This is a genomic window from Leucobacter chromiiresistens (genome assembly GCF_900102345.1).
In the GTDB taxonomy this organism is placed as follows: domain Bacteria; phylum Actinomycetota; class Actinomycetes; order Actinomycetales; family Microbacteriaceae; genus Leucobacter; species Leucobacter chromiiresistens.
This window is the reverse complement of sequence record NZ_FNKB01000001.1, coordinates 1,866,813-2,324,384: the sequence shown is the minus strand read 5'-3', so window position 1 is coordinate 2,324,384 and position 457,572 is coordinate 1,866,813. Positions and strand designations below refer to the sequence as shown.

General features: G+C 70.5%; 393 protein-coding genes, 13 tRNA genes, 3 rRNA genes, 1 other RNA gene and 3 pseudogenes (2 of these 413 running past the window's edge). 166 read left to right on the top strand and 247 right to left on the bottom strand.

Translation table 11 applies throughout. From position 1 onward, the window contains the following. From BLT44_RS10600 to rnpB, 5 genes are all read left to right on the top strand, one after another. Positions 1-700, top strand: partial view of a methionine ABC transporter ATP-binding protein gene (locus BLT44_RS10600; RefSeq protein WP_010157114.1) — the 3' portion only. It extends 329 nt beyond the left edge of the window; the window shows 700 of its 1,029 coding nt (coding positions 330-1,029); the start codon falls outside the window, past its left edge; it ends in the stop codon at positions 698-700. Continuing rightward, a complete protein-coding gene (locus BLT44_RS10595) occupies positions 700-1,365 on the top strand; it encodes a methionine ABC transporter permease (protein WP_010157115.1) in 666 nt (221 codons plus the stop codon). The genes BLT44_RS10600 and BLT44_RS10595 overlap by 1 nt, the downstream gene beginning before the upstream one ends. 3 nt (positions 1,366-1,368) lie before the next feature. Continuing rightward, entirely contained in the window at positions 1,369-2,214 is an 846-nt protein-coding gene (locus tag BLT44_RS10590; protein WP_010157117.1) for a Nif3-like dinuclear metal center hexameric protein, read from the top strand. Positions 2,215-2,251: 37 nt separating this feature from the next. Further along, positions 2,252-2,998, top strand: coding sequence for a zinc ribbon domain-containing protein (locus tag BLT44_RS10585; protein WP_010157118.1), 747 nt, complete (start codon positions 2,252-2,254; stop codon positions 2,996-2,998). A gap of 9 nt (positions 2,999-3,007) precedes the next feature. Continuing rightward, positions 3,008-3,391, top strand: an RNA gene (rnpB, locus tag BLT44_RS10580) — RNase P RNA component class A. 93 nt (positions 3,392-3,484) lie between these two features. On the opposite strand, the gene map is transcribed toward rnpB, so the two are convergent. Next, positions 3,485-4,378 (bottom strand): type I methionyl aminopeptidase, encoded by an 894-nt coding sequence (map, locus tag BLT44_RS10575; RefSeq protein ID WP_010157119.1) that lies wholly within the window; start codon positions 4,376-4,378, stop codon positions 3,485-3,487. 79 nt (positions 4,379-4,457) lie between these two features. Here map and BLT44_RS10570 point away from each other — a divergent pair, with 79 nt between their 5' ends. The 4 genes from BLT44_RS10570 to BLT44_RS15635 all read left to right on the top strand — a co-directional run bounded on the left by BLT44_RS10570 (position 4,458) and on the right by BLT44_RS15635 (position 9,383). Then, on the top strand, positions 4,458-4,661 hold the full coding sequence (locus BLT44_RS10570) for a hypothetical protein (protein ID WP_040505449.1): 204 nt from the start codon (positions 4,458-4,460) through the stop codon (positions 4,659-4,661). Between the two features lie 114 nt (positions 4,662-4,775). Then, the gene (glnA, locus tag BLT44_RS10565; protein ID WP_010157121.1) at positions 4,776-6,113 is read left to right on the top strand and encodes a type I glutamate--ammonia ligase; all 1,338 of its coding nucleotides are present in this window, start codon (positions 4,776-4,778) and stop codon (positions 6,111-6,113) included. Between the two features lie 18 nt (positions 6,114-6,131). Then, a complete protein-coding gene (locus BLT44_RS10560; RefSeq protein WP_010157122.1) occupies positions 6,132-9,191 on the top strand; it encodes a bifunctional [glutamine synthetase] adenylyltransferase/[glutamine synthetase]-adenylyl-L-tyrosine phosphorylase in 3,060 nt (1,019 codons plus the stop codon). 36 nt (positions 9,192-9,227) lie between these two features. Continuing rightward, positions 9,228-9,383, top strand: a complete 156-nt coding sequence (locus tag BLT44_RS15635; RefSeq protein ID WP_155819094.1) for a hypothetical protein — start codon at positions 9,228-9,230, stop codon at positions 9,381-9,383. A 96-nt stretch (positions 9,384-9,479) separates the two neighbouring features. On the opposite strand, the gene BLT44_RS10555 is transcribed toward BLT44_RS15635, so the two are convergent. Continuing rightward, complete coding sequence (locus BLT44_RS10555; RefSeq protein ID WP_029608321.1) at positions 9,480-9,920, bottom strand: hypothetical protein; 441 nt, start codon at positions 9,918-9,920, stop codon at positions 9,480-9,482. 434 nt (positions 9,921-10,354) lie between these two features. Here BLT44_RS10555 and BLT44_RS10550 point away from each other — a divergent pair, with 434 nt between their 5' ends. Then, positions 10,355-11,809: an InlB B-repeat-containing protein gene (locus tag BLT44_RS10550; protein ID WP_010157124.1), complete on the top strand. Its 1,455-nt coding sequence runs from the start codon at positions 10,355-10,357 to the stop codon at positions 11,807-11,809. A gap of 189 nt (positions 11,810-11,998) precedes the next feature. Continuing rightward, entirely contained in the window at positions 11,999-12,496 is a 498-nt protein-coding gene (locus BLT44_RS10545) for a hypothetical protein (protein ID WP_010157125.1), read from the top strand. A 177-nt stretch (positions 12,497-12,673) separates the two neighbouring features. Here the strand turns inward: BLT44_RS10545 and glnA (BLT44_RS10540) are convergent, their stop codons facing one another. The 3 genes from glnA (BLT44_RS10540) to BLT44_RS10530 all read right to left on the bottom strand — a co-directional run bounded on the left by glnA (BLT44_RS10540) (position 12,674) and on the right by BLT44_RS10530 (position 15,375). After that, the gene (gene glnA, locus BLT44_RS10540; RefSeq protein ID WP_010157126.1) at positions 12,674-14,098 is read right to left on the bottom strand and encodes a type I glutamate--ammonia ligase; all 1,425 of its coding nucleotides are present in this window, start codon (positions 14,096-14,098) and stop codon (positions 12,674-12,676) included. Between the two features lie 155 nt (positions 14,099-14,253). Beyond that, on the bottom strand, positions 14,254-14,682 hold the full coding sequence (locus tag BLT44_RS10535) for an RDD family protein (protein ID WP_010157127.1): 429 nt from the start codon (positions 14,680-14,682) through the stop codon (positions 14,254-14,256). Between the two features lie 3 nt (positions 14,683-14,685). Beyond that, complete coding sequence (locus tag BLT44_RS10530) at positions 14,686-15,375, bottom strand: DUF4191 domain-containing protein (RefSeq protein ID WP_010157128.1); 690 nt, start codon at positions 15,373-15,375, stop codon at positions 14,686-14,688. Positions 15,376-15,588: 213 nt separating this feature from the next. On the opposite strand from BLT44_RS10530, the gene BLT44_RS10525 reads away from it, so the two are divergent. Then, on the top strand, positions 15,589-16,038 hold the full coding sequence (locus BLT44_RS10525; RefSeq protein ID WP_010157129.1) for a hypothetical protein: 450 nt from the start codon (positions 15,589-15,591) through the stop codon (positions 16,036-16,038). 27 nt (positions 16,039-16,065) lie between these two features. On the opposite strand, the gene sucB is transcribed toward BLT44_RS10525, so the two are convergent. Both sucB and lpdA read right to left on the bottom strand, forming a co-directional pair. After that, positions 16,066-17,919, bottom strand: a complete 1,854-nt coding sequence (gene sucB / locus BLT44_RS10520) for a 2-oxoglutarate dehydrogenase, E2 component, dihydrolipoamide succinyltransferase (protein ID WP_010157131.1) — start codon at positions 17,917-17,919, stop codon at positions 16,066-16,068. A 40-nt stretch (positions 17,920-17,959) separates the two neighbouring features. Then, positions 17,960-19,333, bottom strand: coding sequence for a dihydrolipoyl dehydrogenase (gene lpdA / locus BLT44_RS10515; RefSeq protein WP_010157132.1), 1,374 nt, complete (start codon positions 19,331-19,333; stop codon positions 17,960-17,962). A gap of 164 nt (positions 19,334-19,497) precedes the next feature. Here lpdA and BLT44_RS10510 point away from each other — a divergent pair, with 164 nt between their 5' ends. Continuing rightward, a complete protein-coding gene (locus tag BLT44_RS10510; protein WP_010157133.1) occupies positions 19,498-20,430 on the top strand; it encodes a proteasome assembly chaperone family protein in 933 nt (310 codons plus the stop codon). Positions 20,431-20,647: 217 nt separating this feature from the next. Next, positions 20,648-21,946 carry an RNA polymerase sigma factor gene (locus tag BLT44_RS10505; protein ID WP_029608322.1) on the top strand — a complete coding sequence of 433 codons (1,299 nt, stop codon included), beginning with the start codon at positions 20,648-20,650 and terminating at the stop codon, positions 21,944-21,946. A gap of 64 nt (positions 21,947-22,010) precedes the next feature. On the opposite strand, the gene BLT44_RS10500 is transcribed toward BLT44_RS10505, so the two are convergent. After that, positions 22,011-22,232: a DUF7455 domain-containing protein gene (locus tag BLT44_RS10500; RefSeq protein ID WP_010157135.1), complete on the bottom strand. Its 222-nt coding sequence runs from the start codon at positions 22,230-22,232 to the stop codon at positions 22,011-22,013. 195 nt (positions 22,233-22,427) lie between these two features. On the opposite strand from BLT44_RS10500, the gene BLT44_RS10495 reads away from it, so the two are divergent. After that, positions 22,428-24,521 (top strand): DNA gyrase/topoisomerase IV subunit B, encoded by a 2,094-nt coding sequence (locus BLT44_RS10495; RefSeq protein WP_010157136.1) that lies wholly within the window; start codon positions 22,428-22,430, stop codon positions 24,519-24,521. A gap of 198 nt (positions 24,522-24,719) precedes the next feature. Here BLT44_RS10495 and BLT44_RS10490 read toward each other — a convergent pair whose 3' ends face one another. Then, entirely contained in the window at positions 24,720-27,191 is a 2,472-nt protein-coding gene (locus tag BLT44_RS10490; RefSeq protein ID WP_010157137.1) for a DNA gyrase/topoisomerase IV subunit A, read from the bottom strand. 10 nt (positions 27,192-27,201) lie between these two features. On the opposite strand from BLT44_RS10490, the gene BLT44_RS10485 reads away from it, so the two are divergent. Next, complete coding sequence (locus BLT44_RS10485; protein WP_010157138.1) at positions 27,202-28,398, top strand: alkaline phosphatase family protein; 1,197 nt, start codon at positions 27,202-27,204, stop codon at positions 28,396-28,398. 103 nt (positions 28,399-28,501) lie between these two features. Here BLT44_RS10485 and sepH read toward each other — a convergent pair whose 3' ends face one another. Next, positions 28,502-29,740 (bottom strand): septation protein SepH, encoded by a 1,239-nt coding sequence (gene sepH / locus BLT44_RS10480; protein ID WP_074690191.1) that lies wholly within the window; start codon positions 29,738-29,740, stop codon positions 28,502-28,504. A gap of 212 nt (positions 29,741-29,952) precedes the next feature. Between sepH and BLT44_RS10475 the strand changes: the two genes are divergently transcribed. After that, a complete protein-coding gene (locus tag BLT44_RS10475; RefSeq protein ID WP_010157140.1) occupies positions 29,953-30,243 on the top strand; it encodes a DUF4193 domain-containing protein in 291 nt (96 codons plus the stop codon). A 265-nt stretch (positions 30,244-30,508) separates the two neighbouring features. Here the strand turns inward: BLT44_RS10475 and BLT44_RS10470 are convergent, their stop codons facing one another. Further along, positions 30,509-30,985, bottom strand: coding sequence for a DUF3093 domain-containing protein (locus tag BLT44_RS10470; RefSeq protein ID WP_040505452.1), 477 nt, complete (start codon positions 30,983-30,985; stop codon positions 30,509-30,511). An 87-nt stretch (positions 30,986-31,072) separates the two neighbouring features. Between BLT44_RS10470 and dut the strand changes: the two genes are divergently transcribed. The 5 genes from dut to dxs all read left to right on the top strand — a co-directional run bounded on the left by dut (position 31,073) and on the right by dxs (position 37,943). Beyond that, the gene (gene dut, locus BLT44_RS10465) at positions 31,073-31,510 is read left to right on the top strand and encodes a dUTP diphosphatase (RefSeq protein ID WP_029608324.1); all 438 of its coding nucleotides are present in this window, start codon (positions 31,073-31,075) and stop codon (positions 31,508-31,510) included. A gap of 70 nt (positions 31,511-31,580) precedes the next feature. Then, positions 31,581-32,255, top strand: a complete 675-nt coding sequence (locus BLT44_RS10460; RefSeq protein WP_010157143.1) for a DUF3710 domain-containing protein — start codon at positions 31,581-31,583, stop codon at positions 32,253-32,255. Further along, positions 32,252-33,115 carry a DUF3159 domain-containing protein gene (locus tag BLT44_RS10455; protein WP_010157145.1) on the top strand — a complete coding sequence of 288 codons (864 nt, stop codon included), beginning with the start codon at positions 32,252-32,254 and terminating at the stop codon, positions 33,113-33,115. The genes BLT44_RS10460 and BLT44_RS10455 overlap by 4 nt, the downstream gene beginning before the upstream one ends. A 63-nt stretch (positions 33,116-33,178) precedes the next feature. Further along, positions 33,179-35,866 (top strand): aconitate hydratase AcnA, encoded by a 2,688-nt coding sequence (acnA, locus tag BLT44_RS10450; RefSeq protein ID WP_010157146.1) that lies wholly within the window; start codon positions 33,179-33,181, stop codon positions 35,864-35,866. A gap of 145 nt (positions 35,867-36,011) precedes the next feature. Continuing rightward, entirely contained in the window at positions 36,012-37,943 is a 1,932-nt protein-coding gene (gene dxs, locus BLT44_RS10445; RefSeq protein ID WP_231291611.1) for a 1-deoxy-D-xylulose-5-phosphate synthase, read from the top strand. A gap of 121 nt (positions 37,944-38,064) precedes the next feature. Here the strand turns inward: dxs and BLT44_RS10440 are convergent, their stop codons facing one another. The 4 genes from BLT44_RS10440 to BLT44_RS10425 all read right to left on the bottom strand — a co-directional run bounded on the left by BLT44_RS10440 (position 38,065) and on the right by BLT44_RS10425 (position 43,332). Continuing rightward, positions 38,065-40,197, bottom strand: coding sequence for a 3-hydroxyacyl-CoA dehydrogenase NAD-binding domain-containing protein (locus BLT44_RS10440; RefSeq protein WP_010157148.1), 2,133 nt, complete (start codon positions 40,195-40,197; stop codon positions 38,065-38,067). A gap of 3 nt (positions 40,198-40,200) precedes the next feature. Then, a complete protein-coding gene (locus BLT44_RS10435; RefSeq protein WP_414531140.1) occupies positions 40,201-41,394 on the bottom strand; it encodes a thiolase family protein in 1,194 nt (397 codons plus the stop codon). 123 nt (positions 41,395-41,517) lie between these two features. After that, positions 41,518-42,708, bottom strand: coding sequence for a ribonuclease D (locus BLT44_RS10430; protein ID WP_010157150.1), 1,191 nt, complete (start codon positions 42,706-42,708; stop codon positions 41,518-41,520). A gap of 6 nt (positions 42,709-42,714) precedes the next feature. Continuing rightward, on the bottom strand, positions 42,715-43,332 hold the full coding sequence (locus tag BLT44_RS10425; RefSeq protein ID WP_010157151.1) for a DUF3000 domain-containing protein: 618 nt from the start codon (positions 43,330-43,332) through the stop codon (positions 42,715-42,717). An 80-nt stretch (positions 43,333-43,412) separates the two neighbouring features. On the opposite strand from BLT44_RS10425, the gene BLT44_RS10420 reads away from it, so the two are divergent. From BLT44_RS10420 to BLT44_RS10410, 3 genes are read left to right on the top strand one after another with little or no spacing between them, the layout of a single operon-like run. Next, entirely contained in the window at positions 43,413-44,603 is a 1,191-nt protein-coding gene (locus tag BLT44_RS10420) for an alpha/beta hydrolase family protein (RefSeq protein ID WP_010157152.1), read from the top strand. A 28-nt stretch (positions 44,604-44,631) separates the two neighbouring features. Next, positions 44,632-45,690: a cell division protein ZapE gene (gene zapE, locus BLT44_RS10415; protein WP_010157153.1), complete on the top strand. Its 1,059-nt coding sequence runs from the start codon at positions 44,632-44,634 to the stop codon at positions 45,688-45,690. Between the two features lie 5 nt (positions 45,691-45,695). Further along, positions 45,696-46,232, top strand: a complete 537-nt coding sequence (locus BLT44_RS10410; protein WP_010157154.1) for a type II toxin-antitoxin system PemK/MazF family toxin — start codon at positions 45,696-45,698, stop codon at positions 46,230-46,232. A gap of 105 nt (positions 46,233-46,337) precedes the next feature. On the opposite strand, the gene BLT44_RS10405 is transcribed toward BLT44_RS10410, so the two are convergent. The 5 genes from BLT44_RS10405 to BLT44_RS10385 form a co-directional block, all read right to left on the bottom strand. Next, positions 46,338-46,694, bottom strand: a complete 357-nt coding sequence (locus BLT44_RS10405; protein WP_010157155.1) for a VOC family protein — start codon at positions 46,692-46,694, stop codon at positions 46,338-46,340. Between the two features lie 79 nt (positions 46,695-46,773). Next, positions 46,774-47,388, bottom strand: a complete 615-nt coding sequence (locus tag BLT44_RS10400) for a class I SAM-dependent DNA methyltransferase (protein ID WP_010157156.1) — start codon at positions 47,386-47,388, stop codon at positions 46,774-46,776. A gap of 303 nt (positions 47,389-47,691) precedes the next feature. Beyond that, positions 47,692-47,763: transfer RNA gene (locus tag BLT44_RS10395), tRNA-Val, on the bottom strand. Between the two features lie 27 nt (positions 47,764-47,790). Next, positions 47,791-47,861 (bottom strand) — tRNA-Cys (locus tag BLT44_RS10390). A 42-nt stretch (positions 47,862-47,903) separates the two neighbouring features. Then, positions 47,904-47,976 (bottom strand) — tRNA-Gly (locus tag BLT44_RS10385). 160 nt (positions 47,977-48,136) lie between these two features. Between BLT44_RS10385 and BLT44_RS10380 the strand changes: the two genes are divergently transcribed. Both BLT44_RS10380 and BLT44_RS10375 read left to right on the top strand, forming a co-directional pair. Beyond that, positions 48,137-49,156 carry a hypothetical protein gene (locus tag BLT44_RS10380; protein ID WP_010157157.1) on the top strand — a complete coding sequence of 340 codons (1,020 nt, stop codon included), beginning with the start codon at positions 48,137-48,139 and terminating at the stop codon, positions 49,154-49,156. A gap of 119 nt (positions 49,157-49,275) precedes the next feature. Continuing rightward, positions 49,276-49,348 (top strand) — tRNA-Val (locus BLT44_RS10375). A gap of 141 nt (positions 49,349-49,489) precedes the next feature. On the opposite strand, the gene BLT44_RS10370 is transcribed toward BLT44_RS10375, so the two are convergent. From BLT44_RS10370 to BLT44_RS15625, 4 genes are all read right to left on the bottom strand, one after another. Then, the gene (locus BLT44_RS10370; protein WP_010157158.1) at positions 49,490-50,674 is read right to left on the bottom strand and encodes an ABC transporter permease; all 1,185 of its coding nucleotides are present in this window, start codon (positions 50,672-50,674) and stop codon (positions 49,490-49,492) included. Further along, positions 50,671-51,357 carry an ABC transporter ATP-binding protein gene (locus BLT44_RS10365; protein WP_010157159.1) on the bottom strand — a complete coding sequence of 229 codons (687 nt, stop codon included), beginning with the start codon at positions 51,355-51,357 and terminating at the stop codon, positions 50,671-50,673. The genes BLT44_RS10370 and BLT44_RS10365 overlap by 4 nt, the downstream gene beginning before the upstream one ends. After that, the gene (locus tag BLT44_RS15630) at positions 51,354-52,352 is read right to left on the bottom strand and encodes a peptidoglycan-binding protein (protein WP_176783279.1); all 999 of its coding nucleotides are present in this window, start codon (positions 52,350-52,352) and stop codon (positions 51,354-51,356) included. Before BLT44_RS15630 ends, BLT44_RS10365 begins: the two co-directional genes overlap by 4 nt. Positions 52,353-52,423: 71 nt before the next feature. Further along, positions 52,424-52,942: a hypothetical protein gene (locus BLT44_RS15625; RefSeq protein ID WP_010157161.1), complete on the bottom strand. Its 519-nt coding sequence runs from the start codon at positions 52,940-52,942 to the stop codon at positions 52,424-52,426. A 120-nt stretch (positions 52,943-53,062) separates the two neighbouring features. Between BLT44_RS15625 and BLT44_RS10350 the strand changes: the two genes are divergently transcribed. The 7 genes from BLT44_RS10350 (at position 53,063) to ruvC (ending at position 59,279) form a co-directional block, all read left to right on the top strand. After that, positions 53,063-53,731: a response regulator transcription factor gene (locus tag BLT44_RS10350; protein WP_010157162.1), complete on the top strand. Its 669-nt coding sequence runs from the start codon at positions 53,063-53,065 to the stop codon at positions 53,729-53,731. Between the two features lie 19 nt (positions 53,732-53,750). Continuing rightward, positions 53,751-54,845 (top strand): sensor histidine kinase, encoded by a 1,095-nt coding sequence (locus BLT44_RS10345; RefSeq protein WP_010157163.1) that lies wholly within the window; start codon positions 53,751-53,753, stop codon positions 54,843-54,845. A 90-nt stretch (positions 54,846-54,935) separates the two neighbouring features. After that, positions 54,936-55,205 (top strand): hypothetical protein, encoded by a 270-nt coding sequence (locus BLT44_RS10340; RefSeq protein WP_010157164.1) that lies wholly within the window; start codon positions 54,936-54,938, stop codon positions 55,203-55,205. Between the two features lie 88 nt (positions 55,206-55,293). Next, entirely contained in the window at positions 55,294-57,261 is a 1,968-nt protein-coding gene (gene thrS / locus BLT44_RS10335) for a threonine--tRNA ligase (protein WP_010157165.1), read from the top strand. Then, positions 57,249-57,836 (top strand): HIT family protein, encoded by a 588-nt coding sequence (locus tag BLT44_RS10330; RefSeq protein ID WP_010157166.1) that lies wholly within the window; start codon positions 57,249-57,251, stop codon positions 57,834-57,836. Before thrS ends, BLT44_RS10330 begins: the two co-directional genes overlap by 13 nt. A gap of 68 nt (positions 57,837-57,904) precedes the next feature. Further along, positions 57,905-58,669, top strand: coding sequence for a YebC/PmpR family DNA-binding transcriptional regulator (locus tag BLT44_RS10325; protein ID WP_010157167.1), 765 nt, complete (start codon positions 57,905-57,907; stop codon positions 58,667-58,669). A gap of 13 nt (positions 58,670-58,682) precedes the next feature. Beyond that, a complete protein-coding gene (gene ruvC, locus BLT44_RS10320) occupies positions 58,683-59,279 on the top strand; it encodes a crossover junction endodeoxyribonuclease RuvC (protein WP_074690189.1) in 597 nt (198 codons plus the stop codon). 26 nt (positions 59,280-59,305) lie between these two features. Here the strand turns inward: ruvC and BLT44_RS10315 are convergent, their stop codons facing one another. Next, positions 59,306-60,109 (bottom strand): trimeric intracellular cation channel family protein, encoded by an 804-nt coding sequence (locus tag BLT44_RS10315; protein ID WP_010157169.1) that lies wholly within the window; start codon positions 60,107-60,109, stop codon positions 59,306-59,308. A gap of 108 nt (positions 60,110-60,217) precedes the next feature. Here BLT44_RS10315 and recO point away from each other — a divergent pair, with 108 nt between their 5' ends. The 14 genes from recO (at position 60,218) to clpX (ending at position 72,793) form a co-directional block, all read left to right on the top strand. Further along, entirely contained in the window at positions 60,218-60,940 is a 723-nt protein-coding gene (gene recO / locus BLT44_RS10310) for a DNA repair protein RecO (RefSeq protein WP_010157171.1), read from the top strand. A 46-nt stretch (positions 60,941-60,986) separates the two neighbouring features. After that, on the top strand, positions 60,987-61,772 hold the full coding sequence (locus BLT44_RS10305; protein WP_010157172.1) for an isoprenyl transferase: 786 nt from the start codon (positions 60,987-60,989) through the stop codon (positions 61,770-61,772). Between the two features lie 20 nt (positions 61,773-61,792). Further along, positions 61,793-62,980: a tRNA dihydrouridine synthase DusB gene (gene dusB / locus BLT44_RS10300; RefSeq protein WP_010157173.1), complete on the top strand. Its 1,188-nt coding sequence runs from the start codon at positions 61,793-61,795 to the stop codon at positions 62,978-62,980. After that, a complete protein-coding gene (locus tag BLT44_RS10295) occupies positions 62,973-64,232 on the top strand; it encodes a deoxyguanosinetriphosphate triphosphohydrolase (RefSeq protein ID WP_010157174.1) in 1,260 nt (419 codons plus the stop codon). The genes dusB and BLT44_RS10295 overlap by 8 nt, the downstream gene beginning before the upstream one ends. Before the next feature lie 139 nt (positions 64,233-64,371). Then, positions 64,372-66,279, top strand: a complete 1,908-nt coding sequence (dnaG, locus tag BLT44_RS10290; RefSeq protein WP_010157175.1) for a DNA primase — start codon at positions 64,372-64,374, stop codon at positions 66,277-66,279. A 94-nt stretch (positions 66,280-66,373) separates the two neighbouring features. Beyond that, the gene (locus BLT44_RS10285; RefSeq protein WP_010157176.1) at positions 66,374-67,222 is read left to right on the top strand and encodes an ABC transporter ATP-binding protein; all 849 of its coding nucleotides are present in this window, start codon (positions 66,374-66,376) and stop codon (positions 67,220-67,222) included. Between the two features lie 89 nt (positions 67,223-67,311). Continuing rightward, a tRNA-Asn gene (locus BLT44_RS10280) sits at positions 67,312-67,384 on the top strand. 67 nt (positions 67,385-67,451) lie between these two features. Further along, a complete protein-coding gene (locus BLT44_RS10275) occupies positions 67,452-68,009 on the top strand; it encodes a gamma carbonic anhydrase family protein (protein WP_010157177.1) in 558 nt (185 codons plus the stop codon). 75 nt (positions 68,010-68,084) lie between these two features. Continuing rightward, positions 68,085-68,155: transfer RNA gene (locus BLT44_RS10270), tRNA-Gly, on the top strand. Between the two features lie 170 nt (positions 68,156-68,325). Beyond that, a tRNA-Pro gene (locus BLT44_RS10265) sits at positions 68,326-68,403 on the top strand. 56 nt (positions 68,404-68,459) lie between these two features. Beyond that, entirely contained in the window at positions 68,460-69,977 is a 1,518-nt protein-coding gene (tig, locus tag BLT44_RS10260; protein ID WP_010157178.1) for a trigger factor, read from the top strand. Between the two features lie 47 nt (positions 69,978-70,024). Then, the gene (locus BLT44_RS10255; protein WP_269208772.1) at positions 70,025-70,708 is read left to right on the top strand and encodes an ATP-dependent Clp protease proteolytic subunit; all 684 of its coding nucleotides are present in this window, start codon (positions 70,025-70,027) and stop codon (positions 70,706-70,708) included. Positions 70,709-70,735: 27 nt separating this feature from the next. After that, positions 70,736-71,407 (top strand): ATP-dependent Clp protease proteolytic subunit, encoded by a 672-nt coding sequence (locus BLT44_RS10250; RefSeq protein ID WP_010157181.1) that lies wholly within the window; start codon positions 70,736-70,738, stop codon positions 71,405-71,407. 114 nt (positions 71,408-71,521) lie between these two features. Then, positions 71,522-72,793 carry an ATP-dependent Clp protease ATP-binding subunit ClpX gene (clpX, locus tag BLT44_RS10245; RefSeq protein WP_010157182.1) on the top strand — a complete coding sequence of 424 codons (1,272 nt, stop codon included), beginning with the start codon at positions 71,522-71,524 and terminating at the stop codon, positions 72,791-72,793. A 4-nt stretch (positions 72,794-72,797) separates the two neighbouring features. Here the strand turns inward: clpX and BLT44_RS15620 are convergent, their stop codons facing one another. From BLT44_RS15620 to BLT44_RS10205, 8 genes are all read right to left on the bottom strand, one after another. After that, positions 72,798-73,418, bottom strand: a complete 621-nt coding sequence (locus BLT44_RS15620; protein ID WP_010157183.1) for a histidine phosphatase family protein — start codon at positions 73,416-73,418, stop codon at positions 72,798-72,800. Further along, a complete protein-coding gene (locus tag BLT44_RS15615) occupies positions 73,415-73,987 on the bottom strand; it encodes a hypothetical protein (protein ID WP_010157184.1) in 573 nt (190 codons plus the stop codon). Before BLT44_RS15615 ends, BLT44_RS15620 begins: the two co-directional genes overlap by 4 nt. An 8-nt stretch (positions 73,988-73,995) precedes the next feature. Beyond that, positions 73,996-74,340: a hypothetical protein gene (locus tag BLT44_RS15935; RefSeq protein WP_010157185.1), complete on the bottom strand. Its 345-nt coding sequence runs from the start codon at positions 74,338-74,340 to the stop codon at positions 73,996-73,998. Positions 74,341-74,342: 2 nt separating this feature from the next. Then, entirely contained in the window at positions 74,343-76,937 is a 2,595-nt protein-coding gene (gene valS, locus BLT44_RS10225) for a valine--tRNA ligase (protein WP_010157186.1), read from the bottom strand. 130 nt (positions 76,938-77,067) lie between these two features. After that, positions 77,068-77,550 carry a GyrI-like domain-containing protein gene (locus BLT44_RS10220; RefSeq protein ID WP_010157187.1) on the bottom strand — a complete coding sequence of 161 codons (483 nt, stop codon included), beginning with the start codon at positions 77,548-77,550 and terminating at the stop codon, positions 77,068-77,070. Positions 77,551-77,743: 193 nt separating this feature from the next. Further along, a complete protein-coding gene (locus tag BLT44_RS10215) occupies positions 77,744-78,649 on the bottom strand; it encodes a glycine betaine ABC transporter substrate-binding protein (protein WP_010157188.1) in 906 nt (301 codons plus the stop codon). A gap of 71 nt (positions 78,650-78,720) precedes the next feature. Beyond that, on the bottom strand, positions 78,721-79,626 hold the full coding sequence (locus BLT44_RS10210; RefSeq protein WP_010157189.1) for an ABC transporter permease: 906 nt from the start codon (positions 79,624-79,626) through the stop codon (positions 78,721-78,723). Beyond that, positions 79,626-81,017, bottom strand: a complete 1,392-nt coding sequence (locus BLT44_RS10205; RefSeq protein WP_010157190.1) for a quaternary amine ABC transporter ATP-binding protein — start codon at positions 81,015-81,017, stop codon at positions 79,626-79,628. Before BLT44_RS10205 ends, BLT44_RS10210 begins: the two co-directional genes overlap by 1 nt. A gap of 674 nt (positions 81,018-81,691) precedes the next feature. On the opposite strand from BLT44_RS10205, the gene ileS reads away from it, so the two are divergent. From ileS to BLT44_RS10170, 7 genes are all read left to right on the top strand, one after another. Further along, a complete protein-coding gene (gene ileS, locus BLT44_RS10200) occupies positions 81,692-85,081 on the top strand; it encodes an isoleucine--tRNA ligase (protein WP_010157191.1) in 3,390 nt (1,129 codons plus the stop codon). Next, a complete protein-coding gene (locus BLT44_RS10195) occupies positions 85,078-86,418 on the top strand; it encodes a bifunctional folylpolyglutamate synthase/dihydrofolate synthase (protein WP_010157192.1) in 1,341 nt (446 codons plus the stop codon). Before ileS ends, BLT44_RS10195 begins: the two co-directional genes overlap by 4 nt. Next, entirely contained in the window at positions 86,415-86,918 is a 504-nt protein-coding gene (locus BLT44_RS10190; RefSeq protein ID WP_074690187.1) for a DUF4233 domain-containing protein, read from the top strand. The genes BLT44_RS10195 and BLT44_RS10190 overlap by 4 nt, the downstream gene beginning before the upstream one ends. 85 nt (positions 86,919-87,003) lie before the next feature. Beyond that, positions 87,004-87,420 carry a nucleoside-diphosphate kinase gene (gene ndk, locus BLT44_RS10185; protein ID WP_074690185.1) on the top strand — a complete coding sequence of 139 codons (417 nt, stop codon included), beginning with the start codon at positions 87,004-87,006 and terminating at the stop codon, positions 87,418-87,420. Positions 87,421-87,467: 47 nt separating this feature from the next. Continuing rightward, complete coding sequence (locus BLT44_RS10180) at positions 87,468-88,664, top strand: winged helix-turn-helix domain-containing protein (protein ID WP_074690183.1); 1,197 nt, start codon at positions 87,468-87,470, stop codon at positions 88,662-88,664. Between the two features lie 68 nt (positions 88,665-88,732). Continuing rightward, positions 88,733-90,823: an excinuclease ABC subunit UvrB gene (gene uvrB, locus BLT44_RS10175; RefSeq protein WP_010157195.1), complete on the top strand. Its 2,091-nt coding sequence runs from the start codon at positions 88,733-88,735 to the stop codon at positions 90,821-90,823. A gap of 5 nt (positions 90,824-90,828) precedes the next feature. After that, positions 90,829-91,680 (top strand): helix-turn-helix domain-containing protein, encoded by an 852-nt coding sequence (locus BLT44_RS10170; protein WP_074690181.1) that lies wholly within the window; start codon positions 90,829-90,831, stop codon positions 91,678-91,680. Here the strand turns inward: BLT44_RS10170 and BLT44_RS10165 are convergent. From BLT44_RS10165 to BLT44_RS10155, 3 genes are all read right to left on the bottom strand, one after another. Further along, positions 91,632-92,069: a VOC family protein gene (locus BLT44_RS10165; RefSeq protein ID WP_010157198.1), complete on the bottom strand. Its 438-nt coding sequence runs from the start codon at positions 92,067-92,069 to the stop codon at positions 91,632-91,634. The two genes, BLT44_RS10170 and BLT44_RS10165, sit on opposite strands and share 49 nt — an antisense overlap. A 103-nt stretch (positions 92,070-92,172) precedes the next feature. After that, complete coding sequence (locus BLT44_RS10160; RefSeq protein WP_010157199.1) at positions 92,173-92,847, bottom strand: RES family NAD+ phosphorylase; 675 nt, start codon at positions 92,845-92,847, stop codon at positions 92,173-92,175. Then, positions 92,844-93,479: a MerR family transcriptional regulator gene (locus tag BLT44_RS10155; protein WP_010157200.1), complete on the bottom strand. Its 636-nt coding sequence runs from the start codon at positions 93,477-93,479 to the stop codon at positions 92,844-92,846. Before BLT44_RS10155 ends, BLT44_RS10160 begins: the two co-directional genes overlap by 4 nt. Positions 93,480-93,601: 122 nt before the next feature. Here BLT44_RS10155 and uvrA point away from each other — a divergent pair, with 122 nt between their 5' ends. The 9 genes from uvrA to BLT44_RS10110 all read left to right on the top strand — a co-directional run bounded on the left by uvrA (position 93,602) and on the right by BLT44_RS10110 (position 103,873). Then, positions 93,602-96,508, top strand: coding sequence for an excinuclease ABC subunit UvrA (gene uvrA / locus BLT44_RS10150; protein ID WP_010157201.1), 2,907 nt, complete (start codon positions 93,602-93,604; stop codon positions 96,506-96,508). Further along, positions 96,505-98,433 carry an excinuclease ABC subunit UvrC gene (gene uvrC / locus BLT44_RS10145; RefSeq protein WP_040504983.1) on the top strand — a complete coding sequence of 643 codons (1,929 nt, stop codon included), beginning with the start codon at positions 96,505-96,507 and terminating at the stop codon, positions 98,431-98,433. Before uvrA ends, uvrC begins: the two co-directional genes overlap by 4 nt. Then, positions 98,430-99,308, top strand: coding sequence for an RNase adapter RapZ (gene rapZ, locus BLT44_RS10140; RefSeq protein ID WP_010157203.1), 879 nt, complete (start codon positions 98,430-98,432; stop codon positions 99,306-99,308). The genes uvrC and rapZ overlap by 4 nt, the downstream gene beginning before the upstream one ends. A gap of 57 nt (positions 99,309-99,365) precedes the next feature. After that, the gene (whiA, locus tag BLT44_RS10135) at positions 99,366-100,346 is read left to right on the top strand and encodes a DNA-binding protein WhiA (RefSeq protein ID WP_010157204.1); all 981 of its coding nucleotides are present in this window, start codon (positions 99,366-99,368) and stop codon (positions 100,344-100,346) included. A gap of 116 nt (positions 100,347-100,462) precedes the next feature. Beyond that, the gene (locus tag BLT44_RS10130) at positions 100,463-101,080 is read left to right on the top strand and encodes a superoxide dismutase (protein WP_010157205.1); all 618 of its coding nucleotides are present in this window, start codon (positions 100,463-100,465) and stop codon (positions 101,078-101,080) included. A 28-nt stretch (positions 101,081-101,108) separates the two neighbouring features. After that, positions 101,109-102,311 carry a phosphoglycerate kinase gene (locus BLT44_RS10125; protein ID WP_010157206.1) on the top strand — a complete coding sequence of 401 codons (1,203 nt, stop codon included), beginning with the start codon at positions 101,109-101,111 and terminating at the stop codon, positions 102,309-102,311. After that, positions 102,308-103,162, top strand: a complete 855-nt coding sequence (gene tpiA / locus BLT44_RS10120) for a triose-phosphate isomerase (protein WP_010157208.1) — start codon at positions 102,308-102,310, stop codon at positions 103,160-103,162. The genes BLT44_RS10125 and tpiA overlap by 4 nt, the downstream gene beginning before the upstream one ends. 62 nt (positions 103,163-103,224) lie before the next feature. Then, positions 103,225-103,473: a preprotein translocase subunit SecG gene (gene secG / locus BLT44_RS10115; RefSeq protein ID WP_010157209.1), complete on the top strand. Its 249-nt coding sequence runs from the start codon at positions 103,225-103,227 to the stop codon at positions 103,471-103,473. Positions 103,474-103,507: 34 nt separating this feature from the next. Next, positions 103,508-103,873 (top strand): RNA polymerase-binding protein RbpA, encoded by a 366-nt coding sequence (locus tag BLT44_RS10110; protein WP_040504984.1) that lies wholly within the window; start codon positions 103,508-103,510, stop codon positions 103,871-103,873. Between the two features lie 66 nt (positions 103,874-103,939). Here the strand turns inward: BLT44_RS10110 and BLT44_RS10105 are convergent, their stop codons facing one another. Genes BLT44_RS10105 through tkt form a run of 3 tightly spaced genes read right to left on the bottom strand, consistent with a single transcriptional unit; the run spans position 103,940 to position 108,824 of the window. Then, positions 103,940-105,595 carry a hypothetical protein gene (locus tag BLT44_RS10105; protein ID WP_010157211.1) on the bottom strand — a complete coding sequence of 552 codons (1,656 nt, stop codon included), beginning with the start codon at positions 105,593-105,595 and terminating at the stop codon, positions 103,940-103,942. A 2-nt stretch (positions 105,596-105,597) separates the two neighbouring features. Beyond that, positions 105,598-106,707, bottom strand: coding sequence for a transaldolase (gene tal, locus BLT44_RS10100; protein ID WP_010157212.1), 1,110 nt, complete (start codon positions 106,705-106,707; stop codon positions 105,598-105,600). A 29-nt stretch (positions 106,708-106,736) separates the two neighbouring features. Then, the gene (gene tkt / locus BLT44_RS10095) at positions 106,737-108,824 is read right to left on the bottom strand and encodes a transketolase (protein WP_010157213.1); all 2,088 of its coding nucleotides are present in this window, start codon (positions 108,822-108,824) and stop codon (positions 106,737-106,739) included. Positions 108,825-108,912: 88 nt separating this feature from the next. On the opposite strand from tkt, the gene BLT44_RS10090 reads away from it, so the two are divergent. Together BLT44_RS10090 and BLT44_RS10085 are read left to right on the top strand one after the other, a co-directional pair. Further along, positions 108,913-109,845 carry a heme o synthase gene (locus tag BLT44_RS10090; protein WP_010157214.1) on the top strand — a complete coding sequence of 311 codons (933 nt, stop codon included), beginning with the start codon at positions 108,913-108,915 and terminating at the stop codon, positions 109,843-109,845. Positions 109,846-110,400: 555 nt separating this feature from the next. Continuing rightward, positions 110,401-111,579: a hypothetical protein gene (locus BLT44_RS10085; protein ID WP_143026039.1), complete on the top strand. Its 1,179-nt coding sequence runs from the start codon at positions 110,401-110,403 to the stop codon at positions 111,577-111,579. Positions 111,580-111,835: 256 nt separating this feature from the next. On the opposite strand, the gene BLT44_RS10080 is transcribed toward BLT44_RS10085, so the two are convergent. Beyond that, on the bottom strand, positions 111,836-112,780 hold the full coding sequence (locus BLT44_RS10080; RefSeq protein ID WP_029608333.1) for a COX15/CtaA family protein: 945 nt from the start codon (positions 112,778-112,780) through the stop codon (positions 111,836-111,838). A gap of 283 nt (positions 112,781-113,063) precedes the next feature. Here BLT44_RS10080 and sufB point away from each other — a divergent pair, with 283 nt between their 5' ends. From sufB to BLT44_RS10025, 11 genes are all read left to right on the top strand, one after another. Further along, a complete protein-coding gene (gene sufB, locus BLT44_RS10075; RefSeq protein ID WP_010157218.1) occupies positions 113,064-114,482 on the top strand; it encodes a Fe-S cluster assembly protein SufB in 1,419 nt (472 codons plus the stop codon). Next, positions 114,482-115,669 carry a Fe-S cluster assembly protein SufD gene (sufD, locus tag BLT44_RS10070; RefSeq protein WP_029608334.1) on the top strand — a complete coding sequence of 396 codons (1,188 nt, stop codon included), beginning with the start codon at positions 114,482-114,484 and terminating at the stop codon, positions 115,667-115,669. The genes sufB and sufD overlap by 1 nt, the downstream gene beginning before the upstream one ends. Further along, positions 115,669-115,995, top strand: a complete 327-nt coding sequence (locus BLT44_RS10065) for a non-heme iron oxygenase ferredoxin subunit (protein ID WP_010157220.1) — start codon at positions 115,669-115,671, stop codon at positions 115,993-115,995. Before sufD ends, BLT44_RS10065 begins: the two co-directional genes overlap by 1 nt. A gap of 3 nt (positions 115,996-115,998) precedes the next feature. Beyond that, entirely contained in the window at positions 115,999-116,757 is a 759-nt protein-coding gene (gene sufC, locus BLT44_RS10060) for a Fe-S cluster assembly ATPase SufC (protein ID WP_010157221.1), read from the top strand. Between the two features lie 17 nt (positions 116,758-116,774). Then, a complete protein-coding gene (locus tag BLT44_RS10055; protein ID WP_010157222.1) occupies positions 116,775-117,125 on the top strand; it encodes a metal-sulfur cluster assembly factor in 351 nt (116 codons plus the stop codon). 99 nt (positions 117,126-117,224) lie between these two features. Then, positions 117,225-118,760 (top strand): glucose-6-phosphate dehydrogenase, encoded by a 1,536-nt coding sequence (gene zwf, locus BLT44_RS10050; RefSeq protein ID WP_010157223.1) that lies wholly within the window; start codon positions 117,225-117,227, stop codon positions 118,758-118,760. Beyond that, a complete protein-coding gene (locus BLT44_RS10045) occupies positions 118,757-119,695 on the top strand; it encodes a glucose-6-phosphate dehydrogenase assembly protein OpcA (RefSeq protein ID WP_010157224.1) in 939 nt (312 codons plus the stop codon). The genes zwf and BLT44_RS10045 overlap by 4 nt, the downstream gene beginning before the upstream one ends. Beyond that, positions 119,692-121,146 carry an NADP-dependent phosphogluconate dehydrogenase gene (gndA, locus tag BLT44_RS10040; protein WP_040504985.1) on the top strand — a complete coding sequence of 485 codons (1,455 nt, stop codon included), beginning with the start codon at positions 119,692-119,694 and terminating at the stop codon, positions 121,144-121,146. Before BLT44_RS10045 ends, gndA begins: the two co-directional genes overlap by 4 nt. Positions 121,147-121,159: 13 nt before the next feature. Beyond that, positions 121,160-121,879 carry a 6-phosphogluconolactonase gene (gene pgl, locus BLT44_RS10035; RefSeq protein ID WP_074690179.1) on the top strand — a complete coding sequence of 240 codons (720 nt, stop codon included), beginning with the start codon at positions 121,160-121,162 and terminating at the stop codon, positions 121,877-121,879. Between the two features lie 620 nt (positions 121,880-122,499). After that, the gene (locus BLT44_RS10030) at positions 122,500-122,835 is read left to right on the top strand and encodes a hypothetical protein (protein ID WP_143026038.1); all 336 of its coding nucleotides are present in this window, start codon (positions 122,500-122,502) and stop codon (positions 122,833-122,835) included. Between the two features lie 156 nt (positions 122,836-122,991). Continuing rightward, positions 122,992-124,590 carry an ABC-F family ATP-binding cassette domain-containing protein gene (locus BLT44_RS10025; RefSeq protein WP_010157228.1) on the top strand — a complete coding sequence of 533 codons (1,599 nt, stop codon included), beginning with the start codon at positions 122,992-122,994 and terminating at the stop codon, positions 124,588-124,590. Between the two features lie 66 nt (positions 124,591-124,656). On the opposite strand, the gene BLT44_RS10020 is transcribed toward BLT44_RS10025, so the two are convergent. The 4 genes from BLT44_RS10020 to BLT44_RS10005 are packed head-to-tail and all read right to left on the bottom strand — an operon-like array spanning position 124,657 to position 127,123. Further along, on the bottom strand, positions 124,657-125,589 hold the full coding sequence (locus BLT44_RS10020; protein WP_010157229.1) for a cutinase family protein: 933 nt from the start codon (positions 125,587-125,589) through the stop codon (positions 124,657-124,659). Then, positions 125,582-126,514 (bottom strand): SURF1 family cytochrome oxidase biogenesis protein, encoded by a 933-nt coding sequence (locus BLT44_RS10015; RefSeq protein ID WP_010157230.1) that lies wholly within the window; start codon positions 126,512-126,514, stop codon positions 125,582-125,584. Before BLT44_RS10015 ends, BLT44_RS10020 begins: the two co-directional genes overlap by 8 nt. After that, positions 126,507-126,752 carry a hypothetical protein gene (locus BLT44_RS10010; protein WP_010157231.1) on the bottom strand — a complete coding sequence of 82 codons (246 nt, stop codon included), beginning with the start codon at positions 126,750-126,752 and terminating at the stop codon, positions 126,507-126,509. The genes BLT44_RS10015 and BLT44_RS10010 overlap by 8 nt, the downstream gene beginning before the upstream one ends. Next, positions 126,749-127,123: a DUF3099 domain-containing protein gene (locus tag BLT44_RS10005; protein WP_010157232.1), complete on the bottom strand. Its 375-nt coding sequence runs from the start codon at positions 127,121-127,123 to the stop codon at positions 126,749-126,751. The genes BLT44_RS10010 and BLT44_RS10005 overlap by 4 nt, the downstream gene beginning before the upstream one ends. Positions 127,124-127,256: 133 nt before the next feature. Here BLT44_RS10005 and fabG point away from each other — a divergent pair, with 133 nt between their 5' ends. Then, entirely contained in the window at positions 127,257-127,967 is a 711-nt protein-coding gene (fabG, locus tag BLT44_RS10000) for a 3-oxoacyl-ACP reductase FabG (protein WP_010157233.1), read from the top strand. Between the two features lie 79 nt (positions 127,968-128,046). Next, complete coding sequence (locus BLT44_RS09995; RefSeq protein ID WP_010157234.1) at positions 128,047-128,856, top strand: isocitrate lyase/PEP mutase family protein; 810 nt, start codon at positions 128,047-128,049, stop codon at positions 128,854-128,856. A 15-nt stretch (positions 128,857-128,871) separates the two neighbouring features. Here BLT44_RS09995 and serB read toward each other — a convergent pair whose 3' ends face one another. Next, positions 128,872-129,522, bottom strand: coding sequence for a phosphoserine phosphatase SerB (gene serB / locus BLT44_RS09990; protein WP_010157235.1), 651 nt, complete (start codon positions 129,520-129,522; stop codon positions 128,872-128,874). Positions 129,523-129,546: 24 nt separating this feature from the next. Here serB and BLT44_RS09985 point away from each other — a divergent pair, with 24 nt between their 5' ends. Both BLT44_RS09985 and BLT44_RS09980 read left to right on the top strand, forming a co-directional pair. Beyond that, positions 129,547-130,338: an ABC transporter ATP-binding protein gene (locus tag BLT44_RS09985; protein ID WP_010157236.1), complete on the top strand. Its 792-nt coding sequence runs from the start codon at positions 129,547-129,549 to the stop codon at positions 130,336-130,338. 121 nt (positions 130,339-130,459) lie between these two features. After that, on the top strand, positions 130,460-130,708 hold the full coding sequence (locus tag BLT44_RS09980) for a type B 50S ribosomal protein L31 (RefSeq protein WP_010157237.1): 249 nt from the start codon (positions 130,460-130,462) through the stop codon (positions 130,706-130,708). A 75-nt stretch (positions 130,709-130,783) separates the two neighbouring features. Here the strand turns inward: BLT44_RS09980 and BLT44_RS09975 are convergent, their stop codons facing one another. After that, positions 130,784-131,482 (bottom strand): exonuclease domain-containing protein, encoded by a 699-nt coding sequence (locus tag BLT44_RS09975; RefSeq protein WP_010157238.1) that lies wholly within the window; start codon positions 131,480-131,482, stop codon positions 130,784-130,786. A gap of 142 nt (positions 131,483-131,624) precedes the next feature. Between BLT44_RS09975 and BLT44_RS09970 the strand changes: the two genes are divergently transcribed. Genes BLT44_RS09970 through BLT44_RS09960 form a run of 3 tightly spaced genes read left to right on the top strand, consistent with a single transcriptional unit; the run spans position 131,625 to position 134,187 of the window. Further along, entirely contained in the window at positions 131,625-132,545 is a 921-nt protein-coding gene (locus BLT44_RS09970) for an alpha/beta fold hydrolase (protein WP_010157239.1), read from the top strand. Continuing rightward, entirely contained in the window at positions 132,542-133,396 is an 855-nt protein-coding gene (locus tag BLT44_RS09965; protein WP_040504986.1) for a TrmH family RNA methyltransferase, read from the top strand. The genes BLT44_RS09970 and BLT44_RS09965 overlap by 4 nt, the downstream gene beginning before the upstream one ends. After that, a complete protein-coding gene (locus tag BLT44_RS09960) occupies positions 133,393-134,187 on the top strand; it encodes a phosphatase PAP2 family protein (RefSeq protein WP_010157241.1) in 795 nt (264 codons plus the stop codon). The genes BLT44_RS09965 and BLT44_RS09960 overlap by 4 nt, the downstream gene beginning before the upstream one ends. Before the next feature lie 427 nt (positions 134,188-134,614). Here the strand turns inward: BLT44_RS09960 and chrA are convergent, their stop codons facing one another. After that, positions 134,615-135,844, bottom strand: a complete 1,230-nt coding sequence (gene chrA / locus BLT44_RS09955; RefSeq protein ID WP_010157242.1) for a chromate efflux transporter — start codon at positions 135,842-135,844, stop codon at positions 134,615-134,617. Positions 135,845-136,042: 198 nt separating this feature from the next. Here chrA and BLT44_RS09950 point away from each other — a divergent pair, with 198 nt between their 5' ends. From BLT44_RS09950 to BLT44_RS09930, 5 genes are all read left to right on the top strand, one after another. After that, on the top strand, positions 136,043-136,699 hold the full coding sequence (locus BLT44_RS09950; RefSeq protein WP_010157243.1) for a phosphoribosylanthranilate isomerase: 657 nt from the start codon (positions 136,043-136,045) through the stop codon (positions 136,697-136,699). Continuing rightward, the gene (locus BLT44_RS09945) at positions 136,696-138,663 is read left to right on the top strand and encodes a BCCT family transporter (RefSeq protein ID WP_010157244.1); all 1,968 of its coding nucleotides are present in this window, start codon (positions 136,696-136,698) and stop codon (positions 138,661-138,663) included. The genes BLT44_RS09950 and BLT44_RS09945 overlap by 4 nt, the downstream gene beginning before the upstream one ends. A gap of 207 nt (positions 138,664-138,870) precedes the next feature. After that, positions 138,871-141,873, top strand: a complete 3,003-nt coding sequence (locus BLT44_RS09940) for a glycosyl hydrolase (protein WP_010157245.1) — start codon at positions 138,871-138,873, stop codon at positions 141,871-141,873. A gap of 38 nt (positions 141,874-141,911) precedes the next feature. Further along, on the top strand, positions 141,912-143,243 hold the full coding sequence (locus tag BLT44_RS09935; RefSeq protein WP_176783277.1) for a carboxypeptidase-like regulatory domain-containing protein: 1,332 nt from the start codon (positions 141,912-141,914) through the stop codon (positions 143,241-143,243). 61 nt (positions 143,244-143,304) lie between these two features. After that, positions 143,305-144,234 carry a M23 family metallopeptidase gene (locus tag BLT44_RS09930; RefSeq protein ID WP_010157248.1) on the top strand — a complete coding sequence of 310 codons (930 nt, stop codon included), beginning with the start codon at positions 143,305-143,307 and terminating at the stop codon, positions 144,232-144,234. A 36-nt stretch (positions 144,235-144,270) separates the two neighbouring features. Here BLT44_RS09930 and trpD read toward each other — a convergent pair whose 3' ends face one another. Further along, entirely contained in the window at positions 144,271-145,341 is a 1,071-nt protein-coding gene (trpD, locus tag BLT44_RS09925) for an anthranilate phosphoribosyltransferase (RefSeq protein ID WP_010157249.1), read from the bottom strand. Positions 145,342-145,536: 195 nt separating this feature from the next. Between trpD and ctaE the strand changes: the two genes are divergently transcribed. Genes ctaE through qcrB form a run of 4 tightly spaced genes read left to right on the top strand, consistent with a single transcriptional unit; the run spans position 145,537 to position 149,768 of the window. Next, positions 145,537-146,151 (top strand): aa3-type cytochrome oxidase subunit III, encoded by a 615-nt coding sequence (gene ctaE / locus BLT44_RS09920; RefSeq protein WP_010157250.1) that lies wholly within the window; start codon positions 145,537-145,539, stop codon positions 146,149-146,151. Positions 146,152-146,171: 20 nt separating this feature from the next. Then, positions 146,172-146,981: a cytochrome bc1 complex diheme cytochrome c subunit gene (gene qcrC / locus BLT44_RS09915; protein ID WP_010157251.1), complete on the top strand. Its 810-nt coding sequence runs from the start codon at positions 146,172-146,174 to the stop codon at positions 146,979-146,981. Between the two features lie 46 nt (positions 146,982-147,027). Then, positions 147,028-148,143: a cytochrome bc1 complex Rieske iron-sulfur subunit gene (gene qcrA, locus BLT44_RS09910; RefSeq protein WP_010157252.1), complete on the top strand. Its 1,116-nt coding sequence runs from the start codon at positions 147,028-147,030 to the stop codon at positions 148,141-148,143. After that, entirely contained in the window at positions 148,140-149,768 is a 1,629-nt protein-coding gene (qcrB, locus tag BLT44_RS09905; protein WP_010157253.1) for a cytochrome bc1 complex cytochrome b subunit, read from the top strand. Before qcrA ends, qcrB begins: the two co-directional genes overlap by 4 nt. Before the next feature lie 984 nt (positions 149,769-150,752). Here qcrB and BLT44_RS15930 read toward each other — a convergent pair. The 7 genes and pseudogenes from BLT44_RS15930 to BLT44_RS09875 all read right to left on the bottom strand — a co-directional run bounded on the left by BLT44_RS15930 (position 150,753) and on the right by BLT44_RS09875 (position 155,171). After that, positions 150,753-150,893, bottom strand: coding sequence for a hypothetical protein (locus tag BLT44_RS15930; protein ID WP_244887475.1), 141 nt, complete (start codon positions 150,891-150,893; stop codon positions 150,753-150,755). 159 nt (positions 150,894-151,052) lie between these two features. After that, positions 151,053-151,226, bottom strand: a pseudogene (locus BLT44_RS16165) (TetR family transcriptional regulator); the annotation flags it as partial. Positions 151,227-151,228: 2 nt separating this feature from the next. Then, positions 151,229-151,672 carry a GNAT family N-acetyltransferase gene (locus BLT44_RS09895; protein WP_010157256.1) on the bottom strand — a complete coding sequence of 148 codons (444 nt, stop codon included), beginning with the start codon at positions 151,670-151,672 and terminating at the stop codon, positions 151,229-151,231. A gap of 12 nt (positions 151,673-151,684) precedes the next feature. Continuing rightward, positions 151,685-152,107 carry an aa3-type cytochrome oxidase subunit IV gene (gene ctaF, locus BLT44_RS09890; RefSeq protein WP_010157257.1) on the bottom strand — a complete coding sequence of 141 codons (423 nt, stop codon included), beginning with the start codon at positions 152,105-152,107 and terminating at the stop codon, positions 151,685-151,687. An 18-nt stretch (positions 152,108-152,125) separates the two neighbouring features. Continuing rightward, positions 152,126-153,769, bottom strand: a complete 1,644-nt coding sequence (ctaD, locus tag BLT44_RS09885) for an aa3-type cytochrome oxidase subunit I (protein WP_010157258.1) — start codon at positions 153,767-153,769, stop codon at positions 152,126-152,128. A gap of 17 nt (positions 153,770-153,786) precedes the next feature. Next, on the bottom strand, positions 153,787-154,635 hold the full coding sequence (gene ctaC / locus BLT44_RS09880; RefSeq protein ID WP_010157259.1) for an aa3-type cytochrome oxidase subunit II: 849 nt from the start codon (positions 154,633-154,635) through the stop codon (positions 153,787-153,789). A 161-nt stretch (positions 154,636-154,796) separates the two neighbouring features. Further along, the gene (locus BLT44_RS09875; RefSeq protein ID WP_010157260.1) at positions 154,797-155,171 is read right to left on the bottom strand and encodes a HesB/IscA family protein; all 375 of its coding nucleotides are present in this window, start codon (positions 155,169-155,171) and stop codon (positions 154,797-154,799) included. 149 nt (positions 155,172-155,320) lie between these two features. Here BLT44_RS09875 and BLT44_RS09870 point away from each other — a divergent pair, with 149 nt between their 5' ends. Continuing rightward, complete coding sequence (locus BLT44_RS09870) at positions 155,321-155,890, top strand: DUF3043 domain-containing protein (RefSeq protein ID WP_010157261.1); 570 nt, start codon at positions 155,321-155,323, stop codon at positions 155,888-155,890. Here BLT44_RS09870 and BLT44_RS09865 read toward each other — a convergent pair. The 7 genes from BLT44_RS09865 to BLT44_RS09835 all read right to left on the bottom strand — a co-directional run bounded on the left by BLT44_RS09865 (position 155,887) and on the right by BLT44_RS09835 (position 167,666). After that, entirely contained in the window at positions 155,887-156,948 is a 1,062-nt protein-coding gene (locus tag BLT44_RS09865) for a quinone-dependent dihydroorotate dehydrogenase (protein ID WP_029608339.1), read from the bottom strand. The two genes, BLT44_RS09870 and BLT44_RS09865, sit on opposite strands and share 4 nt — an antisense overlap. A gap of 5 nt (positions 156,949-156,953) precedes the next feature. Then, positions 156,954-157,448, bottom strand: a complete 495-nt coding sequence (gene nrdR, locus BLT44_RS09860; RefSeq protein ID WP_010157263.1) for a transcriptional regulator NrdR — start codon at positions 157,446-157,448, stop codon at positions 156,954-156,956. Next, the gene (gene hisD / locus BLT44_RS09855; RefSeq protein ID WP_010157265.1) at positions 157,448-158,767 is read right to left on the bottom strand and encodes a histidinol dehydrogenase; all 1,320 of its coding nucleotides are present in this window, start codon (positions 158,765-158,767) and stop codon (positions 157,448-157,450) included. Before hisD ends, nrdR begins: the two co-directional genes overlap by 1 nt. A gap of 81 nt (positions 158,768-158,848) precedes the next feature. Next, entirely contained in the window at positions 158,849-160,396 is a 1,548-nt protein-coding gene (locus BLT44_RS09850) for a class I SAM-dependent methyltransferase (RefSeq protein WP_010157266.1), read from the bottom strand. A gap of 54 nt (positions 160,397-160,450) precedes the next feature. Beyond that, positions 160,451-161,902, bottom strand: a complete 1,452-nt coding sequence (locus BLT44_RS09845; RefSeq protein WP_010157267.1) for a glutamate synthase subunit beta — start codon at positions 161,900-161,902, stop codon at positions 160,451-160,453. After that, entirely contained in the window at positions 161,895-166,547 is a 4,653-nt protein-coding gene (gene gltB / locus BLT44_RS09840; RefSeq protein WP_010157268.1) for a glutamate synthase large subunit, read from the bottom strand. Before gltB ends, BLT44_RS09845 begins: the two co-directional genes overlap by 8 nt. Before the next feature lie 351 nt (positions 166,548-166,898). Continuing rightward, positions 166,899-167,666 carry an SDR family oxidoreductase gene (locus tag BLT44_RS09835; protein WP_010157269.1) on the bottom strand — a complete coding sequence of 256 codons (768 nt, stop codon included), beginning with the start codon at positions 167,664-167,666 and terminating at the stop codon, positions 166,899-166,901. Positions 167,667-167,825: 159 nt separating this feature from the next. Here BLT44_RS09835 and BLT44_RS09830 point away from each other — a divergent pair, with 159 nt between their 5' ends. Next, the gene (locus BLT44_RS09830; RefSeq protein WP_010157270.1) at positions 167,826-168,182 is read left to right on the top strand and encodes an RNA polymerase-binding protein RbpA; all 357 of its coding nucleotides are present in this window, start codon (positions 167,826-167,828) and stop codon (positions 168,180-168,182) included. Positions 168,183-168,246: 64 nt separating this feature from the next. Here BLT44_RS09830 and lnt read toward each other — a convergent pair whose 3' ends face one another. The 8 genes and pseudogenes from lnt to BLT44_RS15920 all read right to left on the bottom strand — a co-directional run. Continuing rightward, positions 168,247-169,956 (bottom strand): apolipoprotein N-acyltransferase, encoded by a 1,710-nt coding sequence (gene lnt, locus BLT44_RS09825; protein ID WP_010157271.1) that lies wholly within the window; start codon positions 169,954-169,956, stop codon positions 168,247-168,249. Further along, entirely contained in the window at positions 169,953-172,253 is a 2,301-nt protein-coding gene (locus BLT44_RS09820) for a DEAD/DEAH box helicase (RefSeq protein WP_074690175.1), read from the bottom strand. Before BLT44_RS09820 ends, lnt begins: the two co-directional genes overlap by 4 nt. After that, on the bottom strand, positions 172,250-173,101 hold the full coding sequence (gene tatC, locus BLT44_RS09815; protein ID WP_010157275.1) for a twin-arginine translocase subunit TatC: 852 nt from the start codon (positions 173,099-173,101) through the stop codon (positions 172,250-172,252). Before tatC ends, BLT44_RS09820 begins: the two co-directional genes overlap by 4 nt. Positions 173,102-173,145: 44 nt before the next feature. Continuing rightward, positions 173,146-174,135, bottom strand: coding sequence for a helix-turn-helix transcriptional regulator (locus BLT44_RS09810; RefSeq protein WP_010157276.1), 990 nt, complete (start codon positions 174,133-174,135; stop codon positions 173,146-173,148). Further along, positions 174,128-175,282 (bottom strand): helix-turn-helix transcriptional regulator, encoded by a 1,155-nt coding sequence (locus BLT44_RS09805; protein ID WP_010157277.1) that lies wholly within the window; start codon positions 175,280-175,282, stop codon positions 174,128-174,130. Before BLT44_RS09805 ends, BLT44_RS09810 begins: the two co-directional genes overlap by 8 nt. A gap of 8 nt (positions 175,283-175,290) precedes the next feature. Then, positions 175,291-176,217, bottom strand: coding sequence for a hypothetical protein (locus BLT44_RS09800; RefSeq protein ID WP_010157278.1), 927 nt, complete (start codon positions 176,215-176,217; stop codon positions 175,291-175,293). A 115-nt stretch (positions 176,218-176,332) separates the two neighbouring features. Further along, positions 176,333-177,490 carry a tRNA (adenine-N1)-methyltransferase gene (locus BLT44_RS15925; RefSeq protein WP_425311209.1) on the bottom strand — a complete coding sequence of 386 codons (1,158 nt, stop codon included), beginning with the start codon at positions 177,488-177,490 and terminating at the stop codon, positions 176,333-176,335. A 111-nt stretch (positions 177,491-177,601) separates the two neighbouring features. Then, a pseudogene (locus BLT44_RS15920) lies at positions 177,602-178,171 on the bottom strand (HAD family hydrolase); the annotation flags it as partial. A gap of 41 nt (positions 178,172-178,212) precedes the next feature. Between BLT44_RS15920 and BLT44_RS09780 the strand changes: the two are divergent. Beyond that, a complete protein-coding gene (locus BLT44_RS09780) occupies positions 178,213-179,343 on the top strand; it encodes a PAC2 family protein (protein WP_010157280.1) in 1,131 nt (376 codons plus the stop codon). Positions 179,344-179,371: 28 nt separating this feature from the next. Here BLT44_RS09780 and mshC read toward each other — a convergent pair whose 3' ends face one another. The 5 genes from mshC to BLT44_RS09755 all read right to left on the bottom strand — a co-directional run bounded on the left by mshC (position 179,372) and on the right by BLT44_RS09755 (position 185,181). Further along, complete coding sequence (gene mshC, locus BLT44_RS09775) at positions 179,372-180,619, bottom strand: cysteine--1-D-myo-inosityl 2-amino-2-deoxy-alpha-D-glucopyranoside ligase (protein ID WP_010157283.1); 1,248 nt, start codon at positions 180,617-180,619, stop codon at positions 179,372-179,374. Next, complete coding sequence (locus BLT44_RS09770) at positions 180,616-181,512, bottom strand: undecaprenyl-diphosphate phosphatase (protein WP_010157285.1); 897 nt, start codon at positions 181,510-181,512, stop codon at positions 180,616-180,618. Before BLT44_RS09770 ends, mshC begins: the two co-directional genes overlap by 4 nt. A 123-nt stretch (positions 181,513-181,635) precedes the next feature. Continuing rightward, positions 181,636-182,949: a M20/M25/M40 family metallo-hydrolase gene (locus BLT44_RS09765; protein WP_029608340.1), complete on the bottom strand. Its 1,314-nt coding sequence runs from the start codon at positions 182,947-182,949 to the stop codon at positions 181,636-181,638. Positions 182,950-183,100: 151 nt separating this feature from the next. After that, positions 183,101-183,185, bottom strand: a tRNA-Leu gene (locus tag BLT44_RS09760). A gap of 184 nt (positions 183,186-183,369) precedes the next feature. Then, complete coding sequence (locus tag BLT44_RS09755) at positions 183,370-185,181, bottom strand: DEAD/DEAH box helicase (protein WP_010157287.1); 1,812 nt, start codon at positions 185,179-185,181, stop codon at positions 183,370-183,372. 93 nt (positions 185,182-185,274) lie between these two features. On the opposite strand from BLT44_RS09755, the gene BLT44_RS09750 reads away from it, so the two are divergent. Together BLT44_RS09750 and BLT44_RS09745 are read left to right on the top strand one after the other, a co-directional pair. Beyond that, positions 185,275-186,102 carry an SGNH/GDSL hydrolase family protein gene (locus BLT44_RS09750; RefSeq protein WP_010157288.1) on the top strand — a complete coding sequence of 276 codons (828 nt, stop codon included), beginning with the start codon at positions 185,275-185,277 and terminating at the stop codon, positions 186,100-186,102. A gap of 23 nt (positions 186,103-186,125) precedes the next feature. After that, positions 186,126-186,470 (top strand): spore germination protein GerW family protein, encoded by a 345-nt coding sequence (locus tag BLT44_RS09745; RefSeq protein WP_010157289.1) that lies wholly within the window; start codon positions 186,126-186,128, stop codon positions 186,468-186,470. An 8-nt stretch (positions 186,471-186,478) separates the two neighbouring features. Here BLT44_RS09745 and gluQRS read toward each other — a convergent pair whose 3' ends face one another. After that, complete coding sequence (gene gluQRS / locus BLT44_RS09740) at positions 186,479-187,426, bottom strand: tRNA glutamyl-Q(34) synthetase GluQRS (protein ID WP_010157290.1); 948 nt, start codon at positions 187,424-187,426, stop codon at positions 186,479-186,481. Between the two features lie 68 nt (positions 187,427-187,494). Here gluQRS and BLT44_RS09735 point away from each other — a divergent pair, with 68 nt between their 5' ends. The 3 genes from BLT44_RS09735 (at position 187,495) to pdxY (ending at position 190,875) form a co-directional block, all read left to right on the top strand. Beyond that, positions 187,495-188,865, top strand: coding sequence for an FAD-binding oxidoreductase (locus tag BLT44_RS09735; protein ID WP_010157291.1), 1,371 nt, complete (start codon positions 187,495-187,497; stop codon positions 188,863-188,865). Between the two features lie 596 nt (positions 188,866-189,461). Then, on the top strand, positions 189,462-189,947 hold the full coding sequence (locus BLT44_RS09730; protein WP_010157292.1) for a pyridoxamine 5'-phosphate oxidase family protein: 486 nt from the start codon (positions 189,462-189,464) through the stop codon (positions 189,945-189,947). A 76-nt stretch (positions 189,948-190,023) separates the two neighbouring features. After that, a complete protein-coding gene (gene pdxY, locus BLT44_RS09725) occupies positions 190,024-190,875 on the top strand; it encodes a pyridoxal kinase PdxY (protein ID WP_010157293.1) in 852 nt (283 codons plus the stop codon). Between the two features lie 66 nt (positions 190,876-190,941). On the opposite strand, the gene BLT44_RS09720 is transcribed toward pdxY, so the two are convergent. Beyond that, complete coding sequence (locus BLT44_RS09720) at positions 190,942-191,313, bottom strand: fluoride efflux transporter FluC (RefSeq protein WP_010157294.1); 372 nt, start codon at positions 191,311-191,313, stop codon at positions 190,942-190,944. Continuing rightward, the gene (locus BLT44_RS09715) at positions 191,310-191,753 is read right to left on the bottom strand and encodes a CrcB family protein (RefSeq protein ID WP_010157295.1); all 444 of its coding nucleotides are present in this window, start codon (positions 191,751-191,753) and stop codon (positions 191,310-191,312) included. The genes BLT44_RS09720 and BLT44_RS09715 overlap by 4 nt, the downstream gene beginning before the upstream one ends. Positions 191,754-191,866: 113 nt before the next feature. Here BLT44_RS09715 and BLT44_RS09710 point away from each other — a divergent pair, with 113 nt between their 5' ends. Genes BLT44_RS09710 through BLT44_RS09700 form a run of 3 tightly spaced genes read left to right on the top strand, consistent with a single transcriptional unit; the run spans position 191,867 to position 194,552 of the window. Then, on the top strand, positions 191,867-192,874 hold the full coding sequence (locus BLT44_RS09710; RefSeq protein WP_010157296.1) for a metal ABC transporter substrate-binding protein: 1,008 nt from the start codon (positions 191,867-191,869) through the stop codon (positions 192,872-192,874). Continuing rightward, on the top strand, positions 192,871-193,668 hold the full coding sequence (locus BLT44_RS09705; protein WP_010157297.1) for a metal ABC transporter ATP-binding protein: 798 nt from the start codon (positions 192,871-192,873) through the stop codon (positions 193,666-193,668). The genes BLT44_RS09710 and BLT44_RS09705 overlap by 4 nt, the downstream gene beginning before the upstream one ends. After that, on the top strand, positions 193,665-194,552 hold the full coding sequence (locus tag BLT44_RS09700; protein ID WP_010157299.1) for a metal ABC transporter permease: 888 nt from the start codon (positions 193,665-193,667) through the stop codon (positions 194,550-194,552). The genes BLT44_RS09705 and BLT44_RS09700 overlap by 4 nt, the downstream gene beginning before the upstream one ends. A 90-nt stretch (positions 194,553-194,642) precedes the next feature. On the opposite strand, the gene BLT44_RS09695 is transcribed toward BLT44_RS09700, so the two are convergent. From BLT44_RS09695 to BLT44_RS09645, 11 genes are all read right to left on the bottom strand, one after another. Further along, a tRNA-Ala gene (locus BLT44_RS09695) sits at positions 194,643-194,718 on the bottom strand. A gap of 94 nt (positions 194,719-194,812) precedes the next feature. Further along, positions 194,813-195,187: a ribosome silencing factor gene (gene rsfS / locus BLT44_RS09690; RefSeq protein WP_010157300.1), complete on the bottom strand. Its 375-nt coding sequence runs from the start codon at positions 195,185-195,187 to the stop codon at positions 194,813-194,815. A gap of 63 nt (positions 195,188-195,250) precedes the next feature. Then, entirely contained in the window at positions 195,251-197,107 is a 1,857-nt protein-coding gene (locus tag BLT44_RS09685; protein ID WP_029608343.1) for a hypothetical protein, read from the bottom strand. Further along, positions 197,107-197,703 carry a nicotinate-nucleotide adenylyltransferase gene (gene nadD / locus BLT44_RS09680; protein WP_029608344.1) on the bottom strand — a complete coding sequence of 199 codons (597 nt, stop codon included), beginning with the start codon at positions 197,701-197,703 and terminating at the stop codon, positions 197,107-197,109. Before nadD ends, BLT44_RS09685 begins: the two co-directional genes overlap by 1 nt. 12 nt (positions 197,704-197,715) lie before the next feature. Continuing rightward, positions 197,716-197,931 carry a hypothetical protein gene (locus BLT44_RS09675; RefSeq protein ID WP_010157303.1) on the bottom strand — a complete coding sequence of 72 codons (216 nt, stop codon included), beginning with the start codon at positions 197,929-197,931 and terminating at the stop codon, positions 197,716-197,718. Between the two features lie 57 nt (positions 197,932-197,988). Then, complete coding sequence (locus BLT44_RS09670) at positions 197,989-199,242, bottom strand: glutamate-5-semialdehyde dehydrogenase (protein WP_010157304.1); 1,254 nt, start codon at positions 199,240-199,242, stop codon at positions 197,989-197,991. A gap of 64 nt (positions 199,243-199,306) precedes the next feature. Beyond that, entirely contained in the window at positions 199,307-200,083 is a 777-nt protein-coding gene (proB, locus tag BLT44_RS09665; RefSeq protein WP_010157305.1) for a glutamate 5-kinase, read from the bottom strand. Then, a complete protein-coding gene (gene obgE / locus BLT44_RS09660; protein WP_010157306.1) occupies positions 200,080-201,585 on the bottom strand; it encodes a GTPase ObgE in 1,506 nt (501 codons plus the stop codon). Before obgE ends, proB begins: the two co-directional genes overlap by 4 nt. A gap of 70 nt (positions 201,586-201,655) precedes the next feature. Beyond that, positions 201,656-201,910, bottom strand: a complete 255-nt coding sequence (rpmA, locus tag BLT44_RS09655) for a 50S ribosomal protein L27 (RefSeq protein WP_010157307.1) — start codon at positions 201,908-201,910, stop codon at positions 201,656-201,658. A 33-nt stretch (positions 201,911-201,943) separates the two neighbouring features. Continuing rightward, the gene (gene rplU / locus BLT44_RS09650) at positions 201,944-202,252 is read right to left on the bottom strand and encodes a 50S ribosomal protein L21 (protein WP_010157308.1); all 309 of its coding nucleotides are present in this window, start codon (positions 202,250-202,252) and stop codon (positions 201,944-201,946) included. 146 nt (positions 202,253-202,398) lie between these two features. Next, complete coding sequence (locus BLT44_RS09645) at positions 202,399-204,921, bottom strand: Rne/Rng family ribonuclease (protein ID WP_010157309.1); 2,523 nt, start codon at positions 204,919-204,921, stop codon at positions 202,399-202,401. 259 nt (positions 204,922-205,180) lie between these two features. Here BLT44_RS09645 and BLT44_RS09640 point away from each other — a divergent pair, with 259 nt between their 5' ends. Next, positions 205,181-205,792: a vitamin K epoxide reductase family protein gene (locus BLT44_RS09640; RefSeq protein WP_010157310.1), complete on the top strand. Its 612-nt coding sequence runs from the start codon at positions 205,181-205,183 to the stop codon at positions 205,790-205,792. On the opposite strand, the gene coaE is transcribed toward BLT44_RS09640, so the two are convergent. Beyond that, entirely contained in the window at positions 205,779-206,384 is a 606-nt protein-coding gene (gene coaE / locus BLT44_RS09635) for a dephospho-CoA kinase (protein ID WP_010157311.1), read from the bottom strand. The two genes, BLT44_RS09640 and coaE, sit on opposite strands and share 14 nt — an antisense overlap. Positions 206,385-206,432: 48 nt before the next feature. Here coaE and BLT44_RS09630 point away from each other — a divergent pair, with 48 nt between their 5' ends. After that, entirely contained in the window at positions 206,433-207,047 is a 615-nt protein-coding gene (locus BLT44_RS09630; RefSeq protein ID WP_010157313.1) for a DUF4126 domain-containing protein, read from the top strand. A gap of 118 nt (positions 207,048-207,165) precedes the next feature. Here the strand turns inward: BLT44_RS09630 and rpsA are convergent, their stop codons facing one another. Beyond that, on the bottom strand, positions 207,166-208,611 hold the full coding sequence (rpsA, locus tag BLT44_RS09625) for a 30S ribosomal protein S1 (RefSeq protein ID WP_010157314.1): 1,446 nt from the start codon (positions 208,609-208,611) through the stop codon (positions 207,166-207,168). A 235-nt stretch (positions 208,612-208,846) separates the two neighbouring features. Then, positions 208,847-211,474, bottom strand: coding sequence for a DNA polymerase I (polA, locus tag BLT44_RS09620; protein WP_010157315.1), 2,628 nt, complete (start codon positions 211,472-211,474; stop codon positions 208,847-208,849). 114 nt (positions 211,475-211,588) lie between these two features. Between polA and BLT44_RS09615 the strand changes: the two genes are divergently transcribed. Beyond that, positions 211,589-212,047: a hotdog fold thioesterase gene (locus BLT44_RS09615; protein ID WP_010157316.1), complete on the top strand. Its 459-nt coding sequence runs from the start codon at positions 211,589-211,591 to the stop codon at positions 212,045-212,047. A 61-nt stretch (positions 212,048-212,108) separates the two neighbouring features. Here the strand turns inward: BLT44_RS09615 and BLT44_RS09610 are convergent, their stop codons facing one another. From BLT44_RS09610 to BLT44_RS09505, 23 genes are all read right to left on the bottom strand, one after another. Continuing rightward, positions 212,109-212,720 (bottom strand): ANTAR domain-containing response regulator, encoded by a 612-nt coding sequence (locus BLT44_RS09610; protein ID WP_010157317.1) that lies wholly within the window; start codon positions 212,718-212,720, stop codon positions 212,109-212,111. A gap of 36 nt (positions 212,721-212,756) precedes the next feature. Next, positions 212,757-212,918: a hypothetical protein gene (locus BLT44_RS15605; RefSeq protein WP_155819106.1), complete on the bottom strand. Its 162-nt coding sequence runs from the start codon at positions 212,916-212,918 to the stop codon at positions 212,757-212,759. 184 nt (positions 212,919-213,102) lie between these two features. Then, a tRNA-Leu gene (locus tag BLT44_RS09605) sits at positions 213,103-213,184 on the bottom strand. A gap of 81 nt (positions 213,185-213,265) precedes the next feature. Next, the gene (pyk, locus tag BLT44_RS09600) at positions 213,266-214,741 is read right to left on the bottom strand and encodes a pyruvate kinase (RefSeq protein ID WP_010157318.1); all 1,476 of its coding nucleotides are present in this window, start codon (positions 214,739-214,741) and stop codon (positions 213,266-213,268) included. A 17-nt stretch (positions 214,742-214,758) separates the two neighbouring features. Then, complete coding sequence (lgt, locus tag BLT44_RS09595) at positions 214,759-215,763, bottom strand: prolipoprotein diacylglyceryl transferase (RefSeq protein ID WP_010157319.1); 1,005 nt, start codon at positions 215,761-215,763, stop codon at positions 214,759-214,761. Between the two features lie 84 nt (positions 215,764-215,847). Continuing rightward, on the bottom strand, positions 215,848-216,642 hold the full coding sequence (gene trpA, locus BLT44_RS09590; protein WP_010157320.1) for a tryptophan synthase subunit alpha: 795 nt from the start codon (positions 216,640-216,642) through the stop codon (positions 215,848-215,850). After that, entirely contained in the window at positions 216,639-217,880 is a 1,242-nt protein-coding gene (trpB, locus tag BLT44_RS09585) for a tryptophan synthase subunit beta (protein WP_010157321.1), read from the bottom strand. The genes trpA and trpB overlap by 4 nt, the downstream gene beginning before the upstream one ends. Positions 217,881-217,905: 25 nt before the next feature. Then, positions 217,906-218,676: an indole-3-glycerol phosphate synthase TrpC gene (gene trpC, locus BLT44_RS09580; protein ID WP_010157322.1), complete on the bottom strand. Its 771-nt coding sequence runs from the start codon at positions 218,674-218,676 to the stop codon at positions 217,906-217,908. Position 218,677: 1 nt separating this feature from the next. Next, entirely contained in the window at positions 218,678-218,911 is a 234-nt protein-coding gene (locus tag BLT44_RS09575; RefSeq protein WP_010157323.1) for a DUF6704 family protein, read from the bottom strand. A gap of 102 nt (positions 218,912-219,013) precedes the next feature. Next, positions 219,014-219,667 (bottom strand): Trp biosynthesis-associated membrane protein, encoded by a 654-nt coding sequence (locus tag BLT44_RS09570; RefSeq protein WP_010157324.1) that lies wholly within the window; start codon positions 219,665-219,667, stop codon positions 219,014-219,016. Continuing rightward, complete coding sequence (locus tag BLT44_RS09565) at positions 219,657-221,291, bottom strand: anthranilate synthase component I (RefSeq protein ID WP_010157325.1); 1,635 nt, start codon at positions 221,289-221,291, stop codon at positions 219,657-219,659. Before BLT44_RS09565 ends, BLT44_RS09570 begins: the two co-directional genes overlap by 11 nt. Positions 221,292-221,342: 51 nt before the next feature. Continuing rightward, positions 221,343-221,741: a phosphoribosyl-AMP cyclohydrolase gene (gene hisI, locus BLT44_RS09560; RefSeq protein ID WP_010157326.1), complete on the bottom strand. Its 399-nt coding sequence runs from the start codon at positions 221,739-221,741 to the stop codon at positions 221,343-221,345. Beyond that, positions 221,738-222,523, bottom strand: coding sequence for an imidazole glycerol phosphate synthase subunit HisF (gene hisF, locus BLT44_RS09555; protein WP_010157327.1), 786 nt, complete (start codon positions 222,521-222,523; stop codon positions 221,738-221,740). The genes hisI and hisF overlap by 4 nt, the downstream gene beginning before the upstream one ends. 11 nt (positions 222,524-222,534) lie before the next feature. After that, a complete protein-coding gene (gene hisG, locus BLT44_RS09550; RefSeq protein WP_010157328.1) occupies positions 222,535-223,377 on the bottom strand; it encodes an ATP phosphoribosyltransferase in 843 nt (280 codons plus the stop codon). Positions 223,378-223,469: 92 nt separating this feature from the next. Further along, positions 223,470-223,733 (bottom strand): phosphoribosyl-ATP diphosphatase, encoded by a 264-nt coding sequence (locus BLT44_RS09545; protein WP_010157329.1) that lies wholly within the window; start codon positions 223,731-223,733, stop codon positions 223,470-223,472. 55 nt (positions 223,734-223,788) lie between these two features. Further along, the gene (rpe, locus tag BLT44_RS09540) at positions 223,789-224,484 is read right to left on the bottom strand and encodes a ribulose-phosphate 3-epimerase (protein ID WP_050803131.1); all 696 of its coding nucleotides are present in this window, start codon (positions 224,482-224,484) and stop codon (positions 223,789-223,791) included. Next, positions 224,462-225,832 (bottom strand): MFS transporter, encoded by a 1,371-nt coding sequence (locus BLT44_RS09535; protein WP_010157331.1) that lies wholly within the window; start codon positions 225,830-225,832, stop codon positions 224,462-224,464. The genes rpe and BLT44_RS09535 overlap by 23 nt, the downstream gene beginning before the upstream one ends. A 103-nt stretch (positions 225,833-225,935) precedes the next feature. Next, on the bottom strand, positions 225,936-227,438 hold the full coding sequence (locus BLT44_RS09530; protein WP_083351990.1) for an RsmB/NOP family class I SAM-dependent RNA methyltransferase: 1,503 nt from the start codon (positions 227,436-227,438) through the stop codon (positions 225,936-225,938). Further along, on the bottom strand, positions 227,435-228,370 hold the full coding sequence (locus BLT44_RS09525; protein WP_010157333.1) for a methionyl-tRNA formyltransferase: 936 nt from the start codon (positions 228,368-228,370) through the stop codon (positions 227,435-227,437). The genes BLT44_RS09530 and BLT44_RS09525 overlap by 4 nt, the downstream gene beginning before the upstream one ends. Positions 228,371-228,450: 80 nt before the next feature. Then, on the bottom strand, positions 228,451-230,583 hold the full coding sequence (locus tag BLT44_RS09520; protein WP_074690169.1) for a primosomal protein N' family DNA-binding protein: 2,133 nt from the start codon (positions 230,581-230,583) through the stop codon (positions 228,451-228,453). Positions 230,584-230,592: 9 nt separating this feature from the next. Then, positions 230,593-231,786: a methionine adenosyltransferase gene (gene metK, locus BLT44_RS09515; protein ID WP_010157335.1), complete on the bottom strand. Its 1,194-nt coding sequence runs from the start codon at positions 231,784-231,786 to the stop codon at positions 230,593-230,595. 116 nt (positions 231,787-231,902) lie between these two features. Further along, entirely contained in the window at positions 231,903-232,190 is a 288-nt protein-coding gene (gene rpoZ / locus BLT44_RS09510; RefSeq protein WP_010157336.1) for a DNA-directed RNA polymerase subunit omega, read from the bottom strand. 66 nt (positions 232,191-232,256) lie between these two features. Next, on the bottom strand, positions 232,257-232,904 hold the full coding sequence (locus tag BLT44_RS09505) for a DUF8185 domain-containing protein (protein WP_010157338.1): 648 nt from the start codon (positions 232,902-232,904) through the stop codon (positions 232,257-232,259). Positions 232,905-233,038: 134 nt separating this feature from the next. Between BLT44_RS09505 and BLT44_RS09500 the strand changes: the two genes are divergently transcribed. After that, positions 233,039-233,920 carry an acyl-CoA thioesterase gene (locus BLT44_RS09500; protein ID WP_010157339.1) on the top strand — a complete coding sequence of 294 codons (882 nt, stop codon included), beginning with the start codon at positions 233,039-233,041 and terminating at the stop codon, positions 233,918-233,920. A gap of 24 nt (positions 233,921-233,944) precedes the next feature. On the opposite strand, the gene BLT44_RS09495 is transcribed toward BLT44_RS09500, so the two are convergent. From BLT44_RS09495 to BLT44_RS09485, 3 genes are all read right to left on the bottom strand, one after another. Continuing rightward, positions 233,945-234,412, bottom strand: a complete 468-nt coding sequence (locus BLT44_RS09495) for an acyl-CoA thioesterase (protein ID WP_010157340.1) — start codon at positions 234,410-234,412, stop codon at positions 233,945-233,947. Between the two features lie 85 nt (positions 234,413-234,497). Next, the gene (ettA, locus tag BLT44_RS09490; protein ID WP_010157341.1) at positions 234,498-236,180 is read right to left on the bottom strand and encodes an energy-dependent translational throttle protein EttA; all 1,683 of its coding nucleotides are present in this window, start codon (positions 236,178-236,180) and stop codon (positions 234,498-234,500) included. A gap of 89 nt (positions 236,181-236,269) precedes the next feature. Beyond that, positions 236,270-236,758 carry a DUF6993 domain-containing protein gene (locus BLT44_RS09485; protein ID WP_010157342.1) on the bottom strand — a complete coding sequence of 163 codons (489 nt, stop codon included), beginning with the start codon at positions 236,756-236,758 and terminating at the stop codon, positions 236,270-236,272. A 218-nt stretch (positions 236,759-236,976) separates the two neighbouring features. On the opposite strand from BLT44_RS09485, the gene ssb reads away from it, so the two are divergent. After that, positions 236,977-237,555 (top strand): single-stranded DNA-binding protein, encoded by a 579-nt coding sequence (gene ssb / locus BLT44_RS15785; protein ID WP_010157343.1) that lies wholly within the window; start codon positions 236,977-236,979, stop codon positions 237,553-237,555. Here ssb and msrA read toward each other — a convergent pair. From msrA to BLT44_RS09460, 4 genes are all read right to left on the bottom strand, one after another. Next, positions 237,552-238,076, bottom strand: coding sequence for a peptide-methionine (S)-S-oxide reductase MsrA (gene msrA / locus BLT44_RS09475; RefSeq protein ID WP_029608348.1), 525 nt, complete (start codon positions 238,074-238,076; stop codon positions 237,552-237,554). The genes ssb and msrA overlap by 4 nt on opposite strands. Next, complete coding sequence (gene nadE / locus BLT44_RS09470; protein ID WP_010157345.1) at positions 238,073-238,912, bottom strand: ammonia-dependent NAD(+) synthetase; 840 nt, start codon at positions 238,910-238,912, stop codon at positions 238,073-238,075. Before nadE ends, msrA begins: the two co-directional genes overlap by 4 nt. 34 nt (positions 238,913-238,946) lie before the next feature. Further along, positions 238,947-242,453, bottom strand: coding sequence for a DNA polymerase III subunit alpha (gene dnaE / locus BLT44_RS09465; RefSeq protein ID WP_050803193.1), 3,507 nt, complete (start codon positions 242,451-242,453; stop codon positions 238,947-238,949). Between the two features lie 107 nt (positions 242,454-242,560). Beyond that, positions 242,561-243,640, bottom strand: a complete 1,080-nt coding sequence (locus BLT44_RS09460; protein WP_010157347.1) for an acyltransferase — start codon at positions 243,638-243,640, stop codon at positions 242,561-242,563. Positions 243,641-243,811: 171 nt separating this feature from the next. Here BLT44_RS09460 and BLT44_RS09455 point away from each other — a divergent pair, with 171 nt between their 5' ends. Further along, positions 243,812-245,338: a glycosyltransferase family 2 protein gene (locus BLT44_RS09455; protein ID WP_010157348.1), complete on the top strand. Its 1,527-nt coding sequence runs from the start codon at positions 243,812-243,814 to the stop codon at positions 245,336-245,338. 19 nt (positions 245,339-245,357) lie between these two features. Here BLT44_RS09455 and BLT44_RS09450 read toward each other — a convergent pair whose 3' ends face one another. The 20 genes from BLT44_RS09450 to BLT44_RS09355 all read right to left on the bottom strand — a co-directional run bounded on the left by BLT44_RS09450 (position 245,358) and on the right by BLT44_RS09355 (position 265,619). Then, positions 245,358-246,275, bottom strand: coding sequence for an RluA family pseudouridine synthase (locus BLT44_RS09450; protein WP_010157349.1), 918 nt, complete (start codon positions 246,273-246,275; stop codon positions 245,358-245,360). Then, entirely contained in the window at positions 246,262-246,873 is a 612-nt protein-coding gene (lspA, locus tag BLT44_RS09445; RefSeq protein ID WP_244887474.1) for a signal peptidase II, read from the bottom strand. Before lspA ends, BLT44_RS09450 begins: the two co-directional genes overlap by 14 nt. 8 nt (positions 246,874-246,881) lie before the next feature. Next, a complete protein-coding gene (locus BLT44_RS09440; RefSeq protein WP_010157352.1) occupies positions 246,882-247,574 on the bottom strand; it encodes a DivIVA domain-containing protein in 693 nt (230 codons plus the stop codon). A 90-nt stretch (positions 247,575-247,664) separates the two neighbouring features. After that, the gene (locus BLT44_RS09435) at positions 247,665-247,958 is read right to left on the bottom strand and encodes a YggT family protein (protein WP_010157353.1); all 294 of its coding nucleotides are present in this window, start codon (positions 247,956-247,958) and stop codon (positions 247,665-247,667) included. 2 nt (positions 247,959-247,960) lie between these two features. After that, positions 247,961-248,458 (bottom strand): cell division protein SepF, encoded by a 498-nt coding sequence (locus BLT44_RS09430; RefSeq protein ID WP_010157354.1) that lies wholly within the window; start codon positions 248,456-248,458, stop codon positions 247,961-247,963. 30 nt (positions 248,459-248,488) lie between these two features. Beyond that, entirely contained in the window at positions 248,489-249,184 is a 696-nt protein-coding gene (locus BLT44_RS09425; RefSeq protein ID WP_010157355.1) for a YggS family pyridoxal phosphate-dependent enzyme, read from the bottom strand. Positions 249,185-249,189: 5 nt separating this feature from the next. After that, positions 249,190-250,416 carry a cell division protein FtsZ gene (ftsZ, locus tag BLT44_RS09420; protein ID WP_010157356.1) on the bottom strand — a complete coding sequence of 409 codons (1,227 nt, stop codon included), beginning with the start codon at positions 250,414-250,416 and terminating at the stop codon, positions 249,190-249,192. 145 nt (positions 250,417-250,561) lie between these two features. Continuing rightward, on the bottom strand, positions 250,562-251,608 hold the full coding sequence (locus BLT44_RS09415) for a cell division protein FtsQ/DivIB (protein ID WP_143026035.1): 1,047 nt from the start codon (positions 251,606-251,608) through the stop codon (positions 250,562-250,564). A gap of 71 nt (positions 251,609-251,679) precedes the next feature. Then, positions 251,680-253,101: a UDP-N-acetylmuramate--L-alanine ligase gene (murC, locus tag BLT44_RS09410; RefSeq protein WP_010157360.1), complete on the bottom strand. Its 1,422-nt coding sequence runs from the start codon at positions 253,099-253,101 to the stop codon at positions 251,680-251,682. Positions 253,102-253,187: 86 nt separating this feature from the next. Further along, a complete protein-coding gene (locus BLT44_RS09405; RefSeq protein ID WP_010157361.1) occupies positions 253,188-254,270 on the bottom strand; it encodes a UDP-N-acetylglucosamine--N-acetylmuramyl-(pentapeptide) pyrophosphoryl-undecaprenol N-acetylglucosamine transferase in 1,083 nt (360 codons plus the stop codon). Continuing rightward, positions 254,267-255,463, bottom strand: a complete 1,197-nt coding sequence (gene ftsW, locus BLT44_RS09400) for a putative lipid II flippase FtsW (protein ID WP_010157362.1) — start codon at positions 255,461-255,463, stop codon at positions 254,267-254,269. The genes BLT44_RS09405 and ftsW overlap by 4 nt, the downstream gene beginning before the upstream one ends. Next, positions 255,463-256,983 (bottom strand): UDP-N-acetylmuramoyl-L-alanine--D-glutamate ligase, encoded by a 1,521-nt coding sequence (murD, locus tag BLT44_RS09395; protein ID WP_010157363.1) that lies wholly within the window; start codon positions 256,981-256,983, stop codon positions 255,463-255,465. Before murD ends, ftsW begins: the two co-directional genes overlap by 1 nt. Next, a complete protein-coding gene (mraY, locus tag BLT44_RS09390; protein WP_010157364.1) occupies positions 256,983-258,071 on the bottom strand; it encodes a phospho-N-acetylmuramoyl-pentapeptide-transferase in 1,089 nt (362 codons plus the stop codon). Before mraY ends, murD begins: the two co-directional genes overlap by 1 nt. Beyond that, the gene (locus BLT44_RS09385; protein ID WP_010157365.1) at positions 258,068-259,477 is read right to left on the bottom strand and encodes a UDP-N-acetylmuramoyl-tripeptide--D-alanyl-D-alanine ligase; all 1,410 of its coding nucleotides are present in this window, start codon (positions 259,475-259,477) and stop codon (positions 258,068-258,070) included. Before BLT44_RS09385 ends, mraY begins: the two co-directional genes overlap by 4 nt. Continuing rightward, the gene (locus tag BLT44_RS09380; protein ID WP_010157366.1) at positions 259,474-261,012 is read right to left on the bottom strand and encodes a Mur ligase family protein; all 1,539 of its coding nucleotides are present in this window, start codon (positions 261,010-261,012) and stop codon (positions 259,474-259,476) included. The genes BLT44_RS09385 and BLT44_RS09380 overlap by 4 nt, the downstream gene beginning before the upstream one ends. 41 nt (positions 261,013-261,053) lie before the next feature. Then, the gene (locus BLT44_RS09375) at positions 261,054-262,850 is read right to left on the bottom strand and encodes a peptidoglycan D,D-transpeptidase FtsI family protein (protein ID WP_010157367.1); all 1,797 of its coding nucleotides are present in this window, start codon (positions 262,848-262,850) and stop codon (positions 261,054-261,056) included. Between the two features lie 28 nt (positions 262,851-262,878). Next, the gene (gene ftsL / locus BLT44_RS09370) at positions 262,879-263,466 is read right to left on the bottom strand and encodes a cell division protein FtsL (RefSeq protein ID WP_231291578.1); all 588 of its coding nucleotides are present in this window, start codon (positions 263,464-263,466) and stop codon (positions 262,879-262,881) included. Positions 263,467-263,480: 14 nt separating this feature from the next. Next, on the bottom strand, positions 263,481-264,464 hold the full coding sequence (gene rsmH, locus BLT44_RS09365; RefSeq protein WP_010157369.1) for a 16S rRNA (cytosine(1402)-N(4))-methyltransferase RsmH: 984 nt from the start codon (positions 264,462-264,464) through the stop codon (positions 263,481-263,483). Between the two features lie 12 nt (positions 264,465-264,476). Further along, on the bottom strand, positions 264,477-264,908 hold the full coding sequence (mraZ, locus tag BLT44_RS09360; RefSeq protein WP_010157370.1) for a division/cell wall cluster transcriptional repressor MraZ: 432 nt from the start codon (positions 264,906-264,908) through the stop codon (positions 264,477-264,479). 333 nt (positions 264,909-265,241) lie between these two features. Beyond that, on the bottom strand, positions 265,242-265,619 hold the full coding sequence (locus BLT44_RS09355) for a DUF3040 domain-containing protein (protein ID WP_010157371.1): 378 nt from the start codon (positions 265,617-265,619) through the stop codon (positions 265,242-265,244). Positions 265,620-265,692: 73 nt separating this feature from the next. Here BLT44_RS09355 and BLT44_RS09350 point away from each other — a divergent pair, with 73 nt between their 5' ends. Continuing rightward, the gene (locus BLT44_RS09350; RefSeq protein ID WP_010157372.1) at positions 265,693-266,793 is read left to right on the top strand and encodes a polyprenyl synthetase family protein; all 1,101 of its coding nucleotides are present in this window, start codon (positions 265,693-265,695) and stop codon (positions 266,791-266,793) included. A 71-nt stretch (positions 266,794-266,864) separates the two neighbouring features. Here the strand turns inward: BLT44_RS09350 and BLT44_RS09345 are convergent, their stop codons facing one another. After that, the gene (locus BLT44_RS09345; protein WP_331270919.1) at positions 266,865-267,230 is read right to left on the bottom strand and encodes an Rv2175c family DNA-binding protein; all 366 of its coding nucleotides are present in this window, start codon (positions 267,228-267,230) and stop codon (positions 266,865-266,867) included. Between the two features lie 94 nt (positions 267,231-267,324). On the opposite strand from BLT44_RS09345, the gene pknB reads away from it, so the two are divergent. Then, positions 267,325-269,280: a Stk1 family PASTA domain-containing Ser/Thr kinase gene (gene pknB / locus BLT44_RS09340; RefSeq protein WP_074690165.1), complete on the top strand. Its 1,956-nt coding sequence runs from the start codon at positions 267,325-267,327 to the stop codon at positions 269,278-269,280. A 115-nt stretch (positions 269,281-269,395) separates the two neighbouring features. Here the strand turns inward: pknB and BLT44_RS09335 are convergent, their stop codons facing one another. Next, complete coding sequence (locus tag BLT44_RS09335) at positions 269,396-270,763, bottom strand: class II 3-deoxy-7-phosphoheptulonate synthase (RefSeq protein WP_010157376.1); 1,368 nt, start codon at positions 270,761-270,763, stop codon at positions 269,396-269,398. Positions 270,764-270,889: 126 nt separating this feature from the next. Then, a complete protein-coding gene (locus BLT44_RS09330) occupies positions 270,890-271,561 on the bottom strand; it encodes a lysophospholipid acyltransferase family protein (RefSeq protein WP_010157377.1) in 672 nt (223 codons plus the stop codon). A 141-nt stretch (positions 271,562-271,702) separates the two neighbouring features. On the opposite strand from BLT44_RS09330, the gene BLT44_RS09325 reads away from it, so the two are divergent. Next, complete coding sequence (locus tag BLT44_RS09325) at positions 271,703-273,532, top strand: AMP-dependent synthetase/ligase (RefSeq protein WP_029608352.1); 1,830 nt, start codon at positions 271,703-271,705, stop codon at positions 273,530-273,532. Positions 273,533-273,579: 47 nt separating this feature from the next. Here the strand turns inward: BLT44_RS09325 and def are convergent, their stop codons facing one another. Beyond that, entirely contained in the window at positions 273,580-274,071 is a 492-nt protein-coding gene (gene def / locus BLT44_RS09320) for a peptide deformylase (protein ID WP_010157379.1), read from the bottom strand. Positions 274,072-274,125: 54 nt separating this feature from the next. Beyond that, a complete protein-coding gene (locus tag BLT44_RS09315; protein WP_010157380.1) occupies positions 274,126-277,536 on the bottom strand; it encodes a pyruvate carboxylase in 3,411 nt (1,136 codons plus the stop codon). A 195-nt stretch (positions 277,537-277,731) separates the two neighbouring features. Here BLT44_RS09315 and BLT44_RS09310 point away from each other — a divergent pair, with 195 nt between their 5' ends. Next, complete coding sequence (locus tag BLT44_RS09310) at positions 277,732-278,574, top strand: ParA family protein (RefSeq protein WP_029608353.1); 843 nt, start codon at positions 277,732-277,734, stop codon at positions 278,572-278,574. Positions 278,575-278,720: 146 nt separating this feature from the next. On the opposite strand, the gene BLT44_RS09305 is transcribed toward BLT44_RS09310, so the two are convergent. The 4 genes from BLT44_RS09305 to BLT44_RS09290 form a co-directional block, all read right to left on the bottom strand. After that, positions 278,721-279,356, bottom strand: coding sequence for a MerR family transcriptional regulator (locus BLT44_RS09305; protein WP_010157382.1), 636 nt, complete (start codon positions 279,354-279,356; stop codon positions 278,721-278,723). A gap of 156 nt (positions 279,357-279,512) precedes the next feature. Next, on the bottom strand, positions 279,513-280,190 hold the full coding sequence (gene ftsR / locus BLT44_RS09300) for a transcriptional regulator FtsR (RefSeq protein WP_010157383.1): 678 nt from the start codon (positions 280,188-280,190) through the stop codon (positions 279,513-279,515). Position 280,191: 1 nt separating this feature from the next. Beyond that, the gene (locus BLT44_RS09295) at positions 280,192-280,656 is read right to left on the bottom strand and encodes an FHA domain-containing protein (RefSeq protein WP_010157384.1); all 465 of its coding nucleotides are present in this window, start codon (positions 280,654-280,656) and stop codon (positions 280,192-280,194) included. 139 nt (positions 280,657-280,795) lie between these two features. Then, complete coding sequence (locus BLT44_RS09290; RefSeq protein ID WP_029608354.1) at positions 280,796-282,271, bottom strand: helix-turn-helix transcriptional regulator; 1,476 nt, start codon at positions 282,269-282,271, stop codon at positions 280,796-280,798. 148 nt (positions 282,272-282,419) lie between these two features. Between BLT44_RS09290 and aceA the strand changes: the two genes are divergently transcribed. Together aceA and aceB are read left to right on the top strand one after the other, a co-directional pair. After that, positions 282,420-283,724: an isocitrate lyase gene (gene aceA / locus BLT44_RS09285; RefSeq protein ID WP_010157386.1), complete on the top strand. Its 1,305-nt coding sequence runs from the start codon at positions 282,420-282,422 to the stop codon at positions 283,722-283,724. Positions 283,725-283,899: 175 nt separating this feature from the next. After that, positions 283,900-285,579: a malate synthase A gene (gene aceB / locus BLT44_RS09280; protein WP_010157387.1), complete on the top strand. Its 1,680-nt coding sequence runs from the start codon at positions 283,900-283,902 to the stop codon at positions 285,577-285,579. Positions 285,580-285,703: 124 nt separating this feature from the next. On the opposite strand, the gene mnhG is transcribed toward aceB, so the two are convergent. From mnhG to BLT44_RS09250, 6 genes are read right to left on the bottom strand one after another with little or no spacing between them, the layout of a single operon-like run. Further along, entirely contained in the window at positions 285,704-286,213 is a 510-nt protein-coding gene (gene mnhG / locus BLT44_RS09275) for a monovalent cation/H(+) antiporter subunit G (protein WP_010157388.1), read from the bottom strand. Further along, the gene (locus tag BLT44_RS09270; protein ID WP_010157389.1) at positions 286,206-286,517 is read right to left on the bottom strand and encodes an MrpF/PhaF family protein; all 312 of its coding nucleotides are present in this window, start codon (positions 286,515-286,517) and stop codon (positions 286,206-286,208) included. The genes mnhG and BLT44_RS09270 overlap by 8 nt, the downstream gene beginning before the upstream one ends. Beyond that, positions 286,514-287,092, bottom strand: coding sequence for a Na+/H+ antiporter subunit E (locus tag BLT44_RS09265; RefSeq protein WP_050803134.1), 579 nt, complete (start codon positions 287,090-287,092; stop codon positions 286,514-286,516). The genes BLT44_RS09270 and BLT44_RS09265 overlap by 4 nt, the downstream gene beginning before the upstream one ends. Further along, positions 287,085-288,761, bottom strand: coding sequence for a Na+/H+ antiporter subunit D (locus tag BLT44_RS09260; RefSeq protein ID WP_010157391.1), 1,677 nt, complete (start codon positions 288,759-288,761; stop codon positions 287,085-287,087). The genes BLT44_RS09265 and BLT44_RS09260 overlap by 8 nt, the downstream gene beginning before the upstream one ends. Next, positions 288,758-289,267: a Na(+)/H(+) antiporter subunit C gene (locus BLT44_RS09255; RefSeq protein ID WP_010157392.1), complete on the bottom strand. Its 510-nt coding sequence runs from the start codon at positions 289,265-289,267 to the stop codon at positions 288,758-288,760. The genes BLT44_RS09260 and BLT44_RS09255 overlap by 4 nt, the downstream gene beginning before the upstream one ends. Beyond that, positions 289,264-292,164, bottom strand: coding sequence for a Na+/H+ antiporter subunit A (locus BLT44_RS09250; protein WP_029608356.1), 2,901 nt, complete (start codon positions 292,162-292,164; stop codon positions 289,264-289,266). The genes BLT44_RS09255 and BLT44_RS09250 overlap by 4 nt, the downstream gene beginning before the upstream one ends. Positions 292,165-292,424: 260 nt before the next feature. On the opposite strand from BLT44_RS09250, the gene BLT44_RS09245 reads away from it, so the two are divergent. Next, positions 292,425-292,802 (top strand): hypothetical protein, encoded by a 378-nt coding sequence (locus BLT44_RS09245; protein ID WP_074689931.1) that lies wholly within the window; start codon positions 292,425-292,427, stop codon positions 292,800-292,802. Positions 292,803-292,812: 10 nt separating this feature from the next. On the opposite strand, the gene BLT44_RS09240 is transcribed toward BLT44_RS09245, so the two are convergent. The 4 genes from BLT44_RS09240 to BLT44_RS09225 all read right to left on the bottom strand — a co-directional run bounded on the left by BLT44_RS09240 (position 292,813) and on the right by BLT44_RS09225 (position 298,575). After that, positions 292,813-293,085, bottom strand: a complete 273-nt coding sequence (locus BLT44_RS09240) for a helix-turn-helix domain-containing protein (RefSeq protein WP_074689929.1) — start codon at positions 293,083-293,085, stop codon at positions 292,813-292,815. Between the two features lie 149 nt (positions 293,086-293,234). After that, positions 293,235-293,351 (bottom strand): 5S ribosomal RNA (gene rrf / locus BLT44_RS09235). A gap of 125 nt (positions 293,352-293,476) precedes the next feature. Further along, positions 293,477-296,583 (bottom strand): 23S ribosomal RNA (locus BLT44_RS09230). Positions 296,584-297,049: 466 nt separating this feature from the next. Beyond that, a 16S ribosomal RNA gene (locus BLT44_RS09225) occupies positions 297,050-298,575 on the bottom strand. Together the 16S, 23S and 5S rRNA genes form the textbook arrangement of a ribosomal RNA operon. 540 nt (positions 298,576-299,115) lie before the next feature. Here BLT44_RS09225 and tgt point away from each other — a divergent pair. Next, positions 299,116-300,462 carry a tRNA guanosine(34) transglycosylase Tgt gene (gene tgt / locus BLT44_RS09220; protein WP_010157394.1) on the top strand — a complete coding sequence of 449 codons (1,347 nt, stop codon included), beginning with the start codon at positions 299,116-299,118 and terminating at the stop codon, positions 300,460-300,462. Between the two features lie 6 nt (positions 300,463-300,468). On the opposite strand, the gene BLT44_RS09215 is transcribed toward tgt, so the two are convergent. Genes BLT44_RS09215 through BLT44_RS09200 form a run of 4 tightly spaced genes read right to left on the bottom strand, consistent with a single transcriptional unit; the run spans position 300,469 to position 305,296 of the window. Further along, the gene (locus BLT44_RS09215) at positions 300,469-301,455 is read right to left on the bottom strand and encodes an NAD(P)/FAD-dependent oxidoreductase (protein WP_010157395.1); all 987 of its coding nucleotides are present in this window, start codon (positions 301,453-301,455) and stop codon (positions 300,469-300,471) included. A 23-nt stretch (positions 301,456-301,478) separates the two neighbouring features. Next, complete coding sequence (gltX, locus tag BLT44_RS09210) at positions 301,479-302,999, bottom strand: glutamate--tRNA ligase (protein WP_010157397.1); 1,521 nt, start codon at positions 302,997-302,999, stop codon at positions 301,479-301,481. 10 nt (positions 303,000-303,009) lie between these two features. Continuing rightward, positions 303,010-304,332: an MFS transporter gene (locus BLT44_RS09205; RefSeq protein ID WP_010157398.1), complete on the bottom strand. Its 1,323-nt coding sequence runs from the start codon at positions 304,330-304,332 to the stop codon at positions 303,010-303,012. A 4-nt stretch (positions 304,333-304,336) separates the two neighbouring features. After that, a complete protein-coding gene (locus BLT44_RS09200; RefSeq protein ID WP_010157399.1) occupies positions 304,337-305,296 on the bottom strand; it encodes a LysR family transcriptional regulator in 960 nt (319 codons plus the stop codon). A gap of 93 nt (positions 305,297-305,389) precedes the next feature. Between BLT44_RS09200 and BLT44_RS09195 the strand changes: the two genes are divergently transcribed. Beyond that, positions 305,390-306,478 carry an aminotransferase class V-fold PLP-dependent enzyme gene (locus BLT44_RS09195; protein ID WP_010157400.1) on the top strand — a complete coding sequence of 363 codons (1,089 nt, stop codon included), beginning with the start codon at positions 305,390-305,392 and terminating at the stop codon, positions 306,476-306,478. Here the strand turns inward: BLT44_RS09195 and rlmN are convergent. The 12 genes from rlmN to guaB1 all read right to left on the bottom strand — a co-directional run bounded on the left by rlmN (position 306,467) and on the right by guaB1 (position 320,286). After that, positions 306,467-307,774, bottom strand: coding sequence for a dual-specificity RNA methyltransferase RlmN (rlmN, locus tag BLT44_RS09190; RefSeq protein WP_010157401.1), 1,308 nt, complete (start codon positions 307,772-307,774; stop codon positions 306,467-306,469). The two genes, BLT44_RS09195 and rlmN, sit on opposite strands and share 12 nt — an antisense overlap. A 48-nt stretch (positions 307,775-307,822) precedes the next feature. Then, on the bottom strand, positions 307,823-308,260 hold the full coding sequence (locus tag BLT44_RS09185; protein WP_010157402.1) for a DUF779 domain-containing protein: 438 nt from the start codon (positions 308,258-308,260) through the stop codon (positions 307,823-307,825). A 58-nt stretch (positions 308,261-308,318) separates the two neighbouring features. Next, on the bottom strand, positions 308,319-309,842 hold the full coding sequence (gene exaC, locus BLT44_RS09180) for an acetaldehyde dehydrogenase ExaC (protein WP_010157403.1): 1,524 nt from the start codon (positions 309,840-309,842) through the stop codon (positions 308,319-308,321). A gap of 200 nt (positions 309,843-310,042) precedes the next feature. After that, positions 310,043-311,440, bottom strand: coding sequence for a sigma-54-dependent transcriptional regulator family protein (locus BLT44_RS09175; RefSeq protein ID WP_074690163.1), 1,398 nt, complete (start codon positions 311,438-311,440; stop codon positions 310,043-310,045). Between the two features lie 66 nt (positions 311,441-311,506). Continuing rightward, the gene (locus BLT44_RS09170) at positions 311,507-312,604 is read right to left on the bottom strand and encodes a carboxylate-amine ligase (protein WP_010157408.1); all 1,098 of its coding nucleotides are present in this window, start codon (positions 312,602-312,604) and stop codon (positions 311,507-311,509) included. A 57-nt stretch (positions 312,605-312,661) separates the two neighbouring features. Further along, positions 312,662-313,456 carry a fumarylacetoacetate hydrolase family protein gene (locus BLT44_RS09165; RefSeq protein ID WP_010157410.1) on the bottom strand — a complete coding sequence of 265 codons (795 nt, stop codon included), beginning with the start codon at positions 313,454-313,456 and terminating at the stop codon, positions 312,662-312,664. Beyond that, positions 313,453-314,562 carry a branched-chain amino acid aminotransferase gene (locus BLT44_RS09160; protein ID WP_010157411.1) on the bottom strand — a complete coding sequence of 370 codons (1,110 nt, stop codon included), beginning with the start codon at positions 314,560-314,562 and terminating at the stop codon, positions 313,453-313,455. The genes BLT44_RS09165 and BLT44_RS09160 overlap by 4 nt, the downstream gene beginning before the upstream one ends. 32 nt (positions 314,563-314,594) lie before the next feature. After that, entirely contained in the window at positions 314,595-315,659 is a 1,065-nt protein-coding gene (locus BLT44_RS09155; RefSeq protein ID WP_010157412.1) for a 3-isopropylmalate dehydrogenase, read from the bottom strand. A gap of 154 nt (positions 315,660-315,813) precedes the next feature. After that, positions 315,814-315,886 (bottom strand) — tRNA-Glu (locus BLT44_RS09150). A 158-nt stretch (positions 315,887-316,044) separates the two neighbouring features. Then, positions 316,045-317,163 carry an AI-2E family transporter gene (locus BLT44_RS09145; RefSeq protein ID WP_231291616.1) on the bottom strand — a complete coding sequence of 373 codons (1,119 nt, stop codon included), beginning with the start codon at positions 317,161-317,163 and terminating at the stop codon, positions 316,045-316,047. A 68-nt stretch (positions 317,164-317,231) separates the two neighbouring features. Further along, positions 317,232-318,686 (bottom strand): threonine synthase, encoded by a 1,455-nt coding sequence (thrC, locus tag BLT44_RS09140; RefSeq protein WP_010157414.1) that lies wholly within the window; start codon positions 318,684-318,686, stop codon positions 317,232-317,234. Positions 318,687-318,792: 106 nt separating this feature from the next. Further along, entirely contained in the window at positions 318,793-320,286 is a 1,494-nt protein-coding gene (guaB1, locus tag BLT44_RS09135) for a GMP reductase (RefSeq protein ID WP_074690161.1), read from the bottom strand. 198 nt (positions 320,287-320,484) lie between these two features. On the opposite strand from guaB1, the gene BLT44_RS09130 reads away from it, so the two are divergent. Then, entirely contained in the window at positions 320,485-321,498 is a 1,014-nt protein-coding gene (locus tag BLT44_RS09130) for a DUF4190 domain-containing protein (protein WP_010157418.1), read from the top strand. 107 nt (positions 321,499-321,605) lie between these two features. Beyond that, positions 321,606-322,103: a large conductance mechanosensitive channel protein MscL gene (mscL, locus tag BLT44_RS09125; RefSeq protein WP_010157419.1), complete on the top strand. Its 498-nt coding sequence runs from the start codon at positions 321,606-321,608 to the stop codon at positions 322,101-322,103. A gap of 44 nt (positions 322,104-322,147) precedes the next feature. Here the strand turns inward: mscL and BLT44_RS09120 are convergent, their stop codons facing one another. The 6 genes from BLT44_RS09120 to BLT44_RS09095 form a co-directional block, all read right to left on the bottom strand. Next, positions 322,148-323,554 (bottom strand): dipeptidase, encoded by a 1,407-nt coding sequence (locus BLT44_RS09120; RefSeq protein ID WP_010157420.1) that lies wholly within the window; start codon positions 323,552-323,554, stop codon positions 322,148-322,150. A gap of 64 nt (positions 323,555-323,618) precedes the next feature. After that, on the bottom strand, positions 323,619-324,689 hold the full coding sequence (locus BLT44_RS09115) for a YihY/virulence factor BrkB family protein (RefSeq protein WP_010157421.1): 1,071 nt from the start codon (positions 324,687-324,689) through the stop codon (positions 323,619-323,621). A gap of 77 nt (positions 324,690-324,766) precedes the next feature. Continuing rightward, positions 324,767-325,279: a mycothiol transferase gene (locus BLT44_RS09110; protein ID WP_010157422.1), complete on the bottom strand. Its 513-nt coding sequence runs from the start codon at positions 325,277-325,279 to the stop codon at positions 324,767-324,769. A gap of 4 nt (positions 325,280-325,283) precedes the next feature. Next, positions 325,284-325,604 (bottom strand): hypothetical protein, encoded by a 321-nt coding sequence (locus tag BLT44_RS09105; protein WP_029608359.1) that lies wholly within the window; start codon positions 325,602-325,604, stop codon positions 325,284-325,286. A 130-nt stretch (positions 325,605-325,734) separates the two neighbouring features. Next, a complete protein-coding gene (locus tag BLT44_RS09100; RefSeq protein ID WP_010157424.1) occupies positions 325,735-326,277 on the bottom strand; it encodes a hypothetical protein in 543 nt (180 codons plus the stop codon). Positions 326,278-326,292: 15 nt separating this feature from the next. After that, entirely contained in the window at positions 326,293-326,709 is a 417-nt protein-coding gene (locus BLT44_RS09095) for a DUF4383 domain-containing protein (protein WP_010157425.1), read from the bottom strand. A 215-nt stretch (positions 326,710-326,924) separates the two neighbouring features. Between BLT44_RS09095 and BLT44_RS09090 the strand changes: the two genes are divergently transcribed. From BLT44_RS09090 to BLT44_RS09080, 3 genes are read left to right on the top strand one after another with little or no spacing between them, the layout of a single operon-like run. Continuing rightward, complete coding sequence (locus BLT44_RS09090) at positions 326,925-328,160, top strand: type III polyketide synthase (RefSeq protein WP_010157426.1); 1,236 nt, start codon at positions 326,925-326,927, stop codon at positions 328,158-328,160. 34 nt (positions 328,161-328,194) lie between these two features. Then, the gene (locus BLT44_RS09085) at positions 328,195-328,935 is read left to right on the top strand and encodes a methyltransferase domain-containing protein (RefSeq protein ID WP_040505497.1); all 741 of its coding nucleotides are present in this window, start codon (positions 328,195-328,197) and stop codon (positions 328,933-328,935) included. Next, positions 328,932-330,146, top strand: a complete 1,215-nt coding sequence (locus BLT44_RS09080) for an FAD-dependent oxidoreductase (protein WP_010157428.1) — start codon at positions 328,932-328,934, stop codon at positions 330,144-330,146. The genes BLT44_RS09085 and BLT44_RS09080 overlap by 4 nt, the downstream gene beginning before the upstream one ends. A 21-nt stretch (positions 330,147-330,167) precedes the next feature. Here the strand turns inward: BLT44_RS09080 and BLT44_RS09075 are convergent, their stop codons facing one another. From BLT44_RS09075 to BLT44_RS09065, 3 genes are read right to left on the bottom strand one after another with little or no spacing between them, the layout of a single operon-like run. Then, complete coding sequence (locus BLT44_RS09075) at positions 330,168-330,923, bottom strand: ABC transporter ATP-binding protein (protein WP_010157429.1); 756 nt, start codon at positions 330,921-330,923, stop codon at positions 330,168-330,170. Next, positions 330,920-331,768: an ABC transporter permease gene (locus BLT44_RS09070; protein ID WP_010157430.1), complete on the bottom strand. Its 849-nt coding sequence runs from the start codon at positions 331,766-331,768 to the stop codon at positions 330,920-330,922. The genes BLT44_RS09075 and BLT44_RS09070 overlap by 4 nt, the downstream gene beginning before the upstream one ends. Beyond that, positions 331,765-332,781 (bottom strand): ABC transporter substrate-binding protein, encoded by a 1,017-nt coding sequence (locus BLT44_RS09065; RefSeq protein ID WP_010157431.1) that lies wholly within the window; start codon positions 332,779-332,781, stop codon positions 331,765-331,767. Before BLT44_RS09065 ends, BLT44_RS09070 begins: the two co-directional genes overlap by 4 nt. 238 nt (positions 332,782-333,019) lie before the next feature. Between BLT44_RS09065 and BLT44_RS09060 the strand changes: the two genes are divergently transcribed. Continuing rightward, positions 333,020-333,823, top strand: a complete 804-nt coding sequence (locus BLT44_RS09060) for a YkoF family thiamine/hydroxymethylpyrimidine-binding protein (RefSeq protein WP_010157432.1) — start codon at positions 333,020-333,022, stop codon at positions 333,821-333,823. Next, positions 333,820-335,136, top strand: a complete 1,317-nt coding sequence (locus BLT44_RS09055; protein ID WP_010157434.1) for an NtaA/DmoA family FMN-dependent monooxygenase — start codon at positions 333,820-333,822, stop codon at positions 335,134-335,136. Before BLT44_RS09060 ends, BLT44_RS09055 begins: the two co-directional genes overlap by 4 nt. Before the next feature lie 201 nt (positions 335,137-335,337). Here BLT44_RS09055 and BLT44_RS15280 read toward each other — a convergent pair whose 3' ends face one another. The 9 genes from BLT44_RS15280 to BLT44_RS09010 form a co-directional block, all read right to left on the bottom strand. Next, positions 335,338-336,321, bottom strand: a complete 984-nt coding sequence (locus BLT44_RS15280) for a MurR/RpiR family transcriptional regulator (protein WP_010157435.1) — start codon at positions 336,319-336,321, stop codon at positions 335,338-335,340. Then, entirely contained in the window at positions 336,318-337,163 is an 846-nt protein-coding gene (gene phnE / locus BLT44_RS09045; RefSeq protein ID WP_010157436.1) for a phosphonate ABC transporter, permease protein PhnE, read from the bottom strand. Before phnE (BLT44_RS09045) ends, BLT44_RS15280 begins: the two co-directional genes overlap by 4 nt. Then, entirely contained in the window at positions 337,160-338,017 is an 858-nt protein-coding gene (gene phnE / locus BLT44_RS09040) for a phosphonate ABC transporter, permease protein PhnE (protein WP_010157437.1), read from the bottom strand. Before phnE (BLT44_RS09040) ends, phnE (BLT44_RS09045) begins: the two co-directional genes overlap by 4 nt. Then, positions 338,014-338,850 (bottom strand): phosphonate ABC transporter ATP-binding protein, encoded by an 837-nt coding sequence (gene phnC, locus BLT44_RS09035; protein ID WP_010157438.1) that lies wholly within the window; start codon positions 338,848-338,850, stop codon positions 338,014-338,016. Before phnC ends, phnE (BLT44_RS09040) begins: the two co-directional genes overlap by 4 nt. 14 nt (positions 338,851-338,864) lie before the next feature. Further along, a complete protein-coding gene (gene phnD / locus BLT44_RS09030; protein ID WP_010157439.1) occupies positions 338,865-339,878 on the bottom strand; it encodes a phosphate/phosphite/phosphonate ABC transporter substrate-binding protein in 1,014 nt (337 codons plus the stop codon). Positions 339,879-339,886: 8 nt separating this feature from the next. Beyond that, positions 339,887-340,594, bottom strand: coding sequence for an HAD family hydrolase (locus BLT44_RS09025; protein WP_010157440.1), 708 nt, complete (start codon positions 340,592-340,594; stop codon positions 339,887-339,889). An 83-nt stretch (positions 340,595-340,677) separates the two neighbouring features. After that, the gene (locus BLT44_RS09020) at positions 340,678-341,352 is read right to left on the bottom strand and encodes a hypothetical protein (protein WP_010157441.1); all 675 of its coding nucleotides are present in this window, start codon (positions 341,350-341,352) and stop codon (positions 340,678-340,680) included. Between the two features lie 43 nt (positions 341,353-341,395). After that, a complete protein-coding gene (locus BLT44_RS09015; protein WP_074690159.1) occupies positions 341,396-342,193 on the bottom strand; it encodes a glycerophosphodiester phosphodiesterase family protein in 798 nt (265 codons plus the stop codon). Positions 342,194-342,271: 78 nt separating this feature from the next. Further along, a complete protein-coding gene (locus tag BLT44_RS09010; RefSeq protein ID WP_010157445.1) occupies positions 342,272-343,642 on the bottom strand; it encodes a cytochrome P450 in 1,371 nt (456 codons plus the stop codon). A gap of 141 nt (positions 343,643-343,783) precedes the next feature. On the opposite strand from BLT44_RS09010, the gene BLT44_RS09005 reads away from it, so the two are divergent. Then, on the top strand, positions 343,784-344,794 hold the full coding sequence (locus BLT44_RS09005) for a DUF4031 domain-containing protein (RefSeq protein WP_010157447.1): 1,011 nt from the start codon (positions 343,784-343,786) through the stop codon (positions 344,792-344,794). Positions 344,795-344,848: 54 nt separating this feature from the next. Here BLT44_RS09005 and BLT44_RS09000 read toward each other — a convergent pair. The 6 genes from BLT44_RS09000 to BLT44_RS08980 all read right to left on the bottom strand — a co-directional run bounded on the left by BLT44_RS09000 (position 344,849) and on the right by BLT44_RS08980 (position 350,503). Then, positions 344,849-344,923: transfer RNA gene (locus tag BLT44_RS09000), tRNA-Gln, on the bottom strand. A gap of 139 nt (positions 344,924-345,062) precedes the next feature. Then, positions 345,063-346,430: a diaminopimelate decarboxylase gene (gene lysA / locus BLT44_RS08995; RefSeq protein ID WP_010157448.1), complete on the bottom strand. Its 1,368-nt coding sequence runs from the start codon at positions 346,428-346,430 to the stop codon at positions 345,063-345,065. 85 nt (positions 346,431-346,515) lie between these two features. Next, on the bottom strand, positions 346,516-346,692 hold the full coding sequence (locus BLT44_RS15600; protein WP_155819112.1) for a hypothetical protein: 177 nt from the start codon (positions 346,690-346,692) through the stop codon (positions 346,516-346,518). Next, positions 346,689-347,168: a hypothetical protein gene (locus BLT44_RS08990; protein ID WP_010157449.1), complete on the bottom strand. Its 480-nt coding sequence runs from the start codon at positions 347,166-347,168 to the stop codon at positions 346,689-346,691. The genes BLT44_RS15600 and BLT44_RS08990 overlap by 4 nt, the downstream gene beginning before the upstream one ends. 98 nt (positions 347,169-347,266) lie before the next feature. Next, positions 347,267-348,787 carry an APC family permease gene (locus tag BLT44_RS08985; RefSeq protein WP_010157450.1) on the bottom strand — a complete coding sequence of 507 codons (1,521 nt, stop codon included), beginning with the start codon at positions 348,785-348,787 and terminating at the stop codon, positions 347,267-347,269. Positions 348,788-348,952: 165 nt separating this feature from the next. Beyond that, a complete protein-coding gene (locus BLT44_RS08980; RefSeq protein WP_010157451.1) occupies positions 348,953-350,503 on the bottom strand; it encodes an aminotransferase class I/II-fold pyridoxal phosphate-dependent enzyme in 1,551 nt (516 codons plus the stop codon). A gap of 122 nt (positions 350,504-350,625) precedes the next feature. On the opposite strand from BLT44_RS08980, the gene BLT44_RS08975 reads away from it, so the two are divergent. Continuing rightward, complete coding sequence (locus tag BLT44_RS08975) at positions 350,626-351,561, top strand: LysR family transcriptional regulator (RefSeq protein ID WP_074690157.1); 936 nt, start codon at positions 350,626-350,628, stop codon at positions 351,559-351,561. Positions 351,562-351,602: 41 nt separating this feature from the next. Here BLT44_RS08975 and BLT44_RS08970 read toward each other — a convergent pair whose 3' ends face one another. The 8 genes and pseudogenes from BLT44_RS08970 to BLT44_RS16070 form a co-directional block, all read right to left on the bottom strand. Continuing rightward, positions 351,603-353,336: an alkaline phosphatase gene (locus tag BLT44_RS08970; protein ID WP_074690155.1), complete on the bottom strand. Its 1,734-nt coding sequence runs from the start codon at positions 353,334-353,336 to the stop codon at positions 351,603-351,605. Positions 353,337-353,583: 247 nt separating this feature from the next. Then, positions 353,584-354,666, bottom strand: coding sequence for a TerC family protein (locus BLT44_RS08965; RefSeq protein ID WP_010157454.1), 1,083 nt, complete (start codon positions 354,664-354,666; stop codon positions 353,584-353,586). Between the two features lie 236 nt (positions 354,667-354,902). After that, a complete protein-coding gene (locus BLT44_RS08960; protein ID WP_143026033.1) occupies positions 354,903-356,537 on the bottom strand; it encodes a hypothetical protein in 1,635 nt (544 codons plus the stop codon). Continuing rightward, positions 356,534-357,175 (bottom strand): ABC transporter ATP-binding protein, encoded by a 642-nt coding sequence (locus BLT44_RS08955; RefSeq protein WP_010157456.1) that lies wholly within the window; start codon positions 357,173-357,175, stop codon positions 356,534-356,536. Before BLT44_RS08955 ends, BLT44_RS08960 begins: the two co-directional genes overlap by 4 nt. A gap of 68 nt (positions 357,176-357,243) precedes the next feature. After that, positions 357,244-358,215 carry a Ppx/GppA phosphatase family protein gene (locus tag BLT44_RS08950; protein ID WP_029608364.1) on the bottom strand — a complete coding sequence of 324 codons (972 nt, stop codon included), beginning with the start codon at positions 358,213-358,215 and terminating at the stop codon, positions 357,244-357,246. Positions 358,216-358,237: 22 nt separating this feature from the next. Continuing rightward, on the bottom strand, positions 358,238-358,444 hold the full coding sequence (locus BLT44_RS08945) for a hypothetical protein (protein ID WP_010157458.1): 207 nt from the start codon (positions 358,442-358,444) through the stop codon (positions 358,238-358,240). After that, positions 358,444-359,097: a glycosyltransferase family 2 protein gene (locus BLT44_RS16075; RefSeq protein WP_074690151.1), complete on the bottom strand. Its 654-nt coding sequence runs from the start codon at positions 359,095-359,097 to the stop codon at positions 358,444-358,446. Before BLT44_RS16075 ends, BLT44_RS08945 begins: the two co-directional genes overlap by 1 nt. 131 nt (positions 359,098-359,228) lie before the next feature. Then, positions 359,229-359,579, bottom strand: a pseudogene (locus BLT44_RS16070) (glycosyltransferase); the annotation flags it as partial. A gap of 230 nt (positions 359,580-359,809) precedes the next feature. On the opposite strand from BLT44_RS16070, the gene BLT44_RS08930 reads away from it, so the two are divergent. Next, positions 359,810-360,193 (top strand): GntR family transcriptional regulator, encoded by a 384-nt coding sequence (locus tag BLT44_RS08930; protein WP_010157459.1) that lies wholly within the window; start codon positions 359,810-359,812, stop codon positions 360,191-360,193. 232 nt (positions 360,194-360,425) lie between these two features. Here the strand turns inward: BLT44_RS08930 and BLT44_RS08925 are convergent, their stop codons facing one another. Further along, complete coding sequence (locus tag BLT44_RS08925) at positions 360,426-362,795, bottom strand: glycosyltransferase family 2 protein (RefSeq protein WP_143026115.1); 2,370 nt, start codon at positions 362,793-362,795, stop codon at positions 360,426-360,428. A 298-nt stretch (positions 362,796-363,093) separates the two neighbouring features. On the opposite strand from BLT44_RS08925, the gene BLT44_RS08920 reads away from it, so the two are divergent. Further along, a complete protein-coding gene (locus BLT44_RS08920) occupies positions 363,094-364,752 on the top strand; it encodes a chitinase (RefSeq protein ID WP_010157461.1) in 1,659 nt (552 codons plus the stop codon). 85 nt (positions 364,753-364,837) lie between these two features. Here the strand turns inward: BLT44_RS08920 and BLT44_RS08915 are convergent, their stop codons facing one another. The 3 genes from BLT44_RS08915 to BLT44_RS08905 all read right to left on the bottom strand — a co-directional run bounded on the left by BLT44_RS08915 (position 364,838) and on the right by BLT44_RS08905 (position 370,848). After that, entirely contained in the window at positions 364,838-367,429 is a 2,592-nt protein-coding gene (locus tag BLT44_RS08915) for a DEAD/DEAH box helicase (RefSeq protein ID WP_010157462.1), read from the bottom strand. After that, entirely contained in the window at positions 367,426-368,859 is a 1,434-nt protein-coding gene (locus BLT44_RS08910; protein ID WP_010157463.1) for a DUF2130 domain-containing protein, read from the bottom strand. The genes BLT44_RS08915 and BLT44_RS08910 overlap by 4 nt, the downstream gene beginning before the upstream one ends. Positions 368,860-369,006: 147 nt before the next feature. After that, positions 369,007-370,848, bottom strand: a complete 1,842-nt coding sequence (locus BLT44_RS08905) for an ABC transporter ATP-binding protein (protein WP_029608366.1) — start codon at positions 370,846-370,848, stop codon at positions 369,007-369,009. Positions 370,849-371,119: 271 nt separating this feature from the next. Here BLT44_RS08905 and BLT44_RS08900 point away from each other — a divergent pair, with 271 nt between their 5' ends. Then, complete coding sequence (locus BLT44_RS08900; RefSeq protein ID WP_074690149.1) at positions 371,120-372,205, top strand: NADH:flavin oxidoreductase/NADH oxidase; 1,086 nt, start codon at positions 371,120-371,122, stop codon at positions 372,203-372,205. A 174-nt stretch (positions 372,206-372,379) separates the two neighbouring features. Here the strand turns inward: BLT44_RS08900 and BLT44_RS08895 are convergent, their stop codons facing one another. From BLT44_RS08895 to BLT44_RS08865, 7 genes are all read right to left on the bottom strand, one after another. Then, positions 372,380-373,219 (bottom strand): SDR family NAD(P)-dependent oxidoreductase, encoded by an 840-nt coding sequence (locus BLT44_RS08895; RefSeq protein ID WP_010157466.1) that lies wholly within the window; start codon positions 373,217-373,219, stop codon positions 372,380-372,382. Between the two features lie 101 nt (positions 373,220-373,320). Then, on the bottom strand, positions 373,321-374,178 hold the full coding sequence (locus BLT44_RS08890) for an ABC transporter substrate-binding protein (protein ID WP_010157468.1): 858 nt from the start codon (positions 374,176-374,178) through the stop codon (positions 373,321-373,323). Positions 374,179-374,254: 76 nt separating this feature from the next. Then, positions 374,255-375,007, bottom strand: coding sequence for an amino acid ABC transporter permease (locus BLT44_RS08885; RefSeq protein WP_010157469.1), 753 nt, complete (start codon positions 375,005-375,007; stop codon positions 374,255-374,257). Continuing rightward, entirely contained in the window at positions 375,004-375,648 is a 645-nt protein-coding gene (locus tag BLT44_RS08880; protein ID WP_010157470.1) for an amino acid ABC transporter permease, read from the bottom strand. The genes BLT44_RS08885 and BLT44_RS08880 overlap by 4 nt, the downstream gene beginning before the upstream one ends. Before the next feature lies 1 nt (position 375,649). Then, positions 375,650-376,450: an amino acid ABC transporter ATP-binding protein gene (locus BLT44_RS08875; RefSeq protein WP_010157471.1), complete on the bottom strand. Its 801-nt coding sequence runs from the start codon at positions 376,448-376,450 to the stop codon at positions 375,650-375,652. Positions 376,451-376,469: 19 nt separating this feature from the next. Continuing rightward, complete coding sequence (locus BLT44_RS08870; RefSeq protein WP_010157472.1) at positions 376,470-377,456, bottom strand: dipeptidase; 987 nt, start codon at positions 377,454-377,456, stop codon at positions 376,470-376,472. 9 nt (positions 377,457-377,465) lie between these two features. Further along, positions 377,466-379,997: a hypothetical protein gene (locus tag BLT44_RS08865; RefSeq protein ID WP_010157473.1), complete on the bottom strand. Its 2,532-nt coding sequence runs from the start codon at positions 379,995-379,997 to the stop codon at positions 377,466-377,468. Between the two features lie 199 nt (positions 379,998-380,196). On the opposite strand from BLT44_RS08865, the gene BLT44_RS08860 reads away from it, so the two are divergent. The 3 genes from BLT44_RS08860 (at position 380,197) to BLT44_RS08850 (ending at position 383,948) form a co-directional block, all read left to right on the top strand. Beyond that, positions 380,197-380,907 carry an IclR family transcriptional regulator gene (locus BLT44_RS08860; protein WP_010157474.1) on the top strand — a complete coding sequence of 237 codons (711 nt, stop codon included), beginning with the start codon at positions 380,197-380,199 and terminating at the stop codon, positions 380,905-380,907. Between the two features lie 19 nt (positions 380,908-380,926). Beyond that, positions 380,927-382,120: a winged helix DNA-binding domain-containing protein gene (locus BLT44_RS08855; RefSeq protein ID WP_010157475.1), complete on the top strand. Its 1,194-nt coding sequence runs from the start codon at positions 380,927-380,929 to the stop codon at positions 382,118-382,120. A 97-nt stretch (positions 382,121-382,217) separates the two neighbouring features. After that, positions 382,218-383,948, top strand: a complete 1,731-nt coding sequence (locus BLT44_RS08850) for a cation:proton antiporter (protein ID WP_010157476.1) — start codon at positions 382,218-382,220, stop codon at positions 383,946-383,948. Positions 383,949-383,958: 10 nt separating this feature from the next. On the opposite strand, the gene BLT44_RS08845 is transcribed toward BLT44_RS08850, so the two are convergent. Further along, the gene (locus BLT44_RS08845) at positions 383,959-384,450 is read right to left on the bottom strand and encodes an Lrp/AsnC family transcriptional regulator (protein WP_010157477.1); all 492 of its coding nucleotides are present in this window, start codon (positions 384,448-384,450) and stop codon (positions 383,959-383,961) included. A 187-nt stretch (positions 384,451-384,637) separates the two neighbouring features. Between BLT44_RS08845 and ald the strand changes: the two genes are divergently transcribed. Continuing rightward, on the top strand, positions 384,638-385,762 hold the full coding sequence (gene ald, locus BLT44_RS08840) for an alanine dehydrogenase (RefSeq protein ID WP_010157478.1): 1,125 nt from the start codon (positions 384,638-384,640) through the stop codon (positions 385,760-385,762). A 71-nt stretch (positions 385,763-385,833) separates the two neighbouring features. Continuing rightward, a complete protein-coding gene (locus tag BLT44_RS08835; protein WP_074690147.1) occupies positions 385,834-386,289 on the top strand; it encodes a hypothetical protein in 456 nt (151 codons plus the stop codon). A 100-nt stretch (positions 386,290-386,389) separates the two neighbouring features. Here the strand turns inward: BLT44_RS08835 and BLT44_RS08830 are convergent, their stop codons facing one another. The 3 genes from BLT44_RS08830 to BLT44_RS08820 form a co-directional block, all read right to left on the bottom strand. Then, entirely contained in the window at positions 386,390-387,682 is a 1,293-nt protein-coding gene (locus tag BLT44_RS08830) for a pyridoxal phosphate-dependent aminotransferase (RefSeq protein WP_010157481.1), read from the bottom strand. Further along, complete coding sequence (locus BLT44_RS08825; RefSeq protein ID WP_010157482.1) at positions 387,676-391,365, bottom strand: TM0106 family RecB-like putative nuclease; 3,690 nt, start codon at positions 391,363-391,365, stop codon at positions 387,676-387,678. The genes BLT44_RS08830 and BLT44_RS08825 overlap by 7 nt, the downstream gene beginning before the upstream one ends. Positions 391,366-391,489: 124 nt before the next feature. Beyond that, a complete protein-coding gene (locus tag BLT44_RS08820; protein WP_010157483.1) occupies positions 391,490-392,791 on the bottom strand; it encodes an ATP-binding protein in 1,302 nt (433 codons plus the stop codon). A gap of 340 nt (positions 392,792-393,131) precedes the next feature. Between BLT44_RS08820 and BLT44_RS08815 the strand changes: the two genes are divergently transcribed. Beyond that, positions 393,132-394,772: a DEAD/DEAH box helicase gene (locus BLT44_RS08815; protein WP_074690145.1), complete on the top strand. Its 1,641-nt coding sequence runs from the start codon at positions 393,132-393,134 to the stop codon at positions 394,770-394,772. Between the two features lie 357 nt (positions 394,773-395,129). Continuing rightward, complete coding sequence (locus BLT44_RS08810) at positions 395,130-396,353, top strand: MFS transporter (RefSeq protein ID WP_029608367.1); 1,224 nt, start codon at positions 395,130-395,132, stop codon at positions 396,351-396,353. 77 nt (positions 396,354-396,430) lie between these two features. Here the strand turns inward: BLT44_RS08810 and BLT44_RS08805 are convergent, their stop codons facing one another. The 3 genes from BLT44_RS08805 to BLT44_RS08795 form a co-directional block, all read right to left on the bottom strand. Next, positions 396,431-397,795 (bottom strand): flavin monoamine oxidase family protein, encoded by a 1,365-nt coding sequence (locus BLT44_RS08805; protein ID WP_010157487.1) that lies wholly within the window; start codon positions 397,793-397,795, stop codon positions 396,431-396,433. Beyond that, positions 397,747-398,247, bottom strand: coding sequence for a putative antibiotic biosynthesis monooxygenase (locus tag BLT44_RS08800; RefSeq protein ID WP_010157488.1), 501 nt, complete (start codon positions 398,245-398,247; stop codon positions 397,747-397,749). The genes BLT44_RS08805 and BLT44_RS08800 overlap by 49 nt, the downstream gene beginning before the upstream one ends. 82 nt (positions 398,248-398,329) lie before the next feature. After that, positions 398,330-399,850 (bottom strand): APC family permease, encoded by a 1,521-nt coding sequence (locus BLT44_RS08795; protein WP_010157489.1) that lies wholly within the window; start codon positions 399,848-399,850, stop codon positions 398,330-398,332. A 265-nt stretch (positions 399,851-400,115) separates the two neighbouring features. Here BLT44_RS08795 and BLT44_RS08790 point away from each other — a divergent pair, with 265 nt between their 5' ends. After that, on the top strand, positions 400,116-401,474 hold the full coding sequence (locus tag BLT44_RS08790; RefSeq protein ID WP_010157490.1) for an NAD-dependent succinate-semialdehyde dehydrogenase: 1,359 nt from the start codon (positions 400,116-400,118) through the stop codon (positions 401,472-401,474). Between the two features lie 226 nt (positions 401,475-401,700). Then, positions 401,701-403,155: an APC family permease gene (locus BLT44_RS08785; protein WP_010157491.1), complete on the top strand. Its 1,455-nt coding sequence runs from the start codon at positions 401,701-401,703 to the stop codon at positions 403,153-403,155. Here the strand turns inward: BLT44_RS08785 and BLT44_RS08780 are convergent. Further along, entirely contained in the window at positions 403,146-405,053 is a 1,908-nt protein-coding gene (locus tag BLT44_RS08780; RefSeq protein ID WP_010157492.1) for an FAD-dependent monooxygenase, read from the bottom strand. The genes BLT44_RS08785 and BLT44_RS08780 overlap by 10 nt on opposite strands. 143 nt (positions 405,054-405,196) lie before the next feature. Here BLT44_RS08780 and BLT44_RS08775 point away from each other — a divergent pair, with 143 nt between their 5' ends. Beyond that, the gene (locus BLT44_RS08775; protein ID WP_010157493.1) at positions 405,197-405,913 is read left to right on the top strand and encodes an IclR family transcriptional regulator; all 717 of its coding nucleotides are present in this window, start codon (positions 405,197-405,199) and stop codon (positions 405,911-405,913) included. Between the two features lie 242 nt (positions 405,914-406,155). Beyond that, a complete protein-coding gene (locus BLT44_RS08770; protein WP_010157494.1) occupies positions 406,156-408,024 on the top strand; it encodes a thiamine pyrophosphate-binding protein in 1,869 nt (622 codons plus the stop codon). 126 nt (positions 408,025-408,150) lie between these two features. Here the strand turns inward: BLT44_RS08770 and BLT44_RS08765 are convergent, their stop codons facing one another. From BLT44_RS08765 to BLT44_RS08725, 9 genes are all read right to left on the bottom strand, one after another. After that, positions 408,151-409,218 (bottom strand): hypothetical protein, encoded by a 1,068-nt coding sequence (locus tag BLT44_RS08765; RefSeq protein ID WP_010157495.1) that lies wholly within the window; start codon positions 409,216-409,218, stop codon positions 408,151-408,153. Between the two features lie 486 nt (positions 409,219-409,704). Further along, positions 409,705-411,459: an amidohydrolase gene (locus BLT44_RS08760; protein ID WP_010157497.1), complete on the bottom strand. Its 1,755-nt coding sequence runs from the start codon at positions 411,457-411,459 to the stop codon at positions 409,705-409,707. 148 nt (positions 411,460-411,607) lie between these two features. Continuing rightward, entirely contained in the window at positions 411,608-412,090 is a 483-nt protein-coding gene (locus BLT44_RS08755) for a DUF3237 domain-containing protein (protein WP_010157498.1), read from the bottom strand. Next, positions 412,087-413,838 (bottom strand): ABC transporter ATP-binding protein, encoded by a 1,752-nt coding sequence (locus BLT44_RS08750; RefSeq protein ID WP_010157499.1) that lies wholly within the window; start codon positions 413,836-413,838, stop codon positions 412,087-412,089. The genes BLT44_RS08755 and BLT44_RS08750 overlap by 4 nt, the downstream gene beginning before the upstream one ends. After that, positions 413,835-414,698 carry an ABC transporter permease gene (locus BLT44_RS08745; RefSeq protein ID WP_010157500.1) on the bottom strand — a complete coding sequence of 288 codons (864 nt, stop codon included), beginning with the start codon at positions 414,696-414,698 and terminating at the stop codon, positions 413,835-413,837. The genes BLT44_RS08750 and BLT44_RS08745 overlap by 4 nt, the downstream gene beginning before the upstream one ends. Next, entirely contained in the window at positions 414,695-415,654 is a 960-nt protein-coding gene (locus BLT44_RS08740; protein WP_010157501.1) for an ABC transporter permease, read from the bottom strand. Before BLT44_RS08740 ends, BLT44_RS08745 begins: the two co-directional genes overlap by 4 nt. A 28-nt stretch (positions 415,655-415,682) precedes the next feature. Continuing rightward, on the bottom strand, positions 415,683-417,326 hold the full coding sequence (locus BLT44_RS08735) for an ABC transporter substrate-binding protein (protein WP_010157502.1): 1,644 nt from the start codon (positions 417,324-417,326) through the stop codon (positions 415,683-415,685). A gap of 129 nt (positions 417,327-417,455) precedes the next feature. Then, on the bottom strand, positions 417,456-417,971 hold the full coding sequence (locus tag BLT44_RS08730) for a DUF3237 domain-containing protein (protein WP_010157503.1): 516 nt from the start codon (positions 417,969-417,971) through the stop codon (positions 417,456-417,458). Beyond that, positions 417,968-419,650, bottom strand: a complete 1,683-nt coding sequence (locus BLT44_RS08725; protein ID WP_010157504.1) for a CocE/NonD family hydrolase — start codon at positions 419,648-419,650, stop codon at positions 417,968-417,970. Before BLT44_RS08725 ends, BLT44_RS08730 begins: the two co-directional genes overlap by 4 nt. 224 nt (positions 419,651-419,874) lie before the next feature. Between BLT44_RS08725 and BLT44_RS08720 the strand changes: the two genes are divergently transcribed. Further along, positions 419,875-420,432: a TetR/AcrR family transcriptional regulator gene (locus tag BLT44_RS08720; RefSeq protein ID WP_010157505.1), complete on the top strand. Its 558-nt coding sequence runs from the start codon at positions 419,875-419,877 to the stop codon at positions 420,430-420,432. A gap of 232 nt (positions 420,433-420,664) precedes the next feature. Here BLT44_RS08720 and BLT44_RS08715 read toward each other — a convergent pair whose 3' ends face one another. Next, positions 420,665-421,300 carry a TetR/AcrR family transcriptional regulator gene (locus tag BLT44_RS08715; RefSeq protein ID WP_010157506.1) on the bottom strand — a complete coding sequence of 212 codons (636 nt, stop codon included), beginning with the start codon at positions 421,298-421,300 and terminating at the stop codon, positions 420,665-420,667. A gap of 112 nt (positions 421,301-421,412) precedes the next feature. Here BLT44_RS08715 and BLT44_RS08710 point away from each other — a divergent pair, with 112 nt between their 5' ends. The 9 genes from BLT44_RS08710 to BLT44_RS08675 all read left to right on the top strand — a co-directional run bounded on the left by BLT44_RS08710 (position 421,413) and on the right by BLT44_RS08675 (position 430,629). Beyond that, the gene (locus BLT44_RS08710; RefSeq protein WP_010157507.1) at positions 421,413-422,414 is read left to right on the top strand and encodes a phosphotransferase enzyme family protein; all 1,002 of its coding nucleotides are present in this window, start codon (positions 421,413-421,415) and stop codon (positions 422,412-422,414) included. An 85-nt stretch (positions 422,415-422,499) separates the two neighbouring features. Further along, positions 422,500-423,774 (top strand): aspartate aminotransferase family protein, encoded by a 1,275-nt coding sequence (locus BLT44_RS08705; protein ID WP_010157508.1) that lies wholly within the window; start codon positions 422,500-422,502, stop codon positions 423,772-423,774. A 115-nt stretch (positions 423,775-423,889) separates the two neighbouring features. Beyond that, a complete protein-coding gene (locus BLT44_RS08700) occupies positions 423,890-424,852 on the top strand; it encodes an AraC-like ligand-binding domain-containing protein (RefSeq protein ID WP_010157509.1) in 963 nt (320 codons plus the stop codon). Positions 424,853-425,047: 195 nt separating this feature from the next. Then, a complete protein-coding gene (locus BLT44_RS08695) occupies positions 425,048-425,884 on the top strand; it encodes a MoaF C-terminal domain-containing protein (protein ID WP_010157510.1) in 837 nt (278 codons plus the stop codon). A gap of 98 nt (positions 425,885-425,982) precedes the next feature. Beyond that, positions 425,983-426,864: an ABC transporter substrate-binding protein gene (locus BLT44_RS08690; protein WP_231291580.1), complete on the top strand. Its 882-nt coding sequence runs from the start codon at positions 425,983-425,985 to the stop codon at positions 426,862-426,864. Positions 426,865-426,873: 9 nt separating this feature from the next. Then, the gene (locus BLT44_RS15915) at positions 426,874-427,161 is read left to right on the top strand and encodes a hypothetical protein (RefSeq protein ID WP_231291582.1); all 288 of its coding nucleotides are present in this window, start codon (positions 426,874-426,876) and stop codon (positions 427,159-427,161) included. A 153-nt stretch (positions 427,162-427,314) separates the two neighbouring features. Then, complete coding sequence (locus BLT44_RS08685; protein ID WP_010157511.1) at positions 427,315-428,190, top strand: branched-chain amino acid ABC transporter permease; 876 nt, start codon at positions 427,315-427,317, stop codon at positions 428,188-428,190. Next, positions 428,177-429,937, top strand: a complete 1,761-nt coding sequence (locus BLT44_RS08680) for a branched-chain amino acid ABC transporter ATP-binding protein/permease (RefSeq protein WP_010157512.1) — start codon at positions 428,177-428,179, stop codon at positions 429,935-429,937. Before BLT44_RS08685 ends, BLT44_RS08680 begins: the two co-directional genes overlap by 14 nt. Further along, positions 429,934-430,629 carry an ABC transporter ATP-binding protein gene (locus BLT44_RS08675; RefSeq protein ID WP_010157513.1) on the top strand — a complete coding sequence of 232 codons (696 nt, stop codon included), beginning with the start codon at positions 429,934-429,936 and terminating at the stop codon, positions 430,627-430,629. The genes BLT44_RS08680 and BLT44_RS08675 overlap by 4 nt, the downstream gene beginning before the upstream one ends. A 61-nt stretch (positions 430,630-430,690) precedes the next feature. Here BLT44_RS08675 and BLT44_RS08670 read toward each other — a convergent pair whose 3' ends face one another. After that, positions 430,691-431,542: an SDR family NAD(P)-dependent oxidoreductase gene (locus BLT44_RS08670; RefSeq protein ID WP_231291584.1), complete on the bottom strand. Its 852-nt coding sequence runs from the start codon at positions 431,540-431,542 to the stop codon at positions 430,691-430,693. 217 nt (positions 431,543-431,759) lie between these two features. Between BLT44_RS08670 and BLT44_RS08665 the strand changes: the two genes are divergently transcribed. Together BLT44_RS08665 and BLT44_RS08660 are read left to right on the top strand one after the other, a co-directional pair. Then, a complete protein-coding gene (locus BLT44_RS08665) occupies positions 431,760-433,415 on the top strand; it encodes an amidohydrolase (RefSeq protein ID WP_010157515.1) in 1,656 nt (551 codons plus the stop codon). A gap of 19 nt (positions 433,416-433,434) precedes the next feature. Further along, entirely contained in the window at positions 433,435-433,740 is a 306-nt protein-coding gene (locus tag BLT44_RS08660) for an EthD family reductase (RefSeq protein ID WP_010157516.1), read from the top strand. A 78-nt stretch (positions 433,741-433,818) separates the two neighbouring features. On the opposite strand, the gene BLT44_RS08655 is transcribed toward BLT44_RS08660, so the two are convergent. After that, positions 433,819-435,387 (bottom strand): GMC family oxidoreductase, encoded by a 1,569-nt coding sequence (locus tag BLT44_RS08655; protein ID WP_050803138.1) that lies wholly within the window; start codon positions 435,385-435,387, stop codon positions 433,819-433,821. A gap of 189 nt (positions 435,388-435,576) precedes the next feature. Here BLT44_RS08655 and BLT44_RS08650 point away from each other — a divergent pair, with 189 nt between their 5' ends. Then, a complete protein-coding gene (locus BLT44_RS08650; RefSeq protein WP_010157518.1) occupies positions 435,577-436,989 on the top strand; it encodes an aldehyde dehydrogenase family protein in 1,413 nt (470 codons plus the stop codon). Between the two features lie 235 nt (positions 436,990-437,224). Here the strand turns inward: BLT44_RS08650 and BLT44_RS08645 are convergent, their stop codons facing one another. Beyond that, a complete protein-coding gene (locus tag BLT44_RS08645; RefSeq protein WP_074690143.1) occupies positions 437,225-439,351 on the bottom strand; it encodes a DEAD/DEAH box helicase in 2,127 nt (708 codons plus the stop codon). A gap of 181 nt (positions 439,352-439,532) precedes the next feature. Here BLT44_RS08645 and BLT44_RS08640 point away from each other — a divergent pair, with 181 nt between their 5' ends. The 7 genes from BLT44_RS08640 to BLT44_RS08610 all read left to right on the top strand — a co-directional run bounded on the left by BLT44_RS08640 (position 439,533) and on the right by BLT44_RS08610 (position 447,955). Then, the gene (locus BLT44_RS08640) at positions 439,533-440,318 is read left to right on the top strand and encodes a fumarylacetoacetate hydrolase family protein (protein WP_010157520.1); all 786 of its coding nucleotides are present in this window, start codon (positions 439,533-439,535) and stop codon (positions 440,316-440,318) included. Further along, positions 440,303-441,118: an HpcH/HpaI aldolase family protein gene (locus BLT44_RS08635; RefSeq protein ID WP_029608371.1), complete on the top strand. Its 816-nt coding sequence runs from the start codon at positions 440,303-440,305 to the stop codon at positions 441,116-441,118. Before BLT44_RS08640 ends, BLT44_RS08635 begins: the two co-directional genes overlap by 16 nt. Before the next feature lie 102 nt (positions 441,119-441,220). Continuing rightward, the gene (locus tag BLT44_RS08630; RefSeq protein ID WP_074690141.1) at positions 441,221-442,777 is read left to right on the top strand and encodes a fumarylacetoacetate hydrolase family protein; all 1,557 of its coding nucleotides are present in this window, start codon (positions 441,221-441,223) and stop codon (positions 442,775-442,777) included. Beyond that, a complete protein-coding gene (locus tag BLT44_RS08625; RefSeq protein WP_010157525.1) occupies positions 442,777-443,451 on the top strand; it encodes a GntR family transcriptional regulator in 675 nt (224 codons plus the stop codon). Before BLT44_RS08630 ends, BLT44_RS08625 begins: the two co-directional genes overlap by 1 nt. A 34-nt stretch (positions 443,452-443,485) precedes the next feature. Then, on the top strand, positions 443,486-444,985 hold the full coding sequence (gene hpaE, locus BLT44_RS08620) for a 5-carboxymethyl-2-hydroxymuconate semialdehyde dehydrogenase (protein WP_010157526.1): 1,500 nt from the start codon (positions 443,486-443,488) through the stop codon (positions 444,983-444,985). Between the two features lie 37 nt (positions 444,986-445,022). Continuing rightward, positions 445,023-446,165: a 3,4-dihydroxyphenylacetate 2,3-dioxygenase gene (gene hpaD, locus BLT44_RS08615; protein ID WP_010157527.1), complete on the top strand. Its 1,143-nt coding sequence runs from the start codon at positions 445,023-445,025 to the stop codon at positions 446,163-446,165. 245 nt (positions 446,166-446,410) lie between these two features. Beyond that, positions 446,411-447,955: an APC family permease gene (locus BLT44_RS08610; RefSeq protein ID WP_010157528.1), complete on the top strand. Its 1,545-nt coding sequence runs from the start codon at positions 446,411-446,413 to the stop codon at positions 447,953-447,955. Positions 447,956-448,188: 233 nt separating this feature from the next. Here BLT44_RS08610 and BLT44_RS08605 read toward each other — a convergent pair whose 3' ends face one another. The 4 genes from BLT44_RS08605 to BLT44_RS08590 all read right to left on the bottom strand — a co-directional run bounded on the left by BLT44_RS08605 (position 448,189) and on the right by BLT44_RS08590 (position 451,648). Continuing rightward, positions 448,189-448,530 (bottom strand): YciI family protein, encoded by a 342-nt coding sequence (locus BLT44_RS08605; RefSeq protein ID WP_010157529.1) that lies wholly within the window; start codon positions 448,528-448,530, stop codon positions 448,189-448,191. A gap of 326 nt (positions 448,531-448,856) precedes the next feature. Further along, positions 448,857-449,834, bottom strand: a complete 978-nt coding sequence (locus BLT44_RS08600; RefSeq protein ID WP_010157530.1) for a ribose-phosphate diphosphokinase — start codon at positions 449,832-449,834, stop codon at positions 448,857-448,859. A gap of 42 nt (positions 449,835-449,876) precedes the next feature. Next, positions 449,877-451,310: a bifunctional UDP-N-acetylglucosamine diphosphorylase/glucosamine-1-phosphate N-acetyltransferase GlmU gene (gene glmU / locus BLT44_RS08595; protein WP_010157532.1), complete on the bottom strand. Its 1,434-nt coding sequence runs from the start codon at positions 451,308-451,310 to the stop codon at positions 449,877-449,879. Positions 451,311-451,576: 266 nt separating this feature from the next. After that, positions 451,577-451,648, bottom strand: a tRNA-Gln gene (locus BLT44_RS08590). A gap of 100 nt (positions 451,649-451,748) precedes the next feature. Here BLT44_RS08590 and BLT44_RS08585 point away from each other — a divergent pair. Then, positions 451,749-452,297, top strand: coding sequence for a MarR family winged helix-turn-helix transcriptional regulator (locus tag BLT44_RS08585; RefSeq protein WP_010157533.1), 549 nt, complete (start codon positions 451,749-451,751; stop codon positions 452,295-452,297). Between the two features lie 113 nt (positions 452,298-452,410). Here the strand turns inward: BLT44_RS08585 and BLT44_RS08580 are convergent, their stop codons facing one another. Continuing rightward, the gene (locus tag BLT44_RS08580; RefSeq protein ID WP_010157534.1) at positions 452,411-454,108 is read right to left on the bottom strand and encodes an amidase; all 1,698 of its coding nucleotides are present in this window, start codon (positions 454,106-454,108) and stop codon (positions 452,411-452,413) included. 131 nt (positions 454,109-454,239) lie between these two features. On the opposite strand from BLT44_RS08580, the gene BLT44_RS08575 reads away from it, so the two are divergent. After that, positions 454,240-454,803, top strand: coding sequence for a TetR/AcrR family transcriptional regulator (locus BLT44_RS08575; RefSeq protein WP_010157535.1), 564 nt, complete (start codon positions 454,240-454,242; stop codon positions 454,801-454,803). A gap of 9 nt (positions 454,804-454,812) precedes the next feature. On the opposite strand, the gene BLT44_RS08570 is transcribed toward BLT44_RS08575, so the two are convergent. Continuing rightward, positions 454,813-455,709 (bottom strand): LysR family transcriptional regulator, encoded by an 897-nt coding sequence (locus BLT44_RS08570; protein WP_010157536.1) that lies wholly within the window; start codon positions 455,707-455,709, stop codon positions 454,813-454,815. A 76-nt stretch (positions 455,710-455,785) separates the two neighbouring features. On the opposite strand from BLT44_RS08570, the gene BLT44_RS16065 reads away from it, so the two are divergent. Next, the gene (locus BLT44_RS16065; protein ID WP_010157537.1) at positions 455,786-457,315 is read left to right on the top strand and encodes an aminotransferase class I/II-fold pyridoxal phosphate-dependent enzyme; all 1,530 of its coding nucleotides are present in this window, start codon (positions 455,786-455,788) and stop codon (positions 457,313-457,315) included. A gap of 67 nt (positions 457,316-457,382) precedes the next feature. Next, positions 457,383-457,572: the beginning of an amino acid permease gene (locus tag BLT44_RS08560; RefSeq protein ID WP_010157538.1), read on the top strand. 1,289 nt of this gene lie beyond the right edge of the window; the window shows 190 of its 1,479 coding nt (coding positions 1-190); its start codon is at positions 457,383-457,385; its stop codon lies beyond the right edge, outside the window.

The following is a 457,572-nucleotide window of genomic DNA, read 5'->3' as shown; positions in this document are numbered from 1 at the left end:
CCCCCTCGTCGTCGCCGGCATGCCGGCAGCCGAGCGCCGGCGCCGCGTCGCCGAGCTGCTCGAGTTCGTCGGCCTGTCTGAGAAGAGCGGCGCCTACACGGATCAGCTCTCGGGCGGCCAGAAGCAGCGAGTCGGCATCGCCCGCGCCCTCGCGACGAACCCGGGCGTGCTGCTCGCCGACGAGGCGACGAGCGCCCTCGACCCCCAGACGTCGCGCGAGGTGCTCGCGCTGCTGAAGCGGGTGAACGCCGAGTTCGGCATCACCATCATCCTCATCACGCACGAGATGGAGGTGGTGCGCGAGATCGCCGACCGCGTCACCGTCATGGACTCGGGGCGCGCGGTGGAGCAGGGCGACGTCTTCGACGTGTTCTCGGATCCCCAGTCGCAGACGACGAAGCGGTTCGTGGCGACGGCGCTGCCCACCGAGCCGCGCGCCGAACGGCTCGACGGCCTGCGCGAGCGGCATCGCGGCAGGCTGGTGTCGCTCACCTTCCGCGACGGGGACGTGGACCAGCCGGTCGTATTCCGCACGCTCGCCGAGCGCGGCGTGGGCGTCAGCATCGTCCACGGCGGCATCACCGACGTCGGCGGCCGGAGCTTCGGCAAACTCACACTGGAACTGATCGGCGACGATCTCAAGGTCGAGCACGCCATCGCGGCGCTCGCGCAGGAGACGGCCCTGGAGGTGCTCGCCTGATGGACAACCTCATCGAACTGCTGTCGAACGGCAAATTCCTCGAAGCGACGGTGCAGACCCTCACCTACGTCGTCATCGCGATGGGGCTCGGCGGAGCCCTCGGGCTCGTGCTCGGCGTGCTGCTCACCGTCACGCGTCAGGGCGGGGTGCTGCAGAGCCGCGGCGTGTACGTGGTGCTCAACTTCCTCGTCAACTTCTTCCGGCCGATTCCGTTCGTGATCCTCATCGCCGCGATCCAGCCCCTGGCGCGCGTCGTCGTCGGCACCGGCATCGGGGATCGGGCGCTCATCTTCGTGCTCACCTTCGCGGCGACGTTCGGCATCGCCCGCCTCGTCGAGCAGAATCTGCTGACGGTGCCCCCCGGGGTGATCGAGGCGTCGCGCGCGATGGGAGCCGGGCCGCTGCGCACCATCCTCACGGTGCTCATCCCCGAGGGGCTCGGACCCGTGGTGCTCGGCTACACGTTCGCCTTCATCGCGGTCGTCGACATGACCGCGATGGCCGGCGTCATCGGCGGCGGCGGGCTCGGCAACCTGGCCCTCCAGTACGGCTACCGGCAGTTCAACCCCTGGGTGACCTGGGCGGCGGTGCTGCTCATCATCGTCATCGTGCAGCTCGTGCAGCTGCTCGGCAACGTGATCGCCCGCAGGCTGCTGAGGAGGTAGACGGTGGACCGCTCCCGAGAGGCGTACGCACTCGCAGATCTGCGCGAGGCAGCGGAGGCGCTCTGGCCCGGCGCGATCGCGGAGTCGTGGGATCGCGTCGGGCTCGTCGCGGGCGCCGACTCCGCGCCGCTGCGCCGCGTGCTGCTCGCCGTCGACGCGGTGGGGGAGACGGTGGCGGAGGCGCTCGAGTGGGGCGCCGACGCACTGCTCACGCACCATCCGCTGCTGCTGCGCGGCGTGCACACGGTGGCGGAGGATACGGCGAAGGGCGCGCTGCTCGCGCGGTTGATCCGCGGCGGGTGCGCCCTGCTCGCGGCGCACACCAACGCGGATCAGCCCGCCGGCGGCGTCTCCGACGTGATCGCCGAGCGCCTGGGCCTCATCGGCGCCGCTCCCATCGTGCCCCACGCCTCCGATCCGGTGATCGGCATCGGGCGCGTCGGGCGGCTCCCGGCCCCCGAGTCGCTCCGGGCGTTCGCGAAGCGGGTCGCCGCCGAGATGCCGGCGACGGTCTCGGGAGTGCGGGTCGCCGGTGATCCGGAGCGGCTGGTGCAGCGCATCGCCCTCCTCGGCGGCGCGGGCGACAGCCTGCTCGATCACGCGTCGGTGCGCGGCGCCGACGTGTATCTCACCTCCGATCTGCGGCATCACCCCGCCCAGGAGGCGCTCGAGTCGTCCGCGGTCGCGGGTGGGCCGGCTTTGGTCGACGTCGCGCACTGGGCGAGCGAATCGCTCTGGCTCGCGGGCGCGGCCGACCGGCTCTGGGCGCGCCTGCCCGGCGTCGAGTTCCGGGTGAGCGCGCGCCGCACCGATCCGTGGACGTTCTCCGTCGGCGCGCTGCCGGCGTGAGGCCGGGCGAGCGGGCGGTGGCGGTAGGCTGGCGTCCATGAAGGCCAGCCCCCGGCAGCAGCGACTGCTGCTCGATCTCCAAGACCTCGACAACACGATCGCGCGGCTCCGCCGGCGTCGCGCGACGCTTCCCGAGCGCGCGGAGCTCACCGGACTGAGCGGCGACGCCGCCGAGGCGCGGACGAAGTTCATGGCGGCGCAGCGCGAGCTCGACACGCAGAATGCCGACCTCGAGCGCATCGAGGCGGACGTCGCGCTCGTGCAGCAGCGCCGCGACCGCGACGAGCAGCTGCTCTCGGCGAGCACCTCGAGCAAGGAGGCGCAGGCGCTGCAGGCCGAACTCGAGACCCTGACGCGGCGCCAGTCGGAGCTCGAGGATCGCGAGCTCGAACTGATGGAGGCCCAGGAGCGGGCGCTGCAGGCCTTCTCGACCGCCGAAGAGCTGTTCGCCGGAGTCGACGCCCGCCGCGCCGAGATCGACGCCCGCATCGCCGAGGCCGAGCAGCGCATCGACCGCGAGCTGGCCTCCAACGCCGAAGAGCGCGCCGGCGTCGCGGCCGAACTGCAGCGCGACGTGCTCGGACTCTACGAGGAGATCCGCGCTCGGATCGGCATCGGCGCCGCACGACTGCGCGGCAATGTCTCGGAGGCGAGCAACATGGCGCTCGCACCGGCCGAGCTCAGCGACATCCGGGCCGCCGCGCCCGATGAGATCGTGTTCTGCCCGGGTACGGGGGCGATTCTCGTGCGCGTCGAGGAGGACGAGGCGCGTCCAGTAAGCTGATTCCCGGAATGGGTCGGTAAGACGATCGCGTCGGTTCCGCTGCTCCGGCGGCGGGATCGCCGAGGAACGTCCGGGCTCCGCAGGGGAGAACGGTGGGTAACGCCCACCCGGGGCAACCCGCGAGAAAGTGCAACAGAGAGTAGACCGCCTGGCGTGGTTCGCCGCGCCCGGTAAGGCTGAAAGGGTGGTGTAAGAGACCACCGGCGTCCGTGGTGACACGGGCGGCCAGGTAAACCTCGTTCGGAGCAAGGCCAGACAGAGGATGACGACGCGCCCCGCCGAGTCCTCGGGTAGGCCGCTGGAGGGTGCCGGCAACGGTACTCCGAGAGAGATGGTCGTCGCCGGCCGGTTCGCCGGCCGGAACAGAACCCGGCGTATGATCCGGCCCATTCCACTTCCGTAGGCCCCGGCCCCGCGGAGAGCCGGGAGTGGCGGCCGCGGCGCGATCCGCCGGCACTCCGCTCCTCGAGCGTGCGCGCGCTGCGCCTACGCGGAGTCGGACACCGTGAGCAGCTCGAAGCCGTCCTCGCGGATGAGCACCGTGTGCTCGAACTGCGCGGTGACGCTGCGGTCGCGGGTGACCACGGTCCAGTCGTCGTCCCACTGCTCCCACTCGTGCGTGCCGAGCGTGAGCATCGGCTCCACCGTGAAGACCATGCCCGGCTTGATCACGTCGTCGTACGCCGGGTCGGAGTCGTAGTGCGGGATGATGAGCCCCGTGTGGAACGACGCGCCGACCCCGTGGCCGGTGAAGTCGCGCACCACGCCGTAGCCGAAGCGCTTGGCGTACGTCTCGATGACGCGGCCGATCACGTTGACCACCCGGCCCGGCTTCGCCGCCCGGATGCCGCGCATCATCGCCTCGCGGGTCCGCTCGACGAGCAGGTCGACCTCCTCCGACACGCGCCCGACTCGATAGGTGCGGTTCGTGTCGCCGTGGAACCCGTCGAGGTACGCGGTGACGTCGACGTTCACGATGTCGCCCTCGCGCAGCACGGTGTCGTCGGGGATGCCGTGGCAGATCACCTCGTTCACCGAGGTGCACGAGGATGCGGGGAAGCCGCGATAGCCGAGCGTCGACGGGTAGGCGCCCCGCGCGATCACGTACTCGTGCGCCACGCGATCCAGCTCCGCCGTCGTGACCCCGGGGCGCACCGCCGCACCGACGGCGTCCAGCGCACCGGAGGCGATGCGGCCCGCGGCCCGGATGCGATCGACCTCCGCCGGCGTGTAGGTGTTGTCGCCCGTGTACGCCGGCGGCTTCGCCAGGCCGACGTAGGGCGGCCGATCGATCGCCGCGGGCACCGCGCGGGGCGCGGGCACCGCGCGGGGCGCGGGCCGGGTACCGGGAATCAGGTGTCCGTGTGCGTCGAGGGGCATGCCTCTAGTGTAGAAGCGCGTGCGGAAGCGCCGGGCGCGGAAGTCAACGAGGGCGCGCGAGCGCCGAGTGGAGGCCGACATGAGCAAGCAGGAGTGGGGCATCGAGGATCCCGCCGAGACGTACTGGTTCAACTCGCGCACGGGGCAGGTCGAGGAGGGCCCCCAGTCGCTGTCCGTGGATCGCATCGGCCCGTTCGCGACGCGCGAGGAGGCCGCACGGGCCGAGGACATCGTCGCGGAGCGCGCCCGGAAATGGCGCGAGGAGGAGGCAGCCGAGGACTGACTCCGACGTAACACGATTGTCACGGTCAGGAGATAGTCTGAGCCCACCGGCGGAGGCGGTGCGCGCGTGCGGCGCGTGCCGTGTCCGCATGCAGCAACGACGAACGGAGTAGGCGTGAGCAAGCAACGCGATTTTGTTCTGCGCACCATCGAGGAGCGCGGTGTCAGGTTCGTCCGACTCTGGTTCAGCGATGTCTCGGGCACGCTGAAGTCGGTCGCGCTCGCGCCCGCCGAGGTCGAGGGCGCCTTCAGCGAGGGCATCGGATTCGACGGCTCCGCCATCGAAGGCCTGACGCGCGCGTACGAGTCCGACCTGCTCGCCGTGCCCGATCCGTCGACATTCCAGCTGCTGCCCTGGCGCAGTCAGACCTCTCCGACGGCGCGAATGTTCTGCGACATCACGACCCCGAACGGCGAGCCGGCCGTGGCCGACCCGCGCAACGTGCTCAAGCGCACGCTCGCCACCGCCGCCGAGCAGGGGTTCAGCTTCTACACGCACCCCGAGATCGAGTTCTACCTGCTGAAGTCGAAGGACTTCGACGGCCGCGGCCCCGTTCCGGTCGACCGCGCCGGGTACTTCGACAACGTTCCGGGCGGAACCGCGCACGACTTCCGCCGCGAGAGCGTCAACATGCTCGAGGAGCTCGGCATCTCCGTGGAGTTCAGCCATCACGAGGCCGGCCCCGGGCAGAACGAGATCGACCTCCGGTACGCGGATGCGCTCACGACGGCCGACAACATCATGACCTTCCGCACCGTCGTGAAGGAGGTCGCGATCGCGCAGGGCGTGCACGCGACCTTCATGCCGAAGCCGCTCGCCGGCCAGCCGGGGTCGGGCATGCACACGCACCTCTCGCTGCTCGAGGGCGACACGAACGCCTTCTACGATGCCGGTGCGCGGTACCAGATCTCGCAGACCGGTCGGCGGTTCATCGCCGGCCTGCTGCGGCACGCGCCGGAGATCACCGCCGTCACGAATCAGTACATCAACTCGTACAAGCGCCTCTGGGGCGGTGACGAGGCGCCCTCGTTCGTGAGCTGGGGGCACAACAACCGCTCGGCGCTCGTGCGCGTGCCGATGTACAAGCCGGGCAAGGGCGACGCCGCGCGAGTCGAGTACCGCGGTATGGACAGCGCCGTGAACCCGTACCTCGGCTTCTCGATGCTGCTCGCCGCGGGCCTGAAGGGCATCCGCGAGGAGTACGAGCTCCCGCCCGAGGCCGAGAACAACGTGTGGGCGCTGAGCGACGGCGAGCGTCGCGCGATGGGCTTCGATCCGCTGCCCGCAAGCCTTGACCACGCACTCGCGGTGATGGAGCGCTCCGAGCTCGTCGCCGAGACGCTGGGGGAGCAGGTCTTCGCCTACTTCATCCGCGACAAGCGTCGGGAGGTCGCCGAGTACCACAGTCAGGTGACGCCGTACGAGCTCTCCTCGATGCTCGACACCATCTGATCCGATTACGCTGGTCGAATGGCGCGCGAGCATTCCACGGTCACCCTCTCCGAGATCGCACGAGCCGGGTTCCAGGACCTGGCCGACGCCCGAGAGTCCCTGACGGAGCTCGCGGACCGGCTGGAGCAGCCCATCGGCCCGCTGCTCGGCGGTCTCGCGATGGCGGCCGATCCGGATGCGGCGCTCCACCGCGTGCGCCAGCTCTCCGAGCAGCATCGCGACGTGCTCGCGGCCATCGACTTCGACGACTTCGAGCGATTGTGCGTGCTCGTGGGCGCCTCGCCCGCGCTGGGCGACTTCTTCACCCGCCACCCGGCCCGGCTCCCCGAGATTCTGCGTCAGGGGGGAGCCGTGGTGCCCGCCGAGGAGGCGCGGAGCGAGCTGCTCCGCGCAGTCGTCGACGCGTCGGGTGAGACGCTCGTCGCCGAAGCCGGGTGGATCGCGCTGCGCACGCGCTACCGCGAGCTGCTGGCGCAGCTCATGCTCTTCGACCTCTTCCAGGGTCGAGCAGGCAACGCGGAGGACGTATTCGAAGACGTCGCCGAGTCGCTCTCCGGGCTCGCCGCCGCGGCGATCGACGCATCGCTGCGGGTGGCGCGGGCGACGCTCGCAGCGGGCACCTCCGGGCCGCCCATCGCGGCCGAGCGGCTGGAGGCGGTGCGGCTCGGGATCGTCGCGATGGGCAAGTGCGGCGCCGAAGAGCTCAACGTGGTCTCCGACGTGGACGTCATCTTCGCGGTGGAGAGCGCCGACGCCGAGGCGCTCGACGACGATCGGCTGATCCGCGTCGGCACTCGACTCGCGAGCGAGGTGATGCGCGGCATCCACGACCCCGCCCTCGAACCGCCGCTCTGGCAGCTCGACGCGAATCTCAGACCCGAGGGCCGCCACGGCCCGCTCGTGCGCACGCTCGGATCCATGCGCAGCTACTACGAGCGGTGGGCCAAGGCGTGGGAGTTCCAAGCGCTGCTCAAGGCGCGCCCGCTCGCCGGCGACCTGGAGCTGGCCGCGGAGTTCGTCGCCGCAACGCGCGACTCGGTGTGGGCGTCGTCGTCGCGCGAAGACTTCGTCGGCTCCGTGCAGCGGATGCGCGAGCGCGTCACCGAGCACATCGCCGACGACGAGCTCGAGGTGCAGCTGAAACTCGGGCCGGGCGGGCTGCGCGACATCGAGTTCAGCGTGCAACTGCTGCAGCTCGTGCACGGGCAGTACGACGAGTCCCTGCATCGCGCGGGCACGCTGCCGGCCCTCCGCGCCCTCGTCGACGGCGGGTACATCGCCCGGAGCGACGGCGAGTGCCTCGCCTCCGACTACCGCTTCCTGCGCGTGCTCGAGCATCGTCTGCAGCTCCGCGACCTGCGCCGCACGGCCATCATGCCCACGGAGGAGCAGGAGCTGCGCGTGCTCGCCCGCGCGACCGGTCTCGCGACCTCAGCCGCGCAGCTGTACGACCGATGGACCGCGCGGAAGCGCGAGGTGCGGCAGCTGCACCTGAAGATCTTCTACGCCCCGCTGCTCAGCGCCGTCGCCGCCCTGCCCGAGGAGGAGCTGGTGCTCGGGAGCGACGCCGCGAGAGCGCGTCTCGCGAGCGTCGGATTCCGGGATCCGGACGGGGCCATGCGGCACATGGCCGCCCTCACTCGCGGCACCTCGCGGCGCGCCATGATCCAGCGCAACCTCATGCCGGTTCTGCTGCAGTGGCTCTCCGACGGCACCGACCCCGACTTCGGTCTCCTCGCATTCCGTCGGGTGAGCGAGGCCAACCGGGAGACGCCGTGGTATCTGCGCCTGCTGCGCGACGGCACCGAGGCCGCGGAGCGTCTGACGCGGGTGCTCGCGAACTCCCGCTATGCCGCCGAACTGCTCGAATCGATTCCCGAGGCCGTCGCCTGGCTCGAACGCGACGCCTCCCTGCAGCCCATGCATTTGCAGGTGCTGTTCGACGAAATGCGGGCGATCGCCTCGCGCCGCGCTGGCATCGACTCGGCCGCCGTGGCCCTCCGCGCCGTGCACCGGCGCGAGGTGCTGCGGCTCGCGATGGGGAGGCTGGTCGGAGTGATCGACGACGACGCGGTGTCTGCGGGGCTCGACGCGGCCCACACCGCGCTGCTCGACGCACTCCTGCTCGCCGTGCGCGGAGGGACGGCGCCGTACGGCGCCACCACGGGATCACAGGCTTCGGGCGGAGCGCACGTGCCCATCGAACTCGCGCTCATCGGCATGGGCCGGTACGGCGGCCGGGAGCTGGGATTCGCCTCGGACATCGACCTCATCGCCGTGTTCCGCGCCCCGGCGCACATCGCGAGCGACCGCGCCGCCCGTGAGGCGACGCGGCTCGTCTCGGAACTGCGCCGCGCCGTCGCCGATCCCCGATTCCCCGTGGACCTGGACTTCGATCTGCGCCCCGAGGGCAAGAACGGACCGCTCGTGCGCAGCCTCGACGCGTACCGCGCCTACTACGACCGCTGGTCGGTGACGTGGGAGGCGCAGGCGCTGCTCCGCGCCCGCCCCGTCGCCGGCGACGCGCAGCTCGGCGCCGACTTCGCCGCACTCGCCGACGAGATCCGCTACCCCGAGCAGTTCGACGAGGAGCGCGTCAGAGAGGTGCGGCGTATCAAGGCCCGCGTCGAGTCGGAGCGCCTGCCGCGCGGGGCCGATCCGAAGCGGCACCTGAAGCTCGGCCCGGGCGGCATCAGCGATGTCGAGTGGCTCGTGCAGCTTCTGCAACTGCGATCCGGCGCCGAGCACGACTCGCTGCGGACGGTGTCGACGGTCGCGGCGCTCGAAGCCGCCCGCGATGGGCAACTGCTCGCCCCGGAGGACGTCGACCACTTGCTCGACTCGTGGCGCTTCGCGAGCAGCGTGCGCTCGGCGCTCAAACTGTGGACCGGACGATCCTCCGACTCCCTGCCGGCGGGGTGGAGCGATCTCGCTGGCATCGCGGGCGTGCTGGGCCTCTCGAGAGCGCACACCTCGGAGCTCGAAGAGCGCTGGTTCGCGGTGTCGCGTCGGGCCCGAGCCGTGTTCGAGCGCGAGTTCTTCGGGTACGCGGAGGATACGAGGTTCCCGCTCCGGTGATTCCGGTCTGCATCACCCGGCACACCGGTCGTCCGCGTGCGCGACACCCGCGGTTTTGCAGGTGTTCATGGAAAACGCTCGCAGAAAACGCTCAGCAAGCGTAATCTGATTGTTATGCAGTATTTGCAGAGGTTCCTCGAAGCGCTCCTCACCGAAGAGGGCGCCGACTACGAGGACGAACTCGAGTCCTAGTCCCTTCGACGCGGTGCGACGAAGCCGTCGCATCGCAGCTCCGTGCCGTTCTCGGCGATGCCGCCGCGGTCGGAGCGCAGCAGTTCGGGTGGCGTTTCAGCAGTGCGCGTCGAGGTACTCGCGCACTGCGGAGGCGGGCGCATCCAGCTCCTCGACGATCTCGAAGATGCGAGGATCGGAGACCACGCCGCCCGCAGGAGCCGCCTCGGCGAGGCCGAGCGCCTCGTCGTAGAGGTCGCGAAGATCGGCCCACGGCGCCGCGATGTCTTCGGGAGGGGTCGCCGCGTCGAGCACTCGCATGCGCTCCGCGAGATCGGCGGCAGTCGTCTCCGCCGGCATGCCGACCTGGAACAGCCCGGGCGTCGCGAGCGTGCCGCCGGCCGCATCGTACTCGTCGCAGAAGCTCCCCGCCGCTCCGCCGCTGCTCGCGGTGAGGGTGAGGGGCGCGGCGGTGAAGAGGGCTCCGAGGGCGGTGAGACGGGCGCGCTGCATGGGGACGATCTCCTTCGTGATGCGGCCCCGACGTTCTCGGGGCACGCCCTTATGCTTCCATACCGCGCGCACGTGCGTGCGGACAGTGCCACTCGCGCGCGACTCGTGCTGAAACGAGCCTCGCGACTACTGAGCATGCACGAACGAGTGCGTACAAATCGGCGTGGAAGTGCGTAGAAGTCGGCGTGGAGATACCTAAAAGTCGGCGTGGAGGTGCGTAAAAGTGCTGCGTGAGGATCGAGCCTCGTCGGGAGGTGGGAGAGTGTCAGAGCTGGTTGCCGGGCACGCGCGCGCCAAATGCGATCTTCCGAAATGAGAGACGGCGGGGTATGTTGAGAGCGAATTCGGTCTGGCCGCGGCCAGAAGTCGAGGGGGACGAAGCGGCTTCGGGGGCGACGCAGAGTGGAGCGATCGAGCTGAGGATCGGTGCGCAGCCGAGTTTCGGCACCGCGCACCGTCGTACCCGAAGGAGCAGCGACATGCAGTGGAGAACTCTCGTGACAGGAGTCGCGGCGGCGATCGTCGCCGCGACCGGGATCGCTTTCACCGGTTCCGCGGCGCAGGCGGCGCCCGACCCGGAGCTCTTTCCGACCGTCATCGAAGTGCCTTCGGTGCCGGCGACCTGGACCGCGCCCGGAACTGCGAGCAGCGCCGGGAGCAGCAACATCACCCTCCCGGTCGGAGCGCTCCCCGAAGGCACCGCGAAGGTGCTGAACGGCGAGGTGGTCAACGGCTCGGGCACCGATCTCTGCGTCTTCGCCTCGTCCCGCTCACCGCTGTTGACCTCGTCGCCCACGACGATCGGCGCGAACGCCACGATCCTCGAGTCGGCGGGCCTGCCCGAAGTCGTCGACACGCTCCTGCCAGCGCCCGCGTACCCGTCGATTCGGCGCGTCGATCAGGTGGTGACGACCTCCACGACGACCGCAGACGGGTGGGTCTGCGACTTCGGCACGCTCGTGGCACCGGGCGAGAGCTTCGACTACAGCGTCACCATCGGCGTTCCCCTCGGTGGAACGCCGATCACGAACGAGAACTATCTCATTCGGCTGGTGCTCGAGGCGGCAGCTCCGGTGGAGGGGGAGTGGGATGACTCCCGGTTCTACACGGGCGCGCTCCTCAACACCCCGGAGGAGCCGCTGGTCATCAACGCCTCGTCGCCGACGACCGACTGGGGCTTCACGGAGGGCCTCGGCGCAGGCATCGCGTACCCCGGTCGGGCGCTCGGCGCCTACGGGCAGATCGTGAACGACACCGACCAGCCCGTGACACTGACCTATGCCGGCTTCGCATCCGAGGGGTCGCTCACGAGATTCCTCCTCTCCGATGTCGACGACTGGGCAGAGCCCGTCACGCTGCAGCCGGGTGCATCGACCGACACGTTCTTCATGAAGCTCGGCTCTCCCGACAGCGTCGGCAACGAATCGCAGCAGACGACCGCCTCGATCCGGTTCGGCTGGAACGCGGCAGCGGTCGCCGTCGAGCACACCGTCACGTTCGACCCCAATGCGGGCGAAGGGACGATGGACCCCCAGACGGCTGCAGAACCGACGGGCCTCACCCCGAACGCGTTCACCCGGGAGGGGTACGAGTTCGTCGGGTGGAACACCGAGGCCGACGGAACCGGCACGGCCTTCGCCGACGGAGCGACCTTCGCCTTCGATCGTTCGCTCACCCTGTATGCGCAGTGGGAGGCCGTCGCGGAGCCCGGTCCGGGGCCGACGCCTGATCCGACCCCGGATCCCACTCCGAGCCCGACCCCGCCGCCGAGCGCCGGGCCGACGCAGCCCCCCGCCGCCGGGCAGACGCAGCACCCAGGGCTCGCCTCGACGGGCAGCGGCGCACCCTTCGGCTTCGCCGGGGCTGCCTCTCTCGCACTGCTGCTCGCCGGAGGCGCACTGCTCGCACTGCGCAGGCGCCGGGGCACGGCCTAGGCGGCGCCTCGCGCGAGTACGGGCGGCTCCGATTGACGAAAGACGGGCCGAGCTTTCCCTTGATGCGCCGCCGTCGTTGCAACGGGAAGCACATCAGTGCGTTGCACCCCTCCACCTTCAGTGCCCGTTGCGTATTCTGGTCACGACCGATCACGCAGTAGTGATCTCGATGAGCGAGGAGGCTCGACGATGGAGGATCATCTCTGGGTACTGAAGGACAGGGAGCGCGACCTCATCCGCGAACTCGAACCCGATCGGATGCATGCGCTTGACGAAGACGACCTGCTCGCGCTGCACCGCCGGATTCGACGAGCGCGGAACAAGCACACCATGAACTACCGCAGGAAGGCAGCCGCCGACGTCGTCGAGGTCGGGGCGCGCGGAGCCGCCCACCCGAAAGGCAGCAAGTCGCGGCTGCGGGCCGAGGTGTTCGAGGAGGCGCTGTCGCTGGTCTCCGCCCGGCTCGCTTCGGTGGCGCATGAGCAGGCGGAGGAGCTGAAGCGCGAGCGTTTGGAACGTGCTCGGAGCGGCAAGAGTACCGGGCCGGAGCCTCACGGACCGGACTCGGAGGGGAAGGTGCCCGATCCGGGGCGGCTGCGAGAGCATTCGAAGCACAGCGGGCAGCTCAAGCGCGACGCGTCGAGCATCGCGCAGGGAGCTCGGCGGCAGGCGAAACGCGACTCGTAAGACGCGCTCCTCCTGCGTGCGATCTCCTGTCGAGGCGACTGCAGCGAGCCGGATCCGTCAGAGGACGCTGCCCGGAGACAGCGAAGTGCCCCTCTCCGCGCTGCGGGGAGGGGCACTTCACGGGAGGAGCTCGGCCGTCATTCGGACGTCACGGGGCCGCCGAAGGACGCGCGTGCGTCATACGCCGTAGTACAGCTCGAACTCGAAGGGGTGCGGGCGCAGGGCCATCGGCGCGATCTCGGCCTCGCGCTTGAACGCGATCCAGGTCTCGACGAGCTCCTCCGTGAACACATCGCCCTCGAGGAGGAACTGGTGATCGGCTTCGAGAGCGTCGAGCGCCTCCTCGAGCGAGCCGGGCACCTGAGGGATGTTCTTCGCCTCCTCCGGGGGCAGCTCGTACAGGTCCTTGTCGATGGGGTCCATCGGCTCGATGCGGTTGCGGATGCCGTCCAGCCCCGCCATCATCTGAGCCGCGAATGCGAGGTAGGGGTTGCCCGAGGCGTCGGGTGCGCGGAACTCGATGCGCTTCGCCTTCGGATTCGAACCGGTGAGCGGAATGCGCACGGCCGCCGAGCGGTTGCCCGCCGAGTAGGCGAGGTTCACCGGCGCTTCGTAGCCCTTCACGAGGCGGCGGTAGCTGTTGATCGTGGGGTTCGTGAACGCCAGCAGTGCGGGGGCGTGGTGCAGGATGCCGCCGATGTACCAGCGGGCGATGTCGGAGAGCTGCGCGTAGCCGTTCTCGTCGTAGAACAGCGGCTCGCCGCCCTTCCAGAGCGACATGTGCGTGTGCATGCCCGACCCGTTGTCGCCGAAGACGGGCTTCGGCATGAAGGTCGCCGTCTTGCCCCACAGCTCAGCGGTGTTCTTCACCACGTACTTGAACTTCAGCACGTCGTCGGCGGCCTTTACCAGCGTGTCGAAGCGGTAGTTGATCTCCGCCTGGCCGGGTGCGCCGACCTCGTGGTGCGAGCGCTCGAGCTGCAGCCCGGCCTCGATGAGTCGCAGCGAGATGTCGTCGCGCAGATCCGCCTGCTTGTCGACGGGGGAGACGGGGAAGTAGCCGCCCTTCTCGCGGGTGGTGTTGCCGAGGTTGCCGCCCTCGATCTCACGAGCGGAGTTCCAGCTCGCCTCTTCCGAGTCGATCTCGAACATCGTGCGGCGGGGTGTCGTCTCGTAGCGGACGGAGTCGAGGATGTAGAACTCCGCCTCGGGGGCGAAGAACGCGGTGTCGGCGACGCCCGTCGACGCGAGGTACTGCTCGGCCTTCTTCGCCACCTGACGCGGATCCTTCGAGTAGATCTCGCCCGTGCGCGGGTTGAAGATGTCGCAGATGACGATCAGCGTGCGCTCGGCGCGGAACTGATCGAGATACGCCGTCGTCACGTCGGGGATGAGCTGCATGTCGGACTCCGCGATGCCAGCGAACCCGCGGATCGACGAACCGTCGAACATCTGCCCGATCTCGAAGAAGTCCTCGTCCACCGTCGCCGCGGGGATGTTGAAGTGCTGCTGCACCCCGGGGAGATCGGTGAAGCGGATGTCGACGAACTTCACATCGGTTTCCTTGATGAAGTCCATGACTTCCTGCGGGGTGGTGAACATTCTGCTCCTCGGGTTGATTCCGGCCGCGGATATCGGATCTTCACCGCGCCGATCGTGTGCCTCCACCTTACGCGAGCATGGTTTCAAAACCGTGAGTCGCGTGTTTCGCGAGTGTTACGCGGCGTTCACGGGCGCAACCTGCGACTGCGGCGCGGTCAGCCCCGGATGAGCACGGTGCCGGCGATCTTGTCGTGGAAGGCCCGCTGATCCGAATCCCACACGAGCACCGGAATGACGAGGCAGAGCAGCACCGTGCGCACGATCGGCCGCCACGGACCGACCCACCCTCCGGAGATCGGCACGACCCTGAGCCCCATGATGCGGTGGCCGAGCGAGCCGCCGATGGTCGGGATGAAGACGATCTGCAGCAGAGCGAAGATCAGGACGTTCCAGAGCTCCGGGTGGAGCCCCCCGATGAGCAGGTACGCGGGGAGGGCGGCGAGCCCCCAGTCGATGAGGATCGCGACGACGCGGCGCCCGACGCGCGCCACCGAGCGCGGACCCTCGTCGGGGAGGCCGAGTCGCTCGCCGGGCCACTGACTCGGTTCGAGCTCGCCGAAGCGCTGCGGAGCTGGGGCGGGCATGGGTCAGCGCGGGCGCTGCGAGCGAACGCGGTTCGGGTCCATGCCCTTGGGGATGCCCACGGGCGAGCTCTGCAGCGACGACAGCCGCGTGTAGACCGCACCGACCTCGGCGCGACTCATGACGGGCTTCAGCTTGATGAGGGTGCGCGACAGCTTGGCGAGCGGAATGCCGTCGCCGTCCGGGCCGACGTAGAGGTGCACGACCTCGACGTTGCGCAGCGCGCGCTTCACCTTGCGCTCCTCGTCGGCCGCCATGCGCTGTGTGCGCTGACGCGACCCCTCGGAGATGAGCACGACCCCGCCCCGCCCCACGACGCGGTACACCGCGTCCTGGTTGCGGTTGATGGCGATCGGCGTCTCCGACCCGCGCCAGGAGCGGCGCAGCGCGCTCTGCACGACGGCTCCGACCGCCCCGGGACGGCCTTCGATCTGCTCGTACGCGGTGCGTTCGGCGCGGCGGCCGAGCACGATCATGACGAGCAGGATGCCGACGAGCACGCCGGTGATGGGCCAGAGCACCCATGACAGCCAGCTCCCCGGGAGCAGCCAGGCGAGGAGCACGGCGACGACGACGGGCGCGATGAAGCAGAGGAGCAGGATCCACGGCAGATTCGTATCGTGCACCTTGGTGGTGCGATAGATCTCGAACATCTGCCGAATACGTCCGTTGCGCTTCGCCTTCTCTGCTGCCATGCCTCCAGGATACCGTGGCACGCGCGCGAAGAATGACGCTGCGCGGGCATCCCGCTGGGCGTGTTCGCTCACAGCCGCGTGATCCACGAGCGAAGATGCATCGCTCCACAGGTCGCGACCTCTAGCCGCGCAGCGCGGCGACGCGTGCCAGACTCGCTCCAATCGTTCCCGTCTGCTCTCCGGCAGAGGGGCGTCGACGGGAGGGAGCAGTGGATGACCGGCGGATCGCAGCTCGTGCATCACCGGGCGGGAGCCGCGGCTCGGCTCGCTCGCCGCGCGCTCGAATGGACCGAGCAGGGCCTCGAGCGCCGATGGAGGGGCCGCTGCGGCGTACCCGACGGCGCGGAACGGCGCCACCGGAAGCACGGGCACGACGCGGGGTGCGCAGCCCTCGGCCTTCCTCGGCACGAGCTCACCCGTATGATCGCTCGGGCCGACGCGGTGGGAGCAGCACCGCTGATCGAAGCCGCGCTGGGTGAGGCGATCGACGAGTTGTGCCATCGCGGTGCGTCCTGGTGCCTGCACGCCGCCCGCGAGGCGGTGTACGAGGCGGTGGAGCGCCGCATCACGCCCGCGGTCGCTGCGACGCGGGAGTCCGCCACCGACGGGAGGCGGTGGCAGGGGTCCCCCGAAAACGGGAAGAGCCGCGGGCATCACGAATGATGGCCGCGGCTCTGCGCCGACGACCGACTAGATGCCGAGGTTCGCCTCGAACTGGCCGCCCTCCAGGCGCTCGCGCACCTGGGTCAGGAACCGGGCCGCATCCGCGCCGTCGACGATCCGGTGATCGTACGAGAGCGCCAGGTACACCGTCGAGCGGACGGCGATGGAGTCGCCCTCCGGTCCCGAGATGACGACCGGCTTCTTCACGACCGCGCCGGTCCCCAGGATCGCGACCTGCGGCAGGAAGACGAGCGGCGTATCGAAGAGCGCGCCGCGCGAACCGGTGTTCGTGAGCGTGAACGTGCCTCCGCTGAGCTCGTCGGGGGTCAATTTGTTGTCGCGCGTGCGAGCGGCGAGGTCCGCAATCTCGCCCGAGATCTCGCTGAGGTTCTTCGTACCCGCATCGCGCAGCACGGGAGTGAGCAGACCGCGCTCCGTATCGACGGCGATGCTGATGTTCTCGGTCGAGGGGTAGGTGATGGAATCCCCGTCGACCGTCGCGTTGATGATCGGGTACGTGCGGAGCGCCTCCGCGGCGGCGAGCGCGAAGAAGGGCAGGAACGAGAGCTTCGAACCCGTCTTCTCCAGGAACTCGTCCTTCTTCGCCTGACGCAGCTGCGCGATGCGCGTGACATCGACCTCGACGACGGTGGTCAGCTGAGCCGTGCTCTGCAGCGACGCGACCGCGCGCTCGGCGATGACCTTGCGCAGGCGGCTCATCTTCTGCGAGGTGCCGCGGAGCTCCGAGACCTCCGGCGCCGGAGCGGACTGCGCGGCGGGCACGCTCGCGGTGGGCTGAGCGGACGAGGCGCGCTCTGCGGCCGCCAGCACGTCCTCCTTGCGGATGCGCCCGCCGACCCCCGAACCGGTCAGGGAGGAGAGGTCCACCCCGCGCTCATGGGCGAGCTTGCGGACGATGGGCGTGACGTACCCGGCGTTCGACTCGGCGCTCGGCGCGGTCGACGCTGCAGGCGCCTCGGCGGCGGGTGCCTGCGCGGCGGGCTGAGCCGGCGCACCGGCCTGCTCGTCGGCAGGTGCCGGCTGCTCGTAGCCCGCTGCCCCACTCGTCGCCGGGGCTGCGGGCTGCTGCTCCTGCTGCGCCGGCGCCTCGCTCGGAGCCGCCGCCTCCTGCTGCGGTGCCTCGGTCGACTCGGCCTGCTCCTGCTCGGGCTCCGCCTGCTGAGGCTCGGCGGGAGCGCTCTCGCCGCTGGAAGCGGGTGCGCCGCTGCCGATGCGGGCGAGTTCGCCGCCGACCTCGACGGTGTCGTCCTCCTGCACGAGAATCTCCTGCAGCACGCCCGCGAACGGCGACGGAACCTCGGTGTCGACCTTATCCGTCGACACCTCGAGCAGCGGCTCGTCGACCTCGACCGAATCTCCCACGCTCTTCAACCAGCGCGTCACCGTGCCCTCGGTGATGCTCTCACCGAGCGAGGGGAGCTTGACGCTCTGGGAATCGCCGCCGGCTGATCCCGCGTCGTCTCCACCGGACTGCGCGGCGGGCTGCGCCTGCGGTTCGGGCGCGGACTGCGCCTCGGGTTGCTGGGCCGGTGCGGGCTGCTGAGCCGGCTCGGCCTGCGCAGCAGCGGGCTCGGCCTCCGCCGTGGCGGGCTCATCGGCGGGGGCGGAGTCGGTCGAGCCGCTGCCGTCGCCGACCTTGGCGAGCACCGCGCCGACCTCCGCCGTCTCGTCCTCCTGCACGAGGATCTCCTCGACGACGCCGGCGACCGGCGACGGAATCTCGGTATCGACCTTGTCGGTCGATACCTCGAGGAGGGGCTCGTCGACCTCGACGGAGTCGCCGACGTTCTTGAGCCAGCGCGTCACCGTCCCTTCGGTCACACTCTCGCCCAGTGCGGGGAGGACCACCGATTCACTCATCGTGCATTTCTCCGTTCGTTGTTCAGTCTGTGTGCCGCGCTCAGATGGCGTGCAGCGGCTTGCCGGCGAGCTTCAGCATGGTCTCGCCGATGGTTTCGTTCTGGGTCGGGTGCGCGTGCACGAGCGGCGCCACATCCTCCGGGTAGGCCTCCCAGTTGACGATGAGCTGAGCCTCGCCGACGAGTTCGCCGACGCGGGCGCCGATCATGTGAACGCCCACGACGGGGCCGTCGTTGACACGAACCGCCTTGACGCTGCCCGCGGTGCCGAGGATGGAGCTCTTCGCGTTGCCCGCGAGGTTGTACTCGTAGGTCGAGACCTGATCCTCGCCGTACTGCTCCTTCGCCTTGGCCTCCGTGAGACCGACCGAAGCGACCTCGGGGTCGCAGTAGGTGATCTTCGGGATGTTGGCGTCCTGCACCGTCACCGGGTTGAGGCCCGCGATCTGCTCGGCGACGAAGATACCCTGCTGGTAGCTGCGGTGCGCGAGCTGCAGTCCGGGAACGATGTCGCCGATCGCGTACACGCCGGGAACGTTCGTCTCGAGACGCTCGTTCGCGAGCACGAAGCCGCGATCCATCTGCACGCCGACCTCCTCGAAACCGAGCCCCTGCGTCGCGGGGCCGCGGCCCACGGCGACGAGCAGGTAGTCGGCCTCGACCGTGGCGCCGTCCTCGAGCGTGATCGTGACGCCGTCAGCAGTCTGCGAGACCTCCTTGAACCGCACCCCGAGCTTGAAGTCGATGCCGCGCTTGCGGAAGGCGCGCTCGAGCTGCTTCGAGATCGACTCCTCCTCGTTGGGCACCAGGTGGGGGAGACCCTCGATGATGGTCACCTCCGCGCCGAACGACTTCCACACGCTCGCGAACTCGACGCCGATGACGCCGCCGCCGAGGATGGCGACGCGCTTCGGGATCTCCTGGAGCTCGAGCGCCTGCTCGCTGGTGATGACGCGCCCCTCGATGTCGAGGCCGGGGAGCGACCGCGAGAAGGAGCCGGTCGCGAGCACGATGTGCTTGCCGACGATGCGGTCCGAGCCCACCTGCACGGCATCTGCGGCGACGAGCTTGCCCTCGCCCTCGATGACGGTGATCTTGTTCGCCTTGAGCAGGCCCTGCAGACCCTTGTACTTGCTCGCGACGAGCTTCTCGCGGAACCGCGTGACGCCCGCGATGTCGATGCCCGCGACGCTCGAGTTCACGCCGTACGCCTCGCCCTCTCGCGCGACATCCGCGATCTCCGCGGAGTGCAGGAGCGCCTTCGTCGGCACGCAGCCGCGATGCAGGCAGGTGCCGCCGAGCTTGTCCTTCTCGATGACGGCGGCGCTGTATCCCAACTGCGTCGCGCGGATCGCTGCCGCATAGCCGGCGCTGCCGCCGCCGAGTACTACGATGTCAAACTGCTGATCGGCCAAGTGGGGTCTCCCTCGGAAAGCTCGCAATGTGAAGCGCGGCCATGAGATGCCGGCAGCGCTTCGACCAGACTACACCTGCGGGTGCGGGGGAGGACGTGGCGCGTTTTCGCTCTGGGCGTGACCGAATCCGGCGATGAGCCGCGCGGCGTTCGTAGGATGGAGGTGTGACCGATTCGATCTTCTCCGCAGACTACGCCGAGCGCCGCGCACGGGTGCCGCGTGGGCTTCCGCTCGTCGTCGCGATGCAGGGTCTGACCGATGCCGGCGGCGCGATATCTCAGCTGGAGGAGTACCTCTGGAAGCACGGATCGCCCGAGGAGCTCGTGCGGTTCAACGCCGATCTGCTGCTCGACTACCGCGCCCGCCGCCCGGTGATCACGTTCGACGAGGATCACTTCGTCGACTACGCGCCCGAGGAGCTGACGCTCTCCGTGCTCCACGACGAGCTCGGCGCTCCCTTCCTCCTGCTCAGCGGTTACGAGCCCGACTTCCGCTGGGAGCAGTTCATCGACACGGTGCTGCTGCTCGTGCACGAGTTCGAGGTGTCGATCACGGTGTGGTCGCACGCGATCCCGATGCCCGTGCCCCACACCCGACCCATCTCGACGACGGTGAGCGGCACGCGCGACGACCTGATCGAGGCCCGGTCGGTGTGGAAGCCCACGACGAAGCTGTCGGCGTCGGCCTCCCATGTGTTGGAGTACCGGCTGCACAGTCTGGGCGAGGAGGTCGCGGGCTTCGCGCTCCTGATTCCCCACTATCTCGCGAACACCGAGTACCCGGATGCGCTCTTCGCCGCGCTCGACGGCATCATGGCGGCGACCGGGCTCATCCTGCCGACGGACGAGGTGCGGCTGCAGGCTCGCCAGTTCAACGCGCAGGTCGATTCGCAGATCGCGGAGAACGAGGAGTCCGCCGAGATGGTGCGCACGCTCGAGCAGCGGTACGACGCTTACATGGAGGATCAGAGCCCGCGTTCGCCGCTCGTCTCCGAGGACGGCTCCATTCCGACCGCGGATCAGTTGGCGAGCGAACTGGAGCGCTATCTGGCCGAGCACCGGCGACGCGGCAACGGCGACGAGGCCGATCGGGGCTGAGGGCGGCGAATCGCGGGGAAAAATAGCATCTCGCGCGTCCGCTGGCAAGAAGTGCCGCGCAGACGTGCAATAATTGAGGTGCTGCCCATGCAATCCGGTCGCGCTTTCCGTTCCGCGGGAATACGCCGGGCTTGACATGGGTTTTCATGCTGTGAGCACTCGTCGGCGAACGCTGTCGGCGGCACAGGCCGAAATCTGAAACGAGAGAGGCGGCTGCGTGGCAACTGCAACCACCACCACAACTCGCGCATCTTCTGCAGATGCCAAGAAGAAGGCTGTCGAGACCGAGGAGGCCGGTGAGATGACCGAGACCGCGGCGACTCCGCGCAAGAAGGCGGCCGCGAAGAAGACGACGGCGAAGAAGCCGACGGCGACCAAGCAGGCCGCGGCGGCCAAGAAGCCTGCGGCGGCGAAGACGAAGCGCGGGGCCAAGAAGAGCGCGGAGGACGAGATCGATCTCGACGCCCCCGAGGTCGATGAGGAGGCGGAGGCTCCCGAGGAGGAGAAGCCGGCTCCCGCGGTGGTCGAGCCGCTGCCGACGGGCGCCATCGTGCTGAAGGCCCGCGACGAGGAAGACGTCCCGACGATCACGACGGCGATTCCCGGTGCGACCGCCGACCCGGTGAAGGACTACCTCAAGCAGATCGGCAAGGTCGCTCTGCTGAACGCTGCCGAGGAGGTCGAGCTCGCCATGCGCATCGAGGCGGGGCTCTTCGCCGAGGAGAAGCTCTCCACGGAGAAGGGTCTCCCGAAGAAGCTCGAGCGCGAGCTGAAGTGGGTCGCCCGCGACGGTCAGCGCGCGAAGAGCCACCTGCTCGGCGCGAACCTGCGTCTCGTCGTGTCGCTCGCCAAGCGCTACACGGGCCGCGGAATGCAGTTCCTGGATCTCATCCAGGAGGGCAACCTCGGCCTCATCCGCGCGGTGGAGAAGTTCGACTACACCAAGGGCTTCAAGTTCTCGACGTACGCGACGTGGTGGATTCGTCAGGCGATCACCCGTGCGATGGCGGATCAGGCGCGCACCATCCGCATCCCCGTCCACATGGTCGAAGTGATCAACAAGCTCGCTCGTGTGCAGCGCCAGATGCTGCAGGACCTCGGTCGCGAGCCGACGCCCGAGGAGCTCAGCCGCGAACTCGACATGACCCCCGAGAAGGTCGTCGAGGTGCAGAAGTACGGGCGCGAGCCCATCTCGCTGCACACGCCGCTCGGCGAGGACGGCGACAGCGAGTTCGGCGACCTGATCGAGGACACCGAGGCGGTCGTGCCGGCCGATGCCGTGGGCTTCACGATGCTCCAGCAGCAGCTCGAGCAGCTGCTGGACTCGCTGTCGGAGCGCGAAGCCGGAGTGATCCGCATGCGCTTCGGCCTCGGAGACGGCATGCCGAAGACGCTCGATCAGATCGGCGACACCTTCGGAGTGACCCGCGAGCGCATCCGCCAGATCGAGTCGAAGACGATGGCGAAGCTGCGCCACCCGTCGCGCAGTCAGCAGTTGCGGGATTACCTCGACTGATCGGCACAACGAAAGGCCCCCGGCGATGATGATCATCGCCGGGGGCCTTCTCGTGTAACGCGCGCTACGCGTTGAGCTTGTGGGTCTCGTCGTGCCAGGCCTCCGCCATCGGACGGAGCTTCGACTCGTGCTTGTTCGCGTGGTGCGCGCAGAACAGCAGCTCGCTTCCGCCCAGCAGCACTCGGACGTATGCCTGCGCGCCGCAGCTGTCGCAGCGATCCAGCGCGCTCAGGGGACGATCCGCGGATTCGACCTCATCGGTCCGTTCCTGCTCGAGTGTCGTCATGGCAACCTCCTCTTCATCTTCATTCACTACGCACCCATCCAAGCACGGTCTCCTCCGAATGCCATCATCGAGGATCCGCGGTTCGCTGACCGCGTATCGCCGCTCGCGGCTCGGCCACTCGCCGGGCCCCTTCCGCTCCAGTGTCAGCGGCGTGCCCTAGTGTGGATCCGTCATCAACCTGAGGAGATCTGAGCAGTGGCAGATTCCACCTATTCCGCGCGGCACCTCACGGTGCTCGAGGGGCTCGAGGCCGTTCGCAAGCGTCCTGGAATGTACATCGGCACGACCGATTCGCGCGGGCTCATGCACTGCCTCTGGGAGATCATCGACAACTCCGTCGACGAGGCCCTCGGCGGCCACGGCGATCACATCGGGATCACCCTGCACGACGACGGCAGCGTCACGGTCACGGACAACGGGCGCGGGGTGCCGGTCGACATCGAGCCGAAGAGCGGGCTGAGCGGCGTCGAGCTCGTCTACACGAAGCTGCACGCGGGCGGCAAGTTCGGCGGCGGCGGCTACGCCTCGTCGGGCGGCCTGCACGGCGTCGGCGCCTCGGTCGTCAACGCCCTGTCGTCGCGCCTCGACGTCGAGGTCGATCGCGACGGGAAGACCTGGGCGATGTCGTTCCGCCACGGCGAGCCCGGCGTGTTCGCGGGGGACGGCCCCGACAGCGCGTTCACCCCCTTCGAGGAGTCGTCGGAGCTGCGCGTCGTGGGCAAGGTCAAGCGGGGCGTCACCGGCACGCGAGTGCGGTACTGGGCGGACCCGCAGATCTTCCTCTCGACGGCGCGGTTCGAACCCGATGCGCTGGTCGCACGCGCGCGGCAGACCGCCTTTCTGGTGCCCGGTCTCGCGATCGAGATCACGGACGAGCGCGCGGAGTCGCTGAGCGAGGACGGCGTCGCGCCGGTGCATCGGTTCGCGTACGAGGGCGGCATCTCGGAGTTCGTCGACTTCCTCGCCGTCGACCCGCCGCTGACCGATACCTGGCGCATCACGGATTCGGGTTCGTTCACCGAGACGGTTCCCGTGATGGACGAGCAGAGCGGGCACCTGGTGTCGCGCGAGGTCGAACGGACGTGCGAAGTCGACATCGCGCTGCGCTGGGGCACGGGATACGAGACCGAGATCCAGAGCTTCGTCAACATCATCGCGACGCCGAAGGGCGGCACGCACCTTACCGGCTTCGAGCAGGGGCTGACGCGGTTCTTCCGGAAGCAGATCGAGCTGAACGCTCGGAAGCTCAAGGTGGGGAGCGACAAGCCCGACAAGGACGACATTCTCACCGGTCTCACCGCCGTCGTCACCGTGCGCGTACCGGAGCCGCAGTTCGAGGGCCAGACGAAGGAGGTGCTCGGAACGGCCGCCGTGCGGGCGATCGTCGCGAAGGCGATCGTCCAGGGCATGACGGAGCGCTACGAGTCGACGAAGAAGCCCGACAAGGTGCAGACGGGCGCGCTGCTCGAGAAGATGGTCTCCGAGATGAAGGCGCGTATCGCGCTGCGTGCGCAGCGCGATACGGCTCGTCGGAAGAGCTCGCTCGAGAGCTCGTCGCTGCCCGCGAAGCTCATCGACTGCCGCTCCAAGACGGTCGCCGAGACGGAACTGTTCATCGTGGAGGGCGACAGCGCGCTCGGCACTGCCCGCCCCGCGCGCGACAGCGAGTTCCAGGCGCTCCTCCCGATCCGCGGCAAGATCTTGAATGTGCAGAAGGCCTCGGTGGCCGAGATGCTCAACAACGCCGAGTGCGGTGCGATCATCAAGGTGATCGGAGCCGGATCGGGGCGCGACTTCGAGCTGGGGTCGGCCCGGTACGGCAAGGTGATTCTGATGAGCGACGCCGACGTGGACGGCGCGCACATTCGCACGCTGCTGCTGACGCTGTTCTTCCGCTACATGCGGCCGATGCTCGAGGCGGGGCGGGTGTACGCCGCGGTACCGCCGCTGCACCGGGTGATCGTGCAGAACGCGGGGCGCAAGGCGAACGACGTCGTGTACACGTACAGCGAGCGGGAGCTGAACGCTCTGCTGGCCGACCTGAAGAAGCGCGGCAAGCGGTATCTCGAGCCGATCCAGCGGTACAAGGGCCTCGGCGAGATGGATGCGGACCAGCTCGCGGAGACGACGATGGATCGCGAGCACCGCACGCTGCGGCGTGTGAGGGTCGAGGACGCGCACGCCGCCTCGCAGGTCTTCGAACTGCTGATGGGCAATGAGGTCGCCCCGCGCAAGGAGTTCATCATCGAGAACGCGGACGACCTCGATCCGGAGCGCATCGACGCGTAGCGCCGCGGATCATGGACGCGTAGCGCCGAGGATCATCGTCGCGTAGCGCAGCGGATCATCGTCGCGTAGCGCCGAGGATCGCCGTCGCGTAACGCCGAGGATCGCCGTCGCGTAGCGCACCGGATCGTGCCCATCGCGGCGATGAGCCCTCCCCGCCATCCGGGCGGGGAGGGCTCATCTCGTGGGGGCGCGCCTCCGTCAGGGGGCGACGCCGACGAACGCCGCGGAGCCGTCGATGGGCTGCCCGGATCCGTCGCGCTTGCCGAGTTCGCTCGGGAGCTTGCGCGCAGCGCCGTCGGATGCCAGAGCGCGCGGCTCACCCGTGCCGACCCAGGCGCAGGCGATCTGATCCTCCCACTTCAGGAACCGCTGGGCGCGAACGCCTCCCGTGCCGCGGCCCTTCGCGGGGAACTCGCTCCAGGCGGAGACCTTCGCGGTCGCCACGTCGGTGCCTGGCAGCGTGATGGAGCTGTCGGCGACGGTCACCACGCGAGCGTCTGCTCCCTCGGGCACGGCCCCCGCGAAGACGATCCGGGCCTCGGCGGAGAGCCGCATGCCCGCCATGCCCGCAGCCGGGCGCCCCTGGGGGCGCACTGCCGAGGCGGGGAAGCGCAGCAGCTGCGCATCGCTCGAGACGGCGGCGATCTCGTGCCCGTCGGGCGCCGCGAACGCTGCGACGAGCGCATCGCCGCTCTTCAGTCCGATCACCTCGAACGACGGCTTCGCCGGAAGATCGGTGAGCAGTACGCGCTTCACGATGCCCTGCTGTGTGAAGAGCCCCACGGGGGTGTCGGTGTCGAGGGGGAGCACGCCCACGATGCGCAGTCGCTTATCGGTGACGCCGATGTAGTCGAGCAGTTTCGCGCCCGCCGAGAACGCGATGCTCGCGGCGGGAACGAGTGGGAGGTCGACCGGGGTGAACCGGTGCAGGGTGCCGTCTGAGAGGACGGCGCCCATCTCGCCGCGCACCGTGCCCTCGACGGTCGCGAGCACCGCGCCGTGCTTCGTCGCTCGCGGGGCCGGCCGAGTACTGGTCGGCGCCTCCGGATCCCGATCGATGCGCAGCGCGCGCCCGGTGACCGACAGCAGAACGGAGCACGGGGAATCGGCGACCTCGAGGGACGCCGCCGCCGACGCCGACCGGGCGGGCCTCAGCACAGCACCGGTCAGCACGGTGCGTCGAGGCGTGCCGAACGCCTCGGCTGCGTCGTCCATCTCCTGGGCGACGACCTCGCGAAGCCGGTGCTCGTCGCCGAGAATGGCGAGCAGGCGATCGATCTCCGCCTGCAGCTCGTCGCGCTCGGCCTCGAGCTCGACCCGCGAGAACTTCGTGAGGCGGCGCAGCCGCAGCTCGAGGATGTACTCGGCCTGGGCCTCCGACAGGTCGAAGACCTGCATCAGTCGGCTGCGCGCGGTCTCCGCATCGTCGCTCGTGCGGATCAGCTGGATGACCTCATCGATGTCGAGGATCGCGATGAGCATGCCTTCGACCAGGTGCAGGCGCTCGCGCCGCTTCGCCAGCCTGAACTCGGATCTGCGGGTGACGACCGAGATGCGGTGGTCGAGGAAGACGCGCAGCATCTCGCGCAAGCCGAGCGTCTGCGGCTGCCCCTGCACGAGGGCGACCGAGTTGATGCTGAACGAATCCTCGAGCGGGGTGTACCGGTACAGCTGTTCGAGCACCGCCTCCGGCGAGAACCCGGTCTTCAGAGTGATAACGAGGCGGAGCCCGTTCTTGCGGTCGGTGAGGTCGGCGACATCCGAGATGCCGGAGAGCTTCTTCGCCTCCACGCCCTGCTTGATCTTCTCGATCACGCGTTCGGGGCCGACCAGGTACGGCAGCTCGGTGACCACGAGGCCGGTGCGCCGCGGCCCGAGCTGCTCTACGGCCACCTTCGCGCGGGTGCGGAACGCCCCGCGGCCGGTCCGGTACGCGTCTTTCACACCGTCGAGCCCGACGATGGTGCCGCCGCCCGGCAGGTCGGGGCCGGGGATGAACTCCATGAGCTCGTCGACCGTGGCCCCCGGGTTGCGCAGCAGATGCTTCGCGCCGTCGACCACCTCGATGAGGTTGTGCGGCGCCAGGTTGGTGGCCATGCCGACGGCGATGCCGCTCGCTCCGTTGACGAGCAGGTTCGGCACGGCGGAGGGGAGCACCTCGGGCTGCAGCAGCTGGCTGTCGTAGTTCGGGACGAAGTCGACCACGTTCTCGTCGAGCGACTCGGTCATGGCGAGCGCCGCGCCGGCGAGGCGGGCCTCGGTGTAGCGCGAGGCGGCGGGGCCGTCGTCGAGCGAGCCGAAGTTGCCGTGGCCGTCCACGAGCGGCAGCCGCATGGCGAACCCCTGCGCCAGTCTCACGAGCGCGTCGTAGATCGACGAGTCGCCGTGCGGGTGCAGCTTGCCCATCACCTCGCCGACGACGCGCGCGGACTTGACGTGCCCCTTCTCGGGGCGCAGTCCCATGTCTTGCATCATGTACAGGATGCGCCGCTGCACGGGCTTCAACCCGTCGCGGGCGTCGGGAAGCGCGCGCGAGTAGATCACGGAGTAGGCGTACTCGAGGAACGAGCCCTCCATCTCCTGCAGAATGTCGATGTCTTCGATGCGCTCGCCGGCGAGTTCGTGGGGGGCGTCCGGTGCTGCTTCGGACGCACTGCGAGGGTCGGTCATAATGGATTTCATGCTACCGACGACCGCCGACAACGGCGCGAGGCTTGCCGCGATTCTGCCGAGCGGCATCGCGGCGGTCGCGCGGGGCCTCGGCACTCCGCCTCCCGACGAGCTGGCCTTCGCCGACTCGGACTCCCTTCCGCCGCTGCGGTCCTTCGTCATGATCGTGGTGGACGGGCTCGGGAGCGCGAACCTCTCGGCGCGCGCGGGGCACGCCCCGGCGCTCACCCGCCTCCCGCGGAAGCGGATCGAGACCGTCGCGCCGTCGACGACCGGCGCGGCGCTCACCACGCTGCTCACCGGCCGCCTCCCCGGATCGCACGGACTGATCGGGTACCGCATCCGCCACCCCGAGCTCGGGCTCGTGACGACGCTCCGCGACTGGGACGGCATCGGGGATCAGCGCACCTGGCAGCGCGCGACACCGCTGCTCACTCGGGTCTCCTCGATCGGCGCACGAGCCGTCGCGATCGGCCGCCCCGCGCACGCAGCCGGCGGACTGACCGAGGCGATCCTCTCGGGCGCCGAGTATCTGGGCGGCCAGCGGATCGAGGATCGGTTCGCCCTGGCCTCCCGGGTGGTGCGCGAGCCGACGCCCGCCGTCGTCTACCTCTACATCGACGAACTCGACAAGGCGGGGCACGAGCACGGGTGGCAGAGCGAGCACTGGGCGCGTCGTCTCGAGCAGTTCGACGCGTCGCTCGACGGGTTCCTGCGGGGGCTGCCCGGAGGCGTGGGAGTGGTGATCACCGCGGACCATGGAATGGTCGACATCGCGCCGCATCAGCGGGTCATGCTCGAATCGCACGCGGGCCTGCTCGACGACGTCGCCGAGATCGGCGGCGAACCGCGCCTCCGCTCGCTGTATCTGCGCGACGGCGCCGATGCGGCGGCGGTCGCCGCAGCGTGGGAGCGCGCGGAGGGCGCACGCGCCTGGGTCGGCACGCGCGAGGCGGCCCTGGCCCAGGGGAGTTTCGGTCGGGTGCGGCCGGAGGTCGCGGAGCGCCTCGGCGACGTGCTGATCGCCGCCCGCAAGCAGATCGCCTACTTCACGAACACCGAAGACCCGCGAGTGCTCGAGATGGTCGGCCAGCACGGGTCGTTCACCGACGAGGAGCGGGGAGTGCCGCTGGTGCTCGGCGGGGCCCTCGACGGCTCCTCGTTCGCGGCCGCAGTGCAGGCCGCAGCGCGCCGCATCCCCGATTAGCGGAGCGGCGGCAGCGGCATCGGCGCAGCAGCCGGAGCGCGCGGCGCCCCCGGCTCCGCGCGGGCGCCGCAGCTTCACCCGACCACGGCACGGATCGCCGAGGTCAGTTCGCGGGGTCCTCGTCGCTCCGCGTACCGAAGAGGATGTCGTCCCAACTCGGAATCGAGGCGCGCCCCTTCTTGGGTGCGCGCTCGCTCGCGTCGGGCGCTGCGGCGGGCGGCTGCGCGGGCCCCTCGGCGCGTTCGGGCGACGGGTCGGGGCCGCTCTTCGGCGCCCCCGTCACACCGGCGCTGCTCCAGATGCTCCGCGGCGCGGCGGGCGCATCGGCCGGCGGCTCGCGGCGGAGCGACGGGTGCGGGCTGTCGGAACGCGGCGCGTCGACGACGTCTCGCGATCCTGCAGGCGTGTCGGAGTCCGTCTCGGCGAGCGCCGCGAGGTCGAGCTCCTGGGGCTGCAGCTCTGCACCGGCATCGCTCTGGCGCTTGCCCTGATCGCGTTCTCCGCGGCGCTTGCGGAGCGCGTCGAGCAGGTCGGCGGTCTGGCTGAGATCCGCCGGCGCGTCGGCGTCCGAGGAGATGGCGCGCTGGTCGATCTCGCGGCGGCGCGCGAACTCGGCGTTGGGATCCGACGACGACGTGGGCGCCTCCTGCGCAGGTTCATCGACCGTCGCGCTCGGCGCCTCGGCCCCGGTCTCCTCCACCGCGCCGCCCTCGGCGTCGAACGCGCCCGAGTCGAAGCGGCCCGAGCGCTCGGCGGAGTCGACCGCGCGCAGCTTCGGGATCAGCCGCTCGCCGACATCGCCCTGCTTCGAGAGGTTCACGGCGTCGGGGTTGATGGGGGAGAGCATCGACTTGCGGTGGTCGAACGTCCACACGGCGCGGTGGCCGACATCGTGCGACGCGAACTCGAGGCTGATCATCCAGCCGCGCTCCTCGTCCCTCCAGGCCGCCCACTCGCTCGTCTCCGCTCCGAGCCCGGCGAGGCGCTCCGAGATGACGGCGCCGAAACGCTGGTCGCCGTCGTCGTGCGCCTCCGTGCGCACCGGAACCGCGTGCGCTCGCTCGAGAATGTAGCGGCGCTCCGCGAGCACGGGCTCCTCGTACCGCTCGATATCGGCGTCGTCCAGGCCCGTCTCGGAGGCCACCTGAGCGCGAGACTTTCCCGCGCGGATGAGCGCCTGGATCTCACGCGGACCCGGCTTCCCCGGCTGGCGCTCGCGCCGCGACAAATGGCGCAGCTCGCTGAGCGCGGCCTCGTCGACGACGAAGCGGAACTCGTCGCCGGCGTCGTTCGCGACGATCAGCGACCGGTCATCTCGGCGCACAAAGCGCAGTTCGTCCATCGGCGCATCCCTTCGTGAGTCGCGACCCAGAGTGTCACACGCACCCCGGGACGCTCCGCATTGAAGCGGCGCGTGGCGAAACCCGGGGGAGTCGCGCTTCGCGCTCAGAGAACTTTCGGCGGGAGGGTTTGCGCGCGGGCCGCCTCGTACGTCAGACTATGGCCGCTCGAAGGATAAGGTGCCGGCATACCGGCCCGGGAACGCAGGAGAGAATGGCCACGGATTACGACGCCCCGCGCAAGACTGAAGAAGACGCCGAGTCGATCGAGGCGCTGAAGGAGCGCGGGCCGGCAAAGGGCGCGTCGGGGCTCGACTCCGACGATGCCGACAACCCGAGTTTCGATCTCGGCGGCAACGATCTCTCCGATGTCGAGCTCGATGTCATCGTGCTTCCGCAGCAGGACGACGAGTTCACCTGCGTGAGCTGCTTCCTGGTGCGCCACCGCTCGCAGGTCGATCACGAGACGGAGCTCGGGCCGGTGTGCCGCGAATGCTCCAACTGACTCGCGCAGCGAGGCAGGCATTCGCGGCTGGCGCCACTGCGTCAGAATGCTCCAACTGACTCGCGCAGCGAGGCAGGCATTCGCGGCTGGCGCCACTGCGTCAGAATGCTCGAACTGACTCGCGCAGCGAGGCAGGCATTCGCGGCTGACGCCACTGCGTCAGAATGCTCCAACTGACTCGCGTCCGCTCGCGAGGCGCATGAGAACGGCCGCTCCCAAGGGAGCGGCCGTTCTCATGCGCGGGGGCTTCAGAAGCCCGAGCGGGTCACGCGGCGACGCGCGCCGCTGCGATGGCCTCGGCGAGCTTCTTCGGGTGACGCGTCGTCAGAATCCACTGCGGTGCCGGATCGGCCGGGTCGACGTTCGCGATCCTCACCCCGCGGTGAATCCATCCCCGCAGCAGCAGATAGTTGCGGGCGTCGCAGCCGGGCCCGATCGCCGCCTTCAGCCCCTCCGCACCGAGCAGCTCGACGTCTCCGAGCAGTGACACGGGGATCTCGGCGCGACCCGCCGTCAGCCGGCCGTCGGCGACCTCGATCGACGGGCTGCTGAGCAGGAAGGTCGCCGCCAGAATGGCGTACACGATGACCCCGGTCGGGATGGCCCACTGCGCGTTGATCGGCGTGAGCACGAGCGCGACCGCGGGGATGACCAGCACGAGGGCGACGAACAGGCTCGCCCCCGGGAGGAGTCGTTCCCGATACGTCGAGTGCGGAGGGGCGGAACTGGCGATTCGGGTCATGCCGACCATTATCCCGCGGCTCACTCGGAGGTCGCCGTGCGGCACCCCTCTCTGCAGGTGCACGGCCGAATCCGCTAGCCTGAGCGGGTGACTGATGTCGTGGAGATTCCGATCGTGGCCGAGCATCCTCCCCAGTACGCCCATGCGGGGGATGCGGGAGCCGACCTGCGCGCTGCCGAGGCGGTCGAGCTCGGGCCGGGGGAGCGCGCCCTCATCGGCACCGGGGTCGCCATCGCGCTGCCCGACGGGTACGCGGCGTTCGTGGTGCCCCGCAGCGGGCTCGCGGCGAAGCACGGCATCACCGTCGTCAACGCTCCCGGCACCGTCGACGCCGGGTACCGCGGCGAGATCAAGGTGACGCTGCTCAACACGGATCGATCCGAGAGCTTCGCGGTCGCTGCGGGCGACCGGATCGCCCAGCTCATCGTGATGCCCGTGACCCGTGCGGTCTTCGTACCGGTGCCCGAGTTGCCCGACAGCGCGCGCGGCGCCGGCGGCTTCGGTTCGACCGGTGTGAGCAGTTGACGGCATCGCCCGGGTCGGCGGGCGATCGAGCGAGTTCGACCCTCTGGGTCAAGACGAAGGAGTAGCGAAGATGAGCGAAGATCAGAAGCCGGGCCAGCCCGGGGCCGACGCCGTCGAACTGAGCGACGGCGCGCCCGCCGCGATCGACGACGCGAAGTCGGCGCCGGAGGACCGGGCGACGTCGGGGCCGTTCGACGCGTCGGAGGTGCCCTCGATGCGGCCCTACGTCGATCTCGGCGGCATCAAGGTGGCCCCCCGGGAGGGGCTGCAGCTGCGGCTCGAGGTCGACGAGCGCGCGAACCGGGTGATCGCCGTGTCGCTCGAGTACGCCGAATCGCTGCTGCAGGTGCAGGCCTTCGCCGCTCCGAAGACGACGGGCCTCTGGGGCCCGGTGCGGGCCAAGCTGACGCAGCAGATGACCGCTCAGGGCGGCACCGTCGCCGAGGAGCCGGGCGTGCTCGGCCCCGAGCTGCTCGTCGAGACGCCTGCTCCGGGCGACCAGGGCGGAACGCGCGTGGCCCGCTTCATCGCGGTCGACGGGCCGCGTTGGATGCTCCGCGGCGTGATCATGGGCAAAGCCGCACGTGACGCCGAGGCTCGCGACCGGGTGATCGAGCTCTTCCGCGAGCTGGTGGTGGTGCGCGGCGAGCAGCCGATGCCGCCGAGCGAGCTGCTGCAGCTCAAGGTGCCCGCCGGCGTGCAGGGGCAGCGGCAAGCGCCTCCCGCCGGAACGCTGCCGGTGTGATCGAAGTGGACGACGGCTCGGCGCGCGACCCGCGCGACTCGCGCGATCCGCGCGATGGGGAGGCGGCTCGCCGGACGCCGCTCACCCCTCCGGCGCCCCAGGCGGCCCCGGAGAGCGGCGCAGCCGACGGGGCGCGGCCCTTCGGGGGCGCGATCGGGCGCACGGTGCGCGCCGGGATGTCGGGGGAGGCGATCTCCGGTCGCGGCGTGCTCGACGCGATCGGCGGATGGCGCGGCGTCGCCGAGACGCTCGTTCCCGGGCTCCTCTTCCTCGTCATCTTCACGTTCACGCGCGACGCGCGGGTGTCGGCGATCGCCCCCGCAGCGCTCGCGATCCTCGCCGTGATCGTCCGGCTGGTGCGGCGCGAGCCGCTGGTCTCGGTGTTCTCGGGCGCCGCGGGCGTCGCAGTCGCGGTCATCGCGACGCTGTTCACCGGGCGCGGCGCGGACTACTACGTGCCGGGCTTCATCACGAACATCGTCTGGTCGGCGGGTCTGCTGATCTCCGTCGCGGTCGGGTGGCCGCTCGTCGGCGTCGCTCTCGGTGCACTGCGCGGCGACCTCACGGGGTGGCGCCGCGACCGATCGCTGAAGCGGGTGGCGACCTGGCTGACGCTGCTCTGGAGCGGCCTCTTCATCGCCCGACTCGCCGTGCAGGTTCCGCTCTACTTCGCGGCCCGCGAGCCGGATGGGATCGCGGCGACCGATGCCCTCGGCATCGCCCGTCTGGTGATGGGCGTTCCCCTCTTCGCCCTCGTCGTGGTCTTCACGTGGATGGTGCTCAGCAGGCTGTCCGGATCATCAGATGATTCGGCGGGGGAATCCCTTACGGATACTGGGCACAACACCCCATCGACGTGACACCCGAGCGAGCCTGCTCGGGTGTAGAATTATCTCGACATCGAGACACATTGGAGGAGCTCAATGGGAGCCGTCAACAGCTTCGAAGCGAAGAGCACCCTCGCCGTCGGCGAGAAGGAATACGGGATCTACCGAATCGACCGCGTCCCCGGTCATGAGCGGCTGCCCTACAGCCTCAAGGTGCTGCTGGAGAACCTGCTCCGCACCGAGGACGGCGCCAACGTCACCCGCGCGCACATCGAGGCGCTCGGCAACTGGGATCCCTCCGCCCAGCCCGACACCGAGATCCAGTTCTCGCCGGCCCGCGTGATCATGCAGGACTTCACCGGCGTGCCCTGCGTCGTCGACCTCGCCACGATGCGCGAGGCCGTCGTCGAGCTCGGCGGCACGCCCGACAAGATCAACCCGCTCGCCCCCGCCGAGATGGTGATCGACCACTCCGTCATCTCCGATGTGTACGGCTCGCCCGATGCGGCGGCTCGCAACGTCGAGATCGAGTACCAGCGCAACGGAGAGCGCTACCAGTTCCTGCGGTGGGGCCAGGGCGCCTTCGACGAGTTCAAGGTCGTGCCCCCGGGCACCGGCATCGTGCACCAGGTCAACATCGAGTACCTCGCGCGCGTCACCTTCACCCGTGAGATCGACGGCCAGCTGTTCGCGTACCCCGACACCTGCGTCGGCACCGACTCGCACACCACGATGGAGAACGGACTCGGCGTGCTCGGCTGGGGCGTCGGCGGCATCGAGGCCGAGGCCGCCATGCTCGGCCAGCCGATCTCGATGCTCATCCCCCGCGTGGTCGGGTTCAAGCTCTCGGGCGAGATCCCGGCGGGCGTCACCGCGACCGACGTCGTACTCACCATCACCCAGATGCTGCGCAAGCACGGCGTCGTCGGCAAGTTCGTGGAGTTCTACGGCGAGGGAGTGGGCTCCGTGCCGCTCGCGAACCGCGCGACCATCGGCAACATGAGCCCCGAGTTCGGCTCGACCGCCGCGATGTTCCCGGTCGACGACGTCACGCTCGACTACATGCGCCTCACCGGGCGGCCGGAGGAGCAGATCGAGCTCGTCAAGGCGTACACGCAGGCGCAGGGCATGTGGCACGATCCGTCGCGCGAGCCGGAGTTCAGCGAGTACCTGGAGCTCGACCTCGGCACGGTGGTCTCGTCCATCGCCGGCCCGAAGCGCCCGCAGGATCGCATCGAGCTTTCGCGGTCGAAGTCGCAGTTCGAGACCGACCTGAAGAACTACGCGCAGGCGGCCAACCCCGCGAAGGTCGAGGACGAGCAGGGGCGCGAGTTCGAGATCGATCACGGCGCCGTCACGCTCGCGTCCATCACCTCGTGCACGAACACCTCCAACCCGTCGGTGATGCTCGCCGCCGGCGTGCTCGCCCGCAACGCGGCGGCGCGGGGGCTGCGCGCGAAGCCGTGGGTCAAGACCACGCTGGCCCCGGGCTCGAAGGTCGTCACCGACTACTACGAGAAGTCGGGTCTCAACCGCGATCTCGAGAAGCTCGGCTTCTACACCGTCGGCTACGGTTGCGTCACGTGCATCGGCAACTCGGGGCCCCTCAACCAGGAGATCTCCGACGCCGTCAATGAGCACGATCTCGCCGTGACCGCGGTGCTCTCGGGCAACCGCAACTTCGAGGGCCGCATCAACCCCGACATCAAGATGAACTACCTCGCGAGCCCGCCGCTCGTCATCGCGTACTCGCTCGCGGGCACGATGGACTTCGACTTCGACACCGACGCGCTCGGCCAGGACGAAGCGGGCAACGACGTGTTCCTCCGCGACATCTGGCCCGACCCCGTCGAGGTGCAGAAGATCGCGGATGCGTCGATCGACTCCGACATGTTCACCCAGAAGTACGCGACGGTGTTCGACGGCGATGAGCACTGGACCTCGCTGCCGACACCCGACGGCGACACCTTCGCGTGGGACGAGCAGTCGACGTACGTGCGCAAGGCGCCCTACTTCGACGGGATGCAGCTGGAGCCCACCCCGGTCACCGACATCTCGGGCGCGCGCGTGCTCGCGAAGCTCGGCGACTCGGTGACGACCGACCACATCAGCCCCGCGGGCAGCTTCCGCGCCGAGACCCCGGCCGGCCAGTACCTCGTCGCCAACGGCATCTCGCCGCGAGACTTCAACACGTACGGCTCGCGTCGCGGCAACCACGAGGTGATGATCCGCGGCACCTTCGCCAACATCCGTCTGCGCAACCAGCTGCTCGCCGACGAGAACGACGGCGCCGGTGTCGAGGGCGGCTTCACGCGCGACTTCACGCAGAAGGGCGCGCCGAAGTCGTACATCTACGACGCATCGCAGAACTACCAGGCGGCAGGCATCCCCCTCGTCGTGCTGGGCGGCAAGGAGTACGGGTCGGGATCGTCGCGCGACTGGGCCGCGAAGGGCACCAGGCTGCTGGGCGTGAAGGCGGTCATCACCGAGAGCTTCGAGCGCATCCACCGTTCGAACCTCATCGGCATGGGCGTGCTGCCGCTCCAGTTCCCCGAGGGCGAGAACGCGGAGAGCCTGAGCCTCGACGGCACGGAGACCTTCGACATCTCGGGCATCACGGCGCTCAACGACGGGGTGACCCCGCGCACGGTATCCGTGACGGCGACCCGCGGCGACGGCTCCACGGTCGAGTTCGACGCGGTCGTGCGCATCGACACCCCGGGCGAGGCGGACTACTACCGCAACGGCGGCATCCTGCAGTACGTGCTGCGCTCGCTCGTCTGAGTCGACGCGATACGGGTGGGCCCGGGCGCGCTGCGCCCGGGCCCACCCGTCTGTTCGCGCGCCGGCGGGGGAGCGGCCCCGAGTAGACTGTGGGGATGCTCGCACCCTCCCGGTCGGGCGGAACGGAGGTCGGCGGGTGGCGATCCTGGATCGAATCCGAGAACCACGTGATCTCGATGCGCTGACGATCGCGGAGTGCGAGCAGCTCGCCGCGGAGATTCGCGAGTTCTTGATCGCAGCGGTGTCGCGCACCGGCGGTCATCTCGGCCCGAACCTCGGCGTCGTCGAGCTGACGATCGCCCTGCACCGCGTGTTCCAATCGCCGCGCGATCCGATCGTCTTCGACACCGGGCACCAGAGCTATGTGCACAAACTGCTCACCGGTCGGCGAGACTTCTCGGCGCTCCGAAGCCGCGGCGGCCTCGCCGGCTACCCGCAGCGCTCGGAGTCGGAGCACGACATCGTCGAGAGTTCGCACGCGTCGAGCTCGCTGAGCTGGGCCGACGGCATCTCGCGCGCCTTCGCGCGGCGCGCGCAGAGCGACCCGTCCCAGCAGCACCGGCACGTGGTGGCGGTCGTCGGGGACGGCGCGCTCACCGGAGGCATGACCTGGGAGGCGCTCAACAACATCACCGACGACAACGACCGCAACCTCGTGCTCGTCGTGAACGACAACGGCAGATCGTACGCTCCCACTATCGGCGGCATGGCCCGGTTCCTGAACTCGGTGCGGTCGAAGGACGCGTACCGCGATCTGCAGGAGGGCAGCGAGAAGCTGTTCTCGCGCCTCGGCACGCCGGGCCGCACCGTGTACCGCGCGGCGCGCGGAGCGATGCGCGGTCTCGCGAGTCGCGCATCCGACAACCAGGATCTCTACTCGAACCTCGACATCAAGTATCTGGGCCCCGTCGACGGCCATGATCTGCACGCGGTCGAGGAGGTGCTGCGGCAGGCGAAGGGATACGGGCGCCCGACGCTCGTTCACGTCATCACGGAGAAGGGCCGCGGGTACGCACCCGCGGAGAACGACGTCGCCGACCAGTTCCACGCCATCGGGCAGATCGATCCGGGCAGCGGCGAGCCGGTGGAGGCTGTGGCGGGGCGCAGCTGGACCTCGGTGTTCCGGGAGCGCATCGTCGAGCTCGCCGACGCCGACGAGCGCATCATCGGCATCACCGCCGCCATGCTCGTGCCGACCGGCCTCGACGCCCTCGCGGCCCGGCATCCGGGTCGCGTCATCGACGTCGGGATCGCCGAGCAGCACGCGGTGACGAGTGCCGCCGGACTCGCCTACGGCGGGCTGCACCCGGTGGTGGCCGTGTACGCGACGTTCATGAATCGCGCCTTCGATCAGCTCCTCATGGATGTCGCCCTGCACCGCGCCGGTGTCACCTTCGTGCTCGATCGCGCCGGAATCACGGGCCCCGACGGCGCGAGTCACAACGGCGTCTGGGATCTGGCCACACTGCAGGTGGTCCCCGGGATCCGGATCGCCGCGCCGCGCGACGCCGCAACGCTGTCTGAAGCGCTCGGGGAGGCCGTGGCGATCGACGATGCTCCGACGGTGCTGCGCTATCCCAAGGGCGCGGTCGGGGCCGACATCGCCGCGCTCCGCCGCTCGGACGACGGAGTCGACGTGCTGCACGAATCGGAGGCCGACGGGGGCGGGCAGCGCGATGTGCTGTTCGTCGCCGTGGGTCCTATGGCGGTCGTCGCCATCGACGCCGCGCAGCGTCTGGAGGCCGCGGGCATCACGTCGACGGTGATCGACCCGCGCTGGGTCGTGCCGGTCGCCGATTCCGTGGTCGCGGCGGCGGAGCGCCATCGCCTCGTCATCACGATCGAGGACGGGATCCGGGTCGGCGGCGTCGGCACGCGCATCCGCCAGGCGCTTCGGGATGCCGGAGTCGACACGGCGGTCAGCGAACTCGGCACGCCCGACGAGTTCCCTGATCACGCCTCCCGCGGCCAGCTCCTCGCCGATGCCGGCCTCACCGCCGATCGCATCGCGGCCTCCGTGAGCGAGCAGGTGCGCGGGACGCGGGTCCCGGTCGCACGGCCGCACGAGCGCCCCTGAGGGCTGCGAGCATCGACGCGGGAGCGGACAATGCGGCGGGCCGCGACGCAGCTCTGCGCAGCGCAGCGGGGCGGCCGGGGAGTACCCCGGGCCGCCCCGCTGCGCTCTGTCGGACGCCCGATCAGGCCCCGGCGATGCGGGGCTCGTGGAACGCGCCGCCGAACGCCCGCTCGCTCGCGCCCGAGCGATCGAGGTACGGGGTCGCGCCGCCCGCCTGGAACGGCCAGCCCGCGCCCAGGATCAGGCACAGATCGATGTCCTCCGCAGCGGCGACGACGTGCTCATCGAGCATGATCTTGATTTCTCGGGCGAGCTCGTCTTCGACGCGATGCAGAATCTCCTCCTCGCCGACCGCGGTCTTGCCGAGCGTCACCGCCTTCTTCCCGGCCTTCGAGAGGTCTTCGACCTTGCCGTGCTTCGTCTTGACGAGGGGTTCGTCGACGTCGGCGAGCCGGTGCAGGTTCTCCGACGCGTAGAAGCGGCCGGGGAAGGCGGCGACCATCGTGTCCTGCACGTGCGCGGCGACCTTCCAGCCCACGAGGTCGATGAGCTCGAACGGCCCCATCGGCAGCCCGATCGGTGCGAACGCCCGTTCCACGACCGGCAGCGGGGTGCCGGCGTCGAGGGCGCGCGCGGCCTCGCCCATCACCTTCGCCAGCAGGCGGTTGACGACGAAGCCGGGGCGGTCGGCCGTGATGACCGCGCTCTTGCCGAGCTTCTTCGCGACCACCATGGCCGTGGCCAGCGTTTCGTCATCGGTCGTCGGGGTGCGCACCACCTCGATGAGCGGCATCACGGCGACGGGGTTGAAGAAGTGGAAGCCCACGAGCCGCTCGGGGTGCTCGAGCCGTTCGCCGATCTCCTCCACCGACAGCGAGGACGTGTTCGTCGCGAGCACCGCGGTCTCGGAGACGATCGCTTCGATCTCGGCGAACACCTGCTGCTTCACGCCGAGTTCCTCGAACACGGCCTCGATCACCCAGTCGCAGTCGGCGTACCGGGTCTTGTCGGTGGTGCCCTGCACGAGCGCCGTGATCTGGTTCGCGTCGTCGGCGGAGAGCCGGCCCTTCTCGAGCATCTTGTCGATCTCGCCGCGGATGTAGGCGAGGCCCTTGTCGACCCGCGACTGGTCGAGGTCAGTGATGAGCACGGGCACGCGCAGCTTCCGGGCGAAGAGCAGCGCGAACTGGCTCGCCATGAGCCCGGCGCCGATCACGCCGACCTTGCGCACCGGCTTCGCGAGCTGCTTGTCGGGGGCGCCCGCAGGGCGTTTCGCACGTTTCTGCACGAGGTCGAAGGCGTAGACGGACGCTGCGAACTGGTCACCCGAGATCAGCTCTGCGAGCGCCTCGTCCTCCCGCTCGAATCCGCGCGCGAGGTCGTTGTCCTTCGCTGCGCTGAGCAGGTCGAGCGCGACGTAGGGGGCGCGAGCGGCCGTGCCGATGCGCGCCTTGAGGGTCTCGCGGGCGATCTTGATGGCGGCGGGCCACTTCGTGAGCCGCTCGAGCTTGCCCGGTGCGTGCTTGCGCTCCACCTTCTCCGAGCCCGCGATGACGGCATCGGCCCACGCGATCGATCGCTCGAGGAAGCTGGCGGAGCCGAACATCGCGTCGAAGAGGCCCATCTCGAACGCCTGCTTCGGCTTCAGCATGCGGTTGTTCTTCAGCGGATTCGTGACGATGATCTCGAGGGCCTGCTCGATGCCGATGAGGTTCGGCACGATCGTCGCGCCGCCCCATCCCGGGATGATGCCGAGGAAGACCTCGGGGAAGGCGAGGGCGGCGGTCGACGAATCGAGCGTGCGGTAGTCGCAGTGCAGCGCGATCTCCATGGCGCCGCCGAGTGCGAGGCCGTTGACGAAGGCGAACGACGGCACGCCCAGCTCGCCGAGCTTGCCGAGCACGAAGTGGCCGAACTGCGCCATCAGCCGCGCGTTCTGCTCGGTGGCGAGCGTGGAGACCTTGGAGAGGTCGGCACCCGCGGCGAAGATGAACGGCTTGCCCGTCACCGCGACGGCCTGGATGTCGCCGGAGGCGGCCCGCGCTCTGAGCGCATCGAGCACGTCGCCGAGCTCCTGCAGGGTGCGCGGGCCCAGCGTGTTGGGGCGGGTGTGGTCGCGGCCGTTGTCGAGGGTGATGAGTGCGAGCGTGCCGCCCGAGGGGAGCGCTACGTCGCGGACGAGCGATCGGGTGACGACCTCGTCCTCGGACGCGGCGATCAGGGGCGAGAAGTCGATGCTGCGGTAGTCGGTCATGGCTTACTTGCCCTTCTTTCCATCGAAATGCGGGTTCTCCCAGATGGCCGTGCCGCCCTGCCCGAGGCCGACGCACATGGCGGTGACGCCGTAGCGCACGTCGGGCCGCTGAGCGAACTGGCGGGCGAGCTGCGTCATGAGGCGCACGCCCGACGCGGCGAGCGGATGGCCGAACGCGATGGAGCCGCCCCACGGGTTCACCCGCGGATCGTCGTCGGCGATCCCGAAGTGGTCGGTGAAGGAGAGCACCTGCACAGCGAAGGCCTCATTCAACTCGAAGAGTCCGATGTCGTCGACGCTGAGCCCCGCTCGTCTGAGCGCCTTCTCGGTCGACGGAACCGGCCCGAGGCCCATGACCTCGGGTTCGACGCCCGCGAACGCGAAGCCGACCAGTCGCATCTTCGCGGTGAGCCCGAGCTCTTTCGCGGTGTCGGCGCCGGCGAGCAGCGAGACGGTCGCCCCGTCGGTCAGCGGTGATGCGTTGCCGGCGGTCACGCGGCCGTGCGGCCGGAACGGGGTCTTCAGCGTGGCGAGCCCCTCCATGGTGGTCTCGGGGCGACGCCCCTGATCCTCCGTGGCGAGTCCCCAGCCGGTCTCGGAGCGGGTTGCGACCGGGATCAGATCGGCCTGGATGTCGCCGCGGTCGTACGCAGCTTGCACCTTCTGCTGGCTCAGCATGCCGAAGCGGTCGGCGCGCTCCTTGGTGAGCTCCGGGAACCGGTCGTGCAGGCGCTCCGCCGTGATGCCCATGTTCAGCGCATCGGGGCTCACCAGCTTCTCGGCGACGAATCGCGGGTTCGGATCGGCGTCGAGCCCGATCGGGTGCCGGCCCATGTGCTCGACGCCGCCCGCGACCGCGAGGTCGTACTGGCCCGAGCCGATCGCGGCACCCATGAACGAGGCCACGGTGAGCGCACCGGCGCACATGCGGTCGAGCGCGAAGCCCGGCACGGTCACCGGGATGCCCGCGAGCATCGACACCGTGCGACCGAGTGTCAGACCCTGGTCGCCCTGTTGCGTCGTCGCCGCGATGCCCACGTCGTCGATTCGCTCGAGGGGCAGCTGCGGGTTGCGCTCCAGGAGCCCCTGCAGCGCCTTCACAGCCAGGTCGTCGGCACGCGTCCCCGCGTATATCCCCTTGTCGCCCGCTCGACCGAACGGGGTGCGGACACCGTCCACGAACACGACTTCTCTCATTGCGGCCACTTCGCCTCCATCAGCATTGGTGATCTGCGTCCTTCCCATACTAGAGAGACGCAGTGTCACGGGGAACCGGACCCGCTCCGGCCACTGATCCAACGCCGCGACGATGCGCCTGAGTTATGGGAGGTCTACAAATGCGGACGCGATGATTGGTGCAGTGATACCAACCTGCCAGTCCCGCGCGCCGAGCTCGGACAACCGCCGCGCCACGTTCTCCGCGGTCGGGTCGGCCGGCGGGCGCCAGACGAGTCGGCGCAGCGTGTCCGGGGTGAGCAGGTTCTCGACCGGGATGCGTCGGGCCGCGGCCTCCGCGTCGATCGCCGACCGCACGGCCTCGAGCCGCGCAGCCGCCGCCGGGTCGCGCTGCGCCCAGAATCGATGATGCGGAATCGAATCGGGGTCCCGCGGCTTCTGCCCGGGAAGATCCTCGGTCGTCTTCGCCCGCAGGATCGCCGCCCACCAGCGCTTCAGCTCCGAGCGGCTCGCCCGCCCCTTGAAGTCGCGCAGGCGCGCGAGGTCGCCGGGAGAGCGCGGGTTCGCGATCGAGGCTGCGACGATCGAGGAGTCCGGGATCAGCCGCCCCGGCGCGGTGTCGCGCTCACGGGCCAGTGCATCCCGGGCCTCCCAGAGCTCCCGCGCGAGCGCCAGCGCGCGCGGAGTCTTGAGGGCGTGGCTGCCGGAGAGCTTGCGCCACGGCTCCTCCGGCCGCGGCTTCTCGGGGCGCAGTCGGACCGCCTCGAACTCCTGGGCGGCGAATTCCGTCTTGCCCTGCTCGTCCAGCTGCTCGGCGATCACCGACCGCAGCTCGGGCAGGAGCACGACGTCGAGCGCCGCGTACTCCAGCCACTCGGCGGGAAGCGGGCGCTGCGACCAGTCCGCGGCCGAGTGCGCCTTTTCGAGAGCGATTCCGAGGAGCATCTCGACGATCGCGCCGAGGCCGACCCGCTCGAAGCCGAGCAGGCGCGCCGCGAGCTCGGTGTCGAAGATGCGCGAGGGCACGAGGCCGATCGATGCGAGGCAGGGGAGATCCTGCGACGCCGCGTGGAAGATCCACTCCGCATCGCCGATCGCGCGCTGCAGCGGCGAGAAGTCGGGAATGCCGATGGGATCGATGAGGAACGTGCCGGCCTCGGCGCGATGCACCTGCACGAGGTACGCCTCACCGCCGTACCGGAAGCCGGAGGCGCGCTCGGCGTCGACCGCGACGGGCCCCGATCCCGCTGCGAGCGCGGCGGCCGCGGCCGCCAGACCCTCGTCGTCGACGACCATCGTCCAATCGATGTCGAGCTCCGACTGAGAGACCGTCATACCTGTTCACCCACCTTCCGCGGCCTGGCGGGATCGCCGTGCCGCGATGGAGTCTATGCCCTCCGCGTGCGGGAGGCCGGCCAGCAGGCACAGCAGCTCCGACCAGGCCTCCGCGTGCACGCCGAATTCCGAGCCCGTCGGAGACCACGAGGCGCGCAGTTCGATCTGCGCGGAATCGCCGCGGGCCTCGAGCGCGCCGAAGCTGCTCGAGAGCGTCTTCGTGGCGGTGCCCGAGAGGTAGACGTACTGCGCCCCGCGCGAGTCGAGCGCATCGACGAGCCACGACCACGCCACGTCGGAGATGAACGGGTCCACGCCGATCTCCAACTCGAGGGGCGCCTGCGCGAAGCAGACGATGCGGAACGGGCCGCCCCACTCGTCGACCGCCGAGGCGTCGTGCATGAGCACGATGCGACCCGCGCCGTACGGGGAGTCGAGCGCGTCATCGGCGGCGTCGACGGAGCGGCCGCCCCGAGTGACACCCGCGGCGAAGGCGATGGACTGGGGCGCGATGCGCTCCGGGGCGGGAATCTCCTGCGACACCAGCTCGTCGCGCAGCCGCGCGCCGCGAAGCTGCTCGGCCGCCGTGCCGAAGTCGACCGGGGTCCCATTGATGCGTGCCATCACAGTGGCGACACTAGAGTTTGCTGTGAACAACGCGCCGGTGCCACGCCGGGATGCGATGAACAGGGGGAGGAGCCGCGATGCAGGCACCGGGATGGACCCGCGGGCTCGTGCTCGGAGCAGTGAGTGCGGTCGGGGGAGCGGCGCTCATCGGCGGCATCGGATCGCTGCTCGGCGGGGTCGCCCTGGCGCGGCGCGCCGTCACCCCGGCCGCGGTTCCCGAGTCGCCGGTGACCGTGACGCACGTCGTCGATCGCCCGAACGGCGGCGTGCTCGTGCGGCTTCGCGGCGTCGACGCCGATCTCCCCGGGCGGTACTCGTTCATCTTCGACGGCGGCCGCGGGCACGCGCGTTTCGGAGAGGTCGTCGAAGCATCGGGAAACGAGGTGCTGCGGGAGCTCGTCTCGGTCGACCGGGGCACCCTCGCCCCGGAGACGCGCGGGCGGGTGACCGGCTGGTGGTACACCGATCCCGAGCAGCTCGGCTATCGCGTCGAGCGCACCGCGTACGCCACCGAGCTCGGCGACGCCGAGGCCTGGATCATCCGCCCCCGCATTCCGCGGAAGCGCCGCTGGGCGGTGCACGTGCACGGGCGGGGCGCGCTCCCGGAGGAGACGCTGCGAGGCGTTCGCTCGCTCGCTCGCTGCGGCATCACGAGTCTCGTGATCTCGTACCGCAACGACCCCGGCGCCCCTCCGGGGCTGCGGGGGAGATACGGGGTCGGGTTCTCGGAGAGCCGCGACGTCGACGCCGCGATCGCCGCTGCCCGACGCCTGGGCGCCGAGCGGGTGACGCTCTTCGGCTGGTCGATGGGCGGCACCGCCTGCCTCGTCGCGGCGACCCGCGGCGAGTACCGGCACCTCGTCGACGGGCTCATCCTCGATTCCCCCGCCGTCGACTGGAACGCGCTGCTGCGGTATCACGCCGCAGCCCAGTCGGCTCCCGCCGCGATCGCCGGTCTCGGCATCGAGCTGCTGGCGCGCGGCGTCGTCGCGGGAGGCGAGGCCGGCGGCATCCCCATCGACGACCTCCACCCCGAGACGTTCGCCCGCGCGCTCGCCGTGCCAGTGCTCATCCACGCGAGCCCCGACGACACGTTCGTGCCCCCGGCGGGCGCCGAACGGCTCGCGCAGCTGCGCCCCGACCTCGTGCAGCTGCGCCTGCAGCCCGGTGCCGAGCACGTGAAGCTGTGGAACGTCGATCAGCGCGGCTGGGAGGCCGTCACCCGGGCGTTCGCCCGAGCGCTTCCGCGACCGCCCTGGCGCGGGTGACCGGCTGCTCGACGGTAGGATGGCGGCGATGGTCTCCGACTCACAGCACAGCACAGCCAGTCTCGTCGATCGGCGCCCCACGATCAGTGGGAGCGAGCTCGTCGCGACTCTGGTTCCCCCGCCCCAGTTCGACCACGCGTCGTTCGACTCGTATCGGCCCGATCCCGACTACCCGTCGCAGGAGGAGGCGCGCGAGCTGCTGCGCGCGTTCGCGGCTCCGGCACCCGCCGTCTCGCGGGGCGGCTTCTTCGGATTCGGGCGGAAGAAGGCGGAGCCCGTCGCCAACGCCCCCACCAAGCCGGGCATCTACCTCGACGGCGGATTCGGCGTAGGAAAGACCCACCTGCTCGCCGCGACGTGGCACGCGACCACGGGGCGGAAGTACTTCGGCACCTTCATCGAGTACACGGCGCTCGTCGGCGCGCTCGGCTACAACGGCGCCGTGTCGGTGCTGCAGGGCGCGCGTCTCATCTGCATCGACGAGTTCGAGCTCGACGATCCCGGCGACACCATGCTCATGACGCGACTCATCGGCGACCTGACCTCGACGGGCACTCGGTTCGTGGCGACCTCGAACACGCCGCCGAACGCACTCGGCGAGGGTCGGTTCGCCGCCGCCGACTTCATGCGCGAGATCCAGGCGATGTCGGCCCGCTTCACGACCATCCGCATCGACGGCGTCGACTACCGCCAGCGCGATCTCGAAGGAGACGCGGTGCCGCTCTCCGACGAGGAGTACCGGTTCGCCCTCGCCGACGTCGCCGCGGCGCACGAGCGGATGACCGACGACGACTTCTCCGCGCTCATCGAGCACCTCTCCACGGTCCATCCGTCGAGCTACAGCGGGTTGCTCACCGGCGTGCAGTGCATCGGACTGCGCGATGTGCAGGTGCTCACCGATCAGTCCTCCGCACTGCGCTTCGTCGCCTTCATCGACCGTGTGTACGACGCGCAGATTCCGATCCGCGCGACCGGAGCGCCGATCACCACGATCTTCGGCGGCGGCATGCTCGACGGCGGCTACCGCAAGAAGTACCTCCGGTGCATGTCGCGGCTCAACGCGCTCTCCGCGAGCGAGATCGTCTAACGCCCATGGCGCGCCGCACGGTCTCGCAGGCGGTCGTCGGTCTGCTGCGCTCGCTCGCCGCATCCGTTGCGCCGCCGCAGCGCCGCAGCGGCCCCGTCGCTCCGCGCACCACGAGCAGCCGCAGTGATCTCGGCGTGCAAGACGGAATCATCGACCTCACGAACGCCGAGATCCGCGCACTCGAACCGGGGTACGAACCCGACCCCGACGGCAGCCCGGACCCGGGCGAGATCGTCTGGGCCTGGGTGCCGTACGCCGAGCACGACGGCCGGGGAAAGGACCGCCCGGTGCTCATCATCGCGCGCATCGACGCGCGCACCACCGCCGGCTGCGCCCTCAGCACCAAGCAGCACCGCGGCTTCGTCTCGGTCGGTTCGGGCGGCTGGGACGCCGAGGGGCGCGAGAGCTTCCTGGCGACGGATCGCGTGCTGCGCGTGCCGGAGGACGCCATGCGCCGCGAGGGGCACGTGCTCCCGAGAGACAGGTTCGTCGACGCCCTCGCTGCGGTGATGCGCGCCCACGGCGTCCGCCGTCAGATCTAGCCCCCCCTTCGCAGTCGACCGTCGCGCCGCAGGCGTTCGTCGGCTCCGTCTCGCGCACGTCCACCGCATCGGCACGGGCCGCACGGGCGTTCGGCGATCCCGCGCCTATGCGACGGTGCAGAACGGATGGCCGACGGGGTCGAGATACACCCGGAATGAGTCGTGCGACTCGAGATGCCGAGCGCCGAGCGCGAGCACGTCATCGTGCGCCGCAGCCAGGCTCGCGACGCGGATGTCGAGGTGCGCCTGCTGATCGCCGTCGTCGCTCGGCCAGGTGGGCGCGACGTACCCGGGCGACTGCTGGAACGCCAGCTTCGCCCCCTGCCCGTCGATCACGAGATCGACCCAGTCCTCGTCGTCCTCCTGGATCTCGCCGCCGAGCAGCCCGCGGTAGAACTCGGCGAGCGCCCGCGGATCGGGACAGTCGAGGACGTAGCTGTGCAGGGTGCCGCTGTGTGCCATGTGCTGTTCCCATCTCGACGCTGATGCTTCGGGTCTCCTCCAGTGTGCGACCCGCCGCGCCTCATCGCAACGGTTCGCCTCATCGCAGCGGTGCGTCGGTGCGGCGGGCCTCGAGCGTGCACTGCGGTCTCGCGTGCTCGGGCGTGCGCTCGCGGACCCGCAGCACCTCGAACCCCGCCCCCTCCAGGCGCTGTGCGAGCGCGTGCGGCGGCCATCGATACGCGGTGACCACCGCATGGGGGAACGCCTCCAGCGTCGGCCAGGAGAACGCACCGAGCAGCAGCCGGCCGCCGGGCGCCGCGCAGCGCGCGAATTCGGCGAGCACGGCGTCGAGCTCCTGCGGCGGGGTGTGGATGATCGAGAACCACGAGAGGATGCCGCCGGCCGACGCGGTCGGGAGGCCGCTGCGAGCGAGCTCGGCGACCCGATACCGGGTACGCGGAAATCGTTCGCGCGCGATGGCGATGCTCGCGGGGGAGAGGTCGAACCCGGAGATCTCGGAGCCGCGCCTCCGCAGATCGTCCGTCCAGTGGCCGGGTCCGCAGCCGGCGTCGACGATTGCCCCCGAGCAGCAGGCAGCCCAGGCGCGAATCTCCGCGACGTCGGCCGGCGGCGCCGCCGCGATGGAGGCGAACCGATCAGCGTATTCCGCCGCTCGAGCGTCGTACGAGGTGCGGATCGCGTGCAGCGGCATGGCTCCACCCTAGACGCGCCCCGTCGGCTCGTGCTGCCGCCGCAGCGGCGGTCTCGGGACGGCGAGGATCTCGGGCCGACGAGATCGCGGGGCGAACGCACCGCGTTCGCGATCCCCGCGAGGTCACTGGTGGGCGGGGGCGCACAAAAAAAGACCCGGCCGAAGCCGGGTCTGTCCGTGCGCGATACTGGGATCGAACCAGCGCGGGGATCGCGGGGCGAACGCACCGCGTTCGCGATCCCCGCGAGGTCACTGGTGCGCGGGGGCGCACAAAAAAGACCCGGCCGAAGCCGGGTCTGTCCGTGCGCGATACTGGGATCGAACCAGTGACCTCTTCCGTGTCAGGGAAGCGCGCTACCGCTGCGCCAATCGCGCCTGTTCAGGCTATTCAGTTGTGAAGCGAGGTGGCGACGGGATTCGAACCCGTGTATACGGCTTTGCAGGCCGCTGCCTCGCCTCTCGGCCACGCCACCGTAGTTTTGTTACCATAAGTTACCGGGCGGGCCCGGTACCAGAGCGGATGACGAGACTCGAACTCGCGACCCTCACCTTGGCAAGGTGATGCGCTACCAACTGCGCTACATCCGCATTCCGCCGCATTGCCGCGACCTGAATAACTATAGGGAAGCCTTGCCGGGGGTGCAAATCGGGGCGTTACTCCCGGGCGCGCCGCCCTCTGCAGCCGCGTATCGAAGCGGATCTCGTAACTTTTCTCCCCGGCGCAGACGGGCGCGGATACTGTTGTCCCATGGCTGAAGGGGCGGCGGCGGTCGCGAAGCGATGGATCGGCTTCACCGTGTTCCTCGCCGTGGTCGCCGTCGCCGTCGCCGCCGTCATGTTCCGGCAGGAGATCAGCGACCATCTTGCGGGGGCGAACTACGAGATGACGCCTCGGGTGAGCGCACTGGCCGACGATCTCGACCTGACCGATGCGGGTCGGCGCATCTTCCTCGCGACGCACCCCACGGTCGACGGCAGTCAGCACTTCAACGAGCAGTGCGCGGAGGTCGATCACTCCGAGCAGGGTCACGTGCTCGGCTGCTACACGGCCGACCGCATCCACCTCTTCGACGTCACGGACGAGCGGGTGAGCGGGGTGGTCGAGATCACCGCCGCGCACGAGCTCCTGCACGCCGCCTTCCATCGCATGGGGGAGGGCGACCGCTCGCTGCTCGCCTCGCGCCTGCGCGGCGTGTACGAGGATCTCGCGCCGTCGCACCCCGACCTCGAGGAGCGGATGAGCGTGTACGAGCACCTCCCGGAGACCTCATTCGCCAACGAGCTCCACTCCGTGCTCGGCACCGAGATGCGCGATCTGCCGCCCTGGCTGGAGGAGCACTACAGGCAGTGGTTCGCCGACCGAGCGGCCGTCGTCGACGACTTCGAGCGGTACGTCACCGTGTTCAACGACCTGCAGAGCCAGGTCGATGCGCTGCAGCAGGAGATGGCCGAGTTGCGCGACGACGTGGAGGAGCGGAAGTCGACATACGTCGGTGCGGTGGAGGCCTTCAACGCCGATGCCAGCTCGTACAAGGCCCGCATCGAGCGCGACGAGTATCGCGACGATCCGGATCGCCTGCAGCGCGACTCGGACGGCCTGCAGCAGCGGCGCGCGGCCATCGACGCGGAGCTCGCGGCGCTGCAGGCGGACATCGATCAGTACAACGAGCTGCGCAGCGAGCTCGAAGCGCTCGGCGAATTGAGCGCGGAGCTCGACGAGCATCTCGACAGCGATCTCGCCCCGATCACGACACGCCCGGACGAGTGACCGACGATCGGCGAAAACCCGCCGCTGCTCGCCGGAGGTGCGCGAGGGGGTGCGCGATCCGTGTATGATCATTCAGGTTGGCACGGACGCGGAACTCTCGGGTTCGCGGGCGTGCAGACGGGCGATTGGCGCAGTTGGTAGCGCGCTTCCTTCACACGGAAGAGGTCATCAGTTCGAGTCTGGTATCGCCCACTTCATCTCCTCCGATCCTCCCATCCGCTGCGCAGCGGGCGCGGATCGCCGCCTCCGGCTTTCGGGGTCGTCCGCGCTCTCCCGCCGGGAGCCGACGACGGCGTGCGACGGCGACTCGGGTCGCCGCCGCACGCCGTGCACTCACACGGCCGTCAGTGCGGCCGTGGGGGAGAGGAGCGATGCACGAATGGCGGGGTAGAGCCCCGCGATCGCTCCGATGAGTGCGGTGCCGCCGATGGCCGCGGCGAACAGCGCGGGCGGCACGGACATGGGCCAGTCGTTCGACCATGCGACGATCCACGTCACGACGCCCCCGATGACGGCTCCCGCCGCCCCTCCGAGCGATGACAGGATCAGCGCCTCCAGAAGGAACTGCACCCGGATGTGCGTGCGCGTCGCTCCGAGCGCGCGCCGCAGCCCGATCTCGTGGCGGCGCTCGATGACCGAGATGATCATCGTGTTCGCGACGCCGATTCCGCCCACGAGCAGCGCGATCGAGCCGAGGCCCACCAGGAGACCGGTGAAGGTCTGATCGGCGGCGTAGCGGGCGGCGAGCGAGTCGGAGGGGCGGCTCACCGCGACGCCGGCCGGGTTCTCGGGGTTCACGGCAGACGGCAGCAGCTCGCGCAGGCGCGGCACTTCCGCATCCGTCGAGCGCTCGTAGAGCGCCGTCGGGGATCCCTGCCACCCGAGTTCGGCCGACGCCTGGTGCCCGCCCATCAGGGCGAGCGAATCGATGTCGGGAACGAGCGGGACCGGATCGAGCACGCCGACGACCGTGTAGGAGCTTCCGCCGATGTGCACCTGCAAGCCGACGGATACGATGCCGAGGCGCTCCGCGGCGACGGCACCCAGCACGACGGCTGGGAAGCGCGCGGTCGCCTCGTTCAGCCAGCGCCCCTTCCGCACCTCCCCTCCGACCGCGGAGAGCAGCCCGAGGTCGGCCGCCGCCACGCCGAGCCCCTTCGACTCGGCGGCGTCGACGAGGGCGTTGCGGTAGACCGTCACTCCGGTCAGCCGCGCCAGCGCCGACACGTCGGTGACCCCGGGCAGGCGCTCGACGGCCTCGACTGCGCTCCCCGGGAGCTCGGTCTCGGCCCCGAAGAGGTCCTCCCCGGCGGTGACCGTCAGCAGGTTCGTGCCGAGGCGGTCGAACTCCGCGTTCAGGCGCGCCTGGCTCGACGACGATATGCCGACGACCGCGACCATCGCCGCGATGCCGATCGCAATGCCGAGCGCCGAGAGCACCGCTCGCAGCGGTCGGGCCCGCAGCCCCGTGCCGCCCAGCCGCAGCGCGTCGGCCGAGCGCAGCCGCGAGGCGATCACGAGACGTCTCCGGTCTCGTCGCTCACGATCTCGCCGTCGACGATGCGGATGCGGCGCGGAAAACGCCGTGCCAGCTCCGCATCGTGCGTGATGATGATCACCGTGGTGCCCGCGTCGTTGAGCTCGCGGAGCAATGCGACGATGCCCGCGCCCGAGCGCGAATCGAGGGCGCCGGTCGGCTCGTCGGCGAGGAACACCGTCGGGTTCCCGACGATCGCGCGCGCGATGGCCACGCGCTGCCGTTCGCCGCCCGACAGCTGGTGGGGCATGTTCGCCTGGCGGTGCCCGAGGCCGACGGAGGCGAGGGCGCCGGCGGCGCGGCGCAGCCGTTCGCCGCGTGCGACCCCCTGGTAGAGCAGGCCGTCCGACACGTTCTCGACGGCCGTGCGCCCCGGGGAGAGGTGGAACTGCTGGAAGACGAAGCCGAGCTCGTAGGCCCGCATCGCCGCCAGCTGGTCGTCGCTCAGCGCCGCGATGTCGACGCTGCCGATCACCGCGCTTCCCGTGGTCGGGCGGTCGAGCGATCCGAGGATGTTGAGCAGCGTCGACTTGCCGGAACCGCTCGGGCCCACGATCGCGATCAGCTCGCCTCGGGAGACGCGCAGAGACACGCCGCGGAGAGCCTGCACGGGCGGCGAACCGTACGTGCGCGTCACGTCTGCGAGTTCGATCACGGTGCTCATTCGGCGATCACCACTTCGTCGCCCTCGTGGAGGTCGCCGCCCACGATCTCGACCTTGCCGTCGGCGAACCGGCCGAGTTCGACGGGAACGGAGCGCACGCCGTCATCACCCGCGACCTCGACCGCGTACGCTCCCGCATCGACGGCGAGCAGCGCCGAGACGGGCACCTGCAGCACGGACTCCTCGGTGCTGCGCGAGAACGTGACCTGCGCCGGCAGCGAGGCGTGCGGCAGTGCGGCGCTCTGGTCGACCGGCGTGACGACCACCGGCACCACGATGTGCGACTTGCCCGACGAGTCCTCCTCGCTGCGCGGTTCTCCGACCGAGGCGACCCTCCCCGTCACGGACTCCCCGCCGGGGAGCACGACGGCGACCTCCGAGCCGACGACCACCGCCTCCCGGTCGGCGACGGGAACCGTCGTGGAGACCACGACGGTGTCGCGACTCGCCGCGTAGACGACCGTGCCGGGGGCGAGATCAGCGCCGAGCCCCACCTTCCGGTCGCCGACGCGCACGGCGTGCGGCAGGAACACGATCCGGCCCCGCGGCACGACGGCATCCTGCGCGAGGCCCACGCTCTTCTGCCAGGCCATCACCGCCTGCTGCGCGTGCCATGAGTAGGTGCCATCGATGTCGCCGTCGAAGAAGCCGAGATCCGCGAGATTGCGCTTGAGCTGCTCGACGTCGGCGCCGTCGGTCATGCCGGGTGCGAAGTCCCTCCACATCGGCAGGTCGCCGAGCAGCAGCACCACGGGGCGATCGGCGACGCGGAAGAGCTGCTGGCCCTGCTCCACGATCTCCCCGGTATCGGGAATGCCGTTGAGCACCCCGGCGAGCTCCGAGCGCACCTCGCGCGGGTCGGCGAACTCGACCTTGCCGTTGGAACGCGTGGTGAACGTCAGCGGCCCGGAGACGACGGGCGCGGTCGCCGCGCTCGACGCCTGCGCCGGTGTCTCGGCGGACACCGGCGCGGACGACAGTGCTTTCGCAGCCACCAGCCCTCCGGCCAGAACCGCGAGGAACGACAGACCGATGGCTGCGGATCGCAGGCGGGGCTTCCGGGGCATCACGCGGCCCCCGCCTCGGCGAAGCACTTCTCGAGCAGCTCGCCGGGAGCCGACTCCGGGATCTGCACGGGCTCGCCGACCGCCGGATCGTCGACGCGCACGCCGTTCTCCCTCAGGCAGGCCACCAGGGCGACGTCGCGCTCGTGCACCTCCTTCGGATCCTGACCGGTGGCCGACGGGGGTGCGCCGAGATCGCCGATGCACCGCTCGGACGCGGCTTCGTAGGCGTCGAGATCGTCGGGGATGGACAGCGATTCGCTCGACGAGCCGCTGGGGTCGGGGACGTCGAACCCCTGCTCGCGCATGCACGACGCGTACTGCAGCTGCCACTCGACGAATGCGCGCTCCGCGTGCTCGGCGGTGCGGCCCTCGGGCGCTGTCTCGGATGCGGATCGGGATGCCGCGGCGTCGGTTTCGGGGTCGGCTGCGGAGCAGCCGGGGAGCAGCCAGGCGCCGGCCACCGTCATCACCGCGGCGAGCGCCGCGATCCGTCGACTGGGCGTGGATTTCGTGAACATGGATTCCTCCTTCGTGAACGGGTGACTCCATTCCGCCGCACGCCGCATTGCCAGAGCGTAAGTTTCACTTTTACCCTCCCTTTAACCGCCGTCTGGTTGACTCGGGTCAGGAGGTATGGAATGCGGGTACTGCTGGTGGAGGACGACGCCGCGCTGGGCCGGGTGCTGCGCCAGGGGCTCTCGCTCGAGGGCTTCGTCGTCGATCTCGTCACCGACGGCATCGACGCGGTGCACGCGACCGAGGTCACCGAGTACGACGCGCTCGTGCTCGACCGAGACCTTCCGGGAATGCACGGCGACGACGTGTGCGCGCGCCTCGTCGACCGCACCCCGACCCCGGGCATTCTCATGCTGACGGCCTCGGACACGCTGGCGGATCGCATCACGGGGTTCGAGAAGGGCGCCGACGACTACCTCCCGAAGCCCTTCGAGTTCGGCGAGCTCGTCGCCCGCCTGCGCGCGCTCGGCCGTCGCCGCGCCGATGCGGTGCCGCCGACGCTGACCGCCGGCGATGTGGAGCTCGACATCTTCCGCCGCACGGTGCGGCGCCGCGGCGTTCCGATCCGCGTCACGCCGAAGGAGTTCGCCGTGCTCGAGGTGCTTATGAAATCGCGCGGCGGCGTGATCAGCGCCGAGAGGCTGCTGGAGAAGGCGTGGGACGAGAACGCGAACCCATTCACGAATTCGGTGCGTGTGACGGTCTCCACGCTGCGGAGGAAGCTCGGGTCGCCCGACGCGATCGTGACGGTGCTGGGAGGCGGATACCGGATGCGTGATGCCGAGGAGTGAGCGGCGGAGTGCGCCGCGCTTGCCGTTCCGCGCCCGGCTCACGGTCGCGTTCGGAGCGATCGGGTTCGGCTCGGGCGCACTGATGCTGGCGCTCATCTGGCTGTTCATGACCTACGTGCCGTATTACGACATCCCGATCCCGGACGGCGCCGACACGAGCCTCCCCGCCGATGAGCAGAGCATGCTGTTCGTGATCGCGAGCCCCGCCGATGTCACCGAGTTCATTCTGCGCGTCGGACTCCTGGCCCTCGTCGCGCTCACCGCGATCGCCGCGTGGGCCGGATGGATGATCTCGGGGCGGATGCTGCAACCGCTGAGCCGCATCAACGAGGCCGCGCGTCGCGCGGGGGAGGGCGATCTCGGGTACCGCATCCGGTTGCAGGGCCCGCGCGACGAGGTGTCGGATCTGGCGCAGACCTTCGACCTGACCCTCGACCGCCTGCAGCGCGTCTTCGAGGCCCACACCCGGTTCACCGCGAACGCCGCGCACGAGCTCCGCACCCCGCTGACGGCGACGAAGACGATGCTGGAGATCGCGGATGCGCACCCGGCTGCGATCTCGGAGGCCGAGCTGATCGCGGGCGTCCGCAGCAACAACGATCGGAGCATCGAGCTCGTGCAGGCGCTCCTCACGCTCACGGCGCTGGAGACGGCGACGGCGAAGCTCGGCGCCGTCGATCTGGCGCAGCTCGCCGGCGAGGCGATCGCGCGGCGGTCGGCAGCGGGAGCAGGGTTCGCTCCCGTCACCGAGCTCCTCCCCGCGCCCGCGCTGGCCGAGGCCCCGCTGATGGCTCTCCTGCTCGACAATCTGCTGCAGAACGCGCACCGCCACAACGACTCGCGCGGGTACATCCGAGTGCGCACCGGGGAGGACGCGGACGGGTCGTGGGTGGAGGTCGAGAATTCCGGGGGCCGGATCGACGAGTCGGATCTGGCGAAGCTGACCGAACCGCTCTTCCGTCCGCGGCGCACGTCGGCCGAGGGCCACGGGCTCGGCCTCGCGATCGTGAAATCCATCGTCGATCGCCACGGCGCCGAGTTGCGCGTCGCCCAGCGCGACGCGGGCGGCCTCGCGGTCACGGTCGTGCTCCCGCAGCGCCGTGACCAGCGATGAGGGAGGCGCCGCACCGCGCGCAGAGGCACCGGGCGCGGGTGCTCGGCGCCCGATCGGATCGCGTCCCACCACTGCGGTAGTCTGGCCCGCATGCACGATCCGGCCGCCATCGCACTCGCCGTCCTGCCGGGTCTTCTCGCCCTCGCCCACGCCGTGCTCGGGCTCTGCGCGATCCTCTCCCTCGCGAAGGTCGGGCCGCAGCTCAGCTGGCCGAAGATGATCGCCTGGATCTTCTTCATCGCTGCGGTTCCCCTCGTCGGCTCGACGGTGTGGTTCGCAGCGGGGCGCCGCCGATTCGCCCGCGCCGCCGGCGACGCGCGCCCGGGCGCCGCGCAGCCGCACTCCGCGGGAACGCAGTAGGATCGTACGGTGGTCGGCACCCGCGCCGGCCGAGCGCGTGCGCACCCGCACCCGCCGTTTCCGACCTCCACAGCGAAGGAGTTCACCCGTGGCCGATGGCTTCTCCCGTTTCACCGACCGTTCGATCGTCGCGATGCGCGTCAACGGAGAACTCCGCGACCTCGCAGCTGAGATCACGGATGCGGACACGGTGGAGCCGGTCGCGATCGACTCGGAGGACGGGCTCGGCATTCTGCGGCACTCCGCTGCGCATGTGCTCGCCCAGGCGGTGCAGCGCATCAACCCCGAGGCGCGCCTCGGCATCGGCCCGCCCATCACCGACGGGTTCTACTACGACTTCGATCCGGCCGAGCCCTTCACCCCCGAAGACCTCAAGGCCATCTCCGCGGAGATGCAGAAGATCGTGAAGCAGGGCCAGCGCTTCGTGCGCCGCGTGGTGACCGAGGACGAGGCGCGCGCTGAGCTCGCGGACGAGCCCTACAAGCTCGAGCTCATCGGACTCAAGGGCGGGTCGGCCGGCGACGAGAACGGCGAGAGCGTCGAGGTCGGCGGCTCCGAGCTCACCATCTACGACAACGTCGATCCGAAGACGGGCGAGCTCTGCTGGAAGGATCTCTGCCGCGGCCCGCACGTGCCGAGCACGCGCATGCTCGGCAACGGCTGGGCGCTGATGCGCTCGGCGGGCGCATACTGGCGCGGCAGCGAGAAGAATCCGATGCTGCAGCGCATCTACGGCACCGCCTGGCCGTCGAAGGACGAGCTGCGGGCGTACCAGACGCGCCTCGAGGAGGCCGCGAAGCGCGACCACCGCAAGCTGGGCGTCGAACTCGACCTCTTCAGCTTCCCCGACGAGATCGGATCGGGTCTCGCGGTGTTCCACCCGAAGGGCGGCATCATCCGCCACGAGATCGAGAACTTCATGCGGTCGGAGCTGCTGAAGAACGGCTACGAGGTCGTCAACAGCCCGCATATCACCAAGGGCACGCTGTTCGAGACCAGCCAGCACCTGAACTGGTACAAGGACGGCATGTTCCCGGCCATGCACCTCGACGAGCAGACCGACGCCGACGGCAATGTGGTGAAGCCCGGGCAGGACTACTACCTCAAGCCGATGAACTGCCCGTTCCACAACCTCATCTTCCGCGCCCGCGCCCGCAGCTACCGCGAGCTGCCGCTGCGACTCGCCGAGTTCGGCACCGTCTACCGCTACGAGAAGAGCGGCACGCTCTCGGGCCTCACCCGCGTGCGCGGCCTGACGCAGGACGATGCGCACATCTACGTCACCGACGAGCAGGTCAAGGACGAGATCAAGCGGCAGCTCGAGTTCGTCTTCGCGACGCTGCGCGCGTACGGCCTCGACGACTTCTACCTGGAGCTCTCGACGCGGGATCCCGAGAAGTCGGTCGGCTCCGACGAGCAGTGGAAGATCGCCACCGAAACGCTGCGCGAGGTCGGCGAGGAGTCGGGCCTCGAGCTCGTCGCGGATCCCGGCGGCGCTGCGTTCTACGGGCCCAAGATCTCGGTGCAGGCGCGCGACGCGATCGGCCGCACCTGGCAGCTCTCCACCGTGCAGCTCGACTTCAACCAGCCCGAGCTCTTCGAGCTCGAGTACGCGGCCGCCGACGGCACGCGCAAGCAGCCGATCATGATCCACCGGGCGCTGCTCGGTTCGGTGGAGCGGTTCTTCGCGATCCTGCTCGAGCACTACGCCGGTGCGTTCCCGGTGTGGCTGTCGCCGACGCAGGTCGTGGGCATCCCGGTCGCCGACCAGTACGGCGAGTACCTCGACGGCGTGATCGCCCGGCTGCGGGAGCACGGCGTGCGCGCCGAGGTCGACCACAGCGACGACCGCATGCCGAAGAAGATCCGCACCCACACCAAGGCGAAGATCCCGTTCCAGCTCATCGCCGGCGAGGAGGATCGGGCCGCGGGCGCGGTGAGCTTCCGCTTCCGCGACGGCACGCAGCTGAACGGCGTTCCCGTCGATGAGGCGATCGAGCGGATCACCGCGGCGATCCGCTCACACGAACAGGTCGACACGGCATGGTCGGAGTAGCGGGGGGCGACGGCACCGACCTCCCGCCGGCCCACGAACGAACGGAGTCGCTCGACGAGAGCGGCGCCGTGGGAGTCGCGGACGACCTGCGACGCCTCTGGGTGCCGCATCGCATGGTCTACGTGTCGGATCATCACCAGCCGACGCAGCACGACTGCCCGTTCTGCGCCGCTCCCGAGCGATCCGACGCGGACGCGCTGATCGTCGCCCGCGGCGAGCACGCCTATGTGCTGTTGAACCTGTTCCCGTACAACAGCGGGCACCTGCTCGTGTGCCCCTACCGGCACATATCGAGCTACGACGAGGCCTCTGCGGCCGAGACCGCTGAGATCGCCGCGCTCACGCAGACGGCCATGCGCGTGGCTCGCGCGACGCTCTCCTGCGACGGGTTCAACATCGGCATGAACCAGGGCGAGATCGCGGGGGCGGGCATCGCGGCGCACCTGCACCAGCACGTGGTGCCGCGCTGGGCGTCCGACGCGAACTTCTTCCCGATCATCGCGAAGACGAAGGCGATGCCGCAGCTGCTCGGCGAGGTGCGCGAGCTCTTCGCCGACGCCTGGCCGCGTCCGTGAGCGTCGGCCCCGGCCCCATAGACTGAATGCAGACCACCCCACCACCTAACGATCGAAGAGGAGCCCCCGTGTCCGGACACTCCAAGTGGGCGACGACCAAGCACAAGAAGGCGATCATCGATTCGCGCCGTGCGAAGGCGTTCGCCAAGTACATCAAGAACATCGAGGTCGCCGCCCGCATCGGCGGAGCCGACCTCTCGGGCAACCCGACGCTCGTCGACGCCGTGCAGAAGGCCAAGAAGAACTCGGTGCCCGGCGACAACATCGATCGCGCGATCAAGCGCGGGGCGGGCCTCGACGGCGATGCCGTCGAGTACATGACGATCGTGTACGAAGGCTACGGCCCGAACGGCGTCGCCCTCATGATCGAGTGCCTGACGGACAACAAGAACCGTGCAGCGGCCGAGGTGCGCACCGCGCTCAGCCGCAACGGGGGCACGCTCGCCGACCCGGGGAGCGTCGCCTACAACTTCGGACGCAAGGGCGTCATCGTGGTGCCCGCGGAGGGCACGACGGAGGACGACGTGCTCACCGCCGTGCTCGAGGCCGGCGCGGAAGAGGTCAACGCGGCTCCCCACGGCGAGTCCTTCGACGTCATCACCGACGCGTCGCAGCTCGTCGCCGCGCGCACCGCCCTCGTCGACTCCGGCATCGATTACGACTCGGCCGATGTCGAGTTCGTGCCGAACCTGAAGGTGGAGGTGGACGCCGACACCGCTCGCAAGGTGTTCCGGCTGATCGACGCGCTCGAAGACAGCGACGATGTGCAGAACGTCTTCTCGAATGTCGACCTGACGCCCGAGGTGCAGGCCGAGCTCGCCGACGACGAGTGAGTCGCCGGCCGCGATGACCCGCATCATCGGCATCGACCCTGGCCTCACCCGCTGCGGCATCGGCGTGGTGACGGCCGGGGCGGGTCGGCGCGTGACGTTCGAGCATGTCGAGGTGCTGGGTTCGCCTGCGACGGCGGAGCTTCCCGCCCGCCTCCATCAGCTGGGTTCGGCGATCGAGCGCCTGCTCGACGGCGAGAAGCCGGCCGCGATCGCGCTCGAGCGCGTGTTCGCGCAGCAGAACCTGCCGAGCGTGATGGGAGTCGCCCAGATCAGCGGCGTCGTGATGTTCCTCGCCGAGCGGCGCGGGATCCCGGTCGCGCTCTACACCCCCAACGAGGTGAAGGCGCAGGTGACGGGGTACGGCAGCGCCGACAAGACCCAGGTGACCACCATGGTGACGCGTCTGCTGCGCCTCGGCGCGCCTCCGAAGCCGGCGGACGCGGCGGACGCTCTCGCGCTCGCCATCACGCATGCGTGGCACCTGTCGCGCGGCGGATCGGCGGATCGCTCCGCCCGCGGCCGGGCTCCAGCGGGCGAAACGCCGGCGCAGCGGGCCTGGCGCGAGGCCGAGGCGCGCGCCGGTCGGCGCCGCAGCGGGCCCCGCGCCTGACAGCGGGAGAGGCGAGCGCGAGGGGTTCAGCGCCCGTCGCGGGGCGGCTCGGGATCGGCGCCGCGATCCGGCGCATCGGGGCCACGCAGCGGGCCGTCGCCGTCCTCGGCACCGGGAATCGTCGTCGGGAGCGTGATCGCGCCAGTGTGCAGCGCCTCTTCGATGGCCTGCTCCACTTGGCGTTGGCGCCGCAGGCGGATGCGGCTGAGGGCGCGCTGCTCGGGCAGGCTCCAGCCGAAGCGCACGGCGAGGAGCCGCACGAGGGCGGTGACCACGACGCAGACGATGCTCGCGGGGATCACGGCGACGCCGAGCGCGAGGAGCGCGAGCAGCACGGTGACGCCGACGAGGCTCGCGACCGCGTACAGGGAGCCGACGTGCATGAGCGCGATCGGGATGTTGAGCATGAGGTCGCGGAGCACGCCGCCGCCCACGGCCGAGACGGTGCCGATGAAGAGGGCGGGCACCACCGGCATGCCGAACGCGAGCGCCTTCGTCGCGCCGATGGCGCCGAACATGCCGATGCTGATGGCGTCGAGCACGGTGATGACGGGGTCGACCTTCTCGAGGAGCCGCTGCAGCAGCATGCCGATGAACGCGGCGCCGGTCGCGACCACCAGATACCAGTTGTCGGCGAACGCGGCGGGCGTGGTGCCGAGGAAGACATCGCGGAGGAAGCCGCCGCCCACGCCGGAGAAGATGCCGATGATCGCCACGCCGAGCAGGTCGAGTCGTTTGAAGCCGGCCGCGAAGAGCGCGCCCTGCAGACTGCCCACGCCGACCGCGGCGAGGTCGGCGTAGAGCGGGATGCGGAAGGTCTCGTCGAGCACGGATCCATTGTCGCGCACCCGCCCGCATCGGCCCGAGCACTGCCGGGGGCGTTGCGCCGCGGGCGGAATCCTGGCAGGGCTCTCGCCCGGGTGGAGGATACTGGAGCGGTGCCCCTGTACCGCGAACAAGGCGTCGTGCTCCGCACCCACAAGCTGGGCGAGGCCGACCGCATCGTCACGATGCTCGCCCGCGAGCGCGGGCTGCTGCGGGCGGTGGCGAAGGGAGTGCGCCGCACGTCGTCGAAGTTCGGCGCACGGCTCGAGCCGTTCATGGTCGCCGACGTGCAGTGCTTCGAGGGCCGGTCGCTCGACACGATCACCCAGGCGGAGACGCTCGGCGCGTACGGGCCGTCGATCAGCGCCGACTACGACCGGTATCGGGCGGGCAGCGTGATCGTGGAGACGGCGGAGCGGCTCGCCGAGGGGGATCCGTCGCGCCGCTTGTACGAGCTGCTCGTCGGAGCGCTCCGCACGCTCGCGGCGGCGCGCATCCCGCCGGATCTCGTCAGGGACGGCTACCTGCTGCGCGCGCTCTCCATCGCGGGCTGGACGCCCGGGTTCGTCGACTGCGTGCGGTGCGGCGCACCGGGGCCGCACACCGCGGTCGTCGTGCAGCTCGGGGGAGTGGTGTGCGAGGACTGCCGCACGCCCGGCTCGCCGCGCCTCGATCCGGGCAGCATCGGTCTGCTCGGCTCGCTGCTCTCGGGAGACTGGGAGTCGGCGCTCGCTGCGTCGGATCGCGAGCGCGGGCAGGCGGCCGGGATCGCCGCCGCGTACACGCAGTGGCACCTGGAGCGCGGGCTGCGGTCGTTCAGCGCGCCGCGCCGCTGACCCCGGCTGCAGCCGACGGTTCGGCGCCGCCTCTACACTGGCAGGCATGCATCGCGCCCCGTCCTCGCTCGTGCCGGTCGACTGGACCGGCGAGCACCCCCCGGTATTCGCCGGCCAGCCCCCGCAGCACGTCGCGATCGTGATGGACGGCAACGGGCGCTGGGCGAACCGACGGGGGCTGCCGCGCGTGGAGGGGCACCGCATGGGCGAGCAGGCCCTGCTCGATGTCGTCGCGGGCGCGATCCAGGCCGGCGTCTCGCACCTGAGCGTATACGCCTTCTCGACCGAGAACTGGCGCCGCTCGCCCGACGAGGTGCGGTTTCTCATGGGGTTCAATCGCGATGTGCTGCGCCGCCGCCGCGCGCAGCTCGACGCATGGAACGTGCGGATGCGCTGGGCGGGCCGGCGCCCGAAGCTCTGGGGGTCGGTGATCAACGAGTTGCAGGCCTCCGAGCGCGCGACCCGGCACAACACGGGGCTCACGCTCACCATGTGCGTGAACTACGGCGGCCGCAACGAGATCACCGATGCGGTGCGCGCCATCGCATCGGAGGTGCGCGCGGGCCGCCTCTCGCCGAACGGCATCACGGAGCGCACGATCGAGCGCCACCTGTACGTTCCCGAGCTGCCGAACGTCGATCTCTTCCTCCGCAGCTCCGGCGAGCAGCGCACGAGCAACTTCATGCTCTGGCAGTCGGCGTACGCGGAGATGGTCTTCCTCGACACGCTGTGGCCCGACTTCGGCCGGCAGCAGTTGTGGGAGGCGATCGGCATCTACCACGAGCGCGATCGCCGCTTCGGCGGTGCGGTCGACACGCCCACGCGATCCTGATCTGCGAGAATGGACGCGATATGACTTCCCAGACTCTCGACGACACCCGTCTGCGCATCGGGCCGCTCGCGCTCGACGTGCCCGTCGTGCTCGCCCCCATGGCCGGCATCACGAACACCGCGTTCCGGCGTCTCTGCCGCGAGTACGGCGCAGGGCTCTACGTGAGCGAGATGATCACGAGTCGCGCCCTCGTCGAGCGCACCCCTGCGTCGCTCCGCCTCATCAAGCATCACGAGAGCGAGACTCCGCGCTCGATCCAGCTCTACGGCGTCGACCCGAAGACCGTCTCGGAGGCCGTACGGTTCCTGGTGGATCAGGATCTCGCCGACCACATCGACTTGAACTTCGGCTGCCCCGTGCCGAAGGTCACGCGCAAGGGCGGCGGCTCGGCGCTGCCGTGGAAGAGCGACCTCTTCCGCGCGATCGTCGAGGGCGCGGTGCGCGCAGCCGGCGACATTCCGCTGACGGTGAAGATGCGCAAGGGCATCGATGAGGATCACCTGACGTACCTCGACGCGGCGCGTGCCGCGGAGGGAGCCGGGGTGGCGGCGATCGCGCTGCACGGGCGCACGGCGAACCAGTTCTACTCGGGGCACGCCGACTGGAGCTCGATCGCGACCCTCAAGGAGACGGTGACGAGTGTGCCGGTGCTGGGCAACGGCGACATCTGGTCTGCGGAGGACGCGATCCGCATGGTGCGCGAGACCGGCTGCGACGGCGTCGTCGTGGGTCGCGGCTGCCTGGGCCGCCCATGGCTCTTCGGCGATCTCGCCGCGGCGTTCCGCGCGGAGGCCGGCGAGATCTCGGCGGAGGAGGCCGCCGCCGCGATCGCGAAGCCGGCGCTCGGCTTCGTCATGGAGGCGATGCGGCGTCATACCGAGCTGCTGGTCGAGTTCTACGACGACGATGAGGCGCACGCCTGCCGCGACATCAGGAAGCACGTCGCCTGGTACTTCAAGGGCTACGGCGTCGGCGGCGATACGCGCCGGGCGCTGGCGGCGGTCGAGTCGATCGAGCAGATGGACGAGATCTTCGCCACGATGGATGGTTCGCTGCCGTACCCGGGCGAGGGCGCCGAGGGCCAGCGCGGGCGCGCAGGCAGCCCGAAGCGGGTCGTGCTCCCGGATCGCTGGCTCGAGAGCCGCACGAGCGAGAGCATCGACTACGCCGATCTGGCGCAGGCCGAGCGAGACGACTCGGGTGGCTGAGGCCGGGCTCCCCGCCGGGTACGGGCCGGAGGACGCCGAGCGCTTCGTCGCCGAGTCGCACTCGGGTTCGCGCAGCGATTTCGCGCGCGACCGCGCCCGTGTGCTGCACTCGAGCGGCTGGCGGCGCCTCGCCGCCAAGACCCAGGTGCTCAGCCCCACGGCGGGCATCGACTTCGCGCGCAATCGGCTCACACACTCCCTCGAGGTGGCGCAGATCGGCCGGGAACTCGCAGTCTCGCTGCGGCTCGCGCAGGATGTCGTCGATACGGCGTGCCTGGCCCACGACCTCGGGCACCCGCCGTTCGGGCACAACGGCGAGAAGGCGCTCAACGAGTGGGCGGCCGACGCCGGCGGCTTCGAGGGGAACGCGCAGACGCTGCGAGTGCTCGCCAGACTCGAGCCGAAGCGCTTCACGCCCGACGGCACGAGCGTCGGCCTGAACCTCACGCGCGCCACGCTCGATGCGAGCTGCAAGTACCCGTGGAGCCTGGACGAGGCCGAGCCGGGCAGCATGAAGTTCGGCTACTTCGCCGATGACGCACCCGTGTTCGCCTGGTTGCGCGCCGGAGCGCCGGAGCGCCGGAAGTGCGCCGAGGCGCAGGTGATGGATCTCTCCGACGACATCGCCTACTCGGTGCACGACTTCGAGGACGCGGTGGTCAGCGGCTTCATCGATCCCGAGATTCTGACGTCGCGCTCGGGCCACGACTCCCTGATCCGCGCGGTGTCGGAGTGGGCGGGGGGTTCGTTCTCGAGCGACGAGCTCGGCGCCGCGTACGATCGCATCGCCGAGTCCGAGACGTGGCTGACGCGCTGGGACGAGAGCCGTGCGCACCAGGCGCAGCTCAAGAACTTCACCAGCGAGATGATCGGTCGCTTCGCCCGCGCGTCGATCGGCGCGACGCTGGAGGCCGCAGATGGCGCGCCGCTGGCCCGCTACGGTGCATCGATCATCGTGCCGCGCGGCATTCGCGCCGAGATCGCCGTGCTGAAGGGGATCGTGGCGGCGTTCGTCATGGCGAGCGGCCGACGGCAGCCCACGTACCGCAGGCAGCGCGAGCTGCTCGCCGAACTGCTCGAGGTGCTCTGGGATTCGGGCGAGCGCGAGCTCGAGCCCGCGTTCGCCGCCGACTTCCGCGCCGCGAGCAGCGATGCCGACCGTCGCCGGGCGGTCGTCGACCAGGTCGCCTCGCTCACCGATCAGTCGGCGATCGCGTGGCACAAGCGGCTCTGCGATGTGCCGCTGGTGTAGGCGAAACGCATCGCGTTTCGCGCCAGCGGCAGCGACGCCACCGCGTCGCCTGGTTTAGGCGAAACGCATCGCGTTTCGCGCCAGCGGCAGCGGCGCCACCGCGTCGCTCGACCGACGGGGGTCGGTAGACTGTGCAGCTATGGCAGGTCGAATTCGTGCGAGCGACATCGAGGAGGTGAAGCGTCGCACGAACCTCGCCGACCTCGTGGGCGATTACGTCACGCTCAAGAACGCCGGGATCGACTCGATGAAGGGGCTGTGCCCGTTCCACGACGAGCGGAGCCCGAGCTTCCACGTGCGGCCGGCGCTCGGCTACTACCACTGCTTCGGGTGCGGGGAGTCGGGCGACGCGTTCACCTTCCTGCAGCGCATGGACCATCTCACCTTCGCGGAGTCGGTGGAGCGCCTCGCGGCCCGGATCCACTACGCCCTCACCTACGAGGAGGGGAGCTTCTCGCGCGAGGAGGGGCCGAATCGAGCGCGCCTGCTCGCGGCGAACACCGCGGCGGCCGAGTTCTTCGTCGCGCAACTCGCGGGAGCGGAGGCGGCCCCCGCTCGCGAGTTCCTCACGCAGCGCGGCTTCGACGAGGCCGCCTGCGAGCGCTTCGGCGTGGGCTACGCGCCGCGCGGGTGGGATGGGATGACGGGTCACCTGCGCGGCCTGGGGTACACGCCGCAGGAGCTGGTGCAGTCGGGGCTCGCGTCCGAGGGCCAGCGGGGCGCCTACGATCGCTTCCGCGGCCGCATCGTCTGGCCGATCCGCGATACGAGCGGGCAGACGCTGGGCTTCGGCGCGCGCAAGCTGTACGACGACGACAACGGGCCCAAGTACCTGAACACGCCCGAGTCGCCCGTCTATCACAAGTCGCAGGTGCTCTACGGTCTCGATCTCGCGAAGCGCGCGATCTCGCGGGGCAAGCGCGCCGTGGTGGTGGAGGGCTACACCGATGTGATGGCGTGCCACCTGGCAGGGGTGGAGGCGGCGGTCGCGACCTGCGGCACCGCGTTCGGCAAGGACCACATCGCGGTGCTGCGGCGCGTGATGGGCGACGACTCCGCGGCGGAGGTCGTCTTCACGTTCGACCCCGATGAGGCGGGCCAGAAGGCGGCGCTGCGGGCCTTCAGCGAGGAGAAGCGCTTCACGGCGCAGACGTACGTCGCGATCGCGCCCGAGGGGTTCGACCCCTCCGACCTCCGCCAGCATCGGGGCGATGAGGCGGTGCGGGAGCTCTTCACTCGCAAGGTGCCGCTCTTCGAGTTCGCTCTGCGGCAGTCGATCGCGCGGTTCGACCTCAACAGCGTGGAGGGGCGGGTCGCGGCACTGCGGGAGGCGGCGCCGATCATCGCCCAGATCAAGGATCCGTCGCTGCGCCCGGGCTACACGCGTGAACTGGCGCGCATGCTCGGGTCGGAGCTCGCGGAGGTGCAGCAGGCGGTGCGAGCGGCCGAACGCGCTCCGCGCGGCGAGCAGCGCGGGGGGCGCCAGGCACCCGGCCAGCCGAGCGAACCGACGCGCTCGCCCGAGGTCGGCCGTGGCCACCCGGGCCCCTCGGGGGAGCCGTCGCCGGCCCGCCGCATCGGGTTGTCGACGCTGCGCAACACCCCGACGACCTGGCTGGAGCGCGACGCGCTCATGGCCATGCTGCAGCAGGGAGCGTCGGTGGGCGCGGAACTGCTGGAGCAGGCCGTGACGGCGCAGGTGATGGATCCCGATCTCCGCGTCGTGCGCGATGCGATCGGCGCGGCCCTGCCGACGCTCGGCGCGCCGACGTGGTGGGATGCGGTGCTGGGGGCTGCGCCGGAGACGCACCACGGGCTCATCCGCGAGCTCGGGATGGCGCCCATGCCGCAGCGCAATCCCGATCAGCTCGCCGCGTACGCGCGCGACGTGGTGGTCTCCCTGCTCGACCGCGATCTCGTGGAGCTCAAGCGCGAGCTGCTCGCCCGGCATCAGCGCATCGGCGACTCCGCCGACCCCCGCGCGCGCCAGATTCAGCAGCAGCTCGTCGCGCTCGAGTCTGCCCGACGCAGTCTGCGCACCGAATGAGCGCCGTGCCGGGCGCGCTCCTTCGGCGGCGATGCCGATGCCCTAGGCTGCTGGTCAGCCGGAGCGCCCCACGAGCCACCGAGGAGTTTTCAGGATGCCCCACCCCGTAGTCGACGCCGATCCCATGATCCGCGTCTCCGATCTCTCGCTCTCGTATCCGGCGCACGCGGGCGGGCGCGAGTTCGAAGCGGTGGAGGGGCTCTCCTTCGAGGTGGCGCGCGGCGACGTCTTCGCCCTGCTGGGCGAGAGCGGCTCGGGCAAGTCGACACTGGCGAAGTTCCTCGCCGGGCGCGGCCCGGACGCGACGGAGAAGTCGAGCCGGATCCGCCTCACCGGGGGCGAGGCGACGGTGATGGATGTTCCGATGCGGCGCCTGTGGCGGCGCAGTCGTGCGCGCCTGACCGCGTACGTCGGGCACCTCGCGCAGGACGCCGGGGCGACCCTCACCCCCGAGCTCAACGTCGGCGACATCCTGTTCGAGCCGATCGTGGAGCGGAGCAAGCACTTCGATCGCGACGAGCTCGGCGAGCGCATCGCCGAGATGATGGACATCGTCGCCCTGCCGCTCGCGAAGCTGCAGGAGTATCCGTACGAGCTGTCGAAGGGGCAGCGCCAGCGGGTCGCGGTGATGCGCTCGTTGATGCTCGATCCCCGGCTGCTCATCGCCGACGAGCCCACCCTGGGCGTCGACGCGAACAATCGGCCGAAGATCGTAGAGCTGCTGCGCTGGTACCGGGAGCGCAGCGGGGCGACGATGCTGCTCATCAGCCACGACATCGGCATGCTCGAGGCGCTCGTGGAGGAGGTGCTCGTCATGCAGCAGGGTCGACTGGTCGGCCGGGGCGACATCAATGAGATCTTCCGCAACGCGGATCACGGGTACGTGCAGCGTCTGGCGCAGGCGCTGCGGGCCACGGCGTACGACGAAATCGCGGAGGAATAGTCGCGCGCGGGTGGAGAATCACCGGAATCGCGCCGATTTGCACACGCCCTTCGGAGCTTGCTAACCTAAGTGCGTTGCAATCGCAATGATCCCCTGTAGCTCAGTTGGCAGAGCGCTTGACTGTTAATCAGGATGTCGCTGGTTCGAGCCCAGCCGGGGGAGCGAGTGAAGCCCTTACCCTTGCGGTAGGGGCTTTTTCGTTTCCCCGCCCACGATCGCAGGAGGCGCTATGACGACGAATGACGTACCGTACTTCGAGGGAGCGCGCGTGATCGACGTGCCGCCGTACGGCGCCCCGCAGATCGACGCCAGCGCGTGGATCGCCCCCGGCGCCGTCGTGGCCGGCGATGTGCGCATCGGGGCGCAGTCGAGCGTCTGGTACAACGCGGTGCTGCGCGGCGACTCCGACTCCGTCAGGGTGGGGGAGCGCAGCAACATTCAGGACGGCGCGGTCGTGCACACTCAGCGGGGCGACGCCGCGGTGATCGGGGACGACGTGTCGGTGGGCCACCTCGCGATGATCCATGGCGCGACGATCGAGCGCGGCTGCCTGATCGGCATGCACGCCACCGTGCTCACCGGCGCTGTCGTAGGGGCGGGGAGCCTCGTCGCGGCGGGTGCCGTGGTTCCGCAGGGCATGGTCGTGCCCCCGCATTCGCTCGTCGTCGGCGTACCGGGGCGGGTGGTCAGGGAACTGCGCGACGAGGATCGGGAAGCCGTGCGCATGAACTCCGCGCGCTACCTCGAGACCACTGCGCGTCATCGTGAGGCGACACGCGCCGAATGACCGCCGGTTCGTACGGCCGCGGTCGATGCAGTATGATCGACGAGGTGCTTCGGCACCGCGCGCTGCACGCAGTTCGGGGATGTAGCTCAATGGTAGAGCCTCAGTCTTCCAAACTGATTACGCGGGTTCGATTCCCGTCATCCCCTCCGAATACAGGCCCCGCTCCGGCGGGGCCTGTTGCGTTGTCGGCGGTCGCCGCGGCGGTCGACACGGTTTCGCGCCTCCGCCGAGTCTGCAGCGCGGCGGTGCGCACATCGGCTAGACTTGCTCGGGTTGTGCGCGTGCTCGCGCCACCGTGACGGAATTCCCGGTCTTCCGGGGCGTAGCTCAGCTTGGCTAGAGCGCCCGCTTTGGGAGCGGGAGGTCGCAGGTTCGAATCCTGTCGCCCCGACCAGGGTCCGCCGGCCCGAAACCGGCATCCGAACGACATCCAGATGATGAGAGGCCAAATTGCCGAAGACGACAGCTGAGAAGCTCACTCCGACCCGCGCCAAGCTGAGCGTGGAAGTCACGCTCGACGAGCTGGAGCCCTACCTCAAGCGGGCGTACCAGACCATCTCCGAGCAGGTGTCGGTGCCCGGCTTCCGCAAGGGCAAGGTTCCGGCCCCGATCATCGATCAGCGCGTCGGCCGCGAGGCCGTCATCCAGGAAGCGGTCAACAGCTCGCTCGACGACTTCTACCAGGCGGCTCTCGCCGAAGCGGACGAGCGCCCGATGGGCCGCCCCACCGCCGACGTCGAGCAGTGGCCCGAGGCGAAGGATCCGAAGAGCACGCTCGTGCTCGCGTTCGAGGTCGAGGTGCGCCCCGAGTTCACGCTGCCCAAGTACGCGGGCCTCAAGCTGACCGTCGACAACGTCGACGTCGACGATGACGCCGTCGAGGCCGAGCTGACGAAGCTGCGCGAGCGCTTCGGCACCCTCGTGACCGTCGACCGCCCCGCCAAGACCGGCGATTTCGTCGAGCTCGACCTGACCGCGACGATCGACGGCGCCGAGGTCGACCAGGCGAGCGGCGTCTCCTACGAGGTGGGCGCGGGCAACCTGCTCGCGGGCACCGATGAGGCGGTCGAGACGCTCACCGCGGGCGAGACGACGACCTTCACGTCGCAGCTGCTCGGCGGCGAGCACGAGGGCCGCGACGCCGAGGTCGAGCTGACGCTCACCGCGGTCAAGGAGCGCGAGCTGCCCGAGGCCGACGACGAGTTCGCCCAGCTGGCCAGCGAGTTCGACACGATCGCCGAGCTCCGCGAGAGCCTCAAGGATCAGGCCGCGAAGGCCGCGGTCTTCGCACAGGGCCAGCAGGCGCGCGATCTCTTCACCGCCACGCTCATCGAGCAGGCCGGCATCCCCGTCTCCGAGGAGCTCGTCGAGGAGGAGGTGCACCGTCACCTCGAGAGCGAGGGCCGCCTGGAGGACGACGAGCACCGCGCAGAGGTGCGCAAGTCGTCGGAGGAGCAGATCCAGCTGCAGCTGCTGCTCGACGCGATCGTCGAGGCAGAGGGCGTCACCCCGACGCAGAACGAGCTCTCGCAGTACATCTTCCAGTCGGCGCAGCAGTACGGTATGGAGCCCACCCAGTTCCTCCAGGCGATCAGCCAGGGCAACCAGATGGGCATCATCCTCGGTGAGGTCACGCGCAACAAGGCGCTCGCAGTCGCGCTGTCGCAGGCCGAGGTCGTCGATCAGGACGGGAACGCGGTCGATCTGACCGAGTTCACCGCGGTCGACTCCGATGAGGACGCCGAGGGCGCTGATGAGGCCGAGGCCGAGTCCGCAGCGGATGCGCAGCAGGCCGAGGCGCCCGCGGCGAAGAAGTCGTCGGCGAAGAAGTCGGAGGCGCCGAGCGACTCGGCGGCTGACGACGACGCGGACGCCAAGAAGGCCGCGCGCTCGGCAGCCGCGAAGAAGGCTGCCGCGACGCGCGCCGCGAAGAAGGCTGCCGCTGAGGCAGAGGAGGCGGGCAAGTAAGTCCGCTCGCTCCGCGCAGATCCCCCGTCTCGGTTTCGAGGCGGGGGATCTTCGCTTTCGGCGCCCATGCGCCCACGGCGAACACGGCTCCCGACGCGGCACCGACTCGGTACGCTCGAACCAAGCAACAACGAATGGAGCGCCGCATGGCTGAACAGACGCCACCGAACAGCGTGTTCGAACGACTGCTGAAGGACCGTATCATCTGGCTCGGTTCCGAGGTCCGTGACGACAACGCGAATGAGATCTGCGCCAAGATCCTGCTGCTCGCCGCAGAGGATCCCGAGGCCGACATCTACCTGTACATCAACTCGCCCGGCGGCTCGATCACCGCGGGTATGGCGATCTACGACACGATGTCGTTCGTGCCCAACGACATCGTCACGGTGGGCATCGGAATGGCCGCCTCCATGGGCCAGTTCCTGCTCACGGCCGGCACCAAGGGCAAGCGCTACATCACCCCGAACGCCCGCGTGCTGCTCCATCAGCCGCACGGCGGCTTCGGCGGCACGGCGAGCGACATCCAGACCCAGGCGCAGCTCATCACCTCCATGAAGAACCGCCTCGCCGAGATCACTGCGGCGCAGACGGGGAAGACGGTGGAGCAGATCAACGAAGACGGCGACCGCGACCGCTGGTTCACCGCAGATGAGGCGCTCGAGTACGGCTTCATCGACTTCATCCGCGATTCGGCTGCCGATGTCGTCGGCGGCGGCGGTACCAGCAACTAATCCGACGAACAGGAAGCAACTGATTCGATGAATACTCCTCTCATCCCTCAGGCCGGCGGGTCGGGCCTCCAGATGCCCGACGCCCGTTACGTGCTGCCCTCGTTCGAGGAGCGCACCGCTTACGGCTACAAGCGACAGGATCCCTACGCGAAGCTCTTCGAGGATCGCATCATCTTCCTCGGCGTGCAGGTCGACGACGCCTCGGCGGACGACGTGATGGCGCAGCTGCTCGTACTCGAGAGCCAGGATCCCGAGCGCGACATCACGATGTACATCAACTCTCCTGGCGGCTCCTTCACCGCGATGACCGCGATCTACGACACGATGCAGTACATCCGACCGCACGTGCAGACGGTCTGCCTCGGTCAGGCGGCCTCCGCGGCCGCGGTGCTGCTCGCGGGCGGCACGCCGGGCAAGCGCCTCGCCCTGCCGAACGCCCGCGTGCTGATCCATCAGCCGTCGAGCGGCCAGGGCGGCCACGGCCAGGCCTCGGACATCGAGATCCAGGCCCGCGAGATCCTCCGCATGCGCGAGTGGCTCGAGGAGACGCTGTCGAAGCACTCGAAGCGCAGCATCGAAGAGGTGAATCGCGACATCGATCGCGATAAGATTCTCAGCGCGCAGGAGGCCTTCGAGTACGGCCTCGTCGATCAGGTGCTGACGAGTCGGAAGAACCCGCAGCCGGTCATCGCGAAGTAGCCGCCAGGGGCCCCGGGGGCGACTCCGGGGCCCCGGCGCGCCGTCCATCAATGTCGGAGGCTCCCGCTAGTCTCGAAGACACGGATCAGACCGAGTTAGGTGAAGGAGCTCCGCATGGCGAAGATCGGCGAAAGCAGCGAGCTGCTGAAGTGCTCCTTCTGCGGCAAATCGCAGAAGCAGGTGCAGCAGCTCATCGCCGGCCCGCAGATCTACATCTGCGACGAATGCGTCGCGCTGTGCAACGAGATCATCGAAGAGCGCCTCGCCGAGCACCAGACGGGGGAGTCCTCCGACTTCACCCTGCACAAGCCGCGCGAGATCGCCGATTTCCTGGACCAGTACGTGATCGGGCAGGATCGCGCGAAGCAGTCGCTCGCCGTTGCCGTTTACAACCACTACAAGCGCGTGCGCGCGCTCTCGTCACTCGCGAGCGCGGAGGTCGCCTCCGAGCAGGTCGAGATCGCGAAGTCGAACATTCTGCTCATCGGCCCCACCGGGTGCGGCAAGACCTATCTGGCACAGTCGCTGGCACGACAGCTCGGGGTGCCGTTCGCGGTCGCCGATGCGACGGCTTTGACGGAGGCGGGGTACGTCGGCGAAGACGTCGAGAACATTCTGCTGAAGCTGCTGCAGGCCGCCGATTTCGACGTCGCCCGCGCCGAGACCGGCATCATCTACATCGATGAGATCGACAAGATCTCACGCAAGGCGGAGAACCCTTCGATCACGCGCGATGTGTCGGGCGAAGGTGTGCAGCAGGCGCTCCTGAAGATCCTCGAGGGGACGGTCGCGTCGATCCCTCCGCAGGGCGGGCGCAAGCACCCGAATCAGGAGTTCATCCAGCTCGATACGACGAATGTGCTCTTCATCGTCGCGGGCGCGTTCGCCGGCCTCGAGGAGATCGTCGGATCGCGTCTGGGCAAGGGCGGCATCGGGTTCGGGGCGCCCGTCTCGAGCAAGCGCAACGACGACCAGCTGTTCGCGCAGGTGCAGCCCGAAGATCTGCACAAGTTCGGCCTGATTCCCGAGTTCATCGGGCGCCTGCCCATCGTGGCCACGGTCGATCCGCTCGACGTGGAGGCGCTCACGCGCATCCTCACCGAACCGAAGAACGCACTGGTGAAGCAGTACCAGCGCATGTTCGAGCTCGACGGAGTGAGCCTCGAGTTCGAGGAGGCGGCGCTGGAGGCGATCGCCGAGCTGGCCGTGGAGCGCAAGACGGGCGCACGCGGTCTGCGCGCGATCCTCGAAGGCATCCTCGGGCCGGTGATGTTCGAAGTGCCGTCGGACGGCGACATCACGAAGGTGCTCGTGACGCGCGAGTCGGTCCAGGGCGACGCCGCACCGCGCGTGCTCCAGGCCCGCGGCAGCCGCGAGAGCGCCTAGCGCGTCACTCGGCTCGCGCCCCGAGCGCCGAGTCGCGCGGGTCATCGCGGTCGGGCTGAAACGCCTGGCCCGATATCGTGCGCACGTGCCACCGGTGCGACTCGTCGCGCTCCACCTCCGATACGGAGATGTTCAGCGGACGCGGCACATCATCCGACGGCAGTTCCGTGATCTCGGCGAGCACGTGCCGGATGAATGAGCCGTGCGTCACGGCGATCGCACGGCCGTTCGCGTACCGATCCGCGATTCGATCGAGCGCGTGCACGCCGCGCCGTGCCACCGCCCCGTGCCCCTCCATGCTCGGATACTGCCGCGACGGCCACTTCTCGACGGCCGCTCCGTGCGAGAGCCCCTCCGCCGCGCCGAACGAGCGCTCCACCAGTCCGTCGCACACCTCGACCGCGAGGTCCAGCCCCCGTGCGAGGATCTCCGCGGTCTCGAGCGCGCGCTCCAGGGGACTCGTGACGACCGCGGTCCAGGGCTCCTGCCGAGCCAGCTCCTCGGCGAGCCCGCGCGCCTGCGCCCGCCCCGCCGCATTCAGCGGAACGTCGGTGCGCCCCTGCATACGGCCCGAGAGATTCCAGTCGGTCTGGCCGTGCCGCACCAGTGCGATGCGCGTGGTCATCCGCCCACGGCGGTGATGTCGAAACTCACCAGCACCGATCCGTCGTCCTGCGGAATCTGCAGCGCGAACACGCTGAGCGCGCCGTTCGTCAACGTGGCCGACACGTCGCCGGCGTCGCCCTCGACCCGATCGGCCTCCGTGAATCCGCTGCCGCTCACCACCGACTGCCAGAGGGCATCGGCCTCGGACTGATCCTCGGCTGCGAGCACGAGATACCACGAGCCGGGGGAGCGCTCTCCGGCATCGTCGATCTGCGCACCATCGGGCACGACGAAAGCTTCGCTCGGGAACGACTCGGGCAGCGAGGTCGACTTCGCCCCGTCCTGCGGGTCGCCCTGCTGCGGCCATCCCCCATCGGAATCGCCCGAAGCCTTCTGCTCGCCGGAGTCCGATCCTGCGTCGGCGCCGCCACCCGCAGCGGCATCGGCATCGGCGGAGGCCGATGCGCCGGTGCCGCCGTCGGGAGTCGTCGGCTCGGGTGCGCATCCACCCAGACCGAGCAGGAGCACCGTCGCGGCAACCGCACTCGCGCCGAAGCGCATCGCGGCACTGGAACCACGCACAGCCATGAGAGCCCTCACTTCAGCCAATCGTCATCATCATCGTCATTGTCATCGGAATCACCGTCGACGCCCGCCGGCCCACCCGCGGCCGGGGCCGCAGCACGATCGTGCGGCGCGGAAGGCGCGGACGCGGCGCCGTCGCCCTCGCGCAACGGCCCGGTGCGCACCCGCCCCACCACGTCGAGCGTGACGAACGCAACGTTGTCGAGTTCGCACACCGGCCGACCCTCGAGCCAGGTGAGCGTCCAGGCACCCGCCGTCGGGTGCTGCGCCTCCTGCTCCGCGATCGTGCCGTGCAGCGCCTCCGGAACACCGCGGTGCGGGGGGTCGCCCGCCCGCCAGCGCGCTCCGAGCTGCATGATCAGGCCTCCACGGGGGCGAGCTGGATGTCGGCGACGGAGACGCCCGTCGCGTCGTCCGCTCCCGCCTCGATGCGCAGCTCCGCGATCCTGCCGACGGCGGCGAGGTCGGCCGACGCCGACTCCAGACGGGCGAGGTCGGCCGCCGGGGCCTGCACCACAGCGAGCGACACCGGAGTCTTCTGCGATGCCTTCGCGGCCGTCTTCGCCCCGCGGATGCCAACGAGCGCGCCTCCGACGAGTCCGAGCAGCGCCGCATCGGCGTCGTCCCCGGCGAGGGCCGTCACCTCGGAGGCGACCGGCCACGTGGCCTGGTGCACCGAGCCCTCGCCGAACCACGACCACACCTCCTCCGTGGCGTAGGGGAGGAACGGTGCGAGAAGCCGCACGAACACCGACAGCGAGGCGCGCAGCGCCGTGACCGCCGACGCCTGCGCCTGCCCGCTCCCGTTGTGGGCGCGCTCCTTGACCAGTTCGAGGTAGTCGTCGCAGAACGTCCAGAAGTACGACTCGGTGAGCTCGAGCGCGCGGGCGTGGTCGTAGTGCTCGAACGCGCGAGTCGCGTGATCGATCACCTCGGCGAGTCCGCTCAGCACCGCGCGGTCGAGCGCCTCGGTGACGGTGCCGGCGCCCGAGTCGTCGAAGCTCAGCGTGAACTTCGCCGCGTTGAGCAGCTTGATGGCGAGGCGGCGGCCGATCTTGATCTGCGTCGGATTCTGCGGATCGAACGCCGCGTCGGTGCCGAGCTTCGCGGAGGCCGCCCAATACCGCACTGCGTCCGATCCGTGCTGCTCGAGCATGCCTGCGGGAGTGACGACGTTGCCCTTCGATTTCGACATCTTCTTGCGATCGGGGTCGAGGATCCACCCGGAGATCCCGGCGTGCTGCCAGGGCAGGCGGCCGCCCTCGAGCTCCGAGCGCAGCAGCGTGGAGAACAGCCACGTGCGGATGATGTCCTGCCCCTGCGGCCGCAGGCTGAACGGGTACACGAGGTCGAACAGCTCGGAGTCGCGCTCCCAGCCGCCCGCCAGCTGCGGGGTGAGCGACGAGGTCGCCCAGGTGTCCATCACATCGACCTCGCCCTGGAAGCCGCCTGCGACACCGCGCTGGTCGGCCGAGTACCCGGCGGGCACGTCGCTCGAGGGGTCGACGGGAAGCTGATCGGCGGAGGGGAGGATGGGCTCGTCGAACACCGGATTGGCGTCGTCGTCGAGCGGGTACCACACCGGGATCGGCACGCCGAAGAAGCGCTGGCGCGAGATGAGCCAGTCTCCGGAGAGGCCCTCGACCCAGTTCTCGTAGCGCACCCGCATGAAGTCGGGGTGCCACTCGAGCTCGCGGCCGTGCGCGAGCAGGCGTTCGCGCAGCGCCTCGTCGCGGGCGCCGTTCACGATGTACCACTGGCGCGTCGACACGATCTCGAGCGGCTTGTCGCCCTTCTCGAAGAACTTGACCGGGTGCGTGATCTTGCGGATGTCGCCGACGAGCTCGCCCGAGGCCCGCAGCGCGTCGACGACGATCTGCTTCGCGCTGAACACGGTCTTGCCCGCGATCTCCGCGTACGCGGCGCGGCCGGTCTCGCTGGTGATGGTGTCGGGGGCGTCGGAGATCACACGGCCGTCGAATCCGAGGATCGCGCGATTGGGCAGATCGAGCTCGCGCCACCAGACGACATCGGTGACGTCGCCGAAGGTGCAGATCATCGCGATGCCGGTGCCCTTGTCCTGCTGCGCCAGGTGATGCGCGAGGATCGGCACCTCGACGTCGAAGAGCGGCGTGCGCACCGTCGTGCCGAAGAGCGGCTGGTAGCGCTCGTCGTCCGGGTGGGCGACCAGGGCGACGCACGCGGCGAGCAGCTCGGGGCGCGTCGTGTCAATCAGGATGTCGCCCGACCCGTCCGACTTGTGGAAGGCCAGCGTGTGGTAGGCGCTCGGCTGATCGCGATCCTCGAGCTCCGCCTGGGCGACTGCGGTGCGGAACGTCACGTCCCACAGCGTCGGCGCCTGCGCCTGATACGCCTCGCCCCGCTCGACGTTGCGGAGGAAGGCGAGCTGGGAGGCGCGCAGCGATTCGGCGCCGATGGTGCGGTAGCTCTGCTTCCAGTCGACCGAGAGGCCGAGGGTGCGCCAGAGCGCCTCGAACTGCTGCTCGTCCTCTTCGGTGAGGCGCTCGCACAGCTCGATGAAGTTGCGTCGGGAGATCGGCTGCTGATCCGCCGCCTTCACGCTCTTGCCGTCGCCGCCCTCGTGCGGGGGCACGAAGCCCTCGACGTACGGCAGCGACGGATCGCAGCGCACGCCGTAGTAGTTCTGCACGCGGCGCTCGGTCGGCAGGCCGTTGTCGTCCCAGCCCATGGGATAGAACACCGCGCGGCCCTGCATGCGCTGGTACCGGGCGACGGTGTCGGTGTGCGTGTACGAGAACACGTGCCCGACGTGGAGCGATCCCGAGGCGGTGGGCGGCGGGGTGTCGATGCTGAAGACGTTCTCCCGAGTGGCGCGCTCCCGCGGGAACGCGTACGTGCCCGCCTCCTCCCAGCGCGGCCCCCACTTGGCTTCGAGGCCTTCGAGTACGGGCTTGTCGGGGATCGCGCTCATGCGTGGGGCTCCGCTTCTCGACATCGCACGCGGGTGCTCCGTCGGGGTTCGATGTGGGCGGCACCGCGTGATCGTGCGGCGTAGATGCGCCGCACTGGTGCCTGATGGTCGGCCTCCAGCTTACCGGCGTTCACTCGCCGACGAGCTGCACGCCGATCAGTGTCTCGTTCGACGCCGGGTCGCCCCCGGGCTGGGGTTCGGTGAGGTACTGCTCCCAGGCGAGGCCGGCCGCCCGCTCGCCCTGCGCCTCGATCCAGGCGTACAGCCGCTCGTACGCCGCGGCGAGTCCGCTGAAGTCGCCGCGCAGCAGGAGCACGGCCGTGCGCGCGGCGGGCAGGGTCTCGCCGGTGACGTCGCCGCGGGGCTCCGCGAGCGGATGGGGGATCGGCACGGCCACGGAGAGATCGAGGCCGTCGGCGGTGGGGGAGCCGTGCATCACTCCGAGGGGCGCCGCCGCCGGCGCGATGCCTGCGGCGTCGAGCGCGGCGAAGATCTGCGGGTAGGCGCGGTCGTAGAGCTCGGGGAGGCGGTCGAAGGGAACGGTCTCGCGAACGACTGCGAGGTGGATCGCGGGTCGGCTCTCGATCTCGGGTGCAGCGTCTGGAGCGCTCACGGGGTCTCCTCGGGGTCGGCGGGGCCGGAGTGGGCCGGAGTGCCCGGCGCTGCCGATACTACGTCGGGCCGGCGCGCCTCGGTAGCCCCCGGCCCGGAAGGCTCGGCTCCCTCCGATCACGACGAGACGCCCCTCCCGCGCGCGCTGCGCGGAAGGGGCGTCTCGATGCCGGGCGGCTCGGCGGGAGCGGCGGTCAGCTCGCGAGCAGGCCGGGGTAGGCGTCCCCGTACTCCTCGAGCCAGGCGTCGACGGCGCCCTCGGGGTCGTTCTGGTACTCGTCGCCCGTCACCATGCCCTCGAGCGCGCCGTATGCGGCGTCGTCGAGCTTGATGTCGGCGATGTAGTCGGCGACCTCGGGGTACTCCTCCGCGAGGCCCTGCTTGCCGAGGAAGTGCAGGGTCTCAGGCTCGCCCATGGCGCCCTTCGGATCCTCGAGGTCCTTCAGCGGGAAGGCGTCGTTCGCCCAGAACGGGCGCCACAGGGTGACGACGACGTCCTCCTCGTTGTCGATCTTGTCCTGCAGCGTCGCGAGCATGGTCGCGGTCGAGGAGGTCACGAGCTCGTAGTCGCCGTCGAGCCCGTACTCGGGCATCGCGACGTCCTGCGTCTGGGCGGTGAGGCCGGCGCCCGGCTCGATGCCGATGATCTCGCCGCCGAAGCGATCCGCCTGGCCCGCGAGGTCCTCGATCGAGTCGATGTCGACGTACTCGGGCACGGCGAGGGTGAGCACGGCGCCGTCGTAGTAGCCGCCCAGATCCTCGATCTGGTCGCCGAACTCCTTCATGTACGAGGCGTGGGTGACCTCGGGCCATGCGGAGGGGTAGATGTCGAAGTCGCCGCCCGCGAGACCGGCGTAGAGCACGCCCGCGTCGGTGAGCTCCTCCATCTCGACGGTGTAACCCATCTTGCCGAGCTGATCCTCGAGCAGGTACGCGGTGCTGAGCCCGTCGGTCCAGCCGGGGAGGTAGCCGAGGGTGATGGTGCCGTTCTCTCCGCCCGAGTCGGAGCCGCCTTCGGCGCCGGAGCCCGAGCAGCCCGTCAGAGCGAGGGCGGCAGCGGCTCCGAGAGCCGCCATTCCGGTGAGGGTGCGCTTCTGCATGCGTCGTCCTTTCGTTGCGTGCGCTGAGCGCACGGTGTGGGTGTACGTCTGGTGCGGGGTCGGGCGGGGCCTCACGCGGCCTTCGCGAGGACGCCCGTGCGTCGCGCGTCGCGGCGTCGCCGCAGCGCGCCGAGCAGCGAGTGCTTGTAGTCGCCGGGGTTTCCGAGCGCGGCGGTGACGCGATCGAGGAAGACGGCGAGGATCACGACGCTCAGACCGGCCTCGACGCCCTGCGCGATATTCAGCGTCGAGATGGCGGCGACCACCTCCTTGCCGAGCCCGTTCGCGCCGGCCATGCCGGCGACGACCGCCATGGAGAGCGCGAGCATGATCACCTGGTTGATGCCCGCCATGATCGTCGGCATCGCGAGGGGCAGCTGGATGCCGCGGAGGATCTTGCCGGGGGCGGCGCCGAATGCGTACCCGGCCTCGACGGTCTCCGCATCGACGCCTCGGATGCCGAGCTCGGTGAAGCGCACACCGGGCGCCACCGAGAAGAGCACGGTGGCGAAGACGCCGGGCACGAAGCCGATGCTGAAGAAGATGACCGCGGGGATCAGGTAGACGAACGCGGGCATCGTCTGCATGAAGTCGAGCACGGGCTTCAGGATGGCGCTGAACGTGTCGCTCCGGGCCGCGGCGATGCCGAGCGGCACCGCGACGACGACGGCGATGAGTGCGGCGATGAGCACGAGCGCGAGCGTCAGCATCGCGTTCTCCCACTGGCCCATGCCGACGATGAGCAGCATGGTGATGGCGGTGCCCACGGCGAGCTGCCAGGAGCGCAGCAGCCACCCGATGAGCGCGAACGCGACGATGAGCACCGCGAACGGCACCGAGGTCAGCCCGTCCGCGAGCCCCTCGACGAGGAACTTGATGACCATGGTGACCGCGTCGAGGAACCCGTCGAACGTGGCCTTGAACCAGTTGAGCCCTTCGGCGACCCAGTCGCCGAGCGGAATGCGGAAGTCATCCATCAGCGCACCTCCTCATTCTCGGGCGAGAGCCCGGGTTCGGCGTCGCCTCCGGGGGCGTCGCCCAGCGTTTCCGAGATCGTCGCCGCGGAGACCGTCGGCGTCGGTTCGATGATGGGGATCTCCGTCGTCATCGTGGGGAGATCGGTGAGGGCGGCGAGCAGCGTGACTCGCGGCACGACGCCGATCAGACGATCCTGGTCGTCGGTGACGGCCACGGGGAGCGGACTCTCGACGGCCAGCTCGAAGAGCTCGGAGATGTACTGATCGCGCTTCACGATCGACGGGGTGGGGCGCAGGAGGGCGGTAATGTCGGTGCCGCCGTCGCGCACCTGCCGCAGCACGTCCTTGTCGCGGACGACGCCGAGCAGCTTGCGCGACGCGGAGGTGACGAAGCAGGCCGAGGTCTGCAGGTCGCGCATCGTTCGCAGCGCGGTGCGGGGGCCGGCGCTCGCGGGGACGACCGCGCGAGGCGGCTCCATCACGTCGCCGGCGGTGAGCACGCGGGCCCGGTCGACGTCCTGCACGAACTGCGCGACGTAGTCGTTGGCGGGGTCGGTGAGGATGTCGTTCGGAGTGCCGACCTGCACGATCCGGCCGTCGCGCATGACCGCGATGCGATCGCCGAGGAACATGGCCTCGTTGAGATCGTGGGTGATGAAGACGATCGTCTTGTTGAGCTCCTGCTGCAGCTCGATCAGCTGCTCCTGCATCTCGCGCCGGATCAGGGGGTCGAGCGCCGAGAACGCCTCGTCCATGAGCAGGATGTCGGTGTCCGCGGCGAAGGCGCGCGCGATGCCGACACGCTGCTGCATGCCGCCGGAGAGCTCGCCGGGGAGGTGCTGCTCCCACCCCGCCAGCCCGACGCGCTGCAGCCAGTGCTGCGCGCGTTCGCGCCGCTCGGCGAGCGCGACGCCCTGCAGCTCGAGCCCGTACGCGACGTTGTCGAGCACGGTGCGGTGGGGGAGGAGCGCGAAGTGCTGGAAGACCATCGACATCCGGTCCCGACGCAGGGCGCGCAGCTCCGGCCCGCTCAGGCCCACGACCTCGGTGCCGAACACCGAGATCGACCCATCGGTCGTGTCGTTCAGGCCGTTGAGCATGCGGATCAGGGTGGACTTGCCCGATCCGGAGAGCCCCATCACGACGAAGATCTCGCCGGGGCGCACGCTGAAGCTCGCGTCGATCACGGCCGCGGTGCCCTGCCCGCGCACCTCCTCGCGCGTAGCGCCCTTGCGCAGGCGCTTGACGACCTCCCGGGGCCGTCGGCCGAACACCTTGTAGGCGTGCGACACGGCGATCGCGGGAGCCGACGAATCGGGCGCCCCCGCTGCGGGCGCTGCTCCCGCTCGCGCTTCGCCCGCCGCTGCGGACTGTTCCGTGGTACTGGTCACTGTAAACTCCTCGTTCTCGGCACGATGAAATCGGAGGCGCTCGGAGGACGGGCGGGATCGATGCGATCGCAGCGCCGACGTCGACCGGCGTCCTCGCCATGGGCCAGCTGCTCGTGCGGAGGATAGGGCCGCGCGTGCTTCATTCGAACTCCAGGGCGCCGGATCTCGGCGCACGATCTTCCGGAGCGGATCGGAAAGCACGGCACGCGGCCGCCCTCAACGCTTCTTCGACGCTAACAACGTCGTGCACGGATGTGCAAGGCGCGCCCGGCGGCCGGAGTGCCGATCGCCGCCGCGTATGCCCCGCTGATCTGGGATTCTCACGTCGCTGCATCGTTACTCGTTCGTTACGAACCGAGGTCCGCGATCCGCCCGTTCGCAACTTCGCGCACGCAGGCGGGTGGATCAGCGCTGCGCTACACTGGTTGCATCGACTGCGAACCGACCATCATCGGGGAGTCTTCGGAAGAACGGCGGCGCCGTGCCCCACGATGGGGGACCAACCGCTCAGTAGAACCGAACGGGTCGGGCCCGTCACAGCCCAACGAAGAGGTCGCCGGCCCCTCCACCGAGGGCGCGAGCGGCAAGCGGGGTGGTACCGCGGGAGACGGACGCGATCCGGATCTCGTCCCGGCGCAGGCACATACTCGCACGCCGGAACCGAGAAGGAACCCATGCCGTACCCTCAGCAGCCCACGGGAACCCCGTCCACCCACGCCGCATCGCAGGCGGGCGCCGCCTTCGGCGTCGCCGCATCGCCCCGGCTCCCCGAGATCGAGCGGGGTGTACTCGACTTCTGGGCGTCCGACGACACCTTCCGCGAGTCGATCCGGCAGCGGGCCGATGCGCCCGAGTGGGTGTTCAACGACGGCCCCCCGTTCGCCAACGGCCTGCCCCACTACGGGCACCTGCTGACCGGGTACGCGAAAGACGTCTTCCCGCGCTTCCAGACGATGCGCGGCAAGAAGGTGGAGCGCCGCTTCGGGTGGGACACGCACGGGCTCCCGGCCGAACTCGAGGCCATGAAGCAGCTCGGCATCACCGAGAAGTCGCAGATCGAGGAGATGGGCGTCGCCGCGTTCAACGGCAAGGCGCGCGCCTCGGTGCTGCAGTACACCCGCGAGTGGGAGGAGTACGTGACCCGCCAGGCCCGCTGGGTCGACTTCGAGCACGGCTACAAGACGCTCGACCTCGGCTACATGGAGAGCGTGATCTGGGCGTTCAAGCAGCTCCACGACCGGGGCCTCGCCTACGAGGGATCCCGCATCCTCCCGTACTGCTGGCGCGACGAGACGCCGCTGTCGAACCACGAGCTGCGCATGGACGACGACGTGTACCAGATGCGCCAGGACCCCTCGGTCACGGTCGCGTTCCCGCTGACCGGCGACCGCGCCGACGCGCTCGGCCTCGACGGCGCGCGCGCCCTGGCCTGGACCACCACGCCGTGGACGCTGCCCACGAACGCCGCCCTCGCCGTCGGGCCCGACATCGACTACGCCGTCCTCCCCGCCGGCCCCGCGGGCGCGGGCGACGGGTCCGCCGCGGGTGCGGCGCGATACCTGCTCGCGAGCGAGCTCGTCGGCGCGCACGCGAAGGATCTCGGCTACGCCACCCCCGAGGAAGCCGTCGCGGCCGTCGCTCAGCACGTGCGCGGCGCCGATCTCGACGGCGTGCGCTACGCCCCCCTCTTCGACTACTTCACGGACACCGAGGTCTGGGGCACCGAGCACTGCTGGCAGATCCTCGTCGACGACTACGTGTCGACCACGGACGGCACGGGCATCGTGCACCAGTCGCCCGCCTACGGCGAGGACGACTACCGCATCGCCACCGCCGCGGGCATGCCGACCATCGTGAGCGTCGACGAGGGCGGCCGCTTCATCGCAGCCGTCTCCGACGTCGCGGGCGAGCTGTGGATGGACGCGAATCGGCCGCTGATCCGCCTCGTGCGGGAGCGGGGTCGCCTGCTGCGCGAGCAGAGCTACGAGCACTCCTACCCCCACTGCTGGCGGTGCCGCAACCCGCTCATCTACAAGGCCGTCTCGAGCTGGTTCGTGCGGGTCACCGACATCAAGGAGCGCATGCTCGAGACCAACGAGCAGATCACCTGGGTGCCCGAGAACGTCAAGCACGGGCAGTTCGGCAACTGGCTCGAGGGCGCCCGCGACTGGTCGATCAGCCGCAACCGGTACTGGGGCAGCCCGATTCCGGTCTGGAAGAGCGACGACCCCGAGCACCCGCGCGTCGACGTCTACGGCTCCGTCGCGGAGCTGGCGGCCGACTTCGGCGAACTGCCCCGCAACGAGGCCGGCGAGGTCGACCTGCACCGTCCCTACATCGACCAGCTGACCCGGCCCAATCCCGACGACCCGACCGGTCGGTCGACGATGCGCCGCATCGAGGACGTGCTCGACGTCTGGTTCGATTCGGGGTCCATGCCGTTCGCCCAGGCGCACTACCCGTTCGAGAACCAGGAGTGGTTCGAGACGCATCAGCCGGCCGACTTCATCGTCGAGTACATCGGGCAGACCCGCGGGTGGTTCTACGTGCAGCACGTGCTCGCCACGGCGCTGTTCGACCGGCCCGCCTTCACCAACGTGGTCAGCCACGGCATCGTGCTGGGCTCCGACGGCAACAAGATGTCGAAGTCGCTGCGCAACTACCCCGACGTGAACGAGGTGTTCGATCGCGACGGCTCCGACGCGATGCGCTGGTTCCTCATGGCGTCGCCGGTGGTGCGCGGCGGCAACCTCGTCGTCACGGAGGAGGGCATCCGCGAGGGCGTGCGCCAGTTCATCCTGCCGCTCTGGAGCACGTGGTACTTCTTCTCGCTCTACGCCAACGCCGACGGCATCGCCGCGGAGCGGCGCACCGACTCGACCGACCCGCTCGACCGGTACATCCTCGCGAAGACCGGGCGGCTCATCCGCGACGTCGAATCGCACCTCGAGGCGCTGGACACGACCTCTGCGGCCGAGGCGCTGCGCGCATACGCCGAGGTGCTCACGAACTGGTACGTGCGACGCTCCCGCGACCGCTTCTGGGCGGGGCTCGGCGGCGAGCACGGCGCCCCCGAGAACCGGCAGGCCTTCGACACCCTCTACACCGTGCTCGAGACCGTCGCCCGCGTCTCCGCACCGTTGGCCCCGCTCGTCACCGAGGAGCTCTGGCGCGGCCTCACCGGCGGCCGGTCGGTGCATCTCACGGACTGGCCGGACGCGGCGGAGTTCCCCGACGACGCACCGCTCGTGCGCGCCATGGACGAGGTGCGGCAGATCACGTCGCAGACGCTCGCGCTCCGCAAGAGCCGCGGCCTGCGCGTGCGCCTGCCGCTCGCGTCGCTCACCGTCGTCGCGGAGCACCCCGCCGAGCTCGCGCCCTTCGCCGACATTCTGCGGGAGGAGCTGAACGTCAAGGCGGTCGAGCTCGTGCAGCAGACGGAGACCAGCGCCCAGGAGCACGGGATCGTGCAGACGCTCTCCGTCAACGCGCGGGCGGCCGGGCCGCGTCTCGGCAAGCAGGTGCAGCAGGCGATCAGGGCGGCGAAATCGGGCGACTGGAGCGAGCAGAACGGCGCTGTCGTCGCCGGCGGCATCGCGCTCGAACCGCACGAGTACGACCTCACCCTGCGGGCCGGCGACGACGCGGACGCCGGCCCGGCGCTGACGCTGCTGCCCGGCGGCGGCTTCGCGATGCTCGACACGGCGCTCACGCCCGAACTGGAGGCGGAGGGCATCGCGCGAGACGCGATCCGCGCCGTGCAGGAGGCGCGCAAGAACGCCGGGCTCGAGGTGAGCGACCGCATCGTGCTGGCGCTGAACGCCGAGCCGGCGCACGCCGCAGCGCTGGAGGCGCACGCAGCGCTCATCGCGAGCGAGACGCTGGCCGAGGGCTTCGCCGTGCAGGAGGCGGTCGGGATCGACGCGATCGTCGATGACATCCCGTCTCCCGGCAACGGCGTCTTCGTCTCCGCCGCCCGCGGCATCGGATCCGAGAAGGCCGCGATCGTCATCACCATCGATGCGACCGAAGCGGCATCCCTCCGAGCGGGAGGCGCGGCATGAGCGGCGCCGAAGCGGTGTACGCCGCCCTCCTCGAGCGCGTCGGCGAGGCGCATCCTCGGCCGCGCATCGACCCGGTGCGGCGCCTCGCCGAGCTCGCCGGCTCGCCGCAGCTCTCGTTCCCCGTCATCCAGGTGGCCGGAACGAACGGGAAGACCTCGACCAGTCGCGCGATCGCGTCGCTCATGAGCGCCCACGGGCTCCGCACCGGGCTCTTTACCAGCCCGCACCTCGTCGACTTCACCGAGCGGTTCCAGCTCGACGGAGCGCCGATCGACGGAGCCGTGCTCGCCTCCGCATGGGAGGAGCTGCAACTGCCGCTCGAGGTCGTCGACGCCGAGCTCGTCGCCGCCGGCCACGGTCCGATCACCTTCTTCGAAGCGCTCGCCGTGCTCGCACTCGTCGCCTTCGCCGATGCTCCGGTCGATGTCGCCGTGATCGAGGTCGGCATGGGCGGCGAATGGGATGCGACGAACATCGTCGATGCCCGCGTCGCGGTGCTCACGCCGATCGACCTCGATCACACCGCGGTGCTCGGCCCCGACGTCGCGACCATCGCCCGCACCAAGGCGGGCATCATCAAGCCCGGGTCCGTCGTGGTGTCGGCCCACCAGGATCCCGACGCGCTCGCCGAGATCGCCGAGGCCGCGACCCGCCACGACGCCGCCCTCGCCGTGCAGGGCCGCGACTTCTCGCTGGTGGACGACCGCGTCGCCGTCGGCGGGCGCCAGATCGACGTCGTCGGGATCGGCGGCCACGCCTACGACCCCATCTTCCTGCCGCTGTTCGGGCATCACCAGGCCGAGAACGCGACTCTCGCGATCGCCGCAGTCGAGGCGTTCTTCGGTGCGGGTCGCCCGCTGCCCGAGGAGGTGCTCGACGAGGGCTTCGGCGCGCTCACCTCGCCGGGGAGGCTGCAGCTGATCGGCACCGATCCCGTGATCTACGTGGACGCCGCGCACAACCCGCACGGCGCGGCGGCGCTCGTCGCGGCCGTGACGGAGTCGTTCGACTTCTCCGAGCTCGCGCTCGTGGTCGGCGTGCTCGAGGAGAAGGACTCCTCGGGCCTGCTCGCCGCGCTCGCGCCGATCGCGCACCGCGTGACCGTCACTCCGGTCGATTCGCCCCGCAGCACCACCGCGGAGGAGCTGAAGCGCATCGCAGAGGAGGAGATTCCCGGTACGCCGATCGAACTCGCCGATTCGCTTCCGGAGGCGCTCGCAGAGGCCCGCGGCTGGGCGATGCGGGCCGAGGGGCGCGCGGTGCTGGTGGTCGGCTCGGTGCTGCTGGCGGGCGAGGCGATCGCGTTCGCCCGCTCCGAGGGCTGGAGCGCGGCGTGACCGGCGCGGCGGACGGCCGCGGCGCCGAGCGGCGGCCGAGCCCCCGCGGGGGCCCGGAGGAACCGGAGCTCGTGCTCTCGCCGTCTGAGAACGCCGCCCACAATTCGGCGATGCGCATCGCGGGCGCGCGACGCGGACCGACCTCCACGCAGAAGGCCCTCGCGTCCATCGTGCTGGGCTTCGAGCTCTTCATCGTCGCTCTCTTCGGCCTGACGATCTTCGGGATGGCGGTGCTCGAGCCCCGTGAGCTGGGACTCTTCGCCGGAGGCGGGCTCGCACTCGTGATCCTCGTCGCCCTCGGCGGCATGCGGCGCGGCCGCTTCGGCATCATCGTCGGCTGGGTCGTCCACGTGCTCATGCTGCTCACCGCCTTCATCCTGCCCATGTCACTCATCGTGAGCGTGCTGTTCTCGGCGCTGTGGGTCTACTGCATGATCCGGGGGGCGCGGATCGACCGCGACCGTGCCGCGTGGCTGGCCGCGCAGGGCGACGCAGGCTGATTCGATACACTCTCTGATCGGACCGGCCCCGCGCGGTCGTCCGAGTGTCCGTCCCGATTATCGTCCCGAGTGAGAAGGAGTCCGCATGTCGGCTGAAGAAACGTTGATCCTGGTGAAGCCCGACGGCGTCGCCCGCGGCCTGACCGGCGAGATCATCCGCCGCATCGAGGCCAAGGGGTACCGGCTGACGGATCTCCGCTTCGTCGCCCCCGACCGCGAGCTCCTCGCGGCGCACTACGCCGAGCACGAGGGCAAGCCGTTCTACGAGCCGCTCCTCGATTTCATGTCCTCGGGCCCGTCCGTGGCGATCCGCGCTCAGGGGGAGCGCGTCATCGAGGGCTTCCGTTCGCTCGCGGGCACGACCGATCCGACCACGGCGGCACCCGGAACGATCCGCGGCGACCTCGGCCGCGACTGGGGCGAGCGGGTGCAGCAGAATCTCGTGCACGGCTCCGACTCGCCCGAGTCGGCCGCGCGCGAGCTCGCGCTCTGGTTCGCCTGATCGATCGCGGCACGCCGCGTCGGCCGGGATTGCGATAGCGTACCGGAATGGTGCTCTCACTCACGGCCGCCGAGGCGCGCCGCATCGCCCTGGCGGCGCAGGGCTTCGCGAACTCGGCGCGAATCCGCGCCCGCCGACCGTTCGACGCCGCACTCTCGGCAGTGCACGTGCTGCAGATCGACTCGGTGAACGTCTTCGCGCGCAGCCATCACCTCCCCGTGTTCTCGCGGCACGGCGTCTACGACGCGGCGGCCCTCGATCAGCATCTCTGGGGCAGCGGCGAGTTCACGGAGTACTGGGCGCACGAGGCCGCGTTCATCCCGGTGCGGGATCGCCCGCTGTTCGGCTGGCGCATGGCCGAGCGGAGGGCTCGCGACGAGTCGAACGGCCGAGCCGCGCAGCTCGAGCCGAGCCTGGACCGGGTGCGCGCGCAGCTCGCCGCCGAGGGGCCGTCGCTCGTGCGCGATGTGGAGCAGGGGCCGCGGGCGAACCGCGGCCCCTGGTGGGATTGGAGCGAGACGAAGCGAGCCGTGGAGACCCTCTTCGCCTGGGGCGAGGTGGTGTCGGCCGGGCGGGAGGGGTTTCAGCGCCGGTACGCGCTCGAGGAGCAGATTCTGCCGCCCGCGGCGCGCGGCGCCGTGCCCACCGCCGAGGCTCAGCGCGCGCTCGTCGCCCGCGCCGCTCGGTCGCTCGGCGTCGCGACGCTCGCCGACCTCGCCGACTATCACCGCCTGCGGGCGGGCGCGGCTCGCACCGCGGTGGCGGCGCTCGAGGAGGCGGGGGAGCTCGTGCCCGTCGAGGTGGCGGGATGGCGCACCCGTGCGGGCAAGCCGGAGCGCGCCTTGATGCATCGTGATGCTCGGGTGCCGTCCCGCCTCGCCCCCGATGCCCTGCTGACCCCGTTCGACCCGGTGGTCTGGTTCCGCCCGCGGGCGGAGCGCATGTTCGGCTTCCACTACCGCATCGAGATCTACACGCCGAAGGAGCAGCGGCGATTCGGCTACTACTGCCTGCCGCTCATGGTCGGCGGCGCCATGGCGGGCCGCATCGATCTGAAGGCCGATCGCGCCGGGCGCGCGCTGCTCGTGCAGGCGGCGTGGCGCGAGCCTGGTGCGCCGCGTCGCACGGCGGAGGCGGCGCGGGAGCTGCTCGCGCGCGCCGCTGCATGGCAGGGGCTCGAGGAGGTGCGCTGGTCGGGTGTGGGCGACTTGGAGCTGCCGGATCGCTTCGCGCCGTCCCTCTGACGGCCGGCGCGTACGCCCGCCGCGGAACGCTCCCGTGAATGTCGGTGGTGCCGAGTACTCTCGAAGGCATGGAACCCACCCGCAGCGTCCGCCCATTCGAAGTGGTGAGCGAGTTCGAGCCGAGCGGCGATCAGCCGGTCGCGATCGAAGAGCTCACCCGCCGGATCAACGCCGGTGAGACCGACGTGGTGCTGCTCGGCGCCACGGGAACCGGCAAGTCGGCGACCACCGCGTGGCTCATCGAGGCCGTGCAGCGCCCCACGCTCGTGCTCGCCCACAACAAGACGCTCGCCGCGCAGCTCGCGAGCGAGCTGCGCGAGCTGTTCCCGAACAACGCGGTCGAGTACTTCGTGAGCTATTACGACTACTACCAGCCCGAGGCCTACGTGCCGCAGACCGACACCTTCATCGAGAAGGACTCGTCGGTGAACGCGGAGGTCGAGCGGCTCCGCCACTCGACGACCAATGCGCTGCTGAGCCGACGCGACACCATCGTCGTCTCGACCGTCTCCTGCATCTACGGTCTGGGAAAGCCCGAGGAGTACTACGAGGCGATGGTTCCGCTCGCCGTCGGCGATCGGCTCGATCGCGACGTGCTGCTGCGACGGTTCGTCGACATGCAGTATCAGCGCAACGACATCGAGTTCGTGCGCGGCAACTTCCGCGTGCGCGGCGACACGGTCGAGATCATCCCCATGTACGAGGAGCTCGCGGTGCGCATCGAGTTCTTCGGCGACGAGATCGAGGCGCTCTACTACCTCCACCCGCTCACCGGCGAGGTGATCAAGCAGGTCGACACGGTCTCGGTGTTCCCCGGCTCCCACTACGTGGCGAGCCGCGACGTGATGCACCGCGCGATGGGGCAGATCACGAACGAGCTCGAGAGCCGCACCCGCGAGCTGAAGCAGCAGAACAAGCTGGTCGAGGAGCAGCGGCTCCGCATGCGCACCACCTTCGACCTCGAGATGATGGAGCAGATCGGGTTCTGCTCCGGCATCGAGAACTACTCGATGCACATGGACGGCCGACGGCCGGGCGAGGCGCCGCACTGCCTGCTCGACTACTTCCCCGACGACTTCCTCGTGGTCATCGACGAGTCGCACGTCACGGTGCCGCAGATCGGCGCCATGTTCGAGGGCGACGCCTCGCGCAAGCGCACGCTCGTCGACCACGGCTTCCGCCTGCCGAGCGCGCTCGACAACCGCCCGCTGAAGTTCAGCGAGTTCAAGGAGCGCGTCGGCCAGACGGTCTACCTCTCGGCGACCCCCGGCAAGTACGAGCTCGAGCTGGCGGACGGCGTGGTCGAGCAGATCATCCGCCCCACCGGGCTCGTCGACCCCGAGATCGTCATCAAGCCGAGCGAGGGTCAGATCGACGACCTGCTCGAGGAGGTGCGGGTGCGCGCCGAGCGGGACGAGCGCGTGCTCGTCACGACGCTCACCAAGAAGATGGCCGAGCAGCTCACCACGTTCATGGAGGAGGCGGGCGTGCGCGTGCGCTACCTCCACTCCGACGTCGACACGCTGCGACGCGTCGAACTGCTCACCGAGCTGCGCGCCGGCGTCTACGACGTGCTCATCGGCATCAACCTGCTGCGCGAGGGCCTGGATCTGCCCGAGGTCTCGCTGGTGTCGATCCTCGACGCCGACAAGGAGGGCTTCCTCCGATCGAGCACGTCGCTCATCCAGACCATCGGCCGCGCCGCGCGAAACGTCTCCGGCCAGGTGCACATGTACGCCGATACGGTCACCCGGTCGATGCGCGAGGCCATCGACGAGACGACCCGACGTCGCGAGATCCAGGTCGCCTACAACCAGGAGCGCGGCATCGACCCGCAACCGCTCCGCAAGAAGATCGGCGACATCACCGCGATGCTGAATCGGGAAGCGGCTGATTCCGAGGACATCCTGTCGCGCTCCGGAGCCCACGCGCAGCGCAAGAGCCCCTCGCCGCAGCGAGCCAAGGGCAAAGCCGCCGCGCGCGCAGGCGCGATCGCCGGAGAGGGCGCGGCGAAGCTCGAGGAGCTCATCAGCGACCTCACCGACCAGATGCTCGCCGCAGCGGAAGAGCTGAAGTTCGAGCTCGCGGCGCGACTGCGCGACGAGCTGTCGGAGATCAAACGCGAGCTGCGCAGCATGGACCAAGCGGGCCACCTGTAGGCCTCATGTACACGGAGCGCGTGGTCGCGGGGCTCGGCGTGCTCTGGCGCGTCGAGCAGCCCGCGGCGCCGGCGGCGCTCGCGCCGGGGGCGCCGCTGGACCTGCGGTCCACCATCGTCCCCGCGGACGGCTGCGCCGACTTCGTGCTGCGCGGAGACGAACTGCACGTCGCCGGACCGTCGACGACGTGGATGCGCACGCAACTCGATCTTCACGGGCCGACCGTCGGCCTCCGGTTCGCGCCGGGAACCGCCGCGGCTGCTCTCCGGCGACCCGTCGCAGACCTGCGCGACGTCCTCGTCCCCGCAGCGGATGCAGTCGACGCCGCCGTCGCAAGACGCGTCGCCGCCGCGCTCCGCGCGATCGCCTCCCGGTCGAGCGCGCACGCGACCGGTCGGATCGCGGGCGGGCGGAGCACGCCGGCCGGCACGAGCGCGCGGGTCGCCGACGACGATCGCGTGCACGCCATCGCGCGGGCGACCGGTGCGGCCGGGCCGATCGCGTGCTCATCGGAGGGCTGGGCGCGAATGGTGCTGCGGGCAGCCGATCGTGCGGAGTCGCTCGGCGCCATCGCGTTCCGGCTCGGCTGGTCGGAGCGGCACCTGCACCGCAAGATGCTCGCCGAATTCGGCTACGGCTATGCAGCGCTGCGGCGCCTCCGTCGCGGTCTGCGCGCTCGGGCCGCAATGCACTCCGGCGCGGCGCTCGCGCTCGTCGCCGAACAGGCGGGCTACAGCGACCAGTCGCACTTCACGCGGGAGTTCGCGCGTCTCAACGGCGAGTCGCCAGCCGCGTACCTGCGCTCCCGTCAGACCGGCGGGCGCTCCGAGTCGGGCGACGCCGAGAGCGGGGCGTAGATGTCGACGGTGTTGCCATCGGGATCCCGCACCGTTGCGTACCGCTGGCCCCAGGGGGCGTCCCAGGGCGCCGTATGCGCCGCGGCCGGATCGCGCTCGACGAGGGCGGAGTATGCCGCATCGATATCGGTGGGCGACGCCGCGCTGCACGCGAATCCGATGCGGCCCTCGCCCGAGGGGAGCGAGAACCCGGGGGAGAAGCTCTCGATGGTGGAGACCGGATCCCACGCGAGCTTCAGGCCGCGCGGCAGCACGACCTCGACGTGGGGAGCGTCATCCAGCCCGTCCGGGATGGCGATGCCGAGGGATCGGTAGAAGGCGAGGGAGCGACCGAGATCGGCGGTCACGATGCCGATGAAGTCGAACGTCAGGTGCGGATTCAGGTTCATGGGGACAGGCTACGTCGCCCACGGCCCGGCTGTCTTGCACGAATCGGACCGGAACGCGCCGCCGCGAACCGCACCCGCACGGAACCCGGCGGGGACCATTGCGCTAGGGAAGCACTACGTAGCCGTAGCGCTCCGCGATGCGGTTGATCGCGCCGGTGAGCTCGTCGCGATCGAGGCGGAGCTGCGCCAGCGGGTGCTGCGGCAGCACGTCCATCGCGGGGCTCCACAGCGCGACCACCCGCGCCGAGGGCACGACCGAGGATGCGGAGATCACGCCGTCGAGGCTCGGGTACCTCGTGCGGATCGCGCGGGCCCAGGCGCGCGACGCCATGCGATCGCCCGAGGAGATCGCTCCATTGCCCCCGGCGACCGCCACCCAATCGCTGTCGCTGAGGTCGAGCAGCCGCAGGGCGCGGGTGCTCTCGAACACGGCGAGCGTCGGGGCGCCGCTCGTGCGGCGAACGATGCGCGTCGCCTGGAACACTTCGAGCATGCAGGCGGCGAACGCCGAGGCCGTGTCCTGCACGACGTCGGCCTGCTCGAGCACCGCGTAGAGCACGCCGTCGCCCGGCGCATCGCCGGGCGGCTCGGGGTGCGGGTCGAACCGCGCATCGAGGGGTCCGTAGGTGCGGAAGGAGTGCCACGCCGCCGGGTGCGGGCCCCCGGCGCGGAAGATGCGCGCCAGCGCGGTTCCAGGCGGCACCTCGCGCACCCAGCCGGCGTCGCGCTCGAGATCGGGGAACGCGGCCGCATCGGGCGGCGGCAGGAACTCGCTCACGGGAGCCGGTGGAGTGCGTCGTCGACGGCCGCCGCCGCCGCCGCCGGATCGCCGCCCTGCGCCAGCCACTCGAACGGAGCGAGCTCCTCGCCGTCGCTCGCCAGAGCGGGCGACGGCGACGTCAGCACGCGTTCCGCGAACAGCAGCGGGGTGCCATGAGGAATCGCGGCCGCGACGGTCGCCCATCCCGGAACCTCCCGGTCCTCCGGGAACTGGAAGCGCGGGAGGTGCCAACCATCGCTCCGGCGCTGCGCGAGGAGCGTGCCCGCCGCGCAGCGCTGGCGCACGCGAGCGGGGGTCACACCGAGCAGCTCCGCCGCTTCGGCGACCGTTGCGCTGCGTTCGGCGAGCGCGCGATCGGCGAGCAGCCCCTGCGCGGTGGCCCGCAGCGCATCGGGCTTCCGCAGCCCCTCCTCCGACACCCCGAGGCGCGCCAGTGCCGAGACCTCGGTCTCCGTCAGCGTGCGCGTGTCCGCGTGCTGGTGCGCGAGGAGGGTCGAGAGCAGGGCCTCCGCCGAGTCGACCCGCTCGGCGTCGAGATGCGTGACGAGATCGAGCAGGCGGGCCCGGGCGGCGCCGGCCGGCTGACGGGGGCGGTCCGCTGCGGCGGGGGCGAGGTGCGCGATCGACATGGCTGAACCTTTCGTATCCTTTCGTCAATAGTACCCGAAAATACTCGGCACCGGGATGCGCTCATGGCGAAAGCGTCGTAGGTATGTTCGAATTCCCGGTGCGCACCGCGTAGAATGAGCCGGTGACTTCGAAGCACTCCACCCCCATTCGATCCTCCGCAGCGCACGCCCAGATCAGCGTCCAGGGCGCCCGCGTGCACAACCTGCAGAACGTCGACCTCGCGATTCCGCGCGACTCGATGGTCGTCTTCACCGGGCTCTCCGGAAGCGGGAAGTCGAGCCTCGCGTTCGACACGATCTTCGCCGAGGGGCAGCGCCGATACGTCGAGTCGCTCAGCGCCTACGCGCGACAGTTCCTCGGGCAGGTCGACCGGCCCGACGTCGACTTCATCGAAGGGCTCAGCCCGGCGGTCTCCATCGACCAGAAGTCGACGAACCGCAACCCGCGGTCGACGGTCGGCACGATCACCGAGATCTACGACTACATGCGCCTCCTCTGGGCGCGCGTCGGGGTGCCGCACTGCGCCGTCTGCGGCGAGCGTATCGAGGCGCAGACCGTGCAGCAGATCGCCGATCGGCTGATGGGCCTCGAGGAGCGCACGCGCTACCAGGTGCTCGCCCCCGTCGTCAGCAAGAAGAAGGGGGAGTTCGTCGATCTCTTCCAGGATCTCGCCGCGAGCGGCTACTCGCGCGCGATCGTGGACGGCGACATGATCCAGCTCTCCGAACCGCCGAAGCTCAAGAAGCAGGTGAAGCACGACATCTCGGTCGTGATCGACCGGCTCGTCGCGGGCCCCGAGATCCTCGGCAGGCTCACCGACTCGCTCGAGACGGCGCTGCGCCTCGCCGGCGGCATCGTCGCCGTCGACTTCGTCGATCGCGACGCGAAGGCGGAGGACCGCGTGCAGCAGTTCTCGGAGCAGCTCTCCTGCCCGAACCAGCACCCCGTCCAGCTCACCGAGATCGAGCCGCGCACCTTCTCCTTCAACGCCCCGTTCGGCGCGTGCCCCGTGTGCTCGGGCCTCGGCACGAGCATGTCGGTGGACGAGGATCTCGTGCTCGGAGACCCCGAGCTCTCGATCGCCGAGGGCGTCATCGTCCCGTGGACGAGCCAGGGCAAGAGCCTCTACCAGTACTACGAGAAGCTGCTGGTGGGCCTCTCCGACGATCTCGGGTTCTCGCTGAAGTCGTCGTGGTCGGACCTGCCGGAATCGGTGCAGCAGGCCGTGCTCTACGGCAACGACTTCAAGGTCAACGTGCGCTGGCGCAACCGCTTCGGCCGCGAGGTGAAGTACTCGTCGGGCTTCGAGGGCGTGATCCCGTTCATCGAGCGCCAGTACGCGGAGGCGGAGTCGGACGCGAAGCGGGATCGCTGGTCGGAGTTCCTCCGCGAGGTGCCCTGCAGCGCCTGCAACGGCCAGCGACTCAAGCCCGAAGTGCTCGCGGTGACCGTGAACGGCCGCTCGATCGCCGCGGTCGGCGAGTACAGCCTGCTCGATGCGAAGGGGTTCTTCGACGACGTCGAGCTCACGGAGCGCGAGGCGAAGATCGCCGCGCAGGTGCTGCGCGAGATCCGGCTGCGGTTCGACTTCCTCATCGAGGTGGGCCTCGGGTACCTCACACTCGCGCGCGCAGCCGGAACGCTGTCAGGCGGAGAGGCGCAGCGCATCCGCCTCGCGACGCAGATCGGCTCCGGGCTCACCGGAGTGCTCTACGTGCTCGACGAGCCGAGCATCGGGCTCCATCAGCGCGACAACCGCCGGCTCATCGAGACGCTCATCAAGCTGCGCGACCTCGGCAACACCCTCATCGTCGTCGAGCACGACGAGGAGACGATCGAGGCCGCCGACTGGATCGTCGACATCGGCCCCGGCGCGGGCGTCGAGGGCGGCACGGTCGTGCACTCCGGTCACTACGACGAACTGCTGCGCAACCGCGAATCGCTGACCGGCGACTACCTCGCCGGTCGTCGCAGCATCGAGACCCCGAAGCGCCGGCGCAAGCGCGACCGCAAGCGCGAGCTGAAGGTCGTGGGCGCGCGCTCGAACAACCTGCGCAACGTCGACGCGACGTTCCCGCTCGGAGTGATGACCGCCGTGACCGGCGTCTCCGGCTCGGGCAAGTCGACGCTCGTCAACGACATCCTGTACCGCGTACTCGCCAATCAGCTCAACGGTGCGCGACTCGTGCCGGGCAAGCACACGCGCGTCACCGGGCTGGAGCACCTCGACAAGGTGGTGCACGTCGATCAGGCGCCGATCGGCCGCACGCCCCGCTCGAATCCGGCGACGTACACGGGCGTGTTCGACAAGATCCGCAACCTGTTCGCGGAGACCCAGGAGGCGAAGACCCGCGGCTATCTCCCGGGGCGCTTCAGCTTCAACGTGAAGGGCGGCCGCTGCGAGGCGTGCTCCGGCGACGGCACCCTGAAGATCGAGATGAACTTCCTGCCCGACGTGTACGTGGCCTGCGAGGTGTGCGGCGGTTCGCGGTACAACCGCGAGACGCTGCAGGTGCGGTACAAGGGCAAGAACATCTCGGAGGTGCTCGAGATGCCGATCGCCGAGGCCGAGCAGTTCTTCGAACCGATCTCGTCGATCCACCGCTACATGAAGACGCTGGTGGACGTCGGTCTCGGCTACGTGCGCCTCGGGCAGAGCGCGACGACCCTCTCGGGAGGCGAGGCGCAGCGCGTGAAGCTGGCGACCGAACTGCAGAAGCGCTCGAACGGGCGCAGCATCTACGTGCTCGACGAGCCCACCACCGGTCTGCACTTCGAGGACGTGCGCAAGCTGCTGCTGGTGCTCAACGGGCTCGTCGACAAGGGCAACACCGTCATCACCATCGAGCACAATCTCGACGTGATCCGCAGCGCCGACTGGGTGATCGACCTCGGCCCCGAGGGCGGCTCCGGCGGCGGCATGATCATCGCCGAGGGCACCCCCGAGCAGCTGGTCGACGCGGAGGGCAGTCACACCGGTCAGTTCCTCAACGAGGTGCTGAACGGTCGGGCGAAAGCGTCCGCTTGAACGCCACGGATCATCGCGCGTCCTTCCGCCCGGCGCAGGGGGAGATCCCCACCTCGCCGGGCGTGTACCGCTTTAGCGACCGGCACGGGCGAGTGCTCTACATCGGCAAGGCCAAGAACCTGCGGGCGCGCCTCGCGAACTACTTCCAGCCGATGCACTCGCTCATGCCGCGCACCCGCACGATGCTGTCGATCGCGGCGAAGCTCGATTGGACGGTCGTCGCGACCGACACCGAATCGCTCGTGCTCGAGCACACGTGGATCACCGAGTACAAGCCGCCCTTCAACGTGCAGTTCAAGGACGACAAGACGTACCCCTATCTCGCGGTGACCCTGCGCGAGGAGGCGCCCCGCCTCGTCATCACCCGCAACGAGCGCATCCGCGGTGCGCGCTACTTCGGCCCTTACCCGAAGGTGTGGGCCCTGCGCGAGACGACCGCCCTGCTGCAGCAGGCGTTCCCCATCCGCACGTGCAACGACGCCGACTATCAGCGCGCGATGAGTTCGGGCAAACCCTGCCTGGCCGGTCAGATCGGTCGGTGCAGCGGACCGTGCTCGCAGAAGCTCACCATCGAGGAGCATCGCGCGCGCGTCGGCGAACTGGTCTCGTTCCTCGGCGGCAGCGACACCAGCCACCTCAAGGCGCTGCAGCGCGCGATGCGCGAAGCCGCGGCCGACCAGCGCTACGAGGACGCGGCTCGTCTGCGCGACCAGGCGCAGGCGGTGGAGCACGTCATGGAGAAGAACGCGGTGGTGCTCGGCCTCGACGTCAACCTCGACGTGTTCGGGCTTCGGTCGGACGAGCTCGCCGCCGCCGCCCACCAGTTCATCATCCGCGGCGGGCGGATCCGCGGCGAACGCAGCTGGATCGTCGACGTCGAGCTCGACGACTCCCCGGAGACGCTGCTCGAGCAGGTGCTGCAGTCGGCGTACGAGGGCGAGCGCGAGCCGCCGCCCCAGATCCTCGTTCCGCAGCTCCCCGCCAACGCGGCGGCGCTCGAGGAGGCCCTCGGCGCCCGGCGTCCGCGGCGGGGGCGCGTGCGCGTGCGCATTCCCGAGCGCGGCGACAAGGTGCAGCTGATGGACCGTGCGATGAGGAATGCGGGTGAGCACCTGATCCGCCACAAGCTCAAGCGGGCGGCGGATCTCACCGCCCGAACGGACGCCCTGGCGGAGCTGCAGCGGGCGCTCGGCATGGACGAGGCCCCGCTGCGGATCGAGTGCATCGACGTGTCTCATCTGCAGGGAACCGGCGTGGTCGCCTCGCTGGTGGTGTTCGAGGACGGACTCCCCGCGAAGGGCGCCTACCGCAAGTACCGCATCGAGCAGACCACCGACGACACCGACTCCATCCATCAGGTCGTCTCGCGTCGCGCCGCCCAGCTGAACGCCGCCCGGGAGGCGGGGGAGCAGCCGACGGGCGTCTACCGCGATCGCCCGCAGCTGCTCATCGTGGATGGCGGCGAGCCGCAGGTGAAGGCCGCCGCGCGCGCGCTGAGCGAGGCCGGCATCACCGACATCGCGCTCTGCGGCATCGCGAAGCGCCTCGAGGAGATCTGGCTGCCCGGCGATCCGTTCCCCGTGATCCTGCCGCGCACGAGCGAGGCCCTCTTCCTCGTGCAGCGCGTGCGCGACGAAGCGCACCGCTTCGCGATCACCTTCCAGCGACAGCGGCGGAGCACGTCGATCTCGAGCCGCCTCTCCGAGATTCCGGGGCTCGGCCCCAAACGCGTGCAGGCGCTCCTCAAGTACTTCGGCTCCGTCGCGCGTCTCCGCGCCGCCTCGCTCGCGGAGCTCGCCGCGGCGCCCGGAGTGGGACCGAAACTGGGGGAGCAGATCCTCGCCCATCTGCAATCGGACTCCGAGGCGGGCGCTAAGCTAGAGGCTCAGGTGGAAGCGAAGCAGGGAGAGGAACTCGGCGCATGAACGACGCGGCATCCCAGCAGGAGATTCTCATCGTCACGGGAATGTCCGGAGCCGGCCGCAGCACCGTCGCGAACACGCTCGAGGATCTGGGCTGGTACGTCGTCGACAACCTCCCGCTGCCCATGCTGAAGACGCTCGCCGACATGGCGGACCGCTCGGGCGGCGCGCTGCCGCGCATCGTCGCGGTGGTCGACGTGCGGGGGCGCGATCTGTTCGCCGACATCCAGGCGACCGTCGACGAGCTGCGCGACAACGCGACCGTGCGCGTCGTGTTCCTCGACGCCACCGACGAGATCCTCGTGCGGCGCTACGAATCCGTGCGCCGCCCGCACCCGCTGCAGGGCGACGATCGCAGCCTGCTCGAGGGCATCCGCCTCGAGCGCGAGCGGTTGCAGGAGCTGCGGGCATCGTGCGACGTCGTCATCGACACCTCCCGGTACAACGTGCACGACCTGTCGACGGCGACCCGCGAGCTGTTCTCCGACGACAACACTCCCGGGCTGCAGCTCTCGGTGTCGAGTTTCGGCTTCAAGTACGGGGCGCCCACCGATGTCGATCTCATGGTCGACATGCGCTTCCTCCCGAACCCGTTCTGGGAGCCCGAGCTCCGCGCACTGACGGGCGTCGACCCCGAAGTGAAGGAGTACGTGCTCGGCCGCGAAGGCGCAGCCGAGTTCCTCGACCACTACGTCGCCGCGCTCACTCCGGTGCTCGCCGGGTTCCAGCGCGAGAACAAACGGCATGCGTCGCTCGCGGTAGGATGCACCGGCGGCAAGCACCGCTCGGTGGCCACCGCCCGAGAGCTCGCCGATCGTCTCGCCGGGCTCCCCGGCGTCAGCGTGAGCCTGCGTCACCGCGACCTCGGTCGCGAGTAGTCGACGCCTCGCGCGTCGGCCGATTCACTGAAACACCCTCTCCGAAAGGATCCATTCGTGCTGTCTACCCCCGAGGTCAAGAGCGAACTCGTGCGATTCCCGGTGCAGAGCACCGGCGAACGCATCGCAGAGGTCGCGACGATCCTCCGTCTTGCAGGCGGGCTGCACACCATCTCCGGCCGTATCGCCCTGGAAGCCGAGCTCCACACCCCGCAGATCGTGCAGCGGGTGCGCAAGGATCTCGCCGAGCTGTACGGCATCCGCTCGGATGCGAAGCAGCTGCCCCCGTCGAGCACCCGCCCGGGCGCTCCCCAGTTCCTCGTCCGCGTGCTCGACGGGGAAACCCTCGCCCGTCAGCTCGGCCTCCTCGACCAGCGCCGCCGCCAGATCCGCGGCCTGCCGAACCGACTCACCACCGGCGCGCCGGCGGAGCTCGCAGCCATCTGGCGCGGCGGGTTCCTCGCCCGCGGCGGCCTGACCGCCCCCGGGCGATCGGCGAACCTCGAGATCGTCTGCCCGAGCAACGAGGTCGCGATGGCGCTCGTCGGAGCGGCCGGCCGCATCGGCGTCGACGCGAAGAGCCGCGAGATCCGCGGGCAGCACAAGGTGCTCATCCGCGACAGCGAGGCCATCAGCGAGATGCTCGGCCTCATGGGCGCGCAGCAGGCCCGCACCAGCTGGGACGAGCTGCGTCGCGCACGGGAGACGCGAGCCACCGCGAACCGTCTCGTCAACTTCGACGACGCGAACCTGCGCCGATCCGCGCAGGCCTCGGTCGCGGCGTGCGCTCGCGTCGAACGCGCCATGGAGATCCTCGGCGACAGCATCCCCGAGCATCTGCGCTACGCGGGGGAGCTCCGGCTGACGCATCGCGAGGCGAGCCTCGACGACCTCGGCGCCCGTGCCGATCCGCCGCTCACCAAGGATGCGGTTGCGGGCAGGATCCGACGACTGCTGGCGATGGCCGACAAGGAGGCGGAAGTGCGCGGCGTGCCCGGCACGGAGGCCAGCCTGCCCGAGGAGCTCGACCGGATTTAGCGGGCGGCGAACAGGGCGGCGGCGTCGGGCGACGTGCGCCGCCTTTTCCCACCGCGGCGAAGGGTCGCGCCATAGACTGAAGCGGACAACTGTTCACCGAGAGATTGGATCGCCACATGGCCGCCTACTCACTTCCCGAGCTTCCTTATGATTACGCTGCTCTCGAGCCGCACATCAGCGGCAAGATCATGCAGTTGCATCACGACAAGCATCACCAGGCGTACGTGACCGGCGCGAACACGGCGCTCGAGCAGCTGGCGGAGGCTCGCGAGTCGGGCAACCTCGCGTCCGTGAACAAGCTGGAGAAGGACCTCGCGTTCAACCTCGGCGGTCACGTCAACCACACGATCTTCTGGAACAACCTCTCGCCCGAGGGCGGCGGACGCCCGGAGGGCGAGCTCGCTGCAGCGATCGACGAGTTCTTCGGCGGCTTCGAGAAGTTCCAGGAGCACTTCACGGCGACGGCACTCGGCGTGCAGGGGTCGGGTTGGGCCGTGCTCGCATGGGATGCGCTCGGTCAGCGCCCGAACATCGTCCAGCTCTTCGACCAGCAGGGCAACCTCCCCGCAGGCACGATTCCGCTGCTGCAGCTCGACGTCTGGGAGCACGCCTACTACCTCGACTACCTCAACGTGCGCGCCGACTACGTCAAGGCGTTCTGGAACATCGCGAACTGGCAGGACGTCGCCCGCCGCTTCGAGGCCGCTCGCACGCAGACGCCCGGCCTGATCTGACCCTGCACCCCGAGGAGCTCACCTTTCCATGCGCACCATAGAATCACTCGGGTCGCTGCAGTCGAAGACGGTCATCGTCCGCTGCGATCTGAACGTTCCCCTGAGCGACGGCATCATCTCCGATGACGGCCGGATCCGAGCATCGCTGACCACGATCCGCGAATTGCGGGACGCGGGCGCGAAGCTCGTGCTCATCAGTCACCTCGGACGCCCGAAGGGCGAGCCGGACGCGCGGTACTCGCTGCGTCCGGTCGCCGAGCGCATGAGTGAGCTGCTCGGGACGCCGGTGCGATTCGTCGGCGAGACGCTGGGCGACGCGGCTTCGGCTGCGGTCGCCCAGCTCTCCGACGGAGACGTGGTGCTGCTCGAGAACCTGCGGTTCAACGCCGCGGAGACGAGCAAGGATCAGAGCGAGCGCCGAGCGTTCGCGAGCGCCCTCGCCGAGCTCGGCGACGCCTTCGTATCGGACGGCTTCGGCGTCGTCCACCGCCAGCAGGCGAGCGTGTACGAGCTCGCGCAGCTGCTGCCGAGCGCTGCCGGCCGCCTCGTCGCAGCCGAGCTCGAGGTGCTGCAGCGCCTGACCGCCGATGCGGCGCGTCCGTACACCGTCGTGCTCGGCGGTTCGAAGGTCTCCGACAAGCTCGGCGTGATCTCGCACCTGCTCGAGCGCGTCGACACCCTCCTGATCGGCGGGGGAATGGTGTTCACCTTCCTCGCCGCGCAGGGGCACGCCGTGGCGTCGAGCCTGCTGGAGTCGGACCAGATCGACACGGTGCGCGGGTACTTGGACGACGCGGAGCGGCGGGGCGTGCGCATCGTGCTGCCGAGCGATATCGTCGTCGCCGAGAAGTTCGCGGCCGACGCCCGGCACGAGGTCGTCGCAGCGGATGCCATCGAGTCGTCGCAGTTCGGCGCAGACGGTCTCGGCCTCGACATCGGACCGCGGTCGGCCGAGACGTTCGCCTCGGTGATCGCCCAGTCGGAGACCGTGTTCTGGAACGGGCCCATGGGCGTGTTCGAGCTCGACGCCTTCGCCGGGGGCACCCGCACCGTGGCGCGCGCGCTCACCGAGACGCACGCGTTCACCGTGGTGGGAGGCGGAGACTCGGCGGCGGCGGTGCGCGCCCTCGGCTTCTCCGATGACCAGTTCGGCCACATCTCGACCGGCGGCGGTGCGAGTCTTGAATATCTGGAGGGCAAGTCGCTGCCCGGCCTGGAGGTACTGTCATGACGGATCAGCACGCAACGCACGATGGGGAGCAGGCGACCGCCTCGGCGCGGCAGCCGCTCCCGTTCACCGAGCGCACCCCCCTCATCGCGGGCAACTGGAAGATGAACCTGGATCATCTGCAGGCCATCGCGCTCGTGCAGAAGCTCGCTTGGGGGCTCTCCGACGTGCGCCACGACTTCTCGGCGGCGGAGGTCGCCGTGTTCCCGCCGTTCACCGATCTTCGCTCCGTGCAGACCCTGCTCGCCGCCGACAAGCTGTCGCTCACACTCGGCGCGCAGGATGTCTCGCCGCACGAGTCGGGGGCGTACACCGGTGACGTATCGGCTGCGATGCTCGCGAAGCTCGACGTGACCTACGCCCTCGTCGGCCACTCGGAGCGGCGACACGGCCACGGCGAGAGCGATGACGTGGTGGGGCAGAAGGCGCGCGCCGCGCATGCGGCGGGCATCGTGCCCATGATCTGCGTCGGCGAGACGGCGGAGGATCTCGAGCAGCACGGCGCAGCCGCGATCCCCGTGGCCCAGCTGACTGCGGCACTCGCGCACCTGCCGAAGGACGCCGACTTCGTCGTAGCCTACGAGCCCGTCTGGGCGATCGGCAGCGGGCAGGCGGCGACCCCGGAGCAGGCGCAGGAGGTCGCTCGCGCACTGCGGGAGCATCTGCGCGACCTCGTCGGCGACGAGCAGGCCGCGCGCACGCGCATTCTCTACGGCGGATCGGTTGCGAGCCAGAACATCGCGGGCTTCATGCGGCAGCCCGACGTCGACGGCGCCCTGGTCGGCGGCGCGAGCCTCAAGGTCGATGAGTTCACGCGCATCATCCAGTTCCAGAAGCACGTGACGGCTGGCTGAACCGGCTCCACGCTATACTGGTCGTTGGCCTCACGCGCCCGCGACCTCGAAAGGTGCACTTCGTGCTCATTCTGAAGATCATCCTGCTCGTCATCCTTGTGATCACGAGCCTGCTGCTCACGCTGTTCATCCTGCTCCACAAGGGGCGCGGCGGAGGGCTCTCCGACATGTTCGGCGGAGGCGTCACCTCCAGCCTCGGGTCTTCCGGAGTCGCGGAGCGCAACCTGAACCGCATCACGGTCGTCGTCTCCCTGATCTGGGCGGCGTCGATCATCGCGCTCGGGCTCATCGCGCGCTTCTCGGTCGTCTGAACGCGCACCCGATTCAGCAGTAGAAAGGCATTTCGTGGCAGGCAGTAACGCCATTCGTGGCGCCCGCGTCGGTTCCGGCCCCATGGGGGAGAAGGATCACGGCTCGCGGGCCGAACGCACGCAGATCTCGTATTGGGATGCTCTCGGCAACGAGACGGTCCGCTATTTCGCAGCGGATGTTCCCGAGGAGGAGATCCCGGAGCAGATCGACTCTCCGACGACGGGCCTCCCCGCGGGGCGCGATCGCGAGAATCCGCCGATGCTCCCGAAGAACGAGCCCTTCAAGACGCACCTCGCGTATGTGAAGGAACGCCGCACGCCCGAGGAGGCGGAGGAGCTGCTCGAGGCGGCGCTGCAGAAGCTGCGCACGCGCCGCGGCACCGCCCGCAAGTCGGCATAGCGGATCACCATACGGAGAACGGCCCCGGGCGCAATCGCCCGGGGCCGTTCTGCATCCGCGCAGCTCCTACGATTCGAGGGACGACAGCGCCGCGTCGAGCGCTCGCACGGTCGCAGCAGGGTCGGCGCAGGCGAGCGCGAACACGGGGCGACCGCGCTCCGCGAGCACCGACCGATCGCCGCGCGCCTGCGCCGCGACCAAGGCGTCGAAGCCGCGATCCGCCCCCGGAATGGGAAGCGACTCAGTGCCGGTCGCCGTGAGCTGCAGAAAGACCGCTGCCGGGGGCCCGCCCTTGTGCAGCTGACCCGTCGAATGCAGGTAGCTCGGTCCCCAGCCGAGGGCGACGGGGAGGCCGAGCACCTCCGCCAGCCGATCGCGGAGGCGATCGAGCGGCTCCGCCTCTTCCCCCTGCGGATCGAGGTACGCCTGCAGCGACAGGTACCCGGCGCCGGCTGCCGCGTCGCGCAGGCGAGTCACGAGCGCCGCGACGTCCTCCACCTCGACGTCGGCGGGCACCGCGAGGAGCCGAGCGCCGGCGGCGCCGCGCAGCTCGACGGGCGCGGCCTCCTCCGACGACGCGTCGGCGTCGAGCGCGGTGCGCGCCGCCACCTTCGCAGACTCCACATCCGGCTGATTGAACGGATCGATCTCCATCAGGCGTCCGAGCACCGCTGTGGCGACCTCCCACGTGAGGAGCTGCGCGCCGAGAGAACCGGTCACGGCGATCGCTCCGCCGGCCACCTCCGACGCGCCACTCGTCGTGGCGCTCGCGTCGGAATCGGCGGCCTGCGGCGCGTTGGAGAGCTCGACCGTCACCGCGCTCTCCGAGACGCGGTCGAACTCGGGAGCGTCGGCGTCGAGGGCGATCGGGAGCACGCCCCGGCCGTCCTTGCCGGTCGACTCCGCCACCAGCTGCTCGATCCAGCGCCCGAGACCCCACGACGCCGAAGGGTCCTCGCGCACCGCCAGCACGAACCGGCGCGGCAGGCCGGCATGGATCGCGGACGCCAGGCGCAGGGCCGGGTTCGCCGCCTCATCGGCGGCGACCGCCAAGCGCACGCTTTCCGCATCCGCGAGGAGCCGGCGCAGATCGGCCCCCGCCAAGCCCGCGGGTACGAGGCCGAACGCCGTGAGCGCCGAGAAGCGCCCGCCCACATTCGGGTCGGCCGTGAACACGCGCCGCCCGGCCGTGCGAGACTCCTCCTCGAGGGGAGACCCGGGATCCGTCACGATCACGATGCGCTGCGACGGCTCGATCCCCGCGACGCGGAACGCATCGGAGAACGCCGCCAGGTGGCTGCGCGTCTCGATCGTTCCGCCCGACTTGGAGCTCACGACCACCCCGGTGCGGGAGAGATCGCCCGACAGCGCACGCCGCACCACGTCGGGGTGCGTCGAGTCGATCATCGTGAGCTCGACGCCGCTCCACCGCGTGATGACAGCCGGGGCCAGGCTCGATCCGCCCATGCCGCACAGCACGATCCGGTCGACGCCGGCCTCGCGGAACTCCGCTCGCAGGGTCTCGATCTCCGGAATCAACCGCTCCGCGTTCGCCGCGACATCGGTCCAGCCGAGACGCACCGCGGCCTCCTCCGCGGCGTCGGCGCCCCACAGGGACGCATCATGGGCGAAGATGCGGCTGGCGACGCGATCCTCGACCAGTCCGGCGACGGACGCCTCGGCGTCGCGCAGGCCCCCGTCGACCGCGACCTGCAGCGCCATGATCAGCGCGCCTCTCGCAGCGCCTGCTCGACGGTGCCGAGCAGCTCCGACCAGGAGGCGTCGAACTTCTGAAGCCCTTCCTGCTCGAGCAGCTCCGTGACCTCCGCATAGTCGACGCCGAGGGCGTCGATCGCGTTGAGCACCTGGTTCGACTCGAGGTACGCGCCCGTGATCGTGTCGCCGGGGGCATGACCGTGGTCGGCGAACGCCTGAAGCGTCGCCTCCGGCATCGTGTTCACGGTGTTCGGAGCGATGAGGCCCGTCACGTAGGCCGTATCGACGAGCGCCGGATCCTTCACCCCGGTCGACGCCCACAGCGGGCGCTGCGGGTTGGCGCCCAGCCCGACGAGGAAGCGCGCGCGCTCCGTGTCGAACGACTGCTCGAACACCTCGTAGGCGAGTCGCGCGTTCGCGATCCCCGCCTGGCCGGTGAGGGCGAGCGCTTCGGGAGTGCCGATCTCGCGCAGGCGGCGATCGACCTCCGAGTCGACGCGCGAGACGAAGAACGAGGCGACCGAGTGGATGGTCGACAGATCGATGCCCGCCGCACGAGCGCGCTCGAGGCCCGCGAGGTACGCGTTGATCACCTGTCGGTAACGCTCGAGGCTGAAGATGAGCGTGACGTTCACGCTGATGCCCGCCGCGATCGTCTCGGTGATCGCATCGAGCCCCTCGACGGTCGCCGGGATCTTGATCATGGCGTTCGGGCGATCGACGCGCGCCCACAGCTGCCGCGCCTGCTCCGCGGTGCCCGCGGTGTCGCGGGCGAGGCCGGGCTCCACCTCGATCGACACGCGGCCGTCGCGGCCCTCGGTCGATGCGTACACGCCGGCGAGCAGGTCGCATGCGTCCGCGACGTCGGCGGTCGTGAGCTCCACGATCGCCGCATCGACGTCGAGCCCGCGCGCCGCGGCATCGGCCAGGCGATCGCCGTAGCCGTCGCCGCCGCCGATCGCGTTCGCGAAGATGGTCGGGTTCGTGGTCACCCCGACCACGTTGAGCGTCTCGACCAGCGCGGCGAGCTCGCCGCTCTCGAGTCGGCGGCGCGAGAGGTCGTCGAGCCAGATGCTGACGCCGGCCTCGCTGAGAGCTGAGGTGTGGGGGTTTGTCATCGTGCGATGATCCTTTCAGAGGGGCGAGTTCAGGCCGCGAGCGACTCGTGCGCGGCCGCGACGACCGCGTCGGTCGTGATGCCGAACTCGCGGAAGAGCGTCTGGTAGTCGGCGGAGGCGCCGAAGTGCTCGATGGAGACGGAGCGGCCGCGATCGCCGACGATGCGATCCCAGCCGAGCGACAGGCCGGCCTCGACGCTCACACGAGCAGTGACCGACCGGGGGAGCACGCTCTCGCGGTACTCATCGGTCTGCTCCGCGAACCACTCGAGGCTCGGGGCCGAGACGACGCGCGCACCCACGCCCTCCGCGGCGAGCCGCTCGCGCGCCTCGACGGCGAGCTGCACCTCCGACCCGGTCGCGATCAGCAGCACATCCGTCGTGCCGGTGGGGGAGTCGGCGAGCACATAGGCACCGCGACGCACGCCCTCCGCCGCCTGCTCGGCCGTCGCGAAGTCGCCTCCGCGGGGCAGCACGGGCACATTCTGCCGCGTCAGGGCGAGCCCGGCCGGGCCTGCGGTGCGGGTGAGGATCTCGTGCCAGGCGATCGCGGTCTCGTTCGCGTCGGCCGGGCGCACCACCGCGAGGTTCGGGATCGCGCGGAGCGTCGCGAGCTGCTCGATCGGCTGATGCGTCGGGCCGTCCTCGCCGAGGGCGACCGAGTCATGGGTCCAGACGAAGATGGACGGGACGTTCATGAGCGCCGCGAGGCGCACCGCCGGCCTCATGTAGTCGCTGAAGATGAGGAACGTGCCGCCGAAGCTGCGCGTCTTGCCGTGCAGCTGAATGCCGTTGAGGATCGCGCCCATCGCGTGCTCGCGAATGCCGAAGTGCAGCACGCGGCCGTAGGGGTCGCCCTGCCAGGTGCTCGTCGACCGCTCGGCGGGCACGAAGGACGGCACGTTCGGAATGGTCGTGTTGTTCGAGCCCGCGAGGTCTGCCGATCCGCCCCACAGCTCGGGCATCACCGGGCCGAGCGCGGCGAGCACCTTGCCGCTCGCCGAACGCGTCGCCACGCTGTCGCCCGGCTCGAACTCCGGCAGCACGTCGAGCGCCTCGGGCGGCAGCTGCCGCGACTCGACGCGGTCGAAGAGCGCCTTGCGATCCGGATTCGCCGCAGCCCAGGCGTCGAACCCGGCCTGCCACTCGGCGCGCTTCTCCGCTCCGCGCTGCACGGCGGCGCGGGTGTGCTCGACCACCTCGGGGGCGACCGCGAAGTGCTCCTCGGGATCGAAGCCCAGCGCCGTCTTCAGGCCCGCGAGCTCCTCGGCTCCCAGCTTCGCGCCGTGGATGCCGCCCGTGTTCTGCTTGCCGGGGGAGGGCCAGCCGATGATCGTCTTCACGATGATGAGCGACGGCTTCGCCGTCTCCGCCTGCGCAGCCTCGATCGCGGCGTGCAGTTCGGCGACGCCCTCGACGTACTCGCCGGTCTTCTTCCAGTCGACCTCGATGACCTGCCAGCCGTACGCCTCGTAGCGTTTCGCGACGTCCTCCGAGTACGAGATGTCGGTGTCGTCCTCGATGGAGATCTGGTTGGAGTCGTAGATCGCGATGAGGTTGCCGAGCTCCTGGTGGCCCGCGAGCGAGGAGGCCTCGCTCGTCACGCCCTCCTGCAGATCGCCGTCGCCCGCCACCACGTACACGAAATGGTCGAACGGGCTCGTTCCCGGCGCCGCCTCGGGATCGAAGAGGCCGCGCTCGTAGCGCGCCGCGTACGCGAAGCCCACGGCCGACGCGAGGCCCTGGCCGAGGGGGCCCGTGGTGATCTCCACGCCGTCGGTGTGGCCGTACTCCGGGTGCCCGGGCGTCTTCGATCCCCACGTGCGCAGCGCCTGCAGATCCTCGAGCTCCAGGCCGTAACCGCCGAGGTAGAGCTGCACGTACTGCGTCAGCGACGAGTGGCCGACCGAGAGGATGAAGCGGTCGCGCCCGACCCAGTGGGGATCCGCCGGATCATGGCGCATCACCTTCTGATGCAGCAGATACGAGACCGGCGCGAGGCTGATCGCCGTTCCCGGGTGACCGTTGCCCACCTTCTCCACGGCATCGGCCGCGAGTACCCGCGCGGTGTCGACCGCACGATCGTCGAGTTCATCCCACTGCAGTTCGTTCGCCAAGACGTTCCTTTCCGGCTGAATGCGGGAGAACGCCGCCCTGGCGCACCCCCGAACAATCTTATCGAACGGCGGGGTACCATAGAAGGCGATGTCCACGCAGATCCCAGTCCAGACTCAGGCCCGCGCCACCGCCGGGCGACCCACGTTCGGCCGCACGGTCAAGAACTACGTCGCCCTGACGAAACCCCGGGTCATGGAGCTGTTGCTCGTCGTCACCGTGCCCGCGATGATCCTCGCGCAGGGCGGCCTGCCGAACCTCTGGCTGGTGCTCGCGACGCTGATCGGCGGCGCCATGAGCGCCGGGTCTGCCGGGGCCTTCAACTGCTACATCGACCGCGACATGGATCGCAAGATGAAGCGCACCGAGAACCGCCCCCTCGTCACCGGCGAGATCTCCGACCGCAACGCCCTCATCTTCTCCTGGGTGATGGCGACCCTGTCGGTCGTCTGGCTCGCGGCGACGACGAACTGGCTGGCAGCCGCGCTCTCCGCGTGCGCGATCTTCTTCTACGTGGTCATCTACACGATCGTGCTCAAGCGCCACAGCGAGCAGAACATCGTGTGGGGCGGCATCGCGGGCTGCTTCCCGGTGCTGATCGGCTGGGCGGCCGTCACCGGATCGCTGGACTGGCCCGCATGGGTGCTCTTCCTCGTGATCTTCCTCTGGACGCCGGCCCACTACTGGCCGCTCTCCATGAAGTACCGCAACGACTACGCCGCGGCCGGCGTCCCGATGCTCGGCGTCGTGCGCGGCCGCGTCACCGTCGGGCTCCAGGTGATCCTCTACACGTGGGCGACGGTCGCCGCCAGCCTGCTGCTGATCCCCGTCGCCGAGATGGGCTGGACCTACACCGTCGCGTCGCTCGTCTTCGGCGGGTACTTCATCGTGCAGGCCCACCGTCTCTACGCCCACGCGATCCGCGGCGAGGCGGGCAAGCCCATGCAGGTCTTCCACACCGCGAACATCTACCTCTCGGTGCTGTCGCTCGTCATAGCGGTCGACGCGCTCCTTCCGTTCTAGGCGCGCGGCGCTTCGGGGGTGCGGCTATTCGGGGCGCGACGTGCGCCCCGGGGTACGGAGCCTCTGGCGCGCGCCCGAGGGGCACGCTCGCGGCGGTGCGCGCTCGCGACGGTGCGCGCTCGCGACGTTCCGGGGCTGCGTGGCCCGAGGCCCGAGGCCCGAGGCTACGAGCCCCTGAGGGCGAAGGTGAGCAGTTCGTGCGCCCTGCGCGCGACTCCCGCGCAGAAGCTGCTCACCCACGGTCTGGCGCCTTCGGGGGTGAGCAGTTCGTGCGCCCTGCGCGCCAATCCCGCGCAGAAACTACTCACCCGCGGCCGGGCACCTTCGGGGGTGAGCAGTTCGTGCGCCCTGCGCGCGACTCCCGCGCAGAAGCTGCTCACCTACGGTCTGGCGCCTTCGGGGGTGAGCAGTTCGTGCACTCGGTGACCGTTTCACCTGCAGGAAGTACTCACCCTCCCAAGACACGTTCGGCTCGGGCTCTGCCGCGCGCCGGCGCGGACGGTCAACCGCCCGGCCCGTGGTGGCGCCAACGCACGACCGCAGCGTCGCTCACACTTGCCGCAGGCAGCCGTTTGCGACGAGATCCGCCGCGCACTGTGGATAGCTCGCGAGCGCGCGGACGAGTCGCGCGATGCTATGGGCATGCAACGTATCGATGCCGTTCTCGAGCAATACGGCTGCGCGTCGTTCCTCGCCTCGGAGGCGCTCTCCGCCGGCATCTCGCCGGGCGTACTCCGCAACCCTCGGCTGGCACGACCCTTCCGAGGCGTGCGGGTGGCTGCGACGCACGACGACTCCCTGTTCGGCCGAGCTGCAGCATACGTTCCTCGCCTCCGACCGGGTGAGTGCTTCAGCCACGCGACCGCGCTCGCGCTCTTCGGATGCCCGATCCACATGCCCGAGTCGACGAACGTCGACGTCGAATCCCGAGCCGCCTCCGGACAGGTGAGGTGCGAAGGAGTCACGGGCCACCGTCGCAAGCGCGCCGAGCGCATTCGACAGTTGTGGTTGCCCGAATATCGTGTGCGCATCCCGGTAGTCGAACCCCTGCAGGCCGCGCTCCAGGCGTCTCCCACCTTGCCGTTCCCAGATCTCGTCGTGGCGCTCGACCATCTGCTGGTCGCACGTCGTGCAGGACCGGACTCGCGGCCGCTCGTCTCCTCCGAGGCCTTGGAGCGCTTCTGCTCGAATGTGCGCGGAGCCGGATCGCGTCGACTCCGGATGGCCGCACGATATGCCCGCACCGGTGCGGAATCGCGCATGGAGACGCTCACTCGCCTGGCCGGCGAACGCGTCGGGGTGAACGACCTGACGCTGCAGCATACGATCTATGACGACTCCGGAGCCTGGATCGGGCGTTTCGATCTCGTCGACGTGCAGAGGAAGCGCATCGTCGAGTACGACGGCGACCACCACTGGCGCTTGCGCAGTCAATATCTGCGGGACCTCGAACGCCTCGATGCGGCGCGGAACGCCGGCTGGGAGGTGCTGGTGGTGGTGCGCGAACACCACTGGAGCCGCGATCCTCCACTCTCGAAGCGGCTCCTGACCTTCCTCGGACGCGAAAGCCGCGAGCTTCCTGTGGAGGACGCTCGGCTGCTCGACGAACGCTACGCGCGCGGCCTCCATATCCGGTCGGCACTTCCGCGGGCGCGCCAAGACATACACCCGCGGGCAACCGGCACCGGTGTCGCGGTGCAGGGAGGTGAGGCGGTTGCAGGCGAACGCGGGTGAGCGATTTCGGCAGGGATCCGGGTCGCAGAGGCGCAAGGAGTGCTCACCAGCGGGAGGACTCGGCGGCGAGGGGCGCGGTTTCTGCCGGGTGAGCAGTCGGCGCGACTCACCCTCGCGAGCTCCCGCAGGAATCGCTCACCCACGGGAAGGGAGCCCGCAGAAATCGCTCACCTACGGGAGGGATGCCCGAAGGAAGGCAGGCCGCAGGAGGGGAGCCCACGAGGCGAGACCCCGCATCTGGGCGCCGACGGGCGCGCTACGACGCAGCGACCGCGGAGACGGTCGCCGGGCGCTTGAGACGCAGCACCACCACCGTCATGGCGGCCGCGGTGAGAGCCGCGAGCACCATGTGCACGCCGACCGCGAGGGGCGGCAGCCCCGAGCGCGCCTGGTAGATGCCGATCGCGATCTGCACGATGAGCGCCCCCATCAGCGCGGCAATCCACCGGAGCGGGCGCAGGCGCCGCGCCGCCGCCCACACGAGCAGCGAGAGCGTCAGCGCGAACGCAATGTACCCGGGCCAGGCGTGGATGTGGCTCATCAGCACGGCGTCGATGCCGTCGCGCTGGATCGTCGCGTCGCCCGAGTGCGGGCCCGAACCCGTGGTCAGCACGCCGAAGAGCACGGTGACGGCCATGGCGAGGGTCGTGATGTGCGCGAGGATCGCGAACCCCTTCGGCACGGCGCGCTCGCGCGGCCCGCCCGCCTCGTACATCCGAGTCAGGTAGGCGGCAGTGATGCAGACGAGGGCGAGCGAGATGACGTAGTGGATCCCGACGAGGTTCGCGTTGAGGTGCAGCCACACGATCACGCCGCCGATGAGCGCCTGCAGCACCACGAGGCCGAGCACGACGGCCGAGATGACGAAGAGGTCGCGCCGGGCGGCGCGGATGCGCCAGGTGAGGAGGAGGACGAGGATCGCGCTGACCAGCAGCGGGCCCGAGATCGTGCGATTGCCGAACTCGATGAGCGAGTGGTAGGTGAGCTCCTCGGTCGGCACGAGCGAGCCGGGGGCGCACAGCGGCCAGTTCGGGCACCCGAGACCGGAGCCCGTGAGGCGCACGGCACCGCCGGTTCCGATGATCAACGTGTTCAGTACGAACGACACCCATGCGACGACTCGGAGGAATCGGGAGGGGAGTGCGGCGGCGGGCGCGGTCGGCCCCGGCGCGGTGGTGCTTGCAGTGGGCGCGCTGGACAACGGGTCTCCTCTCGGCTGCTTCCCAGAGTCATGCGACGCCCAGAGCGGACATCTCCCGAAACCATCGGAAACCTGTAGAATGGGAAGCTGTGGTTGCGAACGTCGAGCCGCCCGTTCGATGCCCGGCATCGGATCGTCCCGGTCGCGTTCGAAGCCCAGAATACTGCACCGCTGCAGGGAACCCGATGTGCGCGTCCATCTCACGCGTTCGCGCACGCCGCCGGCCGGATCCCTCCGGCTCGGCCGGGGTTCTCCGGGCGAGACGAAGAATGAGGGAGGGATCATGCCAGAGGTACTGATCGACCGACCCGAGCTCGAAGGCTTGGGCCAGTACGAATTCGGCTGGCACGACAGCGACGAAGCCGGCGCGATTGCCAAGCGCGGGCTCAGCGAGCAGGTCGTGCGCGAGATTTCGGCACTGAAGAACGAGCCCGAATGGATGCTCAAGCGTCGCCTGAAGGCGCTGCAGATCTTCGACCGGAAGCCGATGCCCGCGTGGGGCGCGGATCTGTCGGACATCGACTTCGACAACATCAAGTACTTCGTCCGCTCGACCGAGCAGCAGGCGACCACCTGGGAGGAGCTCCCTGAGGAGATCAAGGAGACGTACGAGCGTCTCGGCATCCCCGAGGCCGAGCGTCAGCGCCTCGTCGCGGGCGTCGCCGCGCAGTACGAGTCCGAGGTCGTGTACCACCAGATCCGCGAAGATCTGGAGGAGCAGGGCGTGCTCTTCCTCGACACCGACACGGCGCTCAAGGAGCACCCGGAGATCTTCGAGGAGTACTTCGGCACCGTCATCCCCTCGGGCGACAACAAGTTCGCCGCGCTCAACACGGCCGTCTGGTCGGGCGGATCCTTCGTCTACGTGCCGAAGGGCGTCCACGTCGAGATCCCGCTGCAGGCCTACTTCCGCATCAACACGGAGAACATGGGCCAGTTCGAGCGCACGCTCATCATCGCCGACGAGGGCAGCTACGTCCACTACATCGAGGGCTGTACGGCGCCGATCTACAAGTCGGATTCGCTGCACTCTGCCGTCGTCGAGATCATCGTGAAGAAGAACGCGCGCGTGCGCTACACGACGATCCAGAACTGGTCGACCAACGTGTACAACCTCGTGACGAAGCGCGCGATCGCCGAAGAGGGCGCCACCATGGAGTGGGTCGACGGCAACATCGGCTCGAAGGTCACCATGAAGTACCCGTCGATCTACCTCACGGGCGAGCACGCGAAGGGCGAGACCCTGTCGGTCGCGTTCGCGGGCCCCGGCCAGCATCAGGACACGGGCGCGAAGATGATCCATCTCGCCCCGAACACCAAGTCGTCGATCCTCGCGAAGTCGATCGCCCGAGGCGGCGGCCGCACCGGCTACCGCGGCGAGGTCCGCATCGAAGCCAATGCGCGGCACTCCGCGAACTCGGTGGTGTGCGATGCGCTGCTCGTCGACACGATCTCGCGCAGCGATACGTACCCCGCGATCGACATCCGCACCGATGACGCGGAGCTCGGCCATGAGGCGACGGTCTCGCGCGTCAGCGAGGAGCAGCTGTTCTACCTCATGAGCCGCGGGCTCGCCGAGGAGGAGGGCATGGCGATGATCGTGCGCGGCTTCATCGAGCCGATCGCCCGCGAGCTGCCCATGGAGTACGCGCTCGAACTGAACAAGCTCATCGAGATGGGCATGGAAGGATCCGTCGGATAATGACGCAAGCTGTTGCACCGCAGGAAACGGCTCAGCACGGTTTGACCGCGCACTCCGACGGGGACTGGGCGAACCGCGTGCCCGTGCAGACCCGCTCCGAGCGCCCGAAGTCGACCGATGTCGCCGATTTCGCCGAGGTCACCGGCCGCGAGGCCGTGTGGAAGTACACGCCGGTCGCGAAGCTCGACGCGCTGCTCAACGGGCGGCTCGACGGGGGTCGTCTGCCGGTCTCCGTCTCCGAGGTCGCCGGCGTCACCGCCGAGTGGGCCTCGCGGGACGACGCGCGGATCGGGCGCGCCGGCACCCCGGAGGAGCGCGGAGCCGCGGCGGCATGGTCCGCCTTCGGCGAGGCGCACGTCGTCACGGTCTCCTCGGAGGAGCCCGTCACCGCAGTCGTCACCCGCGACGCACTCGACGCGGCGCCCCGCGCCGCGCACACGGTCATCGAGGCCGCTGCGCACGCGCAGGGTCTCGTGATCCTCGAGAACTCGGGCTCCGCCCAGCTCTCGGAGAACGTGGAGATCGTCGTCGGAGACGGCGCGAAGCTCACGGTCGTCAGCGTGCAGCAGTGGAACGACGACGCGATCCACCTCGCGAGCCACTACGCGACGGTGGGCCGCGACGCATCGCTCACCCACATCGTCGTTTCGCTGGGCGGAGGCGTCGTGCGCCTCAACCCGTCGATCCACCTCGATCACGAGGGCGCGAACGGCGAAGCGCTCGGCGCGTACTTCGCCGACGCCGGCCAGCACCTCGAGCACCAGGTCTACATGGACCACGACGCCCCCCACACCCGCAGCCGCGTGACCTACAAGGGCGCGCTTCAGGGCGAGGGCGCGCACACGGTGTGGATCGGCGACGTGCTGATCCGCAACAACGCGACCGGCACCGACAGCTACGAGCAGAACCGCAACCTCGTGCTCACGGAGGGGACGCGCGCCGACTCGATCCCGAACCTGGAGATCGAGACGGGCGACATCGAGGGCGCCGGCCACGCGAGCGCGACCGGCCGCTTCGACGACGAGCACATCTTCTACCTCCAGAGCCGCGGCATCTCGGCGGAGGAGGCGCGCCGGCTCGTGGTCCGCGGGTTCCTGTTCGAGGTCATCGCGCGCATCGGCGACGCCGCGACGGAGGAGCGTCTGCACGCCGCCGTCGAGGCCGAACTCGCAGACTCCGCCCGCTGATGCCGCGCCAGAAGGTGCTCGCCGTCAGCGACCTCGTGCAGGATCAGGCGACCCGCGTGGTCGTCGACGATGTGCCGATCGCGATCGTGCTCGACGCTTCCGGCGACGTGCACGCGATCGGCGACACGTGCAGTCACGGCCAGGTCAGCCTCGCGGAGGGCTTCGTGGACGGCGACACCCTCGAGTGCTGGGCGCACGGGTCGGCGTTCTCGCTGATCACCGGCGTGCCCGAGAATTTCCCGGCCTACGAGCCGGTTCCCGTTTTCGTCGTCGAGATCGAGGACGGCGACGTGTACATCGACCCCAACGTTACGAAAGAGATTTAACACATGAGCTCCGTTCTTGAAATCAAGGACCTGCAGGTCAGCGTCGAGACCGAGCAGGGCGCCAAGCAGATCCTCAAGGGTGTCGACCTGACCATCAAGCAGGGCGAGACCCACGCCATCATGGGCCCCAACGGCTCGGGCAAGTCGACGCTCGCCTACGCGATCGCCGGGCACCCCCGCTACGAGGTCACGGGCGGGTCGATCCTGCTCGACGGCGAGGAGGTGCTCGAGATGGAGGTCGACGAGCGCGCGCAGGCCGGCCTCTTCCTCGCGATGCAGTACCCGGTGGAGATCCCCGGCGTCACCAACGCGAACTTCCTGCGCACGGCGAAGACGGCGATCGACGGCGAGGCGCCCGCGATCCGCACGTGGATGAAGGATGTGAAGGAGGCCATGGGCAACCTGCGCATGGACGAGTCGTTCGCCGCGCGCAACGTCAACGAGGGCTTCTCGGGCGGCGAGAAGAAGCGCAACGAGATCCTGCAGCTCGAACTGCTGAAGCCGAAGTTCGCCGTGCTCGACGAGACCGATTCGGGCCTCGACGTCGACGCGCTCAAGATCGTCTCGGAGGGCGTGAACCGGGCGAAGGAGAACACGGGCCTCGGCGTGCTGCTGATCACCCACTACACGCGCATCCTCCGCTACATCCAGCCCGACTTCGTGCACGTCTTCGTGAACGGCCGCGTCGCCGAGCAGGGCGGGCCCGAACTGGCGAACCGCCTCGAGGAAGAGGGCTACGACCGCTTCCTCGCAAGCGCGTAAGGCGTAGGCTGGTCCCCATGAGCGAGGAAACCACGACGGCGCCCCAGTCGATCGACCCGGAGTTCCGCGAGCAGGCCTACGAGGCGTTGAAGAACGTCTCCGACCCCGAGCTCGGCGTGAACATCGTCGACCTCGGGCTGATCTACGATCTGGCCTTCGACGAGGAGCACGACGCGCTCGTGATCAGCATGACGCTCACGAGCGCCGGCTGTCCGCTGACCGATGTGATCGAGAACGACATCGCCGAAGCCCTCGACGGACTCGTCACGGCGTTCCGCATCAACTGGGTGTGGATGCCGCCGTGGACGCCGGAGCGCATCACCGACGACGGTCGCGACATGATGCGGGCGCTCGGATTCGCGATCTGAGGTCGGCGCATGCACGCGCGGGTGGTGCGACCCCGGGGGTCGCACCACCGCGGCGCGTCGTGACCGCCCCCGGGTTCGCGTCGTTCTAGAAAGGCTGGGATGCAGCTTCCTTCCAACCCCCTCCGCTCGGCCGACGATCCGCGGCTGAGCCGCATCGCGGGCCCGAGCTCGCTGGTGATCTTCGGCGTGACCGGTGATCTCTCGCGCAAGAAGCTCATGCCCGCGGTGTACGATCTCGCGAACCGCGGCCTGCTCCCCCCCGGTTTCGCGCTCGTCGGGTTCGCGCGGCGCGACTGGAAGGATCGCGATTTCGCCGAGATCGTGCACGACGCCGTGCGCAAGTACGCGCGCACGCCGTTCCGCGAGGAGACGTGGCAGCAGCTCGCCGAGGGGATCCGCTTCGTGCAGGGCCAGTTCGGCGATCCCGAGGCGTACGACCGGCTGCGCGACACGGTGGAGACGCTCGATCGCGAGCGCGGCACCATGGGCAACCACGCGTTCTACCTCTCGATCCCTCCGACGGCCTTCCCGGAGGTCGCGAAGCATCTGTCGAGCTCGGGTCTCGTGGATCGGTCGGGAGACGATCAGCGCTGGCGGCGGGTGATCATCGAGAAGCCCTTCGGCCACGATCTGAAGTCGGCCCGCGAGCTGAACGACGTGCTCGAGTCGGCGTTCCCCGCCGACTCGATCTTCCGCATCGACCACTACCTCGGCAAGGAGACGGTGCAGAACATTCTGGCCCTCCGCTTCGCGAATGCGATGTACGAGCCGATATGGAACCGCAACTACGTCGACCACGTGCAGATCACGATGGCCGAGGACATCGGCGTCGGCGGTCGCGCCGGCTACTACGACGGCGTCGGAGCGGCGCGCGACGTCATCCAGAACCATCTGCTGCAGCTGCTCGCGCTCACGGCGATGGAGCAGCCCATCAGCCTCGGGGCCCAGCACCTGCGCGCCGAGAAGGAGAAGGTGCTGGAGGCGGTGTCGCTGCCCGACGACCTCGAGGCCTCGACCGCGCGCGGCCAGTACGCCTCGGGATGGCAGGGCGGCGAGCTCGTCAACGGGTTCCTCGACGAGGAGGGCATGGACCCGCAGTCGCGCACTGAGACGTTCGCTGCGATGAAGCTCAACGTGAATACGCGGCGCTGGACGGGCGTGCCGTTCTATCTGCGCACCGGCAAGCGCCTCGGGCGGCGCGTCACGGAGATCGCCGTGGTCTTCCGCAAGGAGCCGGGCAATCTGTTCGCGCAGGCCCAGCGCTCCGAGCAGGGATCGAACGCGCTCGTGATCCGCGTGCAGCCCGACGAGGGGATCACGATCCGCTTCGGCGCGAAGGTGCCCGGGAGCGGTACGCGCGTGCGCGATGTGACGATGGATTTCGGGTACGGCCACGCCTTCACCGAGGCGAGCCCCGAGGCCTACGAGCGGCTCATCCTCGACGTGCTGCTCGGCGATGCTCCGCTGTTCCCCCGTCAGGCCGAGGTCGAGCTCTCGTGGCGCATCCTCGACCCGGTCGAGCGGCACTGGGCGGCGCACGACGGACCCGTTGAGCAGTACGTTCCCGGATCGTGGGGCCCGGCATCGGCTGATGAGATGCTCGCCCGAGACGGTCGCACTTGGAGGCGCCCATGATCGAGAGTCTGCCCGATACGACCGTCAGCGCGGTGACGCGCCGACTTGTCTCCATGCGGCAGGAGAGCGGGGTGTCGGCGCTCGGCCATGTGCTGACGCTGGTGATCTCCGCATCCGGCGACCTGGACGAGCAGGCGATCGCCGCCGCGAATCACGCGTCGAGCGAGCACCCGATGCGCGTCATCGTGCTGCTCAGCCGCCCGGAGGCGGAGGCGCGGCTCGACGCCGAGATCCGCGTCGGTGCCGACGCGGGCGCGAGCGATGTCATCGTGCTGCGGGCCTCGGGGGAGGTCGCGAGCGGCGTCGAGGCGCTCGTCACGGGCCTGCTGCTGCCCGACGCGCCGGTCGCGGTCTGGTGGCCCGAGGAGGCTCCGGATCGCCCGGGCGCCGATCCGCTCGGCCGCATCGGCCAGCGCCGGATCACCGACGCTGCGGCACCCGGCGGTTCGGGGTGGGACGTGCGCGTCGCCGGGTACTCGGCGGGCGACACCGATCTCGCGTGGACCCGGTTGACGCGGTGGCGGGAGTACCTGGCCGCCGTGCTCGATCAGCCGCCCTTCGAGCCCGTCACCGCCGTCGAGGTCGTCGGCTCCGAGGCGTCGCCCTCGACGGAGCTGCTGGCCGCGTGGCTCGAGCTCTCGCTCGGCGTGCCGACCACCTGCACGCTGCTCGCGCGCGAGTTGCACGCGGAGGGGCTGCACTCGGTGACTCTGCGCCGCAGCACCGGCGACGCCGTGCTCAAGCGCCTGTCGCCCGTGCACGCCGCACTCAGCCAGCCGGGCCAGCCCACGCACCAGATCGTGCTGCCGCGCCGCACCCTCAGCGAGTGCCTCGCGGAGGAGCTGCGCGGCCTGGGCGAAGACGTGATGTACGGCCGAGTACTCGAACAGCTCGCGCGCAGCCGCGCCGCGCGCACCCCACACACTGACGCATGAACGAAGGAGCGAGCGTGACTGAAGCCGCAGCGAACATCGGAGTCGTCGGCCTCGCCGTGATGGGCGCGAACCTCTCGCGCAATCTGGCGAGCCGCGAGGGCAACACCGTGGCGGTGTTCAACCGCAGCCCGCAGCGCACCGAGGCGCTCGTCGCCGCCCACCCCGAGGCCGGGTTCGTGCCCGCGTTCAGCTACGCGGAGTTCGCAGCCTCGCTGCAGAAGCCGCGCACCGCGATCATCATGGTGCAGGCGGGCGCGGCCACCGACGCGACGATCGACGCCCTCGTCGAGGTGTTCGAGCCCGGCGACATCATCGTCGACGGCGGCAACGCCTACTTCCCCGACACGATCCGCCGCGAGCGCGCCGTGCGCGCGACGGGCATCAACTTCGTGGGCGCCGGCATCTCGGGCGGCGAGGAGGGCGCGCTGAACGGGCCGAGCATCATGCCCGGCGGCTCCGACGAGGCGTGGCGCACGCTCGGCCCGATCCTGCGCTCCATCGCCGCGGTGGCAGAGGGGGAGCCGTGCGTGACGCACGTCGGCCACGACGGCGCTGGGCACTTCGTCAAGATGGTGCACAACGGCATCGAGTACGCCGACATGCAGCTCATCGCCGAGGCCTACGATCTGATCCGCCGGGGCACGGGCAAGTCGCCCGCCGAGATCGCCGACATCTTCGCCGAGTGGAATCGCGGCGAGCTGGAGTCGTACCTGATCGAGATTACCGCAGAGGTGCTGCGCCAGAACGACGCCGCGACCGGAGCGCCCCTCGTCGACGTGATCCTCGACCAGGCGGGTGCGAAGGGCACGGGCGCGTGGACGGTGCAGACGGCCCTCGCCCTGGGGGTTCCCGTGTCGGGGATCGCGGAGGCGACCTTCGCCCGATCGCTCTCGTCGCGCCCTGAGCAGCGCGCCGCCGCCGCCGGGCTTCCCGGCCCGGCGCGCGGGATCGCCGTCGACGACGAGGCGGCGTTCATCGAGGACGTGCGGCAGGCGCTCTACGCCTCGAAGATCGTTGCGTACTCGCAGGGCTTCGACGAGATCCGAGCCGGGGCCGCTGAGTACGGGTGGACGATCGACCTCGGCGCGATCGCGCGCATCTGGCGCGCGGGCTGCATCATCCGTGCGCAGTTCTTGAACCGCATCGCCGACGCATACGCGGCCGACGCCGACCTGGCGCTCCTCATGGGAGCACCGTACTTCGCCGACGCGCTCGCGCGGGGGCAGGAGGCCTGGCGCCGCGTCGTGATGCACGCCACGGCTGCCGGCATTCCCGCACCCGCGTTCTCGTCGTCGCTCGCGTACTACGACGGATTGCGCGCCGAGCGGCTCCCCGCCGCGCTCGTGCAGGGGCAGCGGGACTTCTTCGGAGCGCACACCTACCGTCGCATCGACCGCGAGGGCGCGTTCCACACGCTCTGGTCGGGCGACCGCAGCGAGATCCCGGCATAGCCCGGAGGCGACGATGCGCATCGAAGAGCACGGCTCGCTCGACGAGCTCGCACGAGCGGCCGCGAGCGAGATCATCTCGGTCTGCAGCTCGCGGCAGGCCGACGGCGGAGTGCCCTGCATCGTGCTCACCGGCGGCACCGGGGGCGAGCGGGTGCTCTCCGCGCTCGCGTCGCACGACGAGCTCGAGCAGGTCGATTGGGCCCGCGTGCGCTTCCTCTGGGGCGATGAGCGCTGGGCCCCGGCGGGTCACGAGGATCGCAACGATCTGCTCGCCGACCGCACGCTGTTCGCTGCGACCACCGTGGACCCGGCGCTCGTGCACCGGTTCGCGGCCTCCGACTCCGGGGTCGGCCTCGACGAGGCCGCCGCGGCGTACGCGGAGGTGGTCGACGGCATCGGCCGGATCGACCTGGCGCTGAACGGGGTGGGGCCCGACGGCCACATCGCGTCGCTCTTCCCCGGCCGGGAGGAGCTCGAGGCGGTCGGCGCCGACGCGCCCGCGGCCCTCGCGATCCGCCACTCGCCGAAGCCGCCGCCGGAGCGCGTCACCCTGACGCTCGCCGCGCTGCGCCGCGCCGAACGCGTCTGGCTCATCGCAGCGGGCGCGGGCAAGGCGGAGGCGGTCGAGCGCGTGCTCGCCGCTCGCGAACCGCTGCTCCCGGCCGCCCGGGTCTCGGGCACGCGTGAGACCGTGCTGTGGGCCGACAGCGAGGCGCTGAGCGCGCGAAGTTGAGGGCGGGGAGCGCTTCCCCTATTCTCGACCGGGGGGGTGGTTATCGAAAGGTAAGCCACAATGCACACTCCGCGTCCGTCCGATACTGGGGGTATCGCGCGGGAGCCCCGCATCGCCAGAACGAGCACTTCGCCGAGCCGCGCGACGACGCTCGTATCGTTCGACGGCCTGCCCGCTCGGGTTGGGCTTCGATCCGATCCGTACCCGTCCCGACGGACGAACGTCGTCGCCGCGATTGTCGCGGTCGCCGTCGCAGTGTACTCGGTGCACGAAGCGGCGAGTGCTCAGAGCGCCTGGGCACTCGTCACGTTCCTGATCGGCACGCTGCTGTGCTGTCTGGTGCTGATGAGTTCGCTCGCCTTCCCATCCGCGTATCGCCCGGGCGCCGTGCGCATCATCATCGATACCGCGCCGCCGCGCCTCAGCCTGCACTCGCCCAGGGCACTCGCCCTCGAATGGACCGCCTTCGCCGCGACGATGCTGTGGGCCGGAGCAGCCGTCGCACTCGTCCTGTTCGCCCTCGTGCAGTACGGAGCGATGGCTGCTCTGAGCAGGTGCCGCGTTCGATGCTCGTGGCCTTCGCGGCCGCCGTGTTCTCTCTCGCACATATGGTTCGCAAGGTGCGCCAGGAGACGGAGGAGCCCTCCGGCCTCCACTTGACCCCGCAGCGGATCATCACCGCCGGTGAAGGCACCCTGCGCCACGTCCGCTGGCGTGACGTGGCCCATGCGACCGTTGCGGTGCACCGGCTGCTGGGCCCGCACCTGGTGCTGCTCGGCGCCGATGAACGCAAGCTCGCAGCGGTGAGCGTGCGCTATCTCGGTTCCGACCCGATGGTGACGGCAGCACTCGTCCGATACTTCCGGGATCACCCCGAGGAGCGGGAGCTGCTCGCCGACCGGGAGCGCGCGATCGCGCAGTTCCACCGGCACCTCGAGCGACTGGAGGGCGAGTGATGTGCAGAGCGGGCGTGCAGCCCGGGCCCGGAACGGGCCTGCGAGCGCCCGAACGCGCGAGCGGCTAGAATGGCGAGGTTGCCCATTCGCTCAGCCCTGGTGCGAGAACGTCTCCCCGAGATGCGCTGAGTCGGCACGATCTAGGAGCCCTACACCATGATTTCCGTCGAAGACCTCGCCATCGACGTCGGCGCCCGCCGTCTCATGTCGGGGGTCACGTTCCGCGTGAACCCCGGCGACAAGATCGGCCTCGTCGGCCGCAACGGCGCCGGCAAGACGACGCTCACGCGCACGCTGTCGGGGGAGCTGCAGCCGGCGGAGGGCGCGATCAAGGTCACCGGCGAACTCGGATTCCTCCCGCAGGATCCCCGCACGGGCGACCCCGAGCAGATCGCGCGGCACCGCATTCTCGACGCACGCGGGCTCGGCACGCTGCAGCAGAACATCGCGAAGGCGACGGAGGAGATGGGGTCGAGCGATCCGGCCGTCGCCGAGAAGGCCATGAAGCGCTTCGGCAACCTCACCGATCGGTTCCAGGCGCTCGGCGGCTACGCGGCCGAATCGGAGGCGGCCTCGATCTCGAACAACCTCGGGCTGCCCGACCGCATTCTCGACCAGCCGCTCAAGACGCTCTCGGGCGGTCAGCGGCGCCGCATCGAGCTCGCGCGCATCCTGTTCTCCGACGCCGACACCATGATCCTCGACGAGCCGACGAACCACCTCGACGCCGACTCGATCGTGTGGCTGCGCGAGTTCCTGAAGCACTCGAAGGCCGGCGTCATCGTGATCAGCCACGACATCGATCTCGTGGGCGAGACGGTGAACCGCGTCTTCTACCTCGACGCCAACCGCCAGGTCATCGACATCTACAACATGAACTGGAAGCTGTATCTGCGCCAGCGCGCCGCCGACGAGGAGCGGCGCCGCAAGGAGCGGAGCAACATCGAGAAGAAGGCGTCGGTGCTGAAGGATCAGGCCGCGCGCTTCGGTGCGAAGGCTTCGAAGGCCGCGGCGGCGCATCAGATGGTCGCCCGCGCCGAGAAGATGCTCGCCGGGCTCGAAGACGAGCGCCAGGTGGAGCGCGTCGCGAAGCTGCGCTTCCCCGACCCGTCGCCGTGCGGCAAGACGCCGCTCATGGCCGAGGGGCTGTCGAAGTCGTACGGCTCGCTCGAGATCTTCGCCGGAGTCGACCTCGCCATCGACCGCGGGTCCAAGGTCGTGGTGCTGGGGCTCAACGGTGCGGGCAAGACGACGCTGCTGCGCCTGCTCGCGGGCGTCGACGAGCCCGACACGGGCGAGCTCATCGCGGGCCACGGTTTGAAGGTCGGCTATTACGCGCAGGAGCACGAGACGCTCGACGTGCGGGCGAGCGTGCTGCAGAACATGGTCTCCGTGTCGCAGCACCTCACCGAGACGGAGGCGCGTCGCGTGCTCGGCTCCTTCCTGTTCACCGGCGACGACGTGCACAAGCCCGCGGGGGTGCTCTCCGGCGGGGAGAAGACGCGCCTCGCGCTCGCCATGCTCGTCGTCTCGAGCGCCAACGTGCTGCTGCTCGACGAGCCCACGAACAACCTCGACCCGGCCAGCCGTGAGGAGGTGCTCGACGCCCTCGCTCACTTCACGGGCGCCGTCGTGCTCGTCTCGCACGATCCCGGCGCCGTGGAGGCGCTGAACCCCGAGCGCGTACTGATCATGCCCGATGCGACCGAGGATCACTGGTCGAAGGAGTACCTCGAGCTCATCGAGCTCGCCTAGGCGGCGCGCCGCAGTTCCACGCCCGGATCGTTGAGTGGCGGCGTCGGCGTCCGAGCGACGACGATCTCAGCGAGGCGTTGGCGTCGGTGCCTGAGTCGGCGTCGGCGTCGCACGCTCGTCCGCGTCGCCCGGTTCGTCACCCGACTCCCGTCCGAGGTCCGTGCCCGCACGGTCGAGCCGCGTGATCACGAACGCGGCGCCGTCGCCCTGCATGCCGTTCGAGTAGTACTCGACGTGCGGCTCCTCGTCGAAGTCGAGGCTGCTCTGGCAGATGAAGTCGCCGGCGACGCAGTAGTCGCGCATGCGTTCGCCCACCGCATCGAGCGCTCCGTCGGGGCGGGGGAGCAGCCCGTCGGTCTCCACGTCGTAGCTGCCCACGTTGTACTCCTCGTCGCCGACGAATCGCGGATCGCCGTACAGCACGACGGCGAGCACGCGGCCGAGCGTCTCCTCGTCGACCGATCCCACGGTCGGGCCGACCATGCGGTCCTCCGGCGAGGCGAGCGCGTCGCCGACGACGAGAGCCCCCTGCGAGTAGCCGAGCAGTACGAAGCGCTGGGCGGGGCACGTCTCGGCCTGCACCCGCAGCACGTCGACGAGGGTGCGCACGCCGATCGTGCCGCCCTCCTTGATGTCGGTGTCTGCGGGGTAGTCGAGGTCGAGCACCTCGACGTCGCCGGGGCGGGCCTGCGACACGGTGCGGGCGACGGGGGAGAGCAGCTGACCCTGGCTCGGCTCGCCCGTGCCGCGGGCAGTGACCACCAGGTAGGGGTCGCAGTCGACGGGGTCGACGACGGGTTCGGGGTGCAGTTCGGCGTCGTAGAGCTCGTCGGCCTTCGGCGGTGCCGGATTCTCGGTGACCTCGGAGAGCGATTCGCGGGTCTCCGACGGATCGACGGGCGCCGCGCAGCCGCTGACGCCGAGCGCAGCCGCTCCGAGAAGAAGCGCGCACGGCAGCAGCAGGCGTCGCGAGCGGCGACGCATCAGCAGATCACCCATCGAGCAGCGCGTCCTCCACGTCGGCGTCGCTCGGCCCCCGTCGACGCTTCCGCTCGGCCGTTCTGCGGTCGAGCTCGCGCACCTCGTCGCTGCCGACGTTCAACGTGCGGTACTCGCGGCGCGCGGCGTAGACGACGCCGATCGCGGCGATCGCGATGAAGATGTACCACTGCACCGCGTACGACAGGTGCGGGCCCTCGTCGCGCTCGGGCTTCGCGGGGAGCACGCCGTGCTCCGCCTCCGGCGTCTCGCTGACGAGCATGCCGTAGGCGCCCGTGTAGGCAGAGTCGGCGACGCCCGCCAGTGCGGCGAGCTCGGGCAGCTCGATGCTCGCGACCGCTCGCCCCGCGGTTGTGCGGCCCGGGATCTCGGGCTCGGAGGCGCGCAGACGCGCCTCGACCACCGCGGGCCCGCTCGGGGGGAGGGGCAGGTCGGCGGGGTCGACGTCATCGGCCGATGCGCCGTCGATCGGCACCCACCCGCGATCGACGAAGAACGTCGCGCCCTCCGCCGTGCGCAACGGCTGGATCAGGTCGGAGCCGACGCCGCCGGGGCCCGGTCGGTTGCGGGCGAGGAACGGGTCGCCGACGTACTCGCCCTCGACGCGCACCGTGCGCCACTTCTGGCGATCCTCGTCGAACTGCGACAGCTCCGGCAGCTCCTGCGCGAGTGCGACCGGCTCGGCGTCGTAGTTGTTGTCGATGCGGTCGATCTCGGCGCGGGCCTCAGCGCGGCGCTCGAACTGCCAGTTGCCGAGGAGCACGCACGCGATCGAGAAGATCAGCAGCATCGCGGCGTACCCCGCCCAGCGTCCCGAGCGCAGGAACGACCACCCCACGCGCGCCGGCTCCCCGCGCTCGTGCGCCGAAGCCGACGGGGCCGCCTCCGTCGGCGCGCTCCGGTCGATCGTCCCATGGTCAGTCATCCAGCTCTCCCACCGCGCGCACCTCGAGCGGGAAGCTCCGGGCCTCCAGAAAAGCGTACAGCGTCTCCCGATGCTCGTCGCAGGCCAGCCACGTCTTGCGCCGTTCGGGGCCGTGGATCTTCGGGTTGCGCCAGAGGATCGCCCACCGCGCCTCCTCCCGGCACCCCGCCCGCGAGCACTCGAAGCGCCGCTCCGGTGCGTCGCCGAGCGTCAGCGACGGCGTCGCGATGCCGCTCACTGCGCCGCCCCGGGCTCTCGGGCGTGTCCGCCGCCTCCGCGGCGCTCGGGGTCGACGTCGATCACGATCACCTCGTGGGCGGCATCGCTCGCGTCGAGGGGCTCGGGTTCGGCGGCCTCGAGCCGCAGCGGCTCCGGCTGGTCGGGCACCTGCTCGCCGCCGTGCGCGACCGCGTTGCCGACGAGCACCGCGAACCAGGGGAGGATGATGGCCCCCGCCGCCGACAGCAGCACCCACCAGTCGCGCACCCAGAAGAGCGACACCACGCAGGCGACGCGGAGCGACATCGCGATGAAGTACATGCGCATCCGGTGCGCGCGATCCTCGGCCGGGTTCACCCCCGCCGACGTCACGTCGTAACTCTTGGCCATTCGCCCCTTCTCCGTCGTGCCCAGACTACGCCGTTCAGCTGAATCCCCGCCCCGGGATCGCAGCGCGCCGCCCCGCTCGCCGACGCCCTGCATCGGTAGGCTGGACGCCAGTTGTTCAGACGGAAGGATTCCCATGCCCACTTCGCGCACCGTACTCGTCACCGGCGGCAACCGCGGCATCGGCTACGCGATCGCCGAACGCATGCTCGCCGACGGCCACCGGGTCGCCGTGACCTCCCGCTCGGGCTCCGGGCCGGAGGGGACGCTGACCGTGCGCGCCGAGATGACGGATGCGGCCTCGATCGACGCGGCGTTCTCGGAGATCGAGGCGCAGCTGGGCCCGGTCGAGGTGGTCGTGGCGAACGCCGGGATCACGAAGGACACGCTGCTGCTGCGCATGACGGAGGAGGAGTTCACCAGCGTCATCGACACGAACCTGACCGGCACCTTCCGCGTGGTGAAGCGCGCCGCGAAAGGGCTGCTCAAGGGTCGGTTCGGCCGGGTGATCCTGATCTCGAGCGTGGTCGGCCTGTACGGCGGACCGGGGCAGATCAACTACTCCTCGTCGAAGGCCGGCCTCGTCGGATTCGCGCGCTCGCTCACCCGGGAGCTCGGCTCGCGCGGCATCACCGCGAACGTCATCGCGCCGGGATTCATCGAGACCGACATGACGGCCGCGCTGCCCGAGGCTCAGCAGCAGCAGTACCTCGGGTCGATCCCCGCGGGCCGCTTCGGGCAGGTCGCCGAGATCGCGGGAGCCGCGTCCTTCCTCGCGGGCGACGACGCCGCGTACATCTCGGGCGCCGTGATCCCGGTCGACGGCGGACTGGGCATGGGGCACTGACCCCGGCAGTGGCGGTGGCGGTGGCGGTGGCGGTGGCGCACCCTTCCGTCCGCGCCCCCGCGACCAGTAGCCTGAGCGCATGAGCACACCACAGCAGACCCGTTCACTGGCCCGCGTCGCCGTCGACGCGCAGACCCTCGCCGATCTGTACGCGGCGCCCGAGGCCCTCCGCGTCATCAATGTCTGGGATGCGGTGAGCGCCCGCGTCGTGGCGCAGCTCCCGGGCACCCGAGCGATCGCCACGGCGGGGCACAGCATCGCGGCGAGCCACGGGTACGCCGACGGGGAGCAGATTCCGCTCGAGCTCATGATCGACGCCATCGCGCGCATCGCGTCGGCCACCGATCTCCCCGTGACCGCCGACCTCGACGGCGGGTTCGCGGACGCCGGCGAGACGGTGCGGCGCGCGATCGGCGCGGGCGCCTCGGGGGCGAACATCGAGGATCGCCTGCGCCCGCTCGACGAGTCGGTCGCGATCATGCGCGCGGCGATCGAGGCGGGGGAGCAGGAGGGCGTGCGCTTCGCCCTGAACGCCCGCACCGACGCGCTGGTGCGCGGCGGCGACCGGCCGCGCGAAGCGTCGATCGCCGACGCCGTCGAGCGGGGGCGCGCCTACCTCGACGCGGGCGCGACCTGCGTCTTCGTGCCCGGCGTGCTCGACGCCGACGACACGCGAGCGCTCGTCGAGGGCATCGGCGAGCGCAAGATCAGCGTCATCGGGCTCCCCGGCGCGCTCACCGCGGCGGAGTACGAGTCGCTCGGCGTCGCACGCGTCTCGTACGGCCCGATGCCGCAGAATGTGGCGCTCACGGCGCTCAAGCGTCTCGGCGAATCGCTGCTCGCCGACGGCGTCATCCCCGACGGCACCGAGGCGCTCAACAACTTCTGAGCACGGGCCGCCGGGTCAGGAGAGCCGGTCGAGGAGGGGGATCGCGAGCGCCAGATCGTCGGCGATGGAGACGTCTGCGCGCTCGCGCACGACCGGCTTCCCGTTGAACGCCACTCCGATCGCGGCGACCGCCATCATCTCCAGGTCGTTCGCCCCGTCGCCGATGGCGATCGTCGCCGACAGCGGGATCCCCGCCTCCGCCGCCCACTCCCGCAGCGCCGCGGCCTTCGCCGCTGCGTCGACGATCGGGCCGACGGTGCGACCCGACAGCGCCCCGTCGACCACTTCGAGGCGGTTGGCCCGCCACAGGTCGATTCCGAGATCGGCGGCCAGGGGATCCAGCACCTCGTGGAAACCGCCCGAGACGACGCCGACGCGGCCTCCGCGCTCGTGCACCGCGGCGACGAGTTCGCCGATGCCCCGCGTGGGCCTGACGCGCGCGTAGGCCTCGGCGAACACCGACTCCGGTGTGCCCGCGAGCGTCGCGACGCGCTCGCGCAGACTCTCGGCGAAGTCGAGCTCGCCCCGCATCGCGCGCTCGGTCACCGCCGCCACCTCGGCGCGGCTCCCCGCGGCGTCCGCGAGCAGTTCGATCACCTCGTCCTGGATCGTGGTGGAGTCGCAGTCGAGCACGACGAGGGGGCGTGTGATGCCGGGAGAAGTCATGATTCCCAGGATAGGCTGAGGCCCATGGTCACTGTGCTCCGCCTCACCGATGTCTCCTACGTGCGCAACGGCAGGCCGATCCTCGACGGGATCGACTGGTCGGTCGACGATGCGGAGCGGTGGGTGATCCTCGGGCCGAACGGCGCCGGCAAGACGACGCTCATGAAGCTCGCGACCGCGGGGGAGTACCCGACGCGCGGAAGCGTCGACGTGCTCGGCGAGCGCCTCGGCCGCGTCGACGTGTTCGAGCTGCGCAACCGCATCGGCTTCGTCTCCTCGACCGCGGCGCGGCGCATTCCCGCGAGCGAGCTCGTGCGCGACGTGGTGCTGACCGCCGCGTACTCGGTCGAGGGGCGCTGGAACGAGGAGTACGACAGCATCGACGTGCGCCAGGCCGAGCGCATCCTCGCCGAATGGGATCTCGGCGCTTACGCGGACCGGGCGTTCGGCACCCTGAGCGATGGCGAGCGGAAGCGCGCGCTCATCGCGCGCGCCGTGATGACCGATCCCGAGCTGCTGCTGCTCGACGAGCCGAGCGCGAATCTCGACCTGGGCGCGCGCGAGCGCCTGCTGCAGATGCTCTCGGGCTTCGCCGCGTCCCCGTCCTCGCCGGCCATGGTGATGGTGACGCATCACGTCGAGGAGATCCCCCCGGGCTTCACGCATGTGCTGCTGATGCGGGAGGGCAGGATCGAGGCGGCGGGGCCGATCTCCGAGACCCTCACGGCGGCCGCTCTGGAGTCGACGTTCGGCATGCCCTTCGATCTGTCAGAGGCCGATGGGCGCTACGCGGCCGTGGCGCGCCCGACGGCCTGAGCGAGCCCGTTCTCCCCGGGGTCTGGTAGAGTAGCGCTTTGGTGCGATCACAATCGCCGATCCCAAGACCTCCGAGCGTGCTGCTACACGCTCACTCCCAGGCAAACACGAAGGAACTCTCATGAAGACCGATACCCACCCCGAGTACAACGCAATCGTTTTCCGCGACCTCGCGTCGGGGGAGACGTTCCTCACCCGGTCGACGCTCACCAGCGAGAAGACGATCGAGCTCGACGGCGAGACCTACCCGGTGATCGATGTCGAAATCTCGAGCGCCTCGCACCCGTTCTACACGGGCAAGCAGCGCATCATGGACTCGGCCGGCCGCGTCGAGAAGTTCAACAAGCGCTTCAAGGGCTTCGGCGCCTGATCCGAAGCTGCACACCGCAAGAGGGCCGTGCGATCCGATGAGGATCGCACGGCCCTCTTCCGTGCTCGGCCCCGCTCAGCGGATCGGCCACCGGCCGTCCGCCACGAACGACGGATTGCGGGCCCGTCGCATGTACTCCTGGAAGCTCGCCGCCTGCGCCGCCGCCCAGCCGACCTGCAGTCGATGGATCTCGTCGAGCTCATCGGGCACGACGTCCGCGTACTTCGCGGCGATGCGCTGGAGCACGCGACCGGCGGCGATCGCATCGTCGCCGGCGTCGTGCGCGTTGCCGATCTCGACGCCGTGATGCGCGGCCACCGCCTCGAGGGTGCGCTTGCCCTTGCGGTAGCGGTCGAGCTGCTTGTCGAGGATCAGCGGATCGAGCACGGGGGAGACGTCCGACGGCCAGGGCACCCCGTGCCGTGCCGCCTCAGCCGCCAGCAGCGTCAGGTCGAAGGGCGCGTTGTAGGCGACGATCGGGAACCCGCGCTCGATCATCTCCATCAGCTGATCGACGATCTGCCGCACGCCGACCGACGCTGCGATGCCGCTCGTGCGGGCGATCTCGTTGCTGATGCCGTGCACCTGCACCGCGGCGGCGGGTATCTCGACACCGGGGTCGAGCAGCCAGTCGTAGCGCTCGGACACCTCGCCGCCCGCGCCGAGCAGGGCGATCGATGCGCTCACGATGCGGGCGTGCGCGGTATCGACTCCCGTCGTCTCGGTGTCGAACACGGCGAGGTCGGTGGCCCACAGCGGAAGCGTTTCGGTCACGGAGTTCCTTTCGTCTCTGTCGATCGTAGCGATCGTCGGGGGCGCCGGCGTCTCGGGCGGTGCCCGTCGGCGCTGTCGCCGCGCCGGCGGGCGCCCCGGCAGCGGCAGGAGCTTGTCAGGGGGTCTCAGTAGAATCGTCTCCGTGATCCACGCCCCCCGCGCTCTCCGCATCCCCGCACTCGGTGCAGACACTCGCGCCTGGGAGTACGGCGCGGAGGCGGGGGAGACCCTGATCCTCGTCCACGGGTTCCGGGGCGATCACCACGGGCTCGAGGGCATAGCGATGCGCATCGCAGCGCTGCGGCCCGAGCTGCGCATCATCGTGCCCGACCTTCCGGGGTTCGGCGAGAGCGCGGCGATTCTCGGGCGCACCCACGATCTCGAGCTCTACGGCGAGTGGCTGCGCGCCTTCTCCTCGGCCGTCGCGCCCGACGGCTTCGACGTGCTCGGCCACTCGTTCGGGTCGCTCGTGGTCGCGTGCGCGATCGCCGGCGGGTTGACGCCGAGACGGCTGCTCCTCATCAACCCGATCTCGTCGCCCGCGCTCTCCGGACCGCAGGCGGCCCTCACCCGGCTCGCGATCGGTTACTACCGCGCCGCCGACCTGCTGCCCGAGCGGGCCGCACGCGCGCTCCTCGGCAACGCGGCGATCGTGCGCGTCATGAGCGAGGTCATGGCCAAGACGGGGGATCGCGAACTGCGCGCCTGGATCCACGACCAGCACGCGCGGTACTTCAGCACGTTCGCGCACCCGACGACGCTGCTCGAAGCGTTCCGGGCATCGGTGTCGCACACCGTCCCCGAGTTCTCCGACGCCTTCGCGATGCCGACGCTCATCATCGCGGGAGAGCGCGACGACATCACCCCGCTCGTGCGACAGCTCGAGCTGCATCGGCGCGTGCCCGGCTCCGAGCTCCGCATCGTGCCGGGATCCGGCCATCTCGTGCATTACGAGGCGGTGAACGACGCCGCCGCGTACGCGGTCGACTTCATCGCGCCGCTCTCGGTCGCGTCGGCGTCCGCATCGATTCCCGCGTCGGCGTCGGGGGAGGAGCGCGCGTGAGAGTGACGCGCATCGACGACCTCTCTCACCCGCGGCTCGCCGACTACACGCAGCTCACCGATGTCGCGCTGCGCCGGGTGCGGGAGCCCGAGGAGGGCCTGTACCTCGCCGAGTCGCCGAAGGTGATCGAACGGGCGCTGCGCGCCGGGCACCGGCCCCGGTCGGTGCTGCTGCTCGAGGAGTGGATTGCCCGGGTGGAGCCGCTGCTCGCGGCGTTCCCCGACGTCGACGTCTTCGTGGGGGAGACCGACCAGCTCGCAGAGCTCACCGGGTTCCACCTGCATCGAGGCGCGCTCGCGTCCATGCATCGACCGGCGCCCCGCGATCCCGAGACGCTCCTGCGGGAGTCGAAGCGCGTGGTGGTGCTCGAAGACCTGGCGGATCACACCAACGTGGGCGCGATCTTCCGGTCGGTCGCGGCTTTGGGTGCCGACGCGGTGCTGCTCACGCCGGCCTGCGCCGACCCGCTCTACCGCCGGGCCGTGCGCGTGAGCATGGGCGCGGTGCTGCAGGTGCCGTGGGCGCGACTGCCCGACTGGCGCGAGGCCGGTCCCCTGATTCGAGACGCGGGGTACGAGCTCACCGCCTTCGCGCTGCGCGACGACGCGGAGGATCTCGCGACGTACGTGGACGTGCTGCCCGAGCGTCTCGCACTGATGTTCGGCACCGAGGGCGCCGGCCTCACGCACCGCGCGCTCGCAGCGGCGACGCGTTCGGTCGTGATTCCGATGGAGCACGGCGTGGATTCGCTGAACGTGTCGACCGCGGCGGCGCTCGCGCTGTGGGCCGCGCGCACCGCGGACGCCCGCGGTCGCGACGACGACGGAGCGCGGCGGGGAGACGGCGCGTGACCGGTTCGAGCGCGGGGCGGCGACGAGCCGTCTGGTTCCTGGCCTTTTGGGCCGTCGTCGGGGTCGCGTCGTACGTGCTCGGCGTGAGGAACGTGCTCGGTCAGCGCGCAGAGGAGAGCGTGCTCGACGCCGCAGAGTTCACCTTCACCCCGCCCGCGCCGCTCAACCTGGTCTCCGTTCCCACGATCGCGATCGCGCTCGCGGTCGTCGGCGTGGTCGCCTGGGCGTCGCACGGCCTCCGTCGGGCGCTCGTCGTCACGGCGATTCCCGCGGCGGCGATCGTCGCGGCGCAGCTGCTGAAGCTGCGTCTGCTGACGCGGCCCGAGCTCTTCGAACTCGATGCGGCGAACACGTTCCCGAGCGGCCATATGACGGTCTTCGCCGCGATCAGCTGCGCCCTCGTTTGGGCCGTGCCGAGTCGTGTGCGAGCCTTCGTCGCCCTGGGCGGCGCGGCCCTCATCGCGGCGGTCGGGTGGCAGCTGCTCGCCTACGGGTGGCATCGGCCCAGCGACGTCTACGGCGGGATCGCGCTGGCCGTCGCGGCGTTCGCGCTTGCGGCGCTCATCCTTCCTCCGACGTCGCGCGGGCCCGTCGTGCTCGGTCGCAGCACATCAGTGGGGCTCGCGATCGTCGGGTGGGTCTGCGTAGCGGCCGCCGTGGTGCTCGTGGGCATCGCCGTGGCGAACGAGAGCTCGGCGCTGATGCTCAGCGCCGGCGAGTTCGGCGGCGTCGGTGCCGGCGCGCTGGCGGCGCGCACGATGCTGCTGCTGGCCGGCCGTCGCGCGGCCTGATCCGCACCTCGGCGCGCTCCTCGATACGTGCATGATAATCTATATTATGTCAGCTCAATCGTGGGCGGGCGCCCGCTGACTCCCCACGCGCGCCGTGCGCTGACGCTCCTCCTGCAACAGCGCCACCGCCGCCGCGAGCACCCAGCGCTCCCCGGCGCGTGAGCTCGCGACGACTCGCAACAACACGTGACAGCTCGCGCTCGCGCCAATGCGCGCCAGCTCTCACCAGCGCGCGCTCGTGCCTAGCAGCATGCGCCGGGTGCGTTCCACCTGATGCGCGGCACCCCTGGCAGACCTGTTGGCGAGATTCAGGGCCTCACCCCCGATCGTCGGCGCTCGAGCCCACGTCTCCCCGAGTATGATTATGCATACATAATGTGCACCTGTCCACCGACCGCGCCGTTCACCCCTGAGCGCCCCTCTTCGTTCAGAGCACAGCGGCCGCACCGCCGCACAGCGCTCCCGCGATGACGATGACCCACGGCGGCACGCGGCAGAGGAGCGCCACGAGCGACAGCAGCGCGAGCGCGAGCGTGGCCCACCCCGTCACCCCGTGCACGAGGACGGGGTCGACGAATGCCGCAGCGAGCACTCCGACGACGGCCGCGCCGATCCCGCGCATCGCCCCCGCGATGGCCGGCCGCCGCTGCAGTCGCGCCCAGAACGGCAGGACGCCGAGCAGCAGCAGAAAGCCGGGGGCGAAGATCGCGACGATGGCGAGGAGCGCGAACGCCGCGCGTTCGGCGCCTCCCCCGGCCCCGTCCCAGACGGCGCCGACGTACGCGGCGAAGCTGAAGAGCGGGCCCGGCACGGCCTGGGCCGCTCCGTACCCGAAGAGCAATTGGTCCTGAGGGATCGCCCGCGCGAGCGCCGGCTCGGCCTCCAGGGTGGCGAGCACCACGTGCCCACCGCCGAACACCGTCGCCCCCGCTCGGTACACCGCGTCGACGAGCGCGACCGCGCCGTTCCGAGTGAGGGCGGCGAGCAGGGGAAGCGCCGCGAGCAGCACGGCGCACAGCGCGAGCGACGTCAGCGCCGCGCCGCGCGACCACAGCGGCCACCCCTCGGCACGACGACCGGCGATCACCCCGCCGTCGCCACCCGCCGACGGCCGCAGCAGGGCGACGCCGGCCAGCGCTCCGCCGCACAGCACCCCGAGCTGCCCCCACACGCCGCCGATCAGGAGCGCCGCGATCGCAGCGAGCACCGCGATGCTCCCCCGCGCTGCGTCGGGCGCCAGGGACCGCCGCATCCCGTGCACCGCGTGCGCCACGACGGCGACGGCCACGGCGAGCACGCCGCGCAGCACGCCGTCAACCACCGGCCCCGTCAGCACTGCCGCACCGAAGGCGACCGCGAGCATGATGAGCGACGAGGGCAACGTGAAGGCGATCCACGCGCTCACCGCGCCCGCGAGACCCGCCCTGCGCAACCCGAGTCCGAACCCGACCTGACTCGACGCCGGGCCCGGCAGAAACTGGCAGAGCGCGACGAGGTCGGCGTACTGCGCGTTGGTCAGCCAGCGCCGACGAACGACGAACTCGTCGCGGAAGTACCCGAGATGCGCGACCGGGCCGCCGAACGACGTGCACCCCAGCCGGAGGAACACTCCGAACACCTCGAGCACTCGAGCTCGGGTGCGCGGATCCGTCGCCATCCCACGATCGTAGCGATTCCGTCGACCGGCCCACCGCTCGCGCGAGCGCTGTTCACCGTTCCGACACCTGAACCCTGCGCGGTCGCCGTCTCGGCGGCCGGCGGCGCGGCAGAGGCCGGATCGATGGGCGGCGGCCCGGATTCGCCTCGCACCGCCGGTTCGGTACCCTGGAGAGTCGCCGAAAACGGAGGAAAGCGCATGTACGTCAAGATCTGCGGGTTGCGCGAGCCCGCGCACGCCGCGCTCGCGGTCGAGCTCGGCGCCGACGCCGTGGGCGTGGTGATGAGCCCCCGAAGCTCGCGCCACGCGACGGCGGACGAGGCGCGAGCAGTGATCGCCGCGGCGCGCGAGGCTCGCGCCGATGTCGACGCGGTGCTCGTGGTGAACACGATCGCCGCGGCGGAGGCGGCGGAGCTCGCGCACGAGCTCGGTTTCGACGTGCTGCAACTGCACGGGGACTACACGGCGGAGGACGTCGCGGCCGGGCAGGCGGTGCTCCCCCGGGTCTGGCGGGCGACCTCGCTCGCGCAGTTCCCCGAGCTGCGCGCGGGCGAGCTGCGCGAGGAACGTCTGCTCCTCGACGGGGCCGTTCCCGGCTCGGGGGCGACGTGGGATCTGACTCCGCTGGGCGCGGATGCCGCGCTCAGAGCGCGCATCGGGGCGGAGTGGCTGCTGGCAGGAGGCCTCGATCCCGACAACGTCGCGCATGCGATCTCACTCGCCCGCCCCGGCGGCGTCGACGTGTCGAGCGGGGTCGAGCGCTCTCCGGGGCAGAAGGATCCCGAACTGATCAGCGCATTCATCGGGGCCGCGCGTGCAGCGTCGGCCCCCGCGGAAGAAGGCGGGCGCGCATGAACGACCGACACGATCCGGCGAAGCGCACGCGGAAGATCACACTGCCGACGCCTCCGCCCGTTCCGCACCCGGGACTCATCCCGGGCATCGGCGTCGAGCAGACGGGCGTCAGGTTCGCGACGAACTGGGTCGTGCTCGGCGTGGCCGTCGCGAGCACGCTGGCGGTCATCGTCTGGGCGTTCATCGCGCCTGATTCCATCGCGGTGGTCGGCGGGGCATCGCTCACCTGGGTCACGGAGAACTTCAGCTGGCTCTTCGGGTCGCTCGCGATCGCCGTGGTGTGCTTCATGCTCGTGGTCGGGTACGGCCGCACCGGCGGCATCCGCCTCGGCTCCGACGACGAGGAGCCCGAGTTCTCGACGCTGTCGTGGATCTCGATGCTCTTCGCGGCGGGGCTCGGGATCGGGCTGCTCTTCTACGGCCCGCTCGAACCCCTGACCTACTTCCTGGATCCCGCCCCCGGCCTCGCTGTCGAACCCGCGAGTGCGGATGCCGCGCTTCCGGCCCTGGCGCAGACCATCCTCCACTGGGGGCCGATCGCATGGTCCTTCTATGCGCTCGTCGGCGGCGCCATCGCGTACAGCGCGTACCGGCGCGGCCGCGCTCCGCTCATCTCGGCGCTCTTCGAACCGGTCTTCCCGGGGAGCAGCAATCGGGTTCTCGGGCGCATCATCGACATCTTCGCGATCATCGTGACGCTCTTCGGCACCGCCGTGTCGCTCGGCATCGGCGCGCTGCAGATCGAGAGCGGGTTCAGCATCGTGACCGGCCTCGGCCCGATGGGCAACGCGTTCATCGTGGGTGCCATCGCCATCCTCACGGCCTGCTTCATCGCGTCGGCCGTGGCCGGGGTGAAGAAGGGCATCCGACGCCTGTCGAACCTCAACATGTTTTTGACGGGGGTACTCGCGCTGTTCGTCTTCATCGTGGGCCCGACGGTCTACGTGCTCAACTTCCTGCCCGCATCGATCATCGAGTTCTTCCAGCAGGCGATGATCATGCTCGCGCGCAACCCCAATCAGGGCGAGGAGGAGACGCAGTTCCTCTCGCAGTGGACGACGTACTACTGGGCGTGGTGGGTCTCCTGGACCCCGTTCGTCGGCATGTTCATCGCGAAGATCTCCCGCGGCCGCACGATTCGCGAGTTCGTGACGACGGTGGTGCTCGTGCCCTCCGCGATCGTGATCACGTGGTTCGTCATCTACGGCGGCACGGCCATCTTCCAGACCCTCCAGGGCGCCCGTCTCGACGCGGGCGGCTCGGGAGAATCCGTGCTCTTCGACATGCTGGGCGGGCTCCCGTTCGGCACGGTGACGTCGGTGATCGCGATGCTCGCCGTGCTCGTGTTCTTCGTGACCGCCGCCGACTCCGCCTCGATCGTGATGGCGTCGATGTCGCAGACCGGCCGCCCCGAGCCGTCGAAGTGGGTGACGATCGTCTGGGGCCTGCTCCTCAGCCTCATCGCCATCGCGCTGCTGCTCGCAGGCGGGCGCGATACGCTCTCCGGCCTGCAGTCCCTGATGGTCGTCTCCGCGCTGCCGTTCGCCTTCGTGGTGATCGGGATCATGATCGCCTGGGCGAAGGATCTGCGCACCGACCCCTACATCATCCGTCGCGCCTACGCGCGGGCCGCGATCGCGCAGGGCGTGCGGCGCGGCATCGACGAGCACGGCGACGACTTCGTCTTCGGCACGAGCAGCGTGCCCGCGCATGAGGGCGCCGGGGCGGGGTTCGACAGCGAGGATCCGGCGCTCACCGAGTGGTACGTCGATGCGACGACCGGCCCCATCCAGCAGGTGACGGGTGCCGACGTGCAGGCGGCACTGGAGCCGGGCCGCATCACCCCGGCCGGCCCGGAGCGCGACGATCGCACGGCGTCGGGCGATGCGGCGCTCACCGCGGCTCCCGGCGACGGGCTCGCTGAGGATCGCGCCCCCGAGGATCGCTCCCCCGGCGAGCGCTGAAGCGCAATCGCACCGAAACCGACTCGACTCGCGGCCGACTGATTCGAGCGCTGCAGCCCCCGGTGATAGCACGTCGTGTGACGCTCCGGCAACGTTGACTTTGCGCTCGCGCGCTCAGTAGGCTTTTCGTGCACGGTTTTGAAACGATTCAACTCAACGGCGAGTGCGCAGAGCCGCAGCGCCGTTGTCGCAAGGGAGCGCAATCGCATGCCACACGACGTCGACCGCCGGCCATCCGGACTGACACGCCGACAACTCATCCGCTACTCCGCCGTCACGGCCGCAGGCGTCGCAGCGCTCTCGGCCTCGCCGGCGTCGGCGGCCCCGCTCGCCCGCGCCGAGGCGATCCCCACCGGCCCCGCGCTCGACGGGTTCACCCGGCCCGCCGTCGCCACCGCCCCGCGGTTCCGCTGGTGGTGGCCGAACGGGCAGGTCGATCTCGAACAGATCGCCGCCGAAGTGCGCACCGCGGCCCGCGCCGGGTTCGGCGGGCTCGAGATCTCCGACGTGCACCACAGCGTCAAGAGCGGCCTCGACATCGACGAGTTCGGCTGGGGCGGCGCGCACTGGGTCGCAGCGGTCGAAACCGCCCTGGCGACGGCCGAGGAGGAGGGCATCGAGATCGACATCACCCTCGGCCCCTCCTGGCCCGCCGCGACGCCGAACATCACGCCGCAGTCGCCGGCTGCGATCAAGGAGATCGCGCACGGATCCGTCACCCTCTCGCCGGGCGCCGCCTTCTCCGGAGCTCTGCCCGAGCCGATCACTCCCCCGGAACCCGGCGTGACCGAGCGCACGCTCATCGGCGTGCACGCGCTCGAGATCGTGAGCGTCGCGAAGACCACGGTGCTCCGTCGCGCCAGCCTCGTCGACCTCACCGGCGAGGTCACGGGCGAACGCCTCGATTGGACCGCGCCCGCAACGGGCGGCTCCTGGGTGCTGCTCGCCTACTGGGAGCGCGGCAGCGGTCAGCGCCCCGAGGGCGGCGACCACACCGATCCGACCTCGTACGTCGTCGACCACTTCAGCGCCGCGGGCGCACAGACCCTCATCGACTACTGGGAGGCGAACCTCCTCACCGACCGCATCAAGAGTCTGCTCGGGTCGGTGGGCGGCAGCTTCTTCGAGGATTCGCTCGAGATCGAGACCCACGCGACGATCTGGACGCCGAAGGCCCGCGAAGAGTTCCAGCAGCGCATGGCCTACGACATCTCCCCCTTCCTGCCGGTGCTCGTCGAGACCAAGGAGAAGTACCTCTACGACTACGACGACATCGTCACCACGCGGGTGCGCGACGACTTCAACCAGGTGATGAGCGATCTCTACAGCGAGCACCACTTGATCCCCCTCCGCGACTGGGCTCACTCGTACGGCCTCGAGTACCGCGTGCAGGCGTACGGGCTGGAGCAGGATTCGATCGCCCAGGCCGGCATCGTCGACATCCCCGAGACGGAGTCGCTCGGGGCGAAGAACGTCGACGACTACCGCGTGCTCGCGAGCGGGCGCGACATCGCCGGGCGCACGCTGCTCAGCTGCGAGTCGTCGGCGTACCTCAACAAGGCGTACCTCAGCACGTGGCGCAACGACGTGCTCTTCACGCTCGCCGAGACCTTCTGCGGCGGCGTGAACCAGACCGTGCTGCACGGATTCGCCTACGCCGCGGCACCAGGGGCGGCATGGCCCGGGTTCGCCGCGTTCTCCCCCTACAACGGCGGCGTCGGCTACTCCGAGGCGTGGGGGCCGCGCATGCCCGTCTGGGCGCACCTCGATCGCGTCGCAGCGGCGATCTCGCGCACCCAGTGGGTGCTCCAGCAGGGGCGCCCGCAGTACGACATCGCATTCTTCCGGCAGAAGGGCTGGGCGCAGACCGGGATCGGCGCGCCGTGGGCGACGGCGGCGGGCATTCCGATCGGCTGGTCTCACGGCTTCCTCAACGAATCAGGCCTCTTCCAGGAGCACTCGGTGATGCAGGGCGGTCGCTTCGCGCCGCAGGGCGGCAATTACCGCGCGATCATCCTCGACATCGACCGCTTCCGCGGCAGCGAGGCGACCATGTCGGTGCGCGCGGGAGAGGCCCTGCTCGCACTCGCGCAGGCGGGCCTCCCCCTCGTCTTCTTCGGCAACTGGAGCGCGCCGGCGTCGACCGGGTACCGCGATGAGGCGACGAATCAGAGGGTGGTCGAGCTCATCGCGCAGATGCGGGCGCTGCCGAACGTCGCCGACGCAGCGGGCAACGACGACATCCCGGTGGCGCTCGATGCGCTCGGCGTCGGCCGCACCGTGAGCCACGCGAGTTCGACGCTGAAGCACATCCATCGCGTCGACGACGGCAACGACTACTTCTACTTCGTCAACGCCAAGCACAATCCCGCCAAGGATCGGCTCGCGCTGATCGAGCAGGACGTCACCGTGCTGGGCGCGTCGGACGCGCACGTGCCGTACGCGCTCGACGCATGGACGGGCGCGATCCGCCCCATCGCGGAGTACCGGAGGAACGGGGCCGCGATCACGCTCGCGCTCCGGCTCCAACCGGCGCAGTCGACCGTCATCGTGCTCGCGCCCGTCGGCTGGGCCGGAACCACGGCACCGCGGGCCGTCGTCGTCGAGACGAGCGGAGACGACGTCTCGGTGGCGCCGGATGGCGCCGTGTACCTGCATGCAACCCAGCCCGGCCCGCACTCGGTGCGATTCGCGAGCGGACGGGAGAAGCAGACGCTCATGCCCGCACTGCCGGAGCCGCTCGCCCTCACGGATTGGTCGCTCAGTCTCGACGACTGGCAGCCCGCCGCCGATGGCGCGGCGACGCATCACGTGACCCACCGGGTGGAGCGCGACGCCCTCGGCGCCTGGTCGCAGATCGGCTTCGCCGAGGTCGCAGGAATCGGCGATTACCGCACCACCTTCACGCTCGACGCCTCGTGGCGTCCGGGAACGGGAGGCGTGAGGCTCTCGCTCGGTCAGGTGCTCGACACCTTCCGCGTTTGGGTGAACAGCATGCCCGTCGACCACGTCGACCTCACCGACACCGACATCGACATCTCCGCCTACGTGCGGCTCGGCCGCAACACGCTGCGCGTCGAGGTCGCCTCACCCCTCATCAACCGGTTGCGCGTCGTCACCCCCGCCGTCTACGGCGTCGTCGCACCTCAGGCCTACGGCCTCAGCGGACCGGTGACCATCGCCCCCATCGGAAAGGCGCGGGTGGCTTGACCATGAGCTCCGTGCACATCATCACGAGAAAGTTCCTCATGACCCGTCGCTCCCCCCACCGCCGCGGACTGCCCGGAGTCGCGGTCGCGGCCGTCGTCGCATCCGCGCTGCTCCTCGGCCCCCTGGGGTCGACCTCCGCCCAGGCCGCCGACGCGACCATCGAGGGGAGCGTGACGGAGGCCGATGCTCCCGTCGCACGGGTCACGGTCTCCGCCTACCGCTGGGACGACGAGCGCGGCTCGTGGGACTTCGAGCAGGAATCTGAGACGGCGCCCGACGGCACGTGGGCGCTCGACTTCCTGCCCGACGGCGCGTACACCCTGCAGTTCGACACCTCCGTATCGTCCGCGCGGTTCGCACTGGGCGAGTCGCTCGGCGGCAACGCGACCTACGCGGACGACGAGCCGACGTTCGAGATCGCCGACGGAACGAGCCGAACGGCCCCGTTCGCCGAGCACGAGCTCGAGCGCTGGGGCGGCGAGGTCACCCTCTCGGTCACCGATGGCGACGAGACGCTCATCGATCTCGACGACGCGGTGGCGCAGCTGCGGGGCATCGATATGAGCGGAGACGCCGCGGAATCGCAGCGCGAGTACGCCGACGAGTCCGGCGTCGTGACGATCTCCCGAGTGCCCGCCGGCGGGTACGTGCCCTGGGTCGCCGCCAGGGGCGAAGCCGCGGCACCCGCGCCGACCGACGCGGTCGTCCTGCCCGGCGCCGCGGTCGATCTCGGAGCCGCCGCGCTCGGAACGGAGCCGGAGGGAGCGCTCGCCGGAGGCGCACCCGAGCTCTCCGGCGAGGCCCGCGCCGGAGAAACACTGACGGTCGTCGATCCCGCACTCGAACCGGCTCCCGAACGCGTCTCCCACCGCTGGAGCGCCGCCGGCAGCGCTCTCTCCGAGACCGGCGCATCGCTCGAACTCACGGAGGCGCTCATCGGCGAGTCGGTGACGGCATGGATGTTCGCGCACCGGGCCGGCGCTGCGCCGTTCATCGGCCTGGTCGCCTCCGACCCCGTCGCGCCCGCTGCGGCCGGCGCCGAGGCCGATGCCGCGGCGTCCGGAGCGGAAGCCGCAGCCGACGCATCCGGGTCGAGCATCGCGGGCGGCGCGGCCGCGGGCGACTCGGACTCCGCTGGTGCCGACGCCTCGGCCGCATCCGGCGGCGGATCCGATGCGGGATCGGACGGGGCGGGCGCCGGTGCCGGCGGGTCCGGCGGGGGCGACGGGTCGGAGGACGGCCCGCTGCCGGTCACCGGAGCCGAGCTGACGGGCATCGTCGCGCTCGCGCTCGCGCTGCTCGCGGGCGGGGCGATCCTCGTCCTCCGCCGTCGCAGCCGACGGGAGCCGTCCGCCCTCGGATCCGAGTGATGCAGAGGTGGGCGTCACCATCCGGTGGCGCCCACCCGTCGCACCGAGTACCCTGGCCCCTATGCCCGAGCGGGTCGATCCGCTGCCCTCGACGAAAGACCGCATGACACACTCCGCACCTCTGCGCGACGCCCCGAGCGTCGACGAGCCCACGGATCGCGCAGCTCTCGGTCCGTCCGTGACCAGCCCTCGTCTCGCGCACGTCCCCGATGCAGCCCCGCCTGCGACCGCGTCGCAGCGAAGGCCGCGCGCCGCCGCCGCTCGTGTCTTCGCATCCGTCAGCGTATGCGGGCTCGTCGCAACGCTCGCCCTGCCCCTGGTGCAGCAGCCCGATTCGGCGGATGCCGCCGCAGCCAACCAGCGGCTCTTCTCCGAGGTGTCCATCGACGACCTGCCGTCGTCACTCGCCGACATCGACGTCGTCGACACCGACGCGCCCTCCCCCGTCGGGTACTCGTTCCGCGCCAGGTCCGTCGTCAACTACCCGTTCGCCACGCCGGTCGCCCTCACCGACCCGTTCGGCTACCGCACCGCGCCCGTCGAGCAGTTCCACGATGCGCAGGACTTCGGGGCCGCCGCGGGAACCGAGATCCTCGCGATCGCCGACGGCATCGTCTCCGAGGCCGGCGAGGCCACCGACGGCTGCGGTTTCGCACTCACCATCGACCACGAGATCGACGGCAAGGAGGTGACGAGCCGGTACTGCCACATGCAGACCGACTCGCACTCGTGGGAGGTCGGCGATCGCATTCGGATGGGCGAGATCGCGGGCCGCGTCGGCTCGACGGGAATCTCGTTCGGCGCCCACCTGCACCTCGCCCTGCGCGTCGACGACAAGCCGGTGGATCCGATGCCGTTCCTCGCCAAGTACTACCGCACCGACCGCACCGACCGCACCGACCGCACCGAGCCGACGACTCCCGCGACGGGAGCCGGAGCGGCCCAGTCGCCCGGAGGCCAGACGGTGGAAGGCGAGTCGACTGGCGAGTAGGAAGGCGGGCTCGTCGGACGCGATCGCCCGCGCGGCCTACGCCTCAGCGGCCGACTCGGCCGAGGTGGCCCGCGCCCAATCGGCCAGCTTGGCCGATGCCCTCCCCGAGTCGATGGCCTCTGCCGCGACCTCCAGCTTCTCCGCGAGGCGATCGAGCAGCGCGCGCTCGGCCGACTCCGGCTGCTGCGCCAAGTCGAAGGCCACGAGCCCTGCGGCGGCGTTCAGCAGCACGATATCGCGCACGGGGCCCCGCTCGCCCGCGAGCACGCGGTGCACGACCTGCGCGTTCTCATCGGGCGTTCCTCCGACGAGATCGCCGATCTCCGCGCGGGGCAGACCCAGGTCGCGCGGATCGATGTCGTGCTCCGTCAGGCCGCCGCGGCTCACCTCCCAGAGGCGCGAGTGCCCCGTCGTGGTCAGCTCGTCGAGCCCGTCGTCGCCGCGGAACACGAGCGCCGACGCTCCGCGCAGCCGGAAGACGCCGACGAAGATCGGCACCCGGTCGATGTCGGCGACTCCGACCGCGGAGGCCTCCGGTCGCACCGGATTGCACAACGGCCCGAGGAAGTTGAACACCGTCGGGATCCCGAGATCCTTCCGAGCCGCGGCGACGTGGCGGAACCCGGGCAGGAAGCGGGCCGCGTGCACGAAGGCGATCCCGGACTCGCCGAAGGCGCGCGTGAGCTGGGGGCCGTCGAGCGTCAGATCGATGCCGAGCGCGCTGAGCACGTCCGAAGAGCCGGAGAGACTGCTCGCAGCCTTGTTCCCGTGCTTCACCACCGGTGCCCCCGCCGCCGCCGCCGTGATGGACGCCATCGTGGAGATGTTCACCGTGCCGAAGCGATCGCCCCCGGTGCCGACGATGTCGAGGGACATGGCCGGGAGGTCGAGCGGCAGCGCTTCCGCGAGAATGGCGTCGCGGAAACCGATGACCTCATCGACCGTGACCCCCTTCGACCGCAGCGCGACGAGGAAGGCCCCGATCTGCGCGCCGCTCGCGTCGCCCGTCATGAAGCGCGACATCGCCCACTCGGCTTGCGAGACACTCAGGTCGTCGCCCTCGAGCAGCGTGGTGAGTACGGTCGGCCAGGTCCGTTCGTCGATCATGGGACGATTCTATCGACGCCGGAAAACGGCATGATCACGCCACTTCATCGGATGAATGCGGTGCCGCGAGTGCGCAGCGGAGACGCTCGGAGACGGTAGGCTACCGGGGAAGGCTGCAGAAAGTTCGGCTCGCCGTGTCCGGGTGAAAATGCACACCTGACTTTCAGCCATAATGGAAGGGTGACAACGACCACTATGAATACCAAGTCAGCCGTGCCCGCGGTAAAGCGACCGAATCTCGTCGCCGTGGGCACGATCGTGTGGCTCGGCAGCGAGGTCATGTTCTTCGCGGGCCTCTTCGCGATTTACTTCACGCTGCGCGCCATGAACCCCGAGCTGTGGGCTGAGCAGACCGAGAAGCACAACTTCACGTTCGCGCTGATCAACACGCTCATTCTGGTCGCGTCGTCGTTCACCGCGCAGGCGGGCGTGTTCGCCGCCGAGCGCATGCAGCCGCGCGCCACCGGTGCGAGCCCGAAGAAGTGGGGAACCGTCGAGTGGTTCTACCTGACCTTCTTCATGGGAGCCATCTTCGTCGCGGGCCAGGCGTACGAGTACGCCACCTTCGTCTCCGAGGGCATCACACTCGCCTCGGATCCGTACGGCTCGGCCTTCTACATGACCACCGGCTTCCACGGCATCCACGTCTCGCTGGGCCTCGTCGCCTTCCTGCTGGTCATCGGCCGCATCTACGCCGTCAAGAACTTCACGCATAAGGAAGAGACGACCGCCGTCGTCGTGTCGTACTACTGGCACTTCGTCGACGTCGTGTGGATCATCCTCTTCATCGTCATCTACGTCCTCAAGTAGGGTCAGGAGCAATCGACATCATGGCTCGCGCCAAGAAGAATCTTCGCAAGTCCGGCCGCCGGCACCCGCTCGCAACGGCCGCGCTCGTCGCCGTGGGACTGCTCGTGACCGGTGCAGCGTACGCCGGCTTCAGCCAGACCTCGGCGACCGCAGAGGTCGACCTCACCTCCCCCGCGACCATCGAGGCCGGCGAGAAGCTGTTCGGCGCGAACTGCGCCACGTGCCACGGCGCGGCAGCAGAGGGAACGCCCGACGGTCCGACGCTCATCGGCGTCGGCGCGGCCTCGGTCAATTTCCAGGTCGGCACCGGCCGCATGCCGCTCGCCTTCCAGGGCCCGCAGGGCATGGTCAAGCCGCAGCAGTTCACCGAGGAGCAGACGCTGCAGATGGCAGCGTACGTCGCTTCGCTCGCCCCGGGACCGGGCCTCCCCGAGACCCAGTACCTGCAGGCCGACAGCGACGACGAGGGCATCGCGAGCGGCGCCGAACTCTTCCGCATCAACTGCGCGATGTGCCACAACGTCGCTGCCGCGGGCGGCGCGCTCACCGAGGGCAAGTTCGCTCCGAAGCTCACCGGAGTCGCTCCGACGCACATCTACGAAGCGATGATCACCGGGCCGCAGAACATGCCCGTCTTCAACGACGCGAACATCACGCCGCAGGAGAAGGCCGACATCATCTCGTACCTCAAGTACATCGAGAACCAGCCCGCGGTCGGCGGCATCACGCTCGGATCGATCGGCCCCGTCGCCGAGGGTCTGTTCATCTGGGTGATCGGATTGGGAGCCATCATCGGCCTCACCGTCTGGGTCACTGCGAAGTCGAACTAGTCGGCGACGCGTCACAGTTTTCATGAGTCAGGAGTCAAGGAGCAACATGGCAGAGGAAGCGAAGAACAACGGCGGCGATCACGCCGCCGTCGTTGCCGCCGGCCACGGCTCGGTCGGAGCAGGCGCAGGCACTGCGGTCATTCCGTCCGACGCCGTGCAGAATCCGGGCCTTCCCCCGCACCGCAAGCGCGTGACGGATCTCGATCCGCAGAAGGAGAAGAGCGCCGAGCGCACGGTCTACAGCCTCTTCTACCTCTCGATCGCGGGCAGCCTCGGCGCCGTGCTCGCCTACATGTTCTTCCCGATCGAAACGGGTGAACTGCTGGCGATCCGCCTGCACACGATGTTCGTCGGCCTCGGCATGGCACTCGCCCTGCTCGCCGTCGGCATCGGTGCGGTGCACTGGGGCAAGGCCATCATGGCCGACCACGAGTCCGTGGACTACCGCCACCCGGTCGCCAGCGACGCACCGACTCGCGAGGCATCCGCAGAGGTGTTCAAGCTCGCCGACGAGGAGTCGGGCTTCTCCCGCCGCTCGCTCGTGCGCAACAGCCTCATCGGCGCACTGATCGCGTTCCCGCTCCCCGGCATCACCCTGCTGCGCGGGCTCGGACCGCAGGATCGCGACCCCGTCGAGCTGGCGCACCACACGATGTGGGCCGAGGGCGTGCGCCTCGCACGCGATCCCTCCGGCGTGCCGATCAAGGCGAGCGAGGTCACCATCGGGTCGGCCTTCCACGTCATCCCCGAGACGCTCAACCACGAGGACTTCGAGAAGATGACCCTCGACGAGCGGGGCGGCAGCGTCCACCTGCTCGACGCGAAGGCGAAGGCCATCGTGCTGCTCATGCGCCTCAACCAGGAGGACCTCCGCGAGCTCCCCGAGCGCACGGACTGGTCGTACGACGGCATCGTCGCGTACTCCAAGGTCTGCACGCACGTCGGCTGCCCCGTCGCGCTCTACGAGCAGCACACGCACCACCTCCTGTGCCCCTGCCATCAGTCGCAGTTCGACGTCTCCGAGCACGCGAAGGTGATCTTCGGCCCGGCGAAGCGCCCGCTTCCCCAGCTGCCCATCACCGTCGACGACGAGGGCTACCTCATCGCGCAGAGCGATTTCCATGAACCCGTCGGCCCGAGCTTTTGGGAGCGCCTCAAGTGAGCAGCACTGTCACCGAATCCCCCGCGTCGAGCCAGCAGGCTCAGAACGGCTCGAGCCGCTTCACGGCCGCAGCCGCGAACTACCTCGACGAGCGCACGAAGATCGGCGTCGCGGTCAAGGAGTTCGGCCGCAAGGTCTTCCCCGACCACTGGTCGTTCCTCCTCGGCGAAGTGGCGCTGTACAGCTTCGTCGTCATCCTGCTCTCGGGCACCTTCCTGACGCTCTTCTTCCAGGCCTCGATGGTCGAGACGCACTACACGGGCCCGTACGTGCCCATGAAGGGCGTCGAGATGTCCGTGGCCATGGCCTCGACGCTCGACATCTCGTTCTCGGTGCGCGGCGGCCTGCTCATGCGCCACGTGCACCACTGGGCCGCGCTGCTCTTCGTCGCGTCCATCGGCCTGCACATGCTCCGCATCTTCTTCACGGGTGCGTTCCGCAAGCCTCGCGAACTCAACTGGGTGATCGGCTTCGTGCTCTTCATCCTCGCGATGGCAGAGGGCTTCACGGGCTACTCGCTCCCCGATGACGTGCTCTCGGGCAACGGCCTCCGCATCATCGACGGCATCATCAAGGCGATCCCGGTCATCGGAACCTACCTGTCGTTCTTCTTCTTCGGCGGGGAGTTCCCGGGCACCGCGATCGTCGGCCGCCTGTACATGCTCCACATCATGGTGCTGCCCGCGCTGGTGATCCTCTTCATCGCGCTGCACCTCGCCTTCGTCGTGATCCACAAGCACACGCAGTACCCCGGCCCGGGCAAGACGCAGCAGAACGTCGTCGGCTTCCCCGTGCTGCCGGTGTACGCGGCGAAGGCCGGCGGGTTCTTCTTCATCGTGTTCGGAGTCATCGTGCTCATCGCCTCCTTCGTCGGCATCAACCCGATCTGGAACTACGGCCCGTACGACCCCTCCCCGGTCTCCGCCGGTACCCAGCCCGACTGGTACATCGGTTTCGCCGACGGCATGCTCCGCCTCATTCCGCCGGGGCTCGAGACCGAGTGGTTCGGCTACACCTGGTCGTGGAACATGCTCATTCCGCTCGGCCTCATCGGCCTCTTCATCGTGCTCGTCATGATCTACCCCTTCATCGAGGCGTGGGTCACCGGCGACAAGCGCGAGCATCACATCCTGGACCGTCCCCGCAATGCACCGACTCGCACCGCGATCGGCGCCGCCGGCGTCACGTTCTACGCCGTGATGTGGGCGGGAGCGAGCTCGGACCTCATGGCGACACACTTCCAGCTGTCGATGGAGGGCGTGATCCACGGTCTCCAGGCGCTGCTGATCCTCGGCCCGATCTTCGCCTACCAGGTCACGAAGCGCATCTGCCTCGCCTTGCAGAAGAAGGACCGGTCGATCGCGCTGCACGGCTACGAGTCGGGTCGCATCGTGCGGATGCCCGGTGGCGAGTTCATCGAGGTGCACAAGCCGCTCGACGAGTACGAGTCGTGGCAGCTGGTGAGCTACCACGATTACGCTCCCCTGATGCTCCGCCCGAACGACGACGGACGCATCCCGTTCGGCAAGCGTCTGCGCGCCGGGTTCAGCCGCTGGTTCTTCGAGGACCGCATTGTTCCGCCCACGCAGGGCGAGATCGAGCAGGGGCGCCACGAGGGTCACTGACCCGCGTACGCACCACTGAGGCCGAGCCTCTGAGCGAACCCCGGGTGTTGCACTGAATCGCAGTGCGACACCCGGGGTTTCTCGTTGTCTCGGCAGTCGCAGGCTGCAAGTGATAGAGCGCTTCGCGCGCTCGCATCCCGCGGTCGACGCTCCACGCGCGGGTCGCTTGGGGACCCGCGTGATGACCTACGCGTTATCGATCGACGCCGCGGGTGCGAAGCGCGCCGGTTCGTTGTCCGGGCGGCGGCACAACACAGTCCTCTGCTCGGCATCTCGATTCGCCGATACTCCCTCGACTCCACTCGACACCCCGCCATAATCGAGCACTCCCCTTCGGGAACGCCCGACGTTCCCGCTCTCGGCAGCCATCCCGCCGTCGCGCTCTCTGCCCGCGCACTCCCTCGCGTGCTCTCCCTCGCGTGCGCCCTGTCCCTGACGCCCGCGAGGGCCAGGCACCGCACATTCCCAGTCCCGCATTCCGGGTGAGCAGTTCCTGTGGTCGGCCGACCCGCCGACCCGCAAGAACTCCTCACCCGCACGGGCGGGACGTTCGAACGCCGACGTTCCTAGGTAGAGGTGAACGATTTGCGTCGCAGCGCCGAGCCCGCGCACCCAGCGACTACTCGCGCTCGAGTTGCGCGCGACACCACGGCCGGGGTCTTGCTGCAGGTGAGCAGTTCAGGCAGCCCAGAGCTCGTGAGACCGCACGAACTGCTCACCCGTGGCGAGGCAGCGGGTGCGCGGCGCGCGGCACGGCACGAGGGGTATCGTGGCGATCGTGGCGCTCCCCCACGGCGCACTCCGAGCGAGCAGCGCGATGGGGACGGAAGGTTCACGAGCAACGTCGCGCTCAGAGCCCGGCCGTGCCAGCACACCAGCACGCCAGCACGCCGGCACGAGAGCGCCTCGCCCGCGCATACCGCCGTACGATGTTCGAGGCCGCCGTCTCACGCCTGAGAAGGGCTGGGCGCCGAGCAGAGGCGGTCACTCCCGCCCGAGCGCGCGCTCGATCATCGCGACGCCGGCGGCGCCGTACGCCTCCGCGAAGTCGGATTCTCCGAATGCGTCGCGGAAGTCGACGAGCAGCGGGAGCAGATCGCCGGTGAGCTGCGGCGCGCAGACCACCGCAAGCGCCTGCAGAACGGTGCGTTCCGCATCCGCGAGAAGTGCTTTTGCACCCGAACGCGAGTACGCGCGAGCTCGGTCAGTCGGGAGCTCCCCTGACCCTGGCGCCTCGCCCGTAATCACTATGCGCGTCGCCGCGGCGCAGGTCTCGAGGAAAAGTGCCTGCTTGTTCGCGAAGTTCGCGTAGACGTGCGGTTGCGGCACGTCCGCGCGAGCTGCGATGGCCGCGGTTGACGCGCCGTGAAAGCCGAAGAGGCCGAACTCGGTGAGTCCGGCCTCGATCAGGCGTTCACGATTCTCGCCGGGCCTTCTCCGGGCGCGACGTGCGCTCATCGTTATCCGAGCTCGAGAATCTTACGGTAGTGCTCCCCAACGGCTTCGAAGCCGCGGTGGTTGTAGAACGAGCCGAAACGCGCGGTGGAGGCCGAGAGCTGACGCACTCCGCGCCCCATGCAGTAATGCTCGTTCGCCTGCATCAGGCGATCGCCGACGCCCTTTCCGCGCGCACCCTCGTCGACGACGATCTCCTGCAGGTGCGCCGTGAGGCCGGGAGCGTGCAGCAGGCGCGACACCGTCATCAGTGAGTAGCCGACCACCGTGTCGTCGAGCTCCGCGATGAAGAGCACGTTCGTCTCCTGGTCGCGGTGCCGCAGCACGTTGTCGTACGCCACCGAGAACTCGTCACGGCCGATCGGCTCGCGACCGGTGGTGAACTGACGCGCGAGCCCGAACACTGCTGCGTCGTCGTCTCCGCGACCTCGCCGGATGATGATGCTCACTCCGTGCCTTCCTTAGCGGGCGAAGTTGCCGCGGTAGTACTCGTACACCCAGCCGACCACCGCGACGATCACCACGGGGAGCGACAGGAACGACAGCCAGAAGTTGAACCCGATGCACAGTCCGAGAACGACGAGCGAGGCCCCGAAGGCCAGGACGATCGGCCACCAGCTCCAGGGGCTGAACTCGCCGAGCTCGGGATCGCCGTCGTCGATGTCGGAGTCGTCGCGGTCCTCGACGAGCACGCCGCCCTGCTTGCGCTGCACGAGCATCAGGTAGGAGGCGATGAAGCCGGTGAGGCCGCCCGAGAGCAGGATCGCGGTCGAACCGGCCCACTCCGGGTAGCCGTGGGACAGCATATTCCACACGGTGTAGACGGCGGCCAGCACCACGAGGTAGACCGTCAGAATCCAGAAGATGACGATATTGGATTTCATTGCTCGTTACTCCTCAGCTCACTGCTTCTCAGCGAGCTCGCGCTCGGTCTGCCGCACCGGTTGTTCGACGCCGCTGATCTCGGGGTGGTTGAGATCGAACGCCGGCGACTCGGAACGAATGCGAGGAATCGACGTGAAGTTGTGGCGCGGCGGCGGGCAGGAGGTCGCCCACTCGAGCGAGCGGCCGTAGCCCCACGGGTCGTCCACGGTGACCTTGGGCGCACGACGCGCGGTGAGGTACACGTTCAGCAGGAACGGAATCATCGAAGCGCCGAGAATCATCGCGCCGACCGTGGAGAGCTGGTTGCCCCAGGTCACGCCGTCCGACGGCAGGTAGGTGTAGTAGCGGCGGGGCATCGCCATGACGCCCAGCCAGTGCTGCACGAGGAACGTCGTGTGGAAGCCGATGAAGAGCACCCAGAAGTGAATCTTGCCGAGGCGCTCGTCGAGGAGCTTGCCCGTCCACTTGGGCCACCAGAAGTAGAAGCCGGCGAACATCGCGAACACGACGGTGCCGAACACCACGTAATGGAAGTGGGCGACGACGAAGTACGTGTCGGAGAGGTGGAAGTCGAGCGCCGGCGATGCGAGGATGACGCCCGTCAGACCGCCGAACACGAAGGTCACCAGGAAGCCGATCGACCACAGCATCGGCGTCTCGAAGGTGATGGAGCCGCGCCACATCGTGCCGAGCCAGTTGAAGATCTTCACGCCGGTGGGCACCGCGATGAGCATGGTCATCAGCGCGAAGAAGGGAAGGAGGACCGAGCCCGTGACGTACATGTGGTGCGCCCAGACCGTCATCGACAGAGCGGCGATCGCGATGGTCGCGTAGATGAGCGTCTTGTAGCCGAAGATCGGCTTGCGGCTGAACACCGGGAAGATCTCGGAGACGATGCCGAAGAACGGCAGCGCGATGATGTACACCTCGGGGTGGCCGAAGAACCAGAAGAGGTGCTGCCACAGAATGGCGCCGCCCTCTCCGTTGTAGATCTGCGCACCGAAGATGCGGTCGGCAGCCAGGCCGAACATGGCGGCGGCGAGCACGGGGAAGACGAGCAGCACGAGGATCGACGTGATGAGCGTGTTCCAGGTGAACACCGACATGCGCCACATGGTCATGCCGGGAGCGCGCATCGTGATGATCGTCGTGATGAAGTTCACGCCGCCCATGATGGTGCCGAAGCCGGACACGCCGAGGCCGAGCACCCAGAGGTTGCCGCCGACGCCCGGCGAGTACGTCATGTCGGAGAGCGGCGCGTACGCGAACCAGCCGAACGAGGCTGCGCCCTGCGGGGTGAGGAAGCCGCCGACCGCGATGAGCGATCCGAACGTGTACAGCCAGAAGGCGAACGCGTTGAGTCGCGGGAACGCGACGTCGGGGGCGCCGATCTGCAGCGGCATGATGACGTTCGCGAACCCTGCGAACAGGGGCGTGGCGAACATCAGCAGCATGATGGTGCCGTGCATGGTGAACAGCTGGTTGTACTGCTCCTTGGTGGCGATGACCTCGAGACCGGGAGCGAACAGCTGCGCGCGGATTACGAGGGCCATCAGGCCGCCTACCAGGAACCACACGAAGGAGCTGATCAGGTACATGTACCCGATCACCTTGTGGTCCGTGGACGTCAGCCACGAGACAATGACATTGCCCTTCTTCATCTTCTTGCTATCCCTCGTTACTCGTTCTGAGCCTTCGCCTGGTCACCCTCGAAGTGATCCTGGTTCGGGTTGTATTCCTCGGGCACCTGACCGGTGTTGCCGGCCTCGCGCAGCGTCTCGATGTACGCGTCGTACTCGTCCTGCTCGACGACCTTGACCTCGAACAGCATCATGGAGTGGTACTCGCCGCAGAGCTCGGCGCACTTGCCCATGAACGTGCCCGTCTTGGTCGGGGTGAAGCTCATGTAGTTCGTCTGGCCGGGGATCATGTCCTTCTTGTAGAGGAACTCGACCACCCAGAAGGAGTGGATGACGTCGCGCGTCTCGAGACGGATCTCCGTCGTCTTGTCGACCGGGAGGTAGAGCACCGGCATCGTCTCGGGCTGCGCTTCGCCCTCGTCGTCGGTCTGAACCTGGACGCCCTGGAAGTACACGTCTTCATCGACGTAGTTGAAGTCCCACGACCAGCGCTTGCCGACGACCTCGACGACGTTCTCGGGGTTGTCGTAGCGCGCCTCGATCTTGCTCTGCTCCTGCGCGGTGAACGCGAAGAAGCCGATGACGAGGATGACCGGGACGACGGTGAAGAACGTCTCGATCGGCATGTTGTAGCGCAGCTGGACCGGCAGTCCGGTCTGGCCCTTGCGGCGGCGGTAGGCGATGGTGGCCCAGATGATGAGCCCCCACGTGATGATGCCGACCGCGAGCAGTACGATCCAGGAGGTGACCCACAGGCCGGTCACTCCGTCCGTGTGGTTCGTGGCACCTTCCGAGCCGGCGGGGAGGAATCCCCGCTGCTGCTCGGGGGTGCAGCCCGCCAGGATCAGCGCTGCGGAGAGCGCGACCGGGGCTGCGACCCATTTCATTCGACGATTGGAACGCACCGCATACCTTTCGAAAACGTTGTTTCGCCGCACGCATGCGAGCGAAGCTGATGACTCCCTGACAGCTTAGCGCGAACGAGAGCGTTCCCCGAACCACCGGGGGGTGTCGCGAAGATCGTTCGAGCGGACGCGTCTCGCCGGCGTCAGCTGAAGCTGTCGCCGCACGCGCAGCTGCCCTGCGCGTTCGGGTTGTCGATGGTGAAGCCCTGCTTCTGGATGGTGTCCTCGAAGTCGATGGTCGCACCGTTCAGATACGGGATGCTCATCATGTCGACGACCACCCCGACGCCGTCGAAGTCGACGACCGCATCGTTCTCGAGCTCGCGCTCGTCGAAGAAGAGCTGGTAGATCAGGCCGGAGCAGCCGCCCGGCTGCACGGCGATCCGGAGGCGGAGGTCGTCGCGGCCCTCCTGCGCGAGGAGGCTCGCGACTTTGTCGCGGGCCGCAGCGCTCAGCTGCACGCCGTGCGCCTGCTCGATGGCTGAGGCGCCCTCCGGTGCGATCGTCTCGGTGCTCATGCGTAACTCCTTGCTCACGTCGTGATCGTTCGCGCCCCAGTCTACCGCTCGGGCGCGGCGAGGAGCGGACGCAAGTCGCGGTACGCTAGAGGTCTTCGGCGAACGCCGGGTGAGGTGGCGCGCACAGCGCTCGGAACGGGAGGATCTGCGTGGCTCAGAAGGGCGCTGCGAACGAGCAGGGTGCAACGGACGGCAGCGAGGCCGTCGTCGGCAAGGGGCGCCCCACGCCCTCGCGCAAGCAGGCGGAGGCCGCGAACGCACGCCCGATCGTCGGCTCCCGCGACAAGGCCGCGATCAAGGAGCAGCGCCGGCAGCAGGCGGAGCTGCGCGAGCGCGCACGCGTCGGCATGATGCAGGGCGACGAGCGCTTCCTCGGCCCGCGCGATCGCGGCCCGCAGCGGCGCTTCGTGCGCGACTACGTGGACGCGCGCTGGAACGTCGGCGAGATGCTCATCCCGATGATGCTGGTCGTGCTGGTCATGACGTTCATCCCCGGCCCGGTGCAGGTCATCAGCCTGTTCGTCATCTGGGCCTTCGTCGGCCTCGCCGTGCTCGACGCGGTGTTCCTCGGCATGCGGCTCAAGCGGAAGCTCGCCGAGAAGTTCGGCGAGGATCGCGTGCAGCCGGGCTACCGCTGGTATGCGGCGATGCGCGCGTTCCAGTTCCGCCCGCTGCGCGCTCCGAAGGCCGTGGTCAAGCGCGGCGCGTTCCCGAGCTAGAGCTGCTCGCCGGGCGCGCCGCTCCCCCGGTAGCCCGCCCGCAGGAGCCCTCGGTTGATGCTGCGCGCCCACAGCGGCCCCGCGTATATGAAGGCTGTGTAGCCCTGCACCAGCGTCGCGCCGGCGCGCAGGCGCTCCAGGACGTCGAACGCGCTCTCCACTCCGCCGACCGAGATCACGCAGAACTCCGGATCGGACTCCGCGGCGCGGATGCGCCGGAGCACTTCGAGCGAGCGGTCTCGGAGCGGCTCGCCGGAGAGTCCTCCCGCGCCCATGCGCGCGATCTCCTCAGCGGAGGCGCGGAGGTGCTCCCGCGACACCGTCGTGTTGGTGGCGATGACGCCGTCGAGGCCGAGCCGTTTCGCGAGTGCGACGATCCCGTCGATCTGCTCGTCCTCCATGTCGGGGGCTATCTTCACGAGCAGCGGGGTGGCGCCCGCCGCTTCGCGCACGGCGGCGAGCAGCGGCTCGAGCAGCTCGAGTTCCTGCAGTCCGCGCAGACCCGGCGTGTTGGGCGAGCTGACGTTGACGGCCAGGTAGTCCGCGATCGGGGCGAGTCGCTCGGTGCTCCAGACGTAGTCCGCGACGGCATCCTCGACCTCGGTGACGCGGCTCTTGCCGATGTTCACGCCGATCACGGGCCGCCGCCGGCGCAGCCGCGCGCGCTCGATGCGGGGCACGGCCGCGGCCGAGCCGCCGTTGTTGAACCCCATGCGGTTGATCAGCCCTCGATCGGCGACGAGCCGGAACATGCGCGGCTTCGGGTTGCCGGGCTGCGCGTGGCGCGTCAGCGTGCCGACTTCGATGTGCCCGAAGCCGATGGCGCCGAGCCCGGCGATGGCGGTCGCGTTCTTATCGAAGCCCGCCGCGAGCCCGAAGGGGCTCGGGAACGTCTGTCCGAGCGCTCGCACGCGCAGGTCGGGATCTGGGCCGCAGATCCGGCGCATCGCGCGGCCGGCCAGCGGAACCGCTTGAATGACGCGGAACGCCCAGTGGTGGGCGGTCTCGGGGTCCATGCGTCGCAGGACGGTCTTGAAGAGAATCGGGTACCAGCGCATCGCGGTCACTCCCCCTGCTCGGTGTCTCGGCGCCCGCCGCGCACGGCCGGCTCGTTCGGGTGCGCGCGGAGCTCCTCGATCGCGGAGTCGAAGTCGGCGAGGGATTCGAAGGCCTGGTAGACGCTCGCGAAGCGCAGGTACGCGACCTCGTCGAGCTTGCGGAGGTGCGGCAGGATCGCCAGCCCGATCTCGTTCGCGTCGAACTGGGCGATGCCGCTCGACCGCACGGACTCCTCGACCTGCTGGGCGAGCACCGCGAGGTCGGCCTCGGTGACGGGCCGCCCCTGGCAGGCCTTGCGCACGCCGCTCATGACCTTCTCGCGGCTGAACGGCTCGACCACACCGGAGCGCTTGATCACGGTGAGGCTGGCGGTCTCGGTGGTGGTGAATCGGCGCCCGCACTCGGGGCACTGGCGGCGACGGCGGATGGAGAGGCCGTCGTCGGCCGTGCGCGAATCGATGACGCGCGAGTCGGGGTGTCGGCAGAACGGGCAGTGCATCAGCGGCCCTCCTCGCCGGTCTCGAAGCGCGCGCTGACGGCGTCGGCGTGCGCGGGCAGCCCCTCGGCCTCGGCGAGAGCGCGAAGCGGGCGCTCCAGCTCGTGCAGCGCGTCGCGCTCGTACCGGATGATCTGCTGGGGCCTCAGGAAGGTGTGGGCGCCGAGGCCCGCGGCGAAGCGAGCGGTGCCGCCCGTGGGCAGCACGTGGTTGGAACCCGCGAGGTAGTCGCCGAGACTCACCGGGGTGTAGCCGCCGAGGAAGATCGCGCCGGCGTCGGTGACGTCGCGGAGCACCCCCTCGTCGTCGCGCGTCTGGATCTCGAGGTGTTCGGGCCCGTACGCGTTGCTCACGAGCGCAGCGGTGCGCAGGTCGTCGACGAGCACGATCGCGGACTGCGGCCCGGAGAGCGCCTCCGCGACGCGGCCGGCGTGCCGGGTCGCCGCAGCGCGGGCCGCCACCTCCTGCTCCACGCGCCGGGCGAACTCCTCCGAATCGGTCACGAGCACCGATGCCGCCGCCTCGTCGTGCTCGGCCTGGCTGATGAGGTCGGCGGCGACGAACCCCGGGTGCGCCGCTGCGTCGGCGATGACGAGGATCTCGGTCGTGCCTGCCTCCGAGTCGATGCCCACGAGCCCCGACACCACGCGCTTCGCAGCAGCGACGAAGACGTTTCCTGGGCCGGTCACCACGTCGACGGCCTCCAGCCCGATCTCGGGCACTCCGTGGGCGAAGGCGGCGATCGCACCCGCGCCGCCGATGGCGTAGACCTCGGTGATGCCGCAGAGGGCTGCTGCCCACAGCACGGCGGGATGCGGCAGGCCGGCGTTGTCGGCCTGCGCGGGCGAGGCGAGGGCGAGTGCCGGCACGCCGGCGGTCTGCGCGGCGACCGCGTTCATCACCACGGACGACGGGTAGGCGGCCTTGCCCCCCGGGGCGTAGAGGCCGACTCGGCTCACCGGCTGCCAGCGCTGCCGGATCACGGCGCCGTCGGCGAGGTGAGTGATCCGCTCGTCGGGCACCTGCGCGGCGGAGCCCTGCCGAAGCCGTGCGATGAGCGCGCGGAGCGCGGCCTCGACCTCGGGAGGGCAGGTCTCCAGCGCCGCAGCGATGCTCTCGGCGGGCACGCGCAGCCGGTGGCCCGTGACTCCGTCGAAGTCGCGGGCCTGGTCGCGGAGGGCCGCTTCGCCGCGCTCCGCCACGTCGGCGACGAGCGGGCGCACCCGCTCGACGGCGACTTCGGCGCTCACGGCGGCGCGCGGAACCAGTTTGAGGAGTGCATCCCGGGAGAGCGCACGGCCCCGGAGATCGATCGTTCGCATCACCTCACCAGTCTACTGAGGCGTCCCCGGGCCTCGTGACCGACCGGGGAGGGCGAGGGTCTCCACTCGCGCCGGCCGCGATCAGGAGGCGGGAGCGAGCATCCCGAACCACACGAGCTCGCGCGCACTCGTCACGAGGGCCTCCCGGGCGGCCGCCGCGTCGACCTCCAGGAGCGTCGCGAGGGCATCGGCGATCTGCGCGAGCGTGAGCTCGCCGTCGCAGGCGCCGAGCGCGCCGGCGAGCAGCGTGTCCGCCGCGACCCGCCGCGCAATGGGGCGCGTGGTCTCCAGCCCGATGCGGCGGGGCGCCTCCTCCCCCGGGCGGTGCTCGCGCATCTCCACCACCGCGGGGTCGATCACCCAACGAACCCCCAGCACATCGTCCGCGGTCATGCTCGCGGTGGCGCTGCCGACCGCGAAGGCGCGCTGCAGCGCGTCGCCCAGCCCGGCCTCCTCCGAGAATGCTCCCGACGCGGGGTCGAGGTGCACGACGGACTCGGCGCCCGAGGCCGCATTCGCACGGCGGATCCGCACCGATCCGAGTCCGACCGCGGTGATCCGCCGTCGCGCGAAGTCGTCGATCCAGGCCGAGAGGAGCCGTTCGAACGCTGCGTTTCCCGGCCGGGCGCCGCCGTCGCGCACCCAAGTCTCGGCGTAGCTCGCCGGGTCGACGCGGTCGCGCTCGACCACCCAGGCGTGCAGTGGACCGGCCGCGCTCTCGGCTTCGCGGATCCACTCGGCGACGCGGGCGAGCCCGTTCGCACCCCACGGCGACTCCCAGTTCGCGAGGCAGAGCAGCGTGCCGCCCGGCGCGAGGCGCGCGGGGCCGGCCGCGATCACGCTCTGCGCCAGCGCGTCGCCCGTCCGCCCGCCGTCCCGGTACTCGTAGACCGGGGCGTCGCCCGTGCGCGGGGTGATGACGAACGGCGGGTTCGACAGGATGAGGTCGAAGCGATCCTCGGCGACGGGCGCGAACAGATCGCCGGCCCGGAACTCGATCCGGTCGTCGACGCCGTTCAAACGTGCGTTCATTCCGGCGATCTCGAGGGCGCGCTCCGAGATGTCGGTGGCGACGACCCGATCTGCGACGCGCGTCAGGTGCATGGCCACGACGCCGCAGCCGGTGCCGAGGTCGAGCGCCGATGCGACCGGAGCCGTCGGCGCCTGGGCGAGGAGGGAGCGCGTCGCTCCGCCGACGCCCATCACGTGGCGCTCGAGTGCCGGCCCGCGTCGCAGCTGGTCGTCGAGATCGGAGAGCACCAGCCAATGCTCGTCGCGCGAGACCCGCACCGGATTGAGCGACAGCGCGGCGCCGAGCATCGCCTCCGCTCCGGAGTGCGGTGACGGGACGGTGCGCGCGATGCCGAGCTCCGTCGCCCCGCCCGCGGTCAATGCGGGCAGCGCGCGGTCGAGCTCGCTCGCCGCGACGCGCTCCCCGAGCAGGAAGCAGCGGACGAGGATCGCCAGCGGTTCGCTCTCCCCTCCCGCGAGGGCCCGGAGCGCCGGTGCGAAGACGCCGCGCTGCCGGGCGGCGTCCGCGGGCGCGCCGAGCAGCGCCTCAACCGATTCGACCGAGTAGGCGGCTGCTGCGAGATCGGCCCGCAGCCGATCCACGAGTTCTGCATGCATCCGCCCAGCGTATCCCCCGCCGCGGGCTGCGCCGCGCGGCGGGCCCGGGGGCGTCTACGCGAAGGCCCGATCGTGGGCCGTGACGGGGCTCGGCAGCACGGTGCCGCCGGTCAGATACCGGTCGACGGATGCGGCGACCGCCCGCCCCTCGGCGATGGCCCAGACGATCAGCGACTGACCGCGACCGGCGTCGCCCGCGACGAAGACGCCGGGGAGACCGGTCGCGTAGTCGCGATCCCGTTCGAACGCCCCTCGCGGGGAGCGCTCGATGCGATGCGCGGGATCCTCGATCTCCTCGGGGCCCGTGAAGCCCATGGCGATCAGCACCAGGTCGGCGGCGAGCAGCTGCTCCGTGCCGGCCTTCGGCGCCCGCCCGGCGTCCGTGTACTCGGTCTCGGCGACCCGGAGCCCGGTCACTTCGCCGCGATCGTTCCCGACGAACTCGACGGTCGACGCCAGGAAGCGGCGCTCGCCGCCCTCCTCGTGCGAGCTCGACACCTCGAACAGGGTCGGGTGCACGGGCCAGGGCTGCCCCGCGGTGCGGAACTCGGAGGGCTTCTTGCCGATCGCCAGGTTCGTCACGGAGGCCGCGCCCTGACGGTGGGCGGTGCCGATGCAGTCGGCGCCCGTGTCGCCGCCGCCGATGACGATGACGTGCTTGCCCGCGGCGTCGAACGGTGTCGCCGAGAGCGCGCCCGACTGCAGTCGGTTCGATGCGGCGAGGTAGGTCATCGCGGGCAGGATGCCGTCAAGTTCGCGGCCGGGCAGGGGCAGTTCGCGCGCCACCGTCGCGCCCGTGGCGACGACGACGGCGTCGTAGCGTCGGCGCAGCTCGCTCCACGACATGTCGCGTCCGATCTCGACCCCGCAGCGGAACCGCGTGCCCTCCGCCTTCAGCTGCTCGATGCGCCGGGCGACGAGACTCTTCTCGAGCTTGAAATCGGGGATGCCGTACCGGAGCAGCCCGCCGGGCTCCTCGTCGCGCTCGTAGACGGCCACCGTGTGGCCGGCGCGGGTGAGCTGCTGCGCGGCTGCGAGCCCGGCCGGGCCCGATCCGACGACCGCGACCGTCTTGCCGGTGAGCCGTGACGGCGGCATCGGCACCACCCACCCGTTCAGGAACGCCTGATCGATGATGCTGTTCTCGATCTGCTTGATCGTGACCGCCGGCTGGTTGATGCCGAGCACGCACGCCGACTCGCAGGGCGCCGGGCACGCGCGACCCGTGAACTCCGGGAAGTTGTTCGTCGCGTGCAGACGCTCGATCGCCTCGTGCTCGCGCCCGCGGAACATGAGGTCGTTCCACTCGGGGATGAGGTTGCCCAGGGGGCACCCCTGGTGGCAGAAGGCGACACCGCAGTCCATGCAGCGCGAGGCCTGCTTGGCGACGAGCTTCGGGTCGGCCGGATCGACGACCTCCCGCCAGTCCTTGAGCCGCAGGGCGACCGGTCGCTTCGGCGCGAGCTCGCGCTCGCGCACCTTCAGGAATCCGCGCGGATCAGCCATGAGTCGCCTCCAGGATCTCGGACCAGACGTGGTCGCCGTCGGGGTCGATCCCCTGTTCGCTCGCCCGTTCCCGGATCTCGAGCACCCGCGAGTACCCACGGGGGATCAGACGCGTGAAGCGCGTGAACGTGCGCTCGGGATCGCGCTCGATGTCGTCGAGCAACTCGGCGGCGACGCGGGAGCCCGTCTGCTCGGCGTGGCGTTTGACGAGGTCGACGATCCGCTCCCGCAGCGCGGCGGCCTCTCCCGAGGGCACCGCCGGCTCGGCTCCGCCCGACCCCGCCACCTGCTGCAGCATCAGGGCTCCCGACGCGAGCTCCGCGGGATTGACGTGCGCGTGGTCGAGGTCGAGCACGACCGCCTCCCCTCCCGACATGCCCGCGCCGATGTTGCGACCGGTCGGCCCGAGGATGAGCGCGAACCCGCCTGTGAAGTACTCCAGCGCGTGATCGCCGGTGCCCTCGACGACGGCCGTCGCTCCGGAGCCGCGCACGAGGAAGCGCTCGCCGACGACGCCCGCGATCCACAGCGAGCCGCTCGTCGCGCCGTACCCGATGACGTTGCCCGCGATCACATTGCCCGATGCGGGATGCCCGGCGTCGGGGTGCGGCTTGATGACGATCTCACCGCCCGAGAGCCCCTTGCCGACGTAATCGTTCGCGTCTCCGATGAGCCGCAGCGCGATGCCCGGGGGCAGGAACGCGCCGAGCGACTGGCCGGCCGATCCCGTGAGCGTGACGTCGATGGTCTCGGGGGCGAGCCCGTCGGCGCCGAACCGCTCGGTGACCGAGTGCCCGAGCATGGTGCCGACGGCGCGGTCGATGTTGCGGATCGGCAGGTCGATGACCACGGGTTCGCGCCGCTCGAGTGCGTCGGAGGCCATGCGGATCAGCTCGCCGTCGAAGTGGGCGTCGAGCTCGTGATCCTGCGCCCGGCCGTGGCGGCGCGGCTCCCCCTCGGCGAAGACCGGGCCGCGCAGAACGGGAGTCAGGTCGAGCCCGGAGGCCTTCCAGTGGGCGATCGCGTCGTCCACATCGAGCGCGGAGGTATCGCCGACCGCCTCGTCGATGGAGCGGAATCCGAGGGAGGCGAGGATCTCGCGCACCTCCTCGGCGATGAAGCGGAAGAAGTTGACCACGTGGTCGGCCTGCCCCGTGTACCGCGCGCGCAGATCGGGGTTCTGCGTCGCCACGCCCACCGGGCAGGTGTCCAGATGGCACACCCGCATCATGATGCAGCCCGACACGACGAGCGGGGCTGTGGCGAACCCGAACTCCTCCGCTCCGAGCAGCGCCGCGATGACGACGTCGCGGCCGGTCTTCAACTGGCCGTCCGCCTGGAGCACGACCCGCTCGCGCAGACCGTTCAGCATCAGCGTCTGCTGCGCCTCAGCCAGGCCCAGCTCCCACGGGGATCCGGCGTGCTTCAGCGAGTTCATCGGGCTGGCGCCGGTGCCGCCGTCGTGCCCGGAGATGAGGATAACGTCGGAGAGCGCCTTCGCCACGCCCGCCGCCACGGGGCCGATGCCGCTCTGGGCGACGAGCTTCGTGCTGATGCGCGCCGACGGGTTCGCCCGCTTCAGGTCGAAGATGAGCTGCTTCAGATCCTCGATCGAGTAGATGTCGTGATGCGGGGGCGGGGAGATCAGGCCGACGCCGGGGGTGGCGTGCCGCGTGCGCGCGATCCACGGATACATCTTCGTGGGGGGAAGCTGGCCGCCTTCGCCGGGCTTCGCGCCCTGGGCGAGCTTGATCTGGATCTCATCCGCGTGCGTGAGGTACATCGACGTCACCCCGAACCGACCCGACGCGACCTGCTTGATGGCGCTGCGGCGCTCGGGGTCGAACAGGCGGTCCTCCGACTCGCCGCCCTCGCCCGTGTTCGACTTCGCGCCCAGTCGGTTCATCGCGATCGCGAGCGTCTGATGCGCCTCCGGGGAGATCGACCCGTAGCTCATCGCGCCCGTCGAGAACCGCTTCACGATCTCGCCGACCGATTCGACCTCGTCGAGGGGCACCGGCGCGCGCTGCGGCGAGAAGCGGAACAGGCCGCGCAGCGTCATGAGCCGCTCCTGCTGCGCGTTCACGCGCTCCGTGTACGCCGAGAAGATGTCGCGCCGGCCGGTGCGGGTCGCGTGCTGCAGGCGGTAGATGGTCTCGGGGTCGAAGAGGTGCGGCTCCTCGCCGCGCCGCCAGCGGTACTCGCCGCCGGTCTCGAGCGTGCGGTGCGCGATCGCCGCCGGGTCGTCGGGGTACGCGGAGCGATGCCGCGCCGCGACCTCTGCGGCGATGACGTCGAGGCCGACGCCCCCGAGCCGCGACGTGGTTCCGGTGAAGTACCGGTCGACGAGCTGCTGCGCGAGTCCGATCGCCTCGAAGGTCTGCGCGCCGCAGTAGGAGGCCACGGTGGAGATGCCCATCTTGCTCATCACCTTGAGCATGCCCTTGCCGAGCGCCTTGATGAGCCCGGCGACCGCGCTCTCCTCGGTGATCCCGGGGATCGAGCCGTCGCGCACGAGCAGCCCGACCGTCTCCATCGCCAGGTACGGGTTCACGGCGGCGGCGCCGTATCCGATCAGCGCCGCGACGTGGTGCACCTCGCGCACGTCGCCGGCTTCGGCCACCAGCGCGACGCGCATGCGCAGGCCCTCGCGGATCAGATGGTGGTGCACGGCGGAGACCGCGAGGAGCGACGGCACGGGGGCGAGATCCTTGTTCGAGTCGCGATCGGAGAGGATCAGGAACTCGGCGCCCGCCTCGATCGCGGCGCTCGCCTCGATGCAGAGCGCCTCGAGTCGCTCGGCGAGTCCGCGTGCGCCCGAGTCGACCTGGTAGAGCCCCCGCAGAGTCACGGCGCGCTCGCGCAACGGGTCGTCGCCGAAGTGTTGGATGCGGGCGAGCGCGTCGTTGTCGATCACGGGGAAGTCGAGGATCACCTGGCGTGCATGCTCCGCGGACTGCGTCAGAAGGTTCTCCTGCGGCCCCATGCCGGCGCGCAGACTCGTCACGAGCTCCTCCCGCAGCGCGTCGAGCGGAGGATTCGTCACCTGCGCGAACTGCTGCACGAAGTAGTCGAATACGAGACGCGGCCGCTCGGAGAGCGCTGCGATCGGCGTGTCGGTGCCCATCGCGGCGAGCGGTTCGGCGCCGTCGCGCGCCATGGGCGTGAGGAGCACGCGCAGCTCCTCCTCGGTGTAGCCGAAGGTGCGCTGGCGGCGCTCGATCGAGGCGGGGGGATGCACCAGGTGCTCGCGCTCGGGCTGTTCGGAGAGCCGGATGCGGCCCTCCGAGAGCCACTCCCCCCAGGGCGCCGCGGCGGCGAGCTCGGACTTCACCGTCTCGTCGTCGCGAATCGCACCCGTCTCCAGATCCACCGCGAGCATGCGCCCGGGCTGCAGCCGGCCGCGGCTCACCACCCGCTCGGGTGCGATGTCGAGCACCCCCGTCTCGCTCGCGATGACGAGCATGCCGTCGGCGGTGACGAGATACCGGCCGGGGCGCAGACCGTTGCGGTCGAGGAGCGCCACGAGTTCGCGCCCGTCGGTCGCGATCATCGCCGCCGGGCCGTCCCACGGCTCCATGATCAGCGAGTGGTACTCGAGGAAGTCGACGAGAGCCGGCGCCATTCCGGGCTCCGACTCCCACGCCTCGGGCACCATCATCGCCAGCGCGTGGGGCAGCGTGCGGCCCGCCATGACCAGCAGTTCGAGCACCTCGTCGAAGCTCGCCGAGTCGCTGCCGCCCGGCGAGCAGATCGGGAGGAGCGGCTCGATGTCGCCGAGCTGGTCGGAGGCCAGCTGGGCCTCGCGCGCCCGCATCCAGTTGCGGTTGCCGCGCACCGTGTTGATCTCGCCGTTGTGCGCGACCAGGCGCAGCGGCTGCGCGAGGTGCCACGAGGGGAACGTATTGGTGGAGTAGCGGGAGTGGACGATGGCGAAGCGGCTCGTGAAGCGCGGGTCGCTCAGCTCGAGGTAGAAGCCCGGCAACTGCAGCGTCGTGACCATGCCCTTGTACACGATGGTGCGCGCGCTCAGGGACGGGAGGTAGCTGCCGGTCTCGTGCTGCACGCGCTTGCGGACGCGGAAGGCGCGCCGTTCGAGCTGCTCCGGCGAGAGCGTCAGTCCGACCGCCGCTGCGAGCACCAGTTGCTCGATCTCGGGGCTCGCGGCTCGGGCGCTCTCCCCGAGCACCTCCGGCCGCACCGCGACGGGGCGCCAGGCGAGCACGGCAAGCCCCTCCTCCGCCGCGATGGCGGAGATGCGGTACCGCGTCGCACGACGCTCGGTCGATGCGCGGGGCAGGAATACGAGACCGGCGGCGTAGGCGCCCGGCTCGGGGAGCCGCAGATTCGGGTCGAGGCGCGCGAGCTCCTCACGGATCAGTGCGTCGGGAATGTCGCTGAGGATGCCCGCACCATCGCCGGTTCCCGCATCGGATCCGACGGCGCCACGGTGCTCGAGGTGCTCGAGCGCTTCGAGCGCCATCTCGATGATGTCGTGGCTCGCCTCTCCGGTCAGCGCGACGACGGATGCGAGCCCGCAGGCGTCTCGCTCATCGGCGGGGTCGTAGAGCCCGACCGGGGCGGGAAGGTGCGAACCCGGCACGGTCGTGCGCGCCGGCGGGACATGCGGTGAGCGCTGCGGCATCGACGTCCTCTCGATCTGGGGGACGACGTCGGTCCCGTGCGAATCCGCTGCGCGCGGGGCGGATCCGGAGGAGCTCGCGCCGGCATGCGGTGACTGAGCTCCGAATGTAGCACTCCGTTTCTTCGGTGAAACGTGCACGTGAACGCACGATGTGCTCGGGATTCGGAGGCGCGCCCTCGAATGCCGAATTTTCGACGGGTTTCCTTGACTTCTTCCGCACACGACTCCGGCGCGAAACACTCTCGAAACACGGGGGCGCCGCCACCGCCCGCGAGGGCGCACGGCGTAGTGTTCGATAATCGGAAAACGACCGCATAGCCGTCCGATTATCGAACACCGCGCACGCCGGGTTCACGCCTCGGGCGTGAACCCGCTCGTATCTCCCACGAGCCGCGTGTGGTCCGCCGGCACCGGGTCGACGGCGGCGCGAGCGACCTCCGCCGCGAACTCGGCGACGTTGTACAGCCGACCCGCCTCCTCACGGCGCGCCTCGATCGCACCCGGATTCAGGCGGTTGAGCAGGGTCGCCGTCACGGTGCCCTCGATCATGTCGCCCGACACCACGGTGAACCCGATCCCGCGCGCCTCCAGATCGGGCACGAGCTCGCGCAGCGCGTCCTCCCCCGCCCGCTTCGACTGCGCCACGGGTACGTACTCCGGCATCGTCGGGGTCGTGCGGATGAAGTGCGCCTGATGGCTCGTCACGAAGACCACGCGCGACCCCTCGCCCATGAGCGGCAGCGCCGCCTGCAGCACCGAGAGCTGCGCGTCGCGGTTCAAACGCAGCGCGTAATCCTCGCCCATGTTGCTCTCCATACCGCCCGAGGCGTTCAGCACGAGAATGTCAAGCCCCCCGAACTCATTCCGCACCGAATCCATCATGCTCTGCACCGATTCGGGGTCCGTGAGATCGGCTCCCTGCACGAGTGCGCGAACGCCGAGCTCGCGGAACTCGGCCGCCAGCTTCTCGGCGCGCGGCGCCTTGTTGCGGAAGTTCACGACCACGTCCGCGCCCGCCTGCGCGAAGTAGCGCGCCGTATCGGCGCCGACCCCGCGGGACGACCCCGTGACGAGCGCGCGGCGGCCGGCGAGGCTGCCGGGTTCGAGAATCTGGGTCACATGTACTCCTCAATCGTGGTGATTACCGTCGTTCCAGGGTACTGGACGACCAGCGGATGCCCAGGTCGGGGCTATCGCGCGCGCACCACCGCCGGGTACCCTGCAGGAGGAGGCACGGCGCCCCGGCAGCGTGGGCGGCACACACGAGGGGGTTCCCGCATGGCTGATCGAACACTCCGCGGAACGCGCATCGGCGCGACCAGTCTGCAGGGCGAGGAGGGCGTCGAGCTCTCCCCCCGTCGACCGGTGGAGTACCTCACCGATCGCGGGCAGCGCTTCACCATCATGTTCGACGCCGACGCCGAGCCGCCCGCGGAGTGGGTGGATCAGAAGAGCGGCGAGGTCGGATTCCTCGACGACGAGGCCGGGCGGGCTGCGCGCGCCGAGTTCGAGGAGAAGGAGTCGTCGCAGCGCACCCCCTGGGACATGCTGATCGAGCGCCGCAGTCGCGAGGAGCTCGAGGAGCTGCTGGAGGAGCGGCTCCGCCTGCTGCGCTCGCGTCGGGGCTCCGCCTAGCAGCGGGCCGGCGCAGCACCGGGCGTCGCGCGCGACCCGCCATGCGCTCGGGTCGTCGCGCGCATCACGCGGGAGGGTCGGTGCGCGGGATCGCGGACCGCTCCGAGCGGCGCGCGCGCACCAGCGCGGCGACACCGGTCGCGAGACCGAGCACCCCGACCGCGGTGATGGCGGTCGCGACCGCAGCGCCGAATCGGAGCGCCGGGGTCGCGCCCGAGACGAGCGGAACCTCGGCCACCATCGCATCCCGCGTGAACGGCATGAGCGTCGCGAGGTCGCGCCCGTCCGGCGCGACGATCGCGCTCGTGCCGACGGTCGAGTCGTTCACCACGGCTCGCCCCATCTCGACGGCGCGGGTGCGCGCGATGGCGAGCTGCTGCGCGCTCTCGTCCGTTCTGCCGAAGTCGGCGTTGTTGGTCTGCGCGAAGATCACCTCGGCGCCGTCGCTCGCCAGCTGCACGGACTGCGGATCGAAGATGATGTCGAAGCAGATGGCGATGCCCGCCGACACCTCGCCGGCCCGGGTCTCGACATCGAGCGCCGCGGGCCGGGTGCCCGGCGCGTACTCGAGCTGCACGAGGTCGACGAGATCGGGCACGATCGCGTGGAAGAACGGGCGATTCGGCATGTACTCGGCGAAGGGCACCGGATACCGCTTGTCGTAGCGCGCCCCGGTCGGGCCGTCGGGCCCCCAGACGACGGAGCTGTTGCTGTAGGTGCCGTCGTCGTTCGCGAGGATCGTGCCGACGACGATCGGCGCACCCGCCCGTTCGGCGAGCTTCGCGAGCCGCTGGCTGCGGAGCAGATTGTCGGGTGCGCTGAACTCCGCGCTGTTCTCCGGCCAGACGATGACGTCGACGGACTCCCCCTCCGCCTCCAGCTCGTCGAGCATCTCCTCCGTCGCGGCGAAGTGGTCGCGGATCACCCCGCCGGCTTCCCGATCGTCGAAGATCCCCGACTTCGAGTTGCCCTGCACGGCGCCGACCCGCAGCGATCCGGTCTGCTCCAGCGCCGCGGCAGGCACGAGGGCGAGCGCGACGAGGATGGCGAGTGAGACGGCCGCGCCCGCCATCGACCGGCGAGCCCGCGCACCTCGACCGGCGCTCCGGCTTCCCGTCCCGCTCCTCGCGGGGACCCGCGGAGCCAGGGCGAGCGCGATCGGCAGCACTCCGGCGAGGGCGATCACCGCTGAGAGGCCGGCGAAGCCGAGCCAGGAGACGGCCTGCAGGATCGGGCCATCGGCCTGCGTCGTGGCGAGGCGCCCCCAGGCGAAGCCGCCGTACGGCACGGCACCCTGCAGCTGTTCGCGCAGCATCCACAGCGCCGCCACGGTCGCGGCCTGCACCAGCGCGAGCCGCACGGGGTGCCCGTCGAGCCGGCGCACCCGTGCGAGCCCCCGGCTCGCGACGGCGGCAGCGAGCCCGAAGAGCCCGAACCACGCGATCATCACCGCGCACAGCGCAGCCCAGGGAACCGGTCCGAGATACAGGGTGAGCCAGCTGATGTGCGGCATCCAGAAGGCGGCGCCCGCAATGGCGCCGAGCGCGAAGCCCCAGCGCGCGCGCTGGTGCCACACGGCGGCGGCGACGAGGGCGACCGCGGGAAACGCGAGCGGCCACCAGCCGAGCGAAGGAGTGGCGGCGTCGAGCATGAGACCACCGATGACCGCCGCGGCGACGGCGACGAGCCAGCGCAGACGCGGAACCCCGTCACCCCCGACGCGGCCGAGCCGCGCGCGCACGAGCTTCGGGGTCGCGCGCTCCGTTCGCCTCACGAGGTGCTCGAGGCCTCGACGATGCCCCGCTTCACGGCGCGCTTCGCCTCGCGCGCGAGACGGGCGAGGCCGCCCAGCCGATCCGGCTCGACGCCGTCGAGCACCGCCGTCTCGCACGCCTGCGCCACCTGGTCGAGCAGATCGATCGTCTGCTTCGTCCAGCGCACGAAGTCGCCCGCGCCGATGCCCGCCATCTCGAGCACCTGCTCGATCGGGCGGCCGGTCGCCCACGCGTGCATCGTCATCGCGAGGCCGGCATGCGGCATCTCGCCGCGGGGCAGGCGCGACCGCTCGGCGAGATCGTCGAGGCGCACCCAGATGTCGAGCACACGGTCGTGCGCGGCGGCGAACGCCGCTCCCCCGGGCAGACGCGGGTCGCCCTCGTCGTCGCGCCGCGGCTCGTAGCTCAGCACGCAGCACATCACCGCGAGGCCCGCGGCGTCGAGCCCGCGCCAGGCGTCTTCGCGGATGCACTCGGCGACGAGCAGGTCGCGATCGCCGTAGATGCGGCGGAGGAGGTTGCCCCACGAGGTCACCCTCGGGTCCTGCGCACCGTCGGATTCCAGGTAGCCGAGCTCGAGCAGCTGCTCCACCACGCGGTCGAAGGTGCGCGCGATCGTGCCCGTGCGCGACGCGATCTGGCGTCGGCCGCGTTCGACGCGACGCCGAAGTTTGCGCGCGCGATCCTCCCAGCGCTTCCGGTCCGAGCCCTGCGCGCGCCGCGCAGCCGCGTCGTAGCCCGCGAGCGACTCCTGCTCGGCGCGCAGTTCGCGCGCCTGATCCACGACCGCTCGATCCGCCTGGAACTGCGCGAACGAGAGCTCGAGCATCTCGCGCACGTGCGCGCGGTCCATGCGCTGCAGCAGGTTGACCGTCATGTTCGCGGTCGGGCGGAAGCTCGACCGCACCGGGAAGGAGCGCGCGCCGGCGAGATGCGCGAGCGCCTCCAGGTCGACGTCGTCGCCCCACACGACGACCGCGTGGCCCTCGTCGTCGATGCCGCGTCGGCCGGCCCGACCGGTGAGCTGCGTGAACTCGCCCGAGGTGAGGGGCACGCGCTGCTCGCCGTTGAACTTGTCCAACCGCTCGATGACGACGGCGCGCGCGGGCATGTTGATGCCGAGCGCCAGCGTCTCCGTCGCGAAGACGAGCTTCACGAGCCGACGCTGGAACAAGCGCTCGACGACCGCCTTGAACGCCGGGAGGAGACCGGCGTGATGCGCCGCGACGCCCCGTTCGAGCCCGGCGAGCCACTCGCGCACGCCGAGCACGCGTCGCTCCTCCTCGCTCATCCCCGCGACCTCGGCCCGGGCGATGCGGCGGATCTCGTCGCGCTCCTCGCGGCTCGTCAGCGTGATGCCCTCCATGAGGCACTGGCGCACCGCCTGGTCGCAGCCGTTCCGGCTGAAGATGAAGACGATCGCCGGAACGAGATCCGTCTCGTCGAGCGCCCGTGCGATGTCGGCGCGCGAGATGCGACGCGTGCGCCGCACCGGCGGCCGCCCCCGGGAGCGCTCGCCCCGGCCGCGACCGCGATCCCGGCCCCGGTCGCCGTCGCGATCCCGCCACCCGCCGCGCCGGTCGAGCGCGTACAGCTCGGGGTTGACGCGCCCGCCCGTGGCGAGCTCCCCGGCGCGATCGACGTACAGCGGCAGCAGCGCGCGCGAGGTGAGCACGTGCTGATAGAGCGGCACGGGTCGGTGCTCCGAGAGGATCACGTCGGTGTCGCCGCGCACCGCATGCATCCAGTCGCCGAACTCCTCGGCGTTCGACACCGTCGCCGAGAGCGACACGAGGCGCACGGCGGGCGGGAGATGCAGGATGATCTCCTCCCACACCGCACCACGGAACCGGTCGCCCAGGTAGTGCACCTCGTCGAGCACCACGAACTCGAGATCGTCGAGGGCATCCGACCCCGCGTAGATCATGTTGCGGAGCACCTCGGTCGTCATCACGATGATCGGGGCGTCGGAGCGCAGATTCACGTCTCCGGTGAGCAGCCCCACCTCGTCCTCCCCGTACTCGTCGCAGAGCTCGCGGAACTTCTGATTCGACAGAGCCTTGATCGGGGCGGTGTAGAAGATGCGCGCATCCCGCTCGCGCCGCGCGAGGTACACCGCGAACTCCGCCACCGTCGTCTTGCCCGATCCGGTGGGCGCGGCGACGAGCACGCTGCGGCCCTCCTCGAGGCGCTCGCACGCGGTGCGCTGAAACCCGTCGAGCGGGTACTCGAGACGCGCGGAGAACGCGTCGAGCGCACTGCCGCCGGGCTGTTCCGGGTGCCCTGCAGTGATCATCGACGTCCTCTCGCGGGCCCGGAATCGCCCGTTCCGGCTTCATGGTCGGCCGTCTCGTCGAGGTCGTACTCGGCGAGCTCGGTCGCGCGCCGCTTGTCGACGCGTCGATCGTGGAGGATCGCGACGCCGGCGGCCGCGAAGTACAGCACGATGATGGGTGCGGCGAGCAGGAACATGCTCATCAGGTCGGCCGCGGGGGTGGCGATCGCTGCGAACAGCACGATGACGAGGATCGCGACCCGCCAGCTCCGGATGATCGACGCGCCGCGGAGCACGCCGATGAAGTTGAGCATCACGAGCAGCACCGGCAGCACGAAGCCGACCCCGACGGCCAGGAGCAGCTTGATCGCGAAGTCGAGGTAGTTGCGCGCCGTGAGGTAGAACGCGTCCTCCTCCGGCTGGAAGCTCGCCATGAGGCGCACGATGTTCGGGAGGACGAGCCAGCCCGCGTAGGCCCCGCCGAGGAAGAGCGGCACGGCCGCACCGATGAACCCGATGCCCGTGAGCTTCTCACGCCGGGTGAGACCCGGCGCGAGGAACGCCCACACCTGGTACAGCCACACGGGAGAGGCGATGAGCACCGCGATGAAGAGCGCGATCTGCACCTTCGTGTCGAAGCCGCTCGAGATGTCGCCGTACGAGATGATCGCATCGCGGCCCTGCATCTCGAGATCGTTGATGGGCTTGCGGAGCATCTCCCACACCCAGGTCGACAGGAACCAGCCGGCCACGAGCGCGACGACGATGGCCGCAGCCGAGATCAGGAGCCGCTTGCGGAACTCGACGAGGTGCTCTCCGAGGCTCATGCGCCCCTCGGAATTGCGCCGCTTCCGACCCCGCTCTGCCATTCGCTCAGTCTATCCCAGCGGTCTCGGCGTGCGCGTCGAATCCTTCAGGCGCCGTACGCCGCGAGAGCGCGATCCGTCCACTCGCGCACGGCCGCCCGCGCGGACTCCGGCGATTCGATCTCGACGCCGCCCGGCAGCACCTGGACGACCTGCACCGCGGTGCCCCGGTGCCAGGCCTCGATCCGCACGCGGACCCTGCCGTCGTCCGCCTGCTCCAGCACCTCCGGGGCGAAGCCGGCGAGGTGCTGGAGCGCGGTCTCGGACACGCGGGCGATGAGGTGCGTCATCGCGGGAGCCTCGTCGCCGGCCGAACGGGACGCGGACGAGTGCGCGGCGGAATCCTGGACGGGCGCAGCACCGCCGAGCGCAGCCGACTCCCCGACCGCGATGTCGCGCATCTGATCGACCCGGAACGTCCGGTCGGCGGCGCGGTCGAAGCAGTACGCGCGGAGGTACCAGGTACCCGACCCCTGGGTGAGGGAGTGCGGACGGACGGTGCGACGGGAGTCCGAGCCCGAGGCGTCGCGATAGACGAACGACACCGGGCGATCCGCCTCGATCGCCGCCACGAGCCGCGGCACGCGGGCATCGCCCGGCCCCTCCGTCACCGACATCGGCGCAGCGGCGCCGGCGCCCAGTGCCGATCCGAGCTTCGCCGCGGTGGCCCGAGCGAGCTCGGCGTCCTCGGGACCGAGCATGCCCGTGAGCGCCTGCAGACCCGCGATCAGGGCCGCCGTCTCCATCGGCGCGAAGCGGGGCGCGTCGTCGACCGCGACGGTGCGCGTGAGGCTCACCACGTCCTGCTGCTCGAGCGCGTCCCAGTCGATGTCGAAGAGGTCCTCGTGCTGATAGTTCAGCGTCTCGCCCGGAACCCCCGCGGTGCCCAGGAAGCGGACGAGGCTGCGCACCAGCTCGGGCGGCATCGAGAAGCGCTCCGCGAGCTCGGCGACGGTGGCCGACCCCGCGTCTTGCAGATAGGCGACGAGCGAGAGGAGGAACGTGACGCGCTCGGGGGCGAGAACCTGTTTACGCACCGGATGCTCCTCCTCGGCCTGCAGCCGTTCCGTTGTCGGCCGTTCCCTCGTCGTCGGTTCCCTCGTCGGCCGTCGCGATGGCGTCCGCGTCCGCTCCTCGGCGCGGCCGGTGCACCTCCGCGATGCGGCGGAGCCCGGCCACGACGATGTCTCGCAGCCGCTCGGGCTCGCACACCGACACGTCGGCTCCGTATCCGATGAGCTCGGCCGCGAAGATGTGCGGATCGAGCACGCCCACCTCGATCTCCCGGTGGTCCTCCGCTCCGCAGCGCGCACCTCCGGGCGATCCGCTCGCGCGCGACGCGAGCCTCGCCTCGGCGATGCTTCCCCGTCGCACGCACAGCACCGCACGCCGTTCGCTGCGCAGCCGTTCGAGCTCGGCGACCGCAGCGTCGATGCGCAGGCGGAGCTCCGGGGCGAACTCCTCGGCCAGCTGCTGCACGCGCCCCTCGATGCGGGCGAGGAGGAAGGTGCGGGCGGCGTCGCGCTCCAGATCCCATGAGATCAGATGCCACCGCCCCTCGGCGCGGTGCAGACGCAACGGCGCCACCCTCCTCAGCAGCGGCTCCGGCCGATCGGGCAGGCGGTACGCGAAGCGCACCGCGCGCCCCGCATCGATCGCGCGCTGCAGCGGCGCGGCGGCCGCCTCAGCGGTGCCGAGCCGCGGCGCGATGCCGAGATGCTGCACATCGAGCCCCGCCCCGAGCGCCTCCAGCTTCATCGCCGCGCGCCGCGACTCCGCGCTCAGGCTGCCCTCGCTCCAGGCGAGCGCCGCCAGCCGCAGCAGCATGAGCTCCCGCTCCGAGAACCTCAGGTCTGCGGGGAACTGGAGGCGCTCCTTCGAGATGCGGTAACGGGTGAGCTGGTTGTTGCCGGCGTCCTGGGGATCGTCGAAGGCCTCGATCTGAATCCCGAGCGACCGCAGCTGATCCTTGTCGCGCTCGAACTGCTTCTCGAGGGCGGGGCTGATGGGTCCGTGCCGGTACCGGTCGGCATAGCCGTAGACCGACGAGAGCAGCTCGCGCTTCGTCGCGCCGAACGGGCTGACGACGAGGGCGAGCACGAGGCTGAACAGCCGCTGCTCGCTCGGCACGGACGACCGCGGCGCCTTCGCGGGCGCGTCGGAGGAGGCCGAGCTGCTCGGCACGGCCGGCCTCAGCTGACCCCGAGGATGTCGACGACCACGACGCGGGCGTCGGCGCCGCCCTCGTTCTCGACGATGACCACCTGCGAACCGACCGGCTTGCCGGTCAACTCGGCGCGGTACGTCACGCCGGACTGCGCGATGTCGGCCTCGGTGTAGAGCAGCTTGAGACCCGTGTTCCAGGTGTTCTCCTGCTCCATCCCGTCCCAGCCGACGGCGAGCACCTGGGCGATCACGTTGTCCGTCGCCGAGACCTCGTCGCCATCGCCCTCGATCCGCAGCGCCGACGTCGTGCCCTCGGGGGCATCGGTCGGCGGCAGCACGACGCCGACGCGCCCCTCGTCGTCGGTGACCACTGCCGGGAACCCGTTCGGCAGGCCGCGAGCCGGGCCCTCCGCCGACGTGGGAGCCGTCGAGACCACGTCGACGACGCCGATGAGCGCACCGGCGTCGGGAGCGCCGAGCTGGCCGGCGAGCTGCGCGCTCTCCTCCGGTGCGAGCGCGAGCACGACGCGGTCGCCCGGCACGGAGCAGCGCACGGCCTCGCTCAGCGGGTTCGCCGTCTCCTCCGCGACGAGCAGCGGCTGCGGCGGCCGCGATGCGTCGGTGAAGCCCTCGCTCTGGAAGAGCGCCTCACCCGTGGCGGCGTCGAAGAAGGCCATGTTGACGCCGACGAGGGACTGCTCCCCCGCGACGTAGCCGTCGCGATCGCCCGATTCCACCACGGTGCGCTGCGTGGACGTGATCTCGACGTTCTCGGGGGCCGAGATCTGCGGCGCCTCGCCGAAGCTCCCCAGGACGGTCGTGCTGTCGCTCAGGGCCCCCGGCTGCAGCGTCGCCGTGCAGTCGGAGGCCTGCGCCTGCTGCGCGCTGCATCCCGTCGCTCCGGCGAGGAGCAGCGCAGCGGCGGCGGTAGCGGGAATGATGCGACGGAGCATGAGCACCTCTCGAGGAAGCCGATGTGAACCCGGCCATCCTATCGAACGGCGGCTGGGCGGGCGCGCGCGACCCACGAGGATCGCGCGGGTCGCGGCGAGCCGTGGGCCGGTCGCGCTACGCGGCGCCGTCCGGGCGCGCGGCGTCCGCGCCGTCCGGGCGCGCGGGGTCGGCTTCGCCCCCGGGGAGCTCGCCTCCCCGTTCGCGCGCGAACTGCTGCGTCTCGCGCACCTTCTTGCGCAGCACCTTGTCGCTCTTGCTCCGCTCGCCCACCGCCTCGGGCGTCCACACCTCGGCGCCCGCCGGGGCATCCCCCTCGGGCCCGAGGTCGGGCAGCCAGCTGCCGAGGTCGGCCTCGCTGAAGTCGCTCTTCGACGCGCGGCGCTTCAGCTCGGGGAGCACGGTGCCCGGCGCGAGCCGTCTGGCGGTCACGAGGAACCCCGTGTGCGCGACCATGCGATGGTCGGGGCGCACCGCGAGCCCCTCGACGTGCCAGCCGCGCACGAGCGTCTCCGAGGCCTGCGCGTGCGCGAAGCCGCCGCTGCGCCGAATCTGCTCCACGGTGCGCGAGAGCTGCGTCACAGTGGCGACGTAGCAGATGAGCACTCCGCCCGGGGCGAGCGCCTCGGCCGCGACGTCGACGCACTCCCAGGGTGCGAGCATGTCGAGCACCACGCGATCGATGCTGCCCGGCGCGCAGACCGCCGGCAGGGTCTCCTGCAGATCGCCGACGGTCAGCGTCCAGTTCTCGGGCACGCTTCCCGAGAAGGCGACCACGTTGCCGGTGGCGATCTCCGCGAACTCGTCGCGGCGCTCGAAGGAGAAGAGGGCGCCGTCGGAGCCGACGCCTCTGAGCAGGTGCAGCGACAGGGCTCCGGATCCGACGCCCGCCTCGACCACGCGAGCGCCCGGGAAGATGTCGGCGAGCGAGAGGATCTGCGCGGCGTCCTTCGGATACACGATGGCGGCGCCGCGCGGCATCGACATGACGAAGTCGGAGAGCAGGGGGCGGAGCGCGAGATACTCCTCGCCGCTGCTGTTGACCACGACCGACGCATCCGGTCGTCCGACGATCTCAGCGTGCGGGATCACGCCGCGGTGGCTGTGGAACTCCCCCGCGCGCACGAGCGTGATCGTGTTGAGGCGACCCTTCGGCCCGGTGAGCTGCACGCGGTCGCCGTACTGGAACGGACCCCGCACCGCGGGCGCCTCTCCAGCCGCCGCGGCGACGTCGACGCCGGCCTCGGAAGCCGTGCGCGCCGCCTCGCCCCGCAGGGCCGCGTACCGCTCGCTCAGCGCATCGGCGTCGACTCCGTCGAGCGACGGCCAGATCTCGTGCGCCGGCGCCTGCGCCAGGTCGAGCAGGTTCGGGATGCCGAAGGCGATCGCCCCGGAGGCGTGGGCGGAGCGCAGCCCGGTGACCGAGTCTTCGAGTGCGACGCACTGCGCGATGTCGACGCCGAGCAGATCCGCTCCCCTGAGGTAGGGATCGGGATGCGGCTTCTCGTGCGCCACCTCGTCGCCGCCGATCACCTGGGCGAAGAGCCCCTCGGGCAGCAGCGCCACGACGGCATCGGCGATCTCGCGCACCGCCATGGTCACGAGCGCGCTCGGGATGCCGGCATCGCGCAGCGAGTGCAGCAGCTCGACCGCGCCCGGTCGCCACAGCGGCTCGGAGGCGGCGAGACCGGCGATGACGCCCGACTTCCACTCCTCGATGATCTCGTCGACCCCCATCGGCACGCCGAGCTCCTGGAACCGCTCCGCGGCGGCGCGCAGCCCCGAGCCGATCAGCGAGTTGCGGATCTCGGGGGTCAGCTCGATGCCGTAGCGGCCGAGCATGGCGAGTTCGGACTCGAGCCAGAGCGGCTCCGAATCGATCAGGGTGCCGTCCATATCCCAGAGCACGGCAGCGGGGCGAGCGTCGGCTGTCCGCTCAGAGAGGAATGCGTTCATCCGAACCAGTGTACTGATCGACAGCCGATACCCTGGAGCCTATGTCCGAACCCTCCGCGCCGAATTCCCGTGTACTCATCGTCGCGTTCCAGGGATGGAGCGATGCCGGCGACGCCACGACGGAGGTGCTGCAGCATCTCGCAGGGCTGATCGACGCCGAGGTGCTCCACGAGATCGGCGCCGAGGGGTACGTCGACTTCCAGGTGCATCGCCCGAAGGTGCTCTTCGACGCGACGGGCAAGCGAGTGCTCGAATGGCCCGACACGCGGCTCTTCGGCCCGGTGCAGCGCCCGGGCGCGTCGGCGGAGGCGCTCGACGCGCCGCTCGCCGCCGAGAGCGAGACGGTGCGGCGGATCGACGGCAGCCCCGTGCGCGATCTCTTCCTGCTGGCCGGCGTCGAGCCGGCGCGCGATTGGCAGAACTTCGCCGACGAGATCGTGGAACTGGTCGACGTCTGGGCGATCGACTTCGTCATCATCCTGGGCTCCATGTTCTCCGACGCCCCGCACACCCGGCCGATCGTGACAACCGTTACGTCGGAGTACGCGGCGCGCCGCGACGAGGTCGGCGCGGTGCGCAGCAGCTACGAGGGCCCGGCGGGCATCTCGACCGTGATCGACCTCGCACTCGCCGAGGCAGGCATCGAGACGCTCTCGCTCTGGGCGCAGGTGCCCCACTACGTGCACAGCACGCCCTCGCCCAAAGCCTCGCTCGCGCTGCTCGACAAGCTCGAGGAGCTGCTCGACATCGTGATCCCCCGCGGCGATCTGCTCGTGCAGGCCAACGAGTGGGAGGCGAACATCAATCGGATCGCCGACGCCGACGAGGACATGTCGCGCTACATCCGACGGCTCGAGGAGTCGCGGGACGAGGAACTCGCGGCGGAGACGACGGGCGACGCGATCGCGCTCGAGTTCGAGAAGTTCTTGAAGGGCGGGCAGCGCTTCGCCCGCGACGTCGAGTCGCCGCGGCCCCCCGTCGAGCGCTCGGCCGCACCGGAGGCCTCGGCCGCGGCGGAGCCCGCAGCCGCCCCCGACTCCTCGGAGACGGATGACGCGGAGCCGCGCTCACCCGAGTCCGATCCCGACGGCTCCGGCCCCGGCGGCCCGAAGCGGAGCGCGCAGACCGATGAAGCGAACGGCGACGACGCTCCCGAGGCGCCCCGCCCCTAGCCCGGCGATCAGCGCAGCCGCACCCCGGTCAGCGCAGCTGCACGCCGAGCAGCGCGAGCACGGCATCGGCGACCAGGTCGGGCGAATCGACGCCCTGATCCAGTGCCGCGTCGAGCGTCGCCAGCATCACGGGCGTGTCCAGGTCGTTCGCGATCGCCGATCGCAGCTGCCGCACGACGGCCGCCGCGGCGACCGGCTCGGCGCTCGTGCGCTGCAGCCCCGATCGCCAGGCTTCCAGCCGTCGGCGCGCGACGTCCAGATCGCTGTCGTGCCACTCCCACTCCGAGCGGTAGTGGTGCGCGAGCAGGCCCAGACGGATCGCCGAGGGGTCGGCGCCGCCGTCCAGCAGCTTCGAGACGAAGACGAGGTTGCCGCGGGACTTCGACATCTTGTGCCCCTGGTACGAGACGAGACCCGCGTGGCAGTAGGCGTGCGCGAGCGGGGTGCCCGACAGCGCGGTCGCGTGCGCCGCGGTGAACTCGTGGTGCGGGAAGACGAGATCCGAGCCGCCGCCCTGCACGGTGAAGGCGCCGCCCAGGGCCCCTCGCGCAATGACGGAGCATTCGATGTGCCACCCGGGCCGGCCGGCGCCGACGGAGGTCTCCCAGCTCGGCTCGTCGGATCGCGCCGCGCGCCAGAGCAGCGGGTCGAGCGGCCCGCGCTTGCCCGGCCGCTCGGGGTCTCCACCGCGCTCCGCGCTCAGCCGCAGCATCAGATCGTGGTCGTAGGGAGCGACGTCGCCGAGACGCCACTGGGACTCCCGCTCGGCGGCGCTCGTGTCGAAGTAGATGTCGTCGCCCGCGGCGCCCTCGGTGGGCACGGCGTACGCGAAGCCGCGTTCGAGCAGCTCGCCCACCGCGTCGGCGATCTCGTCGATCTGCTCGGTCACCGCGATGTAGTGCTCGGGCGGCAGCATGCCCATGCGGTGCATGTCGGAGCGGAAGAGCCCGATCTGCTCGTCGGCGAGGGCGCGCCAGTCGACCCCGGTGTCGTTGGCCCGCTCGAGCAGCGGGTCGTCGATGTCGGTGATGTTCTGGCCGTACACCGTCTCGATGCCCGCATCGCGCCACGCCCGCTGCATGATGTCGAAGGCGAGGTAGGTGAACGCGTGGCCCAGGTGCGTGGCGTCGTAGGGCGTGATGCCGCAGACGTACAAGTGCGCGCGGCCCTCGGGGATGGCCGGGTGCTCGAGCCGTTCCGTCGCCGTGTTGAAGAGCTTGGGTGCGACGCCCGTTCCGGGGAGGTCGGGCACCTCGGGAGGGGTCCAGGTTCTCATCGTGCGCCTCCCGCGACGAGTGCGTGCGCGCCGTTCGCAGCGCCCTCGGCGACCGAGGCGCCGCCGTCCGCGGAGAGCACGCCGGTGGCGAGCAGCACGATGATGACGGCGCCGATGACGACGCGGTAGATCACGAACGGCATGAAGCTGCGCTTCGAGATGTACTTCATGAACAGCCCGATCACGAACAGCGCGATGACGAACGCGACGACCGTCGCGACGATGGTGAGGCCCATCGGCGTTCCCTCCGCCGGTGCGCGCATGGCCTTGAACACCTGGTAGAAGCCCGACCCGAGCACCGCCGGGATCGCGAGGAGGAAGGAGTAGCGCGCGGCGGCCTCGCGGGTGTAGCCCATGAGCAGACCCGCCGTGATCGTGCCGCCCGAGCGCGAGACGCCGGGGATGAGCGCGAGCGCCTGGGCGAAGCCGTAGACGAGTCCGTGCTTCCAGGTGAGCTGCTCGATCGGCCGCACCTTCGAGCCGACGCGGTCCGCGACGCCGAGGAGCAGGCCGAACACGATGAGGCTGATGGCGACGAACCAGAGCGACCGCAGGGTGGTCTCGATCTGATCCTGGAAGAGGAGGCCGAGCACGACGATCGGCAGCGTGCCGATGATGATCCACCAGCCCATGAGCGCGTCGGGGTCGTTGCGCGGCACGCGCTTGCCGCTGAGCGACTGCGCCCAGCGCCCGATGATGCGCACGATGTCGCGCCAGAAGAACACGATCACCGCCGCTTCCGTGCCGATCTGCGTGATCGCGGTGAACGCCGCGCCGGCATCCCCGATGCCGAGCAGCTCGCTCGCGATGCGCAGGTGCGCGCTCGACGAGATGGGCAGGAACTCGGTGAGTCCCTGAATGATTCCCAGGAGGATCGCCTCGAAGATTCCCATGATTCCTTTCCTGGCTGCGCGGCGCTCGACTCGCCCGCGCCGCGTTTGGACCGCCGTCCAGACTAGCTCACGGCGCGCGGGAATCCCGTGAGGGCACCCGCCCGCGCGGCGGCGGAGCCGTCGTCAGTAGGTGCGGAGGAGGTCCACCAGCACGGCGTGCCCGAAATCGAGCGCGTCGAGCGGAACGCGCTCGTCGACGCCGTGGAACATGCCGGGGAAGTCGAGATCGGCGGGCAGGCGCAGCGGGGCGAAGCCGTACCCGGTGATCCCGAGGCGGGCCAGCGACTTGTTGTCGGTTCCGCCCGAGAGCAGGTACGGCAGCACGCGCGCGCCCGGGTCGGCACGCTGCAGGCACGCCGTCATCGCGTCGACCAGCTCGCCGGAGAACGGCACCTCGAGACCGATGTCGGAGTGCACCTGCTCGAGCTCGATGTCGTCGCCGACGATGGCGCGGATCTGATCGAGGATCGTCGCCTGATCGGCGGGCAGCGCGCGCACATCCACCAGCGCCTCCGCCGCATCGGGGATGACGTTGTGCTTGTAGCCCGCCTGGAGCACCGTCGGGTTGCTGGTGCTGCGCAGGCTCGCCTGGATGAACCCGCCGCCCTTGCCGAGGCGCAGCACGAGGTCCTCCGGGGTGACCTCGTGCGGATCCTCGCCCAGAATGCCCGCGATCGCGTCGACGAGGTCTCGTGTCGTGTCGGTGAGCGTCACCGGCCACTCGTGGCGCCCGAGCGCGGCGATCGCCTCGGCGAGCCGCGTCACGGCGTTGTCGTGCCAGACGCGCGAGCCGTGGGCCGCGGTTCCGCGGGCGCGCAGCCGGATCCACTCGAGCGACTTCTCGCCCGTCTGCACGAGGTACGCGCGCGTGCCGTCGATGTCGATCGAGTAGCCGCCCACCTCGCTGATCGCGGTCTCGGCCCCGGCGAAGAGCTCGGGGCGGTGCCGCACGAGGTGCTGGGCCCCGTACACTCCGCCGTTCTCCTCGTCGGCGAAGAAGGCGAGCACGACGTCGCGGCGGGGGCGCTCTCCGCCGCGCAGCAGCTCGGCGATCGCCGTGAGGATCATGGCGTCCATGTCCTTCATGTCGACGGCGCCTCGCCCCCACAGCATCCCGTCCTTGACGACGCCCGCGAACGGGTCCACCGTCCAGTTCGCGGGGTCCGCGGGCACGACATCGAGATGCCCGTGGAGCACGAGCGCCGGCAGTGCCGGATCGGCGCCGTGCACGCGGGCGACGACGCTCGCGCGCCCGGGATCGGTCTCGATGATCTCCGGATCGAGGCCGAGGTCGCGCAGATACGCCGCGACGTAGTCGGCCGCCGGCCGCTCCGGTTCGGCGTCGCCGCCGCCGCGGTTGGAGGTGTCGATGCGGATCAGGTCACGGGCGACGCGGGCCGTTTCCGACAGCGTCTGCTCGGAGGTCTCGGAGCTCATGATCCCAGCGTAGCCGGAGCGCATCGACAGGCGCACTCTCCCGCGAACGAGCCCCGAACGGTCCTCCCCGTGCGGCTCCGCGTGCCGAATGCGATGGGGCGGCCGGAATGCAAAAGAGGCCCTCCATAGTGGAGAGCCTCTTTCGTTCACGTGCGCGGAGGGGGACTTGAACCCCCACGCCCTAATACGGGCACTAGCACCTCAAGCTAGCGCGTCTGCCATTCCGCCACCCGCGCGAACGATCCGCACCTTCATCGGCCGAACAGAAGATAACTTAGCACGGATTTCGAGCCCCGTTCGAATCGGCCCGGGATCTCGCGCGCGTCGCGCCTCGGCACGGGGTGCCGACGCCCGCGTTTCCCGGCTCGAACGCCGCCGATCACGGGCGGGGCGAGGTCGATCACAGGCTGGCGCCGCCGATCACGGGCGGAGGCGCCGCCGCAGCAGCTCGATCCGCTTCTGCAGCTGCGTCACCGAGGCCTGCGCCACGGCTGGCCCGCCGCAGACGCGGCGGAGCTCCGTGTGGATGTCCTTGTGGGCCTCGCCCGAGACCTTCGCGTACATGCCGACGAGGGAGCTGAGCAGCTTGCGCTGCTCGCCGAGGGTGCGGTGCAGGGCCTCCGGGTGTTCGGACTTCTCGGGAGCGTGCTCCAGAATTCCCTGCCGCCCCGCGCTGCGACGGGCCTGCTTGGCCTGCCGCTGCTGCAGCAGGGCCCGCACCTCTTGCGGCTCGAGCAGCCCGGGGAATCCGAGGAAGTCGAGCTCCTCCTCCGTCTCGACCTCGGCGTACCCGCCGAACTCCGCCCCGTCGAACACGGCGCGGTCGAAGTGCGCATCCGAGGCGAGCGCCTGATACGAGAAGGTCTCCCCTTCGACGAGCTCGGATGACGCCTGATCCCCGCGCTCGGCCTCGGCCATGAGCGCCGCCTCGGCGTCCCACATCTCCTCGGCGCTCTTCGGCCCCTCGAGCACGTGGTTGCGCTCCTTCTCGAGCTCGGAGGCCAGCTGCATGAGCGCGGGGACGTTCGGGATGAACACCGACGCCACCTCGCCCCGACGCCGCGACCGCACGAAGCGTCCGATCGCCTGCGCGAAGAAGAGCGGCGTCGACGAGCTCGTCGCGTACACGCCGACGGAGAGCCGCGGCACGTCGACGCCCTCCGACACCATGCGCACCGCCACCATCCACCGCTGCTCCCCGCGCGAGAACCCGTCGATCTTCTCCGAAGCGCCCGCGTCGTCCGACAGGATCAGCGAGACCTCCTCGCCCGTGATCTCCTGCAGCTGCGCGGCGTACGACCGCGCCGAGGCGTGATCCGTGGCGATGACGAGGCCGCCCGCGTCGGGCACCTGCTGGCGCACCTCGGTCAGGCGGCGATCCGCGGCGCGCAGCACCTTGCCGATCCAATCCCCCGCGGGGTCGAGGGCGGTGCGCCACGCCTGCGACGTCACGTCCTTCGTGTTGCCCTCGCCGAGCGCCGCCTCCATCTCCTCGCCGGCCGACGTTTGCCAGCGCATCTTGCCCGCGTAGACCATGAAGATCACCGGCCGCACGATGCCGTCGGCGAGCGCCCGCCCGTAGCCGTAGTCGTAGTCGGTCAGCGAGAGTCGCGAGCCGTCGCCCTGCGGCGCGTACTGCACGAAGGGGATCGGCGCGTCGTCGGAGCGGAACGGGGTTCCGGTCAGCGACAGCCGGCGCCGCGCGTTGCCGTACGCCTCCCGGATCGCATCGCCCCAGCTGAGCGCGTCGCCGCCGTGGTGCACCTCGTCCATGATCACGAGCGTGTCCTCGTGCTCGGTCAGCAGCCGGTGCTGCACCGGCTTCATCGCGACCTGGGCGTACGTCACCGCTACGCCGTGGAAGTGCCGCCCGTACGCGAGCCCGTCGCTGTTCGAGTAGTGCGGGTTCAGGCGGATGCCCGCACGGGCCGCCGCGTCGGCCCACTGCGTCTTCAGGTGCTCGGTGGGGGCGACGACGACGATCTGCCGCACGGTGTGATTGGAGCGCAGGATCGCGGCGAGCCTGAGCGCGAACGTCGTCTTCCCGGCGCCGGGCGTGGCCGATGCGAGGAAGTCCCGAGGAGCCGTGTCGAGGTAGCGTCTGATGGCCTCCTCCTGCCAGGCGCGCAGCGTGCCCGCAGTGCCGTGCGCGGCCCGCTCGGGATAGGCGGGCGGCAGGTGCTCGGCTGCACTCGTCCCAGGAAGGTGGAGGCCCAGGTCCGAATCTGTCACGACGTTCTAGACTATCGCTGTATGCCGAGCGCTGCGTCTTCGTCGAGGCCCGCACTCGGCTCCCCCGCACCCCGACACACTCAGAGGTAGGCAATGGCACAGGATGGCAGCGCTCAGCAGGAGCGCGTCGAACTTCCGTGGTCGCGTTTCGTCGCCCTCGGCGATTCCTTCACCGAGGGCGTGGGCGATCCCGATCCCGACAGCCCCGGCGGGCTGCGCGGCTGGGCGGACCGCTTCGCGGAGGTGCTCAGCGGATTCGACGAAGACTTCGCCTACGCGAACCTCGCCGTGCGCGGCAAGCTCATCCAGCAGATCGCCGACACGCAGGTGGAGGCCGCGCTCGACCTGCGGCCAGACCTGATCAGCGTGTGCGCGGGCGGCAACGACGTGATCCGCCCCGGCACCGACCCCGATGAGGTCGCGGCGAAGCTCGAGCGCATCGTCGAGCGGCTGAGCGCGGGCGGCGCCACCATCATGCTGTTCACCGGCGTCGACACCGCGTTCCAGCCGGTCTTCCGCTCCATCCGCGGCAAGGTGGCCATCTACAACGAGAACGTGCGCAAGGTCGCGCAGCGCCACGACTGCATCGTGGTCGACCAGTGGGCGCTCGACGAGCTGCACGACAGCCGCTACTGGGCCGGGGATCGCCTGCACCTGAATGCGCTCGGCCACCATACGATCGCTCGCGCTGCGCTCGCCGCCCTCGGCGTGCCGCACGAGCTCGCGCCGCTCGACGTGCCCGACCTGCCGGAGCGGAGCTGGCGCGAGGCGCGCCGCGAAGACGTGGTGTGGGCCCGCGAGCACTTCGTGCCGTGGGTCATCCGCCGCATCAAGCACGTGTCGTCGGGCGACCACATCGAGGCGAAGCGACCGGTCGCCGCCGCCCTGCGCGCCTCGCGTCACGGGGCTGCCGAAGACTAGACCGAACGAGTAGGGTGGGGCGCATGACTCACCTCACGAAGCAGATCGCAGATACCCTGGTCGAGGTCGGCGTGCACTCCGCGTACGGCGATCCCGTCGAGGTCGACGGCACGACCCTCATCCCCGTGGCGTACACCGCATACGGCTTCGGCGCCGGCGAGGGCGCGGGCGGCGGCGAGGGCGCCGCTCAGGGCGAGGGCTCCGGCGGAGGCGGCGGCGGATTCTCCATCCCGGTCGGCTCGTACATCACCCGCGAGGGCACGACGCGGTTCGAGCCGAACATCATCGCGCTGCTCGCCGTCGGCACCCCCTTCGTGTGGGTCGCCGGCCGCGCGCTGGCGCGCATCGTGAAGGCGCTGAAGAAGTAGCCGTTCGCTCACGGAGCGGCGAGCCGCTCCGCCACCGGCCACGTCCACGGCGACCTCGGCAGGGCTGCGGGGTCGAAGCGCGCGACGAGCTCGGCCGCGGAGACGCGCTCCCCGGGGGCGGCGAGCCCCAGCGATCGCGCGAGCGCGCCCAGCACCGCGGCAGCATCGATGCCGTCGGCGCGCAGATCGGCGAGCGTGACCGCACCGTCGCGCTTCGCCAGACGGGCTCCCGTAGCGCCGAGCACCAGGGGCACGTGCGCGTAGACGACCTCCGGCGGCGACGGCAGCCCCAGCAGCCGCTGCAGGAGGATGTGCCTCGGGGTCGATGAGGCGAGATCGTCGCCCCGCACGATCTGATCCACCCCCATCGAGGCGTCGTCGACGACGACGGCGAGGTTGTACGCGACCGTGCCGTCGCCCCGGCGCAGCACGAAGTCGTCGATGTCGCCGGTCACCTCGCCGAGCAGCGCATCGGCGAATCGCGGAGCGACCGTGCCCGCCGGCACGCGCAGCCGCAGAGCGGGCCGTCGCGGAGCGATGCGCTCCCGTTCTCGCGCTCGCTCCGCGTCGCTCCGGTCGCGGCACGTTCCGGGATACGCGCCGGGCGGCGCATGCGGAGCGCTCGGCGCCGCGAGAATATCGGCGCGCGTGCACGTGCACTCGTAGACGAGGCCGGCATCGCGCAGCCCGCCGATCACCGCCTCGTGCGCGGCGCCGAGCTCCGACTGCAGCACCGGGGCGCCGTCCCAGTCGATGCCGAGACGCGCCAGGTCGTCCAGCTGCCGAGACGCCGCCCCGGAGTCTCGGGCGCGATCGAGATCCTCGACGCGCACGACGAACCGGCGGCCGCTCGCGCGGGCGAAGCACCAGGCGAGCAGCGCCGTGCGCAGATTGCCGACGTGGAGGTCGCCCGACGGGCTCGGAGCGTACCGCCCCGCCCCGCTCGTTCCGATCATGCCGTTCATCCTCTCACGCGGCGCGTCCCGTCGCCGCTACGCTGGTTCCCGAACGCAAGGAGGCGCACGTGACCGACACCCGCACCGCACCGCACCCGGATCTCTCGGCGCTGGAGTCCGCCCTCGGGCCGCGACTCCTCCGCGATCCCGACCTCATCGCGCCCTACGCGCGCGACACGTCGCGGGCCGTCGACGACGGGGCTCCGCTCGCGGTGGTGCTCGCCGAATCGACAGCCGACGTCTCGGCCGCCCTCGCCTGGGCCGACCGCTTCGGGGTGCGGGTGAGCGTGCGCGGTGCGGGCACCGGGCTCGCAGGAGGCGCGATGGCGTACCCGGGCGGCCTCGTCGTGTCGGTGGATCGCATGACCGCGATCCTCGACATCGACGTCGCCAACCGGCTCGCAACGGTGCAGCCCGGCGTGATCACCGCAGACCTCGATGCTGCGGCTCGTCGCCACGGCCTCTTCTTCCCACCCGACCCGGCGAGCGCGCGGATGAGCACGGTCGGCGGCAACATCGCGACGAACGCCGGCGGACTGCGCTGCGTCGCGCACGGCGTCACCAGCGATGCCGTGTCGGCGCTCGAGGTGGTGCTCGCCGACGGCCGCGTGATGCGCACCGGCGCGCGCACCCGGAAGAACGTCGTGGGGTACGACCTCACGCGCCTCTTCGTCGGCTCGGAGGGCACGCTCGGCGTGATCACCGAGGCCACCGTCCGGCTCAAGCCCGTGCCGCCCGGCTCGCCGCGCACCTTCCGCGCGAGTTTCCCGGAGCTCGAGGATGCGGGGCGAGCGGTCACCGCGATCGTCAACAGCGCCGTGCGCCCGGAGGTGCTGGAGCTGATGGACTCCCTGAGCGTCGAGATCATCGAGTCGTTCCACCCGAGCGGGTTGACGGCGCCGGCCGGGGCCATGCTCGTCGGGCAGACCGTCGGCTGGGATGCGCAGGTGCAGGCCGAGACCATCACGGCGCTCTGCCGCGAACTCGGAGCCGACGACACCGAGATCTCGGAGACCGACGCGCTCCTCGAAGCGCGCCGCCTCTCGAACCCGGCGCTCAACGCGCGCGGGTTGAAGATCTCGTGCGACGTCGGTGTGCCCGTCGCGGCGCTCGCCGAGGTCTTCCACGGAATCGCGCAGATCTCGGCGCAGCACGGCAAGCGCGTCTCGACCGTCGCGCACGCGGGCGACGGGAACCTCCACAGCACGGTCGAATCCCCCGACACTCCCGAGGGGATCCGCGAGGCCGACGCCGTGATCGACGACATCACCCGCCTCGCGCTCTCGCTCGGGGGCACCATCTCGGGCGAGCACGGCATCGGGTCCGTGAAGCGCCACGAGCTCGCCTGGCAGCTCGACCCGGTCTCGCTCGACGTGCAGCGCGCGATCAAGAACGCGCTCGACCCGAACGGCATCCTCACCCCCGACCGCGCGATCTGATTCGAAGTCGCCGGCGCCGCCCGCCCGGCGCCTCCTTCCGGGGGTGACGCTGCCCGGCGCCGCCGGCCCGGCGCCTCCTTCCGGGGGTGAGCAGTTGCGGTCGGTTGGAGGCTGCTCCGCTCGCCGGAACTGCTCACCCCCGGGAATCGAAGGGCCGATCTGGAGCCCCCCTCCCCCGCGGGTGAGCGATTGCAGTCACGGGAAGGCGGCCACGGCTCCCGAGACTGCTCACCCACGCGCGGCATCGAACGATCACGAGCCCCTACTGCTGCGGGTGAGCAGTTTGCGTCGATCGCACCGTGGCACGGGCGCCGGAAGCGTTCACCTCCGGGCGGATTCCGCGGGCCCTCGCCTCGGGTGAGCAGTCGCGGCGGTTCGGCCGCGGGAAAGCCGCCGGAACTGCTCACCCTCGAGCGATGCCGGGCGGCTGCACTCGTGCTCGCGGTCAGCCGCGCTACCGATCTCGGGCCGCGGCCCCGTTCTCCGGGCCACCGGCCCCGAGCGTCGTGTCAACGGCCTTTCGCGCCGCCCGGAGCCGCGCGAGACTGCTTCTGGGCACGCACCCGTGTGCGCAGACGATCGACTGGAGGACGAACATGAGCGAATCGACCGAGTTGACCCCGGAGACCGTGATCAAGGTGATGCGCGAGGAGCGCTTCGTGATGCTGTCGACGGCGACTCCCGACGGGAAGATCGTGTCGCACCCGATGACCCCGCAGGAGGTCACGGACGACGGCGACGTCTGGTTCTTCATCGGGTTGCAGGGCGACCAGGCCGATGCCATCCGCGCGAACCCGCAGGTCAACCTGGCGTTCGCCGAGACGGGAAGCTGGCTCTCGGTCTCGGGCGTCGCCGAGTTCGTCTCCGATCGCGCGAAGGCCGCGGAGCTGTGGGACGGCGAGGTCGAGGCCTACTTCGACGGCGGACTCGAGGATCCGAACCTCGGTCTGCTCCGCGTGAACGGCGAGTCGGCGCAGTACTGGGGCATTCCCGGCGGAAAGGTCGCAGCGGCCGTGAAGATCGCGGCGGCGAAGCTCACGGGCAGTGAGGGCCCCGGGCGTTCGGGCACCACCGAGCTCTGACCGCGTCTCCGCCGGGTGGTCCCCGCGATGAAGCCGTAACTGGTCCATCGCGGGGACCACTGGCATGATCGTCTGCATGCGCATCCTCTCCATCCAGTCATCGGTCTCGTACGGTCACGTGGGCAACTCCGCTGCGGTCTTCCCGCTGCAGCGCATCGGCGTCGAGGTCATGCCGATCTACACGGTGATGTTCTCGAACCACACCGGGTACGGCTCGTGGCGCGGCCCGATGATGTCGGGCGACGACGTTCGCGAGATCGTCACGGGCATCGAGGAGCGGGGCGGCCTGGCCGACGTCGACGCGGTGCTCTCGGGGTACCAGGGCGGCGACAGCATCGGCGACGCGATTCTCGACGCCGTGGCGCGCGTGAAGCGGGCGAGCCCCGGCGCGATCTATGCCTGCGATCCGGTGCTGGGCAATGCGCGATCCGGGTGCCATGTGTCGCCCGAGGTGCAGAACCTCATCCGCGACCGGGTCGTGCCGCGGGCGGACCTCATCACGCCCAACCAGTTCGAGCTCGGGTTCCTGACGGGCACGTCGCCCGACACGCTCGAGTCGACGCTCGCCTCCGTCGACCTCGTGCGCGCCGACGGCCCCTCCACGGTGCTCGTCACGAGCGTGGATCGGCCGGAGCGCCCCGAGGAGTCCATCGAGATGCTCGCGGTGACCGATGAGGGCGCCTGGCTCATCGAGACGCCGCGCATCCCGTTCAAGGTGAACGGCTCGGGCGACGTGACCGCTGCGCTCTTCACCGCGCACTTCCGGAGCACGGGGAGCGGCGCCGAGGCGCTCGAACGCACGACCGCCAGCGTATTCGCACTCCTCCAGCGCACCTTCGCGAGCGGCGCGCGGGAGCTCGCGCTCGTCGAGGCGCAGGACGCGTACGCGCACCCGGATCTCCGGTTCTCGGCGCAGCGCGTGCGCTGACGGACGGCGCCGCGACGACGACGCCGAGGCTGCGCGAGCGGCGGCGGGCTGCGTGACGGGCGCGGGTCAGACGAGGGATCGCCCGAGCAGGATTCCGCACACCGCGAGCGCGACGGCCGCCACGAGCATCCCGGCCCCGTTGGCGAGCGCGGCGCGGTAGCGTCGCTGCCCGAGGAGCTGCACCGTATCGAGGCTCGCCGTGCTGAACGTCGTGTAGCCGCCGAGGAAGCCCGTCGTCGCGACGACGGCGAGCGGATGATCGGCGGCGAGACCCGCCAGCACGCCGATCGCGAACGCCCCGGTCAGGTTCACGACGAGGATCCCCCACGGAAAGCGGCCGCGCACGCGCGAGCCGAGCGCCTGGTCGATGAGGTGCCGGGCGCCCGCGCCGATTCCGCCGGCCGCCGCGATGGCGAGCGCCAGTCCCGCCTTGTTCATCGGTGCGGCCCTGCTCCCTGCGCATCGCGTGCGCCGGCCTGCGCGATGCCCCGCCCGGCGAGGAGACCGAGCCAGCCCGCCAGCGCGCCCCCGAGGAGTGTCGCTGCCGCGTAGACGGCCGCGAGAGCGTATCGACCCGCGAGCAGCGACTCGGCGAGTTCTCCGGCCAGCAGACTGTACGTGGTGAAGCCGCCGAGCAGCCCGGTGCCGAGGAGCAGGCGGATGCGACGTCGTGCCGGATCGCTCCGGTGGGCGATGACCTCGACGAGCAGCCCGAGCGCGAACGCTCCGGTCACGTTCACCAGGAGGGTCGCGCACGGCAGCCCGTGCCCGTCGGTCGGCGCTGCGAGGGCTGCGGAGACCGCTGCGCGGCCGAGCGACCCGACCGCTCCCCCGAGCACGACCAGCCCGAGCTCGATCAGGCTGGCGCGGGAGGTCACTCGGATCAGTGTACGCGGTATGCACTCGCCATTCCGACGCCGTTCCGCTACCATCGCAGGAAAGTTCGGTATGCCGAACTTTCAGGTTCGTCGAGACTGGAAGGCGGTGGAGCGTGCAGATTCGGGCCGTGGAGGTGCGGAGGAAGCGGGAGAGCGAGCAGACGCAGCGGTGGAAGCGGCGGGGGCTCCGAAGCGCGATGGCGCTGGTCGGCGCGGCGCTGATCCTCACCGGCTGCGGTGCGCCGTCGACGGCCGATGACACGGCCGGCGCGGGAGCCGCCGACGACGAGCGCCCCGTCGTGCTCACCACATTCACCGTGCTGGCCGACATGGCCCGGGAGGTCGGCGGCGATCGTCTCGACGTGCGCTCCATCACGAAGGTAGGCGCCGAGATCCACGGCTACGAGCCCACCCCGCTCGACATCGCCAAGGCCTCCGAGGCCGACCTGATTCTCGACAACGGTCTCGGGCTCGAGGCGTGGTTCGCACGCTTCGTCGACCAAGCCGATGTTCCCCATGTCGTCGTCTCCGACGGCATCGATCCCATCGACATCGCCGGCGACGCGTACGCCGGCAAGCCGAATCCGCACGCGTGGATGAGCCCGCGCAACGCGCAGCTCTACGTCGACCGCATGGTGGACGCCTTCAGCGATCTGGCCCCCGAGCACGCCGACGAGTTCGCCGAGCGGGGCGACGCGTATCAGGCGGAACTGCAGCAGGTGCAGGATCGCCTCGCGAATGCCGTCGCCGCGCTCCCCGAGTCGCACCGCGCCCTCGTCACCTGCGAGGGGGCCTTCTCCTACCTGGCGCGGGATGCGGGCCTCACCGAGCGCTACATCTGGCCTGTGAACGCCGAGCAGCAGGCGACGCCGCGTCAGATCGCAGACACCATCGAGTTCGTGAGGGATCACGATGTGCCAGCGGTGTTCTGCGAGTCGACCGTCTCAGATCGACCGATGAAGCAGGTGGCGGAGGCGTCGGGAGCCGCCTTCGGGGGCACCCTGTACGTCGATTCGCTCTCCGAGCCCGACGGGCCGGTGCCGACGTACCTCGACCTGCTCGCCCACGACACCGACGTCATCGTCGAGGCCTTGAGCGCTGCACCCGAGGAACGATCGTGACCGCCGCCATCGACGTGCAGAGCGTCACGGTGCGGTATGGCGACGTGCTGGCGCTCGACGACGCGTCGCTGCAGGTGGACGCGGGCTGCGTGACCGGCCTCATCGGCATGAACGGCTCGGGCAAGTCGACGCTCTTCAAGTCGATCATGGGGGCGGTGAGACCCGAGGGCGGCACGGTCCGCATCGGCGGGTCGACCCCAGCGGCCGCCCGCGCGAGCGGGCGGGTCGCGTACGTTCCGCAGAGCGAGGACGTCGACTGGGCGTTTCCCGTCTCCGTGCGAGACGTGGTGATGATGGGCCGGTACGGGCGTCTGGGCATCACGCGGCGCGCGGGCTCCGCCGACCGGCGCGCGGTGGAGCACGCCCTCGAGCGCGTCGAGCTCGCGGACCTGGGCGACCGCCAGATCGGCTCGCTGTCGGGCGGGCAGAAGAAGCGCGCCTTCGTCGCGAGGTGCATCGCCCAGGACGCGGAGACGCTGCTGCTCGACGAGCCGTTCGCAGGCGTCGATCAGCGCAGCGAGGCGACGATCGTACGGCTGCTCCGCGAACTCGCGGGCAGCGGACGCACGGTGCTCGTATCGACGCACGACCTGCACGCCCTCCCCGATCTCGCCGACGAGGCCGCCCTGCTGCTGCGCACGGTGCTCTTCCGGGGCCCGGTGCGGGAGGCGCTGACGCCGGAGCGGCTCGCTCGGGCATTCGGTCTCGAGCGGGCCGCACCCGAGACGATGAGCACCGCGGAGAGCAGCGCGACCGCTGACCGCACGCAACCGACCACGGGAGATACCGCGTGACGCCCCTCGACTTCCTCCTCGAGCCCCTCCAATACGAGTTCATGGTGCGGGCGCTCGTCACGACGACGATCGCCGCCGTCGTGTGCGCGCTGCTCTCATGCTGGCTGGTGCTCACCGGCTGGTCGCTCATGGGCGACGCCGTCTCGCACGCCGTGCTGCCCGGCGTCGTGCTCGCCTACCTCGTCGGCGCCCCCTTCGCGCTCGGGGCGCTCGTGTTCGGCTTCCTCGCGGTGGCGCTCATCGGCGCGATCCGCGATACGAGCCGGGTGAAGGAGGATGCGGCGATCGGCATCGTGTTCACCACGCTGTTCGCGCTCGGGCTCGTGCTGATCTCCGTGATCCCGAGCCAGACCGATCTCACGCACATCGTGTTCGGCAACATCCTCGGGGTCTCCGACGGCGACCTCCTGCAGATCGCCGTGCTGGCCGCCGTGGCGTTCGTCGTGCTGATCGTGAAACGCCGCGACCTGACGCTGTACGCCTTCGACCCGACGCACGCGCACGCGATCGGCCTCAGCCCGCGCCGGCTCGGCGCGCTCCTGCTCGGGCTGCTCGCCCTGACCTCCGTGGTCGCACTGCAGGTGGTCGGCGTGATCCTCGTGGTCGCGATGCTCATCATCCCGGGGGCCACGGCGTACCTGCTCACCGACCGGTTCGGTCGGATGCTCGTCATCGCCCCGGTGCTCTCCGCGAGCTGCTCCGTGGTGGGCATCATGGTGAGCTTCTGGCTCGACGCATCGTCAGGGGGCCTGGTGATTCTGGTGCAGGGGGTCGCCTTCGCGCTCGCCTACCTCGGCAGCCCGAGACAGGGCTTGCTCGTGCGCGCGTTCCGCCGGCGACGGCGCGCCTCGGGGCGTGCGAGCGAAGCGGCTCGCCCCACCTGACCGACGGGTGCAGCGCGCCGCAACGTCGCTTCGCAGCGCGCCGCCCGTAGAAACGAGAACAGCCCCGCCGAAGCGGGGCTGTTCTCGAGGTGGTGGATCTAAGGGGACTCGAACCCCTGACCCCCTGCATGCCATGCAGGTGCGCTACCAGCTGCGCCATAGACCCAGGGAAGTCGGACGAATTCTCGCCCGACAACTCTTCTACTGTACATCACCCGGCTACCCGAAGACCAAATCGCAGAATCTCGGGCGCGTCACGCTCAGTCGCCCGCCGGCTCCTGCTCGACGGGCGCCGAGAACTCGGCCAGGTCGATCGACGGGCAGTCCTGCCAGAGCCGCTCGAGCTGGTAGAAGTCCCGCTCCTCCTGGTGGAAGACGTGCACAATGAGGTCGCCGAAGTCGAGCAGGATCCAGCGTCCGCTCTCACGGCCCTCGCGGCGCACCGTACGCACGCCCGCCTCGTTCAGGGCGTCCTCGATGCCGTCCGAGATCGCCTGGACGTTGCGCTCGACGGAGCCGCTGACGATCAGGAACACGTCGGCGAGGCCGAACTGCTCGGTCACTTCGAGCACCACGGGCGCCGTGGCGCCCTTCGCGTCGGCGGCATTCACCGCCAGCTTCAGGTCGCTTCGCACATCTCGTGCGTCAGTTGCAGCGTTCAGTTCGTGTCCTTCGTTCGCTCTGTATGCTTCGGCCGGTCAGCCGAAGAAGCCGTTGCTCGCGCCCCAGGCCCCGAGGCCGACGACGACGATCAGCAGACCGCCGCCGGTCAGCGACAGCACGAGCGGCAGCTTGCTCTTCTCCCGCGTGGGCTTCGCGACCACGGGGATGCCGGAGTCGACTCGAGCGCTGACCGCGTGGCGGGCGGAGACGGGGGCGGGGCCCTCGTTCGCGTCGTCTCGGTGCGGCATGTGATCCCCGGTGATGGGATCCATCTCGATCGAGTCGTGCAGGGCCGAGTGCCCCCCGGTCTCGCCGAGCGACTTCGGCAGCTTCAACGAACCCGTCACGTACAGGTCGCCGGTGGCTCCGAGCGGGCCGGTGAGGCCGCCGGTGTCCTCGGGCATCGAGGGCAGGATCAGGGCGGACGTGCCCGTGCTGCTCGTCGACCCCTCCTGCGCGACCGCGCGGGAGATCAGGTCGTCGAAGTCGCCGTCGTTCTGCGCGTTGCCGCTTCGCGCGGGGAACTCGCGCCCCGAGGGGTCGTCGAACACCGATCGCCACTCCTCGGGGGGCGCGATGTCGGGGAACGAGTAGTTCTCACGCTGCTGCGGATTCCCCGCGCTCGTGCGCTCGGCTCCGGGCGTCGACGCCCGTTCGGCCGACGCCTCCTCAGCCGAAGGCGCCGTGTCGACACCCTGAGCGGGCAGCGCCGTCGTCTCCGGGGGTGCCGTCGGCAGGTCCTCAGGGGCGTCCGCAGGTGCGGGAGCCGCCGGTGCGGCCGGCGCCGCGTCGAGCACAGTGGTCTCGGCCTCGCTGCGCTCGTCGCGCGCGACCGACTGGTCCGTGCTCTCGTCGACGAGCTCTGCGATCACCGGCTCGGTCTCGGGCGCGCCCGATGCGTCCTCGGCGCCGGAGCCCGCTGCAGCGGATGCGGGCGGCGCGGTCTCCGCCTCGAACGACCCGGCGTCGATCGGCTCGGCGTCGATCGACTCGAGCACGGCGGTCTCGGGAGCGCCGGTGGCCGTCGCGTCGGCTGCGGCCACCGGGTGCGCCGCCTCGCCGGTCTCGTCGGAGGGCTCTTCGGCCTGCTTCGAACGCTGCCACGGGAAGCGCCGCTTGCTCTTGACCGGGGCGTCGGTCTCCTCCGGCTCCACCGTCGCTTCGGTCGGCTCGGCGTCGGGCTCGCCCGTCGTAACGTGCTCCGCTGCTTCCGATCCGCCCTCGCCGCGAGCGGCGAGCTCGGAGGCCCCGGACTGCTCGGACGATTCGGTGTTCTCGGAGGATTCCGCCTCGCGCAGCTCTTCGACCGTGAAGGGCTCCGTCGGCGGCGACATGAGCGTGTCGAAGTCGGGCTCATCGCTCGCGGGCTCCTCGCTCACGGGGTCGCCGGAAGCGATGGGCGCCTCGGGCTCGGGAACGACCGGCTCCTCGATGACCTGAGCGGGCGTCTCGGGCTCCTGCTCAGGCGTCTCCGGCTCCTGCGCGGGCGCCTTCGGCTCGGCGACGTTCGCTGCAGCGGGGGTCTCCGGCTCAGCCGGAGTTTCGTCCCCCGACTCCGTCTGCTCGGCCACGACGGGCTCCCCCGCCGCAAACGACTCGCCATCGGCTGCTGCTCCCGCTGCTGCGGATCCCCCGCTGCGCGCGGCGAGTTCGGCGAGGGCTTCCTCGCGCAGCTGCCGCATCTCTCGCCGGCTGCGCGGGGTTCCGTCGGGATGGAACGGGGAGATCTCGATATCCGCCTCCGTCGCCGGGCGCGCGGCGGGCGCCTCCGGCTGCGGCGCATCGCTCGCCGCTTCCCCGATCTCGGAGAGATCCATGGCTCCGGTTTCCCCGAGGTCGCGCATGCGTCGCTCACGCCGGGTCAGCGGTCGTTGTTCGTCCTGCTCGCTCATCACTTAGTCGCTTCCTCGGTGTATAGCCCGTGCTTCGCAATGTACTGCACCACACCGTCCGGGACGAGGTACCACACCGGATAACCTCGGGCGACTCGCGCCCGACAGTCGGTCGACGAGATCGCCAGCGCGGGAACTTCCAACAAGCTTACGTGCTCCTCCGACAAACCCGAAAGCGAGAGCTCGTGCCCCGGGCGCGAGACTGCGATGAAATGCGCGTAGTCCCAGAGGTGCTCGACGTCCTTCCAGCTGAGGATCTGCTCGACCGCATCGGCTCCCGAGATGAAGAACAGCTCGGCGTCGAGATGCTGCTCGTGCAGATCGCGCAGGGTGTCGACCGTGTAGGTGGGGCCCGCGCGATCCACGTCGACGCGGCTCACGGTGAAGCGGGGGTTCGACGCGGTCGCGATCACCGTCATGAGATACCGGTGCTCGCTCGCGGATACGTTCTGCTTCTGCCACGGCTGCCCGGTGGGGACGAACAGCACTTCGTCGAGCCCGAAGCTCTGGGCGACCTCGCTCGCCGCGACGAGATGACCGTGGTGGATCGGGTCGAACGTTCCGCCCATCACCCCGATCCGACGTGTGTGTGACACGTTCGACGCGCTTTACGGGTGATGCGTCGCTGAGCCGTGATCGCGGGCGTACGCCTCGGCCTTCGCCGCGTGACGGTTCGCGACGTCGCGGAAGGAGAAGGTGACCGCCGCGAATACAGCGAAGATGGCGAAGACGACGATGCCGAAGACGACGGCCGGGAACGGCAGCTCATTGACGATGTGGTGCCCCTCTTCGGCGGCAGCTGCGATCGTGGCAAGAAGTGACATTGGTGGTCCCCTGCGTTCGTAACGGAAAGTGGTACCGAATCAGTCTAGCGGGTGGCGTCAGCGTATCTGGCCAGCGCCGCGCACGAGCCACTTGGTGCTGGTCAGCTCCGCCAGCCCCATGGGGCCGCGTGCGTGCAGCTTCTGCGTGGAGATGCCGACCTCGGCTCCGAATCCGAACTCCCCTCCGTCCGTGAAGCGCGTGGACGCGTTCACCATGACCACGGCGGAGTCGACCTCGGCGAGGAACCGCTCGGCATTCGCGTAGTCCCGGGTCACGATCGCCTCGGTGTGCCGGGTCGAATAGCGTTCGATGTGGGCGAGGGCCTCGTCGAGCGAGTCGACGACCCGGATCCCCATCTCCAGCGCGAGATGCTCAGTCGACCAGGTCTCCTCGTCGGCCGGCGCGATTCCCGCGATCCGCTCGACCGTCGCCGCATCTCCGTACATCGACACGTCGGCATCGCGGAGCGCGTCGGTGAGCCGCGGCAGCAGGCGATCGGCAGCTCCGCGGTGCACCAGCAGCGTCTCGGCCGCGTTGCAGACGCTCGGCCGGTGGGTCTTCGCGTTGAGCGCGATGTCGACCGCCATGTCGTCGTCGGCGGTCTCGTCGACGTACACGTGCACGACGCCCGAGCCGGTTTCGATCACGGGAACCGTCGACTCGGTGACCACGGTCGAGATCAGCGCCGCGCTGCCGCGCGGGATCAGCACGTCCACGTAGCCCCGCGCGCGCATCAGGCGCCCCGCGCCCTCGCGGCCGAACGGATCGATCGTCTGCACCGCCCCGCCGTCCAGCCCGACGCTCGAGATCGCACGCTGCACGATGTCGACGAGAGCGGCGTTCGTCTGCTCGGCAGCGCTCCCGCCGCGCAGCACCACGCCGTTGCCGCTCTTCAGCGCGAGCGCGGCGATGTCGATGGTGACGTTCGGGCGGGCCTCGTAGATCGCGCCGATCACGCCGAAGGGCACGCGCACCTGGCTGATGCCGATGCCGTTCGCGAGCGTGCTGCCCCGCACCACCTGGCCGACCGGGTCGGGCAGCGCGATGATCTCGCGAACGGCGCCCGCGAGTGCGCGCACGCGGGGGTCGTCGAGACGCAGCCGGTCGAGCAGCCCGGCGCCAATCCCGTTCTGCTCGCCCCGCTCCAGGTCCTGCGCATTGGCGTCGACGATGCTCGGCGCACCCGTCTCGAGGCCGACGGCGATCGCCTCGAGTGCGGCGTTCTTCGCGTCGGCCGTCGCTCCGGCGAGCGTGCGAGCGGCGTCGCGGGCGTTCTGAAGACGTTCGATGAAGGCGTCGGCAGCAGGCATGGCCATCAGCCTAGCGCGTCGCCGGCCGCCCGCTCGCACTGCACAGGCCGCGGCTCGGGGAGCGTTACGCGGGGCGGGCGGCGAAGCGCGTGCCGTGATCCGCACCCCCGAGCACCGCGGCGAGCAGCCGCGTCTCCGTGAGCAGCACGGTCGCCCCCGCATCCGCCGCGAGCCGGGCGGCCTGCACCTTGGTCGCGGCCCCTCCGGTTCCCCAGCCCGACTGGCTCTCGCCGATCTCGATGCCCGCGAGTGGATCGCCGTACGCGACCTCGGAGATGCGCTCCGCCCCGGCCATGGCCGGCGGCGCCGTGTACAGCGCGTCGACGTCGGAGAGCAGCACGAGCCGGTCGGCGTCGACGAGCCGGGCGACGAGCGCTGCGAGGCGGTCGTTGTCGCCGAAGCGGATCTCGTGGGTCGCGACCGTGTCGTTCTCGTTGATGATCGGCAGGATGCCGAGCTGCAGCAGCCGCTCGATGGCGCGCCGCGCATTGTCGCGGTGCGTCGGATTCTCGATGTCGTGCGCGGTGAGGAGCACCTGGCCCGCGATGATCTCGTGCGTGGTCAGCGCGCGCTGATACCGGTTGACGAGGATGTTCTGGCCGACGGCGGCGGCCGCCTGCTGGGTCGCGAGATCGTCGGGTCGTTCGTCGAGGTGGAGAAACGGCACGCCCGTCGCGATCGCCCCGCTCGAGACGAGGATCACCTGCGCCCCCGCGCCGTGGAGCCGGGCGAGCGACGCCACGAGCTCGGGAATCTGCCCGGCGTTCTCGCCGCTCACCGACGAGGAGCCCACCTTCACCACGACGCGCCGGGCGGCGAGCAGCTCGTCGCCGTGCGTCACTGCTGATCCTCCCAGAGCCCCGCCTTCCGCTCGCGTTCGAGTTCGGCGCGCGCCTCGGCCTTGGCGTCCATGAGGTCGTGGTACTCCGCGCGGCGCTCCTGGTTGGTCCGTCGCCCGTTCGGGTCGACGCGCAGGTCGGTGCCGCGCGCGCCCATCTGCACCTCGGCGGCGCTCGTCATCGTCGGCTCCCAGTCGAAGACGACACCGGCGCCCGGGCCGATCACGACCGTCGAACCGGCGACCGCGCCGGCCTTCACGAGCGCATCCTCGATGCCGATCTTCTGCAGACGATCCGCGAGGTACCCCACGGCTTCGTCGTTCTTGAAGTCGGTCTGCGCGACCCAGCGCTCCGGCTTCGCGCCGAGGATGCGGTAGAGCGTTCCGTAGCTGCCGCCCTCGGTCACGACGCGGAAGCCGCCGTCGTCGACCGCCTTGGGCTGCAGCACGATGCGCTCCTGCACCGGAGCCTCGTCGATGCGACGCTGCCGCTCGGCCTCCACGAGCTCCGCGAGCGCGAACCCGAGTTCCCGGAGCCCCTCATGGGAGACCGTCGAGATCTCGAAGACGCGGTACCCCTGAGCTTCGAGCTCCGGGCGCACGAACTCGGCGAGTTCGCGCCCCTCGGGCACATCGATCTTGTTGAGGGCGATGAGCTGCGGCCGTTCGAGCAGTGCGGTCTGCCCCTCCGGCACGGGGTAGGCCGCGAGTTCGTTCTTGATGACCTCGAGGTCGGAGAGCGGGTCTCGCCCCGGCTCCAGCGTCGCGCAGTCGAGCACGTGGAGCAGCGCGCTGCACCGCTCGACGTGGCGGAGGAAGTCGAGTCCGAGCCCCTTGCCCTCGCTCGCGCCCTCGATCAGGCCGGGCACGTCGGCGACGGTGAATCGGTGATCCGCCACCTGCACCACGCCGAGGTTCGGGTGGAGCGTCGTGAACGGGTAGTCGGCGATCTTCGGCTTCGCCGCGCTCATCGCTGCGATGAGGCTCGACTTCCCGGCCGACGGGTACCCGACGAGTGCGACATCGGCGATCGTCTTGAGCTCCAGCGTGAGCGTGCCCGCCCAGCCGTCGGTGCCGAGGAGCGCGAAGCCAGGGGCCTTCCGCTTGCTGCTGGCGAGCGCGAGGTTGCCGAGCCCTCCCACGCCGCCCTTCGCCGCGATGAAGCGTGTGCCCGGCTCAGTGAGATCGACGAGGGTCTCCCCCGCCTCGTTCTTCACGACGGTGCCGACCGGCACCGGCAGCACGAGGTCGGCGCCGTTGGTCCCTGCACGGTAGTCGCCCGCGCCGTAGCCGCCGTTCTCGGCACTCCGATGGGGGCGCCGGTGGTAGTCGAGCAGCGTGGTCACCTGGGGGTCGGCGACGAGCACGACGTCTCCGCCGTGGCCGCCCGCTCCGCCGTCGGGGCCGGCGAGCGGCTTGAACTTCTCACGACGAATCGACACGCAGCCGTTTCCGCCGCGGCCTGATTGGACGTGCACCTGCACCCGATCGACAAACGTGACCATTACCGTCTTTCCTACCCCTAGATACGGCAAAAGGCGAGCCGAAGCCCGCCTCGCCGTTGAATGCCCGCAGTCAGGCTGCGGCTACGATGTTGACGACCTTGCGGCCGCCCTTCGCGCCGAACTCGACCGCGCCCGCAGCGAGTGCGAAGAGCGTGTCGTCTCCGCCACGGCCGACGTTGGCGCCCGGGTGGAAGTGGGTTCCGCGCTGGCGAACGATGATCTCGCCGGCGTTCACCTGCTGGCCGCCGAAGCGCTTGACGCCGAGGCGCTGCGCGTTCGAGTCGCGGCCGTTGCGGGTGGAGCTGGCGCCCTTCTTATGTGCCATGAGTCTCTACTCCTTGAATCGTTGTCGAGGCGATTACTTGATGCCGGTGACCTTGAGGCGCGTCAGATCCTGACGGTGCCCCTGGCGGCTCTTGTAACCGGTCTTGTTCTTGTACCGCTGGATCACGATCTTCGGTCCGCGGAGGTCGTTGAGCACCTCTGCGGTCACGGTGACCTTGGCCAGTTCGGCCGCGTCGGTGGTCACCTTGTCGCCGTCGACGAGGAGCACCGCGGGAAGCTGGAGCTTGCCCGTGGAGTCGCCCGAAACACGGTTGACGGTGATGATCGAGCCGACCTCGACCTTTTCCTGACGTCCGCTTGTGCGCACTACTGCGTAAACCACTTCATACCCTTTTCTCGAGGATCGCCTTGCGTGTCGAACCGCAGCGCCGCCGCGATCGAAGCTTGTGTTCGCCACTCCGAAGAGTGGCACCAACGGTCAATATTATCTCGAATCACCAATTCTGGTCAAATAGGCGCGTGCGCGTGTCACGAACGACCCGCATCCTTCCGCTTGGCGGTCGCATCCAGAGCCTCGGCGAGCGCGAGCTGCGCGGCGCGCTGGGGATCCACCGGCTCCGCCGGCGCGGCATCGGCGAACCCGCCGGAGCGCTCCGCGTCCATGCCGCCGCGCACCGGCGCGGTGGACACCCGACGATTCCGCGCGCGCCCGTTGCCCGCGGCCGGAGCCGCCGGGAGGGCGTCGAGCACCGAATCCAGCAGACCGCCAGCCGCCGCCTCCGGCCCCTCCTGACGGGCCTGCGGCGCTCGCTTCGCCTGCGCGTCCCCCGACTGCACGCGACCCGTCGCCGCGGATCCCTCGCGCCTCGCTCCTCGCGACTCCTCCCGGGCGTTCGGCCGCGTGCTCGACCGGGTGTCGCGCTCGGCGTCGGCCGCCTCGGCGGCGCCGCGGAGGGCCTGCACCAGATCGTCGCGCTCGGGCTCCTTCGCAGCGTGCAGCGTGGAGGCCGCCACCTGCGCGAGCATGTTCTTCGCACCGTCGGTGATCGCGTGGGTCTGCGCCTTCGCCTCGGCCTGCTGGTGCTGCTGCGAAGCGGCGTGCTGCTGACCCTTGCCGCGCTTCGATCCCCGCGAGGGGGCCTCGCTGCGGTGGTGCTTGCTGACCGGCTCGTGGTGCACGATCACGCCGCGACCGGCGCAGACATCGCAGGGTTCGCTGAACGATTCGAGCAGGCCGAGCCCGAGCTTCTTGCGCGTCATCTGCACGAGGCCGAGCGAGGTCACCTCGGCGACCTGATGCTTCGTCCGGTCGCGGCTCAGGCACTCGACCATGCGGCGCAGCACCAGATCGCGGTTCGATTCGAGCACCATGTCGATGAAGTCGACCACGATGATCCCGCCGATGTCGCGCAGGCGGAGCTGGCGCACGATCTCCTCGGCGGCCTCGAGGTTGTTCTTCGTCACGGTCTCCTCGAGATTGCCGCCCGACCCCACGAACTTGCCCGTGTTGACGTCGACGACCGTCATGGCCTCCGTGCGGTCGATCACGAGCGATCCGCCCGAGGGCAGCCAGACCTTGCGGTCGAGGGCCTTCGCGATCTGCTCCGTGACGCGGTACTCGTCGAAGATGTCGCGCTCGCCCTGGTACTGCTCGACGCGCTCCAGGAGGTCGGGGGCGACCTGGGAGAGATAGTGCTCGATGGTCCCGTAGGTATCCGCACCGGAGATCGTCAGGCGGTGGAAGTCCTCGTTGAAGACGTCTCGCACGATCTTGATGAGCATGTCGGGCTCCGAGTGCAGCAGCACCGGCCCGCCGCCCTTCTCGACGCGCTTCTGGATGGACTCCCACTGGCGGGTGAGCCGCTGCACGTCGTGCGTGAGCTGATCCTCGCTCGCGCCTTCGGCGGCCGTGCGCACGATGACGCCGGCGCCCGTCGGCAGCACCTCCTTGAGGATCTTCTTCAGGCGGGCCCGCTCCGTGTCGGGCAGCTTGCGGGAGATGCCGTTCATCGCGCCGCCGGGCACGTACACGAGGAAGCGGCCGGGCAGCGAGATCTGGCTGGTGAGCCGCGCGCCCTTGTGGCCGACCGGATCCTTCGTCACCTGGACGAGCACCTGGTCGCCGGGCTTCAACGCGTTCTCGATGCGCCGAGCCGCATTGCCGCCCTCGAACTCCGACCAGTCGACTTCGCCCGAGTACAGCACCGCGTTGCGGCCGCGTCCGATGTCGACGAAGGCGGCCTCCATGCTGGGGAGCACGTTCTGCACACGGCCGAGGTAGACATTGCCGATGAGCGAGTTCTCGCTGGATCGCGCGACGTAGTGCTCCACGAGCACCTTGTCCTCCAGCACGCCGATCTGCACGCGGTCGGCCGTGGTGCGCACGATCATCTCGCGGTCCACCGACTCGCGTCGTGCAAGGAACTCCGACTCCGTGATGACCACGCGGCGCCGACCCGCGTCGCGCCCGTCGCGGCGGCGCTGCTTCTTCGCCTCGAGGCGGGTCGAGCCCTTGACCTTCTGCGGCTCCGTGATCACCGGAGCCTGTCGCGGCTGGCGGCGGGGCGCCTCCTCCTCGGGGGCCGCGGGCGCCTCGCCGCCGACCGAGCGTCGCCGATTGCGCCGCTGCGAGGCCGCGGTCTCGCGCTCCCCGCCCGCCTCATCGCGGGAGAAGCGCTCGTCGAGCAGATCGTCGAGCTGGCGCAGTTCGGCCGGGCGGAAGTCGACGCGTCGGGGCCGCGGCGCGATCGGCGGCACGTCGGGCGCGAGGAAGATCAGTCGCGTCGTCGCGCGGAAGCGCTCCTCGGGGCTCATCTCCGAGAGGGGCAGGATCAGCTGCGGTGCGTTCGCCCGAGGCGCTTCCGCCGCGGCCTGCTCCGACGATTCGCCAGCCGAGGGCGCGTCTGCAGCGGACGCGTCGCCGTCGTGCGAGCGGGTCTCGCCGCTCTGCGCATCCGGTCGGCGGTCCGCGGACTCCGCCGCCTGCTCGTACTCCTCCACGGGCTCGTCCCCCGAGCGGTCGTGCTCTTCAGTTGCTGTGTGCTTCACCATTCCTGGTGTCTCCTCTGCCCCGGGAGAATGCGCATTCCCCTGGGGTTGCTCATCGTGCGGTGTCACCCGCGAATCCTGTTCTCCGCGAGCGTGTCGGCTCGCGCTCGGTCGCTCATCGACCGGTGAAGGTACCCGACCTTCAAAAGACTGTGCATGAGCCGCGCCGGTTCGGCACCGCTCACCGACTCCATTATGTCATGACGGTGTCCGGGAAGGGGGTCGGAGCTGAACTTGCAGGTCCACGCAGTAGGATCGCGCCATGAGTTCAGAGCTCCGCGCCGCGCCGCGCCCCGTCGCTTTCGCAGTCTTCACCATCATCGCCGGAGCGGTCGGGTGGTTCGCATCGTTCGAACTGCTCACGGAGTATATCAAGACCCTGCAGAACCCCGATTACATCCCGAACTGCTCGGTGAGCATCCTGGTGACCTGCGGGCCGAACATGGCCTCCTGGCAGGGTGCCCTCTTCGGGTTCAGCAACACGATCATCGGAGTCGCCGCCTTCGTCGCGCCGATCGCCGTCGGTGTGGCGCTGCTCGCGGGAGCCCGCTTCGCCCCGTGGTTCTGGGTCGCCTACCAGGTGGGCCTGCTCGGCGCCTTCTCGCTGGTCTGCTGGCTGTTCGTGCAGAGCGTGTTCATGCTCGGCACGCTGTGCCCGTGGTGCATGGTGGTCTGGACGGCCACCATTCCGCTCTTCTGGATCACGCTCCTGCGCCCCTACGCGGTGGGCGACATTCCCGTGCGCCCGGGTGCGCAGCGTGCGCTGTCCCGCTGCTACGCGTGGAGCTGGGTGATCATCCTGGCCTGCTTCGCCGTCATCGCGTTCATCGCGCAGCTGCAGCTCGACTGGGTCTCCGAGTTCAGCCGAGGCTGACGAGCCGCTCCCAGAGGCGGTCGGCGTGCGCAAGCGTCTCCGCCTCCGAGCCCGACGTGTCGATCACGATGTCGGCGATCGCCCGCCGCTCGGCGTCGCTCCCCTGCCGGGCGATGCGCTGCCGCGCCTCCGCTTCGGTCATGCCGCGGAGCGCCGTCATCCGCGCGACACGCGACTCGACGTCCGCCTCCGCGACGACCACCAGGTCCCACGGCTCGTCCCGAGCAGACGTCTCGACGAGCAGGGGCACCTCGTAGACGACGATGGCGTCAGGGTCGGAGGCGGCGGCGCGATCGACGTGCTCGCGGAAGAGGCGTCGCACCTCCGGATGCACGATGGCGTTGAGATCCGCCAGCGCGGCCGGATCTCCGAAGACGACGGCGCCGAGCGCCGCGCGGTCGAGGGACCCGTCCTCGTGCACGACGTCCGAGCCGAACCTCGCCGCGACGCGAGCAAGCCCCGGCGAACCCGGCGCCACGGCCTCGCGGGCGAGCACATCGGCGTCGATGCGGTGCGCGCCGTGGTGCGCGAGACGCCGCCCGATCGTCGACTTCCCCGCCGCGATGCCGCCTGTCAACCCGATCAAACGCATAGTGCCAGCTTATCCGCCGACCCCGTAGGCTGATCACGGGAGGCAGTCATGCTCGAGGTGATCACCGGAGTCGTGCTCGCAGCGTCGGCGGGTCTCAACGCGTACATCCCGCTGCTCGGGCTCGGCCTCCTCTCGCGCTTCACGGAGTGGGTGGCTCTGCCGAGCGGCTGGAGTTGGATCGAGAACGAGTGGTGCCTCGGGATCCTGGCCGTGCTGCTCGTATTCGAGGTGCTCGTCGACAAGGTGCCCGCACTCGATTCCATCAACGATGTGCTCCACACGCTCATCCGCCCGGCATCGGGAGGCATGGTCTTCGCGGCGGGCGCGGGCAGCGACACCGTCGCAGTCGCAGACCCCGCCCAGTTCATCGCCTCGGCCGACGTGTGGCCGGTGGTGCTGGGCGCGTGCATCGCCCTCGTGCCGCACGCGTTGAAAGCGATCGCGCGCCCGATCGTCAACGTGCTGACGGCGGGTGCGGGAGCGGCGGTCGCCAGCGTCTTGGAGGATCTCGGGGCGGTCGTGCTTACGCTGCTCGCCGTCGTGGCCCCGGTGATCGCGCTCCTCGTGCTCGGCGGCGTCATCGCTCTGCTCGTGCGCAGGCTCCGGCGCGCGCTGCGCGATCGGCGCACCCGAGCGGTGCGCGGCAGCCAGCCGGCGTCGTGAGCCGGCCCCCGATGCCGGCCTCGTGAGGCGGCATCGTCTGCCGGTGGCATGCGCCGGAGACGCCGGAAGGCCCGGCCCCCGGAATCGGGGGCCGGGCCTTCCGCACTGCGGCTGAGGGTCAGTTGCCCTCGAGCTGCGCCTTCAGCGCTGCGAGTGCAGCGTCGTCGGCGAGAGCGCCCGCCGAAGCGGCGTCGCTCGAGAACGTCGACGAGGGCGAGTCCGCTGCGGGCGCAGCGGCGGCCTCGGCGAGCATCGAAGCGACCTGCTTCTTGTGCGCCTCCCAGCGCTCCTGAGCGGCAGCGTACTCCTGCTCCCACTTCTCGCGCTGCGACTCGAAGCCTTCCTTCCACTCCTGCGTCTCGGGATCGAAGCCCTCGGGGTACTTGTACTCCCCGTTCTCGTCGTACTCGGTGGTCATGCCGTAGAGCGCCGGATCGAACTCTGTGCCCTCGGGGTCGACGCCCTCGTTCGCCTGCTTGAGGCTGAGCGAGATGCGACGGCGCTCGAGATCGATGTCAATGATCTTGACGAAGACCTCCTGGCCGGCCTGCACGACCTGCTCGGCGAGCTCGACGTGCTGGCCCGAGAGCTCGGAGATGTGCACGAGGCCCTCGATGCCGTCCGCCACGCGCACGAACGCGCCGAAGGGAACGAGCTTCGTCACGACGCCCGGAGCGATCTGGCCGATCGCGTGGGTGCGTGCGAAGACCTGCCACGGGTCCTCCTGCGTCGCCTTGAGCGACAGCGAGACGCGCTCGCGATCGAGCTCGACGGAGAGCACCTCGACGGTGACCTCCTGGCCCACCTCGACGACGTCGGAGGCGTGCTCGATGTGCTTCCAGGAGAGCTCGGAGACGTGCACGAGACCGTCGACGCCGCCGAGATCGACGAACGCGCCGAAGTTGACGATCGACGAGATGACGCCCTTGCGCACCTGGCCGGGCTTGAGCTCGGCGAGGAACGAGGAGCGCGTGGCCGACTGCGTCTCTTCGAGGAGCGCACGGCGCGAGAGCACCACGTTGTTGCGGTTCTTGTCGAGCTCGAGAATCTTGGCCTCGATCTCCTGACCCAGGTAGGGGGTCAGGTCGCGCACGCGGCGCAGTTCGATGAGCGAAGCCGGGAGGAAGCCGCGGAGCCCGATGTCCACGATGAGGCCGCCCTTGACGACCTCGATGACGGTGCCGGTGACGACGCCCTCGTTCTCCTTGATCTTCTCCACGTCGCCCCAAGCGCGCTCGTACTGCGCGCGCTTCTTCGACAGGATGAGGCGGCCTTCCTTGTCCTCCTTCTGGAGCACGAGCGCCTCGACGGAATCGCCGACCTCGACGACCTCACCGGGGTCGACGTCGTGCTTGATGGACAGCTCGCGCGAGGGGATGACGCCCTCGGTCTTGTACCCGACGTCGAGGAGCACCTCGTCGCGGTCGATCTTCACAACGGTGCCTTCGATGAGGTCGCCGTCGTTGAAAAACTTCAGGGTCGATTCGACCGCTGCAAGGAAGTCGTCGGCAGAGCCGATGTCGTTTACTGCGACCTGCTTGCGTTCGGTCGTTGCGTTCGTCATGTAATTGGTCTCCAGAATGGACAGGGTATCGAGGCGGAAGCGCGCCGATCGCGGCCGAATCCGGTGGATTCGCGAGCACTCCCACGCGTGGACATGGTTGAGTCGCCACAGTTGTGACACTTCATGCTACCCGGAGACGCGCCCGGGATCAATCGAGAATCCGGTCGGCGCGTCGGCGCGTCTGCGTGTCTGCGCGTCGGCGAACGAGCGTCGCTCCCGGAATCTGCTTCCGCGGTCAGTGGGCGGCCGCGTTCCAGTTCGGTCCGTGCCCGACCTGCACCTCGAGCGGTACGGTGAGCTCTGCAGCGCCGGCCATCTCCTCGCGGACGATCGACTCGAGCGCGTCCCATTCGCCGGGCGCCACTTCGAACATGAGTTCGTCGTGGATCTGCAGGAGCATGCGGGAGGAGAGCTGCGCCTCGGCGATGCGGTGCTCGACGCGGATCATGGCGCGCTTGATGATGTCGGCTGCGGAGCCCTGGATCGGGGCGTTCAGCGCGGCTCGCTCGGCGTTCTCCCGCAGCACGCGATTCGGGCTCGCGAGATCGGGGAAGGGACGCCGACGACCGTAGATCGTCTCGGTGAACATGTCGCGCTTGGCCTGGTCGACGACGGAGCGGAGGTAGTCGCGCACGCCGCCGAACCGCTCAAAGTAGTCGGTCATCAGCTGCTTTGCCTCCGCCGAGCTGATGTTGAGCTGCTTCGAGAGTCCGAACGCCGAGAGGCCGTAGGCGAGGCCGTACGACATCGCCTTCACCTTGGATCGCATCTCGTTCGTCACCTCGGCGGGTTCGACGCCGAAGATGCGCGATCCCACGAAGCGGTGCAGGTCCTCCCCCTCGTTGAACGCCTGAATGAGCCCGGCGTCTCCCGAGAGGTGCGCCATGATGCGCATCTCGATCTGCGAGTAGTCCGCCGTCATCAGGGTCTCGAACTCACCCGCGTGGATGAAGCCCTCGCGGATACGGCGTCCCTCTTCGGAGCGCACCGGGATGTTCTGCAGATTCGGGTCGGTCGACGCCAGCCGCCCGGTGCTCGACCCCGTCTGCACGAACGTGGTGTGGATGCGCCCATCGGGGCGCACCGACTTGATCAGCGTCTCGATCATCTGCCGCAGCTTGTTCGCGTCCCGGTGCCCGAGCAGTGCGTCGAGGAAGGGGTGCGGCTGCTTCGCCTGCAGGTCGGCGAGTGCCGCCGCATCGGTGGTGTACCCGCGCTGCGTCTTCCGCGTCTTCGGCATGTCGAGCTCGTCGAACAGCACCTCCTGGAGCTGCTTCGGCGACGACAGGTTGACCTCGTGCCCGATCGCGTCGAACGCCGCCTGCTGCAGTTGGGCGACGCGCTCGGTGAGTTCGGCGTGGTGCGCCTCGAACAGCGGCCCGTCGACCTGCACCCCGCGCGTCTCCAGCGCATCGAGCACGGGCACCAGGGGAAGTTCGATCTGCCGGTAGATCTCCCCCGAGCGCGACTCGAACCGGTCGACCGCCGCCGCGTGCGTGCGCACCGCGTACCACGCGAGCGTCGCCGCGTCGGCCACGCTGCCCTCCTCGGGGACGAGCTGGTTCGGATCGCCCTCGGGCACCTGCTCGCCGAGGTACCGGAACACCGCATCGGCGAGGCTCTTCTCAGCGTTCGACGGACGCAGCACCCACGTGGCGAGCAGCACGTCGCCGGCGATGCCCCCGATCACCGCTCCCGCGCGACGCGCGAGGGCGAGCTGCTGCTTCGCGTCGTAGAAGACCTTCGGCGCGTCCGAGGCCAACCACTGCTCGAACAGCGTGTAATCGCGGCCCCCGGGCTGCCAATCGAACCGGACCGAGCTCTCAGCCGTGGCGATCCCGACGTCGAAGGCGTCGCCCACTTCGCGGATCAGCACCGCGGGCGACTCGTGCTTCGCGAGCCAGTCGGCCAGCTCTTCGTCGATGAGGTTCTTCGGAGTCGGGCGCTCGGGTGCGAGCGACGCCGCGGGCGCCGATACCCCTCCGGCCGCGGGAACCTCGGCGCCCGCGAGCTTCCCGACGCGCTGCAGCAGCGTGCGGAACTCGAGCTTCGCGAAGATCTCCTGCACGGCACCCATGTCGATCTCACCGCGCTTGAGCTCGTCGAGCTCGATGCCGAGGTCGACATCTCGCACGAGACGATTCAGTCTGCGGTTGCGCTCCGCCAGATGCGCGTGCTCGCGGAGGCTCTCCCCCACCTTCCTGCCGACCTCGTCCTGCCTGCGCAGAATCTCCTCGAGCGAGCCGAACTGATTGATCCACTTGACGGCGGTCTTCTCGCCCACGCGCGGAATGCCCGGCAGATTGTCGCTCGTCTCGCCGACGAGGGCCGCGATCTCGGGGTACTGCTCGGGACGGATGCCGTAGCGCTCCATCACCTTCGCCGCGTCGTAGCGGGTGAGCTCGCTCACCCCCTGCTTCGACGGATACAGGAGGGTCACGCGATCGTCGACGAGCTGGATCGTGTCGCGGTCGCCGCTGACGACGAGCACGCGGTACCCCTGCTCCGACGCGCGCGTCGCGAGGGTTGCGAGAATGTCGTCCGCCTCGTAGTTCTCCTTCTCGATGGTGCGGATGCCCATCGCATGCAGCGCATCCTGCAGCAGCGGGATCTGACCCTTGAACTCGGGCGGCGTCTCGCCGCGTGTGCCCTTGTACTCGGGATACTCCTCGGTGCGGAACGAGTGCCGCGAGATGTCGAAGGCCACCGCCAGGGCGTCGGGCCGCTCATTGCCGAGCAGATTGATCAGCATCGCGATGAAGCCGTGGATCGCATTCGTATGCTGGCCCGACTGCGTCTGGAAGCTGTCGACCGGGAGCGCGTAGAAGGCGCGGAAGGCGAGCGAGTGGCCGTCGATGACCATGAGGGTAGGCTGAGTGTTCGACACGTGCCCAGCCTACAATCCGCCGCCGACATTCCCCAGGGCGGTCGCGGTCGCAGCGGGCTCGCGCGTGTCGCCGATCGACGAAAGGCACCGATGACCAGTCCCGCAGCCTCAGCCGCATCCGCACCGAAGCCCGAGGACGGCCTCGCCTACATCCGCGAGCGGGGTCTCGGCGCCCTCGCCGACCGCATGGGCATCGAGATGACCGAGTTCACCGCAGAGCGCGCAGTGGCGACCATGCCGGTGGCGGGCAATACGCAGCCCGTCATGCTGCTGCACGGCGGCGCGTACGTGGTGCTCGGGGAAACCCTGGGCTCGATGCACGCGAACTACCACGCCCCGGCGGGTTGCGTGGCCGTCGGCCTCGACATCAACGCGACGCACACCGGCTCGGCCGTCGACGGGACGGTCACGGGCGTCTGCACCCCGATCAAACTGGGCTTCAGCATCGCCGTGCACGAGATCGTCGTGTCCGACGAGCGCGGGCGGCGCTGCTCGACCGTGCGCATCACGAACTTCTACAAGCGGGCGGCGCCCCCATCGGCCTCCTGACAACGGCGAACGCCCCGGACCGCGACAGCGGATCCGGGGCGTTCGACGACCGGGGGCGCGACTAGTCCTTCTTCGGCCCCAGCTGATCGATGATGGTCTTCGCGACGTCCTGCATCGTCAGTCGGCGGTCCATCGACGCCTTCTGGATCCAGCGGAACGCCTCGGGCTCGCTCAGACCCATCTTGTCGTTGAGGATGCCCTTGGCGCGGTCCACCAGCTTGCGGGTCTCGAACCGCTCCGCGAGATCGGCGACCTCGCTCTCGAGGGCGACGATCTGCTGGAAGCGCGAGAGGGCGATCTCGATGGCGGGAATCAGGTCGGCCGGGGTGAACGGCTTGACGACGTAGGCGAGAGCGCCCGCCTCGCTCGCGCGCTCGACCAGCTCGCGCTGGCTGAAGGCGGTCAGCAGGACCACCGGTGCGAGGTGCGTCTTGTTGATGCGCTCTGCAGCGGAGATGCCGTCGAGCTGCGGCATCTTCACGTCCATCACGACGAGGTCGGGTCGCAGTTCTTCGACGAGCTTCACCGCGGTCTCGCCGTCTCCCGCTTCGCCGACCACTTCGAAGCCGTTGTCGCGCAGGGTCTCGACGATGTCGAGACGGATCAGGGATTCGTCTTCCGCGACGACTACGCGTCGCGGAGCGCTCGGTGCAGTGCTCTGGTCATTCACCATTCCAGCTTACGACATTCTCTCTGGGGATATCCGACGCTACTCGAGATTCGCGACGGGCTCTTCGGCGTCGTCCTCGCCGAACTCGGGCGCCTCCGGATGCCCGTGCTGCACCAGCAGGTCGTCCTCGCCGGCGGGCTGGGAGAGCGGCGCGCGACCCTCTTCGCCCTCGGGGTTCGCGCTCGTGTTGTTCATCGACATGGTGTCCTCCTCCAAGACGTGGAATGCAGCCGCCGGAAGCGCTGCGTGGATCACCAGTGTGCACGGGGCGGACGCGAGCCGCCAGGGGCTAGCCGCCGAGCGTCCACGGGCCTAGTCTGCGGGCCGACCACGACGAAGCCCCCGCTCCCTCGCGTACTGCGAGGAGACGGGGGCTCCATGTTCGTGCCGAATGCGGGACTTGAACCCGCACGCCTTTCGGCAACGCATTTTGAGTGCGCCGTGTCTGCCAATTCCACCAATTCGGCGAACTCCCCCACCCTACCGCAGGGGGCGCTCCGCACGGGACGCGCCCCTGCGGACGCGGGCGCATCGCCGCCTCGTGCCGGTCAGGCCTCGGACGCCTCGGCGCCCTTCGTGAACTTCCTCGGGCCCGCCTCGGGAAGGAGACCCGTCGCCTCGCCGATCCGGTGGATCCGCAGCGTGTTCGTGGTGCCCACCACTCCGGGAGGCGATCCTGCGATGATGACGACCTTCTCGCCCACCTCGACGCGCGAGTGCTCGAGCAGCACCTTGTCGACCTGGACGAACATCTCATCCGTGCTGTCGACGCGCGGCACCTCGTAGCTGCGCGCCCCCCAGGTCAGCTCCATCCGGCGCCGCGTGTCGGGATCAGGGGTGAAGCCGATGATCGGCATCGGACGGCGCAGACGCGACATGCGCCGCACGGTGTCTCCCGATTCCGTGAAGACGCAGATGTAGCGAGCACCGACGAAGTCCGCGACGTCGGAGGCCGCCAGCGTCAGCACGCCGCCCTGGGTGCGCGGTGCGGCTCCGAGCGGCTCGATGCGCTCGAGCGCGTGATCCTCGGTCGCCTCGATGATCCGCGCCATCGTCGCGACGGCCTCGATCGGATACGCCCCGACGCTCGTCTCACCCGAGAGCATCACGGCATCCGCACCGTCGAGCACGGCGTTCGCGCAGTCGGAGGCCTCCGCACGCGTCGGGCGGGGGTTCTCGATCATCGACTCGAGCACCTGCGTCGCGACGATGACGGGCTTCGCGTTCCGGCGGGCGATCGCCACGGCCTCGGTCTGCACCAGCGGCACCTGCTCGAGCGGCAGCTCGACGCCGAGATCGCCGCGGGCGACCATGATGCCGTCGAACGCGGCGACGATCTCCTCCAGCCGCTCCGCAGCCTGCGGCTTCTCGATCTTGGCGATCACGGGCAGGCGCACGCCCGTCTCGTCCATGATCTCGTGCACCCGGTCGATGTCGGCGGCATCGCGCACGAACGAGAGGGCGATGTAGTCCACGCCCAGGGCGAGCGCCCAGCGCAGATCCTCCTCGTCCTTGTCGGAGAGGGCGGGCACGTTGACCGCGACGCCCGGGAGGTTGATGCCCTTGTTGTTCGAGATCGAGCCCGGCACCTCGACGACGGTGTGCACCGTGTCCTCGGTGACCCGCACCGCCCGGAGCGTGACCTTGCCGTCATCGATGAGCAGCGGATCCCCCGGGTTCACGTCGCCCGGCAGCCCCTTGTGGGTCGTGCCGCCGATCGTGCGGTCCCCGACGATGTCTCGCGTCGTGATCGCGAACTCGTCGCCCACGGAGAGGGCGTACGGGCCGTCCTCGAACACCCCGAGCCGGATCTTCGGCCCCTGGAGATCGGCGAGCACCGCGATGGGCCGGCCCACCTCCGCCTCCGCGCGTCGAATGTTGCGATAGATCCCCTCGTGCACGTTGTACGTGCCGTGGGACATGTTGAGCCGAGCAACGTTCACGCCGGCCTGGATCAGCGCGAGCGTGTGGTCATAGCTGGAAACGGCGGGTCCCCATGTGGCGACGATCTTCGCGTGACGCATGCAGCGTGCTCCTTCGGTTAGTGGGTCTTGCTGGGCTCGGCGTCGCCCGCGGGCGCCTGACTCGCTGCGCGCGCGTCGTCGTCGTCGGCGTCCGCCGCCGATCCGTGCGCGTCACCGCGATCGATCACGTGGTAGAACTCGTTCGCATCGGCGGTGTCGACGAGCACCGTGTCGCCGGGGTGGCGGCGCCCGGGCAGGTACACGCTGTTCTCGAGGCCGACATGCCGGCGACGGCGCAGCACGAACAGCACGATGCCCGCGACGACGGCGAGCACCGCTGCCAGCACGTTGGTGCGCACGCCGAAGAAGAGCAGGCTCGGATCCACGCGCAGCGACTCCGTGAAGACGCGCCCGATGCCGTACCAGACGAGGTACAGCGCGAAGAACGTGCCCCAGCGCGGGCGCCACTTCCGCTCGATCGCGAGCAGCACCACGATGCCGAGGAGGTTCCACAGCGCCTCGTAGAGGAACGTCGGGTGGAAGAGCGTGCCCTCGGGCAGGCCGATCGGGAACGCGGCGTTGGTCGACTCGATCTCGAGCCCCCAGGGCAGCGTAGTGGGGCCGCCGAAGAGCTCGTGGTTGAACCAGTTGCCGAGGCGGCCGACGGCCTGCGCGAGGAGCAGACCGGGCACGAGGGCGTCGGCGAACGACCAGAAGCGGATGCCGGTGATGCGCGATGCGATGAGCACGCCGACCGCGCCGCCGATCAGCGCGCCGAAGATCGCGATGCCGCCGTTCCAGAAGGCGAAGATCTCGAGCGGGTTCTTGCCGGGACCGAAGTAGTCGCCCCAGTGCGTGACGACGTGGTACAGACGAGCGCCCAGGATGCCGAGCACGAGGGACCAGACGAGGAAGTCGAAGACCGCGCCCCGCTCGCCGCCGCGCCGCCCCAGCCGCCGCGCGGTCCAGATGCCGGCCGCGATGATGCCGACGATGATGCACAGCGCGTAGAAGTAGATCCGGAACGGCCCGAGCTGGAGATACTGCAGCTCGGGGCTCGGAATGCTCAACGGGAGAATCATTCACTCCTCTTTCGCCGACGGCCTCGCGCCGCAGGACTCTGGGTGGGTACCGCGCGGCTGCACCGCGCGGCGGACGGGACAATCTTAGCGCGCGGTGCCCTGCGCGATGCTCGCCACGGTCTCCGCGAGCCGCTCCACGCCGCCGTCGCGGAGCGCACGCACGAACGCGGTGCCGACGATGGCGCCGTCGGCGTACTCGAGCGCGGCGGCGACCTGATCGGCGGTCGAGATCCCGATGCCGACGCACGCGAGCTCCGCGCCCTGCTCGCGCAGGCGACCGGTCAATCCCCGTGCCGCGGCGTCGAGTTCGGCGCGCTCCCCCGTGATGCCCATCGTCGAGACCGTGTACACGAACCCGGTGCTCGAACGGCTCACGAGCGCGAGCCGCTCATCCGTCGAGCTCGGAGCCGCGAGGAACACCCGGTCGAGACCGTGCGCCTCGCTCGCCGCGATCCACTCGTCGGCGGAGTCCGGCGTGATGTCGGGAGTGATGAGTCCGGCTCCCCCGGCTGCGGCGAGGTCGCGCGCGAACGCATCGACGCCGTACTGCACGACGGGGTTCCAGTACGTCATCACGAGCACCGGCACATCGACGGCCTCGCGCACGCGGCGCACCGCCTCGAAGACATGGGCGAGCCGGAAGCCCCCGGCGAGCGCCGTCTGGGTCGCCTCCTGGATCACGGCGCCGTCCATCACCGGATCGGAGTAGGGCACGCCGAACTCCAGGACGTCCGCCCCGCTGCGCGCCATCGCGATGGCCGCCTCGACGCTCGTGTCGAGATCGGGGAACCCCACCGGCAGGTACCCGACGAGTGCGCCCCGCCGGTCGCGCTTCGCCGCGCGGATCACCTCGGCAACGCTCGAAGCCTGCTGCGTCATCCGTCGACCTCCGGTCCGTCCTCGGGAAGCAGACCGAAGTACCGGCCGGCAGTCGCCATGTCCTTGTCGCCCCGACCCGAGAGGCTCACGAGCACGACGCCATCGGGGCCGAGCTCCCGCCCGATCCGCTGGGCGCCCGCCAGTGCGTGCGCCGACTCGATGGCGGGAATGATGCCCTCCGTGCGGCTCAGCAGCTTGAGCGCCTGCATCGCCTCATCGTCGGTCGCCGGGATGTAGGTCGCCCGACCGATGTCGGAGAGCCAGGCGTGCTCGGGCCCCACGCCGGGGTAGTCGAGCCCGGCGGAGATCGAGTGCGACTCGACGGTCTGGCCGTCCTCGTTCTGCAGCACGTAGGTCCGCGCGCCGTGCAGCACGCCGGGCCGCCCGCGTTCGATCGAGGCCGCGTGCTGGTCGGTGTCGACGCCGTCGCCGGCCGCCTCGACGCCGTAGAGGCGCACGTCTGCGTCGTCGAGGAACGCGTCGAACATGCCGATCGCGTTCGAGCCGCCGCCCACGCACGCGACGACCGCGTCGGGGAGCCGGCCGATGCGGTCGAGCAGCTGCGCCCGGGCCTCCTCGGAGATGACCTTCTGGAAGTCGCGCACCATCGCCGGGAACGGGTGCGGGCCGGCGGCGGTGCCGAAGATGTAGTTCGTGCGATCCACGCTCGCGACCCAGTCGCGGTAGGCCTCGTTGATGGCGTCCTTCAGCGTGCGCGAGCCGGTGCGCACGGGCACCACGTCGGCGCCGAGCAGCCGCATGCGGGCCACGTTCAGCGCCTGCCGCTCGGTGTCGACCTCGCCCATGTACACCGTGCATTCGAGACCGAACAGCGCCGCCGCGGTCGCCGTCGCGACGCCGTGCTGGCCGGCGCCGGTCTCTGCGATCACCCGCGTCTTGCCGAGGCGCTTGGTGAGCAGTGCCTGGCCCAGCACGTTGTTGATCTTGTGCGAGCCCGTGTGGTTCAGATCCTCGCGCTTCAGGAACACGCGCGCGCCGCCCGCGTGCTCGGCGAACCGCGGCACCTCCGTGATGGGTGACGGGCGCCCCGCGTAGGTGAGCAGCAGCTCGGCGAGCTCGGCGCGGAACGCCGGGTCGGCCTGCGCGGCGGCGTACGCCTCGGTGAGCTCGTCGATGGCGGCGATCAGCGACTCGGGCATGAAGCGCCCGCCGAACTCCCCGAAGAAGGGGCCGTGCTGATCGCGCAGGCTAGTGACGACGGGGGTCGATTCGGTCACGGGTGTCCTTTTCAGCTGGTGACGCTCAGACGTTCAGGTACGTCTGCAGCGTCGCGATGGGATCGTTCGTCACGAGCGCCTCGCCCACGAGCACCGCGTCGGCGCCGGCTTCCCGGTAGTGCTCCACATCGGCGACGCTCAGCACCGCCGACTCGGCGACGCGGATCACGCCCGCGGGGATCTGATCCGCCACGTTTCCGAAGAGGTCCCGATCGAGCTCGAACGTGCGCAGGTCGCGCGCGTTGACGCCGACGAGCTGCGCTCCGAGATCGACGGCGCGGGCCACCTCCTCGGCGCTGTGCGCCTCGACGAGAGGGGTCATGCCGAGCTCGCGGATGACGTCGTGGAGCCGCACCAGGCGTTCCTGCGGCAGCGCGGCGACGATGAGCAGCACCAGGTCCGCGCCCGCGGCCCGGGCCTCGAGCACCTGGTACTCGTCGCCGATGAAGTCCTTGCGCAGCACCGGGATGCTGATCGCCTTGCGCACCGCCTCGAGATCTGCGAGCGAGCCCTTGAACTTGCGCTCCTCGGTGAGCACGCTCACCGCGCTCGCGCCGCCCGCCTCGTACTGCGTGGCGAGCTCCTGCGGCTGCGCGATCGCCGCGAGGTCGCCTCGCGACGGGCTCGCGCGCTTCACCTCGGCGATCACCTTCATGTGCTCGGCCGGCGCGAGGGCCGCGAGCGCATCGAGGGCCGGCCGCGCCGCGAGGGCCTCGGCCTCGACGACGGAGTAGGGACGCTGCTGACGACGCGACGCGGCGTCCTCGAGCGATCCGGCGAGAAGATCTTCGAGCACGTCAGTCGTGCGCGGGAGGGGTGAACTTCGGTCCGTTCACACCGTATCCGGCCTTCGAGAGGATCCACCCGAGCAGTGCGCCGACGACGACGACTCCCACGCACGCCCATACGAGGACGGGCATGTCAAGGAAGAAGAAGACGGTGCCGGCGGCGATGCCGATCAGCATCACCACGACCGCTGTCCATGCCGCCGGCGAATCGCCGTGGCCGGGGTCTCCGTGCTGGGTACTCATGAATCTCCTCTGAACAGATTTCGACGGTTCAAGACTAGCGGAATTCTCGACGGCGTTCGGGCACCCGCGCCCGCGCTCCCGAGGGATGCCGCGCGATCGCCGTCACCGGCCGGCGTCGCCCTCTCGGTCGCCGAAGTCGCCGCGACGGTCGCCGTCGCCGTCGCCGCGGTCGTCGCCGGCGTCGCTCGGGTCGTCGCCCTCCGAGAGCGCATCCCAATCCGAGATCCGATCCGGAGCATCCGAATCCGCGGCGCTCCCGGCGGCGTTCGCCGCTGCGCCGTACTTGCGGCCCCCCGAGGCCCACGCTCCGCCGAGCAGGGCGACGACGAGCCCCAGGAGCGCGGCCAGCACGCCGGCCGCCACGCACACCCACGCCCACGGCGACATGCTGCTCCACAGGACGAGCGACGTGGTGGCGTCGCCCGAGATGCCCGTGAGGTCGGTGATCGTGCCGGTGATCGCGGCGAGCGGCGCGACGAGCACGCTGATCGTGAGCGCCGCCAGGCCCGCGCCGAGCAGCACGACCAGCACGCCGAGCGCGCGCCGGAAGACCGGGCCGGCGATGGTGAGAGCGAGGGCTGCAGCGACGATCGCGATGGAGATCGGCGACACGGCGGCGTTCACCTCGTGACCGGCGACGGTCTCGAGGCTGTGCGTGCCGTCGAGCATGAAGGAGATCCACGTCTGCGATCCGGCGAGCAGCCCAAGCGCGCCCGTCAGCGCGACGCCGGCGATGGTGAGCGGTTTACGACGCATCGACGGTCTCCCCGAGCGTGCGGAGCGTGTTCGCGATGGCGATCGCCCGCAGCGGAGCTGCCGCCTTGCTGCGGCACTCCGCATCCTCGGTCTCCGGTACGGAGTCGGCGACCACCCCGGCCCCCGCCTGCACCATCGCGACGCCGTTCTTGATCGTCGCGGTGCGGATCGCGATGGCGAGATCCGCGGCTCCCCCGAGCCCGAAGTACCCGACGACGCCCCCATAGACGCCCCGCTGCACCGGCTCGAGCTCGTCGATGATCTGCAGCGCGCGCGGCTTCGGCGCCCCCGAGAGCGTGCCCGCCGGGAAGGTCGCGCGGAACACGTCGATGGGGTTCGCGTCAGCGCGCTTCCGACCCTCGACGCTCGACACGATGTGCATGATGTGGCTGAAGCGCTCGATGCGCATGAACTCCGTCACCTCGACGGAGCCCGGCTCGCAGACCCGCAGCAGGTCGTTCCGCGCGAGATCGACGAGCATGAGATGCTCGGCCCGCTCCTTCTCGTCGGCGAGCAGATCGCGCTCGTGCTGCTGATCCTCCTCGATGCTCGCCCCGCGCGGCCGCGACCCCGCGATCGGGTGCGTCAGCACGTGCCCGCTCTCCTGAACCGTCACCAGCGCCTCGGGGCTCGACCCCACGACCGAGAACGGCTCGCCCGCTGCGTCTTCGAGCTGCAGCAGGTAGAGGTACGGGCTCGGGTTCAGATGGCGGAGCACCCGGTACACGTCGAGCGGATCCGCGGCGCACTCCTGGTCGAAGCGCTGCGATGGCACCACCTGGAAGATGTCGCCGTCGACGATGTAGCGCTTCGCGGTCTCGACGGTCGCCAGGAACTCCGGCGTGCTCGTCAACCGGTGCGGCTGCGCCGTCGCTGCGCGATCGACCGAGCTCAGCGGAGACGGCTCGGGCGCGGAGAGCGCCGCCTGCAGCGCGTCGAGGCGAGCCTGCGCGCGGGCCCACTGCGCGTCCGCCGCCTCGACGGCCGCGACATCGACGGACGCTGCATCGCCGGCCGCGAGATCGTTGGTCGCGGCGTCGTCGAGGGCGGCACCGTCGAGGGCGGCGTCGTTGAGCACGTTCGCGAGCAGCACGACGCTGCCCTCGCGGTGATCGATGACGACGAGCTCCGAGACGAAGCTGAGCCCCTGCGTCGGGAGGCCCGATCCGACCGCGGGGGCTCCGTCGAGCTTCTCGAACTGGCGCACCGTCTCCCAGCCGAGATAGCCGACGAATCCGCTCGCGAGCGGCGGAAGCCCGGCCACCTGCGGCGACCGCCACCGCTCGTACAGCGCGCTGAGCGCGGCCACCGGCGCCAGGGAGTCGACGCCCCCGGGCAGCAGACGCTCGGCGGAGACGTCGAACGCAGGATCGGGAGACCAGTGCGCCGCACCGTCTCGCTCCCCGAGCACCCCGAAGCTTCCGGCCCCGACGAAGCTGAACCGCGTCCACACCCCGCCCTGCTCCGCCGATTCCAGCAGGAATGTGCCGGGCCGCGACCCGGCGACCTTCCGGTAGATGCCGACGGGCGTGTCGGCGTCCGCGAAGATCTCGCGGCAGACGGGGATCACAGCGTGGGAGGCGAGCGCGGCGTCGAACGCGGCGCGCGTGGTGGTCAGGCTCACCGCATCAGCCTATCGCGGACCGCCGACGCGGACCTGCGCCGCCGGGCGGCGTCAGGCGTCCGCGTCGGGATCCCCGACGAGCGCCGCGACCTCGCGGCCGGTGAAGCAGGTGCGGGTGCCGGTGTGGCACGCAGCCCCGATCTGCACGACCCGCACGAGGAGCGTGTCCCCATCGCAGTCCATCCGCACGCCGCGCACGTACTGGCGGTGGCCCGAGGTGTCGCCCTTCCTCCAGTACTCCTGGCGCGACCGCGACCAGAACGTGACCCGACCCGTGGTGAGCGTGCGGCGCACCGCCTCTCGATCCATCCAGGCGAGCATCAGCACGTCCCCGGAATCGTCGTCCTGGATGATCGCGGGCAGCAGGCCGTCGCTCGCGAATACGAGTTCGCTCGGAACCGGATCGGGGCCGCTCGCGAGTTCGCTCGGAACCGGGTCGACGCCGCTCACGACTCCGCCCCCGCGACGGCGGTCCGCACGCTGCAGCCCGCCTCGGCGAGCGCCGACTTGACCTCGCCGATCGTGAACGTGCCATCGTGGAAGACCGAGGCTGCGAGCACCGCGTCGGCGCCCGCGTCGACTGCGGGCGCGAAGTGCTCCAGGCGCCCCGCGCCGCCCGACGCGATGATCGGCACCGGCGAGACCTCGCGGACGAGGGCCGTGAGCTCCAGGTCGAACCCCGCGAGCGTGCCGTCCGCGTCCATCGAGTTCACGAGCAGCTCGCCGGCGCCCCGCTCGACCGCCTCGCGGCACCACTCCAGCGCATCGAGGTCCGTCTCGCGCTTGCCTCCGTGCGTGGTGACGACGAAGCCCGACGGCGTGCGCGGACTGCGCTTCACGTCGAGGGAGAGCACGAGCACCTGGGCGCCGAACCGGTCGGCGATCTCGCCGATCACCGCGGGACGCGCGATCGCACCGCTGTTGATCCCGATCTTGTCGGCGCCGACGCCGAGGAGTCTCGCGACGTCCTCCGGCCCGCGCACGCCGCCGCCCACCGTCAGCGGGATGAACACCTGCTCCGCGGTGCGGCGCACGACGTCGTACGTGGTCGAGCGGTCGTCGACCGTCGCGGTGACGTCGAGGAAGGTCAGCTCATCCGCCCCCTGGGCGGCGTATCTCGCCGCGAGCTCGACCGGGTCGCCGGCGTCGCGCAGATTCAGGAAGTTGACGCCTTTGACGACGCGCCCGCCCGACACGTCGAGGCAGGGGATGACGCGGGTTGCGATCGACATGCCGCTCCCCCTCAGAGCCGCGCCGCGTGAATCGCGGTCACGAGGATCGCGCGGGCGCCCAGGTCGTAGAGACGGTCCATGATCTCGTTCGCGTCGTCGGCGGGCACCATGACGCGCACCGCGACCCAGCGCTCGTCGTGCAGCGGAGATACGGTGGGCGACTCCATGCCGCCGGCGATCCGTGACGCCGCCTCGAGCTGCTCGACCGGGAGGTCGTAGTCCATGAGCACGTACTTGCGCGCCACAAGCACGCCTTGCAGGCGTCGCAGCAGCCGGTCGATGTCGGGGTGCGAGTTGGGCCCGCCGATGAGCACCGCAGTCGATTCGAGGATGACCGGGCCGAAGATCTCGAGGCCCGCCGCGCGGAGGGTGGCGCCGGTCGACACGACATCGGCCACGGCATCGGCGACGCCGAGCTGCACAGCCGATTCCACTGCGCCGTCAAGCTTCACGTGCTCGGCCTCGACGCCGCGGGCGCGGAGGAAGTCGTCGACGAGCTTGGGGTAGCTCGTTGCGACGCGCTTGCCTGAGAGGTCGGCGAGTTCGGCGAAGCCGCTCCCCGCCGGGGCTGCGAATCGGAAGGTGGAGTCGCCGAAGTCGAGCGCCGCAATCTCGCGCGCCGCCGAGCCGGAGTCGAGCAGCAGATCGCGGCCCGTGATGCCGACGTCGAGGGCGCCCGAACCGACGTACGTCGCGATGTCCTTCGGGCGCAGGTAGAAGAATTCCACCTGGTTGCGGGCGTCGGTGTGCACGAGCTTGCGGCTGTCGCGGCGGCCCGAGTAGCCGGCTTCGGCCAGCATCTCGGCGGCGGTGTCGGAGAGCGATCCCTTGTTGGGAACGGCGATGCGGAGCATGGTGCGGGAAGTCCTTCCGTGCGGCCGGGCAGCCGGCCAGTGAGTGAGATCAGCGGCGAGCATCGACGCGCGGGGAGACCGGCGCGCCGATGCTACAGATGCGCGTAGACGTCTTCGAGCGTCATGCCCTTCGCGAGCATGAGCACCTGCAGGTGGTAGAGCAGCTGGCTGATCTCCTCCGCGCACGCCTCGTCGGATTCGTGCTCGGCGGCCATCCACACCTCGGCGGCCTCTTCGACGATCTTCTTGCCGATCGTGTGCACGCCCGCGTCGAGGCGGGCGACCGTGTCGCTGCCCGCGGGGCGCGCGGCGGCCTTCTCGCTGAGCTCGGAGAAGAGCGCTTCGAACGATTTCACGTGAACAGCCTAGCGGGTTTCGCGCGGGCTCCGGATCGCGGGGGCGCCGGCCGGCTCAGTGCGCGTGCGCCGCGGCCGCCCGCCGGAGGTCGGCGATGCGATCCTCGGGCACTCCCGAGTAGACGGCGGAGCCCGCGACGAAGGTGTCGGCTCCCGCCTCGGCCGCGATGCCGATCGTGTCGGCGGTGATGCCGCCGTCGACCTGCAGCCAGACGTCGAGCCCGTGCCGAGCCCGCGCCTCGGCGAAGCGGCGCAGTTTCGGCATCATGTCGGGCATGAAGGCCTGCCCGCCGAAGCCGGGCTCGACCGTCATCACGAGCACCTGATCGAATTCGGGCAGCAGGTCGAGGTACGGTTCAGCGGCCGTGCCCGGCTTGAGCGCGATGCCGGCGCGCGCGCCGCGTTCGCGGAGGGCTCGCGCCACGGCGACGGGGTCGGCCGCAGCCTCGGCGTGGAACGTCACGGAGTAGGCGCCGAGTTCGGCGTAACCGGGCGCCCAGCGGTCGGCGTCGGCGATCATGAGGTGGACGTCGAGCGGCACCGGCGAGACCGCCTGGATGCGCTCGACGATGGGCGGGCCCATGGTGAGGTTCGGCACGAAGTGGTTGTCCATGACGTCGACGTGCACGAGGTCGGCGGTGCGGATCGCCTCGAGTTCGGACTGCAGGTTGACGAAGTCGGCGGACAGGATGCTCGGGTTGATGCGCTGCTCGGTCACGGAGGACAGCCTACGGCGTCGGGGAGGTCTCATCGGACGCCGGGGCCGGCTCCGCAGGCGCGGGTGCCGCGGGCGCGGGCGCGGGCGCGGCGGGCGCAGCGGCGAAGCTTCGGGAGAGCACCCGGTATGCGCGCGTGCCGAAGGCGCCAGCGGCGACCAGCACCATCGCCGCTCCGGCCCACACGAAGATGAGCGCGATGCCGCGGCTCTCCCCCTCCCCGAGCAGCCAGCCCCACTGCGCGGCTCCGGCGGGCTGCTCCATGTACGGCACGACCCAGAACTCCGCGATGGGGGCGATCAGCAGCGAGGTGATCGGCGCCGCGGCCGCCTCGAAGGTCATCGCGAGCCCGAAGACACGCCCCTGCTTCTCGAACGGCACGACCTTCTGGATGACGGTCTGCTCCGCCGCCTCCACCGCGGGCATCATCGCCATGAAGAGCCAGATTCCGGCGATGAACAGCCACGGCCAGTCGCGCAGCGTGAACACCATGCCGAGCACGCCGAGCAGCCCGGCGAGCACGAGCATCGTGCGGATCGGGTTCTTCCCGAGCCCCCACTTCGCGACGACGGCGCCGCCGACGATGAATCCCGTCGAGGCGATGCCGAACACGATGCCCCACACCTCGACAGAGAACAGTTCGAGCCCGTACGGGTCGAGCAGCGCCATGAACACGCCGCCGGAGAGGTTGTTGAGCGTCGAGAAGAACACGAGGGCGATCAGACCGGGGACCGTGAGCATCGCGGCCATTCCGCCGCGGAAGTCGACTGCGCTTCGGGTCGGATCGTGCACGATCTCGGGCTCCGGGATGCGGAGCGCGAGCAGATGGAGGATCGGCGCGCCCACGAACACGGTGGCGATGATGATGGTGCCGCCCATCCCGAGCAGTCCCACCGAGAGCCCGCTGAAGACGCTCGTGGCGATGAACGCGAGGCCCTGCACTGTGCCGACGAGCCCGTTCGCGTTGGCGTGCCGCTCGGTCGGTACGAGCAGGGTCACGGTCGTCGCCAGCGCGAGGTTGCGCAGCAGCTCGACGACGCACCCCGCGAGCACGATGAGCGTGAACAGCCAGAACCAGGGGCGATCGAGCCGGAGCAGCTCGCTCTGCGGTACGCCGAAGAAGATCACGCACCCCGTGACGAACGCCACGAGCGACGCGGTGGCGGAGACGAGCATGACCCGCTGCTTGCGCATGCGGTCGACGAGCGATCCGAACCACATCGAGCACACGGCGATGAGGATCATGTAGACCGCGCCGAGCACACCCGTCGCGAGAATGCTGCGCGTCTCGAGGTACACCCAGAACACGACGGCGAACCAGAGGAAGTTCGTGGTGAGGTTGGCCACCGCGGTGTTCACGAGCACGTGCAGGAAGGTGCGCATTCCTCCCGGCGGAGGCGTCGGTGCGATCGGAGGCGGCGCCGGCTCCGACCCGGGATGTTCGTCCATGCTGACAGGGTAAGCCCGGCCTCCGACATCCACCAGACTAGGCGCCGGTCGCCCGCCGTTCCACGAGCGCGATGAACATCGCGTCGGTGCCGTGCCGGTGGGGCCAGAGCTGCACGCTCAGCGACGCGCCGGCGAGATCGATCTCCGAGCGCGCGACCTCGCCCACCACCGCTCGCGCGTCGATCTCGCGCAGCTCGGGGTGGTCTCGGAGCAGGCGATCCAGCGTGACGCGGGTCTCCGCGAGGTGCGGCGAGCAGGTGACGTAGGCGAGCACTCCCCCCGGCGCCAGGTGCGCGGTCGCCTGCCGCAGCAGCTCCGCCTGCAGGCGGGTCAGCTCGGGGAGATCGGACGGCTGCTTGCGCCAGCGCGCCTCGGGGCGGCGGCGCAGCGCGCCGAGGCCGGAGCACGGGGCGTCCACGAGAATGCGGTCGAACGTCTGCCCGCCGTAGGCCTCGTCGCCCCTGCCGTCGTAGGAGACCACCTCGACGGCGTCCGCGACGCCGCTCACCGACCTCCGCACCAGCTCAGCGCGATGCTCGGAGACCTCGTTCGCGCGCACGCGCGCCCCCGCAGCGAGCGCCTCCGCGCCGAGCACCGCCGTCTTGCCTCCCGGGCCGGCGCAGAGGTCGAGCCACCGCTCCCCGCGGCGCACCGGACGCACCCGCGTGAGGGCCAGCGCGGCGAGCTGCGATCCCTGATCCTGCACGCGCGCGTAGCCGGGTCGGGCACCGCTGACTGCGATCGCACGCGCGGGATCGCCCGCGCCGATCTCCACTCCGAGCGGGGAGGGGCCGGTCGCGGTCGCACCCGACTCGGCTGCGGCCATCGCCGCCTCCGCGACGGTGACGCCGGCGCCGGGCAGGATCGCGAGGCTGACGCGCGGGGCGTCGTTGTCGGCAGCGAGCAGTGCGTCCAGCTCGGCCTCCCGCCCCTCCGCGCGCAGCGCATCCTGCAGGGCCCGGATGATCCACGTCGGGTGCGACGCGAGTGCCGCGCGCGCGTCGTTCGCGCTCGTCGCGGCGTCGGCGATCCGCGCGTCCCACTCGTCGTTCGATGCGCGGCCGATGCTCCGCAGCACCCCGTTCACGAAGCCGGCTGCCGCGCGGTTGCCCACGCGCCGCTGCAGCTCGACGCTCTCGTTCACCGCGGCGTGCGCGGCCGTGCGCATGCCGAGCAGCTGATGCGCGCCCAACCGCAGCACCGTGCGCGTGCGCGCGTCGATGCGCTCGATCTCGCGCCCCGCGGCCAGTTCGATGATGCGGTCGTACCGACCGCGCCAGCGCAGCGCTCCGGCCGCGAGCTCGGTGGCGAGGCCGGCATCGCGGGCGTCGAGCCCCGCATCTCGGATGCGCCCGGGCAGCGCGAGGTTCGCGTACGAATCGCGCTCCTCGACATCCTGCAGCACCTCGTACGCCACGAGACGGGCCGGCGAGATCCGGCCGCCACCGCCACCGCCAGTGCGGCGCTGCCCCCCGCCGGTGCGGCGCTGCCCGCCGCCGCTGCCGCGCGCACCGCCGCTCATGCGAGCGCCCCCGCTCATGCGAGCACCGCGCTTCCGCCGCGCCCGCGCAACCAGGCCGCGCCGTCCATCGCCGGCTTCCCGGCCGGTTGCACGCGCACGAGTTCGAGGGCGCCGTCGCGCAGCGCGAGCATCGCCCGGCCGTCCTGCAGCGATACCGCGCCGACCCCGTCGACCGCGCCCGCGTCTGCGACACTTGCGCCCACCGGTGCCGCGCGCAGTTCGAGCACCTTCAACGGGGCATCCTCGTGCAGCGCGTACGCTCCGGGCTCCGGGGTCATGCCGGCCCACTGCGCGAGCACCGCGCGGCTGTCGCCGTCCAGCCGCAGTCGGCCGTCGTCTCGGGAGAGCTTCCGCGCGTAGGTCGCCTCGCCGTGCTGCGCCTCACCTGCCCCGGGGTTCTCGGCGAGGGCCGCCACGGCGCGCGCAAGAGCCGTCGTACCGAACGACGCGAGCTCGGTCAGCGCCTCCCCCGCGGTGGTGCCCGCTGCGAACTCGCGCGCGTCCCGCGCCAGCACGTCGCCGGCGTCGAGCGCTTCGACCAGGCGGAACACGGTGACCCCGAGGCGCTGCTCGCCGGCTTCGAGCGCCCGCTGCACCGGAGCCGCACCCCGCCACCGGGGCAGTTCCGAGAAGTGGAGGTTGATCCAGCCGAGCTCCGGCAGGCTCAGGAGCGGCTCGCGCACGAGCCCGCCGTAGGCCACGATGACGCCGAGGTCGGCGCCGAGCCCCCGCACCCACTCCGTTGCGGCCTCATCGAGCCGGTTCGCGCGGAGCACCGGAATGCGGAGCGCTTCGGCGGCGACGGCCACGGGCGACGGGGTCAGCACGCGCTTGCGCCCGAGCGGCGCGTCCTCGCGAGTGATCACACCCGCGATCTCGTGGCCCGCGGCGCGGAGCGCTGCAAGACTGGGTACGGCGAACTCGGGGGTTCCGGCAAAGACGATCCGCATCCCGCCATTCTCCCACGCGCCGGCCCCGCGCCGGCGCGTGGGACCGCCACTCGCCCGGCGGGAACGCGGCCGGGACCGCGTCACCCGTCGAAGACGCCCCGGTCGTCGAAGCGGAGCTTCAGGGCCTCGGGCCGGGCGCGGCCCGGCCCCCGGCCGCGCGCACGCGACGCCGATCCGGCCGCGTCGGCGACGAGCGCGCCGCGGAGGCGGCTCGCGACCTCCGCTCCGTGGCCGTAGTCGAACCGCACGATCGCGCGCACGAGACCGGTCGGGGCGCGCGTGGGGCCACCCGATGGCAGCGGCGTGGGGCCGAGGTGATCGACTCCGGGGATCGATGCGAGCTGCTGCAGTGCACGTTCGACCTCGTCGGGCCCGCCGCTGACACTCGCCACCCGTACGGCCGGCGGGTATCTCAGGGCGTGGCGGTCGCGCAGCTCGTCGTGCAGCCACTCCTCCACCCGCCCCGTGACGAAGGCCCGCACCACCGGTCCGCCTCCGGACGCCATCAGGCAGATGCCGTCGGGCGCGGTCAGCGCCGCGGCGTTCTCCCACCAGCGCAGGCAGTCCTCCCCCGCGCGGAGCGTCTCGATGCTCAGCAGGCGCTCGGCATCGAGCAGCACCACCGCCCGGTAACCGCCCGCAGCGAGCGGTTCGGCGCCGCGGGTGGCGACCACGATCGCGGGCCGGGCGTCGACGCGCTCGCGCGGGTGCTCGCCATCGCTGAGCAGCACACGCGCCCCCTCGAACTGCCGTTCGAACTGCTCGACGGTGCGCCCGGAGCCCATGCCGCGTTCGACGAGGCGGGTGCCGTCGCAGGTGCGGCAGTGCCAGTCGCTCGCGTACTCGCCGCACCATCTGCACGAGGCGCGGCCGATCACGCGGAAGCCGATCGGCCCGTTGCAGAAGCCGCACCGGGCGAGGTCGCCGCAGTCCTCGCAGACGGCGACGGGCGCGTAGCCGGGCGTGGCGACCTGCACGAGCACCGGCCCGGTGCGCAGCCCCTCCCGGATCGTTCGCGCCGCGAATTCGGGCACGCGGCCCGCGAAGGCGTCGGGGGCGAGCGACGCATCGGCGTGCACGACCCGCGCCCGGCGGGGCGGGTTGCGCTGCGCTCGCACGTAGCCGAGGTCGACGAGGCGCTGCACCTCGGCGCTGCGCGCGTGCGCAGCGAAGAAGAGCCCCGCGGTCTCCTGCTCGGCGCGCACGAGTGCGGCGTCGCGAGCGTGCACGTACGGCGAGAGCGGCTCGGCGAGCACGGGGTCGCCGTCGTCCCAGAGGATGATCGCGCCGAGCGCGTGGGCCGGCGCGTAGACCGCCGACCGGTTGCCGAGGATGATGCGCGGTTCGAGGTCTCGCGCGCGGAGGAACCCGGCGTAGCGCTCGGCGTTCGACTGACGGGAGTCGACGCGCACGATGTCGTCGTGCCCGAGCGCTGCGAGCGCGTCGCGCAGCTGATCGAGGTCGCGGTAGTCGGGGGCGATGAGGATCGCGCTGCGTCCGAGAGCGTGCACTGCGAGCGCGATGCGCGCCAGTTGCGCGGCCCAGCCGCCGACCCATTCGCCGGTGTGCAGGCGGTCGGGTCCGTGGGAGGCCGTGAGCGCGAGCCGGGATCCGGCGACGAGCTGCGCGGCGATGTCGGCTTCGGCGCCCTCCTGCGGTGCCTCCGAAGCCTCCGGTGCGGTGTCCGGCTCAGGTGCGATCTCCGCCCCCGGTGCAGCCTCCGAAGCCTCCGGCGCAGCCTCCGAAACCTCCGGTGCAGCCTCCGCCTCCGCCTCATCCGACTGCTGCCGTGCGGCGGCCGCGGCGAGGTGCTGCTTCTCGACGCGCACCTGGCGCGCGGGAATCGCGAGGCGGAGGATGTCGCCGGCCGAGCCGCCCGCCCGGTCGGCGACCGCCCGTGCGAGGCGCCACACCGGAGCCGAGAGCAGCGGGACGAGCGTCACGATGTCGGCGACGGGCGAGAGCTCCCCGCCGAAGTCGCTGCGCTCGGCGAACCCGATCACGTATCCGAACGTCTTCCGCTCCTTCGAGCGGAACGGCACGCGGACGCGCTGACCGACGCGGATGTCGTCCGCGAGCTCGGGCGGTATCGCGTAATCGAACAGGTGGTCGAGCTGCGGAAGCGCCGAGTCGAGGAGGATCTTCGCGACGGGGCGCCCGTTCGCGGCCTCGGCGGCTGCGAACGGCGAGGCGGGCGCGCTCGGATCGGGCATGCCGCGCGCCTACAGGCCCGCGGCGGCCCGCAGTTCGGCGACGCGGGGGGTCGACTCCCAGGTGAACTCCGGGAGCTCGCGGCCGAAATGCCCGTAGGCGCTCGTGCGCGCGTAGACCGGGCGCAGCAGATCGAGATCCCGGATGATCGCCAGGGGTCGCAGGTCGAAGACCTCGCGCACTGCGCGCTCGATGCGGTCGAGCGGAACCGTCTCGGTGCCGAACGTCTCGACGTAGAGCCCGACCGGGTGCGCGCGCCCGATCGCGTACGCCACCTGCAGCTCCGCGCGCGACGCGAGCCCGGCCCGCACCACGTGCTTGGCGACCCAGCGCATCGCGTACGCCGCCGAACGATCGACCTTCGAGGGGTCCTTGCCGCTGAAGGCGCCTCCGCCGTGCCGGCTCGCGCCGCCGTAGGTGTCGATGATGATCTTGCGGCCGGTGAGCCCGGCGTCTCCCATGGGGCCGCCGACGACGAACGGACCGGCCGGGTTGATGAACAGCTCGGCATTCGCGCTCGGCAGCTCCACCTGCTCGAGCACCGGGCGGATCACCAGGCGCTCGACGGCGTCGCGCAGCGCCGGCTGGGTCATGCCGGCGTGGTGCTGCGTCGACACCACGACGGCCTCGACGCTGGCCGCGCGGTCTCCGTCGTAGCCGATGGTGACCTGCGTCTTGCCGTCGGGCCGCAGCTCGGGCAGCTCGCCGCTCTTGCGCACCTCCGTGAGCCGCTCCGCGAGCCGGTGGGCGACCCAGCTCGGGAGCGGGTGGAGCTCGGGCGTCTCGTCCGTCGCGAAGCCGAACATGATGCCCTGATCGCCCGCGCCCTGCTGGTTCAGCGCGTCATCCGCATCGGCGCCGCTGCGCACCTCCAACGACGTGTCGACGCCGCCGGCAATGTCGGGCGACTGCTGGCCGATCGATACCGAGACGCCGCACGACGACGCGTCGAACCCCATCTCCGAGCTGGTGTACCCGATGTCGCGCACCGCCTCGCGCACCAACTGCGGAATCTCCACGTACCCCGTGGTCGAGACCTCGCCGGCGACGTGGACGAGCCCCGTCGTCACGAGCGTCTCCACCGCCACCCGAGCACCGGGATCCTGCGCGAGCATCGCGTCGAGAATGGTGTCGGAGATGCGATCGCAAATCTTGTCGGGGTGGCCCTCGGTGACGGACTCTGACGTGAACTGGCGAAGCGGCACGGTGCTCCTCAAGGTAAAGGCTGACGGCGGAAGGATGGAGCCGGAAACAGCGGTGGCGCCGGACCCTGTTCAGGGTATCCGACGCCACCGACGCTGCTCGCGAATGCAGCTGAAGATTACACTTCCTCGAGCTCGTCGGTCGCGCTCGCCTCTTCGGCGCGGCGCGTCATCGTGAGCTTGCCCTCGACGATCTCGTGCAGCGCGATCGACAGCGGCTTGTCGTCGACGGACGAATCGACCAGGGGGCCGACGTTGTCGAACAGGTTGCCGTCGTGCAGATCCGTGTAGTAATCGTTGATCTGACGTGCACGCTGCGAGGCGAAGACCACCAAGGCGTACTTCGAATCGACCTTCTCGAGCAGATCGTCGATGGGCGGGTCGATGATGCCGTTGGGATTGGCCATGTACACACTCCTCTAGTTGACCGTCCCATCCTACCCGAGGTTTCGGCGCTTCGCTGGGCGCGCCCCTCAGCCGAGCAGGGATCGCACGAGCACATGCCCATTCGGAGTGCGCAGCCGCACCCAGGTCAGCGACCGGGCGACCTCGACGGTCGGCGCGTCCTTCAGGAAGCCCATGGCCTCTGCGGCGAAGGCGGCGGCAGCGGGAATGCCGGGCGCCATCTCCAGCCCCCAGACCGACGCGCGCACGCGATGCACCACCGCCTCGCCCGGGTCCGCCGGCAGCAGCTCGGCGACGCGTCCGATCCCCTCCGCCGCGACCGAGCCGAGCGACGGCCCGTCCAGCGCCCCCGCCGGCGCCCACCCCGCGGTCGGCGGCAGCACGCCCGCCCACGCCGCCAGCGCACTCGAATCGGGCAGATCGAGCCGTCGCCCGGCGAGTCCCATCCGCGCGATGCGATCGAGGAGTGCCCGGCCCGGCACGGTCGCATCGACCGGCGATTCGGGATCCTCGGAGAGCCCGAAGGCGCGCATCACGAGCACGACGGGCACGGAGTCCGTGATGCCCCGCGGCGCCTGCATGCACCCGTACACCGCGAGGGCGCGCCCCCGCGACACCACGCGCACGTCCGGCTGCCCGGCGCGCAGCAGCCGTTCGAGGAAGATGCGGAGATCGTCTCGCGTGGCGGCGTCGGAGAACTCAAGCGTCACGGGCATGGCCCCCGAGTCTACCGGCCCCCGCATCGACGAAGAGCCCGCGCATCGACGAAGAGCCCGCGCATCGACGGAGACGCGCACCGGCGCGCATAGACTGAGGGCACCGATTTCAGCGCGCCGACAACGGAGGATCTATGACCGCGTCGCAAGGTCTCCTGGACATGCTCACCGTGATCGACTCCGGTGCGCGCACGCGCGAGGACATCCTCATCGGCCCGCCGCTGCCCACACCGCACGGCCGCTCCTTCGGCGGTCAGGTGCTCGGGCAGGCGATCGCGGCAGCCGGGCGCACGGCGCCGCGCGATCGGGAGATACACTCCATGCACGGGTACTTCCTGCGCCCCGGCGACGCCGACGCCAGCATGACCTTCGAGGTGGATCGTCTGCACGACGGCCGCTCCTTCTCCACCCGCCGAGTGCAGGCCTACCAGCACGGCGAAGCGCGGATGTCGATGATCGCGTCGTTCCAGACCGACGACCCGGGGCTCGAGCATCAGGAGCGGCTGGACCTCTCCGACCTCCCCGATCCCGAGTCGCTGCCGACGGTGTGGGAGAAGTACGGCCATCTCTCGGGCAACGGCCGAGCCTCATGGGTGCTCGATCGCCCCTTCGACTTCCGCTACGTCGAATCCGACATCATCCTCCAGGTGGCCGAGCGCACCTCGCGGCAGCACGTCTGGATGCGGAGCTGGGAGGAGTTCGACGCCTCCCCGCTGCTCAACGCCGCGGCGCTCGCCTTCGGCAGCGACTACCTGCTCCTCGAGCCGGTAGCGCGTCGGCACGGCCTGCCCTGGGCGACGCCGGGGATGCGGGCGGCCAGCCTCGACCACGCGATGTGGTTCCACCGCCCGTTCCGCGTCGACGAGTGGCTGCTCTACGAACTCGACTCACCCACATCCCAGGGCGGGCGGGGTCTCGCCCGTGGCCGTTTCTACGACCGCGACGGCGTCCACGTCGCGACGGTGGCGCAGGAGAGCATGATGCGGCTTCCCGCGCTCCCGCAGCAGGAGGTGTAACGGGCGTCGAGCGGGCGGCCGGGCTCAGGTGCGGCGCATCTCCAGCGGCGCATCCGTCCACGCTCCGACCGAGGCTCGGCCCGCATCCGAGAGGCGGATCGGCCGCAGCGTCTCCCCGTCCACGATCACGATGTGCGAGATGGCGCGCGCCACCACCGAGCGATCTGCGGCGGCGCCGTCCACGATCTCGTAGTGCACCTCCAGGCTCGATCCTCCGAGCCGCCCGATCCAGAGCTCCACGATGATCGGGTGCTCCGAGTACTCGAGCACCCGGAGGTACTCGATCTGCTGGCCGGCGACGAGCATCTTCGGCCCCAGCGGGTCGTCGCTGCGGAAGTGGCGCTCCATGCCGGTGCGCTCCCGCCCCGAGCCGAGCCAGAACGTGCGCACCCGGGCCTCTTCGAGGAAGCGCGCGAAGGCGACGTTGTTGACATGGCCGTAGGCGTCCTGGTCGGCCCAGCGCAGCTCCATGTCGATGCGGGCGCGTGCCATTGCGGCTCCTCTCGTGTACGCGCCGTCGCACCGGCGACGGCGACGGCGAGGGCGCCGGACCGCCGGCGCCCTCCCCGCTCATCGACTAGTCGCGCGTGAGCTTCCGGTACGTGACGCGGGAGGGCTTCGCCGCCTCCGCGCCCAGGCGCTCGACCTTGTTCGCCTCGTAGGCCTCGAAGTTGCCCTCGTACCAGTACCAGTTCGCGGGCTCCTCCTCGGTGCCCTCGTAGGCGAGGATGTGCGTCGCGATGCGATCCAGGAACCACCGGTCGTGGGTGATGACCACGGCGCAGCCGGGGAACTCGAGCAGCGCGTTCTCGAGGCTCGTGAGCGTCTCGACGTCGAGGTCGTTGGTCGGCTCGTCGAGCAGCAGCAGGTTGCCGCCCTGCTTCAGCGTCAGCGCGAGGTTCAGACGGTTGCGCTCGCCGCCCGAGAGCACCCCGGCGGGCTTCTGCTGATCCGGCCCCTTGAACCCGAACGTCGAGACGTACGCGCGCGATGGAATCTCGACGTTGCCGACCTTCATGTAGTCGAGACCGTCGGAGACGACCTCCCAGACCGTCTTCTTCGGATCGATGCCGCCGCGCGTCTGATCGACGTAGCTCAGCTTGACGGTGTCGCCGATCTTCAGCTCGCCTCCGTCGAGGGGCTCGATGCCGACGATCGTCTTGAACAGCGTCGTCTTGCCCACGCCGTTCGGCCCGATGATGCCGACGATGCCGTTGCGCGGCAGCGAGAAGGAGAGCCCATCGATCAGCGTGCGTCCATCGAAGCCCTTGTTGAGGTTCTTCGCCTCCAGCACCACGTTGCCGAGACGCGGGCCGGCGGGGATCTGGATCTCCTCGAAGTCGAGCTTCCGCGTGCGCTCCGCCTCCGTCGCCATCTCCTCGTAGCGCGCGAGTCGCGCCTTCGACTTCGCCTGGCGCCCCTTCGCATTCGTGCGCACCCACTCCAGCTCCTCCTTGAGGCGCTTCTGGAGCTTCTGATCCTTCTTGCCCTGCACCTCGAGGCGCGCGGCCTTCTGCTCGAGGTACGTCGAGTAGTTGCCCTCGTACGGATAGAGGCGGCCGCGATCGACCTCGCAGATCCACGTAGCGACGTGGTCGAGGAAGTAGCGGTCGTGCGTGACGGCCATGACGGCGCCCGGGTACTTCGCGAGGTGCTGCTCGAGCCAGAGCACGCTCTCCGCGTCGAGGTGGTTGGTGGGCTCGTCAAGGAGCAGCAGATCGGGCTTCTCGAGCAGCAGCTTGCAGAGCGCCACGCGGCGCTTCTCGCCACCGGAGAGGTGCGACACGATCGCGTCGGCCGGCGGGCAGCGGAGGGCGTCCATCGCCTGTTCGAGCTGGCTGTCGAGATCCCAGCCGTCGACGGCGTCGATGGCCTCCTGCAGCTCGCCCATCTCGGGGAGCAGCTTGTCGTAGTCGGCGTCGGGATCGGCCATCTCGAGCGAGATCTCGTTGAAGCGGTCGAGCTTGCCCTTGATCTCGGCGACGCCCTGCTGCACGTTCTCGAGCACCGTGGCGTCCTCGTCGAGCTCGGGCTCCTGCATCAGGATGCCCACGGAATACCCCGGGGTGAGGTGCGCCTCGCCGTTCGACGGCGTGTCGAGCCCCGCCATGATCTTCAGGATCGTCGACTTGCCGGCGCCGTTCGGGCCGACGACGCCGATCTTCGCGCCGGGCAGGAACGCCATCGTGACGTCGTCGAGAATCACCTTGTCGCCGTGCGCCTTGCGCGCGCGGACCATCTGGTAAATGTACTCAGCCATATACACACTCGGGCGCACAGGCGCCCCGAACTCCCTTATTGGAATGGTGGGTTGCGGATCGCCACCACTCTACCGCGCCGAGGCGCGGCTCAGCCGATCGGCGCCGTCTCTCCGATGAGGCAGATGTCGCCCGACGGCCCGACCGCCGGTTCGTTCCTCGCCACGAAGCTGCGGTCCTCCGCCACGACCTGCCCGATGAGGCAGTCGGACCCGATGCGCACCGAGACGAAGATGTTGTCGGCCGGCAGGTTCGTCTTGCTCTGATCGAAGCTGACCTGCATCGCCGACCGGTCGAAGCCGGCGTCGGCGACGGCCTGCACGATGGGCGCGCCCTGCACGGGCTCGGCGCCCGCGCTGAAGGTGCGCAGCACCTCGGTGAAGTACGGCAGGTTCTCCTCGGCGGTGCCGCCGGGAACGAGCTCCGGGGCGGTCTCGGGCGCCGGGGCCTCGGTGCGCTCCGGGGTCTCCGGCTGCGGGCCCTCGAGCAGGGCGCAGCCGCTCAGCAGTGCAGTGCTGAGACCGAGGGCGAGGCACGCGAGCGCGGCGGAACGACGACGGGAGAGCGGAGCAACAGGCACGCGCCCAGTGTACGCACTCAGGCTCCGGACGACGGATGATCGCTCACAGTTTCGCTCCCGGCCGCAGCCCTCGCAGCACTCCACAGATCACGGCGTCCGACGCGGCAAGGAGCGCGTGCCGGGGCAGGCTGAAGTCGAACGGGCGGATCGGACTCCGCACGGCACGGTCCGCCCGGTCACCCCAGTCCCGCCCTCAGGGCTCAGCGAAGGAGCGCACCATGTCCACCACCGTCACCGTCATCGGCACGATCGCCACCGACCCGCGCACCACCAGCGCACCGGGGAAGGCGACGTTCTGCACGTTCCGCCTCGCCAGCACCGACCGCAGATTCGACCGGGAGCAGAACCTCTGGGTCGACGGCGAGACGAACTGGTTCACGGTCAACGCCTTCCGCAGCCTGGCGGCGCACGCCGGCGCGTCGTTCACGAAGGGGCAGCGGGTCGTCGTGCACGGCCGCCTGCGGGTGCGCCGGTGGGAGACGGAGGAGAAGTCGGGCACCAGCGTCGAGATCGAGGCCGATGCGATCGGGCACGACCTGCGCTGGGGCGTCACCGCCTTCAGCAGACGGACGCCCGCCGAGCCCGAGATCAGCGACAGCCCGGAGTCGCAGGCGGTCGACAGCCCCGAGTCGGAGACGGTCGACGGCTCCGAGGGGTTCGCAGGAGCCGACGCCGGAGCGACGCCGCAGGGCTGGCCGGGCGCGGCGGCCGAGGCCGAGGCGCCGCAGAGCCCCGGCACCGCGTCCGATGCCGGGGCTCCCGTCTCAGGCGCGAGCGCGCTGCGATCGGCCGCCTAGCGCAGATACTGCGAGAACGATGCCCGCACCTTGTTCACCTTCGGCACGGCCACCGCGAGGCAGTAGCCCTGCGTCGGATTCTTGGCGAAGAAATCCTGGTGGTACTCCTCCGCCGGGAACACCTCGCCCAGCGGCTCGATCGTCGTCACGATCTCCCCCGGCCAGAGGTCGCCCGCGCGCGACCGCGCGGCCTCGAACGCCTCGCGCTGAGCGTCGTCGGCCGGGAACATCGCCGAGCGGTACTGCGTGCCCACGTCGTTGCCCTGACGGTTGAGCTGCGTGGGGTCGTGCATGGTGAAGAACGCATCCAGGATCACGTCCGACGGGATGGTCTCGGGATCGAAGGTCACCGCGACGGCCTCCGCGTGACCCGTGCGGCCGGTGCAGACCTGCTCATAGCTCGGCCGCGCGGTGTCTCCCCCGGTGTAGCACGAGAGCACCTCCGTCACCCCGTTCAGCGCGCGATAGGCCGCGTCCAGGCACCAGAAGCATCCCCCTGCGAGTACGTACGTAGTAGTCATGACTCCCCTTCTGCCGACACCCACCACTCGTCGCCGGGAGCAACGGGAGGACGGCGCTTGTGCTCCGTCGCGCGGTATCGGCGCTCCAGGTTCTCAACCGATTCGGGCCCGATCGTGTTCCCGGTGAGGTAGGCATCGATCTCGCGGTACGTCACGCCGAGGCTCGACTCGTCCGACTGCCCCGGCTCGTCGTCGAGCAGATCCGCCGTGGGAACCTTCTGCCACAGGCGCTCGGGCGCTCCCAGCTCCCGCAGCATCGCGGCGCCCTGGCTCTTGGTGAGCCCGCCGAGCGGCACCACATCCGCCGCGCCGTCGCCGAACTTCGTGAAGAAGCCCGTCACAGCCTCCGCGGCATGATCGGTGCCGATCACGAGCAGGCCGCGGTCGCCCGCGATCGCGTACTGCGCGATCATGCGCATGCGGGCCTTCACGTTGCCCCGGTTGAAATCGGTGATGGGGAGGCCCGCGGCGGCGACCGCGTCGGCCATCGCCGTCGTCGCCGGCTCGATGTCCACCGTGACGGTCTCATCGGGTGCGATGAACGACAGCGCGAGCCGGGCGTCGTCCTCGTCGTGCTGCACCCCGTGCGGCAGTCGCACCGCGACGAACGTCGCCTCCCGGCCCTCCGCGCGGAGCCGCTCGACGGCGAGCTGCGCCAGCCGGCCCGCGAGCGACGAATCCTGACCGCCCGAGATCCCGAGCACGAACCCCCGCGAGCCGGGAACGGCGCGCGCGTACTCCACCAGGAAGGCGACGCGGCGCTCGACCTCGCGATCGGGAACGATATCGGCACTGACATCAAGGGCTCGGATGATCTGCTGCTGCGTCTCACTCATAGGCCCACCCTACTCCGCCCGCATTGCGACGGGGTTACACCAGATCCTCGACCGGAAGGAGGCACCGGGGGCCGAGCAGGCCCTTCAGCTCGCCGAACAGATCAGCCGAGATGCGCACCTGCTGCGGAAGCTCGAAGACGCGGATCGCGGTCGACGTCATGAGGTTGATCCGCACCTCGCTGTCGCCGCGGTGCCGGGACAGCGTGTCCTTCAGCTCGTCCATCAGCTTCTCCGTGGCGCGGGCATCGGCGAAGGTGATCGTGAGCGTCGACGCGTCCTCCTGAGCGGAGACGTCGATGGGCTTCACCCCGTACGCGTGCATCGACATCCCGTCGTCGCGGGCGTTCAGCTTGCCGCGCAGCGCCACCACGCAGTCGGGCTGCAGCAGGCTGCCGAACTCCTGATACGACTTCCCCATGAAGAGCGCCTGCACCTCGCCCGTGAAGTCCTCGATGGTCACCATTCCGTAGAGGTTGCCCGACTTGGCGGTGCGATGCTGCACGCTCGTCAGCAGACCCGCCACCGTGACGATCTCGCCGTCGAAGCTCGACGTCGCGTCCGGGTTCGTGATCTGCTGCACCGTGGCGCTGGCCTCCTTGGCGAGCGCCGCATCCAGCCCGCGCAGCGGGTGGTCGGAGACGTAGAGGCCGAGCATCTCCCGCTCGAACGACAGCTTGTCCTTCTTCGTCCACTCCGGGCGATCGGGCACCTGCGACACCGCTTCCGCGGAGCCGCCCTGCGCTTCGGCAGCCTCCGCGAAGAGGCTGTCGAAGTCGAAGCCCACGTTGCCGTTCTCGGCGTCGCGCTTCTCCTTCACCGCGCTCTCGATGGCCGACTCGTGGATCTCGACGAGCGCGCGGCGCGTGCCGCCCAGTCCGTCGAAGGCGCCCGCCTTGATGAGCGACTCGGTGGTGCGCTTGTTCAACGCGGAGAGCGACACCTTCTTCAGGTAGTCGTGGAACGACTCGAAGCGCCCCTTCGACTCGCGCGCCTCGCGCACCGCGTCGACGACGTGCGTGCCGACGTTGCGGATCGCGCCGAGCCCGAACCGGATGTCCGTCCCGACGGCCGAGAAGTTCGCGAAGGACTCGTTGACGGCGGGCGGCAGCACCTTGATGCCCATGCGCCGGCACTCGTTGAGGTAGATCGCGAGCTTATCCTTCGAGTCGCCGACGCTCGTGAGCAGCGCCGCCATGTACTCGGCCGGGTAGTGCGCCTTCAAGTACGCGGTCCAGTAGCTCACCACGCCGTACGCCGCGGAATGGGCCTTGTTGAAGGCGTAGTCCGAGAACGGGAGCAGGATGTCCCAGAGCGCCTTGATCGCAGCGTCGGAGAAGCCGCGCTCCCGCATGCCGCCCGAGAAACCCGCGTACTGCTTGTCGAGCTCCGACTTCTTCTTCTTGCCCATCGCGCGTCGCAGAATGTCCGCCTGGCCGAGGGAGAACCCCGCCACGCGCTGGGCGATCGACATCACCTGCTCCTGGTAGATGATGAGGCCGTAGGTCGTCGACAGGATCTCCTGCAGCGGCTCCTCGAGCTCGGGGTGGATGGGGGTGATCGGCTGGAGCCCGTTCTTGCGCAGCGCGTAGTTCGTGTGCGAATCGGCGCCCATGGGTCCGGGTCGGTACAGTGCGAGCACCGCCGAGATGTCCTCGAAGTTGTCGGGCTTCATCAGCCGCAGCAGGCCGCGCATGGGGCCGCCGTCGAGCTGGAACACGCCGAGCGTGTCGCCGCGCGCGAGCAGCTCGTACGAGGGTGCGTCGTCGAGTTCGAGCCGTTCGAGGTCGAGCTCCTCGCCGCGGTTCAGCCGTATGTTCTCGAGCGCATCCGAGATGATCGTGAGGTTGCGCAGCCCGAGGAAGTCCATCTTGATGAGGCCGAGGCCCTCGCACGTGGGATAGTCGAACTGCGTGACGATCTGGCCGTCCTGCTCGCGCTTCTGCAGCGGGATGATGTCGATGAGCGGATCGCTCGACATGATGACGCCGGCGGCGTGCACGCCCCACTGCCGCTTCAGGCCCTCGAGGCCGAGCGCCGTGTCGTACACGGTCTTCGCCTCGGGGTCCTCCTGCAGCACGGCCCGGAACTCGGCGGCCTCCTTGTACCGCGGATGCTTCTCATCGGTGATGCCCGAGAGCGGGATGTCCTTCGCCATCACCGCGGGCGGCATCGCCTTGGTGAGCTTCTCCCCCATGCCGAACGGGAAGCCCAGCACGCGGGAGGCGTCCTTCAGCGCCTGCTTCGACTTGATCGTGCCGTAGGTGACGATCTGGGCGACACGCTCATCGCCGTACTTCTCCGTCACGTACTTGATGACCTCGCCGCGACGGCGATCATCGAAGTCGACGTCGAAGTCGGGCATCGAGACGCGGTCGGGGTTGAGGAATCGCTCGAAGATCAGGCCGTGCTGCAGCGGGTCGAGGTCGGTGATGCGCATCGCGTACGCCACCATCGAACCGGCGCCCGAGCCGCGCCCGGGGCCGACGCGGATGCCGTTGTTCTTCGACCAGTTGATGAAGTCGGCGACGACGAGGAAGTACCCGGGGAACCCCATCTGCGTGATGACGCCGATCTCGTACTCGGCCTGCTTGCGCACCGCGTCAGGAATGCCGGAGGGGTAGCGGTACTGCAGCCCCGCCTCGACCTCCTTCACGAACCAGCTGTCCTCGGTCTCGCCCTGGGGCACCGGGAACCTGGGCATGTAGTTCGCGGACGTGTTGAACTCGACGTCGCACCGCTCGGCGATGAGCAGCGTGTTGTCGCACGCCTCGGGGAAGTCGCGGAAGATGTGGCGCATCTCCGCGGCCGTCTTCAGGTAGTACCCCGAGCCGCTGAACTGGAACCGGTTCGGGTCGTCGAGGCGGGAGCCCGACTGCACGCAGAGCAGCGCGGAGTGCGCTTCGGCGTCCGACTCGTGCACATAGTGGAGGTCGTTCGTCGCGACGAGCGGGATCGACAGGTCGCGCGCGATCTTGACGAGGTCGGTCTGCACGCGCCGCTCGATCTCGAGCCCGTGATCCATCAGCTCGCAGAAGAAGTTCTCCTTGCCGAAGATGTCCTGGAACTCCGCCGCGGCCTGCCGCGCCTCCTGGTACTGGCCGAGGCGGAGGCGCGTCTGGATCTCGCCGGAGGGGCACCCGGTGGTGGCGATGAGCCCGGCTCCGTAGGTCTGCAGCAGCTCGCGGTCCATGCGCGGCTTGAAGTAGTAGCCCTCGAGCGATGAGTAGCTGGAGAGCCGGAACAGGTTGTGCATGCCCTGCGTCGTCTCGGAGAGCATCGTCATGTGGGTGTAAGCGCCGGCTCCCGACACGTCGTCGCCGCCGCCGTCGCCCCAGCGCACGCGCGTCTTGTCCGACCGGTGCGTGCCCGGCGTGAGATAGGCCTCGATGCCGATGATGGGGTTGAGCCCGTGGTCCTTCGCCTGCTTCCAGAAGTCGAATGCGCCGAAGGTGTTGCCGTGATCGGTGACCGCGATCGCCGGCATGTTCTGCGCGGCGGCGGCCTCCATGAGGGGCCCCACGCGCGCCGCACCGTCGAGCATCGAGTACTCGCTGTGCACGTGCAGATGAACGAATCCGTCGGAATCAGACAAGGTTGAATCCCCTTTCGCCGCTCATCAAGCGTACTCCGCCCGCGCCCCCGCCGGCGTCAGGCGAGCACCCCGCGCACGCGCGGCAGCAGGCGCAGCAGCGCCGACGCGACGAGGCTGAGCGCGCAGGCGAGCAGGGTGACGAGTACGACGCCGATCGTCGGCGGAGCGATCTCCGTCGAGACCCCGAACTGCCGCAGCGCCCAGAGGAAGAGGGGGTGCACCAGGTACACCCCGAACGATGCGGCCGCGACGAAGCCGATCGCCCGACCCCAGCGCGGGGTGAGCCGGTGGGCGTCGCCCCACGCCTTCGCCGCGCAGAACACGGCGACCGAGACCACCGCGACGTTCAGGGTCGTGAAGTCGAAGAAGCGCTCGTCCGTCTCCCCCGCGGCGCGCGAGACCGCGCTCGTGCCCGCGTACGTGACGACGATGCCGACGAGCGCGGCGATCGTCCAGCCCACGAGCGCGCCGCGGCGCATCGCGCCGGTGTGCAGCAGATGGCCGAGCACGAAGTATCCGGCGTAGCCGAGCACGAGGTCGAAGCGCATGGATCCGAGCACATCCCCGAGCAGATCGCCGAGCACCGGGATCCCCGTGAGCAGCGGGAGCACGGCGGTGAACGGCACGGCGAGCGCGACGAAGTACCAGGCGACGCGCCGATCCTCCACGATCTTGCGCAGGATCGGCGTGCCGATGTTCAGCCCGATCAGCGCGAGGAGGAACCAGAGGTGGAAGTGACCGGTGACGGCGGCGGTCGCGAAGTCCCCGAGATCGCCGCTGCCCCCCGGCCCGTACACGTCGAGCGCGGCGTACGCGGAGGACCACACCGCGTAGGCGACGACGAGCCGGGGAATCCGGCGCCGGAACAGGACTCGGAGCGGTACGGGCTTCGCCGGATCGAGGAAGAGCGCGCCCGAGATCATGAAGAAGATCGGGACCGAGAAGCGCAGCGCGCTGTTGATCCACGTCAGCTCGTCCCACCGCGCGGACTCGACGGGGATCTCGTGCCACTCGGTGATCGCCGCGTGGATCATGACGACTGCGAGGATCGCGACGCAGCGCAGCACGTCGAAGTACTCGACCCTGCCGGACGGCGCGCGGCTCCCGCTCGCGCGGCGATCCGGTTCCGTCCTCATACCCGTTCACACTATCGAACCACTCTGGGCGCGCACCTGAGCGCGCAGCCGCGGTCGCCGAGCGGTGGCGGCCAGTCTCCTCGGGGCGCGCGCGGGGTAGGGTGAGCGGGAGACGCGCCCCCGCGGCCGGCAGGCTCCGGCCCGGTGCGCGACCGATTTCGAGGAGAGAACGTGACCGAGACCGCGCCCATCGTGAGCGTCGTGATTCCCGTATACAACTCGATGCCGTACCTCACGGGCACCGTCGAGTCGCTCCTGGCCCAGCAGCTCGCCGCGTTCGAGATCATCGCGATCGATGACGGATCGACCGACGGCTCGGGGGCCGAGCTCGACCGCTTCGCCGCGCTCGACGACCGGGTGACGGTCGTGCACCAGGAGAACAGCGGCTGGCCGGGCATGCCCCGCAATCGCGGGCTCGAACGCGCGCGCGGCACGTACGTCCTGTTCATGGATGCGGACGACACCATGGCACCCGAGGCGCTCCGACTCATGGTGGATCAGGCCGACGAGCACGACGCCGACGTCGTGATCCCCCGGTTCGAGGGCACGGGCGGGCGGCAGGTGCAGGCCCTCTTCGAACGCCACCCGGAGGGGCCGATCGAGCTCGCCCGCGCCATGGAGACGCTCTCGCCGCAGAAGCTCTTCCGACGCGCGATGCTCGAGCGCATCGGTCTCCGATTCCCCGAGGGGCGCGTGCGCCTCGAGGACGGCATCTTCGTGACGCGCGCGTACATCGAGGCGCGACGCATCATGTTCTGCGGAGCCGGGCCGCTCTACTTCATCGCGCTGCGCGACGACGGCGGCAACATCTCGGGCCAGCGCATCGATCCCGAGAATTATGTGGCCTCGTGCCGGCGCATCGCAGAGACCCTGCTGGAAGGGGCGCCCGACCGCGAGGCGGGAGTCTCGCTCGTGCGGCAGTTCTTCGGCCGCAAGGGGCTCCGCTTCTACGCGCCGAAGCGGTGGCTGCGCATGGACGAGGCGCAGCGCGCCCAGTGGGTCGCGCTGCATCGCGACTTCCTGCGCGACCTCCTCCCGGCCGAGGCCGACGCGCGCATCGCGCACCCCACGGATCGCCGCAAGGTCGAACTGATCCGAGCGGGCGACGTCGCGGGGCTCGACACGCTCATCCGGGCGGCGGAGCTGCTCGAGCACACGGGGACGGTCTCGGGGACGCGCGCCGTTCCGGGCGGGATCGAATTGACGGTCGCGGTGCACGCCGCGCACCCGGACGCGCCGGCTCGGAAGGCCGGGGCCGGCCTGCGGGTGCGCCTCGCCGACCGCGTCTACCGCGCGCTGCGACCGCTCATCACGCGACGCGCCGTGCGCGGGGCCAGCCGGGTGGCGGCCGACCTCCTCCTCCGCGATCGTCCGCGGGCGACCCTGCTCCTCTCCGGCCGCAAGCGGGGACGGGCGGCGGCCGTTCCCGGGCGTCTCGCTCCCCCGGCGCCGGCCACGGGCGTAGCTCCGCGCGACGACGCGGCCCCCCGGTACCGGTTCGTGCTGCCGCACGATCTGCTGCGACGCTATCGCGGGGAGCGGGTCGACGCCTGGACGGTGCTGTACGCCGATCGTTCGACGAGCGGCGATCGCGCCCGTCTGACGGCGCAGCCAGGCCTCGACCGTCGCGTCGACGGCGTGCGCGTCTACGCGACGAACCGCGGCAACTTCAGCCTGCAGGTGCGATCGACCCGATGATCGAACGCGACGAGTGGCATCAGCCGCCGAGCGCGTCGAGCGCGAACTGCAGGTCCGCGGGGTAGTCGCTCGAGAAGTGCACCGCCTCGCCGGTTCCCGGGTGCCGGAACCCGAGGCGCTTGGCGTGCAGCCACTGCCGGGTGAGGTGCAGTCGCTCCGAGAGCGTCGGGTCGGCGCCGTACATGCCGTCGCCCACGCACGGGTGTCGCTGCGCGGACATGTGGACGCGGATCTGGTGCGTGCGCCCGGTCTCGAGGCGGATCTCGAGCAGCGAGGCGTACGGGAAGGCCTCGAGCGTCTCGTAGTGGGTGACCGACGGCTTTCCGTCTCGCGTCACCGCGAACTTCCACTCGTGCCCCGGGTGGCGCCCGATCGGCCCCTCGATGGTGCCGGCGAACGGGTCGGGATGGCCCTGCACGACGGCGTGGTAGATCTTCTCGACCTCGCGCGCCTTGAAGGCGCGCTTCAGCTCGCTGTAGGCGCGTTCGCTCTTCGCGACGACCATGAGTCCGCTCGTGCCCGCGTCGAGCCGGTGCACGACCCCCTGCCGCTCGGCCGGTCCCGACGTCGCGATGCGGTACCCCGCTCCCGCGAGGGCTCCCAGCACGGTCGGCCCCTGCCACCCGAGTGAGGGGTGCGCGGCGACGCCCGCTGGCTTGTCGATGACCACGATGTCGTCGTCATCGTGCACGATGCCGAGATCCGGCAGCACCACGGGAACGACTTCGGGGCCGCGCTTCTCCTCCCAGCTGACCTCAAGCCACCCGCCAGCGGTCAGGCGGTCCGATTTGCCGAGCTCGCGGCCGTCGAGACGCACGCCTCCGTCAGCCGCGATCTCGGCCGCGAAGCTCCGCGAGAAGCCGAGCATCTTCGCGAGCGCGGCATCGACGCGATCGCCGACGAGCCCGTCGGGAACGGGAAGGCTACGCTGCTCCACGGGAGTCCTCTCCAGGAGACGTCTCGGCGATCTCCGGTTCGCCGGAGCGCTCGCGCGGGCGGCCGTCGATGTGCACGCCGAGGAGCGAGATGGCCACGAACAGCAGCATCCCCGAGACGATCGCGATGTCCGCGATGTTGTAGATCGCCTCCGGGAAGCCGAGCCACATCCACGGTGTGGAGATGAAATCGATGACGTGCCCCTGGGGGAACCCGGGCTCCCGAGTCAGGCGATCGGTCAGATTGCCGAGCACCCCGCCGAGCAGCAGCCCGAGGAAGAGCCCCCACGGAACCGACTTCAGCCGGCGGATCTGCCAGAGGATCACGATCACGACGACGGCGGCGAGAATCGTGAAGATCCAGGTCGAACCGGTGGCGAAGGAGAACGCCGCCCCCGGATTCCTCACGAAGTGCCAACGAAGGAACTCACCCCAGACGGGAACCGTCTGCCCTTCGACGAGATGGTCGACCACCCAGTTCTTGACGAGCTGATCGGCAGCGAACACCGCTGCCGCCACTCCCAGAAGGAGCAGCGGCACCAGCGCTCGACGCTGTGACCCGGGCGGGGCCTCCGCCCGGTGCTCAGAAGCGTCGCTCACGCTCCGGGTTACTGCAGACCGTCGGGAGCGCCGGCCGGCTCGGGCGAGCCGTCGAGGCCGCGCAGCTGCGACTGGATGTACGACCGCAGCGTCGAGCGGTACTCGCTCTCGAACTGGCGCAGGTCCTTGATCTTGAACTGCAGGTCGCTGCGCTCCTCGCCGAGCTGGCGGAGCTCCTCGGAGCGCTGCTTCTGCGCTTCGTCGACGAGCTGCTTGGCGGTGCGCTCGGCGTCCTGGATCATCTGATCGCGCTTCGCCTCGGCCTCCGAGATGAGCTTGTCGCGCGTCGCCTCGCCCTCGTGCACGTGCTTGTCGTGCAGCTCGAGGGCCAGCTGGAGCATGGCGCTCGACTTCACCGCGTCGGGCTGCGGCACGGCGCCGCCGGTCTCGGCGACCGTCTGGCTCTGCGCGGGTGCGGCCGGCTGCGGCGTCGGCGCCGGGGCCTCGACCACGATGGTCTGCTCGGAGGCGGCTCCCTCGGACTCCGCGCTCTCCGACGCCGGGCTTCCTGCTTCGGCTGCGGCGAGCTTCTGCGTCAGCTCGTCGATCTGAGCGCGCAGCTCCGCCTTCTCCTGCTCGTGCTGACGGAGTTCCTCGACGATCGTGTCCAGGAAATCATCGACTTGATCGAGATCGTATCCGTCGCGGAACTTCGTGATCGTGAACTTCTGGTTCACGACATCTTCGGGAGTCAAGGCCATCGTTACGTCTCTTTCGCTTCGGGACCACTGACGTGGTCTAGAACAACGCTAGCAAATAAAGTCGGGTTCGCGCAGGTGCGCGGGTCGCGGTTACCAGGCGGAGAGGATCGCGATCAGGATCAGACACGAGATCATCGTGAGCAGCCACCCGAGATCGAGCGCGACGCGCCCGAGCCGGATGGGCGGGAAGATCTTGCGGAACATCCGGATCGGCGGGTCGGTCACGGTGTACACGAGCTCGACGAGCACGGCCCACACGCCCCGCGGTCGGAACTGGCGGTTCAGCACCGTCACCCAGTCGAGCACGAACCGGGCCCAGAGCACGAACGTGAAGATTCTGAGTGCCAGCCGGAGGATGAAGGCGATCGCGGCGACGATCTCCACGCTCAGGCCGACGGGGCTACGAAGAACGAACCGCTGTCGTTCTTCTGCGAGAGATCGCTTCCGGTCTCGATATGCTCGGGCGAGAGGAGGAAGACCTTGCTCGTGACGCGCTCGATGCGGCCGCTGAGCCCCATGGTGAGGCCGCTCGCGAAGTCGATCAGGCGCTTCGCGTCGCCATCCGTCATCCGGGAGACGTTCACGATGACGGGGATGCCGTCGCGGAAGCTCTCGGCGATGGTCTGCGCATCGGCGTAAGCGGTGGGGTGCACCGTGAGGATCTCGTTCATCGGCTGCGAAGACGGCTGCCGCGTCGGCGTGACGCGGCGCAGCGGAGTGACCGCGGCCCGCTGGGCCTGCGGGCGCGCGGCCTCCGGCTTCGGCGCCGGGGCGGTCTGCGCAGCGCGCGGGGCTGCCGGCTGGGCCGACTCGGCATTCTGGGCGTCGAGGTCTTCCTCGGCGAGGCCCAGGAACACCATGGTCTTCTTCAGCGGGTTGCTCATGTTTTCTCCCAACGGTGCGGTGGTTCGAGACTACCGGGGCTCCGGGCGTTTCCCGGTGATTGCGCTCCCGATCCTGAGGTGTGTCGCGCCGGCCGCGATGGCCTCGCGATAGTCGTGGGTCATGCCGGCGGAGATCGCATCGGCGCCGGGAGCCAGAGCCCGAACGCGCTCGGAGTAGCCGGCGAGCCGCTCGAATGCGGCGGCGGCCGGCTCTTCGAGCGGGGCGACGGCCATCACGCCGCGCAGCCGGAGCGCCGGAGCCTCGAGCACCCGTTCTGCGAGCCGCTCGAGCTCGTCGGGCGCCGCGCCGCCTCGACCCGGGTCGTCGGTGAGGTTCACCTGGAGGAACGCGTCGATCACGCGGTCGCCGTCGCCGATCGCATCGATGAGACGCTCGCGATCGATCGAGTGGATGGCGTGGGCGTATCGGGCGGCCTGGCGCGCCTTCTTCGTCTGCAGCTGACCGACGAAGTGCCACCGCAGGTCGAGATCGGCGAGGGCCTCGGCCTTCTCCTGCGCCTCCTGGTGGCGATTCTCCCCCACGTCGCGCACCCCGAGTGCCGCGAGCGCCGCGATCAGCTCGGCGGGGTGGAACTTCGTGATGACGATCAGATCGACGTTCTCGGTGCTGCGCCCGGCGTCTCGGCAGGCCTCCGCGATCCCCTCGCGCACGCTCTGCAGACGCTCCTCGAGCTCGGGGAACGCGGCGCCGCTCGCTTCGCTCATGCGGGTTACCTCAGGAACTCGGGGATGTCGAGATCGTCGTCATCGTCGCCGTCGAATGCGGGATCGGAGATCTGCGCCTCGACCGGAGGGTTGGAGAGCACCTCGCCGAACTGCCCGGTGGGAGGGTTCTTGGATCCCGCGTCGCCCGCGGCCGACAGGCCCGAGTACGCGGCGCCCGCGCCGACCGAGGCGGCTCCGGCGGCGGCCGCAGGAGCGGCGACCTCGTCGAGGCTCTCGACGTGGCTGCCGCGCCGCCCGCGCTCCGGTCCCGGCACGGGGGCGGGCGTCTCGTCGTCGAATCCGGCGGCGATGACCGTGACGCGCACCTCGTCGCCGAGGGTGTCGTCGATGACGGTGCCGAAGATGATGTTCGCCTCGGGGTGCACCACATCCTGCACCAGCGTCGACGCCTCGTAGATCTCGCTCAGCGCCAGGTTCGACGATCCCTGGATGGAGAGCAGCACGCCGTGGGCGCCCTCGACGGACGCCTCGAGCAGCGGGGAGGCCACGGCGAGCTCGGCGGCCTTGATGGCGCGGTCGGCGCCGCGGGCGGATCCGATGCCCATGAGCGCCGCTCCGGCGCCCTGCATGACCGATTTCACGTCGGCGAAGTCGAGGTTGATGAGGCCCGGCGTGGTGATGAGGTCGGTGATGCCCGAGACGCCGGCGAGGAGCACCTGGTCGGCGGCCGCGAACGCCTCGATCATGCTGATGCCGGGCTCGCTGATGTCGAGGAGGCGGTCGTTGGGCACGACGATGAGCGTGTCGACGGCCTCGCGGAGGGTGTGCACGCCGGCGTCGGCCTGGGCCGCGCGCCGCTTGCCCTCGAAGCTGAAGGGTCGCGTGACGACGCCGATGGTCAGCGCGCCGATGGACTTCGCGATGCGCGCCACAACCGGTGCGGCGCCGGTGCCGGTTCCGCCGCCCTCGCCCGCGGTCACGAACACCATGTCGGCGCCGGCGAGCGCTTCCTCGATCTCCTCCGCGTGGTCCTCGGCCGCGCGGCGCCCCACCTCGGGGTCGGCGCCGGCGCCCAGCCCGCGGGTGAGCTCGCGGCCCACGTCGAGCTTGACGTCCGCGTCGCTCAGCAGCAGCGCCTGAGCGTCGGTGTTGACCGCGATGAACTCGACGCCGCGCAGCCCGAGCTCGATCATCCGGTTGACCGCGTTCACGCCGCCGCCGCCGACGCCGACGACCTTGATCACCGCAAGGTAGTTCTGGTTCGCTGACACGTGCTTCCTCCGCCCCTAACCTTCAACCTCTACTTAAGGTTAAGAGTTAGTATTGCCGTATACATTTCCTGCGCACCACCGTATGGGCGGGAGGGGATGCGCATCGCCTGACACGCCGCGCGCCCGCCGAAAGAACCGGGCCGCGCTACTCGAAGACGGGCGCCTCGGTCGCCGAGACATCGATGCGAGACACCGACTGGTCCGCGAGCGACGAGAGCATCGCCTGCAGCACGACCGCCTTCCGGCGACTGTCATCGGCGTCGCCCCAGATCACCGTGATCCCGCTCGCGAGAGCGAACGTGACATCCTGAGCGCTCGTCGCACTCGCGCCGGTGATCTGCCCGCGGAGATCCGCGGGCATGTCGCGCAGCGCGCGAGAGGCCGATCTGAACGCCGCGGAGCTCAGGTCGGTCAGCGCGCCCGCTCCGAGCGGCACGCCGGCCGGCGCCGCATCGGCGGAGCCGAGCAGCACACCGGCGGCGTCGTAGAGCTGCACGCCCTCCGAGCCGGCGACCGAGATCACCGGGGTGCGCTCCTCGATGCGCACCACGAGGGTGTGCGGCGGAACGCGCTCGACGGCGTACCGCTGGATCACGGGGAACGGCTCCAACGCCCGATGCACCTCGCCGTCGTCGATCAGCGCGAGCGGCCGGCCCTCGAACCGCTCGAGCGCCGCCTGCACCTCACCCGCGTCGACGCTCTCGACTCCCGAGACCTCGATCTCCCGCACCGCCATGAGCGGCGTGAACACCCCCGCCGCGACGAAGAGCACCAGCGCCCCCACCGCCGCGAGCACGACGTACCAGCGTCGCCTGCGCCGACGCGCCTCCGCAGAGAACCGGCGCCGCTCGCCGCGCGCCTGCCGCTTGCGCTGCCGGGCGGCCGCGGCGAGCCGTCGCTCCGCGATGAGCACCGGATCCTGCGCCGTGCCGCGGAAGCGCTCGAGCGGCGAGCGGCGGGGCGCATCGAGCGCCCCGAGATCCACCGTGGCGTGCTCGTCGCCGAGCGACGCGCCGTGGCGCAGCGCGGCGGTCCGCGCAGCGCGCACATCGCTCAGGTCGATCGTGCCGGCGGTCTCCGACGACGGCACGGGCGACTCCGCCTGAGCCGGTTGCGGCGCCCGCACACGGCTCAACCGCGGTCGCGGCTCCTCAGCCGAGACCTCCCCCGCACGGGCGCGCGTCGCAGGCACGCGCGGGCGCCCGTCGGACTCCGGCTCCGGCCGCGGCCGATCCGGAGTCCGATCGAAACCGCCCGGGCGCTTCACCGCGCCTCGAGCTCGAACCGGTCGCGCAGCGCCGCCACCACCTGCGGGATGATGCGGTAGACGGTGCCGCAGCTCATCGTCACCATGACATCGCCGGGGCGTGCGAAGCGTGCGAGGTACTCGGCGGCGTCCTCCCACTCGGGCACATAGGCCACGCGATCCGCATCCCGGAAGTCGTCCGAGACGAGCGCCCCCGTCACCTCGGGCACCGGGTCCTCCCGGGCCCCGTCGACGGCGAGCACCACCGTGTGATCGGCGCCCTGCTCGAGCACCTCGGCGAACTCCCGATGGAACAGGCGCGTCCGGCTGTACAGATGCGGCTGATGGATCGCGATGAGCCGGCCGTCGCCGACCACCGCGCGCGCCGAATCGAGCAGCGCCGCGACCTCCGTCGGATGATGCGCGTAATCGTCGTACACGCGCACGCCGTTCACATCGGCGTGGAACTCGAACCGGCGCTTCGTCCCTCCGAAGGCCGCGATCGCCTGCAGCGCACCGGCCGGCTCGAACCCGAGGCCGGTGAGCACGGCGAGCGCTCCCACCGCGTTGACGGCGTTGTGCCTGCCGTACACGGAGAGCTGCGCCTCGTACCGCTCGCCGTCGATCTCGACGGCGAAGCGCACGGGGCCGGAATCATCGACCTCGACGATGCGGACATCGGCCTCCGCCGCCTCGCCGAAGGTGCGCACCGGCGCATGCCCGCCCTGCTCGCGCAGCGCGGCGAGCACCTCCAGCGCACCCGGGTCGTCGGCGGAGATCACGATCTGCTCGCGCGCACCCCGCGCGAAGTCGACGAAGGCCTGCATGAAGGCCTCGCGGGAGCCGTAGAAGTCGAGGTGCTCGGGGTCGACGTTCGTGATGAGCGCCACGGCGGTGTCGTAGAGCAGGAACGACTTGTCCGACTCGTCCGCCTCGATGACGAACAGGTCGTCGGCGCCGGCGCCCGAGCTCACCCCGAGCGACTCGATCACGCCGCCGTTGACGAACGACGGGTCGGCTCCCGTGCCGAGCAGCCCGGTCACCACCATGCCGGTCGACGTCGTCTTGCCGTGCGCCCCCGCGACCGAGACCACGCGCGCGCTTCGAGCCAGCCAGGCGAGCGCCTGCGAGCGGTGCAGCACCGGGAGCCCCGAAGCGAGGGCGCGCTGGTACTCCGGGTTGTCGGTCCAGAGCGCGCCCGTCACCACGAGCGTGTCGGCATCGCCGACGTTCGCGGCGTCGTGCCCGATCGCCACCGGTATGCCGAGCTCGACGAGCGCGTCGGTCGAGTAGTTCGCGCTGCGATCGGAACCGGTCACGGCGACGCCCGCCTGATGCATCATGCGGGCGATGCCGCTCATGCCCGAACCGCCGATGCCGACGAAATGGACCCGCCCGAGTTCGTCGGGAATCTGCAGTTCGAGGTCGGGATAGATCATGGCGCCTCCTCAGCACGAATCAACAGTCAAGCGTACCGCGACGCGAGCCGCCCGCCGATGCGGACCCGCTGCGCGTCGGCAGGCGCTCAGGTTCCGGGCGCGCCGATCGCCTCGCGCACGAGATCGAACAGGCGCTCGGTGCCGTCCAGGCGCCCCGCCGAGCGCGCGCGCCGCGACATCTCCTCGAGGCGGGCGTCGTCGGCGAGCAGCGGCAGGAGCTCGTCGCGCACCCAGTCGGCGGTGAGCTCCCCGTCGTCCACGAGCAGCGCGCCCCCCGCCTGCACGACGCCGGCCGCGTTGAACCGCTGCTCCCCGTTGCCCACCGCGTACGGCACGAGCACGGCCGGGATGCCGAGACCCGAGAGTTCGCTCACGGTCGTCGATCCGGCGCGGGAGACGGCGAGGTCGCACGCCGCGAAGGCGAGGTCCATGCGGTCGCAGTACGGGATCACGATGTAGCCGGGCACCCCGGGATCCTCGAGCTCGGTCAGCCCGCCCCAGACGTGCAGCACCTGCACGCCGGCGTCGGCCAGCGCCCGCGCCGAGCCCGAGATGCCGCGGTTCAGCGCCCGCGCGCCGAGCGAGCCGCCCGTGACGAGCAGCGTGCGCCGCTCGGGGTCGAGCCCGAAGTGCCGTCGGGCATCGGCGCGCAGTGCCGCGCGATCCAGGCCGGTGATCTCCGGTCGCAGCGGCATGCCCGTGACGCGCGCCCCGGGCATCGGCGTGCCCGCGAACGTCACAGCGACGTGCGGGGTGCTCCGCGCGCCCCAGCGGTTCGCCATGCCCGGCTTCGCGTTCGCCTCGTGGATCACGACGGGGACGCGCTCCCGGGCGCCGGCCCGGTAGGCGGGAGCGGCGGCGTACCCGCCGAAGCCCACGACGACGTCGATGTCGCGGGCCCGCATCAGGCGGCGCACCTGCGCCACCGCGCGCGCGAACCGGGCCGGGAACCGCACGGCGGCGAGGTCGGGGCGGCGCGGGAACGGTAGGCGCTCAATGTGCACCAGCTCGTAGCCCCGTTCGGGAACGAGCCGGGCCTCGAGGCCCTCACGGGTGCCGAGTACCACGATCCCGGCATCCGGCTCCTCGCGCCGGATCAGATCGGCGAGGGCGAGCAGCGGGTTCACATGCCCGGCAGTGCCGCCGCCCGCGAGCAGGTAGTTGGTCATTGCAGTCCCATCTCTTCGTCGTGTCGTGCGGCATCGCGCGCGATCGAGATCACGACCCCGATCGCGATGAGGCAGGCGATGAGGGCGGTGCCACCCGCGCTGATGAGCGGCAGGGGCACGCCGAGCACGGGCAGCACGCCCACCACGACGGCGATGTTCACGAACGCCTGCCCGACGATCCAGACGAGCACGCCGCCGACCACCGCGCGCCCGAAGCGATCGCGCGCCCGAACGATGAGCCGCAGCATCACGACGGTGAGCGCGATGAACAGCACGACGACGAGCAGCGCGCCGATGAGCCCGAGCTCCTCCCCGATCACCGCGAAGATGTAGTCGTTGTCGGCTGCGGGCAGCCACGACCACTTCGCCTTCGAGTTGCCGAGTCCCACGCCGAACAGCCCGCCGCCCGCGAGCGCCCAGAGTCCGTGCGTGGCCTGCCAGTCGATGCCGCTGTAGTCGTCCGTTCCCCCGGCGTGGCTGAGGAGCCTCGCCATGCGGTTCGGGCTCGAGAGCACGAAGAAGGCGACGGCGAGAGCGCCGCCGATCGCGGTGACGCCGAGCGTCTTCCAGCTCATCCCGCCGAAGAACATGGCGCCGAACACCAGCGCGGCCATGATCATCACCGTTCCGAGATCCTTACCCAGCAGCACCACGCCGAGTGCGATCAGGGCTCCCGGGATGACGACCGGGATCAGCTCGTGGCGCATCTGCCCGAAGAGCGGCTCCTTGCGCTGCATCACGGCGCCGACCCACACCACCAGGGCGAGTTTCAGCGCCTCCGACGGCTGCGCGGTGACGCCGCCGAGCTGGATCCAGTTGCGGTTGCCCGCCACCTCGAATCCGAGGGGCGTGAAGACGAGCAGCTGGAGCACGATGCCGAGGCCGAAGAGCACCCACGCGTAGCGTTTCCAGAAGCTCACGGGCATCGCGGCGGCGACGAGCATGAGCGGGATCCCGATCACCGCGAAGATGACCTGCCGCCAGAATCCGCCGAAGAAACCCTGATCGGCGAGGTAGGAGGTGATGGAGGACGCCGAGAGCACCATGATGAGGCCGAACCCCACCAGCAGGAAGGTGAGGGTGTACAGCGCGATCACGGTGCGATCGGAGCCGATGCGCAGCATCCCGCCCAGCCGGATCAGGGCCTGGGCGGGAGCACGGCTCGGTTCGCGCTCGCGCGTGCGCGCCGACATCATTCCAGCTCTCGAACCGCGGCCTGGAAGCGTCGGCCGCGGTCTCCGTAGCTCTCGAACTGGTCCATCGATGCGGCGGCCGGCGAGAGCAGCACGGTGTCGCCGGGCCGGCCGATGGCGAGGGCCTCGGCCACCGCCGCGGACATGATGCCCGACGGGTCGCGCTCGGCGTCGGCGATCTCGACGACGGGCCGCTCGCCGAGGTGCCGGCGCAGCGCCTCCACCACGGGCGTGCGGTCCACCCCGATCACCACGGCGCCGCGCAGCCGCTTCGCATGGGTGCGCACGAGCTCGTCGATGTCGACGCCCTTGAGCAGGCCGCCGAGCACCCAGACCACGTCGTTCAGCGCTCGGAGCGATGCATCCGCTGCGTGAGCGTTGGTCGCCTTCGAGTCGTCGATCCAGCGCAGGCCGCGAATCTCGCCGAGCTGCTGCGCGCGGTGCGGATCGGGCGCGAACGAGAGCACCGCCCGCGCGATCTCGCCCGGCTCGATGCCGCGAGCGCGTGCGAGTGCGCTCGCGGCGAGCACGTTCTGCACCATGTGCGGCGCGGCGATGCCGCGCTCGGCGAGCTCCTCGACGGTGACGAGCTCGAAGGCCTCGCTGCGCCGCTCGGCGTGGTAGCCGCGGTCGACGAGGATCCCCTCCACCACCCCGAAGCCGCTGCTCGGCGGCGTGTCGAGTCCGAAGCTGATCGCGCGAGCGCCCTCGACGACATCGGCGGCCTCGACCATGCGCTCGGTGGCGGGGTCGGCGCGATTGTAGACGCAGGCCACCTGCGTGTTGCGGTAGACCTTCGCCTTCGCCGCCCAGTACGCCTCGGGGCCGCCGTGCCAGTCGAGGTGGTCGTCCGCGAAGTTCAGGCACGCACTGGCGTACGGCGAGATCTCGCCGAGGCGTTCGAGCTGGAAGCTCGAGAGCTCCACGACGATCGCGTCGTATCCCTGCGGGTCGCGGAGCGCGTCGAGGATGGGCGTGCCGATGTTGCCGGCGGGCGTCACCCGGAGGCCTCCCGCGGCGAGCATGTGAGCGGTGAGCTGGGTCGTCGTCGTCTTGCCGTTGGTTCCGGTGATGCAGATCCAGTCGGCGATCCGGCCCGTCTTGTCGCGGAGTCGCCAGCCGAGCTCGATGTCGCCCCAGACCGTGACGTCGCGCGCGGTCGCCCAGGTCGTCAGGGGGTGATCGGGGCGGTAGCCGGGCGAGACGACGACCAGCTCGGGGTCGAACGCCTCCAGATCGGCCAGCTGGGCCTCGTCGTCGCTCTCGATGAGCCACTCGGCGCCGATGACGTCGAGCAGGCGCTCGCGCTCCGGGTCGGGCGCGTCGGTGATCACGCGAACGCGGCACCCCAGTTCGACGAGCGTGTCGGCGACGGAGAAGCCGGTGACGCCGAGCCCGAGCACCGCGACCCGGAGCCCGCTCCAATCGTGGTGCCAGCTCGACAGCGACTCGACGCGCTCGGCGACGAGCTTCGCGTAGATCGATGCGTCCCCGCTGCTGCTGTTCACATCTGCTCCCATCATGGCTGCTGCAGCAGCCATTCGCCGTAGAAGGCTCCGACGCCGGCGATGACGAAGAGCGCGGCGATGATCCAGAATCGGACCACCACGGTCACCTCCGCCCAGCCTTTGAGCTCGAAGTGGTGGTGGATCGGGCTCATGAGGAAGATGCGCCTCCCGTGGGTCACCTTGAAGTACAGGCGCTGCAGGATCACCGATCCGGTCTCGATGATGAACAGCCCGCCGATGAGGATCAGCAGCACCTCCGTGCGGCTGACGATCGCGAGCGCCGCGATCGCACCGCCGATGCCCATCGAGCCCGTATCGCCCATGAAGACGTGGGCGGGGTTGGTGTTCCACCAGAGGAAGCCGCCGACGCCGCCGAGGAACGCCGCCGCGATCACGGCGAGATCCATCGGATCGCGGACCTCGTAGCACCCGGGCTCCGACGCCGTGCTCGCGCAGCTCTGCGCGGCCTGCCAGAAGCCGATCACGAGGTACGCCCCGAACGCGAAGATGGCCGCGCCCGCGGCGAGGCCGTCGAGGCCGTCCGTCACGTTGACCGCGTTCGTCGTCGCGGTGACGATGACCATCACCCAGATGATCACGAGGCCCGCGCCGATGATCGGCCCGAACGTCATGAAGTCGAAGGGGAGGTCGCGGAACACCGAGATGTGCGTCGAGACCGGCGTGACGCCCGCATCGTTCGCGAACTGGATGCCGAGAATGGCGAACGAGACCGCGATGACGACCTGTCCGACGATCTTCGCCCAGCCGCCGAGGCCGGCGGACGCCTGCTGACGGGTCTTCATGAAGTCGTCGATGAAGCCCACGAGCCCCGCTCCGACCGCCATGAGGATCACGAGGAGTGCGGAGGGCGAGGGCTGCTCGCCCATCACGAGCTTGCCGACGAAGTAGGCGATCACCGACCCGGAGAGGAAGATGAGACCGCCCATCGTGGGGGTGCCGCGCTTGACCTCGTGCTCCTTCGGTCCGTCGACGCGGATCGGCTGCCCCCAGCGGAGCCGATTGAAGCCGCGCACGAACAGCGGCGTGAGGAGCAACGAGTACAGGAGCGAGAAGCCGCCCGCGATCAGGAGCGCGATCATGCGTACGCCTCCCCGAGTCGATCGCCGAGTCGCTGCAGGCCGGCCGCATTCGACGACTTCACGAGCACGGTGTCGCCGGCGCGCAGCGTGTCGGTCAGGTACCCGAACGCCTCGTCCTGCCCGGAGAAGAACGTGCTCTCCCCGTCCCAGGATCCCTCGTTGATGGCGCTGATGTGCAGCTGCCGCGCCTCATCGCCCACCACCACGAGTTCGGAGATGCCGAGGCGCACGGCCTGCAGGCCGACGCGGCGGTGCTCTTCGATGGAGTACTCCCCCAGCTCGCTCATCGCGCCGAGCACCGCGACGGAGCGGCCCTCCGGCTTGCGGATCTGGGCGAGCGTGCGCAGCGCGGCGCTCATCGAGTCCGGGCTCGCGTTGTAGGCGTCGTTGATGACGGTGATGCCGTCGCGACCGCCGAGCACCTCCATGCGGCCCGGGGCCGCGAGCGTCGCGGACTCGAGCGTCGCGACGATGTCGCTCAGCGGAATGCCGAGCGCGCGCCCGACGGCTGCGGCGGCAAGCGCGTTCATGACGTGGTGCTCCCCGAGCACGCGGAAGCGCACGGGGAGCGAGTCGCCGTCGGCGTGGATCGTGAACGCCGTCCCGGTCGCCGACGCATCGACGTCGGTCGCGCGCACGTCGGCGCCGTCGGAGAGGCCGAACCAGAGCACGCGGGCGCGCGTGAGGTCGGCCATCTGCGAGACGCGCGGGTCGTCGCGGTTGAGCACGGCGACCGCGTCCTCGGGCAGATCGCGCACCATCTCGCTCTTCGTGCGGAACGTGGTCTCGATGCCCCCGAACTCGCCGGCGTGCGCGAGACCGACGGTGAGCACGACGCCGATGTGCGGCGGAGCCATCGCGGTGAGCCGGGCGATCTCGCCCTCCGCGCTCGCCCCCATCTCGGCGACGAGCGTGCGCGTATCGGGCGCGACGCGCAGCATCGTCAGCGGCCCGCCCACCTCGTTGTTGAACGACTTGGCCGAGGCGACGGTGGGGCCCGTCCGCTCCGCCATCGCCGCGACGAGGTTCTTCGTCGTGGTCTTGCCGTTCGAGCCCGTGATGCCGACGATGGTGAGCCCGCCGGCGTCGCGCACGCGGCGAACGACCTCGGTCGCGAGCGCCCCGAGCGCAGCGGTGCTGTCGGCGACGACGATCTGCGGCGCGCGGCGATCGACGTCGCGCTCGACGACGAGCAGCGCCGCCCCGGCGTCGACGGCGCGGTCGGCGAACCGGTGCCCGTCGGTCTCCTCGCCGCGGCGGGCGAAGAAGATCTGCCCCGGGCCGACCTCGCGGGAGTCGGTCTGCGACTCCCCGTCGACCACCGTGTCGGGCCCCGATCCGTCGTCTCCGACGATCAGGCGGCCGTTCACAGCGGTCGCGATCTCGGCCAGTGTCAGTGCAATCACGGGAGCAGTCCTGCCTCGCGGAGCGCGCCGCGAACTTCGTCACGCGCCGAGTACGGGATGAACCGACCGGCGACCTCTTGATGGTCCTCGTGTCCGGGACCGGCATACAGAATAACGTCACCGGGATCGGCGAGCGAAATGGCGAGCCGCACCGCGGCGCGCGGGTCGCCCTCTTCGATCACGACGGCGTGCTGCGCGGATCGGGCGCCCGCGATCAGCTTCGCGCGGATGGCCTCCGGCGGCTCCGAGCGGGGGTGGTAGTCGCACACGATGACGGTGTCGGCACCAGCCGCCGCGATCCTGCCCATCTCCTCGCGCTTCGTGGTGTCGCGGTCGCCGTCGGCTCCGAAGAGGAAGATGATCTTGCCCGGTGCGACCTCGCCGAGCGCGTCGAGCATGGCCGCGAACGCGCCCGGGGTGTGCCCGTAGTCGACGTAGAAGCGCGGGCCGGTGCTGCCGCTCTCGGTGATCTGCTCGAGTCGGCCCGGGATGAACACCGGGATGCGGCCGTGATCGAGGCCCTGGGAGACCTGATCGATGGGGATGCCGGCTTCGTGCAGCATGATCAGCGCGAGCGCCGCGTTCTCCGCCATGAAGCGGCCGAATACGGGAACACTGCCGCGGAAGTGCGCGCCGCCGGGACCCTGCAGCACGAACGACACGCCGTCGAGCGTCTGACGCGTGATCGCCAGATGCCAGTCCGCGTCCTGCCCGTACTCGGTCGCGAGTCGCGTCACCGGGATGCGCGACTCGCGGGCGATGCGCTGGCCCCACGGCGAGTCGACGACGACGACGCCGCGCTCCGCGTGCTCGGGCGAGAACAGCGCGAGCTTCGCCGCGAAGTAGGTCTCCAGGTCGCCGAACTCGTCGAGGTGATCCTGCGAGAAGTTGTTGAACGCGACGACGTCGAAGCGCACCCCGTCGAGGCGGTGGCGCACGACCGCCTGCGCCGACACCTCGAGCGCGACGCCCGCGACGCCGACCTCGGCCATGCGCGCCAGCAGGCCGTGCAGCTCGGAGGCCTCGGGGCTGGTGAGGTTGCTGACGATGACCTCGTCGCCGATCCGCCGCTCGGCGGTCGAGCTGAGGCCCGTCGTGATGCCCGCTGCGCGCAGCAGCTCGGCGAGGAGGTAGACGACGCTCGTCTTCCCGTTCGTGCCGGTGACGCCGAAGATGCGGGCGGCGAGGCCGTCGGTGCCGTAGACCGCCGCTGCGACGTCCCCGAGGATCGTGCGCGGGTGCGCTTCGGAGACGAGCACGGGGAGGTCGGGGGCCGCAGCGGCGACCAGCTCGGCGCCGGCCGCGTCGGTGAGCACGACGCTCGCACCCGACGCCGCGGCCTGGCCGGCGAACTCGGCGCCGTGGCGCTGCGCGCCCGGCATGCCCACGTACAGGTCGCCGGGTCGGACGTCGCGGGAGTCGAGCGACACGCCGGTCACCGTCAGGCCCTCCGGCAGGCCCGGCGCGCGCAGCCCGAACCGGTCGACGATCGCGCCGACGGGAACGGGAACGGGGTGCTGCGGGCGAATGCTCAAGGCATCTCCGGTACTCACTGGTGCGGGCCTCCTGGGCGTGATCAATACTCGGTGGGGAGCGGTGCGAACTCCCCCGTGGACGGCGGAATGTGGAACGTGCGGATCGTCGCCTCTGCAGCCTGCCGGAATGCGGTGAGCGCGGCGACGCCGCCATCTCCCGCCGTCGGGAACGCAATCGATGCTACCGCGACGTACTGCGGATCGTCGGCGGGGAAGATGCCCGCGAACGAATGCACGTAGTCGGTGCGGTAGAGCCCGGTGTCGGGATCGACCTGCTCCGCCGTGCCCGTCTTACCCGCGATGCGGTAGCCGGGAATGGAGATGAGGTCGGAGAACCAGCCCTCGGTGGTCACCGTCTCCAGCATGGCCATGACGTCGGCGGCGGTCTTCTCGGAGACCGCAGTCGTCGGCTCGCCGTGGTCGGGCTCGGTGACCGAGCCGTCCGCCGCCGTGCACTGCTTGACGATGCTGGGCGGCACGCGCACCCCCTGGTTGGCGATGGTCTGGTACACGCCCGCCGTCTGCACGATGGTCGACGAGAGCCCCTGGCCGAACATCGTGTTGTACGACGTCTGCCGATCCCAGTCGCCGGGCTCGTACAGCAGGCCCGAATCCTCGACCGGCATGCCGGCCTGCGTCGCCGTGCCCACGCCGAATCGCTTCAGGTAGTCGTACCGCGTGTCGGCGTCCAGCTGCGCGCCGAGCATCGACGTGCCGACGTTCGACGACTGCGTGAGGATGCCGGTGAGCGTCCACGGCATCTCGGGGTGGTTGAAGGCGTCGCCGAAGCGCACGCCCGGTTCGGGCTCCAGGTAGTCGGGCGTGAGATTCTGCGAGGTGGGGGTGGCGACGCCCTGGTCGATGAGCGCGGCGGCGGTGATCGTCTTGAACGTCGATCCCGGTTCGTACGGCGAGGTGAAGGATCGGGCCTCGCGCTTCCCGGGGTCGGACGCGTCCACGTCGTTCGGGTCGACGGAGCCGTCCTCGGCGACGGCGACGAGCTCGCCGGTGTGCACGTTCATCACGGTGAGCAGGCCGTACTCGGCGCCGACGGACTGCACCTGCTGGTTGATCGCCTGCTGCGCCTCCCACTGCAGGTCGCGATCGATGGTGAGCTGCACGGTGCCGCCGTCCTCGACCTTGCGCGTGACCACGACGCTGCCGGGCAGCGCGACGCCGTCCTCGCTGCGCTCGTAGGTCTCGGTGCCGTCGACGCCGGTGAGGCAGGCGTCCTGCGACAGCTCGACGCCGGCCTGCGGCACATCGTCGGCGCCGGAGAAGCCGACGATGTTGCCGCCGACCGCGCCGTTCGGGTACGTGCGCTTGTGCTGACTCTCGAACGTGAGCCACGGGATCTCGAGCGCCTTGAGCGCATTCAGCTGGGTCAGATCGATCGAGCGCTGCACGTAGGCGAAGTCGGATTTGGGATTGTCGCGCAGCGCGTCGTCGACGATCTTCTGGATCTCCGCGCCGCTCTGGCCGGTCACCTCACCGATCTCCTCGAACGCCTGCGCCGCTGAGACCTCGACGGTGCCCACGCCGCGCTCCGCGTCGAGACGGTAGAAGACCCCGTCGTTGAGCCGCGTGTTCTTCGGCGACAGCTGCACATCGTACCGTTCGTCGGTAGTGGCCAGCACCTCGCCGTCGCGGTCGACGATGTCGCCCCGCACGCTCGGGATGGCGACGGGCACGGCGCGCTTGTGCTTCGCGTCCTCGTTGAGGGCGGCGGCCGAGACGACCTGCACGTCGACGAGCCGCACGAGGAACACGAGCGCGGCGACGATGATGATGCCGAGCGCAATGGCTCGACGGAGCGACGATCCGCGCAGTCTCAGCATCCGATACCTCCCGGAGTTCTGCTGCTGCCTAGTGCGTATCGGGCGCCGGCAGCTTGCCCGTCCACCGTACCGGCGGATCGATGCTTTGGGCCTGTGCGCCCGCGGCCTGTCCCGAGTTGCGCGGCACCAGCAGCCCGGCGGCGTCGACGACCGGCATGCTCTCGAGGGTCGCGTTCGGAACGAGGTTGCCCGACGCCTCCGTCGTCTCGGATTCGAGCGCGCCGAGCACCGCCCCGTCGCTCAGGCGGAGCGTCGCGGGGCGGGAGTTCTGCACCATGCCGAGTGCCGCGGCGTTCTCCGCGAGGTTCTGCGGGGATGCGAGCTTGTCGACGTTCTGCGAGAGCACGCGCTCCACGCGCGCGAGGTCGCGCTGCTCGACCTCGAGCGCCCGGGTCTCGTAGGCGCCCTGGGAGATCGCGATGCTCAACCCGAGCTGCGTCGCGAAGATCGTCAGCACGACGCCGACGGCGATGAGCGCTCCGGCGAGCGGGCTGCGCTTCGTGCGCGCCGCCGGTCGCGCGGCCGGCGCGGGCACGGGGCGCAGGTGCCGTTCGCGCTCGGTCGGGGGCGCCCCCGCGGGCGCGCCGAGACGGAGTACGGCAGCGTCGAATTCCATCGGCAGTGTCGAGCTCATCGTGCGTCCCTCACTCGTTCGGCGGCGCGCAGGCGCACGGGGATGGCGCGCGGGTTGCGCGCCCGTTCCGCATCGTCCGCGAGTTCCGCTCCGCGCGTGAGGAGGCGGAACTCGGGTCGGTGCTCGGGGAGCTCCACCGGCAGCCCTGCGGGCGCGGTGGAGGCGGTGCGGCGGGCGAACTCCCGCTTGACGAACCGGTCCTCGAGCGACTGGTACGACATGACGACGGCGCGTCCGCCGACGCGGAGCAGATCGAGGGCCGCGGGGATGGCGCGCTCGAGAACTGAGAGCTCGGCGTTTACCTCGATCCGCAGTGCCTGGAAGACCCGCTTCGCCGGGTGGCGCTGATCCCGCACCGCGGCGGGGGTCGCAGCCTGCAGCACGTCGACCAGCCGGCCGCTGCGCAGGATCGGCTCCTGCGCGCGGGCCGCGATGATCGCGCGCGCGTAGCGCCCCGCGAGCGGCTCTTCGCCGTAGCGCTCGAAGATCGCGCGCAGACGGCCCTCCGGAGCCGTCGCCAGCACGTCGGCGGCCGTCTCTCCGCTGCTCTGGTCCATCCGCATGTCGAGCGGCGCGTCCTGCGCGTATGCGAAGCCGCGGTCGGCCTCGTCGAGCTGCAGGGAGGAGACGCCGAGATCGAACAGCACGCCGTCGATGCGCGAGAACCCGCTGCCCGCGACGGCGCGTGCGATCTCGTCGTACACCGCGTGCACGCGGATCGCCCGATCGCCGAAGCGCGCGAGTCGTGCGCCGGCGAGCTCGAGCGCTTCGGTGTCGCGGTCGAGTCCGATGACGTGCAGGTGCGGGAACCGCTCGAGCAGCGCCTCGGTGTGCCCGCCCATGCCGAGGGTCGCGTCGACGATCACCGGCGGTGCCCCGGGCGCTCCGTCGGCCGCCGCGGGGGCGAGCAGTTCGATGCAGCGCTCGAGCAGCACGGGGGTGTGCAGCGCGCTCGGATCGCGTGTGTTGTCGTGTGCCATAGCGATTCCGGGCTAGAACATGCCCGGGATCACCTCCTCCTCGATCTCGGAGAACGCCGCCTCCTGCGCTGCCAGGTAGGTCTGCCAAGCCTCCGCATCCCAGATCTCCGCGCGCGAGCCGGCGCCGATGACGGCCAGTTCGCGGTCGAGCCCCGCGTATTCGCGGAGGTTCTGCGGGATGGTGACGCGGCTCTGCTTGTCGGGGGTCTCAGGGTGGGCCCCGGAGAGGAAGACGCGGAGATAGTCGCGCGCCTGCTTCGACGCGAGCGGCGCGCTGCGCAGACGCTGGTGCATCTCCGCGAACTCCGTCTCGCTGAAGACGTAGAGGCACCGCTCCTGACCGCGCGTGATCACGAGCCCGTCGGCGAGTTCGCTGCGGAACTTCGCGGGGAGGATCAGGCGGCCTTTCTCGTCCAGGCGCGGCGTGAAGGTTCCCAGGAACAATGGGACCTCCTTTCGCCGACTCGTCCTCGTGCACCAGTTTACTCCACTTTCCTCCACTCTTCCCCTCCGAGCACGAGAAATCGCTCTCTTTCCGCGAGAACGCGCAGAGAGTCGGGAGTGCGGCAGGGCCGGAGTCGACCGCGGGACCGGCGCGGTCGCGCCGGAGAAAGCACGCGCTGACGCGCGAACGAGCGGGCGGACGGTTCAGAGAACGTCGGCGGGGAGCAAAGTGGAGTGAACGGGGAGCTCAGGGCTCAGCGGTGCCGCGGGCACGAAAAAAGCGCCAGGTCATCGACCTGGCGCTGCACGCTCCGAACGTGACGATCGGGGAGGCTACCGCTCCCCCTCCATGCGCTGATCCCAGCGACGCTCCATCCGCTCGCTGAGCGATTCCCGCGACGCCTTCGGGCCCGAGCCCGCGGAGGTGATGTCGTCGACGGTGAGCGGACCGGCCGAGCGGCGGGACAGCATCAGCACGACGCCGCCGAGCATGATGGCGAAGCCCACCAGCCCCAGCCAAAGCAGCTGCACTGCGACGCCCGCGACGAGCACCCCGATGCCGGCGACGACGACGATCACGCCGAGCACGAGAGAACGGTAGTTGAGGCGGCGGGGCTCTGCGGAACCTGCTTGCAGAACATCGGCTTCGCTCTGGTAGAAGCCGCGCTCCATCTCGTCAAGCAACCGCTGTTCGTGCTCTGACAGCGCCATGACGACCCTCCTGCATCTCGTGAAACGTGGTACCCATCAGTCTACGACCCGTGCCCGTGAGTAGGCTAGGCGCGTGCAAGAAACGATTCGACTCGCTGGCCTCGTTCAGGAGCGCATCGGCGACATTCTCGAACGGCACCGCGACGAACTCGCCGCCCTCGGAGATGACGCCTCGGCGCTCCTCGACGAAGCGGAGCAGTTCCTCACCGGCGGCAAGCGATTCCGTGCGCAATTCGCGGTGCTCGGCTACCGATCCGTGCGCGAGCTCGACCTCTCCGACGGCGTCGACGGCGCCGCCGATGCCGTGCTCGACGCGGCCTGCGCACTCGAGTTCTTCCACGCGGCCGCGCTGATCCACGACGACATCATCGACCGCTCCGACACCCGCCGCGGCCGCCCCGCCGCGCACCGCGCATTCGCGACGCTGCACGCGGGCGAGCGCTGGGCCGGCGCATCCGAGCACTTCGGTATCGCCGCGGCGATCCTGCTCGGCGACCTGCTGCAGTCGTGGGCCGACGAGCTCATGCAGAGCGCGTGCGCCGGCGCTGCCTCCCCGGCCGCGGCCCGGGCTGCACGGGCGCACTTCAACCGCATGCGGAGCGAGGTCGCCGTCGGCCAGTACCTCGACGTGCTCGAGGAGCAGCAGCCCGCATTCGCGGCGCACGACGAGCAGCTCGAGCGTTCGACGCGGGTGCTCGTCTACAAATCGGCGAAGTACAGCGTCGAGGCGCCGCTGCTGATCGGGGCGGCGCTCGCGGGGGCCGACGAGGAGCACGAGCAGGCGCTCCGCGACTACGGCCTGCCGATCGGCGTGGCATTCCAGCTGCGCGACGACCTGCTCGGCGTCTTCGGCGACGCCTCGGTCACGGGAAAGCCCGCGGGCGACGACCTGGTGGAGGGCAAGCGCACCGTGCTGGTCACGCTCGCGCGCGAGAACCTCCCCGGCACCCAGCGGCGCATCTTCGACGATCTGCTCGGCAACGATCTCGAGCCCGAGCAGGTCGCCATTCTGCAACGCACCATTCGCGAGAGCGGCGCAGTCGAGCGCGTGGAGCAGATGATCGGCCGCAACGTGGAGCGGGCGCTCTCCGCCCTGCAGTCGTCGCCGGCGCGCCCCGATGCGGGCGAGGCGCTCGCCCGCCTCGCGGATCGCGCCACTCGGCGGGAGTTCTGAGCACCGCGGTCAGCGCAAGACCGCTCGGTGCCGAGTCGCCGCGATGCGGAGCGGCGCCACCCTGAAGACGGTCAGAAGGCGAGCGCCTGCGTCGCGCGGCGCACGGCGCTCTTCCGACCCGATTGCAGTGAATCGATCGGGCGCTCGCCGAGCTCCTCGTTGACCGAGAGCATCCAGAGCACCGCCTCCTCCTCGGAGAACCCGGCGTCGTTCAGCACGAGCAGCGTGCCGCGCAGCGAGGGCAGCGGCTCGTCTCCCTGCAGGAACTCCGCGGGAACCCGCACGGCGCCATCGATGCGCACCGATGCGAGCACATGGTCCTCGATGAGGCGATGGAGTCGGCCGGGGGTGATGCCCAGGCGGTCGACGAGCTCCGCAACGCTGAGCATCGGCGCCGTCGTCAGCGGGCTACGGTCTGAAGCGGTGTTCTCTGCCACGGTTCCACTCTGCCAGCGGGTTCCGGCGAGCGCAATCCGACCGCGCCCGGCGCGCATCATGAAACCGTCATCCGAAGTTCCGTAGACTCTCTGGGTGACCTCCGTGCCTTCCGACCCGCTGATCGGGCAGACGCTCGACGGCCGTTACGCGATCAGATCGCGCATCGCCCGGGGCGGCATGGCGATGGTGTACCTCGCCACGGATCTCCGACTGGAGCGCCGCGTCGCGGTGAAGGTGATGCACGAGCACCTCGCGGAGGACGCGAATTTCACGAGGCGCTTCGAGCAGGAGGCGCGCAGCGCCGCGCGGCTCTCGCACCCGAATCTCGTGAACGTCTTCGATCAGGGCCACGACCTCGGCCGCACCTACCTCGTCATGGAGTACCTGCCGAGCATCACGCTGCGGGAGCTGCTGAAGCAGCAGCGCCATCTCACCGCAGAGCAGTCGCTGGAGATCGGCGAGGCCGTGCTCTCGGGCCTCGCGGCGGCGCACGCGGCTGGGATCGTGCATCGCGACCTCAAGCCCGAGAACGTCATGCTCGCCGACGACGGGCGCATCAAGCTCGGCGACTTCGGCCTCGCCCGGGCGGTGAGCGCCAACACCACGACGGGGCAGGCTCTGCTCGGCACCATCGCGTACCTCTCCCCCGAGCTCGTCACCCGCGGAGTCGCCGACGCCCGCAGCGACATCTACGCCTTCGGCATCATGCTCTACGAGATGCTCACGGGCACCCAGCCGTTCGTCGGCGAGCAGCCCATGCAGATCGCGTACCAGCACGCGCACTCCGACGTGCCCGCCCCGTCGCTGCAGAGCGCCGAGGCGAGCCCGGCACTCGACTCCCTCGTGCTGTGGATGACGCGTCGCGAGCCCGACGAGCGGCCGCGCGACGCGGGCGAGGCGCTCGAATCACTGCGCGGCATCGTCGGCGCCGAGGCGGGATCGGGCTCGACCCGGGTGCTGCCGCGCATCGCCGACGAGGGCGCGGCCACCCCGGCCACCTCGGTGCTCGACCCCGCGCAGCGCTGGGCGCTGGGCGGTGGTGCCGACGATGCCGCGACAACTGTCGCGCCCGCGGTCGATCCTGCCGTCGCGCCCCCTCGGGCTCCGGCGCCGATCGACCGCGCCGCCGATGCCGGGCGCGCGCGGCGCCGTCGCGGCCGCATCGCCGCGGTGGTCGCCGTCCTGCTGATCGCGACGGCCGGCGGGCTCGGCTGGTGGTTCGGCCAGGGCCCGGGGTCGCAGGTGACCGTACCCGACGTGGCCGGTCAGGAGATCGCCGCCGCGCAGGCGGCGCTCGAGGAGCACGCGCTGGTCGTCTCGGTCGCCGAGTGCTCGAGCCTCGAGTACCCGGCCGGGCAGGCGGCCGAGACGGAGCCCGCATCGGGGTCGCGGGTGGATCGCGGCACCTCCGTGCAGCTCTGCCAGTCGACCGGCCCGCAGCTCCTCCCCGTGCCGACGCTGGTCGGTCTGTCGCTCGACGAGGCCCGGGCGCAGATCGAGGATCAGCGGTTCACCGTCGGTGAGGTGCTCGAGCAGCGCTTCTCGGGCGATGAGCCCGACACGGTGCTCGCCGCACTCGGAGCGAACGGCGATGCGCTGGGCGACACGTACCCGGAGCTCGGCACGATCGATCTGATCACCTCGGCCGGCCCGGTGCCCGACGTGACCGGGCTCACCGCTGACGACGCGACGGCGCGGCTCGCCGACAGCTCGCTCACCGTCGACCCCGCGGTGGGCGCCGAATCGTACAGCGCCGACGTGCCCCAGGGATCGGTCATCTCGCTGCTCCCGCAGACCGATCCGATGCGGCCGGGCGACAGCGTCGGCCTCGAGATCTCGCTCGGCCCCGAGCTCTTCCCCGTGCCCGACGTCTCCGACCTCCCCCTGCCGGAGGCGATGGACGCGCTGAGCGCTGCGGGCTTCACCCCGACGACGCTCGTGCCCGACGCGCTGCGCAGCTTCGCGAAGGCCACGGGAACCGACCCGGCCGCGGGCGAGAAGGTCGCCGCCGGCACCGAGATCCGCATCAGGAGCACGATCTCGCTCTGACGGCTCGCCGTCCCCTTCCGAGCTGCGCACGCCGCGCCGCACGAGAAGCGCCCGCCCTCCGTCGCGATGACGGAGGGCGGGCGCTCGATGCCGGGGTTCGGTGCAGCCCCGCGCGCTATGAGATCTTCTTGAGCTCCTCGGCCACCTGGAATGCGAGCTCGAGCGACTGCATGTGGTTGAGACGGGGGTCGCAGACCGATTCGTAGCGGGTCGCGAGCGTCGCCTCGTCGATGTTCTCCGAGCCGCCCAGGCACTCCGTGACATCGTCGCCCGTGAGCTCGATGTGGATGCCGCCCGGGTAGGTGCCGACCTCGCGGTGCGCTTCGAAGAAGCCGCGCAGCTCGTCCATCACGTCGTCGAATCGGCGTGTCTTGTAGCCGGTGGCCGTCGTCATGCCGTTGCCGTGCATCGGGTCCGTCACCCACAGCGGCGTCGCGCCCGCGTCGCGCACGCCGGCGAGCAGCCCCGGGAGCACGTCGCGGATCTTGCCGGCCCCCATCCGCGTGATGAACGTGAGACGCCCCGGCTCGCGCTCGGGATCGAGCTTGTCGATGAGGCGCAGCGCGTCGTCGACGGTCGCCGTCGGGCCGAGCTTCACCCCGATCGGGTTGCGCACGTGCGAGAGGAACTCGACGTGCGCGCCGTCGATGTCGCGCGTGCGCTCGCCGATCCAGAGCATGTGGCCCGAGGTGTCGTACAGGTCGCCCGTGCGCGAGTCGACGCGCGTCAGCGGCCGCTCGTAGTCGAGCAGCAGCGCCTCGTGACTGACGTAGAACTCGGTCTGCGTGAGCGCGGTGTTGTCGACCCCGCACGCCGCCATGAACCGCAGCGCGCGATCGATCTCGCCGGCGAGCGACTCGTACCGCTGATTCGCCGGGTTCGAGACGAACCCCTGGTTCCAGGCGTGCACCTGGCGCAGATCGGCGAAGCCGCCCTGCGTGAAGGCGCGGATCAGGTTGAGCGTCGACGCCGAGACGTGGTAGCCCTGCACGAGGCGAGCCGGGTCGGCGGTGCGCGATTCGGGGGTGAAGTCGTATCCGTTGACGAGGTCGCCGCGGTAGGCGGGCAGGGTGACGCCCTCCCGCGTCTCCTCGTTGCTGGAGCGCGGCTTCGCGAACTGGCCGGCCATGCGTCCGACCTTGATGACCGGCATCGAGGCGCCGTAGGTGAGCACGACCGCCATCTGCAGCAGCGTCTTGACGCGGTCGCGGATGCGATCGGCGGTCGCCGCGGCGAAGGTCTCGGCGCAGTCGCCGCCCTGCAGCAGGAACGCCTCCCCGCGCGCGGCCGATGCGAGGCGGTCGCGCAGCTGATCGGCCTCCCCGGCGAAGACGAGGGGCGGCTGCGACGAAAGCTCGCGGGCCGAATACGCCACCGCCTCGGGATCGGGCCAGACCGGCTGCTGCTTGGCCTCGAGCGCCTGATAGGCGTCGAGCTCCGCGAACGCTCGTTCGGCAGCAGTCTCGTGAATCTGGCTCGTCATGTCGATCCCTTACGTGAAGTGGGTACAGAAATATCGCGGCGATGCGCCGCGACCGTATCAGCCTACTGCCTCATCGGGTCCGAGCACGCCGCGAGGAGAGCGCCCGCAGCGAACGCGGGCCCGGGATCACCGGTTGCGCACGCTCGACGCGTACACGTCCACGTACGTCTGGCCGCTGAGCTTCTGGATCTCGAGCATGATCTCGTCCGTCACACTCCGCAACACGAAGCGGTCGGCGCTCATGCCGGCGAAACGGCTGAAGTCGAGGGGCTTCCCGACGACCGTCCCGATCCTGCGGATCTTGGGCACCTTGGCGCCGATCGGCATCGCCTTCTCGGTGTCGATCATCACCGCCGGCACGACCACGGCGCCGGATTCGAGCACGAGGCGCGCGACGCCGGTGCGGCCGCGGTAGAGCCGCGCGTCGGGGCTGCGGGTGCCCTCGGGGTAGATGCCGAGCACGTCCCCGCGATCCAGCACGCCGAGGCCCGTGTTCAGCGACGCCTCGGAGGCTTTGCCCCCCGACCGGTCGATGGGCAGCTGGCCGACCGCGGTCATGAACGACTTCACGAGCCAGCCCTTCAGCCCCTTGCCCGTGAAGTAGTCGCTCTTCGCGAGGAAGTAGACGCGGCGGTCGATCATCGTCGGCATGAAGAAGGAATCGATCACCGAGAGGTGATTTCCTACAATGATCACCGGCCCGGTCGCCGGAATGTTCTCGGCACCCTCCAGCCACGGGCGGAACACCGTTTTCAAGATCGGCCCGATGATCAGGTGTTTGAAAATCCAGTAGAGCACGGCTCACGATTCCTCTCGACTGGGAACACCCTACCCGAGCCGGGGGCCCGGCGGAGGTATGCGTATAGGGTGGCAGAACACATGTGCGACGCGCGAGACCGCGTCGCGAACGACGGATACATGAGTATCGAAGGAGCTGCCGTGAATCAGTCCGAGACCCCGATCCTCGTCCCGCCGGTTCCCGAGGACAACATCACCGACCTCCTGGAGCAGCGGGTGCAGGCGACCCCCGAGCGGGCCCTGTTCGCGGTGCCCGCGGGCGACGGCTGGCGCGACATCACCGCGTCCGCGTTCCGCGCCGAGGTCGTGGCGCTGGCCAAGGGCCTGGTCGCCTCGGGCATCGAACCCGGCGACCGCGTCGCGTTCATGTGCAAGACGAGCTACGAGTGGACGCTCGTCGACTTCGCCATCCACTACGCCGGCGCCGTCATGGTGCCGATCTACGAGACGTCCTCTCCGCTGCAGGTGCACTGGGTGCTCGAGGATTCGGGCGCGCGCGCCGTACTCACGGAGACCGAGGATCACGCCGCGCGCTTCGAGGAGGTCAAAGACGACCTCCCGGCTGTGACGCTGGCCTGGCGACTCGACCGGGGCGCGCTCGCCGAGCTGCGCGAGGCCGGAACCGCGATTCCCGACGCGGAGATCGACCGGCGCCGCGGGCTCGCGCAGGGCTCCGACATCGCGACCGTCATCTACACCTCCGGATCGACGGGCCGGCCGAAGGGGTGCGTGCTGACCCACGCCAACTTCGTCGACCTCTCCCGCAATGCGGCCGCGGCGCTCTCCGACGTCGTGCAGCAGCCCGGGGCCGCGACGCTGCTGTTCGTCACGCTCGCCCACGTCTTCGCGAGGTTCATCTCGGTCATGTCGGTGCACGCCGGCGTGCGCGTCGGGCACCAGGCCGACACCAGCCAGCTCCTGCCGGCGCTCGGCACGTTCCAGCCGACCTTCCTGCTCGCCGTACCGCGCGTGTTCGAGAAGGTCTACAACTCGGCCGAACAGAAGACCGAGGCCGAAGGCAAGGGCAAGATCTTCCGGGCTGCGGCGAAGGTCGCCGTCGCGCACTCCGAGGCGCTCGACGCCGGCAAGGTGCCGTTCGCGCTCGCGCTGAAGTTCCGACTCTTCAACAAGCTCGTCTACGGCAAGCTCCGGGAGAAGCTGGGCGGCAAGGTGCGCTTCGCGGTGTCGGGATCAGCGCCCCTCAGCCACTACCTCGGGCACTTCTACCGCAGTCTCGGCGTGAAGATCCTCGAGGGGTACGGGCTCACCGAGACCACCGCGCCGGTGACGGTCAATCTTCCCGATCACTTCAAGATCGGCACCGTGGGCCCGCCCCTTCCCGGGCACACCGTGCGCATCGCCGACGACGGCGAGATCGAGGTGCAGGGCATCGACGTCTTCAAGGAGTACTGGAACAACGAGGAGGCGACGCGAGACGCCTTCACGGCCGACGGCTTCTTCCGCACGGGAGACATCGGCTCGCTCGACGAGGACGGCTATCTGACGATCACCGGCCGCAAGAAGGAGATCATCGTCACCGCCGGCGGCAAGAACGTCGCGCCGGCGGCGCTCGAGGATCCCATCCGCTCGAACACCATCATCGGCCAGGTGGTGGTCGTCGGCGATCAGCGGCCGTTCATTTCGGCCCTCGTCACGCTCGACCCCGAGATGCTCGCGCCGTGGCTGAACAACAACGGCGAGGATCCGATGATGTCGCTCGAGGAGGCGTCGGTGCACCCGAAGGTGCTGGCTGAGGTGCAGAGCGCCGTCGACCAGGGCAACGCGTTCGTCTCGCGTGCGGAGTCGATCCGCAAGTTCGTCATCCTGCCGACGGAGTTCATCGAAGCCAACGGGCACCTGACCCCGAAGATGAGCATTCGGCGCGACAACATCCTGCGCGATTTCGCGGGTGAGATCTCGGCCATGTACGGCGAGCACCCGCAGACCGAGAACGTCGGCGTCGTCAGCTAGCGCCCGCCGCGCCTCGGGCCGGGGCCGTCGCGGGGTCGCGCCCGCGCTCAGAACCAGCTCGAGGTGCGGATCCGCCGCATCGCCTCGCCGCGGGAGTCGCGGTCGAGGCGCGACAGGTAGAGCTTGCCGTCGAGGTGGTCGCACTCGTGCTGGAGCGCCTGCGCCAGGAGCCCCTCCCCGCTGATCTCGACGGGGTCGCCGTTCAGGTCGATGCCCCGCACGGTCGCCCGCGGGTGGCGAGGCACCTCGAACCAGAGATCCGGCACGGAGAGGCACCCCTCGCCGGTGAGCACGGGCTCCCCCTCGAGCGCGACGATCTCGGGGTTGATCACGTAGCCGATCTCGCCGTCGATGTTGAGGCTGAAGACGCGCTGCGTGTGGCCGATCTGCGTGGCCGCGAGCCCGGCGCGGCCCTCCATGTTTACCGTGTCCAGCAGATCCTGCACGAGGGCGCGCACGCCCTCGTCGATCTCTGCGACGGGGGTGCACACGGTGCGGAGGACGGGGTCTCCGAAGACCCGGATTTCACGAATCGCCATGGAACCCGAGCCTAGCGCCTCGCGGCGGCGTCGGTCCGCGGCGAGGCGCCCTCATCACCCTTCGGCAGCCGTGATCTCGGCGATGAGGTCGCCCGATTCCAGACCCCGCGTGCCCGTGAACACGACCCGCTCCAAACGCCCCGCCACGGGCGCGGTGATCGCGGCCTCCATCTTCATCGCCTCGATCGTCGCGACCGGCTGACCCGCCTCCACCCGATCCCCCACGGCGACCTTCACCGTCACCGTGCCCGAGAACGGCGCCGCAACATGCCCCGGAACCGCGCGATCCGCCTTCTCCGACAGCGCCGCCTCGACCCGCACCGACTCGTCCTTCACGAACACCTGCCGCAACTGACCGTTCACCCGCACCATCACCGTGCGTAGCCCCTTGTCGTCGGCCTCCCCGATCGCTTCGAGCGCGACGTACAGGCGCACACCCTTCGCGAGATCGATCGCGTGCTCCTCCCCGACCTGCAGCCCGTACAAGTAGTCCGCGGTCTCCAGCACCGACACGTCGCCGTGCTGCTCGCGCACCTGCGCGAACTGCTGCGCGGGCTGCGGGAAGAGGAGCCGGTTCAACGCGTCGCGCCGCTCCGCGCTCGAGCCCCGCAGCAGCGCCTCGTCGCTCTCGGGCACCGGCGCGACATCGATGTTCACCGACCGGCCGGCCAGCACCTTCGACCGGAACGGCTCCGGCCAACCCCCCGGGATCTCCCCCAGCTCGCCCGCGAGGAACCCCACCACCGAATCCGGGATGTCGTACTTCTCGGGATGCGCCTCGAAATCGGCCGGATCGGCATCGACCGCCGACAGGTGCAGCGCGAGATCGCCCACAACCTTCGACGACGGCGTCACCTTCGGGATGCGACCCAGCATGCGATCGGCCGCCGCGTACAGATCCTCGATCCGCTCGAAGTTCTCCGCGAGCCCCAACGCGATCGCCTGCTGCCGCAGGTTCGACAACTGCCCGCCCGGGATCTCGTGCGTGTACACCCGACCCGTGGGGCTCGGCAGTCCCGACTCGAACGGCCGATACAGCCCGCGCACCGCATCCCAATACGGTTCGAGCGCGAACACCGCCTCCTGCGAGAGGCCCGTATCACGATCCGTGTCCGCCAGCGACGCCACGAGCGCCGACAGCGAGGGCTGCGACGTGGTGCCCGACATCGGCGCCGAAGCCGCGTCGACCGCATCCACCCCCGCAGCACTCGCAGCGAGCAGCGTCGCGAGCTGCCCGCCGGGCGTATCGTGCGTGTGCAGATGCACCGGCAGCTCGAAGCGCTCCCGCAGCGCGGTGACGAGCTTCGCCGCCGCCGCCGGGCGCAGCAGCCCCGCCATGTCCTTGATCGCGAGCACGTGCGCCCCCGCCTCGACGATCTGCTCGGCCAGGCGCAGATAGTAGTCGAGGGTGTACTTGTCCTCGGCCGGGCTCAGCAGATTGCCCGTGAACGACATCGCCACCTCCGCGACCGCCGTCCCCGTCTCGCGCACCGCATCGATCGCGACCCGCATCTGATGCACATCGTTGAGCGCGTCGAAGATGCGGAACACATCCACCCCCGTCGACGCCGCCTCACGCACGAACGCCTGCGCGACCTGCTCCGGATACGGCGTGTACCCCACCGTGTTCTGCCCGCGCAACAGCATCTGGATCGGCACGTTCGGCAGCGCCTCCCGCAACGCCGCGAGCCGCTCCCACGGATCCTCCCCCAAGAAGCGCAGCGCGACATCGTACGTCGCCCCGCCCCACGCCTCCACCGACCACAGCTCCGGCGTCGACCGCGCCACATACGGGGCCACCCGGGCGAGATCCTTCGTGCGCACCCGCGTCGCGAGCAGCGACTGATGCGCGTCGCGGAACGTCGTCTCCGTCACCGCGAGCGCCGTCTGCTCGCGCAACCGCCGCGCATACGCGTCGGGCCCGATCTCCACCAGCAACTGCCGATTGCCCGCGGGAGCCGGGCGCGACAGATCGACAGCGGGCAGCTTCGCCGCCGGATCGATCAACCGCGGCCGAGCACCATGGGGCTGGTTCACCGTCACGTTCGCGACGTGCTGCAGCAGACGCGTCGCGCGATCCTTCGAGGGATTCATCTGCAGCAGCTCCGGCCGCTCGCCGATGAACTGCGTCGACACATCCCCCGACTGGAACTCGGCATCGGCGAGCACCGCCTGCAGGAACGGGATGTTCGTCGCCACGCCCCGGATGCGGAACTCGGCCAGCGCCCGCTGTGCCCGCCGCACCGCATCCTCGAACGTGCGACCGCGACACGTCAGCTTCGCGAGCATCGAATCGAAATGCGGGCTGATCTGCGCACCGACCTCGATCGTGCCCCCGTCCAGACGCACCCCGCCGCCGCCCGGCGACCGGTACGCGGTGATCCGGCCGAGATCGGGCCGGAACCCGTTCGCCGGATCCTCCGTCGTGATCCGGCACTGCAGCGCCGCCCCGCGCAACCGGATGCGATCCTGCGTGAGCTCGAGCTCCTCCAGCGTCGCGCCCGCAGCGATCCGCATCTGCGCCCGCACCAGATCCACATCGGTGACCTCCTCCGTCACCGTGTGCTCGACCTGGATGCGCGGGTTCATCTCGATGAACACGTGCTCCCCGGCACGCTCCCCAGCGGTATCGAGGAGGAACTCGACCGTTCCCGCATTCTCGTACCCGATCGACTCCGCGAACGCGATCGCATCGCGCGTGAGCTCGGCGCGCTTCTCCTCGCTCATATTCGGCGCCGGCGCGATCTCCACGACCTTCTGATGCCGGCGCTGCACTGAGCAATCGCGCTCGAACAGGTGCACCGTCGCACCCGACGCATCCGCCAGCACCTGCACCTCGATATGCCGCGGCCGCAGCACCGCCTGCTCGATGAACATCGTCGCATCCCCGAACGCCGACTCCGCCTCCCGCATCGCCGACTCCAACGCGTCCCGCAGCTCCTCCACACGCTCCACACGCCGCATGCCCCGGCCCCCACCGCCCGCGACCGCCTTCGCGAACACCGGGAACCCGATCTCCTCAGCCCCCGCGATCAACGCATCGATATCCGTCGACGGCGGCGTGGAGCGCAGCACCGGCACACCCGCCCGTATCGCGTGCTCCTTCGCCGCGACCTTGTTGCCCGCCATCTCCAGCGCCTCCCGGCCCGGCCCGATGAACCGGATCCCCGCCGCCTCCGCCGCGGCCGCGAGATCCGGGTTCTCCGACAAGAACCCGTACCCCGGATAAATCGCGTCAGCACCCGACTCGACCGCGACGCGCACGATCTCCGCGACATCCAGATACGCTCGCACCGGATGCCCGACCGAGCCGATCAGATATGCCTCGTCGGCCTTCAAGCGGTGCAGCGAATTGCGATCCTCATACGGGAACACGGCCACGGTCTGCGCCCCCAACTCGTGCGCCGCCCGAAACGCCCGAATCGCGATCTCCCCACGATTCGCCACCAAGATCTTCTGGAACACTCCGCCTCCTTGCTACTGTTCTCGCCGCCGGGTGCTCACACCGTCGAACTGGTTCGATATCAAGATACATGCTCGGCCCGGCGGGCCCGGCTATATGACGCGCGACGCGCGCGGCTGCCGCAGCCGCACCCTCGGTCTCCGTTCGCCCGTGACGAAGTCGGGCGACGCTCGGGTTGAATCCACTAAACTTGCCACGTGCATGTATTGAGTGTGAGTTCCCTCAAGGGCGGCGTCGGCAAGACGACCGTGACGCTCGGCCTCGCCTCGGCCGCCTTCTCGCGCGGTCTGCGGACCCTGGTCGTGGACTTCGACCCGCAGTCCGACGTGTCGACCGGCCTGGCCGTGAACCCCGAAGGCTTCGCCAACGTCGCGAATGTGCTCGAGAGCCCGAAGGAGAAGACCGTGCGCAGCGCGATCGCGCACAGCGGGTGGAACGACTACCACGAGGGCGGTCGGATCGATCTGCTCGTCGGCAGCCCCTCGGCCATCAACTTCGACGGCCCGCACCCCTCGACGCGCGACATCTGGAAGCTCGAGGAGGCGCTGGCGATCGTCGAGTCGGAGTACGACCTCGTGCTCGTCGACTGCGCCCCCTCCCTCAACGCGCTGACGCGCACCGCTTGGGCCGCGAGCGACCGCGTGCTCGTCGTGGCGGAGCCGAGCCTCTTCGCGGTGGCGGCGACCGACCGCGCGCTGCGCGCCATCGAGGAGATCCGACGCGGCGTGAGCCCGCGACTGCAGCCCCTGGGCATCCTGATCAACCGCACGCAGCCCCAGTCGCTCGAGCATCAGTTCCGCATCCGCGAGCTCCGCGAGATGTTCGGCCCGCTCGTGCTGAATCCGCAGCTGCCCGAGCGCACCTCGCTGCAGCAGGCGCAGGGCGCCGCGAAGCCGGTGCACATGTGGCCCGGCGAGGCGTCGCAGGAGATGGCGGCGAATTTCGATCTGGTGCTCGATCGCATTCTGCGGTCCGCGGGCATGGATGCCGCTCGCGCCGGCGCCTCGAACGCTCCCACAGCCACGGTCGTCGAGAACTGATGCGCACGCGCGGCGCGTCGCGCCGTGGCCCTGAGTCGTGCGACGAGCTGCGTCGTGCGGCATCGCACCACTGAGTCTGCCCTGCGCGCCACTGTCCCGCGCGCCGCTGCCCCGCGCGCGCTCGGCGAAGAGCAGCGTGCAGCGCCTCAGGAGATCTTGCGGGACTTCCGTCGGGCGGCGAGCTCGTCGACTGCAGTATCGGCCGACGCCTCCTCGCGATGCTCGTCCATGTCGACGAGCGATGTCTCGACCTCGCGCAGCACCTTCCCCACGGCGATGCCGAACACGCCCTGACCCCGGCTGACGAGGTCGATGACCTCGTCGCTCGACGTGCAGAGGTAGACGCTCGATCCGTCGCTCATCAGCGTGGTCTGCGAGAGGTCGTGCACGCCGGCCTCGTGCAGCTGCGCCACCGCGGTGCGGATCTGCTGGAGCGAGATGCCGGTGTCGAGCAGGCGCTTGACGAGCTTGAGCACGAGGATGTCGCGGAAGCCGTAGAGCCGCTGCGACCCCGACCCCTTGGCGCCGCGCACGGTGGGCTCGACGAGACCCGTGCGCGCCCAGTAGTCGAGCTGGCGGTAGGTGATGCCGGCGGCTCGCGCCGCCGTCGCGCCCTTGAACCCGCCGTCCTGGTTGGGGCGCGGGAGCCCGTCGTCGAAGAGGACATCGGCGTCGACGGAGACGGGCGTGAACGCTGCGGGATCGGCCACGATGCCGGCCTCGGAGAGCGCTTGCGCCGAGGGAATCGCCGCGTCGCCGCCCGGGCGCTGAGTGTGCTCCATCGTGTTCCTTTCACCTCGGCGGGCGCAGAATCGGCCGCCGAACTTCACCAACGTTATCGAGCGCGCAATGCCGATGCAACGACCGCCGGGTCTCAATTCTTGCGTGTCGACCTCAGGTTGAACTTGAAGGTTGAAATCACGCCGAAATCAGGGGCGTCAGGCGCTCCCGATCCGCCGCCGCAACACGCCGGAGCGCACCGTCTCGAGGTGGTCGGCGATCTCCAGCGCACCCTCCGTCGCAGCGGGCGAGGTTGCGCGCACTCCCCGGCTCGACACGGCGTGCGCGATCATCTCGGCGTCGCGCTCCGCCGAGACGCGCAGTGCGCGGAGATGCCGGGGCGTGATCCCCTGCTCCGAGAGCTTCAGCAGCGCCGTGACCTGGGCGACAGCGTCATGCGGAAACACCTCTGCCGCGGGCAGCAGCCCCGCGGCGATCGCCTCGCCCAGGAAGCGCGCGCTAGCGCCCGTGACGCGGCGCAGCTCATCCCCGCTGAGCACGCGCTTCGGCGCGAGAATGCTCGACGCGCTGCGCGATGCCGCGCCGGGGATGATCGGGTCGCGCCCGGCGTCGAGCTCGTCGAGCACCTCGGCGATGACCTTCAGCGGAAGGTAGTGATCCCGCTGCAGGGTGAGGATCAACCGCAGGCGTTCGATGTGCCCTTGCGAGAATTTGCGGTACCCCGACTTCGTGCGCTCGGGCGTCACGAGGCCCTGCTCCTCCAGGAAGCGGAGCTTCGACGGGGTCAGATCGGCGAAGTCGTCTTGCAGGCGCGCCAGCACCTGACCGATGCTGAGGAGTCCGGAGGGATTCTGTCGGGCCTGCGCGGCCGCCACCCTAGTTCTCCTCGGCGAGATCGAATCGCGAGGCGAAGAACGTGAACCGGAACTTGCCGACCTGCACCTCCGCGCCGTCCGCGAGCACGACCGAGCCGTCGATGCGGGTACCGTCGCAGAACGTGCCGTTCAGCGAGCCCAGGTCCGCGACCGAGAATGCGGTGCCGTTGCGGCGGAACTCCGCATGGCGGCGCGAGACCGTGACGTCGTCGAGGAAGATGTCGACGGCGGGGTGGCGCCCGGCCACCGTGACGTCCTGATCGAGCAGGAAGCGCGCGCCCTGGTCGGGGCCGCGGCGCACGACGAGAAGGGCCGCGCCCGAGGGCAGCGCCTCGACGGCCTCGCGCTCGTCGATCGTCAGGTCGGTCGCCCGCGTGCGAATGATCGCGCTCAGATCTTCTCGGAACTGCTGGGTCGATCGCACCTCGGTGCTCTCAGCGCGACGGGCATGACTGTCGCTGCTCATGTCCTCACCCACTTCTCCACTCGGGGCCTCCGCAAGCCGTTCGACTCGGTGCTTCTACGCTATCGCAGGCGAGGGGCGCGGCGCACGTCGATGCCCGCTTTTGTCGGGTTGCGCGGCGCGCCGTCCAGCAATCTCCCGGCTATTCGTGAGATTCGAGAAACGCGTACACCTCGTGCGCATCGACGCCCGGAAACGTCCCCGTCGGCAGCGCCGCGAGCAGGCTCGTCGGCGTCGCCGCCTCCGGCCATGCCGCGGCCTCCCACTTGCGGGTCAGCTCAGCCGAGGCCTGGCGGCAGCACTGATCGTCGGGGCAGAAGGACTGCGACCGGTGCGCCGTCTCGCGACCCCGGAACCACTTCACATCCGAGAAGCGCACGCCGACGCTGACGGAGTACAGCCCCTCCTTCGCCTTCTCGACGCGAGACGTGCACCAGTACGTTCCTCCGGCCGCCATGTCGGTGTACTGGTACCAGGGGTTGAAGCGGTCGGGCTGCCCGAACACCGTCCGGGCGGTCCAGTTGCGGCACACCATGGCGCCCTCGAAGTTGCCGAGCGCGTCGGAGGGGAACCGCACGCCGTCGTTCTCGTACGCCTTGATCAGCGTTCCCGATTCGTGCGCCTTCATGAAGTGCACCTCCAACCCGAGCCGCTCGCTCGCGAGGTTCGTGAACCGGTGCGCCGCCATCTCGTACGAGACGCCGAACGCGTCGCGCAGATCCTCCATCGAGATCTGCCGCTGCTGCTTCGCCTCCGAGAGGAGCGGGACCGCCGCGGCCTCCGGCAGCAGCACCGCCCCGGCCAGATAGTTCGCCTCCACCCGCTGCCGCAGGAACTCGCCGTAGCTGCTGGGCTCCTCGTGCCCGCAGACCACGCTGGCGAGCGCGCGGAGGATCGGCGCGCGGGCGTCTCTCGACGGCACCCCGCCGCTCAAGTACACCCTGCCGTTGCGGCGGTCGATGACCGATCGCGTCGAGTGCGGCATGTCGCCGACGTAGTGCAGGCTGAACCCGAGGCGCTCGGCGATGTTGGCAATGGTCTGCTGGGAGACCGGCCCTCCCGAGTATCCGAGGCTGTCGAGCAGCCCGGTCGCCGCCGTCTCGAGATCGGCGAAGTAGTTGCCCGCGCTGCGCATCTGCGCACGGAGCTCGGTGTTGGCCCGGCGCGCCTCCTCGGGGGTCGCGGCCCGCTCGCGATGCAGCCGTTCGACCTCCTGGTGCAGACCGAGGATGGCCTGCAGCGTCTCGTCGCTCGTCGCCTTCGAGACGCGGATCGGCTGCAGCCCGAGGGACTGGAACACCGAGCCCCGCTGCGCGCGTTCGACGGCGATCTCGAGAGCGGCGCGCTCGGAGGGCGCCTCCGCAGCGAGCAGCTCGTCAACGGTGACTCCGAGGGCGGACGCCAGCGCCCGCAGCATGGGGAGCCGGGGCTCCCGCTTCCCGTTCTCGATGGCCGAGAGCTGCGAGGGGGCCCGATCCACGGCGCGCGCCAGCTGCTCGAGCGTCAGGCCGCGAGAGGTGCGCAGGGCGCGGATGCGTCGGCCCAGGGTCAGCGCGTCGCCGCTGTCAGCCCAATCGCCGTCCGCGAGCTGCACCGATTCGTGTTCGAGGAGCGTCATGCCGTCCATGATCGCAGAGCGGCAAACTTCCGACAAGCGAAAATACTGCGTTTCTTCTTCCCCCGAAACGCCACTCGGGGCCCTGGGCCGCCACTCAAGATGGAACTACACCGCAATCCACGCCTTCGGGCCGAACACAGGAGTCATCGTGACCAACGACGCATCGCAGATCCCCTCCCCCGCCGACCAGCTCGCATGGGACTGGGAGAACGACCCGCGCTGGGAGGGCACCACGCGCGACTACACCGCGAACGATGTCGTGAAGCTCCGCGGAACCGTGCAGGAGGAGCACACGCTTGCGCGCCGCGGCGCCGAGAAGCTCTGGGAGCAGCTCACGACCGAGACGCCGAACGGCGGGTACACCAACGCGCTCGGCGCGCTCACCGGCAACCAGGCCGTGCAGCAGGTCAAGGCCGGTCTGCGCGCGATCTACCTCTCGGGATGGCAGGTCGCCGCCGACGCGAACATCTCCGGCCACACGTACCCCGACCAGTCGCTCTACCCCGCGAACTCGGTGCCGCAGGTCGTGCGCCGCATCAACAACGCGCTGCTGCGCGCCGATCAGATCGAGCACGCCGAGGGCATCAGCACGGTCGAGGACTGGCTCGTGCCGATTGTCGCCGACGCCGAAGCCGGGTTCGGCGGGCCGCTCAACGCGTACGAGCTCATGAAGGCGATGATCGCCGCGGGCGCCTCCGGCGTGCACTGGGAGGATCAGCTCGCTAGCGAGAAGAAGTGCGGCCACCTCGGCGGCAAGGTGCTGATCCCGACCCAGCAGCACGTGCGCACGCTCAACTCGGCCCGCCTCGCGGCCGACGTGGCCGGCGTGCCGAGCGTCATCATCGCGCGCACCGATGCGGAGGCGGCGACCCTGATCACCTCCGATGTCGACGAGCGCGATCGCCCGTTCATCACCGGCGAGCGCACCGCCGAGGGCTTCTACAAGGTGAAGAACGGGCTCGCCCCCTGCATCGCCCGCGCCCGCGCCTACGCGCCGTACTCGGACCTCATCTGGATGGAGACCGGCACCCCCGACCTCGAGCTGGCGCGCCAGTTCGCCGAGGGCGTGAAGTCGGAGTTCCCCGACCAGATGCTCGCCTACAACTGCTCGCCCTCCTTCAACTGGAAGAAGCACCTCGACGACGCGACGATCGCCAAGTTCCAGCGCGAGCTGGGCGCGATGGGGTTCTCGTTCCAGTTCATCACGCTCGCCGGCTTCCACGCCCTCAACTCGTCGATGTTCGACCTCGCTCACGGCTACGCCCGCGACGGGATGTCGGCGTACGTCGAGCTGCAGGAGCGCGAGTTCGCCGATGAGGCGCGCGGCTACACCGCGACCAAGCACCAGCGCGAGGTCGGCACCGGGTACTTCGACGCCATCTCGACGGCGCTGAACCCCGAGGCCTCGACCCTCGCCCTCGTCGGGTCGACCGAGGAGGGCCAGTTCCACTGAGCCCGACCACCGGCTGCGGCGCCGCGACCCGAAACCGCGGTGCCGCAGCCGACCCCCGGCTCGCACCATGCGAGCCCCCGCGCTCATCATCCGAGCTGCCGTGTTACCAGACGCACCAGACGCACCAGACGCACCAGACGCACCAGACGCACCAGACGCACCAGAGGAGCAGATCATGACGACCACCCAGGCGGAGCTGCAGTCGCAGACCGCCACCGCCGAACGCCCCGCCTCCCCCGCAGCCTCCGCGACACCGCACTCGCGCATGGAGGTGCTCGGCCGCCCATTCGACCGCAGCGACGAGATCCTCACCCCGGAGGCGCTCGAATTCCTCACCTCACTGCACGATCGCTTCGCGAGCACGCGGCACGAGCGTCTCGCAGACCGGCAGCGCCGCCGCTACGAGATCGGCAACGGTCGCGACCCCAGGTTCCGCGAGGAGACGCGCTCCATCCGCGAGGATCCGAACTGGCGGGTCGCCGGCGCGGGGCCCGGCCTCGAGGACCGCCGCGTCGAGATCACCGGCCCCACCGATCCGAAGATGACGATCAACGCCATGAACTCGGGCGCCCGCGTGTGGCTCGCCGATCAGGAGGATGCGACGAGCCCGACGTGGCGCAACGTCATCGGCGGCCAGCTCTCGCTGCTCGATGCTATCCGCGGGCGGCTCGCCTACACGAGCGAGGCCGGCAAGGAGTACCGGGTCACCGCTGAGCGCACCCCGACCATCGTGATGCGCCCCCGCGGATGGCACCTCGTCGAGAAGCACCTGCGCTTCACCGATGCGCACGGCCGTGCGGGCGCCGCATCGGGCAGCCTCGTCGATTTCGGACTCTACGCGTTCCACAACGCGCGCGAACTCGTCGCCCGCGGGCGGGGACCGTACTTCTACATCGCGAAGCTCGAATCGAGCGAGGAGGCGAAGCTCTGGGACGACGTGTTCACCTACACGGAGCAGGCGCTCGGCCTCCCGCACGGCACGATCCGCGCGACGGTGCTCATCGAGACCCTTCCCGCGGCCTTCGAGATGGAGGAGATCCTGTACATGATGCGGGATCACATCGCAGGGCTGAACGCCGGCCGCTGGGACTACATCTTCTCGATCATCAAGAACTACCGCGGTCGCGGTGCCCGGTTCGTGCTCCCGGATCGCAGCGAGGTGACGATGACGGTGCCGTTCATGCGCGCATACACCGAGCTGCTAGTCAAGACCTGCCATCGTCGCGGGGCGCACGCGATCGGCGGCATGAGCGCGTTCATCCCGAACCGCCGTGACCCCGAGGTCACGGCGCGCGCCGAGGAGAAGGTGCGCGCCGACAAGCACCGCGAGGCGGGCGATGGATTCGACGGCACCTGGGTGGCTCACCCCGATCTCATCCCGGTCGCGCAGGCGGAGTTCGACGCGGTGCTGGGCGATCGCCCGAACCAGGTGGACCGCCAGCGGGATGACGTGCAGGTGACCGCCGCGCAGCTGCTGAACGTGCACATCGGCCGGGACATCACGGAGGCCGGAGTGCGCGAGAACGTCTCGATCGGGATCCGCTACATCGAGTCCTGGCTGCGCGGGATGGGCGCCGTCGCGATCGACAATCTGATGGAGGACGCGGCGACCGCGGAGATCAGCCGGTCACAGATCTGGCAGTGGATCCACCAGGATCAGTCGACCGCGGAGGGCACCCGCATCACGCGCGAATGGGTCGCCGAGCTCGTGGAGCAGACGGTCGCGGGCTTCGCGCGCACCGAGGGCGACCGATTCGACGACGCCGCCGAGCTGTTCGCGGACGTCGCCCTCGGGGAGGACTTCCCGACGTTCCTCACCGTACCCGCATACAGCCGGTACCTCGTCGACGCGTAGACGACCGTCGACGCCTCAGACGAGAGCGAGCCGGATCCGCGTGATCCGGCTCGCTCTCGTCGTGCTCCCGGTGCACCGGCCCGGAATGCGCTCCCGAGCGCGTGAGGCGTCGACCCGGGCAGTCTCAGGACGACGGCGCTCCCGCCTGGGGCTGCTGCGGGTCGGGGCCATCCGGTGCCGGCTCGGAGCGGCGCTCCGAATCGGGCTCCCCATTCTCCTGCGCCGGCGCACTCGGCCGCGCACTCGACTGCGCACTCGACTGCGCACTCGGCTGCTGGCCTGCGCTCGCCTCCATCCGGTCGATCGCGGGCCCGAGTTCGTCGACGACGAGCGTCGAGGCTTCGAGCTGCCCGGTGCGGTAGGCGGCGCGGCCGACCATGTGCGCCGCCACCGGCGCCGTCAGCGACTGGAACACGAAGACGGGCACGAGGGCGAGCAGCGTCGCCACCGAGCGATCCTCGAGCGCGATGGCGGTGATGACGAGCAGCAGGCCGAAGATCTGCGGCTTCGTGGCGGCGTGCAAACGGCTGAGGGCGTCGGGGAAGCGGAGCAGACCGACCCCCGCGGCCGCCGAGAGCACGGCGGCGAGGAAGACGCAGATCGCGGCGAGCAGATCGAGCACGGCGTCATACATGGCCGGTCTCCTTCGGCTGCTGCAGCGTCGGCTGATCCGCGCGGCGCTTGACGAAGCGCGCCACCACGATCGTCGCGAGGGTCGCCGTCGCCGCGATGACCGTCATGAGCGGAATGGTGTCCGTGTGCCCCCGTGCGACCATGTCGGCGCCCACGGCGAGCATCAGGGTCGTCAGCAGCACATCGGACGCGATCATGCGGTCGAGGATCGTCGGCCCGCGCACGATGCGCACGATGGCGAGCAGCGCGGTGACCGTGAGCCCGATGCCCGCGGCGATGAGCAGTGCCTGCGTCACGATGCTCATGCCAGTGCTCGCATCTCTTGCTTCGACCCCACGGCCCGCAGGAGCAGGCGCTCGATGGTGTAGACGCTGCGACGCATCTGCGTGAGCTCCCGCTGCGTCGGAGTGTTGAGCACATGCAGGTACAGGGTCGATCGGAAGCGATCGATCTCGGCGACCAGTGAACCGGGGATGAGCGAGTTCGTCAGGGCCACCATCGTCATGATGAAGTCCGAGCGGGTGTGCAGCCGCACCGCGATGATGGACGTCGCGGGCGGCGGCCCGGGGCGCACCGCGAGCCATGCGACGCCCCAGGACGCGCGGGCCAGGTGCCAGAAGAAGTAGCCGAGGTACTTGAGCGTCCACCAGACGTTCAGGCGCCCCGCGAGCTCGACCGGAGGCAGGTAGAAGAGGCGCATGACGAACACCGCGATCACGAGTCCGCTGAGCACCGACAGCGGCGACACCTCGTGCCACAGCATCATCCAGAGCACGACGAGCCCGATGACCAGCGGCAGCTCGTGCAGTCGCACGCCGAACTCCCGTCGCCGCGCCTCGCGGGGCGACTCCTCCGCGAGCTCCACCGGTGCATCACTCATCCGGGTCCCCCTCCTCCAGTGTCGTCCGTCCGCTGCCGCCGCCCGGGCTGTCGCCCCCGGAGCCGTCGCCGTCTCCGAGCACCTGCTCGACCACGATCCCGGGTTCCGCGAGGGTCTCGCCCGCGCGCGTCGCGTACGCGTACAGGGGGCCGGCGAACACCGTCAGCGCGATGCTCACGGCGACCATGCCGGTCGTCGCGACGAACATCAGCTTCGGAATCTCCTTCTGCTCGGCCTGCGGCTGCGCGTCGGGCGCGTCCTGCAAGCGCTCGAAGAGCGCCTGCTCGCGCTCGCGCAGCACGAGCGCCTCCGTGGTGGCGGGCTTCGCGTGCTTCGACTCCGCCCCCGCCTGCGCGGGCGTGCGCCAGAACGCGAGCACCCATGCCCGGGCGAGCGCGTACAGGGTCAGCAGCGACACGAGTGCGCCGATGCCGATCAGCCAGTACGCCTCCGGGGTGGCGAGATCCGCCGCCACCGTGAAGAGCCCGAGCTTCCCGATGAAACCCGAGAACGGCGGAATGCCGCCGAGGTTCAGCATCGGGATGAAGAACAGAATCGCGATGAACGGCGCCTTGCGCATCATGCCGCCGAGCCCCGAGAGCGACGTGGTGCCGCCCTGGCGCTCGACGAGGCCGACGGCCAGGAACAGCGTCGTCTGCACGATGATGTGGTGCGCGATGTAGTAGATGGTCGCGGCGAAGCCCGCCGCGTTCGCCATGCCGATGCCGAAGATCATGTAGCCGATGTGGCTGATGAGCGTGAACGAGAGCAGCCGTTTGATGTCGAGCTGCGACACGGCTCCGAGGATGCCGACGATCAGGGTCAGGCCCGCGATGACGAGCAGCAGGCGGTCGACGCTTGAATCCGGGAAGAGTTTCGTCTGCGTGCGGATGATCGCGTAGACGCCCACCTTCGTGAGCAGCCCGGCGAAGACCGCCGTCACCGGCGCCGGCGCCGTCGGGTAGGAGTCGGGCAGCCAGAACGCGAGCGGGAACACGGCGGCCTTGATCCCGAATGCGATGAGCAGGGTCAGATTCAGCAGCAGCTGGATCTCGCTCGGGAGCTCGGCGATCCTGACGGTCAGCTGCGCCATGTTCACCGTGCCCGTGGCGCCGTAGATCAGGCCGATCGCGGCGAGGAACAGCACGGACGATACGAGCGACACGATGACGTAGGTCACGCCCGCTCGGATCCGCTGGGCGGTGCCTCCGAGCGTGATGAGCACGTAGCTCGCGACGAGCAGGATCTCGAACCCGACGTACAGGTTGAACAGGTCGCCCGCGATGAACGCGTTGAAGACGCCCGCGCCGAGCACGAGGTACGTCGGGTAGTAGATCGACACCGGAGTGTCGTCATCTCCGTCGGCGAGGCCCTGCCCGAGGGAGAAGAGGAAGACGCCGAGCAGCACGATGGATGAGACCGTGAGCATGAGCGCCGACACGCGGTCGACGACGAGGGCGATCCCGAAGGGCGCGGCCCACCCGCCCACCTCCATCACGAGGATCCCCGCGGCGTCGACGAGGTACATGAGCACGCCGCTGAGCACGACGACGGCGCTGAGGGCGACCAGCGTGATGCCCTGCTGCAGGCGCCGATGGCCGGGCACCGCGAGCGCGAGCGCGGCTCCGGCGAGCGGGATGAGTACGGCGAGGGGGACGAGTTGGATCACGGCTTCGGCTCCCCCGCGGTCTCGGAGGCGTCGGAGGCTGCGCTGCCGCTCGGCGCGATGTCGGCGCCCGACTCCGGGTAGTCCTCCTCGTCGTACTCGAGCGTCTCCGCGAGATCCTCGTCGGTGACCTCGGTCGCGGCCAGTGCGCGCGTGGTCGCGATCTCGAGATCCGACTCGTCGTCCTGCACGCGGTCGTCGTGGTCGTGCGCGAGCCGCCACGAACGGTAGATCAGCGCGAGCAGGAAGGCGCTGACGCCGAACGTGATCACGATCGCGGTGAGGATGAACGCCTGCGGGAGCGGATCGCTCATCTCCTCCGCCGAGGCGTCCCCGTAGATGGGTGCGGCCCCGAAGCTCCCCGTCATCAGGAAGATGAGGAGGTTCGTCGCGTTCCCGACGAGCAGGAAGCCGAGCAGGAGGCGGGTCAGCGACCGATCGAGCATGAGGTAGACGCCGCACGCGTACAGCACCACCATCACCGCGACCAGAACGAGCGGCATGGTCATCGCGAGTTCACCCCCTCCTCCTCGAAGGAGGCGATGTCCGCCTCCTCGTGCTCATCGATCTCGGCGCCCAGGCTGCGCAGCACATCGAGAATCAGTCCGAACACGACGAGGTACACGCCGACGTCGAAGAGTGTCGACGTCACCAGCGGCAGCGATCCGAAGATGCCGAGGTCGAGGTCCACCCACGCCGACGCGAGGGCCGCCTGTCCGAAGAGCATCGGGATGAACGCCATCGATACCGACAGCGCCAGCCCGATTCCGAGGATGCGCCCGGCGTCGAGCGGCACCGTGGCGCCGAGCTCGTGACGACCGCCGGCGAGATACCGCGCGACGAGGGCGAGGCCCGCCACCAGTCCCCCGGCGAATCCGCCGCCGGGGGTGTTGTGCCCCGTCAGCAGGAGATAGATCGAGAGAATGATGAGACCGTGGAAGATCAGTCGGACGACCACCTCGAGCAGGATGGATCGGCGCGCCGGGTCGAGGTGGCGACCGGCCAGCAGCCAGGTCATGCGCCGCGCGGGATCGTTGGGGTCCGCGACGCGCTGCAGGTGCTCCCGAGCGGCGCGGCGCGCGTCGCGGCGGCTCAGCTTCGGACGGTTGTCGACCCGAGTGCTGAGGAAGACGAGGGAGGCGACGCCGGTCGCTGCCGCGAGGATGACGGAGAGCTCGCCCATCGTGTCCCATCCGCGGATGTCGACGAGCATGACGTTGACCACGTTGCTGCCGTGCCCGCCCGCGTACGCGAGTTCGGGCAGCTGCAGCGAGATGGGCTCTGCGATGCGGGAGCCGAGGGCGATCACCGCCAGCATGCCGAACACGAGGCCGACGCCGAGGCCGATACCCGCCCGCAGCCAGCGCTTGGGGCGCGAAGCGCGGTGCCCGATCCTCTGGGGCAGGCGACGGATCACGAGCACGAAGGCGATCAGGGTCACCGTCTCCACCAGCGCCTGCGTGAGCGCGAGGTCGGGAGCGCCGTGCATCGCGAAGATCGCGGCCATGCCGTAGCCCGTGAGCCCGACGAGCACGACGGATTGGAAGCGCGTGCGGGCGCGCAGCGAGAAGAGCGCCGCGATCACCATGACGATCGCGATGGGCACCTGCACGGGCGACGTCGCGAACGTGTACTCGCTCGGCCATTCGCCCGTAACGAGGATGGTGCCACCGAGGGCCGCGACCAGCACGATGAGGATCACCGCGAGATAGAACGGCAGCGAACCGCGCTGCGTGATCGAGGTGAGCTTGATCGCGATGGAGTCGACGAAGTGCGTCGACACCCAGTAGGCGTGGGAGGCGGACCACCGCTCGGCCGGGGGCGAGAGGCGTCGCGCGGTGCGGCTCAACACCCACGCGAGCAGCGACCCGCTCAGCAGCACCCCGATGGACGCGAGGAGCGCTGGAGTGATCCCGTGCCACAGCGCCAGATGCTCGATCTTCACGCCGGCCGCCTCCCCCGCCACCAACGGAAGCAGCGCGCGGTCGGCCGCCGGCGCGAACAGGCCGAGTGCGAGCGTCGCGAGCGCGAACGCTCCCGGCGCGAGGAGGATCGACCAGCCGGGGGCGTGGTCCACGCGGCACGTCTCGACACCGCGCTTCACTGCGAACGCGCCCCAGAGGAAACGGCCCATGTACGCCACGGTCAGCACGCTTCCGGCCACGGCGACCACGAACGCCGCGAGTGCGAGCGGTCGCTCATGGCCGACTTCCAGCAGCTCCGCGAACGCGGACTCCTTCGCGACGAACCCGAAGAACGGCGGGAAGCCCGCCATGGAGGCGGAGGCCAGTACGGTGATCGTCATGAGGACCGGCATTCTGCGGCCGAGACCGCTGAGCTTGCGCAGGTCACGGGTGCTGGTCGAGTGGTCGATGATGCCGACGGAGAGGAACAGGGGCGCCTTGGCGAGCGCGTGTGCGAACAGCAGCGCGAATCCGGCGAAGCTCGCACGGGGGTCGCCGACGCCAAACACCATGACCAGCAGGCCGAGCTGGCTGACCGTGCCGTGCGCCACGATGAGCTTCAGGTCGAACTGCCGCAGCGCGCGAATGCCGCCGTTGATCATCGTGATGGCGCCGAGCGCCACGAGCGTCTCCCGGTAGCCGACGACGTCGCCGAACGCCGGGGTGATCCGAGCGATGAGGTAGATTCCCGCCTTCACCATCGCAGCGGCGTGGAGGTACGCGCTCACGGGGGTCGGAGCCGCCATCGCCCCGGGCAGCCAGAAGTGGAAGGGGAAGATCGCCGACTTCGACAGTGCCCCTGCCAGGATGAGGAATACGGCGGTGACGCCGACGGCCCCCTCCGGCGGCGCCGCCACGATCTCGGAGAGCAGCGAGCTGCCGCGCTGGTGGGAGAGGAGCACCAGGCCGACGAGCATCGCGAGTCCGCCGAGCGTCGTGACGATGAGCGCCTGCAGTGCGGCAGCCGTGGACGTGCGCAATCGTGTCAGATGCCCGATGAGGAGGAACGAGAAGATCGTCGTTCCCTCCCAGAAGACGAAGAGCATGTAGACGTCGTCTGCGAGCACGAGCCCGAGCATCGAGGTCGCGAATCCCATGAACACGGCGGCGAAGCGCTCGAGCCCCGGCTCCCGCACGTCGAAGTAGCGCGCGCAGTACAGGAGCACCAGTGAGCCCGCACCGGTCACGAGCAGCGCGAAGAGCGCCGACATCTCGTCGAGCCGGAACGTCAGCGTGAGGTCGAGCTCGGGCACCCACGCGAAGGCCTCGACGACGGGCTCGCCGGCGTACACCTGCACGGCGAGCACCGCGAGCACCGCGGTGATGGCGGCGAGAAGCGCCGACGCCATGACGAAGACCCTCCGACCGACCGACCGAGCGAGTGGATGGGTGACGGTAGAGACCGCAGCGAGGATGAGCAGAATACTCATCATCGCTCCCATAGGCGGCCCACTTCCGATTCGGTCGTCGTTTGGCGTGTGCACCCAGTCTACTGGAAAACCGGGTGCGCATTCGCCGAGGCGCCCGACGAAGCCCAGGTCACGCGATCAAACCCGGAATGATCGGGCGAGGGAGCGGTCTGTTCTGCGGGTGTCGGTGGCGTGCGGCAGAATGGTTGCTGTAGACCATGCGTCACAGGCCTGTCGGTCGGTCGACGGGAATTGCGGGGGCAACGCGACGCGGAGAGGAACAGGAGTAGTGCATGGCACGCAGCATCGTCCCCCCACACCACCCGTTCGTGATCGCCCTGTTCGACGAGATCGACCCCGCCGGGTCGACCGTGGTCTACGGCGACGACCCCGAGCTCTGGGCGTGGCTCACACACCCCGTCATCTTCGCTGCGGGGCGGGAGTTCGCCGAGCTCGCGATCCCGGGAACCCGTGCGCGCGCCCACGTCACGATCTGGGCGCCCGAGAACGACAAAGCGCAGCACCTCACAAGAATGCCCGGCACACGAGCTCCGCACCCGTCACTGATCGAGCTCGATCTCGGCCCCGCCCAGTCGCTCGCGTTCCGGGCATCCTACGCCCGCCTCGTGCGGGCCATCCCGCAGGGGCGCGTGTTCGAGGGCGCGTGGTGAGAAACGGGTGCTACCCGCGGCGCCGATCGGAGCTCGATAACGCCTGGGCACCCATCTCGAGCGTGACCAGCGAGAACAGATCCGATAACGGCACCTCGAGCGCGCCCGCGATCCGCGCGAGCACGTCCAGAGTGGGATTGCGGCGGCCGCTCTCGATCCCGCTCACATACGTGCGATCCAGACCGGCATGCAACGCGAAGGCCTCTTGCGAGCTCCACCCGCGAGCGACGCGCAACTCGCGAAGACGGGTACCGAAAGCTTTGCGATGCGCTGGAATCTCCACTCGACCACCCTGCCCCGAATGCGGACGATGAGTCCACCGACGATCAGTCACAACAAGTGCGGGGATACCCGCACGCACAAAAAAATTGAGGCCCGTGCCCGAGCGATCACCATCATGGTGACCACCCCAGCACGAGCCTCAGAAAAGGTGTCCGGCGGTGTCCTACTCTCCCACAAGGTCCCCCTTGCAGTACCATCGGCGCAGTCAGTCTTAGCTTCCGGGTTCGGAATGTGACCGGGCGTTTCCCTGACGCTATAGCCGCCGTAACTCTATTCACATATGACCACACCCACCCCAAGGGTGGCTGCGTGGCCGTACGTCTAGAACCACAAAGTGGACGCGAAACAATCGTTACAAACACACATCATGCCCCACCACAAAAGGGTGGGAAGAAATCAAGTCATCGGCTTATTAGTACCAGTCAGCTCCACACATTACTGCGCTTCCACATCTGGCCTATCAACCCAGTAATCTACTGGGAGCCTCACACACACAAGGTGTACGGAGATCTCATCTCGAGGCCGGCTTCCCGCTTAGATGCTTTCAGCGGTTATCCATCCCGAACGTAGCCAACCAGCCATGCCCTTGGCAGAACAACTGGCACACCAGAGGTCCGTCCAACCCGGTCCTCTCGTACTAGGGTCAGATCCTCTCAAATCTCCAACGCGCGCAGAGGATAGGGACCGAACTGTCTCACGACGTTCTAAACCCAGCTCGCGTACCGCTTTAATGGGCGAACAGCCCAACCCTTGGGACCAACTCCAGCCCCAGGATGCGACGAGCCGACATCGAGGTGCCAAACCATGCCGTCGATATGGACTCTTGGGCAAGATCAGCCTGTTATCCCCGAGGTACCTTTTATCCGTTGAGCGACAGCGCTTCCACAAGCCACTGCCGGATCACTAGTCCCGACTTTCGTCCCTGCTCGACCTGTCAGTCTCACAGTCAAGCTCCCTTGTGCACTTACACTCGCCACCTGATTGCCAACCAGGTTGAGGGAACCTTTGGGCGCCTCCGTTACTTTTTGGGAGGCAACCGCCCCAGTTAAACTACCCACCAGGCACTGTCCCAGAACCCGATCAGGGTCCGTAGTTAGATATCCAATATGACCAGAGTGGTATTTCAACAACGACTCCACCCAAACTAGCGTCTGAGCTTCACAGTCTCCCACCTATCCTACACAAGCCACACCGAACACCAATACCAAGCTGTAGTAAAGGTCACGGGGTCTTTCCGTCCTTCTGCGCGTAACGAGCATCTTTACTCGTACTGCAATTTCGCCGAGTTCACGGTGGAGACAGCTGGGAAGTCGTTACGCCATTCGTGCAGGTCGGAACTTACCCGACAAGGAATTTCGCTACCTTAGGATGGTTATAGTTACCACCGCCGTTTACTGGGGCTTAAATTCAAAGCTTCGACCCGAAAGTCTAACCTCTCCTCTTAACCTTCCAGCACCGGGCAGGCGTCAGTCCGTATACATCCACTTGCGTGTTAGCACGGACCTGTGTTTTTAGTAAACAGTCGCTTCCCACTGGTCTCTGCGGCCACCACACCCTTTCCGGAGTAAATCCGTATAAGTGGATGGCCCCCCTTCTCCCGAAGTTACGGGGGCATTTTGCCGAGTTCCTTCACCATGATTATCTCGATCTCCTGAGTATTCTCTACCTGACCACCTGAGTCGGTTTGGGGTACGGGCAACAGCAAACCTCACGTCGATGCTTTTCTTGGCAGCATAGGATCACCTGCTTCCCCTAACGGGTCCGCATCATGTCTCACCCAAAGCCGAAAACTATTCATAATCGACGGGCTACACATTTACACCGGGACAACCATCGCCCGGCACAGGCTACCTTCCTGCGTCACACCTCACGCTCACCACCCCAGTTCGGGTTCGCAACCGCCACCCGCACATCACCCGAAGGATCCGTAACAGGCTTTGGATAGCTGAGCACTACTGGTTAGGTCTTTGACGGTTTACCGCCGGTACGGGAATATCAACCCGTTGTCCATCGACTACGCCTGTCGGCCTCGCCTTAGGTCCCGACTTACCCAGGGAAGATTAGCTTGACCCTGGAACCCTTGGTCTTCCGGAGGACGGGTTTCTCACCCGTCTTTCGCTACTCATGCCTGCATTCTCACTCGTGTAGCATCCACGACTGGTTCACACCGCCGCTTCACTCGCCACACGACGCTCTCCTACCCATCCATACGGCTGGACCACGAAGGCCTACCTGTTATATGAATGCCACAACTTCGGTGGCGTGCTTGAGCCCCGTTACATTGTCGGCGCGGAATCACTTGACCAGTGAGCTATTACGCACTCTTTCAAGGGTGGCTGCTTCTAAGCCAACCTCCTGGTTGTCACAGCAACTCCACATCCTTTTCCACTTAGCACGCGCTTTGGGACCTTAGTTGGTGATCTGGGTTGTTTCCCTCTCGACTATGAAGCTTATCCCCCACAGTCTCACTGCTGCGCTCTCACTTACCGGCATTCGGAGTTTAGCTGACGTCAGTAACCTTGTAGGGCCCATCGGCCATCCAGTAGCTCTACCTCCGGCAAGAAACACGCAACGCTGCACCTAAATGCATTTCGGAGAGAACCAGCTATCACGAAGTTTGATTGGCCTTTCACCCCTATCCACAGCTCATCCCCTCAGTTTTCAACCTAAGTGGGTTCGGTCCTCCACGACGTCTTACCGTCGCTTCAACCTGGCCATGGATAGATCACTTCGCTTCGGGTCTAGGACATGCGACTGAACCGCCCTATTCAGACTCGCTTTCGCTACGGCTACCCCACACGGGTTAACCTCGCCACATATCGCTAACTCGCAGGCTCATTCTTCAAAAGGCACGCCGTCACAGATACAAAGCCTGCTCCGACGGATTGTAAGCAAACGGTTTCAGGTACTATTTCACTCCCCTCCCGGGGTACTTTTCACCTTTCCCTCACGGTACTAGTCCGCTATCGGTCATCTGGAAGTATTTAGGCTTATCAGGTGGTCCTGACAGATTCACACGGGATTTCTCGGGCCCCGTGCTACTTGGGATACACACCACGCGGTAAAACCATTTCGGATACGGGACTCTCACCCACTCCGGTCGCCCATTCCAAGGCGTTCTCCTATAGCTTCACTCTCACGCTCGAAGGAAAGCAGCCCTTCACGGCACGTCCCACAACCCCGACCATGCAACCCCTGCTCGGTATCACACATGACCGGTTTAGCCTGATCCGGTTTCGCTCGCCACTACTCCCGGAATCACTATTGTTTTCTCTTCCTGTGGGTACTGAGATGTTTCACTTCCCCACGTTCCCTCTACCCGCCCTATATATTCAGGCGGGAGTCACCAGGTACGCACGCGCCCTGGCGGGGTTTCCCCATTCGGAAATCCTCGAATCACAGCCCGTTTATCGGCTCCCCGAGGCTTATCGCAGATTACTACGTCCTTCTTCGGCTCCAGATGCCAAGGCATCCACCGTTTGCTCTTAGAAACTTGAAATCACATACATATGTTTGAAACACACACACCCCCCCGCAAACGGGACGGCATGTGCGACCAATGAAATTATTAGTATCAGCAGCACCACACCACACACACCCCCACACCCCAAAAGAGTGATCCGGTATCCATGATCTGACACTGCAAGATGCTCGCGTCCACTGTGTAGTTCTCAACGTACGGTCGATCCCACCCCCGAAGACAACACGTCCTCCGACAGCGGGTCAGGAACCAGTCCACCAAACCCAAAGGCTCAGCCGGCTGGTCTCCCAGGACCCAATAGTATGCACCCACAAGCACAGCCCGAACATTCCACCTGTTCCAACCATCCCCTCACGGAAACGGCGTACTCCAGCAAAACACCCAAACCGCACTCTTGTCATATGTTCCACCCATGAGCGACTCGCACAGAACATTCGCCTGTGAACGAGCCAATCTGCGGCACATAGTGCCGAGTGCTCCTTAGAAAGGAGGTGATCCAGCCGCACCTTCCGGTACGGCTACCTTGTTACGACTTAGTCCTAATCACCAGTCCCACCTTCGACAGCTCCCTCCACAAGGGTTAGGCCACCGGCTTCGGGTGTTACCGACTTTCATGACTTGACGGGCGGTGTGTACAAGGCCCGGGAACGTATTCACCGCAGCGTTGCTGATCTGCGATTACTAGCGACTCCGACTTCATGGGGTCGAGTTGCAGACCCCAATCCGAACTGAGACCGACTTTTTGGGATTCGCTCCACCTCACGGTATCGCAACCCTTTGTATCGGCCATTGTAGCATGCGTGAAGCCCAAGACATAAGGGGCATGATGATTTGACGTCATCCCCACCTTCCTCCGTGTTGACCACGGCAGTATCCCATGAGTTCCCACCATAACGTGCTGGCAACATAGGACGAGGGTTGCGCTCGTTGCCGGACTTAACCGAACATCTCACGACACGAGCTGACGACAACCATGCACCACCTGTTTACGAGTGTCCAAAGAGTCCTGTATCTCTACAGTGTTCTCGTATATGTCAAGCCTTGGTAAGGTTCTTCGCGTTGCATCGAATTAATCCGCATGCTCCGCCGCTTGTGCGGGCCCCCGTCAATTCCTTTGAGTTTTAGCCTTGCGGCCGTACTCCCCAGGCGGGGAACTTAATGCGTTAGCTACGACACAGAACCCGTGGAACAGGCCCTACATCTAGTTCCCAACGTTTACGGCATGGACTACCAGGGTATCTAATCCTGTTCGCTCCCCATGCTTTCGCTCCTCAGCGTCAGTTACGGCCCAGAGATCTGCCTTCGCCATCGGTGTTCCTCCTGATATCTGCGCATTCCACCGCTACACCAGGAATTCCAATCTCCCCTACCGCACTCTAGCTTGCCCGTACCCACTGCAGGCCAGAGGTTGAGCCTCTGGTTTTCACAGCAGACGCGACAAGCCGCCTACGAGCTCTTTACGCCCAATAATTCCGGACAACGCTTGCACCCTACGTATTACCGCGGCTGCTGGCACGTAGTTAGCCGGTGCTTTTTCTGCAGGTACCGTCACTTTCGCTTCTTCCCTACTAAAAGAGGTTTACAACCCGAAGGCCGTCATCCCTCACGCGGCGTTGCTGCATCAGGCTTGCGCCCATTGTGCAATATTCCCCACTGCTGCCTCCCGTAGGAGTCTGGGCCGTGTCTCAGTCCCAGTGTGGCCGGTCACCCTCTCAGGCCGGCTACCCGTCGTCGCCATGGTGAGCCATTACCTCACCATCTAGCTGATAGGCCGCGAGTCCATCCCGAACCGAAATTCTTTCCACCTACACACCATGCGGTGATAGGACATATCCAGTATTAGACGCCGTTTCCAGCGCTTATCCCAGAGTTCGGGGCAGGTTACTCACGTGTTACTCACCCGTTCGCCACTCATCCACCCCCAGCAAGCTGGGAGCTTCAGCGTTCGACTTGCATGTGTTAAGCACGCCGCCAGCGTTCGTCCTGAGCCAGGATCAAACTCTCCGTAAAAAACGATTGCCCCCCGCGCTCGGGAAAAACGAGCCACCGGGAAGCGAGTTCAATCTGGCAACAGAACCATCAAAACTGACGATTCTTGTTATCCAAAAAAGGAATCTCCCGCACCCGCACCAACGTGCGAGTGCCGGGGATTTTACATCAAATTGGCATATGACAATTTAAGTGCACACTATTGAGTTCTCAAAGACCAGACACCACCCGTCACCCCCAACCAAGAGAGCTCCGAACAGCAACCTGTCCAACTTACCACTAGTTCGTGGTGAGAAGCGCATGTAAATGAGCCGGACCGTTTCAGTCCGGCTGCGTCGCGCTGACAAGGGAATACATTACGGCCACCGAGCCCCACCCGGCAACACCAGCACGCATCCCGGGCGTGTCCCCGCACGAATCCGCCGATTCACGTGACAGACACCCACCGGACACCCCACCCCCGCCCCGTACACGAACCTGCCCGCACCCACCGAAACCCGGCCAGAACCGCAGCACGCGCACGCACCCCGGGCGCGCCGCGGCAAGTGCTTAGATGGACGGGTGAATGATCCCGCTGCGCCGTCCACCCCGCCCTCCCCCGCCGACTTCGGCTTCCAGGTCGAGCACCGACTCTCCTCCGGGGGCTTCACCGGCTCGAACGGCGAGCCACTCGGTCGCACGGGCACCATCAGCACGCCCCACGGAGACATCCAGACTCCCGCCTTCATCCCGGTGGGCACGAAGGCGACGGTGAAGTCGCTGCTGCCGGCGACGGTGCGCGAGCTCGGCGGGCAGGCGGTACTCGCGAACGCCTACCACCTGTTCCTGCAGCCGGGCAGCGATCTCATCGACGAGGCAGGCGGTCTCGGCGCGTTCATGAACTGGGACGGCCCGACGTTCACCGACTCCGGCGGCTTCCAGGTCATGTCGCTCGGCGTCGGCTTCAAGAAGGTCATCTCGATGGCCGAGTCCGCGCACTCCGGATCGGAGGTCATCGCGAAGACCAAGGAGCGGCTCGCCCACGTCGATGAGGACGGCGTCACGTTCAAGTCGTTCCTGAACGGCGACAAGCACCGGTTCACCCCCGAGGTCTCCATGCGCATCCAGCACGAGCTGGGCGCCGACATCGTGTTCGCCTTCGACGAGTGCACGACGCTGCTCAACACCCGCGAGTACCAGGAGGATTCGGTCGCCCGCACGGAGCGCTGGGCGGTGCGGTGCCTCGACGAGCATGCGCGCCAGACCGCAGCGCGAACGCACCGGCCGTACCAGGCGCTGTTCGGCGTCGTCCAGGGCGCGCAGTACGAAGACCTGCGGCGCAGCGCCGCCGCCGGGCTCGCGGGACTGCGCGGCGCCGAGGCGACGGGGCAGGAGTTCGACGGCTTCGGCATCGGCGGCGCCCTCGAGAAGCGCGACCTCGGCACGATCGTCGGCTGGGTCTCCGACGAGCTCCCCGACGCCAAGCCGCGACATCTGCTCGGCATCTCGGAGCCCGACGACCTGTTCGCGGCGATCGCCGCCGGCGCCGACACGTTCGACTGCGTGGCGCCGTCGCGGCAGGCCCGCGGCGGCTCGATGTACTCGCCGACCGGGCGCATCAATGCGAAGGCGGCCACCCAGCGCCGCCGCTTCGAGCCCCTCGACGCCGAGTGCGACTGCTTCACGTGCGAGAACTACACCGCCGCCTACCTGCACCACCTCTTCAAGGCGAAGGAGATGCTCGCCTCGACGCTCGCGACGATCCACAACGAGCGCTACATCGTGCGCCTGGTCGACCGCATCAGGGCGAGCATCGTCGACGGCACCTTCGCGGAACTGCGCGAAGAGGTGCTCGGCCGCCAGTACGGCGCCGAGTTCGCGCGCGAGGCTGCGCAGAGCGCGATCGCGCCGGCGGGCGACCGGTCGTAGCGCGGGCTACTCGTCCACGAGCCCCACGCCGAGCGCGCCGCGGATCATGTCGAGATTGAGCTTCGCGGCGACGCGGGCGCCGTTGCCGGCCGCGATCACCAGCTGCTGCGGGCCCGGGGGCACGATGTCGCCCACGCCGTACACGCCGCGGATCGAGGTCTCGCCCCGGTCGTCCACCTCGAGGAGGCCCCAGCCGTCTCGTGCGATGGGCAGGTCTCCGAGGAACTCGACCGGCGCGTGCCAGCGCGGTCGGACGAACCCGCCGACCCGGGCGATGACCTCGCCGTCGGCGAGGCGCACCCCGGTCATCTCGGCGCGCTCCCCCACGATGTCGTCGATCGGCCGCCGCTCGACGCGGATTCCGATGCGTTCGAGCTGCGCCTGCTGCTCCGGCCGCACCGTGTCGGCGCCGTTCGTGAATACGATGAGATCGGAGCTGAAGCGGCTGATGAGCAGCGCTCGCGAGAAGACGTCGCTCGTCTCGCCGATCAGCGCGAGCGGCTTGTCGGTCTTCTCGAACCCGTCGCACTCCACACAGCTGTGCAAGGCCGTGCCGTAGTACGCGCGGATCATCGGGAGGGCGGGGAGCTCCTCCGTGAGGCCCGCCGCGATCAGCACGCGCCGCGCCGTGAATTCCGCATCGGCGGCGCCGCGGATGCCGGCCCCGCGCACGATGAAACCGATGCCGTCCGGGAAGCCGGCCGCTCGCGCGGCATCGGGGCGGAGCGGGATCACCTCGCGAGTGATCGACTGCGCGTAGATGGCGGTCGGGTAGCGCTCGAACTCCTCACGTCCGAGCCGACGCAGCTCGAGCGGGGACACGCCGTCGCGGGTGAGGAACCCGTGCGACTGCAGGGTGGCCGAGTGCCGGGGCCGATTGCTGTCGAGGATCGCGATGCGCCGATTGGCGCGCACGAGTTGGAGGCCCGCCGAGAGCCCGGCCGGCCCCCCGCCGATGATCGCGACACCGATCGGTGCCTCGCTGCGCGACATGTGCGTTCGCCCTCTTCTCGCGGTCAGCCGATGAGGTGCTGTTCCAACCGGCGCAGCCGGGCGAGGGACTCCTCGCGGCCGAGCAGTTCGAACGATTCGAAGAGCGGCGGCGAGACCCGACGCCCGGAGGCGGCGACCCGGAGCGCACCGAATGCGACGCGCGGCTTGAGACCGAGCCCGTCGATGAGCGCGGTCTGCAGCGCTTCCTGGATGCGGGCCGTCTGCCACGCCTCCGCGGGCACGGCCTCGAGCGCGGCGATGCCCGCGGCGAGCACCTGCGGAGCGTCGTCCTTCAGCGAGGCGAGCGCATCGTCCGCGTACTGGAGCTGCTCAGCGGTGGTGAACAGGAAGCCGAGCATCCCGACCACCTCAGAGAGCACCGTGACGCGGCTCTGCACGAGGGGCACCGCCTTCGCGATCGTCGCGAGCTGCTCCTCCGTCGGCTCGATCTGCAGCGCGCCGCCCGCGATGAGGTACGGCAGAATCCGCTGCCCGAAGTCCTCCTCCGAGAGCAGGCGGATGTGGTCTGCGTTGATCGCGTCGGCCTTCTTCTGGTCGAACCGCGCGGGGTTCGGGTTGACGTCGGCGACGTCGAACGCGGCCACCATCTCTGCGCTCGTGAACACATCGCGATCCGGTGCGAGCGACCACCCGAGCAGCGAGAGGTAGTTGAGCAGGCCCTCGGGGATGAAGCCCCGAGAACGGTGGTGCAGCAGGTTCGACTCGGGATCGCGCTTCGAGAGCTTCTTGTTGCCCTCGCCCAGCACGTAGGGCAGATGCCCGAACTGCGGGATCGCCTGCGCGATGCCGAGCTCGACGAGCGCGTGGTAGAGCGCGATCTGGCGCGGCGTCGACGAGAGCAGGTCTTCTCCGCGCAGCACGTGCGTGATCCCCATCAGCGCGTCGTCGACCGGGTTCACCAGCGTGTAGAGCGGCGCACCGTTGGGGCGCACGACGACGAAGTCGATCGTCGAGCCCGCCGGGAAGGTGATGTCGCCCCGCACGAGGTCCGTGAACGACAGGTCGGTATCGGGCACGCGGAAGCGCAGCGCCGGCTCGCGGCCCTCGGCCCGGAAGGCGGCCCGCTGCTCCTCCGTGAGGTCGCGGTCGAAGTTGTCGTACCCCAGCTGCTTCGGGCGGCCGGCTGCGATGTTGCGGGCGTCGATCTCCTCCGCCGTCGAGAAGCTCTCGTACAGATAGCCGCCCGCGACGAGCTGCTCGATGACGCCCTGGTAGATCTCACCGCGCTCGGACTGCCGGTAGGGGCCGTGGGGCCCGCCCGCGTCGATACCCTCGTCCCAGTCGAGCCCGAGCCAGCGGAGGGAATCGATGATCTGCCCGTAGCTCTCCTCGCTGTCGCGGGCCGCATCGGTGTCCTCGATGCGGAAGACGAACGTGCCGCCCGTATGCCGGGCGTACGCCCAGTTGAAGAGGGCGGTGCGCACCATGCCGACGTGCGGCGTGCCGGTCGGCGACGGGCAGAAGCGCACGCGCACATCGGCGCCGGTCGCGGTGGAAAACTGGGGGCTCTCGGTGTGTGACATCACCGTCATTCTAGCGTCGAGCGATCGCCCCGAGTCGAACGCTCACGGCGATCCCGACGATCACCAGCACGCCCGCGACGCTCGACAGCACGGGGAATCCACCGGCGGCGAAGAGCACCCCGGAGGCGGCGCCGAACAGCGCCCCCGCGGCGTTCATGGTGGTGTCGGCCTGGCCCTGGCGCGCCGGGCGATCGGCCTCCGGGGTCAGCGCGGTGACGAGCGCCGCGCCGGCGACGGTGACCATGCACCACCCGAGCCCGAGCAGCACGAGCGACGTCTGCACGACGGGAACGGACGCGCCGCCGAGCGCGGTGCCGAGCGCGGAGGCGCCAAGAACGACGAAGCCGGCGATGACGACGGGGATCGCGCCGAACCGGCCGGCCGCAATGCCGGCGAGCGGCGAGAGCGCGTACATGCCCGCGATGTGAATGCTGATCGTGATGCCCACGAGTTCGATGCTGCCGCCGTGGTGCGTGAGGTGCAGCGGGGTCATCGCCATGATGCCGACCATGACCGCGTGGCCGAGAGCGACGAGCGCGATCGCGAGGAACTGCGGCGAGCGGCCGGCGGCCGCGGGTGCGCGGACGGCGTCGGATGCGGAGGCCGAGCCGAGAGCGGTGCGGGCCTCCGGAGCGTCGGCGGCGGCGTGGTCGCCACTGCTCGCGGGTGTTCGGCGCACGGCGATCCTCCGCGCCTCGAGCAGCGGGTCGGGTCGCAGCCCGAACCACACGACGAGCCCCGCGCAGAGCTGCGCGACGATCGTGAACACGAAGATGCCGGAGAGCGCGTGCAGACCGAGCACGGAGCCGAGGGCCTCTCCCGGGCCGATCAGGTTCGGCCCGATCACCGCTCCGACGGTGATCGACCACACGACGAGCGAGAGGTCGCGGGCCCGCCGGGCCGGTGTCGCGAGATCCGTCGCGGCGAAGCGCGCCTGCAGCTGCACGGCGGCTGCGACGCCGAGCACGGCGAGGCCCGCGAAGAGGAGCACGGGGGCCTCCGCGAGCGCGGCCACGATCACGAGGACCGCACCGCCCACGGCGAGCAGGTTGCCCGAGGCGAGGGCGATCCGCCGGCCCCTCCTGGCCGCGAGACGCGCGAGCGGGATGCCCGCGACGGCCGCGCCCACCGCGTTCATCGTCGACCCGAACCCCGAGAGCGCGGGATTGCCGGTCACGTCCGCGATGAGCAGCGCGCCGGCCGACAGCGAGGCGCCGACGCCGAGCCCGCCGAGCACGGTGGCGAGCGCGAGCACCGCCACGGAGCGGCGCTGAGCGCCGACCGTCGACTCGTCCGCACCGGGTTCCGTCGGCGAGACCTGCGAACGCGTCATCGGACTACGCTGCCTGATCGACGGTCTCGAGGCGCCAGGCGGAGCCGTCGACCGAGGCGAGGAGCCGCTTCGCCAGGCGCACCTGCGGGCTCTCGTTCGCCGTGGCCATCGACACCAGCCCGATGGTGCGGTAGCGCGGCGGGTCGAGCGGCAGCGCCCGGGCGTCGTCGGGAAGACTCCGCGCCGCCGCGAGCGCAAGGCCGGGGACGAGTGCGACGGCGCCGCCGGCCGCGGCCATCGCGAGCATCGCGGGCACGTTGTCGGTCTCCTGGATGATGTCGGGCTCGAATCCCGCATCGCCCGCTGCGGCGAGCAGGTGCCCGCGGCACTTCTCGCAGCCCGCGATCCAGTGCTCCGAGGAGAAGTCTCCGAGCCTCGCCGACTGCTCGCCGGCGGCCCGCTCGTCGGAGGCGACGAGGTGCACCTCCTCGCGCCACAGCGGGAGGAAGGCGCTGCCGGCCGGAAGCTCGGCGGCACCCTCGTAGTCGAAGACCAGCGCGCAGTCCACTTCGCCGTCGCGCAGCATGGCGGTGGCCGCCGGCGGCTCGGCCTCGCGGTACTGCAGCGCCACATCGGGCGCTTCCACGGCCAGTCGTCGCATGAGCATCGGCACGAGGGTGGCGCTGGCGCTCGGGAACCCGACGAGCCGCAGCGTGCCGGCTCGCTCGCCGCGGAGGTCGTCGATCGCCGCCAGAGCGGCGTCGATCTCGCTGACGACGGTTCGCCCGTGGTCGGCGAGGATCTGCCCGGCCGTGGTGAGCCTGATGCCCCGCCCGCTCCGCTCGATGAGCGGTACCGCCAGCCTCGCCTCGACCCGCTTGATGCGCTGGCTCACGGCGGGCTGGCTGAGCCCCAGCGTGGCGGCGGCGGCCGTCAGCGACCCCGTCGTGGCGAGAGCGTGCAGGATGCGGAGCTCGGTCGAGTCGATCGAACCGAGGGGATCAGCGGTGCGCGTCGTGGTCATGCGTGCAGTCTACACCGAGGCATAAGCTCACGCGAGGCAAAGCATAAGAATGATTCTGTTTCATTATGCATCCGCACCTCGTAGCCTGTCCGCATGAGCGAGCACCCGACCGACCCGCAGCACGAGCGCGTGACGCTCTCCGAGCTGCAGCAGCACTACCCGCGCGTGCCGGGCTACCTCTCGGCCTGCACCGCCGGCCTCCCCGCCGAAGCCACGACCGCGGCGCTGCGGGCCTTCGTCGACGAATGGTCCGCCGGCTCCCTCGATCCGAAGCGCATCGGCGCCCAGCTCGAGGCGTGCCGGGCGCTCTACGGTCGCCTTGTGGGCGTTGCGACCGATCGCGTCGCCATCGGCTCGCAGGCGTCGCAGCTCGCCTCGGTGGTCGCGACCGCCGTGCCCGATGACGGAGAGGTGCTCTGCGTCGTCGGCGACTTCGCCTCGCTCACCCACCCATTCGAGCAGCTGCGGGCGCGCGGGGTGCGCGTGCGGTACGCGGAGCTCGAGCACCTCGCCGCAGCGATCGACGCACGCACGTCGCTCGTCGCGTGGTCGCACGTGCAGTCCGCCACCGGCGCGGTCTCCGACGCGGCGGCGATCGCCGCTGCGGCGCGATCGGTGGGGGCGCTCACCTGCGTCGACCTCACCCAGGCCGTGGGATGGCTCCCCGTCGACGCCTCGTCGTTCGACGTGACGATCTGCCACGCCTACAAGTGGCTCTGCGCGCCGCGGGGGTCGGCGTTCATGACCGTGCGCGACGGCCTCGACGACGCGCTCACCCCGCTCGCCGCCGGCTGGTACTCGGCCGACGACCCCTGGAGCTCGTGCTACGCCGGGCGCACCCCCCTCGCAGCGGGCGCCGGCCGATTCGACCTCTCCCCCGCCTGGCCCGTGGTGGCGGGCACGGTCGCCGCACTCGAAACCATCTCCCGCATCGACCTCCGAGTCGTGCACGACCACGCGGCGGGGCTCGCGAACTCGGCGCGCAGCGTCCTCGGGCTCGCACCGGGAGACTCCGCGATCGTCACCTGGCCCGACCGCGACGGCTCCGATCTCGCCGCCATGACCGAAGCGGGCATCACCGCGTCGGGCCGTGCCGGCAATGCGCGCGTCGCGTTCCACCTCTGGAACACGCCCGACGACGTCGCGCGGCTCCAGAGTGCGCTCGGTGCGTCAGCCGGCTGAGGCGAACGCCTCAGCCTCGGCCACGTCCTGCTCCGTCGCGACGAGCTGACCGCAGGCGCCGTCGATCTCCTTGCCGCGGGTGTCGCGCAGCGTGGTCGGAATCCCGGCGGCGTTGATGCGATCCACGAACTCGCGCGTCACCTCGCGCGTCGACGACGTCCAGATCGACCCGGGCGTCGGGTTGAGCGGGATCGGGTTCACGTGCACCCAGCCCCGCCCGCGGGCATTGAGTTTGTCGGCGAGCAGGTCGGCGCGCCATCCGTGATCGTTCATGTCCTTGATGAGCGCGTACTCGATCGAGACGCGCCGCCCCGTCGTCTCGTAGTAGTGGTACGCCGCGTCGAGCACCTCGTCGACCTTCCAGCGGCTGTTGACGGGGATCAGCTCGTCGCGCAGCTGGTCGTCAGGGGCGTGCAGCGACAGCGCGAAGGTGATCGGAATGTTCTCGTCCGCGAGCTTGCGGATCGCGGGGGCGAGCCCCACCGTGGAGACGGTGATGCCGCGCGCCGACATGCCGAGGCCCTCCGGCGACGGGGCGATCATGCGGTGCACCGCGTTCATCACGCGCTTGTAGTTCGCGAGCGGCTCGCCCATGCCCATGAAGACGATGTTGTTCACGCGCTCCGGCTCGGCGCCGTTGCCCACTCGTCGGGTGCCGCCCAGGCCGCCCTCGGCGATCACGCGGTTCGCCTGCACGATCTGGTCGAGGATCTCGGCGGTCGACATGTTGCGCGTCAGCCCGGCCTGCCCCGTTGCGCAGAACGGGCAGTTCATGCCGCAGCCGCACTGGCTCGACACGCAGAGCGTGATGCGGCCGGGGTAGCGCATGAGCACCGATTCGACGAGGGCTCCGTCGAAGAGGCGCCACAGGAACTTGATCGTGTCGCCGTCGTCGGTGACGAGGCGCTTCACCTCGGTGAGGAGGGGCGGGAAGAATGCGGCCGCGAGCTCGTCGCGGCGATCCTTCGGGAGGTCCGTCATCTGCTCGGGATCCGTGGTGCGGTGCTCGAAGTAGTGCTTCGACAGCTGCTTGGCGCGGAACTTCGGGAGCCCCAGCTCGACGACCTTCGCCTCGCGCTCGGCCAGGGCGAGGTCGGCGAGGTGGGTCGCCGGCTGCTTCACACGCGGGGAGGCGAACTGCAGCGTCGGCCGCCCGTCGGGATCGGCGATCTGCTTCCAGCCCTCGGCCTTCGGGCGCACCTGCGGGCGGGCCGCCGCGTCGGCCGAACGGGGCCGGGTCTTGCGCAGCGGCGTGCTCTCGGGAGCGCGATCATGGTTGAGCTTGTTGGGATCCACCCGACCATTGTCGCAGGTCGCGCGCCGGGCTCCCTCCGAGCGGAGCGCTCAGAGCAGCCGGGAGCGGATCAGGAAGCGCCGCCCCTCCGGCGCTTCGAGCGAGAAGCCGCTGCCCCGCCCGTCCACCGCGTCCACCGTGAGGTGCGTGTGCGCCCAGACGCCGAACTGCTCGCGGGACATCCAGAAGCCGATCTCCCGCGGCGCACCGGTCCCCTCCGGGGCGGCGGCCTGCGCAGCGGGAGGCGGCAGTTCGAGCGTGCCGAGGAGCACATCCTGACCGCCGGTGCGGAACTCGCCGAGGGGGTAGCACATCGGGGAGCTGCCGTCGCAGCAGCCCCCCGACTGGTGGAACATGAGGGGACCGTGGAGGGCCCAGAGGCGCTCGATGAGTTCGAGCGCCTCGGGCGTGAACGCGAGGCGGCTCTCGGTCTCGCCCGCGACCTCGGGCCTCGCCGCCCGCGTGCCGCCGGCCTGCGCATCGCTCATGATCCTGCTCCTCCTGCTCCTGCTGCTCCTGCCCCTGCTCCTGCCGCGACCGACCGGTTCAGAAGAATCCGTCGGCGCTCTCGCGGTAGCTCACCAGCAGGTTCTTCGTCTGCTGGTAGTGATCGAGCATCATGAGGTGGTTCTCGCGCCCGATGCCGCTCGACTTGTACCCGCCGAACGCGGCGTGCGCCGGATAGGCGTGGTAGTTGTTCACCCACACCCGGCCCGCCTCGATCGCCCGCCCCGCACGGTACGCCGTCGATCCGTCGCGGCTCCACACCCCGGCGCCGAGGCCGTACAGCGTGTCGTTGGCGACGCGGATGGCGTCATCGAAGTCGGAGAACGTCGTCGCCGACACGACGGGCCCGAAGATCTCCTCCTGGAAGATGCGCATCGAGTTGTCGCCCCGGAAGATGGTGGGCTGGATGTAGAAGCCCCCGGCGAACTCGCCGCCGAGATCGGCGACCTCGCCGCCCGTGAGCACCTCGGCGCCCTCCTGGCGGCCGATGTCGAGGTACGACTTGATCTTCTCGAACTGGTCGTTCGAGGCCTGCGCGCCGACCATCGTGTCGGTGTCGAGCGGATTGCCCCGGGTGATGCGCTCGGTGCGCTCGACCACGGCGTCGAGGAAGTCGGTCGCGATCGACTCCTGGATCAGGGCGCGCGACGGGCAGGTGCACACCTCGCCCTGGTTGAGCGCGAACATCGCGAAGCCCTCCTGCGCCTTGTCCCAGTAGCCGTCGTCGGCGCGCATCACGTCCTCGAAGAAGATGTTGGGGCTCTTGCCGCCGAGCTCCAGCGTCACCGGGATGATGTTCTCCGAGGCGTACTGCATGATCAGCCGGCCCGTCGTCGTCTCGCCCGTGAAGGCGATCTTGCGGATACGGGGGTTCGAGGCGAGCGGCTTGCCGGCCTCGGCGCCGAAGCCGTTGACGATGTTGACGACCCCGGGCGGGAGCAGGTCGCCGATGAGTTCGAAGAGGAAGAGGATCGACGCGGGCGTCTGCTCCGCGGGCTTCAGCACGACCGCGTTGCCCGCTGCGAGCGCGGGCGCCAGCTTCCAGGTCGCCATCAGGATCGGGAAGTTCCAGGGGATGATCTGGCCGACGACCCCCAGCGGCTCGTGGAAGTGGTAGGCGACCAGGTCTTCGTCGATCTGGGAGAGACCGCCCTCCTGTGCGCGGATCGCTCCCGCGAAGTAGCGGAAGTGATCGATGGCGAGCGGGATGTCCGCGTTCAGCGTCTCGCGCACGGCCTTCCCGTTGTCCCACGTCTCGGCCACGGCGATCGCCTCGAGGTGCTCCTCGATGCGATCCGCGATGCGATTCAGGATCACTGCGCGCTCCGCCGGGCTGGTGCGCCCCCAGGCCGGCGCTGCAGCGTGCGCCGCGTCGAGCGCCGCCTCGATGTCCTCCGCGGTGCCGCGCGCCACCTCGCAGAAGGTCTCGCCCGTGACGGGTGTGACGTTCTCGAAGTACTGGCCCCGCACCGGGGCGACCCAACGGCCGCCGATGTAGTGCTCGTAGCGCGACTGGAAACTCATCAGCGCATCTGGGCCACCGGGTGCTGCGTAGACGGTCATGTGCATCTCCTCCGACATCTTCGTCCGAACCGCCCTGCTGCTGCAGCGCGGATGCTCAGACGCTACGACGGCGCAGGTTGCGCCGAGGTTGCACGGCCGTTGCGCGAACGTTGCGGGGCCCGGAGCAGGATGCCGCGCGGCGGCGGCTTCGGGCGCCGCGACCGGACGCCGCGACCGCGCACCGCGACCGGGCGCCGCGATCAGGTGTCGGAGAGCTGCTCCAGTCGCGCCACGACCCTGGCGCGCTTCGGCGACAGCGGCGGGAGCACCTGCAGCAGCGTCTCCCAGACCTCGACGTCGTCGCTCGCCCAGTTCTGCGCGTACGCGAAGAGCGGATCGGGGCCCGCCGCCTGGAGCATCGCCTCCCGCAGCGTGGCATCGACCGTGGCGCGCAACTGCTCGACGATCGGCGCGCGAGAATCCGGGAGCACCGGCCCCTCGTACGCGGCGAGCGCGAGTCGATGCGCGCCCCGCTCGACCGCCTCGAGCGTCTCGTGCGCGTCGATTCTGAGGCCCGGGGCGATGCGATAGGGCCGCGACAGCAGCTCGAGGGCGACGCCGCGCTCGTCGAGCCAGCGCCGCAGACGCACCATCTCCGGGCGCAGCGTCCGCTCCGACCCGCGCGCGCCGTAGACGGCCTCGGCGAGCGCGCCCGCCGAGAGACCGTGCGGCGACGCCGCGAGCGCCATCAGGATCTCGGCGTGCCTGCGGCCCACCGGCTCGGCGACTCCCCCGTGTTCGAGCACGGCGGGATCGCGCCCCAGCACGACGAGCCGCGGCACCGCGGGTCTCGGCGCGGGCCGTCGGCTGCCGGCGCCTGCAGCCGCGTCAGCCGCGCGGACCGCGCCCGCCGCGCGCGCCCGCGCGCCCCGATCCCGCTCGATGCGCTGCCTGAGCGCGGCGAGCTGCAACTCGGCCTCCACCGCGGCGAGCGTCGCCTCCATGAGCGGCATGAGGTGCGGCGCTGCGGCGCCGTCGCCGCCCGTCACGTCGATCACGCCGATGATCGCACCGCTCGCGGGGTCGTGCACCGGGGCCGCCGTGCAGCTCCACGGATGCACGGCCCGCGCGAAGTGCTCGGCTCCGAGCACCTGCAGGGCGTGGTCCAGGGCGAGTGCGCTGCCGGGAGCGCTGGTGCCGACGGCGCGCTCCGACCAGTCCATGCCCGCGCGGAAGCCCATCTCCTCGGCGCGGCCGCGGAGCGCGCGATCGCCGTCCACCCACAGCAGGCGCCCGGCCGCGTCGCCCACCGCCACGATGAACCCCGACTCGTCGGCCTCGTCGAGCAGCAGCCGGCTCACGACGGGAAGCACGCTCCCGATGGGATGCGTCGCGAGCACCTCGCGGAGCTCGTCCTCGCCGAGCGATGGGCGCTCGGGGATGCCGTCGGGATCGACGGTGAGCCGATGCGCGCGCAGCCAGGAGTCGAGCACCACGGGGCGCACGGCGGAGACGCGGGAGAAGCGCTCGCGAAACTCGGGATCGACGGCGCCGAGCGATGCGCCGTCGTCGACGAACCGTTCGTGCGCGCGCTCGATCAGTCGACGCCGCTCGAGCGCGGATTCGCCGCGGCGCAGGGCGTTCCAGCCGTTCGTCATCCCGACCCCCTCCTCGCGGCCTCGGATGCCTCGAGCGTACCCGACGGGCGCGCCGCGTCGGAGGAGCTACGCCCCGTGCCCGCTGCGGTAGAGCTCGAGCAGCCCCGCGATGCCGCCCGCGCGCCAGCGCTCCCGCTGCACCTCGGCGGCTCCGCCGTCGCCGCGACGGCGCTCCACGAACGCGTGCACATCGTCGAGGTCGCCCGCGTGCGCGAGCTCCTCGGAGACGTGCTCGAGGAGGCGGTCGACGGCGTCGAAGGCGGGCGTGGGCTCGCCGAGCTGCGGGTCGACGAGCGTCGATCCGAGCCCGTTGCGTGCGGCGACCCAGTGCGCGCCGCGCACGACGTCGCGCTGCCAGGGCGTGGAGGCCGCCCCGTCCGCGGTGTCGCGCAGCGCACGAGCTGCGAGCGCCCGGAACAGCAGGCCGTACGCCACCGCGTCCCGGGGGTCGACCTGCGCATCCGCGAGCCGCGCCTCAATCGTCGGATACTTCTCCGAGAGACGGATCGACCAGTTCACGAGGCCGCCGTCGAGCAGCGCCCCCGAGCGCACGAGGTCGTCGATCACGCCGTCGTACTCCGCGACGCTCTCGAACCGCGGCGGGTACCCGGCGGTCGCCCACTGCTGCATCGACATGTACCGCCAGTCGGCGTACCCCGTGTCCTCGCCCATCCAGAGCGGCGAGTTCGCCGTCAGGGCGACGAGCACGGGCGACCACGGCGCGATCCGCGCCATCGCCTCGACTCCCGCCTCGCGCGACGGCATCTCGATGTGCACATGAGTGCCCGTCGAGTAGTAGCGCGTCACCATGCCGCGCATCGTCTGCTCGATCTCGTCGTAGCGCGGGTTCGCCACCCGCGTACCGGCGATGTCGCCCCCGACCGGCGGCAGCCCCGTGCCCGCCACCACGACGCCGAGCCTGTCCGCCGCCCGCGCAGCGGCGGACCGGAACCCCGAGAGCGCCTCGAGCGCCTCGGGGCCCCGCTCGCAGATCGGCGTCGCCGTCTCCAGCTGGCTGTGGAAGAACTCGTGCTCGGCGAGCTGCCCGGGGATCGCGGCGATGATGTCGTCGACGCGATCGCACGGCAGGCCCGTCTCGGCGTCGAGCAGGAGGTACTCCTCCTCGATGCCGAAGCGCGGAGGGGCGGGGAGGGATCGGGCCATGTCAGCACCTGCTCCTTCGTCGGGGAACTCTAGTGTGTCACAGCGCGCAACGCCGCTTCATACGACGCGATTGCGGAGGATGCCGATGCCCTCGACCTCCACCTCGACGGTGTCACCGGCCTCGAGGAGGCCGACTCCCGCGGGCGTGCCGGTGAGGATCACGTCGCCCGGCAGCAGCGTGAACGCCTCCGAGGCGTACGAGACGATGCGGGCGAGCGAGTGGATGAGCTGGGAGGTGCGCCCGTCCTGCCGCACCTCCCCGTTCACGCGGGTGACGACGCGGGCGTCGGAGAGGTCGGGATCGGTCTCGATGACCGGGCCGAGCGGGCAGAAGGTGTCGAAGCCCTTGCCGCGAGCCCACTGGCCGTCCTTGATCTGCAGGTCGCGCGCGGTGACGTCGTTGGCGCACGTGAAGCCGAAGACGTACTTCAGCGCCTCGTCCTCCGCGACGTTCTTCGCGAGGGCGCCGATGACGATGGCGAGTTCGCCCTCGTGCTCCACCCGGTCGGAGATCGCCGGCCGCACGATGGCGTCGCCCGGGCCGATGATCGCCGTGTTCGGCTTCAGGAAGAGCAGGGGCTCCTCCGGAGCGCCGCCGTCGATGCCGGTCACGTGCTGCATCTCCGCGACGTGGTCGGCGTAGTTCTTGCCGACGCAGACGATCTTGGAGCGCGGGATCACCGGGGCGAGCAGCTGCACATCGGTGAACGCGAAGCGGCGACCGGTCGTCGCGTACCCCGCGACCATCGGGTCGCCTGCGAGCTCGACGATCTCGACCCCCGAACAGTCCTCGGCCTGGTCGAGCACGCCGAAGGCGATCTCATCGTCGACTCGAAAGCGCGCCACCTTCATCGGGCGGCCCCCTCGGTCGCCGGCACGACCACGTGCAGCCAGCCGTGGCGATCCTCGCCGGCTCCGAACTGGATGCCGGTGAGCTCCTCTCGAAGCGACATGGTCAGCCTCCCCGGCGCGCGATCGCCGAAGTCGATGTCGAGTCCGACGCCCTTGAGGCGGCGGATCGGCGTGATGACGGCCGCGGTGCCGCACGCGAAGGCCTCGGCGATCGTCCCCTGCTCGACGCCCTCGCGCCACTCCGACACCGTCACCTCGCGCTCCTCGACCGCGTGACCCCGGTCGCGCGCCAGCTGGATGAGGCTGCGCCGGGTGATGCCGTCGAGGATGTTCCCGTTGAGGCGCGGGGTGACGAGCGTGCCATCCGAGCGCACTAGGAAGAGGTTCATGCCGCCGAGCTCGTCGATCGTGTCGTCGGTCGCCGAGTCCGTGAACAGCACCTGCTGGCATCCGTTCTCGGCCGCCACCTGCTGCGGCAGCAGCGACGCGGCGTAATTGCCGCCGCACTTCGCCGCGCCGGTGCCTCCGCGCCCCGCACGGGAGTGCTCGTCGGAGAGCCAGATCGAGACCGGCTTCACCCCGCCCGTGAAGTACGGGCCGGCCGGGCTCGCGATGATGAGGAAGCGCGCCCGCTCAGCGGCGCGCACCCCGAGGAAGCTCTCGTCGGCGATGAGGAACGGGCGCAGGTACAGGCTCTGGTCCTCGCCGCTGGGCACCCACGCGGCGTCGGCGGAGACGAGCGCGTCGATCGCCGCGACGAACAGCTCCTCGGGGATCTCGGGGAGCGCCAGCCGGCGCGCCGAATCGTTCAGCCGGCGCGCGTTGGCGTCGGGGCGGAAGGTGACGACGGAGCCGTCGGGTCGGCGGTACGCCTTCAGTCCCTCGAAGATCTCCTGGCCGTAGTGCAGCACGGAGGAGGCCGGGTCCATGGGGATCGGCCCGTACGGCAGCACCGCGGCGTCGTGCCACCCGGCGTCCTTCGTCCAGACGATGGAGATCATGTGATCGGTGAAGTGGTTGCCGAAGCCGGGGTCGCGCAGGATCGCCTCGCGCTCGGCGTCGGAGAGGCGCTGCGCCTCGGTGCGGGTGAACTGCAAGTCGGTCATGACCATTCTCTTTCGCGTGGTGGGGTGCGCGGTCAGGCGCCGCGGGGCGCCAGCCGGGCGATCACGGCATCGCCGATCTCACCGGTGGAGCGCGGCGCGGCTCCCCGGGAGGCGAGGTCGGCTCGGACGGCGGCGCGCACGCGGTCGCCGTCGGAGACGAGCCCCAGATGATCGAGCATGAGACCCGCGGAGAGGATCGCCGCGGTCGGGTCTGCCAGCTGCTTCCCGGCGATGTCGGGAGCGGAGCCGTGGACGGGCTCGAACATGCTCGGGAACGTGCCGTCGGGATTGATGTTGCCGGAGGCCGCGAGCCCGATGCCGCCGCCGATAGCGCCGGCCAGGTCCGTGAGGATGTCTCCGAACAGGTTATCAGTCACGAGGACGTCGAACCGCGACGGGTCCTGCACAATGAAGATGGTGGCGGCGTCGACGTGCATGTAGTCGACCGCCACCTCCGGGTACTCCTCCGCGACCGCCCGCACGATGCGCTGCCAGGTGGCGCCGGCGTGCACGAGCACGTTCGTCTTGTGCACCCAGGTGAGCTTCCTCCGCGGCCGCGCGAGCGCCGTCTCGAAGGCGTAGCGCACGACCCGCTCGATGCCGTACGCCGTGTTCACCGACACCTCGGTCGCCACCTCGGCGTGCGTTCCCGGGCGCAGGCGGCCGCCGTTGCCGGCGTACGGGCCCTCCGTGCCCTCGCGCACCACGACGAAGTCGACGGGGCCGGGGTTCGCGAGGGTCGAGGCGACGCCCGGGAAGAGCGTGCAGGGCCGCACGTTCGCGTAGTGCTCGAAATCGAAGCGGAGCTTCAGCAGGAGCCCGCGCTCGATGTTGGCCTGCGCGAGGCGCGGGTCGCCGGGAACGCCGCCGACGGCGCCGAAGAGGATCGCGTCGTGCTCCGCGATCGCCGCCTGCTCCGCCTCGGGGAGCGTCTCCCCCGTCGCGAGGAAGCGCTCGGCGCCGAGCGAGAACTCGGTGCGGTCGAGCACGACGTCGCCGCCGTGGAGCACTGCGTCGAGCACGCGATTCGCCTGCGCGATGACCTCGGGGCCGATCCCGTCGCCCGGGATGACGGCGAGCTTGATGGTTCGGGTCACGTGACGCTCCTTCGTGTGCTGGACAACCCCTCCAGCATACTGCGGGCGCACCCCGCGACCCGAGTCGCGGCCCCGACCGACGCCCGCCGAACGGCGCCGCGCCGAGCCCGGAAACGCGAGAAGCCCCACCCGAGGGTGAGGCTTCTGCATTCGGTGACCCCAGCGGGATTCGAACCCGCGTTACCGCCGTGAGAGGGCGGCGTACTAGGCCGCTATACGATGGGGCCGAACGCTGCTGCCTGCTTCCCGGGCTTCCCCGCTGCGCTGGCAACTCATATATATAAACACAGGTGCGCGCCCCGAGCCAAATCGGGCCGCGACGCCCGGGTGTGTCCCGCGAGATTCCGCGCCTCGGCGCGATTCTCGCAGGACGCACCCGCGGCGATCAGAAGTCTGCGGTGCGATGCGGCCGCGCCCACTTCGCAGGCGTATCGGCCCCGTCCCACACCTTGACGATGCCCCACGCCACTGCGGCGAGCGGCACCGCGAGCACGGCGCCCAGGATGCCGCTGAGCACGGTGCCCACCGTCAGCGCGAGCAGGATCACGAGCGAGTGCAGCTTCAGCGCCCGGCCCATCAGCACCGGCTGCAGGAAGTTGCCCTCGAGCTGATTGACCAGGATCACCACGCCGACGACGATCAGCGCGTTCACGAGCCCGTTGGAGACCAGCGCGACGAGCGCCGCGAGAATGCCGGCCACCGTCGCGCCGACGATGGGGATGAACGCGAGCACGAACACGAGCACCGCGAGCGGCAGGGCCAGCGGCACCTGCAGGATCACGAGGCCGAGACCGATGCCGACCGCATCCACGGCCGCCACGCCCGCTGTGCCGCGCACGTACGAGCCGAGCGTCGACACGGTCTTCGCTCCGGCGCGCTCCGCGCGGCGCAGGCCCTCGCCCTGGAAGGGGCGCAGCAGGAAGCGCCAGATCGCGGGGCCGTCCTTCAGGAAGAAGAACAGCACGACCACCATGAGCACGAAGCCCGTGATGAAGCTGGTGAGCGCCCCCACGCCGGCGAGCGCGCCCGAGCCGAACTGCGCGCTCGTGATGAAGTCGAGCGCCTGATCGCCCCACTCGTGCAGCTGCGAATCGTCGGGCATGAACGGCAGCGTGCGCGACCACTCGACGACCTGCGCGAACCCGTCCTCCGCCTGCGACGAGAGGTCGTCCCACTGATCGCGCACCGCCCAGACGATCAGCCAGCCGATCGCCGAGAGCAGCACGACGATGCCGAGCAGCACGATCACGGCCGACAGCGCGGAGGGCACGTTGCGCCGACGCAGCCAGCCCGTCACCGGAGCGAATGTGCTCGCGAAGATCAGGGCGAGCAGAATCGGGATCACCACCGTGGTGAGCGCCCGCATACCCCAGATGATGCCGCCGGCGAGGATCACGACCACGATGATCTGCAGCGACCGCGTCGCCAGCAGGCCGAACCCGTCGCTCCATGCGGAGCGCACCGTTCTCGGCCCCGACGACCGCCGATCGATGCCGAGCTCCATGCGCGTGAGCCGTTCGTCGATCTCGCGCTTCGCGCCCCATCCGAGCATTCGCACTCCCCTTCGTTCGATCAGTTCTGGTCGTGCTGCGCGGAGTCGCGATGCACGGCGCGCGCCGAGATGAAGGCGCGCAGCTCATCCGCGTCGTCCGCCATCTCGGTCACGCGCTGGGCGCGCTCGAGCAGCCCGGTCAGCTGCTCGGGGATGCCCAACCGCTTCCCCGTCGCCTCGAAGACGATGTCGGGGAACTTCTCGGGCTTCGCGGTCTCGAGCACCAGCATCGGCACTCCGGGCTCGACGTACTCCCGCGCGACCTTCACTCCGTCGGCGGTGTGCGGGTCGATCAGCCGTCCGCTGCGCTCGTGCACCGAGCGGATCGTCTCGACGCGATCCGCGTGCGTGCTCGAACCGCTGCGCAGCCCGTACTCCGCCCCGAAGCGCGCCAGCTCGGTCGAGAGGTCGATGCTCCCCGTCTCGTCGAGTTCCCGCCACGCCGCGGCGAGGCGCTGCGGATCCTGGCCGACGAGGTCGTAGACGAACCGCTCGAGGTTCGATGCCTTCGAGATGTCCATCGACGGGCTCGACGTCGCATGCGTCTCGGCGGCGCTGCGCGGCGTGTAGACCCCGGTGCGGAAGAAGTGGTCGAGCACGTTGTTCTCGTTCGCGGCGAGCACGAGCTTGCGCAGCGGCAGGCCCATCGCCTTCGCGAGGTGGCCGGAGAGGATGTTGCCGAAGTTGCCCGACGGCACCGTCACCGAGACCTCGTACGCCGCGCGCTCGTCGGCCGCGACGCCGTCGGTCGCCCGCAGCCACGCCCAGAAGTAGTAGACGATCTGAGCGGTGATGCGCCCGAGGTTGATCGAGTTCACCGTGCCGAGGTGATGCGCGCGCTTGAACTCCAGGTCGCTCGAGAGCGCCTTCACGAGGTTCTGGCAGTCGTCGAACACCCCCGCCACGGCGATGTTGTGGATGTTCTCGTCTTCGAGCGAGTACATCTGCGCGCGCTGGAACGCGCTCATGCGGCCCTGCGGCGACAGCATGAACACCGCGATCCCCTCCTTGCCGCGGAGGGCGTACTCCGCGGCGGAGCCGGTGTCGCCCGAGGTCGCTCCGAGGATGTTCAGCGCGCGATCGCTGCGCGCGAGCACGTACTCGAGCGCCTGGCCGAGGAACTGCATCGCCATGTCCTTGAACGCGAGGGTCGGCCCCTCCGAGAGGCCCACGAGCGTGATCTCGTCGTCGATCGGCGTGAGCGGAACGATCTCCTCGGCCACGAAGAGGTCGGCTCGGTACGCGTCGCGACACATGCGCTCGAGATCGGCGCGCGGAATGTCGGTGGCGAAGCGGCTGAGCACCTCGGCGGCGAGCTCGGGGTAGTCGAGCCGTCGCCACGACTCGATCTCGTCGGCCGTCACGCGGGGCAGTGTCTCGGGAACGACGAGCCCGCCGTCGGTCGCCAGCCCTTCGAGCAGGATCGCGCTGTACGGTGCCGGCTCCATGCCGCCGCGGGTCGAGATGTACTTCACCGATACTCCTTACGGTCGTAGATGCACCAGTCTACGGGCGAGGCATGCCGGTATCGGGGTCGGCCGTCGGAACCGGGACGAATCGCGCATCGGGCGAGCGCCCGCGCTACCAGGAGACGGGCAGCGCCTTGCCCTCCTCGTACCCCGCGGCCGACTGCAGACCCACGCGCGCGCGCCGCTGGAACTCGGGCACGCTGCCCGCTCCGGCGTACGTGAACGACGAACGCACCCCCGAGGTGATCATGTCGATCAGGTCCTCCACCCCCGGCCGCTGGGGGTCGAGGTAGATCTTCGACGACGAGATGCCCTCCGCGAAGAGCTTCTTGCGCGCGAGCTCGAAGGCGTCGAGCCCGCCGAACCGACCCTGCACGGCCTTCGTCGAGGCCATCCCCCACGACTCCTTGTACTGCCGGCCGTCGGCATCCGCGAGCAGCTCGCCCGGCGATTCCGCCGTGCCGGCGAACCACGAGCCCACCATGACGGAGGACGCGCCCGCCGCCAGCGCGAGGGCCACATCTCGCGGGTAGCGCACGCCGCCGTCGGCCCACACGTGCGCGCCGAGCTCGCGCGCGGCCTGCGCGGTCTCGAGCACGGCGGAGAACTGCGGGCGCCCCACGGCCGTCATCATGCGGGTCGTGCACATCGCTCCGGGCCCGACACCCACCTTCAGAATGGAGGCGCCGGCCGAGACGAGATCCCGCGCACCCTCGGCCGTGACGATGTTGCCCGCGACGACGGGGAGCCCGAGGTCGAGCGCGGACACGGCGTCGAGCGCGCGCAGCATGCTCTCCTGGTGGCCGTGGGCCGTATCGACCACGAGCACATCGGCGCCGGCCGCCGCGAGCGCGCTCGCCTTCGCCGCGACGTCGCCGTTGATGCCGACCGCCGCGGCGACCGCGAGACGCCCCTCCGCGTCGAGCGCCGGCCCGTAGATCGACGCGCGCAGCGCCGAGCGGCGCGAGAGCGTGCCGAGCAGTGCGCCGTCGCGCACGATGCACACCGCCTCCGCGGAGCCGCCGGGGTTCGCGCCGAGCGCGGCGTCCACCGCTGCGAACGCGGCGCGGCCCTCGCCGAGGTCGGCCTCGTCGAGCACCACCGTCTGCGCGTGCAGCAGATCGCCGAGGCGCGCGTCCGCGGGCACGGTCGCCAGGCGCAGCGCGCCCAGCGTGCCGCGCACGGCGCCGATCGGCACGGCTCCCGCACCGGCTTCGGGCCCGGCCGCATCGGCCACGACTACCAGCTGCCCCTCGGCGCGGGGCACGAGTCGCAGTGCGTCGGCGGCGGTCGCCTCGGGCGGCAGCACGATCGGCGCATCGACGGCGACGGGCTCGACCTTCACCCGGCGGATCGCCGCTGCCGTCGCATCGAGCGAGAGATCCTGCGGCAGCACTGCGAGCCCGCCGCGCCGCGCGAGCACCGCCGCGAGTCGGGGGCCGGCCACCGAGTTCATGTTGGCGGCGACGAGCGGGATCGTCGCCGGCGTGCCGTCTTCGGGGGCCAGGGCGACGTCGAGTCGGCTCCGCACCTCCGATCGGCGGGGTACCAGGAAGACGTCCGAATAGGTGAGGTCGACCGTCGGGGTCGCGCCGATGAACTCCATGCGGTCCACGCTAGGCCATCGAGCCCGGTATGCGCTGGCCGTCGCGGGCACCCGGGGAATTCTGACGGAGTGCGCAGTTCGCGCATAGGATGGAGCGGTGCGACGGGGACCCGTGTCGCACCACCGGGCCCGCGCTCGTCGTTCGGCGACGCGGATCCGCCCGGGGAAGCCGAACCAGCTGAAGGAGCCGCACCGCTCATGTCCGACCCGAATCTTCCGAACGGCGAGCAGCCGCCGCAGCAGCGCACGCCGCTGCAACCGCCGTCCGTGTCCGAGCCGGAGCTCACCTCTCAGCTCCCCTCCGACTTCCAGCCGGGCGCCGCGGTTCCGCCGCCGGCCACGACTCCGCTGCCTCCCACCGCTTCGACGCCTCCGGGATCGCCGGTGCCCCCGTCCGGCTCCGTACCGCCCGGCTCCCCGATGCCGCCCGCGCCCCCAGCTTCCCCGGCCGGCCAGGTTCCGCCCGGGTACGGCGCGGTGCCCCCGCAGGGCCCGCAGGGTCCGCAGGGTCCGCAGCAGGGGTACGCTCCCGGCGGGTACCCGCCCGCTCAGCCGAAGGGCCTCGCGATCGCGGCGCTCATCGTGGGCATCGCGAGCCTCGTGTTCTTCTGGTTCTGGATCCTCGGCCTGCTGGGCGGCATCGCAGCCGTCATCCTCGGCATCCTCGCGCTGCGGAAGCGCCAGTCGAAGGGCATGTCGCTCACCGGCGTCATCACCGGCGGCGTCGCCGTGCTCGCCTCGATCGGCGTGCTCATCTTCTCCCTCTTCGTGCTCGGCTCGGTGATGAACGCCGCGGGCGGAGCGATGAGCGAATTCGACCAGCTGACCGAGGAGCTCGAGACGGCGACGCCCTCCCCGGCTCCGAGCGACAGCCCGTCCGAGCTGTCCTCCGAGGGTGCGTCCGACGGCGCCTCCGCGGGGGCCTCCGAGGGCGCGTCGGATGCGAGCGGCGACGACACCGCCGGCACCGGCGAGCGGTCGGCGGAGTTCTGCGCCGCGCTGACCTCCTTCTCCAGCAGCGGCACGTCGACGGAGCTGACCGAGGAGGTGCTCGCCTCGCTGAAGTCGCTCGCCGACATCGAGAGCCCGAACCAGACGGTGTACCAGCGCTTCTACGAGTACGCGCAGGATCCGCTGAGCGTCGATGACAGCAGCACGCTGCTCAGCGACTACTTCGACGCCGTGAGCGACGACGCGATGGCCTGCGTCTGACCCGCAGCCAAACCCCGGGGCCCTGCGCGACATTGTTCGCGCAGGGCCCCGTTTCGTCACCGGGAACCGCTAACGTGGAAGCTCAGTCGCGAAGAGGGAGAGCACACATGCTGAGTGGATTCAAGGCGTTCATCCTGCGGGGGAACGTGATCGAGCTCGCGGTCGCCGTCGTCATCGGCGCCGCGTTCAACGCCGTGGTGCAGCGCATCGTCGATTCGCTCATCAACCCGATCGTCGGCCAGGCGTTCGACGCCGATTCGCTCGACGGCGCTCTGGTCGTCGCCCTGCCGCGCGGCGGAGAGATCGCGTTCGGCGCGGTGATCGGCGCGATCATCAACTTCGTCATCGTCGCCGCCGTCGTGTACTTCGTCTTCGTGCTGCCGATGAACAAGCTCCGGCCGAAGGTGGCCGAGGCGCCGACCGGCCCGAGCGATGTCGATCTGCTCGGCGAGATCCGGGACCTGCTCCGCGCTCAGGTCGCGCAGGAGCCCGGCGCGTCGCCGACCGCGCCCGAGGGCCCTGCGGCGCCCGTCGCTCCGGCGACCGGCGATGCGACGTCGAGCGATCCGGGCGCCACGCCGCCGCCCCCCGCGCACAAGCACTGACGGAAGCGCGCACCCGAAGTGCCGAGGTCGTGCGGAGCGGTGCGTCAGCCCGCTCGGCGATCGAGTCGCGCGAGGAACAGGGCCTCCGCGAGCAGGGCCTTGCGGAACGACTCCAGGTGGAGCGATTCGTTCGGGCTGTGGGCGCGCCCGTCGGGATCCTCGACGCCCGTGACGAGGATCTGCGCCTCCGGGAACTCGTCGACGAGATCGGCGATGAACGGGATCGATCCCCCGACCCCGATGTCGACCGGCTGCCGCTCCCACGCGTCGGCCATCGCGCCGCGCGCCTCCGCGACCGCCCAGCCGCCGGTATCGACCTGGAACGCCTGCCCGAGGCCCGGCTCCTCCACGGCGACCCGGGCGCCGAACGGCGCGTGATCCTGCAGGTGCTGCGCGAGCGCCGCGTACGCCGCCTCGGGATCCTGCCCGGGCGCGATGCGCGCGCTCAACCGCACCCGCACCGAGGGGATGAGGGTGTTCGACGCGTTCGCGATGTCGGGGGCGTCGATGCCGGTGATCGAGATCGCGGGCTGCGCCCAGAGGCGCGAGAGGATCGGGCCGCGCCCCACCGGGCGCACGCCGTCGAGCAGCCCGGTCTCTGCGCGCAGGCGATCCTCGTCGTACTCGGGCACCTCCATCTCGACCGACCCGAACCCCTCGACCGCCACAGCGCCGTCCGCGTCCCAGAGCGTGTCGAGCAGCCGCACGGCGGCGAGCATCGCGTCGGGCACCGCTCCCCCGAACATGCCCGAGTGCGAGGCGCGGTCGAGCGTTTCCACGCGCACGTTGCACGCCACCGCGCCGCGCAGCGCCACGGTCAGCGCCGGCGTCTCCTCGTCCCAGTTGCTCGAGTCGGCGACGATGATCGCATCCGCGGCGAGCACCTCGCGGTTCTCGCGCAGGAAGTTGCCGAACGACTGCGACGCCCACTCCTCCTCGCCCTCGATGAAGAGGGCGATGCCGAGGTCGAGCTCGCGTCCCTGCGCCTCGGCGGCGGCGACGAGCGCGCGAATGGCGCCGATGTGCGCCATGACGCCGGCCTTGTCGTCGGCGGCGCCCCGTCCGTACAGGCGACCGTTGCGGAGCGTCGGCTCGAACGGCGCGGACTCCCAGTCGTCGTCGTTGCCAGGCGGCTGCACATCGTGGTGGGCGTAGAGCAGCACCGTGGGCCGACCGCCGCGAGCCTCGCGTCGCGCCACGACGGCGGGCTGCCCCAGTGCGTCACCGCCCTCGATCGGGGCTCGGCGCACCTCGACGACGTCGAAGATGCCGATGTCGCGCAGCAGCGCCGCCACGGCCTCGGCGCTCTCGGCGACGTGCGCCGGGTCGAAGGCCGGCCACGAGACCGACGGGATGCGCACCAGTCGCTGCAGGTCGTCGAGCGTGCGCTCCTGACCGGCCTGCGCGGCGTCGCGGAGCGCCGCCTCGAATGTCTGCTGCTCGTCGGTCATGTGCGCCTGCCTTCCCTGGATGCGAACGGTCTCTCGGTCCGCCGAAGCGGCCGACCCGACCACCCTATCCGCCCGCCTTGGCGCGCTCCTCCCGCTCCGCCTCCTGAGCCGAGCGCAGCTCGCGCGTCGCCGCGTGCACGAGCTCTTCGGCGCGGAGCCTGCGATGCTGCACGAGCGTCCCGGCGCCGAACTTCTCGCGGAGCCGGTCGCGGGACTCCGCCGTCGCCGTGATGATCATGCTGCTCGCGATGAGGATCACCTGCGACGACAGGTTGATCCACAGCAGGAGGGCGATCAGCGTCGCGAAGGAGGCGAGCAGCGGATTCGAGGTCGCGCCCCGCACGAACAGCCCCGAGAGCTCCTGCAGCACGACCAGGCCGGCGCCGCCGAGCAGCGCGCCGCTCCAGAGGGCCTTCGCGGGCGCGCGCACGCCGGAGAGCACGCGGAACATCAGCGCGATGGCGACCGCGTCGATGATGAAGACGATCACGATGCCGAAGATGCGGGTGGACCACTCCGTGACCGGCCCCTCGCCGATGCCCAGCCAGCCGAGCAGCGACGAGATGCCCACGGAGCCCACGACGCTGGCGACCGCCGCCGCGGCGAGCAGCCCGCCGAACACGACGGCCACCAGCAGGTTGCGCAGGATCACCCAGAGGATGAACACGTCGTCGTGCATCTCGTCGGCGAGCGTGCGCAGCGCGATCCTCAGGCTGCCGATCGCGCTGATCGCCGCCCCGACGAGGCCGAGCAGCGAGATGGCGCCCACCACCGTGAACCCGGTCGGCTGATCGAGTGTGCTCGGATCGACGATCTCGCCGATCCCCGGAATCACCTGGTCGAGCGTACGCGTGAGCGTGCCCATCGCCTCCGGGTTCGAACCGAGCCAGAGCGCGGCGAGGGAGAAGCCGAGCAGAATGCCGGCGAACACGCTGAAGAGCGCGCGATAGGTGAGGCTGTCCGCGAGCATCGGGCCGCGATGCTCGCTGTAGCGCAGGTAGGCGCGCACGACGCGCAGGCGCAGCGCCCACGCGATGGCGCGCGGCACGATTCCGCGGCGCTCGCCCGTGCTCGGCGCGGGGTGGCCGCCCGCGGACCCTTCGGATTCCGAGACGTTCTCGGTGTGCGCGCTCATCAGGCTCCCTCCGACGCCCCCGCTCGGAGCGTCCCGTCGATGCCGGAAGCGGACGCTCCGCGGCAGAATGCTCGTGCTTACTCGAAGGCGGGCGCGCCGAGCCCGGCGACGTAGGCCGCCTGGCCCACGTGCGCCACGGCGTCGGCGGACACGCTCACGAGCCGAGAGCCGCGCGTCACGGGCGGATCCCATGACTCGTCGATCACCTCGTCGAGCGCCGCCTCGTCGAGCCCCGCCAGGTAGACGACCTGGGCGTCGACCGCGGCCCGCAGATGCTCGATCAGCAGGTCGGCATCGTCGCAGACCACGCTTCGCGCCTCGTCGGGCTCGTCGCCGTATCCGATGCTCGATGCGGCCCGGTCGAAGTCGAATCGCCGAGCGAAGCCCTGCGCCGTCCAGATGGGCTCCTCCCCCGAGAGGTCGGCGATCTGCGCGTCGATCTCCCGCCCCGCGTGCCAGAGCAGCCAGGTGATCGAGTTGTCGTGGTGGGGGTGGGCGTTCAGCAGTTCGGGGACGAGCTTCGGCCTGAGCGCCTCGGCGGCGTCGAGGGGACGCCGGGCGAGGTCTGCGAGCGCTTCCGTCGCACGCACGCGTCTACCGACCCTCGGTGGGGTCGCCGGCATGGCCCGGGGCGTCGGGAGCGGCCGGATCGGCCGGGGTGTCGGCGCGCAGCGGATCGGCGGGGCCGGCGAGATTCGCCGGGCCGCCCGGATTGGAGGCCGCGATCCCACCCGCTCCGAGCGCGTCGCCCCCGGCGTTCGCCGGCGTCTCCGCTCCGGCCGCATTGCGGCGCTTGCGCATGGCCGCGAAGATCATCAGCGCGACGGCGAGCACGATGACGATCGCCGCTCCGATGATCCACGGCAGCAGGCTCTGCCCGCCGGTGCTCGCGAGCTCGTCGAGGGAATGCAGCATCAGATTCTCCTTCCGGCCCCGCGCCGCACGAGGCTCCTCGATTCCAGATTACGCGTTCGCCGCGCGCCGCGGCGGCGCGATCCGTGGGCCGTCGCGGGCCCGCCCCGCCGCGCGGCGCGAGCCCGAGGGTTCAGTGGCCGGAGTGCAATGTGCCGTGCGGCACGGCGAACTCTCCGGCTTCGCTCGCGGCGAGTGCCGGTGTGGCGATCGCCGCGACGAGCATCGCCTCGACCACCAGGGCGATCGTGAAGGCTCCGGCGCGCCGGCGGCGGACCGGCGCGATCGCGGAGACGCCCGCGACCGCGATCCCGGTCTCGCTCGGCGCATCTCCGTTCGCAACTGCGGATGCGGCTCGGAGGCGCCGCACCTCGAGCACGGCCGCGATCGCGATCGACCAGTGGAAGACGAAGAGGGCCAGGAAGGGGATCAGCGCGAGCGGGCCGGTGAGCAGGAGGAACCCCGACCCCGCGATCCCGATGGCGCCTCCGGCGATGGCCGCGCGCGGCGCAACGAGTCGTCCGGCGCGCAGTACGGCGAGCGCCCACACGAGCTCGGCGGCCCCAGCGAGGCCGACGGGCACCGCGATCGCCGGAGAGGCGCCCGCGGCGGTCGCGAACAGCACGAGGCCGGCCCCGAGCGAAGCCAGGGCCGGCCAGAGTGCTCTGATCATCATCAGAGAGCGCCCATATCAGACGGCGGGGCGGGCCGCGGGTGCGACCTGCTTGTCCGCAGCGATGGCGACCACCAGCAGCACCAGCGCGCTGCCGAGGTGGAGGATGTGGTCGGCGGTGTTCAGCGCCAGGATGTTCGCCGCCGTATCGGCGATGAAGAATCCGACGATGCCGAGCAGCAGGTAGACGGCGCCGACGGTGCCGTTGACGCCCTTGGCGGCGCGCACGTTCGCGAGGCCCGCGAGCAGCAGTGCGGCGCCGATCAGGAGGTGCGCGATGTTGTGCAGCGGGTTCACCTCGAAGATGCCGAGCAGCAATCCGCCCTCGGTCGCCACGAACCCGACTCCTCCGGTGACTGCGAAACCGAGCAGACCAACCAAGACGTAGACCGCGCCGAAGATCACTCCGAGAATGCGATTAGGTGAGTTCTTCACGACGTTCTCCTTATATTTTGATGGGAGGTGACGATGTCGGCACAGCGCATGCCACCGGGGGTGTATTCAGTGTGGGGTCTTCGGAGCCCTCCGGCCAGATGGTTGCGCTTCACAGGCACTATGCAGTAAGTTCCCAGCTTTCTGAGCCGCCGGTATCGTGCCCCGCTGGTGTCAACCCCCGCCTCCGCGCTGCGCGACGCCGATAGGTTTGCGTCATGGTCACCCAGATCCTCGGCATCGGCACCGCAGTTCCCCCCGCACGCCTGGCGCAGGCGCGCACGCGCGACTTCTTCGCCGCCCAACCCGGGGTGGACCGGCTCAGCGCGCGGCTGATCTCGGCCGCCTTCGACCAGTCGGCGATCGAGACGCGCTACTCCGTGATCGGCGGTCTCGACTCGCAAGCGGGCGCCGCCGTCGCATCCGACGTCTTCACGGAGGACGGCGAACGGCTGCTCGCCCCCAGCACGGGCGACCGCAACCTCGTGTACCGGAGCGCCGCACCGCCGCTCTCCGCCGCTGCCGCTCGGGATGCGCTGCAACGCGCCGGGGTCCAGGCGGCCGACGTCACCCACGTGATCACGGCGTCGTGCACCGGCTTCTTCGCGCCCGGGCCCGACTACCTGCTCGTGCGCGAACTCGGCATCCCCACCTCCGCCGAGCGCACCCACATCGGTTTCATGGGGTGCGCTGCGGCCTTCCCCGCGCTGCGGGCTGCGGCGCGCATCGGAGCAGCGCAGCCCGGTTCCGTCGTGCTCGTCGTCTGCACCGAACTGTGCTCGCTGCACATCCGCTCCTCGAACGACCCCGAGCAGATCGTCGCATCCGCGGTGTTCGGCGATGGATCGGCTGCTGCAGTAGTGGCCTCGGACCCGATGCCGGCGCGCACGGCGGGCCCCGCCCTCGAGGTGGGCGAGTTCTCGACCGCGCTGACCTCGGAGGGCGAGGAGGACATGGACTGGACGATCGGCGATCACGGGTTCGAGATGCGGCTCACGGCGAACGTGCCGCGCATCATCGGACGCGAGATCACTTCGGTCGTCGCGCCGATGCTCGAACGCGACGGCGTCGGCCTCTCCGACATCGACGCCTGGGCGGTCCATCCGGGCGGGCGCAGCGTGCTCGACCGGGTCGAATCGGGGCTCGACCTTCCCGAGCGCGCGATGCGGGAGTCGCGCGACGTGCTCCGCGAATACGGCAACATGTCGAGCGCGACCATCCTGTTCATCCTCCAGCGCATCCTCGACGACGCGTCGCTGCCCGAGGGTGCAGCGGTGGCGGGGCTGTGCTTCGGGCCCGGCCTCACCGTCGAGACCGCCCGATTCACGCGCGTCGACGCCGGCGCCGCACGCTCCGCACCCGAGGAGAGCGCGGCCGCCCGCGCGGCCGGGGTTCCCGTCGGCGCTGCGGCGAGCGCCCCGGCCACGAACTCGCCGTCGCACGGTGTCGCCTGAGTCGCGGCCGTCGGCGCCGGCCCGCACGCGGTTCGTGTCACTGGCCCGCCGCGACGAGCGGCTGACGGAGATCATGGACGACCCGAACTGCGACCCCGAACGCCTGCGCCGCACCCTGCAGGGCTTCGGGCTGGTGAATCGCGCGGTCGCGTCATGGGGCCGCGTCTACCGCACGCATCTGCGGCCGGTGCTCGCGGCGGCGAGCGCCGGGGCCGGGCGCGGGCGCCCCGCGCGAGTGCTGGACGTGGGATGCGGCGGCGGCGACGTGCTGCGCCGGATCGTGGCGTCGGCGGCGCGCGACGGGATCGCCGTGCAGGGGGTGGGCATCGATCCCGACCCGCGCGCGATCGCCGTCGCCGCCGGAGCGCCGCGGATGCCGGGCGTCGCGTACCGGCAGTGCTTCTCCTCCGACCTCGTCGCCGCGGGCGAGCGCTTCGACGTCGTGCTCTCGAACCATCTGTTGCACCATCTCGCCGCGGATGAGCTGAGCGGCCTGCTCGCGGACTCCGAGGCGCTCGCGACCGGCCTGGCCGTCCACTCCGACATCGCGCGCAGCCGCCTCGCCTACGCCGCCTTCGCGATCGGCGCGGTGCCGGTGAGCCCCGGCACGCTGCTGCGCGTCGACGGCCTGCGCAGCATCCGCCGCAGCTACACGCCGATGGAGCTCGCGGCCGCACTCCCCCCGGGATGGAACGCGGAGCGCGTGGGCCTCTTCCGGCTCCTCGCCGTGCAGCGCCCCCGCACCCCCGGTGGCGCCGGGGCGCGGGTGCGATGAGCGGCCCGGCGACCGCCTGCGACGTGCTCGTCGTCGGCGCGGGGCCCAGCGGCGCGCTCCTGGCGGCCGAGCTGCGGCGTCTCGGCGTCGAGGTCGTCCTGCTCGAGCAGCGCACCGACCCCTCCCCGGGCTCCCGCGCCATCGGCCTCCACCCTCCCGTGCTCGCGGCGCTCGAGGCCGGCGGCGCGACGGAGCGGATTCTCGCGGGGGCCGCCCGGATCCCCCGGGGTATCGGCGTGGTGGCGGGGCGCACGGTGGGCGAGGTGCGCTTCGACCGCCTGCCCCTGCGGTTCCCATTCGTCGCCTCCGCACCCCAGGCGGTGACCGAGGCCGCCGTCTCGTTCGGCGCACCCGACCCGGTGCGCGGCGTGCGCGTCGTCGCCGTGGAACCCGCTCCCGACGAGGTGCGGGTGCGCGCGGAGTCGGGTGACGGCTCGGTGCACGAGTGGATCGTGCGCACCGTCGTGGTCGCCACCGGCGCATCGGGGCGGCGTCTCGTGAGCGGGCTCGTCACGGGCCGCTCCCGCGCCTACCCCGACCGCTACCTCATGTGCGATCTCGCCGAGGCGCCCGGGGAGCCGAGCGGCACCGCGGTGATCACCCTCGGCGCGCACGGAGTGGCCGAGTCGTTCCCGCTGCCCGGAGGCGGGCGCCGCCTGGTGGTGCGCGAAGCGTCGGAGAGGACGGGCGACCCGGCCGGCGGGTCGGACGCGGAGCGCCTGGCGGACGCCGTCGCGACGCGCATGCGCTCGCCCGAACTCGCGGCGATGGTGCGCGAGGCGCACCCGTTCGGCATCCGCCGCGCGCTGCTCGATCGCATGGTGATCGCGGGGTCGGTCATGGTGATCGGCGACGCGGCTCACGAGGTGAGCCCCATCGGGGGTCAGGGCATGAACCTCGGTCTGCTCGACGCCGCCACGCTGGCGCCGGTGCTCGCGCAGGAGCGTGCGGTCCGGTTGCGGAGTGCGGGGGCCTCGGAGCGGTCGCGCTCCTCCCCCGAGCACCGCTCGGCGCTCGCGCAGTGGGAGCGCGACCGGCTCGCATCCGCACGCACCGCCGCCCGCATCGCCGGGCTCAACACGCTGCTCGGGCGACCCTGGCCGCACCCCATTACCGCGCCGGTCGGCGCCCTCCTCGGCGGCGCGCTGCGCACGCCGCTCGCCCGGCTGCCCGAGCGCGCGTACGCGATGGGATACGACCGGCGGGCATGACCCCGCCGCCCGGGCGCGCGCTCAACCCGAAACGGAAGCGGCGCGCAGCAGCTCGTGCAGGCCCGCTTCGAGTTGCGGCACCCGCGGGTCGGTGAAGATCCCGTCCCCGCGCGGGATGTCGCGCGGCACCGCCACCTCGCGGAGCGGGCCTCCCGCCGCCGACGGCAGCACGAGCACGCGGTCGGCCAGCCGCACTGCCTCGCGGATGTCGTGGGTGATGCACACGATCGTCCACCCCGCGCTCGCCCACATGTCGAGCAGCCACCGCTGCAACTCGTCGCGCGTGATCGCGTCGAGCGCCCCGAACGGCTCGTCGAGCAGCAGGATCGGCCGATCCTGCACCACCGCGCGCAGAAACGACACCCGCTGCCGCATGCCCCCCGACAGCTGCCGCGGGTACCGCCGCTCCGCGCCCGCCAGCCCGAACGGCCCGAGCAGTGCCTCCACGCGCCGACGCGCTTCGCGTCGGGGCATCCCCTGCACCTCCAACCCGATCGCCGCGTTCTCGACGACGGTGCGCCACGGCAGGAGCGCATCGCGCTGCGGCATGTACGCGAACGGCCGGTCGCGCTGCGGCACCGGGGCCCCCGCGAACGCCACCTCGCCGGCGTCGGCGCGCAGCGCTCCGGTGAGCAGGGAGAGCAGCGTCGACTTGCCGCTTCCGCTCGCCCCGATGATCGCGACGACCTCGCCCGCCCCGACGTCGAACGAGACGCCCTTGAGCACCGCCCGGCCGCCGAAGCTCTTGCCGATGCCGCGCAGCTCGAGCAGGCTCACGCCGATCCTCCCCCGCCCGCGTCGACGCGCCCCTGCTCGATGCGCAGCCACGGCGCCGCCCAGCGCTCGATCAGCACGACCGCCCCGAACAGGCACAGCGTGAGCATCGTGCTGACCCCCACCGCGGCGAGCACCAGGTCGGTGCGGAAGACGTTCTTGGCCGACTGCATGTACACCCCGAGGCCCGCTACCGCCCCCGCGTACTCGGCGAAGATCGCCCCCACCACGGCGTACGTGATGGAGATGCGCAAGGACGAGAAGAACGACGCGGTCGCCGCCGGAAGACGGACGAGGCGGAAGACGGCCGCGCGCGACGCCCCCATCGAGGCGAGCAGACGCTCGGCCTCGGGATCGGCCTCGGCGAAGCCGCGCAGCAGACCGACCACCATCGGGAAGTACGTGACGAACGCGACGAGCAGGATCTTCGGCAGCAGACCGAAGCCGAACCAGAGCACCACGAGCGGCGCGAGGGCGATGAGCGGCAGCGTCTGGCTCACGATGAGGAGCGGGAGCAGGGCGGTGCGCAGGATCCGCGAGAAGTCGAGCAGGGTCGCCGTGGCGAACGCGACTGCGACCGACAGGGCGAACCCGGTGATCGTCGCGACGAGCGTCGGCACCGCATGGCGCAGCAGCGCCTCGTGCTCGCCCGCCCCGGCGCCGACGACGCGGACCGGTGAGGGAAGCATATCGGCGGGCACCGCGCCCGACACGGCGACGACCTGCCACAGCCCGAGCAGCAGCAGGAGGGCGATCACCGGCGCCGCGACCGCGCCGATCAGCGCCGGCCGATCCCGCTTCCGCGGCACCGCGACGAGGCCGGGGCTGAGCTCGGCTGGCGCCGTCACTCGAGGTACTCGTCGGTGTAGTACGTGCTCCAATCGGGCTCGTCCGCGAGCGGTTCGCCCGCCGCGTCGGTGAGGAAGCCGCCCGCGTAGAGGAACCCGCCGAACGCCTCCCAGGCATCGGCATCGGCGGCGCCGATCTCGCGCCCGGGTGCGGTGAAGTACTCGCTCGCGAGCAGCTCCGCACTGCGGTGCACGAGCTCCTCGGCCGCGCCGAGCGTGTCGGGGTTCGCCTCGAGGAGCAGGTCGGCCGCCGCCTCGGGCTGCTCGGCCGCATACGCGTACCCGCGGGCGACCGCCTGCACGAACGCCCGCGCCTCCTCGGGGTGGGCGTCGAGGTACGCCTCGCTCGACACGATGCCCGTCGACTGCTGCTCGGGCACACCGAAATCCTGGTAGCGGAACTCGCGGTACGGGTGCCCGTCGAGCTCCGCCTGCAGGTTCTCCCAGGTCGCCACCGACAGCGTGAAGTCGATGCGCCCCTGCGACAGGGCCTCGTACGCCCCCGTGTCGAGCACGACCTCGTCGAACTCGCCCTCGCCCCCGTCGCCCGCGATCGTCGCGTGCGCGAGCGCGGTGTACAGCGGCGACCCGAACCCGCCGAAGGTGGCGCCGTCGAGGTCGGACGGGCGCTCGACGTCGGCGCGATCCGCCAGCGTCACGAGTCGCCCCGAATCGCGCTGGGTGACGCGGTACACCGACACCAGGTCTAGGCCGGCGGTGCGCGCCACCTGCACGTTCGACTGCCCGCCGATGCCGAAATCGGCCTCGCCCGCCGAGACGAGCTGCGTCGCCGGGGTGGAGCCGTACGGAAGGATCTCGACGTCGAGGCCGGCCTCTGCGAAGTACCCCAGCTCATCGGCGACGTACACGCCGATGTGGTTCGTGTTCGGCGCCCAGTCGAGTGCGAACGCGACCGGCGCGCCCTCCGCGCCGCTCCCTGCGCTCTCGACTGCGCCGTCCGCGCAGCCGCCGAGCGCGAGCGCCGCCGCGGTCAGCGCCGCGGCTGCCGTCACCGCGCGGGTTGTTCGGGTATGGAAATCGTGATGGCGCATGAATGCGTGCCCTTCCGTTGCGATCGGGCACGGGTTCGTAGAGTGTCTCCCTGCGCTGGCATGATCCAGATCAGGTATGACGGTCGAAAGCTGTGGACTTTCCTCTCAGCCCGGCCTACCGGACTCCCGTGTGCGCTTCACCCTAGCAACAATCGTTCACCCGCGACACGGGCCGCGGCCGGTCGCCTAGGGTGGGGGCGTGACCACCGATACGCACCAGACGCCGCCGTCAGACGCCCCCGACACGCCTGCGACTCCCGCGACTCCCGCCTCCGACACGCCCGCGATTCCCGCCTCCGGCATGCCCGCGGTCCCGACGCCGGAGCAGTACGGCGTCGGCGCGCGCTTCACCCTCTCGGTGTACGACTCCGACTACGTCCGCATCATCCTGCAAGCGCTCGAGGCGGCCGACGCCACCGGCCTCGCCGTCGAGACGAACGACATCTCCACCTGCATCACCGGCGCGGAGCAGCGGGTGCTGCAGTACCTGGAGCAGGTGATCACGGCGGCCGCGCGCAGCGGAGCGCACCTCTCCGCCGCGATCCTGCTCTCCCGCGGCTGCCCCGGCGAGCTGCAGTGCGCGCTGCCGCCCGGCGTGGACGCCGTCGGGGCCGAGCCGATCCGGCTCCCCGACAGCGGCGTGCGAGCGCGCGCGCACTGGTCGCTCTACCCCCTGCTCGACGCGCGAACGGCCTCGTCTCACGGCTCAGCCGCCGCTACTGCCGCGTCGGGCACCGGGGAGGCGCGCCCCGCCGACCACATGACACCGATCTACGCCGCCATCGAGCAGGCGAAGACCGCGGGCGTCTACTCCGGATCCGACCACTACGCCACTCGGCTCGACGGCGACCTCGCCGCAGTGCTGACGACCGCCGCGAACGCGTGGATCGGGGTGGGTGCGGTGATCCAGCACGTCGTGACGCACCTCACGGTGTCGATCAACAGCCCCTCGCTCAGGGGCGCCCCGGGCGCGGGGCACCCCGAGCCGGGCCCGCTCGCGTGAACCCGTCGTCGCGCAGCCTCCACCTCGTCGGCATGGTCAACCCGCCGACGAGCCAGTACGCGGAGAACTGGCGCAACCCGCTGAGCCGAGCCGATTGGCTGAGCGGTGCGTTCCACGCCGACCTCGCCCGGACGCTCGAGCGCGGCTGCTTCGACATGATCTTCTTCGCCGACGCGCTCGCCGTACCCGAGGACGGAGCGGGCGACTACGCCACCACGCTGCGCACCGCCGGCAAGGGCGCCATCTATCTCGATCCGATCGCGAAGGCGGCCCTCGTCGCGGGGGCCACCTCGCGCATCGGCATCGGCGCGACCGTCTCGACGAGCTTCGTGCCCGCCTACGCTATCGCGCGGCAGCTGCTCTCGGTCGACCACCTGTCAGGCGGACGGGCCGCGTGGAACATCGTCACCTCGACGACCGACGCCGAGGCGCGCAACCTCGGGCACGCCGGGATCGCGGCGCCCGCCGAGCGCTACGATCGCGCCGACGAGGTCGTGCGCACCGTCGGCGAGCTCTGGCGGTCGTGGGAGCCCGATGCGCTCGTCCACGATCGATCGCGAGGCGTCTTCGCCGACGCCGCCCGCGTGCACCGGATCGACGGGGAGCTCTCGCGCGGGCCGCTCACCCTGCCGCAGAGCCCCCAGGGGCACCCCGTGCTCATGCAGGCCGGCTCCTCGCCGCGCGGCCGAGCCTTCGCGGCTCGCTGGGCCGAAGTGGTCTTCGCGATCGGCGATTCGCCCGAGGAGATGCGGGAGCTGCGCCGGGAGATCCGAGACCGCGCCCGCCTCGACCACGGCCGAGACCCCGATGCGATCCGCGTGCTGCAGGGCGTGCAGCCGGTCGTGGGCTGGACCGACGCCGAGGCCGACGCGAAACTCGCCGCGCTCGTCGCGCAGATCGACCTGCCCAGTGCGCTCGAGAAGCTCGCGCGGCTGCTGCACGCCGACGCGCTCGACGCCTCGGCGCCCGCCGTGGAGGTGCTCGCCGCGCACCGCGGCGCCACGGGCAGCATCGGCTTCGAGGACATGCTCGCGGCGGTGAGCGCGCGCCGCTCCCTCACCGTCGGCGACCTCGCCATCGAGCAGGCGCTCAACCAGTTGCACCCGCAGCTCGTGGGGTCGCCCGAGACGATCGCCGACGAGATGCAGCACCTCTTCGAGAGCGAGGCCGCCGACGGGTTCATCGTGATGCCGGCGCTCTACCATTCGTCGTTCGAGGACTTCGTCAACGGCGTCGTGCCCGAGCTGCAGCGCCGCGGAATCTTCCGCCGCGCATACGCGGGCGCGACGCTGCGCGAGCACCTCGCCGAGTAGGCGCTCGCCGAGTAGGGCGGCGGCGCTGCGCGGCGGCCGCTCCGCTTCCCTTCCCCTCCACTGTCGGGACCGGGCCCGCCGGCGCACATGTTTCTCGCCGATGCACCCCTCATACACATGTGCGCCGGCGAAACAGTGGTGCACCGGCGGAGCGGGCGGGGCGTCCGGAGCGGGCAGCGCCCGGAGCGGACGCGGCGCCGCTCACCCCTCGAGCGCGCCCGCGAGCACGGTGAGCACCGCCGCGCGGGCCTCGCGCCCGCGGTCGCCGCGCATCTCGACGAGGGCGTCGACGAGATGCTCGGTCAGCAGCATGAGCGCCGCCCGGGAGGTGTGGATGAGCTCGTCGTGGAAGCTGCCGCCCACCGGCGGCACGACGAGGGCGACATCCGACCGCTGCTCGACCGCCGATCGCGCGAACGACGTGACCGCGAGCACCTGCGCCCCGCTCGCGCGAGCGGCGCTCATCGCCTCGAGCGTCGCACGGTTCGCACCCGACCCCGAGAACGCGACGCACACCGACCCCGCGCCGAGCTGCCGGGCGGCGATCTGCTGCGCTATGGCATCGGCGAACTGCTCCACCGGCCGCCCCGCCGAGGCGAGCCGCATCGCGAAGTCGAGGCCGAGCGGGCTCGACAGCCCGTTCGCCACGACGAGGAGCCGGTCGGCCGAGTCGAGCGCATGCACGAAGGCGTCGACCGCCTCGGGCGTGAGCGCCGCCAGCGTGTCGTCGAGCCGGGCGGCGAGTCGCGCGATCCTCGCCCGGAGCGCGCTCAGGATCGTGGCATCGCCGAGCTCCCCGGCCCCCGCGGCACCGGCGCCGTTCGCTCCGCCACCGGCAGCCCCGGCACCACCGCCACCCCCGGCGGCCCCGGCACCGGCACCACCCCCTGCACCAGCGCCGGCCCCGACACCCGCCGCGGCGCTCTCGAGCGCGAGCTCCTGCACGAGCGCGACCCGCAGCTGCGGATACCCGTCGTATCCGAGCGACTGCGCCGCCCGGATCACGGTGGTGCGCCCCACTCCCACGCGTTCGGCGAGGGCCTGCGCCGTGCAGGCGACGGCCCCATCGCGATCTGCGGCGATGGCCTCGACGACGCGCCGCTCCGTGCGCTGCAGCGCCGGTGCCAGCGAGGCGATGCGCACGCTGGGCCGTGCGTCGGGGTGTCCCTGCCAGGTCGTGGTCATCCGGTTCCGTTCATGATGCGGCGACGGATCGCCCCCGAGATCGCATCCATCAGCATCGTCGCGGCGATGACCACGATGAGCAGCATGCCGACGGTGTCCCACTGCCGATAGTTGGTGTAGTTCGACAGCATACTTCCGATGCCGCCCGCGCCCACGAGGCCGAGCACGGCCGAGGTGCGGATGTTGATCTCGAACCGGTACAGCGCGAACGAGAGCAGCGCCGGGGCGACGGCCGGCCAGATCGCCCATCGCGTCACCTCCGCGGTGCTGCCCCCCGCCGCCCGCACCGCCTCGACGGCTCCCTCCTGCGCCGACTCCACGGTCTCGTACACCCATTTGCCCTGCGTGCCGATGCCGGCGATCGCGAGTGCGAGCGCTCCGGTCAGCGGGGTGAGCCCGGTCACGGTGAGCAGCACGAGGGCGACGATCACCTCGGGCACGGCGCGCAGCACGGCGAAGACGCCCCGCAGGATCGCGCGGAGCCAGAGCGGCCCGACGCCGTTCGCGGCGAGCATGCCGAGCGGGATGGAGATCAGCACGCACAGCATGGCGCCGATCCACGCCATCGAGATCGACCGCCAGGTCTCGAAGAGCGCCCGCGGCAGCTTCTCCCAGTTGGGCGCCTCGAACATGAGCCGGAGGTAGTGGGCCACCTGCCCGGGCACGGCGGGGAGGTCGCCCCAGGAGATCTGCAGCGAGCCCGCGGCGGCGAGCACCACGACGGCGGCCGCGACGGACCAGACGGTCGCCGCGAGCCGGGACGGCCTGGGCGGGAGCGCGAGGCGGGCGCGATCGCGGGCGGCGGGGGCGCCCGGGGCGGGCGCGTCGAGCATCGCGGTCATACGAGCCTCCGGCGCAGCAGGTTGGAGAGCGCCTCGATGGCGATGACCACGACGAGGATCTCGAGGATGATGACGGAGACGTCGGAGTAGGCGTAGAAGGCGCGGCGCTCGTCGAGCAGCCGGCCGATGCCGCCCGCGCCCACGATGCCGAGGATGGCCGAGATGCGCACGTTGAGCTCGAGGGCGTAGAGCCACTGGTTCGTGAACAGCGGCCACGCCTGCGGGAGCGCCGTGGCCCGGTTGATCTGGAATTGCGTGCCGCCGGCGGCCCGGCCGGCTTCCATGTACCGATGGTCGGCGGCGTCGATCGCCTCGGAGACGAGTTTGACCACGACCCCGATGTTGAAGAGGAAGAGGGTGACGACCCCGGGCAGCGCGCCCACCCCCACCATTGCGACGAGCACGGTGGCGAACACCAGGTCGGGTACCGCGCGGTTGATGTTGTTGACGGTGCGCACGAGTGCGCGCGTGAGACGATTCGGGTTGGTGGGCGCTGCCGCCCAGAGGGTGAGCGGAATCGAGCAGAGCGCCGCCGCGACGGCGCCGACCAGCGCCATCTGCAGGGTCTCGAGCAGCGGAGCCCAGGTGCGGGGCAGGAACGCGAGATTCGGCTGGGCCAGCTGCACGAGCTTCGTCACGCCGTTGCGCCAGTGCTGCACGATCGCGGCGAGGTCGAGTTCGATCCCGCCGATCGCCGGGACGCACGTCGCGACGGTGAACGCCGCGACCGCGGCCGAGATCAGCACCGTGCGCAGCCCGTTGCGCGGTTTCGGCGGCAGGTCGAGCCGGGTCGGGATCGCGGCGCTCGAGGCCGCCGCCCGCGCCGCCCGAGCCGCCCGCGGTGCGGCGCTCATGCGCGGGCTCCGAGGCGGTCGCGCGGCTGAATGGGACGGCCGTAGATCTGCTCGAAATCGGCGTCGGTCGCGGCCGCCGCCGGTCCGTCGTACACCACGCGCCCGTCGCGCAGACCGATCATGCGGCGCGTGTACTGGCGCGCGAGATCCATCAGGTGGATGTTCACGAGCACCGTCAGGCCGCGCTCCGCGTTGATGCGCTCGAGATCGGCCATCACCGCGTGGGCGGTGGGCGGATCGAGACTCGCGACGGGCTCGTCGGCGAGCATGACGCTGGGCTCCTGCGACAGGGCCCGGGCGATGGCGACGCGCTGCTTCTGGCCGCCCGAGAGCGCGCCCGCGCGGTGCCACACCTTGTCGAGGATGCCGACGGAGTCGAGCGCCCGGAGTGCGATCTCGCGATCCTCCGCGCTCGGCAGACCGAGCAGGGTGCGGAAGGCCGGGGAGTGCGCGAACCGACCGACCAGGGTGTTGCGGTAGACGCTCGCGCGCTCGGCGAGGTTGAAGGCCTGGAAGATCATGCCGATGTGGCCGCGCGCCTCGCGCAGGGCGCCGCCGCGCAGGCCGGAGACGCGATACGGGCCGACGGTCGCGCTGCCCCCGGTCACGGCGACGAGGCCGTTGATGGTGCGGATGAGGGTCGACTTGCCCGATCCGGAGAGCCCCACGATCGAGACCATCTCACCCGGCTCGATCTGCAGCGTGACCTCGTGCAGGGCGCGGGTGCCGTTGGGGTAGGTGACCGAGACGCGGTCGAGGGCGATGCCCCACGAGGCGGCGTTCGGCACGTGCCGCTCGCTCGCCTCATGGCGCCCGTCGTGTGAGAGTGACATGGTTTCCGTGCGGATCAGTTGGAGAACTCGCCCAGGATCTCGCCGTAGCGCGCGATCTCCTCGTCGGCCGTCTCTGCGGTCCAGCCCGACAGCCCGACGAGGTCGAACATCACGGTCGCGGCCTCGTCAGAGGAGCCGGCGTAGTCGGCCATGAGCTCGGTGAGCTGTGCGACGAGATCGTCGGGCAGCGTCGGGGCGACGGCGACGCCGCCGTTCGGGATCATCTCGGTGTAGGCGAACGCCGTGACCTTCTCCGCGACGTCGGGCGCCTCGGCGGTGACGGTGGTGCGCGCGTCCCAGTATCCGAAGCTCACCTCGGCGTCGCCGTTCGCGACCGCGAGCACCGCGTTGTTGTTGCCCTCGACCGGCACCTGCTCGATGTCGGCGTCGGTGTCGATGCCCGCGTCGCGCATGGCGACCACGGGGTACTGGTAGCCGGCGGGCGAGGTGGCCGCCTGCAGCGCGACCTTCGTGCCCGCGTCGATCTTCTCGAGCGCGTCGATGCCCGCGGGGCCGGATCCGGTCGCCTCGGCGCCCGCCTCCTCGATGCCGTTGCAGTACGACAGCTCGATGTCGCTCGCGGCGTAGGTCGCCATGACCGGTTCGTCGGCGCAGTACTTGTCGGGGTTGTTCGTGTAGGCGACCGCGGCATACGAGGTGGCGCCGAAGCGCACGTCGCGCAGCACGAGCTCGGCGTCGTACTGCTCGATGGCGTTGTAGAGCGAGCCGGCGTCGGTGATGACGACCTGGGCCTGATCGGCGCCGAGCGCTTCGACGGTCGCGGCGTAGTCGCTCGCGACGACGCCCTCGACCTCGATGCCGAGCCCGTCGGAGAGGTAGGCGGTGAGCGGATCGAGCGCCTCGGCGAGGTCTTCTCCCTCGACCGACGGCACGAGGGAGAGGGTGATGGAGTCGGGCCAGGCCTGCGCATCGTCGGCGGAGGTCGCCGACGAGTCGGTGGCGCTGCAGCCGGCGAGACCGAGCGCGGCGACGGTGAGGGCGCCTACTGCGAGAGCGGATGAACGCATGGGTGTGGTTACCTTTCGATGCCGGATCCCGCGCCGAGCGGCGCGGAGGTGCTGGAAGCCGCGGTCGCGGCCCAGGTCTGGATGTCGGGGACGAGGTCGGCGAGCGAGCGCCCGCGCATCGTCACCGGAGCCGGGGAGGCCTCGGCGGTCGCGCCGACGAGCGCCGTGTCGGCGCCGCGCGCTGCGGCCGGTGCGAGGTCGAACGCATAGATGTCGCCGATCGCGAGCACGGGGCCGTCCGCGATGAGACGGTCGATGAGGGGTTCGAGGCCCGCCGGCTTGCCGACCGTGAAGTGGAGCTCGTCGAAGCGCGACCGCACGCCCCACGCGTCGAGCACGGCGTCGACGCCGGTCTCGGGGGCGTTCGTGGCGAGCACGAGGCGGGCGGATCGGCCGAGCGCCTCGAGCGCGGCGTCGAGGCCGTCGATGGTGTGCACGACCGCGAGGTCGGTGCCGAGCCGGGCGCGGCTTCGCGCGTAGGCCGCGCGGAGGGCGTCGCCGCTCGCGCCGGAGGCTTCGCCCAGCGATCCGACGATGTCGTAGCCGTCGCGGTACGCGCTCTCGCCGGAGTCGTACCGCGCGAGTTCGGCATCGACGCGTGCGACGAAACCGGATCCCACCGGAGCGGCCTGGGCCACGCAGGCCGCGTAGGCGCGGACGGGGCCGTGACCGATGGCCAGTGTGCCGTCGAAGTCGAAGACGATGCTCGGTGCCATGTGCGCTCCCTGCGGTTGTGGACGATGCATCCAAAGCTAGGGCGCGAAATGGACGAAACGTCTATCGTAGGGTGAACAGCCGGTTACGAGTCGACGACGGCATTCCAACGCGGCGCGGGATGCGCCTCGAAATCGGCGAGCAGGGCATCGGCGTCTCCCGCGAAGGGGAACGCCGTGATGAGCTGCAGGGGCGCGGTGGTCTCCGCCCGCTCGGCAGGAGCGATGCCGTACACCAGCGCCGGTGCGGCATCGCGATCGCCGCGCTGCACGAGCACCACTCGGCTGCGCCGCGCCGCGTCCGCGCCGCTTCCGCGCAGGACGGCCTCCCCCATCCGAGCCTGCTGCGGTGGGCGGCGCAGGTGCGGGAGGGCGGCGTCGGTGACGCGCTGCAGCGGCGTCGAGTCGGGGCCCCCGGCGTCCGCACCGCGACTGAGGTGGAACGCGTCGGCCGGGCGGCCGAGCGCGCGCGCCAGATCGCCCTGCTGCCAGCGATCGCGCTTGAACCCGAACGGCGTCGGCACCTTCGAGAACCAGTACCCGTACACGTGGATCAGGCCCGCGTTGCCGACCGGGAACTCGGCCGCGACCCCGGCCGCCTCGTGGAGTGCATCGAAGGTCTGCCGGTCGAACGACGCCACACCCGTGTGCTCGTCGATCACGGTCGATGCGCCCCAGAGCGCGAGACGCCCGGCTGCGGCATCGTCTCGAGCGCAGCCGAGCACGAAGTCGAGGTCGGGCCTCGCCAGTGGATCTTTCACCCGTCGATGATGCCACGAAGGCCGCGCCCGGCCCGCCACCGGGCTAGGGCCGCAGCGTCGCGAGCGCGAGATCGGTGCGGTCGGTGACGACGCCGTCGACGCCCATCGCGGTCAGCTCGCGCATGCGGTCGGCGTCGTTGACCGTCCAGACGTGCACCTCGACCCCGTTCGCGTGCGCCGCGGCGACGAGCCTCGGGGTGAGCACCCGGATGCGCCCCTGCCGCTCCGGAATCTGCAGCGCGTCGAGACCGGCGAGCGCGCGTCGAACCGCACGCCGCGACCCGGTGACCGACGCGAGCAGCACCCGCACCAGCGCGCCGCGGCCCGGCGAGGTCGCGGGCAGGATCGCGGGGCGCTCCCCCGCCGCCGCCGCGACGGCGGTTCGCCGGAGGGCGTCGGAGAAGCTCGTCACGAGCACCCGCGCCCCGTGCCGCGCCACGATGCGCCCGAGCGGGGCGGCGACGGCGCGCGATTTGACGTCGATGTTCCAGCGCGCCTGCGGATACTCCGCGAGGGCCTCCTCGAGGGTCAGCAGCCCGCCGCGCTCGGCGAAGATCCGCTCGAGCTCCACGCGATCCACCGCGCCGATCTTGCGGGGGTCGCCCGTCACCCGCGAGAGGTCCGCGTCGTGCGCGAGCACCACCGCTCCGTCGCGCGTCAGGTGGCAATCGGTCTCGAGGTAGTCGGCGCCTGCGGCGAGCGCCACGGTGAACGCCGCCCGCGTGTTCTCCGCGACGCCGCGTTCGGCGAGCTCGTCGGAGACGAAGCCCCGGTGCGCGATGATGCGCGGCCGTGATGCGTCGGCGAGGTAGGGGTGCGGGTCGCGCCGGTGCGGAGTCATGCGATCACGTTAGCGCTCGCGCGGCACCCGCGTGCGGGGCTCCCCCGAGCGCGCCCACACCGCGGAGGCCCGCTCCGGTCAGTGGAACGGGCACTTCGCGGGCGCCGCCCCCGCCGCGGCGGGGCGCACGAGGCCTCCCGAGGCGGGCTTCGTGGGCAGGCGGCGCCGATTCACCTCGAGGCCCGTGCCGAGAATGCGCACCCGCGGGTCGCTGAGCGCGGCGGCGGCTGCCGAGAGCCCCGCGATCGCGAGCTTCTCGCCGGGGCACCGATGGCCGGTCTCCACCCGGGCGCCGCCGTGCGGGATGAACGTCTCGATCGCCTCGTAGTCGTCGACGCCGAGGAACCGGGAGGGGTCGAACTCGCTCGCCCGCTCCCACGACCGGTCGTCGGTGTTCGTGCCGAGAATGTCGAGCACCACCCGACCGCCCTGCGGCACCGTCGCCCCGTCCACCTCGATGTCCTCAGTCGCCCACCCGGGCAGCACGGGGACGAAGGGTGCGGTGCGCCGGATCTCCTGCGCGAAGGCGACCGCAACGGGATCGTCGACGAGCGCGCCGCCCCGCTCCTCCACCGACGCCGAGATGCGGTCGCGCCACTCGGGCCGATCGTGGAGCTCCTTCGCGGCGAACGCCACGAAGCGCGCGACGGCCACCATGGGGCGGATGCAGTTCTGCAGTTCGATCCCCGCCAGATTCGCGGGGAGCAGTTCGTCGCCCTCGTCGCGGTGCCACGCCCAGGCGCGCAGCGCCGATCCCTCGGGTGCGTCGAGCTCGCCGGCCCGCACGGCCTCGATGAGCTTGCGGGCGTGACGATCGGACCAGGCGCGGTTCGCCGCTGCGAGCGGAAAACTCGGCGAGTACGGCGCCCCGAACCCGTCCACGATCTGGGCCATGCGCGCAGACCACCGCGTCAGAGCGTCGTCGGTGCCGGGCAGGCCCGCCCAGTGCATGATCGCGCGGCCGAGAGCCCCGGCCGCCGCGTCGTAGGCGGATCGACTTCCGCCCGCGATCCACTCGTCGAGCTCCGCGCGCCACTCGCGCTCGAGGAGCGGCTTCAGCGCTTCGACCGCCGCATCCTCGTAGGCCACGTCGACGAACGTCGCCTTGCGCTGCCGGTGCTCGGCGCCGTCGAGGCTGTGCACCGAGCCGTGGCCGAAGAGCGTCTCCTGGATGAAGGCGGGCATCGCCCCGTGCCGCGCGATGCGGTCGTTGTCGTAGAAGGTCGCCACGCCCTCCGCGCCGCGCACGAGCAGGGCCTGCCGCCCGAGCAGGCGCATGGGCACCGCGCGGGCGCCGGCCCGCGCGCGATCCCAGATCGCCGCGCCGAAGCCGTAGCCGCGGGTCATGATCATCGGCGCGTCGTCGTGCAGCAGCTTCGCGACGCCGATGCGCGACGTACGCGCGGAGCGTGAGAGCGTGTCGGTGAGAACGGAGAATGCAGTCGCCATGCCCTCCACTGTCGCAGCGCTCCCGCTGGGAGACCAGGGGGCGGCGGCCCGGCTGCCGGTGTGCTAGGCGGGGTGCGGCGCTTCGACTGCAGCAGCGAACCCCACGTGCACGCAGCTCATACCGAGCAGTACCATGAGCCCATGGCGATCCTCATCGACCCGCCGGCCTGGCCCGCGCACGGCACGCTGTGGAGTCACCTCGTATCCGACGCGAGCGCCGATGAGCTGCACGCCTTCGCCCGGCTGATGGGGTTTCCGCGGCGCAGCTTCGATCTCGACCACTACGACGTCTCGGCCGCGAACTACGATCGCGCCGTCGCGCTCGGCGCCCAGCCCGTCGCCGGCCGCGAGGTGGTGCGCCGGCTGCAGCTGGCCGGGCTGCGGGTGCGCCAGGTGGATCGCGAGCGGGTCACTCCCGTGCGGCGACGGCAGTACCTCGCCGAGCAGTGGGCGGCGCTCGGCGCCGCGCTCGGCACCTCGCTCGGTGCCGGGGGCGAGAACAGCAGCACTCCGCCCGAGGGCGCCGGCGCCGCTCGCGGGCGAGCCTGGCGCGAGCTGGGCGAGGAGCTGATCGCGCGCTGGAACGAGCCGCACCGCAGCTACCACGACGAGCGGCACCTCGAAGACGTGCTGCTCGCGCTGGATCACCTGGAGTCGCGCGGTGAGCGCATCGCTCCAGAGACCCTGCTCGCGGCCTGGTTCCACGACGCGGTCTACGCGGGATCGGCCGGCGACGACGAGCGCGCGTCGGCGGCCCTGGCGGTCGCCGCGCTCACGCGCCTGGGGTGCGATCGCGAGCTGATCGACGCGGTGGCGGCGAGCATCATCGCGACGACCCCGGGTCTCGCGCCGGCGGAGCCGCGCCCCGCGCTCGCCCAGCTGCTCGACGCGGACCTCTGGATCTTCGCGTCGAGCCGGTCGCGCTACGCGGAGTACGCGGCGGCGGTGCGGCGGGAGTACGCGCACGTGCCCGCTGAGGAGTTCGCCGCTGCGCGCACGGGCATTCTCGCGGGGTATCTCGATCGCCCGGCGCTCTACGCCACGGAGGCGGCCCGGCATCTCTGGGAGCGGCGAGCACGCGCCAACGTCTCGGCCGAGATCGAGCGGCTGCGGGAGTGGGCTCGGGAATCGGCTCGAGACGCGCCGAGGTAGCTGCGGCGCGGGCCGGGCACGAGAAAACCCCCGGGCGAATGCCGGGGGTTTCAGTGGCTGGGATACCAGGACTCGAACCTAGAATGACGGTACCAGAAACCGTAGTGTTGCCAATTACACCATATCCCAAAGCGGAAATCCGCTGCTCCGAGGAGCGCGGCACCGAGAGATCACTCTACCCCGGATTCGCCCCGAACTCAAAACGAGGCGGCGACGCGGGCACCCCGCGCGCGTCGCCGCCTCGTTCCGGGCGCAATCGCTCCGCGCGCTACCGCTCGAGCGCGGGCGCGTGCAGCGCGAGCAGCTCCTCGTAGGTCTCGCGCCGGGCGACCAGTCGCGCCTCGCCGTCGCGCACGAAGACGATCGCCGGCTTCAGCGCGCCGTTGTAGTTGTTCGCCAGGGTGTAGCCGTAGGCGCCGGTCGTCGCGACCACCGCGAGGTCGCCCACGCGCGCCTCGGGCAGGGGCGCCCGGTCGACGAGCAGGTCGCCCGACTCGCACTGGCGCCCGACGAGCTGCGCGGTCTCCGTCCACGGGTCGAGCGCGCGATTGCCGAGCAGGGACTCGAAGCGCTGGCCGGTGAGCGCGGCGTCCATCTGGTCGGCGAGCCCACCGTCGACCGCCACGAACGTGCGCCCGGTGCGCTTCACCGTCGTGACCCGGTACAGCGTCACGCCGGCCCGAGCGACGATGGCCCGACCCGGCTCGATCATGATGCGCGCGCCCGCGGGGAGGTGCGCCCGCGCCGCCGCGACGATCGTGTCGAGGTACTCGTCGACGCTCGGGGCGACCTCGTCGTAGGTGTACTTGACGCCGAGACCGCCGCCCACGTCGTAGACGTCGAACTCCCCCGCGGTCGAGATCTTCGACACGGCCTCGCCGAACTGCTCGACATCGAGGATCTGCGAGCCGATGTGCAGGTGCACGCCCTCGAACTCGAGCAGCGGGTGGGCGCGCATGCGCTCGATCGCGGCGAGCGCCTGATCCATGGGGAGCCCGAACTTCGAGTCGCTGCCGCCGGTGGCCTGCGAGGCGTGCGTCTTCGCCTCGACGCCGGGGATCACGCGCAGGAGGAGCTTCTGCGGCTGCGTGAGCAGGCGCTCCAGACGGTCGAGCTCGTCGGTGTTGTCGACGATGATCGTGTCGACGCCCACCTCGATCGCCATGCGGAGCTCGGCGTCGGTCTTCGCGTTGCCGTGGAAGTGAAGCTTCTCGGGCGGCACCCCCGCGGCGAGGGCGAGCTGCAGCTCGCCGCCGCCGGCGATGTCGACCGAGAGCCCCTCCTCGGCCGCGATGCGGTACATGCCCACGGCTGGGAACGACTTCGAGGCGAAGAGCACCTCCGACGCGGGCCAGCGCGCGCTGAGACCGTCGATGAATCGGCGGATCTGGCGGCGCAGGCCCGCCTCGTCGTACACGTAGAGCGGCGTGCCGTACTGATCGGCGAGCTCGGTCACCGGAACGCCGCCCAGGTGCAGCACTCCGGCGTCGTCGACCGCCGATTCCTCGGGCAGGATCGACCAGAGCTCGCCGAGCCGGTTGCCCGTCGGGCTCGGCTGGGAGAGCTCGGCGCGCCCTGAGGCGCGGCCGCTCGGGGCTGCGTGGGATTGCGAAGACGGTGCGGGTACTGCGGACATGGGTACTCCAAAGTTCTGGTCGCGGTGCGACCGGTGGGGCGCTGGCGCGCCTCGGAAGGGTGTGATGGGCGACGCGCTGAGGGCGCTACACGTACCCCGTCCAGGCCCGCACTCGATCGACCGGGGGCGACGCCGCGTGCCCGCGCTTCGCGATGCGCATCCGCTCCCCCTGCATACGATCCATCTTGGTGCGCGCCCCGTACCGGGTCAACCGACCCCGGCCGCCGCCGCCGGGTGCACGTGCACTGTCGCCGGCCGTCATCGCAGCTCCCCGGCGTCGATCACGCGGACGCCGTCGTCGTGCAGCAGCAGCTGCGCGCGCAGCGGTGAGCGGCCGCCCGCGGCCATCTCCCGGACCGCCCCGTCGAGGCCGCGCGCCCATCGCAGGTCCTCGGAATCGAGGCCCCCGCTCCCACGCCGCTCCCACATGAACATGAACTCGTGGGCACCCACGAGGTCGCACGCCATGCGAGCGCGCTCGGCCATCGCCCGCACGAAGGTCACGGGGCCGAGGTCGTCGGTGTCGAGGAGGTGGTCGGGAGCGAGCGGGTGATCGTCCATGGGCATGATCGGGTCGGTGAGGCGATGCCCGTGGTCGAGGAACAGGAGCCACACCTGCCTCAGTTCGGCGTGGGAGAACACCCGGGTCAGCTGGTCGGCGAGCGCGTCATCGGTGTCGAGGGGCCGCGCGGGGTCGATGTCGGAGGCGGGCATGAGGTTCGGTTCGAGTCGTGTCATGCAACCCAGCTTGCGCTGCACGGCGTCGGGCCGGCGGGCGCGAACGGCTTTCTGTGGAAAGCTCTCGCGACCGCCGGCCCGAGCGGGGCTGTGAGCGACTACCTGCGAGAGGTCTCGCGATCCTCGACCTCATCGAGTTCGCCGCCGTCGTACAGCTCCCCCTCCGACGAGCCGACGCGGTAGCGGCCCGGGCCCACGAGCACGATCATGCCCGTGTCGATGCGGTGGCCGAGCACCGAGTTCCTGCGTCCGGTGAAGAAGTACCAGACCAGCACGAGGGCGGTCCAGAGCGCGAAGACGATGATGGTGATCGGGCGCAGATCCTTGATGATCCAGAGGCAGCCGATGATCGAGAGGATCGGGATCACGGGGTAGAGCGGCACCCTGAACTTCCGCTCCAGATCGGGCTCGCGGTGGCGCAGCACCATGACCGCCACCGACACGACCGTGAACGCGGCGAGCGTGCCGATCGACGTCATCTCGGCCAGGAAGTTGATGGGCAGCACGCCCGCCAGGATCGCGACGATGATCGACACGATGATGGTGTTGGCGATCGGCGTGCCCGTGCGCGGGTTCACCCGGCTGAAGATCTTCGGAGCCATGCCGTCGCGCGACATGGTGAAGAGGATGCGCGTCTGCCCGTAGAGCACCACGAGGGTCACGCTGAAGATCGAGATCACGGCGCCCGCGGCGACGATGGTGCCCGGCCAGGAGGCGCCCACGATGTTCTCGAGGATCGCGGAGAGGCCCGCGCTCTGGCCCTCGAACTTCTCCGGGGCCTGCGCGCCGAGGCCGGTGACCGCGACGAGCACGTACACGGTGGTCACGACGACCAGGGCGCCCATCAGCGCGATCGGCAGGTTGCGGCGCGGGTTCTTCGCCTCGTCGCCCGCGGTGGCGACGGCGTCGAGCCCGACGAACGAGAAGAAGATGATGCCGGCGCCGGTCATGATGCCGCCGAGGCCGAAGGGCGCGAAGTTCGCGAAGTGGTCGACGTTCCAGCCGGTGATGCCGACGGCCACGAAGAAGAGCAGCACAGCGATCTTGATGACGACCATCACGGTGTTGGTGACGACGGAGTGCGAGGTGCCGCGGATCAGCAGCAGGCAGCAGAGCCCGATGAGGATCACCGCGGGCAGGTTGATGATGCCGCCGTTCTCCGGCGCGTCCAGCAGGGCGTGCGGGAACTCGAACCCGAAGAGGTTCTTCACGAGCTGATTGACGTACTGCGACCAGCCGACCGCGACCGCGGCGGTCGATACGCCGTACTCCAGGAGCAGACACGCGGCCACGCCCATCGCGGGCAGCTCGCCGAGCGTGCTGTAGGCGTACGAGTACGAGGATCCGGAGACCGGCACGGAGCTCGCCAGCTCGGCGTAGCACAGCACGGAGAGGCCGGCGACGAGCCCGGCGATGACGAACGACCAGATGACGGCGGGGCCGGCGATCGGCACCGCCTCGGAGAGGATGAAGAAGATACCCGTGCCGATGGTGCCGCCGACGCCGATCATCATGAGCGGGAAGAGCCCGATGCTGCGCTTGAGCTGACTGCCGCGTTCACCCCCGTCGTGTGGAACGGGCTGTACTCGGAAGAGCTGCTGCCGCAGAGAGCTTGCCATACGTGTCTTCTCCAGACTTCGTTGTCGCAGGGCCGAAGGCCCGGTCATTCGTCCCTCGGCACTCGCGCAGCGAGGGTTCCTGGTCTTCCAGGAGATGCTCGGATCTCGAGCAATCCGCGGCGGTGGGCCGCGAAGTCGAAGCGGCGCCGTCGCAGGCGCCGCGGGTCAGCCGCCGGCCAGAACCCGGAAGCGATCCACCCCCGGGTCGATCGCGCCGCGCACGTAGCCGGTCGGAGAAGCCGCGACCGCCTGCAGAAAGGCTACCGCCTCTTCGGTGATCTCCTCGCCGGGCATGACGTTCGGGATGCCCGGCGGGTACGCCGCGAGGGTGTCGGCGGAGACGCGCCCCACGGCGTCGTCGGCGCTCACCACCTCGGTGGCGCCGAAGAAGCCGTCGCGCGGGCTCACGCGGTACGCGCCGGGCGCGGGCAGGGGCGGGAAGTCGTGCACATCGCCCGTGATGCGACGCTCGTGCCCGGCCTCCGCCGAGTCCACGCTCGCGACCAGCGCGGCGTAGACGGCGTCGAAGTCGAACGACTTGCCCGCGCCGATCACGGCCACGATCGTCGTCGCGGTCGACATCTCGAAGTACATGTCGTGGTGCTCGATCAGGTGCTGGCGCAGCCAGTGCCCGCCGACCCCCGCGCCGCTGACGTCGATGGGCACCCGCAGCAGGTCGGTGTCGACGATGTCGTCGAAGCGGTCGAACGTGTCGCTCACGACCGCGAAGCGGGGATCCTCGCGCAGGATCTCGCGGAAGCGGCGCGCTCCCGCGACGGAGCGGCCGATCGCCTCCTCGCCCGTCGCGAGCGCATGCCGGGCGATGTCGAGGGATCCGCGCAGGAGCGCGCTGGTGGAGGTCGACGCGGTCATGCTGAAGGCGCGCTCGATGAGCGGCTCGAGGCGATCCGCGAACGGACCGTCTCCCAAGTGCAGCATGGCCGACTGGGTCAGCGACCCCGCGAGCTTGTGCGTGCTCGAGATGACGACATCGGCGCCGAGGCGCGCGGGCGACTCGGGCAGCTCGGGGTGGAAGCCGAAGTGCGGCCCCCAGGCGCCGTCGACGATGAGCGGAGCTCCGTGCGCGTGAGCGACTCGCGCGAGACCCGCGACGTCGGAGACCGACCCGAAGTAGCTCGGCGAGATGACGTAGACGGCGTGCACCGGGTTGCCGGCCGACGCAGCGGCGGCGAGTGCGTCGTCGAGAGCGGCGGGCGAGACGCCGTGCGCCATGCCGTGCTCGTCGTCGACGCTCGGCATGACATAGCTCGGAGTGATGCCGGCCAGCAGAATGCCGTCGCTGAAGCTCGAGTGCGCGCTGCGCTGGGCGAGGATGCGGTCTCCGAGCCCGCGTGCGGCGAGCGCGATCGTACGGTTGGCCTGCGATGCGCCGTTCGTGAGGAACCACGTGCGCTTCGCGCCCCACGCGTCGGCGGCGAGCTCGAGCGCGCGATCGAGGGGCGTCTGCTCCTGCCCGCGGGCGAGCAGATCCACGCCGTCCATGAGCATCGGGATGTCGAGGCGCAGCGCGCGCTCCCCGAGGAAGCCCGCGAGCCGGCCGCTGAGATCGCGGTCGGTACCGCCGTGACCGGGCACCATGAGCTGCACGGACCCGCGGTCGGCGTAGGCCTCCAGTGCGTCGGCGTACGGCGCCGTGCTGTGGTCGAGGCGGAAGCGCGAAGCGGTCAGAGCGGAGGTGTGCAGCATGAGTGCCATGATGCTCCGCCGCCGCGTCGCGGGGAATCCCCGACTCCGCTGTTGCGTCACATACGATGTATGTGGATGCCACGGATGAGAAGTCGTCGGGCGCCACACGCGCTCGATGACGGGAGACCCATATGATCGATCTGAGACAGCTGATCGCGCTCCGCGCCGTGCAGCGCGAGGGATCCGTCACGCGCGCGGGCCGCGCACTCGGCTGGAGCCAGCCCACCGTCGACTACCACCTGCGCAACCTCGAGCGACTCATCGGCTCACCCGTGCTCGAGCGCTCGACTCGCGGGTCCACGCCGACGCCGGTCGGGGTGCTCGTGCTCGATCGCGGCGAGGAGATCCTCACCCTGAGCGACCGCGCCCTCCGAGACGCGCGCGACCTCGCCCAGATGGGGCGGGCGAGGCTCAGGTTCGGCACCTTCCCCACCGCTGCGGCCAAGCTGCTCCCCTCGATCGTGTCGCAGGTCTCCGACCTCGGCATCGAGATCGACGCGGTGCTCGAAGAGGTGGGGCCGCTCATCGCCCACGTCAACGACCGCACGCTCGACGCCGCGCTCCTCTACTCGGTGCCCGGCTACGAGGTGCCGCTGCGGCCCGACATCGCGACGACCGAGGTGCTGCGCGACCCGCTGCTGCTCGCACTGCCCGAGGATCACCCGCTCGCCGACCGCGCATCCATCGACCGGGCGGCGCTCCTCACGCTGCACGGCGAGCGCTGGCTGCTCGGCACGAGCCGGCACGATCCGATGGACTCGGTGCTCGTCGACGCGTTCGCCGAGGCGGGGCGGGAGCTCGAAGTCGCCATCCGCACCGACGACTTCCAGGTGATGCTCGGCATGATCGCCGCGGGAATGGTGATCGGCCTGGTCGCGAAGCTCGCCGCCGGCCCCACGCACCCTGGCGTCGTGCTGCGCCCCATCGACGACCCCGCGTTCGCGCGGTCGGTGCTGCTCGCCGCTCCCACCGAGGGCGGCGGCGAGGGGCCCTCGACGGCGGCGCGGCAGCTCGCCGCCGCGATCCGGAACGCCGTCGCGCGGAGCGAGCACCCGGCCGCCGGCTGAAGCGGCAGCGGGGGCGCCGCTCGCGCGGCGCCCCCGCACCATCAGTCGGTGCGAGCCGAGCGGCGTGCGCGCAGAGCGATCACCGCGGCGCCCACGAGGGCCACCGCGCCGGCGCCGACCGCGAGGGGCACCGCGCCGGCGGGCGCACCCGTCGCGGCGAGCGAGCCCTGCGCACCGGTCGAGCCGCCGGGGCTCGCGACTGCGGCCGGAGCCTCCGCAACAGGATTGGCGCCGTCGGCACCCGCGCCGGCCGCGCCGGCTCCCGCGGCCGCAGCGCCCGCGCCCGCGGCACCATCCGCGCCAGTGCCCGCGGCACCGCCCGAATCGGCCCCGGAGCCCGCTGAGCCGCCGCCGTCGGCAGCACCCGTCGCATCCTCGACCGGCGGCTCCACCGGAGCCTCGGGCGCGACCCAGGCCGTGTTCAGCATCCAGTTCGCCATATCGGTGTTGTCGAAGTAGTGCCCGCGCACCAGGTCCAGCTTCGTGCCGAGCGCCGTGAGCTGCTCGGTACCCGCGCCACGGGAGAAGAAGGGCACCAGCATGTTGGTGTGATCCCCGCTGTTCCACGAGTGCGCGGCGAGCGCCTCGGGATCCTCGGCCCCCGCGGAAACGATCGGGCTGAAGTCTCCCGGCGTCTCGCCGTACAGGTAGCCGGTCTCGTGATCGGCGGTCACCACGACCAGCGTGTCGTCCCAGCTCGAGTGCGTCTCGACCCAGTCGATCACCGAGGTGACGGCTCCGTCGAAGTCCGCGACCTCCTCGAGATCGCGCTCGCTCTCGTTGCCGTGCCCCGCCCAGTCGATCGCGCCGCCCTCGACCATGAGGAAGAACCCGTTCTCGTTGTCGTCGAGCACGTTCAGCGCCCCCTTCGAGAGCGTCGCCAGATCGGGCACATCGTTCATCGGGGCGCCATCGGTGCGCGACTGCTGCAGCGTCGACCCGACCTGCGCCACGCCGAATACGCGCTCCGGCGTCTCGCCTGCGGTGAGCGCCTCGAAATCGGCCTTCGTCTCGATGAACGCGCGATCCGTCTGCCCCGTCGAGACGGCGTTCCAGTCGTCCTCCGCGATGTAGCCGAAGCTCCCGGTCTCCGTGCGCTGATGATCGTCGGTGTAGAACGGGTGCCCCGCGCCGATCACGACCTCGAGATCGCCCGCGATCTGCTCGCTCGCGATCTGGTGGTAGTTGTTGCGGCTCTCGTTGTGGCTCGAGTAGGCCGCCGGCGTCGCGTGCGAGAACGGCACCGACGACACCACGCCCGCGCTCTTGCCGAGCGACTTCGCCCGCTCGGCCACGTTCTCGACGGGGGTGCCGTTCTCGTCGACGCCGAGGCCGGCGTTGTACGTCTTCACGCCGGTCGCCATCGCCGTGCCCGCCGCCGCCGAATCGGTGGGGCTCACGGTGTTCCACGCGAAGTCCGACCACGACGCCGCCGGATCGTACACCGGACCATCGACCCAGTGCGTCGACATGCCGAGGTGGTTCCACGACTGCCACCCCTCGGTCGGCGCCGTGTTCTGCCCCGACGGGATCACCTTGCGGTCGCCGCCGCGCTCGACCTGCCAGTGCGTCTCGCCGCTCGTCTCGGCGTTCATGAAGTCGATGTGGTTGTACCCCATGCCGTCACCGATGAGCACGATGACGTTCTTCGGCGAGACCCCTGCCCCGGTCTCCGCCGCCATCGCCGGCGAGCCGAATGCGGCGCCCGTCGCGATGATCCCCAATGTCACGCCGCCCGCAACGACCGGCCGCGCGAACTTCCCCAGATGCACCATGTGTCCCCTTGTTCGGAATGAAACCGCGGCCGCAGATCGGCCGCCTCTGGGAGCGTATGGGGGCGAGATGTCGCGTGAATGGCCGGGGGTGAACGGGCCGTGAATGCGGCACGGCCCGCTCGCGAACCCGTGGCGACCGCTCGCCGGCGGAGGGCCGGGTCGCCGAATCGGGGCGGTGCGGCGCCGCTCGTCGGCGGATCGCCGCCGCGGGCCCGCTACCGCTCGTCGGATCGCCGCTGCCGACCCGCTACCGCTCGTCGGAGGCGCGCGGCCCCGCGGAGGGCGTGTCCGCCGAGCGGGCGTCGGCGATGCCCGCGCCGGGCTCCGCCGCGCGATCCCGCCGCTCCTCCAACCGCTCGGCCGCCTTGCGGTCGCCGCGCGTCTTGCGGAGGCTCAGCACCGTCGCGACGGCGATCGTGGCGCCGATGAAGCTCAGCGAGAACCAGATCGGGATCTCGGGCACCCAGAGCAGCGGCTCGCCGCCGTTGATGAACGGGAGTTCGTTCACGTGCAGCGCGTGGAAGACGAGCTTCACGCCGATGAATGCGAGGATCACGGCGAGGCCCTGCGAGAGGTAGACGAGCCGCTCGAGCAGGCCGCCGATCAGGAAGAACAGCTGGCGGAGCCCCATGAGGGCGAACGCGTTCGCGGTGAAGACGATGTAGGCCTCGTTCGTGAGACCGTAGATCGCGGGGATCGAGTCGACGGCGAAGATGAGGTCGATGAAGCCGATCGCCACGATCGTCAGGAACATCGGCGTGAAGAAGCGCTTGCCGTCGAGCTTCGCGGTGAGCTTGTCCTCGTGGTACTCGTCGGTCACGGGGATCACGCGGCGCACGAACTGCATGAACCGGCCGTTCGCGGGGTCGGCGTCGTGGTTCGCGAATGCCTGGCGGTAGGCGAGGAAGAGGAGGAGCGCGCCGAACACGTAGAAGATCCAGCTCAGGTTCGCGATCAGCGTCGCACCGATCGCGATGAACGCGCCGCGCAGCACCAGGGCGATGATGATGCCGATCATCAGCACCTTCTGCTGATACTTCTTCGGCACGGCGAACGCGCTCATCACCAGCAGGAAGACGAAGAGGTTGTCGATCGACAGCGCCTTCTCCGTCAGGTAGCCCGCGAAGTACTCGCCGCCGAAGTTCCAGCCCGACGTGAAGCCGATGCCGACGCCGAACAGCAGCGCCAGCCCGATGTAGAACGCCGACCAGCGGGCCGACTCGCCGATCGTGGGCTCGTGCGGTTTGCGCACATGGGCGAAGAACTCGTAGACGAAGAAGGCGATCGTGACGAGGATCGTGATGATCCAGACCAGCGGCGTGATCTGCATAGGGGCTCCTAGGGTCGGTGGAAGACACCAAGGTCTCTTCCACCTCGATCGAGACACGGATGCCGCGATCGAGGCCAATAGCCCGAAGTACATCGATGCACTCGTATTGACGGGACTACTGCGAACGGGAATACTCCCCCTGCAGCGATCACCTTACCCAATGCGAGACGAGAATTCGCCGAGAATCGCCGAGAGCGGCCCGCTGGCCCCCTGGCCCGCTGGACCGCCTGGTCCGGTCAGCGCGCCCCGGCGCGGCGGCCGCGCCACCGGCCCGCTCCGACCGCGGCGAGCAGCCCGATCGGCGCGACCGCGAGGGCGCCCCAGGCCGGCGCGTGCAGTGCGAGCGGCGCGCTCGCTCCCGCGAGCCCGACGAGCAGCGCGCCGTCGACCGCCCAGAGCAGCCGCACCGCTCCGCTCAGGTCGCCCTCCGGCGTCGGGATGGGCGCGAGCAGCCGGAGCGGCATCGGGCCCTTGAGCGCAGCGCTCGTCCGCGCGATCAGCGCTGCGACGCCGACTCCCGCCGCGCAGAGCACGGGCGCAATCGGCCCGACGCCGAGCACGATCGACGTCGTCAGCGCCGCGGCTCCCACGAGCACGAGCATCGCCGACAGCGGAAAGGCGGCGTGCAGCAGCATGAGGTGCGCGTCGCCCACTCCGTAGAGCGGCAGATCGGCGGCGACTGCTGCGGCGTGCCGCAGGCCGTCGGTGAACGGGCCGAGCGCGGCGAACGCGAGCACCGCGCCGCAGGCTCCGAGCACGCCGAGCGCCGCTCCCGGCGCCGGGGCGACGCTCGCGAATGTCACCAGCGCACCCGCGACCGCGACGCCGATCGCGCCGCCGAGAAGACGCGCGGGCGCACGGACTGCGCCCACCGCGTCGCGCACGAGGAACACGCGCACCAGCGCGAGGGCGGGCGCGCCGCTTCCGCGGGAGCGCACCGCCCGCACGCGCCGCAGCGCCGAGGGCCGCGAAGCGTAGCCGGCGAGCGCGGCGCCGAAATCCATGCCGAACGCGTGCACCGCCGACGACTCCCAGCGCGCCGCCTGCCCCTCGAGCACGGCCGTCTCCAGGCGGGCGAGCAGCGCCGGCGCGGCAGACAGGAGCGCAAGCGCGGGCGCGGCGAGAGCGGCGAGGTGCGTCGACCACCCGACCCCCGGAGACGGCTCCGCCGCGAGCCCCGCCGCAGCGGTCCAGGCTTCCGCGATCCACCCCCAGGGAGTCAGGTGGGCGATCTCGGGCAGCACCGCCGTCGCGCCGACGAGGATCGCCACGCACGCGGCGATCGGACCCGCCGCGCGCGGCGCAGCCTGACCCGCGAGCCACGCGACGGCCGCGATCACCCCCGCGCACGCGCCGGCGCCCGCCCCGCCGCCCGCCCCGGTGAGCACCGCCGCGATGAGCCCCGACCCGACCGATTCGGAACCGGTCGGGTCGGGCCCGACGGGCGCATACCGCGCGAGCAGCGCACCGATGCCCGCGCCCGCCACGGCCGCCACCGCGACGAGCGCCAGACCCGCCCGCATGACAGCGCCTCCGAACGCGGCCGCGCGCGAGTGGGCGCTCCGCGCGAGCACAGACGCGAGCAGCGGCGGGCGCAGCGCCGGGCCGCGCACCCGGCCCACGAGGAGCGCGCCGATCCAGACCGCCGCCGCGCAGGCCCCCGCGATCCGCGGCGCCGCGGCGCCCGACAACACCCGCATCACCTCGGGATCCGACGCGGCGAGCCACAGCGCCCGCACCGTGGGCGCCACGCACACGAGCACCAGCATCGCCCCGAGGTAGATCGCGTAGCGACGGTCCGCCCCCGCGCCCGCGCCCGAACGCCGACCGCGCCACAGCGCGAGGGCATCCGCGACGGGCCGGTGCTTCACGCCGCGCCCCGCAGCCACACCGTGCGGCCCCCGATCCCGGCCTCCAGCGCGTCGCTGTGCGTCGTGACGACCACGGCGGCGCCCGCCTCCCGGCGCCGATTCACCGCATCGACCACCGTCCCGATGCGGTCGGCGTCCAAGCGCTGCTCGGGCTCGTCGAGCAGCAGCGCCTCGCAGGGGCGCGCGAGCAGCAGTGCGAGGCCAAACAGCTGCGTCTGCCCCGACGAGAGCTCGTGGGGGAAGCGCGCGGCGAGCGGCGCGAGCCCCAGCTCGTCGAGCACCCCGTCCGCGATCCGCCCGGCCTCCGCGTCCGACTCCGCCCGCCCCGACGACCACGTCACCGCGACGAGCAGCACGTGGTCGCGCACGGTCAGGTCGGCCGCCATCGGCGGGAGTCCGATCATCGCCGCGACGAGGCGCCGCACGCGCCGGTCGCGCGAATGGGGCGCGAGCCCGCCGATGCCGACCCGGCCGCTCGTCGGAACCCGCATGCCGGCGAGCACGCGCAGCAGCGTCGACTTGCCCACCCCGTTCGCGCCGCGCACGACGACCGCTTCGCCCGCTCTCACCTCGAACGAGGTGGCCGGGAGCAGGGTCACGTCGTGCTCGCGCACCTCGGCATCCGCAACGACGATCATGGTTCCATCCTCGCAGAGTCGCCCGCCGCGCGGCGCCCGGCGGGCGCTGCACCGCGCCGAACCGGCCCCTACGCCCCCGCTGCCGAGAACTCGCGCACCGGCTCCGCGCCGCGTCCGTCGAGTGCGTCGATGTAGCGCAGCACGATCCCCTCGCGGAGCGCCCACGGGGAGATCGTCAGCGTGTCGACCTCGAACACCTTCATCGCGGTGCGCAGCACGACCGCGCCCGCCATGATCTGGTACCCGCGCTCCGGCGTGATGCCGGGCAGGTACTCCCGCACCGCGCCGGGCATCTCGCGCAGCGAGGGCTCCCACTCCCGCAGGCCCACGTAGTGCAGCTGCGCGAGATCGCCCGTCACGGGATCCGAGGGGCCTCCCACGAGGCGCGCCAACGAGCGGATCGTCTTCGACGTGCCCACCACGCGCTTCGGGCGCGGCCGGTCGGCGAACAGCTCCGAGCGCACACGGGTGAACTCGGCGCGGGCGTGAGCGCGCAGGCGCGACACCGCTTCGCGCGACGGCGGATCCTCGGCCAGGTAGTTGATCGTCGACCGCCCGGCGCCCAGGGGCAGCGACACCTGCACATCGGGGTACTCGTCGGCGCCCTGGGCGATCTCGAACGAGCCGCCGCCGATGTCGAAGAGCAGGATCTCCCCCGCCGACCAGCCCAGCCAGCGGCGCACGGCGAGCATCGTGATCCTCGCCTCGTCCTCGCCCGACAGCACCTGCAGCACGATGCCCGTCTCCCGCGTCACGCGCTCCAGCACCGCTTCGCCGTTCGCCGCCTCGCGGATCGCGCTCGTCGCCGTCGAGATCAGATCGTCGACGCCGATCTCGCGGGCGGTCTCAGCGCACTCCCGGATCGCCTCCACGATGCGGGCCACGCCCTCCTCGACGATCGCGCCGTCGTCGTCGAGATAGCGCATGAGCCGCAGCACCGACCGCTGCGAGTGGAACGGCACCGGGCTCGCACCCGGGTGCGCGTCGACGACGAGCAGATGAACGGTGTTTGATCCGACGTCGATCACTCCAAGACGCATGCGCCGAGTCTACTGGGGATCGTCAGTCGCTCGCCTCGGGGTAGATGCTGCGCGTCTCCGTTCTCCGGTTGCATCCGCTGCCCTTGCGCCCGAACCTGATGATGGGGACGAGCTTCGAGACGCCGAGCACCACGTAGATGAGCGTGTTGATCGCGACCACCGTCGCGAAGACGCCGAACCACTCGGACGAGAGGATCTCCTCCGGAAACAGCAGCCCCGTGCGATGCATCAGCGCGCCTCCTGCTCAACGGCGCTCGGGGAGCGCTCCGAACCATGCTCCACGTGCTTCCAGGTCGGCACGCGCCCGAGCGAGATCTCGAACACGCCCTTCAGGAACGCGAGGTTCAAGAAGCAGTCGTACACGAGCTCGGGGAAGACGAGCACGGCGAGCGCCCGCGCCCGCCACCCGCCCCGCCACACGGTGACGACGCGCTCCACGGCGAAGACCAGGCCGATCCCCAGCCAGAACGGGAACCACACCCAGGTGTCCATCGCGGCGACCATCAGGAACATCAAGCCGAAGTAGGCGAACAGCGCGAACACGCCGTAGCCGATCGCGATCTGCTGCGCCCAGTACCGGACGGTCTGCGGCATCACCCCGTAGGCGCCGAGGTTCTCCAGAGCGCCGCGCTGCCACCGCAGGCGCTGCGCCCAGAGCATGCGCCAGGTCGGCATGAGCTCCGTCGTCACCTGGCACTCCCGCGGCGACACCATGAGGCCGCCGAGCGACTTGATGGCGATCGTCAGCTCGTTGTCCTCGGTGAGGGCGAACGTGTCGTACACCTCGCCGAGATTGCCGGGGATCGACGAGCCCCGGGCGTTCGCCACCTCCCGCAGCGCGATCGATCGGAACACCGTGCCGGTGCCGGTGAGCACGAACACGCGCCCCTCGCGCCGTTCGATCTCGCGCTGGTACCGGAAGTACTCATTGCGCTGGAACTCCCGAGCACGCCGTGCCCGGCCTCGCCCCGGAAGAGGCCGCCGACCGCGATGAGCGCCCGGTCAGCGGTGAAGCGCTGCACCGCCGTCGCGAGGAACTGGGGGCTCAGCTGCGTGTCCGCGTCCATGACCAGCACCGTGTCGTTGTCGCCCATGTGCGGCAGCTCTCGTGCGAGCACCTGGTTCAGCGCGCCGCCCTTCTTGTGGGTGTTGCCCTGCGTCTCGAACACCTCCGCACCGAAGCGCTGCGCGACGCCGACCGTGTCGTCGGTGCAGTTGTCGGCCACGACGATCACCCGATCGGGCACTCGCTGCTGCAGGCGCAGCGAGGCGAGCGTGGCCGGGAGCGACGCCTCCTCGTTGTGGGCGGGGATCAGCACCGTCACGGTGATCTCGCCGGCGAAGACGCCGCGCGAACGCGCCATGATCGCTTTCGGCGCGAGCGACCGCTGGAAGAACTCCCGCACGACGACCCCCTCCGCCTCTGCGCGGCGGCCGTACCCCACAGCCGCCGCATCGCGTCTCCAGTTGTCGCACCAGTCTAGGGCAGAGCGGGGGCGGGGTGGGGTGGGCCAGGGTGCGGGGACGGCGGGCGTGGGGCCGGCGGGCATGTCGCATCGGTCACGCGGCGCCACGGCACGGCTACCCTGTGGGTATGAGCGACGTACTCGATCTCTTCGCCGTCGATGCCGACTCGCCGGAGCCGCCGTATCGTCAACTGCACGGCGCCGTGGTGCGAGCCGTCGCGGAGGGCCGACTCTCCCCCGGCGCGAAGCTGCCGACCGTGCGGGGGCTCGCGGCGCACCTCGGCGTCGCGGCGAACACCGTCGCGTCGGCGTACCGCGCGCTCGAGGCCGACGGCGTGATCGAGGGGCGCGGCCGCGCGGGCACCTTCGTGTCGCTCGGCGAGGATCCTCTCGACGCGGCCGCCCGAGGTATCGCCATCGAGGCGGTCGAGCGGCTCCGTACGCTCGGCGTGACGGGCGCCCGTGCCGAACAGCTGCTCACCGAGACCGTGCGGGGCGCGGACGCCGGGTGATCCTCTCGGGCGGGTGAGCAGTCCCTGGAGTCGCAGGGTGAGTAATTTCGCCCCTTCGAGGCCCCGGCGACGACCGCAAGTGCTCACCCACGAGCACCCGCGCACGAGCACCCGCGCACGAGCACCCGCGCACGAGCACCCGCGCACGAGCACCCGCGCACGAGCACACGCGCACGAGCACACGCGCACGAGCACCCGCGCACGAGCGCCCGCGCACGAGCGCCCGCTCCGCCTACGTGCGGGCGCGTTTCGGCGGCGTGCCCTCGTCGGCCGCCGGTGCGATCACGGCGGTCACATCGGTCGTCGTGCTCGGCGCGGCGAGCGTGACCTCGTTGACGGTCGCCCGCGATCCGCCCCCGCTGCTCAGCTCGGCGACGGCGGTCACCTCCTTGCGCACCCCGCCCAGACGCCGTCGCCGATCGCTGGATCGGGCGAGGTCGCGGCGCAGGCGCCGGTCGCCGTGGTAGAGGATCGCCTGCCAGTTCACCTCGGCGTCGGGGTCGACCGGGCTCTTCCGCTGCGCCTTCGGCGGCTTCGGCACGACGTAGAGCCAGCCCACGACGCCGAGCACGGCGTCCACGATCGCGGCTCGCAGGCCGATGTAGGAGACCGCCGCCCACGTCGCCATGATCGCGTTGAATGCCGCGAAGACGAAGTTGCCCCAGTTGCCGAGCGTGAAGTCGCGGTAGGCGGTGAGCACCGAGAAGGCGATGATGACGAACGGGAGGATCACGTAGATCGCGGGCGATGCCGTGCGGCCCGTCACCTTCGGGGTTCGGGCGAAGGGGATCTTCTCCCCCGTGACGCCCTGCTGCATCGACTTCAGCACGCCGGCGAGATTCACGGGGAGCAGCACGAGGTTGAACCCGTAGATGCGGAAGATGTCGCTGAGGCGGTGCCCGCTCGCCCGCAGGTCGAGCGCCTGCGAGATGAAGTAGGGCAGGGCGGCCGCCACGACGAGCGGGCTGAGCAGACGCGAGTCGAACGGGAAGAAGAGGAGGAAGAGCAGCCCGAAGCTCGCCCAGGCGAGCGACGACATGTAGTTCGTGCGGAGCAGCTTCTCGGTGAGGCGCACGCGGGCCGGGGTGCCCTTGCGGATGCGGATCATCTCGAACATCTTCGGCATGATGAGCAGGCCGCCGTTCGCCCACCGCCGGCGCTGCACGATGAGCGAGCCGAAGTCGGGCGGCGTGGCGCTGTAGCTGAGCCGTTCGGGATAGTTCTCGAGCGTCCACCCGTGCGCGCCGAGGTCGATGCTCGACTCCGTGTCCTCGATCACGGTGCGGTCCTGCACGTAGGTGGTGATCTCGAATCCGCCGACCGTCTCGGTGACGGCGATGTCGGCGAGCGCCGCCTTGCGGATCACGGCGTTGGCGCCCACCCAGAAGGTGGCGTTGAAGTACGTGAGGCCCTGGTGCTGGATGTGCTGCAGGTCGGTCGTCGCCCCGGCGATGCGCTCGATGCGCGTCGGAGCGCCGCGGAACGAGGAGTAGGGCGTCTGCGTCACGGCGACGCGCTCGTTCTCGGGCTGCTCGAGCAGGTACACGAGGCGCACGCAGTAGTCGCGCAGCAGCTGGGAGTCGGCGTCGAGCGTGAGCAGGTACCGGCTGTCGGGGACGACGAGATCCGGTTCCGCCTCGTCGCGGTCGCGCAGCGCCTCCAGCAACTGCACGCCGGTCTCGTCGGAGACCCGGTAGCGGCCTCCCATGAGCGAGATGTACGAGTTCAGGTTCATCGCCTTATTCGGCTCCTGCGAGAGCGACGCGTACTTCTTGCGCTCGAAGAAGCTCATGTCGGCGCTGAAGATCCACACGAGGCGTCGGTACAGCTGCTCGAGCCGCTCCCGATCGGGGGATCCGCCCTGCTCGTACGCGGCGTTCAGCGCGAGCCGGGTGAGGCGCAGGTCGTTCGACAGGCCGAGCAGCACCTGCTCGGCGAAGAACTCGGCCATGTGGTCTTCGATCCGCTCGGACGCTGCGAACTCGTCCAGCCATTGCGCGGCTGCGGCGTAGGCGTCGGCGGCTCGCTTCGCGTCGTCCGGGCCGGGCACCTGCGGGGCCGTCTCCGCGAAGACCCGCATCGCCTCGCGCGCCTGCTGCAGCGGCGCCTCCAGCGCCTCCGCGATCTCCCCGAGCAGGCCGCGGGTGCGGTTGAGGCGGTCGAGCGCCTCCCCGCTCAGGCCGGCTTCACGGTCGTCGATGAGCAGCACGACGCGCACCGAGGGGAACTCCTGCAGCGCCGCCGACCAGAGCGTGTAGCGCACCACCTCCGGCTCCTCGTCGTAGCTGGGGATCAGCACGGTGACGTCGGCATCCGACTCGGCGAAGTGCTCGTCGATCAGCGCGCGCTCGACGCGCAGATGCTCGCGGAAGCGCACGAGGGCGCCGTAGCGGGCGGTCAGGTACATGAGCGCGGAGAAGGTCAGCGCGGTGACGGTGAGGCCGTAGATCCAGGTCTGCACGTGGAAGACGAACGATTCGGTCGGCCCCTCGATGACCATGCGCACGATCGTCGTGATCATGTAGAAGAACCAGGCGAGCACCGTGATGACGATGGCCGCGCGCGCCCAGACGACGGCGCCGCCGCTCGGTCGCGAATGCATGATCGCGAGCGGTTCGGAGCGGCGCTCCGCTCCCCATTGCCTGCGCCGCGACGACGCCACTGCTGCTTCAGCCACCCGAACCCCCGTTTGCAACCTGTGCCCGCATCTCGATCCACCCACGGACGTGTGCTGCAGTCGGGGGTCGCTTCGCGGGTGAATCCTCCCAGGCGAGCCGCAGGATCGGGTTCGCCGTAGGACAGCGCGTTGGCGCTCGTATAGCATAACTGATGGCGGAATCCGCTACAGGTGGTATCCCAGACCCGTCGGGCGAGGGCGCGGGCGCGGGCGGGGGGCTGTGATGGCGAAGTGGTATCCGGGCAGGAAGCTGTCTCTGACGCGGCTCAGCATCGTGCTGGTCGTGATCGCGGGTCTGATCGGCGGAGGCGTCTACGCCTGGTCGAAGGTGCAGGACGTGCAGGTCGCCTCCGAGCGCACCCCCTGGTTCGACTCCTACGTCGACGTCACCGCCACGCCCACCTTCCCGTTCGAGTCGCCGGGCGAGGACGGGCAGAAGAACGTGGTGCTGTCGTTCATCGTCGCCGATCCCGGCGATGCGTGCACCCCCTCCTGGGGCGGGTACTACGACCTCGACGCAGCGGAGAGCTCCCTCGACCTCGACCGCAAGCTGCAGCGCCTGCGCAACCTCGGCGGGTCGGCGATGGTCTCGTTCGGGGGTCAGGCCAACCACGACATCGCGTACGAGTGCGAGGACGCGAGTCGGCTCGTGGACGGCTACACCAGCGTCGTCGAACGCTACGATCTGGCGAGCATCGACATGGACATCGAGGGCGCGTTCCTGGCTGACGAGGACGGCATCGCGCGGCAGGCCGACGCGATCCGCACGGTGCAGGACGCCCGCGCGGTCGGACTCGACGTCTGGCTGACGCTGCCCGTGGCGCCCGACGGGTTGACGTTCGAGGGGCTGCAGGCCATTCGCACGTACCTCAAGGCGGGCGTGGACCTGGCGGGCGTGAACGTCATGACCATGAACTACAACTCGGAGTCGGAGCGGGACTTCTACCCCGCCGTCGAGAGCAGTCTGCGCGCGACCCAATCGCAGCTGCGGTCGCTGTACCAGGAGATCGACGCCCCCATCGGCGACGCGACCGCGTGGAGCCGGGTCGCGGCGACGCCGATGATCGGGCAGAACGACACCCGCACGGACGTCTTCACCCTCGCCGACGCGGAGCGGCTCTCGGAGTTCGCCGACGAGCACGGCATGGCGCGCATGTCGATGTGGTCGCTCAACCGCGATCAGCAGTGCTCGGCGAACTGGCCCGATCCGAAGCAGGTCTCCGATTCGTGCAGCGGCCTGGTGCAGGAGCAGGGCGACTTCTCGAAGATCCTGCGCGAGCACCGCTCCGGCGCGATCTCGCAGGTGGCGGAAGCCGTCGAGAGCGACGGCCCGATCGAGCTCGTCGAGGACGACCCAGAGACGAGCCCGTACCCCATCTGGACCGAGACCACGGCGTACCCCGCCGAGACGAAGGTGGTCTGGCACCGCAACGTGTACGAGGCGAAGTGGTGGACGGAGGGCGATCAGCCCGACCTCGCCGCCGAGAACGGATCGCAGCCCTGGCGGCTGCTCGGCCCCGTGCTGCCCGGCGAGAAGCCGATCGAGCGCCCCGAGCTGCCCGCCGGAGCCTACCCCGCCTGGGATGCGTCGAAGGAGTACCGCCGCGGAGACCGCGTGCTGTTCGACGGCGACGGGTTCGAGGCGAAGTGGTACTCGCGCGGCGACAGCCCCGACGCGGCGCTCGTGCAGCCGCAGGATTCGCCGTGGCGCGCGCTCACCGACGCCGAGATCGCCGAGGTGATCGGATCGTCGAACGAGGCGTCGACGGGCGCGAACGGATCGGGCGCCGCGGTGCAGGCCGACGCGTCGAGCGACAGCGCGAGCGGCGGGGCGAGCGACGGGGGCTCGGGCGCCGACGGATCGGACGCCGACGGGTCGTAGGCGCCGAGCGGCGGTTCGAAAACATCCGAGCCGTGAGGACCGCGAAGCGGGTCCGGTGCGCAGTGCTCCGGGCCCACTTCCGCGTTCACTCCGCGAACGGACCCACGCGCTCCACCCGCACCACCGGCTCGCCTTCGGCTTCGGATTCCGCGAGGTCGACCGACCCCTCGATCGCCCAGTCGTGGTCGCCGCGGGGATCGAGCAGCACCTGGCGGAAGCGCCAGAACCCCTCGGGCGCGCTGCTGCGGTCGAGCTCGAGCAGGGACGCTGCGCGCGCATCGGCGTCGATGCGGATGTCGTCGTACTCGTCGAAGTAGCCCGAAAGGGCATCGCGCCACTTCTGCTCGCCGAAGCCGCGTGCCGCATCGAGCTCGGCGAGCTCGCCGTAGCGCTCGAACGCGGCGGCCTGCACGCGGCGGAAGAGGGCGTTGCGCAGCATGACGAGGAAGGCGCGCTGGTTCGTGAGCACGGATCGCGTCGGCGGTGCGAGCGCTGCCGCGGTTTCTGCGCCGTCGGTATCGAGGCCGAGCAGTGCGCGCGCTCGCCGGTGTGCCTCGGGGTCGGGGCTCGACAGCTCCTCCCACTCGTCGATCAGACTGGAGTCCACCTGCCGCACGAGCTCGCCGAGCCAGTCGATGAGCTCTTCGAGCTCGGGGCTCTTCGCCCGCTCGGGCACGGTGCGCTCGATCGCGCGGAACGCGTCGCTGAGGTACCGCAGCACGCCGCCCTCCGACCGGCCGAGCTGATAGAACGAGACGAGGTCGCGGAAGCCGAACGCGCGCTCCACCATGTCGCGCACCACCGATTTCGGCTGCAGCGCGAAGTCGCGGGCCCATGGCACCTCGGCGACGTACTCCGCGAACGCCTCGTCGAGCAGCTCTTTCAGGGGCTGCGGATGGGTGATCGCCTCGAGCAGCTCCATGCGCTCGTCGTACTCGATGCCCTCGGCCTTCATCGCCGCGACGGCATCGCCGCGCGCCCGGTGCTCCTGAGCGCGGAGAATGGCGCGCGGGTTCTCGAGGGTGGCCTCGATGATCGAGATCACGTCGAGGGGGTAGGTGTCGGACTCGGGGTCGAGCAGCTCGATCGCCGCGAGCGCGAACGGCGAGAGCGGCTGATTCAGGGCGAAGTTCGCCTGCAGTTCGACCGTGAGGCGCAGTAGCCGCTGGCCGCGCCCGTCGACGTGCACCTCGACGATGCCGCCCTGGCGCAGGGTGCGGAAGATGGCGATCGCCGTGCGGGCGTGCGCGAACTGCGCGGGCCGCGGCTCGTGGCTGTCGAACACCAGGGTGCGCATCGTCTCCAGCGCCTCCCCCTCGCGCGTCTCGCCCCGACCGATGACGCCGAGCACCATCGCGTGCGTGACGCGCATGCGGCTGACGAGCGGTTCGGGCTGCGACCCGACGAGCTTCTCCAGCGTGCCCTCGTTCCAGGCGACGAAGCCCTGGGGCGGCGACTTCTTCTTCGCCGGCTTCGCCTTCTTGCCCCCGATCGCCTTGGCGGCGGCTTTCGCGGCCGCTTTCGCGTTCTCGACCTCGTGCTCGGGTGCGAGCGCGACCACGTCGCCCTCCGTGTCGAATCCGGCCCGGCCGGCCCGCCCCGCGATCTGATGGAACTCGCGGGCGGAGAGTCGCCGCATCTTCTCGCCGTCGAACTTGGTGAGCGCGGTGATGACGACGGTGCGGATCGGGACGTTGATGCCCACGCCGAGCGTGTCGGTGCCGCAGATCACCCGGAGCAGCCCGCGCTGGGCGAGCTGCTCGACGAGGCGCCGGTATCGCGGGAGCATGCCCGCGTGGTGCACGCCGATGCCGGAGCGCACGAGGCGCGAAAGGGTCGAGCCGAAGCCCGTGGAGAAGCGGAAGTCGCCGATGGCGGCCGCGATCTCGTCGCGTCCGGCGCGGTCGACGATGCGGATGCTCGAGAGCGCCTGCGCCTGCTCGACCGCGTGCGACTGGTTGAAGTGCACGAGATAGGCGGGCGTCTGCCGGTCTTCGACGAGTCGCTCCACGACCTCGTGCGCCGGGGCGACCTCGTACGAGAACGTCAGCGGCACCGGCCGTTCGACGCCGGTGACGATTGCGGTGTCGCGCCCGGTGCGCCGGGAGAGGTCGTCGGCGAGCTCGGAGACGTCGCCGAGGGTGGCCGACATCAGCAGGAACTGGGCGTCGTTCATGAGCAGCAGCGGCACCTGCCACGCCCACCCGCGATCGGGCTCGGCGTAGAAGTGGAACTCGTCCATCACCACCTGCGTGATGCCGCCGGCCGAACGATCGCGGATGGCGAGATTGGCGAGGATCTCGGCGGTGCAGCAGAGGATCGGGGCGTCGGGGTTGATCGACGTGTCGCCCGTGACCATGCCGACCCGGTCTGCGCCGAACACGTCGACGAGATCGAAGAACTTCTCGCTCACGAGCGCCTTGATGGGCGCCGTGTACACGGTGCGCCGGCCCTCGGCGAGGGCGATGAAGTGCGCGCCGATGGCGACGAGCGACTTCCCGGTGCCGGTCGGCGTCGCGAGGATCACGTTGCTGCCGAGCGCGATGCCGAGCACCGCCTCCTCCTGCGCGGGGTAGAGGCGGAGCGCGCGCTGCTCCCACGCCCACTCCTCGAAGGCCGCGAACGCCTCGTCCGATTCGTCGAAGTGCTGGCTGTCGAGCACCGTTCCGAGGCTCATGCGCGTGCGCTCCCGCCCTGCTCGGCGCCCGCACCCGCGTCTCCGCGTGCGAGTTCGGAGAACTTGCGCTGCATGGTCGGGTTGCCGCGCGTCAGCTTCTTGATGGTGACGCCCTGCGCCTTGTCGTTCGCGAGCCGCAGGTTGTTCTCCGATTTCAGCAGGTTGTCCTTGACCTTCTGCATCTCGGCGATGGACGTGTCGATGCGCTTGATCGCCTCCTGGAACTGGCGCGAGGCGAGATCGTAGTTGCGGCCGAACGCGTCCTTGAAGCCGTCGAGCTCGCTCTCGAAGTGCGTGATGTCGATGTTCTGCGACTTCACCTGCTCGAGCTCTGCCTTGACCTTCACCGAGTTGAGGGCCGCATTGCGCAGGAGCGTGATGAGCGGGATGAAGAACTGCGGCCGGATCACGTACATCTTCGGGTACCGGTGCGACACGTCGACGATGCCGCCGTTGTAGAGCTCGCTCTCGGGTTCGAGCAGCGACACGAGCACGGCGTACTCGCAGCCCTTCTCGCGGCGGTCCTTGTCGAGCTCTTTCAAGAAGTCCTCATTGCGGTGCTTCGTCGCAGTGCCGTCGGCCTCGTTCTTCATCTCGAACATGATGGAGACGACCTCGATGCCGCTGACGTCGAGATCCCTGAAGATGAAGTCGCCCTTGCTCCCCGTGCGGGCGTCGTTGTCCTTCTCGAAGTAGGCGTTCGGGAACGCGGTGGCCCTGATCTGGTTGAAGGTCACCTCGCAGTGCTGCTCGAGGGTCTCGCCGACCATCTTCGTCGACAGCCGCGCCTTGAAGTCTTTGAGCCGCTCGATCTCCCCATCGCGGTCTTTCAGCTGCAGCGCGTGGTGCTCCTTGAGCGAGCGCTCCGCGAGCTGCTTCTCGAGAGCGGCGCGCTGCAGCTCGTTCTGCAACTCGTCGCGCTCCCGCGCGACGGCGCTCACCGCTTCTGAGAGCTCGAGCTTCTGGGCGAGCTCCATCGAGGCGAGCCTCGCGCGGAGCTCCTGCAGCTCGGTCTCCCGAGCGGCCGCCTCCTGCCGCGCCGCGGCCTCGAGCTTCGCCTCGGCGAGTGCGATCGCCGTCTCCTGCTCGCGACGGGCCTGCTCGAGCTGACCGGCGAGCGCATCGCGATCCTTCTCGACCGCGCTCAGCGCTTCGGCGACCGCGAGCTTCTGCGCGGCGGTGCCCGCCTCCACGCGCGCCTGCAACTGCTGAATCTCGGCGTCCTTCTCCGCTGCGGCCTGCTGCAGGCGCGCGGCGGAGGCCGCCTCCGCCAGCTGCAGCGCCTGCCGCTTGTCCTGCTCCGCGAGCACCCGGCGCTCGTGCAGCTGCGCCTCGAACTCGCTGTCGCGCACCTGCTTCACGATGTCGGCGTACCCCGCCTCATCGACGGTGAACGCCTTCTGGCAGTGCGGGCACATGATCTCGTGCACGGGAGCCTCCTTCACGAACTCACGAGCGGTCTCCGGGCGAGCACCGGGAGCGCTGCCGGGCGGCCGTCGAGCGGTCGATCGACGACGGCGGCACACGTCAAGACTGGCACAGACCGCCGACATCGACGGCGGCGGGCCCGCGAGCCCTCACCCGATGACGTCGAACTCACGCATCAGCTTGCGCCGGGACGCCGCGGGCGACGCCTGGAGCGCGAGCAGCTCCGCGTAGATGCCGCCCGACGCCGCGAGCTCGGCCGGCGTGCCGATCTCGTCGATGCGGCCGTCGCGCAGCGTGACGATGCGATCGACCTCGGCGATCGTCGACAGGCGGTGCGCGATGATGAGCGTCGTGCGCCCGTCCATCAGCGCCTCGAGGCCGGCCTGCACCAGGCGCTCCGACTTCGTGTCGAGCGCCGACGTCGCCTCGTCGAGCACGAGGATCGGGGCGTCCTTCAGCATGGCGCGCGCCACGGCGATGCGCTGCTTCTGCCCGCCCGAGAGCTTGACTCCCCGTTCGCCGATGAGCGTGTCGTAGCCGCGCTCGAACCTCTGCACGAATCCGTCGACCGCGGCGCGGCGGGCAGCCTCCTCGATCTCCTCCCGCGTCGCATCCGGCCTGCCGTACGCGATGTTCTCCGCCACGGTGCCCGAGAACAGCGCGGGCTCCTGGAAGACGACGCCGATCCTGCGGCGCAGCGCGTCGAGGTCCTCGCCCGCGCCGGCGACGCGGATGGCGCCCGATCGCACGCCGTAGAGCCCCATCAGCAGATTCGTCAGGGTCGTCTTGCCGCCGCCCGACTCGCCCACGAACGCCACCCGCTCCCCCGGCGCGATGTCGAACGAGACGTCGGAGAGCACATCGGCGTCGTCGTCGTACCCGAAGTGCACGCCCTGGAACGAAATCGCAGGCGTCGCCGCATCGGCGCCGACGGCGGCGGGTGCAGCGGGTGCGCGGGCGGCCGTCGGCCGCGATCCGCCCCCGTCGACCGCCGCAGGGTCGAGATCCATCACCTCGAAGTACGACTTCGAGCCGGCGATCGCCCGCTGCGCGGTGTCGACGACCCAGCTCAGGCTCGTCACCGGCTGGCGCGCCATCGCCATGAGCTGCACGAGCATCACCATCTCGCCCAGCGAGAAGAACCCGAGCACGGTGCGCACGAAGATGATGGCGTACAGCCCGAAGAAGATCGCGTGCAGCACGCCCTGCCGCAGCGCGTCCATGCGGTGCCAGTGCTTCGACTGCTCGGCGGTGAGCGACTCGGTCGCCCGGAAGCGGCTGCCGAAGGCGTCGAGCTCGCGCCGCTCGCTCACGAACGACTTCACCACCCGCATCTGCCCCACCACCTCGGCGAAGCGGCCCGAGGCGACGTCGACGTGCACGTTCTTGTCGCCCTCGAGGCGCTGCCACCGGCGGCTCGTCAGCGCGGTCAGCCACAGGTACACCGGGTACGCGATCGCGAGCAGCACGGCGAGCGGCCAGTAGTACCACGCGCTGATCGCGAGCACCGCGACGGTGGTGAGGATCAGCGTCACGAACATGTTCGAGAACGACTTCATGAAGTTCGTGATCTCGGAGATCGACCGGTTCAGGCGCGCCAGGATCGTGCCGGTGAGCTCGTTGTCGTAGTAGCGCTGCGGCAGCGCGAGCAGCTGCTCGAAGTAGCGCGTCGACAAGATGGTGCGCATCTTCGCGCTCATCACGTCGCCCCAGTAGCCGCCGATGTTGCCCACTCCCGCCTCGATCAGGCTGACCGCGAGCAGCGCGACGGCGAGCAGGATCACCGATGCGATCGTCGTCTGCACCGCGTCGGCGGCGGGGTCTGCGCCGTTCGCCGCCCCCACCGCGGACGAGATGACGTCGGTCGCCCGACCCGTGATGAACGGCACGGCGAGACCGGCAGCCGTGACCACGACCGCGGCGAGCATGATGCCCGCGTAGTAGGGCGCGAGGGTGCGCGTGAACTTGAGGATGCGGATCAGCACGGTCACGTCGGGCGGGCCTCCATCGATGGTGTCGGAAGGTGCAACGTACCACTCCTCGAACTTCTTCCCGCTCGGCTCCCCGCCGGCCCGCACCGTCGACATCGCGCTCGCGCCGCCGCTGCCGCTCCCCGCGTTCCGCGAGCGGGGTCGGTTTCCGTGCGTGTCGGGCATCCGACACGCACGAGAAGTGACCCCGCTCCCGCTCCCGGGAGGGAGAGGGAGAAAGAGAGGGGGTCGGACGCGGTGATCACAGGCGGCGGGAGTAGGCTCACTGGCTATGGCTGATCCGCTGCTCTTCCGTCCGTTCACGCTCCGCGATCTCGAGATCCGCAACCGACTGTGGGTGGCGCCGATGTGCCAGTACTCGGTCGACGCCGAGGACGGCGTCGTCGGCGACTGGCACCTGCAGCACCTCGGCGGCTTCGCACGCGGCGGCGCCGGTCTCGTCTTCATGGAGGCGACCGCGGTGACCCCCGAGGGCCGCATCAGCCCCCGCTGCCCCGGCATCTGGGACGACGCGCAGCTGCCCCCGCTCCGGCGCATCGTCGATGCGGCGCACGCGCACGGCGCGAAGATCGGCGTGCAACTCGCGCACGCGGGGCGCAAGGGATCGACTCACCCGTCGCTGCCCGGCTTCCCCGAAGGGTCGGTGCCCGAGGCCGAGGGCGGCTGGGAGACCGTCGCGCCGTCGGCCGTGCCGTTCGGCGAGTACGCGACGCCGCGCGCCCTGGAGACCGCCGAGATCGCCGGCGTGGTGCAGGCCTTCGTCGACGGCGCGAGCCGCGCCGCGAGCGTCGGGTTCGACGCCGTCGAGATCCACGCCGCCCACGGCTACCTCGTCCACGAGTTCCTCTCGCCGTTCTCGAACGAGCGCACCGACGAGTACGGCGGCGACCTCGCCGGGCGGGCCCGCCTGCTCCGCGAGATCGTGCGCGCGGTGCGGGCAGAGCACCCGACCCTGCCCATCGTGGTGCGCCTCTCGGCCACCGAGTGGATCGACGGCGGCTTCGACGGCGCCGAGGCGACCCGCGTCACGGAATGGCTGGCGGAGGACGGCGCCGACCTCGTCGACGCGTCGACGGCGGGCAACACCCCGGGCGCGCCGATTCCGGTGGGCCCCTCCTATCAGGTGCCGCTCGCCGCCGAGCTGCGACGGTCGGGTGCGCTCCCCGTGGGCGCGGTCGGCCTCATCACGAGCGCGCAGCAGGCCGAGGGCATCCTCGCCACGGGCCAGGCCGACGTCGTGTCGCTCGGCCGCCCGCTGCTCGCGAACCCGCACCTGCCGATCAGCTGGGCGCACGAGCTGCGCGCACCGGCTGCCGAGGCGCTCGTGCCGCCGCAGTACGCGCGGGCGCGGTTCTAGCCGCGCGCGCCGCCCCCGCCAGCCGGTCGGGTCGCGCCGCGGCCGCTCCCGGCGCGAGGCTTCGGTGAGCGATTCGGCTTCGGTGAGCAGGAACCCGCGCCCGCGGGGGCACCGGAGCGGCATCGCTCACCGAAGCCGGGGACCGGGAACGCAGGGGCCCGCCGCCGAGGCGCCTCAGCCTGCCTCGCCGACGAGGGCGAGCGACTGCTCCCAGAGCTCGCGCGCGAGTTCGGGATCGTGCACCTCGGGGCTCACCTTCACGGCGATGGCCCGCGATTCGTAATAGGCGCCCGGCGTGAACGTCGACCCCGGCGTCCCCTCGGCGAGCCAGACCAGTTGATCCGCCCCGGCGTCGGCGCTGATCGTGAAGAGGCGCTTGAGCGGGGTGTGGTAGACGAGCCGCATGAGGTGCGTCGTGTCGCTCGCGAAGCTGCTCGCGACGACCCCGGGATGGAAGGCGGCGGCCGAGATGCCCTCCGCGCCGTGCCGGCGCTGCAGCTCGGCGGTGAAGAGGATGTTGGCGAGTTTGGCGTTGCCGTACGCGCGCTGCGGCGCGTACCGCCGCGCGTTCTGCAGGTCGGTGATGTCGAACCGGCTGAACGCGCGGGCGGCGAGGCTCGCCGTCTGCACGACCGTCGCCCGCCCCGCGGCCAGCGCGGGCATCAGCAGGCGGGTGAGCAGGAACGGGGCGAGGTGGTTGACCTGGAAGGTCTGCTCGTACCCGTCGACCGTGAGGGTGCGGTCTCCCATGATTCCGCCGGCGTTGTTCGCGAGCACGTCGATGCGGTCGTGCTCCGCGAGCAGCGCTGCGGCGAGCGCGCGCACCTGCGAGAGGTCGGCGAAGTCGGCGAGGTGGAACGGGGCTCCGAGCTCTGCGGCGATGGCTTGCGTCTTGTCGGGCGATCGCCCGACGAGCACGACCCGGTGACCGTTGCGGTGCAGCCGGCGAGCGGCCGCGGCTCCGATGCCGTCGCTGGCGCCGGTGATGACGATGGTGCTGCCGTTCGCGTGCATGAGTCCAGGGTAGCGATACGCGCCAGCCCCGCCCCGGCACGATTCGTCGGCGGGGCGGGGCGGGGCGGGGCGGAGCGGCAGTGGGCCCCCGCGGCGGCTGCCTAGAGCAGGTTCGGCTCGCCCGGATCGGCGATCTCCGCCGGGAACCCGTACTTCTCGGCCAGCTCGGCGATCGTGCCGTCTTCGCGCAGCTGCGCGATGTCGTCGTTGATCGCGTCGCCCAGCGAGTCGTTGTCGAGGCCGACGGGGAAGTTCGTCTGCCCGACGTTCACCGTCGCGGAGAGACGCGGATCGGCCTCGAGCGGTTCGACGGTCGCCCCCTCGACGGGGTACAGCTCGAGCAGCGTCACGGCTGCGCCGAGCCCGAGCACGGCTCCGTCGATGCGCCCCGCCTGGAAGTCTGCGAACTCCGCATCGTTGTTCGCGTACAGCTTCAGCTTGCCGCCGAGCAGATCCTGCATCTCCTCGACGCCGACGAGCGCCTGTCCGGCTCCGACCGCATCGAGCTCGGTGAGCTCGTCGACGGTCTGCACGCCGGTCGTCGAGACCACCGACAGCGGCGAGGTGACGACCGGGTCGCTCAGCCGCACCACCTCCGAGCGCTCCTTCGTGCGGTACCAGCTGCCGAGGGTCGTATCGGCTCGACCGGTCTGCACGGACGTGATCATCGCCGATCCGTCGCCCTGCACGAGCTCGAGGTCGAGGCACTCCATCTTCGCGATCTCGGCGATGATCTCCCCCTCGATGCCGACGAACTCGCCCTCCTCCATGTATGCGAAGGGCGGGTAGTCGTAGTGGGCGACGGTGAGCACGCCGGGCTTGATGGTCTCGATGCCGTCGTGGGCGGGGACGCAGTCTTCGGCGACCGCCTCCGAGCCGCCGCCCGCGCTGCTGCATCCGGCGAGGAGCAGAGCGGCGGCGGCCCCGAGGGCTGCGGTGCGGGTCAGTCGGTGCTTCATGGGTGCCTCCTGATGGGTGTGGGTGTGCGTTCGGTCGAGGGGTGGGCGGTACGGGGGCGGACGTGGAGCGCGCGGATCACGCCGGTGCGTGCTCTCGCGTCACCGCGGGCGAGACGACGGGGCCGGGCGCACCGGCGCCGCGCAGCGCTCGCCGCTTGCGTCGGGGCGGCTTCCCGCCCCCGAGCCGCTGCTCGAGCCGGCCCGCCATGACGGCGCCCGGGATCGCGATGACGGCGTAGACGAACGCCGCTGCGAGGTACACCGACATATACCGCCAGTTGATCGCCCCGCTGAGGTATGCGGCGTGCATGATCTCGGCGACGGTGATCACGCTCGCGAGCGAGGTGATGTGGAACATGGTGATGGTCAGGTTCACGAGCGGCGGGATCGAGATGCGCGCCGCCTGGGGCAGGATGATGTACCGGAACCGGTCGGCGCGTCCGAGCCCCAGCGCATCGGCGGCGTCGGTCTGCCCGTGCGGGAGCGCCGAGATGCTCGCGCGGATCATCTCGGCGGAGTAGGCGGCGGCCGTGATGGTGAGCGCGATGACCGCCGAGGGGATCGCGTCGATGAGCACGCCGAGCTGCGGCAGGCCGCGGTACACGATGTACAGCAGCACGAGCGCGGGCAGCCCGCGTCCGGTCTCGACGACCGCGATCGTCGTCCAGCGGATCCATCGGCTGCGCGACTCGGAGAGGACGGCCAGGAAGAACCCGAGCGGGTACCCGATCACGCAGGAGACGACGGTGAGCATGATGGCCACGCCCAGGCCGGGCAGCAGCGCGGAGATGTGCGTCGGCCAATCCCAGAGCCAGGAGAAGTCGTTCATAGTACGGCGTACCTCCGGGTCAAGCGGGCGTGCACGCCGCGCGACAGGGCTCCGAGCGGAACGCTGAGCGCGAGGTACATCAGGCCCGCGAATGCGAAGAAGGTGAGGCCCTCGCCGAAGTACTGCACCTGCAGCCCGGCGACGAAGGTGATCTCGGCGACGCCGATGGTCGAGGCGAGCGCCGATTCCTTGATGAGGCCGACGAGATAGGTCGCGACCGTCGGCGAGACCGCGCGGAAGAGCTGCGGGTAGAGCACGTCCTTGGCGGTCGCGAAGCGGCCGAGACCGAGCGCCGCGCTGGCCTCCCACTGGCCCGGCTTGATGGCGTTCAGCCCGCCGCGGTAGATCTCGGCCATGCTCGCGACCGCGATGACGCTGAGCGTGATGAGCGCCGAGGTCACCGCGCCCAGGGTGATGCCGAGCTGCGTGATCCCGAAGAAGACGATGAAGAGCCACACGAGCGTCGGCACGCCGCGCACGATGTGCACGAAGCCCCAGTAGAGCGCGCGCAGCGGGGCGAACCGGCTTCGCGAGAGCAGCATGACGGGGGCGCCGAGCACGATCCCGATCGCCCCCGACACGGCGGTGAGGAGGATCGTCATGCCTGCGGCGAGCGCGATGGCGAGCAGTGCGTCGCCCATCTCAGCGCCCCAGCACCGCGGAGAGGAAGCGGCCCACGCGCGGGCTCTTCGGCTCCGTCATGATCTGCTCGGGCTGCCCCTGCTCGACGATGGCTCCGTCGACCATCACGATGACGCGGTTCGAGACGTGGCGCGCGAACTCCATCTCGTGCGTCGCGATCAGCATGGTCATGCCCGAATCCGCGAGCTCGCGCATGACGGTGAGGATCTCGGCGCCGACCTCGGGGTCGAGCCCCGAGGTCGGCTCGTCGAAGAGCATGAGCTCGGGATCCATCGCGAGCGCTCGCGCGATGGCGATGCGCTGCTGCTGCCCGCCCGAGCACTGGCTCGGGTAGGCGTCGGCCTTCGCCGCGAGCCCGACGCGGTCGAGCAGGGATCGCGCTCGGTCACGGGCCTCGTCGGCGCTGCGGCCGAGCACCCGCTTCTGCGCGAGCTCGATATTCTGCGCGGCGGTGAGGTGCGGGAAGAGGTTGAAGGACTGGAACACCATTCCGGCCTGCCGTCGCAGGCGCGCGACCTGCGCCCGCGCCGGTGGGCTCCCCTCCGCGAACTCGATCTCCTCGTCGCCGATGGAGAGCGCACCCGAGTCGGGCAGTTCGAGCAGGTTGAGGCATCTGAGGAAGGTGCTCTTGCCGGCGCCCGACGGGCCGATGACGGAGATCACCTCCCCGCGGCCGACGGCCAGGGAGACATCGTCGATGGCGCGATGCTCGCCGAAGCGCTTGACGATCCGCTCCGCGTTGAGGAACGGGCGCAGGGTGGAACCGGTGTACGTCGTCGTTGACGTATCGATGACAGCCATGGGTTCGGTTCCTCTCGGCCTAGAGCTCTCGGAAGACGGTGTCGTAGAAGCGCAGCCAGTTCTCGCCCATGATCGCGGCGACCTCCGCCTCGGCGAAGCCGCGCTCGCGCAGGCACACCTCGGCGTTCGGGAACTGCGCGGGGGTGCTGAACCAGTCGAGCGGCGGGGTGGGCCCCGGTGCGGACGGCCCCGACGCGCCGTATTGGATCTCGCGCGCCCAGCGCCCCTGCCGCATCCATTCGACGTACGCGAAGCCGCCGTTCTGGTCGAGGTCGGTGCCGATGCCGACGCGCTCGATGCCGACCCGGTCGACCGTCCACGCGACGAGTTCGGACCACCGCTGCGGGGTCGTGTACTCCCCGACGAGGTTGCGGTACACCGAGACGCCGATCATGCCGTCGCGTTCGCGCAGTGCATCGAGTACCCGATCCGACTTGTTGCGGGGGTGCGGGGCGAGCGAGGCAGGGTTCGCGTGCGTGATGGCGACGGGTTCGCCGGATGCCTCGATGGCGTCGAGCGTCGTCTGCTCGCCGACGTGCGACAGGTCGATGACCATGCCGCAGCGGTTCATCTCCTGCACGACGTACCGCCCGTACCGGGAGAGCCCGCTGTCGTGCGGCTCGTAGCAGCTGCCCCCGAGGTCGTTCTGGATGTTGTAGGTGAGCTGCCCGACGCGCGTGCCCATGCGGGCGAACAGCTCGACGTAGCCGAGGCGGCCCTGCAGGAACGATACGTTCTGGAAGCCCAGGATGATGGCGGTGCGACCGGATTCCGCGATGCGCCGGATGTCGTCGGCGCGGTAGGCGATCTCGACGAGGTCGGCGTTGTCCTCCGCCATGTTGCGCCACTTCACGATCTGGTCCATGGATTCGGTGGCGTCCTCCCAGAACCCGACGGTGACGGTGATCGCTCCGAGCCCTCCGGCCGCCACCTCCTCGAGGGAGGGGCGGTTGCCGGGGCGCTCGGTCTCGAGCGGTGAGCAGAGCAGGCTGTCGACGTAGATCATCGGTCTCCTTCAGACGGACGCGTGGTGGGCGGTGGTGAGCGGGATGTAGTGGTCGGTGTCGCGGTTCGGGTCGGACGAGTTGGCGACCTCCGCGGGGTCGAAGAGCCGCGTGAGCTGCTGGCCGGGCACGTAGACGTCCTTCACCGTGCCGGTGTGCTGCCGCGAGAGGGGCGTGTCGGGGTAGAGGCCCGCATTCCCCGGGTAGTAGACGTCCCACCACTGCTGCGCGGGCACCTCGATTCCCTCGCGCAGCAGCGCGGCGAAGCCGTCGTCGAAGCGGGCGCGCGCCGCCTCCGGATCAGCGCTCCGCCGGGCGCGGTAGCGGCCCTCCTCGGCGCGCACCGGTTCCCAGTCGACGCCGATGCGTGCGAGGGCGAGGGCGAGGCCGGGCTCTGCGCCGTCGGGCCGGAGGTCGACGAGGCGCACGTCTCGGGCGGAGTCGGCGACGGCTGCGGCGATCCGGTGCACGAGTACGTGGCCCACGGTGTGCAGGCTCGCGCCGTGGCAGTCGATGACGAGCGCGCCGTCGGCGAGCTCCGCCGCGGGGGCCCGCCACTCGCGGGCCCGGCCCGCCTCGTCGAGCTCGCGCGCCAGCGCGCCCGCGAACCCCGTGATCGCCGCCGGGTCAGCGATCAGCGCGGTGACGAAGAAGTCGCGGGCGCCGTGCCACGACCCCTCCGGCACCTCGAGCGCCTGCATCGCCCGCCCTCCGGCGAGCCGCAGCTCGCGGAACTTCATCGTGATCCGCTCCGCGGGGTCGTGCCGCGGCGCGACGATGGCGCTCACCTTCGGGGAGAGCGCGGGCGCTGCGGATCCCGGGGTCGCAGCTGCGGGGTCCTCCGTCACGGCCGGGCGGTAGTTCCACCACCACTCGTCGGCGTGGGCCGTGGCGAGTTCGTCGCGGAACGGGGCTCCGTCGTAGATGAGGCCGAGCACGGAGCGGTTCAGGAAGTCCTCGGTGCGGTCGAGGCCGTGGATGCAGGAGTTCATGAGTCGCACGAGCCAGACCGGTACGAAGTCGATGTCGTGGGGATCGGCGTGCGGCACGGCGTACGGCATCTCGCGCAGCGCGACCGCCGATCGCGCCATGTGCTCGAGCGCGGGCCGGGCGGCGATGACGGATCCGATGGGCGTGAGCGGGTCGACGGCGTCGAGCGCTGCGAGCAGCTCCCGCGCCCGCGTGGGATAGTTCGGGATCACCTCGTGCGCGCCGGGCACCTCCTCCGCGGGGCCGGAGCGGGGCTCCTCGGCGGCCCGCGACTGGTACCACACCCGGTCGCGGTGCTCGGCGTCGTTGAGCGGCATCCGGAACGCCCAGCCGAAGGTGTCGAGCAGCGCCTCACGCACCTCCGATGCCGGCAGCTGCGGGTCGAGGTCGAGGGTCTCATCGAAGTTCAGGCGATCCTGCACCAGCGCGTCGGCGAAGTCGGGGTCGAGCTCGATCAGGAGGGTGTGGAACGTGCTGAGCGCCTCGGGCGACACCCGGCCATTGACGAACCGGTGCGCTGCGGCGAGCGGGGTCTCCCCCGAGGCCCGCTCGATGTCGCCGCGGCGAGCGGCGCGCACGGCGGCGCGGATGCGGCGGAGGTCGGCGGCGAGCTGCTTGCCGTTCGTGAAGACGCGGTACTGGGTGTCTTCGAGGGCGCGGTACTGGATGGTGCGGTCGAGCAGCGCCTCGAGCCGCGCGAATCGCGGATCCCCCGCTTCGATCGGCAGCTCCAGCGCGTGCCGGGCGGCCTCGACGGTGAGCGACATGTAGGTGTGGATGAGCGCCGGGCGGTTGTAGACGAACATCACGAGGCCGAGCGCGGAGCCGTTGCCGACTCCGATGTGCCGGCGCACCTCGGGCGCGAGGCCGACGGCGGTGCCGGGGGCGTCGAGGCGGGCGAGCTCCTCCACCACGTCGACGGAGAGCTCCCGCATCAGGTAGGCCGAGAGCATCTGCGCGTGGTACGACAGGGCGAGGGGGTGCCCGGCCGGGATGGCGGGGAACGACACCGATCCGAAGGTGCCGTTGCCGTCCAGGCCGGTGTTGCGCATCAGGTACCCCACCCGCTTCACCTCTGCGGCGTCGGGCTGCTGGCCCGCGGCCAGCGAGTCGCGCACGTGCTTGAAGAGGCGCAGGCTCTGGTTCGACCGCATCCAGATGAGCGTGCCCTCCGGGGCGCGCCCCTCATACAGCTTCGGCAGCTCCGCGGCGGACGCGGCGATCTGGTCGTCGCTCGCGACGCCGTCGATGAGCGTGCCGATCATGTCCCACGACGATCCGATGATGCGGCCGGTGCGGTTGACGCCCCGCGGTTCGCTCAGCCAGGCGGCGTAGGTGATGCTTCCCGAAGGCGTCTCGATCGTGTAGCGGGCCGCGCCGTTGCCCCGTGCGTCGAGTTCGAGCAGGTCTCGGCGAATGCGCCATCCCTCCCGCAGCATCCGGGCGAGGAAGCTCCGCGATGCGCTCAGCCGCGTCGGCTGCAGGGCCCCGAGGCTCCGCGGGTCCATCACCCGTTCGGGTGAGAACGCCTCGTCGAGGTAGGGATTCCGCATCGTATCCGCTCCAATCATCGTTGATTCGTCGAAAGCCCCGAATCAATGGATTAAGTATTCTTTAATCATGATTCAGGTATATTGAAAACAGTAAACAGCCCTCAGCGGCGCGTCAAGAGGGCGCCGCCGAAAATCTCGGCGACAGTGAGAAGCAGCCCTTGCGCCGAGCGGCAGTCTCGGCGCCCGATCGGAGAGAGCAATGTCCGGCCAGACCACCCTGCAGTCCGTCGAGAAGACGATCCGCGTGCTCGAGGAGTTCATGCACTTCGACCGAGCCGCGATCGCGCTCTCCGAGATCGCGGAGGCGCTCGGGTGGAGCCGGCCCGCCACGCACCAGTACCTGACCACGCTGGTGCACACGGGGTGGCTGCAGCAGGACTCGCAGCGCAGATACCGTCTCTCGATCCGCGCCGCCGCGTTCGGGCGCTTCGCGACGGCGCACGCGGGCGTGCCCGAAGCCGTGTCGCGGCGCATGCGCGCCCTCGTGGAGCAGCTCGAGGAGCCGATCTCGTTCGCCGTGCGCAACGGCGAATCGGCGCTGATCGTGGAGCGGATCGAGCCGAGGCGCTCCCTGTCCGTGCGTCGCGAGGCCGAGCGGATGCTGCCGCTCAGCTCGACCTCGGGCCAGGTGCTCCTCGCCTTCGATCCCCACGCGACGGACGCGGAGCGGGAGCCGCACCTCGCCGACCTGGCCGCGATCAGGGAGCGCGGCTACTCCGTGCACCGGGCGGTGTGGATGGGCGACGCGATCGAGGTCATCGCCGTGCCCCTCATGCAGGGCGACGAGTGCCTCGGCGCCCTGAGCGTCATCGCCCCCGAGGGGCGAATGGTGATGGAGGAGTCCATCCGCGTCATGCTCGAAGCGCGCCGAGTGCTCGAGAGCGAACTCGCCGCGGGGTTGGACGCCTGACCCCGCCTACACTGGGGCCATGAACGAGACGCTCTCCCCCGACGATGTGCTCCGAATGCGGATGCGCGCCCTCGGCCTCGCGGGGCACGACGGGGCCGAGGGGGGCCGGAGCTCGACCGACGACACCGCTCACGACGGGGCGGAGCGCATCGCCGCCGTCGCGCGGCGCATGCTCGCGCTGCAGGGCCAGGACTGGCGGTCCGCACGGTGGGCGCTCGGCGTGCGCGCCCCCGGCACGACGTCTGCCGACGTCGAGGCCGCGTTCGACTCCCGACGCATCGTGCGCTCCTGGCCCATGCGGGGCACCGTGCACATCGTCGCCGCGGAGGACATCCGCTGGATGCAGCTCGCCACCAACCATCGCGTGCTGGCGGGAGCCCCGAAGCGCCGGGCGTTCCTCGGCATCGACGACGCGGTGCTCGACCGACTCGTCGACACGTCGCTGCTCGCGCTCGCCGCCGCGGGCCCCGCCGGGCTGGACCGCGACCGACTCGCCGCGACCTGGACGGAAGCGGGCATCGACTGGCAGCCCAACTGGCGGTACCACCTCATCTGGTGGATCTGCCAGAACGGCCTCGCCGCATTCGGCCCGATCGGGCCCGGGGGCGAACCCCTGCTCGTCGCGACGGAGCACTGGATCACGGCCTCCCGCGATCTCGCCGGCGACGCGGCCCTGCACGAGCTCGCGGTGCGGTACGCCGCAGCCCGCGGGCCGTTCCGGGAGAAGGATCTCGCCTGGTGGACCGGCCTCACCGTCGCAGAGGCCCGGATCGGCATCGCCGCGGCGGCGGAGAGCGGCGCGCTCGCCCCCGTTCGCGCTCGCGACGCCGCAGGCGAGACGGTGCTCGGGGCCGCCGGGAAGCTGTGGGTCGATCCGGGGCTGCTCGGAGCGACCCGCGACGCCCCCCTCCCGGAGTGGAGGCTCCTCGCGGCCTTCGACGAGCACCTGCTGGGCTACTCCGAGCGCTCGCCGCAGCTCGACCCCGAGCACTTCGCCCGCATCGTGCCCGGCCGCAACGGCATGTTCCTGCCGACCGTCGTCGAGCGCGGCGTCGTCGTGGGCACCTGGAAGCGGCGCCGCACGCGCGCCGGCGGCCTCGACGTCGCGCCGTTCCCGGGCGCGCGGATCGACCTCGGCGCGCTCGCGGCCGCGAACCGCGACTGGGCGGCGTTCCACGGCGTCGCCGCCGGAGACGTCGCGCTCGCCGAATAGGAGAAACGGTGCGACGCCCCGCCCGGCGACCCGCCGAGCCCGCGTCGCGCGCTCGCGCGGGCCGGGGCCCCATCGGGCCCGTCGCTAGAATCGACGCATGGAAATCGGCCTGATCGCAGTCGCCGCCGTGGTCGTGCTCGTCGGGACGTCGATCCTCGGCAGCAAGATCGGCGTCGCGGCCCCCCTCCTCCTCGTCATCGTCGGCATCGGCGCGGGATACCTGCCGTTCGTCCCGCCCGTCGAGATCGACCCCGAGATCATCCTCATCGGGGTGCTGCCGCCCCTCCTGTACTCCGCGGCCGTGAACGTGCCGCTCGTGGACTTCCGCAGGAATCTGCGCCCGGTGGTCGGCCTCTCCGTGCTGCTCGTGATCATCTCGGCCGTCGCGATCGGCTTCATCCTCCACTGGGCCGTGCCCGCCATCCCGCTGCCCGCCGCCATCGCCCTCGGCGCCGTCATCAGCCCGACCGATGCGGTCGCCGCGACATCCATCGGCAAGCGGCTCGGCATGCCCGAGCGCCTCGTCTCGATCCTCGAGGGCGAGAGCCTCGTCAACGATGCGACCTCGCTCGTGCTGCTGAAGACCGCGCTCGCCGCCGTCGCCGGCAGCTTCGTCTTCTGGGACGCGGCGGGCTCCTTCGGCTTCTCCGTGATCGCCGCGATCGCCATCGGCCTCGTGATGGGCGCGGTCACCGTCTGGATCCGATCCAAGCTGCGCAATCCCGTGTACGACACCATCATCTCGTTCGTGGTGCCGTTCGTCGCCTTCATGCCCGCCGAGGAGCTCGGGGCATCGGGCGTGCTCGCCGTCGTGGTCACCGGCCTCTACACCGGGCACCACGCCGCGAAGCGGTTCTCGGCGACGGCCCGCATGAACGAGCGCCTCAACTGGCGCACTGTGCAGTTCGGCCTGGAGAACGGCGTCTTCCTCGTCATGGGCCTCCAGCTGCATACCCTCCTCGACGAGGTGGACGACACCCAGCTGCAGCTCGAGCACGTCGCGCTCGTCGCGCTCGGCCTCGTGGCGGTGCTCATCCTGCTGCGCGGCCTGTTCATGGTTCCGCTCATCTGGAGCATGCGCGGCGATCAGGGGCGGTACCAGCAGCGCAGCGACGGGTTCACGCGCATCCTCACGCGCGCCCGCCGCGCCGAGACCACCGAGCGGCGGCTGCGCAAGCTCGAACTGCTGGAGCAGCGCTCCCGCGCCGACCTCGCGCACGAGCGCGAGCAGCAGCTCGGGTGGCGCGACGGCGTGCTGCTGTCGTGGAGCGGCATGCGCGGCGTCGTCACGCTCGCCGCCGCGCAGTCGATCTCCACAGACGTGCCCTACCGCCCCCAGCTGATCCTGATCGCCTTCGCGGTCGCCGTCGTCACCCTGCTGCTGCACGGGCTCACGCTGCCGCTGCTGATCGCGAAGCTGTGGCCCGAAGGGGCGAACGGATCGCGCACCGCCGAGCTCCAGTCCCTCGGCCGCGATCTGCTCGAGGCGGCCGACACCGCGCTCGAGGACGAGATCGAGAATGATGCGGAGGCGGAGGACGGCCGGATCGTGCCCGACGACGACGTGGTGAAACGGGTGCGCGCGGCCGCGAAGAGCACGCTCGCACCGCTCGTGTTTCCCTCCGTCTCCACCGGCGCGACGCGGGCGTTCGCGCAGGAGACCCAGGCGGCGTGCTATCGCAGGCTCGCGCGCACCGTGCTCGACGCGCAGCGCGACGCGCTGCTCGAGGAGCGCGCGATCGGCCGCTACAGCTCGCAGGCGCTGCGCGCCGCGGAGCTCGCGCTCGACGCGCAGGAGACGAGGATCACGCCGCCCCTCGCGCACTGAAGCGCACCGCTCACGCCTGCATGCGCACCGGGTTCTGATGGTGGCTGAACACGATGCTCGTGCGGGTCGACGAGATCGCGGGGTGCGCCGAGAGGTGCTCGACGACGAAGTCGCGCACGTGGTCGGAGTCGCGCACGGCGAGGTGGATGATGAAGTCCTCGACGCCGCCGAGGAAGAAGAGCTGCATGACCTCGGGCAGCCCGCGCAGCTCGTCGGCGAGCTCCGTGATCCGCTGCCGCGCCCCCGACCGCACGGTGACGCTGACGAGCACCTCCAGGTCGAGACCGATTGCCCGAGGGTCGACGGACGCCGTGAAGCCGGTGATGATCTTCCGGGCGACGAGGCTGCGCACGCGCGCGATGCAGGTCGACGCCGCCACGCCGACCCGCTCGGCCAGCTCGGCGTTGGTGATGCGCCCGTTCGCCTGCAGCTCGTCGACGATCTTGCGATCCACATCGTCGAGATCTGCGCCATCACGCAGAATCTTCGAAGTCTCGACCACTTTATCTCGCCTCTCACTCATGTCGCGCTCACATCCACTCTCCACGCCGAAGAGTATTCAGAGCAACTGCAACTCTGACGAATATACTGCACACTGTAGAGGTTCGACCGCAATGGATCGCGCTGCATCCGGCAGGTTCGCGAGTCGGCACCGCATCAGTACAACGCAGATTCCATTGGAGCATCTCATGCGCGTCGGTATTCCCACCGAAATCAAGAACAACGAGAACCGCGTCGCGATCACGCAGGCCGGCGTCGTCGAGCTCACCCGTCGCGGGCACGAGGTGCTCGTGCAGGCGGGCGCCGGCATCGGCTCGGCGATCACCGACGACGAGTACGCCGCAGCGGGCGCGCAGATCGTCGAGGGCGCCGAAGACGTGTGGGCGCAGGCCGACATGATCCTGAAGGTCAAGGAGCCCATCGCGGCCGAGTACGACAAGCTGCGCAAGGGCCAGGTGCTCTTCACCTACCTCCACCTCGCAGCCGACAAGACGCTCACGGAGCAGGTGCTCGAGTCGGGCACCACCGCCATCGCCTACGAGACGGTGCAGGCCGGCCGCGCGCTGCCGCTCCTCGCCCCCATGTCGGAGGTCGCCGGGCGCCTCTCCGCACAGGTCGGCGCGTACTCCCTCATGAAGGCGAACGGCGGGCGCGGCGTGCTGCTCGGCGGCGTCACCGCGACGCGCCGCGGCAAGGTCGTCGTCATCGGCGGCGGCGCGGCGGGCGAGCAGGCCGCTCGCATCGCCTTCGGCATGGGCGCCGAGGTCACCGTGATCGACATCTCGATCCCGCGCCTCAAGCAGCTCGAGGACGAGTTCGGCGGGCGCATCCAGACGCGCACCTCGAACGCGCACAACATCACCGAATCGCTCAAGGACGCCGACCTGGTCATCGGCTCGGTGCTCATCCCGGGCGAGAAGGCCCCGAAGCTCGTCACCGACGAGATGGTCGCGCAGATGAAGCCGGGCTCCGTGCTCGTCGACATCGCCATCGACCAGGGCGGCTGCTTCGAGAACTCGCGCCCCACCACGCACGACGACCCCACCTTCCAGGTGCACAACTCGATCTACTACTGCGTGGCGAACATGCCCGGCGCCGTTCCCGAGACCTCGACCGCGGCGCTCACCAACGCCACCCTCCCCTACGTCGTCGCACTCGCCGACAAGGGCTGGGTCGCGGCGCTGCAGGCCGACGAGTCGCTCGCCAAGGGCCTCAACGCGCATGACGGCGTGCTCACCTTCAAGGGCGTCGCCGACGCGTTCCCCGAGCTCGCCTACTCGAGCGTCGACGAGGTGCTCGCCGCCAACGCGTGAGCCGCGGCCCGCGCGCCCGGTTCTCCGTTCGCGGTGCAACCGGGGCTCGCGGAGCGCGTACTCTGGAACTCATGGATTTGAAGTTCTCCTTCGGAGGGGCGTCTCCCGATCATCATCACGATGACGGGGGCGCCCCTTCGGGCATTCCCCTCCCCTTCACCACGAAGACGCCCGGCTCGACGAGCAGCGAGCTCGAGGCGACGGTGCGCCGCGAGGGCGCGCAGCTCGTCGGCGAGGTCGTCACGGGCGACGGCGTCACCTATGCGCGGGCCGAGGTGCCGCTGCGCGACGAGCAGCCCGACGCGGCGGCGCTGGCGAAGGCCGCGCGATCCGCGCTCGCCCGCGCGGTCGCCGCGCTCGAGGGGCCGCTCGCGGAATCCGTGCGCGTCGTCGGCTTCGCGCTCGGCGCGGGCTCGCGCGATGCCGCCGAGCAGCTCGGCATCGATCCCGCCGCCCCGGCGGTCGACGAGGCCCTGCAGCGCAGAATCGGCGTCGCCGCCGGCACCCCCGTCCGCATCGACGGCTGACCGCCGGCCGCTTCCGGCCTCGCCCGGCGCGACCCGATCGCACTGCGAGGCCGGGCGCTGGGCGTCGCTCCACCACGCTCGGCGCAGGGGCCCCGTTTCGCTATCCGGCGCTCTGGAACCGCACGATCCGCTCGAGCGCCTCCGCGACGGCGCTCTCGCCTGCCGCGTAGGAGAGCCGAACCGCGCGGGATCCCGCGACGGGGTCGAAGTCGACTCCGGGCACGACGGCGACATCGGCCTCGGCGAGCAGCCGACGCGCGTAGTCGACTGAGTCGGTGAAGCGCTCGAGCTGCGGCCCGAGCTCGGAGTAGTAGTAGAACGCACCGTCCGAGGGCGCGGCGATGCCCCATCCGAGCGACGGCTCGGCGTCGAGGATGAGCCTGCGCGCGCGGGCGAACCCCGTCACGATCGCGTCGCGCTCGGCGTACGACTCGTCCGTGAACGCGGTGAGCGCGAGCTCCTGGGCGGGCGCGGGCGGCGAGAGTGCGAAGTTCGATGCGAGCGCCTCGAACGGCGCGACCAGGGAGTCGGGCAGGAGCGCCCAGCCGAGCCGCCAGCCGGTCATCCCCCAGTACTTCGAGAACGAATTGATGACGATGGCCTCGCGGTCGAGCTCGCGCGCCGTGACGCCCCGGCGATCCTGCCCGTCGTCGCCGAACGTGATGCCGTGGTAGATCTCGTCGCTCACGAGGCGCACGCCGCGCAGCGAGCACCAGGCGACCAGCGCGGCGAGGGCGGCGCGGTCGAGCATCGTTCCGGTGGGATTCGCCGGCGAGGCGAGTACGAGCCCCGCGAGCTCGCCGTGCTCCGCGACGGCGGCGTCGAGCAGCGCCGGCGTCGGCTGGTACCGGGTGGCCGGCCCGGTCTGGATCTCGATGACGTGAACGCCGAGCGCCGTGAGGATGTTGCGGTAAGCGGGGTAGCCGGGACTCGCGAGCGCGACGCGATCGCCCGGGTCGAATGCGGCGAGGAAGGCGAGCTGGAAGGCCCCCGACGAGCCGGTGGTGATCGCGACCGACGCCGGATCGACCTCGACTCCGTACCACTGCCGGTAGTGCCCGGCGACGGCCTCGCGCAGCGGCGCCGTGCCGAGCGGGCCCGTGTAGCCGGCCGGCCGCAGCGTTCCGGGAACGGCGCGCGCGCTCGGTTCGCCCGCGCAGAGCGAGACGACGTCGTGGCCGCCGGCCCGGCGTCGCGCGATCTCGTCGGTGATCCGCATCACCTCGAAGGCGGGGATGCCCGATCTGCGCGACACCCGGGGCGGCACCGCCACGCGTCGCTGTTCGCCTCCGGGTTCGCCGCCGGGTTTGCCGCCGGGCTCGTCGCCGACGCGGGCGGGCGGCGGCAGCGGACGTGACGGCGGCGTCTTGATGGGTCCTCCGGGATTCACCATGACTCCACGTTAGCGGGGCGGGCGCGTTCCACAAGCCGCAGGTAGCCCGAGAGAGCGGCGACGCCCTCGGTGGTCGTCGGGAGTCCGTCGCCGAGGCGATCCGACGAGACGAGGTGCGCCGACCACTGCGCGCGGCTGATCGCGACGTTCAACCGGTTCCGCATGAGCAGGAACTCGAGACCCCGGGGCACTTCGGCGGCGCTCGACGCGGCGAGCGTCACGATCGCGATCACCGCCTCCTGCCCCTGGAATTTGTCGACGGTGCCGACCCGCACGGCTCCGAGCCCCGCGCGGTCGAGTTCGCGCGAGACGCATTCGACCTGGGCATTGTAGGGCGCGACGACGATGAGGTCGGCGGGCGTCAGCGCACGTTCGGCCGCTCCAGGGCTGCGCAGCGCGCCGCGGAGGGAGCGGCGCACCACCTCCACCACGTGCCGCGCCTCCTCCTCCGAGTGCGTCGCGTTGCCCGAGTGGGTCAGGGCGTGCCAGTGGAGGCCCGGGGCGCCCGCGCCGACGACCTCGCGCTCGGCGGTGCTCGGATGCGCGCGGAGCCGCCCCTCGTACGCCAGTTCGGAGACCACGTCCGCGAGCTCGGGGCGCATGCGCCGCGTCTCGGCGAGGAAGTAGCCGAGGTGCTCCGGGATCGTCTCGTGCGCGCCGAGCAGCCACCCGAGCGCCGAGGTGTCGACGGGCTCCGGGTGCGACCCCTGCGAGACCTGCGGCAGCTGCTGCGGGTCGCCGAGCAGCAGTACGCGGCGCGCGGCGACCGAGGCCGCGATGGTCGGGGCGAGCGAGAACTGGCCGGCTTCATCGACGACGAGCAGGTCGAGCTGGTGCCGCCCGATGCGCTCGGGGTTGCTGAAGTCCCAGGCCGTCCCCCCGATCACGGCGCCGCGCCCCGCGCGCTCGTGGCCCGTGAGGAAGGCCGCCTGCCCGCCGCTGCGCAGCACCGTGTAGGGCGCCGTTGCGGTTTCGGCAGGGTCGGCCCCGCGCTGGGCGGCCTTGCCGACCCGGGCGGGGGCGAGACCCGCGCGCACGACACCCGAGAGCACGTTCTCGACGACGCGGTGCGACTGCGCGACGACGCCCACGACCCAGCCGTCCTCCTCGACGAGCCGACGGATGACCCGCGCGGCGAGATAGGTCTTGCCCGTTCCGGGCGGCCCCTGCACTGCGAGCGCCGACCGGTCGAGTCGACGCAGGGAGGCGATCACCGCTCCGATGCGTCGAGCGTCGGCATCGCCGCCGCCCGCTGCGAGGGCCGCGTCGGACGCCGGGGCGACGAGAGCCGCATCGCCCGCGAGGCGCGGCGGTTCCCGGCGCAGCAGGTCGACGGCGGGGTCGGCGGGGAACGCTCCGCGATCGAGCGACCGGGCGAGCGCCGACCCCCACTCCTCGATCGCGCCCTTCTGCGCTCCGGCGCGCGGCGGAGGGCCCGGCGTCAGCGCGATCGGCAGCTGCGCGTAGTGGTCGGCGCGCGGCGGCAGCGTCTCCTGGACGGTGGCCCCGTCGTCGCGCGCTTCGACGATCCTGACCGGTCGCGCGCCGCGGGATCCGGGCGCTGAGCCGTACTGCGGAAACGGCGCCGGATGCGGGTAGAGGGCGAACGCCTCCCCGTCGGGCCGGAAGCGCGACCCGGGGGCGGGCTCTCCCCCGAGCCGCACGAGTCGCCGCTCGGCGCGCGCACGCGGAGGCGTGTGCCACTCCGCCTCGACGCGGCTCGCCCGCGGGTCGACGACCAGCACGTCCCTCGTGTCGGCCCAGTCCTCGACGGGGTCGATCAGCCGCGCGAAGTGCGCCCACCAGAACGACTTCTGCTCGCGCTCGTGATAGTCGATCGCGCTCGCGGCGATGGCTGCCGCAGCCCGATCATCGGCCCGGTCGAGCTCGGCGAACCGTGCGGCGTGCGCAGCGAGCTCGGCGCTCGTGCGGCTGAGCTCGAGCCGCGGCCCGCCGGCCTGCTCCGGCGCCGCCTGCTCGGGCGGGAACGGCGCGATGCCGTGCTGCCGCGCCAGCCGCAGCAGCCAGTCGCGTAGTCGGAGCGTCGAGACGCAGTCGTACCGGTTGTACTCGCCGATCGCCTCCATCCGGCGCCGCCCCTCGGACTGCGCCGCGGGATCGTCCGAGGCGAGCTGCGCGCTCGCCTCGGCGTACTCCGTCACCGACTGCTCGCCGCTCGTCACGCCGTCGGCATCGCGCAGCTCGGCGCCCATGTACAGCGGTTCGAGCTTCTTGATCGAGTACGAGCGGGTGCCGACCCGCAGCGCGGCGCGCACGATCGGGTACAGGTCGACGAGCACGTGCTCGCGGAGCAGCGCATCGACCTCCGCCTCTCCGACTCCGTGGCGCGCCGCGATGGAGGCGAGGTGCGTGCGCTCGTAGGCCGCGTAGTGGTAGATCTTCATCGCGGGGAAGCGCCGCCGCCGCTCGGCGACGAGCGCGAGGAACTCCTCGAGTGCGCGGCGCTCGGCGGCGAGATCGTGCGCCCAGATCGCGGTGAACCGCTCCTCGGCGTCGACCATGCCGAAGAGGTAGTCGATGCCCCACCGGGCGGTGTCGTCGGGGCCCGGTGCGCGGAACAGCGGGTCGCCCTCGAAATCGAAGAACAGGTCCCCCGCGTCGGGCGCGGGAATCGCCGCGAGCGCTTCGGGCCGCGTGACGAGGAACGGCGGCGCCGATCCCCCATCGGCCGCGTCCCCGCGCTGCTGCAGCTGCGCCTGCTCGGCCAGCCGCTCCAGCACCGGTGCGGCGATGCCGGGGACCTGCAGCGCGCCCGATCGGGCGGCGCCGAGGCTGTCGGCGACGCGGTCGAGCGTGTGCAGACCCGCCTCGACGAGCGCGTCGCGCTGCGCCGCGCGGATGCCGGCGATGAGCAGCGGGTCGCGGGTGCGCTCCACCTCGGACGCGCACACCTCGCACCGCCCGCAGGCGACGATGCCCGCAGCACCCCAGGCGACGGCCTCTGCGTGCGCGCGCACGCCGTCGTCGCCGGCGGCGCGGAACCGGTCGACGATGAGCGCGTGCAGACGGGCGCGGCGGGCGCGGAACACGGGTGCGATGTCGGAGAGGCGATGCCGCGACTGCGCGCCGTCGCCGAGGATCAGCACCGCCGTCTCCGAGACGGGAACGCCGACGCGCTCGAGCTGCTCGGCGTACGCGGCGAGCTGCATCACGGCGGTCACCTTCGCGCGACGCGCGAGCTTCGTGTCCTGCACCTCGTAGCGGCCGTCGGGGCGGCGCCGCAGGAAGTCGGCGAACCCGACGAATCCGATCTCGGGGTCGCCGCCGCTCGCGGCGCGCTGCTGCGGGTCGAAGAAGGTCGCCTGGAACACGACCTCCGCCCCGCCCGCGAGGGCGGTCACCGTCTCGAACGCGACGACCCCGAGGTCGTCGGCCGACATGGACTGCGGCCTGGGCACGGAGACCACGCCTCCGGGCGCACCCGCCTCGCCCGCGCCGAACCGGTCGACGTACGCGGCGAGTACGCGCTCCTCGTGCGCGTCCCCGAGCCGCGCCGCGCGCCGCAGCATCGGGTCGTCGTCGGGGGGCACCGAGACGTCGCGTCCGAGCTTCGCGTCGAGCCGTCTCAGGAACGCGAATTCGCAACGGCTCGCCGCCGTGAGGTCGCTCGCGCTGGTGACGATGCGCTGCCCGGCGCCGTCGGCGCGATCCTGCACGAACATGCGGGCTCCTCTCGTTCACGGCGACCTCCGCCGACTCGCCCGACGCTACCGGGCACCTCCGACGCTACCGGGCGCCTCCGACATCGCACGTCGGACGCCCCGGGCTCCGCACGGCGGACGCCCGCTACAGGCGTGCGAGCGACTCGATGTCTTCGAGGAACGCGTCCTGCTGCTCCTCCGACACCGTGGCGCGCGTCACCGAGAGCGCCGACAGGTAGTCGTCGGTCGTGAGATCCGTGCGCGACGATGCGGATGCGGCGGCGACGGCCGCGTCCTCCCCGCCCCGGAGCACGCGGGCGAGCGCATCCTGCGAGGCCCGCCGCGCCGCGTACTCGATGTCGGCCGGGGTGAGCCCCTCGCTGACGCGCACGAGCTGCGCGAAGTCGATCGCCGCGGAGACGCTCGACGGCACGTAGCGGCGCCAGATCGCTTCGCGCGCCTCGGCATCGGGGAGCCCGATCGGCAGCACGTAGTCGAAGCGCCCGTGCCGCAGGAACGCCGCGTCGAGCGCGCGCACGAAGTTCGTCGCGCACACGAGCAGCATGCCCTCCCGGTCGCGGAAGTCGGCGACGACCTTGAGCAGCTCATTGGTGACTCCCTGCGTCGGCGTGGGCGGGTCGCTGCGCTGCGACGCGATCTCCTCGACCTCGTCGATGAACACGACGCCGTGCTCGAGCTCGGCGATCTGCTCGAAGACGGCGCGCAGCGACGAGGCCATGCTCGTCGCTCCGTCGCCGAGCCGAGACGGGAAGACCTCGATGAACGGCCAGTCGAGGCGCGACGCCACCGCCTTCGCGAACGTCGTCTTGCCCGTGCCCGGAGGCCCGAACAGCATCACCGCGTGCGGCGGTACGACGCCGTAGCGGTCGGCGAGATCGGGCTGCGCGAGCGGCGTCACGAGCCGCTCCTCGAGCAGCCGCTTCTCGTGCCGCATGCCGGCGACCTGCTCCCACAGATGGCGGGGCAGGATCCGACCGCCCAGGTCCTTCAGCAGCTCGAGCTCGCGTCGCTGCACGGGCATCTGCCGTTCGAGGTAGCGCAGATTGTGCTGCAGCTGGAAGCCGTTCGAGGTGAGCAGATCGATGCGGCTGCTCTCGGGCGTGAGCACGGAGAGCGTGCCCAGGCCGAGCGGCGCCATCTTCCGCTCCAGGGCGTCGAGCAGGGCGCCCGAGGTGTTGTCGCTGCGCGCCTCCTCCTCGACCCCGAAGAACACGATCCAGCCCTGCGCGTGCGCCGCGCGCCCGACCGCCGCCGCCACCACGTGCTCGTCGCGCACCGCCACGACCGCGTGATCCTCGCGGCACGACGCCGTGACCTCGGCGAGCGAGTACACGGGCTGCTCCGACGAGGAGTGCGCCTCCCACCACAGGCGCACCACCGCATCGAGGTCGTCGTCGTGGAAATCGCGTATCGTGATCCGTCCCATGCGCTCATGCTGGCAGACGACGTGCGCCCGTCGGCGCGCTCCCGTCAGAAAACGCCCGAAAGATCGCCCGGATTTCCGCACCGGAGAAAAGTCGCGTCGCGCGGCGCTCCCAGCCCGACCCGCTAAGCTGGTCGTTGCGAGTCGGCCGAGCCGGCTCGTGCGTCGCTGATGCTCAGCAGGCGGCGGTCGAAACCTCGACTCGCCGAGCCTCCGACTCTCTGCGGCGAACGGATGCGCAACCGCGCACTCGCCGATTCGGCCGCGACGCCGCGTGTCATGCCCGCCAGAGCCGTGCGCTCGGGGCTCGACCACGGCTCGCGCCCATGCACGAAAGGTCCCCGTGACCGAACAGACCACCGCCCCGACGCCCTCCTTCCAGGAGCTCGGGGTCCCCGCCCCCATCGCCGACGCCCTCGCCAAGAACGGCAAGGCGGCGCCCTTCCCGATCCAGCGCGACACCCTCCCCGACACGCTCGCCGGCCGCGACGTGCTCGGCCGCGGGCGCACCGGCTCCGGCAAGACCATCGCCTTCGGCATCCCCCTCGTCGCGAACCTCGCCGACGACGCCGCCCGGAAGCGCCGCCCGAGCCGCCCGCGCGCCATCGTGCTCGCACCGACCCGCGAACTCGTCACGCAGATCGCCGAGACGCTGAAGATGCTGGCCGACCCGATGGGCGTCAAGGTGACGACCATCTTCGGCGGCGTGCCGCAGCGCCGCCAGGAGGTCGCGCTCGAGGGCGGCGTCGACATCGTCGTCGCAGCCCCCGGCCGCCTCGACGACCTCATGAAGCAGCGACTCGTCGATCTCGGCTCGGTGGAGATCACCGTGCTCGACGAGGCCGACCACATGGCCGACATGGGCTTCCTGCCCGTCGTCACGCGCATTCTCAACGCCACGCCCAAGCAGGGCCAGCGCCTGCTCTTCAGCGCGACGCTCGACAACGGCGTGGACAACATCGTGAAGAAGTACCTGCACAACCCGATCCTGCACTCCGTCGACTCCGCCGAGTCGCCCGTGCCGCAGCTCACCCACCACGTCTTCGAGGTCGCGGGCAAGGAGCAGAAGGACGCGCTCATCGAGGCGCTCGCCTCGGGCACCGCCCGCCGCATCTTCTTCACGCGCATGAAGCACCAGGCGAAGAAGCTCGCCAAGCAGCTCACCGCCGCCGGCATCCCCGCGGTCGAGCTGCAGGGCAACCTGTCGCAGAACGCGCGCGACCGCAACCTCGCCGAGTTCGTCAGCGGCGAGGCGCGCGTGCTCGTCGCCACCGACGTCGCGGCTCGCGGCGTGCACGTCGACGGCGTCGACCTCGTCGTGCACATCGACCCGCCCGTCGAGCACAAGGCGTACCTGCACCGATCGGGCCGCACCGCCCGCGCGGGCAACGAGGGCGACGTCGTCACGCTGGTGCTCCCCGAGCAGCGCGGCGAGATGCGCCAGATCATGCGCGCCGCCAAGATCCGCGTCACGCCGCGCCCGGTGAACCCGAGCGCCGCGAACATCGACCCCGAGGTGCTCGCGCTCATCGGCGAGCTCGCTCCCCGCGTCGATCCGCGCGAGACCGAGCGCAAGCGGGCGGCCGCGCAGGTCGCTCAGCAGCGCGCGGCGGGCCACGCCCCCGCCGGCGAGGGGTCGAGTACGGGTGCGAACGCCAAGCGCAAGCGCTCGCGCGGCGGCCGCGGTCGCGGTGCGGGATCGGCGGGCGCCGGGCAGCGTCAGGCGGGCGACGGCCAGTCGCGCCGCTCGGCGAACCCGGGCGCCGGCGGGCAGGGCGGCGGCGGCCAGCGCCGCGGCGGCCAGGGCGGTCAGGGCGGTCAGGCGCAGGCGAGCGGCCAGGGCGGTCGCGGCCAGCAGGGCGGCCAGGGCGGCCAGTCGCGCCAGGGTTCCGGCTCGGGCGCCGAGGGCGGTCGCCGTCGGTCGGGCCGGCGCGCGCAGAGCTCGGGCGGCACCGTCTACTCCACGAGCAGCACGAGCCGCTGACCCGCACGCACTCCCGGAGGTGAGGCTGCCGGGCGGAGCCGTCGTTCGACGCTCCGCCCGGCAGTGCTGCATCCCCTCCCGCTGCTGCTCGACCGCGTTCGCGCAGGAGATTCGGCGTCGCGCGGACGCCGCGCCGGGATCGCCTCCGCGCAGCGCCGGATCTCCTGCGCGACGCGCGGCCGAAACCCCCTGGACGACGCGCGAGCCGGATCCCCTGCGCGACGCGCGAGCTGGATCCCCTGCGCGACGCGCGCCGCACGGCCGACACCCCGGATTCGCTCGATCTTCACGAAGAATACGCGCGAATCAGTGGAATGCCGACTCGAATATGGCCGATACCACGCATATACTCGTCTGATGGGCTTGTATCGTGATCTGGGGAGCAATCCCGGCGTGTTCCGCGTGCTCGGGTCGCAGCTCATGGCGCGCTTCCCCTTCGGGATGCTGTCGATCATCGTGCTGCTCCACATCCAGCTGGCGTACGGCGACTACACCTCGGCCGGCATCGTGCTCGCATCGCAGAGCGTCGGTCAGGCGGTCTCCGGCCCGCTGAGCAGCCGGTTGATGGGCAAGTGGGGCATGCGCCCCGTGCTCACCGCGACCTCGATCGCCTGCTCGGTGCTGCTCGTCGTGATCGCCGTCGTGCACCTGCCGCTGCCGGTCGTCACGGCGATCGCGCTGCTCGTCGGGCTGACGACGCCGCCCATCACCCCCGCCGTGCGCACCATGTACCCGAAGCTCGTGCCCGGGAAGCAGCTGCAGGCGCTCTTCTCCCTCGACGCCGCGGCGCAGGAGATCATCTGGGTGATCGGCCCGGTGGTCGCGGTGTTCGTCACGTCGCAGTTCAGCACGGCCGCCGGCCTCGGCGTCGCGGCCGCCTTCATGCTGCTCGGCGGCGCCTGGTTCATCTCGAGCCCGGCCCTCGGCAAGGTGAAGCTGCTCCCCTCGAAGCGCGGCCTCGGCGCGGTGCTCCGCTACCCCACCGTCGTCATCGGCACCATCCTCAGCTTCTTCTTCGTCGCCTCGTTCGCCGCCATCGAAGCGGGGATCGTCGCCGCCTTCGCCGGCCCCGACGGCGGCCACGGCAGCATCGAATCGGGCGTGGTGCTCGCGATCTTCGCCGGCGGCTCCCTGGTCGGCGGCCTGCTCATCGGGCATCGCGAGATGCGCCCGTGGTCGCCGGCGCTCCGCATCGTGCTCGTGCTGGCGGGCACCGCGGCCTGCCTCGTCAGCCTGAACATCTGGTGGCTCTGCGCCGTGCTCTTCATCGGCGGCATGGGCACCGCGCCCACGTTCGCGGCGATCTCGAACATCGTCAGCTCGACGGTGCGGTTCTCGGAGACGGCCGAGGCGTACGGCTGGATCGGCACCGGCACGCTCGTGGGCGTGGCCACCGGCTCGGCGCTCGCCGGCGTCGCCATCGACATCGGGGGCGCCCGCGGAGCCATCATCGTTTCGGCGGGTCTGCTCGCCGTGTGCGCGATCCTCGCCGTCGCCACCCTGCGCTGGATGCCCGACCTCAAGGGACGCTCCATCGAGCCGCCGCCCGAGACGGGCACGCTCACCATTCCGCTCCCGTAGCCCCGCTCGGCACCGCACCGGCACGGCACCCGCACCTCACCGCACAGGCACGGCGCTCGCGGCACCGGCGCTCTCCGTTACGACGCGGTCGACGCGGGCGCTTCGGGCGCCAGCTCGGCGAAGTCGAGTTCGCGGTCGAGGATCCGCGCCGCGGCCCGCCGCCCCGAGTAGAGCGCGGCGGTGACGGTGGCGGGATCCTCGGCCCAGGTCGCCTCGCCCGCGATGTGGAGCACGCCGGGCGATCCGTCGGCTCCCCCGAGCGGGGTGGCGAGCACCTCGTGGTCCTCGGGCAGCGCGCCAACCGCGAGGTACGCGTACGAGCCGCGCGCGTACGGGTCGCTGCGCCAACGGGTGACGCGCACACTCTCCGGGTCGGTCACGGCCACGCCGTAGATCTCGCGGAGCGACGCGAGCACGGACGCGGCGATCTCCTCGTCACCCCATTCGCTCGTCGCCCGCGCGCTCGGCCCGGCCGCGAAGGTGAGGAGCGTCGGCACTCCGTGGAGCTCGGTGAGGTCGTACCACGAGTGCCACCACAGCGCCGAGGGCCCCTGCCGGCGGATGGCGTAGACATCCGCGTCCCAGAACCGCTCGGGGAACCGCAGGAACACCTTCTCGAAGTCGTTCATCTCGAGACCGGCGAGCGCCGAGGCCACCGGGTCGGGCAGCGGGGGGTCGAAGACGAAGTCGTCGGCCTTGAGCACCCCGACGGGAACGGTCACGACGACGCGATCCGCGGCGAAGGCGCCCTGCTCCGTCTCCACGGTCGCTCCCGCGTCCGACCAGGCCACGCGGCCGACCACGTGCCCCGTGCGCACGTCGAGCTCCTCGGCGAGGCCGCGCGCGAGCGCGTCGTACCCGCCCGGGAAGACCACCTCATCGCCCTCCACCTGGTCGTCGTCGAGGCCGTGCGCATCGAGGCGCTCCGCGGCCACGCCGTACTGCTCCTCGGCGCGGTGGCGCAGGAACTCGCGCACGCGCGCTGCGCGCTCCTCGTCCCAGTCGAACTCGGCGAGCGCGCGATCGATGGCGTCCGCGTACGAGGATCCCTCGGGGGCGACGTCGATCACCGCGACGAGCGCGGCGTCGACCTCGCGGAGGTCGGTGACGAAGGCCGCCGCGGCCCGATCGTCGAGCCGCGCCCCGTCGGGGCCGTAGTTCGCGATCGGCCGCCCGTCGGGCTGATAGCTGCCGACGGTGAACTCCACCGCGCGCATGTCGAACGCCCGGGTCAGGCTGTAGAGCGCGTTGTCGTCGATGCCGTGGATCCAGGAGGCGCCGATGTCGGTGACGACGCCGTCGACGAGCTCGCTGCAGGTGCGGCCGCCCACGCGATCCCTCGCCTCGAGCACCACCACCCGGTGCCCGTGGTTCGCGAGGAATCTCGCCGCCGTCAGCCCGGATACCCCGGCTCCGACAACCACCGTGTCGAATCGCTCCATCGTGACCTCCCGAGGCTCGCGTGGAGACTCGCTGCGCCCCCGCGGTCCTCCTCAGCGTAGCGGAGACCCGCGTCGGAGTGAGCGGATCCGGGGGTGTCGGAGCGGGAGGATCGCGGCGGCCGGCGTCGTTCGGCCAGGGATCGCGAGGCCCGCACCTCCTCGGCGCCGCAGTGCGGAGCGGCCAGTGCGTCGAGCCGGGCGCACAGCTCTCGCTCGATCCGCCCCTGCTCCGGGGTGCGCCGCAGCCACGGGGCGAGCAGTCGCGTCACCGCGGGCATCATGACGAGGCACATGATCGGCGCGACGACGGTCACGACGATGGCGGATCGCGCGGGCAGCGATACGCCTCCCCACCACGGCAGCATGGTGATCACCCACGACGTCGCAACGTTGACGGGGTACATGCCGATCCAGATCGACAGGACCTTCTTCCACTGCAGCCGCTCACCCATGCCTCCTATTCCACGGCAGGCGCGTTACGGCACGGTCACGGGCGGCGCGCAACTCCGTGACCGCGCCGTAACGGATCGCGACTCACTCGTCGGGGACGAGGATCGGGGTCTCGCGGTTGAGGCTCTCGCCGCGGAAGAACGGCTTCGCAGCGGGTCGCAGCGACCAGACGCCCATCAGCACGAATCCGAGGAGGAGTGCGCCGACGCCGATGACGAAGGCGCCTCCGATCCCGAAGATGACGGTGTAGCTGTAGTCGACGCTGATCATGTCGATGCACGACTGCACGAACGCGTACGCCAGCATCAGGCCGCCGAGCACGGGGAGGATGCCGCGCATCCACAGATTGCGCGCGCTGTCGCGGAGGGTGTCGCGGAAGTACCAGGCGCACGCGAAGGAGGTGATGGCGTAGTAGAGCGCGACGGCGAGCCCCATCGAGGTGAGCGAGTCGGCCAGCATGTCCTCCGAGAGGATCGACATGCCGACGTAGTACACGATCGCGGCGGCGCCCATCACGGTCGTCGAGAACCACGGCGTCTTGAAGCGCGGGTGCAGCTCCGCGAACTTCGCGGGGAGGGCGCGGTACACGGCCATCGAGAGGGTGCCGCGGGCCGTCGGCAGGATCGTCGTCTGGGTCGAGGAGGCCGCAGACAGCATGACGCCCAGCAGCAGGAACCAGCCCCACGGGCCGAAGAGCGCCCCGCCGAGCACGGTGAACACGTCGTCGAGATTCGCCTCGTTGGTGAGGCCGAAGCCCGTGTCGCCGAAGCCCGCGAACATCATGACGGCGACGGAGATGCCGACGTACAGCACGATGAGCACGACGATCGTCGAGAGCGCGGCGCGCCCCGGGGTCTTCCGGGGGTTCTTCGTCTCCTCGTTCAGCGCGAGGCACGTGTCCCATCCCCAGTAGATGAAGAGCGCGAGCAGCACGGCCTCCATGAACCCGGACCACGACGTGAGCTCGCCCGGGTTGAACCACTGCCAGTCGAAGGCGATGGAGCCGGCGTTGCTGCCGTCGAGCGCGTGCACGAGCGCGAGCACCCCGAAGAGCAGCATCGCGACGATCTGGATGGTCATGAGCACCATCTGCAGCTTCTCGCCGATCTGCACGCCGATGGTGCTGATGAACGTCATGAGCGCCATGAACACGACCGACGTCGCCACGACGACGACCCGGTTGTCGGCGAACTCCTCGTTGCCGAGCAGCAGCCAGAAGTACTGGCCGGTGATCTCGCCCACGTTGGCGAGCACCATCACCGCCGAAACGGCGACCGCCCACCCGCCGATCCACCCCGCGACCGGTCCGAACGCCTTCGCGCCCCAGACGAACGTCGTGCCGCAGTCCGGCATCTCGCGGTTGAGCTCCTGGTAGGCGAACGCCGCGAACACCATCGGGATGCAGGCGACCACGAACACCAGCGGGGCCTGGGCGCCGACGGCGAGGATGACGTACCCGAGCGTCGCCGCCAGGGAGTAGAGCGGCGCGGTCGAGGCGAGTCCGATGATCGTCGACCCGACGACTCCGAGCGCGTTCTGGTTCAGGCCCTTGCCGACGTGGATGTGCCCGGTGTCGGTGGCATTGCTGAGCGTGTGTTTCGCCAAGGCGAGTCCTCCTCTATGAGGTCGGGGGTGCGACAGCGATCATCCTAGTGCGGTCCGAGCGGGTTCCCGGCCCGGTGATCCGGATCGCGCCCCGTCGAGCACCACGACGGATTCCGCAGCTTCGCCCCCGATCGGCTTTCGAAATGGCCGGTCGATACCCGGCGAATTCGCATGATCCGATCCATCCGAGCGGTAGTGCTGCGGACAGCCGGTGTGGGAGACTGGGCGTGCACAACACCGACGATCACTAAGGAGTGAGTCACCTATGAGCACGTTCGCCGTCATCAATCCGGCTACGGGCGAGACAGTCGCCGAGTACCCCGACGCGACCACCGAGGAGATCGAAGCCTCGCTCGCGTCGGCGCATGAGACGTACCAGAACTGGTCGCGCAAGACCACCGTCGCCGAGCGCGCCGCCCTGGCGCAGCGGGCGGCAGAGCTGTTCGAGGAGCGCAAGGACGAGCTCGGCGCCATCATCAACCGCGAGATGGGCAAGCCCATCGACCAGTCGGTCGGCGAGGCCGAGTTCTCGGGCGCCATCAGCGCCGCGTTCGCAGCCAACGCCGAGAAGTGGCTCGCCGACGAGCAACTCGAGGTGGAGGACGGCCTGAAGAGCTTCTTCCGCTTCCAGGGCACCGGCGTGATCCTCGGCATCATGCCGTGGAACTACCCCTACTACCAGGTCGCCCGCTTCGCCGTGCCGAACCTCATCCTCGGCAACACGGTCATCCTGAAGCACGCCGCGCAGTGCCCCGAGTCCGCGCTCGCGCTCGAGCAGCTCTTCCTCGACGCCGGGTTCCCGAAGGGCGCCTACGTCAACGTCTTCGCGACCCACGACCAGATCGAGGGCATCATCGCCGACGATCGCATCCAGGGCGTCTCGCTGACCGGCTCGGAGCGCGCCGGCGCGATCGTCGCCGAGCAGGCCGGTCGCGCGCTGAAGAAGTGCGTGCTCGAGCTCGGCGGCTCCGACGTCTTCCTGGTGCTCGACACCGCTGACCTCGACCACGCGGTCGAGCACGCCGTGGGCGGCCGCATGGAGAACACGGGTCAGGCCTGCAACGGCTCGAAGCGCATCGTCGTCATCGACTCGCTCTTCGACGAGTTCGCCGAGAAGTACAAGGCCGCCATCGCCGGCCAGTCGTACGAGGCCGGCGACTTCGGCCCGCTCTCCTCCGCGGGCGCGACGAAGACGCTCACCTCGCAGGTGCAGGGAGCGATCGACCAGGGCGCCGAGGTGCTCGTCGGCGACAACACCCCCGACGGCAACCTCTACACCCCCTCGATCCTCACGAACATCACGCCGACGATGGACGTCTACAGCCAGGAGCTGTTCGGCCCCGTCGCGCAGCTCTACAAGGTCTCGAGCGACCAGGAGGCGATCGACCTCGCCAACTCGTCGCCGTACGGCCTCGGCTCCGTCATCATCTGCGACGACCTGGAGCGCGCCGAGCAGGTCGGCAACCAGCTCGACGTGGGCATGGTCTTCATCGGCGCAGCCGGCCTCGAGGGCGCCGATGTGCCCTTCGGCGGCGTGAAGAAGTCGGGCTACGGCCGTGAGCTCGGCAAGGTGGGCATGCTCGAGTTCGCGAACAAGAAGCTCTTCCGCTTCGCCGCGAAGTAACGCGCGCCGCTCGTTCCGAGGCCCCGGCATTCCCTGCGGATGCCGGGGCCTTCGCGCGCCCGGCGCCCGCGCGTCGGCGACCGCTCCGACGTCGCGGCCTCGATCGTCGGGCGCCCGCGTCTCGACGGCGCCGCCCGCGCAGTACAGTAGGCCCACATCGTTCCCGCGGCGCCGCAGCCCGAGCACGATCGCACTCCCGACTCCCGAGCACACGACAGGAAGCATCATGGCGCAGTTGAACACCGAAGCTGTCGCGTCGATCGGCGACGATCCCCGGGATCACGGCGAGGGGCTGAAGCGCGTCATCGGGCCGAAGCTCCTCCTGCTCCTCATCATCGGCGACATCATCGGCGCCGGGATCTTCGCGATCACCGGCCGCGTCGCCGGGCAGGTCGGGGGCGTCGCGTGGCTGCCGTTCCTGCTCGCGTTCGTCATCGCGACGCTCACGGCGTTCTCGTACCTCGAGCTGGTGACGAAGTATCCGCAGGCGGCCGGTGCGGCCCTCTACGCGCACAAGGCGTTCCGCGTGCACTTCGTGACCTTCATCATCGCCTTCGCCGTCGCCTCCTCGGGCATCACCAGCGCTGCGACGTCGGCGACGCTCGTCGGCAAGAACCTGCTCATCGGGATGGGCCAGTTCATCGACGGCGTGCCGCAGGATGCGACTGCGACGATGTTCGCGGCGATCGCGATCATCCTGGTGCTCGCAATCATCAACCTCCGCGGCGTCGGCGAGAGCGTGAAGTTCAACCTCGTGCTCACCCTCGTCACCATCGCGATCATGGCGGTCATCATCCTGATCGGCATCATCGCGATCGCGCAGGGCAACGGCGACGTCTCACGGCTCGTCGTCTTCGAAACGCCCGCGGATCGCGGGGCGTTCGCGGCGGTCACGATGGCGACTGCGATCGCGTTCTTCGCGATGGTCGGCTTCGAGGATTCGGTGAACCTCGTCGAGGAGTGCAAGAACCCGCAGCGCGACTTCCCCCGCATCATGCTCACCGGGCTCGGCATCTGCGCGATCGTCTACATGCTCGTCGCCGTCACCGTCATCATGGTGATCCCGCCGGGCGACCTGCTCAACCCGAAGAACCCCGACGCCGGTATTCTGCTCGATGTGGTGCGGATCGGCGCCCCCGGCATCCCGGTCGACGCCATCTTCCCCTTCCTCACCGTCTTCGCCGTGGTGAACACCGCGCTGATCAACATGCTCATGGCGAGCCGTCTGCTGTACGGCATGGCGAAGCAGGATGTGCTGCCGAAGGTGCTCAGCAAGGTGCTGCCGAAGCGCCGCTCGCCGTGGGTGGCCATCGTCTTCAGCACGATCCTCGCGATCGGGCTCGTCGTGTACGTGAACCTGAACTCCGACAACGGCATCGTCGGCGCACTCGGCGGCACGACCGGCCTGCTGCTGCTGTGCGTGTTCGCCGTCGTCAACATCGCGCTCCTGGTGCTGCGGCGCGAGCCGTCGGAGCCCGGCGCGTTCCGGGCCCCGACCCTGATCCCGATTCTCGGTGCCGTGCTCTCCCTCTTCCTGGTCGGACCGTGGGCGCGCAGCGTCGAGGACTGGATCCAGTACGAGATCGCCGGGCTCCTCCTCGCGATCGGTGTGGGGCTCTGGGCCGTGACGTGGGCGGCGACCGCCATCAATCGCAGGCGCACCGCCTCGCGTCAGGGCTGAGGCAGGAATATACCGCTCAGGTACGCTCCGAGCTCGCTCGTCGCCGTCAACGGGAAGATCGCGGAGACGTACTGGTCGGGCCGCACGACCACCACGGCGCCCTCGCGGCTGATGCCGCGCGCCGCGAAGATGTCGTCGCTCGGATGCGCCGCGTAGATCTTCTCGTAGTCCGTGAGCCCGAACGGGCCGGAGGCGGGCAGGAACAACCGGGAGACCCGCGCGATATCGACATCGTGGTGGTGCTGCTGGAACACGGCCTTCACGTCGAACACGGCGTCGATGTCTGCGCCCGACGGGGTGAAGCGGGCGAGCGGCGACTCCGCGTCCTCCAGCATCCACCGCGCCCACGCGTCGAGGCGCGCGCCGTCGGCGTCGGCGAACGCGTAGATGCGGAAGCGCCCGTCGGCGCGGTGATGGTGGCCGAGGTGCACGTCCACCGCATCCGTCACCCGCGTCGTCAGCACCGACTTGAAGCGCTTGCCGAGCGTGAACCCGCTCGCGAGCTCCTGATGCGCGTCCGTGCCGATGAGCATGGGATTGGTGTACTGCGTCATGAAGCCGGCCGGGAACTCGGCGGTCTGCACGTAGAACTCCGCCACTTCGTCGGGCGAGGAGAACTCCTCGGGCTTCTTCGCCATCAGCGTCGACCACTGGTGGTCGAAGTCGATGAGGTTCTTCGACGTCAGCCAGCGCTCGTCGGAGTAGGTCTTGAGCAGCGACTCCGGGCTGCGCCCCTCGAGCACGTACCCGAGCTTCCAGCCGAGATTCCACCCGTCCTGCATCGACACGTTCATGCCCTGCCCCGCCTTCGCGCTGTGCGTGTGGCAGGCGTCGCCCATCAGGAAGACGCGGCCCTTGCCGTCGGGCGAGGTCGCCGCGTCGTCGAACCGGTCGGTGAGGCGATGCGCCACCTCGTACACGCTGTGCCAGGGCACATCGCGCACGTCGAGCGTGTACGGGTGGAGGATCGCGTTCGCCCGGGCGATGATCTCGTCGAGCGAGGTGCCGCGCACCTGCCCCGCATCGTGCTCGTCGGTCTCCCCGAGATCGACGTAGATGCGCACGAGGTGGCTGCCCTCGCGCGGGATGTGCAGGATGCTGCCGGCCGCCGAGTGGATGATGCACTTCTTGCGGTAGTCGGGGAAGTCGGTGACGGCGAGCACGTCCATCACGCCCCACGCATGCAGCGACGACGACCCCGCGAGCGATCCGCCGATCGAGCGGCGCACCGAGGACCGTGCGCCGTCCGCGCCGACCACGTACTTGGCGCGCACGGTCACCGCTTCGCCCTCGTCGTCGTTCACCTTCGCCGCGTTGATGCCGGCGCCCGTGAACCCCGAGATCTTGCGGAGCGTAACCGTCACCGGGTACTCCCCCTCGCCGGTCACCTCCAGGTCGACGAACTCGTAGCCGTAGTCGATGTCACCGCGAGCCGGGGCGCGTCGGGCGTACTCGGCGAAGTAGTCGATGACGCGGGCCTGGTTCACGATCAGGTGCGGGAACTCGCTGATGCCCTTCGGATCGTCGGGAGTGACGGAGCTGCGCACGATCTCGGCCGGGTTCTCGGGATCGGGGCTCCAGAAGTCGGTCTCCGTGATCTGGTAGGCCTCCTCCGTGATCTGCCGGGCGAAGCCGAACGCCTGGAAGGTCTCCACGCTGCGGGCCTGGATGCCGTCGGCCTGCCCGAGCACCAGTCGCCCCTCACGGCGCTCGACGACGCGGGTCACGACGTTCGGGAACTGCGCGAGCTGCGCGGCGGTGACGATGCCGGCGGGCCCGGAGCCGACGATCAGCACGTCGATCTGTTCGGGCAGGTCTGACGGCCGGTCGATGCCCACACCCGCTGCCGGGAGGATGCGTGGATCGGTCGAGACGTACCCGTGGTGATGGAACTGCACTGTTTCTCCTCACTACCGCGACGTGCGCCGCGCTGCCGTGTTCACTATATGAACACTCAGTCTGAATACTGCACAGAAAGAATATGTCGCTCGCCGCCCCCGCGCAACACTCCGGCGACTGCGCATCCGACAGAATAGAAGGCATGACCCCCGCGAGCGAGACCGGCCCCACCGCCGGCTCCCAGACACTGTCCCGCGGTCTGCGCGCGCTCGAGCTGCTCGCCGAAGCCGAATCCCCGATGTCGATCGCAGCACTCGCGGCCGGGCTCGACGTGCACCGCTCCAACGCCTACCGGATCCTGCGCACCCTCGAGCAGCACCGCTTCGTGGTGCGCGACGAAGCGGGTCTCATCCGACTCGGACCGAAGCTGACGGTGCTCGCCCGCGGCGTCGCCCCGGCGCTCCACACCGCCGCCATGCCGGTGATCACCGAGCTCGCGTACGAACTCGGCATGACCACGTTCGTCACCGTGCTCGACGCCGACGAGGTGGTCACGCTGGTGACGGCCGAGCCGTCGAACGTCGCCGCGACCATCGCCCGCAACCCCGGAGTGCGGCATCCGTTGCACCGCGGCGCGCCGGGACACGCCATCGAGTCGTCGCTCACCCGCGCCGAGCGGAAGGCCTACCTCGGCGACCCCGAGATGAGCCGCGCCGGCAGTGAGGCGCGCCGGAAGGGGTACGCCCTCAGCAGGGCCGAGGTCATCGACGACGTCACCGGCATCGCGGTGCCGCTGCGGATCGCGGGCGAGCCGCCCGCGGCGATCGCCGTCGTGCACTTCAAAGTGCCCGAAACCATTCTGGAAGTCGTCGATGCGCTGCAGGAGGCGGCTGAGCGCATCGCGCAGAGCTACCGGTAGGCGGCGGCGCGCAACGGCGACGGCACCGTTTCGCGGCATCCCGGGCGCCGTTTCGCCGCATCCCGGGCGCCGTTTCGCGGCGGCTCGGCAGATCACTAAGATGAAGGAGTCCAGCTCGGTCGGGTCTCATCCGGCCCTGCCGGGGAAGGCGCTCGAAAAAGGGGCGCTGCTGCCAGGGCGACGCCGCCCGGCGAGACATACACGGTTCCCTGTATCTCGTATACCCTCTCGAAGGACCTGTGATGTCTGACACGACTCTGGTGCGCGCGCTCGCCACCGCTCTCGCTCCCCACTCCCGCGTGGCGTTCGGCCTGATGGGCAACGGCAACGCCCATCTCATCGAGCAACTCGGAGACCTCGGCGTGCGCTACGTCGCTGTGCGCCACGAAGCCGGCACCGTGGCCGCAGCCGACGCCTACACGCGCGTGAGCGGAGGGCTCGCGATCGCCACCACCACGTACGGCGCCGGCTTCACGAACGCGCTCACCGCTCTCGCCGAGGCCGCGCAGGCCCGCACGCCCATGCTCGTCGTCGTCGGCGACGCTCCGAGCACGGGGCCGCGGCCCTGGGACGTCGACCAGGAGATGCTCGCCGCCGCGCTCGGCATCCGCACGCACACGCTGTCGGTCACGAACATCGCGCGCACGGTCGAGCGCGCGACGGCGTACGCGCTCCGCGTGCGGCGGCCCGTCGTGCTCGCGATCCCCTACGACCTCGTGAACACGCCGATCGCAGATGCCGAGGGCGACGTATCCGGCGATGCCGGCGCACCGAGTTCGCGCGGCGTCGATCTCTCCGACCCGTCGGTGCTCGCAGCACTCTCCGCCTCGGTGTCGGGCGCCGAACCCGCGCCGCAACCGGAGCGCAGCGGCACGGTCTCGGCTATGGATCCGTCGTCCACCGCAGCGCCGCACGCCCGCCCTGCCGACCATCAGATCGAGCTCGCCGTCGACGCCCTGCTCGAGGCCGAGCGCCCGCTCGTCATCGCCGGGCACGGCGCTCACCTCTCGGGGTCCGTCGTCGAGCTCGGCCGGATCGCCGCCGTGCTCGGTGCACCGACCGCCACGACGGCGCTCGGCCGAGGCATCTTCCCGGACCATGACTTCGACCTGGGAGTCACCGGCGGCTTCGGCCAGCGCCGAGCCATGGAGGTGATCGAGTCGGCCGACGTCGTGCTCGTCGTCGGAGCGAGCCTCAACCAGTTCACCATGCGCTTCGGCGACCTCTTCGGCGCGGGCACGACGGTGATCCGCGTGGACGCGGAGCAGGTCGCCGCTCCCAAGACGAATCGCCCCATCACGCACCAGCTGCTGCAGGGCGACGCCCGCGACGTGCTGCAGCGGCTGACCGCCGGAATCATCGCCGTGCGCGAGAATGCCGAGGGGGCCGAGGGTTCCGCAGGGGCCGAGGGGGGCGCGACGGGGTGGCGCACGACGATCGCGGGGCTCGAACCCGGTGGAGCGCTGCGGGAGCGGACCACCGGCGTTCCGGGCGGCGTGTGCCCGGACGGCAGGCTCGATCCTCGCACCGTGGCCGCGCGCATCGGCGAGCTCCTCCCCGCCGAACGTCACGTGACGACCGACGGAGGCCACTTCCTCGGCTGGGCGAACATGTACTGGCCCGTCGCATCGCCCGAGCGCATGATCATGGTCGGCACTGCCTATCAGACGATCGGCCTCGGTTTCTCGACGGTGGCCGGCGTCGCCGCAGCCGTTCCGGGCACGACGACCGTGCTCAGCACGGGCGATGGCGGCGGGCTCATGGCGCTCGCCGACCTCGAGACCGCGATCCGATCCGCCTCCAGCTGCATCATCGTCGTCTGGAACGATGGCGCCTATGGTGCGGAGGTGCACCTCTACGGCGAGATGGGGCTCGACCAGGAGCCGATGCTGATTCCCGAGGTGGACTTCGCGGGCGTGGCCGCAGCACTCGGTGCGACAGGAGTGCGCGTGCGCAGCCTGCGCGACCTCGACGCCCTGCGCACCTGGACGGAGGCCGGCGCCTACGGCACGATTCTGCTGGACTGCCGAGTGTCGCGCAGCGTGGTCGCCGAGTACCAGCGCGAGATTCAGCGGGTGAACGGTCTCGACGTGCCCGCCGACGCGGAGTAGTCGACCGCCCGGCCTCGACTCCCGCGTCGCGCAGCCGGTCCCCCGCCCCCGACCGCACCGGCGCCCCGCAGATGAACCTGCGAACAACCGGTTCGGCGGCGGCCGAAGGCGGCGACAGCGGGGGCTTCACGGCGTCCTCGCGAGGAACCGAGCGATAGCGGGACCGAGTTCTGAGGCGGGTGCGCCCGGAACCTCGATCGAGCATGCGCGCAGCACAGACGCGAGGCGCTCGACCGAGACGACATCGCGGGCGATGAGACGCACCATGCGCCTGCCCGTGGTCGAGGTGATCCAGTTCTGCCGCTGTTTCTCGCGCAGAAGCACCGCTTCAGGTGATCGGCCGACGTCTGAGCCCCGATCGAAGTACTTCGAGGTGCCGTCGCATTTGACGTACACCCCGCACCCGGCGAGCTCGAAGTCGACGAGATAGCGACCTCCGCCGGGTGCTGCCACCTCCACCTGCGGCACCGGGGCGAAGCCGAGCTGCACCAGGCGCAGCCGTGCTCCGCTCTCGAGCGGCGAGTCGGTGCGCGGATCGGCGAGAGCCTCGAGCGCACGCAGGCTCCGCACGCCATTACGAGTGGCGGCCCCCGCGGAACGGTCGGCGATATCGGCACGCCAGTCCGACCAAGCATCGGCGTCGACTGCGCCGCGCGCCGCCGCGGTGCGGCGCAGCTCGGCGTCGGCGCACGCGAGCGCGAGTACGAACGGCTCGCTCCGCGCGAGGTCTGCGATGGTCCGATGCGGCCCGGTGGTGGAGAAGCCTCCACGATGCACCAGGTCAGAGGCGGCAACGGTCTGCCGATGGCGGAACGCTACCGGCGTCGAGCCGCCTCGCCGATCAGGCGACACGATGAGGTGCACCTGTCGGGGATCCGGCGCCCTTCGGATGCCGGCGCCGGTGAGCCAATCGCTCCACGCCGGCAGCCCGTGTAATACGGCGGCAGAGCGGTGCGAGAAGATCAGCTCCGTGCGGGTAGCGCGCTGGGCCGCCACGATCGCGGCGAGGTGCCGCTCCTCAGGACGGGCGCCCTCCCAGAACGCGCCGGAAACGTACCAGCCGGACCGCACACGTACACGCTCACCGTTACGCACCGCGAGCATCAGGCCGCGCGACGTCATGCCATCGCGGGCCAGCTGATTGCTCGAGCGCAGCTCGCGGCCTGCGCTGAGGAGTTGTCGCTCTACATCCATGCCCCCGATCGTGGCATCGTGCCGGACGCTGCACATGAGCGCGTGGGATATCTGTGGAGAGCTGCTGGTCAGCAACGGGAGACCGACGCTGTGAGCGGCGATGCCCCGGTCGCCGAAGCACCTGAATCTCGCGGTCGCACGTGTAATACAAAGGTGCACCGGTGAGGAAGCGGTGCGATGGCGGGGTGGCGGCATGCGGGCGGTGTGCGGACGAGCGGCGGCCCCGGGGCGGGCGGTGTGCGGACGAGCGGCGGCCCGGCGTGAACGGAGGCGCGGGCGGCGCTCGTGGGGCGCCGGCGCACACCGGTGTCTCCAGTGCACCCGAGATGTGCAGGTGCGACGGCGAGAAAGGGGTGCAACGGCGGGAGTGGGCGGGGGCGGCGCGGCGGGCGGGTGGGCGGGCGCGGCGGGCGGGCGGCAAGGCGCGGCACGGCGCGGCACGGCACGGGCGGGCGCCACCGCGCGCCCGCCCACCCGCCCCCGGTGCTAGGGCGCGAGCTCGAAGACCACCGATCCACCGACCACGGTGACGGCGGTTCGGGTCGCGAGAATCGCCTCCCTCGGGCCCGCGAAGGGATCGCACGTCGCGACCGCGATGTCGGCGCGCTCCCCCACGCGGATGCGCCCCGCTGCATCGAGCACCAGCGCCGCCGAACCGCTCGTGTACGCCGCGACGCTCTCCGCGAGCGTCAACGCCTGCCCCGAGTCGAGCACATCCGGAGGCCCGGCCGGCGCCCCGGCCGGCGCCCCGGCCGCGGCCCCCTCGAGAGGGTCGGCCCCCTCGAGAGCGTCGGCCGCATCGGTGGGCGGCGGCCGCTCGGGCAGCGACCGGTTGACGGCGACGTGCATCGCGAGCCACGGATCGGGCGGGGAGACCGGCCAGTCGGACCCCATGGCGAGATCGGCGCCTCCGTCGGCGAGCGTGCGGAACGGGTAGCCGCGGCGCATGCGCTCCTCCCCGATCATCGGCACGACGTGCGGATCGGGCGCCGCCCACAGCGCCTGCATATTGGCGGTCAGGCCGAGCGGGCCGAATCGGGCGGCATCGTCGGGGTGGATCATCGACAGGTGCGCGACGTGGTGCCGCGGCCCGGGTCCGTTCGCGATGCGCGCCGCTTCGACGGCGTCGAGGGCGACCCGGATGCCCCGATCCCCCATGATGTGCAGGTGCAGGGCGAACCCCGCGGCGTCGAGCTGCTGCACGAGGGCGCGCACGGCCGACTCGGTGAAGTGCAGCTCTCCGGAGCTCGCGGGCCCGGCATCGCCCTCACCGCCCTTGACACCCCCGTGCGCGCAGTACGGCTCGAGCAGCGCAGCGGTGCCCCCGTGGGGCACGCCGTCGATCATGGCCTTCGCGGTCGTCGTCGCGAACCCTGCGGCGGCGTTCTCGGCGCGCAGCCCTTCGAAGCGCTCGACCAGCGCGGGTACGTCGGCCTCCGCGAGCCCGGGGGCGATCCAGAGGGCTCCCGACGTGCGGCTCCGCAGGCTCCCCTCGGCGATGGTGCGGCGGTACGCGGCGGTGCAGTCGGCCTTGCCGTTGTACTCTCCGAGAATGGCTTCGTGCCAGCCGGTGATGCCGAGCGACCAGAGATGCTGCTGCGCGTCGAGCAGGCCCGCCGCGATCTCGGCGTCCGTGGCGGGAGGAATGATGCGTCCGACGAGTTCGGCCGCGGTCTCGTTGAGGTACCCGGTCGGATCGCCGGCCGCGTCGAGCACGATGCGCCCGTTCGCCGGCTGCGGCGTCTCGCGCGTGATCCCCGCGAGTTCGAGCGCGCGGGAGTTCACCCAGAGCGTGTGATGCCCCGCATCGGAGAACGCGACGGGGCGGTCTGCGACGATCGCGTCGAGGATATCTCGCGTCGGGTTCGGGAACAGCTCGTGGCTCCACCCGCCTCCGGTGATCCAGGAATCGGGATCGGCTGCGCCCGTGTCGGCCTCGTCTGCGGCTGCGCGGATCAGTGCCAACGTCTCCTCCGCCGTGCGCGCGCCCGAGAGGTCGCAGCTCAGCCGTTCGACGCCTGCGAAGGCGGCGTGCACGTGGGCGTCGACGAAGCCGGGGGTGATGAGGCCGCCGCGAGCGTCGATCAAGCGGGTCTCGGGCCCGCGCAGGGCGAGCACGCGCGCATCGTCGGCGACGGCGATGATGCGCGATCCGCGGACGGCGACGGCGGTGTGCGCGGTGCGTACGCGGCCGTCGAAGACGCGCCCCGCGACGATGCAGAGGTCGGCGAAGTCGGTCATGTCATCTCTTCTCTCGCCTGCGCGCGAGAGCGGGCGGGCGGTCGTGGCGAGCGGGCGGGCGGTGATAGTGGCGGGTGGTGGCGAGCGGGCCGGCGGTGGCGGCGGGCGGTCGTGGTCGGGGCCGTGGGGCGGAAGGGGGGTGCGCCGGCTAGACGAGCCGGAACACGCGGATGACCACGTGCCCCGGTTCGGGCCTCGCGTAGCCGATGAACTGCGAGGCGGTCAGCCACTCGAGTGCGGGGTGCTCGGTCTGGAAGACGAAGGCGGTGCGGTAGTAGAGCTCGCGCTCGTCGAGCTCGTCGCCCGCCTCGAGCCGGGCGATCCCGGCCTCGTCGGTGCGCCAGTAACCGCGATTGACCACGTCGATCGCGGCGGTGGCGCCGTCGCCGAGCTCCGCCTCGATGACGTAGCGCGCGTCGAGGCGCACGGTGAGGCCCCGGCCGTTCCACCAGTCCCCTCCGCCCGGCAGGATCCGACCCTGCAGCCGCGGCCCCGCGAAGGTACCGCCCGTGATCGGCGCGAAGTGCAGGCCCTCCTCGGGCGTCGAGCCGCCGATCGGAAAGGCGTCGTCGACGGCGACGCGCAGTTCGAAGCAGTACTCGAAGTCGGGGGTCATGAGAGGTGCGGTCATGGAAGGTCCTTCTGCAGGGAAATGGATCGGGTCGGCGCCGCGGTGAGCGGACCGGTGATGGTCGGGATCGCCGACGTACGACCGAGCCTACGGCGGCGCGGCGTCCACCCTTCGCGGGGGATGGAGTCGAGCAGCATGCGCGTGTACTCGGCGCGGGGGGCGTCGAGCAGTGCGGCGGCGGGGCCCGCCTCCTCCACTCGGCCGGAGCGCATCACCACGACGCTGTCGCAGAGCCTCCGGATCACGGTCAGGTCGTGGGTGATCATGAGGAGCGCGACGCCGGTCTCGCGGCGCACGCCGTCGAGGAGCGTGAGGATCTCGACCTGGGTGGTGATGTCGAGCGCCGAGACCGCCTCGTCGAGCACGAGGATCTCGGGATCGGCCGCCAGTGCCCGCGCGATGGCGACGCGCTGCCGCTGCCCGCCGGAGAGCGCGCGGGGGCGCACGTCGAGCAGTGCCGCGTCGATCCGCGCGTGCTCGATGAGCTCGCCGATCCGGGCGTCGATCTCCGCCTGCGGCGCCCGTCGCCGGTGCACGCGGATCGCCTCGGCGAGGCACTGCCGCACGGTCTGACGCCGGTCGAGCGATTGGTAGGGATCCTGGAAGACCATCTGCACGGTCTTCGCTCGCGCCCGCCGGTCGCGGCCCCGCGCCGGTCGGCTCCAGTCGTCGCCGTTCACCGTCACCGACCCGGCGTCTGCGCGCTCCAGCCCGCAGATGATGCGCGCGGTCGTGGACTTGCCCGATCCCGATTCGCCGACGATGCCGAGACAGCCGCCCGCTGCGAGGTCGAACGCGACATCGTCGACGGCCACGAATGCCTCGCGGCCGCCGCCCGCCGCCCGTCGCACGCGGAAGGTCTTGCGCAGGCCCGACACGGACAAGATCGGCGGGGCGTCTGCGGGCTCGACGCCGGCAGCATGCTCCGCTCCGCCGCCGGCACGACCGGGGCCGGGGCGCTCGTCCGCCGCCGCGGCCTCCCCCAGCGCGGCCGACATGAGCACGCGCGTATAGTCGGCGCGCGCATCGAGCCGCATCGTGGCGGCCTGCAGCGTCTCCACGATGCGCCCCTGCTGCATCACCGCCACCCGATCGCAGACGGCGCCGGCGAGCGCGAGATCGTGCGTGATGAAGAGCAGCGACAGCTGCCGCTCCCGGCGCAGATCACCGATCAGCGCCATGACCTCCTCCTGCGTGGTGACGTCGAGCGCCGTCGTGATCTCGTCGGCGAGCAGGATCTCGGGGTCCATCGCCAGGGTCGCGGCGATCATGACGCGCTGCAGCAGCCCGCCCGACAGCTCAGCGGGGAACTGCTTGAGACGACGCGCGGCGTCGGTGATGCCGACCTCGTCGAGCAGCTCCCTCGCCCGACAGCTGGCCGCCTCGGGGCGCACCCCGTCGACCGTGATCTGCGCCTCGGTGAGGAAGTCGCCGATGGTGCGCAGCGGGTTCAGATGCGCACGCGGCGTCTGGAACACCATGCCGACGCGTCGGGCTCGGAGATCGCGCAGCTGGGCGGCGGGCATCGCGTCGATGTCCCATCCGAGCAGCCGCACCGCTCCTCCCGTGCGGAAGTGGGCGGGGAGCAGGCCGGCGACCGCGCGAACCGAGAGGGTCTTTCCCGATCCGGATTCGCCGACGAGCCCCACGGCTTCGCCCGCGCCGACCGTCAGCGTGCAGTCGTGCACGAGCGTGCGGTCGGGGGTCGAGATGGAGAGCGCGTCGAGTTCGAGTACGGGAGCCTTCATCGTTCCTTCTCCTCAGCCCAGGTGGTGATGCGGGCGCCGATGACGCTCACGGAGAGCACGGTGACCACGACGCAGAGCGCGGGGTACAGCGCCTGCTCGGGCGCACCGGCGAGGATGCCGGCCTGCCCGCCCGCGATCATCGACCCCCAGTCCGCCGCGGGCGGCTGCTCGCCGAGCCCGAGGAACGAGATCGCCGCGAGGTCGAGCATGGCGTATCCGAACCCCACGGCCACCTGCGCCGCGATCACCGGGATCAGCGCGGGCACGAGATGCCGGAAGCAGATCGCGGCACTCGACACCCCCTGCACGCGCAGCGCCGAGATGTACGGCTTGCCGAGCTCGCGCGACGCGGCCGTCTGCGTCAGTCGCGCGACGACGGGGATGTACGCGATCGACAGCGCGATCACCGGGGCGAGCACGCCCTTGCCGAACATCGCGACGGCGAGCACCGCGAGCACGAGACCCGGGATCGCGAAGATCACGTCGACGACCCGCGCGATGGCGCCGCGGGTCGCGCCGCCGAACCAGGCCGCGGTGATGGCGAGGGCGGAACCGAGCACCGTCGAGAGCAGCACGACCGCGATCGGGGCGAGCACGCTCGTGCGGGCGCCGGCCAGCACGCGCGACAGGATGTCGCGGCCGACGTCGTCGGTGCCGAAGGGGTGGGCGAGCGATCCGATGCCGTTGACGTCGCCCGTGTAGAGCTCGGACGGGTCGTAGGGCGCGATCCACGCGCCGCAGAGGGCCGCGATCACGACGATCCCGAAGACCGCCAGCGCGCTGCGGAACAGCCAGTCCTTGCGCGCGGCGCGCGCGACGGCCCGCGGAGTGGTGCCGCCGGCGAGTTGTGCGACGCTCATGCGGCCCTCCCTGCATCGATGCTGTCGGGGTCGATGACGGCGCTCACGATGTCGGCAGCCGCGTTCAGCACCACGAAGATCGTGACGAGCAGCAGCGACACGAGCTGCACCACGGGCAGATCCTTGCGCGCCGCCGCCTCGGTGAGCAGCGACCCGATGCCCCCGAGACCGAACGCCTGCTCGGCGATCGCAGCCGCGGCGAACAGGCCCGCCACCGTCGTGCCCGAGATCGCGAGGATCTGCGGGGCGGCGTTGCGGAACACGTGCACCCGGAAGATGCGCCCGCGCGGGATGCCCCGTACGCGAGCGGTCTCCACGTGCTCGGAGTGCAGCTGCGCCACGATCGAGCTGCGGGTCACGCGGCTGATGTACGCGATGAAGAGCACCGCGAGCGAGAGCGCGGGCAGGGTCAGATGCCAGAGCCGGTCCCAGCCCCCCGATCCCTCGCCGTACACGGGGAACCAGCCCAGCGTCTTGGCGAAGATCCAGATGAGCAGGATCGCGACGACGAAGGTGGGGAGCGCCATGCCGAGCGCGGTGAGGAGGCCCACCGCCCGATCGACGCGCGGCCCCCGCGTCGCCGCCAGAATGCCCGATCCGACCCCCGCGACGAGAATCATGACGACGGTGAGCAGCACCAACTGCAGCGTCACCCCGAATCGCGGAGCGACCAGGTTCACGACGTCGGTCTTGTAGACGAAGGATCGGCCGAAGTCGCCCGAGAACACGCCGCCCAGCCACTGCAGGTAGCGCGACCAGATCGGGTCGTCGAGGTGGTACTCGGCGCGGATCTGCGCGATGAGGTCGGGTGTCGGCTTCGCGCCGCCGGCGAGCGCGGCGATCGGATCGCCCGGCGTCAGGAGCAGCGCCGCGTAGATCACGACGCTCGCGAGGAAGAGCGTCAGCAGCAGGCCGCCGAGCCGCCCCGCCAGGGTGCGTACGAGCAGAGAGTTCACGTCGTTCCTTCCGCGCCGCGCCGCCGGATCACCGGGCGCCGAGGTGCAGCGCCCACGGGCTGCTGTACATGGCCACCGAGCTCGTGATGCCGGTGAGGTCGTCGCTCACGTAGCTGAGCTGGTAGGCGCCCGCGAGCGTGACCTGCAGCATGCCGGGCGCGAAGATCTTCTGCGCCGCGACGAACTCCTCGGCCGCCGTCTGCTCGTCCGTCGCCGTGCGAGCGGCCTGCATGCGGGCGGTCACCTCCTCGTTCGCGTACCCGCTCCAGTTGAAGACCCCGCCGAGCTCCTCGGGCAGCATGAACAGGGACGGATAGCCGAGCACGCCGGGCGTCTCCAGATAGCCCTGCGTCGCGACGAAGTCGATGCCCTCGCGCGCGGCCGGGTCGTAGAACATGGCCCCGAAATCGGACGCCTGCATCTCGTCGATCTCGATGTCGAGGCCGATCTGCTGCGCCGCGCTCTGCACGATCTGGGCGGTGTTCTTGAACTCCGTCGCCCCCGCCGGCACGGCGAGCACGAGCGGAGCGCTCACGTCCTCCCCGCTCTCGTCGACGAGGCGCTGCGCCTCCTCGAGGTCGACCTCGGGCGCCGGCAGCGCGTCGTAGCCCGCCTGATAGACGTCGGCCGCCGCGAGCTCGTGGAACGTGAACGGAGGCACGATGGTGCGCTGCGGCTCGCCGAGCCCGTTCAGCACGGTGTCGATGTACTGCTGCCGGTCGATCGCGAGACTCAGTGCGCGACGGATGTCGGGGTTCGCGGCCAGCCCCTCCGAGGTCGCCGGACCGAAGCTGTAGGAGGCCGTCGACGGGCCGACGATGAGGCTGCCCGCCCCATCGCCCTCGAAGGCGGCCCGCGAGCTCGGCGACACGTTCAGCGCGCCGTCGATCTCGCCCTCGGTGAGCGCCGTGGCGAGGGTGGACGCATCGGAGACGAAGACGTACGTCAGCTCGGAGACGAGCGGTGCACCGTTCCAGTAGTCGGGGTTCGCGGTCGTCACGATCTCGCTGCCGGGCGACCACCCGCCCGCCGCGAGCTCGTAGGGGCCGGTGCACATGAGGCCGCCGTCGGAGGTGCCGAGGGCGTCGCCCGCCTCCGCGCCGAACGCCGCGCTCATCACCGCGCCGCCCTGGCCGGCCAGCGCGTCGCGGAACGTCGAGTCGGGCGCGCTGAAGGTCACGGTGACCTCACGATCCCCCGTCGCCTCGATGCCGGAGACCAGCGCGAAGGCCGCGAACCACTGCGACTCGGGCGAGCGGTTGCGCTCGAGGCTGTACACGACGTCGGCCGCGGTGAGCGGGGTGCCGTCCCAGAAGGTCACGTCGTCGCGCAGCTCGATGACGAACGTGGTCGGATCGACCCATTCGGCTCGCGTCGCCAGGCCCGGCTCGACCGAGAAGTCGGGCTGCAGCGCGAGCAGGTTGTCGCAGAGATTCGGGATGATGAGGTTCGCCGACGACACCGGATCGAGCGTCGCGGGCTCGCCCTCGACGACGGACCAGGTCACCTCGTCGACCGGCTCGGTCGCGGCCGGTGTCGACGCGACGAGGTCGGCGGTCTCGACGCCGGGAGGGGAGCCGGCGGACGAGCCGTCGCGCGGGGCGCACGCGGTCAGCGCGAGGAGCGCCGCGGCGCCGAGCGCGGCGCCGGAGATCAAGCGGGTGCGGAACATGTCGGGTCCTTTCGGTGACGCCGGCGGATCGTCGATGATCGGCGGCGGTACTGCACGAGCGGTGGCGGGAGTGGAGGCGTAGGCCGGGGTCGGCGGGCGGGTCGGCGGAGCGGGGTCGGTAAAGCGGGGTCAGCGGAGCACGAACACGCGGATGCACACCTGGCCCGCATCGTCGCGCGCGAGCCCGATGAACTGGTGCTCCGCGAGCCAGCGATGCGTGGGGGCGTCGGTCTGGAACACGGGCGCCGTGCGGAAGTACAGGCCATCGGTCGTCTCCGGCAGGTCCTCCCCCGCCTCCATGCGGGTGAGCATCTCGGGCGTCGCCCGGAAGTACCCGCGGTTCAGCACGTCGACGACGGCGCCGTCGTCGGCCCGGATCAGGTAGCGCGCCTCGAGCTGCGCGGTACCCGAACGGGTGACGGCCCAGTCGCCGCCGCCGGGCAGCACCTCGCCGGTGAAGGCCGGGCCGTGCACGCTCCCCCCGGTGACGGGGGTGAAGCTCAGGGCCTCGTCCGGGCCGCGGCCGATGTGCCGGTCGGGCCCGATCGTGGCGCGGATCTCGAAGACGAACTCGAGACGCGGCGCCGGGAGGGCGGCCAGCTGCTCCGTCGAGGTGCGGGGCGTGTGCGGGTGGGTCGCGGTCATGCGAGTGCTCCCTCGAGTACGGGGAGTTCGAGCGCGAGCGCATCGTCTCCGCCGATGATCAGCGTCTGGGTGTTCGGCACGGTCTCCACGCCGTCGGTCCAGGGGTCGCGCCCGGTGCCGGGCTGCGGCAGGAACTCGGGGTAGTCACTGCTCGACACGTGCACCCGGAGCTGGTGGCCGGCGCGCAAGCGGTAGCCGACGTGACCGAGATCGATGCGGAGCGTCGTCGCATCGCGGGCGTCGAGCAGCTGCTGCTGCCCCCGCGCGAACCGCACGGCGGTGCCGTCGGGCGCGACGTCGAGGAGGCGGATGAAGCAGTCCATGACGGGGCCGGTCGAGCGCACCCGCACGCGGGCGCTCACCGGTCCGGCGAGATCGACGTCCTCCCGCTGCTCGGCGCCCGTGAAGACGATGACGTCGTCGCGCGCCCCGAGCGGCGCCTCGTCGGGCAGCGCGAGCAGGTAGGAGAAGGCATCGGGCGCGGTCGATGGGACGAGATCCTGCGGGTCGTGCACCCAGGTCCGCTCGTGCGCCGTCTCGGGACGGTCGGGCGACAGGCCGCCATCGAACGTGGCGTAGCGCGTCACGCCGCGCGATCCCGCAGGGGGCCAGGCCGCCTCGGTGCGCTCCTCCTCCGTGCCCGCGAGCTGCCAGGCGACGCGCGGGATGTCGCTCACCGCTCCCTGGCCGCGCACGAACACCTCGAAGAAGGCGAGCGCGGGGTCGAGCGTGCGCGGCAGGAGATCGCGGATCTGCTGCTCGGTGCGCTCCGCGACGCGGTCGCCCTCCGCCTCGACGAACTGGTAGCTCTCGTGATCGATCGATTCGATGCGGAGGGAGTGGTGCGCCTCCCACGCCGGGTGCTGCGCGATCTCCGCGACATCCGCCCACGAGAGGGGCGCGCAGTTGTCCCACCACCCGATCGTGTGGAGCACCGGCACCGAGCGGCCGGCGAAGGGGCTCCCGTTCGGGAAGCGCGGCAGGGTCACCGGGTGCGGCACCCACTGGTCGTACGACCGCGACCGCGCGCCCGCCCACTCCTGGAACGCCTCGGCCTGCGCCTCGAAGTCGCGGCGCGACCAGTCGGGCTCCCAGAGGAAGGTGTCGTTGCCGTGGAAGTGGGTGAGCGGGTACAGGTTCGTGATGCCCATCTCGACGGCGCGCACGCGGGCCCCCGGATCGCGGTGCACGGGTTCGCCGAGACCGGTGCCCGTGACGCGGGGCGCGATCGCTTTGAGGGCGGGGTGGCCGCTCGCGGCTGCCGCCCACTGCGTGAACCCGTAGTAGCTGTCGCCCCACATCGCCACCCGGCCGTTCGACCAGGGCTGCGCGACGATCCAGTCGAGCGTGTCCTCGCCGTCGCGCACCTCGTTGACGAAGAGCTGTGCGACTCCCTCGGAGCGGAACTTGCCCCGCACGTCCTGCGCGACGACGCGGTAGTCGTGAGCGAGCAGGTACTCGGCGACGAGCGGGATGAACGTGTACTCGCCGCTCTTGTCGTACGGGAGGCGGATCAGGATCGTGTCGCCCGGCGTCTCGTCTCGCGCTCCGCTCCCCGCGCCGTGGTTCGCCGGGAGGTAGACGTCGGTCGCGAGGTGCACCCCGTCGCGGGTGCGCACGCGCTCCTCTCGAGCGAGTTCGCTCACGGGGGCTGCGCCCAGGCGCTGGTAGTCGGCCATGTCACTCCTTCGAGACGGGGTCGAATGCGGCTCGTGTCGGAGCGGATTCGGGGGCGGCGTGTGCCGGTGTGAACACTGTACGAACGTCGCTCGTAATTAGTCAAGTCTGACTAGACAATTTTTGCGCGCGCCGAAATCTCGCTAGTCTTCGAGGGACGGCGCAACCGCCCGTTGCGACGGCCGCCCCCCGATGCCCCTTGCCCCCACTCCGGAGAGGACCCCGCATGGCACGCCCCTCAGTCGCCGACGCCCGGCGCGAGCAGATCATCGAAGCGACCCTCGCGACGATGGCGCAGCACGGCATCAGCGGCACCACGCTCGACCGCATCGCCGACGCCGCGGGCATGTCTCGCGGGCACGTGCGCCACTTCGTCGGCAACCGGGATCGCCTGCTGCTCGACGCCGCGCGAGCGTTCTACGTGGCGCCCGCCGTCATCCCTCCCGAGATCGACGCCCTCGAACCGGCGCTCGACTACCTCTTCGGCGAGGAGTTCGCCAGCTCGAGCGCTGACAACGTGATCGTGCTCGCGTTCGTGGAGCTCGCGAGATCTTCGGAGGACATCGCCGCCGTACTCGCCGAGGCCTACGGCTCGGCGCGGGAGCGACTGCTCGCATTCATCGCCGCCGCCCACCCCCGCGCGAGCGCAGCGGCGCACGAGATCGCCGCGCAGGGCGTGCTCACCACAGCGCTCGGCAACGTCTTCATCGGCGACTTCGACCGGGAGCCGCAGCGCACCGAGCGGTCGCGCCAGGCGGTCGACGCCCTGCTGAGCGCGCTGTAGCACCGGGCACGGCCGGCGTCGGCCCGTCCGCTTCGGCGCACCGCCGGAAGCGATCCGCCACACCATCGTCCGCCCCCTCCTGCCGGTGCACCGCTATTTCGCCGTTGCACACACGAAACGCAGGTGCACTCGCGAGAAACGGGCGCAACGGCGCGCGACGGCGGGGCAGCGCTGTGCACCCACCGCGCACCCGCCGCGCACTGCGCACGGCGACCGCGCACCCGCCGCGCGGTCAGCGAGCGGCGAGACCGTCGACGAGGCGGGCGAACGCGGCGAAGCACGCGTCCGACTCCGCGGGCGCCGAGGCGATGCGGATCGCCGATTCGCGGAGCGCGCCGACGAGCAGCAGGGCGGTCGCATGCGCATCGACGTCGGCCGCCACCTCGCCGCGGCTCTGCGCCTCGCGGAGCGCATCGGCGATCATCGACGCGCTGGCCCCCGACCCGATGCCGCGCTCGGCGCCGTCGACGACGAGCGTGGGCCCCGAGACGTTGTAGAAGTGCCCGAGCCGCGAGTCGGCGGCGAGGTCGAAGAGGGATCGTGCGTGCGCCGACAGCCGTTCGCGCCACGCGTCGGCCGCATCGGCGGCGGCGCGAGTGCGCTCCACGAGCTCGCGCCCGAGACGCGCGTACGCGTCGCGGAGCAGCGCATCGCGCCCGCCCGGGTAGTGCGCGTACACGGTGCCCCGCGAGATGCCCGATAGCTCGGACACGCGCTCGATGGTGGTGTCGGCGAGGCCGCGCTCGGCGATGATCGCGAGCACGGCGTCGACGAGGTCGCGGCGGGTGCGTTCCTGGCGGCGCTCGCGCGGGATGGGACCGCCGGTCGCCGGCCGGCGCGCGTTCGATGCGGGCGAGGCTGGGGTCACGGGCACCAGTCTACAAAGCCCGGACCCCACTTGTGAACGCTGCGTATAGTTTCTATACTCTGAGTACAGATCGCGGTCGGAGCCCCCCGCGAGCCCCGATGGAAGGACGCCGATGCCCGCAGTGACGCTCGAGATCGCCGAGGGCCTCGCCCGCGCTGCCCTCGCGGAGTGGGGGTTCGACGCCGCCGCGCCGCTGGTGCTGCTGAAGAACCGGGAGAACTTCGTCTACCGCCTCGACGTCGACGGGCTGGCGTACGTCGTCCGGGTACATCGGCGCGGCTACCACTCCGACGCGGAGCTCGCCTGCGAACTCGACTTCGTGCGTGCGCTCCACGCCGAGGGGGTGTCGGTGCCCGAGGTCATCCCCGCGCCGAACGGCAGCGGATTCGTCGTCGTGGGCGACGCGAGCACGGGCGGCCCCCACCAGGTCGATCTGCAGCGGCTGATCCCGAACACGGGGATGTTCGGCGACGAGCGCTCGGCGGTGGCGGGCACCGCCGACCTCGACCCCGCCGATTTCAGTCGGCTCGGGCGGCTCCTCGGCGAGCTGCACGCCGCGACCGAGCGCTCCGGGTACGCGATGGCGGTGCCGCGCGACGACTGGGATCTCGAGGGTTTGATCGGGAGCGAGCCCGCCTGGGGCGATCCGCTCCGACTCGCCGAGCTCGCGGGCGAGGATCGCGCGCTCGTCGCCCGGGCGATCGAGCGGGTGCGCGCGCGGCTCGACGCCTACGGCACCCCCGCCCATCGCTTCGGCCCGATCCACGCCGACCTCACCCCCGAGAACGTGCTCCGCACCGATACGGGGCTCGTGATCATCGACTTCGACGACTTCGCGGCGGGGTGGCACCTGTTCGACCTCGCCACCGCCCTCTACTTCTTCACCCCGCACCCGCGCGCGACGGAGTACCGCGCCGCGCTCTTCGCGGGGTACGAGTCCGTGCGGCCGCTCGACGCCGCCGATCACGACGTGTTCCCGGCGATCCTCCTCGCCCGCGGGCTCACCTACCTCGGCTGGTCCGCGGATCGTCGCGGCGAGCCCACCGCCGAGTGGCACGCCGGCACGGTGCTGCCGCACGTGGTCCGTCTCGCCCGGCGCCTCCTCGAAGACTGACCGAACCCGCCCGCCGCCCACCGCCCCGCGCCCCCGCAGTCCCGCACCCGCACCCGCGCCGCACCCTCGATCCCGATAGGACCCCATGTCTTCCACCGCCGACCTCATCGCCCGCCGCAACCGCACGATCGGCCCCTACTCCCCGCTCTTCTACCGCGAGCCGCTGCACTTCGTCTCGGCGCGGGGCGTCTGGTTCACCGAGGCCTCCGGCGATCGCTACCTCGACGGGTACAACAACGTGCCGCACGTGGGGCACGCGAACGAGCGCGTGGTGCGCGCGCTCGCCGATCAGGCGGCCACGCTCAACGTGCACACCCGGTACCTCAACGAGCGCGTGATCGACTACTCCGAGCGGCTGCTCGCGACGTTCGCGGGCGACCTCGACCGGGTGTTCTTCGGCAACTCGGGCTCCGAGGCGAACGAGCTGGCGCTGCGCATCTCGCGGCAGCTCTCGGGCGCGACGGGCGTGCTGGTCTCCGATTACAGCTATCACGGCACCACCATCGCGCTCGCCGAGATGACGACGGGCCTCGAGACCCGCGAGCCCCTCGGCGCGCATGTGCGCGCGATCCGCATCCCCGACCTCGACCGCGACGCGCGGCCCGAGCCCGCCGTGCTCGCCGACGCCCTCGCGCAGGTGGATGCGGCGATCGCCTCGCTGCAGGAGGCCGGGTTCGGCGTCGCGGCCTGCCTCTTCGATCCGCTCTTCTCCACGGAGGGCATGCCCCGCGTTCCCCGGGGCCTGCTCACGGGCATCGCCGATCGGGTGCGCGCCGCGGGCGGGTTCGTCATCGCCGACGAGGTGCAGAGCGGCTTCGGCCGCACCGGCAGTCACATGTGGGGGCACGAGTACGCGGGGCTCGCACCCGACCTCGTGACGATGGGCAAGCCGATGGGCAATGGGCACCCGATGTCGGCCGTCGTCACGAGCGAGGGCGTGCTCGACGCGTTCGGATCGCGCAACGAGTTCTTCAACACCTTCGCCGGCAATCCCGTCTCGGCAGCGGTGGGCGAGGCCGTGCTGCTCGAGATGGAGGATCGCGGGCTCCGCGAGCAGGCGCGCGTTCTCGGCCTGCAGGCGCGCGCCCGGCTCGAGGCGCTGGCCGAGCGGCACGAGTTCGTGCGCGCCGCGAAGGGCACCGGCATGTTCCTCGGCCTCGACTTCGCCGTCGACGGCGCTCCCGCGCCGGAGCTCGCAGTGCGGGTCGTGGAGGAGATGAAGTCGCGAAGGGTGCTCATCTCGCGCATCGGGCGCGACCGGAACGTGCTGAAGGTGCGGCCGCCGCTCGCGTTCGGCGCGGCGGAGCTGCCGATCCTGCTCGACGCCCTCGAGGAATCGCTCGGGGTCGTGCGCGGCTGAAGGTGTATCCTCTCGAAGTGAATCGCCGCGCGAATCGCCGAGAGCGACGACGCGATTCCGGTGCCGCCTCCCCGGGCGCCGGTGACAACCGCCAGTGAAGTCGGAGGGATCACACATGACGAACGCAACCGCATCGGGTGATGCGCGCCGCAGCGCACCTCGCGCGCTGGCGCCCGACCTGGGCACGTTCCGCGACATGGTCGCGTCGTCGTTCGTGCCCCTGCGTGTCTCGACCGAGTACGCGGGCCCGTTCTCCGCGCGCATGATCTCCGCAGACGCCGACGACGTGGTCTTCACCGAGGTCGCCGCGCGCCCGCACCTCGTCGAGCGCACCCCCGAGACCATCGCGGACGGCGGCAGCGGGTACTACAAGGTGAGCCTGCTGCTCTCGGGCAGCAGCATCCTCGTGCAGGACGGCCGCGAGGTCGTCATGCGCCCGGGCGATCTCTCCGTCTACGACACCTCGCGCCCCTACTCGCTGCTGTTCGGCGAGGACTTCCGCAACCTCATCATGATGTTCCCGAAGGACCGCGTCGATCTGCCGATCCCCTTCACGGAGCAGCTCACCGCCGTGTCGCTGGGCCGCGAGCACAACGGGCTCGCCCCGGTGGTCACCGCGTTCCTGTCGCAGTTCCCCGCGCAGCTCGCCTCGCTCGACTCCCGGGTGCGCGCCAAGCTCGCGCACACCAGCCTCGACCTGATGAGCACGCTCTTCTCGAGCATCCTCGACGCCGACCCGGCCCAGCGCGACCCCCACCAGCTCCTGCTCCAGAAGATCACCGCCTACATCGAGCTGCACCTCGGCGATCAGGATCTGTCGCCGAACAGCATCGCGGCGGCCCACTACATCTCCACGCGCCACCTCCACTCGCTGTTCCGGGGCGCGGAGACCACGGTGTCGACGTGGATCCGCGAGCGACGCCTCGACCGGTGCCGCGCCGACCTCCGCGATCCGGTGCTGCAGGATCGCACGGTGTCGATGATCGCGGCGCGGTGGGGGTTCACCGATGCGGCGCACTTCAGCCGGGTCTTCAAGAGCGCCTTCGGGATCTCGCCGAGCGAGCTGCGCCGCAGGTAGCCGCCTCCGCCCGAGGTCCGCTGCGCGTTGACCCCGAGCGAACGGCTGTTGACTCACACCGCCGACCATGCCGGCCGCCCGCCGGCGACGCTTCCGCCCTGCTTACAGTGAGAGCGATGACGGGCGAGGGAGCCCGCGAACGGCCGCCCGCGGCCGGCCGCATCCCGACGCCCCGCGCGATCGAAGGAGCGGCAGATGACCTCGCAGCACGAACCGGCACGGACCGCACCGACGACGGCGGATGCCGATGACTGGCGCAGCTACGACGAGTTCGCAGCGGGCATCGACACCTACCGACTCGAGAACGCCGACCTCTCGGGCGCGCGGCTCGAGCTGACGCTCGACGACGGCTCGACGCTGCGCGTCGCGTTCGACGGCGAGGAGGCCGTGTGGAGCGCGGAGGGGCCGCTCGCCGAGTCGGGCGGGCTCGGCGGCGAGCTCCGCGACCCCGTCGATGCGGTGCGCGTGCGCGACGACGTCGTGTTCGTCAATCTGCCGCTCGTCTCCCGAGCGCGCGAATCGGTGACGGTGATCTACTCGGAGACGACGCACCGCGCGCTGGTGGTGCACTCCCGCATCGCGGAGCGCGAGAGCGCGGGCGCCCCGCGAGTGGGGCAGACGTTCTGGTCGGCGGTCACGGGCGCCGGAGCCCCCACCGGCGACGCCCCGGGCCCGTCGCGCGATCTGATCGGCACCCGCAACCTGTACCGGTACAGCCCGCACCACCTCTACGAGCACGTGTACCTGTCGAGCCAGCGCTACGCCTGGCAGTGCATCGAGGGCGTGCAGCGCGGGCACGGCGACACCGACCTGTCGACCGTGTGGCGCTTCGACGACGACCTCTACCTCTTCTGCTTCCGCGAGTTCCGGATCGCGGTCGCGAGCGTGTGGCTGCACGATCTCGGCAGCGCGCGCCGCACGACCGGCGTGTTCCTCGGCATCACGGGCGCCGGCGGGGCGGAGCACTCGCGCGCCGGCGGGCACATCATCCCGCTCGGGAGGGTGGTCTACCCCGACGCCCAGCCGGTGTGACCGCTCGCGGCCCGATCCGCGCCCCGGCTCCCCAGACCCGCAGCTCCCGCAGCGCGGCGCTGCTCCACCTCCACCCCATCCGTTCGAGAGGACACACCATGCAGAGACGCATCACCGCGGTCGCAGCGCTCGCCGCGACCGCCGCACTCGCGCTCACCGGCTGCGCCGGCGGCGGCGATGGCGGCGACGGCGCCCCCATCAAGCTCGGCTCCGTCAACACCCTGAGCGGGGCGGCGACGTTCCCCGAGGCGAGCGCCGCGGCCCAGGCCGTATTCGACCGCGTGAACGCGGACGGCGGCATCGACGGCCGCCAGATCGAGTACACGACCGTCGACGACAAGGGCGACCCCGCCTCCGCGACAGCGGCCGCCCGACAGCTCGTGGGCAGCGACGAGGTGGTGGCGCTGGTCGGCGGAGCCTCGCTCATCGAGTGCGAGATCAACCAGGAGTACTACGCCCAGGAGAACGTGCTGTCGATGCCCGGAATCGGCGTCGACACCGGCTGCTTCGACTCCCCCAACATCGCGCCCGCCAATCTGGGCCCGTTCAACGACATGACCCTCACGCTCCTCAACGGCTCCGAGAACCTCGGTCTCGATGACATCTGCGTGCTGCTCGAGATCGCGGGATCGACGAAGCCCTCGTACCTCGCGGGCGTCGAGAAGTGGACGGAGATCACCGGCGAGGAGCCGCTGCTCGTCGACGACAGCCTGCCCTACGGCGGCTCGGACTACACGCCGTACATCGTGAAGGCGAAGAACGCGGGCTGCTCGGCGATCGCCGTGAACGGCATCGAACCGGATGCGATCGGCCAGGTGAAGGCGGCGCAGGCGCAGGGGTGGGACGACGTCACCTTCCTGTTCCTCACCAGCGTGTACAGCGAGAACTTCGCCTCCGCCCTCGACTGGACGGGGGCGGGCGTGCACGTGCCCGCCGAGTTCTACCCCTTCACCGAGGACAACGAGATCAACGCCGACTAGAAGTCGCTGATGGAGGAGAACGACATCGCCCTCACCTCGTTCAGCCAGGGCGGCTACCTCGCGGCGACGCACCTCGTGGAGGTGCTCTCGGGGATGGAGGGCGACATCACCCGCGAGACCGTCGCGGAAGCGCTGCACGGAATGGATCCGATCGAGAACCCGATGGTCGCCGCCCCCTACCAGTTCGACGAGGTCGCGGCGCAGGAGTACACCCCGGGCGGCTGGCCGGTCGTGCTGGAGTCGGGCACCCGCGCCTGGAAGCAGTCGGCCGACGACTGGCTGATCCCGAGCAGCTGACCGCTGCCCCGCCGGCGCCCGTCGCCGGCGGCCGGGTGCCCGATGCGACTCCGCCGTCGCACCGGGCGCCCGCACCGATCCGTTCCCCCACCACCGGCGAAGGAGCCCCATGCGTCCGACCAACCTCGTCCACTCCGAGCGCGGAGGCGTCGCATGAGCGGCGACGGCCTGCTCCAGGGCGCGCTCGCGGGCCTCGCCTCGGGCGGGCTCTACGCCGTGCTCGCGGTGACGCTCACCCTCATGAGCCGCCTCGTGCGCGTCGTCAACTTGGCGCAGGCGGCGACCGGCATGTTCGCCGCGTTCGCGGCGGTCTGGTTCGCCGCCGAGCTGGGGCTGCCCGTCTGGGCGGCGACGATCGTCGGCGTCCTCATCGGGGCGGCGCTCAACGGCGCGATCGGATGGATCGCCGCGACCTGGCTCGCCGAGGCCTCCGTCACGCTCCGATCGGCCATGACCGTGGCGCCGCTCCTCATGCTCATCTCGCTCTCGTTCATCATCTTCGGCAACAAGCCGCAGCCGTTCGCGCCGATCCTCTCGGGCCCCGCCTTCGCGGTCGCCGGCGTCGTCGTGAGCTGGGTGACGATCATCATGGTGGCCCTCGCCATCGCAGTCGCCGGCGGCTGCGCCCTGCTGCTGACGCAAACCACGGTCGGCACGCAGCTGCGGGCGCTCTCCGAGCGGCCCACGACCGCGGAGCTGATCGGCATCGCGGCGAAGCCCCTCTCCATCGGCGTCTGGGCGGCCACAGGCGCGATCTCGGCAGTCACGATCCTCGTCATCGCGCCGTCGCAGTCCAACGACGCGATCAGCCTCTCCATGCTCATCATCCCCGCATCCGCAGCGGCACTGCTCGGCGGGTTCCGCCGGCTCGACCTCGCCGTCGGCGGCGGCCTGCTGCTCGGGGTGGTCTCCGGCGTCGTCGCGCAGATCCCCGCGTTCTCGTTCGTGCGCAACTTCATCCCGTTCCTGTTCATCGTCGTGCTGCTGCTCTGGTCGCAGCGAAAGGAGGTGTGGGATGCCGCTCGTTAACCGCAGACTGCGAACCGCACTGCCACTGCTCGTCGCGGTCGTCGGCATCGGCGCGGGCTGGGCGCTCAGCGCGGGCCTGTCGGGCTACTACGTCTTCCTCGGCATCAGCGCACTCACCGCGATCATCGCGGTGCTCGGCCTGGGGGTCGTCACGGGCTCGGCGGGCATCATCGCGCTCTCGCAGCTCTCGTTCGCCGCGATCGGCGCGTGGGTGGTCGCCTGGCTGAACACGCTCGACGCACCCGGCGGCTTCGTCGTGTGGCTGGTCGCGGGCGGCGCGGCCGCCGGCGTCGCGGGCATCATCATCGGCCTTCCGGCGCTGCGACTGCGCGGCGTCAACCTCGCCGTCGTCACACTCGGCTTCGCCGCCGCCTTCGACGTGATGCTCGTGCAGATCCAGTTCCCCGGCGCGGCCGACGGCATCGCCGTGCAGCGCCCGGAGGCGTTCTCGAGCGACCGCGAGTTCTTCTTCTTCTCGGCCATCGTCACCGTGCTGTGCGCGCTCGCCGTGCACGGCCTGCAGCGCAGCCGCATGGGCAGCGGTTGGAAGGCGGTCGCCTTCTCCGAGCGCGGCACGGCCGCCGTCGGCCGGAGCGTGTCGGCGGCGAAGCTCTCCGCCTTCGCGGTGAGTGCGGCGCTCGGCGGCGTCTCGGGCGGGCTGCTCGCGGGCCAGGTGCAGCTGCCGTTCGCCACGAGCTTCTCGCCGATCCAGTCGCTCGCCCTGTACATCCTCGCGGTGATGAGCGGCGCCTACCTCATCGACATGGCGATCTTCGGCGGCATCCTGTGGGTCGTGGTGCCCGAGCTCTTGAAGAAGTGGGGCGTGCCGCAGGATTGGGGCTTCGTCGTGTTCGGCCTGCTCGGCATCCAGGCGCTCACCAGCGGTTCGAACCTCGGTGAGGTCATCCGCGGCGCGATCCGCAGGCGGTCCGATGCCCGGTCCGCGGCGCGCGACGCGGCGCAGCCCGAGGTCGGCACCAGCGTGCTCGACGTCTTCGCGGTGCCCGAGGCGGCCGAGCCCGTGCCCGCAGACGCGCCGCCCGTGCTCGAGGTGCAGGGCCTCGGCGTGCAGTTCGGTGCGCTCAAGGCGCTCGACGACGTATCGCTCGCCGTGCGGCCCCGGTCGATCATGGGGCTCATCGGCCCGAACGGAGCGGGCAAGTCGACCTTCGTCGACGCCGTCTCGGGGTTCCTCCCCCAGCACACCGGGCGCACGCTGCTCGACGGCGCCGACATCAGCGCGCTGTCGCCGACTCGGCGCGCCCGACGCGGGGTGCGGCGCACCTTCCAGCAGGATCGGGTGCCGCCGCAGCTCACCGTCGAGGCGTACGTGCGGTTCGTGGCGCGCCGCGCGATCGACCACGACGAGCTCGCGGATGCGCTCGCGTTCCTCGGCTGCCCCGCTCCCGAGACGCCGCTGTCGACGGTCGACGTCGGCACCCGGAGACTCGTCGAGGTCGCCGCCGCGGTGCTCTCCGGCCCCCGGCTGCTCATCCTCGACGAGCCGGCGGCGGGTCTGTCGCATGAGGAGCACCTGCAGTTCGGGCATCGCCTGACCCGGATCCCCTCGCGCTTCGACACCGCGATCGTGCTCATCGAGCACGACCTCGACCTCGTGCGCTCGGTGTGCACGGAGCTCACCGTGCTCGACTTCGGGCGGGTGCTCGCCCAGGGGCCGACGGCCGAAGTACTCGACACCCCGGCCGTGATCGCGGCCTATATGGGAGATGCGGAGATCAGCTCATGACTGAACTGCAGTTGCGAGACGTGACGGTGCACCGGGGCGCCGGGCCGGTCGTATCGAACGTCGACCTCGTCGTGCGCCCGGGCGAGATCCTCGCGCTCGTGGGGCCGAACGGTGCGGGCAAATCGAGTCTGCTGGAATCGGTGTCGGGCGTGATCCCCCACGCCTCCGGCGACATCCGGCTCGGCGACGCGTCGATCGCGAAGCGCAGCCGGGTGCAGCGCTCGCGCGACGGCATCGCCCACATCGAGCAGGGGCGCGCGATCTTCCCCTCGCTCACCGTGCGCGAGAACATCATGCTCACCGCGAAGACGGAGGCGGCCCTCGCCGAGGTGCTCGCGGCGTTCCCCGAGCTGGAGAAGCGCATCGACGCGCAGTCGGTGCTGCTCTCGGGCGGGGAGCAGCAGATGGTCGTGCTCGCCCGGGCGTTCGCGGCCAAGCCGAGCTTCCTGCTCATCGACGAGATGTCGCTCGGGCTGGCGCCCGTCGTCTTCATGCGGCTGCTGCCGCTGATCCAGCAGATCGCGGCCTCGGGCGTGGGTGTGCTGCTCGTCGAGCAGTTCACCCATCTCGCGCTCGGCATCGCCGATGAGGCGATGGTGATCGCGAGCGGACGGGTCAGCCACGCGCAGGCTCCGGCGGGCGTGCTCGCTGAGGATGCGGACCTGCTGCGATCGGCGTACCTGGGCGGGTGAAACAGGCGGGGGTGCTGCGCCGGTGCCGACTCGGGCGATCGGCGCAGCACCCCCGCGCCGATCACATGCCGGCGTGCGCGAACGCCACCGTCGGCAGATCCACGATGTGGGCGCCGCCGTCCGCGACGAGCACCGAGCCGGTCATGTACGACGACTCGTGCGATCCGAGGAACCGCACGATGGAGGCGATCTCGGCGGGCTGCGCCGGCCGGCCCAGCGGCACGTCGCGCGTCACCGCTGCGTAGCCCGCCTCCCGGTCGCCGATCGCCGCCGCGTGCGCGGCGAACTCGTCCATCTCGGCGTCGGCCATCGGGGTGCGCACCCAGCCCGGGCACACGGCGTTGACCCGCACGCCGGCCGCTCCGTAGTCGCGGGCGAGACTCCGCGTGAGTCCGATGAGCGCGTGCTTGCCGACGGTGTAGCCGGCGACCGACGGCCCCGCGAAGAGGCCCGCGAGCGACGACACCACGACGATCTGGCTCGCCCCGTTCGTCGTCGCGCTCTCGGTGAGGGCGGGCAGGGCTTCGCGGGCCATGACGAACGCGGTCGTGAGATTGGCCGTGATCGCGGCGCTCCACTCCGCGTCGCTCGTCTCGCCGACCGCGGCGAACCCGTGCCCGCCGGCGTTGGCGACGAGCACGTCGATCCGCCCGAAGCGCTCGAGCACCTGCGACACGGCCGCGCGGGCGGACTCGCCGTCGGCCGCATCCGCCGCGATCGGCAGCGCACCGGTGGCGCGGGCGACCGCTTCGAGCGGGTCCCGCCGCCGGCCGACGATCGCGACCCGCGCCCCCTCGCCGGCGTAGCGTTCGGCGATCGCGGCGCCGATGCCGGTCCCGCCGCCCGTGACCATCACGACGCGGTCCCGCATCTGCATCGGCGCCGGCACCGGCGCCTCGTTCTCCTCGGTCATGCGCGCCATCCCTCCTGCATCGAGTGGATCCGGCACGAGGCGTCGGCCGGATCGCTCCAGCTTGACCCGGGGCGGCCCCGTCGGCCGCGATCAGTCTCGCACGCACAAGACCGCCGCGCGCACGGTCAACGCCCGCGAGCGCCCGCCTGCGAGACTGGCATCGACGGCCCGCCGCGCCGCGCACCGCGGGCCCTTCGCTGACGAAACGGAGTCGCTGATGACCCTGCCCACGCCCGAACTCGTGCTCACCGGAGGCCGGATCTACACCGTCGACGCCGAGCGGCCGTGGGCCGAGGCGATCGCGGTGTCGGGGGGCCGCATCGCCGCGGTCGGCAGCGACGCCGAGGTGCTCGCGCTCGCGGGACCGTCGACCGAGGTGCGCGACCTCGCCGGAGGCTTCGTGATGCCCGGGCTCGTCGACGTGCACAACCATCACTTCCTCGCGGGCAAGGAGGATCTGTTCGAGCTGCGCATTCCGATCGGCGCCTCCCTCGACGGCATCATCGACGCCGTCGCCGAGCACGCCGCGGGGCTCCCCGAGGGCGCGTGGGTTGTGGGCGGCCCCTGGGCGAGCGACCGCCTGGGCGACGTGAGCACGGCGGCGGCGCTCGCACGGCTCGACGCCGCCGCCGGCGGGCGCCCCGTGATGCTCTCCGACGATTCGCACCACAACCGCTGGGTCAGCAGCCGCGCCCTCGAGCTCGCCGGCATCTCGGCGGGCCACCCCGGTGCGCTCACCGACGCGGCCGATCCCGCTCGGCTCACCGGTGTGCTGCTCGAGGCCGCGGGGGTCCCCGTCGCACGCGCGCACAGCTCCGCGGGCGGGCTCACCCCCGCCCAGGAGCGCGCGGCGGCTCGGCGAGGCGTCGCGATCCTCAACTCGTTCGGGGTCACGGCGTTTCAGGACGCGGGGGTCTCGACCCACATCCTGGAGGCGCTGCGCGCGCTCGACGCCGACGGCGACCTCGACGCGTGGGTCGTGAGCTCGATGCTCATCAACGACGAGATCTTCGGGTTCGCGGAGGTCGGCGACGACCTCGTCTTCGACGGCGAGCGCTTCCGCACCGAGCACCACCGCCCCGACTTCGTGAAGATCTTCCTCGACGGCGTGCCGCCCACGCGGACGGGCGCCTTCCTCGAGCCCTACCTTCCCGACGACGCGCACGGCGACCACTTCCACGGCGAGACGCTGCTCGACCCCGAGGAGCTCGCCGACTGGCTGCGACGCGTGGCCGATGCGGGGCTCTCGGCGAAGATCCACTGCACGGGCGATGCGTCGGTGCACGTCGTGCTGAACGCGGTCGAGCAGCTGCGCTCGGCGGGCATCACGGAGCCGCGGTACCAGATCGCGCACGGGCAGTTCGTGCGCCCCGACGACATCCCGCGCTTCGCGCAGCTCGGAGTCTCGGCCGACATCTCGCCGTTCATCTGGGTGCCGGGCCCGATCGTCGAGGCGATCCGCCAGGTGCTGCCCCGCGAGCGCGCCGACCGCATCCAGCCGAACCGCGCGCTCATCGACGCCGGAGCCCTGGTCGCCGGCGGCTCCGACTGGCCCGTCTCCCCCTCGCCGAACGCCTGGGAGGGCATCCACGGTCTGGTGACGCGCGAGGATCCGAGCGGCGACTACCCCGGGACGCTGTGGCCGGAGCAGGCGATCACCCTCGCAGAGGCCATCGCGGCGTTCACGATCAACGGCGCCGAGGCGATGGGACTCGGCGATGAGACCGGCGCGCTGACGCCGGGCAGGTCGGCCGACTTCGTGCTGCTCGACCGCGACCCGTTCGCGCACCCCGCGCACGAGCTCGTGCGCACCGCCGTCGTCGAGACCTGGTTCGCCGGGCGCCGCGTCTACGCGCGCCCCTCCGCCGCGTGACCGACGAGAGGATCGACGCATGACCCAGCGACTGCTCGTGCTCTACCCCGAGCCCGCCGACCGCGCCGCGTTCGAGCAGCACTACCGCGACGTCCACCTGCCGCTGTGCGCGCGGCTTCCGGGAGTGCGGCAGATCTCGTTCGCGATCGGCATCGACCGCTCCCCCTACTTCGCGGTGTTCGCGGCGACCTTCGACGACGCCGAGGCGCTGCGGGCGGCGCTCGATTCACCCGAGGGGCAGGCCGTGGCCGAAGATGTGCCCCGGTACGCGACCGGAGGGGCGACCGTCATCGACTTCCCGGTGGAGTCGTTCGACGTGGGGTGACGCGGTGCGGCCTTCGGCGCGGTGGTCGGGAGGCCGCCCCGCCGCGATGGCGACGGAGCGGCAGCGGATGGCGTGGGCTCAGCGCTCCCCGTTCAGCAGGAAGCGGGCGCCGAGTTCGCCGATCAGCACGGCGGGCGCATTCGTGTTGCCGGTCGTCACCCGCGGCATGATCGAGGCGTCGATCACGCGCAGGCCGTCGACGCCGTGCACTGCGAGCCGCGGAGAGACGACCGCGAGCTCGTCGACGCCCATCTTGCAGGTGCCGACCTGGTGGTGGTACGTCGCCACGGTCTCGCGCACGTAGTCGACGAGGTCGTCGCCGTCGCCGATCCCGGGCCCCGGGTACACCTCCCGGGCGCCCCACGCCTCGGCGAGCGCCGGCTGCCGGCCGATGCGGCGGCACTGCCGCACCGAGGCCACGAGCGATGCGACGTCGTCGTCGTGCCCGAGGGCGTCGAGATCGATGATCGTGGGGTCGTCGGGGTCGGGCCCCGAGAGGGTGAGCGATCCGCGCGACTTCGGCGTTACGAGCCCCGCCATGAAGGTGAAGCCGTCTGCGGAGCGCGGTTCGAGGAAGTCGCCGTACATGGGAACGGAGAATTTGATCGGCTGCGTGTCGGGCCGGTCGAGCTCGTCGCGGCTCTTCCAGAAGAGGTGCGTCTGCGTCACCGATCGGCCGGGCTCGGGCGGGCCGACCGGCCGCTCGGTCTCGAAGATCACGGGCGACAGGTAGTGGTCGTGCAGGTTCTTGCCCACGCCCGGCAGGTCGACGCGCGGGGCGATGCCGACCTCGCGCAGCTCCTCGGCCGGGCCGATACCGGATCGCAGCAGCACGCGGGGCGAGTCGAGGGCTCCGGCTGCGAGCACCACCTCGTCGGCGCGCAGCTCCCGCACCTCGCCGTCCTGGGAGAACCGCACGCCCACGACGCGCGGCCGCTCAGACGCCGCGTCCTCGGCGAACAGCAGCTCGTGCACGTGGCACCCCACCTCGACGGTCACGCGATCCCGCACCGGCTTGAGGTACGCCATGTACGTGTTGAGCCGCTTGCCGTCGCGCACTGTGATCTGCTGCTGGGAGACGCCCTCGAGCGAGGCCCCGTTGTAGTCGGGGTTGTGCACGAGGCCCTCCTGCACGGAGGCGTCGATGATGGACTGCTGGATCGGGGCGAGCGGATACCGGCCCGTGACGTCGAGCGGCCCGTCGGAGCCGCGGAGGTGCTCCGGGTCGTCGCCCCGGCCCGCGAAGCGCTCGATCGACCGGTACACGGGCAGCACGTCCTCCCACGCCCAGCCTTCGTTGCCGAGCGACGCCCAGTGGTCGAAGTCGAGCGGCGAGCAGCGCACCCAGATCATCGCGTTGAGCGAGTGCGATCCCCCGAGCACCTTGCCGCGCGGCAGGTGCAGGCGGTGGCCGTTCGCGCCCGGCTGCGGCGTCGTGTAGTAGTTCCAGTCGTCGGCGCTGTGCCACAGCTCCCCCATGCGCATGGGGTCGTGGATCGCGGGGTTCCCGTCCTCCCCTCCGGCTTCGAGCACCGTGACGGCGAGACCGGCGTCGGCGAGTCGACGGGCCACGACGGACCCGGCGGAGCCCGCACCCACCACGATGACGCTTCGGGGCGGGGATCCTTCGGCGGACGGAACTGGCATCGTCGACTCCTCTCCGGGCGCGGCGGCGTTGCCGCGCCGATCCCTCGAGCGTGGCACCGCGCTGCGCGGCCGTCGAGTCTCAGCCGTGCGCTGTGCCCGAATCGTCAAGTGCGCTGCGGCAGCAGTCAAGCAGGGGCACCGGCCCGCGCCTAGCCTGGAGGCACTGACCGGACTCGAAGCGGAGGCTCCATGAACACGTACGACAGCTTGCTCGCTGCCATCACCCCCTCGCACGGAACGACCCGAGAGGTGTTCGACCCGGCGACCGGCGCGCTGATCGGCACCGCGCCCGTCGAGGGTCTCGACGCGCTCGACGCCGCCATCGATCGGGCGGAGGCAGCGCAGCCGGCCTGGGCGGCACTGCCGGATGCGGAGCGCCAGGCGATCCTCCACCGCGCCGCCGATGCGATCGAGGCGTCGTCGGAGGCGCTCGCCGAACTGCTCTCGCGCGAGCAGGGCAAGCCGCTGAACGGGCCGAACGCCCGATTCGAGGTCGGCGGGTGCGTCGCCTGGACGCGGGCCGCGGCCGATACGCCGCTTCCCGTCGAGGTGATCGTCGACGACGAGTCGGGCTACGCCGAGATGCACTACCGGCCGCTCGGCGTCGTGGGCGCCATCTCCCCGTGGAACTGGCCGATGATGATCTCGATCTGGCAGATCGCCCCGTCGCTGCGCATGGGCAACACGGTCGTCATCAAGCCCGCCGAGACGACCTCGCTGTCGGTGCTCGCACTGGTGGCCGTGATGAACCAGGTGCTGCCCGAGGGCGTGCTGAACATCGTCGCCGGCCCGGGCCGCACCGTCGGCGACGCGCTCACGCGGAGCCCGAAGATCAGCAAGATCATGTTCACGGGCTCGACGCCCGTGGGCAAGCGCATCATCGAGGCCTCGGCGGCGAACGTCGCACGCCTCACGCTGGAGCTCGGCGGCAACGACGCCGGCATCGTGCTGCCCGATGTCGACCCGGCGGCGATCGCCGAGGATCTCTTCTGGGGCGCATTCATCAACACCGGCCAGACCTGTGCGGCGCTGAAGCGCTTGTACGTGCACGACGCCGTCTACGACGCCGTGGTCGACGAGCTGGCGAAGTTCGCGTCGCAGGTGCCGATGGGCGTCGGGCTCGACGAGAAGAACGTGCTCGGGCCGCTGCAGAACCGCGCGCAGTTCGACGAGGTCGACCGCCTGGTCGAGGCCGCGAAGGCGTCGGGCGCCCGCGTGGTGCTCGGAGGCGATCCCGATCGCGAGGCGGTCGGCAACTTCTATCCGACGACGCTCATCGCCGATATCGATCCGCACAACGATCTCGTGGTCGAGGAGCAGTTCGGGCCGGCGCTGCCCATCATCCGCTACTCCGACCTCGACGAGGTCGTGCGGCTCGCGAACGAGCTCGAGTTCGGCCTCGGCTCCTCGGTCTGGTCGTCGGATCGCGCCGGCGCCCTCGAGGTGGCGGCGCGCATGCAGGCGGGCACCACCTGGATCAACTCGCACGGCGGCCTGCACCCGATGATTCCGTTCGGCGGCGCCAAGCAGTCGGGGTACGGCCGGGAGTTCGGCGTCGCCGGCCTGAAGGCCGTCGCGGAGCCGCACGTCATCAGCGGCTGAGCCGAGCGGCGCCCGCGGGCGCCGCTCGCGCGTGCGCGGGCGCCGCTCGGCACGCGCGCACGCTGCTTCCTCGCACCACTGCACCCCTGTCTCGCGGGCGCACACGTGAATTACGTGTGCACCGGTGAGGCAGGGGTGCGATGGGTGCGTCGGCGCAGGGCCGTGCAGGGCCGCGCAAGGCCGCCGGCGCCGGCGCTACCGGCGCGGCGCCCGCGCTACCGACGCGGCGCGCGTGCTACCAGCGCGGCTTGCGCTTGCCGTCGGCCCGGTCGGAACCGGAATCGCGCCCGCCGTCGTAGCCGCCGCGGCCGCCGCGGTCATCGCGACCGCCGCCGTAGCCGCCGCGCCCGCCGCGGTCGTCGCGGTCGTACCCGCCGCGGCCGCCGCGGTCATCCCGACCGCCGCCGTACCCGCCGCGCGAACCGCGGTCGTCACGACCGGCGCCGTAGCCGCCGCGGCCGCCCCGGTCGTCGCGTCCACCGCCGTACCCGCCGCGGCTTCCACGATCGTCGCGGTCGTAGCCGCCGCGCCCGCCCCGGTCGCCGCCGTTGTATCCGCCGCGGCCGCCCCGGTCGTCGCGATCGTAGCCGCCGCGGCCGCCGCGTCCGCCGCGGTCGCCCCGGTCGTCGAAGCCCTTGCCGCGGGGGCTCGGGCCGTTGTCCTCGCGCAGACGGATCGCCTTGCCGCCGATGTGCGTGTCCTCCAGTCGTGCAACGGTCTCGGCCGAGAGCTTCGCGGGCAGCTCGACGAGCGAGAAGTCGTCGCGCACCTGGATGCGGCCGAAGTCGTCGCGCGTCAGCCCGCCCTCGTTCGCGATCGCGCCGATGATCTGGCCGGGCTGCACGTTCTGGCGGCGGCCGACCTCGATGCGGTACATGCGCAAATCGTCGCGCCGCTGGCGGGGTCCGCGATCCTCGCGCGCCGGCCGATCGCCGCGTCCGCTCGCCGAGTCCTCGAGGAAGCGGGCCGCCTGCTTGCGATCGCGCTCGAACTTGCGGTCGTCGTCCTCCGTCAGCAGCAGCGGGGTGTCGCCCTGCGCGACCACGGCGAGCGCCGCGGCCACATCGGTCTCGGGCACGTCGTGGTGGCGCACGTAGTGGGCGATGATGTCGCGGAAGCCGTCGATGCGCCGCGTCTCGCCGAGCGCGGCGGTGATGGCGTCGTCGAAGCGCGAGAGGCGCGTCGCGTTGACCTCGTCGATCTGCGGCAGCGGCATCTGGGTGAGCGGCTGCTTGGTCGCCTTCTCGATCGCCTTGAGCAGGCGCTGCTCGCGCGGCGTGACGAAGCTGATCGCGTCGCCGGTGCGCCCTGCGCGGCCGGTGCGGCCGATGCGGTGCACGTACGACTCGGTGTCGATGGGGAGGTCGTAGTTGAGCACGTGGCTGATGCGCTCCACGTCGAGGCCGCGGGCGGCGACGTCGGTGGCGACGAGGATGTCGAGCTTGCCGTCCTTCAGCGACTGCACGGTGCGCTCGCGCTGCGCCTGCGGAATGTCGCCGTTGATGGCGGCGGCGGAGTAGCCCCGCGCGCGCAGCTTCTCGGCGACCTGCTCGGAATCGCCGCGGGTGCGCGTGAACACGATCATCGCGTCGAAGTCCTCGACCTCGAGGATGCGGGTCAGCGCGTCGAGCTTCTGCGTGTACGACACGACGTTGTAGCGCTGCGTGATCGTCGAGCTCGTCTGCGTCTTGCCGGCGATCTTGATCTCGCGCGGATCGTTGAGGTACTGCTGGGAGATGCGACGGATCTGCGCGGGCATCGTCGCCGAGAAGAGGGCGACCTGCTTCTCCTGCGGCGTATCGGCGAGGATCGTCTCGACGTCCTCGGCGAAGCCCATCTTGAGCATCTCGTCGGCCTCGTCGAGTACGAGGTACTTGATCTGCGTCAGGTCGAGGGAGCCGCGCTTCAGGTGGTCCATGATGCGGCCGGGGGTGCCGACGACGATGTCCACGCCGCGGCGCAGGGCCGAGAGCTGCTGGCCGTAGGCCTGGCCGCCGTAGACGGGGAGGAGGTGCACCTCGGGCAGGTGGGCGGCGTAGCTTTCGAAGGCTTCGCAGACCTGGAGCGCGAGCTCACGGGTCGGTGCGAGTACGAGCGCCTGGGGCACGCCCTGGCCGGGGGTGATGCGGGAGAGGATCGGAAGTGCGAAGGCAGCGGTCTTGCCGGTGCCGGTCTGCGCGAGGCCGACCACGTCTGCGCCCTCGAGGAGGGTGGGGATCGTGGCCGCCTGGATTGCGGAGGGCGTTTCGTATCCCACATCCGTCACTGCGCGGAGAACCTCGGGCGCGAGGCCCAGGTCGGCGAAGGTAATGCGCTCGCCCTCGGTTTCGGTGGGGGCGGCGTTCTCGGAAGAGGTCATCATACAAGTCTACCGCGTTTGCGCGCCGATGGAGGGACGTCGCCGCTCGGCCATCGACCCGGCATCGGCGGTTCACCGGAGCGCGGCACGGATCGCCCCGTCCCGCGATCGCGCGCGCGGCTCTGGTGCGCCGGGCGAGGGATCGTATACGATTCAGGGGTACACGCCAGACAACGGAGGTCACGTGCTCGAGCAGACGCAGATTGCAGCCATCGCAGACGAACTGGTGCAGGCGGACAGGGATCGCGCGATCCTCCCCCGACTCACCGCGCGCTACCCCGGGATGGTGATCGAGGATTCGTACGCCATCCAGAAGGAGTGGTCGGATCGCCGCATCGCCGCCGGCGCCCGCCTCGTCGGGCACAAGATCGGCCTCACGTCGAAGGTGATGCAGGTGGCGACGGGCATCTCGGAGCCCGACTACGGCGTGATCCACGACGACATGGTGCACGAGTCGGGCGCCGTGATCGAGTTCGACCGGTTCTCGAACGTGCGCATCGAGGTGGAGCTCGCGTTCGTGCTCGCGAAGCCGCTCTCGGGCCCGGGGGTGAACCTCTTCGACGTGCTCGATGCGACCGCGTACGTCGTGCCCGCCCTCGAGATCCTCAACTCCCATCTCGAGCTCGAGGGGCGCACCATCGTCGACACGATCAGCGATAACGCCGCGATGGGCGCCGTGGTGCTCGGCGGGCGCCCGGTGAAGGTCGACGAGATCGATCTCACCTGGGCGAAGGCGCTGCTCTACCGCAACGAGACGATCGAGGATTCGGGCGTCGCGGGCGCCGTGCTCGGGCACCCCGCGCTCGGCGTGGCCTGGCTCGCGAACAAGCTCGCGCAGCACGGGCAGTCGCTCGACGCGGGCGAGATCGTGCTCGCGGGGTCGTTCACCAAGCCGATGTGGGTGGAGCGCGGCGACACCGTGCACGCCGACTACCACGAGCTGGGGTCGGTGACATGCCGCTTCGTGTGAGTCTCCCCGACACACTGCGGGATCGCCTCGACGCCGCCGACCGCGCCCTCATCGGGCTGTGGGCGTCGGCGAGCAGCCCGGTGACCGCCGAGATCGTCGCCGGCAGCGGCTGCGACTGGGTGCTCCTCGACGCCGAGCACTCCCCCAACGGGCTCGAATCGGTGCTCGCCCAGCTCCACGCGATGTCGGCGTACCCGGTCGCGCCGCTCGTGCGCGTGCCGTACGGCGACACGGTCGCGATCAAGCAGTTCCTCGATCTCGGCGCGCAGAACCTCCTCGTTCCGATGGTGGACTCGGCGGAGCAGGCGGAGGAGGTCGTGCGGGCCGTGCGGTATCCGCCGCGCGGGGTGCGCGGGGTCGGGTCGGCGCTCGCGCGCTCGGCTCGATGGAATCGCGTCGACGGCTACCTCGGTCGCGCCGACGAGACCGTGAGCCTGACGGTGCAGATCGAGTCGGCCGCGGCGGTCGCGGACGCTGAGCGGATCCTCGCCGTCGACGGCGTCGACGCGGTGTTCATCGGGCCGTCCGACCTCGCCGCGTCGATGGGGCTGCTCGGGCAGCAGAACCACCCCGACGTGGTGGGCGCCGTGCTGCGCACCATCGAGCGCGCGGTCGCTGCGGGCGTGCCCGCCGGCGTGAACGCCTTCGTGCCGGAGGATGCGGACCGGTACATCGCGGCGGGCGCGTCGTTCGTCGCGGTGGGCGCGGATGTCGCGATCCTCGCACGGCAGACGGAGGCACTCGTGGCGCGCTTCTCGGCGGCGGGCGGCGACGCCACGGCGCCGCGATCGTCGTACTGAGCGGGAGCCGCGATCGCGGGGCCGCGGTGACACGCGTGCACCCCTTGGCAAGCCGGATCAAATCATATACGATTTCAAATACAACCTGGAGAGAAGGTCTCGATGACGTACGGAGTCGCGGAACTGGGCATTGAGACGCCCGGAAAGATCATCGCCGTGCACCTCAACTACCCGTCGCGCATCGCGCAGCGCGGGCGCACGCCCCAGCACCCCTCGTACTTCCTCAAGCCCGCCTCATCGCTCGCGCCGAGCGGCGGCACCGTCGAGCGCCCCGCGGGCACCGAGCTCCTCGCATTCGAGGGCGAAATCGCGCTGATCATCGGCGCACCCGCCCGCCGCGTCTCGCCCGAGGAGGGATGGCGCCACGTCGCCGCCGTCACCGCCGCCAACGACCTCGGCCTCTACGACCTGCGCGCAGCCGACAAGGGCTCGAACCTCCGCAACAAGGGCGGCGACGGCTACACCCCGATCGGGCCGCGCGCCATTCCCGCCGACGGCATCGGGCCCGACGCCTGGCGCGTGCGCACCTGGGTCAACGGCGAGCTCGTGCAAGACGACACGAGCGACACGCTCGCCTTCCCGTTCGGCCAGCTCGTCGCAGACCTCTCGCAGCACCTCACGCTCGAGACCGGCGACGTGATCCTCACCGGCACCCCCGCCGGATCATCCGTCGTGGTTCCCGGCGACGTCGTCGAGATCGAGGTCGACGCCCCGCAGGCTCCCGGCGCCCCGAGCACCGGGCGGCTCGTCACCACCGTGACGCAGGGCACCGTTCCGCTCGGCGACTACGGCTCGCAGCCGCAGGTCGACGACCTGCAGCGCATCGAGGCATGGGGCGGCGAGGCCGAGCACGCCGCCGCGGTCGCGGCCGGCCGCGCCACCCCGCTCTCCTCCCCCGCGCAGAGCGCCGACCAGGTCGGCGGGGCGGCGGGCGCCGCGACGCAGCCCGACTCGCCGCTCACCGACGAGATCCGCGCCCAGCTCGACGGCGTCGCCGTCGCCACCGTGTCGGCCGCCCTGCGCAAGCGCGGCTACGTCGACATCTTCATCGACGGCGTCCACCCGAACCACGAGGGCGACACGATGCTCGGCACCGCCAAGACCCTGCGCTTCATCCCGTTCCGCCCCGACCTCTTCGCAGCGCACGGCGGGGGCTTCAACGCGCAGAAGCGCGCGTTCGACACCGTGCACCCCGGCGAGGTGCTCGTGGTCGAAGCCCGAGGCGTGCCCGAGACCGGCACGGTCGGCGACGTGCTGGCGCTCCGCGCCCAGGTGCGCGGAGCCGCCGGCATCGTCACCGACGGCGGCGTGCGCGACTTCGCGGCCGTGCAGCAGTTCGAGATCCCCGTCTTCTCGCAGGGCGCGCACCCGAGCGTGCTCGGCCGCCGCCACGTGCCCTGGGAGGTCGACGTGACCATCGCCTGCGGCGGCGCTGCGGTGCAGCCGGGCGACATCATCATGGGCGACCGCGACGGCGTCATCGTCATCCCCCCGGCGCTGCTCGCCGAGGTGGCGGCGGAGGCCGCGGCCCAGGAGCAGGCCGACGCCTGGGTGGCCGACCAGGTCGCGAACGGCGCGCCCGTCGACGGCCTCTTCCCCATGAACGCCGAGTGGCGCGCGAAGTACGACGCCGCGCGCGCCGAGAGCGCGGAGCGCTGATGGCCGCGGAGTCGAAGTCGGAGCAGGCGTACCGCCTGATCCGCGCCCGCATCGACAGCGGGCAGTACGTTCCCGGGTACCGGCTCGTGCTCGCGCCCATCGCCGCCGAGCTCGACATGTCGGTGGTGCCCGTGCGCGAGGCGATCCGGCGACTGGAGGCCGAGCAGCTCGTCACGTTCGAGCGCAACGTCGGCGCCCAGGTCGCGCTCATCAAGGAGACCGAGTACCTGCACACGATGCAGACGCTCGCCCTCGTCGAGGGATCGGCGACCGGCCTCGCGGCGCCCGACATCACAGCCGACCAGATCAGCCGCGCCCGCGCCATCAACGCGCGCATGCGCGACACCCTCTCGGGCGCATTCGATCCGCAGCGGTTCACCGCACTCAACCTCGAGTTCCACAGCGTGCTGTTCGAGGCGTGCCCCAACCCCCACATCCTCGACCTCGTGCACCGCGGCTGGAACCGCATGAACGTGCTGCGCAACTCGTCGTTCAGCTTCGTCCCCGGGCGCGCATCCGAGTCCGTCGACGAGCACGAGCAGCTGCTGCAGCTCATCGAGCGACGCGCAGAGCCGCTCGAGATCGAGCTCGCAGCGCGCGCGCACCGCACCGCGACCCTCGACGCCGTGCTCGCCTACACCGAGGAACACCACCACCAGCACCCCGCCGCCTGACCGACGACCCGACCCGACACCTGGAGGAACACGCATGACGCACCAGAAGCCCGCCGGGCTCCCCGACCGCATCCGCCACTTCATCGACGGCGAATTCGTCGACTCGGTCGGCGGCGAGACGTTCGACGTGCTCGACCCCGTCACGAACGAGAACTACATCACGGCGGCAGCCGGCCAGCAGGCCGACATCGACCGCGCCGTCGCCGCGGCGAAGCGCGCGTTCACCGAGGGCCCCTGGCCCAAGCTGCTCCCCCGCGAGCGCTCCCGCGTGCTGCACAAGATCGCCGACATCGTGGAGTCGCGCGACGCGCAGCTCGCCGAACTCGAGAGCTTCGACTCGGGCCTGCCCATCACGCAGGCGCGCGGGCAGGCGCGGCGCGCAGCCGAGAACTTCCGCTTCTTCGCCGACCTGGTGGTGGCGCAGCACGACGACACCTTCAAGGTGCCGGGCCGCCAGATCAACTACGTGAACCGCAAGCCCATCGGGGTCGCCGGGCTCATCACCCCCTGGAACACGCCCTTCATGCTCGAATCGTGGAAGCTCGGCCCCGCGCTCGCCACGGGCAACACGGTGGTGCTCAAGCCCGCCGAGTTCACCCCGCTCTCGGCCTCCCTCTGGGCCGAGATCTTCCGCGAGGCCGGCGTGCCCGACGGCGTGTTCAACCTCGTCAACGGACTCGGCGAGGAGGCCGGCGACGCGCTCGTGAAGCACCCCGACGTGCCGCTCATCTCGTTCACGGGCGAGAGCAGCACCGGTTCACTGATCTTCGGCAACGCCGCTCCCTTCTTGAAGGGGCTCTCGATGGAGCTCGGCGGCAAGAGCCCCGCCGTCGTCTTCGCCGACGCCGACCTCGACGCCGCACTCGACGCGACCGTGTTCGGCGTGTTCAGCCTGAACGGCGAGCGCTGCACGGCGGGAAGCCGCATCCTCGTGCAGCGCGACATCTACGACGAGTTCGTGGAGCGCTACGCCGAGCGCGCGAAGAACGTCGTGGTCGGCCTGCCCTCGGATCCCGCGACCGAGGTCGGCGCGCTCGTGCACCCCGTGCACTACGACAAGGTGATGAGCTACGTCGAGATCGGCAAGAGCGAGGGCCGCCTCGTCGCCGGCGGCGGGCGCCCCGAGGGCTTCCCGACGGGCAACTACATCGCTCCGACGGTCTTCGCCGACGTCTCCCCCGACGCGCGCATCTTCCAGGAGGAGATCTTCGGGCCGGTCGTCGCGATCACACCGTTCGACACCGACGAGGAGGCGCTGGAGCTCGCCAACCACACGAAGTACGGCCTCGCCGCCTACATCTGGACGTCGAACCTCAAGCGCGCCCACAACTTCTCGCAGGCGGTCGACGCGGGCATGGTGTGGCTCAACTCGAACAACGTGCGCGACCTGCGCACCCCGTTCGGCGGCGTCAAGGCATCGGGGCTGGGTCACGAGGGCGGGTACCGCTCGATCGACTTCTACACCGATCAGCAGGCCGTCCACATCACGCTCAACGAAGCGCACTCGCCGAAGTTCGGCGTCGTCGCATCGTGACCGCACCGGTCGCTGGGGGAACTCAAGGAGGCACACCATGGCAAAACTGAACGAAGAAGACAAGCAGTCCGCGGGCTTCTGGGTCACGAAGGAGGCCCCGATCGTGTCTGACGACCCGATCCCGACTCCGACGTCGCCCGCTCCCGACATCCTGCGCTGCGCGTACATGGAGCTCATCGTCACCGACCTCGCCGCGTCGCGCGAGTTCTACGTCGACGTGCTCGGCCTGTACGTCACCACGGAGGACGACGAGGCGATCTACCTCCGCTCGACGGAGGAGTTCATCCACCACAACCTCGTGCTGCGGAAGGGCCCCGTCGCCGCGGTCGCCGCGTTCTCGTACCGAGTGCGCACCCCCGAGGATCTCGACCTCGCCGTCGCGTTCTACGAAGAGCTCGGATGCGAGGTGCGCCGCAATCCCGACGGCTTCGTCCGGGGCATCGGCGACTCCGTGCGCGTTGTCGATCCGCTCGGCTTCCCGTACGAGTTCTTCTACCAGACCGAGCACACGGAGCGCATGTCGTGGCGGTACGACCTCCACGTGCCGGGCGAGTTGGTGCGGCTCGACCACTTCAACCAGATCACCCCCGACGTGCCGCGCGCGGTCGGCTTCATGCAGAGCCTCGGCTTCCGCGTGACGGAGGACATCCAGGACAACGAGGGAACGGTGTACGCCGCATGGATGCGCCGCAAGCCGACGGTGCACGACACCGCGATGACGGGCGGGGACGGGCCGCGCATGCACCACGTCTGCTTCGCCACCCATGAGAAGCACAACATCCTCGCGATCTGCGACAAGCTCGGCGCACTGCGCCGATCCGACAGCATCGAGCGGGGCCCGGGCCGCCACGGCGTCTCGAACGCGTTCTACCTGTACCTGCGCGACCCCGACGGCCACCGCGTCGAGGTGTACACGCAGGACTACTACACGGGCGACCCCGACAACCCCGTGGTCACCTGGGACGTCCACGACAACCAGCGCCGCGACTGGTGGGGCAACCCGGTCGTGCCGTCGTGGTACACCGACGGCTCGATCGTGCTCGACCTCGACGGCAACCCGCAGCCGGTGGTGGCGCGCACCGACAGCTCGGAGATGGCCGTGACCATCGGGGCCGACGGCTTCTCGTACACGCGCGACGACGAGGGCGAGAAGGGCTTCAAGCTCGGCAACACCCTCTGATCCCGCATGCAGGATCCGGGCCGGGGCGCGTCGCGCCCCGGCCCGTCGTCGTTCCGAGGCGCGGCGGCCCGCTTCGCCGGCCGCCCCGCGACTATCCAGATGGACAGCCGTGCGCGCATGTCCATGCCCCCTGCGCTGCACGCATACTCCCCCGCCGCCCGCCGTTCTTAGACTCGGAGCGCAGTGGACCGCCGCAGAGCGCGTCCGCACCGGCAACGCCGCCACACGCGAGAGGAAGTACCCCGATGAGCGCACCGAGCACAGCGCAGCGGACGCACACGACCACCCCGCACGATCCCGGCCTGAGCCGCCGCACCCTGGGCGTGCCGGCGATCACCCTCATGATCATCGCGGCCTCGGCGCCGCTCACCGTGGTCGCCGGCGGCGTCACGACGTCGTTCGCGGTCACCGAATCCCTCGGCGTTCCGCTCGGCTTCCTGCTGATCGCCGTGATCCTCACCGTCTTCGCGGTCGGCTACACCGCCATGGGACGTCACGTCACCAACGCCGGCGCGTTCTACGCCTACATCTCGCAGGGCCTCTCGCGCCCGCTCGGCGTCGGCGCATCGCTCATCGCACTCGTCTCCTACAACGCGATGCAGGTGGGCATCTACGGCCTCTTCGGCTTCCAGCTCTCCATGTTCCTGGAGGCGAAGCTCGGCGTGAGCTCGCCGTGGTGGGTCTGGATCCTGCTCTGCATCGTCGTCGTCGGCGTGCTCGGAGTGAACCGCGTCGACCTCTCCGCGAAGGTGCTCGGCGTGCTCGTCGGCCTCGAGTTCCTCGTCGTCATCGTCTTCGACGTGGTCTCGTTCTCAGCAGCCCCCGAAGGCGTGTCGACCGCCGCCCTCGACCCGTCGGCGCTCTTCGGGCCCGCGCTCGGCATCATCCTGGTCTTCGGCGTCGCCGCCTTCATGGGCTTCGAGGGCGCCGCGATCTACGGCGAGGAGGCGAAGGATCCGAAGCGCACCGTCCCACGCGCCACGTACACGGCGATCGCGATCATCGGCATCTTCTACGCCTTCAGCGCCTGGGCCTTCTCCGTCGGCGTCGGCCCGTCGGCCATCGTCGGCGCCTCGCAGGAGTTCGGCCCCGATCTCATGTTCGTGTTCATGACCGAGCAGACCGGCGTCATCTTCTCCGACATCATGACGCTCCTGTTCCTCACCAGCCTCTTCGCGTCGCTCCAGGCGTTCCACAACGCCGTCGCGCGCTACTTCTTCTCGCTCGGCCGCGAAGGCGTGCTGCCCGCATGGTTCGCCCGCACCTCGCGGGCCGGCGCACCCTGGGCCGGCTCCGTCGCGCAGACCGCCATCGCCCTCGTCGTCGTCGTCGCGTTCATCCTGGGCGGAGAGGTGTTCGGCGGCGCCGCCGGCCTCGGCGAATCCGCCTTCCTCTTCCCCGTGCTCACCATGTTCACCTGGCTGACGAACACCGGCGCCATGGGCCTCGTACTGCTCATGGCGATCACCGCCGTCGCGGTGATCGGCTACTTCGCGCGCGATCGACGCGGCCTGAGCATCTGGGTCACGGTCGTCGCGCCCGCGCTCTCGGGTGCGGCGCTGCTCTGGGTCTTCGTGATGATCCTGCAGAACTTCCCGCTCATGCTCGGCCAGGCGGAACCCGACGCCACCACCTTCCTGCTTCCCGGCATGGTGTTCGCCGCCGCCGCCATCGGCATCGTCTGGGCGCTCGTCATGCGCTCCCGATCGCCCCGGCAGTACGCGCAGATCGGGCACGGCACCGAGCCCGGAGCGTACGGTACCGAGCTCGTCGACGTCGTCGCCGAATAGGCGATCGGCGCCGCGGGGGTGGCGGCTCCAGCCCCGAGAGCGGCGGCTGCGGAGCAGGGTCCGCCGCCCCTCCTCGGCCAACGCCTGCCGACTCACCGATCCCCCGCGCATCCTCTGCCAACGCCTGCCGACTTACCGAACCCCTGCCCAGAGCGACGGCCTTCGGCGGGGGTTCGGTGAACTGATGGGGGCTCGGCGCTCAGGCGGGGCGCGACAAGCCGGTGCGCGTCGCCTCAGCTCTCCGCATCATCGCCGAACCGGCGCACCTCCTGCGGGCAGCGGCACGCCGCGGCGAATCGCGCCGCCCACTCCAGGGCGATCTCGCGCGACGGCGCCTCGATCACGGTGAACCCGCCCGTGAGCGGATGCGACCGGTCGTACGACCCCGGCCGCGCCGCCCCCGACGCGTCGACGCGCACCGGTTCGACGGACTCGTCGATCCCGCCGCCGAACACCCAGACACCGGCCCGTTTCGCCTCGCGCACCACGGCGTGCGAATCGGCGACAACCTGCGGAAGCTCCGCAGCGGTCACCGCCATCGCCTCACTGGGAAACGAGATCAGGTACTTCGACATGGCGGCCTCCTCGACGCGATAGGCGCCCATTCCACCACAACGAACGAGCAATCGCACGACGCCGGCGCCGCAGCGTTGCCGCGGCGACCGCCACCACCCCTCGCTGCGCTCCGTGGGCCCGCGCTGTAGCGCCGCCGCGGCCGACCGAAAACGCGATGCGTTCTCGCTAGGCCGCGCCCCTCGCTGCGCTCCGTGGGCCCGCGCCGTAGCGCCGCCGCGGCCGACCGAAAACGCGATGCGTTCTCGCTAGGCCGCGCCCCTCGCTGCGCTCCGTGGGCCCGCGCCGTAGCGCCGCCGCGGCCGACCGAAAACGCGATGCGTTTTCGCTAGGCCGCGCCCTCGAACATGGAGGTGACCGAACCGTCCTCGAAGACCTCGTGAATCGCCTTCGCAAGGAGCGGGGCGATCGACAGCACCGTGAGCTTGTCGAACCGCTTCTCCGGCGGCACCGGCAGCGTATCGGTGACCACGACCTGGTCGATGAACTCCTGCGACAGGTGCTCGATCGCGCGGCCCGAGAAGATGGCGTGGGTGCACGCGATCGTGACGCCGCGCGCCCCGTTCGCCTTCAGCGCCTCCGCCGCCTTCGCGATCGTTCCGCCCGTGTCGATCATGTCGTCGACGACGACGCACCAGCGATCCTTCACCGTGCCCACGATCTCGTGCACCGACACCTGGTTCGGCACCAGCGGATCGCGCCGCTTGTGAATGATCGCGAGCGGCGCGTCGAGACGGTCGCTCCACACATCCGCGACGCGCACGCGGCCCATATCGGGCGACACGACCGTCAGGTCGTCTCGGGCGATCGTCTTGCGGAAGTGCTCGAGCAGCACCGGCATCGCGAAGAGGTGGTCGACGGGGCCGTCGAAGAAGCCCTGAATCTGCGGGGCGTGCAGATCCACCGACATGATGCGGTCGGCACCCGCGGCCTTGAACAGGTCGGCGATGAGCCGAGCCGAGATCGGCTCGCGGCCCCGCCCCTTCTTATCCTGACGCGAATACGGGTAGAAGGGGGCGACGACGGTGATGCGCTTCGCCGAAGCGCGCTTCAGCGCGTCCACCATGATGAGCTGCTCCATCAGCCACTCGTTGATCGGGAACGTGTGCGACTGGATCACGAACGCGTCGGAACCGCGCACGCTCTCGTCGAACCGCGCGTACAGCTCGCCGTTCGCGAACGTTCGGGCGTCGGTCGGCACGAGCTCCGCGCCGAGTTCCGCCGCGACCTGCTCCGCCAACTCGGGGTACGCCCGACCCGTGATCAGGACGAGCTTCTTCTGCCCGGCCATCTCGATTGTGCTCATCCCTGCATGCTCCTCATCGGTGCTGACTCCCCATATCCTCGGCTATTCTCCGCGCTCCGCGGCGCGCTGCGCAGCCTCCGCGGTACTCGTGCCCGGGCGGTTCTCGGCGACCCACCCAGCGATGTTGCGCTGCGGGGCCACGTTCATCGCCAGCGAACCCGAGGGAACATCCTTGCGCACGACAGTGCCGGCCGCCGTGTACGTCCCGTCCTCAATCGTAACGGGTGCGATGAGCACGTTCTTCGAGCCGACGCGCACGCCGTCGCCGACGCGGGCCTCGTGCTTCTGCACGCCGTCGTAGTTCGCGAAGATGCTGCCCGCGCCGATGTTGCTGTCCGAACCGATGACCGCGTCGCCGACGTAGCTGAGATGCGGCACCTTGCTGCCATCGCCGATCCTCGCGTTCTTCGTCTCGACGAACGCCCCGATCTTGCCGCCCGCCCCGAGCTCCGTGCCGGGGCGGATGTACGCGAACGGGCCCACCGACACGCGGGCGGAGAACACGGCGAGCGTCGCCTCGCTCCGCCGGATGCGCGCATCCGGGCCCACCTCGCAGTCGACCAGCGTCGTGTCGGGCCCGACGACGGCGCCCGTCGCGATCGAGGTGGCGCCGTGCAGGAACGTGCCCGGGAGGATCTCGACGTCGGGCTCGATGGAGACGTCGGCGTCGATCCACGTCGTCGTCGGATCCTGGATCGTCACGCCCGCGCGCTGGTGCCCGCGCACGATGCGCGCGTTGAGCTCGCGCCCCGCCTCCGCGAGCTGGGCGCGGTCGTTCACGCCGGCGATCGTCCACGGGTCGTCAGTGGCGACGGCCTCGACATCGCCGCCCGTCACGAGGATGCGGGCCGCCGCGTCGGTGAGGTACTTCTCCCCCTGAGCGTTGTTCGTGTCGATGCTCGCGAGCGCCGTCTGCAGCGCGCGACGCGAGAACACGTAGATGCCCCCGTTGATCTCGGTGATGCGGCGCTGCTCGTCGTCGGCGTCCTTCTCCTCGACGATGCCGAGCACCGAGCCCGAGTCGTCGCGCAGGATCCGCCCCAGGCCGGTGGGGTTGTCGAAGACCGCGGAGAGCAGCGTCATCGCACGCCCCCCGCCCAGATGGCCCTTGACGAGGCCCTCGAGCGTCGCCGTGTCGATGAGCGGAGCATCGCCCGAGAGCACGACGACCGAGCCGTCGAAGTCGTCGGGAAGCGCCGCGAGCGCGAGCTCCACCGCGCGGCCGGTGCCCGGCACCTCATCCTGATCCACGATCACCGTGTCGGGAGCGTGCTCCAGAATCGCCGCCGAGACGCGGTCGCGCTCGTGCCGCACCACCGCGACCACCTGCGCCGGATCGAGCCCCGCCGCGGCGTCGAGCACGTGGGCGATGAGCGACCGACCGCCGATGCGGTGCAGCACCTTCGGCAACGCCGACTTCATGCGGGTGCCCTGTCCCGCTGCGAGAATCACGACTGCGAGGTGCTGCTCTGCCATGGTGTCCTTTCATCGGCATCCGCGGGGCTGGTGAGCCCCGCGCGGAGCGACGTCCCGAAGCGATGCTTCGTTCCATCGCTCCCGACACACAGCGTAGCTGCGCTACCCGGCATCCGCGGGGCTGGTGAGCCCCGCGCGGAGCGACGTCCCGAAGCGATGCTTCGTTCCATCGCTCCCGACACACAGCGTAGCTGCGCTACCCGGCATCCGCGGGGCTGGTGAGCCCCGCGCGGAGCGACGTCCCGAAGCGATGCTTCGTTCCATCGCTCCGCCCCCAGGACTCGAACCTGGACCTCACAGCTCCAAAGGCTGTCGTGCTGCCATTACACCAAGGCGGATCATGCCGAATTCGGCACGACTACTAGTGTGCCACGGCTCCGACGCGGGCTGCACCAGGCCGAATCGCGCGCTCCGCCGCTCTGGCTCGATAATGGAGGGATGAAACACGAAGACGAGGTCGACCGGATCATCGCGGACTGGGAGGCAGCGCGCCCCGATCTCGATTTCGCACCGCTCGCGATCTTCTCGCGCATGTGGCGGGTGACGAAGCACATCGACCGTGCGCGCGCCCACGCGTTCGAGCGATCCGGTCTCATGTCGTGGGAGTTCGACGTGCTCGCGGCCCTGCGTCGCAGCGGCGAACCGTTCCGCCAGAGCCCGAAGCTGCTCGGCCAGCAGACGATGGTGTCGAGCGGCACGATGACGAACCGCATCGACCGCATGGCGGAGCGGGAGCTCGTGCGGCGACTCACCGACCCCAACGACGGGCGCGGGGTACTGGTGGAGATGATGCCGCGCGGCCTCACGCTCGTCGACGCCGCGATCACACGGCTCACCGACTCGGAGGAGCGACTGCTGAGCGGCATCCCGAAGTCGGAGCGCGACCGCCTGGGAGTGCTGCTGCGGCGTCTCGCACTCAGCGTCGACCGGTACGTGCCGCTCTCCGAGCCGCTCGACGCGGCCGAGTCCGACGCCGACGCCGGGTAGCGTCCCGGCCGGATCAGGCTTCAGACAGCACGGGCTGCAGCCGGAGCGGGCTGCGGCCGAAGCGGGCTGCGGCCGGGCGGAGCCGAGGACGGCCCGCCCGGCCCGATCCGCACTCAGCCGACGCGATCCTCGGGCAGCGCGGGCGTCGACGCCGGTGCGACGCGGAGCGTGCCGCTGCCGCCCGCTTCGAAGGCGGCGGCGTAGCTCAGCAGCTCGGGGTCGGAGTAGGCGCGCCCGGCGAACGTGATGCCGATCGGCATGCCGATGTCGTCCATCATGCCCATGGCGGCCGTCACCGTGGGGATGCCGAGGTGCCGCAGGGCGTAGTTGCCGTTCGAGAAGAAGACGCCGTTGCCCCACGCGCGATCCGCCGCCTCCTGGTCGACGTCGGCGTTCCAGGCCCCCACGTCGGCGTTCGCCGGGAACACGACGCCGTCGAACCGGTGCTCGCGCAGCCAGTGCTCGAAGAGCTGCTCGCGCAGCTGCACGAGGGCGCGGAGCCCGTCGGCGAAGTCGCCCCGATCGCGGGGGTCGGAGATGCCCTGCTGCGCCATCGCGACGGTGGCGCGGTACCGGTTCTCGTAGTCCTCGACCTCTTCGTAGCGATCGGGCAGCGCGCCGGGCGGCTGCGGGAAGATCGTGTCGGGGTCGACGGCGCCGAGGTTCGGGATGCTCGGGTCGCCGTTCGCCCGCAGGAAGTCGTCCCACCCGAACGCGAGGAAGTGGTTGAACTCGGTGTCCATCCACCCCTCGGGCAGCACGCCGAGCGCCGCCACGTTCTCCTGCCCCGGCCGGTCGCCCTCGTACTGCTCGATGAGCGGGAAGCCGGTGACGACGAGTTCGGCGCCGAGCGCTTCGAGGCGGGCGCGGGCCTCGGCGAAGCGGGCGAGCACCGAGGGCCGCACGTCGATCGGGAACGCGGGGTCTTCGCCGAGGTACATCGCCGGCACGGCGAAGCGCTTGCCGCGCAGCGCGTCGGGATCGTGCAGGTCGAGATAGCTGGCGGGCCGGTGCTCGCTCGCGCTCGGCAGATCGACGACGTTCTGGTTGCGCCAGAAGTCGCCTCGGGTGTCGGCGTCGTCTTGCACGAGCACGTCGAGCACGCGGAGCATATCGGGCATCGAGCGGGTGTGCGGCACGACGACGTCGCGGGCGGGGAAGAGCGGCCAGTTGCCGCGGATGCTGAGCACTCCCCAGGAGGGGGTGTAGGCGCAGAGACCGTTGTTCGAGGCGGGGCTGCGGCCCGATGAGACGGTCTCCTCGCCCATCCCGAACACGGCGAAGTTCGCGGCCGTCGAGACGCCGGATCCGTTCGAGGATCCCGATGCGTAGGCTGCGGCGAGGTACTTCGGGTTGTAGGGGCTCTCCGCGCGCCCGTAGACGCCGCGCTGCATGCCGCCGTCGGCCATCGGGGGCATGTTCGTCTTGCCGATGAGCACCGCGCCGGCTTCGCGCAGCCGCGCGACGGTGAAGGCGTCCCACTGCGCGACGAGGTGCTCGAAGGCGGGGGATCCGGAGGCGACGGTGAGGCCCTCGACCATGTAGGAGTCCTTGACGGTGAACGGCACGCCCTCGAGGGGGCGGGCGAGGCCGTCGCGCCAGCGCCGGTCGGATTCGGCGGCGTCGCGCAGCGCGTGCGGGTTGCGCACGACGACCGCGTTGAGGCCGTCGTCGCCGCGGTCGTAGGCGTCGATGCGGGCGAGGTAGCGCTCGGTCAGCCAGGTGCTGGTGATCTCGCCGCGGGAGAGGGCATCGAGCACGTCGGCGATCGAAGCCTCCATGAGTTCGAAGGGCGTGGTCGTCGCGTTCATGCACATCCTCGTTTCCTGCGCCGCAGTGCGGGGCTCGCGCTTGTCGGCGCCCGGTCGAGCGCCTATCCTGAAAACAGTTTCAGTTGCCGCCGCGTCTCTGTCAAGCGGACGCGCGATCCGAAGGAGTCGACGTGTCGAACGATGCACGCGAACGCATCCTCACCGCGTGCGAGCAGACCATCGCCCGGTCGGGCATCCGCGGGTTCCGCATGCACGACGTGGCGAGCGCGGCCGGCGTCTCGATCGGCCTCCTCGCGTACCACTTCGGCGACCGGAACGGGCTGCTGCAGGCGGCCCTCGATCACGTCACCGAGCGGGCGGAGGATCGCGCGCGCCGCTCCCCCGAGCCCGCGACGGCGGCGGCGCGCCTGGTCGCGCTCCTCAGCTCCGAGTTCGGCCCCGAACCCGAGGTGCGGGCGGGCTCGACGGCCTGGAACGAGTTGCGCGCGCTCGCCGTGTTCGAGCCGGCGCAGGCCGACGCCGTCGCCCGATCGACTGCGGCCTGGCAGCAGACGGTGCAGCAGCTCGTCGCCGAGGCGGTACGGGATCGCGGGAGCGATCTCCACCCGGCCGCGACGGCGCTGATCCTGACTGCCCTCGTCGAGGGCCTCTCGGGCCGCTGGCTCACCGGGCAGCTCACCGCCGAGGAGGCGCAGGAGTGCGTGCGCGCAGGGCTGCGCGGGCTCGGCCTCTGAGCGCCGCGGTCAGCGCCGTTCCGCGGTGATGCCCTCGAGGATCTCGCCGAGCCAGCCGACCGCCGCCGGCATCGGCCCGCGTCGCGTCACGAAGGATACGCGACGCTCCCCCAGATCCTGCTTCGCCGGGCGCAGCACGACGTCGAAGTCGGCGTCGACCGCGGCGCTCGTGGTGAGGGCGCAGCCGAGACCCTCGGCGACGAGCCCGTGGATCATGTAGAGGTCGTCGGTGCGCATGAGCTCGCGCATGGGGAGCCCGAGCGACTGGTACACGCGCCGCAGCACGCGGTCGGAGGCCTCGTCGTCGCTGCGGCTGCACACCCAGGCGGCCTCGGCGAGGTCGGCGAAGTCGAGCGACTCGCGGCTCGCGAGCGGGCTGCGCTTCGCGATGAGCACCCGGTAGGGCTCCGAGAACAGGGAGCGCTGCACCAGGTCCGTACCGACGAAGCCGGGCTCCGTCGACACGTGGTAGATGAGCCCGGCGTGCACCTCGCCCGCTCGCACGAGGCGCACCACCTCCGTGGGTTCGGCCTCCACGACCTCCACGCGCACGGCGCTGCGCCCCCGCAGCTCGGCGATCGCCGCCGGAATGAGGCGCGAGCCCATCGACGAGAAGGTGCCCACTCTGAGCGTCACGGCGCCCGCGTCGCGCAGCTCCAGCACGGCGCGCTCGGCGCGCTCGATCCGGGTGAGCACGGGCGCCACCTCGTCGGCGAACAGGGTGCCGAGCTCGGTGAGGTGGGCCCCGCTCCGGTCCCGTGCGACGAGCGCCGCGCCGAGGTGCGCTTCGAGTGCGCGCAGGTGGTGGGTGACGGTGGGCACGCCGTAGTGGAGCGCGTCCGCCGCGCGCGTGAGGCTGCCGTGCTGGCGCACGGCGAGGAGCACGCGGAACTGCTGGAGGGTCATCACCTCATAGAGACTATGTCAATCAGTACGAAGAGTTGATATTCCGCAGGGGTGCGCGTGTGCCTATGGTGAGGACGTGCTCGAATATCTCAGCCGCGGCGACGCGGCCCCCACCGCCTCCGCCGTGCCCGCCGCCGCTGCCCGCCAGCAGCAGACCCCGTACGTGGACGCCCTGCGCTCCCTCGCGCAGCAGGACTGGCAGCGCCTGCACGTGCCCGCGCACCACGGCGTCGTGGAGAACGCGCCCGGCGTCGCCGCGCTCGTCGGCGCCGATGCCATGCGCATCGACTTCCCCGTGCTCTTCAGCGGCGTCGACCAGGAGACCTGGCACCTCACCACACCGGGCCGCGTGACCCCGCTGATGCGCGCGCAGCAGCTCGCCGCGGAGGCGTGGGGCGCGAGCCGCACCTGGTTCATCACGAACGGCGCCTCCGGCGGCAACCACGTCGCCACGACCGTGGCCCGGGCGCTCGGCACCGAGGTCGTCATGCAGCGCAGCGTGCACTCGAGCGTGATCGACGGCGCCACGCACGTCGGGCTCGAGCCGCACTTCGTGCACGGCTCCGTCGACGTGGGGCTCGGCGCCTCGCACGGCGTCACCGCCCAGCAGGTCGCCGACGCGCTCGCGGAGCACCCCGAGAGCGCGTCGGTGTACCTCGTGTCGCCGAGCTACTTCGGGGCCGTGGCCGACATCGCGGCGATCGCCCGCGTGGCCCACGACCACGGCGTTCCGCTCATCGTCGACGAGGCGTGGGGGTCGCACTTCGGCATGCACCCCGAGCTCCCCGTCAACGCCGCGCGCCTCGGCGCCGACCTCGTGATCTCGAGCACGCACAAGGCGGCCGGCTCGCTGACCCAGTCGGCGATGCTGCACCTCGGCCACGGACCGCACGCCGCGGCGCTCGAATCGCTCGTCGACCGCGTCGTGCGCTCGTTCCAGTCGACGTCGAGCAGCGCCCTCCTCCTGGCCTCCCTCGACGAGGCCCGCATGCACATCGCGACCCGCCCCGACCTCGTCGGGCGTGCGATCGACGCGGCGCAGGCGATCCGCGGCGCGATCCGGGCCGACCGCCGGTACCGGGACGCCACGCCCGACGTGCTCGCCCGCGCCGACGCGATCGCGAACGACCCGCTCAAGATCGCGATCGACACGCGGGGCGCCGGCATCACGGGCGGCGACGCCCAGCACCTGCTGCTGCGCGACCACCGGGTCTACTGCGAGCTCTCCACGCCCGCCGCGCTGCTCGCCCTCGTGGGGGCGACCTCGGCGATCGACGTCGACCGTTTCCTCGAGGCGCTGCAGGCGCTGCCCGAGGCCGACACCGAGCCCGAGCGCCCCATCGCCCTCCCCGCCCAGTGCGAACGCGCCATGGGCCTCGGCGAAGCCTTCTTCAGCGGCGTCGAAGTCGTCTCCGCGTCGGACGCCGTCGGCCGCGTCTCCGCCGACGCCCTCGCGGCCTACCCGCCGGGCGTGCCGAACGTGCTCCCGGGAGAGGTACTCTCGGCTGAGGTCGTCTCCTTCCTGCGCGCCACCGCGGCCAGCCCGGCCGGGTACGTGCGCGGCGCCGCCGATCCGGCCCTCGACGCCTTCCGCGTCGTGGCGTGACGGCGACCGCCCACCCCCACCCACACCCGCGTCGACTCGTGCGATGCGCAGCACACACAGGAGTGTCATGACCAGAACCGGAACCGGGGCCGCGCAGCACCCGGCAGAGCACAGCGCCACCGCGGCCGAGCCCGACGGCGGCATGCAGCGCGGTCTGAAGAACCGCCATCTGCAGCTCATCGCCATCGGCGGGTCGATCGGCACGGGCCTGTTCCTCGGTTCGGGCAAACTCATCAGCGTCTCGGGGCCCTCGATCG

Excerpts from the sequence above, each read along its gene's own strand:
- BLT44_RS10595 (WP_010157115.1), top strand. The coding sequence starts at position 700 with ATGGACAACCTCATCGAACTGCTGTCGAACGGCAAATTCCTCGAAGCG.
- BLT44_RS10585 (WP_010157118.1), top strand. The coding sequence starts at position 2,252 with ATGAAGGCCAGCCCCCGGCAGCAGCGACTGCTGCTCGATCTCCAAGAC.
- map (WP_010157119.1), bottom strand. The coding sequence starts at position 4,378 with ATGCCCCTCGACGCACACGGACACCTGATTCCCGGTACCCGGCCCGCG.
- BLT44_RS10570 (WP_040505449.1), top strand. The coding sequence starts at position 4,458 with ATGAGCAAGCAGGAGTGGGGCATCGAGGATCCCGCCGAGACGTACTGG.
- BLT44_RS10560 (WP_010157122.1), top strand. The coding sequence starts at position 6,132 with ATGGCGCGCGAGCATTCCACGGTCACCCTCTCCGAGATCGCACGAGCC.
- BLT44_RS10550 (WP_010157124.1), top strand. The coding sequence starts at position 10,355 with ATGCAGTGGAGAACTCTCGTGACAGGAGTCGCGGCGGCGATCGTCGCC.
- BLT44_RS10545 (WP_010157125.1), top strand. The coding sequence starts at position 11,999 with ATGGAGGATCATCTCTGGGTACTGAAGGACAGGGAGCGCGACCTCATC.
- glnA (WP_010157126.1), bottom strand. The coding sequence starts at position 14,098 with ATGTTCACCACCCCGCAGGAAGTCATGGACTTCATCAAGGAAACCGAT.
- BLT44_RS10535 (WP_010157127.1), bottom strand. The coding sequence starts at position 14,682 with ATGCCCGCCCCAGCTCCGCAGCGCTTCGGCGAGCTCGAACCGAGTCAG.
- BLT44_RS10530 (WP_010157128.1), bottom strand. The coding sequence starts at position 15,375 with ATGGCAGCAGAGAAGGCGAAGCGCAACGGACGTATTCGGCAGATGTTC.
- BLT44_RS10525 (WP_010157129.1), top strand. The coding sequence starts at position 15,589 with ATGACCGGCGGATCGCAGCTCGTGCATCACCGGGCGGGAGCCGCGGCT.
- sucB (WP_010157131.1), bottom strand. The coding sequence starts at position 17,919 with ATGAGTGAATCGGTGGTCCTCCCCGCACTGGGCGAGAGTGTGACCGAA.
- BLT44_RS10500 (WP_010157135.1), bottom strand. The coding sequence starts at position 22,232 with ATGACGACACTCGAGCAGGAACGGACCGATGAGGTCGAATCCGCGGAT.
- BLT44_RS10490 (WP_010157137.1), bottom strand. The coding sequence starts at position 27,191 with ATGACCGACCCTCGCAGTGCGTCCGAAGCAGCACCGGACGCCCCCCAC.
- BLT44_RS10485 (WP_010157138.1), top strand. The coding sequence starts at position 27,202 with ATGCTACCGACGACCGCCGACAACGGCGCGAGGCTTGCCGCGATTCTG.
- sepH (WP_074690191.1), bottom strand. The coding sequence starts at position 29,740 with ATGGACGAACTGCGCTTTGTGCGCCGAGATGACCGGTCGCTGATCGTC.
- BLT44_RS10475 (WP_010157140.1), top strand. The coding sequence starts at position 29,953 with ATGGCCACGGATTACGACGCCCCGCGCAAGACTGAAGAAGACGCCGAG.
- BLT44_RS10470 (WP_040505452.1), bottom strand. The coding sequence starts at position 30,985 with ATGACCCGAATCGCCAGTTCCGCCCCTCCGCACTCGACGTATCGGGAA.
- BLT44_RS10460 (WP_010157143.1), top strand. The coding sequence starts at position 31,581 with ATGAGCGAAGATCAGAAGCCGGGCCAGCCCGGGGCCGACGCCGTCGAA.
- acnA (WP_010157146.1), top strand. The coding sequence starts at position 33,179 with ATGGGAGCCGTCAACAGCTTCGAAGCGAAGAGCACCCTCGCCGTCGGC.
- BLT44_RS10440 (WP_010157148.1), bottom strand. The coding sequence starts at position 40,197 with ATGACCGACTACCGCAGCATCGACTTCTCGCCCCTGATCGCCGCGTCC.
- BLT44_RS10435 (WP_414531140.1), bottom strand. The coding sequence starts at position 41,394 with ATGAGAGAAGTCGTGTTCGTGGACGGTGTCCGCACCCCGTTCGGTCGA.
- BLT44_RS10430 (WP_010157150.1), bottom strand. The coding sequence starts at position 42,708 with ATGACGGTCTCTCAGTCGGAGCTCGACATCGATTGGACGATGGTCGTC.
- BLT44_RS10425 (WP_010157151.1), bottom strand. The coding sequence starts at position 43,332 with ATGGCACGCATCAATGGGACCCCGGTCGACTTCGGCACGGCGGCCGAG.
- BLT44_RS10420 (WP_010157152.1), top strand. The coding sequence starts at position 43,413 with ATGCAGGCACCGGGATGGACCCGCGGGCTCGTGCTCGGAGCAGTGAGT.
- zapE (WP_010157153.1), top strand. The coding sequence starts at position 44,632 with ATGGTCTCCGACTCACAGCACAGCACAGCCAGTCTCGTCGATCGGCGC.
- BLT44_RS10410 (WP_010157154.1), top strand. The coding sequence starts at position 45,696 with ATGGCGCGCCGCACGGTCTCGCAGGCGGTCGTCGGTCTGCTGCGCTCG.
- BLT44_RS10405 (WP_010157155.1), bottom strand. The coding sequence starts at position 46,694 with ATGGCACACAGCGGCACCCTGCACAGCTACGTCCTCGACTGTCCCGAT.
- BLT44_RS10400 (WP_010157156.1), bottom strand. The coding sequence starts at position 47,388 with ATGCCGCTGCACGCGATCCGCACCTCGTACGACGCTCGAGCGGCGGAA.
- BLT44_RS10380 (WP_010157157.1), top strand. The coding sequence starts at position 48,137 with ATGGCTGAAGGGGCGGCGGCGGTCGCGAAGCGATGGATCGGCTTCACC.
- BLT44_RS10365 (WP_010157159.1), bottom strand. The coding sequence starts at position 51,357 with ATGAGCACCGTGATCGAACTCGCAGACGTGACGCGCACGTACGGTTCG.
- BLT44_RS15625 (WP_010157161.1), bottom strand. The coding sequence starts at position 52,942 with ATGTTCACGAAATCCACGCCCAGTCGACGGATCGCGGCGCTCGCCGCG.
- BLT44_RS10350 (WP_010157162.1), top strand. The coding sequence starts at position 53,063 with ATGCGGGTACTGCTGGTGGAGGACGACGCCGCGCTGGGCCGGGTGCTG.
- BLT44_RS10340 (WP_010157164.1), top strand. The coding sequence starts at position 54,936 with ATGCACGATCCGGCCGCCATCGCACTCGCCGTCCTGCCGGGTCTTCTC.
- BLT44_RS10330 (WP_010157166.1), top strand. The coding sequence starts at position 57,249 with ATGGTCGGAGTAGCGGGGGGCGACGGCACCGACCTCCCGCCGGCCCAC.
- ruvC (WP_074690189.1), top strand. The coding sequence starts at position 58,683 with ATGACCCGCATCATCGGCATCGACCCTGGCCTCACCCGCTGCGGCATC.
- BLT44_RS10305 (WP_010157172.1), top strand. The coding sequence starts at position 60,987 with ATGCATCGCGCCCCGTCCTCGCTCGTGCCGGTCGACTGGACCGGCGAG.
- dusB (WP_010157173.1), top strand. The coding sequence starts at position 61,793 with ATGACTTCCCAGACTCTCGACGACACCCGTCTGCGCATCGGGCCGCTC.
- dnaG (WP_010157175.1), top strand. The coding sequence starts at position 64,372 with ATGGCAGGTCGAATTCGTGCGAGCGACATCGAGGAGGTGAAGCGTCGC.
- BLT44_RS10285 (WP_010157176.1), top strand. The coding sequence starts at position 66,374 with ATGCCCCACCCCGTAGTCGACGCCGATCCCATGATCCGCGTCTCCGAT.
- BLT44_RS10275 (WP_010157177.1), top strand. The coding sequence starts at position 67,452 with ATGACGACGAATGACGTACCGTACTTCGAGGGAGCGCGCGTGATCGAC.
- BLT44_RS10250 (WP_010157181.1), top strand. The coding sequence starts at position 70,736 with ATGAATACTCCTCTCATCCCTCAGGCCGGCGGGTCGGGCCTCCAGATG.
- clpX (WP_010157182.1), top strand. The coding sequence starts at position 71,522 with ATGGCGAAGATCGGCGAAAGCAGCGAGCTGCTGAAGTGCTCCTTCTGC.
- BLT44_RS15620 (WP_010157183.1), bottom strand. The coding sequence starts at position 73,418 with ATGACCACGCGCATCGCACTGGTGCGGCACGGCCAGACCGACTGGAAT.
- BLT44_RS15615 (WP_010157184.1), bottom strand. The coding sequence starts at position 73,987 with ATGGCTGTGCGTGGTTCCAGTGCCGCGATGCGCTTCGGCGCGAGTGCG.
- BLT44_RS15935 (WP_010157185.1), bottom strand. The coding sequence starts at position 74,340 with ATGCAGCTCGGAGCGCGCTGGCGGGCGGGCGACCCCCCGCACCGCGGT.
- valS (WP_010157186.1), bottom strand. The coding sequence starts at position 76,937 with ATGAGCGCGATCCCCGACAAGCCCGTACTCGAAGGCCTCGAAGCCAAG.
- BLT44_RS10215 (WP_010157188.1), bottom strand. The coding sequence starts at position 78,649 with ATGCAGAAGCGCACCCTCACCGGAATGGCGGCTCTCGGAGCCGCTGCC.
- BLT44_RS10210 (WP_010157189.1), bottom strand. The coding sequence starts at position 79,626 with ATGGATGACTTCCGCATTCCGCTCGGCGACTGGGTCGCCGAAGGGCTC.
- ileS (WP_010157191.1), top strand. The coding sequence starts at position 81,692 with ATGCCGTACCCTCAGCAGCCCACGGGAACCCCGTCCACCCACGCCGCA.
- BLT44_RS10195 (WP_010157192.1), top strand. The coding sequence starts at position 85,078 with ATGAGCGGCGCCGAAGCGGTGTACGCCGCCCTCCTCGAGCGCGTCGGC.
- ndk (WP_074690185.1), top strand. The coding sequence starts at position 87,004 with ATGTCGGCTGAAGAAACGTTGATCCTGGTGAAGCCCGACGGCGTCGCC.
- BLT44_RS10180 (WP_074690183.1), top strand. The coding sequence starts at position 87,468 with ATGGTGCTCTCACTCACGGCCGCCGAGGCGCGCCGCATCGCCCTGGCG.
- uvrB (WP_010157195.1), top strand. The coding sequence starts at position 88,733 with ATGGAACCCACCCGCAGCGTCCGCCCATTCGAAGTGGTGAGCGAGTTC.
- BLT44_RS10170 (WP_074690181.1), top strand. The coding sequence starts at position 90,829 with ATGTACACGGAGCGCGTGGTCGCGGGGCTCGGCGTGCTCTGGCGCGTC.
- BLT44_RS10165 (WP_010157198.1), bottom strand. The coding sequence starts at position 92,069 with ATGAACCTGAATCCGCACCTGACGTTCGACTTCATCGGCATCGTGACC.
- BLT44_RS10155 (WP_010157200.1), bottom strand. The coding sequence starts at position 93,479 with ATGTCGATCGCGCACCTCGCCCCCGCCGCAGCGGACCGCCCCCGTCAG.
- rapZ (WP_010157203.1), top strand. The coding sequence starts at position 98,430 with ATGAACGACGCGGCATCCCAGCAGGAGATTCTCATCGTCACGGGAATG.
- BLT44_RS10130 (WP_010157205.1), top strand. The coding sequence starts at position 100,463 with ATGGCCGCCTACTCACTTCCCGAGCTTCCTTATGATTACGCTGCTCTC.
- BLT44_RS10125 (WP_010157206.1), top strand. The coding sequence starts at position 101,109 with ATGCGCACCATAGAATCACTCGGGTCGCTGCAGTCGAAGACGGTCATC.
- tpiA (WP_010157208.1), top strand. The coding sequence starts at position 102,308 with ATGACGGATCAGCACGCAACGCACGATGGGGAGCAGGCGACCGCCTCG.
- BLT44_RS10105 (WP_010157211.1), bottom strand. The coding sequence starts at position 105,595 with ATGGCGCTGCAGGTCGCGGTCGACGGGGGCCTGCGCGACGCCGAGGCG.
- tal (WP_010157212.1), bottom strand. The coding sequence starts at position 106,707 with ATGACAAACCCCCACACCTCAGCTCTCAGCGAGGCCGGCGTCAGCATC.
- BLT44_RS10090 (WP_010157214.1), top strand. The coding sequence starts at position 108,913 with ATGTCCACGCAGATCCCAGTCCAGACTCAGGCCCGCGCCACCGCCGGG.
- sufB (WP_010157218.1), top strand. The coding sequence starts at position 113,064 with ATGCCAGAGGTACTGATCGACCGACCCGAGCTCGAAGGCTTGGGCCAG.
- sufD (WP_029608334.1), top strand. The coding sequence starts at position 114,482 with ATGACGCAAGCTGTTGCACCGCAGGAAACGGCTCAGCACGGTTTGACC.
- BLT44_RS10065 (WP_010157220.1), top strand. The coding sequence starts at position 115,669 with ATGCCGCGCCAGAAGGTGCTCGCCGTCAGCGACCTCGTGCAGGATCAG.
- sufC (WP_010157221.1), top strand. The coding sequence starts at position 115,999 with ATGAGCTCCGTTCTTGAAATCAAGGACCTGCAGGTCAGCGTCGAGACC.
- BLT44_RS10055 (WP_010157222.1), top strand. The coding sequence starts at position 116,775 with ATGAGCGAGGAAACCACGACGGCGCCCCAGTCGATCGACCCGGAGTTC.
- zwf (WP_010157223.1), top strand. The coding sequence starts at position 117,225 with ATGCAGCTTCCTTCCAACCCCCTCCGCTCGGCCGACGATCCGCGGCTG.
- BLT44_RS10045 (WP_010157224.1), top strand. The coding sequence starts at position 118,757 with ATGATCGAGAGTCTGCCCGATACGACCGTCAGCGCGGTGACGCGCCGA.
- gndA (WP_040504985.1), top strand. The coding sequence starts at position 119,692 with ATGAACGAAGGAGCGAGCGTGACTGAAGCCGCAGCGAACATCGGAGTC.
- pgl (WP_074690179.1), top strand. The coding sequence starts at position 121,160 with ATGCGCATCGAAGAGCACGGCTCGCTCGACGAGCTCGCACGAGCGGCC.
- BLT44_RS10025 (WP_010157228.1), top strand. The coding sequence starts at position 122,992 with ATGATTTCCGTCGAAGACCTCGCCATCGACGTCGGCGCCCGCCGTCTC.
- BLT44_RS10020 (WP_010157229.1), bottom strand. The coding sequence starts at position 125,589 with ATGGGTGATCTGCTGATGCGTCGCCGCTCGCGACGCCTGCTGCTGCCG.
- BLT44_RS10015 (WP_010157230.1), bottom strand. The coding sequence starts at position 126,514 with ATGACTGACCATGGGACGATCGACCGGAGCGCGCCGACGGAGGCGGCC.
- BLT44_RS10005 (WP_010157232.1), bottom strand. The coding sequence starts at position 127,123 with ATGGCCAAGAGTTACGACGTGACGTCGGCGGGGGTGAACCCGGCCGAG.
- fabG (WP_010157233.1), top strand. The coding sequence starts at position 127,257 with ATGCCCACTTCGCGCACCGTACTCGTCACCGGCGGCAACCGCGGCATC.
- BLT44_RS09995 (WP_010157234.1), top strand. The coding sequence starts at position 128,047 with ATGAGCACACCACAGCAGACCCGTTCACTGGCCCGCGTCGCCGTCGAC.
- serB (WP_010157235.1), bottom strand. The coding sequence starts at position 129,522 with ATGACTTCTCCCGGCATCACACGCCCCCTCGTCGTGCTCGACTGCGAC.
- BLT44_RS09985 (WP_010157236.1), top strand. The coding sequence starts at position 129,547 with ATGGTCACTGTGCTCCGCCTCACCGATGTCTCCTACGTGCGCAACGGC.
- BLT44_RS09980 (WP_010157237.1), top strand. The coding sequence starts at position 130,460 with ATGAAGACCGATACCCACCCCGAGTACAACGCAATCGTTTTCCGCGAC.
- chrA (WP_010157242.1), bottom strand. The coding sequence starts at position 135,844 with ATGGCGACGGATCCGCGCACCCGAGCTCGAGTGCTCGAGGTGTTCGGA.
- BLT44_RS09950 (WP_010157243.1), top strand. The coding sequence starts at position 136,043 with ATGTACGTCAAGATCTGCGGGTTGCGCGAGCCCGCGCACGCCGCGCTC.
- BLT44_RS09945 (WP_010157244.1), top strand. The coding sequence starts at position 136,696 with ATGAACGACCGACACGATCCGGCGAAGCGCACGCGGAAGATCACACTG.
- BLT44_RS09940 (WP_010157245.1), top strand. The coding sequence starts at position 138,871 with ATGCCACACGACGTCGACCGCCGGCCATCCGGACTGACACGCCGACAA.
- BLT44_RS09935 (WP_176783277.1), top strand. The coding sequence starts at position 141,912 with ATGACCCGTCGCTCCCCCCACCGCCGCGGACTGCCCGGAGTCGCGGTC.
- BLT44_RS09930 (WP_010157248.1), top strand. The coding sequence starts at position 143,305 with ATGCCCGAGCGGGTCGATCCGCTGCCCTCGACGAAAGACCGCATGACA.
- trpD (WP_010157249.1), bottom strand. The coding sequence starts at position 145,341 with ATGATCGACGAACGGACCTGGCCGACCGTACTCACCACGCTGCTCGAG.
- ctaE (WP_010157250.1), top strand. The coding sequence starts at position 145,537 with ATGAATACCAAGTCAGCCGTGCCCGCGGTAAAGCGACCGAATCTCGTC.
- qcrC (WP_010157251.1), top strand. The coding sequence starts at position 146,172 with ATGGCTCGCGCCAAGAAGAATCTTCGCAAGTCCGGCCGCCGGCACCCG.
- qcrA (WP_010157252.1), top strand. The coding sequence starts at position 147,028 with ATGGCAGAGGAAGCGAAGAACAACGGCGGCGATCACGCCGCCGTCGTT.
- ctaF (WP_010157257.1), bottom strand. The coding sequence starts at position 152,107 with ATGAAATCCAATATCGTCATCTTCTGGATTCTGACGGTCTACCTCGTG.
- ctaD (WP_010157258.1), bottom strand. The coding sequence starts at position 153,769 with ATGAAGAAGGGCAATGTCATTGTCTCGTGGCTGACGTCCACGGACCAC.
- ctaC (WP_010157259.1), bottom strand. The coding sequence starts at position 154,635 with ATGAAATGGGTCGCAGCCCCGGTCGCGCTCTCCGCAGCGCTGATCCTG.
- BLT44_RS09875 (WP_010157260.1), bottom strand. The coding sequence starts at position 155,171 with ATGAGCACCGAGACGATCGCACCGGAGGGCGCCTCAGCCATCGAGCAG.
- BLT44_RS09865 (WP_029608339.1), bottom strand. The coding sequence starts at position 156,948 with ATGCGCTGGTACCCGATTCTCTTCAAGACCGTCCTGCGACGCATGGAC.
- nrdR (WP_010157263.1), bottom strand. The coding sequence starts at position 157,448 with ATGCACTGCCCGTTCTGCCGACACCCCGACTCGCGCGTCATCGATTCG.
- hisD (WP_010157265.1), bottom strand. The coding sequence starts at position 158,767 with ATGCGAACGATCGATCTCCGGGGCCGTGCGCTCTCCCGGGATGCACTC.
- BLT44_RS09850 (WP_010157266.1), bottom strand. The coding sequence starts at position 160,396 with ATGCATGCAGAACTCGTGGATCGGCTGCGGGCCGATCTCGCAGCAGCC.
- BLT44_RS09845 (WP_010157267.1), bottom strand. The coding sequence starts at position 161,902 with ATGGCTGATCCGCGCGGATTCCTGAAGGTGCGCGAGCGCGAGCTCGCG.
- gltB (WP_010157268.1), bottom strand. The coding sequence starts at position 166,547 with ATGCCGCAGCGCTCACCGCATGTCCCGCCGGCGCGCACGACCGTGCCG.
- BLT44_RS09830 (WP_010157270.1), top strand. The coding sequence starts at position 167,826 with ATGGCTGATCGAACACTCCGCGGAACGCGCATCGGCGCGACCAGTCTG.
- BLT44_RS09820 (WP_074690175.1), bottom strand. The coding sequence starts at position 172,253 with ATGATCACTGCAGGGCACCCGGAACAGCCCGGCGGCAGTGCGCTCGAC.
- tatC (WP_010157275.1), bottom strand. The coding sequence starts at position 173,101 with ATGGCAGAGCGGGGTCGGAAGCGGCGCAATTCCGAGGGGCGCATGAGC.
- BLT44_RS09800 (WP_010157278.1), bottom strand. The coding sequence starts at position 176,217 with ATGCTCCGTCGCATCATTCCCGCTACCGCCGCCGCTGCGCTGCTCCTC.
- BLT44_RS09780 (WP_010157280.1), top strand. The coding sequence starts at position 178,213 with ATGTCCGAACCCTCCGCGCCGAATTCCCGTGTACTCATCGTCGCGTTC.
- mshC (WP_010157283.1), bottom strand. The coding sequence starts at position 180,619 with ATGAGAACCTGGACCCCTCCCGAGGTGCCCGACCTCCCCGGAACGGGC.
- BLT44_RS09770 (WP_010157285.1), bottom strand. The coding sequence starts at position 181,512 with ATGGGAATCTTCGAGGCGATCCTCCTGGGAATCATTCAGGGACTCACC.
- BLT44_RS09765 (WP_029608340.1), bottom strand. The coding sequence starts at position 182,949 with ATGAGCTCCGAGACCTCCGAGCAGACGCTGTCGGAAACGGCCCGCGTC.
- BLT44_RS09750 (WP_010157288.1), top strand. The coding sequence starts at position 185,275 with ATGGCACAGGATGGCAGCGCTCAGCAGGAGCGCGTCGAACTTCCGTGG.
- BLT44_RS09745 (WP_010157289.1), top strand. The coding sequence starts at position 186,126 with ATGACTCACCTCACGAAGCAGATCGCAGATACCCTGGTCGAGGTCGGC.
- gluQRS (WP_010157290.1), bottom strand. The coding sequence starts at position 187,426 with ATGATCGGAACGAGCGGGGCGGGGCGGTACGCTCCGAGCCCGTCGGGC.
- BLT44_RS09730 (WP_010157292.1), top strand. The coding sequence starts at position 189,462 with ATGAGCGAATCGACCGAGTTGACCCCGGAGACCGTGATCAAGGTGATG.
- pdxY (WP_010157293.1), top strand. The coding sequence starts at position 190,024 with ATGCGCATCCTCTCCATCCAGTCATCGGTCTCGTACGGTCACGTGGGC.
- BLT44_RS09720 (WP_010157294.1), bottom strand. The coding sequence starts at position 191,313 with ATGAACAAGGCGGGACTGGCGCTCGCCATCGCGGCGGCCGGCGGAATC.
- BLT44_RS09685 (WP_029608343.1), bottom strand. The coding sequence starts at position 197,107 with ATGAGCGAGCAGGACGAACAACGACCGCTGACCCGGCGTGAGCGACGC.
- BLT44_RS09675 (WP_010157303.1), bottom strand. The coding sequence starts at position 197,931 with ATGTCACTTCTTGCCACGATCGCAGCTGCCGCCGAAGAGGGGCACCAC.
- BLT44_RS09670 (WP_010157304.1), bottom strand. The coding sequence starts at position 199,242 with ATGCCTGCTGCCGACGCCTTCATCGAACGTCTTCAGAACGCCCGCGAC.
- obgE (WP_010157306.1), bottom strand. The coding sequence starts at position 201,585 with ATGGTCACGTTTGTCGATCGGGTGCAGGTGCACGTCCAATCAGGCCGC.
- rpmA (WP_010157307.1), bottom strand. The coding sequence starts at position 201,910 with ATGGCACATAAGAAGGGCGCCAGCTCCACCCGCAACGGCCGCGACTCG.
- BLT44_RS09645 (WP_010157309.1), bottom strand. The coding sequence starts at position 204,921 with ATGGTGAAGCACACAGCAACTGAAGAGCACGACCGCTCGGGGGACGAG.
- BLT44_RS09640 (WP_010157310.1), top strand. The coding sequence starts at position 205,181 with ATGAGTTCAGAGCTCCGCGCCGCGCCGCGCCCCGTCGCTTTCGCAGTC.
- coaE (WP_010157311.1), bottom strand. The coding sequence starts at position 206,384 with ATGCGTTTGATCGGGTTGACAGGCGGCATCGCGGCGGGGAAGTCGACG.
- BLT44_RS09630 (WP_010157313.1), top strand. The coding sequence starts at position 206,433 with ATGCTCGAGGTGATCACCGGAGTCGTGCTCGCAGCGTCGGCGGGTCTC.
- rpsA (WP_010157314.1), bottom strand. The coding sequence starts at position 208,611 with ATGACGAACGCAACGACCGAACGCAAGCAGGTCGCAGTAAACGACATC.
- polA (WP_010157315.1), bottom strand. The coding sequence starts at position 211,474 with ATGGTCATCGACGGCCACTCGCTCGCCTTCCGCGCCTTCTACGCGCTC.
- BLT44_RS09615 (WP_010157316.1), top strand. The coding sequence starts at position 211,589 with ATGACCAGTCCCGCAGCCTCAGCCGCATCCGCACCGAAGCCCGAGGAC.
- BLT44_RS09610 (WP_010157317.1), bottom strand. The coding sequence starts at position 212,720 with ATGGTGAATGACCAGAGCACTGCACCGAGCGCTCCGCGACGCGTAGTC.
- BLT44_RS15605 (WP_155819106.1), bottom strand. The coding sequence starts at position 212,918 with ATGTCGATGAACAACACGAGCGCGAACCCCGAGGGCGAAGAGGGTCGC.
- pyk (WP_010157318.1), bottom strand. The coding sequence starts at position 214,741 with ATGCGTCACGCGAAGATCGTCGCCACATGGGGACCCGCCGTTTCCAGC.
- lgt (WP_010157319.1), bottom strand. The coding sequence starts at position 215,763 with ATGATTCTCCCGTTGAGCATTCCGAGCCCCGAGCTGCAGTATCTCCAG.
- trpA (WP_010157320.1), bottom strand. The coding sequence starts at position 216,642 with ATGACGCAGCAGGCTTCGAGCGTTGCCGAGGTGATCCGCGCGGCGAAG.
- BLT44_RS09575 (WP_010157323.1), bottom strand. The coding sequence starts at position 218,911 with ATGAGTACCCAGCACGGAGACCCCGGCCACGGCGATTCGCCGGCGGCA.
- BLT44_RS09570 (WP_010157324.1), bottom strand. The coding sequence starts at position 219,667 with ATGCGTCGTAAACCGCTCACCATCGCCGGCGTCGCGCTGACGGGCGCG.
- hisF (WP_010157327.1), bottom strand. The coding sequence starts at position 222,523 with ATGTCGATCGCAACCCGCGTCATCCCCTGCCTCGACGTGTCGGGCGGG.
- hisG (WP_010157328.1), bottom strand. The coding sequence starts at position 223,377 with ATGCTCCGCATCGCCGTTCCCAACAAGGGATCGCTCTCCGACACCGCC.
- rpe (WP_050803131.1), bottom strand. The coding sequence starts at position 224,484 with ATGAGACCTCCCCGACGCCGTAGGCTGTCCTCCGTGACCGAGCAGCGC.
- BLT44_RS09535 (WP_010157331.1), bottom strand. The coding sequence starts at position 225,832 with ATGCGCACCTTCCTGCACGTGCTCGTGAACACCGCGGTGGCCAACCTC.
- BLT44_RS09530 (WP_083351990.1), bottom strand. The coding sequence starts at position 227,438 with ATGAGCGGGGGCGCTCGCATGAGCGGCGGTGCGCGCGGCAGCGGCGGC.
- BLT44_RS09525 (WP_010157333.1), bottom strand. The coding sequence starts at position 228,370 with ATGCGGATCGTCTTTGCCGGAACCCCCGAGTTCGCCGTACCCAGTCTT.
- BLT44_RS09520 (WP_074690169.1), bottom strand. The coding sequence starts at position 230,583 with ATGCCCGATCCGAGCGCGCCCGCCTCGCCGTTCGCAGCCGCCGAGGCC.
- rpoZ (WP_010157336.1), bottom strand. The coding sequence starts at position 232,190 with ATGGCCAATCCCAACGGCATCATCGACCCGCCCATCGACGATCTGCTC.
- BLT44_RS09505 (WP_010157338.1), bottom strand. The coding sequence starts at position 232,904 with ATGCCCGTGACGCTTGAGTTCTCCGACGCCGCCACGCGAGACGATCTC.
- BLT44_RS09500 (WP_010157339.1), top strand. The coding sequence starts at position 233,039 with ATGACCGCGTCGCAAGGTCTCCTGGACATGCTCACCGTGATCGACTCC.
- BLT44_RS09495 (WP_010157340.1), bottom strand. The coding sequence starts at position 234,412 with ATGGCACGCGCCCGCATCGACATGGAGCTGCGCTGGGCCGACCAGGAC.
- ettA (WP_010157341.1), bottom strand. The coding sequence starts at position 236,180 with ATGGCTGAGTACATTTACCAGATGGTCCGCGCGCGCAAGGCGCACGGC.
- ssb (WP_010157343.1), top strand. The coding sequence starts at position 236,977 with ATGTCCACCACCGTCACCGTCATCGGCACGATCGCCACCGACCCGCGC.
- msrA (WP_029608348.1), bottom strand. The coding sequence starts at position 238,076 with ATGACTACTACGTACGTACTCGCAGGGGGATGCTTCTGGTGCCTGGAC.
- nadE (WP_010157345.1), bottom strand. The coding sequence starts at position 238,912 with ATGAGTGAGACGCAGCAGCAGATCATCCGAGCCCTTGATGTCAGTGCC.
- dnaE (WP_050803193.1), bottom strand. The coding sequence starts at position 242,453 with ATGCTCGACGGTGCGGCGCGCGTGGGGCCCCTCATGGAGGCCGCCGCC.
- BLT44_RS09460 (WP_010157347.1), bottom strand. The coding sequence starts at position 243,640 with ATGAGGACGGAACCGGATCGCCGCGCGAGCGGGAGCCGCGCGCCGTCC.
- BLT44_RS09440 (WP_010157352.1), bottom strand. The coding sequence starts at position 247,574 with ATGGCCTTGACTCCCGAAGATGTCGTGAACCAGAAGTTCACGATCACG.
- BLT44_RS09430 (WP_010157354.1), bottom strand. The coding sequence starts at position 248,458 with ATGAGCAACCCGCTGAAGAAGACCATGGTGTTCCTGGGCCTCGCCGAG.
- BLT44_RS09425 (WP_010157355.1), bottom strand. The coding sequence starts at position 249,184 with ATGAGCGAAGCGAGCGGCGCCGCGTTCCCCGAGCTCGAGGAGCGTCTG.
- murC (WP_010157360.1), bottom strand. The coding sequence starts at position 253,101 with ATGATCTATCCCGACCTCGAACTGCAGATTCCCGACGAACTCGGGCGG.
- BLT44_RS09405 (WP_010157361.1), bottom strand. The coding sequence starts at position 254,270 with ATGACCAACTACCTGCTCGCGGGCGGCGGCACTGCCGGGCATGTGAAC.
- ftsW (WP_010157362.1), bottom strand. The coding sequence starts at position 255,463 with ATGTCGGCGCGCACGCGCGAGCGCGAACCGAGCCGTGCTCCCGCCCAG.
- murD (WP_010157363.1), bottom strand. The coding sequence starts at position 256,983 with ATGGGAGCAGATGTGAACAGCAGCAGCGGGGACGCATCGATCTACGCG.
- mraY (WP_010157364.1), bottom strand. The coding sequence starts at position 258,071 with ATGATCGCGCTCCTGATCGCGGGCGGCTTCTCGCTCCTGTACTCGTTG.
- BLT44_RS09375 (WP_010157367.1), bottom strand. The coding sequence starts at position 262,850 with ATGCTGAGACTGCGCGGATCGTCGCTCCGTCGAGCCATTGCGCTCGGC.
- ftsL (WP_231291578.1), bottom strand. The coding sequence starts at position 263,466 with ATGGAATTCGACGCTGCCGTACTCCGTCTCGGCGCGCCCGCGGGGGCG.
- rsmH (WP_010157369.1), bottom strand. The coding sequence starts at position 264,464 with ATGGCACACGACAACACACGCGATCCGAGCGCGCTGCACACCCCCGTG.
- BLT44_RS09355 (WP_010157371.1), bottom strand. The coding sequence starts at position 265,619 with ATGGCGCTGTCAGAGCACGAACAGCGGTTGCTTGACGAGATGGAGCGC.
- BLT44_RS09335 (WP_010157376.1), bottom strand. The coding sequence starts at position 270,763 with ATGACGAGCCAGATTCACGAGACTGCTGCCGAACGAGCGTTCGCGGAG.
- def (WP_010157379.1), bottom strand. The coding sequence starts at position 274,071 with ATGGCGATTCGTGAAATCCGGGTCTTCGGAGACCCCGTCCTCCGCACC.
- BLT44_RS09305 (WP_010157382.1), bottom strand. The coding sequence starts at position 279,356 with ATGGAGCACACTCAGCGCCCGGGCGGCGACGCGGCGATTCCCTCGGCG.
- BLT44_RS09295 (WP_010157384.1), bottom strand. The coding sequence starts at position 280,656 with ATGAGCAGCGACAGTCATGCCCGTCGCGCTGAGAGCACCGAGGTGCGA.
- BLT44_RS09290 (WP_029608354.1), bottom strand. The coding sequence starts at position 282,271 with ATGACGCTCCTCGAACACGAATCGGTGCAGCTCGCGGACGGCGATTGG.
- aceB (WP_010157387.1), top strand. The coding sequence starts at position 283,900 with ATGACGACCACCCAGGCGGAGCTGCAGTCGCAGACCGCCACCGCCGAA.
- mnhG (WP_010157388.1), bottom strand. The coding sequence starts at position 286,213 with ATGTATGACGCCGTGCTCGATCTGCTCGCCGCGATCTGCGTCTTCCTC.
- BLT44_RS09270 (WP_010157389.1), bottom strand. The coding sequence starts at position 286,517 with ATGAGCATCGTGACGCAGGCACTGCTCATCGCCGCGGGCATCGGGCTC.
- BLT44_RS09265 (WP_050803134.1), bottom strand. The coding sequence starts at position 287,092 with ATGAGTGATGCACCGGTGGAGCTCGCGGAGGAGTCGCCCCGCGAGGCG.
- BLT44_RS09255 (WP_010157392.1), bottom strand. The coding sequence starts at position 289,267 with ATGACCATGCCGCTCGTTCTGGTCGCGGTGATGGTGGTGCTGTACGCG.
- BLT44_RS09250 (WP_029608356.1), bottom strand. The coding sequence starts at position 292,164 with ATGGGAGCGATGATGAGTATTCTGCTCATCCTCGCTGCGGTCTCTACC.
- BLT44_RS09245 (WP_074689931.1), top strand. The coding sequence starts at position 292,425 with ATGGCACGCAGCATCGTCCCCCCACACCACCCGTTCGTGATCGCCCTG.
- BLT44_RS09215 (WP_010157395.1), bottom strand. The coding sequence starts at position 301,455 with ATGTCGCGCAGCGAGGCACCGATCGGTGTCGCGATCATCGGCGGGGGG.
- gltX (WP_010157397.1), bottom strand. The coding sequence starts at position 302,999 with ATGTCACACACCGAGAGCCCCCAGTTTTCCACCGCGACCGGCGCCGAT.
- BLT44_RS09205 (WP_010157398.1), bottom strand. The coding sequence starts at position 304,332 with ATGACGCGTTCGCAGGTCTCGCCGACGGAACCCGGTGCGGACGAGTCG.
- BLT44_RS09200 (WP_010157399.1), bottom strand. The coding sequence starts at position 305,296 with ATGACCACGACGCGCACCGCTGATCCCCTCGGTTCGATCGACTCGACC.
- BLT44_RS09195 (WP_010157400.1), top strand. The coding sequence starts at position 305,390 with ATGAGCGAGCACCCGACCGACCCGCAGCACGAGCGCGTGACGCTCTCC.
- BLT44_RS09185 (WP_010157402.1), bottom strand. The coding sequence starts at position 308,260 with ATGAGCGATGCGCAGGCCGGCGGCACGCGGGCGGCGAGGCCCGAGGTC.
- exaC (WP_010157403.1), bottom strand. The coding sequence starts at position 309,842 with ATGACCGTCTACGCAGCACCCGGTGGCCCAGATGCGCTGATGAGTTTC.
- BLT44_RS09175 (WP_074690163.1), bottom strand. The coding sequence starts at position 311,440 with ATGACGAACGGCTGGAACGCCCTGCGCCGCGGCGAATCCGCGCTCGAG.
- BLT44_RS09170 (WP_010157408.1), bottom strand. The coding sequence starts at position 312,604 with ATGGCCCGATCCCTCCCCGCCCCTCCGCGCTTCGGCATCGAGGAGGAG.
- BLT44_RS09165 (WP_010157410.1), bottom strand. The coding sequence starts at position 313,456 with ATGAAGGTGGCGCGCTTTCGAGTCGACGATGAGATCGCCTTCGGCGTG.
- BLT44_RS09160 (WP_010157411.1), bottom strand. The coding sequence starts at position 314,562 with ATGACCGACTTGCAGTTCACCCGCACCGAGGCGCAGCGCCTCTCCGAC.
- BLT44_RS09145 (WP_231291616.1), bottom strand. The coding sequence starts at position 317,163 with ATGGAGCTCGGCATCGATCGGCGGTCGTCGGGGCCGAGAACGGTGCGC.
- guaB1 (WP_074690161.1), bottom strand. The coding sequence starts at position 320,286 with ATGGAGTTCATCGGCGCGACCCCGACGGTCGACCTCACCTATTCGGAC.
- BLT44_RS09130 (WP_010157418.1), top strand. The coding sequence starts at position 320,485 with ATGTCCGACCCGAATCTTCCGAACGGCGAGCAGCCGCCGCAGCAGCGC.
- mscL (WP_010157419.1), top strand. The coding sequence starts at position 321,606 with ATGCTGAGTGGATTCAAGGCGTTCATCCTGCGGGGGAACGTGATCGAG.
- BLT44_RS09120 (WP_010157420.1), bottom strand. The coding sequence starts at position 323,554 with ATGACCGACGAGCAGCAGACATTCGAGGCGGCGCTCCGCGACGCCGCG.
- BLT44_RS09115 (WP_010157421.1), bottom strand. The coding sequence starts at position 324,689 with ATGAGCGCGCACACCGAGAACGTCTCGGAATCCGAAGGGTCCGCGGGC.
- BLT44_RS09105 (WP_029608359.1), bottom strand. The coding sequence starts at position 325,604 with ATGCTGCATTCCCTCGACGAGCTCGCGAGCACCGGCGGGCAGAGCCTG.
- BLT44_RS09100 (WP_010157424.1), bottom strand. The coding sequence starts at position 326,277 with ATGATGATCAGAGCACTCTGGCCGGCCCTGGCTTCGCTCGGGGCCGGC.
- BLT44_RS09090 (WP_010157426.1), top strand. The coding sequence starts at position 326,925 with ATGGTCACCCAGATCCTCGGCATCGGCACCGCAGTTCCCCCCGCACGC.
- BLT44_RS09080 (WP_010157428.1), top strand. The coding sequence starts at position 328,932 with ATGAGCGGCCCGGCGACCGCCTGCGACGTGCTCGTCGTCGGCGCGGGG.
- BLT44_RS15280 (WP_010157435.1), bottom strand. The coding sequence starts at position 336,321 with ATGACCACGACCTGGCAGGGACACCCCGACGCACGGCCCAGCGTGCGC.
- phnE (WP_010157436.1), bottom strand. The coding sequence starts at position 337,163 with ATGACCGCGATGCTCGACGCGCCCGCCCCGGGCGCCCCCGCCGCCCGC.
- phnE (WP_010157437.1), bottom strand. The coding sequence starts at position 338,017 with ATGAGCGCCGCACCGCGGGCGGCTCGGGCGGCGCGGGCGGCGGCCTCG.
- phnC (WP_010157438.1), bottom strand. The coding sequence starts at position 338,850 with ATGTCACTCTCACACGACGGGCGCCATGAGGCGAGCGAGCGGCACGTG.
- phnD (WP_010157439.1), bottom strand. The coding sequence starts at position 339,878 with ATGCGTTCATCCGCTCTCGCAGTAGGCGCCCTCACCGTCGCCGCGCTC.
- BLT44_RS09025 (WP_010157440.1), bottom strand. The coding sequence starts at position 340,594 with ATGGCACCGAGCATCGTCTTCGACTTCGACGGCACACTGGCCATCGGT.
- BLT44_RS09015 (WP_074690159.1), bottom strand. The coding sequence starts at position 342,193 with ATGACTCCGCACCGGCGCGACCCGCACCCCTACCTCGCCGACGCATCA.
- BLT44_RS09010 (WP_010157445.1), bottom strand. The coding sequence starts at position 343,642 with ATGGCGACTGCATTCTCCGTTCTCACCGACACGCTCTCACGCTCCGCG.
- BLT44_RS09005 (WP_010157447.1), top strand. The coding sequence starts at position 343,784 with ATGGCGATCCTCATCGACCCGCCGGCCTGGCCCGCGCACGGCACGCTG.
- lysA (WP_010157448.1), bottom strand. The coding sequence starts at position 346,430 with ATGTCCGCAGTACCCGCACCGTCTTCGCAATCCCACGCAGCCCCGAGC.
- BLT44_RS15600 (WP_155819112.1), bottom strand. The coding sequence starts at position 346,692 with ATGACGGCCGGCGACAGTGCACGTGCACCCGGCGGCGGCGGCCGGGGT.
- BLT44_RS08990 (WP_010157449.1), bottom strand. The coding sequence starts at position 347,168 with ATGACACGACTCGAACCGAACCTCATGCCCGCCTCCGACATCGACCCC.
- BLT44_RS08985 (WP_010157450.1), bottom strand. The coding sequence starts at position 348,787 with ATGGCAAGCTCTCTGCGGCAGCAGCTCTTCCGAGTACAGCCCGTTCCA.
- BLT44_RS08980 (WP_010157451.1), bottom strand. The coding sequence starts at position 350,503 with ATGGCACTCATGCTGCACACCTCCGCTCTGACCGCTTCGCGCTTCCGC.
- BLT44_RS08975 (WP_074690157.1), top strand. The coding sequence starts at position 350,626 with ATGATCGATCTGAGACAGCTGATCGCGCTCCGCGCCGTGCAGCGCGAG.
- BLT44_RS08970 (WP_074690155.1), bottom strand. The coding sequence starts at position 353,336 with ATGGTGCATCTGGGGAAGTTCGCGCGGCCGGTCGTTGCGGGCGGCGTG.
- BLT44_RS08965 (WP_010157454.1), bottom strand. The coding sequence starts at position 354,666 with ATGCAGATCACGCCGCTGGTCTGGATCATCACGATCCTCGTCACGATC.
- BLT44_RS08955 (WP_010157456.1), bottom strand. The coding sequence starts at position 357,175 with ATGATCGTCGTTGCGGATGCCGAGGTGCGCGAGCACGACGTGACCCTG.
- BLT44_RS08950 (WP_029608364.1), bottom strand. The coding sequence starts at position 358,215 with ATGCGTCTTGGAGTGATCGACGTCGGATCAAACACCGTTCATCTGCTC.
- BLT44_RS08945 (WP_010157458.1), bottom strand. The coding sequence starts at position 358,444 with ATGCATCGCACGGGGCTGCTGTTTCCGGAGGAGATCCTCTCGTCCGAG.
- BLT44_RS08930 (WP_010157459.1), top strand. The coding sequence starts at position 359,810 with ATGAGCGACGTACTCGATCTCTTCGCCGTCGATGCCGACTCGCCGGAG.
- BLT44_RS08925 (WP_143026115.1), bottom strand. The coding sequence starts at position 362,795 with ATGCATTCGCGACCGAGCGGCGGCGCCGTCGTCTGGGCGCGCGCGGCC.
- BLT44_RS08920 (WP_010157461.1), top strand. The coding sequence starts at position 363,094 with ATGGCGAAGTGGTATCCGGGCAGGAAGCTGTCTCTGACGCGGCTCAGC.
- BLT44_RS08915 (WP_010157462.1), bottom strand. The coding sequence starts at position 367,429 with ATGAGCCTCGGAACGGTGCTCGACAGCCAGCACTTCGACGAATCGGAC.
- BLT44_RS08900 (WP_074690149.1), top strand. The coding sequence starts at position 371,120 with ATGGCTGATCCGCTGCTCTTCCGTCCGTTCACGCTCCGCGATCTCGAG.
- BLT44_RS08895 (WP_010157466.1), bottom strand. The coding sequence starts at position 373,219 with ATGCACGCGAACGGCAGCACCATCGTCATCACCGGCGCCAGCGACGGC.
- BLT44_RS08890 (WP_010157468.1), bottom strand. The coding sequence starts at position 374,178 with ATGAAGCACCGACTGACCCGCACCGCAGCCCTCGGGGCCGCCGCCGCT.
- BLT44_RS08885 (WP_010157469.1), bottom strand. The coding sequence starts at position 375,007 with ATGAACGACTTCTCCTGGCTCTGGGATTGGCCGACGCACATCTCCGCG.
- BLT44_RS08880 (WP_010157470.1), bottom strand. The coding sequence starts at position 375,648 with ATGGGCGACGCACTGCTCGCCATCGCGCTCGCCGCAGGCATGACGATC.
- BLT44_RS08875 (WP_010157471.1), bottom strand. The coding sequence starts at position 376,450 with ATGGCTGTCATCGATACGTCAACGACGACGTACACCGGTTCCACCCTG.
- BLT44_RS08870 (WP_010157472.1), bottom strand. The coding sequence starts at position 377,456 with ATGATCTACGTCGACAGCCTGCTCTGCTCACCGCTCGAGACCGAGCGC.
- BLT44_RS08865 (WP_010157473.1), bottom strand. The coding sequence starts at position 379,997 with ATGCGGAATCCCTACCTCGACGAGGCGTTCTCACCCGAACGGGTGATG.
- BLT44_RS08860 (WP_010157474.1), top strand. The coding sequence starts at position 380,197 with ATGTCCGGCCAGACCACCCTGCAGTCCGTCGAGAAGACGATCCGCGTG.
- BLT44_RS08855 (WP_010157475.1), top strand. The coding sequence starts at position 380,927 with ATGAACGAGACGCTCTCCCCCGACGATGTGCTCCGAATGCGGATGCGC.
- BLT44_RS08850 (WP_010157476.1), top strand. The coding sequence starts at position 382,218 with ATGGAAATCGGCCTGATCGCAGTCGCCGCCGTGGTCGTGCTCGTCGGG.
- ald (WP_010157478.1), top strand. The coding sequence starts at position 384,638 with ATGCGCGTCGGTATTCCCACCGAAATCAAGAACAACGAGAACCGCGTC.
- BLT44_RS08835 (WP_074690147.1), top strand. The coding sequence starts at position 385,834 with ATGGATTTGAAGTTCTCCTTCGGAGGGGCGTCTCCCGATCATCATCAC.
- BLT44_RS08830 (WP_010157481.1), bottom strand. The coding sequence starts at position 387,682 with ATGGTGAATCCCGGAGGACCCATCAAGACGCCGCCGTCACGTCCGCTG.
- BLT44_RS08825 (WP_010157482.1), bottom strand. The coding sequence starts at position 391,365 with ATGTTCGTGCAGGATCGCGCCGACGGCGCCGGGCAGCGCATCGTCACC.
- BLT44_RS08820 (WP_010157483.1), bottom strand. The coding sequence starts at position 392,791 with ATGGGACGGATCACGATACGCGATTTCCACGACGACGACCTCGATGCG.
- BLT44_RS08810 (WP_029608367.1), top strand. The coding sequence starts at position 395,130 with ATGGGCTTGTATCGTGATCTGGGGAGCAATCCCGGCGTGTTCCGCGTG.
- BLT44_RS08805 (WP_010157487.1), bottom strand. The coding sequence starts at position 397,795 with ATGGAGCGATTCGACACGGTGGTTGTCGGAGCCGGGGTATCCGGGCTG.
- BLT44_RS08800 (WP_010157488.1), bottom strand. The coding sequence starts at position 398,247 with ATGGGTGAGCGGCTGCAGTGGAAGAAGGTCCTGTCGATCTGGATCGGC.
- BLT44_RS08790 (WP_010157490.1), top strand. The coding sequence starts at position 400,116 with ATGAGCACGTTCGCCGTCATCAATCCGGCTACGGGCGAGACAGTCGCC.
- BLT44_RS08785 (WP_010157491.1), top strand. The coding sequence starts at position 401,701 with ATGGCGCAGTTGAACACCGAAGCTGTCGCGTCGATCGGCGACGATCCC.
- BLT44_RS08775 (WP_010157493.1), top strand. The coding sequence starts at position 405,197 with ATGACCCCCGCGAGCGAGACCGGCCCCACCGCCGGCTCCCAGACACTG.
- BLT44_RS08770 (WP_010157494.1), top strand. The coding sequence starts at position 406,156 with ATGTCTGACACGACTCTGGTGCGCGCGCTCGCCACCGCTCTCGCTCCC.
- BLT44_RS08765 (WP_010157495.1), bottom strand. The coding sequence starts at position 409,218 with ATGGATGTAGAGCGACAACTCCTCAGCGCAGGCCGCGAGCTGCGCTCG.
- BLT44_RS08760 (WP_010157497.1), bottom strand. The coding sequence starts at position 411,459 with ATGACCGACTTCGCCGACCTCTGCATCGTCGCGGGGCGCGTCTTCGAC.
- BLT44_RS08755 (WP_010157498.1), bottom strand. The coding sequence starts at position 412,090 with ATGACCGCACCTCTCATGACCCCCGACTTCGAGTACTGCTTCGAACTG.
- BLT44_RS08750 (WP_010157499.1), bottom strand. The coding sequence starts at position 413,838 with ATGAAGGCTCCCGTACTCGAACTCGACGCGCTCTCCATCTCGACCCCC.
- BLT44_RS08745 (WP_010157500.1), bottom strand. The coding sequence starts at position 414,698 with ATGAGCGTCGCACAACTCGCCGGCGGCACCACTCCGCGGGCCGTCGCG.
- BLT44_RS08735 (WP_010157502.1), bottom strand. The coding sequence starts at position 417,326 with ATGTTCCGCACCCGCTTGATCTCCGGCGCCGCGCTCGGCGCCGCGGCG.
- BLT44_RS08730 (WP_010157503.1), bottom strand. The coding sequence starts at position 417,971 with ATGACCGCGACCCACCCGCACACGCCCCGCACCTCGACGGAGCAGCTG.
- BLT44_RS08725 (WP_010157504.1), bottom strand. The coding sequence starts at position 419,650 with ATGGCCGACTACCAGCGCCTGGGCGCAGCCCCCGTGAGCGAACTCGCT.
- BLT44_RS08720 (WP_010157505.1), top strand. The coding sequence starts at position 419,875 with ATGGCACGCCCCTCAGTCGCCGACGCCCGGCGCGAGCAGATCATCGAA.
- BLT44_RS08710 (WP_010157507.1), top strand. The coding sequence starts at position 421,413 with ATGCCCGCAGTGACGCTCGAGATCGCCGAGGGCCTCGCCCGCGCTGCC.
- BLT44_RS08705 (WP_010157508.1), top strand. The coding sequence starts at position 422,500 with ATGTCTTCCACCGCCGACCTCATCGCCCGCCGCAACCGCACGATCGGC.
- BLT44_RS08700 (WP_010157509.1), top strand. The coding sequence starts at position 423,890 with ATGACGAACGCAACCGCATCGGGTGATGCGCGCCGCAGCGCACCTCGC.
- BLT44_RS08695 (WP_010157510.1), top strand. The coding sequence starts at position 425,048 with ATGACCTCGCAGCACGAACCGGCACGGACCGCACCGACGACGGCGGAT.
- BLT44_RS08690 (WP_231291580.1), top strand. The coding sequence starts at position 425,983 with ATGCAGAGACGCATCACCGCGGTCGCAGCGCTCGCCGCGACCGCCGCA.
- BLT44_RS15915 (WP_231291582.1), top strand. The coding sequence starts at position 426,874 with ATGGAGGAGAACGACATCGCCCTCACCTCGTTCAGCCAGGGCGGCTAC.
- BLT44_RS08685 (WP_010157511.1), top strand. The coding sequence starts at position 427,315 with ATGAGCGGCGACGGCCTGCTCCAGGGCGCGCTCGCGGGCCTCGCCTCG.
- BLT44_RS08680 (WP_010157512.1), top strand. The coding sequence starts at position 428,177 with ATGCCGCTCGTTAACCGCAGACTGCGAACCGCACTGCCACTGCTCGTC.
- BLT44_RS08675 (WP_010157513.1), top strand. The coding sequence starts at position 429,934 with ATGACTGAACTGCAGTTGCGAGACGTGACGGTGCACCGGGGCGCCGGG.
- BLT44_RS08670 (WP_231291584.1), bottom strand. The coding sequence starts at position 431,542 with ATGACCGAGGAGAACGAGGCGCCGGTGCCGGCGCCGATGCAGATGCGG.
- BLT44_RS08665 (WP_010157515.1), top strand. The coding sequence starts at position 431,760 with ATGACCCTGCCCACGCCCGAACTCGTGCTCACCGGAGGCCGGATCTAC.
- BLT44_RS08660 (WP_010157516.1), top strand. The coding sequence starts at position 433,435 with ATGACCCAGCGACTGCTCGTGCTCTACCCCGAGCCCGCCGACCGCGCC.
- BLT44_RS08655 (WP_050803138.1), bottom strand. The coding sequence starts at position 435,387 with ATGCCAGTTCCGTCCGCCGAAGGATCCCCGCCCCGAAGCGTCATCGTG.
- BLT44_RS08650 (WP_010157518.1), top strand. The coding sequence starts at position 435,577 with ATGAACACGTACGACAGCTTGCTCGCTGCCATCACCCCCTCGCACGGA.
- BLT44_RS08645 (WP_074690143.1), bottom strand. The coding sequence starts at position 439,351 with ATGATGACCTCTTCCGAGAACGCCGCCCCCACCGAAACCGAGGGCGAG.
- BLT44_RS08635 (WP_029608371.1), top strand. The coding sequence starts at position 440,303 with ATGCCGCTTCGTGTGAGTCTCCCCGACACACTGCGGGATCGCCTCGAC.
- BLT44_RS08630 (WP_074690141.1), top strand. The coding sequence starts at position 441,221 with ATGACGTACGGAGTCGCGGAACTGGGCATTGAGACGCCCGGAAAGATC.
- BLT44_RS08625 (WP_010157525.1), top strand. The coding sequence starts at position 442,777 with ATGGCCGCGGAGTCGAAGTCGGAGCAGGCGTACCGCCTGATCCGCGCC.
- hpaE (WP_010157526.1), top strand. The coding sequence starts at position 443,486 with ATGACGCACCAGAAGCCCGCCGGGCTCCCCGACCGCATCCGCCACTTC.
- hpaD (WP_010157527.1), top strand. The coding sequence starts at position 445,023 with ATGGCAAAACTGAACGAAGAAGACAAGCAGTCCGCGGGCTTCTGGGTC.
- BLT44_RS08610 (WP_010157528.1), top strand. The coding sequence starts at position 446,411 with ATGAGCGCACCGAGCACAGCGCAGCGGACGCACACGACCACCCCGCAC.
- BLT44_RS08605 (WP_010157529.1), bottom strand. The coding sequence starts at position 448,530 with ATGTCGAAGTACCTGATCTCGTTTCCCAGTGAGGCGATGGCGGTGACC.
- BLT44_RS08600 (WP_010157530.1), bottom strand. The coding sequence starts at position 449,834 with ATGAGCACAATCGAGATGGCCGGGCAGAAGAAGCTCGTCCTGATCACG.
- glmU (WP_010157532.1), bottom strand. The coding sequence starts at position 451,310 with ATGGCAGAGCAGCACCTCGCAGTCGTGATTCTCGCAGCGGGACAGGGC.
- BLT44_RS08585 (WP_010157533.1), top strand. The coding sequence starts at position 451,749 with ATGAAACACGAAGACGAGGTCGACCGGATCATCGCGGACTGGGAGGCA.
- BLT44_RS08580 (WP_010157534.1), bottom strand. The coding sequence starts at position 454,108 with ATGAACGCGACGACCACGCCCTTCGAACTCATGGAGGCTTCGATCGCC.
- BLT44_RS08570 (WP_010157536.1), bottom strand. The coding sequence starts at position 455,709 with ATGACCCTCCAGCAGTTCCGCGTGCTCCTCGCCGTGCGCCAGCACGGC.